This window comes from Acinetobacter sp. YH12063 (assembly GCF_013419715.1).
GTDB classification, from domain to species: Bacteria; Pseudomonadota; Gammaproteobacteria; order Pseudomonadales; family Moraxellaceae; genus Acinetobacter; species Acinetobacter amyesii.
Map to the genome: position 1 here is coordinate 57,672 of NZ_VOZO01000001.1, position 461,373 is coordinate 519,044.

416 protein-coding genes, 13 tRNA genes, 7 pseudogenes and 1 riboswitch (2 of these 437 running past the window's edge) are annotated in these 461,373 nt (G+C 41.3%); of the genes and pseudogenes, 181 read left to right on the forward strand and 255 right to left on the reverse strand.

Features of this window, described 5'->3' with window-relative positions:
* From bamB to FTU12_RS00375, 20 genes are all read right to left on the reverse strand, one after another.
* Positions 1 to 703 carry the 5' portion of an outer membrane protein assembly factor BamB gene (gene bamB, locus FTU12_RS00280; RefSeq protein ID WP_078189607.1) on the reverse strand. 443 nt of this gene lie to the left of the window's left edge, so only the first 703 of its 1,146 coding nucleotides appear in the window; it begins with the start codon at positions 701 to 703; its stop codon lies off the left edge, out of view.
* Positions 700 to 1,398: a tetratricopeptide repeat protein gene (locus FTU12_RS00285; RefSeq protein ID WP_078192660.1), complete on the reverse strand. Its 699-nt coding sequence runs from the start codon at positions 1,396 to 1,398 to the stop codon at positions 700 to 702. The genes bamB and FTU12_RS00285 overlap by 4 nt, the downstream gene beginning before the upstream one ends.
* Positions 1,399 to 1,428: 30 nt before the next feature.
* The gene (gene hisS, locus FTU12_RS00290) at positions 1,429 to 2,724 is read right to left on the reverse strand and encodes a histidine--tRNA ligase (RefSeq protein ID WP_180005380.1); all 1,296 of its coding nucleotides are present in this window, start codon (positions 2,722 to 2,724) and stop codon (positions 1,429 to 1,431) included.
* Between the two features lie 3 nt (positions 2,725 to 2,727).
* Positions 2,728 to 3,849 (reverse strand): flavodoxin-dependent (E)-4-hydroxy-3-methylbut-2-enyl-diphosphate synthase, encoded by a 1,122-nt coding sequence (gene ispG, locus FTU12_RS00295; protein WP_180007218.1) that lies wholly within the window; start codon positions 3,847 to 3,849, stop codon positions 2,728 to 2,730.
* 23 nt (positions 3,850 to 3,872) lie between these two features.
* On the reverse strand, positions 3,873 to 4,667 hold the full coding sequence (locus FTU12_RS00300; RefSeq protein WP_078192662.1) for a RodZ domain-containing protein: 795 nt from the start codon (positions 4,665 to 4,667) through the stop codon (positions 3,873 to 3,875).
* Positions 4,658 to 5,461, reverse strand: a complete 804-nt coding sequence (pilW, locus tag FTU12_RS00305; RefSeq protein WP_078189612.1) for a type IV pilus biogenesis/stability protein PilW — start codon at positions 5,459 to 5,461, stop codon at positions 4,658 to 4,660. The genes FTU12_RS00300 and pilW overlap by 10 nt, the downstream gene beginning before the upstream one ends.
* A gap of 15 nt (positions 5,462 to 5,476) precedes the next feature.
* Positions 5,477 to 6,712, reverse strand: a complete 1,236-nt coding sequence (gene rlmN, locus FTU12_RS00310; protein WP_078189613.1) for a 23S rRNA (adenine(2503)-C(2))-methyltransferase RlmN — start codon at positions 6,710 to 6,712, stop codon at positions 5,477 to 5,479.
* Between the two features lie 123 nt (positions 6,713 to 6,835).
* A complete protein-coding gene (gene ndk / locus FTU12_RS00315; RefSeq protein ID WP_078189614.1) occupies positions 6,836 to 7,267 on the reverse strand; it encodes a nucleoside-diphosphate kinase in 432 nt (143 codons plus the stop codon).
* Positions 7,268 to 7,376: 109 nt separating this feature from the next.
* On the reverse strand, positions 7,377 to 7,577 hold the full coding sequence (gene iscX / locus FTU12_RS00320; RefSeq protein ID WP_078189615.1) for a Fe-S cluster assembly protein IscX: 201 nt from the start codon (positions 7,575 to 7,577) through the stop codon (positions 7,377 to 7,379).
* Between the two features lie 121 nt (positions 7,578 to 7,698).
* Positions 7,699 to 8,250 carry a phosphatase PAP2 family protein gene (locus tag FTU12_RS00325; RefSeq protein ID WP_180089874.1) on the reverse strand — a complete coding sequence of 184 codons (552 nt, stop codon included), beginning with the start codon at positions 8,248 to 8,250 and terminating at the stop codon, positions 7,699 to 7,701.
* A gap of 193 nt (positions 8,251 to 8,443) precedes the next feature.
* On the reverse strand, positions 8,444 to 9,721 hold the full coding sequence (locus tag FTU12_RS00330) for a glycosyltransferase family 4 protein (protein ID WP_373684132.1): 1,278 nt from the start codon (positions 9,719 to 9,721) through the stop codon (positions 8,444 to 8,446).
* A gap of 243 nt (positions 9,722 to 9,964) precedes the next feature.
* Positions 9,965 to 10,138 carry an ATP-binding protein gene (locus tag FTU12_RS00335; protein ID WP_180021011.1) on the reverse strand — a complete coding sequence of 58 codons (174 nt, stop codon included), beginning with the start codon at positions 10,136 to 10,138 and terminating at the stop codon, positions 9,965 to 9,967.
* A 275-nt stretch (positions 10,139 to 10,413) separates the two neighbouring features.
* Positions 10,414 to 10,824, reverse strand: a complete 411-nt coding sequence (locus FTU12_RS00340; protein ID WP_078189619.1) for a hypothetical protein — start codon at positions 10,822 to 10,824, stop codon at positions 10,414 to 10,416.
* 13 nt (positions 10,825 to 10,837) lie between these two features.
* On the reverse strand, positions 10,838 to 13,147 hold the full coding sequence (locus FTU12_RS00345; RefSeq protein WP_180021013.1) for a fimbria/pilus outer membrane usher protein: 2,310 nt from the start codon (positions 13,145 to 13,147) through the stop codon (positions 10,838 to 10,840).
* A 5-nt stretch (positions 13,148 to 13,152) separates the two neighbouring features.
* Complete coding sequence (locus FTU12_RS00350) at positions 13,153 to 13,881, reverse strand: molecular chaperone (protein ID WP_180021015.1); 729 nt, start codon at positions 13,879 to 13,881, stop codon at positions 13,153 to 13,155.
* Positions 13,882 to 13,973: 92 nt separating this feature from the next.
* Positions 13,974 to 14,474 carry a hypothetical protein gene (locus FTU12_RS00355; protein ID WP_180011654.1) on the reverse strand — a complete coding sequence of 167 codons (501 nt, stop codon included), beginning with the start codon at positions 14,472 to 14,474 and terminating at the stop codon, positions 13,974 to 13,976.
* Between the two features lie 836 nt (positions 14,475 to 15,310).
* Positions 15,311 to 16,135, reverse strand: coding sequence for a hypothetical protein (locus FTU12_RS00360; RefSeq protein ID WP_257227268.1), 825 nt, complete (start codon positions 16,133 to 16,135; stop codon positions 15,311 to 15,313).
* 705 nt (positions 16,136 to 16,840) lie between these two features.
* The gene (gene ilvC / locus FTU12_RS00365) at positions 16,841 to 17,857 is read right to left on the reverse strand and encodes a ketol-acid reductoisomerase (RefSeq protein WP_180021019.1); all 1,017 of its coding nucleotides are present in this window, start codon (positions 17,855 to 17,857) and stop codon (positions 16,841 to 16,843) included.
* 109 nt (positions 17,858 to 17,966) lie between these two features.
* Complete coding sequence (gene ilvN, locus FTU12_RS00370; RefSeq protein WP_078189625.1) at positions 17,967 to 18,458, reverse strand: acetolactate synthase small subunit; 492 nt, start codon at positions 18,456 to 18,458, stop codon at positions 17,967 to 17,969.
* Positions 18,455 to 20,182, reverse strand: coding sequence for an acetolactate synthase 3 large subunit (locus FTU12_RS00375; RefSeq protein ID WP_168378448.1), 1,728 nt, complete (start codon positions 20,180 to 20,182; stop codon positions 18,455 to 18,457). Before FTU12_RS00375 ends, ilvN begins: the two co-directional genes overlap by 4 nt.
* A 699-nt stretch (positions 20,183 to 20,881) precedes the next feature.
* Here FTU12_RS00375 and FTU12_RS00380 point away from each other — a divergent pair.
* The 7 genes from FTU12_RS00380 (at position 20,882) to FTU12_RS00410 (ending at position 30,588) form a co-directional block, all read left to right on the forward strand.
* A complete protein-coding gene (locus FTU12_RS00380; protein ID WP_257227269.1) occupies positions 20,882 to 21,226 on the forward strand; it encodes a DUF4124 domain-containing protein in 345 nt (114 codons plus the stop codon).
* A 127-nt stretch (positions 21,227 to 21,353) separates the two neighbouring features.
* Positions 21,354 to 23,975 carry a leucine--tRNA ligase gene (gene leuS, locus FTU12_RS00385; protein ID WP_180113513.1) on the forward strand — a complete coding sequence of 874 codons (2,622 nt, stop codon included), beginning with the start codon at positions 21,354 to 21,356 and terminating at the stop codon, positions 23,973 to 23,975.
* A 201-nt stretch (positions 23,976 to 24,176) separates the two neighbouring features.
* On the forward strand, positions 24,177 to 24,710 hold the full coding sequence (lptE, locus tag FTU12_RS00390) for an LPS assembly lipoprotein LptE (protein WP_078192675.1): 534 nt from the start codon (positions 24,177 to 24,179) through the stop codon (positions 24,708 to 24,710).
* Between the two features lie 9 nt (positions 24,711 to 24,719).
* Positions 24,720 to 25,703 (forward strand): DNA polymerase III subunit delta, encoded by a 984-nt coding sequence (gene holA / locus FTU12_RS00395; protein ID WP_168378446.1) that lies wholly within the window; start codon positions 24,720 to 24,722, stop codon positions 25,701 to 25,703.
* Positions 25,704 to 25,839: 136 nt separating this feature from the next.
* Complete coding sequence (locus FTU12_RS00400; RefSeq protein ID WP_168378445.1) at positions 25,840 to 27,192, forward strand: MacA family efflux pump subunit; 1,353 nt, start codon at positions 25,840 to 25,842, stop codon at positions 27,190 to 27,192.
* 2 nt (positions 27,193 to 27,194) lie between these two features.
* Complete coding sequence (locus tag FTU12_RS00405) at positions 27,195 to 29,174, forward strand: MacB family efflux pump subunit (protein ID WP_168378444.1); 1,980 nt, start codon at positions 27,195 to 27,197, stop codon at positions 29,172 to 29,174.
* Positions 29,175 to 29,184: 10 nt separating this feature from the next.
* Positions 29,185 to 30,588 carry an efflux transporter outer membrane subunit gene (locus FTU12_RS00410; protein WP_168378490.1) on the forward strand — a complete coding sequence of 468 codons (1,404 nt, stop codon included), beginning with the start codon at positions 29,185 to 29,187 and terminating at the stop codon, positions 30,586 to 30,588.
* Between the two features lie 38 nt (positions 30,589 to 30,626).
* Here FTU12_RS00410 and FTU12_RS00415 read toward each other — a convergent pair.
* From FTU12_RS00415 to FTU12_RS00465, 11 genes and pseudogenes are all read right to left on the reverse strand, one after another.
* Positions 30,627 to 30,881, reverse strand: a pseudogene (locus FTU12_RS00415) (transposase); the annotation flags it as partial.
* A gap of 108 nt (positions 30,882 to 30,989) precedes the next feature.
* Complete coding sequence (locus FTU12_RS00420) at positions 30,990 to 31,763, reverse strand: putative type VI secretion system effector (RefSeq protein WP_257227270.1); 774 nt, start codon at positions 31,761 to 31,763, stop codon at positions 30,990 to 30,992.
* Positions 31,744 to 32,526, reverse strand: a complete 783-nt coding sequence (locus FTU12_RS00425) for a putative type VI secretion system effector (protein WP_180113514.1) — start codon at positions 32,524 to 32,526, stop codon at positions 31,744 to 31,746. The genes FTU12_RS00420 and FTU12_RS00425 overlap by 20 nt, the downstream gene beginning before the upstream one ends.
* A gap of 231 nt (positions 32,527 to 32,757) precedes the next feature.
* Positions 32,758 to 33,069 (reverse strand): annotated as a pseudogene (locus FTU12_RS00430) (hypothetical protein); the annotation flags it as partial.
* Between the two features lie 100 nt (positions 33,070 to 33,169).
* Positions 33,170 to 33,637 (reverse strand): hypothetical protein, encoded by a 468-nt coding sequence (locus FTU12_RS00435; RefSeq protein ID WP_180113516.1) that lies wholly within the window; start codon positions 33,635 to 33,637, stop codon positions 33,170 to 33,172.
* Between the two features lie 874 nt (positions 33,638 to 34,511).
* Positions 34,512 to 35,216, reverse strand: a pseudogene (locus tag FTU12_RS00440) (RHS repeat-associated core domain-containing protein); the annotation flags it as partial.
* 127 nt (positions 35,217 to 35,343) lie between these two features.
* A complete protein-coding gene (locus FTU12_RS00445; protein WP_180113517.1) occupies positions 35,344 to 35,814 on the reverse strand; it encodes a hypothetical protein in 471 nt (156 codons plus the stop codon).
* A gap of 3 nt (positions 35,815 to 35,817) precedes the next feature.
* Complete coding sequence (locus FTU12_RS00450) at positions 35,818 to 40,881, reverse strand: RHS repeat-associated core domain-containing protein (protein ID WP_180113518.1); 5,064 nt, start codon at positions 40,879 to 40,881, stop codon at positions 35,818 to 35,820.
* 65 nt (positions 40,882 to 40,946) lie between these two features.
* On the reverse strand, positions 40,947 to 44,363 hold the full coding sequence (locus FTU12_RS00455; protein ID WP_180113519.1) for a type VI secretion system Vgr family protein: 3,417 nt from the start codon (positions 44,361 to 44,363) through the stop codon (positions 40,947 to 40,949).
* A 236-nt stretch (positions 44,364 to 44,599) separates the two neighbouring features.
* The gene (locus FTU12_RS00460; protein ID WP_180113520.1) at positions 44,600 to 46,414 is read right to left on the reverse strand and encodes a tetratricopeptide repeat protein; all 1,815 of its coding nucleotides are present in this window, start codon (positions 46,412 to 46,414) and stop codon (positions 44,600 to 44,602) included.
* A gap of 116 nt (positions 46,415 to 46,530) precedes the next feature.
* Entirely contained in the window at positions 46,531 to 47,301 is a 771-nt protein-coding gene (locus tag FTU12_RS00465; RefSeq protein ID WP_180113521.1) for a ThiF family adenylyltransferase, read from the reverse strand.
* A gap of 198 nt (positions 47,302 to 47,499) precedes the next feature.
* Between FTU12_RS00465 and FTU12_RS00470 the strand changes: the two genes are divergently transcribed.
* On the forward strand, positions 47,500 to 47,940 hold the full coding sequence (locus tag FTU12_RS00470) for a GNAT family N-acetyltransferase (protein ID WP_180113522.1): 441 nt from the start codon (positions 47,500 to 47,502) through the stop codon (positions 47,938 to 47,940).
* 56 nt (positions 47,941 to 47,996) lie between these two features.
* Here FTU12_RS00470 and orn read toward each other — a convergent pair whose 3' ends face one another.
* Positions 47,997 to 48,554, reverse strand: coding sequence for an oligoribonuclease (orn, locus tag FTU12_RS00475; RefSeq protein WP_067763591.1), 558 nt, complete (start codon positions 48,552 to 48,554; stop codon positions 47,997 to 47,999).
* Between the two features lie 125 nt (positions 48,555 to 48,679).
* Here orn and rsgA point away from each other — a divergent pair, with 125 nt between their 5' ends.
* The 4 genes from rsgA (at position 48,680) to secB (ending at position 51,010) form a co-directional block, all read left to right on the forward strand.
* Positions 48,680 to 49,738, forward strand: a complete 1,059-nt coding sequence (rsgA, locus tag FTU12_RS00480) for a ribosome small subunit-dependent GTPase A (protein WP_078192688.1) — start codon at positions 48,680 to 48,682, stop codon at positions 49,736 to 49,738.
* A gap of 93 nt (positions 49,739 to 49,831) precedes the next feature.
* Positions 49,832 to 50,239, forward strand: coding sequence for a rhodanese-like domain-containing protein (locus FTU12_RS00485; RefSeq protein WP_078189639.1), 408 nt, complete (start codon positions 49,832 to 49,834; stop codon positions 50,237 to 50,239).
* Positions 50,240 to 50,259: 20 nt separating this feature from the next.
* Positions 50,260 to 50,514, forward strand: coding sequence for a glutaredoxin 3 (grxC, locus tag FTU12_RS00490; protein ID WP_078189640.1), 255 nt, complete (start codon positions 50,260 to 50,262; stop codon positions 50,512 to 50,514).
* Between the two features lie 40 nt (positions 50,515 to 50,554).
* Positions 50,555 to 51,010: a protein-export chaperone SecB gene (gene secB / locus FTU12_RS00495; RefSeq protein WP_078189641.1), complete on the forward strand. Its 456-nt coding sequence runs from the start codon at positions 50,555 to 50,557 to the stop codon at positions 51,008 to 51,010.
* Positions 51,011 to 51,170: 160 nt separating this feature from the next.
* On the opposite strand, the gene FTU12_RS00500 is transcribed toward secB, so the two are convergent.
* The 5 genes from FTU12_RS00500 to FTU12_RS00520 all read right to left on the reverse strand — a co-directional run bounded on the left by FTU12_RS00500 (position 51,171) and on the right by FTU12_RS00520 (position 56,513).
* Positions 51,171 to 51,977 carry an enoyl-ACP reductase gene (locus tag FTU12_RS00500; protein WP_078189642.1) on the reverse strand — a complete coding sequence of 269 codons (807 nt, stop codon included), beginning with the start codon at positions 51,975 to 51,977 and terminating at the stop codon, positions 51,171 to 51,173.
* Between the two features lie 151 nt (positions 51,978 to 52,128).
* Positions 52,129 to 52,950 carry a TatD family hydrolase gene (locus tag FTU12_RS00505; protein WP_180113523.1) on the reverse strand — a complete coding sequence of 274 codons (822 nt, stop codon included), beginning with the start codon at positions 52,948 to 52,950 and terminating at the stop codon, positions 52,129 to 52,131.
* 8 nt (positions 52,951 to 52,958) lie between these two features.
* Entirely contained in the window at positions 52,959 to 53,915 is a 957-nt protein-coding gene (locus tag FTU12_RS00510; protein ID WP_180010219.1) for an RsiV family protein, read from the reverse strand.
* Positions 53,916 to 53,989: 74 nt separating this feature from the next.
* On the reverse strand, positions 53,990 to 54,817 hold the full coding sequence (locus FTU12_RS00515) for a hypothetical protein (protein ID WP_180113524.1): 828 nt from the start codon (positions 54,815 to 54,817) through the stop codon (positions 53,990 to 53,992).
* 106 nt (positions 54,818 to 54,923) lie between these two features.
* Positions 54,924 to 56,513 (reverse strand): peptide chain release factor 3, encoded by a 1,590-nt coding sequence (locus FTU12_RS00520; protein ID WP_180113525.1) that lies wholly within the window; start codon positions 56,511 to 56,513, stop codon positions 54,924 to 54,926.
* 281 nt (positions 56,514 to 56,794) lie between these two features.
* Between FTU12_RS00520 and FTU12_RS00525 the strand changes: the two genes are divergently transcribed.
* A complete protein-coding gene (locus FTU12_RS00525; protein WP_180113526.1) occupies positions 56,795 to 57,556 on the forward strand; it encodes a hypothetical protein in 762 nt (253 codons plus the stop codon).
* Positions 57,557 to 57,744: 188 nt separating this feature from the next.
* Here FTU12_RS00525 and FTU12_RS00530 read toward each other — a convergent pair whose 3' ends face one another.
* The 5 genes from FTU12_RS00530 to FTU12_RS00550 are packed head-to-tail and all read right to left on the reverse strand — an operon-like array spanning position 57,745 to position 66,853.
* Complete coding sequence (locus tag FTU12_RS00530; RefSeq protein WP_180113527.1) at positions 57,745 to 60,543, reverse strand: DEAD/DEAH box helicase; 2,799 nt, start codon at positions 60,541 to 60,543, stop codon at positions 57,745 to 57,747.
* Complete coding sequence (locus FTU12_RS00535; protein ID WP_180113528.1) at positions 60,540 to 62,216, reverse strand: site-specific DNA-methyltransferase; 1,677 nt, start codon at positions 62,214 to 62,216, stop codon at positions 60,540 to 60,542. Before FTU12_RS00535 ends, FTU12_RS00530 begins: the two co-directional genes overlap by 4 nt.
* On the reverse strand, positions 62,216 to 62,875 hold the full coding sequence (locus FTU12_RS00540) for a DUF4276 family protein (RefSeq protein WP_180113529.1): 660 nt from the start codon (positions 62,873 to 62,875) through the stop codon (positions 62,216 to 62,218). Before FTU12_RS00540 ends, FTU12_RS00535 begins: the two co-directional genes overlap by 1 nt.
* On the reverse strand, positions 62,872 to 63,969 hold the full coding sequence (locus tag FTU12_RS00545; protein WP_180113530.1) for an AAA family ATPase: 1,098 nt from the start codon (positions 63,967 to 63,969) through the stop codon (positions 62,872 to 62,874). Before FTU12_RS00545 ends, FTU12_RS00540 begins: the two co-directional genes overlap by 4 nt.
* Positions 63,970 to 63,994: 25 nt before the next feature.
* A complete protein-coding gene (locus FTU12_RS00550) occupies positions 63,995 to 66,853 on the reverse strand; it encodes an SNF2-related protein (protein ID WP_180113531.1) in 2,859 nt (952 codons plus the stop codon).
* A 157-nt stretch (positions 66,854 to 67,010) separates the two neighbouring features.
* Between FTU12_RS00550 and FTU12_RS00555 the strand changes: the two genes are divergently transcribed.
* Both FTU12_RS00555 and FTU12_RS00560 read left to right on the forward strand, forming a co-directional pair.
* Entirely contained in the window at positions 67,011 to 67,178 is a 168-nt protein-coding gene (locus tag FTU12_RS00555) for a YhfG family protein (RefSeq protein ID WP_079280864.1), read from the forward strand.
* 12 nt (positions 67,179 to 67,190) lie between these two features.
* On the forward strand, positions 67,191 to 67,787 hold the full coding sequence (locus FTU12_RS00560) for a putative adenosine monophosphate-protein transferase Fic (RefSeq protein WP_032007969.1): 597 nt from the start codon (positions 67,191 to 67,193) through the stop codon (positions 67,785 to 67,787).
* Positions 67,788 to 67,885: 98 nt separating this feature from the next.
* Here FTU12_RS00560 and FTU12_RS00565 read toward each other — a convergent pair whose 3' ends face one another.
* The 5 genes from FTU12_RS00565 to FTU12_RS00585 all read right to left on the reverse strand — a co-directional run bounded on the left by FTU12_RS00565 (position 67,886) and on the right by FTU12_RS00585 (position 72,579).
* Entirely contained in the window at positions 67,886 to 68,785 is a 900-nt protein-coding gene (locus FTU12_RS00565) for a hydrolase or metal-binding protein (RefSeq protein WP_180113532.1), read from the reverse strand.
* Positions 68,786 to 68,979: 194 nt separating this feature from the next.
* Entirely contained in the window at positions 68,980 to 70,038 is a 1,059-nt protein-coding gene (locus FTU12_RS00570) for a YqaJ viral recombinase family protein (protein ID WP_180113533.1), read from the reverse strand.
* 194 nt (positions 70,039 to 70,232) lie between these two features.
* Positions 70,233 to 71,264 (reverse strand): DUF932 domain-containing protein, encoded by a 1,032-nt coding sequence (locus FTU12_RS00575; protein WP_179994222.1) that lies wholly within the window; start codon positions 71,262 to 71,264, stop codon positions 70,233 to 70,235.
* 22 nt (positions 71,265 to 71,286) lie between these two features.
* Entirely contained in the window at positions 71,287 to 71,565 is a 279-nt protein-coding gene (locus FTU12_RS00580) for a hypothetical protein (protein ID WP_180113700.1), read from the reverse strand.
* A 105-nt stretch (positions 71,566 to 71,670) separates the two neighbouring features.
* Complete coding sequence (locus FTU12_RS00585; protein ID WP_178868278.1) at positions 71,671 to 72,579, reverse strand: inovirus-type Gp2 protein; 909 nt, start codon at positions 72,577 to 72,579, stop codon at positions 71,671 to 71,673.
* Positions 72,580 to 73,041: 462 nt separating this feature from the next.
* On the opposite strand from FTU12_RS00585, the gene FTU12_RS00590 reads away from it, so the two are divergent.
* Positions 73,042 to 73,938, forward strand: coding sequence for a hypothetical protein (locus FTU12_RS00590; protein ID WP_180113534.1), 897 nt, complete (start codon positions 73,042 to 73,044; stop codon positions 73,936 to 73,938).
* Positions 73,939 to 74,038: 100 nt separating this feature from the next.
* On the opposite strand, the gene FTU12_RS00595 is transcribed toward FTU12_RS00590, so the two are convergent.
* On the reverse strand, positions 74,039 to 75,274 hold the full coding sequence (locus FTU12_RS00595; protein WP_180113535.1) for a hypothetical protein: 1,236 nt from the start codon (positions 75,272 to 75,274) through the stop codon (positions 74,039 to 74,041).
* Between the two features lie 95 nt (positions 75,275 to 75,369).
* On the opposite strand from FTU12_RS00595, the gene FTU12_RS00600 reads away from it, so the two are divergent.
* Complete coding sequence (locus FTU12_RS00600) at positions 75,370 to 75,663, forward strand: pyocin activator PrtN family protein (RefSeq protein ID WP_178868017.1); 294 nt, start codon at positions 75,370 to 75,372, stop codon at positions 75,661 to 75,663.
* Positions 75,664 to 75,879: 216 nt separating this feature from the next.
* On the opposite strand, the gene FTU12_RS00605 is transcribed toward FTU12_RS00600, so the two are convergent.
* The 4 genes and pseudogenes from FTU12_RS00605 to FTU12_RS00615 form a co-directional block, all read right to left on the reverse strand.
* Entirely contained in the window at positions 75,880 to 77,082 is a 1,203-nt protein-coding gene (locus FTU12_RS00605) for a site-specific integrase (RefSeq protein WP_178868015.1), read from the reverse strand.
* A 216-nt stretch (positions 77,083 to 77,298) separates the two neighbouring features.
* Positions 77,299 to 77,370: pseudogene (locus tag FTU12_RS16610) on the reverse strand (hypothetical protein); the annotation flags it as partial.
* Between the two features lie 242 nt (positions 77,371 to 77,612).
* Positions 77,613 to 79,679, reverse strand: a complete 2,067-nt coding sequence (locus FTU12_RS00610) for a bifunctional diguanylate cyclase/phosphodiesterase (protein WP_180026003.1) — start codon at positions 79,677 to 79,679, stop codon at positions 77,613 to 77,615.
* Between the two features lie 431 nt (positions 79,680 to 80,110).
* Positions 80,111 to 82,321 carry a carboxy terminal-processing peptidase gene (locus tag FTU12_RS00615; protein ID WP_180113536.1) on the reverse strand — a complete coding sequence of 737 codons (2,211 nt, stop codon included), beginning with the start codon at positions 82,319 to 82,321 and terminating at the stop codon, positions 80,111 to 80,113.
* 200 nt (positions 82,322 to 82,521) lie between these two features.
* Between FTU12_RS00615 and nagZ the strand changes: the two genes are divergently transcribed.
* A complete protein-coding gene (nagZ, locus tag FTU12_RS00620; RefSeq protein ID WP_180088981.1) occupies positions 82,522 to 83,544 on the forward strand; it encodes a beta-N-acetylhexosaminidase in 1,023 nt (340 codons plus the stop codon).
* Between the two features lie 130 nt (positions 83,545 to 83,674).
* Complete coding sequence (locus tag FTU12_RS00625; protein ID WP_180113537.1) at positions 83,675 to 84,544, forward strand: class I SAM-dependent methyltransferase; 870 nt, start codon at positions 83,675 to 83,677, stop codon at positions 84,542 to 84,544.
* Positions 84,545 to 84,572: 28 nt separating this feature from the next.
* Here the strand turns inward: FTU12_RS00625 and FTU12_RS00630 are convergent, their stop codons facing one another.
* Positions 84,573 to 85,901, reverse strand: coding sequence for an alpha/beta fold hydrolase (locus FTU12_RS00630; RefSeq protein ID WP_180113538.1), 1,329 nt, complete (start codon positions 85,899 to 85,901; stop codon positions 84,573 to 84,575).
* A gap of 303 nt (positions 85,902 to 86,204) precedes the next feature.
* On the opposite strand from FTU12_RS00630, the gene FTU12_RS00635 reads away from it, so the two are divergent.
* The 3 genes from FTU12_RS00635 to pta all read left to right on the forward strand — a co-directional run bounded on the left by FTU12_RS00635 (position 86,205) and on the right by pta (position 91,382).
* Complete coding sequence (locus FTU12_RS00635; protein WP_078189652.1) at positions 86,205 to 87,470, forward strand: glutamate-5-semialdehyde dehydrogenase; 1,266 nt, start codon at positions 86,205 to 86,207, stop codon at positions 87,468 to 87,470.
* A gap of 493 nt (positions 87,471 to 87,963) precedes the next feature.
* Positions 87,964 to 89,181 (forward strand): acetate/propionate family kinase, encoded by a 1,218-nt coding sequence (locus tag FTU12_RS00640; RefSeq protein WP_078189653.1) that lies wholly within the window; start codon positions 87,964 to 87,966, stop codon positions 89,179 to 89,181.
* A gap of 59 nt (positions 89,182 to 89,240) precedes the next feature.
* Complete coding sequence (gene pta, locus FTU12_RS00645) at positions 89,241 to 91,382, forward strand: phosphate acetyltransferase (RefSeq protein WP_180004548.1); 2,142 nt, start codon at positions 89,241 to 89,243, stop codon at positions 91,380 to 91,382.
* An 88-nt stretch (positions 91,383 to 91,470) separates the two neighbouring features.
* Here pta and FTU12_RS00650 read toward each other — a convergent pair whose 3' ends face one another.
* Positions 91,471 to 92,154: a hypothetical protein gene (locus FTU12_RS00650; protein ID WP_180113539.1), complete on the reverse strand. Its 684-nt coding sequence runs from the start codon at positions 92,152 to 92,154 to the stop codon at positions 91,471 to 91,473.
* Between the two features lie 88 nt (positions 92,155 to 92,242).
* On the opposite strand from FTU12_RS00650, the gene FTU12_RS00655 reads away from it, so the two are divergent.
* The 4 genes from FTU12_RS00655 to FTU12_RS00670 all read left to right on the forward strand — a co-directional run bounded on the left by FTU12_RS00655 (position 92,243) and on the right by FTU12_RS00670 (position 96,755).
* Positions 92,243 to 92,596 (forward strand): DUF2345 domain-containing protein, encoded by a 354-nt coding sequence (locus tag FTU12_RS00655; RefSeq protein ID WP_168378404.1) that lies wholly within the window; start codon positions 92,243 to 92,245, stop codon positions 92,594 to 92,596.
* On the forward strand, positions 92,593 to 93,750 hold the full coding sequence (locus tag FTU12_RS00660) for a DUF2515 family protein (protein ID WP_180007262.1): 1,158 nt from the start codon (positions 92,593 to 92,595) through the stop codon (positions 93,748 to 93,750). Before FTU12_RS00655 ends, FTU12_RS00660 begins: the two co-directional genes overlap by 4 nt.
* Positions 93,734 to 94,633, forward strand: a complete 900-nt coding sequence (locus FTU12_RS00665; protein ID WP_180007186.1) for a hypothetical protein — start codon at positions 93,734 to 93,736, stop codon at positions 94,631 to 94,633. The genes FTU12_RS00660 and FTU12_RS00665 overlap by 17 nt, the downstream gene beginning before the upstream one ends.
* A gap of 595 nt (positions 94,634 to 95,228) precedes the next feature.
* Complete coding sequence (locus FTU12_RS00670; RefSeq protein WP_078189659.1) at positions 95,229 to 96,755, forward strand: fumarate hydratase; 1,527 nt, start codon at positions 95,229 to 95,231, stop codon at positions 96,753 to 96,755.
* Positions 96,756 to 96,884: 129 nt separating this feature from the next.
* Here the strand turns inward: FTU12_RS00670 and FTU12_RS00675 are convergent, their stop codons facing one another.
* The 4 genes from FTU12_RS00675 to tig all read right to left on the reverse strand — a co-directional run bounded on the left by FTU12_RS00675 (position 96,885) and on the right by tig (position 101,233).
* Positions 96,885 to 97,598 (reverse strand): DUF2846 domain-containing protein, encoded by a 714-nt coding sequence (locus FTU12_RS00675; protein WP_180055647.1) that lies wholly within the window; start codon positions 97,596 to 97,598, stop codon positions 96,885 to 96,887.
* Positions 97,599 to 97,761: 163 nt separating this feature from the next.
* Entirely contained in the window at positions 97,762 to 99,072 is a 1,311-nt protein-coding gene (gene clpX, locus FTU12_RS00680) for an ATP-dependent protease ATP-binding subunit ClpX (protein WP_078189661.1), read from the reverse strand.
* 29 nt (positions 99,073 to 99,101) lie between these two features.
* Positions 99,102 to 99,707: an ATP-dependent Clp endopeptidase proteolytic subunit ClpP gene (gene clpP / locus FTU12_RS00685; protein WP_078192707.1), complete on the reverse strand. Its 606-nt coding sequence runs from the start codon at positions 99,705 to 99,707 to the stop codon at positions 99,102 to 99,104.
* A 194-nt stretch (positions 99,708 to 99,901) separates the two neighbouring features.
* The gene (gene tig / locus FTU12_RS00690; RefSeq protein ID WP_180073289.1) at positions 99,902 to 101,233 is read right to left on the reverse strand and encodes a trigger factor; all 1,332 of its coding nucleotides are present in this window, start codon (positions 101,231 to 101,233) and stop codon (positions 99,902 to 99,904) included.
* 272 nt (positions 101,234 to 101,505) lie between these two features.
* Between tig and FTU12_RS00695 the strand changes: the two genes are divergently transcribed.
* From FTU12_RS00695 to FTU12_RS00745, 11 genes are all read left to right on the forward strand, one after another.
* Positions 101,506 to 103,716 (forward strand): TonB-dependent receptor domain-containing protein, encoded by a 2,211-nt coding sequence (locus tag FTU12_RS00695; RefSeq protein ID WP_180113540.1) that lies wholly within the window; start codon positions 101,506 to 101,508, stop codon positions 103,714 to 103,716.
* 300 nt (positions 103,717 to 104,016) lie between these two features.
* Positions 104,017 to 106,341, forward strand: a complete 2,325-nt coding sequence (locus FTU12_RS00700; protein ID WP_180113541.1) for a TonB-dependent siderophore receptor — start codon at positions 104,017 to 104,019, stop codon at positions 106,339 to 106,341.
* Between the two features lie 111 nt (positions 106,342 to 106,452).
* Positions 106,453 to 107,136, forward strand: coding sequence for a Fe2+-dependent dioxygenase (locus FTU12_RS00705; protein WP_078192711.1), 684 nt, complete (start codon positions 106,453 to 106,455; stop codon positions 107,134 to 107,136).
* A 33-nt stretch (positions 107,137 to 107,169) separates the two neighbouring features.
* Positions 107,170 to 108,276: an alpha-hydroxy acid oxidase gene (locus FTU12_RS00710; protein WP_180113701.1), complete on the forward strand. Its 1,107-nt coding sequence runs from the start codon at positions 107,170 to 107,172 to the stop codon at positions 108,274 to 108,276.
* A gap of 263 nt (positions 108,277 to 108,539) precedes the next feature.
* Complete coding sequence (gene leuA / locus FTU12_RS00715; RefSeq protein WP_180113542.1) at positions 108,540 to 110,237, forward strand: 2-isopropylmalate synthase; 1,698 nt, start codon at positions 108,540 to 108,542, stop codon at positions 110,235 to 110,237.
* 104 nt (positions 110,238 to 110,341) lie between these two features.
* Complete coding sequence (locus FTU12_RS00720; protein WP_168377871.1) at positions 110,342 to 111,502, forward strand: homoserine O-acetyltransferase; 1,161 nt, start codon at positions 110,342 to 110,344, stop codon at positions 111,500 to 111,502.
* On the forward strand, positions 111,502 to 112,095 hold the full coding sequence (metW, locus tag FTU12_RS00725; RefSeq protein ID WP_067763682.1) for a methionine biosynthesis protein MetW: 594 nt from the start codon (positions 111,502 to 111,504) through the stop codon (positions 112,093 to 112,095). The genes FTU12_RS00720 and metW overlap by 1 nt, the downstream gene beginning before the upstream one ends.
* Complete coding sequence (locus FTU12_RS00730; protein WP_078189669.1) at positions 112,092 to 112,682, forward strand: tetratricopeptide repeat protein; 591 nt, start codon at positions 112,092 to 112,094, stop codon at positions 112,680 to 112,682. The genes metW and FTU12_RS00730 overlap by 4 nt, the downstream gene beginning before the upstream one ends.
* 92 nt (positions 112,683 to 112,774) lie before the next feature.
* On the forward strand, positions 112,775 to 113,215 hold the full coding sequence (locus FTU12_RS00735) for a hypothetical protein (RefSeq protein ID WP_168377872.1): 441 nt from the start codon (positions 112,775 to 112,777) through the stop codon (positions 113,213 to 113,215).
* 76 nt (positions 113,216 to 113,291) lie between these two features.
* A complete protein-coding gene (gene rdgB / locus FTU12_RS00740; RefSeq protein ID WP_180113543.1) occupies positions 113,292 to 113,915 on the forward strand; it encodes an RdgB/HAM1 family non-canonical purine NTP pyrophosphatase in 624 nt (207 codons plus the stop codon).
* Positions 113,916 to 113,980: 65 nt separating this feature from the next.
* Positions 113,981 to 114,274: a hypothetical protein gene (locus FTU12_RS00745; protein WP_180055641.1), complete on the forward strand. Its 294-nt coding sequence runs from the start codon at positions 113,981 to 113,983 to the stop codon at positions 114,272 to 114,274.
* Positions 114,275 to 114,310: 36 nt separating this feature from the next.
* On the opposite strand, the gene FTU12_RS00750 is transcribed toward FTU12_RS00745, so the two are convergent.
* Positions 114,311 to 115,192: a permease gene (locus tag FTU12_RS00750; RefSeq protein ID WP_180113702.1), complete on the reverse strand. Its 882-nt coding sequence runs from the start codon at positions 115,190 to 115,192 to the stop codon at positions 114,311 to 114,313.
* Positions 115,193 to 115,333: 141 nt separating this feature from the next.
* On the opposite strand from FTU12_RS00750, the gene tatA reads away from it, so the two are divergent.
* The 4 genes from tatA (at position 115,334) to FTU12_RS00770 (ending at position 119,249) form a co-directional block, all read left to right on the forward strand.
* Positions 115,334 to 115,555, forward strand: coding sequence for a Sec-independent protein translocase subunit TatA (gene tatA / locus FTU12_RS00755; protein ID WP_078189673.1), 222 nt, complete (start codon positions 115,334 to 115,336; stop codon positions 115,553 to 115,555).
* Between the two features lie 12 nt (positions 115,556 to 115,567).
* Complete coding sequence (tatB, locus tag FTU12_RS00760) at positions 115,568 to 116,044, forward strand: Sec-independent protein translocase protein TatB (RefSeq protein WP_180021083.1); 477 nt, start codon at positions 115,568 to 115,570, stop codon at positions 116,042 to 116,044.
* The gene (tatC, locus tag FTU12_RS00765) at positions 116,041 to 116,811 is read left to right on the forward strand and encodes a twin-arginine translocase subunit TatC (RefSeq protein WP_180113544.1); all 771 of its coding nucleotides are present in this window, start codon (positions 116,041 to 116,043) and stop codon (positions 116,809 to 116,811) included. Before tatB ends, tatC begins: the two co-directional genes overlap by 4 nt.
* Positions 116,812 to 117,032: 221 nt before the next feature.
* A complete protein-coding gene (locus FTU12_RS00770; protein ID WP_180113545.1) occupies positions 117,033 to 119,249 on the forward strand; it encodes a PhoX family phosphatase in 2,217 nt (738 codons plus the stop codon).
* Positions 119,250 to 119,290: 41 nt separating this feature from the next.
* On the opposite strand, the gene FTU12_RS00775 is transcribed toward FTU12_RS00770, so the two are convergent.
* Positions 119,291 to 120,070, reverse strand: a complete 780-nt coding sequence (locus tag FTU12_RS00775; protein ID WP_218948451.1) for an NRDE family protein — start codon at positions 120,068 to 120,070, stop codon at positions 119,291 to 119,293.
* A 93-nt stretch (positions 120,071 to 120,163) separates the two neighbouring features.
* Between FTU12_RS00775 and lgt the strand changes: the two genes are divergently transcribed.
* The 3 genes from lgt (at position 120,164) to FTU12_RS00790 (ending at position 121,894) form a co-directional block, all read left to right on the forward strand.
* Entirely contained in the window at positions 120,164 to 120,976 is an 813-nt protein-coding gene (lgt, locus tag FTU12_RS00780; protein ID WP_180113546.1) for a prolipoprotein diacylglyceryl transferase, read from the forward strand.
* Between the two features lie 156 nt (positions 120,977 to 121,132).
* The gene (locus FTU12_RS00785) at positions 121,133 to 121,525 is read left to right on the forward strand and encodes a hypothetical protein (protein WP_180059546.1); all 393 of its coding nucleotides are present in this window, start codon (positions 121,133 to 121,135) and stop codon (positions 121,523 to 121,525) included.
* Positions 121,526 to 121,894 (forward strand): hypothetical protein, encoded by a 369-nt coding sequence (locus tag FTU12_RS00790; protein WP_180010198.1) that lies wholly within the window; start codon positions 121,526 to 121,528, stop codon positions 121,892 to 121,894. It begins immediately after the preceding gene.
* 21 nt (positions 121,895 to 121,915) lie between these two features.
* On the opposite strand, the gene FTU12_RS00795 is transcribed toward FTU12_RS00790, so the two are convergent.
* Positions 121,916 to 122,428: a peptidoglycan amidohydrolase family protein gene (locus FTU12_RS00795; RefSeq protein WP_168377881.1), complete on the reverse strand. Its 513-nt coding sequence runs from the start codon at positions 122,426 to 122,428 to the stop codon at positions 121,916 to 121,918.
* 561 nt (positions 122,429 to 122,989) lie between these two features.
* Between FTU12_RS00795 and thyA the strand changes: the two genes are divergently transcribed.
* The 5 genes from thyA (at position 122,990) to msrA (ending at position 126,770) form a co-directional block, all read left to right on the forward strand.
* A complete protein-coding gene (gene thyA / locus FTU12_RS00800) occupies positions 122,990 to 123,832 on the forward strand; it encodes a thymidylate synthase (protein ID WP_078189681.1) in 843 nt (280 codons plus the stop codon).
* A 99-nt stretch (positions 123,833 to 123,931) separates the two neighbouring features.
* Positions 123,932 to 124,444, forward strand: coding sequence for a dihydrofolate reductase (locus FTU12_RS00805; RefSeq protein WP_180010197.1), 513 nt, complete (start codon positions 123,932 to 123,934; stop codon positions 124,442 to 124,444).
* A gap of 27 nt (positions 124,445 to 124,471) precedes the next feature.
* The gene (locus FTU12_RS00810; protein ID WP_180113547.1) at positions 124,472 to 125,542 is read left to right on the forward strand and encodes a DUF4105 domain-containing protein; all 1,071 of its coding nucleotides are present in this window, start codon (positions 124,472 to 124,474) and stop codon (positions 125,540 to 125,542) included.
* A gap of 84 nt (positions 125,543 to 125,626) precedes the next feature.
* Complete coding sequence (locus FTU12_RS00815) at positions 125,627 to 126,085, forward strand: META domain-containing protein (protein WP_168377884.1); 459 nt, start codon at positions 125,627 to 125,629, stop codon at positions 126,083 to 126,085.
* A 160-nt stretch (positions 126,086 to 126,245) separates the two neighbouring features.
* Positions 126,246 to 126,770, forward strand: coding sequence for a peptide-methionine (S)-S-oxide reductase MsrA (gene msrA / locus FTU12_RS00820; RefSeq protein WP_180010195.1), 525 nt, complete (start codon positions 126,246 to 126,248; stop codon positions 126,768 to 126,770).
* An 86-nt stretch (positions 126,771 to 126,856) separates the two neighbouring features.
* Here the strand turns inward: msrA and FTU12_RS00825 are convergent, their stop codons facing one another.
* The 5 genes from FTU12_RS00825 to FTU12_RS00845 form a co-directional block, all read right to left on the reverse strand.
* Entirely contained in the window at positions 126,857 to 127,261 is a 405-nt protein-coding gene (locus FTU12_RS00825) for a biopolymer transporter ExbD (RefSeq protein WP_078189686.1), read from the reverse strand.
* On the reverse strand, positions 127,261 to 127,884 hold the full coding sequence (locus tag FTU12_RS00830; RefSeq protein ID WP_078192725.1) for a MotA/TolQ/ExbB proton channel family protein: 624 nt from the start codon (positions 127,882 to 127,884) through the stop codon (positions 127,261 to 127,263). Before FTU12_RS00830 ends, FTU12_RS00825 begins: the two co-directional genes overlap by 1 nt.
* Positions 127,885 to 127,914: 30 nt before the next feature.
* Complete coding sequence (locus tag FTU12_RS00835; protein ID WP_180065325.1) at positions 127,915 to 128,679, reverse strand: TonB family protein; 765 nt, start codon at positions 128,677 to 128,679, stop codon at positions 127,915 to 127,917.
* Positions 128,680 to 128,890: 211 nt separating this feature from the next.
* Positions 128,891 to 129,757 (reverse strand): formyltetrahydrofolate deformylase, encoded by an 867-nt coding sequence (gene purU, locus FTU12_RS00840; RefSeq protein WP_078192727.1) that lies wholly within the window; start codon positions 129,755 to 129,757, stop codon positions 128,891 to 128,893.
* A 79-nt stretch (positions 129,758 to 129,836) separates the two neighbouring features.
* Positions 129,837 to 130,538 carry a TetR/AcrR family transcriptional regulator gene (locus FTU12_RS00845; RefSeq protein WP_180055631.1) on the reverse strand — a complete coding sequence of 234 codons (702 nt, stop codon included), beginning with the start codon at positions 130,536 to 130,538 and terminating at the stop codon, positions 129,837 to 129,839.
* A 116-nt stretch (positions 130,539 to 130,654) separates the two neighbouring features.
* Between FTU12_RS00845 and FTU12_RS00850 the strand changes: the two genes are divergently transcribed.
* The 5 genes from FTU12_RS00850 (at position 130,655) to FTU12_RS00870 (ending at position 134,961) form a co-directional block, all read left to right on the forward strand.
* A complete protein-coding gene (locus FTU12_RS00850; protein ID WP_180113548.1) occupies positions 130,655 to 132,103 on the forward strand; it encodes a coniferyl aldehyde dehydrogenase in 1,449 nt (482 codons plus the stop codon).
* A 162-nt stretch (positions 132,104 to 132,265) separates the two neighbouring features.
* A complete protein-coding gene (rpmB, locus tag FTU12_RS00855) occupies positions 132,266 to 132,502 on the forward strand; it encodes a 50S ribosomal protein L28 (RefSeq protein WP_000048256.1) in 237 nt (78 codons plus the stop codon).
* Between the two features lie 12 nt (positions 132,503 to 132,514).
* Complete coding sequence (rpmG, locus tag FTU12_RS00860; RefSeq protein ID WP_001205031.1) at positions 132,515 to 132,670, forward strand: 50S ribosomal protein L33; 156 nt, start codon at positions 132,515 to 132,517, stop codon at positions 132,668 to 132,670.
* Between the two features lie 142 nt (positions 132,671 to 132,812).
* Complete coding sequence (locus FTU12_RS00865; RefSeq protein WP_180113549.1) at positions 132,813 to 134,531, forward strand: cation:proton antiporter; 1,719 nt, start codon at positions 132,813 to 132,815, stop codon at positions 134,529 to 134,531.
* 187 nt (positions 134,532 to 134,718) lie between these two features.
* The gene (locus FTU12_RS00870) at positions 134,719 to 134,961 is read left to right on the forward strand and encodes a hypothetical protein (RefSeq protein ID WP_078192731.1); all 243 of its coding nucleotides are present in this window, start codon (positions 134,719 to 134,721) and stop codon (positions 134,959 to 134,961) included.
* A gap of 78 nt (positions 134,962 to 135,039) precedes the next feature.
* Here the strand turns inward: FTU12_RS00870 and FTU12_RS00875 are convergent, their stop codons facing one another.
* The 5 genes from FTU12_RS00875 to FTU12_RS00895 all read right to left on the reverse strand — a co-directional run bounded on the left by FTU12_RS00875 (position 135,040) and on the right by FTU12_RS00895 (position 138,734).
* Positions 135,040 to 135,318 carry a hypothetical protein gene (locus tag FTU12_RS00875; RefSeq protein ID WP_078192732.1) on the reverse strand — a complete coding sequence of 93 codons (279 nt, stop codon included), beginning with the start codon at positions 135,316 to 135,318 and terminating at the stop codon, positions 135,040 to 135,042.
* 105 nt (positions 135,319 to 135,423) lie between these two features.
* Entirely contained in the window at positions 135,424 to 135,927 is a 504-nt protein-coding gene (locus FTU12_RS00880; protein ID WP_180010190.1) for a DUF6586 family protein, read from the reverse strand.
* Between the two features lie 75 nt (positions 135,928 to 136,002).
* Positions 136,003 to 136,365 carry an ASCH domain-containing protein gene (locus FTU12_RS00885; RefSeq protein WP_180113550.1) on the reverse strand — a complete coding sequence of 121 codons (363 nt, stop codon included), beginning with the start codon at positions 136,363 to 136,365 and terminating at the stop codon, positions 136,003 to 136,005.
* 42 nt (positions 136,366 to 136,407) lie between these two features.
* Complete coding sequence (locus tag FTU12_RS00890) at positions 136,408 to 136,659, reverse strand: RNA-binding protein (RefSeq protein WP_078189697.1); 252 nt, start codon at positions 136,657 to 136,659, stop codon at positions 136,408 to 136,410.
* 86 nt (positions 136,660 to 136,745) lie between these two features.
* Positions 136,746 to 138,734: an ATP-dependent helicase gene (locus tag FTU12_RS00895; RefSeq protein ID WP_180113551.1), complete on the reverse strand. Its 1,989-nt coding sequence runs from the start codon at positions 138,732 to 138,734 to the stop codon at positions 136,746 to 136,748.
* 97 nt (positions 138,735 to 138,831) lie between these two features.
* On the opposite strand from FTU12_RS00895, the gene FTU12_RS00900 reads away from it, so the two are divergent.
* A complete protein-coding gene (locus FTU12_RS00900; RefSeq protein WP_180089000.1) occupies positions 138,832 to 139,215 on the forward strand; it encodes a hypothetical protein in 384 nt (127 codons plus the stop codon).
* A gap of 65 nt (positions 139,216 to 139,280) precedes the next feature.
* Here the strand turns inward: FTU12_RS00900 and FTU12_RS00905 are convergent, their stop codons facing one another.
* On the reverse strand, positions 139,281 to 140,411 hold the full coding sequence (locus tag FTU12_RS00905) for a glycerate kinase (RefSeq protein WP_180113552.1): 1,131 nt from the start codon (positions 140,409 to 140,411) through the stop codon (positions 139,281 to 139,283).
* An 83-nt stretch (positions 140,412 to 140,494) separates the two neighbouring features.
* Here FTU12_RS00905 and FTU12_RS00910 point away from each other — a divergent pair, with 83 nt between their 5' ends.
* The gene (locus tag FTU12_RS00910) at positions 140,495 to 140,944 is read left to right on the forward strand and encodes a carboxymuconolactone decarboxylase family protein (RefSeq protein ID WP_180113553.1); all 450 of its coding nucleotides are present in this window, start codon (positions 140,495 to 140,497) and stop codon (positions 140,942 to 140,944) included.
* A gap of 77 nt (positions 140,945 to 141,021) precedes the next feature.
* Here the strand turns inward: FTU12_RS00910 and FTU12_RS00915 are convergent, their stop codons facing one another.
* From FTU12_RS00915 to FTU12_RS00945, 7 genes are all read right to left on the reverse strand, one after another.
* The gene (locus FTU12_RS00915) at positions 141,022 to 141,594 is read right to left on the reverse strand and encodes an HdeD family acid-resistance protein (protein ID WP_180110586.1); all 573 of its coding nucleotides are present in this window, start codon (positions 141,592 to 141,594) and stop codon (positions 141,022 to 141,024) included.
* A gap of 126 nt (positions 141,595 to 141,720) precedes the next feature.
* Positions 141,721 to 142,479 carry a hypothetical protein gene (locus FTU12_RS00920; RefSeq protein ID WP_180113554.1) on the reverse strand — a complete coding sequence of 253 codons (759 nt, stop codon included), beginning with the start codon at positions 142,477 to 142,479 and terminating at the stop codon, positions 141,721 to 141,723.
* Positions 142,480 to 142,648: 169 nt separating this feature from the next.
* The gene (gene topA / locus FTU12_RS00925) at positions 142,649 to 145,291 is read right to left on the reverse strand and encodes a type I DNA topoisomerase (protein ID WP_180113555.1); all 2,643 of its coding nucleotides are present in this window, start codon (positions 145,289 to 145,291) and stop codon (positions 142,649 to 142,651) included.
* A gap of 38 nt (positions 145,292 to 145,329) precedes the next feature.
* Positions 145,330 to 145,779 carry an ammonium transporter gene (locus FTU12_RS00930; protein ID WP_180005286.1) on the reverse strand — a complete coding sequence of 150 codons (450 nt, stop codon included), beginning with the start codon at positions 145,777 to 145,779 and terminating at the stop codon, positions 145,330 to 145,332.
* Positions 145,780 to 145,840: 61 nt separating this feature from the next.
* Positions 145,841 to 146,785 carry a PIN domain-containing protein gene (locus FTU12_RS00935; RefSeq protein WP_180113556.1) on the reverse strand — a complete coding sequence of 315 codons (945 nt, stop codon included), beginning with the start codon at positions 146,783 to 146,785 and terminating at the stop codon, positions 145,841 to 145,843.
* Positions 146,786 to 146,810: 25 nt separating this feature from the next.
* Positions 146,811 to 147,812 (reverse strand): hypothetical protein, encoded by a 1,002-nt coding sequence (locus FTU12_RS00940; RefSeq protein WP_180113557.1) that lies wholly within the window; start codon positions 147,810 to 147,812, stop codon positions 146,811 to 146,813.
* Between the two features lie 132 nt (positions 147,813 to 147,944).
* A complete protein-coding gene (locus tag FTU12_RS00945; RefSeq protein ID WP_078189840.1) occupies positions 147,945 to 148,190 on the reverse strand; it encodes a SlyX family protein in 246 nt (81 codons plus the stop codon).
* Positions 148,191 to 148,224: 34 nt separating this feature from the next.
* Here FTU12_RS00945 and FTU12_RS00950 point away from each other — a divergent pair, with 34 nt between their 5' ends.
* The 4 genes from FTU12_RS00950 to FTU12_RS00965 all read left to right on the forward strand — a co-directional run bounded on the left by FTU12_RS00950 (position 148,225) and on the right by FTU12_RS00965 (position 153,245).
* A complete protein-coding gene (locus FTU12_RS00950) occupies positions 148,225 to 150,129 on the forward strand; it encodes an ATP-binding cassette domain-containing protein (RefSeq protein WP_180113558.1) in 1,905 nt (634 codons plus the stop codon).
* Between the two features lie 186 nt (positions 150,130 to 150,315).
* Positions 150,316 to 151,077: a 3-oxoacyl-ACP reductase gene (locus FTU12_RS00955; protein WP_180113559.1), complete on the forward strand. Its 762-nt coding sequence runs from the start codon at positions 150,316 to 150,318 to the stop codon at positions 151,075 to 151,077.
* Positions 151,078 to 151,164: 87 nt separating this feature from the next.
* Positions 151,165 to 152,100 (forward strand): lauroyl acyltransferase, encoded by a 936-nt coding sequence (locus FTU12_RS00960; RefSeq protein WP_180113560.1) that lies wholly within the window; start codon positions 151,165 to 151,167, stop codon positions 152,098 to 152,100.
* 32 nt (positions 152,101 to 152,132) lie between these two features.
* Positions 152,133 to 153,245: a glycosyltransferase family 4 protein gene (locus FTU12_RS00965; RefSeq protein ID WP_180113561.1), complete on the forward strand. Its 1,113-nt coding sequence runs from the start codon at positions 152,133 to 152,135 to the stop codon at positions 153,243 to 153,245.
* Positions 153,246 to 154,060: 815 nt separating this feature from the next.
* Here FTU12_RS00965 and FTU12_RS00970 read toward each other — a convergent pair.
* Complete coding sequence (locus tag FTU12_RS00970) at positions 154,061 to 155,188, reverse strand: endonuclease/exonuclease/phosphatase family protein (protein WP_180113562.1); 1,128 nt, start codon at positions 155,186 to 155,188, stop codon at positions 154,061 to 154,063.
* A 183-nt stretch (positions 155,189 to 155,371) separates the two neighbouring features.
* On the opposite strand from FTU12_RS00970, the gene asd reads away from it, so the two are divergent.
* The 5 genes from asd (at position 155,372) to truA (ending at position 161,270) form a co-directional block, all read left to right on the forward strand.
* Positions 155,372 to 156,490 carry an aspartate-semialdehyde dehydrogenase gene (asd, locus tag FTU12_RS00975; RefSeq protein ID WP_180005293.1) on the forward strand — a complete coding sequence of 373 codons (1,119 nt, stop codon included), beginning with the start codon at positions 155,372 to 155,374 and terminating at the stop codon, positions 156,488 to 156,490.
* Between the two features lie 143 nt (positions 156,491 to 156,633).
* A complete protein-coding gene (locus FTU12_RS00980) occupies positions 156,634 to 158,058 on the forward strand; it encodes a hypothetical protein (protein ID WP_180113563.1) in 1,425 nt (474 codons plus the stop codon).
* Between the two features lie 75 nt (positions 158,059 to 158,133).
* Positions 158,134 to 159,444: a fimbrial protein FimV gene (locus FTU12_RS00985; protein ID WP_180113564.1), complete on the forward strand. Its 1,311-nt coding sequence runs from the start codon at positions 158,134 to 158,136 to the stop codon at positions 159,442 to 159,444.
* Between the two features lie 49 nt (positions 159,445 to 159,493).
* The gene (locus FTU12_RS00990) at positions 159,494 to 160,456 is read left to right on the forward strand and encodes an asparaginase domain-containing protein (RefSeq protein WP_180055674.1); all 963 of its coding nucleotides are present in this window, start codon (positions 159,494 to 159,496) and stop codon (positions 160,454 to 160,456) included.
* Between the two features lie 16 nt (positions 160,457 to 160,472).
* Entirely contained in the window at positions 160,473 to 161,270 is a 798-nt protein-coding gene (gene truA, locus FTU12_RS00995; RefSeq protein ID WP_180113565.1) for a tRNA pseudouridine(38-40) synthase TruA, read from the forward strand.
* A gap of 129 nt (positions 161,271 to 161,399) precedes the next feature.
* Here the strand turns inward: truA and FTU12_RS01000 are convergent, their stop codons facing one another.
* The gene (locus FTU12_RS01000) at positions 161,400 to 162,407 is read right to left on the reverse strand and encodes an AraC family transcriptional regulator (protein ID WP_078189717.1); all 1,008 of its coding nucleotides are present in this window, start codon (positions 162,405 to 162,407) and stop codon (positions 161,400 to 161,402) included.
* A gap of 231 nt (positions 162,408 to 162,638) precedes the next feature.
* Here FTU12_RS01000 and infA point away from each other — a divergent pair, with 231 nt between their 5' ends.
* From infA to FTU12_RS01015, 3 genes are all read left to right on the forward strand, one after another.
* Positions 162,639 to 162,860: a translation initiation factor IF-1 gene (gene infA / locus FTU12_RS01005; protein WP_001284370.1), complete on the forward strand. Its 222-nt coding sequence runs from the start codon at positions 162,639 to 162,641 to the stop codon at positions 162,858 to 162,860.
* A gap of 148 nt (positions 162,861 to 163,008) precedes the next feature.
* On the forward strand, positions 163,009 to 163,383 hold the full coding sequence (locus FTU12_RS01010) for a hypothetical protein (protein ID WP_180113566.1): 375 nt from the start codon (positions 163,009 to 163,011) through the stop codon (positions 163,381 to 163,383).
* 114 nt (positions 163,384 to 163,497) lie between these two features.
* A complete protein-coding gene (locus tag FTU12_RS01015; RefSeq protein ID WP_257227272.1) occupies positions 163,498 to 163,944 on the forward strand; it encodes a hypothetical protein in 447 nt (148 codons plus the stop codon).
* Between the two features lie 74 nt (positions 163,945 to 164,018).
* Here FTU12_RS01015 and leuB read toward each other — a convergent pair whose 3' ends face one another.
* From leuB to leuC, 4 genes are all read right to left on the reverse strand, one after another.
* Entirely contained in the window at positions 164,019 to 165,098 is a 1,080-nt protein-coding gene (leuB, locus tag FTU12_RS01020) for a 3-isopropylmalate dehydrogenase (RefSeq protein ID WP_078189719.1), read from the reverse strand.
* A 41-nt stretch (positions 165,099 to 165,139) separates the two neighbouring features.
* On the reverse strand, positions 165,140 to 165,703 hold the full coding sequence (locus tag FTU12_RS01025; RefSeq protein WP_078189720.1) for a hypothetical protein: 564 nt from the start codon (positions 165,701 to 165,703) through the stop codon (positions 165,140 to 165,142).
* Positions 165,704 to 165,812: 109 nt separating this feature from the next.
* Positions 165,813 to 166,463, reverse strand: a complete 651-nt coding sequence (gene leuD / locus FTU12_RS01030; protein ID WP_078189721.1) for a 3-isopropylmalate dehydratase small subunit — start codon at positions 166,461 to 166,463, stop codon at positions 165,813 to 165,815.
* Between the two features lie 99 nt (positions 166,464 to 166,562).
* Complete coding sequence (gene leuC, locus FTU12_RS01035; protein WP_180113567.1) at positions 166,563 to 168,011, reverse strand: 3-isopropylmalate dehydratase large subunit; 1,449 nt, start codon at positions 168,009 to 168,011, stop codon at positions 166,563 to 166,565.
* Positions 168,012 to 168,369: 358 nt separating this feature from the next.
* Between leuC and FTU12_RS01040 the strand changes: the two genes are divergently transcribed.
* Positions 168,370 to 168,606 (forward strand): DUF2061 domain-containing protein, encoded by a 237-nt coding sequence (locus FTU12_RS01040; protein WP_111884090.1) that lies wholly within the window; start codon positions 168,370 to 168,372, stop codon positions 168,604 to 168,606.
* Positions 168,607 to 168,734: 128 nt separating this feature from the next.
* Here FTU12_RS01040 and FTU12_RS01045 read toward each other — a convergent pair whose 3' ends face one another.
* Entirely contained in the window at positions 168,735 to 168,944 is a 210-nt protein-coding gene (locus FTU12_RS01045; RefSeq protein ID WP_180024477.1) for a hypothetical protein, read from the reverse strand.
* A 469-nt stretch (positions 168,945 to 169,413) separates the two neighbouring features.
* On the opposite strand from FTU12_RS01045, the gene FTU12_RS01050 reads away from it, so the two are divergent.
* The gene (locus tag FTU12_RS01050) at positions 169,414 to 170,277 is read left to right on the forward strand and encodes a LysR family transcriptional regulator (RefSeq protein ID WP_078189725.1); all 864 of its coding nucleotides are present in this window, start codon (positions 169,414 to 169,416) and stop codon (positions 170,275 to 170,277) included.
* Positions 170,278 to 170,895: 618 nt separating this feature from the next.
* On the opposite strand, the gene FTU12_RS01055 is transcribed toward FTU12_RS01050, so the two are convergent.
* The 3 genes from FTU12_RS01055 to FTU12_RS01065 all read right to left on the reverse strand — a co-directional run bounded on the left by FTU12_RS01055 (position 170,896) and on the right by FTU12_RS01065 (position 172,455).
* Positions 170,896 to 171,138, reverse strand: coding sequence for a DUF2789 family protein (locus tag FTU12_RS01055; protein ID WP_078189726.1), 243 nt, complete (start codon positions 171,136 to 171,138; stop codon positions 170,896 to 170,898).
* A 94-nt stretch (positions 171,139 to 171,232) separates the two neighbouring features.
* Positions 171,233 to 171,706, reverse strand: a complete 474-nt coding sequence (locus tag FTU12_RS01060) for a DUF2628 domain-containing protein (RefSeq protein ID WP_180113568.1) — start codon at positions 171,704 to 171,706, stop codon at positions 171,233 to 171,235.
* 92 nt (positions 171,707 to 171,798) lie between these two features.
* Positions 171,799 to 172,455: an HAD family phosphatase gene (locus tag FTU12_RS01065; protein WP_180113569.1), complete on the reverse strand. Its 657-nt coding sequence runs from the start codon at positions 172,453 to 172,455 to the stop codon at positions 171,799 to 171,801.
* A 181-nt stretch (positions 172,456 to 172,636) separates the two neighbouring features.
* Between FTU12_RS01065 and FTU12_RS01070 the strand changes: the two genes are divergently transcribed.
* The 3 genes from FTU12_RS01070 (at position 172,637) to FTU12_RS01080 (ending at position 175,771) form a co-directional block, all read left to right on the forward strand.
* Positions 172,637 to 173,116, forward strand: coding sequence for an RNA pyrophosphohydrolase (locus tag FTU12_RS01070; RefSeq protein WP_078192761.1), 480 nt, complete (start codon positions 172,637 to 172,639; stop codon positions 173,114 to 173,116).
* 77 nt (positions 173,117 to 173,193) lie between these two features.
* Complete coding sequence (gene ptsP / locus FTU12_RS01075) at positions 173,194 to 175,491, forward strand: phosphoenolpyruvate--protein phosphotransferase (protein ID WP_180005299.1); 2,298 nt, start codon at positions 173,194 to 173,196, stop codon at positions 175,489 to 175,491.
* A gap of 79 nt (positions 175,492 to 175,570) precedes the next feature.
* Positions 175,571 to 175,771: a hypothetical protein gene (locus FTU12_RS01080; RefSeq protein WP_180113570.1), complete on the forward strand. Its 201-nt coding sequence runs from the start codon at positions 175,571 to 175,573 to the stop codon at positions 175,769 to 175,771.
* On the opposite strand, the gene FTU12_RS01085 is transcribed toward FTU12_RS01080, so the two are convergent.
* A complete protein-coding gene (locus tag FTU12_RS01085; RefSeq protein ID WP_180113571.1) occupies positions 175,761 to 175,922 on the reverse strand; it encodes a hypothetical protein in 162 nt (53 codons plus the stop codon). The genes FTU12_RS01080 and FTU12_RS01085 overlap by 11 nt on opposite strands.
* A 144-nt stretch (positions 175,923 to 176,066) precedes the next feature.
* On the opposite strand from FTU12_RS01085, the gene FTU12_RS01090 reads away from it, so the two are divergent.
* The gene (locus tag FTU12_RS01090) at positions 176,067 to 176,228 is read left to right on the forward strand and encodes a hypothetical protein (protein WP_180113572.1); all 162 of its coding nucleotides are present in this window, start codon (positions 176,067 to 176,069) and stop codon (positions 176,226 to 176,228) included.
* 22 nt (positions 176,229 to 176,250) lie between these two features.
* Here the strand turns inward: FTU12_RS01090 and FTU12_RS01095 are convergent, their stop codons facing one another.
* Together FTU12_RS01095 and FTU12_RS01100 are read right to left on the reverse strand one after the other, a co-directional pair.
* Complete coding sequence (locus FTU12_RS01095; protein WP_180007142.1) at positions 176,251 to 176,451, reverse strand: hypothetical protein; 201 nt, start codon at positions 176,449 to 176,451, stop codon at positions 176,251 to 176,253.
* 194 nt (positions 176,452 to 176,645) lie between these two features.
* Positions 176,646 to 178,307: an acyl-CoA dehydrogenase family protein gene (locus FTU12_RS01100; protein WP_180113573.1), complete on the reverse strand. Its 1,662-nt coding sequence runs from the start codon at positions 178,305 to 178,307 to the stop codon at positions 176,646 to 176,648.
* A gap of 91 nt (positions 178,308 to 178,398) precedes the next feature.
* On the opposite strand from FTU12_RS01100, the gene FTU12_RS01105 reads away from it, so the two are divergent.
* Positions 178,399 to 179,007: a TetR/AcrR family transcriptional regulator gene (locus tag FTU12_RS01105; protein WP_180113574.1), complete on the forward strand. Its 609-nt coding sequence runs from the start codon at positions 178,399 to 178,401 to the stop codon at positions 179,005 to 179,007.
* Positions 179,008 to 179,519: 512 nt separating this feature from the next.
* Here FTU12_RS01105 and FTU12_RS16615 read toward each other — a convergent pair.
* Positions 179,520 to 179,882, reverse strand: a complete 363-nt coding sequence (locus FTU12_RS16615; RefSeq protein ID WP_180113575.1) for a hypothetical protein — start codon at positions 179,880 to 179,882, stop codon at positions 179,520 to 179,522.
* Positions 179,883 to 180,921: 1,039 nt separating this feature from the next.
* Between FTU12_RS16615 and FTU12_RS01115 the strand changes: the two genes are divergently transcribed.
* The gene (locus FTU12_RS01115; RefSeq protein WP_111884100.1) at positions 180,922 to 182,442 is read left to right on the forward strand and encodes a catalase; all 1,521 of its coding nucleotides are present in this window, start codon (positions 180,922 to 180,924) and stop codon (positions 182,440 to 182,442) included.
* Between the two features lie 81 nt (positions 182,443 to 182,523).
* On the opposite strand, the gene FTU12_RS01120 is transcribed toward FTU12_RS01115, so the two are convergent.
* The 9 genes from FTU12_RS01120 to hcaE form a co-directional block, all read right to left on the reverse strand.
* Positions 182,524 to 183,579 (reverse strand): MBL fold metallo-hydrolase, encoded by a 1,056-nt coding sequence (locus FTU12_RS01120; protein ID WP_180021139.1) that lies wholly within the window; start codon positions 183,577 to 183,579, stop codon positions 182,524 to 182,526.
* A 60-nt stretch (positions 183,580 to 183,639) separates the two neighbouring features.
* Entirely contained in the window at positions 183,640 to 184,581 is a 942-nt protein-coding gene (locus FTU12_RS01125; protein ID WP_078192768.1) for a cation diffusion facilitator family transporter, read from the reverse strand.
* A gap of 230 nt (positions 184,582 to 184,811) precedes the next feature.
* Positions 184,812 to 185,714 (reverse strand): DMT family transporter, encoded by a 903-nt coding sequence (locus FTU12_RS01130; RefSeq protein ID WP_180113576.1) that lies wholly within the window; start codon positions 185,712 to 185,714, stop codon positions 184,812 to 184,814.
* Between the two features lie 435 nt (positions 185,715 to 186,149).
* The gene (gene hcaD, locus FTU12_RS01135; RefSeq protein ID WP_180113577.1) at positions 186,150 to 187,385 is read right to left on the reverse strand and encodes a 3-phenylpropionate/cinnamic acid dioxygenase ferredoxin--NAD(+) reductase subunit; all 1,236 of its coding nucleotides are present in this window, start codon (positions 187,383 to 187,385) and stop codon (positions 186,150 to 186,152) included.
* 11 nt (positions 187,386 to 187,396) lie between these two features.
* A complete protein-coding gene (locus FTU12_RS01140; RefSeq protein WP_180007135.1) occupies positions 187,397 to 188,359 on the reverse strand; it encodes a 3-carboxyethylcatechol 2,3-dioxygenase in 963 nt (320 codons plus the stop codon).
* A gap of 65 nt (positions 188,360 to 188,424) precedes the next feature.
* Entirely contained in the window at positions 188,425 to 189,243 is an 819-nt protein-coding gene (hcaB, locus tag FTU12_RS01145; protein ID WP_067763930.1) for a 3-phenylpropionate-dihydrodiol/cinnamic acid-dihydrodiol dehydrogenase, read from the reverse strand.
* A gap of 2 nt (positions 189,244 to 189,245) precedes the next feature.
* A complete protein-coding gene (hcaC, locus tag FTU12_RS01150) occupies positions 189,246 to 189,572 on the reverse strand; it encodes a 3-phenylpropionate/cinnamic acid dioxygenase ferredoxin subunit (RefSeq protein WP_067763933.1) in 327 nt (108 codons plus the stop codon).
* Positions 189,572 to 190,090, reverse strand: coding sequence for a 3-phenylpropionate/cinnamic acid dioxygenase subunit beta (gene hcaF, locus FTU12_RS01155; RefSeq protein WP_180048817.1), 519 nt, complete (start codon positions 190,088 to 190,090; stop codon positions 189,572 to 189,574). Before hcaF ends, hcaC begins: the two co-directional genes overlap by 1 nt.
* On the reverse strand, positions 190,087 to 191,454 hold the full coding sequence (gene hcaE, locus FTU12_RS01160) for a 3-phenylpropionate/cinnamic acid dioxygenase subunit alpha (RefSeq protein ID WP_067763943.1): 1,368 nt from the start codon (positions 191,452 to 191,454) through the stop codon (positions 190,087 to 190,089). The genes hcaF and hcaE overlap by 4 nt, the downstream gene beginning before the upstream one ends.
* Positions 191,455 to 191,732: 278 nt before the next feature.
* Between hcaE and hcaR the strand changes: the two genes are divergently transcribed.
* The gene (gene hcaR / locus FTU12_RS01165) at positions 191,733 to 192,638 is read left to right on the forward strand and encodes a DNA-binding transcriptional regulator HcaR (RefSeq protein ID WP_180113578.1); all 906 of its coding nucleotides are present in this window, start codon (positions 191,733 to 191,735) and stop codon (positions 192,636 to 192,638) included.
* Between the two features lie 406 nt (positions 192,639 to 193,044).
* On the opposite strand, the gene FTU12_RS01170 is transcribed toward hcaR, so the two are convergent.
* From FTU12_RS01170 to FTU12_RS16620, 8 genes and pseudogenes are all read right to left on the reverse strand, one after another.
* Entirely contained in the window at positions 193,045 to 193,902 is an 858-nt protein-coding gene (locus FTU12_RS01170; protein WP_078192776.1) for an alpha/beta fold hydrolase, read from the reverse strand.
* A 294-nt stretch (positions 193,903 to 194,196) separates the two neighbouring features.
* Entirely contained in the window at positions 194,197 to 195,465 is a 1,269-nt protein-coding gene (locus tag FTU12_RS01175) for an OprD family outer membrane porin (RefSeq protein WP_180113579.1), read from the reverse strand.
* A 521-nt stretch (positions 195,466 to 195,986) separates the two neighbouring features.
* Entirely contained in the window at positions 195,987 to 197,006 is a 1,020-nt protein-coding gene (dmpG, locus tag FTU12_RS01180) for a 4-hydroxy-2-oxovalerate aldolase (protein ID WP_180113580.1), read from the reverse strand.
* Positions 197,007 to 197,017: 11 nt separating this feature from the next.
* Positions 197,018 to 197,914, reverse strand: coding sequence for an acetaldehyde dehydrogenase (acetylating) (locus FTU12_RS01185; RefSeq protein WP_078192779.1), 897 nt, complete (start codon positions 197,912 to 197,914; stop codon positions 197,018 to 197,020).
* Between the two features lie 36 nt (positions 197,915 to 197,950).
* Positions 197,951 to 198,748 carry a 2-keto-4-pentenoate hydratase gene (mhpD, locus tag FTU12_RS01190; RefSeq protein ID WP_180113581.1) on the reverse strand — a complete coding sequence of 266 codons (798 nt, stop codon included), beginning with the start codon at positions 198,746 to 198,748 and terminating at the stop codon, positions 197,951 to 197,953.
* A gap of 689 nt (positions 198,749 to 199,437) precedes the next feature.
* Positions 199,438 to 200,106 (reverse strand): HAD-IA family hydrolase, encoded by a 669-nt coding sequence (locus FTU12_RS01195; protein ID WP_111884106.1) that lies wholly within the window; start codon positions 200,104 to 200,106, stop codon positions 199,438 to 199,440.
* Positions 200,107 to 200,257: 151 nt separating this feature from the next.
* The gene (locus tag FTU12_RS01200) at positions 200,258 to 201,229 is read right to left on the reverse strand and encodes an RluA family pseudouridine synthase (RefSeq protein ID WP_078189751.1); all 972 of its coding nucleotides are present in this window, start codon (positions 201,227 to 201,229) and stop codon (positions 200,258 to 200,260) included.
* Between the two features lie 55 nt (positions 201,230 to 201,284).
* A pseudogene (locus FTU12_RS16620) lies at positions 201,285 to 201,593 on the reverse strand (hypothetical protein).
* Positions 201,594 to 201,987: 394 nt separating this feature from the next.
* Here FTU12_RS16620 and FTU12_RS01205 point away from each other — a divergent pair.
* The 6 genes from FTU12_RS01205 (at position 201,988) to FTU12_RS01230 (ending at position 208,219) form a co-directional block, all read left to right on the forward strand.
* A complete protein-coding gene (locus tag FTU12_RS01205) occupies positions 201,988 to 205,416 on the forward strand; it encodes an Rne/Rng family ribonuclease (protein ID WP_180113582.1) in 3,429 nt (1,142 codons plus the stop codon).
* A gap of 185 nt (positions 205,417 to 205,601) precedes the next feature.
* Positions 205,602 to 207,443, forward strand: a complete 1,842-nt coding sequence (locus FTU12_RS01210; protein WP_180113583.1) for a long-chain-acyl-CoA synthetase — start codon at positions 205,602 to 205,604, stop codon at positions 207,441 to 207,443.
* A gap of 140 nt (positions 207,444 to 207,583) precedes the next feature.
* Positions 207,584 to 207,659: transfer RNA gene (locus FTU12_RS01215), tRNA-Lys, on the forward strand.
* A gap of 21 nt (positions 207,660 to 207,680) precedes the next feature.
* A tRNA-Lys gene (locus FTU12_RS01220) sits at positions 207,681 to 207,756 on the forward strand.
* 49 nt (positions 207,757 to 207,805) lie between these two features.
* Positions 207,806 to 207,881: transfer RNA gene (locus FTU12_RS01225), tRNA-Lys, on the forward strand.
* Positions 207,882 to 208,143: 262 nt separating this feature from the next.
* Positions 208,144 to 208,219, forward strand: a tRNA-Lys gene (locus tag FTU12_RS01230).
* A 123-nt stretch (positions 208,220 to 208,342) separates the two neighbouring features.
* Here the strand turns inward: FTU12_RS01230 and FTU12_RS01235 are convergent.
* On the reverse strand, positions 208,343 to 208,996 hold the full coding sequence (locus FTU12_RS01235; RefSeq protein ID WP_257223018.1) for a hypothetical protein: 654 nt from the start codon (positions 208,994 to 208,996) through the stop codon (positions 208,343 to 208,345).
* Between the two features lie 300 nt (positions 208,997 to 209,296).
* Between FTU12_RS01235 and FTU12_RS01240 the strand changes: the two genes are divergently transcribed.
* Complete coding sequence (locus FTU12_RS01240) at positions 209,297 to 209,554, forward strand: PspC domain-containing protein (protein ID WP_078189754.1); 258 nt, start codon at positions 209,297 to 209,299, stop codon at positions 209,552 to 209,554.
* A 118-nt stretch (positions 209,555 to 209,672) separates the two neighbouring features.
* On the opposite strand, the gene FTU12_RS01245 is transcribed toward FTU12_RS01240, so the two are convergent.
* The gene (locus tag FTU12_RS01245; RefSeq protein ID WP_218955912.1) at positions 209,673 to 210,785 is read right to left on the reverse strand and encodes an HPP family protein; all 1,113 of its coding nucleotides are present in this window, start codon (positions 210,783 to 210,785) and stop codon (positions 209,673 to 209,675) included.
* Positions 210,786 to 210,905: 120 nt separating this feature from the next.
* Positions 210,906 to 211,697, reverse strand: coding sequence for a tetratricopeptide repeat protein (locus tag FTU12_RS01250; RefSeq protein ID WP_078189755.1), 792 nt, complete (start codon positions 211,695 to 211,697; stop codon positions 210,906 to 210,908).
* 150 nt (positions 211,698 to 211,847) lie between these two features.
* Here FTU12_RS01250 and FTU12_RS01255 point away from each other — a divergent pair, with 150 nt between their 5' ends.
* From FTU12_RS01255 to FTU12_RS01295, 9 genes are all read left to right on the forward strand, one after another.
* Positions 211,848 to 212,288, forward strand: coding sequence for a hypothetical protein (locus FTU12_RS01255; protein WP_180010262.1), 441 nt, complete (start codon positions 211,848 to 211,850; stop codon positions 212,286 to 212,288).
* A gap of 103 nt (positions 212,289 to 212,391) precedes the next feature.
* Complete coding sequence (gene glyQ, locus FTU12_RS01260; RefSeq protein WP_078192785.1) at positions 212,392 to 213,375, forward strand: glycine--tRNA ligase subunit alpha; 984 nt, start codon at positions 212,392 to 212,394, stop codon at positions 213,373 to 213,375.
* Entirely contained in the window at positions 213,375 to 215,444 is a 2,070-nt protein-coding gene (gene glyS, locus FTU12_RS01265; protein ID WP_180113584.1) for a glycine--tRNA ligase subunit beta, read from the forward strand. Before glyQ ends, glyS begins: the two co-directional genes overlap by 1 nt.
* A gap of 106 nt (positions 215,445 to 215,550) precedes the next feature.
* Entirely contained in the window at positions 215,551 to 216,024 is a 474-nt protein-coding gene (locus FTU12_RS01270) for a hypothetical protein (RefSeq protein WP_180002923.1), read from the forward strand.
* Positions 216,025 to 216,259: 235 nt separating this feature from the next.
* Positions 216,260 to 216,616 (forward strand): DUF3060 domain-containing protein, encoded by a 357-nt coding sequence (locus FTU12_RS01275; protein WP_180062894.1) that lies wholly within the window; start codon positions 216,260 to 216,262, stop codon positions 216,614 to 216,616.
* Between the two features lie 106 nt (positions 216,617 to 216,722).
* On the forward strand, positions 216,723 to 217,112 hold the full coding sequence (locus tag FTU12_RS01280) for a hypothetical protein (RefSeq protein ID WP_078189759.1): 390 nt from the start codon (positions 216,723 to 216,725) through the stop codon (positions 217,110 to 217,112).
* Between the two features lie 352 nt (positions 217,113 to 217,464).
* The gene (locus FTU12_RS01285; RefSeq protein ID WP_180113585.1) at positions 217,465 to 218,112 is read left to right on the forward strand and encodes a hypothetical protein; all 648 of its coding nucleotides are present in this window, start codon (positions 217,465 to 217,467) and stop codon (positions 218,110 to 218,112) included.
* A gap of 261 nt (positions 218,113 to 218,373) precedes the next feature.
* Complete coding sequence (locus FTU12_RS01290) at positions 218,374 to 218,862, forward strand: hypothetical protein (protein WP_180113705.1); 489 nt, start codon at positions 218,374 to 218,376, stop codon at positions 218,860 to 218,862.
* Between the two features lie 111 nt (positions 218,863 to 218,973).
* The gene (locus FTU12_RS01295) at positions 218,974 to 219,483 is read left to right on the forward strand and encodes a hypothetical protein (protein WP_180002917.1); all 510 of its coding nucleotides are present in this window, start codon (positions 218,974 to 218,976) and stop codon (positions 219,481 to 219,483) included.
* 82 nt (positions 219,484 to 219,565) lie between these two features.
* On the opposite strand, the gene FTU12_RS01300 is transcribed toward FTU12_RS01295, so the two are convergent.
* The 4 genes from FTU12_RS01300 to FTU12_RS01315 form a co-directional block, all read right to left on the reverse strand.
* Positions 219,566 to 219,991, reverse strand: a complete 426-nt coding sequence (locus FTU12_RS01300) for a hypothetical protein (RefSeq protein ID WP_180113586.1) — start codon at positions 219,989 to 219,991, stop codon at positions 219,566 to 219,568.
* Positions 219,992 to 220,047: 56 nt separating this feature from the next.
* Complete coding sequence (locus FTU12_RS01305; RefSeq protein WP_180113587.1) at positions 220,048 to 221,001, reverse strand: 2-hydroxyacid dehydrogenase; 954 nt, start codon at positions 220,999 to 221,001, stop codon at positions 220,048 to 220,050.
* Positions 221,002 to 221,098: 97 nt separating this feature from the next.
* Positions 221,099 to 221,290 (reverse strand): hypothetical protein, encoded by a 192-nt coding sequence (locus FTU12_RS01310; RefSeq protein ID WP_078189765.1) that lies wholly within the window; start codon positions 221,288 to 221,290, stop codon positions 221,099 to 221,101.
* A 124-nt stretch (positions 221,291 to 221,414) separates the two neighbouring features.
* Positions 221,415 to 222,686, reverse strand: coding sequence for an alpha/beta fold hydrolase (locus FTU12_RS01315; RefSeq protein WP_180007257.1), 1,272 nt, complete (start codon positions 222,684 to 222,686; stop codon positions 221,415 to 221,417).
* Between the two features lie 116 nt (positions 222,687 to 222,802).
* Here FTU12_RS01315 and FTU12_RS01320 point away from each other — a divergent pair, with 116 nt between their 5' ends.
* Positions 222,803 to 223,579, forward strand: a complete 777-nt coding sequence (locus FTU12_RS01320; protein WP_180026637.1) for a class I SAM-dependent methyltransferase — start codon at positions 222,803 to 222,805, stop codon at positions 223,577 to 223,579.
* A 9-nt stretch (positions 223,580 to 223,588) separates the two neighbouring features.
* A complete protein-coding gene (locus FTU12_RS01325; protein ID WP_306670098.1) occupies positions 223,589 to 224,164 on the forward strand; it encodes a hypothetical protein in 576 nt (191 codons plus the stop codon).
* Between the two features lie 139 nt (positions 224,165 to 224,303).
* Here FTU12_RS01325 and FTU12_RS01330 read toward each other — a convergent pair.
* The 3 genes and pseudogenes from FTU12_RS01330 to FTU12_RS01340 all read right to left on the reverse strand — a co-directional run bounded on the left by FTU12_RS01330 (position 224,304) and on the right by FTU12_RS01340 (position 226,652).
* Positions 224,304 to 224,716 (reverse strand): annotated as a pseudogene (locus FTU12_RS01330) (GFA family protein).
* Between the two features lie 73 nt (positions 224,717 to 224,789).
* A complete protein-coding gene (locus FTU12_RS01335; RefSeq protein WP_180113588.1) occupies positions 224,790 to 225,995 on the reverse strand; it encodes a TIGR03862 family flavoprotein in 1,206 nt (401 codons plus the stop codon).
* Between the two features lie 6 nt (positions 225,996 to 226,001).
* Positions 226,002 to 226,652, reverse strand: a complete 651-nt coding sequence (locus tag FTU12_RS01340; RefSeq protein WP_180026647.1) for an SAM-dependent methyltransferase — start codon at positions 226,650 to 226,652, stop codon at positions 226,002 to 226,004.
* 83 nt (positions 226,653 to 226,735) lie between these two features.
* Between FTU12_RS01340 and FTU12_RS01345 the strand changes: the two genes are divergently transcribed.
* Positions 226,736 to 226,921: a DNA gyrase inhibitor YacG gene (locus FTU12_RS01345; protein WP_078189771.1), complete on the forward strand. Its 186-nt coding sequence runs from the start codon at positions 226,736 to 226,738 to the stop codon at positions 226,919 to 226,921.
* An 86-nt stretch (positions 226,922 to 227,007) separates the two neighbouring features.
* Here the strand turns inward: FTU12_RS01345 and FTU12_RS01350 are convergent, their stop codons facing one another.
* The 5 genes from FTU12_RS01350 to FTU12_RS01370 form a co-directional block, all read right to left on the reverse strand.
* Positions 227,008 to 227,652, reverse strand: coding sequence for an MBL fold metallo-hydrolase (locus tag FTU12_RS01350; protein ID WP_180108799.1), 645 nt, complete (start codon positions 227,650 to 227,652; stop codon positions 227,008 to 227,010).
* A 12-nt stretch (positions 227,653 to 227,664) separates the two neighbouring features.
* Positions 227,665 to 228,687, reverse strand: a complete 1,023-nt coding sequence (hemH, locus tag FTU12_RS01355) for a ferrochelatase (protein ID WP_180113589.1) — start codon at positions 228,685 to 228,687, stop codon at positions 227,665 to 227,667.
* A gap of 65 nt (positions 228,688 to 228,752) precedes the next feature.
* Positions 228,753 to 229,781 carry a DUF4062 domain-containing protein gene (locus tag FTU12_RS01360; protein ID WP_180113590.1) on the reverse strand — a complete coding sequence of 343 codons (1,029 nt, stop codon included), beginning with the start codon at positions 229,779 to 229,781 and terminating at the stop codon, positions 228,753 to 228,755.
* 122 nt (positions 229,782 to 229,903) lie between these two features.
* A complete protein-coding gene (gene murI, locus FTU12_RS01365; protein ID WP_168377950.1) occupies positions 229,904 to 230,791 on the reverse strand; it encodes a glutamate racemase in 888 nt (295 codons plus the stop codon).
* Positions 230,792 to 230,840: 49 nt separating this feature from the next.
* Entirely contained in the window at positions 230,841 to 231,449 is a 609-nt protein-coding gene (locus FTU12_RS01370) for a DUF1285 domain-containing protein (RefSeq protein ID WP_180113591.1), read from the reverse strand.
* Positions 231,450 to 231,643: 194 nt separating this feature from the next.
* On the opposite strand from FTU12_RS01370, the gene FTU12_RS01375 reads away from it, so the two are divergent.
* On the forward strand, positions 231,644 to 233,356 hold the full coding sequence (locus FTU12_RS01375; protein WP_180113592.1) for an electron transfer flavoprotein-ubiquinone oxidoreductase: 1,713 nt from the start codon (positions 231,644 to 231,646) through the stop codon (positions 233,354 to 233,356).
* 174 nt (positions 233,357 to 233,530) lie between these two features.
* Here FTU12_RS01375 and FTU12_RS01380 read toward each other — a convergent pair whose 3' ends face one another.
* The 5 genes from FTU12_RS01380 to tusA form a co-directional block, all read right to left on the reverse strand.
* Positions 233,531 to 233,800: a hypothetical protein gene (locus FTU12_RS01380; RefSeq protein ID WP_180113593.1), complete on the reverse strand. Its 270-nt coding sequence runs from the start codon at positions 233,798 to 233,800 to the stop codon at positions 233,531 to 233,533.
* A gap of 172 nt (positions 233,801 to 233,972) precedes the next feature.
* Entirely contained in the window at positions 233,973 to 234,341 is a 369-nt protein-coding gene (locus FTU12_RS01385) for a hypothetical protein (RefSeq protein ID WP_180113594.1), read from the reverse strand.
* A complete protein-coding gene (locus FTU12_RS01390; RefSeq protein WP_180108805.1) occupies positions 234,338 to 234,991 on the reverse strand; it encodes a type VI secretion system amidase effector protein Tae4 in 654 nt (217 codons plus the stop codon). Before FTU12_RS01390 ends, FTU12_RS01385 begins: the two co-directional genes overlap by 4 nt.
* Entirely contained in the window at positions 234,992 to 237,850 is a 2,859-nt protein-coding gene (locus FTU12_RS01395) for a type VI secretion system Vgr family protein (protein WP_180113595.1), read from the reverse strand. It lies immediately after the preceding gene.
* Between the two features lie 133 nt (positions 237,851 to 237,983).
* Positions 237,984 to 238,241, reverse strand: a complete 258-nt coding sequence (gene tusA / locus FTU12_RS01400; RefSeq protein WP_078189780.1) for a sulfurtransferase TusA — start codon at positions 238,239 to 238,241, stop codon at positions 237,984 to 237,986.
* 200 nt (positions 238,242 to 238,441) lie between these two features.
* Between tusA and FTU12_RS01405 the strand changes: the two genes are divergently transcribed.
* Both FTU12_RS01405 and lnt read left to right on the forward strand, forming a co-directional pair.
* Positions 238,442 to 239,281 (forward strand): HlyC/CorC family transporter, encoded by an 840-nt coding sequence (locus FTU12_RS01405; RefSeq protein ID WP_078189781.1) that lies wholly within the window; start codon positions 238,442 to 238,444, stop codon positions 239,279 to 239,281.
* Positions 239,278 to 240,837 carry an apolipoprotein N-acyltransferase gene (gene lnt, locus FTU12_RS01410; protein WP_180113596.1) on the forward strand — a complete coding sequence of 520 codons (1,560 nt, stop codon included), beginning with the start codon at positions 239,278 to 239,280 and terminating at the stop codon, positions 240,835 to 240,837. Before FTU12_RS01405 ends, lnt begins: the two co-directional genes overlap by 4 nt.
* 84 nt (positions 240,838 to 240,921) lie before the next feature.
* On the opposite strand, the gene FTU12_RS01415 is transcribed toward lnt, so the two are convergent.
* The 4 genes from FTU12_RS01415 to gspF form a co-directional block, all read right to left on the reverse strand.
* A complete protein-coding gene (locus tag FTU12_RS01415; RefSeq protein WP_180007254.1) occupies positions 240,922 to 241,260 on the reverse strand; it encodes a tRNA-binding protein in 339 nt (112 codons plus the stop codon).
* A gap of 236 nt (positions 241,261 to 241,496) precedes the next feature.
* Positions 241,497 to 241,832, reverse strand: coding sequence for a hypothetical protein (locus FTU12_RS01420; protein WP_078192809.1), 336 nt, complete (start codon positions 241,830 to 241,832; stop codon positions 241,497 to 241,499).
* 283 nt (positions 241,833 to 242,115) lie between these two features.
* Positions 242,116 to 242,553 (reverse strand): type II secretion system major pseudopilin GspG, encoded by a 438-nt coding sequence (gspG, locus tag FTU12_RS01425; protein WP_180022603.1) that lies wholly within the window; start codon positions 242,551 to 242,553, stop codon positions 242,116 to 242,118.
* Between the two features lie 36 nt (positions 242,554 to 242,589).
* A complete protein-coding gene (gspF, locus tag FTU12_RS01430) occupies positions 242,590 to 243,795 on the reverse strand; it encodes a type II secretion system inner membrane protein GspF (RefSeq protein WP_078189785.1) in 1,206 nt (401 codons plus the stop codon).
* Positions 243,796 to 243,945: 150 nt separating this feature from the next.
* Between gspF and FTU12_RS01435 the strand changes: the two genes are divergently transcribed.
* From FTU12_RS01435 to FTU12_RS01475, 9 genes are all read left to right on the forward strand, one after another.
* Positions 243,946 to 246,168: a primosomal protein N' gene (locus tag FTU12_RS01435; RefSeq protein ID WP_180110468.1), complete on the forward strand. Its 2,223-nt coding sequence runs from the start codon at positions 243,946 to 243,948 to the stop codon at positions 246,166 to 246,168.
* A 78-nt stretch (positions 246,169 to 246,246) separates the two neighbouring features.
* Complete coding sequence (locus FTU12_RS01440; RefSeq protein WP_168377961.1) at positions 246,247 to 248,088, forward strand: monovalent cation:proton antiporter-2 (CPA2) family protein; 1,842 nt, start codon at positions 246,247 to 246,249, stop codon at positions 248,086 to 248,088.
* A 50-nt stretch (positions 248,089 to 248,138) separates the two neighbouring features.
* Positions 248,139 to 249,014, forward strand: coding sequence for an Hsp33 family molecular chaperone HslO (hslO, locus tag FTU12_RS01445; protein ID WP_168377962.1), 876 nt, complete (start codon positions 248,139 to 248,141; stop codon positions 249,012 to 249,014).
* Positions 249,015 to 249,275: 261 nt separating this feature from the next.
* A complete protein-coding gene (locus tag FTU12_RS01450) occupies positions 249,276 to 249,728 on the forward strand; it encodes a DUF2147 domain-containing protein (RefSeq protein WP_180041039.1) in 453 nt (150 codons plus the stop codon).
* Between the two features lie 284 nt (positions 249,729 to 250,012).
* Positions 250,013 to 250,477 carry a DUF2147 domain-containing protein gene (locus tag FTU12_RS01455; protein WP_180113597.1) on the forward strand — a complete coding sequence of 155 codons (465 nt, stop codon included), beginning with the start codon at positions 250,013 to 250,015 and terminating at the stop codon, positions 250,475 to 250,477.
* A 188-nt stretch (positions 250,478 to 250,665) separates the two neighbouring features.
* Entirely contained in the window at positions 250,666 to 251,130 is a 465-nt protein-coding gene (locus tag FTU12_RS01460) for a DUF2147 domain-containing protein (protein ID WP_168377965.1), read from the forward strand.
* 141 nt (positions 251,131 to 251,271) lie between these two features.
* Positions 251,272 to 252,234 (forward strand): DnaJ C-terminal domain-containing protein, encoded by a 963-nt coding sequence (locus tag FTU12_RS01465; RefSeq protein WP_180113707.1) that lies wholly within the window; start codon positions 251,272 to 251,274, stop codon positions 252,232 to 252,234.
* Between the two features lie 10 nt (positions 252,235 to 252,244).
* Positions 252,245 to 252,583, forward strand: coding sequence for a chaperone modulator CbpM (locus FTU12_RS01470; RefSeq protein WP_078189792.1), 339 nt, complete (start codon positions 252,245 to 252,247; stop codon positions 252,581 to 252,583).
* 69 nt (positions 252,584 to 252,652) lie between these two features.
* Entirely contained in the window at positions 252,653 to 252,916 is a 264-nt protein-coding gene (locus tag FTU12_RS01475) for a YdcH family protein (protein ID WP_180002890.1), read from the forward strand.
* 477 nt (positions 252,917 to 253,393) lie between these two features.
* Here FTU12_RS01475 and FTU12_RS01480 read toward each other — a convergent pair whose 3' ends face one another.
* From FTU12_RS01480 to FTU12_RS01505, 6 genes are all read right to left on the reverse strand, one after another.
* Positions 253,394 to 254,662: a magnesium transporter CorA family protein gene (locus FTU12_RS01480; protein ID WP_180113598.1), complete on the reverse strand. Its 1,269-nt coding sequence runs from the start codon at positions 254,660 to 254,662 to the stop codon at positions 253,394 to 253,396.
* A gap of 137 nt (positions 254,663 to 254,799) precedes the next feature.
* A complete protein-coding gene (gene pnp / locus FTU12_RS01485) occupies positions 254,800 to 256,887 on the reverse strand; it encodes a polyribonucleotide nucleotidyltransferase (protein ID WP_171262611.1) in 2,088 nt (695 codons plus the stop codon).
* Positions 256,888 to 257,160: 273 nt separating this feature from the next.
* Positions 257,161 to 257,430, reverse strand: coding sequence for a 30S ribosomal protein S15 (rpsO, locus tag FTU12_RS01490; RefSeq protein WP_005007057.1), 270 nt, complete (start codon positions 257,428 to 257,430; stop codon positions 257,161 to 257,163).
* Between the two features lie 898 nt (positions 257,431 to 258,328).
* Entirely contained in the window at positions 258,329 to 260,110 is a 1,782-nt protein-coding gene (recD, locus tag FTU12_RS01495; protein ID WP_180113708.1) for an exodeoxyribonuclease V subunit alpha, read from the reverse strand.
* A 140-nt stretch (positions 260,111 to 260,250) separates the two neighbouring features.
* Positions 260,251 to 264,021, reverse strand: coding sequence for a UvrD-helicase domain-containing protein (locus FTU12_RS01500; protein WP_180113599.1), 3,771 nt, complete (start codon positions 264,019 to 264,021; stop codon positions 260,251 to 260,253).
* Positions 264,018 to 267,803, reverse strand: coding sequence for an exodeoxyribonuclease V subunit gamma (locus tag FTU12_RS01505; protein ID WP_180113600.1), 3,786 nt, complete (start codon positions 267,801 to 267,803; stop codon positions 264,018 to 264,020). The genes FTU12_RS01500 and FTU12_RS01505 overlap by 4 nt, the downstream gene beginning before the upstream one ends.
* Before the next feature lie 179 nt (positions 267,804 to 267,982).
* Between FTU12_RS01505 and FTU12_RS01510 the strand changes: the two genes are divergently transcribed.
* Positions 267,983 to 268,504, forward strand: coding sequence for a hypothetical protein (locus tag FTU12_RS01510; protein ID WP_180007073.1), 522 nt, complete (start codon positions 267,983 to 267,985; stop codon positions 268,502 to 268,504).
* Between the two features lie 160 nt (positions 268,505 to 268,664).
* On the opposite strand, the gene FTU12_RS01515 is transcribed toward FTU12_RS01510, so the two are convergent.
* Positions 268,665 to 270,083, reverse strand: coding sequence for a phosphate--AMP phosphotransferase (locus FTU12_RS01515; RefSeq protein ID WP_180113601.1), 1,419 nt, complete (start codon positions 270,081 to 270,083; stop codon positions 268,665 to 268,667).
* A gap of 205 nt (positions 270,084 to 270,288) precedes the next feature.
* Between FTU12_RS01515 and FTU12_RS01520 the strand changes: the two genes are divergently transcribed.
* The 10 genes from FTU12_RS01520 to FTU12_RS01565 all read left to right on the forward strand — a co-directional run bounded on the left by FTU12_RS01520 (position 270,289) and on the right by FTU12_RS01565 (position 279,466).
* On the forward strand, positions 270,289 to 271,002 hold the full coding sequence (locus FTU12_RS01520) for a hypothetical protein (protein WP_180113602.1): 714 nt from the start codon (positions 270,289 to 270,291) through the stop codon (positions 271,000 to 271,002).
* A 225-nt stretch (positions 271,003 to 271,227) separates the two neighbouring features.
* On the forward strand, positions 271,228 to 272,172 hold the full coding sequence (gene ubiE, locus FTU12_RS01525; protein WP_180113603.1) for a bifunctional demethylmenaquinone methyltransferase/2-methoxy-6-polyprenyl-1,4-benzoquinol methylase UbiE: 945 nt from the start codon (positions 271,228 to 271,230) through the stop codon (positions 272,170 to 272,172).
* A 16-nt stretch (positions 272,173 to 272,188) separates the two neighbouring features.
* Complete coding sequence (locus tag FTU12_RS01530) at positions 272,189 to 272,857, forward strand: SCP2 domain-containing protein (RefSeq protein ID WP_180002881.1); 669 nt, start codon at positions 272,189 to 272,191, stop codon at positions 272,855 to 272,857.
* An 18-nt stretch (positions 272,858 to 272,875) separates the two neighbouring features.
* Positions 272,876 to 274,495, forward strand: coding sequence for an AarF/ABC1/UbiB kinase family protein (locus FTU12_RS01535; protein WP_180007065.1), 1,620 nt, complete (start codon positions 272,876 to 272,878; stop codon positions 274,493 to 274,495).
* 111 nt (positions 274,496 to 274,606) lie between these two features.
* Positions 274,607 to 275,014: a hypothetical protein gene (locus FTU12_RS01540; protein WP_180010239.1), complete on the forward strand. Its 408-nt coding sequence runs from the start codon at positions 274,607 to 274,609 to the stop codon at positions 275,012 to 275,014.
* A gap of 106 nt (positions 275,015 to 275,120) precedes the next feature.
* A complete protein-coding gene (locus FTU12_RS01545) occupies positions 275,121 to 276,200 on the forward strand; it encodes a patatin-like phospholipase family protein (protein WP_180113604.1) in 1,080 nt (359 codons plus the stop codon).
* 72 nt (positions 276,201 to 276,272) lie between these two features.
* Positions 276,273 to 276,587 carry a hypothetical protein gene (locus tag FTU12_RS01550; protein WP_078189807.1) on the forward strand — a complete coding sequence of 105 codons (315 nt, stop codon included), beginning with the start codon at positions 276,273 to 276,275 and terminating at the stop codon, positions 276,585 to 276,587.
* Between the two features lie 77 nt (positions 276,588 to 276,664).
* Positions 276,665 to 277,537, forward strand: coding sequence for a sce7726 family protein (locus FTU12_RS01555; protein ID WP_180113605.1), 873 nt, complete (start codon positions 276,665 to 276,667; stop codon positions 277,535 to 277,537).
* Positions 277,503 to 278,417: a sce7725 family protein gene (locus FTU12_RS01560; RefSeq protein WP_180113606.1), complete on the forward strand. Its 915-nt coding sequence runs from the start codon at positions 277,503 to 277,505 to the stop codon at positions 278,415 to 278,417. The genes FTU12_RS01555 and FTU12_RS01560 overlap by 35 nt, the downstream gene beginning before the upstream one ends.
* Entirely contained in the window at positions 278,414 to 279,466 is a 1,053-nt protein-coding gene (locus FTU12_RS01565) for an RES family NAD+ phosphorylase (RefSeq protein WP_180113607.1), read from the forward strand. The genes FTU12_RS01560 and FTU12_RS01565 overlap by 4 nt, the downstream gene beginning before the upstream one ends.
* A gap of 39 nt (positions 279,467 to 279,505) precedes the next feature.
* On the opposite strand, the gene FTU12_RS01570 is transcribed toward FTU12_RS01565, so the two are convergent.
* Positions 279,506 to 281,866, reverse strand: coding sequence for a Tex family protein (locus tag FTU12_RS01570; RefSeq protein WP_180113608.1), 2,361 nt, complete (start codon positions 281,864 to 281,866; stop codon positions 279,506 to 279,508).
* 335 nt (positions 281,867 to 282,201) lie between these two features.
* Here FTU12_RS01570 and ompR point away from each other — a divergent pair, with 335 nt between their 5' ends.
* The 5 genes from ompR to FTU12_RS01595 all read left to right on the forward strand — a co-directional run bounded on the left by ompR (position 282,202) and on the right by FTU12_RS01595 (position 287,819).
* Positions 282,202 to 282,966: a two-component system response regulator OmpR gene (gene ompR, locus FTU12_RS01575; RefSeq protein ID WP_078189809.1), complete on the forward strand. Its 765-nt coding sequence runs from the start codon at positions 282,202 to 282,204 to the stop codon at positions 282,964 to 282,966.
* A 285-nt stretch (positions 282,967 to 283,251) separates the two neighbouring features.
* On the forward strand, positions 283,252 to 284,712 hold the full coding sequence (locus FTU12_RS01580) for an ATP-binding protein (RefSeq protein ID WP_180113609.1): 1,461 nt from the start codon (positions 283,252 to 283,254) through the stop codon (positions 284,710 to 284,712).
* A 206-nt stretch (positions 284,713 to 284,918) separates the two neighbouring features.
* The gene (locus FTU12_RS01585; RefSeq protein WP_180007250.1) at positions 284,919 to 286,436 is read left to right on the forward strand and encodes an acetyl-CoA hydrolase/transferase family protein; all 1,518 of its coding nucleotides are present in this window, start codon (positions 284,919 to 284,921) and stop codon (positions 286,434 to 286,436) included.
* Positions 286,437 to 286,564: 128 nt separating this feature from the next.
* On the forward strand, positions 286,565 to 286,984 hold the full coding sequence (locus tag FTU12_RS01590) for a GNAT family acetyltransferase (RefSeq protein ID WP_180007058.1): 420 nt from the start codon (positions 286,565 to 286,567) through the stop codon (positions 286,982 to 286,984).
* 148 nt (positions 286,985 to 287,132) lie between these two features.
* Positions 287,133 to 287,819: a DsbA family protein gene (locus FTU12_RS01595; protein WP_111885832.1), complete on the forward strand. Its 687-nt coding sequence runs from the start codon at positions 287,133 to 287,135 to the stop codon at positions 287,817 to 287,819.
* Between the two features lie 76 nt (positions 287,820 to 287,895).
* Here the strand turns inward: FTU12_RS01595 and FTU12_RS01600 are convergent, their stop codons facing one another.
* On the reverse strand, positions 287,896 to 288,096 hold the full coding sequence (locus FTU12_RS01600; protein WP_067761311.1) for a dodecin family protein: 201 nt from the start codon (positions 288,094 to 288,096) through the stop codon (positions 287,896 to 287,898).
* A gap of 237 nt (positions 288,097 to 288,333) precedes the next feature.
* Between FTU12_RS01600 and FTU12_RS01605 the strand changes: the two genes are divergently transcribed.
* From FTU12_RS01605 to FTU12_RS01625, 5 genes are all read left to right on the forward strand, one after another.
* A complete protein-coding gene (locus FTU12_RS01605; RefSeq protein WP_218946142.1) occupies positions 288,334 to 288,582 on the forward strand; it encodes a glycine zipper domain-containing protein in 249 nt (82 codons plus the stop codon).
* Positions 288,583 to 288,814: 232 nt separating this feature from the next.
* Positions 288,815 to 289,003 carry a hypothetical protein gene (locus FTU12_RS01610; RefSeq protein ID WP_111885834.1) on the forward strand — a complete coding sequence of 63 codons (189 nt, stop codon included), beginning with the start codon at positions 288,815 to 288,817 and terminating at the stop codon, positions 289,001 to 289,003.
* Positions 289,004 to 289,354: 351 nt separating this feature from the next.
* Positions 289,355 to 289,534 (forward strand): hypothetical protein, encoded by a 180-nt coding sequence (locus FTU12_RS01615; protein WP_078189814.1) that lies wholly within the window; start codon positions 289,355 to 289,357, stop codon positions 289,532 to 289,534.
* 11 nt (positions 289,535 to 289,545) lie between these two features.
* A complete protein-coding gene (locus tag FTU12_RS01620; protein ID WP_180113610.1) occupies positions 289,546 to 290,994 on the forward strand; it encodes a hypothetical protein in 1,449 nt (482 codons plus the stop codon).
* A 98-nt stretch (positions 290,995 to 291,092) separates the two neighbouring features.
* Positions 291,093 to 292,253, forward strand: coding sequence for a hypothetical protein (locus FTU12_RS01625; RefSeq protein ID WP_180113611.1), 1,161 nt, complete (start codon positions 291,093 to 291,095; stop codon positions 292,251 to 292,253).
* Positions 292,254 to 292,321: 68 nt separating this feature from the next.
* On the opposite strand, the gene FTU12_RS01630 is transcribed toward FTU12_RS01625, so the two are convergent.
* The 6 genes from FTU12_RS01630 to FTU12_RS01655 form a co-directional block, all read right to left on the reverse strand.
* Positions 292,322 to 292,597, reverse strand: coding sequence for a hypothetical protein (locus FTU12_RS01630; protein WP_180113612.1), 276 nt, complete (start codon positions 292,595 to 292,597; stop codon positions 292,322 to 292,324).
* A gap of 153 nt (positions 292,598 to 292,750) precedes the next feature.
* Positions 292,751 to 294,670 carry a molecular chaperone HtpG gene (gene htpG / locus FTU12_RS01635; RefSeq protein ID WP_180065892.1) on the reverse strand — a complete coding sequence of 640 codons (1,920 nt, stop codon included), beginning with the start codon at positions 294,668 to 294,670 and terminating at the stop codon, positions 292,751 to 292,753.
* Positions 294,671 to 294,787: 117 nt separating this feature from the next.
* Complete coding sequence (locus tag FTU12_RS01640) at positions 294,788 to 295,135, reverse strand: lysozyme inhibitor LprI family protein (RefSeq protein WP_180113613.1); 348 nt, start codon at positions 295,133 to 295,135, stop codon at positions 294,788 to 294,790.
* A gap of 156 nt (positions 295,136 to 295,291) precedes the next feature.
* Positions 295,292 to 295,900: an OmpW family protein gene (locus FTU12_RS01645; protein ID WP_180113614.1), complete on the reverse strand. Its 609-nt coding sequence runs from the start codon at positions 295,898 to 295,900 to the stop codon at positions 295,292 to 295,294.
* A 306-nt stretch (positions 295,901 to 296,206) separates the two neighbouring features.
* On the reverse strand, positions 296,207 to 297,574 hold the full coding sequence (locus FTU12_RS01650; RefSeq protein ID WP_180113615.1) for a Na+/H+ antiporter family protein: 1,368 nt from the start codon (positions 297,572 to 297,574) through the stop codon (positions 296,207 to 296,209).
* A gap of 96 nt (positions 297,575 to 297,670) precedes the next feature.
* Positions 297,671 to 298,546 carry an alpha/beta fold hydrolase gene (locus FTU12_RS01655; RefSeq protein WP_180113616.1) on the reverse strand — a complete coding sequence of 292 codons (876 nt, stop codon included), beginning with the start codon at positions 298,544 to 298,546 and terminating at the stop codon, positions 297,671 to 297,673.
* Between the two features lie 128 nt (positions 298,547 to 298,674).
* Here FTU12_RS01655 and FTU12_RS01660 point away from each other — a divergent pair, with 128 nt between their 5' ends.
* Positions 298,675 to 299,157 (forward strand): DUF4442 domain-containing protein, encoded by a 483-nt coding sequence (locus FTU12_RS01660; protein ID WP_078189823.1) that lies wholly within the window; start codon positions 298,675 to 298,677, stop codon positions 299,155 to 299,157.
* 50 nt (positions 299,158 to 299,207) lie between these two features.
* On the opposite strand, the gene FTU12_RS01665 is transcribed toward FTU12_RS01660, so the two are convergent.
* The 30 genes and pseudogenes from FTU12_RS01665 to FTU12_RS01810 all read right to left on the reverse strand — a co-directional run bounded on the left by FTU12_RS01665 (position 299,208) and on the right by FTU12_RS01810 (position 328,635).
* The gene (locus tag FTU12_RS01665) at positions 299,208 to 299,564 is read right to left on the reverse strand and encodes a DNA transfer protein p32 (protein ID WP_180007041.1); all 357 of its coding nucleotides are present in this window, start codon (positions 299,562 to 299,564) and stop codon (positions 299,208 to 299,210) included.
* Positions 299,565 to 299,694: 130 nt separating this feature from the next.
* Positions 299,695 to 300,237, reverse strand: a complete 543-nt coding sequence (locus FTU12_RS01670; RefSeq protein WP_180113617.1) for a hypothetical protein — start codon at positions 300,235 to 300,237, stop codon at positions 299,695 to 299,697.
* 160 nt (positions 300,238 to 300,397) lie between these two features.
* Entirely contained in the window at positions 300,398 to 304,597 is a 4,200-nt protein-coding gene (rpoC, locus tag FTU12_RS01675; protein ID WP_078192842.1) for a DNA-directed RNA polymerase subunit beta', read from the reverse strand.
* 140 nt (positions 304,598 to 304,737) lie between these two features.
* Entirely contained in the window at positions 304,738 to 308,826 is a 4,089-nt protein-coding gene (gene rpoB, locus FTU12_RS01680; RefSeq protein ID WP_180002850.1) for a DNA-directed RNA polymerase subunit beta, read from the reverse strand.
* Positions 308,827 to 309,130: 304 nt separating this feature from the next.
* Positions 309,131 to 309,502 (reverse strand): 50S ribosomal protein L7/L12, encoded by a 372-nt coding sequence (gene rplL, locus FTU12_RS01685; RefSeq protein ID WP_078189828.1) that lies wholly within the window; start codon positions 309,500 to 309,502, stop codon positions 309,131 to 309,133.
* Positions 309,503 to 309,550: 48 nt separating this feature from the next.
* On the reverse strand, positions 309,551 to 310,057 hold the full coding sequence (rplJ, locus tag FTU12_RS01690) for a 50S ribosomal protein L10 (RefSeq protein ID WP_078189829.1): 507 nt from the start codon (positions 310,055 to 310,057) through the stop codon (positions 309,551 to 309,553).
* Positions 310,058 to 310,406: 349 nt separating this feature from the next.
* Positions 310,407 to 311,102, reverse strand: a complete 696-nt coding sequence (gene rplA, locus FTU12_RS01695; protein WP_180113618.1) for a 50S ribosomal protein L1 — start codon at positions 311,100 to 311,102, stop codon at positions 310,407 to 310,409.
* Positions 311,103 to 311,105: 3 nt separating this feature from the next.
* Positions 311,106 to 311,534, reverse strand: coding sequence for a 50S ribosomal protein L11 (gene rplK / locus FTU12_RS01700; RefSeq protein ID WP_004868049.1), 429 nt, complete (start codon positions 311,532 to 311,534; stop codon positions 311,106 to 311,108).
* A gap of 115 nt (positions 311,535 to 311,649) precedes the next feature.
* Positions 311,650 to 312,183 carry a transcription termination/antitermination protein NusG gene (gene nusG, locus FTU12_RS01705; RefSeq protein WP_078189831.1) on the reverse strand — a complete coding sequence of 178 codons (534 nt, stop codon included), beginning with the start codon at positions 312,181 to 312,183 and terminating at the stop codon, positions 311,650 to 311,652.
* Between the two features lie 7 nt (positions 312,184 to 312,190).
* On the reverse strand, positions 312,191 to 312,631 hold the full coding sequence (secE, locus tag FTU12_RS01710) for a preprotein translocase subunit SecE (RefSeq protein ID WP_078189832.1): 441 nt from the start codon (positions 312,629 to 312,631) through the stop codon (positions 312,191 to 312,193).
* Positions 312,632 to 312,707: 76 nt separating this feature from the next.
* Positions 312,708 to 312,783, reverse strand: a tRNA-Trp gene (locus FTU12_RS01715).
* Positions 312,784 to 312,838: 55 nt separating this feature from the next.
* Complete coding sequence (gene tuf / locus FTU12_RS01720) at positions 312,839 to 314,029, reverse strand: elongation factor Tu (protein ID WP_078190047.1); 1,191 nt, start codon at positions 314,027 to 314,029, stop codon at positions 312,839 to 312,841.
* Positions 314,030 to 314,183: 154 nt separating this feature from the next.
* Positions 314,184 to 314,258: transfer RNA gene (locus FTU12_RS01725), tRNA-Thr, on the reverse strand.
* Between the two features lie 23 nt (positions 314,259 to 314,281).
* Positions 314,282 to 314,357 (reverse strand) — tRNA-Gly (locus FTU12_RS01730).
* Positions 314,358 to 314,395: 38 nt separating this feature from the next.
* Positions 314,396 to 314,479 (reverse strand) — tRNA-Tyr (locus tag FTU12_RS01735).
* A gap of 54 nt (positions 314,480 to 314,533) precedes the next feature.
* Positions 314,534 to 314,609, reverse strand: a tRNA-Thr gene (locus FTU12_RS01740).
* Positions 314,610 to 314,707: 98 nt separating this feature from the next.
* Entirely contained in the window at positions 314,708 to 316,201 is a 1,494-nt protein-coding gene (trpE, locus tag FTU12_RS01745; RefSeq protein WP_078193306.1) for an anthranilate synthase component I, read from the reverse strand.
* 117 nt (positions 316,202 to 316,318) lie between these two features.
* Entirely contained in the window at positions 316,319 to 316,987 is a 669-nt protein-coding gene (gph, locus tag FTU12_RS01750; RefSeq protein ID WP_180113619.1) for a phosphoglycolate phosphatase, read from the reverse strand.
* A gap of 77 nt (positions 316,988 to 317,064) precedes the next feature.
* A complete protein-coding gene (locus tag FTU12_RS01755) occupies positions 317,065 to 317,814 on the reverse strand; it encodes an FHA domain-containing protein (protein WP_168379024.1) in 750 nt (249 codons plus the stop codon).
* A gap of 77 nt (positions 317,815 to 317,891) precedes the next feature.
* The gene (gene gspD / locus FTU12_RS01760; RefSeq protein ID WP_180113620.1) at positions 317,892 to 320,123 is read right to left on the reverse strand and encodes a type II secretion system secretin GspD; all 2,232 of its coding nucleotides are present in this window, start codon (positions 320,121 to 320,123) and stop codon (positions 317,892 to 317,894) included.
* Positions 320,124 to 320,165: 42 nt separating this feature from the next.
* Positions 320,166 to 321,032 (reverse strand): type II secretion system protein N, encoded by an 867-nt coding sequence (locus FTU12_RS01765; protein WP_180113621.1) that lies wholly within the window; start codon positions 321,030 to 321,032, stop codon positions 320,166 to 320,168.
* The gene (gene gspN / locus FTU12_RS01770) at positions 321,032 to 321,775 is read right to left on the reverse strand and encodes a type II secretion system protein N (RefSeq protein WP_180012120.1); all 744 of its coding nucleotides are present in this window, start codon (positions 321,773 to 321,775) and stop codon (positions 321,032 to 321,034) included. Before gspN ends, FTU12_RS01765 begins: the two co-directional genes overlap by 1 nt.
* 167 nt (positions 321,776 to 321,942) lie before the next feature.
* Positions 321,943 to 322,269 carry an H-NS family nucleoid-associated regulatory protein gene (locus FTU12_RS01775; protein ID WP_180007248.1) on the reverse strand — a complete coding sequence of 109 codons (327 nt, stop codon included), beginning with the start codon at positions 322,267 to 322,269 and terminating at the stop codon, positions 321,943 to 321,945.
* 142 nt (positions 322,270 to 322,411) lie between these two features.
* Positions 322,412 to 322,843, reverse strand: coding sequence for a thioesterase family protein (locus FTU12_RS01780; RefSeq protein ID WP_180007027.1), 432 nt, complete (start codon positions 322,841 to 322,843; stop codon positions 322,412 to 322,414).
* A gap of 9 nt (positions 322,844 to 322,852) precedes the next feature.
* Entirely contained in the window at positions 322,853 to 324,046 is a 1,194-nt protein-coding gene (locus FTU12_RS01785) for a heme biosynthesis protein HemY (protein ID WP_180113622.1), read from the reverse strand.
* 6 nt (positions 324,047 to 324,052) lie between these two features.
* A complete protein-coding gene (locus FTU12_RS01790) occupies positions 324,053 to 324,895 on the reverse strand; it encodes a hypothetical protein (protein WP_180113623.1) in 843 nt (280 codons plus the stop codon).
* Positions 324,892 to 325,671 (reverse strand): uroporphyrinogen-III synthase, encoded by a 780-nt coding sequence (locus FTU12_RS01795; protein ID WP_180012126.1) that lies wholly within the window; start codon positions 325,669 to 325,671, stop codon positions 324,892 to 324,894. Before FTU12_RS01795 ends, FTU12_RS01790 begins: the two co-directional genes overlap by 4 nt.
* 3 nt (positions 325,672 to 325,674) lie before the next feature.
* On the reverse strand, positions 325,675 to 326,592 hold the full coding sequence (gene hemC / locus FTU12_RS01800) for a hydroxymethylbilane synthase (RefSeq protein WP_218950642.1): 918 nt from the start codon (positions 326,590 to 326,592) through the stop codon (positions 325,675 to 325,677).
* Between the two features lie 95 nt (positions 326,593 to 326,687).
* Complete coding sequence (locus FTU12_RS01805; RefSeq protein ID WP_180012128.1) at positions 326,688 to 327,428, reverse strand: LytTR family DNA-binding domain-containing protein; 741 nt, start codon at positions 327,426 to 327,428, stop codon at positions 326,688 to 326,690.
* 53 nt (positions 327,429 to 327,481) lie between these two features.
* A pseudogene (locus FTU12_RS01810) lies at positions 327,482 to 328,635 on the reverse strand (sensor histidine kinase).
* On the opposite strand from FTU12_RS01810, the gene argH reads away from it, so the two are divergent.
* Positions 328,626 to 330,056 carry an argininosuccinate lyase gene (gene argH / locus FTU12_RS01815; RefSeq protein WP_171319324.1) on the forward strand — a complete coding sequence of 477 codons (1,431 nt, stop codon included), beginning with the start codon at positions 328,626 to 328,628 and terminating at the stop codon, positions 330,054 to 330,056. The pseudogene FTU12_RS01810 and the gene argH overlap by 10 nt on opposite strands.
* 27 nt (positions 330,057 to 330,083) lie before the next feature.
* Positions 330,084 to 330,353 (forward strand): oxidative damage protection protein, encoded by a 270-nt coding sequence (locus tag FTU12_RS01820; RefSeq protein ID WP_078190466.1) that lies wholly within the window; start codon positions 330,084 to 330,086, stop codon positions 330,351 to 330,353.
* Between the two features lie 1,014 nt (positions 330,354 to 331,367).
* Here the strand turns inward: FTU12_RS01820 and pgsA are convergent.
* From pgsA to uvrC, 3 genes are all read right to left on the reverse strand, one after another.
* Positions 331,368 to 331,955, reverse strand: a complete 588-nt coding sequence (gene pgsA / locus FTU12_RS01825; protein WP_078190467.1) for a CDP-diacylglycerol--glycerol-3-phosphate 3-phosphatidyltransferase — start codon at positions 331,953 to 331,955, stop codon at positions 331,368 to 331,370.
* Positions 331,956 to 332,059: 104 nt separating this feature from the next.
* Entirely contained in the window at positions 332,060 to 332,854 is a 795-nt protein-coding gene (locus FTU12_RS01830) for a thioesterase family protein (RefSeq protein ID WP_180113709.1), read from the reverse strand.
* A gap of 136 nt (positions 332,855 to 332,990) precedes the next feature.
* Positions 332,991 to 334,790 carry an excinuclease ABC subunit UvrC gene (uvrC, locus tag FTU12_RS01835; protein WP_180113710.1) on the reverse strand — a complete coding sequence of 600 codons (1,800 nt, stop codon included), beginning with the start codon at positions 334,788 to 334,790 and terminating at the stop codon, positions 332,991 to 332,993.
* Between the two features lie 178 nt (positions 334,791 to 334,968).
* Here uvrC and FTU12_RS01840 point away from each other — a divergent pair, with 178 nt between their 5' ends.
* On the forward strand, positions 334,969 to 336,024 hold the full coding sequence (locus FTU12_RS01840) for an AAA family ATPase (protein ID WP_180113625.1): 1,056 nt from the start codon (positions 334,969 to 334,971) through the stop codon (positions 336,022 to 336,024).
* Positions 336,025 to 336,073: 49 nt separating this feature from the next.
* On the opposite strand, the gene FTU12_RS01845 is transcribed toward FTU12_RS01840, so the two are convergent.
* The 4 genes from FTU12_RS01845 to lpxO form a co-directional block, all read right to left on the reverse strand.
* A complete protein-coding gene (locus tag FTU12_RS01845; RefSeq protein ID WP_180113626.1) occupies positions 336,074 to 337,030 on the reverse strand; it encodes a hypothetical protein in 957 nt (318 codons plus the stop codon).
* Between the two features lie 70 nt (positions 337,031 to 337,100).
* Complete coding sequence (locus FTU12_RS01850; RefSeq protein WP_180113627.1) at positions 337,101 to 337,520, reverse strand: PH domain-containing protein; 420 nt, start codon at positions 337,518 to 337,520, stop codon at positions 337,101 to 337,103.
* Between the two features lie 181 nt (positions 337,521 to 337,701).
* The gene (locus FTU12_RS01855; protein WP_180113628.1) at positions 337,702 to 338,784 is read right to left on the reverse strand and encodes a diguanylate cyclase domain-containing protein; all 1,083 of its coding nucleotides are present in this window, start codon (positions 338,782 to 338,784) and stop codon (positions 337,702 to 337,704) included.
* 369 nt (positions 338,785 to 339,153) lie between these two features.
* Positions 339,154 to 340,068 carry a lipid A hydroxylase LpxO gene (gene lpxO, locus FTU12_RS01860; protein WP_180113629.1) on the reverse strand — a complete coding sequence of 305 codons (915 nt, stop codon included), beginning with the start codon at positions 340,066 to 340,068 and terminating at the stop codon, positions 339,154 to 339,156.
* A gap of 471 nt (positions 340,069 to 340,539) precedes the next feature.
* Between lpxO and fadB the strand changes: the two genes are divergently transcribed.
* The 3 genes from fadB to drt2 all read left to right on the forward strand — a co-directional run bounded on the left by fadB (position 340,540) and on the right by drt2 (position 345,673).
* On the forward strand, positions 340,540 to 342,693 hold the full coding sequence (fadB, locus tag FTU12_RS01865) for a fatty acid oxidation complex subunit alpha FadB (RefSeq protein WP_180113630.1): 2,154 nt from the start codon (positions 340,540 to 340,542) through the stop codon (positions 342,691 to 342,693).
* Positions 342,694 to 342,705: 12 nt separating this feature from the next.
* Positions 342,706 to 343,878 carry an acetyl-CoA C-acyltransferase FadA gene (fadA, locus tag FTU12_RS01870; protein WP_180059364.1) on the forward strand — a complete coding sequence of 391 codons (1,173 nt, stop codon included), beginning with the start codon at positions 342,706 to 342,708 and terminating at the stop codon, positions 343,876 to 343,878.
* 406 nt (positions 343,879 to 344,284) lie between these two features.
* Positions 344,285 to 345,673: an antiviral reverse transcriptase Drt2 gene (gene drt2 / locus FTU12_RS01875; protein ID WP_180113631.1), complete on the forward strand. Its 1,389-nt coding sequence runs from the start codon at positions 344,285 to 344,287 to the stop codon at positions 345,671 to 345,673.
* A 196-nt stretch (positions 345,674 to 345,869) separates the two neighbouring features.
* Here the strand turns inward: drt2 and tehB are convergent, their stop codons facing one another.
* Complete coding sequence (gene tehB, locus FTU12_RS01880) at positions 345,870 to 346,742, reverse strand: SAM-dependent methyltransferase TehB (RefSeq protein WP_180113632.1); 873 nt, start codon at positions 346,740 to 346,742, stop codon at positions 345,870 to 345,872.
* A 297-nt stretch (positions 346,743 to 347,039) separates the two neighbouring features.
* Between tehB and FTU12_RS01885 the strand changes: the two genes are divergently transcribed.
* Positions 347,040 to 347,660 (forward strand): hypothetical protein, encoded by a 621-nt coding sequence (locus FTU12_RS01885; protein ID WP_180113633.1) that lies wholly within the window; start codon positions 347,040 to 347,042, stop codon positions 347,658 to 347,660.
* Positions 347,661 to 347,714: 54 nt separating this feature from the next.
* On the opposite strand, the gene FTU12_RS01890 is transcribed toward FTU12_RS01885, so the two are convergent.
* From FTU12_RS01890 to FTU12_RS01935, 10 genes are all read right to left on the reverse strand, one after another.
* Entirely contained in the window at positions 347,715 to 349,076 is a 1,362-nt protein-coding gene (locus FTU12_RS01890) for a GGDEF domain-containing protein (protein WP_180022364.1), read from the reverse strand.
* A 376-nt stretch (positions 349,077 to 349,452) separates the two neighbouring features.
* Positions 349,453 to 349,731 (reverse strand): hypothetical protein, encoded by a 279-nt coding sequence (locus tag FTU12_RS01895; protein WP_078190480.1) that lies wholly within the window; start codon positions 349,729 to 349,731, stop codon positions 349,453 to 349,455.
* A gap of 79 nt (positions 349,732 to 349,810) precedes the next feature.
* Complete coding sequence (locus tag FTU12_RS01900; RefSeq protein WP_111885958.1) at positions 349,811 to 350,560, reverse strand: hypothetical protein; 750 nt, start codon at positions 350,558 to 350,560, stop codon at positions 349,811 to 349,813.
* 192 nt (positions 350,561 to 350,752) lie between these two features.
* On the reverse strand, positions 350,753 to 351,280 hold the full coding sequence (locus FTU12_RS01905; RefSeq protein WP_257227273.1) for a hypothetical protein: 528 nt from the start codon (positions 351,278 to 351,280) through the stop codon (positions 350,753 to 350,755).
* A gap of 193 nt (positions 351,281 to 351,473) precedes the next feature.
* Entirely contained in the window at positions 351,474 to 352,208 is a 735-nt protein-coding gene (locus tag FTU12_RS01910) for a class I SAM-dependent methyltransferase (protein WP_180113634.1), read from the reverse strand.
* 105 nt (positions 352,209 to 352,313) lie between these two features.
* The gene (locus FTU12_RS01915; RefSeq protein WP_180113635.1) at positions 352,314 to 353,039 is read right to left on the reverse strand and encodes a hypothetical protein; all 726 of its coding nucleotides are present in this window, start codon (positions 353,037 to 353,039) and stop codon (positions 352,314 to 352,316) included.
* 30 nt (positions 353,040 to 353,069) lie between these two features.
* Positions 353,070 to 353,510, reverse strand: coding sequence for a hypothetical protein (locus FTU12_RS01920; RefSeq protein ID WP_257245672.1), 441 nt, complete (start codon positions 353,508 to 353,510; stop codon positions 353,070 to 353,072).
* A 152-nt stretch (positions 353,511 to 353,662) separates the two neighbouring features.
* Positions 353,663 to 353,738: transfer RNA gene (locus tag FTU12_RS01925), tRNA-Phe, on the reverse strand.
* 137 nt (positions 353,739 to 353,875) lie between these two features.
* Positions 353,876 to 353,951: transfer RNA gene (locus FTU12_RS01930), tRNA-Phe, on the reverse strand.
* A gap of 207 nt (positions 353,952 to 354,158) precedes the next feature.
* Positions 354,159 to 354,548, reverse strand: a complete 390-nt coding sequence (locus FTU12_RS01935) for a GNAT family N-acetyltransferase (RefSeq protein WP_078190486.1) — start codon at positions 354,546 to 354,548, stop codon at positions 354,159 to 354,161.
* Between the two features lie 97 nt (positions 354,549 to 354,645).
* On the opposite strand from FTU12_RS01935, the gene hisB reads away from it, so the two are divergent.
* From hisB to FTU12_RS01975, 10 genes are all read left to right on the forward strand, one after another.
* Positions 354,646 to 355,239 carry an imidazoleglycerol-phosphate dehydratase HisB gene (gene hisB / locus FTU12_RS01940; RefSeq protein ID WP_078190487.1) on the forward strand — a complete coding sequence of 198 codons (594 nt, stop codon included), beginning with the start codon at positions 354,646 to 354,648 and terminating at the stop codon, positions 355,237 to 355,239.
* Positions 355,239 to 355,856 (forward strand): imidazole glycerol phosphate synthase subunit HisH, encoded by a 618-nt coding sequence (hisH, locus tag FTU12_RS01945; protein ID WP_180002797.1) that lies wholly within the window; start codon positions 355,239 to 355,241, stop codon positions 355,854 to 355,856. Before hisB ends, hisH begins: the two co-directional genes overlap by 1 nt.
* A 130-nt stretch (positions 355,857 to 355,986) precedes the next feature.
* Positions 355,987 to 356,457, forward strand: a complete 471-nt coding sequence (locus tag FTU12_RS01950; RefSeq protein WP_168378999.1) for a DUF805 domain-containing protein — start codon at positions 355,987 to 355,989, stop codon at positions 356,455 to 356,457.
* Positions 356,458 to 356,724: 267 nt separating this feature from the next.
* Positions 356,725 to 357,198 carry a DUF805 domain-containing protein gene (locus tag FTU12_RS01955; protein ID WP_180009274.1) on the forward strand — a complete coding sequence of 158 codons (474 nt, stop codon included), beginning with the start codon at positions 356,725 to 356,727 and terminating at the stop codon, positions 357,196 to 357,198.
* A 177-nt stretch (positions 357,199 to 357,375) separates the two neighbouring features.
* Positions 357,376 to 358,041: a 3'-5' exonuclease gene (locus FTU12_RS01960; protein WP_180113636.1), complete on the forward strand. Its 666-nt coding sequence runs from the start codon at positions 357,376 to 357,378 to the stop codon at positions 358,039 to 358,041.
* Between the two features lie 433 nt (positions 358,042 to 358,474).
* Complete coding sequence (locus FTU12_RS16385) at positions 358,475 to 358,684, forward strand: hypothetical protein (protein ID WP_257223153.1); 210 nt, start codon at positions 358,475 to 358,477, stop codon at positions 358,682 to 358,684.
* Positions 358,650 to 358,913, forward strand: a complete 264-nt coding sequence (locus FTU12_RS16390) for a hypothetical protein (RefSeq protein ID WP_257224198.1) — start codon at positions 358,650 to 358,652, stop codon at positions 358,911 to 358,913. The genes FTU12_RS16385 and FTU12_RS16390 overlap by 35 nt, the downstream gene beginning before the upstream one ends.
* Positions 358,886 to 359,239, forward strand: a complete 354-nt coding sequence (locus tag FTU12_RS16395; RefSeq protein WP_257223151.1) for a hypothetical protein — start codon at positions 358,886 to 358,888, stop codon at positions 359,237 to 359,239. Before FTU12_RS16390 ends, FTU12_RS16395 begins: the two co-directional genes overlap by 28 nt.
* 193 nt (positions 359,240 to 359,432) lie before the next feature.
* Positions 359,433 to 360,164: a 1-(5-phosphoribosyl)-5-[(5-phosphoribosylamino)methylideneamino]imidazole-4-carboxamide isomerase gene (gene hisA / locus FTU12_RS01970; protein WP_078190493.1), complete on the forward strand. Its 732-nt coding sequence runs from the start codon at positions 359,433 to 359,435 to the stop codon at positions 360,162 to 360,164.
* 69 nt (positions 360,165 to 360,233) lie between these two features.
* Positions 360,234 to 361,121 (forward strand): DMT family transporter, encoded by an 888-nt coding sequence (locus FTU12_RS01975; protein ID WP_180054215.1) that lies wholly within the window; start codon positions 360,234 to 360,236, stop codon positions 361,119 to 361,121.
* Between the two features lie 90 nt (positions 361,122 to 361,211).
* Here FTU12_RS01975 and FTU12_RS01980 read toward each other — a convergent pair whose 3' ends face one another.
* Genes FTU12_RS01980 through FTU12_RS01990 form a run of 3 tightly spaced genes read right to left on the reverse strand, consistent with a single transcriptional unit; the run spans position 361,212 to position 363,248 of the window.
* The gene (locus FTU12_RS01980; RefSeq protein ID WP_180009261.1) at positions 361,212 to 361,604 is read right to left on the reverse strand and encodes a hypothetical protein; all 393 of its coding nucleotides are present in this window, start codon (positions 361,602 to 361,604) and stop codon (positions 361,212 to 361,214) included.
* Positions 361,605 to 361,643: 39 nt separating this feature from the next.
* Positions 361,644 to 362,270, reverse strand: coding sequence for a DUF1294 domain-containing protein (locus FTU12_RS01985; protein ID WP_078190496.1), 627 nt, complete (start codon positions 362,268 to 362,270; stop codon positions 361,644 to 361,646).
* A gap of 27 nt (positions 362,271 to 362,297) precedes the next feature.
* A complete protein-coding gene (locus FTU12_RS01990) occupies positions 362,298 to 363,248 on the reverse strand; it encodes a homoserine kinase (RefSeq protein WP_180002790.1) in 951 nt (316 codons plus the stop codon).
* Between the two features lie 110 nt (positions 363,249 to 363,358).
* Between FTU12_RS01990 and hisF the strand changes: the two genes are divergently transcribed.
* The gene (gene hisF, locus FTU12_RS01995; RefSeq protein ID WP_306674445.1) at positions 363,359 to 364,120 is read left to right on the forward strand and encodes an imidazole glycerol phosphate synthase subunit HisF; all 762 of its coding nucleotides are present in this window, start codon (positions 363,359 to 363,361) and stop codon (positions 364,118 to 364,120) included.
* 374 nt (positions 364,121 to 364,494) lie between these two features.
* Here the strand turns inward: hisF and FTU12_RS02000 are convergent, their stop codons facing one another.
* Positions 364,495 to 365,115, reverse strand: coding sequence for a hypothetical protein (locus FTU12_RS02000; protein WP_180025920.1), 621 nt, complete (start codon positions 365,113 to 365,115; stop codon positions 364,495 to 364,497).
* A 111-nt stretch (positions 365,116 to 365,226) separates the two neighbouring features.
* Between FTU12_RS02000 and FTU12_RS02005 the strand changes: the two genes are divergently transcribed.
* Together FTU12_RS02005 and aqpZ are read left to right on the forward strand one after the other, a co-directional pair.
* Positions 365,227 to 366,237, forward strand: coding sequence for an AraC family transcriptional regulator (locus tag FTU12_RS02005; protein ID WP_180113637.1), 1,011 nt, complete (start codon positions 365,227 to 365,229; stop codon positions 366,235 to 366,237).
* A gap of 73 nt (positions 366,238 to 366,310) precedes the next feature.
* On the forward strand, positions 366,311 to 366,997 hold the full coding sequence (gene aqpZ, locus FTU12_RS02010) for an aquaporin Z (protein ID WP_180113638.1): 687 nt from the start codon (positions 366,311 to 366,313) through the stop codon (positions 366,995 to 366,997).
* Positions 366,998 to 367,095: 98 nt separating this feature from the next.
* Here aqpZ and FTU12_RS02015 read toward each other — a convergent pair whose 3' ends face one another.
* Together FTU12_RS02015 and FTU12_RS02020 are read right to left on the reverse strand one after the other, a co-directional pair.
* Positions 367,096 to 367,344, reverse strand: a complete 249-nt coding sequence (locus tag FTU12_RS02015) for a hypothetical protein (protein ID WP_180113639.1) — start codon at positions 367,342 to 367,344, stop codon at positions 367,096 to 367,098.
* 117 nt (positions 367,345 to 367,461) lie between these two features.
* Positions 367,462 to 368,550 carry a DNA/RNA non-specific endonuclease gene (locus FTU12_RS02020; protein WP_078193159.1) on the reverse strand — a complete coding sequence of 363 codons (1,089 nt, stop codon included), beginning with the start codon at positions 368,548 to 368,550 and terminating at the stop codon, positions 367,462 to 367,464.
* A gap of 263 nt (positions 368,551 to 368,813) precedes the next feature.
* Here FTU12_RS02020 and FTU12_RS16625 point away from each other — a divergent pair, with 263 nt between their 5' ends.
* On the forward strand, positions 368,814 to 369,506 hold the full coding sequence (locus FTU12_RS16625; protein ID WP_180113640.1) for a hypothetical protein: 693 nt from the start codon (positions 368,814 to 368,816) through the stop codon (positions 369,504 to 369,506).
* Between the two features lie 203 nt (positions 369,507 to 369,709).
* Here FTU12_RS16625 and FTU12_RS02030 read toward each other — a convergent pair whose 3' ends face one another.
* On the reverse strand, positions 369,710 to 371,590 hold the full coding sequence (locus FTU12_RS02030; RefSeq protein ID WP_078193161.1) for a potassium transporter Kup: 1,881 nt from the start codon (positions 371,588 to 371,590) through the stop codon (positions 369,710 to 369,712).
* Between the two features lie 122 nt (positions 371,591 to 371,712).
* Between FTU12_RS02030 and FTU12_RS02035 the strand changes: the two genes are divergently transcribed.
* The 3 genes from FTU12_RS02035 to FTU12_RS02045 all read left to right on the forward strand — a co-directional run bounded on the left by FTU12_RS02035 (position 371,713) and on the right by FTU12_RS02045 (position 372,724).
* Positions 371,713 to 371,803 (forward strand) — tRNA-Ser (locus tag FTU12_RS02035).
* 428 nt (positions 371,804 to 372,231) lie between these two features.
* Entirely contained in the window at positions 372,232 to 372,459 is a 228-nt protein-coding gene (locus FTU12_RS02040; protein WP_078190515.1) for a hypothetical protein, read from the forward strand.
* Between the two features lie 189 nt (positions 372,460 to 372,648).
* Positions 372,649 to 372,724: transfer RNA gene (locus FTU12_RS02045), tRNA-Thr, on the forward strand.
* A gap of 51 nt (positions 372,725 to 372,775) precedes the next feature.
* Here FTU12_RS02045 and FTU12_RS02050 read toward each other — a convergent pair.
* The 3 genes from FTU12_RS02050 to FTU12_RS02060 form a co-directional block, all read right to left on the reverse strand.
* On the reverse strand, positions 372,776 to 373,603 hold the full coding sequence (locus FTU12_RS02050) for a cyclopropane-fatty-acyl-phospholipid synthase family protein (RefSeq protein WP_180113641.1): 828 nt from the start codon (positions 373,601 to 373,603) through the stop codon (positions 372,776 to 372,778).
* A gap of 1 nt (position 373,604) precedes the next feature.
* Complete coding sequence (locus tag FTU12_RS02055; RefSeq protein WP_180002759.1) at positions 373,605 to 374,903, reverse strand: FAD-dependent oxidoreductase; 1,299 nt, start codon at positions 374,901 to 374,903, stop codon at positions 373,605 to 373,607.
* A 429-nt stretch (positions 374,904 to 375,332) separates the two neighbouring features.
* Positions 375,333 to 376,211, reverse strand: coding sequence for a pirin family protein (locus FTU12_RS02060; protein ID WP_180025915.1), 879 nt, complete (start codon positions 376,209 to 376,211; stop codon positions 375,333 to 375,335).
* 327 nt (positions 376,212 to 376,538) lie between these two features.
* Between FTU12_RS02060 and ycaC the strand changes: the two genes are divergently transcribed.
* The gene (gene ycaC / locus FTU12_RS02065; RefSeq protein ID WP_180113642.1) at positions 376,539 to 377,165 is read left to right on the forward strand and encodes an isochorismate family cysteine hydrolase YcaC; all 627 of its coding nucleotides are present in this window, start codon (positions 376,539 to 376,541) and stop codon (positions 377,163 to 377,165) included.
* 107 nt (positions 377,166 to 377,272) lie between these two features.
* Complete coding sequence (locus FTU12_RS02070; protein WP_180113643.1) at positions 377,273 to 378,196, forward strand: LysR substrate-binding domain-containing protein; 924 nt, start codon at positions 377,273 to 377,275, stop codon at positions 378,194 to 378,196.
* Positions 378,197 to 378,264: 68 nt separating this feature from the next.
* On the opposite strand, the gene ahpC is transcribed toward FTU12_RS02070, so the two are convergent.
* Both ahpC and FTU12_RS02080 read right to left on the reverse strand, forming a co-directional pair.
* Complete coding sequence (ahpC, locus tag FTU12_RS02075) at positions 378,265 to 378,828, reverse strand: alkyl hydroperoxide reductase subunit C (protein WP_078190520.1); 564 nt, start codon at positions 378,826 to 378,828, stop codon at positions 378,265 to 378,267.
* Positions 378,829 to 378,990: 162 nt separating this feature from the next.
* Positions 378,991 to 379,629 (reverse strand): TetR/AcrR family transcriptional regulator, encoded by a 639-nt coding sequence (locus FTU12_RS02080; protein ID WP_180088777.1) that lies wholly within the window; start codon positions 379,627 to 379,629, stop codon positions 378,991 to 378,993.
* 132 nt (positions 379,630 to 379,761) lie between these two features.
* Here FTU12_RS02080 and FTU12_RS02085 point away from each other — a divergent pair, with 132 nt between their 5' ends.
* Positions 379,762 to 380,226 carry a hotdog fold domain-containing protein gene (locus FTU12_RS02085; RefSeq protein ID WP_180050626.1) on the forward strand — a complete coding sequence of 155 codons (465 nt, stop codon included), beginning with the start codon at positions 379,762 to 379,764 and terminating at the stop codon, positions 380,224 to 380,226.
* A 123-nt stretch (positions 380,227 to 380,349) separates the two neighbouring features.
* On the opposite strand, the gene ssb is transcribed toward FTU12_RS02085, so the two are convergent.
* The 3 genes from ssb to FTU12_RS02100 form a co-directional block, all read right to left on the reverse strand.
* Positions 380,350 to 380,937 (reverse strand): single-stranded DNA-binding protein, encoded by a 588-nt coding sequence (gene ssb, locus FTU12_RS02090; RefSeq protein WP_078193176.1) that lies wholly within the window; start codon positions 380,935 to 380,937, stop codon positions 380,350 to 380,352.
* 51 nt (positions 380,938 to 380,988) lie between these two features.
* Positions 380,989 to 382,353 carry an MFS transporter gene (locus tag FTU12_RS02095; RefSeq protein WP_180113644.1) on the reverse strand — a complete coding sequence of 455 codons (1,365 nt, stop codon included), beginning with the start codon at positions 382,351 to 382,353 and terminating at the stop codon, positions 380,989 to 380,991.
* Between the two features lie 155 nt (positions 382,354 to 382,508).
* Complete coding sequence (locus FTU12_RS02100; RefSeq protein WP_180010617.1) at positions 382,509 to 383,594, reverse strand: DUF475 domain-containing protein; 1,086 nt, start codon at positions 383,592 to 383,594, stop codon at positions 382,509 to 382,511.
* A gap of 207 nt (positions 383,595 to 383,801) precedes the next feature.
* Here FTU12_RS02100 and tenA point away from each other — a divergent pair, with 207 nt between their 5' ends.
* A complete protein-coding gene (gene tenA, locus FTU12_RS02105) occupies positions 383,802 to 384,467 on the forward strand; it encodes a thiaminase II (protein ID WP_078193179.1) in 666 nt (221 codons plus the stop codon).
* 111 nt (positions 384,468 to 384,578) lie between these two features.
* Here the strand turns inward: tenA and FTU12_RS02110 are convergent, their stop codons facing one another.
* From FTU12_RS02110 to FTU12_RS02120, 3 genes are all read right to left on the reverse strand, one after another.
* Complete coding sequence (locus FTU12_RS02110) at positions 384,579 to 385,301, reverse strand: hypothetical protein (RefSeq protein ID WP_180113645.1); 723 nt, start codon at positions 385,299 to 385,301, stop codon at positions 384,579 to 384,581.
* A gap of 189 nt (positions 385,302 to 385,490) precedes the next feature.
* Entirely contained in the window at positions 385,491 to 385,829 is a 339-nt protein-coding gene (locus tag FTU12_RS02115; protein ID WP_180065212.1) for a GlpM family protein, read from the reverse strand.
* A 61-nt stretch (positions 385,830 to 385,890) separates the two neighbouring features.
* A complete protein-coding gene (locus tag FTU12_RS02120) occupies positions 385,891 to 386,244 on the reverse strand; it encodes a DUF1304 domain-containing protein (protein ID WP_180113712.1) in 354 nt (117 codons plus the stop codon).
* 253 nt (positions 386,245 to 386,497) lie between these two features.
* Between FTU12_RS02120 and uvrA the strand changes: the two genes are divergently transcribed.
* Together uvrA and FTU12_RS02130 are read left to right on the forward strand one after the other, a co-directional pair.
* Positions 386,498 to 389,329 (forward strand): excinuclease ABC subunit UvrA, encoded by a 2,832-nt coding sequence (gene uvrA / locus FTU12_RS02125; protein ID WP_180113646.1) that lies wholly within the window; start codon positions 386,498 to 386,500, stop codon positions 389,327 to 389,329.
* Positions 389,330 to 389,438: 109 nt separating this feature from the next.
* Positions 389,439 to 390,776, forward strand: coding sequence for an anti-phage deoxyguanosine triphosphatase (locus tag FTU12_RS02130; RefSeq protein WP_180113647.1), 1,338 nt, complete (start codon positions 389,439 to 389,441; stop codon positions 390,774 to 390,776).
* Between the two features lie 380 nt (positions 390,777 to 391,156).
* On the opposite strand, the gene blaOXA is transcribed toward FTU12_RS02130, so the two are convergent.
* Positions 391,157 to 392,008, reverse strand: coding sequence for a class D beta-lactamase (blaOXA, locus tag FTU12_RS02135; RefSeq protein ID WP_373684130.1), 852 nt, complete (start codon positions 392,006 to 392,008; stop codon positions 391,157 to 391,159).
* 202 nt (positions 392,009 to 392,210) lie between these two features.
* On the opposite strand from blaOXA, the gene FTU12_RS02140 reads away from it, so the two are divergent.
* On the forward strand, positions 392,211 to 393,020 hold the full coding sequence (locus FTU12_RS02140; RefSeq protein ID WP_180113648.1) for a toxin-antitoxin system YwqK family antitoxin: 810 nt from the start codon (positions 392,211 to 392,213) through the stop codon (positions 393,018 to 393,020).
* A 41-nt stretch (positions 393,021 to 393,061) separates the two neighbouring features.
* Here the strand turns inward: FTU12_RS02140 and FTU12_RS02145 are convergent, their stop codons facing one another.
* Positions 393,062 to 394,768, reverse strand: coding sequence for a diguanylate cyclase (locus tag FTU12_RS02145; protein ID WP_180113649.1), 1,707 nt, complete (start codon positions 394,766 to 394,768; stop codon positions 393,062 to 393,064).
* Between the two features lie 1,097 nt (positions 394,769 to 395,865).
* Here FTU12_RS02145 and omp33-36 point away from each other — a divergent pair.
* Positions 395,866 to 396,747 (forward strand): porin Omp33-36, encoded by an 882-nt coding sequence (gene omp33-36, locus FTU12_RS02150; protein ID WP_180101633.1) that lies wholly within the window; start codon positions 395,866 to 395,868, stop codon positions 396,745 to 396,747.
* Positions 396,748 to 396,806: 59 nt separating this feature from the next.
* Here omp33-36 and FTU12_RS02155 read toward each other — a convergent pair whose 3' ends face one another.
* The gene (locus tag FTU12_RS02155; RefSeq protein WP_180008803.1) at positions 396,807 to 397,502 is read right to left on the reverse strand and encodes an ion channel; all 696 of its coding nucleotides are present in this window, start codon (positions 397,500 to 397,502) and stop codon (positions 396,807 to 396,809) included.
* Positions 397,503 to 397,754: 252 nt separating this feature from the next.
* Here FTU12_RS02155 and FTU12_RS02160 point away from each other — a divergent pair, with 252 nt between their 5' ends.
* Positions 397,755 to 398,129 (forward strand): hypothetical protein, encoded by a 375-nt coding sequence (locus FTU12_RS02160; RefSeq protein WP_180113650.1) that lies wholly within the window; start codon positions 397,755 to 397,757, stop codon positions 398,127 to 398,129.
* An 89-nt stretch (positions 398,130 to 398,218) separates the two neighbouring features.
* Here FTU12_RS02160 and FTU12_RS02165 read toward each other — a convergent pair whose 3' ends face one another.
* Together FTU12_RS02165 and FTU12_RS02170 are read right to left on the reverse strand one after the other, a co-directional pair.
* Positions 398,219 to 399,934, reverse strand: coding sequence for a cation acetate symporter (locus FTU12_RS02165; protein ID WP_180113651.1), 1,716 nt, complete (start codon positions 399,932 to 399,934; stop codon positions 398,219 to 398,221).
* A gap of 1 nt (position 399,935) precedes the next feature.
* Positions 399,936 to 400,268, reverse strand: coding sequence for a DUF485 domain-containing protein (locus FTU12_RS02170; protein WP_078190540.1), 333 nt, complete (start codon positions 400,266 to 400,268; stop codon positions 399,936 to 399,938).
* A 181-nt stretch (positions 400,269 to 400,449) separates the two neighbouring features.
* On the opposite strand from FTU12_RS02170, the gene FTU12_RS02175 reads away from it, so the two are divergent.
* Both FTU12_RS02175 and FTU12_RS02180 read left to right on the forward strand, forming a co-directional pair.
* Entirely contained in the window at positions 400,450 to 403,938 is a 3,489-nt protein-coding gene (locus tag FTU12_RS02175; RefSeq protein ID WP_180113652.1) for a PAS domain-containing hybrid sensor histidine kinase/response regulator, read from the forward strand.
* Positions 403,939 to 404,385: 447 nt separating this feature from the next.
* A complete protein-coding gene (locus FTU12_RS02180; RefSeq protein WP_171525947.1) occupies positions 404,386 to 405,135 on the forward strand; it encodes a hypothetical protein in 750 nt (249 codons plus the stop codon).
* A 426-nt stretch (positions 405,136 to 405,561) separates the two neighbouring features.
* Here the strand turns inward: FTU12_RS02180 and FTU12_RS02185 are convergent, their stop codons facing one another.
* Positions 405,562 to 406,212, reverse strand: a complete 651-nt coding sequence (locus tag FTU12_RS02185) for a response regulator transcription factor (RefSeq protein ID WP_078190543.1) — start codon at positions 406,210 to 406,212, stop codon at positions 405,562 to 405,564.
* A gap of 374 nt (positions 406,213 to 406,586) precedes the next feature.
* Here FTU12_RS02185 and msuE point away from each other — a divergent pair, with 374 nt between their 5' ends.
* The 4 genes from msuE (at position 406,587) to FTU12_RS02205 (ending at position 411,117) form a co-directional block, all read left to right on the forward strand.
* On the forward strand, positions 406,587 to 407,318 hold the full coding sequence (gene msuE / locus FTU12_RS02190; RefSeq protein ID WP_180113653.1) for an FMN reductase: 732 nt from the start codon (positions 406,587 to 406,589) through the stop codon (positions 407,316 to 407,318).
* A 39-nt stretch (positions 407,319 to 407,357) separates the two neighbouring features.
* Positions 407,358 to 408,464, forward strand: a complete 1,107-nt coding sequence (sfnG, locus tag FTU12_RS02195; RefSeq protein ID WP_180113654.1) for a dimethylsulfone monooxygenase SfnG — start codon at positions 407,358 to 407,360, stop codon at positions 408,462 to 408,464.
* Positions 408,465 to 408,959: 495 nt separating this feature from the next.
* A complete protein-coding gene (locus FTU12_RS02200; protein WP_180113655.1) occupies positions 408,960 to 410,378 on the forward strand; it encodes a deoxyribodipyrimidine photo-lyase in 1,419 nt (472 codons plus the stop codon).
* 124 nt (positions 410,379 to 410,502) lie between these two features.
* Complete coding sequence (locus FTU12_RS02205; RefSeq protein ID WP_078190547.1) at positions 410,503 to 411,117, forward strand: riboflavin synthase subunit alpha; 615 nt, start codon at positions 410,503 to 410,505, stop codon at positions 411,115 to 411,117.
* A 65-nt stretch (positions 411,118 to 411,182) separates the two neighbouring features.
* Here the strand turns inward: FTU12_RS02205 and FTU12_RS02210 are convergent, their stop codons facing one another.
* Both FTU12_RS02210 and acs read right to left on the reverse strand, forming a co-directional pair.
* Positions 411,183 to 412,361, reverse strand: a complete 1,179-nt coding sequence (locus FTU12_RS02210) for an acyl-CoA dehydrogenase family protein (protein ID WP_180113656.1) — start codon at positions 412,359 to 412,361, stop codon at positions 411,183 to 411,185.
* Positions 412,362 to 412,667: 306 nt separating this feature from the next.
* Positions 412,668 to 414,611, reverse strand: coding sequence for an acetate--CoA ligase (gene acs / locus FTU12_RS02215; protein WP_180113657.1), 1,944 nt, complete (start codon positions 414,609 to 414,611; stop codon positions 412,668 to 412,670).
* Positions 414,612 to 414,895: 284 nt separating this feature from the next.
* Between acs and FTU12_RS02220 the strand changes: the two genes are divergently transcribed.
* Positions 414,896 to 415,474 (forward strand): DUF805 domain-containing protein, encoded by a 579-nt coding sequence (locus FTU12_RS02220; RefSeq protein WP_180113658.1) that lies wholly within the window; start codon positions 414,896 to 414,898, stop codon positions 415,472 to 415,474.
* Between the two features lie 123 nt (positions 415,475 to 415,597).
* Entirely contained in the window at positions 415,598 to 416,569 is a 972-nt protein-coding gene (locus FTU12_RS02225) for a mechanosensitive ion channel family protein (protein ID WP_078190551.1), read from the forward strand.
* On the opposite strand, the gene FTU12_RS02230 is transcribed toward FTU12_RS02225, so the two are convergent.
* The 5 genes from FTU12_RS02230 to prfB all read right to left on the reverse strand — a co-directional run bounded on the left by FTU12_RS02230 (position 416,555) and on the right by prfB (position 421,633).
* Positions 416,555 to 417,265, reverse strand: a complete 711-nt coding sequence (locus FTU12_RS02230; RefSeq protein WP_180113659.1) for a 16S rRNA (uracil(1498)-N(3))-methyltransferase — start codon at positions 417,263 to 417,265, stop codon at positions 416,555 to 416,557. The genes FTU12_RS02225 and FTU12_RS02230 overlap by 15 nt on opposite strands.
* A 324-nt stretch (positions 417,266 to 417,589) precedes the next feature.
* Positions 417,590 to 418,870, reverse strand: coding sequence for a 3-deoxy-D-manno-octulosonic acid transferase (locus tag FTU12_RS02235; protein WP_180109628.1), 1,281 nt, complete (start codon positions 418,868 to 418,870; stop codon positions 417,590 to 417,592).
* 87 nt (positions 418,871 to 418,957) lie between these two features.
* On the reverse strand, positions 418,958 to 420,046 hold the full coding sequence (locus FTU12_RS02240; protein ID WP_180084429.1) for an alkene reductase: 1,089 nt from the start codon (positions 420,044 to 420,046) through the stop codon (positions 418,958 to 418,960).
* Between the two features lie 37 nt (positions 420,047 to 420,083).
* Positions 420,084 to 420,383, reverse strand: coding sequence for a helix-turn-helix transcriptional regulator (locus FTU12_RS02245; protein WP_078190555.1), 300 nt, complete (start codon positions 420,381 to 420,383; stop codon positions 420,084 to 420,086).
* Positions 420,384 to 420,537: 154 nt separating this feature from the next.
* Positions 420,538 to 421,633 (reverse strand): peptide chain release factor 2 gene (prfB, locus tag FTU12_RS02250; RefSeq protein ID WP_111884474.1). Its coding sequence is split into 2 segments (ribosomal slippage): positions 420,538 to 421,560 and positions 421,562 to 421,633, totalling 1,095 coding nucleotides; the frame shifts between segments, so codons are not numbered across the junction.
* A gap of 181 nt (positions 421,634 to 421,814) precedes the next feature.
* Here prfB and FTU12_RS02255 point away from each other — a divergent pair.
* Positions 421,815 to 422,663: a putative porin gene (locus FTU12_RS02255; protein WP_180109627.1), complete on the forward strand. Its 849-nt coding sequence runs from the start codon at positions 421,815 to 421,817 to the stop codon at positions 422,661 to 422,663.
* 325 nt (positions 422,664 to 422,988) lie between these two features.
* The gene (locus tag FTU12_RS02260) at positions 422,989 to 423,774 is read left to right on the forward strand and encodes a putative porin (RefSeq protein WP_180109626.1); all 786 of its coding nucleotides are present in this window, start codon (positions 422,989 to 422,991) and stop codon (positions 423,772 to 423,774) included.
* Between the two features lie 71 nt (positions 423,775 to 423,845).
* On the opposite strand, the gene recJ is transcribed toward FTU12_RS02260, so the two are convergent.
* From recJ to FTU12_RS02295, 7 genes are all read right to left on the reverse strand, one after another.
* The gene (recJ, locus tag FTU12_RS02265) at positions 423,846 to 425,549 is read right to left on the reverse strand and encodes a single-stranded-DNA-specific exonuclease RecJ (protein ID WP_180113660.1); all 1,704 of its coding nucleotides are present in this window, start codon (positions 425,547 to 425,549) and stop codon (positions 423,846 to 423,848) included.
* Complete coding sequence (gene pdxH, locus FTU12_RS02270; protein ID WP_180025896.1) at positions 425,550 to 426,206, reverse strand: pyridoxamine 5'-phosphate oxidase; 657 nt, start codon at positions 426,204 to 426,206, stop codon at positions 425,550 to 425,552. It lies immediately after the preceding gene.
* A gap of 18 nt (positions 426,207 to 426,224) precedes the next feature.
* Positions 426,225 to 427,556 (reverse strand): phosphoglucosamine mutase, encoded by a 1,332-nt coding sequence (gene glmM / locus FTU12_RS02275; protein WP_180109623.1) that lies wholly within the window; start codon positions 427,554 to 427,556, stop codon positions 426,225 to 426,227.
* Between the two features lie 118 nt (positions 427,557 to 427,674).
* The gene (guaB, locus tag FTU12_RS02280; protein WP_078190562.1) at positions 427,675 to 429,141 is read right to left on the reverse strand and encodes an IMP dehydrogenase; all 1,467 of its coding nucleotides are present in this window, start codon (positions 429,139 to 429,141) and stop codon (positions 427,675 to 427,677) included.
* Between the two features lie 220 nt (positions 429,142 to 429,361).
* On the reverse strand, positions 429,362 to 429,727 hold the full coding sequence (locus FTU12_RS02285; protein WP_180113661.1) for a YkgJ family cysteine cluster protein: 366 nt from the start codon (positions 429,725 to 429,727) through the stop codon (positions 429,362 to 429,364).
* Positions 429,728 to 429,826: 99 nt separating this feature from the next.
* Entirely contained in the window at positions 429,827 to 430,624 is a 798-nt protein-coding gene (locus FTU12_RS02290; RefSeq protein ID WP_078190564.1) for an MBL fold metallo-hydrolase, read from the reverse strand.
* Between the two features lie 195 nt (positions 430,625 to 430,819).
* A complete protein-coding gene (locus FTU12_RS02295; protein WP_078190565.1) occupies positions 430,820 to 431,398 on the reverse strand; it encodes a TMEM165/GDT1 family protein in 579 nt (192 codons plus the stop codon).
* Between the two features lie 74 nt (positions 431,399 to 431,472).
* Positions 431,473 to 431,615: riboswitch (yybP-ykoY riboswitch) on the reverse strand.
* A 58-nt stretch (positions 431,616 to 431,673) separates the two neighbouring features.
* On the opposite strand from FTU12_RS02295, the gene FTU12_RS02300 reads away from it, so the two are divergent.
* The gene (locus FTU12_RS02300; protein ID WP_180008776.1) at positions 431,674 to 432,384 is read left to right on the forward strand and encodes a methyltransferase type 11; all 711 of its coding nucleotides are present in this window, start codon (positions 431,674 to 431,676) and stop codon (positions 432,382 to 432,384) included.
* A 48-nt stretch (positions 432,385 to 432,432) separates the two neighbouring features.
* Here the strand turns inward: FTU12_RS02300 and FTU12_RS02305 are convergent, their stop codons facing one another.
* The 3 genes from FTU12_RS02305 to FTU12_RS02315 form a co-directional block, all read right to left on the reverse strand.
* Positions 432,433 to 434,424, reverse strand: coding sequence for a 2-oxo acid dehydrogenase subunit E2 (locus tag FTU12_RS02305; protein WP_180113662.1), 1,992 nt, complete (start codon positions 434,422 to 434,424; stop codon positions 432,433 to 432,435).
* A 2-nt stretch (positions 434,425 to 434,426) separates the two neighbouring features.
* On the reverse strand, positions 434,427 to 437,129 hold the full coding sequence (gene aceE, locus FTU12_RS02310) for a pyruvate dehydrogenase (acetyl-transferring), homodimeric type (RefSeq protein ID WP_180024620.1): 2,703 nt from the start codon (positions 437,127 to 437,129) through the stop codon (positions 434,427 to 434,429).
* 281 nt (positions 437,130 to 437,410) lie between these two features.
* A complete protein-coding gene (locus FTU12_RS02315; protein WP_180113663.1) occupies positions 437,411 to 438,103 on the reverse strand; it encodes a M23 family metallopeptidase in 693 nt (230 codons plus the stop codon).
* A 106-nt stretch (positions 438,104 to 438,209) separates the two neighbouring features.
* Between FTU12_RS02315 and FTU12_RS02320 the strand changes: the two genes are divergently transcribed.
* A complete protein-coding gene (locus FTU12_RS02320; protein WP_180054185.1) occupies positions 438,210 to 438,650 on the forward strand; it encodes a DciA family protein in 441 nt (146 codons plus the stop codon).
* Positions 438,651 to 438,747: 97 nt separating this feature from the next.
* Here FTU12_RS02320 and lpxC read toward each other — a convergent pair whose 3' ends face one another.
* The 8 genes from lpxC to gshB all read right to left on the reverse strand — a co-directional run bounded on the left by lpxC (position 438,748) and on the right by gshB (position 448,110).
* Positions 438,748 to 439,650, reverse strand: coding sequence for a UDP-3-O-acyl-N-acetylglucosamine deacetylase (lpxC, locus tag FTU12_RS02325; RefSeq protein WP_168379401.1), 903 nt, complete (start codon positions 439,648 to 439,650; stop codon positions 438,748 to 438,750).
* A 125-nt stretch (positions 439,651 to 439,775) separates the two neighbouring features.
* On the reverse strand, positions 439,776 to 440,966 hold the full coding sequence (gene ftsZ / locus FTU12_RS02330; RefSeq protein ID WP_168379400.1) for a cell division protein FtsZ: 1,191 nt from the start codon (positions 440,964 to 440,966) through the stop codon (positions 439,776 to 439,778).
* 159 nt (positions 440,967 to 441,125) lie between these two features.
* Positions 441,126 to 442,388: a cell division protein FtsA gene (gene ftsA, locus FTU12_RS02335; protein WP_111884462.1), complete on the reverse strand. Its 1,263-nt coding sequence runs from the start codon at positions 442,386 to 442,388 to the stop codon at positions 441,126 to 441,128.
* Between the two features lie 68 nt (positions 442,389 to 442,456).
* Positions 442,457 to 443,311, reverse strand: a complete 855-nt coding sequence (locus FTU12_RS02340) for a cell division protein FtsQ/DivIB (protein WP_078190574.1) — start codon at positions 443,309 to 443,311, stop codon at positions 442,457 to 442,459.
* Between the two features lie 2 nt (positions 443,312 to 443,313).
* Positions 443,314 to 444,243, reverse strand: coding sequence for a D-alanine--D-alanine ligase (locus FTU12_RS02345; protein ID WP_078193219.1), 930 nt, complete (start codon positions 444,241 to 444,243; stop codon positions 443,314 to 443,316).
* Positions 444,244 to 444,302: 59 nt separating this feature from the next.
* Positions 444,303 to 445,751 carry a UDP-N-acetylmuramate--L-alanine ligase gene (gene murC, locus FTU12_RS02350; protein WP_078190576.1) on the reverse strand — a complete coding sequence of 483 codons (1,449 nt, stop codon included), beginning with the start codon at positions 445,749 to 445,751 and terminating at the stop codon, positions 444,303 to 444,305.
* A gap of 14 nt (positions 445,752 to 445,765) precedes the next feature.
* The gene (murG, locus tag FTU12_RS02355) at positions 445,766 to 446,863 is read right to left on the reverse strand and encodes an undecaprenyldiphospho-muramoylpentapeptide beta-N-acetylglucosaminyltransferase (RefSeq protein ID WP_168379398.1); all 1,098 of its coding nucleotides are present in this window, start codon (positions 446,861 to 446,863) and stop codon (positions 445,766 to 445,768) included.
* Between the two features lie 302 nt (positions 446,864 to 447,165).
* Positions 447,166 to 448,110: a glutathione synthase gene (gene gshB, locus FTU12_RS02360; RefSeq protein ID WP_180024622.1), complete on the reverse strand. Its 945-nt coding sequence runs from the start codon at positions 448,108 to 448,110 to the stop codon at positions 447,166 to 447,168.
* Between the two features lie 326 nt (positions 448,111 to 448,436).
* Between gshB and FTU12_RS02365 the strand changes: the two genes are divergently transcribed.
* The gene (locus tag FTU12_RS02365) at positions 448,437 to 449,339 is read left to right on the forward strand and encodes a sensor domain-containing diguanylate cyclase (protein ID WP_180105523.1); all 903 of its coding nucleotides are present in this window, start codon (positions 448,437 to 448,439) and stop codon (positions 449,337 to 449,339) included.
* A 125-nt stretch (positions 449,340 to 449,464) separates the two neighbouring features.
* On the forward strand, positions 449,465 to 449,668 hold the full coding sequence (locus tag FTU12_RS02370) for a DUF3565 domain-containing protein (protein ID WP_180113664.1): 204 nt from the start codon (positions 449,465 to 449,467) through the stop codon (positions 449,666 to 449,668).
* A gap of 37 nt (positions 449,669 to 449,705) precedes the next feature.
* Here the strand turns inward: FTU12_RS02370 and FTU12_RS02375 are convergent, their stop codons facing one another.
* The 5 genes from FTU12_RS02375 to pyrE all read right to left on the reverse strand — a co-directional run bounded on the left by FTU12_RS02375 (position 449,706) and on the right by pyrE (position 454,184).
* Positions 449,706 to 451,040 (reverse strand): ISNCY family transposase, encoded by a 1,335-nt coding sequence (locus FTU12_RS02375; protein ID WP_180113665.1) that lies wholly within the window; start codon positions 451,038 to 451,040, stop codon positions 449,706 to 449,708.
* 580 nt (positions 451,041 to 451,620) lie between these two features.
* Positions 451,621 to 451,935 (reverse strand): BrnA antitoxin family protein, encoded by a 315-nt coding sequence (locus tag FTU12_RS02380; RefSeq protein WP_180102757.1) that lies wholly within the window; start codon positions 451,933 to 451,935, stop codon positions 451,621 to 451,623.
* Positions 451,922 to 452,209, reverse strand: coding sequence for a BrnT family toxin (locus tag FTU12_RS02385; protein ID WP_039890878.1), 288 nt, complete (start codon positions 452,207 to 452,209; stop codon positions 451,922 to 451,924). The genes FTU12_RS02380 and FTU12_RS02385 overlap by 14 nt, the downstream gene beginning before the upstream one ends.
* A 245-nt stretch (positions 452,210 to 452,454) precedes the next feature.
* Entirely contained in the window at positions 452,455 to 453,216 is a 762-nt protein-coding gene (locus FTU12_RS02390) for a hypothetical protein (protein ID WP_180113666.1), read from the reverse strand.
* Between the two features lie 317 nt (positions 453,217 to 453,533).
* Positions 453,534 to 454,184: an orotate phosphoribosyltransferase gene (gene pyrE, locus FTU12_RS02395; RefSeq protein ID WP_111885133.1), complete on the reverse strand. Its 651-nt coding sequence runs from the start codon at positions 454,182 to 454,184 to the stop codon at positions 453,534 to 453,536.
* A gap of 40 nt (positions 454,185 to 454,224) precedes the next feature.
* Between pyrE and FTU12_RS02400 the strand changes: the two genes are divergently transcribed.
* Both FTU12_RS02400 and FTU12_RS02405 read left to right on the forward strand, forming a co-directional pair.
* Positions 454,225 to 455,043 carry an exodeoxyribonuclease III gene (locus FTU12_RS02400; RefSeq protein ID WP_078193225.1) on the forward strand — a complete coding sequence of 273 codons (819 nt, stop codon included), beginning with the start codon at positions 454,225 to 454,227 and terminating at the stop codon, positions 455,041 to 455,043.
* Positions 455,044 to 455,674: 631 nt separating this feature from the next.
* On the forward strand, positions 455,675 to 456,022 hold the full coding sequence (locus FTU12_RS02405; RefSeq protein ID WP_180113667.1) for a Spx/MgsR family RNA polymerase-binding regulatory protein: 348 nt from the start codon (positions 455,675 to 455,677) through the stop codon (positions 456,020 to 456,022).
* A gap of 104 nt (positions 456,023 to 456,126) precedes the next feature.
* Here FTU12_RS02405 and FTU12_RS02410 read toward each other — a convergent pair whose 3' ends face one another.
* Positions 456,127 to 456,564 carry a DUF2147 domain-containing protein gene (locus FTU12_RS02410; RefSeq protein WP_180024632.1) on the reverse strand — a complete coding sequence of 146 codons (438 nt, stop codon included), beginning with the start codon at positions 456,562 to 456,564 and terminating at the stop codon, positions 456,127 to 456,129.
* 155 nt (positions 456,565 to 456,719) lie between these two features.
* Here FTU12_RS02410 and FTU12_RS02415 point away from each other — a divergent pair, with 155 nt between their 5' ends.
* Complete coding sequence (locus FTU12_RS02415) at positions 456,720 to 457,631, forward strand: alpha/beta hydrolase (RefSeq protein WP_180113668.1); 912 nt, start codon at positions 456,720 to 456,722, stop codon at positions 457,629 to 457,631.
* A gap of 73 nt (positions 457,632 to 457,704) precedes the next feature.
* Here the strand turns inward: FTU12_RS02415 and FTU12_RS02420 are convergent, their stop codons facing one another.
* Complete coding sequence (locus FTU12_RS02420; RefSeq protein WP_180113669.1) at positions 457,705 to 458,274, reverse strand: FMN-dependent NADH-azoreductase; 570 nt, start codon at positions 458,272 to 458,274, stop codon at positions 457,705 to 457,707.
* Between the two features lie 281 nt (positions 458,275 to 458,555).
* Here FTU12_RS02420 and FTU12_RS02425 point away from each other — a divergent pair, with 281 nt between their 5' ends.
* Positions 458,556 to 459,722: a GGDEF domain-containing protein gene (locus FTU12_RS02425; RefSeq protein ID WP_257227274.1), complete on the forward strand. Its 1,167-nt coding sequence runs from the start codon at positions 458,556 to 458,558 to the stop codon at positions 459,720 to 459,722.
* Positions 459,723 to 459,756: 34 nt separating this feature from the next.
* Here FTU12_RS02425 and FTU12_RS02430 read toward each other — a convergent pair whose 3' ends face one another.
* On the reverse strand, positions 459,757 to 460,425 hold the full coding sequence (locus FTU12_RS02430; protein WP_180113671.1) for a glutathione S-transferase family protein: 669 nt from the start codon (positions 460,423 to 460,425) through the stop codon (positions 459,757 to 459,759).
* A 2-nt stretch (positions 460,426 to 460,427) separates the two neighbouring features.
* On the reverse strand, positions 460,428 to 461,373 hold the 3' portion of the coding sequence (dsbD, locus tag FTU12_RS02435; RefSeq protein ID WP_180113672.1) for a protein-disulfide reductase DsbD. The gene runs 851 nt beyond the window's last position; the window shows 946 of its 1,797 coding nt (coding positions 852-1,797); its start codon lies off the right edge, out of view — the gene reads right to left on this strand; it ends in the stop codon at positions 460,428 to 460,430.

Genomic DNA, 461,373 nt, shown 5'->3' on the forward strand with positions numbered 1-461,373 from the left:
TGAGACGTTGTACATCTGAACGACCGTCTGACACTGCAACACGACGCTGCATTTTCGGAATACCGCTCAATGCATCAATCACATAGATATAGGCATTTGAAGAAGCGATGAGAACATGACGCGCATCGAGTGATACCGGTGCTGCCATACCACGTAAACTAAACTGTACATTTGGCAAGTTATAGGTCCAAGTTTGTTGGCCCGTTGCCACATCGTTTGCGTATACCGTCCCATCATTGGTAACTGAAATAACGCGACCTGCTTGAATCAACGACGGTGAAAGTAACGCGCCGGTTAATTGCGCTGTCCACTTTTGTTCACCTGTTGCCTGATCTAATGCAAATAATTGACCTTTTGCATTACCAACAACCACAATTCCGTCAGCTGCTTCTACACCTGCAGTCAAACCTTGTTTAGAGATTTTCTTCTGCCATAAACGCTCTTTGCCTTTGTAGGCTTGAACTTCACCATTAGGATTTACGCTAAAAACAACGCCATTATCTGCATCCATACGTAAACGTAGTGGATCTGCTTCTTCAGTTGAAGCCACACTGTTTGAAAATACAGGTGCTAAAGTTTTTGCCTGTTCCAATTTTGGTAAAGGATTTGGTTTTACTTTTTCTACTTTTCCTTTATTTGCACAACCAGCCAAAGCAAGTGTTAAAACTGTCAGCGCACAGGTAATTTTGTATTTTCTATTCATTCAGTTGCTTCCACTTGTGTATCTATAATCGGACGTTCAATTTCAGGATCATCAACTAAAACGCCTACACTTTCGAGTTTAATTTGTAAAATTTGACGTTCTTCTTGTCGCTCAACCAAAGCATCCCATGCACTTTGATAAACTTTCTTTGCATTTTCGATATCATTTTTTGCAACATAGACATCGCCACGGGCTTCATCTGCAGTCGCTTGAAAAGCAGGTTCTTTAACTGCTTCTAAGGTTTTTAATGCTTCATCAAATTTCTTTTGTGCCAATTGTGCATACGCCAAACGTAATTTCACCAATTGAATTAAGCCTGCATCATCAACTTTTGAATTTTCAACTTTTTTCAAAGCTTTCTCAGCATTGGCATAATCCGCTTTATCATACGCCAATTTTGCCATAAGCAACTGAGTTTGGATGGCTTGTGGCGAATCTGGCGCTTCTTTTACAATTTTATCTGCAGTCGCAGAAAGTTGTGTAAAAGCGTCACCCGTCGCCGACTGAGCATCATCCATTAACTGCTGGACTTTGGCTGTTTGCATTTGTGATTCAGCCAAAGTTTTCTTCTGCCAGTATTCCCATCCGAAAAAGGCAATCAACGCAATTAAAATGCCGCTAACAATGGCAGAGCCATATTTTTTAGCAAACGATTTTAAATTATCAAGTTGTTCTTCTTCACTCAATGCGCTCATGAAATTACCTTTTTCCTTATGTTATAGGGATTATTTTGAAGAAATTTTTTCGATAATGAAGGCAACAAAGTCTGCCACATTCACTTCGTGTTGTTCTGCAATCGCTAGCTCTTTTACCAGCACTTGCCCTGCTGCTTGCTCACGTTCACCGTAAATCACAGCAAATAAAGCACCCGATTGGTCAGCTTTTTTCATTTGCGATTTCATTGAACCTTGTGAACCAACTTTTAAGCGAATGTTGCTACCGGCTGCTTCAAGTTGATCACGAATTTGTTCAGCAAGTACCAATGCCTTACCTTGAGTTGCAGGATCTGAAACCAAGAATAGCTCACAGTCACGCACTGGGGTATTGTCTTCCACTTGTTCAAGTAGAAGAAGCAAACGCTCCATACCCATTGCAAAACCAACAGCAGGCACAGACTGGTCTGCTTTACCTTTAAGCTGACCGACTAAACCGTCATAACGACCACCAGCACATACCGTTCCTTGAGAACCTAAGTGTGTAGTTGTCCATTCAAAGACCGTTTTATTGTAGTAGTCGAGACCACGAACCAATTTTTGATTGATCACAAAACCAACACCAGCGTCAGTCAAATACTGCTGCAATTGAGCAAAGTGAGCCAACGTTTCTTCACCCATAAAGTCGTGAAGTTTTGGCGCATTTTCCAAAATGCTTTGTGTTTTTGCATCTTTAGAATCCAAAATACGCAGTGGATTCGTGGTTAGACGACGCTGTGAATCTTCATCTAAGTCATTTTTATGTGACTCTAGGAATTCAACCAATGCTGCACGATAAGCTGCACGTTCATCAGACTCACCTAAAGTATTGAGTTCTAATTGAACTTTATCTGCAACGCCCATGCGTTTCCACAAACGCGCAGTCATTAAAATCAATTCTGCATCTTGATCTGGTGTTGCAACACCAAAGGTTTCTACGCCAAATTGATGAAACTGACGGTAGCGACCTTTTTGTGGTTTTTCATAGCGGAACATTGGGCCGACATACCATACACGCGGTGTAGCACCACGAAGTAAGTTATGTTCAAGCATTGCACGTACACACCCTGCTGTTCCTTCTGGACGCAAAGTCAAAGACTCAGGCGGATTACCTTTGTCTAAGAATGTGTACATTTCTTTTTCAACGATATCCGTTGCATCACCAATAGAACGTTTGAACAGATGAGTCTGCTCCACAATCGGCAAGCGAATTTGCTGATAACCATAAGCATCCATCAGGCTAGATAGATGCTGTTCTAGACGTCTCCATGCAGGACTTTGCGTAGGGAGAATGTCATTAAAACCTTTGATTGCGACGATTGAACTCATGATCTACTCAGAAAAACTTGTGCGAATAATCTCTTTAGCTTTAGCGTCTTCAAGATCGCTAACACGTTGACGAACCATCGCTTCGATTTCGTCAACCAACTGATTTGTGTCAATTAAATGGCTCTTTTCGCCATTACGATACACCAGTGAACGCGGACTTGCACCTACTACACCAATATCGGCTTCTTTGGCTTCACCCGGACCATTTACTTTACAACCAATCACCGATACATCCATTGGGGTACGAATATCTTCTAAACGCTCTTCCAATGTTTGCATGACTTTGATGACATTAAACTCTTGGCGCGAACAACTTGGGCATGCAATAAAGTTAATGCCGTTTGAACGTAAGCCCAATGATTTTAAAATATCAAAGCCAATTTTGATTTCTTCTTCAGGCTCTGCGGCCAATGAAATACGCATGGTGTCACCAATGCCTTCCATCAACAAACCGCCTAAAGCGATAGCAGATTTGACTGAACCCGTGCGGTAGACACCTGCTTCAGTCACACCTAAGTGTAATGGGTTATCAATTTGTGCAGAAAGTAATCGGTAAGCATCCATCGTCAGAAAGACATTGGATGCTTTGACTGACACTTTAAATTCATGGAAATTTAAACGGTCTAAAATATCAATATGGCGCATTGCAGATTCAAGCAAAGCCTGACCTGTAGGCTCACCATATTTCTTTTGAATATCTTTTTCCAGTGAGCCTGCATTGACACCAATACGCATTGAAATGTCATTGTGCTTCGCTGCCGCAACCACTTCACGAATTTTGGCTTCAGAACCAATATTACCCGGGTTAATACGCAAACAATCTGCACCAAGGTCTGCAACACGTAAAGCAATTTTATAATCAAAGTGAATATCGGCAACCAGTGGCACTTGCACACGTTTACGAATTTCACCAAAAGCTTCAGCAGCTTCCATACTCGGTACAGAAACACGCATGATGTCCGCACCGACGTCTACACAGCGCTGAATCTGTGCCACGGTCGCTTCGACATCACAGGTTTCAGTATTGGTCATACTTTGGATGCTAATCGGCGCATCACCACCGACATACACCGAACCTACTTTAATTTTACGCGTTGGACGGCGCTTAATTGGATTTTCAATCATTGTTCAGTCTGCTCTGTTGTCCCTTAACGTGATAAACGGAAATCTGCTTTGCCGTTTACGGTATATGGTGACAATGAAATATTTTCATTATTTAAGCTTAATGACACTGCTGTTGCATCATCCAAACGAATTTGGAATGGTGTTTCACCGTTTAAGTTGAGCGTCGATGCTTGACGACCCGTCGCCAACACCTTACCCGTCGAATCAACAATATGTACTGAAGTCGGGCTACTAAAGGTCAATGTCAATTGATCGCCACTGACCGCTGCATTTCCGCCATTCATGTCGAGGACTTGAACTTCTGAAGCGACATCATTGGTCACAGCGTCTTCATTATCGCTGCCTGAGGTCATGCCCTGAATCGCTGCCACGATCGCACCAATGACCAACAACACCGCCAATGCAATCAGACCCCGTTTGATCCATTTACGATTACGGTCACGATTAGAACCAGGTAATTTACCCATTATTTTAATCGGTGAGTTGTTTAACGCGTGATTTGGCAACAATCCCGTATCGTTGGCATAAATATCATCAAAACGTTGAATGATATTGGTTGCATCAACTTTTAAATATTTGGCATAAGTGCGGTAGTAACCTTTAATAAAGGTCGCTTCAGGCAATGACTTATAATCATCTTGCTCAAGTGCAGTCAGTGTTTTTAATGGAATATTGAGTTCTGATGCGACAGCTTCAAGTTCCAGTTTTTGCGTAATACGTACTTGACGTAAATACTCACCTGGGCGTTGTACATTTCCTAATGCATTTGGAGCTACGCTCGAACCATTCGATTGCGGTGAATTAGGATTTACTTCCATACGGCCTCAGTACTGTACTGTAATTGCAAATAGCGTTGGTATTCAGGACTTTCTGGGAACAAAGCACGTAACTGGTTAACCAGTACTTGCATACCCAAATTGTCGCCATTGGCACGCGCTGTTCGAATGCCAATCCAGAGTGCGCGCGCACCCTGATTTTTTTGTCCTACTGCACGTACAAATTGTTCATACATTTGTGTGGCAGCAGGGAACTGCTGATTCAAATAAAAGATTTCAGACAACTCTAACATTGAAACATAGGAATCACGATTAGCCTGCAAAGCTTGTTTGAATGATTTTTCAGCATTCGCCACATCACCCACTTTCAGGTAAATTCGACCTAAATTTTCCAATGCTTTGAAACGTTGATCATAACCTAAAGTTGAACCTGCGATGCTGAACTGTTCAATCGCATCATTATAGCGCTCAACTTGGTATAAATACGTACCGTAGTTGTTACGCGCTTGAGAATTTTTTGAGTCTGCTGAAATTGCACGCTTAAAATAACTATCTGCTTTTTCTAAGTTGGCTGGGCTGCCTTCTCGTTGTAGTAAGACACCCATCATCATATTGGCTTGGGAATCGCGAGAATCCACTTCTAAAGCCTGATCTAATGCGCGTTTAGCAGAGTCCAAATCCCCTGCTTTCAGATGTTCAACAGCCAATTGCGTTCTGATTTTTACGGCTTTCTCTGGGTCTTTTTTCCCAATCTCAGGCGTTTGACATGCTGTTAATGCCAAAACCGATGCACATAAAGCTGAAACGAAAGTGAACTTATACGTTAACTTTTTCAATTGGCTGCCTCTTTATTATCCTTGTGAGCGCAGTATCTCATTTTGCTGCGCAACTTTCTTTTTCCATTGCTCCGCACGACGAGTACGGTCAGCAACTTGCCCCACGAGTTGTCCACACGCAGCGTCGATATCATCACCACGTGTCTGACGAATCGTACACACAAAACCGGCATCAGACAAAGTTTTTTGGAAAGAAATAATACGGTTACGGCTTGAACGACCGTATGGCGCATGCGGGAACGGGTTAAACGGAATTAAATTAATTTTGCTTGGTAAGTTTTTCAACAGCTTTAACATTTGCTGTGCATGTTCAGGATGGTCATTTACACCATCTAACATCACGTATTCGATGGTCACATGTTTACGTGAACTTTCATTGCCATCTTTGGCGATATAACGCTGACAAGCAGCAATCAATTGTTCCAACGGATATTTTTTATTGATCGGAACAAGTTCGTTACGTAGTTCATCATTTGGCGCATGGAGTGAAATTGCCAAGGCTACATCAATGTCTTGTGCCAATTGGTCAATTTTAGGCACCACACCTGATGTTGATAAAGTCACACGACGCTTCGACATGCCATACGCAAAGTCATCCAACATGATACGCATTGAATTCAATACAGCATCATAGTTCAACAACGGCTCACCCATGCCCATCATCACCACGTTGGTCACTGAACGTTCACGATCTGCAACTGGCACATCTTCCATATAAGAGAAGTTCGCCATCCAAAGCTGTCCAATAATTTCAGCTTGGCTCAAGTCACGTTGAAAACCTTGTTTCCCAGTTGAACAGAATGAACAGTCCAGAGCACAGCCCACTTGTGACGAAATACACAAGGTCTTACGTGCGCCGGTTTTATCTTCTGCAGGAATGAGCACGGTTTCAACCAATGAACCTGCACCATCACCTACACGGAACACCCATTTACGAGTACCGTCTTTTGAATAATTTTTATGCACCACTTCAGGCGCTTTAATTTCACAAATCTTTTCTAGTTTTTCACGCAATTTACCAGAAATATTGGTCATTTCAGCAAAATCAGTCACGAAGAACTGATGAATCCATTTCATCACCTGCCCAGCACGGAATTTCTTCTCCCCCATTTCTTCGAAGAATTTTTCCATTTGCGGACGTGACATGCCCAGTAAATTCACTTTCTCCACAGTATTTTGCTGCGTCGGAGCGGATGGAGATTGTTGCTGTGCATCAGAAACAGCTGATGTAGCGACTACTTCAGTACTCATGTGTAATTACCTAAACCATGTCTAAAGATCAAAGGAGAAGCTCAGTTATTGAGCAAAGAATTATTCAGAGAATAAAAAAACCAGACAAGCAGTATACCACTTATCTGGTTTGAATACTTCGAATTAACGAGTACGTGGAGCGATCTCAGTTTGAGCGAAGAAGTAGTTAACTTCACGATCAGCAGATGCTACAGAGTCAGAACCGTGAGCAGCGTTTTCGTCGATGCTTACAGCGAAGTCTGCACGGATAGTACCAGGAGCAGCTTCTTTAGGGTTAGTTGCGCCAAGGATTTCACGGTGAGCAAGAACTGCGTTTTCGCCTTCAAGAACTGAAACTACAACTGGACCAGAAGTCATGAATGCAACTAGGTCACCAAAGAAACCACGTTCTTTGTGCTCAGCGTAGAAGCCTTCAGCTTCAGCTTGAGTCAAGTGTTTCATTTTAGTTGCAACGATTTGAAGACCAGCTTTTTCGAAACGAGCAAAGATGTCGCCGATGTGGTTTTTAGCAACTGCATCTGGTTTAACGATAGATAAAGTACGTTCAATAGCCATGAGAGGCTCCTTAAGTCAATTTGACGTGAAAAATTTGCCGCATTATACCGAATAATGCGCTATTTTCTGCTTTTGCTATACAAAAAAATTGCTTTTTTCGATGTAGGGATTAACTTGCCTCATCAATCCAGGCCATCTGAATTCCCTCAAGCAGACCTTCAGTCGACTTTTCTGGGTCATCAGTGAAATTTGGCAATGCACATACCCATGCATGTAGGTCAGTAAAGCGAATCCATTGCGGATCAACATCAGGGTGAGCTTCATACAGCTCAATTGCGATATCAATGGTATCTGTCCAGCGTAAACCCATGGGTCTTCCTAACATCGTCTATAGAATGATGGCTTACTTTAACAAATTTCAGCAATTGGACGTGATAAACCCTTTTAATTTTTTTATTACCAGATTTTGCAATTGTGATGTCCACATCAAACTATAAAACCAAACCCAAAAGAGGTGCACAGAGAATAATCGCCGCACCCACTGCAGCGCCTATTGCAGCACCCACTGCCACATCACTTGGGTAATGCAAACCTAAGATCATGCGGGATAATGCCACCAATAAGCTAAAGGGCAACATTAAGACCAACAGCATGGGTTGAATATAGCCCAGCACTGTTGTTGCCATGACCGCATGTAGAGTATGCCCCGATGGAAAACTAAAATGATCTAGAGGGCGTTCACCTAAGCGAATCACTTGATGCACTTGGTACGGTCTTGGGCGCACAGTTTTCTTTTTGAGGAGTTTATAGATCGAGGTGCCGACGAAACCACCCAGTAATACATAGACGATTTGCACACTGTAGGAGATGCCCTGCACGATCCAAACCGTCACCAACATGACATACCAAAACACACCATCACCAAGTCGACTCACCATTTTAAATATGTCAGCGACAACTTGTTGATGTGAAAAATGATTGAGATAAATACAGCCTTTTAAATCGAGATGCAGCATTCTTGTTTTTGCATTTTTAAAATTCATCGCTAATCTCCTATCTACAGTCAAAGCCTGACTGTGTTGGGGTTGAGCTAGATTTGTGTTGTTATTTTTACAAGTTTAGATCTTTGTTTAACTCAGCTTAGGTTCTCTTTTTGACAGTGCAATGATGCTTTAATGACAGTTCGATGAATATTGATTTTTGAAGATGTTGAACTTTTCAATATAGCCAATAACGCTAGCTCCATTGGCTCATCATGGCTTGATCCACCACGCGATATAGCGCTTGCTCAAATTGCTGTACAGGATATTGCCATCCGATTTTAGCAGCGTCTTTTGCCGCCTCGATGCCCATTGTTTTTAATTTAGCGCGTTGCGGCAATTGCTGCATAAGCCGAATAAATTCATCGGTTCGAGATAAATGACATAACCATCCCGTTTGCTGATTTCTCACGTGCAGTTGGGCACATGCGGCATTATATGCAATCACAGGCAATCCGCTGGCCATTGCCTCCAAAACCACATTACCAAAGGTCTCAACCTGACTTGCGAAAACAAAAACATCCGCACTGGCATAGGCTTCCGATAAAGCCTGACCACTTAAACTTCCCATAAAAATAACATCTAGGGATTTTGCCAGTTGCATTAGTCGTTCACGATCAGGCCCATCACCCACAATGACCAATTTCGTTCGTGCATCCATAGCCAACATCGAACGGTAGGCAGAAATCAAAACATCCACCTCTTTTTCAGGAGATAGCCGACCGACATAGAGCATCACGCGGGTATGTTCATCTGCTTGCCACTGTTGTCTCAGTTCTGCTCGATAATGTGAGGGAGAAAATCGACTATGGTCCACACCTCGCCCCACCACCACCAATGGACAACTAAAACCTAATCGATGCAAGGCATCCGCAGTATCTTGGCTCGGGACACAGGTGAGTTGAGTATTGTTATGAAACCATCGTAAATAATGTTGTACAGGCTTCATTAAAAACGCTAAATCAAAGAAGCGACTAAAATCATGAAAGGCCGAATGAAAACCACTGGACACAGGAATCTGTAAAGAACGCGCCAGTTGAAGCATAGCAAATCCCAAAGGTCCTTCAGTGACTATATGCACAATGTCGACTTGGGCTTTTTTTAAAGCTTTACTCAGTTTAATTAGTTGCGGCCAGCCAAATTGTAAACCTGAATATTTAGGAATCGACTGCGCTCGAACCAAACACTCTTGATCAGGTCTGAAATCATGACAACTTTCGGACTGTTCAGGACGTATTAAAAAAATTGAGTTGCCTTGTTGCTGCAAGCCTTTACACAACTGCAATAAAGAATGTGCAACACCATTAATTTCTGGCGCCCACGTATCTGTAACAATGGCGATTTTTAGACCTGGACGGATTAAAGTTGAGACCGTTTGCATATCCATTCGTGATTGCATATGCTTAAATTGGAATTGAAAGCGTGCAGGTTCATCCTGCATACACCCCAAATCGTTAGCCGATTCTGTCATGATCTTACACGCTTCTTATAAATGTATATCCACAGTTTAAGCAGCAATTTTTTGCATTTTGATGATTATTTGATGACAGTTTATTGAAAGAAATTATCTTATTTCATCTACAAAATCATGATTTATCCGTAGTTTTTAATCACTTTTAAAATCGTCTGACCCGCACGAGAAGCTATTTGCATATCTGCGTTCATCCTTTCTAAACACCCACTCATACTACGAAGCCCCACACTCAAACCAGCTTGATTAACCAGATCCACATCCCCCCACGCCATTGTCTTCAACTTCCATTATCAACGCCGAGTTTTCATAATAAATTCGGATCTGCACCACGGTCGCATGACTATGCTTCACAATATTGGTTAATGCTTCTTCAGCTACGCGCTGTAAGCTTAGACATTCCAATGGGGTAACATCCACTTCCCATTTTGCAGGAACTGACCATTTAGCGTGTATATCGAGCTCATCAAATAACTGATTAAAACGGTGTCTAAAGTTGTTATCGGGGAAGCATATGCTGAAATCAAATTTCCTTCATTTCTGACTTTATACGCATAGCAGAAAATTAAGCTACTTAGATTAGAGCCCAAGATTCACCTAAATATCTATCATCAAGCTTCAATCTAGCGGTATGAACGAAATCAGCACTCTGCATTATTCACCTTAGCCATGAAGAAAATCGGTCGCTAAGCATCTCAAAACACCATATTTACAAAGACTGTATCGCGGTAGATTCCTGCAGGTGTCGTTGCATTCACTCGTTCTACCAAACGCACAGCAATCACATAGTTATTTTTGCCAGCGCCTTGCTCGGTAGAAACATTCCACAGATTTTCCATCGCACCTGAAACAGTCATTCGTGTTTTCAGCTTAATCGGGCCATTCGTTACAAAACTACTGCCCGAAGTATCCTGCAAATTTCGGCTATTAAAGCGTATGCGGTATTTACCTGAACAATCGACACTAAATGAACTTGCCGCTTGACTATTATAGTAATTCGCCAAGCGCATATTGGTTTCACTGATTCGTCCCATTTCACAGCGACTCGGTGCTGCAAATGTTATTGAACTAAATAACGCTGCTGAGATGAGTAAAATACTTTTCATTGGAAATACTCCTTTATTTACACTGCAATGTAATTAATTCAGGAGTTTGGTTTTCTACCTTTTTCGGCACTGTTAACGCTGTTTGGCAAGATCGACCACCACTGGTCCTCACCGTCAACTTGTAGTAGCCTTCAACCAAACCATATAACATTACCGTGCCATCTGAACCCACTGGATAAACATCAGCTTCTGGGGTATCAATTGCAACTTCACTTCCTGCCACAAATTGATGACCTTGTTCATCCAATATTTTGACCAATATTTGTTGTGTATCAAATACTGAAAAATTAATGTTATAACCACGCTGTCTTAACGCAACTAAACGATGTGCAGCATTTGGAACTTTGCTTTCGATCGGCAATTGATTTTCATCGAATGAAATATCGTAATTAATATAAGGAACGATATCGTGTACAAAGGCATAGCCTTTTTTATTGGTTTTCGCGACTGGAGACATTGATCGCATGACATCAATATCTTCACGACCACCAACATTCACTAAAGCAAAAGCATTATCGACAAAACTGGTCAATGCGTATTGACCGCCCAACCACACCATAGCGCCACGGTAGCCAACCTGTGTTGTTGAATCATTTTCACTATAGAGATGACTCAAGGTTAAATCACCAACATTAGTGGACAAACCACCATAGGCATTTAATACCGTTTCATCATTACGATAATCCACACCGAGCGCATAATTTGCACCATATTCACCAAATGCATTTTGGATGAAACGTACACCGCCGGATTTATTGGTACCTGCATCAGCCTGAATACGTTTACCACCACCAAAATTATAAGAAAATGTAATAAAGGCACCTGAGTCATCGCTATCACCAAATTCTTTAAAATAATTGGCGGTATACATTAAATTCTGTGTGATTTCGCGACTCACACCCACTGTGAGCATTTTGCGATCCTCTAATTCAAATAAAGGATCATTAGATTCATACTGGGTTTGTTCGATATAGTTCAGGTTTAAATTTTGAAAGAATGGAAAATTAGCAAAACTCAAATACGCCATATTTTCAAATTTTGGAAAAATATGATTATCTTCATAACCCAACGCCCGATAATCATTTGTAGCGTAACGAGAACTCACACCAAAATTGAGTTTCCCGAAATTACGACTGATAGCAAAACCAGCAGAATAGCCATCGTCGTCATCGGTTTTACTGCCTAAAAAAATACTGTCTAAAACAAACCATCGATTGACCGCTTGCGTCCATAGCAGTCCTGCATTTTTTACTTTGTCACTATAGGTTGCACTTGCACCCAACGTGGTACGACTGGTGACACCTCTACGCCAATAGGCTGAACTAAAAAAATCGCGATAATCACTATTTTCTTCGTCATAACTGAAGCGTAGTTTCCCTAATGATATGTTATAATCATTTAAATCTTCTTTAAGCAATTTACTACTAATTAATACCGGGAAGCTTCGAACAGTGGTATTCCCCAATACATCTTGTACAACCATTTGCGCTGTACCGGCACTTTCAATATTGGCACCTGTTTGTAAGTTATAATCTCCAGGTGAAATCTTTTTCTGATAAATATTTACGCCATCAATATATAAATCAACAGTCGAAGGTAAAACCGCACTGCCTTTTAGACTTGGAATATTCCAATACACGAAATCTGGGCGTGACGTATAGTCTGTACCAAAACTCAAACCACCAAATCGCACACCATGAATTAATGCACTATATGCAGAGGTCGTATCACCAATAACCAGTTTGGTCGCACTTTTAGAAAAATCAAACTCAAGACTACTATTTAACCTGACGAATTTTTCTTCACGATAATCATCACCTTTATTATTTCGATAAAAGGCATTATTTCTTAAAATCCAATTGTCTTTAAACACGCCCAGTTCAGGTAGCACACCAAAATTATTATGTTGAGTATTATTTTCAAAATGCATTTCATAATTAAGAAATGCACCAAAATTTGCAGGCATCGGCTGGCTGATTAAGGTATCAGTTTCTAGCCCAAAGAAATATTTTGATGGAAGATTAATTTTGACGGCTTGCAATTGAGGATCAAATCCAGACTGAATATCTTGATCCGTTACCAAACAAAATGAATTTTTAGTTGCATGTCGTTTCAGAATTTCTACTTTGATTTGCAGCTTATCAAGATCTGCGCATTCTATATAAAACTTGTTATTTTCAGTCAGTAATAATACTTCGCTCTTGCGGTCTACTTCGTTTACCCAAATACTGGTTGGAAATAAATCATCAGGCATATCAACGGCTTCTGCATGAGCAGAATTAGCACATAAAATACAATATAGAAGCAATGTAATTCTGTTCATAGCCACTACTCAACTAAATTAAACTCCAAAGGAGTGTCACCTTTATCTGTTTCCACAACGACTTTATAATTACTAGCGCCTTGTAAAGAAACATTCCCGATGTCGTATTGGTTTTTACCTAATGCCAATAAATATTTCATATCGGAAGATTCAGCGACTGTTTTTTTGCTTTTATCGATGACATAAAGTTTTTGGATTTGAATGTGTGATTTTGCTAAATTTTCAACCTGAATAATGGTGCGACCATTCGTTTTTTTGGCAATAAATTTCAAATAAGCGGGTTCTTGTTTGCCGACAAAAAATGGCACATTAATACTTAATAACAGTGCAATTTTCGATTCAGAGTTCGTCACTTGTGGTAGCTCAGTATAAATAATACGCCATGCTTCTTCTTGTTGTAGATTCATACTTTCTACAGATTGAGTAAAACCCACACGAACCATTTGTTTTGAATTTGGTTTTAAAATAAAGTTTTTCGGATTGATAATAATATTGGATTCAGGTGAAAGAACATCTTCCCCTGCGGCATTTTGAGTCCATTTAAATGCTTGAGCCTCAAAAATACGTGGTGTCTCATCATCCCCTTTCGACTCCAAAGTAAATGTCGCACTGCGTTGTTTAGATTTATCGGTTAAATATAACTGCACAGGGCTAATTGAAATACCTGCAAATATTTGAGGACTCAATAAGCAAGTCATTAAACTAAATGAAACGACTTTGAATAAACTTTTCATATACCCACCCCAGTACATTTAAATATTATTATCAATTCAAAAATAAAAAGAAGTTGACCCTAACTGTGTAGAATCAACTCCCTAAATTTGGATTAGTAAGCTACTTTGATATATAAAGTATCTTTGTATGTACCAGCACGTTGAGTACCTGAAATTGTATTTTTTGGAGCTACAGATACAGCAAAGTTATCAACGCTCATACCAGTTACAGGTGTAGAACCGATTGGATAATTCACACCACCTTTTGAAGTCGTGATTTTTGTAAATACTTTGTCACTAGTGGTTTCATGTTTTACAAAAGTATCTGCACTTGAACCCGCGTTTAGCGTAGATAGATTTAATGTATATGGAGTGTTCGTTGTAACTGTAAAGCCACTAGCACCCCTATAACTGTCTTCAACGAGTTTGATGTCTTTACCTACCAAAAGCTCACATGCTTTAAGAATCTGTAACTCGATGTCGATTTCGCCTTCACACGGCGCACCGCCACATTGTTTAGATTCTTTTTTACCACCAGCGATTGCAGATGTTGCTGGAAGTGCTACGAACAATGTTGCAGATAGTACTGCGGTTAAAATTTTAGATGTAGACATTTCACTTCTCCATTCTCATATGAGATTTATTAGTATGTGCATCAAAGGATATTTATTAAGAAAAACTAATTAATCTTACTTTCCCTAGGTGCTGATTCATTCTTAATCATGTGGAGAAAAAAAGAACCTAATGCGGAATATTCACACGAATATTCATGTAATATTATTTTTTACGAATATTTAAATTATGTGGTTGTAATATATTAAATATTTTTAATTTTTATATTTTTATTTAATTTTTCTCTTTATCCCAAATTTTGGGGATTTTTTTCATATCCCTATTTTTTGGTATAACATATCTTATTGTTTTTATTAATTTTAGTAACATTAAAAATAATATAGGCTGTTACATATTTCACCAAATATTTGTGAAATAGTTCAAAATAATTTTCAAACAAACCAATACTACATGAATATTCAACCATATTAATAGTAAAGACCGATTAAATTTAAATTTTAAATAGAATCTCAAATGTATAATCACCACTTTCAGGTATGTCTTTTGAAACGCAATACAAGAATTACGTCACCAAATACTGAGCCTTTGTATTAAATTACAGGTTTTGAAACACGTCTTAGTTTCCAATGTTAAGCTTTTGTAAATCATATTTTCTTTCTTTAAATTTCAGATTTTTGTTTTTCAATTTTTTAGAATCTCATTTATTACATGAACTATCACGCATATTGAAATTCAGCTCCTCTCTTTCAACGCACTTTTTACTTTGATTTTTTATTCAAAATACTGAATACCTCTTTTAAAACTGCCTACATTCTTCTTTAGAAAATTCTATAAATAAAAAAAGCCCCAAGTTATGGGGCTTTTTAAAAAATTTAACTTACTCACTGACTGGATAAAGCAATCCTTGATCGACTCGAAAGATTTGACCTGATCCAAAGTCGATCTGCTGCAACTCTCCTTTTAATTTTGGGAAGCCTGCAATTTTTTCCAATTGTGGTGAGCGCTGAAAATTCTTCGTTTTAGGGTTGTACATCCAATAAATAAATTGCTTATCTTCTATTTTTCGACCATCAGAGGTATCTGAGAGTACAACATCATAGTATCCATCAAAATTAACATCCAAGAATCCTATACTACTCCCAAAGGCATTAAAGCCTTGTAAAGACTGTAGTACTGTGCCATTTGACTTATTAATCACATCTACGCGTTTTAGAGACTTCCCATAAGGTTGGTCTGCGGATTGCACCCCATAAAACTTAAACAGCAGGATAGGTTTATCTACAGCTTTAAACGCAGGCTCAAACTGTAGATAACTTGTAGATGGTGGTGCCGTTTGTTCCGTCAGTTCAGCTTTAAACGAGCCTGTATTTGCATTCAATGTTCCTGCTAATCGATAAGCTGTTGCAGCACTTTGTTCAGTCACAACATTAACTGAATTCAAGTCAATAAAATCAGCTTTTTGAGTCCCTTTAAAGTTAATTTGTTTGGGCTCTTGCAGATCAGTCAAAGTCCCGTGCGGATTCCATATTCCAGCATACAAGTCTAAGAAATAGCGCCCTTCAGTCGAACGAAGCATCCGCTGCATGGATATGCGAACATCAGGTAAAGGCTTTAACTCAGGCTGTGCTATATCTGCATCTTGTGCAAAACCCACCACAGGTAGACAAAGAGCGAGTAAAAGAGAGAGTTTTGATATTTTCATTGCAATTACACACTCCATACAGCATGAATAATGCCTACTCTATCACAACCTAAATTCAACACAGATGACACAAATATAGGAGTTTTGAAACTATCTATGACTCAAACCATTAGATTAAATTGGTGCCGCTTTTAAAGCCCATGTTTCCAATCTTTGGCATCCCCATTAAAAACATCTTTTTTGACTGAGAAATAAAATTTTGTTCTTTTATTGCTCTACAACTTTTTTTACTTGAATACAAGGAAGAAAAAGTACTGCTTTGAATGAAGCCCAAAAAGCAAATCACCGTTGTGGACGCAAAGAGGCCACGTACTGCCTTTTATCCTTTCTAGGTACTTAGCAAATTTAAATACCACTCAAATGAGTGGGCTTCCACATTCAAATCAATTGATTGGAGAAATTAGTTTTTCTCTTTATCAACGGTTTTACTTGCCTTTATGCTGATTTCAGTAAGGCATAAAAAAGCCCCTGTTAAAAACAGGGGGCTTTTTGACTTAGAAATCAAAACTTAGTTCTTTTCTTTGTCTACGATTTTGTTCGCTTGAATCCAAGGTATGAGCAAACTCAGAACACTGTTCTGAGTGAAGCGCAAGGAATAAAAGCACTGCTTACATCATTTGAGGCACGCAGCCTTGATACCGTCTTTTGTAAGGCATAAAAAAGCCCCTGTTAAAAACAAGGGCTTTTTGACTTAGATATCAGAACTTAGTTCTTTTCTTTGTCTACGATTTTGTTCGCTTGGATCCAAGGCATCATTGCACGTAGCTTACCGCCAGTTACTTCAATACCATGAGCAGCATTTTGACGACGACGAGCAGTCATAGAAGGATAGTTCAACGCACCTTCTTGGATGAACATTTTCGCGTATTCACCAGATTGAATACGTTTAAGCGCATTACGCATCGCTTCACGAGATTGTTCGTTGATTACTTCAACGCCAGTTACGTATTCGCCATATTCAGCATTGTTTGATACTGAGTAGTTCATGTCCGCGATACCGCCTTCGAACATTAAGTCAACGATCAATTTAAGTTCGTGTAAACATTCGAAGTAAGCCATTTCTGGTGCATAACCAGCTTCAACAAGAGTTTCGAAGCCCATTTTAACCAATTCAACAGCACCACCACAAAGGACTGCTTGCTCACCGAAAAGGTCAGTTTCAGTTTCTTCACGGAATGAAGTTTCGATAATACCAGTACGGCCACCACCAACACCTGAAGCGTAAGAAAGCGCAACGTTACGTGCATTACCAGAAGCATCTTGGTGAACAGCGATAAGATCAGGTACACCTGAACCACGTTGGAATTCTGAACGTACAGTATGACCAGGCGCTTTTGGAGCAACCATGATTACGTCAAGGTCAGCACGTGGAACAACTTGGTTATAAAGAACAGAGAAACCATGAGCAAATGCTAGCGTTGCACCTTGCTTGATGTTTGGCTCAATTACGTCACGGTAAAGTTGTGATTGGAACTCATCTGGAGTCAAAATCATAACTAAGTCAGCTTGAGCTACAGCAGCAGGAACTTCTGAAACTTTAAGACCAGCATTTTCAGCTTTTTTCCAAGAAGTAGAACCAGCGCGTAGACCTACAGTTACGTCAACGCCTGAATCTTTAAGGTTAAGCGCATGAGCATGACCTTGTGAACCATAACCAATGATTGCTACTTTTTTGCCTTGGATGATAGATAAGTCTGTGTCTTTATCGTAAAAAATTTGCATTGCTGTCTCCGCTAAAATGCTTTCGTTTCCTTTAACTTGATACCGTGATTCTGTTTGATTATTCACGTTTCAAGTACCTCACCCATAGGAGTGAGGTGAATATATAAAATTAGATAGTTAAAACTTTTTCGCCACGTGCGATACCTGAAACACCTGAACGTACAACTTCTAGAATTGTATTTTCAGCTAAGGCATCAATAAAACCATCTATCTTTTCAGTTGTACCTGCGATTTGAATGGTATATGTCGTTGGCGTTACGTCTACGATTTGTCCACGGAAAATATCCGCAGTACGTTTAATTTCGGCACGTGCTGAACCGAGTGCTTTGACTTTAATTAACATCAATTCACGTTCAATATGAGCACCTTCAGACAAATCAACAACTTTAACAACTTCGACAAGCTTGTTGAGTTGTTTGGTGATTTGTTCAATTTTATGCTCATCGCCATACGTGGTTAAAGTCAAACGCGAAAGCGTCGGATCTTCTGTTGGCGCTACGTTTAATGTCTCAATGTTATAACCACGCTGAGAGAATAAACCTACCAAACGTGAAAGCGCACCTGCTTCGTTTTCTACAAGTACAGAGATAATATGTCTCATTGTGTGCGCTCTCCTTTGCCTAACCACATATCTTTCATTGACTGGCCAGCAACCAACATTGGATATACATGCTCTGAACGGTCAACCATCACGTTAATAAACACGCACTTGTCATTGATCGCCATTGCTTCAGCAAGCTTCGATTCGAGTTCATCTGCATGATCAATTTGAATACCCACATGCCCATACGCTTCCATTAATTTAGGGAAGTCAGGAAGTGACTCAACATAAGAACTTGAGTGACGACCTTCGTAGTTCATGTCTTGCCATTGCTTAACCATACCTAATGCACGGTTATTCAAGCATAGAATTTTTACATTCAAGCCATATTGCTTACATGTAGAAAGTTCTTGGATACACATCTGAATCGATGCTTCGCCAGTAATACACACTACTTGTTGATCTGGGAAGGCAAGTTTAGCTGCCATAGCATATGGCAAACCTACACCCATGGTTCCTAGACCACCTGAGTTGATCCATTGACGTGGACGTGTGTATTTGTAGTAAAGCGCACCAAACATTTGGTGTTGACCAACGTCTGAAGTAATGATGGCTTGACTATTGGTAATTTTATCCAATGCTTCAACAACTTGCTGTGGCTTCATTGAACCATCAGTTGGTTTATCATAGTTCAAACCATGAACTTGACGCCATTCATTGATTTGTTTCCACCAAGCCGCGATATCTTCTGGATTTGGTTTAGACACATTCAATTGCTTTAATTGAGCCAACATTTCAGTCAATACAGGCTCTACTGCACCCACAATTGGGATGTGCGCCATAATTGTTTTTGAAATCGTTGCTGGGTCAATATCAATATGAATGACTTTTGCATTTGGACAGAATTTCGCTGGATTATTGGTTACACGGTCATCGAAGCGCGCGCCTACACACAGAATCACATCTGCATTGTGCATGGTCATATTGGCTTCGTAAGTACCATGCATACCCAACATACCGATGAACTGTTCATCATTGCCCGGATACGCACCAAGACCCATTAAGGTACTGGTTACTGGATAACCCAATAAATGTGCAAGTTCTGTCAACTGTGCAGAAGCGTTGCCTTGAACCACACCACCGCCTGAATAAATAATTGGGCGTTTGGCATGAATCAATTCATCAATTGCTTTACGAATTTGACCTGAGTGACCACGATGCGGCGGTTGATACGAACGCATTTTCACTTTTTCAGGATATTCGTAAGCAAATTTCTCTGCAGGATTCGTTGCATCTTTTGGAATATCAACGACAACAGGACCCGGACGACCACTTGAAGCGATATAAAATGCCTTCTTAATAATAGAAGGGATTTCGCTTGCATGACGTACTTGGAAGCTGTGTTTTACGATTGGACGCGAAATACCGACCATATCAGTTTCTTGGAACGCATCCTCACCGATAAGATGGCTTGCAACCTGACCTGACAAAATCACCATTGGGATTGAGTCCATATACGCAGTTGCAATTGGAGTTACGGTATTTGTAGCACCCGGACCAGATGTCACTAGTACGACACCTGTTTTACCTGTGACACGTGAGTAAGCATCAGCCATATGACCAGCAGCTTGCTCGTGGCGCACTAGGTAATGATTGATTTTTTCTTGTTGAAATAGCGCATCATAAATATGCAGTACTGCGCCGCCTGGGTATCCAAAAACATGTTCAACGCCTTCGTCCGCTAAAGCGCGTACGAGCATTTCACCACCAGATAAAAGTTCCAACGTGATTCACCCTAATCTTTTTTCACGCACAAATGGAGGGCATTTGTCGTGGTTAATTCATTAACTGTGTGCTCTGTTATAGCACACAAATTTCATAGTTTTCATAGCAATAAGAAAAAAATCTGACCTGCTTGCTGTTTGAGCAATATGGGGTCTAAAACATGTTGGGATAAACATATTTTGTTGGCTTTGTTCAACTTCTCGGCTAGAGAAGAAGTCCATTGCTAAAATGCACTCATTCGAAGGGTGATCGATCTAAGGCATATAAAACTAAAGACAGCATTTTTGTAGTTTCAACCATTAAAGTCAAGTTTAAAAATCGGCTTTTTTCTGATTACTTACAGACCGTTTGTTTTTTAAGCACACTCCCGTTCTTTGCATTCTTTGTAGTTTGTTTATTTATAACCAGTTAGCATGCATTTAATAAAATACTTTTATAAATCTAATAAATAAATTAAATGAATGGCTGTGAGTTTTTCATTCAATTGCCTCACTTTCAACTTAATGCATGGATTGAATGATAAGAACACAATATTTTGATTGCTTATTAATTCCACAATTTATCATTCACAAAGTTATTCATCCCACACGATGCCCCTTTTATCCTTTGTGCTAAAAAATGCATAGATTCTGCTGTCAAAAAAGCGCAAAATTTTCAGCATAATTTTGCATGATCACTATAACTTTGGGACTGAATATATGATGATGAAGACGACGATTGCTCGCACTGCCTGTATTTTATCTAGCATGGCGTTTTGCCTGACCAGTTTGGACCTTTCAGCGAAAGAATATTACAAATGGGTAGATGCAAAAGGTTCAACGCATTACACCACCACGCCACCGCCAAAAAATGCGCAGCGTAAAGGTAAAGTAAATACCTATGGCGCAACAACGACTACGCAATCTGCTCCAGCCAAAAGCCAACAAGAGGTTTCACGTGAAGCCGAACAGTCGAATGAACAAAATGAGCAACAAGCAGAACAACAACGCGAAGCCAATGCAGCTCTCCGCCAAGCTCAAGCGGTAGCTGCCGCAGCACAATAATTCACGCTAAAGTCTGCAATTTTGACTTAAATTATTTACATCTAGGCAGCATCGCAAAATTCACTCTAGGCGTATTTTGCGCTATGCTGTAGCACAAACTTTTTAACCGTTATTTCTATTTACGTTTATGACTACTCACATTGACCCTGAATATCAAGCCAGTGCGATTGAACCTACAGTCCAACAAGACTGGGAAAATCGCAAAGCCTTCAAAGTTGCCGACCAAGTAGAAGGACCACGTCGTTATATCCTCTCTATGTTCCCTTATCCAAGTGGCAAACTGCATATGGGTCATGTGCGTAACTATACAATTGGTGACGTGATCAGCCGTTTCCACCGCTTACAAGGTGAAACTGTGCTACAACCAATGGGTTGGGATGCTTTCGGTCTACCTGCTGAAAATGCTGCAATTGCCCATCAAGTCGCTCCTGCAAAATGGACTTTTGAAAACATTGATTACATGCGTAATCAGCTTAAAAAGTTAGGTCTTTCTGTAGATTGGGATCGTGAATTTGCAACTTGCACACCTGAATATTACCGTTGGGAACAATGGTTATTCGTTCAGCTTTATAAAAAAGGTTTAATTTACCGTAAGCTTTCAACAGTGAACTGGGACCCAGTAGACCAAACTGTTTTAGCAAACGAACAAGTTGAAAATGGTCGTGGCTGGCGTTCTGGTGCATTGGTCGAAAAACGTGATATTCCAATGTACTACTTCCGCATCACTGACTATGCGCAAGAATTACTTGACGATTTAGAAACATTAAAAGACGGCTGGCCACAGCAAGTTTTAACCATGCAACGTAACTGGATTGGTCGCTCACAGGGTATGGAAATCACCTTCCCTTCAGCGAATCCAGATATTTACGCAGATGGTTTAACTGTATTTACAACTCGTGCTGACACCTTAATGGGTGTGACTTATGTTGCAGTTGCAGCAGAGCACCCAATGGCACTTAAAGCTGCGGAAAACAATCCAGAGCTTGCTGCATTTATTGAAGAATGCCGTATGGGTTCTGTTGCTGAAGCAGACCTTGCGACTGCTGAAAAGAAAGGCATGGCAACAGGTTTGTCAGTTAAGCACCCAGTTACAGGTGAAGAAGTTCCTGTTTGGATCGCAAACTACGTTTTGATGTCTTACGGTTCAGGTGCGGTGATGGCGGTTCCATCACACGATGAACGTGACTTCGAATTTGCGAATAAATATGGCTTAACCATTAAGCAAGTGATTGATGCCAAAGGTGCAGACGATGCAGAGTTTGACGCAACAATTTGGCAAGAATGGTATGGCTCTAAAGACGGCAAACTGGTGAATTCAGGCGAATTTGACGGCTTAGACTTACAAGGGGCGTACGATGCATTCCTTGCAAAATTAGAACCGACTGGACTTGCCAACTCGAAAGTTCAATTCCGTTTACGTGACTGGGGTGTTTCTCGTCAGCGTTATTGGGGTTGTCCAATTCCAATGATCAACTGTGAAAAATGTGGTCAGGTTCCTGTACCTGAAGAACAGCTTCCAGTTGTATTGCCAACGGACGTGGTGCCGGATGGTTCAGGCAATCCACTCAACAAAATGCCTGAGTTCTATGAAACCACTTGCCCATGCTGTGGTGGCTATGCTCGTCGTGAAACAGATACTTTGGATACTTTCGTAGAATCGTCTTGGTACTATGCACGCTATGCATCTCCAGATTTCACTGACGGTATGGTGAAACCTGAAGCGGGTCAAACTTGGCTTCCTGTAAACCAATATATTGGTGGTGTTGAACACGCGATTCTACATTTACTTTATGCACGCTTCTTCCATAAATTGATGCGTGATGAAGGTGTGGTACAAGGCAATGAACCTTTCACCAACTTGCTTACTCAAGGTATGGTGCTTGCGGATACTTACTACCGCGAATCTGAGTCAGGTAAGAAAACATGGTTTAATCCTGCTGACATCGACTTAGAACGTGATGAAAAAGGCCGTATCATCTCTGCGAAATATCAAGGTGATGGTCAAGACGTCGTGGTTGGCGGTCAAGAAAAAATGTCGAAATCGAAAAATAACGGTATCGACCCGCAAGCGATTATTGATCAATACGGCGCAGATACTGCACGTGTATTTATGATGTTCGCTGCACCACCAGATCAATCACTAGAATGGTCTGACGCTGGTGTTGAAGGTGCAAACCGCTTCTTAAAACGTGTATGGCGCTTAGCAACAGGTTTCCTTGAACAAGGCAACTCTGCTGCCAACATCGACAAAGCGACACTTTCTACCGCTGCACAAGACTTACGTCGTAAAACACACGAAACCATTCAAAAAGTGGGTGATGACATTGCTCGTCGTCATGCCTTCAACACCGCCATTGCTGCGATGATGGAACTTTTGAATGCAAACAATAAGTTTGAAGCGAAAGATGACAATGACGTTGCCGTTGCACGTGAATCAATCATTACCCTTCTAACTTTACTTGCTCCGTTTGCACCACATTTAAGCCAAACCTTATTGGCTGAGTTTGGTATTGAATTAACATCAGCACGCTTCCCTGTTGTAGATGAATCTGCGCTGACTCGCAATACACAAACGATTGTGGTGCAAGTAAACGGTAAACTTCGTGGCAAATTAGAAGTATCTGTCGATGCCTCTAAAGATGACATTCTTGCACAAGCAAAAGCATTACCTGAAGTTCAACAATTCTTGACTGGTCCAACCAAGAAAGAAATTGTGGTGCCGAATAAATTAGTGAATTTGGTGGTTTAATTTAATCCCCCTAAATCCCCCTTTACAAAAGGGGGACTTCCCGCTCCCAATAAAAAATCGGGTCTCCTCCCTTTTTTAAAGGGAGGTCGGGAGGGATTAAAAAACAATTCCCAAACAAAGCCCGTTGCCAGTCAACGGGCTTTGACTTTACAATCCACACAGGATTTCAACATTATCCCTTCGGGAAACAGAGGACACTTTATGCACTTGGTTCAACGTGTTGCTGCAATTGTATTAACTATGGGCCTGAGCGCAGGCATGGTCGGTTGTGGTTTTCATTTAAAAGGCACCAACCCTGCTGCTGTACCTGTGGCCTATTCCAATATGCGATTGGCACTTCCTGAAGATACTGATGACTTACATGAAAAGTTAGCGATTTATTTAGGTTCTGCGGGTGTGCAACTGAGTAATAATCAAAATGCCTATGTCTTACATGTGTTGGATTACACTCCACGTCGTTTAGAACTCAATGGTAAATTGGTTGAAACTTTACTGCGCTTGAACGTGACATTCCAAATTGAAGATGCCCAAGGCAACCCTGTGACTGAACCACGTACATTGATGGCAACACGTAGCTACCAATACGACGTTGCAACCGTGAACACCGATGACCAAGAAGAAAAATATTTAAAACAAGTGATTATTGATGACATTGCACAACAGATCGTGCGCCAAATTTCATCAAACCGCTTACCAAAAGCGAACCCACTAACTGCACCAACCAAAGCTGAGTAATTTTGATTTATGAAACTTGACTATCTTCAGGCATTAAAACGTGTAGATGAAGCGCAAGGTGCCTGGGTGCTACATGGTCAAGAGCCATTACTTGAACAAAATCTCCTGGATGCATTTCGTAAGAGTTGGAGCGCTAGAGAAATCGAGCGTCAACGTTATGACATTAGCTCTGCTGCTGACTGGAAAAATGTCTTTAATGCGTTAAATAGTTTGTCATTATTTTCCAGTCAACTGGCGATTGAGGCACATGGCAGCATTAAACCCGATGCCAATGGACTAAAACTGTTAAAAAGCTATTTGCAGCAAAATGAAAATAACTTGCTGCTCGTGGTAATGCCAAAGCAAGACAGTGCGAGTTTAAAGACCAGTTTCTTCCAAACCATTGATGCCAATGGGGTCAATGTTGCACTGACTGCAAATTACCCTAAAGATCGTCAGCAAATCTTAGCCACCGAGGCGCAAAAGCTTGGCATTCAACTCGCCAATGATGCTTGGCAATGGTTAGAACAGCATCATGAGCACAATTTACTGGCTGCAAAAAATAGTTTAATGCGTGTCGCAGATACTTTTCCTGAAGCTGAAATGATTCAGATTGATCATCTGTACTCTTGCTTACAAGATCAGTCACGCTACACCACCTATGATTTAAATGATGCAATGCTGCAAGGCAATTTGGCGCAATCAATTAAAATTTTTCAATATTTGATTGCCTCTGGTGAGCCGATGTCACTTATTTTATGGAGTATCAGTAAGGAAATGCGCTTGCTGATGCAACTGTTTGAGCAACCACAAAATGCCTTGCAAATTGGCATTTGGAAGACCAAAGTCGGACTGTATCAACAAGCTTTACGTCGTTTAAATGCCAATGAGTTTCTGACTTGGCCTGCCCTATTACTTCGTTTAGACGCGTCAATAAAAGGTTTAGGTCATGAAAATCCTGAGCACTTGGTACAACAAGCTATTGCCAGCTTGTGTGGGCGCAGACTCTTCTAGTCTAATAAAAGGCTGTAATAACTTGCATTGCAGTATAAAAGAATAATTATCATTACTATTTGTTCAAAAAGTTCACAATTTATCCGTATTTAAATCTTATAATTCAATCATCTTTATAAACTTTTAACTGCCAATCATGCCAAAAATAAAACCAGCAAAATTGATCGTAGCCATCATCGTTGCTTTGGCAATCGCTGTCACTGCATGGCATTTCCTAAAACCTAAAGAAACTCAGCCGCAATATATTACTGCTGAAGTGAGTCGTGGTGACATTGAAAACTCTGTGCTTGCAACAGGTGTACTTGAAGCAACCAAAATGGTGAGTGTTGGTGCACAGGTTTCTGGTCAGGTGAAAAAGATGTATGTGCAGCTCGGCGATGAAGTTAAACAAGGTCAGCTTATTGCCCGTATTGACTCGGTACGTCAGGAAAATGATTTAAAAACTGCAGAAGCCAGCATCAAAAACCAACAAGCGCAATTGGCAGTTAAACAAGCAAATCTTGCAAAAGTCCAAGCTGAATATAATCGTCAACAAGCAATGTATGCTCAAGACGCGACTAGTCGTGCAGAACTTGAATCTGCGCTAGCAAGTTATAAAACTGCACAAGCTGATATTGCAGCCATTAATGCACAAATCGAACAATCACGTTTAACTTTAGCGACTGCAAAAGAAGACTTAGGCTATACACAAATTGTTGCACCTATGGATGGAACCATCGTGGCGATTGTGACTGAAGAAGGTCAAACCGTAAATGCCAACCAAAGTGCGCCAACCATTGTGAAATTGGCAAAACTCGACACCATGACCATTAAAGCTGAAATTTCTGAAGCCGATGTGATGAAAGTCCAAGAAGGTCAAAACGTTTATTTTACAACCTTGGGCGACAGTGAAACAAAACACTATGCTACCCTGCGCCAAGTTGAACCTGCGCCGAACTCAATTAACACCGAAAGTAACAATAACACCTCTTCGTCTTCAAGTACTGCGGTTTACTACAATGCATTATTTGATGTCCCAAATGAAGACGGTAAATTGCGTATCGATATGACTGCTCAGGTGTATATCATTTTAGATGAAGCCAAGAATGTCTTGACTGTACCTGCCGCAGCCGTTCAAACCTCGAACCGTCCACAACGTAGCCGTAATAATGCATCTGCAAATGGTGAATCTGTTGATAAAAATACCAACGCAGAAGCTAAATCGAATAAAGATAATCCAAACCGTCCTAAACGTTTAGAACTAACCGAAGCTGAAAAAACATTGGTCAAACAAGGTAAAGCGAGCGTTGCTATGGTACGTGTATTGCAAGCGGATGGTTCAGCTCAACCACAACAGGTATTACTCGGTTTAAATAACCGTGTGACCGCACAAGTGATCCGTGGCTTAAAACAAGGTGACAAAGTCGTGATTGCCGACGGTTCTGATACTTCAAATGATTCAGCGAAACGCAGCAACCGCGGTGGTGCTGGCGGCCCAATGAGAATGTAATCATGAGTCAACATCAAACACCTCTACTCGAGGTCAAGAATCTGACTCGTGAATTCCCTGCCGGTGAAAGCACAGTCCAGATTCTAAAAGGGGTCAATCTTGAGATTTACCCAGGTGAACTGGTAGCAATTGTAGGTCAGTCCGGTTCTGGTAAATCTACCCTCATGAACATTTTGGGGTGTTTAGATAAACCCACAAATGGCAGCTACAAAGTCAAGGGGCGTGAAACCCGTGAACTTGAACCAGATGAACTGGCACAGTTACGCCGTGAATATTTTGGCTTTATTTTCCAGCGCTATCACTTACTCGGTGATTTGAATGCTGCTGGTAACGTCGAAGTTCCTGCAATCTATGCCGGTGCAGATGCAACCGAACGCAATGCACGTGCCAAGCAACTACTAACCGATCTTGGACTGGGTGAAAAAACCCAAAACCGTCCGAGCCAACTCTCGGGTGGTCAGCAACAACGTGTGTCTATTGCGCGTGCCCTCATGAATGGTGGCGATGTTATTCTTGCCGATGAACCGACCGGTGCATTAGATAAGAATAGTGGTATTGAAGTAATGCGGATTTTGCGCGAACTCAATGCCAAAGGTCATACCATTATTTTGGTCACGCACGACCATAATGTTGCAAAAAATGCGACTCGAATTATTGAAATTTCTGACGGTAATATCATTTCAGATCAGCCCAATGTGCCTGAAACAGATGATGAACCTTTAGAAAAGCAACAACTCGTTCCAAACTCTCAGAAAAAAACCTCGAGTTGGCGCTCTGCCGTTGACCGTCTAGGTGAAGCATTCCGTATGGCGATCCTTGCCATGAATGCACACCGGATGCGGACCTTTCTCACCATGCTCGGGATCATTATCGGTATTGCCTCGGTGGTATCCGTGGTGGCCTTGGGTAATGGTTCGCAAAAGCAGATTTTAGAAAATATCAGCAGCTTGGGAACCAATACCATTACGGTTTATCAAGGTCGAGGCTTTGGTGATAATTCCAGATCATCTCAAGCCAAAACGTTGATTCCTGCCGATGCAACGGCCCTTGCTGAACAGCCTTATGTTGATGGCGTTAGTCCTTCAGTCAATTCATCTGTCACAGCACGTTTTAAAGACACAGAAGCGTCGACCACAGTAAATGGCGTGAGTGAAGATTTCTTCTATGTCAAAGGAATGAACTTCGCTTCGGGTCAGCCTTTTGATAAAGAAAGCGTGACTGAGCAAGCGCAAGATGTGGTGATTGATAGTAATACTAAAAATACTTTCTTTGCAGATGGCACCAACCCTGTGGGTCAAGTCATTTTATTAGGTAGTGTGCCGAGCCGTATCATTGGCGTGATCGAAGAACAAAAAAGCATGATGGGCAACTCAGATAGCCTGAATGTGTATTTGCCCTATTCAACGGTCATGAGTCGTATGCTGGGGCAGTCTAATGTGCGCAGCATCATTGTCCGAGTGAAAGATGAATACCCAAGTGCTGCTGCTGAAAATGCCATATTGAACTTATTGGTGCAACGTCATGGCGCGCAAGATGTCTTTACACAAAACTCCGATAGTATCCGTGAAACCATTCAACAAACCACTGCAACAATGACCTTATTGGTATCAGCGATTGCGGTGATTTCATTGATCGTCGGTGGTATTGGGGTCATGAACATTATGTTGGTTTCTGTGACTGAGCGTACCCAAGAAATTGGTGTACGTATGGCCGTGGGTGCCCGTCAAAGTGACATTTTACAGCAGTTCCTGATTGAGGCGGTGTTGGTGTGTATCTTAGGCGGTGTGCTTGGGGTTATATTATCTTTAGGTATTGGACAATTGATTAGTCATTTTGCCGGTGGAACATTCCAAATGGCCTATTCAACGACGTCTATCGTTGCTGCATTTGTCTGCTCAAGTATGATTGGTATTGTGTTTGGCTTTATACCTGCACGTAATGCCGCACAGCTTAACCCTGTCGATGCGCTTTCTCGCGAATAAGGAAATAATGATGCAAATGACCTTAACTAAACTTGCAAGTGCCTTCATTCTCGGAACTAGCTTAGTCGGCTGTGCCGCTGTGGTTAAGACGCCGTATGAAGCTCCTGCAACACAAATCCCGACGCAATTTCAAAATGCAAAAGCCATGACTCAGCAAGTTCATGCAGATACTTATGCTGACCAATGGTGGACATTGTTTAATGATGCTCAATTAAACCAGTTGGTGAATCAAGTTTTAGCTGCGAATACAGACCTAGCTGTAGCAGGTATTAATTTACAGCAAGCTCGACTACAAGCAGGTTTGGCTGAAAATAAACAAGGGCCACGCGTGAGTTCAAGTGTTTCAACTGGACATAACTTTGACCTTAACTCAGGTGATGACTCATCAAAAGGTGTATCACTCAGTGGTGGCGTTAGTTATGAAGTAGATTTATTTGGTCGTTTGGCTAGCCAGACTGAGGCCGCAAAATGGGAAGCTTTAGCGACTGAACAAGACCTGCAAGCCACGGCCCAAAGCTTGATTGCAACAACAGCTAATCTATATTGGCAGCTCGGTTATTTAAATGAGCGCTACAGTATTGCGCAGCAAAACTTAGCCAGTACACAAAAAACCTATGACTTAGTCAAGGTACAATATAAAGCCGGCGCTGTGTCAGGTTTAGATCTAACCCAAGCGGAACAGTCGGTCCAAAGTCAAAAAGCGACCTTAAGCCAAATTGCCCAACAAAAAGTGGAAACACGTACTGCATTGGCTGTGTTATTGCATGAACCTGTGCAACAACTGAATATTTCAGAGCCGCAGCGTTTACCTCGAATTGCATTACCGACGATTGCAGCGGGTTTACCTGCCGAGTTGTTGTCTCGCCGTCCAGATTTACAAGCGAGCGAATTAAGATTACGTAAAGCTTTGGCAAATAAAGATGCAACGAAAGCGAGTTACTACCCTTCGATTAGTTTGACTGGCAGTTTAGGATCGAGCAGTACCTCTTTGAGTAACTTATTACAAAACCCTGCTTTGGCTTTGGGTGCGAGTTTGAGTTTACCTTTCTTGCAATATAACGATATGAAGAAAGACCTCGCGATTAGTGATTTGGATTATGAAAAATCTATTATTCAATATCGTCAGACCTTGTATCAGGCTTTTGCCGATGTGGAAAATGCGCTATCCAATCGTACTGAGTTAAGTCAACAAGTTGCTTTGCAAGAGCGTAATGTACAACTTGCAGAAAAGACTGAGCGTTTGACTGAAGTTCGTTATCGTAATGGTGCAATTGCGTTGAAAAACTTGCTAGATGCACAGGAGACCACACGTAATGCGCGACTGTCTTTGGTTCAAACCAAGCAGAGTCAATATAATGCTTATGTGACTTTAATGCAGGCGTTGGGTGGCAGTCCGATTCAGCAGTTGCCTTGATATATATTAAAAAGCCCTGAGGGGCTTTTTATTTCATTTCCCCAAAGCTTAATCAGGCTTTGAACAAAACCTGTAACCATGCTTAAAGAGAGTCGAAATAGGGATTTAATCATTAGGCAACATTGAATAGCGGTGTTAGAGTAAGTTTTATTTCGACCTTGTTTACCTTGTGATTGTGCATACCAATGGGTCTTTGGATCGAACCAAATAGCAATATTCCCACGATTAATGAGAGCTCTGTTATATGCGGGCCAATTGGTTGTGCGGTAGATTTTGTGTGTAGGCTTATTCATTTGAAAATTATATTGTGGAATAAGCCCTTAACGATAGGTTTGTGCAACAAAGCCATTCAAGATATCAGAATCTTAGAGTGTAAGATTTCAATATTTTGCAACTTGCCTTCAATTTTTTTCATTTTTCTTGTCAAAATAGTCTTCAGGAAAAGGGTCTTTTCCTATCAAAACATCTCTATATTTCATCACACTCGGGTAAAAGCCATCACTATCTATAAGCCTAAATTTATATAAGTCTTGTTCTTTTACATCTGAAAAATTGAGCATTTCAAATACATTTTCTGAAACTTGTGCTAATTCTCTCAAGTTATTTTTACCCAATAAAAAGCAAAACATTAGGAAAAATGAAAATAGAATACCAACAGGATAAAAAATCATTAGATTCAACTTAATTTCATCTATTGTAAAATCTCCGCTAAAATATTGCATAACAGCTATTGCACTAGCAAGAATAATCATTACTAATGAGAAAATAATTGCATATTTTATTGATGTTAAATAAGTTTTCTTTTTAGAGCGCCCCATTTCATATGGCATGTGTAAAAGCCCCTTTTTAGGATCTAAAGCTGCATATACAAAATGGTATCCTTCCTCTTGCTCTTCACTTATGACCATAATTAAAGGTGTATTATTTTTAAACTTTACACCAGTGAACTGACCAACAACGCGAATTCCGTTAATCTCACCTCTAAAAGTCTCTCCGTCTCTACCTTTTGCAGCTAATGCCATAATGGGCGCATTACTCATTAAGGAAGTACTTCCAGCCAATGTACCAATTAACGCAGTATTCGCAGCATGTTTACCTAAATTACCAATGGACAAAATTTTAGAGTCTTCTACTTCAAGATTATTAATACGACCTTCAATTTTTATCATTTTCATTGTCAAAATAATCCTTTGGATAGAAATCTTTACCAATCAAACTTTTTCTATAATCTAAAACACTGACATGCAAACCTTCTTCATCGATCAGATATGAGTTAAAAAGATTTTGATTTTTAGGTTGTTCAAACTCTAATATTTCAAAAATTTTCTCACTATATCGACCTAAAAAACGTACATTATCTTTACCAATTAAAAAGCTAAATAGTAGACCAAACGAAAATATAAATGACACTAAATAAGAGATTATTAATTGATTTTTAAAGTCTATGATATCTTTTCCATTATCAGCATTTGAATAACCTACCAAAGCAATGATAGTAAAAAAAATGCATGAAAATATGCTTAGTACTATTGCCCATTTAAGTAAATGTAAACAATGCTTTTTAAATGAACGCCCAGAATCATACAACATATGAAGTATTCCCTTATTTGGTATTAACACTGCATAAGCTAAATAAAACCCTTTATCTTGCTCCTCACTAATAATGGTAACAACTTGATCCCCTTCATTAAATTTTACTGTAGTAAATTGCCCAATAACATCAATCCCATCTATTTTAAAAGTAAAAGTTTTTGCTCTCCTACCTTTTGAAGCGAGAATTAATATTGGGGCTGCACTTAAGAGTGAAGTACTTTCTGTCAATACTCCTAGCAGAACTGTAGTTGCGACTTGTTTACCAATATTTTTAAAAGGCTGTATAACAGAGTCTTCACATTTAAGACTTTCTATTCTACCCACAATTTTTTTTGCATTAATCATTTATATACTCTGTAAGGCCTCACTAAATGCCTTATCCTCCTCCAATATATTCTTAAATTTACTTTTATCTAAACCAAAAGCTGATTTACTACACCAATTCTCAAGTTTGCTATCAAAATACAAGTTCTTAGCTAAATCGTATAAAATGATATTAGTTTGCTCTAAAATGTTTTTACTAGCATTAATTTTTAAAGCCTTACCCCGTGTAACCTATTTGATTTCCTATATATGTTCACTCAACTCATTAGTCAATGTTTGCGGCATACCCACTTGATCACAGTGGTAAAAGGCAACTCGTTCCAACACGGCTTTGTTCTTTCTAGTTTCCGTTTTCCAAATCAGATCTTTATACACCGAATAATCCTCATGCTTAAATTGGACATAGTCAGGAGTTTCTAAAAGCTTGATAAAACCTGTATAGCCCGTTTGCAGTAGTGGCACAAAGCTCTTTGGTTCATAGACATAATGCTTAGTGTAGTTTTCATTATTTTCAGGGTTTTTGCTATTTGATTGTTGTGACTCCCAAATCATCAAGTCCCCGTCCTAGCCGAATAAAGTCAGGGTTTAGTGATTTTATTGGCGTTATATGAGTACCACCCAATTAAATCTTAATATTTTACCTTGCTCCCAATTTTTTCTTATTTTAACGCCTATTACATTCATAAGTCGTAGAATTTTTTGGATGTGAAAACAAAATATTCCATCCATCCTCTAACTGCATACCAGTAGAACCTGTATGTAGCTTTTCATTACCATAAATACTCATAGGAGTAATTATTTCTAATTCATCGACTCCATTACAATATATATAACTTGAATTTATTTTCTTATAAAACTCCCATGAATTGTTTTTTAACAACTGATTCTTATCCTTATTAAAATTTTCAATTTTAAAATCATTACTATAAATAATATATGAAACTTTATCCGAACTGTAAGATGAGAAGCTCATTTTATTAAGTAAAACGCTCCCAAACAATAATTCTGCCTGTTGAGTAAAATAAATATTTTTTGGACTTTTAGATAAATCATGTTTTTTATCATGCTGTGATGTACAGCCAATTAAGACCAACAAAATAAAGAAATATACAATATTAATTTTTTTAATCATAAGACTCTCGCGACATCTTCGAAGTAATACCAATATCTGCGTTTACACCTACTGTGCCTATAACTAATTCAACTGATTTAGCTCCATATGCAGGACTATTTTTAGTCAACATCGGTACTACGTAATTTAATCCAACGCCAACACCTGGACCAACTATTGCCCCAAATGATGCCGAAGCGCCATTTACGACTTCATGTGTAAGATCTTTCATACCAAATCTATCTATTACAGCTTTATCTAAATTATGAATAATCCCAGCCGAACAACTAGCACCCACTAAATCTTTAGGTGATTTAGGCACTGTTTGTGTAATTAATGCTCCTTTGGATCCAGCTAAATACCATCCTTCTGACTCATCTGCCCATAGATTTTTAACTAAAGTTACGTTATGGCCAAGAAGACCGCCACCACAGGCTAGATAATCATAAATTTTACATTGGCACCCTTTTCTACGTGGATCCTCTCCAAAAGTAGAATTCTGCTTTTTATATGGTTCCGTCCTTCTACTAGGATACATTTGGGCATTACTTTTTGCTTGCTCATTTATACGTTCCACAAAACTAGGTTTGGATGAAACTTGATAGACATATGGTTGAGTGTTCTTTTGAGTATATATTTGCGCAAGTTGCTTAGTTCCACGATCCAAAGTTTCAAATGCTACTATATTTTGTTGTATAGCATTACGATAATCTTGACTAGCTTGATTACTATAATCTGATGATTTATAAGATGATGAATTATTTTTAGATATAGCTTGTGTACTTGAACGTTGGTTAAGTTTGGCAATGTATTCCTGAGCTTCAGAATTTAAGCCCTTACTTCCAGGCACATACCTATCGGAATATGTCCCATCGGGATGAATAAATACTTTCGCCAACCCCATCGGATCTACCCACTGATTCGGATCACTTACATAAGCTAAGTTATTAAGTCCTCCTTCTAGCCCAATTGGATCTTTACTTACATATCTCGCACTAAACGGCTCATAATATCTATAACGGTTATAGTGCAAACCTGTTTCACTATCGTAATATTGCCCTTGAAAACGAATGTTGGTTTGCTCTAATAAATTTTCAGTGGTCTTAATCTCTAAAGTTGTACCCCATGTATCTTGCTTAATACCCCAAATACATTCACCTCGCTCATTACTAAGCGTTTGTGGTGTACCAACTTGGTCACAGTGATAAAAAAGCACCCGTTCCAATTCAGCTTTATTTTTTCGTGTTTCCGTTTTCCATAGCGGATCTTTATAAACCGAATAATCTTCATGCTGAAATTGAGCATAGTCAGGGGTTTCTAAAAGCTTGATAAACCCTGTATAGCCTGTTTGTAGTAATGGCACAAAACTCTTCGGTTCATAGACATAATGCTTGGTGTAGTTTTCTTCCGCTTTATTAGATTGCTGAGACTCCCAAATCATCAGGTCACCGTCCCAGCCGAATAAGGTCAGGGTTTGCGCATTTTGATTTTTCTTATATAAGCGCCGTCCAAATACATCATAACCATATTCAGTCACCTGACCATTATGGTCACTTTGGATCAAACGGTTCAGGTTATCCCACGTCAGTTTTAATTTTTTTCAATTACTTTTCTTTACACAAGAAGCAACTATCTACCATCTTAATATTTATTTACAAGTTCCGAAGCCTATTCACACAAAATTTAATAAACCTCAGATTTTTTAAATTAATTTATATAAAAAATATTTATTCTAGTTTTATTTTTTCAACATCATTTTTACAATAATCTACCCCACCCTCACCAAAAGACAAGCCAATAAGCCAATTATCGATATTCGTATATTTAACTTCTAAACCTTTTGAGTTAAAGTGTTTCTTATGGATTGGATACAATACCCCCATATACATCTTCTCACCTAAACAATACTCATAATAATTATCTTGATTTGAAATCTCTCTCCAGCCTGCTTTTTTTAATTTATGTCTAATATTATTAAACTCACTCATTGAAAGATTTTTTTTATCAATATAAGTAATTGAGTATTTACTTTCAGGCTTATTAACCCATACTTTTTCTAATGGAACGTAATTTCCAAAAAACCTACCAATTATGAATGAAAAATCTTTACTTTCATTTGATGTTTTTGTATTCACACAAGAAGCAATTAATATAAAAAAAATTATAAACCATGTCCTTTTTATCCGAAATTTTAACATTAATTAATTCCTTTTATTAAAAATATTAATTTCATAATTCGTTTCTACAGTAACGGTGCGAGATATATCAGCTCTTGTTGTACCAATACCACCTTCAATACCAATTTGAGCTTCCGAATCAAATAAATCCTGACCATCTGGTATAGTTACTCCCCCTGTAATCCCCCTAAAGCCTGCTGTCATAGTGACCCCCCTGCCAGGTAACCACCTATCCACAAAATCTCCCGTTGGAAGATCAGAAGGCTTATTTGTTATATATCCAAAACTACATCCGCCTCCTTTTGTACTAACTGTTTTCAACAATTGTTTCCCAAATTCCCTTGGTGCCATTTTCCCATAATCAAACGATTTTATAATTTCATTTGGAATAGTTGTTCCACTGTATGAACCTGTCGCAAAAACATTACCATTATGTAAATTAACAACTGCACCGGCAGCTAGAGGGCCTGTACCACCTGTACAAATAGCATAATCCAATGCTCCACATGTTAGTGCCGCTCTTTTCACTAATGCTGAATTTAGTGAGGAGGATGTATCAGCCTTTGATAATCTTTCACCACCTCTAAGTATACTGGCCATAATTGGGCTTGGTCTATCTTGAAGAACCAATGGCCTCTCTTCCCCATAACCTTTTGATAACTGCCTATTTATTTCATTCATGCTTTGTGCAGAAGCATTCCAAGAGTCTACAGTTTTCTTATTTTTTTCTTGAAGATCTATTGTTCTTTGCCTATTTTCAGACAAAATTTGTGACTCCCTTTGCATTTGCACATCTCGAGCCTTTGTTATCGAATCAGCAGCATATTTATGTTTTGAATCCTTAGTTCTTGAAAAACTCCCATTTCCATCTGTCCAAGCATAATCAGCCATTAAACCCATTGGATCCACCCACTGATTCGGGTCTTTTACATAGATCTTGCTATTCAATCCACCAAACAAGCCGATTGGATCTTTACTTACATACCTTCCATTAAACGGCTCGTAGTATCTGTACCGGTTATAATGTAATCCTGTTTCTTCATCATAGTACTGTCCTTGAAAACGAATATTGGTTTGCTCTAATAAATTTTCACTGGTGTTAATCTCTAAAGTTGTACCCCATGTATCCTGTTTAATTTCCCAAATACACTCACCTAACTCATTACTTAAAGTCTGCGGTGTACCCACTTGATCACAGTGGTAAAAGGCAATTTTTTCTAATTCAGCTTTATTCTTTCTAGTTTCGGTTTTCCAGATTAGATCTTTATAAACCGAATAATCTTCATGCTGAAATTGAGCATAGTCAGGCGTTTCTACAAGCTTGATAAACCCTGTATAGCCAGTTTGCAGCAGCGGTACAAAACTCTTCGGTTCATAGACATAATGCTTGGTGTAGTTTTCTTCCGCTTTATTAGATTGCTGTGACTCCCAAATCATCAAGTCACCGTCCCAACCGAATAATGTGAGAGTTTGCGCATTTTGGTTTTTCTTAAACAAGCGTCGTCCAAATACATCGTAACCATATTCAGTCACCTGCCCCTGATGATCACTGCGAATCAATCTATTCAGGTTATCCCACGTCAGTTTTAATGTTTTACCTGCATGGTTAGTTTCAATCACATTACCTTGTGCATCGTATTTATAATTTTTGCCTTTATATTGCGATATCAAATTACTTTTCACTTGAGATGCTTGCGTGGCAATCGGGTCAATTAAATTCCCCGCAGGGTCAAAAGTAAAGCTTTCCGTTTTATGCACACTTTGACTCTGTATCAAACGGCCAACCGCATCATATTGATAATTCAGCTTGCCTAAACGGCTGTCGTCCACCTGCATGAGTAGATAATTTTGATCATAATGATACTGCCGTTCTGCTTGATGCTGTACTCGCCCTAAAGTCTCTTGCTCTGGCTGAATCAGCTGCGAACTGAGTAAACCTACATCATTATAATTTTTGCTTTGAACTAATCCATTAGCAAGCATCCGCGCTGTTTCACGGTGCAAGTCATCGCGCTGAAATGCCACCATGTCTTTTTTATTTAACGCAATGCCATAAATATGCCCTGAACCATAACTCAAATTGCTTTGAACCTGTCCATCAGGGCGAATCGTTTGAGTTAAATTTCCCAGCACATCATATTCATAACGCAGCACAGCCGTCAGCGGAGTTAAATGCGGCACTTTATAATGCTGATGCTCACGAACCAATTGGCCAAGCGCGTTGCGATAAAAATCGATTTGACTGTCTTTATTCCTCGCCTTACTCAACTGATGATTCAGGTTGTATTCAAATTCTTCTGTTTGACTTACACGAGTTTGTACATGAGTATAAGTTTTTGAAGCGATTGCGCCATCAGCAAAATATGCAAATTGAGTAAACACATTCGGCTGACGGATTTGGAACAGCTGACCGTTTTCATTGTAGCTATAATATTTTTCTTCGCCGTCGAAGGCCTGTTCACGTGCCAATTGACCATAACGGTTATATTCAAATAAATATTCTGCATGGTTTTGATTGATCAGCTTTTGAATACGGCCTTGCTGATCCCATTGGTAGCCAATTTGATGACGGTTCGCATCTATACGCTGTTCGAGCAAACCCGCAGCGTTATAACGGTACTGCGTGCTTAAACCTTTGGTATCCGTATGCTTGAGCAAGCGCCCTTCTTCATCATGCTCAAATTGTTCTTTTAAACCATCAGGGTAGACAATTGCTTTAAGCTGGCCTTTGTCTTTGCCATCTGTGCTGTAGATATATTTGACTTGCTGTGCATCAGCAGACTGCTGGGCCGTCAGTGCGCCTTCTTCATCGTATTCCCATGCGCTCTCTTTACCTGAACAATCGCTATATGCGGTCATTTGCCCCAAATCATTGTATTGAATTTTTTTAGCGCCGCCTTTGGCATCAATGATTTCTACAACTTGATTATCGTTGTTGTATTTATATTGCGTGCTATAACCTAAAGGATTAATTTCCTTCGTTACATTACCGTCTGCATCGTATTCTTTTTTCCAAATATGACCTTCTGGATCTTTAGTTTCCGTCAAATTTCCTGCTTCATCATAGGCAAAACGGATGATGCCTCCATTCGGCTGTACAATTTTAATCAGCTGATCTTGCTCGTTATAAACTTGTTCGGTTTCTAGGCCTGCAAAATCAATTTGACGGGTAATACGTTTTTGACTGTCACGCGATAGCCATTTTTCACGGCCATCGGCTAAGCGTGTGCGATAGGTAAAACCATCTAAGTCAAAATAGTAATAGGTCGGCACATCATAAGCATCATATACAGCAACTTGGCGCAGTCTCGGGTGCCACTCCAAACGTGTTTTAAAACTACCATCATCTGCCCATTCTGCGATGGCTTTGGCATTCGCCTCTTTTGATTCATAACGGATATTTTGCCCACGACCAGTACGGTCGGTATAGCGAGTCAGTTGATGCGCATCATTATATTCATAGCTGCGTACATGGCCATTTTGATCCACTGCCTGAATTAAATTACCTTGCGTATCATATTTATAGCGTGAAACTGGCTCTGCTTGCTCATCCACAAAGGCAGCAATGATTTTCACTTGTTCATTAAAGGCAAACTTGAGCTGGTGTTTTCCTCGCTTCAGTTGAAAATCAATACTTTGCAGATAAGCCTGCTGTTCAAATAGTAAATAACTTAAAGCAACTTTTTCATCTGTTTCTTCATTGAATTGCTGAATCAACTGATAGTGCTTTCCACCATTGAAACTATGAAAATGAAAACTCCAAGCTGAACCAAAATTTAGGACTAAGTCTTCATTTTCTAAAGGTTCTACCGTAAAGCCCTCATAAGGTACCGTATAAGCTTCATACAGGATTGACTCAGGCAACTGATGCTTGCGCCCATTACTGTCTATAAATAAGTAGCCATTTTTATTTTGGCTAATGACATTCGAAAAAGGCATCATCCAACGCGCGCCCATCATGCTGCCATCAAACTCATGCATTTGCGAATTATATTGACGGCTGAAGCTAAAGCCCACTTTGGGTAAGTAGAAATCAGTATGATTGACTCGTTCTGCGCCAATGGAATAGCTGATACTGTGCTTAGATTGTGAGTCAGCTCCTTGGCAAGGCGGATTATTCAGTGCATCGGCCTGTAAAGTTAAAAACTCTAAAGTATCACCTGTTGTATGCTGCTCATGCTCACCAGTTTGATTTAAAGGAACGCTGGCACTGGCTTTATTGCCTTGTTTTTTGATGGCTTTTAAGGTTTCTTGTATCAACCAAGCAATACTATATTTTGTACCTGTATTTGCTTGTTGCTGAATTAGATTCGGTAAAAGCGATTGTGCTTGTTGTGCTTCCAACTGTAAAGATGTGACCCCTGTTGGCTTTTTAAGTTTCGGTATCAAACTAGCAAGCGCACTGGTTTGTGTCAGATCAATCAGCGGTTTCGTCCAGTTACTAAATTGTTCCGTTGGATCTCGTTTTTCGGCAGTTGCGCCAAAATTAATGGTTGGTGATACCAGTCCTGATTTCGTTTCAGTTGCAAAGGCTGAGAGTATGGATATACCCAATGTGCTTGCACCTGAAAGCAAGGTAGGTAATTTAGCTTGTGTTTCAGTCAGGAATTTTTCTATATCCCCTGCCATTTGCGCATTTAAATGCAAAGACATGCGACGGATATCGGCTTCTTTGACTTTACCATTTTGCGGATATAAACATTCAGCCATGAGTCCCAATAAAGGACGTAAAGCCATTCGTACATGAGCTTCGGCTTTGGGTTCTAAGTATAAACCAATCAAGTTCATACAAAGTAAAGCGCCTTGCTGTACTCCTGACTCACCTTGTTTTTGCTCAGTACAAAACAATAGTAAATCTAAGACTGAACCTGAAAGTGCAAAAATATTGGCAACCGTTGGTACATTAGCAAGACTTTTCAACTGCCCTAAGTTGGTATTACCACATTGCTTTAAATAGTTTTCAATTTGATGTGCAATAAACTTATGATCTTCTGTATGCGTCACACTCTCTAAGTTAAAAATCGCCAGTTCAACTGCTGGCTTAGTTGTTGTCTGTTGTTCTTGTTGAACATTTTGCTCAGTTGTCATGTAAAAACCTATTACTCAAATTCTAAATATTTAAAATTGTGTTTTGCTGTCGCTCTTATGAAGTACTAACCATTGTTCTTTTTCGGTCGTGTGGTTTCACTGTAAGTGAGGTAAGGACTTGAATATTGTTTCCGGTCCACCCAATCATCATCACTAGCAAGGACAGGTATCGCTTTTTCTGGTGCAGCTTCCGCTACTTTTATTTCAGTAACTTTAGGCACTGCGACTGGTGCAGCTGTCACATTCGTAGGCGTTGCAGAGCCTTCTCGAATCGTTTCTGTGTAGGTCAATGCACGTGTAGAATAAGAAATTTTACGGCCCACTATATCCTTATCAATAGTTGCTTGAGAGTTCTGAACTGCGGCAGCAGTTGACCCAGAAACGATGCCGTTACTCATTCCACTTCCACCTAATACGCTGGATAAGCCTTGTGCCCCCTGACCCAAACTTGCCATTTGTGAAGCAGAAAGTCCCAAGTTGAGTTTCGATGAAATTGCAGATAGTGCAGAGTTGGTGACTTGGTCTTTAAATTGATTTAATGCCTGTCCACCTAGATCTTTTAATGCATTTTTTCCGATATTTTTTAAAGAATCGGCATTTAAATTAAAGAGATTATCTTTTAACTGTGATGTTAAATTTTGCCCCAACGAACCCAATGTATTTTGTAAAAAGTCCGAAGCGCCTGGTACCACTTTTTCCGCCCAATCATAGTTGCGATTAAAGTGACTAGACTGATCCCACGCACTGCGTGGATCTTTATCAAACTCCACTTTCGCGGGTCCCGGTGCAATGCCTGTAACTTGTGCAAAGCCATTGCCATCGAGTTTCCCTGAAACTTGTTTACCTAAAGCATCAATCACTTTAAAACCGGTGCCACTAAAGAAATCTTGCCCCCCATAACTTTTAAGAAGTTCTAAGGCACCTTTCAAAGGGTTTGAAGCAGGAAGTTGTGTAGACTTGCTTGCACTCGATGCAGGTTTAAATAGATGCTGCCCTGCATTTACTTCAAATTTACCGCCTGTCTTAGCAAGAATTCCCGAGCCATTTAAAGTAATTTGGGAAGAAGCTCCTGTGATCACAATCTCTTTAGGACTGCTAATCTCTATTTTGTCTTCAGTAGAAGAAATCGTAATTCCTTTTTTTGCCAAAATATCCAAAGCATCAGACTGTGCCTGAATTTCGACTTTACTTTGCGCTGCTATTGCTTTAATACCACCTTGAGCTGCAAATAAGCTAACCTTACCTAAAGCTTGTCCCACAATATTTTTTTGCGTACTCAGGTTAATGCTATCACCGGCAATTTGGTTGATCATGCCTGTTGCAGATAAATGAATATCCTCTGGTGTACTAAGTGCAATACCATCCACTGAGTTAAGTAAAAGAATGGCTTTTTTAAATTTAGCGATATCTTTTTCTATTTCACTGGCAAAAGCTTTGAGCTGTTCAACAGATTCAATTTCATCTGTTCTTTGTTGCTTTGCAATATCACTTAAAGACTTACTATTACTATGACTCGTCTCCAGCTGTGTTCTTGCAATCTCTGCATCTAAATGTTCACCATTGGCCTTTTCCTGTTTATAAGTCGACACCAATAAACCTTGTCCAGCTCGTACTGCCCCCCATTGATCGGTCCGCAGCTCAAAACCTTCACCCCGATCTTCACTTTCTGCTTTATCTTTTGGATGACTGAGCTTACCGAGGTTCAGTTGGCTCGCACCATGACTACTTTGCAGCTGGGTACTAATTTGCCCCGTGGTGTCATCAAAGCGTAATTGACCAAAACCCTCTCCCGCCACTTCTTTGGAACGAATTCCCGCGAGTTTTTTGGTATCTGGTAATTGTCCTTTATTGTCAAATTTAGTAGGACTACGCTGCGCTTCATGAATACGACCCACAACAAAAGGTCGGTCAATATTGCCATCAAAGAAATCGACGACAACTATTTCACCAATTCGAGGTAAGAAGCGTGCGCCATAACCTTCGCCGGCCCAAGGCGTCAGTACATCAACCCAAGCCGAGTCTGTGTCATTATTATTCGCACCTGCACCGCCATCATGACCATGATCATCGGAACGGGTAAATAGGAAACGGACTTTTATCCGTCCCCATTCATCAACATGGATTTCTTCACCAGCAGGACCCACAACTTTGGCACGCTGCGGATGTGTTACTGGTCGATGTGTAAGTGGATTAAATTCAGGGACGGTCGTAATATTTCGACGTTGCAAAGCCAAGGTATTGGCTTGGCGTTCATCCGCATCGCTTTGTTTGACTTGCCACTGACTTTGATGGATCAGTTGTGTAACTTGATCGGTTAAGTCTTTGGGTAAATTATTTTGATTATAAAAAGACTTGGATAAAATCAAAAACTCTTGATCGGCACCACGATGCTGGTCAATCTCTGGATGCTCATCCAATTTGAACCAATAACCAACTTGTGTATCACGCACGGTACTTTTAGCAATAAATTGTTTGGCTTGAGCTGCATAATAATCACTAAAATTTTGATTGAGACGTTCAACTTGAGCACTATTAGAGGCAGTTGCAGCATCTTCACCATTCAGATCTTGCATCCATGCAGGGCTCACATGCCATGCCTGCTCTAAGCTTAAGCTCGCATTATCTTGATTTTGACTATGTAGATGCTTGCTTTGTACTGCACCCCCCCCCTCGTCCTGTTCAAGCACATCCGCCTGCCACCGCTGCACATGTACCGACGTCGGTTGCAGACTGCGCTGACCGATAAAACTGGTCATACTGTCTTGCTTTTCTGTAGCGCTGCTGCGATGAAAACGGATATTGCGACGATCTAGAGGCTGATATTGACTATTTTCATCAATTAAACGCAGCTTTTGGGCTTGGAGTGGCGCTGAAGAGGAAGAGACAAAATGCTGCGCTTCATCAATTAACCAATGAATGCCTTCACTGCGTAGTAAGCGAGTAATAAAATCATAGTCGGTTTCATTACTTTGCATCATGAATGGTCGAACGTCATACTCTTTTTTTAAGCCACTTAAGTCCAAACTTAAGCTCGCTGCAAAAAGTGGGCTCTTTTTTTGCCATTCTTTAAAAATAATCTCGACCACATCTTTGACCGATTTATTCATAAACACGCGGCTATTACGACGCTTATGCCACAATGCCGTTGCATCTTCTAAGGTCAACTTATATAGCGTTAATGCGCCATCACTTTGGCCTTGAAATGCTTCTGTAATGATCCCGGTAATACGAAAAAGTTGCCCCGCATCGGTCACCTGATCGATTGTGGCTTGCGTACCAATAAATTGTTTGAGTTCTAAGGTGGCAGAAGTTGAGAGACAGATGAGCTGAACATTCAAACCTTCACTTAAGGCATGTTTCCCATCAATACGTTGCAAGAATACTTGTTCATTCAGCGTGGTATTGGAAAATTGAATATGCAAGGCACGTTTTTGTGGACTAATGCCCAATTTTTCAATTGCAGAATATATATTGTTCAGCATCGTTATTATCTAAAATCAGATTTTTATAAAATATGCGGGGTATTTAATCAAAAAAACTCATATTTTTCTAGGCATAAACTGCCTGCTTTGTTGGGTTTTATGTAAGTAAAAATTCAAATTTCCACATTAATTCTTTATGTTATTTTTACTCTATTTATTTCTGCATTAAAAAAATATAGAGACCATCAAACTAAACTTCAGGTCTCTTCATATTACCTTACTGCTTTGCATCACGATTAATTGGCATTTAAAAATGCGTGAATATTCTCCAATTGTTCTTGTGCTTCGACATAGCCTTGCAAGGCCGCTTTTTCCAAATATTGCTGTGCAATTTTAAGATCACGCTCTACGCCCATGCCATGAATATATAAATAGCCCAATCGCGTTAACGCCACAGCATTCATCCCCTGAGCCGCTTGTGCATAATAGCTATGCGCTTGGGTTAAATCTTGCTGTACACCTAAACCATGTTCTGACATTTCACCAAGCTGGTACAAGGCAGTCACATTTCCTAATCCCGCCGCTTGCGAGAAATACTGCAACGCTTGTTGGAAATCTTGTGTTCCCCATTGTCCTTTTAAATTAACTAGACCTAGTTGCGTGAGTGCATCAGGATGACCTAATTTTGCCGCTTTCAACAATGCCCGCTGTGTTTGAGCATCATCAAATTGTAGATCAGGTAAGATATTGTCCACGGCTAAACGGTAGAGATACCAAGCAGCATCCTGCGAACCTTGTTCTGCGGCTTTTTCCAGATAACTCAAACAGTAATCACGATGTGCTAATGGATACTCTGGCAATGCATAAAAACGTCCAATCACATAGTTTTGATCGGCGACACAAGTAATGGACATATCATTTAAGTGTCTTGCCGCTTCAACTAAAAGTTGCTGCGCTTGCTTGATATTTCGCTCAACACCGACGCCGTGTAGATAGCATAGGGCCAAACCAACTTGGTTAATGAATAATGGTTTGAATTGATACGCTGTTTGATATAACTCAAATGCTTTTTGCGGATCATCACGAACCAAATACTTTTCAAAATACAGTGCGGCAATAAGACTAATCGCTTCAGCATCTTTAAGTTGAGCAGCTTCGGTCAGAAAGCGAAAACCTAAAGTTTCCTGCTTCTCCAAGTACCAACCATGAAAATGTGCAATACCTAATAATCGGCTGGCTGCAGCAACTTTGTGCTCTTTGGCCTGCTGCAAAAGATCATGATAAACCCGCTGACGCTGATCGACATCGATCTTACCCATCAATACTGCTTGATAATATTCATACAACTGCTGCTGGTGCCCGAGTAGCAATCCTCGCTTTAAATATTGCAATGACTTTTCATCATTTTGCGCAAGATACTTTCCTTGAGCATAGAACTGCTGCAATTGCTGAATAGCCGCCATATGATCTTGTTGGGCAGCTTTCAGTAAATATTCCAATCCTAGAGCAATATTTGGCGTGGCTTGTTTTAAATAGAACTGTGCCAATTGATACTGTGAATTGACATGTCCATTGTCTGCATTTTTTTGCAACAAATCTAAATGTTGTTGCTCGGCATGTGTCTGATCTTCTGGGTTTAATTCGGCGAGTCGATATTGTGCATCCAAATGACCGCGTGAAATCGCATGTCGATACCAATATTGTGCTTTCTCAATATTGGGCACTCCGCCATAGATACCTTCTTCAACTTGCCCCAACACATATGCAGCATCATCACTGCCTAAACTATTGGCTTTTTCCAATAAAGCCAGCGCATTTTCCACACTGACTTCTCGGCCTAAGCCTTGTAAATGCATCTGCCCCATAGCGACATAGGCCTGCGGAATTTCATGCTGTTTGGCCAAATTTTGATACAATTCATAGGCACGCGCATAGTCGGTTGGTGCATCAAGCATTAAACGTTCTGCAAATTTCAGCTGTGCATCTAATTGGTCTATCCACAAGTCATGCCCAACCGCTTTAGCCTGATCGCGTTTCACTGGATCGGGTCTTTTCCACATCCAAAACGCAAGTGCTCCCATCCCCAAAATTAGTATCAGTAAAAACCACATACTCGCCCCAAAAAAATCAATATTTTAATTATTCCAACATTGTGTCTGATTTTAATTCTATATACAAAAAAAGCACCGAATTTGGTGCTTTATTTTTTTTCAAAATGAGATAGCTGTCATGCTTTTGCTCGTTTTGCATCAAGTTTTTTGAGCACCTCTGACACAGCCACCATCGCAAAGCTGGACGTCACCACTACTGCTGAACCATATCCACCACAACGTAAGCCCGCACTTGGACAAACATCAGCACTGGAAAATGGATTATCAATCGAATAAACACAGGTAATGCCAAACTTTTCTTTCGGCTTTTTACAAATGCCTTTGCCGCGTAATTGTGTGCGCAATTTGGCTAACATTGGGTCTTGCTCTGTTCTTGATAAATCTGCGACTCGGATTTTCAGCGGATCAAGTTTACCCCCTGCTCCACCGGAAACGATCAACGGAATTTTATTAAAACGGCAATGTAGCATTAAGGCAAATTTGGCCTTCACATCATCAATACAATCTAAAATCAGGTCAGGAGCACCTGCCAAAATTTCTTTGACATTTTCGGGTGTGAGATAATCATCAATCAAATTTATTTTGATTCGGGGATTGATCGCACGGCATCGCTCTGCCATCACTTCAATTTTTTCATGTCCCAATGTCGTGCTCATGGCAGGCAATTGTCGATTAATATTCGATGCAGCAACGACATCCATATCGACCAAGGTCAGCTCACCAATACCTGTACGCGCTAAAGCTTCGACCGCCCATGAGCCTACACCACCAATCCCAATCACCATGACATGACTTTTTTCATAATGATGAAAACTTTCATCACCATATATTTTGGCTACGCCAGCAAAACGGCGGTCATATTCATCATCTTGGAGCAGTTCAGTCATAGGTTTGGAGGCAGTGTTAAATCAGCCGCCATTTTAGCAAATTCGCTACTTATTTTCTTTGATAAAACGCAATTCAGCATACATCGCAATAGAGCGGCATTCGCATCAGGTCTAAATCCATCAAAATAAACATTTACAGCGAACGAAGATCTATTTTAAAAATATAACCATAGATCAAAAACTCAAGTGTGTATTGCTATGGACATCCATCCTCTTCCAAATAATTTAAAAATCACCGATGACAAAAATGAAATAGATTTAGACACCGTGCATCGCTTTTTAAGCCATACCTATTGGTCAAAAGATATTCCAAAACATGTGGTGAAAAAAGCGATTGAAAACTCTTTGGCCGTGGCCTTACTTCTCGATGATGAACTCATCGGTTTTGGTCGTGCCATTACGGATTATGCAACTTTTGCCTATTTAGCTGATATTTATGTAGCCGACGAACATCGAGGCAAAGGCTATTCAAAATTGATAGTGAGTACTTTATTTGAAAAATGTGGCTCCGCAGATCTCAGACGCATGTTACTTGCAACGGCTGATGCACATGGCCTATATCGTCAATTTGGCTTTACCGATTTGGCTCAACCTGCAAATTTCCTCGAGATTCATCAAGCCAACATCTATCAACGATAGAGAAAATATCTCGGATAAAAAAAAGAGGCTTTCGCCTCTTTTTCGATCTTACAACCTTAGTCTTTATTCATAATAAAGAAATATTCACGGTAGTATTTGAGCTCTGCAATCGAGTCACGGATATCATCCATCGCCAAATGCGACGCATTTTTCTTCAAGCCACCCATGATTTCTGGGCGCCAGCGTTTCGCCAATTCTTTCACTGATGAAACATCGAGATTACGGTAGTGGAAGTATTGTTCCATTTCAGGCATTAAACGATGTAAAAAACGACGATCTTGGCAAATTGAGTTACCGCACATCGGTGATGATTTTGGATTCACCCATTTTTTCAAAAATTCTAAAGTTTGCTGTTCAGCATCTTGTGCTGTCAATTTACTACGACGTACACGTTCGATCAGACCAGATTGACCATGTTGGCGAGTGTTCCACTCATCCATTGCATTGAGCACACGGTCAGACTGATGTACCGCAAGCACAGGCCCTTCCGCCAGAATATTTAAATTATCGTCCGTCACAATTGTTGCAACTTCAATAATCTGGTCGTTATCTGTATCTAGACCTGTCATTTCAAGGTCAATCCAAATCAGGCGTGTATCAGGTGTGCTGCTCATAAATGTGCAATCTTATTAGGCTGTAAAAATGAACATAGTAGCAAATTAATTGGGCTTGCGCTGTAAATAGACCCTGCTTTCATGCTATTTTTGCCATCTAGTTTTCATGGTTTTTTAGGATATGAATGGCTTTAATTCGTAAGCGCCGACTGACTGAACAGCAGCAACGTCGCATTCAGAAGCAACATAAATCTCGTCAGGAAGAAATCGATACTTCTGCAGATTTGGAAGGCTTGGTCGTCCAACATTATGGTCGTCAACTTGAAGTTCAAGCGCTGTCTACACCCGACCAGCATCCTGAAAAACCCATTGTGCAAGCAGGTGAACCTGAGCCACATTGGAAACCCATCGAATTAGGCAGTGTTTGGCGCTGCCATACCCGTACCAATCTCGAATTATTGGTGACGGGTGACCGTGTCAAGTGGCAAGCTGACCCGATCACAGGTTTAGGGATTATTACCGCGATTCATCCACGCCAATCTTTACTGACACGCCCTGACCGTTATCACAAAGTGAAACCTGTCGCGGCCAATGTCAGCCTGATTGTGATTGTATTTGCACCACTTCCTGAACCAGCGCCAGGCCTGATTGACCGCTATTTAGTGGCCTGTGCAGATGCCGATATTCCAGCATTATTGGTCTTAAATAAATCCGACTTGCTTAAAGACAACGATCCGATCTTAACGCTATTACAAGAATATCGTGACTTGGGCTATGAGGTCATGCAAACCCAATCCGATGGTGACTTAAGCACACTTTCTGCTCGACTTTCTGGTGAAACTGTCGCATTTGTAGGTCAGTCTGGGGTTGGTAAGAGCACTTTAATTAATGCCATTGTTCCGGATGCTGCGCAAAAAACCAATATTATTTCGGAAAACTCCGCGCTCGGTCAGCACACCACCACCTCTACGCGCTTAATTGCGTTTGGTGAAGGTTCTGCATTGATTGATTCACCAGGAATCCGTGAATTTGGTTTATGGCACTTAGAACTGGAAAAAGTTCAACAAGGTTTCCCTGAGATTGAGTCACATTTGGGTTATTGTCAGTTCCGTAACTGTACGCATAAACATGAAAAGCAATGTGCGCTTAGAATGGCGGCTCAAAATGGCGAAATTTTACCGCGTCGATTAGACAGTTATTTACGTCTGATCGACGAAATCACGGAAGCGCAGCAAAAAAATTAATTTTTATTCTGTTCATGCCCTTGAAGGGGTGATTTTGATCACCATATTTATGGGCTATACTCTTGGCAATTTAAAATTGTAGTTAGGTGAATTGTGGAACGTTGGTTCGAATTTATGGGGAATCACCCCTTCTTATTTGGAACGCTGGCTGTATTGGTCGTGCTGTTCTTTATTCTTGAAGGCCAGCGTAATGGTCGCAAAATTTCACCTCAATCTTTAGGGATTTTAGTTAAAGCTAAAAATGCTCAATTGATTGACTTACGTGATGCGAAAGACTTCCGCGAAGGTCATATTAGCGGTAGCCGTAATATTCCATATAGCCAAATTACAAAACACATTGAAGAGTTAAAAACTTCTGATCGCCCGTTGGTTTTTGTATGTAACCTTGGTCAAGTGGCAGGTTCTGCATTGCAACAAGTCGGTCATGCAGATGCATACCGTTTAGACGGCGGCATTAGCAACTGGAAAGCTCAAGGCTTACCTCTAGTTAAAAGCAAATAAGCGCTTCTTAGGAGATTAACATGGCTGAAGTTACGATTTATTCAACAACTGTATGTCCTTACTGCATTCGTGCAAAACAGCTCCTAGAGCGTAAAGGCGTGGCTTATAAAGAAATTAATTTATCAAATGAAGCGCCTGAAGTACGTGTTGAATTGATGCAACGCACCAACCACCGTACCGTTCCTCAAATTTTTATTAATGATCAGTTTATTGGCGGTTTTGACCAACTTTATGCTTTAGAGCGTGAAGGCAAACTCGACGGCATGCTATCTTAATTTTAAACATAAATCGTCACCTCATATTAAGGAATAAACAATGAGTGAAGAACAACAAGCTCAACCACAATTGGCATTAGAGCGTATTTATACTAAAGATATTTCTTTCGAAGTACCTGGGGCTCAAGTATTTACTAAAGAATGGCAGCCTGAACTAAATATCAACCTTTCTTCTTCTGCAGAAAAAGTTGATCCAACACACTTCGAAGTTTCACTGAAAGTTGTCGTTCAAGCGAACAATGCGGGTGACACTGCATTTATCGTTGACGTTACTCAAGCAGGTATCTTCCTGATCGATAGCGTTGAAGAAGAACGTCTTCCTTACATTCTTGGTGCTTACTGCCCAAATATCTTGTTCCCATTCCTACGTGAAGCTGTGAACGATATGGTGACTAAAGGCAGCTTCCCACAATTATTGCTTACACCAATTAACTTCGATGCTGAATTCGAAGCGAATTTGCAACGTGCGCAAACTGCTGCTGAAGGCCAAGCTTAATCGCTTATCTTCAAATCTAAAAAAGACCGCTTTTGCGGTCTTTTTTATGCTTTATTTATTCCCTCTCCTTCCAGGAGATGAGAAACACTGTTTCCAAGGGGAGAGGTTTTTATTCCCTCACCCTCGCCCTCTCCCAAAGGGAGAGGGAACTTAAAGAGAATTACTCAGCATCTGCCATTAGATCAGCGCTCATACCTACAGTATTAAAGCCTGCATCAACATACAGAATTTCACCTGTAATACCATTTGCCCAAGGTGAGCAAAGGAACAATGCTGCATTACCGACATCTTCAATGGTGACATTGCGTTTAAGCGGTGCGACTTTTTCATTTAGATCTAACATTTTACGGAAAGATTTAATCCCTGAAGCGGCTAAAGTACGAATCGGACCTGCTGAAATCGCATTTACACGAATACCTTCAGCACCAAGACTTGTTGCCAAATAACGTACGCCTGCTTCTAATGACGCTTTTGCCATGCCCATCACGTTATAGTTTGGCATTACACGTTCAGAACCTTGGTAAGTCAGTGTCAATAAACAACCTTGACGCGCAGCCAATAAAGGTTTTGCTGCACGAGCCATCGCAATAAAGCTATATGCGCTGATGTCGTGAGCAATTTTAAAACCTTCACGGTCTGTAATATCAGTAAAATCGCCATCTAAAGTATGTGCAGGCGCAAAACCAATTGAATGCACAACACCGTCTAAACCATCCCAATGTTTAGCAAGTTCAGCAAAAGCGGTATCAATTTCAGCGTCCACTGCTACATCACATGGGAAAACTAAAGTTGAACCAAATTGTTCAGCAAAATCATCTACACGTTTTTTTAATTTTTCGTTTGGATAAGTAAAAGCCAGTTCTGCACCTTCGCGATGTAAAGCTTGCGCAATACCAAATGCGATTGATAACTTACTTGCAATACCCGCGATTAAAAAGCGTTTGCCAGCCAATAGTCCTTGTGCCATGTGAAACTCACTCAAAATAATTTAACAGCATAATGCCAAGTCTAAAGCATTTTAGAAATTGCATAATGCGCCTTTTTTTAGAAAACCATCATTGCATGCACGACGCGAATGAAAATAGATTCAATCAAGCAGCATCAATATTTATTGGCCCTTAAGCGTCCAGATGCAATGCCTGTAATGAATTTTTCCATAATATATCTGCAATCTCAGATTCAGTACGGTTTAAACTCTTAGCCAAACCTTGCAAGACATAGGGCAAATTGACCGGCGTATTGCGAGTACGCCCTTCTGTCGAATGCTGACAACATAAGGGTGTCATATCAGGACAGTCGGTTTCTAAGACTAAATGCGCTGCACCCAAAGTCTGAACCACTTGATGTAATTTTTTTGCATTCGGATTGGTGATTTGCCCTGTTACACCAATTTTAAAACCTAGTTTGGTAAATGCCTTCGCTTCTTCAACACCACCACTAAATGCATGTGCGATACCACCGAGCTTAAATTGATGCTTTTTCAACATCGAAAGCACCTCCGCATGGGATTTGCGAATATGCAGCAAAATGGGTTTATCAAACTGCTGTGCTAATTCAAGTTGTGCGGAAAAATACTGCTGCTGCTTTTGAAAAAGTTCGGGCTGTTTATGCTGTTTCAAAAAGGTATCTAAACCTATTTCACCGATAGCGACACAATCATGCTGCTTTAGCAGCTGTTCCACATCGAACAAATGTTCTGTACGATGTTGCTCAATATAAAACGGATGTAAGCCGGGGGCTAAATAGCTTTTGGGAGCATTGGATAAACGAGCTAAAAACTCTTGGGTTTGCAGCAAATCGTGAAAACGTGACTGCACAAAACCAATCAATACCAAAGCATCGACACCCACCTGTTTGGCAGCATGCGCCAACTGTTCCCGATCAACGTCAAAATCAGGAACATCAAAATGCGTATGCGTATCAAACAGTAAGTAAGTCATTGAACTAATTAATTTGCTTTTACGGCTGAGGCTTCAGCAGCTTCAACTACTGGTAGATATTGCTTTTTCAAGATACTTTGCAATTGATCATACGGAATGGTCAAACGTGGTAAACCCGCCACATATGGCCCAATTTCATATTCGGCATATTGCAAAATTAGACCTTGCTGACTTAGATAAAAGTTATCAGACAGTTTAAATTTCCAAATCTGTTCATATTCTTGAACATTGTCCGCCAACTTGGCATCTTTCACCCAAGTTTTAAAGACTTCATAGCCCAGCTTTTCAAGTTTAGTACGTTGATTGGGCAGCAATATGTCATTGAGCTGTACCAATTTTTGAGTGCTTAAATCGAAGTTATAATATTGCTGTGCAGAAGAACCATGCGCCCCACCTAAATATGAGCTGGTATTTAAAACCACTGTTGCCAAGGGTTTTTCAGCATTCAATATTTTAGGTTTAATCATCAAACTGATTTGCTGATTGGCACTTAAAGATTTCAATTCTTTATCTAAATTTAAAAACGCTTGCATATAAGGCTGCGTGGCTTTTTCCAATTTTAATTTGGGCGTTTCAACCTTGGCCAAAGCAGATTTTGCTTCAGATGCTGCAGGAACTTCACTTGCAGCGGGAGCATCAGTGCTCAGCGTCTTATCTTCTAAAGGCGAAACAGATAGAATTTCGTCTAACTGTTTTAAGATTTTCGCATCAATAAATTCATCAATAAAGGCTTGATTACTGTTTAAGCGTTCAACTGAAATTTCAGGACAGACCCCGCCATCACATTCAGGTAAATTCAGTTGTAATTTTTCCGCATCACCAATCAGTTTTGCACTCAAATCTGGCTGTTCAGTTTTGGCTTGATCCGGCTTTTTTTCAGGTTCAGCTTGTTGTGGCTGACACGCCGTGAATGCAACAGAAACTGCCAATATTGAGCTTGCCCAAATTTTATTTTTTTGCACCATTGCTTCAACCTTTCATTTCGAATAATTGATATTTATCTCAGTAAATATCTCATCAAATTAAATACTTTCGTTGTTTAGAACATATGCTGATACACATCAGCTTTCAAGACTTGTTGTGTTTGCGCTTTGCTGAGATAAATATCCAGTTGTGTACTATCTTTGATAATTTCATCTGTACGATAATGCAAACCAACACCTTCTTGATCAAAGAACCAATCTGCTTGGCCCCAATAGAGCTTTTTCGGTGCCGATTTTTTGACATCCACCTCTTGTTCATCTAACCATTTGCCATAGGCTTGCTGCACAATGGCATCCATATTTTGCTGCTGCTTTGCATCAATAATATCTAAGGGTTTGAGATTTTTTTTCGCACGACGGTCTGCCACAAAAAAATAATAGCGCTCTTTGACCGTGATATTTTCCTGTTTGGTATCGACACCGATTTGCAGCAGCACATATTGATTCCGTTGATATGGAACTCGTGTGTACATCGCCAATTCATAGGCTTTATTGGTTTTAAACTCGGCCTGCCAAGCATCTGATTTTTTCACATACGCATCGACAGCTTGTTGGAGATTCATATTCTGCTTTAGTGCAATCTGATCTTGTACGACGCTCGCCTGATTCTTTTCAATCCAGCTATTCAACCACGTATCTACGGTCTGAATGGTTTGTATCTCTAAATCAATACAACTTTTATTTTCACAAAACGGTTTGGCAATTTTAGCGGCTTGCTCTTGGATATTTAAATAAGGCAAAACATCTGGATTAATCACAGCCGCTTCAGAAGCACCACCGTCGGCCGGCTTTGTCGCTTTGTTTTCTTTTCCTGAATCACATGCACTGAGCAGCAAAACACTCCCCAAAAGTGCAAAAACTGTAGCATCCTTGAATTTTTTCATGATGTCCTAAACGACCAAATGATTGCGTAATGTATGGATTTAAAAACTCTACCACAAAATAAAACAGCTTCACGAAGAAGCTGTTTTATTTCTGTAAAAGAACAACTTAGTGTTCACGTGTATTACTGAACACGATATCCGGATAACGTTCTTGCATTAACTGTAAATTCACACGACTTGGTGCAAGATAAGTTAAATGACCACCGCCATCGACAGACAATTGGTCATGTGCTTTTTTCTTAAATTCGTTGAATTTTTTCTCGTCATCACACGATACCCAACGTACGGTATTGATGCTTACAGGCTCGTAAATACAATCAACTTTGTATTCTTCTTTCAGACGATATGCCACCACTTCAAACTGAAGCACACCCACAGCACCCACGATTAAGTCGTTACTGTTTTGCGGCATAAAGACCTGGGTCGCACCTTCTTCTGACAGTTCTTTTAAGCCTTTTTGTAGCTGTTTTGACTTCAATGGATCTTTTAAACGCACGCGACGGAACATTTCAGGTGCGAAGTGAGGAATACCGGTAAAGTGTAAATCTTCACCTGAAGTAAAGGTATCACCGATCTGAATCGTACCATGGTTATGCAAACCGATAATGTCACCCGGCCATGCTTCTTCAAGATGTTGACGGTCACCGGCAAGGAACGTCAAAGCATCACTAATACGTACATCTTTACCTAGACGCACATGTTTCATTTTCAAGCCTTTTTCATACTTACCTGAACAGATACGCATGAATGCAATACGGTCACGGTGTTTTGGATCCATATTGGCTTGAATTTTAAAGACGAAACCTGTGAAGCCTTCTTCAGTCGCTTCAACTTTACGGTCCTGAGTCGGATGTGCTTTAGGTTCAGGCGCATATTGACTAAATGCATCCAGAACATGGTCTACACCAAAGTTACCGAGTGCCGTACCAAACAAGACTGGCGTTTGACGGCCTGCCAAAAATTCATCTCGGTCTAAAGGCTCATTGGCCATTTGAACCAATTCCAATGATTCTTCAAATGCTGCCCAAGCGAGATCGCCGACTTTTTCACGCAAATCTGCATAGTCATAGCCATCACGGACTTCAATATCCGTAATGGTTGAACCGAAACCTGCCTTATAAACGTAGAATTTTTCTTCGAGTAGGTTAAATACACCCGCAAAGTCACGACCTGTACCCAGTGGCCAAGTAATCGGAACACATTTAATTTTTAAAACGTTTTCGATTTCATCAAGCAATTCTAATGGCTCACGAATTTCACGGTCCATTTTGTTGACGAATGAAATAATCGGCGTGTCGCGCATACGACACACTTCCATCAACTTGATCGTACGATCTTCGACACCTTTTGCACCATCAATCACCATAAGTGCAGAGTCAACGGCAGTTAATGTACGGTAGGTATCTTCAGAAAAGTCTTCATGCCCTGGGGTGTCGAGCAAGTTAATCATCTTGTCTTTAAACGGGAACTGCATAACAGAAGTGGTGATCGAAATCCCACGTTCTTTTTCCATTTCCATCCAGTCAGACGTTGCCGCACGATCAGATTTACGGCTTTTTACCATACCTGCAACCTGAATCGCCTGTCCCCATAACAACAGTTTTTCTGTCATTGTGGTTTTACCGGCATCGGGGTGGGAAATAATAGCAAAAGTTCTGCGAGCCGCTACTTCTCTGGCTAATTGATCTTTAAACATAAGGGAAATCTTCAATATGTACACAGTTTTGTACACACTTTTAAAAGTGTATCAAACTAGTGAAGTGATAACTTAAAATTGGCGCAATTGTAGCAGATTTCTAGATATTGTATTCACGCATTACTTATTCAAGAAAAGTCAGTCATTCAGAGTCAATATCAAACTTAGTTTTAAAATATGTCTACAATCACAACTACTAAAATAAGACATGAAAAGTAAATTGAAAATTTGTTAAGATTCGTGATAGTTAATACATTAAAACCTTTCAAATGAGCCTTCTGATGTCAGTAATAAAAAAAATATTACCCTTAACTTTTTTAGTTGGGGGTAGCATTTCTTATACTCATGCTGATTTGGTTGAATTAGATTCAACAACTACAGATAGGATTGAGATGCTTACAAGCACATTAGCAAATGGGACATATGCAGATTCAGACGATTCTTCAAAAACCGCTCAATTTAATACTGTAATTAGTGAATCTCCTCAGGTAGTTTTACAAGAAGACTATAAGCATCTCAATATTAAACCTTTATATAAAAATTCTGTAGTTAAATACTTTCCAAAAAGTCAAGAGTATTATGAAATAAAACAATTCCCTAATAACATTCACATGTATAAAAGTACAGATAAAAATTTTGCTTTATTCTTAGATCTTGATATGGAAGATCCGTATAAAAGCGCCTGGTCAGTCAATTGTCGGATAGATCAAATTACTGATGAGAAAATTTGCGCTGTATTGAAATACGAATTTATGTTGATGCGCTCTTCAAAAACAGGATGGACTTTGACAGTCAGTAAAGAAATTGAACGACTCAATACGTATCACTATCATTATTTAAGAGTAGATAAAAATGCTCCATTCAAGACAAAATTAATCTTTAATGGCTCATCCGTTAATCCAATTATTAATCAAATGAAAAATGGCAAGACTCTCTATACTCGTTTTTATGAATGGAGCGACTTTTATGAAGAGACAATTTCTTTATATGGATTTTCAGCTGCTTATGAAACAATGAATTTAATATATTCTCAACTAAGATAAAGTCCGTGAGTTGATATAGCTAAATACTGAATTTATCAGCACACCTAAAACCATAGGAAATGGGTTTTACAGATATTTCCATGTGCTGATGTTTTTAGAATTTGGCTATACCACACCACTTACTAAATATGAATTGCCTCAACAAACCCCAAATAAAAAGCTCTAACGCTAGGTTAGAGCTTTTGCAATCACTTATTTCTAAATCTTAAGTAATCATCTAATCTCTTACTTTCAGTAACTTCGTTATGTGGTATCAATAAATAATACCAAGGTTTGGTCGACACTGTTGAGGCATTCTTGCACCACTCACTTCCAGCTTGAGCCTTTATGACTACCTCTTCTGAAGTCATTTCATTCTCTGCTTTTGTTTCAGCAAGCAAATAATACTTTTCCGTCTCAACTACAAAGTCTGGAATGTATTCAGGTTGTGCCCCTTGAAAATTATAATAAATTTGGAATTGCCCTTTTGCAGGCTTAAACCATTTATTACTATCTCGTTCTAAAATAATTGCAAAGCGTCTTTCTGTATCGGAATCAAACTTTTGAAAAACCATGAGACATTTTGAGAAACCCGTAAAAAGCAATTTCTTAATTGGTATTCCTCGAGCGGGTGTCACGCGAATAGACTGAGGTGGAATTTCCTTTACTGCCGTAAAACTTGGCTGTTTTAGCTCAACAAAACTGCGGTTAATTACAACATTATAGTTTGATGCATTTTCCCAATGATGCTCTTGCATTTGACCATGAATATTATTAGCTATCGTTTGATAATTTTGTTCAACAACCTGCATTACCTCGTCATCAGTTAAGTAGGTTTTGAAATAATCTACCATTTGATTCGACAAGTTATATAACAAATCAGCCTGAGTAAAATAATCAATATCATCAAAATCGATCAATGCATAAACAATACGATCTTGAGGACTCTTTTCATTCAAGGCTTCATCTGCCTTAATACTGAAAATTTGATTATTACTTAAGTTTTGACCAATTAATTCACGCTCTTGTGGCTGTAAATGCAATCCTTGAACATCAAGATCAAATGAATGATATCCAGTTGTTACATCATCAGAAGGTGTTACTGAAATACGTGGAATATCAATCGTATTTTGAATATGTACTTCTGTAACCTGCTGAACAATTTTTAATACTTCTTCTTCGGATGGAAGTTTTTTGTTACTTTGCTCATCACCAAAATCTAACTCTTGAACCATACTTGAGGCATTTTCCTGAATTGCCTTAAGTACATTTGCTGTCATTTGTGCTTGAACTTCATGACGAGTTAAATCTTCACTATGTTTTACAGTTTCAGTATTTTTAGCCTGTGCTTGAATCTCTTTCTTTACTTGCTGAATTGTCTGAATCACTGTTGAGTTTGTTAAATCCAAATCAACTTTCAGCTTTGTCTCATTAGTCTTTTCATCGTTTAGCTCAACCTGATCTTGAATAGTAATGGTTTCTTGAGTATCAGTTTGCTGACTGTGCCCCGTACCTAACAGCACATCTAAACGAGATGTACTTGTTACACTAATGACTTCTTGCTCTTCATTTTCAGGTTCAAGAATATAAGTTTTTAATTTAAGAATGGAATCTTCTCGATTCGCCTCATCTACAATATCTTGGAATCGATCATGAGCAACAATACTCAGGCGATCTACCTCTTCTACACCTGTACGCTTTCCATAAGGCAAACGCAAACCACGACCAATAGATTGTTCCACCAAAGTACGAGCATTTGCAGCACGCAATGGAATGATTGTATAGAGGTTCGTTACGTCCCAGCCTTCTTTTAGCATGTTGACATGAATAACGATTTCTGTAGGTTCATTTGGATCTTCGACTGACAGTAATCGTTGTGTGATTTCTTCTTCTTTCGTACTACTATCAACTTGAATTACTTTATCTTTGTATTGACCTTTGAAAAATTCATCAGACTCGATACGTTCTTTTAACTGAGCAGCATGGGTCGTGTCACGTGCAATAATGAGGACAAAAGGTTTAACTTTTGACTGACCTGTATTTTGCGCATAGTTAATTAAATGCACCTTAGTCTTTTCATGTAAGCGAATACCGTCTTTAAGCTTGATCTCTTCTATCTGTTCTGTGCTTAAACCTTTAGGATCAAAGTTACGTTGAGTCACTACTGCTGGCTCTTTCACAAAGCCATCTTCCATTGCTCGCGCTAATGGATAATCCATCACTACATTTTTAAATGCAACTGGACCTCTATTGGTTTCAACAAATGGTGTTGCAGTTACCTCTAAACCCATTAAAGGATTAAGCTCATTAATCGCTTTAATCCCTGCGCTTGCACGATAACGATGTGACTCATCCATTAAAAGTACTAAGTCATTTAACCCAGCTAAATGATTAAAATAGCTTTCCCCTAATACTTCACGCATACGCTTAATACGAGGTTCTTTACCACCACGAACTTCACTATTAATTTTTGAAATATTAAATACATTTATACGTATTTGACCTAATAAACTAGCTGTTGCAGTATCACGACTATCGTAGTTATCACCCGTGATAATCATTGGTGACTGAAAGTTAAATTGAGCTAAATTGGCAAATACATACTTAGGTGTATTTGGGGTAAAGTCGGTAATTAACTTTTCATAAATCGTTAAGTTTGGCGCTAAAACAAAGAAGTTATTGATGTCATAAGCTAAATGTAAATAAGCAATAAAAGCACCCATCAGGCGTGTTTTACCTACACCTGTCGCCAAGCTAAAACAAATACTTGGAAAGTCTCTTTCAAAGTCAGTTAACGTTGGAAATACTGTTTGTAACTTTGCTAATGTTTGCGCATTAACATCAGTATCTCGTCCCTGCTTCATTAATAACTCTTTGGCATTTTGAATTGCTAAATCGAGTTTTTCTAAGCTTTCAGCTTGTGGCGCACGCAAAGACAAGCGTGCTTTTAAGTCTTTAACAACTTGGGCAACAGGGTTACGCTGTGAATGTTGAATTGATGCTGTCATGTTTGATCCCCAAATAAGTCACCCGTTACCTGACTTTGTTCTTGCGTATTTTTAACTTTTTTTGCTTTTGGCTTTTCTTCAATATCTGGTTCTGACATTGGTAGATTTTGAACATTCAAACTGTAATCATCATGCCCCCACTCACATGCTTTAATGATACTGTTTGGAATTTTCTTTAACGTTAGATTGGTAAAACGATCAATATTTTTAGAACGCCAAGCACTCGCAATGATCAACAAAGTACGACCTTCACCGACTTCCTCAGAAATCGCCTGTAACTGTTGATCAGTCAATGTCTGTGTAGTGACATAAATAAAATCCGTTTCACTACCTTTGCCATGATTCCAATACTCGGTTTCTGAAGGCGTGTAGGTATAGCCTTCTAGCTTACACATTGCTTCGACAAGCATTTCCTGATTATATTCAGGGTTGATAACCCAATTATCCCATTGATCTTTTTTCATCAAGCTTGGTGCGAGTTTGTAATAGCGGAAACCACCGCCACCCTGCCAGCCAGTAGATTCGGTAACGCCGCCTTTATCTTCTCCATCAATCACTTTTTGCAGACGAGGAATGATATGCGTATGGCAATGCTCACCCAGTTCAACCATGATCCAACGACGACCCATTTTATGGGCAACTGCACCAGTTGTGCCTGAGCCTGCAAATGAGTCAAGAATTAAATCACCTTTATTAGTAGCAATATGAATAATACGCTCAATTAAACGCTCAGGTTTAGGAGTATCAAATAAGTCTTTACCAAATAAACTTTGTATCTCTTTTTTCGATTCATCAGTGTGCCCTACTTCATTAGATGGCCACCATGTCCAAGGTGCCACACCTTCAACCTCAGAAAGGTATCGAATAATATTAGGCTGAGCATCTCCTTTTTTCCCAAAATATATCCGTCCTTCGGATAACAGTTTTTTATATGTATCTTCAGCAATACCCCAACAACGACCATTAGGCGGAACATGTCTTGCACCCGTAGGAGTAACTACTTCATAAAATTGACTAGGTGTTGCATGGCCAGCCTGCGCTGTCATTGGCACAGGACGCCATCTCCCATTAGGATCATTATTAGGATTTTTATAAACTTTTGCTTGTTCTTCACTAATAGGGAGTTTATTTCTTAATGCTTTAAAATTTGTAGGACTTTTTGCATATACAATAATATATTCATGCACATCACCAATTGCCTGTCTATTTTCTCTAGAATATCTCTTTTGCCAGACATTACAGGCAATAAAGTTGGACCGGCCACATATTTCATCTAAAACTAAACGTAAATATGGCATTTCATTATCGTCAATACTTATCCATAAACTACCTGAATCTTTATCTAAAAGATTCCATAGAATTTCTAAACGATCTCGAATTAAACCTAACCAAATAGAATGCTCTAAGCCATCATCATAATGATCAAAGGCACTACCCGTATTATAGGGTGGATCGATATAAATACATTTTACCTTGCCTGTATATTCACGTTCTAAGGCTTTAAGCGCAAGTAAGTTGTCGCCAAATATAAGTTTATTATCAAAGATATCATTTTCTGAAACTTTGCTCGTTGCATGGTAAGACTTTGAAGGGTCTTCGAGTAAAATTCGTGGCTCTAGGCGTGGTCGCTTGTCTTTACCAATCCAAGTGAGTTCAAGTTTTGTTTTTGACATCATAAATCTCTTAAATTTTCTAAACGATCCAACCAATGATTAAAATGCAGACATTGTCTACGCATTTCATCAAGACCTATCTCCATCGCAATAATCGTACCTTGTACAACTTTTTTATAATCAGGAATTAAACCTAAAATACGTTTAGATGGTGCTGTATGTGGACTGTTATTAATTTCTTCAGGTGAAGTATAGCTATTTTTTATTTGATGCAGACTATCTATAATTGATACATCATCAACCCACCATTCAAACTTGTCAGGATCAACAAATAGTAAAGCTTCAAATTCATGCAGCATAATGTAGGGCAAAAAGTTTTGTTCACTAATATCTAGTTCTAAAGCATTCTCCAAAAAATCTACTTTATCGTGACAATTATTTAAAGAACTATAACCAGAACTATTTTTCATTGGAAAATCATTAGGTAAAGCGTATAAGTCAAAAAAGGTAGTTACCCATGCATTTCTATCTTGTTTACAAAGCTTTAATATTTGAGGTTTTATTTTGGCATAACTGGTTATCCCCCCCTTACAGCTTTTACTTGTAGACACAATAATTGGCTGAATAAAAATGTCTAACTGAGCATAAAAAGGAACTATTGCTTCATCAACAAAAGACTCTTCTGTTTGTCCTTCGACCAAAATATAGATACGTTTCATCGATTAGGTCTGCCCCCAATGATATTTTTCTTCCATAGTTCACCAAGAGAATACTCATCAAGCCATTCAGAGAGTTTTTCCGAATCAAGTCTTGTAAAAATCGAGTCCCCCTTAATTTTATCGACAACAATCAAATCCTCTAATGAAAATTCATTAAGTAACTCAACAGACTGTGTTGAAATGATAATTTGATGATCTATAGCTGTAGACTTTATGAGGTTAGCTAAAACTTTAATTGCATACGGATGTAAACCTAATTCAGGCTCATCAATTAATATTGTTGCTGGCATAAATTCATCAGGTAACAGTAATACTGTAACCAAACAGATAAAACGTAGAGTGCCATCTGATAATGCACTAGCATTGAACGGCTCATCTTGCCCTGCTTCAATCCATTCCAGTTGAATTTTTTCTGGATTTGAGACTGTAGGACGTAAATGAAAATCACCAAAGAACGGAGCAACTAAACGAATTGTTTTTACAATACGTTTGTAGTTTGACTCATATTGTTGCTTCAACCGATACAAAAATGCAGCCAAGTTTTTTCCATCTTGTCTTAAATATTCATTATCACCGATATTATGAATTTGCTTCACCGTGGCAGTCGAGCTCGTATCATGAAAGTGATACAACGTCCAACTCATAATTGCTGGAACTACATAATTATAGATATTTGTCTTGTTCTTTTGCTCTGCAATATAACTCTCGAAATGCCCACCTCTCGCTCTCCAATCACCATGAACATTCCACCACAATGCCTCTCGTTCAAACATCATTCGATTATCTTGAGTGGGAATTAAACTAAACTTATATCCATTATTACCAAAATAAAGTTCAGCTTTAAGCCTTTCTGTCTTTTTCCGTCCAAAATGTAAAACTGAATCTGGTCCACCTGACTCCCCAATTGCTAATTGCAATTGCTCATCAACAATTTTTCCTATCAGCTTAAAAAAGCTAATCAAATTAGATTTACCAGCACCATTCGCACCTATTAAAATATTTAATCTATTGAGCTCTAAATCACACTTTTCTATGGATTTATAACCTTCAATAACGATGCGTGAAATCTGCTTTTCACGAATATCATCAACCATATGCCATCTTCAAAATTTTTAGTATCTATGTTAATTGCCATTCAATCACAAACAACTTCTTCACAGCAATTTTTTGTTCAAGTTGCCCCTCTAACTGACCAATCAATTCATTTCGCTGCATATCAATTTCATCTTGACGATCAAACAACTCTCGACGCAGCTTTGTACGCTTCATCTCTAATTCACGCTGAGTTTTTTGCCAATTCAACTTATCTTGTAATGAAGCTGCTATTGTCGCGGATTTTCTGGCTTCTTTAATCGCTTTATCAATTTCCTTAATCTCAACTTCAAGACCATTTTTTAAATCATCCGCCCAGCCATCAAGCTTGATAATTTCCTGATCGAAAAATCCAAGATTCCGAACATTGACATCCTCAAGAATCTTGTTCTTACGATTTTCTTGCTCTAAACATATCTTCTCAGGCAATACAATTTGAGCAATATCAGCTTGAGATTTCATTGGTAATTTTAAGAGTTTCTCCGGATCATCATCCGCCAAAATTTCACCTGAATTAGTTATTGCACTCAAAACAAGATGTTGTTCAAGACGCCCAAGGCTAGATACCTCTAATAGCTCAGCTATGAGAATTCCAGATTCACCAATGAAAGGTTTTAAACTCGATACCTGCAAACCATACGCATCATAATCAAATATGAGTTTTTCAGGCTTTAAAGCCAATGACTTATATCGATCCAATAAACCTTGGACAAAGGGATGATTTAAGCGGATCACATGTTCATGGGTATTTGTTTTGGCTAGATCATAACGACCTATATTGAATGATGTTCCATCAATCGTAATTGCATCATTTAATTGAAAACCATTTTCATCAAATACGACATTTGCCTCATGAGCACTAAATTCATCATTGAGCAATGCCAATAAATATTGCTCATAAGTCTGTCGAATTTGAATAGCATCAGACTTAATACGATAGAGGACATTTTCATCAAAATGATTCATTAGCAAATTACGTGTATTCAGCATTGCTTCATTAATTTCAGCCGAAAGCTCATTCTGTAAACTTTCAAAGCTTTGTGCTATTTCTTCAGGATCGCGACACTCCTGATAAATTTCTGCAATTCTTTTTTCAAAATCCACACCAGAACCAATTGTTCCTAGAATTTCATCACTTGCACCAAAGACCCCATCAAAAAGTTGGAACTTTTCAGATAGTAAATCATAAACACGAGAATCAGCTTCATTACTTCGATCAACAAAATTTACCACTACAACATCATGCTTTTGACCATAACGATGGCATCGTCCAATACGTTGCTCAATACGCTGTGGATTCCATGGCAAATCATAGTTAATAATCAAAGAACAAAACTGTAAGTTAATCCCTTCCGCACCTGCCTCCGTCGCAATCATGACAGAACCTTGCTCTTTAAAGTAATCAACTAATGCTGCACGTGTATCTGCTGACTTCGCACCTGTAACACGATCCGTCCCTTTATATCTCTCAATCCATTCCTTATAGATTTTCTTCGCTTTATCATCATTATTGGTGCCGTTAAATAAGACCAATCCATCAAAATAGGATGTACCTTTCAACAATTCGGTGAGATATTCTTGAGTCCGTTTCGACTCAGTAAAAATAATAGCTTTTCTTTCTGCACCTAACTCTTGCAAAGCCTCAAATGACGTCTCTAATGCTGTAAGTAAAGCTTGCCCTTTAGACTGCTGTTTAATATTTACGGCTAAAGATTGAAACTCTTTAAGCTCAGCAATTTCCAACTCAATTGCTTGCTTTTCTTGAGCTGATAAAATTTCATCTTCTTCAAGAAGCTCTTCATAGTCATCTCCAGACTCTGTTAAAGCTTCGTAGTCATCATCTAACTCATCCAAAATATTAGAATCCTGATCAAGCAATTTCTTTTCTAGACGAGTAGTCATTGTGGCTAAAGCACCAGCAATCGCCTGAGTTGATGAAGCGAGTAATTTCCACAAGACAAGGGAAATCAACTGTCTTTGTCCAACAGGTAATGCTTGTAAATTAGGGCGACGTAAATAGTCAGCGACCAATTCTCTTAATTGTTGCTCTTCTTTAGATGGCGTAAAGTCCTGAACAATTGCACGTCGTGCTGTATACGAAACAAAAGGCTGTACCTGTTGTCTTAGAGTTCGTTTACATACCGTTGCTAATCTTGCACGAAGTTGAGGAAGTGTTATTTCCTTATCACCTGCAATAAACTGACTTTTAAAACTTTCCAAGTCACCAAAGACTCGTTCATCCAAAATACTCACCAAACCATAAAGCTCTAATAAAGAGTTTTGTAATGGGGTTGCCGTTAATAGTACTTTGTTGTGCACATGCGCTAGAGATTGCTTGATCACATTTGCTGTTATATTTTGTTTTTTATAAACGTTTCTCAGTCGATGTGCTTCATCGATTACAACTAAATCCCAAGCAATATTCTTTATGTCATTGGCTTTGGATTTTGCAAACTGATAAGAACAGATAATAATGTCATCTTGAACAAAAGGCTTTGAGATACCTTCTTTTTTAAGTTGATTATAAATTTTTGCTTCAAAAATAACAGCCTTCAAGCCAAACTTGTCATAAAGCTCCTGATACCACTGCTTTCTAAGATTAGCTGGAGTAATGATTAAAATACGTTTTTTTCTCTCAGCCCAAGTTTGGGCAATCACTAGACCTGCTTCAATGGTTTTACCCAAACCAACTTCATCAGCCAGTAGAACACCTTGGGATAGTGGATTTTTGAATGCGAATAAAGCGGCATCAACTTGATGTGGGTTCAAATCAACTTGCGAGTCAATCAATGTTGACGCAAGTGAATCAATAGAATTGTCCGCAGATTTTTTAGTCAGCAACCATGATAGATATTGTTTTTGTTGATTAGAAAGCATGACTGACATAACTCAATGTTTTATAAGCAAGTGATGAAAATATCATAACATTAATAAAAGTTTTTCCAGCTTAATCTGCAATGAAACATACATGATTTATCGCACTGATGTAGAGTTATCTTCTCTGCTATACTAATTTTAGTTGTTAGATTGATGGAGTCTTAAAATGCTTAAATCCACCGAACAGAAAAAAAAACATATTCAGGCAACACGCGTGCAAAACTACCAAGCCAGCCTCAAGCTTGAAGGGATTACCACATCAGGTAATCTAACCCAACTAAGCAAAGCGCAAATTTTGCAAAAATATAAAAAGTATTCACAACCTGAAAGCTAACTGAGTACGGCTATGGATAAGTATGGGGAACTAGGGGATAGCCTATATTGCTATTCGGGGACAAATATTCTAAAAAACAAACTGAATATCCGTGATGAGCAGGTTTTAGAACAAGCGGAACTTGAACTATCAGGCTTATCGAGTAGCTTAATTGAATATGCGGAACCGCCTTACGATTTGCACTACTTACAATCTATCCATGCACAGCTTTTTGGCGATTTGTACGAATGGGCAGGACAACTTCGGCAAATTGATATCTCTAAAGGTGATACTCGCTTTTGTACATTTTCCCGTATCGAAATTGAAATAAATAAATTACTTAATCCACTTCAGCAGCAGAATTACTTTCAAGGTCTAGAACTACAACAATTTATACCTAAACTTGCTGATTTGTATTGTGAACTCAATGTCATCCATCCATTTCGTGAGGGTAATGGACGTACCCAACGTATTTTCTTTGAACACCTAATTGCCTACTGTGGCTATGGCATTGATTGGTCGAAAATCAACTCTAAAGAACAATGGGTACAAGCAAATATTGAAGGCTTTTATGGTAATTTGCAGCTATTAATTCAAATATTTGAATCATGTCTTACCCTACCAGACTAAAAAATAAGGGAGCCAAAGCTCCCTTCAATTAGTGACTAGCCAACTTGTTCAGAATCCATTAATTGACTTACCAAGCTGACTAGATAATTCAACTGTGCTCAATTCACAGCTCTGACACTCTGCTGCAACCCCTGCTGAATATCCTGCACAAACCCTTCATGCGAAGCTTGTTGTTCTACCATAAAGCTTTGCTCTTGTTCAGGATAGTATTCCTCCAACACATCTAGCCCTTCCTCTATATCCGTTTCAAACCTTGCATTCGCAAAACCTCGTCTGGCGATATGATCTACAGCCTCCTGATAGAATCCAGCCTGCTTGCTCTGTTCATCAATTTGCTTGGCCTGAGTAATGGCATCATTCAGGCTAATACCCTCCCGTAAAGTCAGATCCACGTAATACACAGGTTGGCGATAGCTTTGTGTGGTGCTTTTGCCTCTTAAAGTGAGTTGCAATGGTAGGCACGACAGTAAGCCTCCTGAAGCTGCACTGTAGTAACTCAATCGTGCAGCCAAAGTCCGAATACTATTAAAGCCAGTGGTTCTAAAGATGAAGGTCCCAAATTCATCCGAGTCATCCAAATTCACATGCAAGCGCCCATAAGGTTTGCAGTTGCCTCCTTGAGCCAAAGGACATAAATCAGGTGAAGGACACGGATGCTGTTCAACGCCTTGGTTGGTTAAACGCTGACAAGTTTGACCATCACCCACACAGATAGGTCGCCCAGTCTGACGATCAAACAAGGTGTACTCTGCTCGCAAGTTCAGATCAGGATCATTAAAGATCATGCGCACAGGAATTGAACGAAGCTTCTGATTGGGTGAATTCGCTCGAAGCTGTTCATCTAATGGGTGCTTGACCCATCCTTCTTTATTTTGGATTTGCGAGGTTATGGTGAATTGATCATCTTTTTCAGGTAGACGTTTGCCATTCTTTTCCACGACTCGACCAATACTGATACGTCCAAGTGTAGGCGGTGTGATCGCTAGACCTTTAATCATGGTGATACTCCTATATTTAATTCCTTACAGATTTGGGTGCTTCTATGTAGGTCAGAACACGGACCAAATAAGTGACCCAAATGTTAAAAAGCTGAGTTTTAGCTGCAAAGATCGCGACCGATTTGCTCTCTACACATGATGTAGAGAGCGGGGAGCGATTTTTGTGCATTTTTGATGAGGTGAATGATGTGGGCTTAATCGATATAGATGTTGAAGCGACGACTGCCCTGTCTTTTTAGTGGATATTGCTCAATGAGATCAGGCTGATACTTGAGCAGTGTTTTGGTATCCAAATAGATACTATCGTTGGTTTTCTTCCACACTACTGAGCCACGACTAAACGTGGCACGCTCTGCATCCTTCATCAGCATTTGGATTTGATGCTTTAGCCCATCAAAGCGTTCTTGTTTATGCTGAATCTCTTCTTTCAGTTTGATCAGCTGATCAAACATGAAGTTGGCTGTTTCATTCTGTGATAGATCTTCAACGGTCAGTGGGACATGACTTGGATACAACTGCTGAATGGCTTTTGCTGCGGATTCACTTGCATCCACGGATGGTGGCGTGTCCTTTTCCACACATTCCCAAAAGTAACGTTCCGCATTGATGATGTGTTCGATCACCGATTCAGAACGAGTGACTTTAAATATTTTGGTTTCATGCCCACAGAGCAACACACAAACATGGGCTGCCTGTTTACCAGTCACCGCCAGTTGATGTTGTACCTGACAAAGCACGTATAAAGGCACACCATCACGCCACAATTTTGCTCCATGCTCACCTGCTGTTTTGCATTCCAAAATTTGGACTTCATCGCTGCCTACTACGCTGTAATCCAGATTGGCTAACATAAAGTGTTTATCGGGATCAGGATGCTGAAGTACCGCATTGACTCGACGAACTTTATTATTGGTGTGCATGCTGTAATACTCAGCCACTAAAGGTTCGAGCTGTTTGCCCCAGTACAGTGGGGCAACACCTGTACTTTCATCTTCAATGGACTGAGCTTGTCGACCTGTTTTGATTAGCCACAGTTCTAGCATCGACATGTATGGGTTTAAGCCACATGCTGTTGCTGCATCACTGCTACCGATACCTTGTTTACGAACTTCAAGCCAGTCCTGATATTCCATTCCTTTGGTATTGACTAGTCGCTTGGCTGCTGTTGAGCGTTTGGTGGTGATGGTTTGATTAACTACGATCTTTGATCCTACCGTCGTAGGCTGATGGGAAATAGGTACAATTTGATTCATGGAATTATCCTTATTAATTCTGATCTCTGTAAAAGAAATGCATAAAAAGCCATACCCGACACGAGGTCGGGTATGGCGATATGCATGCTGATTCAGATTGTTGATTGTGAGTAGTAAGTAGAGAGAGTTACGTGTGTGCTGTACTCAGCGATTGTTGAGACTTGCGGGGTTAAGGTTGGATGAATTACATGAGCTTAGGCTATCAAAGATAAAGCCTGTTCCAGTCCACGTTGCTTAAGACCTGCGCCTGCACCAAACCAAGCTGAATCAAGACGATGATCGGTACTCATGGCACGTCGTTCATGATCCACAAATTCTGTGATCGAACACAGTAAGCCATAAGCCGTATCTTTAGCTGATGACAATTCAGCACCACGACCTTGACCATTAAACATCTCTAAAGCTTTATTCATGGCACGACCATTGGGTTCAGGCTTTTTCTCTTGAGATTGCTGCGCGACATTACGATAGAACTGAATGATGTTTTCTTCAGGATCGGAAATTGACATGGTGCTGTTGTTGAATACGGCATCAAAATAAGCTTTGGCTTCTTGCTGACTCACCTTACGCTGTGTGAGTTGTTTCATTTCATACATGTGCTCATCCCAGGCACGAACTGAAACACCCAATTGCTGTTTCACTTTCTCTGCATCGAACTTGGTGCTATGTGGAACTTTCACCACACCTGCACTATTGCTTTGTCCACGTAGCGCAATGGCTAACGTGTTGTTACAGACCACCCGGATACTTGTGAATTGTGCTGTCGTTGCCAACGTGCCATCACATGCAGTAGCAAGCAAGATATAACCATTACTGACATCCTTGCCTTTCAATGCTGTACTTTGCCCGGTACGTGCCAAAGCCCAGAACTTCTTCCCACCTTTCAAAACCCCTGCGGTTTCTAACTCAAAGCCAGATTGCTCAGTCAGATCCCGGTAGAACTCCAGAATCTCTTTAGGCTGAACTTCCTGATAACGCTGACTGACCACAGATAAAGGTGCATGTGTATCTGAACGGTATAACACTCGCTGCTCTTCAAAAGGCATGATGATGCTCTGACCACGTTCATTCTGTGCCATATAGCTGACGTTAGAGGATTCTATCCGCCAGTCCATCCCCGCTTGCTGTGCCCAGACTTCCAGTGGTTGATTCGGACTTAGCTGATTGCCTAGACCATGCCAAGGGGTTTCGCCAACATAGGCGATTTGTTCGATTTGATGTGCCATCGTTCTGATCTCCTATGATGATTCAACGAAAATTCTGCTGACAGTGATTGCAGTGATAGTAGGCCACGGTGATTGGCTTTTTCGGCTCATCAAACATGCTGCTGAATAAACCACCAATGACCGCACCTGCAAGCCCGCCAAGCAGTGGTGATACAGGCAAAGGTAAACCCTTTGAAATGGATGCACCAATGGTGGCAAACGAAGCTGATGCTGCTAGACTTGTGGAATCAGATCCACTCACTTGCTGATTAACAACCTGAATGACCTGATCCGATAAGCAATAAGGACAATTTAAACTCATAATATATACCTCTAGAAATGACAAAGGCTCACCGATTGGCAAGCCTTGCAAAGTATTTAAAACCTCGTTTTCACCTAGATAATGTATATCTGAGATTATTTTCATTTAGCGTCTATCATACTGTGCTCTTAACTGACCTTTACCAAATACTCTTCGTCCTCTTGGCTTAACGCGTAAGTATTGAAGAGTACGTTTATGATGATCAGCAATATATTCCATTGCTCTAATAAAATTTGCCACTTGAGTTGAATCGCGACGATGAATCACACCGATCCCTAGCTCATCTTTACTTCGAAGTTCCGCTACACGTTTATGGTTCCAACAATTATAGCCTTGACCAAAATCTCTAGTAATATCCTTCCATAATTCAATAATTTCATTCCCCCAATATTCCGCGCTTCCAGCACGGTAGGCATTATCATAGATGATTGCTAAGTGGCAATGAAAACCTTTACTTTTACCACCTTGTTCTATTCCCCATGCAAATCCAATTACATGTTTAAATATGCCATCTTTATTTTGGATACGATTAAGCAGTATATCTAAGTCCTTATAAATATCTTCAACTCTAATTCGACTAGAATATTCTTGCAAATACCCCAAGTCCACACGAGCGACTAATATTCGACTACATTTATTAAGTATTGATCTACAATATTTCTGCACTTCAATTTTATTTTCATCTTTCTGTTTTTCGATTATCTTATAATCTTTTTCAAAATCCTCAGATAAATCTAAAAACCATTTTCTGATCTCTCTATACCCAATCATTTCCAATTCATCTTTAAGATCAACCTCATCAGAGTCTATGCTTTGTAAGTCGTATCTCAGAATTACAAAGAATTTAAGATAACCTGGGTATTCATCATCAGGATCATAAATATCATTAAAGTCTAATAACAGATTAGTAAGCTGTGAATAGAATTCATCCCATTCCCTACTTCTTCTTTTAAGACATTTTAAGAAGTTCTCAATATCAAGTGTAAGTTGTGCCTGATTAATTAAATTTCTCATGTTTAAACCTATGTGTGTGATAGTTACATAGGTATAGGGAATTCAGTATATGTATACGTTTACTTTAAAATAGAGGGTTACCTAATAAACGATTAGATTAATAACCAAAGCTTTAGGGAGTCCAAATTCCTCCTGTAGTGCAGTACCTATTCTCCACATGAAAAACTTTTCCTCCCTGCTCTACGCTTAAATTCATGCAGGCTCTAGTCTCAAAAAAGCTAGAATTAAGGAATAAAATGAATTTTAGACTATATCGTTTTAGTACCTAATTTTAGTTATAAAAAAATTAAATTAAAAACTTATATTGCCTAAACATTTTTTATTTATAACCCCCTTATCCCTTAGTAGAAAGCTTTTAAAAATATAGTGCAAAACAAGGGGAAATAGAGTGAAAAACTTAGTAGAAAGTATTGTTTTTATTACCTAAAGTATGACGTAAGCTTTTTAAAAACAGGATACAAAATGCGCAATTCTGAACTAGACAATCTAAAATCATTCCTGACACAACTTCCAGATGAAGATCTTATCTGGGCACTATTTGTCTATCATCGCCCAAATATTGATAACAATCGCAGAATACGGGAGAGCAACGATGCTATAGAAAAAGACATAGCAAAACTGAACAGCCTAGATAAACTCAGGAACATAAGTAAATTTATAATTGATGAAATGAATAATAGTAGTGATGATGATATCTATTATTTTTTACGTGATTTAAAGGATTTTCAATCTAGAATCAAAATACATTCTTTTGACTTTAATAAAATTAAAGATAATCAAAGATTCTTACAATTTGCATGCAAAGTCTTGAATGAAAAAGAAGGAGATCGCTTAATTTTAGATATAAAAAATCTATACTTCCAGCTCCTTTATCTGGCTTATACAATCCCTTTTTATTATGAAAATTCTAGATCAATTGAAAATATATATTATCGATTTGACAAAATATATTCAAAATTCAACAGTCACTTTAAATCACCATGCTCTGATTTTTTTGTATGGGCTAAAAAGTATATTAATGAAAACTCAGAATTTAGAAAATACAGAAGAGATGCATCACATGTATCTGAATATGAGACTTTAATTAACTCAATATTTGATATTATCTATTATGAAGATGAAAATATTCACTATGCTCTAAGAAAAAAATTATATAACGCGTGGTATCAAAAAAAGCACCGTGAGGAGAAAAAGGTGAAAAAACCTAACTATTACGCATTAACTAAAAGAGCTAGAGAAGCGTTGCTTACATTAGCTTTCAAGAATGGTCTGTCCGAAGAGCAAATGATCGAAAGACTCATCAATGAAACCTATGCCAAAGAATGCTGTTCAGTCGATGGAGAAAACCTATATTTGTAAAAATAATCTTTCCACCAGTCACACCCAATCTAGTCCATTATATAACTAAGATTGGGTTTGTGCGTGCAGACCTAATGAAAATAGGTATCTTAATAAAATTTTATTGATTTAAGCTCATATTCACTTTGCTTAAAGCACTTTTAAACTTATCCCCAATATTTGGATCATAAAAGAAATATTTAGTAAGTACTGGTTCTAATATTCCATAGAAGCCATCATCTATCATGTCATTCACTGTAAATCTAATAAGCTTATAAAAATCAAAAATACTATTATGTTGATCAAATAAGGTTCTTTCCGAAATAGCAAAGCCATACTCCTCCATTTCTTTTTTGGCTATCTCAGAACAGGTAGGTTCAGCATCTAAGATGTGGATAGGGGTCTCACGGTATAATGGTTTATTTATGTTGTTCTTTTTGACCAGCATTAGATGCCATGCTCCTAGCAAGCTAACCCAAGATGCAAGGTTGGGTTTAAAGATCGGATTATGCCCTAACCTTGCCTCCACATTAGTAAAATACCTCGACAAATCATTTTTTTTGTTTAGATCAATAGTATAGATACGCTGATAATCTACTTTTTCCAAAGCTTCCAACTTGGCGTTAGACTTAATAACTGCAATGACTTTTTCATGGTCACTTAAATTATTCAAATCTACAATCTGCGACATTTTTAAATTTGATGCCAACAGCTTATTTTTAAAAATTTCTAATTCAAGAAATAGCATAGCTCTAAAGAATAACTTATCTAACAATTCCTGAGAAATCACCTGATAGGCTTTACTATACTTCGAGACCTTTAAGATCCCCATATCAAGTAATTTTCCAAGTACTCCAATGGCAATATTGTCATATTCATAGCTTAAAAACTGACTAACTATTTTATAGCGTTCATTTCCGCTCAACGGATTTATAGGTTGTCTATCCAATATGTTCTGCAAATCTTGGGCAAATTCATCAATAGGAAAATCCGCCTTATCGACTTCTGAACGTATCTCATCATTAAAAGCAGAGATAAAATTGCTAACATCATTCTCTTGCATCTTATCCGATTTACTATAATAGGCAATATTTAAGTCTAGCCCCATCAACAGTAAATGCTTGTAGTGCTCAGCTCTCAGCCCTTTATATTTTCTTGTAGCTAAAATTAGATGAAAAGAATCATTCAACCTTTTATAAAAATCCAATTTCTCATCAGAAAAGGTTTCTAGCGAAACAATATCGTAGAAGTATAAATAATCTAATAGTTTAATAGTGTTGATTTGAATGTCTGTTAGTTTTGGCATTGAGCTGTCTATGAAGAAAAAAGTTACCCTTATTTCCTCATTATTCGTCATTTCTTTTTTTTTACAATTATTTCAGTGAATTTAGTTAGTTATACCTTAGTTGTATGACTAATGATTCAAGAATTAACTTTTGAAAGAGTGACCAAATGAACAAAGTACAAATGAATTTATCAGACTATTTATTCATGCAGTTTAAAACAATGACTCCTACTCTCGAGCAAGTAGGAGCCATGTATTATCCTCATTTAAGTAAAGCTAAATTGCTTGAAAAGGCTAGAAACATGGATTTCCCATTCCCATGCTATAGAATTGATGATAGCCAAAAAGCTCCTTACCTTATCAACCTAGCTGATTTTTCAGAGTTCCTTTCAAAGGCCCTACGAATTAATCAACCCTACATAGACACCGACATACACCAAACGTGCAAAAACAATGGTTGATGGTGGTTAAAGATGTCATACCTCACTTCCAAACAGATACGTGAAAAATTCAATATCAAAGCAGCCGCTACATTATGGAGATGGCAACAGCCAAACCAAAAAATGTTTGCGGAGCCATTCCCGCAACCCATAAAAGCAGTAAAGGGGTCTACAAGTCTTTGGGACCGAGAGCAAATAGAAACATGGGAAGCTAAATTTTTTAGAAATAATGAAAGCCTAACTAGTTAGGCTTTCCAATTTATCCCACCATTGTTTATAAGCGATTCCCATCTCTTTCTGATAATCATGGTAGTCATATGTCCCTTGCTCTCCTGGCATGGTATGACCAATCATTAACTCTGCAATATCACGCGATGTAAAACGACTAAAATGAGTACGAGCTGTACGTCTTAAATCATGCATAGACCAATGTTTCATCTCAACACCATAATGTCTTCTTGCATATTGCATGACATTATACGGTAGCTTACCTGGACCATTTTGCCCATACATCTCTTTAGTCCCATTATTCACGAACATATAGATGGAACTATTCAGCTCCATAGCCTGCTGAATAAAAGGCTCAATTTCAGGCAATATCGGTCTAAGAAGAGGTCGCTTTGTATACTTACCTGTCTTATGGTTTTCAGGTGGTACAGTCCAAATTTTGCGTTCAAAATCGAAATCCGATTTTTTTGCCATCCTCAACTCACTATATCTATTAGCATAGAAGAGACAGATTTTAATAAACAGCGCATTTTTCAACGCCATTCTAGACTCATCGCAAATTTTCCAAATTAGTGCCACTTCGTCATCTTCAAGAATTCGATCCACTTTATTCTTTTTAATGTTGAGATCACGTTTTCCAGTTATATGACGTATCGGGTTATTCTCAATCAGCCTACGATTTACGCCCCAATCTAAGCACTGTTTTGTATTTGTTAGCAGTCGATCAGTAATTGATGCAGATTTTTCAAAATGGTCTTCTAGTAACTCTAACCACATATGTAGTGTAATTTGATCTGCTGGCAGATATCCATATTTAGGAAACACATACAACTCAAAAGACCGCAATTGTTGTTGTGCATTTTTCTTATTCGGCATGCAGTATTTTTCATGCCATTCTAAATAGAGCTCCTTAAAAGTTAGTGCGTTCGTCACTTTATGAACTTCTAACTTTTTATATACTCTTGGATCATGTCCTGCCTCTAGGACACCTTTCATTTTTTGCAACTCTTGCCTAGCTTGTAATAAAGTCAAATTGGGGTAAGAACCCAAGTCTAGGCGAGCTTGCTTACCCTCGTATCTGAAGCGCATTTGAAAAGTGATCTTACCTTTAGGTGACACACGTACACTCAAGCCATCTCTATCAGGTTCGACATGTTGCTCATCCCTAGTCTTACCTAAATTCTTTTTAAGCCATGTGTCCGTAAGTGGCATTTCACACCTGTGTACAAAATTTTAAATCAGAAAAAATAACATCAAATATGTACACACTCATGTACACAAAACTTCTGAATAAACTTAATTCAACTTGAAACATGATGCAATGGGTATAAGAAAAAAAATTTATTAAAATACTGTAATTTAATAAAATATTAATTTTATTTTGAATGCTTTTGAAATGGGTTGGAATAAGATGAATTATAGTGTGTTATTTGGGTGGGAAATAATAGCGAAAGTACGTCGCTGAGCGACCTGTGTCGCTAATTCTTCTTTAAAACTCATGAAAGACACCTACTGCAAAACTCGCAGTGCAAAAGATCAGATCTGATCAATATGGAAAATTGGCGATATTGTATCAGATTGACCATTAAAAATAATCAACCACATCGGGTTGAGTCAAAATCTTAGCGTGGCGTGTCTTGATGTTTTACATTGGATGACGACCTGTTTTTATCGACGATATAACGTATTCCACTGTCTTTTCTTCTATACTCATTGGCAATACGATAAGACCACAAATGACCTTATTCAACTTTCGCTTTCATGCTTTCTTCAAGCTGTACCACTGGCATCGGCATTCCTAACAAATATCCTTGTAACTGTTGGCAACCTAAACGTTTTAAAATTTCTGCTTGTTGTTCTGTCTCTACACCTTCTGCAGTGACTGTTAGCCCCAGTCGAATTGCCAAGTGAATAATACTTTCTAAAATAATTTCTTCTTTAGAGCCAACGCTCAAATTGCGGATAAATTCACGGTCAATTTTCAGCTCATCTACAGGTAGTTCTTTTAAATACAAGAAACTTGAATGTCCTGTTCCAAAGTCATCAATCGCAACTTTAATCCCCATCTGTCTCAAATGTTCAAAAGTCACGATACTGGCATCGATATGATGCATCGCTGTTGACTCGGTAATTTCAATAATTAAATTTGACGGGTTAATTTCATAACGTGCAAAAAGCGACTCTAAAGTACTAAATAAATGTTTATGCTCAAACTGGATGGCCGATAAATTGACCGCAATCGGATACAGCGGCATATTCAGCTTTTCCCAGTGCTGAATTTGCTTACAGGCTTCTTCAAGCGCCCAATAGCCCATGGCAATAATCAGTCCAGTTTTTTCCGCACCATTGATAAACTTATTTGGCGTCAGCATACCTAAGGTTGGATGATTCCAACGAATTAAGGCCTCAACCCCACAAATTTCACGATCAGTGGCATTGAATTTTGGCTGATAAAATAAGATAAATTGTTGTTCTTCTACCGCTTTATATAAATCATTGATCAGTTTCGTCTGACTTTTTTCTTCAAATTGGTCAGCGGTATAATTAAAAAATGAATAGGTATTCCGCCCTTGATACTTTGAACTCAACATTGCTGTATCTGCATTGATCAGCAGATCTTGTAGGTTCGCACCATGTTCAGGGTACATCGCAATACCAATACTGCCTGAAATATTGATTTCCTTGCCTGCAATCAAAAAGCTTTCTTGCATCAATTCCAATATTTTTTCAGACATTGCTGTCGCAGAGTCATTGCTTGCCGACTCAAGCACAATCAGAAACTCATCGCCACCGATTCGTAGCAATTTGGCTTGATCATCGATTAAACGATGAATTCGCGTGGCAATTTGAATCAGCAATTGATCACCCACATGGTGTCCAAACACATCATTGACCGCTTTAAAACGGTCGATATCAATATAAATAAAAGCAATTTTATCTTGTCTTAAGCGATGCTCTGTAAATAGAAAATGTGCATATTCAGCCAAAAACAGTCGATTAGGTAAACGGGTCAAATTGTCTTGTACCGCTTGATTGGCCAATTCTCGATTTGCACGCATCAACTGTAAACTGCGATGCTCTAAACGTTGTTCTAATACCGCTACACTAAAGGCTGCCATCAACAATAAACTGGTGACAAATAAGACAATAAACAGCAATAAATTATGGTTTATCTGCGCTGCCACCAATACATCCATCGAGTTTAGCGGTACAAAATCAACAGCAGCCATACCAATATAATGCATAGCCACAATGCTAAAAGTCAGCATTAATGCGACAAAGACATTCAAAATATTCCGTTTTGGCGAATATTTATTTTTAAACGTCATCCAAAAGGCCAAACCCGAACCACAGATCGCAACTAAAATTGAACAGATAACAATTAAAGGTTCATACCGTTGTTCATAGCCCTGAACGGCTAAACTCAGCATACCGGTATAATGCATGCCGGAAATGCCAAGGCCCATTAACACTGAACCTAAAATTAAACGAGGAAAAGGTAATGTCTGTCGTGTGGTTAACCACACAGCAAAAGTGGAAGCAACGAAAGCAATAAAATAGGATATCAGGGTCAGACTGGTATCGAAACTATGGCTTGAAGGCAAATGGCTGGCTATCATGCTTACAAAATGCATGCACCAGATCGCAGCACCTAAAATTGCACCGCTGAAGAATAAAATGACATTTTCATATCTTGGTCGTGTTCCACGAAACAACATTTGTTCGAGTGAAACAGCAAAGTAACAACTTAATAATGCAACTACGATTGAACCAGCGACCAGACTGTAATCATAATGAATATGAGTCATATCAAGCGTTCCGCTTAGGTTATCGTGGCACTTTCTTTAACCGAATTACCCAATCTATCTCTTCCCTTTAACTTGTTACGTTTTCAATTACTTACTTATTTTCCCTTAGAATCTATTAGTCTACGATAATGGTCAAGTCTTTCTTTCAAGATTTTAAGCAACTGATTAATTTAAAAAAAGAAAGCTTGATCAAGTTCACCAAAACTTAAACTTTTGATAAAAAATGCATCAGGTGGTTTTTATTTTAGAACAGTTTCTAACCATAATAAAATGAATAAATTAGATTGATTTCTATATTGTTTTCTAGATTTAAATCATGCCTCTCTACACAAAAAAATAGCGAGCCGTAGCTCGCTATTTCTCAATAGGTAAATTCATCTTTTCCGTCAAAAACTTAAGCAATCAGCTCAATATTTTTATGGATGAATGGCTTACTTTTTGGCTGCTGTTGTTGGATTCGTACCTTGTAATTTGGCATAGTCCATTAGCACATTCGCTGCTTCCGTCACAAAGACTTCTTCTTCAGGCAGTGCTGGACGTTGGTTCGCCTTCATTTTCGCACGTGCTTCCACCAATGCATCCATAGACGCTTGGTAGCTCTCCCAGTTGGCATAAGGCTTTTGACCCACCACTTTACGACGTTGATTTTCAGCATCCAAAGACTTTTGCTCTAGTGCCAACAATTCAGCTTTACGCTTCGTTAAGTCGAGTACCACACGCTTTTGCTCATCCGTCTTTTTTGCAATCGCTGTACGTTGCTCTAAATACTTAAATTGAGGATCAATCGTGACGCGTTGCTGAGATGACTTAATCAAATCTGGAACATAGGCTTGGATCGAGCCTTCACGTTTAAACGGTGCAGTTGGAATAGTATCCCACTGTAAAGCATTTTTCGATTTACGCTCACCAAACTCTTCATTGTAAATATCGACCAGCTTAATATCCGGTACGACCCCTTTATTTTGGGTACTGCCGCCCGTCACTCGGTAAAATTTACGTTGCGTTAAGGTTGCTTGACCATAGGCTAAAGAGTCAAGTTGTACCTGCGCTGTTCCTTTACCCGTTGTGGTACTACCAATCACCACACCACGCTCATAGTCTTGAATCGCAGCAGAATAAATTTCACTCGCAGAAGCCGAAGCCAAATTAATCAATACCGCCAATGGGCCTGCATAAGTTTGCGCGCCACCATCATCATCTTCAAACACGCTGACATTGCCATTACCATCACGGATTTGCACCACTGGACCTGATTTAATCACTTGTCCAAGCATACGTGCCACTTCTTCAAGTGAGCCGCCTGGGTTGTTACGCAAGTCAATGATGATGCCTTCAACATTTTGCGCATCTAATGTTTTTAAGGCTTTATTGGTATCTTCCGACACAGAACGGTAGTCTGTACCCGCACGACGTGCACGATAATTTAAATAAAACGATGGAATTTCAATCACACCAAACTTATGTTTTTTGCCATCACGTTCAATTTCAACGGTACGTGAACGCACGCCTGCATCTTCTTCTTGAATTACATCACGTACAATCGTGACATTTCGCGCTTGATTCATGGACGCACCAGCACCCAATAAACGTAAAGTCACTTTGGTGCCACGTTTACCACGAATCAGTCCGACAATTTCATTGCTCGGCCAGCCGATCACGTCCACCATTTTGTCGCCATCTTGAGCAACACCAACGATGCGATCGCCCGACTTGACTTGCCCTGACTTACTGGCTGGACCACCTTCCACGATCGTTTCAATTTTGGTGTAGTCTTCGTTACCACGTTCAGGACGAATCGACACCCCAATCCCTTCCAATTGCAACGTGGTTTGACGGTTCAATTCCATCGCATCTACAGGCGGAAAATAGTTACTGTGCGGATCATACGTCAACATCATGGCATTCAGAGTTTTATCAAGCACATCATCGCTTTTTAAACGACTAATCCGCTCTAACTGACGCGTATAACGCTTGGTTAAAGTCTGTTCAGGTGTTAAATCTTCCGGACCAGTTAAATCTTGACCATTTGCCAGTGTTGGGTCATCTTTTAAGGCTTTCTGTTTGGCTTTCTCTTCTTCTTTGCTGATGGTTAAATTGATCAGCTGAGAGACCAACATTTTATTCCAATGCGCACGCTGTTCTTCTGTCGATTTAAAGAATGGCGCTTTTTCACGATCGGTTTCGATGTAGTTATTCGGTTGATTTAAATTCTGTGGCTTTTTCAGCTCTTCCAACATATAGGTGTAGAACTGTTTTAAGCGCTCACGATATTGCGCATGAATCGCATACGGCCCTGTTAAATTGCCCGCTTTGAGATTTGCACCAAAAGTTGAACCATAACGTTTTTTATAATTTTCAATATCCGATGCCAAGAACAACGTATGTTCAGCGTCTAAACTATCAATATAAAAATCTAAAATACGGTTAGAGGTATTGGCATCTAAACGCTGATTTAAATAGTGTTGACGGTCTACCAATGTTGCAAGCTGACGTGAGACCAAGGCTTGCTCTTGTGTGGGCTGAATGGTACCCGCGCTCACTGCTTCTGTATTATTGGCAGCAATTGCGTCATTCACCACATGAGTGAAAAAGAATCCACCTGTCGCAATCGCAACGGCACAAGCTAATGTTTGAAGTTTCATAAATAATTTGTACTTCCTTGGTATTAAGACCAATATTACCGTGTTGGTTTTCGACCTGAATTGAATAGATTCAAAATCTTAAACAACTTAATATGTTTATGTCGTGTAGTTTTATCATATTCTCTGCTGACAAAGTGTAGCAAATCATTGCAGAATTCAGGTATTGTTTTTCCTTAAAAATTCCAACACGGACACCGAATATGATTGGCGCATTAATGCTCGACATTGCTGGCACAGAACTCACCCAAGAAGATATTGAACTATTACAAGCACCACAAGTTGGCGGCATGATTTTATTTGGTCGTAACATTGAATCTCCTGAACAAGTTCGTGCCCTGACCGACCATATGCGTCAAATTCGTCCTGATATTTTAATTGCGGTCGATCAGGAAGGTGGTCGTGTACAACGCTTAAAGCAAGGCTTCACACTCCTACCAGCTATGGGTAAGTTTGGAGAAATTTACTTAACTGAACCTGAAAAAGCTGTTGAACTGGCTGAACAATGTGGCTGGTTGATGGCAGCCGAAGTCCTTGCGGTCGGCATCGATTTCAGTTTTGCACCGGTGCTTGATTTAAATGATGTCAGTGATGTGATTGGTGACCGTGGTTTTGCCAAAAATATGCAAGACATTATTCCATTGGCAAGTGCTTTCTTAAAAGGTATGAAACGTGCGGGGATGGCATCTACAGGTAAGCATTTCCCAGGCCATGGATCGGTGAAAGCAGACTCACATGTTGCTGCTGCCATTGACCATCGTAGTTATGAAGAAATCTATCAAAAAGACATGCAAAGCTTTATTCAACTGCAACCACAGCTTGATGCCTTAATGCCTGCGCATGTGATTTATGAAAATATTGATCCTAACCCTGCTGGTTTTTCACCGTATTGGATTCAGAAAGTCTTACGTCAAGAGCTCCAATTTGATGGCGTTTTATTCTCCGATGATTTAAGCATGCAAGCAGCTTGTGTCGCTGGCGGCGCAGATGCTCGTATCCAAGCAGCATTAAATGCAGGTTGTGATATGGGCCTCGTATGTAATAACCGTGAATCTGCATGCATTGCGCTTGATGGAATTCAAAACTTGGCTCTTCCAAATCAGGAACGCTTAGAACGTATGCGCGGAAAAATCCCACAAATTGAGATTGGACAAAGCATTGAACTCGGAGCGGACTGGCAAAATGTGCGTAACCGCATTGTGGATTTTAAAAATCAATATTGCTAATCCAAGACTTTCAAAATTCTAGAAAATGGAGCACGACAAGGTGCTCCTTTTTGATTTATGATGAAGTCAAAATAAGTGCTTCGGTGCTATACAAAAATTGCCAATAAAAACAACATTAGGTCAGGACGACATGACACAAAGTTTATCGGAACATCGACACATTTCCTTTACTGCACATTACACCGGCTATATTTGGTACAGCATGGGGATTTCACATCCCGTTTTTGCTACGCGTAAAGGCAAATTTTTAGCACGTTTAGTCCACCCATTAGAAAGCTGGGCAGAAAAGAATGTGGGCGGTAGCATGCGCTCGACGCTCAAACAGCGCCATGCCATGATCGATCAGCATTTAGATCAACTCATTGCCCAACACCCTCAGCTACAAGTCCTCGAAATTGCCTGTGGCCTTTCCCCGCGTGGTTGGAATTTTCGCACCAAGCATCCTGAAATTAACTATCGTGAACTCGACTTGCCGGATATGGCAAAAATCAAAACACAGGCACTCAAACAGATTGACCCGCATGCCCCCGAGGTCTTAACTGGCGACATTTTCACACAAGATTTTGAACGTATTTTTCAGAGTTTCAACCCTGAACGTCCTTTGGTGGTGATTAGTGAAGGGCTAATTAATTATTTTGATCAAACGCTACTGAATAAGTTATTGCAAGGGATCACCGAATATGGCGCCTCATTTCAGGAATTACATTATCTGACCGACATCTATCCTGAACCCGTCAAGAACCGTTTAGCACGTTTTATTTGGGCCAGTAGTAAATTACTCAAAGTCATGTCTCGCAGCGCTTTTACTTTTCATTTTCAATCCCCTGCTGAATTACAGCAGTTTTTCAGTCATACAGGATTTGAAGAAGTAGACGTCGTTCAGCCGGCCTTATACTTTCCACAACAGCAACAAGAACAAGTGATTCCTTTCCACGATGCAGAGCAGCACTGTGGCGATTTGGTTTGGATGGTCCATGCCAAAACAAAAAAACAGCGCTAACGCGCTGTTTTTTTTACTTGTTCATGTTTTAACTTACGGCTTCTAATAACAACACATCTTCTTTTTGGCGTTGTACAAAGCGCAATAGACGCTCTGCCAACTCAAAACTACCATGCTTAAACAAAGCTCGAACCTGCGTATCCACAACGTCAAAGATGAGACATTCAATTTTAAACTCACCTTCTTCATCTTCTAGATGTAATGCCAAATCCCGTGGATATGCGTGCATGCAGTCCAACATTTCAGCCTGTACATTCAGCAACACGCCGAAATAATTTAAATCCGTAATTTGAGTTTCAACCACGAGGTCTGAATGGCGATGAGATAAATGCGTGAATGGCTGTTGTACACTTACACGCGCTTCGCCACGGCGTTCAATATTTTGCATTTGCTCTCGGCTCATTGGAATGATTCCTTCCAACTGCTGAATAGACTCACCGCGTAGATAAGTTGCAAACAAATTCATGGTTTCCTTACGGCGTTGCAACTGCGGTAAATGATCCGCATTGGCAATCATGGCAAATTGCATATTCGGACATTGCAAGGCAAAGCCTGCATTTTCATGTGGCAAAGTAAAACTGTCATACTGCCCGCATGACACCAAAACATCACACTGTGGAATCGGCACGTCTTGCAAACGCAGCAAACGATTACAGTTAATATCATAACGCTCTTGTTCGGTATTGGTGAATTCAGCCATTTGTCTAAAGAACAAACGCTTCGCTGTCGGTGACATCCGCGTCACATCCAGTTTGGCATGATTGACCAAATATAAAATCACCGCTTGACCAAATTCATCCATGCGCTGTTCTTTCATCAAATGCAAGGATTCTTCAAGCAACATGCGCCAGCTCTTGCGCGTTTTTTGCATTACGCCCATTAAAATCATGCGGTCAATCAATTCAGGACGTTGATCCGCCAGTCCTGCAGCCACCACTGAACCGAGCGACATCCCCATCACGGATACTTTTTCTAGCCCGACGATATCCAACCAAACGCCTAACATCTGTGCCAGATCACCCAACTCTAAAGTCCCTGCCGACACCGAAGTATCGACATTGGTAATTTGCTGATTTGAGCCCATAGAGGGTAAATCAATTAAAATAATAGGTCCTGCCGCAAATAATTGTTCGACACAATATTTGTAGGAATTAAAGTTTTGAAATGCCCCACCAATAATAACAATCGGGGTGCGATGAATCGTTTCAGGTTGTGCAATGGCCATATATTCGACCTTCCAGCCATCAATCCATGTCGTTCTGGCAGGCTGTTTAAAGCTTTGCTTGTCATATAGATCGAAAAAACTGTAATGCGTACTTTCCTGTACGGTGGGATCCATTTGGATAATGGAATTCATATTCCTTTCCTCCATTCCTGCCTTATTTTTATTGTCAGGAATTCATTTAGAGACTCTGCTCGACTTAGCGTCCTGCTCTTTAATCGTTATTTGTACGACTTCAATGTCGCTATTGTTTCATTCTATACAGAGGTTCATTTTACAAGCAACTGATATCCCCGCCGCTTATCTACTTTTGCTCTAAAAACAATTTCAAAATGTTAATTCTGGTCAGCAAGTACAGTCGAATATGCACTTAAGTGCTTCATTGTTCAGTCACAGGCTGTTAATATCGAGTTGAAATTTCTAAGTGATCAAACCGCTATGCAAGAGTCTATTGAACAATACATGCAAACGGTAGGACAGCAAGCACGCACAGCATCACGTGTGCTCGCAGGGGCTTCTACCCAGACTAAAAATAATGCCTTATCAGCAATTTATACTGCTTTACAAAACAGTGAAACTGCAATTTTGGCAGCTAACCAAGTGGATATGACCAAAGCGCATAACAACAACTTGGATAGTGCTCTACTTGATCGCTTAGAACTTACCCCCACACGCTTTAAAGGCATGCTCCAAGGTCTAAAAGATGTAATCGCACTCACTGACCCGATTGGCGAAATCACCGATATGGCCTTTCGTCCGACAGGTATTCAGCTGGGCAAAATGCGCGTACCGCTAGGTGTTGTCGGCATGATTTACGAATCTCGCCCAAATGTCACCCTTGAAGCCGCATCTTTAGCGCTTAAATCAGGTAACGCGATTATTTTACGTGGTGGTTCTGAAGCTTTGGAATCTAACCAAGCAATTGCGGCAGCGATTCAACATGGCTTAACTGCTGCAGGTGTACCTGAGCATGCCGTTCAAGTGCTTAATACCCCAGACCGTGCTGCGGTTGGCCAATTAATTACTATGCCTGAATATGTCGATGTGATCGTACCTCGTGGTGGTAAAGGCTTAATTGAGCGTATTACCAATGAAGCACGTGTGCCGGTCATCAAACATCTTGATGGTAACTGCCATGTTTTTGTGGAAGCTCAGGCTGATTTGCAAAAAGCATTACCTATTGCGCTCAATGCCAAAACACACCGTTATGGCGTATGTAATGCCATGGAAACCTTACTTGTCGATGAAAATGTCGCTGAAGAGTTTTTACCACGCATTGCTGAACTTTATGCGGAGAAAAAAGTTGAACTTCGTGGCTGTGCTGAAACGCAGCGCATTTTGGGTGAATCGATTGTTCCTGCAACTGAAGAAGATTGGTATACCGAATACTTAGGCCCGATTTTGGCAGTGAAAGTCGTTACTGGCTTAGATGAAGCGATTGAGCACATCAACAAATATGGCTCACACCATACCGACTCAATCATTACCGAAAACTTCAGTTTGGCGCGTCAGTTCTTAGCGCGTGTAGATTCGAGTTCAGTGATGATTAATGCCTCAACGCGCTTTGCAGATGGGTTTGAATATGGTCTTGGTGCTGAGATCGGTATTTCAACCGATAAAATCCATGCACGTGGTCCAGTCGGTCTTGAAGGTCTGACTTCTCAAAAATGGATTGTATTTGGTGATGGTCAAATTCGCCAATAACACCCAATAAGACAATGAAAGCTGTGCTTTTCTGATTAAAGGCACAGCTTTTTTTATGGCAATTTAAAAAACTAGACCCAAGGTTCACATATTGAAATATAATCCTGCAAACACACAGGATTTAGAATCGAAAACAGATTTTTTGACAATTAAATGCTTAAGAAGAATAAGAAAAGTTCAATTTACCTGCTTTTTTGCAACAATTTTAGGATTACAGCGCAGCAACCGCATGTTATGTTCTATGTATATCTCTTAAATCGTATAAATTTTGAGGATTATTTTATTAATAAATGAAAACTATGAACTGATAAATTTTAATTATTATTGTGCTCAGGGTCGATAGTGCTTAAGTCTAATCTCCTAAAGTCTATCTAGGACGATAAAAAAACCCATGATAAAACATCATCACAGATCTAAATTGCATCAATCAATACAACTGCAATCAGATCAACATTATGGATAAGTATTTCAATTAGAATTCGGGTATTTAAACGTGTCTACATCAGTATTAGTAATTAACTGCGGATCTTCTTCTATCAAATATGCGTTAGTTTCTGAGCGCCGTGAAGATCGTATTTTTGGTCTGGCCGAGAACCTAGGTTCTGCTGATGCACGTATTAAAGGGGTCACTACGGGTGGTGCTGCGCTTGAGCTGTCTATTCCACATGCTGACCATGAAAAAGCCCTCGAAACTATTTTAGAGCGTTTGGCTCACCATAATCCTCAAGCGATTGGTCACCGCGTGGTACACGGCGGTACATTAACCAAAGCTGAGCTATTAACACCAGAAATTATTGAACGTATTCGTGAAGCTACACCGCTTGCGCCATTGCATAACCCTGCTCACTTGGTGGGTATCGAAGCAACCATGCGTTTGTTCCCTGAACTTCCGCAAGTAGCCGTATTCGATACAGCATTCCACCAAACAATGCCGTCTCATGCATACCGCTATGCATTACCAAAATTCTTGTACACACAGCATAACGTACGTCGTTATGGCTTCCACGGTACTAGCCATGCCTACGTATCTGAGCGTGGCTCAATGTTGGCAGGCAGCTTTAAACAAGGTGGCTGGTTAACTGCTCACTTAGGCAATGGTAGCTCGACTTGTGCGATTTGGAATGGTCAATCTGTAGATACGTCAATGGGTCTAACACCACTTGAAGGTGTGGTGATGGGCACACGTAGTGGTGATGTTGACCCAAGTATTCACAGCTTCCTTGCGAGCAACTTAGGTTGGGATATCTACAAAATCGACAAAATGCTGAACAGCCAATCAGGCCTACTCGGTTTGTCTGATCTATCAAATGACATGCGTACATTGATCGAAGCATCAGAACAAGGTAACGAAGATGCCGCGCTTGCCATTGAAGTATTCTGCTACCGTTTAGCAAAATCTTTAGCAGGTCTCAGCTGTGGTCTACCACGTATTGACGGTTTATTCTTTACCGGTGGTATTGGTGAAAATTCTGCCTACATTCGTGAAAAAACGGTTTCATACTTACCACACTTTGGTTTCAACCTGAGTAAAGAATTAAATGACAACCTAAAACGCGGTACGGAAGGTCGTATTGACCACGGTACTGGCCCACAAATTTGGGTTGTTCCTACCGATGAAGAAGGCCGTATTGCCAAAGAAACTGAGCATGTTGTAGACGAGGTGACAGCGTCTGCTACAAAAAAGCCTGATGCTGAAGCTGCGATTGCATAAGCAATCGCATCAGCCCCTTCGCCTTCAATATTAATTTTTAGCTTTAATTTAGACACCGTATGAAAACAATTTTACTCGTGCCAACTGGGGAAGGTGTAGGTTTAACATCTGCATGCTTAGGTTTAATTTATGCTTTGGAATGCCAAGGGGTCAAAGCAGGTTTTCTGAAACCATTTTCACAGGAAAATGTCGCAGATACTGTAGACCGTACAACGGCTCTTTATCGTCATTTATTTAATAATGAAACGGTAGAACCCATTCACCATGCCACCATCGTGAAACAACTCAGTCATGATGAAAGTGATGAACTGCTCGAAGAAGCGGTTCGTTTGCACCGTGAAATTGCAAAAAAGCATGACCTAATTATTGTTGAAGGCTTGGTTCCAAACAGCCGAGATAACTTTGCCTCAGAACTGAATGCGACTTTAGCAAAAGCACTCGATGCCAAAGTGATTATTGTCAGCACAGCAGATATTCAAAATGCCACGAAAACGGCTGAGAAAATTGACAGTTCACTACGCCAATTTGGTGGTGCGGCATCTGAACGTACTGCGGGTGTTTTGTTTATGCGCACACGTGGCTTGCCAGAAGAGTCTGCGCAAATTCCTGTCACACTTGATCCAAATCTGCGTTTAATTAGTGACACCAATAAATTTGTACTCGAATTACAACAAAGTAATCCGCAAATTGGTTCTACACAGCTACCTGTTATTGGCCTCGTTCCATTTAGTAATACGCTCAGCGTACCGCGCATGTCTGACTTGGCGACGCATATTCAAGCGGAATGGATCAACCAAGGCGATGCCGCTCATCGCCGCGTACTACATAGCAGCCTAGTTGCATCGAATATTGAACATGAACTTCACAAATTTGTGGCAGGCGAACTGATTATCAGCGCCTCTGACCGTATTGATGTGTTGTTGGCTTCTAGCCTTGCAAGTAGCAATGGTATTCCACTTGCCGGTTTAGTTTTGACTGAACACCATCAACCGAACCCACAAGTTTTGGATTTCTGCCAAACTGCGATTAAGCAAGGCTTACCGATTTTACATACGCCTTTAAGCACTTTTGAAACGGCACAACAACTTTCAAATTTAGGCAATGAAATTCCTGTCGATGACGTAGAACGTGCAGAACAAGTGACCCGCTTTGTTTCAAGCCACATCAATGCTGAATGGATTACTGAAGTATTAAATGGTTCATATCAACCACGCTTGTCCCCTTCTGCATTCCGTCATGAATTGGTACAAAAATCTATTGCTGCGAAAAAACGAATTGTTCTACCTGAAGGTGATGAACCACGCACCATTCAGGCGGCTGCCATTTGTCAATCACGTGGCATTGCACACTGTATTTTATTGGCAAAACCTGAAGCCGTGATTGAAGTTGCAAAAGCACGTAATATCGAACTTCCACATGATTTGGAAATTATTGATCCAGATCTGATTCGTGAAAACTATGTGCCTAAAATGGTTGAGCTGCGTAAAGGCAAACTCAATGATCTACAAGCACGCGAACAGCTACAAGACACCGTGGTTTTAGGCACCATGATGCTTGCACTCGATCAGGTGGATGGCTTAGTCTCAGGCGCAGTACATACTACGGCGAATACTGTACGTCCTGCATTCCAATTGATTAAGACCGCACCTGATTATTCATTGGTTTCTTCAGTATTCTTTATGCTGTTACCGGATGAAGTCTATGTATATGGTGACTGTGCAATTAATCCAGATCCAAATGCAGAACAGCTTGCAGAGATTGCGATTCAATCTGCAGATTCAGCAAAAGCCTTTGGTATTGACCCACGTATTGCGATGATTTCATATTCAACAGGTACTTCTGGTGCAGGCGCAGATGTCGAGAAAGTGGCTGAAGCAACACGTATTGCCAAAGAACGTCGTCCAGATTTACTCATTGATGGCCCGCTTCAATACGATGCTGCATCGGTGGAAAGTGTGGGACGCTCTAAAGCACCTGACTCGAAAGTGGCTGGTCGTGCCAATGTATTTATTTTCCCAGACTTAAATACAGGTAATACAACCTATAAAGCAGTTCAACGTTCTGCAAATGTAGTCAGTGTTGGCCCAATGCTGCAAGGTTTAAACAAGCCTGTAAATGACTTGTCTCGTGGCGCATTGGTCGATGACATCGTGTTTACCATTGCATTAACGGCGATTCAATCCGAACAACAAGAAGCTTAATTTTAGTTTCGAGTTCTTAACCACCCTTTCGAAAGACTGGGTGGTTTTTTGTTTTGTATAACTGCCATTATGTTGAAAAGACTCAGAATTAGTAGAAATTTCTTTTAAATTCTATGGCTGAATTTTGAGTATTTGGTACATGACCAATAATGTATTCATTCTTCGCTTGAAAAAAGAAATCAAAGCTCTGACTCATCAGTGAATCTTGCTGGCTTTGCTTTTTGTAAATCGGAGCGAGACGGTTAAGATAGTAATTGATCCATTCTGCTTGATTAGAAAACGCTGCATAGTCTTTTAAATCTGTATAGAGATTCTGTAGATCTGTGGAAATTAATTCAATATTGGGGTCAAACATCCATACTGTGATATCCATTGGCTCAATCTCTGTGAATGTAAGAGGTTGTGCACTATCAAAACGCTCTATCTTATAAAGTTGAGCTCCATTTTCACTATAGCTACTACAAAGAAGTTTTGTATTCTCAACCTGATAGTGATTTTCCCCTATTTCTAATCCTCTGATTTGTTTTGATATTTCTAAGCATTGAGGTAGTTTATGAATATTTGAATACGCTAGTTGTTTGAAAAGAACTATGGACCGATGTATTACATAGCTCTCTCCTGTTCCAATAATAATTCCATTATCCCAAGTATGAAGTTTTAATGTATGACATTCGTTAAAGCTATCTATTTTTTCCTCACTTATGACAACCACTTTTTTATCTGCTGTAACAACGATGCTATCCTTCAGTTGAAGGGCAATGATGAAAGTCATATCTAAATTAAAAAATTTTGAAATATTCGTTTTATATATTAAGTCAATTTCGAGCTTAATTTTTGAATTTAATAAAAACAGGTAATATATGGCTGGTGGTTCTCAAATCATACTAAATAAGAATGGGATTACATTGATTACACCTGCAAAATTTGAGGCTAAAGCAGGGCAACACATCTTTAAAAGTGGGGCTGAAGTAGGTGTAAATCTTAAAGGGTTACCAGCTTACGAAGCTTATAACGAAAAATTTCAGATGTTATTACCCTCTGGTGAGCCCTTGAAAAATGCTGATTATAAAATCTCAAACGGGTCTGATGAGTTGACAGCTATAGCTGATAATAAAGGGCGCTCTAAACGAGTGAACTCCTTACAAGAAGAAAGCTTAAAGCTGGATTTGAATTGGATGAAGTTAGAAGCTGAACCGAATGATGGGGATGAATAGTGGGAAGTTTAGATTGGGAAGGTAATACAAATACAACAGAAAACAGCTGTAAAACCGCACAGTGTGATTGCTTAACTTTTTGGGAAATACAACAACAAGAAGCTCTGATACGCCTATCTAATTTAAAAGATAAAAGAAAAAATTTACATAAATTAGAGCCTGGATATGAAGCTAGGGCGAGACGTATTGCTTCAGTTTATGCCAATATTTATCTAGAAAAAGAAAAACATGGAAACAAGGATTTGGTTGGCCGTTACTATTGGATGGGCTTAGGTGCATTTGCTTCAAAAACCGTAGCTGCCATTTTTAAACATGGTTTAACTGCATGGGGGTATAAATGGATTCCACTAGGGGTAATTCGTGATCCTGTACATACTTTTGCAAAAGGTAACTTATGGTTATTTATGGATATTGCACCTTGGCATTATGCTTGGAGCATGTCTTCAACCTCTTTCAATCAATGCCGAATTCAACGTGATGTTTCCAAATTCACTCATATTAAGGAAGAAGTTATAAACGTTCCTTGGTCAAGTTGTTTACCCATAATTAAACACTTAAAAAGCACTCCAGAAATTAAAAGTGCTTTTGAATATCTACCTAAAATTGAAAAAGTATTTATAAAAAAGAATGTATCAAGACAAAATAGATTTAAGTTGTCTAGTAAAAATCTTTTCGATCACCTCATGGTGGTTGCAGTACAAGAGCAAAGAAATATTTTACAAGAATTAGTATGGAAAGACTGGAAGGTACAAGCTCAAGCAACGGTGCAAAGCTTTACTCGCTTACCTGATAGTACCTTAGTCCTGTCGAGCGATTACTTCGTTGAAAGTGTTAAATCTGTTAGAAAATCGAAAAGTATTCTGCCGAGTTCTTATAATATCAAAAGCATGGAAAGAGAATATCAGGGGCGACACGCAGGTGTACTCGATAAGGTACCAGAAACAGTATACAGCGAACCATTAGCAAACACTAAAGTCGCCAATTATGATAGCCGTATGGAATGGATTAATAAAGCAGCAGAAAAATATCATCGTTTAATGCTCAATGATAAAGGAAGATACTTTTTAGAAGAAGAACTAAAAATTATTGCGAAATGGGGCGATAGCAAAGCTAATTTTACAGTTGGAAAGGATAGTAATGATGGAAAAATTTAATTACTTCATTGTTATTTTTATGGTGGGTTATCTCCTTTCAGCTTGTCAACCTAGTGCAAAAAATACAGAGAATAATGTCATGAATCAACAGCGTTTTAGTTTACATTTAGGCCAACAAGGATTTAAAGATTTTTCTCAACATAATCTTGGGCATCCCGATAGTCATCCATCTGGAGCAGGTTTTAGAGAGTTAGATTTTACACCGCCCAACTTAGGTCAGATTAAAGTTGAAAATGGTGAGAATAGCTTAGTGATAGATCATGTATTTTCAGTTCTAGGAACATCGTTTAATAATGAGGATGGAATACAAGGGCTTGATATTAATGCAGGGCTAAACAAAGAGGAATTTGTACGTCCTGAACAAGCCCACCAAGCTTATGTTGACTTAATGAAACGTATAAATCAGGCCGAATGGAAAAATTATTTCTATCGTTTTTCTGCACGAATAGCAAAGGATGATAATATTCGATATCTAATGAAATCAGGTGATGTCATTGACCCGACTTATATCTTTAATTATGAAGAATGGAAAAAGATAATAAATACAGTTGGAGGGAACTCTATAGGCTACCGATTATATGCCAATGGTATCCTTTTGGATCTGAGTATAAAACAAACTCAAAAAACTGAAGATGGTAAAGAACAATATATGGTTCGTTATGCTTTCAATACGATTCGTTATGATGAAAGAAATTCAATGGATGATTCAGAGAATAATATTGATACTTACAAAATGACCTCAAAAGAGTTAGAACAAGCATTTGCAAATGAGCTGATAAGAAATAAAAAATCAAGAGAAATTGATGAAAAAGAAGTTATAGTACAAGGCTACCATATCGATGAAAATTATGAAGATCCTGATGTTTGGCAATATGTTAAATAATCAAATGTTGTCGCGTTTAGACTCAATTTTAAAGCACTTTTACACAAAATTGATCATTGAAACTAAAGATTTGAAGATTTGAAGATTTGAAGATTTGAAGATTTGAAGATTTGAAGATTTGAAGATTTGAAGAAGAATATTATTTTTATAAAATTTAAAGCAAAAAAAAAGAAGATAAAGCTTTAGGCTTGATCTTCTTGTTGACCGTAGAACCAAGTTGCTGCGATAAATAGAGAAAAACCAATAACTGACAACACTGGAGTAACCATATAATTCACACTCTAACTTTGATGACGTCATTATGTAAAAGTTTTATGACAGTTATATGACAAATATGACATATCCAAAAATAATAAATATTATTTAATTTCATAATCTTAGAAACAAAAACAAATCTTCTCCTCTAGTTATGTGACAAATATTTCATGAAATATGACAGTGAAAACGTCATTTTTAGGATATTGATGACAGCGAAACATGGCGCTGTTTAAGCCTATTAAACTTTCGGCCAAAGATTAAGCGAAATACCCACACAACTGTATTTTTGTCTTATAATTTAGCCCGCTAGCTATCAGCCCGCTCAAGAGATATTTGTATGACAACTATTATCAAGCAAGATGACTTGATCACATCGGTAAAAGATGCGCTTCAGTTCATTTCTTACTATCACCCACAGGACTTCATCCAAGCGATGAGCCGTGCGTATGACCGTGAAGAAAACAAAGCCGCAAAAGACGCGATTGCACAAATTTTAATTAACTCTCGTATGTGTGCAGAAGGCCATCGTCCTATCTGTCAAGATACGGGTATTGTGAACGTATTTCTTGAAGTGGGCTTAGACGTTAAATTTGATTTAACCATGAGCCTAGACGATGCAATCAACGAAGGTGTACGTCAAGGTTATCTTGAAAACTCAAACATTCTTCGTGCATCAGTATTAGCTGATCCTGCTTTTGGTCGTAAAAATACCAAAGACAACACCCCTGCTGTAATTCACTACAAACTCGTTCCGGGTAATAAAGTTGATATTACTGTTGCTGCTAAAGGTGGTGGTTCAGAAAACAAATCTAAACTTGCAATGCTTAACCCTTCTGACTCTATCGTAGATTGGGTACTTAAAACTGTTCCAACAATGGGTGCAGGTTGGTGTCCTCCTGGTATGCTCGGTATCGGTATTGGTGGTACTGCTGAAAAAGCCATGATGCTTGCAAAAGAAGCATTGATGGAAGAAATCAACATGGACGAATTACTTCGTCGTGGCCCACAAAACCAAATCGAAGAACTTCGTATCGAAATCTTCGAAAAAGTAAATGCTTTAGGTATTGGTGCTCAAGGTCTTGGCGGTTTAACGACTGTTCTTGATATCAAAATCAAAGACTACCCATGTCACGCTGCGGGTAAACCAGTAGGTATGATTCCTAACTGTGCTGCAACTCGTCATGCGCATTTCCAATTAGACGGTTCAGGTGTGGCGCATATTCAAGCGCCTAGCCTTGAAGACTACCCTGCAGTGACTTGGGATTCATCAACGTCTAAACGTGTTGACTTAGACAACATTACTCAAGAAGAAATGAACTCTTGGCAACCAGGTGACACACTACTTCTTAACGGTACAATCTATACAGGTCGTGACGCTGCGCACAAACGTATGGTTGACATGTTAAACAAAGGTGAAGAACTTCCTGTTGACCTAAAAGGTAAATTTATTTACTACGTTGGTCCTGTTGATCCAGTCGGTGACGAAGTCGTTGGTCCTGCTGGCCCAACAACTGCAACACGTATGGATAAGTTCACACGTCAAGTGCTTGAAGCAACTGGCATGTTCGGTATGATTGGTAAAGCTGATCGTGGTCCTGCTGCTGTTGAAGCTATCAAAGACAACAAAGCAACTTACCTCATGGCTGTTGGTGGTGCTGCTTACTTAGTATCGAAAGCGATTCGTGAAGCTGAAGTGGTTGCTTTCGCTGACTTAGGTATGGAAGCGATCTACAAATTTGTTGTAAAAGACATGCCTGTATCTGTAGCTGTTGACGTAAATGGTACTTCTGTTCACGCAACTGCACCAAAAATCTGGCAAGCAAAAATTGGTAAAATCCCAGTAGTTGATGCTGCTGCGAACTAATTTCGCCACATTCAAGATCTAAAAAAGCACCCCATCGGGTGCTTTTTTTAATGTCAATATTTAGGCTGTTTGTCGAATGACATTCGCTATTTAATATTTTCACACACTCAAAAACACGAGCTAATTACATTACCAAGTTAATGGATTCCACAGTTTAAAAGGCTTGGTCAACTGCACATCTTCCGCAGGATCATAATGAGGTGCCTTCAACTTCTGCGCACTTTTCCGCACTTTTCCAGTGTTTTGATCTTTTGCCACAAAGTTAAAACTGTTGGATTTCAACTCTGTAAATGCGATTTCATTTCGACCAATTTTTTCAGGCATGAGCAGCAATGGCCCTGAAACCGTTCTTTTACTGGATAAATTCTCTTCATCATATTTAATGAAGTAAGTTTGACCTGCTTCAACATCAAAGTCTAAATATTTAGGCTTTTGAAAATGATTCACCCCCAAAGGGCGACTCGATGATAAGCGGTAATTCCCCGCCGGTAACTCCACCCAGTAATAATGATTATTCAATAAACTTGGAATACGCTCACTGTTCAGAAATAAGCTACTAGCCACAATTTCTTGACGATTCCACTTACTGTCTGGACGATATAAATACACAATCGCTGCTTGATCATGCTGAGCTTTTACTTCTTGAAAATGTCGGCCTTGTTTCTGATTGACCCAACCACCAATGGTAAACATACCCAATCGATATTGCTCAATATGACCCGGTGTACTTTCAGGATCCACAGGCTTTAATGTCGAAGCCAATGACGTTTGCTCAACGGCTGATTTTCCATGACAACCCAGCAGCGCTACACTGCTTAAAAGTAGAATTGCAACTCCACGCATGATTATCCCTCACTGCGTCTTTTTTTATTTTTACACTTTTGTTTTCAGTTTTTTACATTCAGGCATCCACGCCATCCTGCTGAGATTAACATTCTGCTTTTATTTTTGGAAATAAAAAACGTGTGCAAATCTTGGATTTACACACGTTTCAGACGAATAGCGCTTAAGCAGATTTAGAGTTCACAACTTTTAAATCTGACTTCGGTGCAGCTTCTTCAGTTTTCTTTGGTTGACGTTCTGATTTAAATTCAGGTTCCGCTTCACCATTAATCACCGCTTCATTGACGACAACCGTACCCACATCTGAACGACTTGGTAGATCATACATCGTTTCAAGCAATGAATTTTCTAAAATCGAACGTAGACCACGCGCACCCGTATTACGGTCAAGGGCTTTTTTAGCCACGGCACGTAATGCTGAGTCTTCAAATACAAGGTCAACATTTTCCATTTCAAATAAATATTGGTACTGACGTGTCAATGCATTTTTTGGTTCTGTCAGAATCTGCATCAATGCTTCTTCGTCGAGTTCTTCCAAGGTAGCAATCACAGGTAAACGACCAATAAATTCAGGAATCAGACCAAATTTAACCAAATCTGTCGCTTCAACTTGGCGGAATAAGTCAGATAATTTTTTAGTTTCATCTTTCTTACGTACTTCAGCCGTAAAGCCAATACCACCTTTTTCCTGACGCTGCTGTACGATTTTCTCTAGACCTGAGAATGCGCCACCACAGATAAACAGGATGTTTGAAGTATCAATTTGAATAAATTCTTGCTGCGGATGCTTACGACCACCTTGAGGCGGAATCGACGCAACCGTACCTTCGATCATTTTCAATAACGCTTGCTGAACACCCTCACCCGATACATCACGAGTGATTGATGGATTTTCAGACTTGCGGGTAATTTTGTCGATTTCATCGATATAGATAATGCCTTTTTGTGCTTTTTCTACATCGTAATCGGCTTTTTGAAGGAGTTTTTGAACAATGTTCTCAACGTCTTCACCCACATAACCAGCTTCAGTTAAAGTCGTTGCATCTGCCATCGCAAATGGCACATCTAAAAGACGCGCAAGTGTCTGAGCAAGCAGTGTTTTACCTGAACCTGTTGGTCCAACCAACATAATGTTACTTTTCGAAATCTCTACTCCGTCTTCTGGTTTTTTACCACTGGTGCCAACTTTTAGGCGTTTATAATGGTTGTATACCGCAACAGAGAGGGTCTTTTTCGCAACATCTTGCCCAATCACATATTGGTCAAGCGCAGCACGGATTTCATGCGGTTTTGGTAAAGGACGAGTTGCCCAGTCATTTGATTCAACTTGCTGACTGGTCTGAACTAGGTCAAGACATACGTCCACACACTCATTACAGATGTACGCGTCCTCACCTGCAATCAGTTTCCCGACTTCAGACTGCGTTTTACCGCAAAATGAACAATGCTTTTGTCCTTGAGGATGTTCGGACATATTCACTCCAATAATTAATTCTTTAAAACTTATGGGCGTTTAGATAAAACTTCGTCCACAAGACCGTATTCTTTCGCAGCTTGCGCTGTCATAAAGTTGTCACGGTCAGTATCTCGAGCAACAGTTTCGTAGTCTTGACCACTATGCTCTGCCATTAAACGATTTAAACGTTCTTTGATGAATAGAATTTCACGTGCATGAATTTCAATGTCAGATGCCTGACCACGGAAACCACCGAGTGGTTGGTGAATCATGACACGGGCATTTTCAAGACAGTAACGTTTGCCTTTAGCACCGGCATTAAGCAGGAATGCACCCATCGATGCTGCTTGCCCCATGCAGTAAGTCACAACATCAGGTTTAATAAATTGCATGGTATCGTAAATCGCCATACCTGCAGTAACCGAACCGCCTGGTGAGTTGATATATAAATGAATATCTTTATCTGGGTTTTCTGCTTCTAAGAACAACATTTGGGCAACAATCAAATTTGCCATGTTGTCTTCAACTTCACCGGTTAAAAAAATCACACGTTCACGCAAAAGGCGTGAATAAATATCAAAAGAACGCTCGCCACGAGATGACTGTTCTACCACCATTGGCACTAGTGCGTTTTCAATTGTTGGAACATACATACGTTATTTATTCCTAAATTTTTCTGACTCAACCCATAATTCACAATATGAGGGATATTTGTCGAAATTGCAAAAGATTCCCAATTAAATAACAGATATTTTTTTCATAAGCATTGTGAAATCAGGACAACTTATTTGGGGGCAAATTTCGATAAAAAAAGGCGCTTAATGCGCCTTTTTTTGAAAGCTAGAAATTAGCCTTGTTGACGAGCTTGTTGCTCTTTCAATAAGTCTTCATAGCTCACAGTTGTATCAGTTACTTTAGCAGAAGCTAAGATGTGATCTACAACTTGGTCTTCTAGAATAACAGCTTCGATTTGAGCGCGTTGCTGTTTATCGTTGTTGAAGTATTCAATCACTTCTTTAGGATCTTCGTAAGAAGAAGCCATGTCTTCGATGTAAGCATCAACACGTTCAGCATCAACTTCAAGTTTAGCTTCAGCCAATACTTTGCTGACTAATACGCCAAGTTTAACTGATTTTTCAGCTTGCTCTTTGAATAGGTCATCTGGAAGCATGCTTGAATCAAACGCTTTAGCGCCTTGAGCACCAAACTGTTGAGTGAATTGTTGGATCATTTGTTGACGTTGACGGTCAATTTCTTGAGCAACCATTGCTTCTGGAAGTTCTACTTCGTTTGCAGCTACAAGCGCATCAAAAGTTGCACCTTTCACTTGGTTACGAAGACCGTTTTTCACTTCACGTTCCATGTTTTTACGCACGTCAGCTTTCAGCTTTTCAACGCCTTCTTCTTCAGTTAGACCGAAGATTTTTAAGAATTCAGCATCAACTTCTGGAAGTTTTTGTTTTTCAACAAGCTTAACAGTGATTTTGAATTGAGCAGCTTTACCAGCAAGGTTTTCAGCTTGGTAGTCTTCAGGGAAAGTTACATCGATAACTTTCTCTTCGCCTTTCTTCATACCAACGATGCCGTCTTCGAAGCCAGGGATCATACGACCAGAACCAAGAACGAGTTTAAAGTCTTCAGCAGCGCCGCCTTCAAACTTCTCGCCATCAACAGTACCTTCAAAGTCGAAAGTTACTTGCATGTCTTTTTTAGCCATGCCTTTAGTTTCAACCCATGAAGCGCGTTGTTTTTGAAGATTTTCAATCATCTTCTCAACGTCTTTGTCGTCAACTGAAGTTGTTTTACGTTCAACTTCTAGACCTTCGAACTTAACTTCAACTTCTGGATAAACTTCTACAGTTGCTTCATAAACTAAAGCATCATCTTTCATTTCAGTTTTTTCAATGTTTGGCATACCAACAGCATTGATTTTTTCTTGTTGGATCGCTTCGAATACTGTGTCACGAATGATGTCGTTTACAACTTCTTGATAGATACCAGCACCGTATTCACGACGAACAACGTTTACAGGTACTTTACCTGGACGGAAGCCGTTGATCTTCACAGTTTTGGCAGTGCGTTTCAAGCGAGCTTCAAACTGCTCGTTAATACGGCTCGTCGGTACAGATACATTTAAACGACGGGCAACGCCCGAAACCGCTTCAGAAGTTACTTGCATGGCTTCCTCGATAATTTGTTAGTTAAAACAGTTTTAAAAAAAAGTGCCACATTATATGACAACAATTAAAGATATACAAAAATGGATTATAACACTATAAATTCAGGCATGGATGCCCTTCTTATTTTTAGAATTTTTCAGCTTTTTTCGAAGAAATATTGATTATTTTTTAATTCACCATTGAAAATGAGAAACTTTCTCACTATTATTCTTAATGATATTTTTTTAATTTATTTTCATATATTTATCTTGTCCATATTTGGTATTCTTTTATGAGTAAATTTAATCTCAACCCTCTTTCCGCTGCTTTATTTGGGGCAATTGTAACTACTACGAGTTTCGCACATGCTGAAACGACTGAATCTCAAGCTCAACAGATGGAAACCATTGTTGTTTCTGCAGCGGGCTTTGAACAAAAAGTAAAGGATGCTCCTGCTTCAATTACCGTGATTACGGCTGAAGACTTAAAAAATAAACGAATTACATCCGTTGCAGATGCATTAAGTGATGTAGAAGGTGTCGATGTTAGCCCTACAGCAGGGAAAACCGGTGGATTAAATATTCGTATTCGTGGTATGGACGCCGAATATACCTTAGTTTTAATTGATGGCCGCCGACAAAATAGTACAGGTGACATTGCCCCTAACGGATTTGGTGAGTCGAATAATAGTTTTATCCCCCCTGTTTCGGCTATCCAACGCATCGAAGTCATCCGCGGACCAGCTTCCACTTTATATGGTTCTGATGCAATTGGTGGTGTAGTCAATATCATTACCAAAAAAGTTTCACCAGAATGGACAGGTTCGGTCACGTTAGAAGGGACAGTGCTGCCAAATCACTCAGACTTTGGTAACCAACGCGCTGTCGATGCATTTTTAACAGGGCCAATCATTCAAGATTTATTGGGCTTACAAATCCGTGCACGTAAAGCGGAACGTGATCAATCAGATTTAATACGTAGTGATGACGATGATACTGGTGCTGAACTTAGTGGCGGAAATAGCCCAACTAAATCAGATCTAGAAACTATCGGTGCTCGCTTAACCCTGACACCGCACAGCGACCATGATATTTCAGTTGAATATGAAAAAACTGAACAATGGTATGACAATAGTAAAGGTCAATTAGGGACGCTTGGCGCAAATGGTGGTTATGGTGATGCTCAAGAATATAACCGTGAGAAAATGATCCTCGCACATACTTGGAATAATGCTATTGGCAAACTTGAGTCAAGTATTATCAATACTCAAACAGAAACGGTTGGACGTTTAATTCCTGCACGTGCACAAGGAATGTCAACAGCCATCACTCCTCGTGTGTTAGAAAGTGAAGATACGATTTTTGATACTAAATTTACCACTCAACATTTTGAAGACCACCGTATTACTCTAGGCGGTCAATGGTGGGAAGCCAGTATCAGTGATGGTTTACGTGTAAAAAAAGAAGTTTCTTTTGAGCAATTGGGTCTATTCGCCGAAGATACTTGGTCGCTGAACGACAATCTTGCATTAACACTTGGTCTTCGTTATGACGACCACGATACGTTTGGTGACTTTTGGACACCACGTGCATATTTGGTATGGAATGCAAATGAAAACTGGACCTTCAAAGGCGGATATAGTGAAGGTTATAAAGCCCCACGTTTAGAACGTTTAACTGATGGTGTGGTCAATGTCAGTGGTCAGGGTCGTACACCAACTTTTGGCAACCCAAATCTAAAACCTGAAACCAGCAAGAACTTTGAGTTTGGTACATACTTTTCTACCAATAATAATTTTGACTTCAACGTAACAGCTTTCTTTAGCCAAATTGAAGATAAAATTATGACGGGCAATAAAGAAATTAGCTGTAATACTGATAACACAACAACTTCGGGTATTAATTGGTCTAAAGCGGACTGTGAAGCATTCATGGCATCGGTGGGAACGCCGTGGGTGATGGATTATAACCGTGGCAAACCAGATTCATGGAATGTGACTCGTCCTGTGAATGCCGAAGAAGCTGAAGTTTATGGTATTGAAGCTGGTTTAAACTGGGCATTTGCCGACAATTGGAAATTTGGACTGAACTACACTTGGACTGAAACTGAAATTAAAGATAGCAGTTTAGGCAATCCTGTACTTAATGACACACCAGAACACATGGTCAATGCGTCGCTTAAATGGCAAGCTGCTGACTTTGTGAATTTATGGGCGCGTGGTGAGTATCGAAGTGAACGTGCACGTTTCACCTCAACCTATGACAATCTAACTGTAGCGAATCAACAGGTTTATGACGCCCTAGGTGACTACAAGGAATACGCATTATTACACGTCGGTTCAAACTTTAATGTAACGCCAAACTGGGATATAGGTGTTGCTCTGTACAATATATTTGATAAAAACTTTAACGATTACGAGAAAGTCGCAGATAGCTATTACAACCGTTATAGCAATACTCAGGAAGGCCGCCGTGTACAATTAAGTACAACCTTTAAATTCTAAATAACCGCATAATAAAAAACCTGCTTCGGCAGGTTTTTTTGCATAAATAATTTACGATTACTTCTTATTTAATTCACAATCATGTCTATATTTATAATCTCAATTAAACATAAAAAAATAATACATTTTATCAATATTTAAATAAAACATAGTCTTAATTAATACTTGTTATATCATTACATTAAATAGGACTATCACAATATGATTATTTATCGTGATTTACAATTACATAAAGATGTAAGAAAAAATAAGAATCATTATTATTCGCATACAAATTCACTATTCCAAATCGGGTTCGAAATGGCCTTCATTAAAACACGTAAGAAAATTGTTTCTTCAGCAATTGCTTCTTCACTTTCTGTTATTGCTGTTAATGCAATCGCACAAGAGCAAGTTACTCAACTTCCAACGATTAACCAAGAAGTTGCTGCTGAAAAAGCACCAAGCTTAAAAGTTGATAAATCTGCGAATGCTAAATTTGTTGCTCCCCTTCTTGATACACCAAAATCAGTATCAGTGATTTCTAAGCAACTGATTGAAGACACGCAAGTCACAACTTTAAGTGATGCTTTACGTACAGTACCTGGAATTACCCTCGGTGCTGGTGAAGGTGGCAATCCAAATGGCGACCGTCCATTTATCCGTGGCTACAGCTCTGAAAGCTCAATGTATTTAGATGGTATTCGTAATTCAACCTCACAAAACCGTGAAATGTTTGCCATAGAACAAGTTGAAGTCACCAAAGGTTCTGCTTCTGCTATGGGTGGTGCAGGTACTGTTGGCGGTAGCATCAACATGATTTCTAAAGTGGCTAAAAAAGGTGACTTTTTAGAAGGTTCAGTTGCTGGCGGTACAGATGCTTATGCACGTGTAACACTAGATGGCAATAAAGATTTTGGCAATGGGATTGCTGCACGTGTTGCAATAATGGGCCACATGAATGAGAAAGCAGGTCAATCTGACGGTGCTGAATATAAACGTGCAGGTATTGCCCCTAGTATTACTTTTGGCTTAGACACCCCTACTCGTGCAACTTTAAGTTATTACTATTTAAAATCGGATGATACACCTGATTCTGGTGTGCCATATAACAATCCATTTGGCGCACCTAAAACTGGTGAAATGGACTACCGCCCATTAAACGGTAACGGTAAACCGATTGATGTCAAACAAGGCATTTACTACGGTTGGAAAGATCGTGATTTCCAAAAACAAGAAAATCATATTGGTACAATTAAGTTAGAACATGACTTAACTGACAACTTGACATTGACTAATACTGCTGTTTATAGCAAATCAAAAAATGACTATCTATGGACAAACCCAGACGACTCAAAAGGTAACTTTTTTGATAAAGCAACAGGCCAAGTAACAGGCAATGTATGGGCACGTGCAAACTCACGAGTTGCGGATACAGATGGCTTTACTGATCAACTGGCTTTAACTGGTAAATTTGACACAGGCTTTTTAAAACATCGTTTTAATTTGGGCGCAGAATATTCAGATCAAGAAACAGATCGTACCCAGTATATTATTGACGGCAAAAACTCGACAGGCTCTGCACATCAATCTTGTCCGGCAGATTCGATCGCAAATGGTTGGTGTACATCAGTGCAAAACCCTGACCGTGGTAATTGGACAGGCTCTTTAAGTACTGCTGGCGCAGATCTTTATAATATCGAAACTAAAAATACTTCAGTATATTTCCTTGATAGCATTGAATTACACCCACAATGGATCTTAGATTTGGGTGTACGTTGGGATGATTACTCAACAGAGCAAACGATGACTTATGGTGCGCTCAACAGCAATGTGACCTCAAATCCTGCTAAAGCTCAAGCTGGCGATAAAGTATCAATCAAAAATGAAAAAGACTTTATTAACTGGCAAGCAGGTTTAACATTTAAACCAACTGAAAATAGCAGTATCTATGCAAGCTATGCGACATCCTCAAATCCAGTCGGTGTTGATGGTGGTGATGGCTCAGAAGGTATTACTGCAGCAATCGAAAACCTTAAACCCGAAGAGGTTAAAACTTACGAGTTAGGAACGAAATGGGATGTATTAAACGACCGTTTAAACTTAACTGCTGCAATTTTCCGTACAGAAAAAACCAATACACGTGCAACAACAACAGAGGGTACTACAAGCAACATTGGTGAAACACGTGTTGATGGTATCGAACTTGGTGTTACTGGTAATGTAACTGATAAGTGGGCTGTAATGGCAGGTTATACCTACTTAGACAGCGAATTAGTTGACGGTGGTTTCACGAAAGTCGGTGACGACTATGTTGTAAATCCAAGCAATGGTAACCAAGTTCAAAACGTTGCGAAAAACTCAGCAACACTTTGGACAACTTACCAAGTCCTTCCACAGTTCACAATTGGTGGTGGCGCTACCTACATGGATAAAGTATTTGGTAATGCTACCAATACAAAATGGGTTCCAAGCTACGTACGCTACGATGCTATGGCGCGTTATACCGTTAACAAAAATGTGGATTTACAGTTGAATGTAAATAACCTTTCTGACAAACGTTATTTCACTAAAGCCTACGCATCTCACTATGCCACTGAAGCAGAAGGTCGCAGCGCAGTTCTATCTGTTAACTTCAAATACTAAGAAAAAATAAATACCATAAATAATTTATGGTATTGACTCAAATAGCCTCGCTTCGAGGCTATTTTTGTATATGATCAAAACATTAATATTACAGTTCCAAAGGGTTAGGCCGTGATTCACCATATCCCAAATGTATTGAGTAAAGAACAGGTCAACTACTTCCGCACAGAAATGCAAAAAGTAGAATGGATTAATGGTCAAAAAACTACGGGCTCACTGTCTAAAAATGTAAAAAACAACCAACAGCTAGATATAGACCATCCATTAACACAGCATTTAGGTGACATTATTCTGCATGAATTGTCACAACACGCGCTTTTTACATCTGCGGCTCTCCCCCTCAATATTTTGCCGCCCTATTTTAACCGCTATGAAAATGGTGAAACGTTTGGTTTCCATGTCGACAATGCCATTCGCTGGATGCCTGACAGCAATCAAAAAATTCGTACCGATTTGTCCTGCACGATTTTTCTAAGTGAACCCGAAGAATATGAGGGTGGTGAACTTGTGGTAGAAGACACCTATGGCTACCACGAAGTGAAATTGCCTGCCGGAGATTTGATTTTGTATCCATCTACCAGTGTGCATGAAGTTACTCCTGTGACTGCAGGCTGTCGTATTGCATCATTTTTTTGGTTGCAAAGTATGATCCGTGAAGATGCTGAGCGTCACATGTTATTTAATCTCGATCAAAGCATTCAAAATTTGCGTATGCAATTGGGTGATGCACATAGTGAAGTCGTCAAGTTGACTAGTCTGTATCACAACCTTATCCGCAAATGGGCCGAAATTTAAAGCTTAAGGTCAATAGACATGGACAAACTGACAATGACTGATCACAACATTTTAGCGCCACTCACTCAGATTCCAGCTCATTTGCAAACCATTGCAGATTATGAAGTCGAGGCTGAAAAACACCTTTCCAACATGGTGTGGCAGTACTTGCAAGGCGGCTCGATGGATGAACACAGTGTCCGTGGCAATTTGTCTCAGTTTGAACAGATACAACTGCTACCACGTATGCTGAAAGATCTAACCCAAGGTCATACCCAAATCGAAATCTTAGGGCAACGTTTCCCACATCCTATTTTTGTAGCCCCGATAGGTCATCAACAACAATTTCATCCTGATGCTGAAGCTGCAACAGCCCTCGCTGCCGAAGTCCTTGGCAGCAATATGATCCTCAGTACGTTTACCAATACAGATATGCGTAAGTTAAAGCAGAACAATCCGTACAAATGGTTCCAATTGTATTGGCAAGGTGAGCGCGAAAAGTCATTATCACTGGTCAAGATGGCAGAAGAACATGCCTATAAAGCGATTGTGGTGACTGTTGATTCCCCGCATACAGGGATTCGTGACCGTGAACGTCGAGTGTTTTTTCATTTGCCTGAAGGCATGCAGCATCCGCATACCCCTGCACATATCCCATTGCCTGAGCTCAACGATGGCGACCATCCCGTTTTTAAAGGTCTGATGAAAATCGCACCGACATGGGCAGATATCCTTTGGCTCAGTCAAAACACCTCATTACCAATTATTTTAAAGGGCATTGTCAGTCCACATGATGCTGAACTTGCCCTGCAACACGGTGTACAAGGCATTATTGTGTCGAATCATGGAGGGCGCGTACTGGACGGTTGCATTTCCCCTCTCACCGCCTTAGAACTGATTAAAAAAGTTGTGCCTACGGATTTCCCAGTTTTATATGATGGTGGTATTCGTCGTGGTTCAGATGTGTTTAAAGCGATAGCCTTAGGTGCGTCTGCCGTATTAGTCGGACGTCCCTGCATTTATGGTTTAGCGACAGCGGGGGCTTTAGGCGTTGCCCATGTACTCAAAATACTGAAAGAAGAATTTGAGATTACGATGGCATTGATGGGAACAGCCACCGTCGATGAGATCAATAAAGATTATATTTTTCAAAAAAGCTAATTTTATAGAAAAATATTTTCCAGTAATGGCATCTTGACGCAAAAATAGGAAATTATTTCCGGAATATATGGACTAATATTTAGTTATACATTTACGAGCTTACGGTAAAGCTAAGTCATGTGAATCTTTACAGATTTATTTCGACTTTCGACTAAAGACTCCGATATTAAACTTGTAAATTGCTAGAATAGACACAATCTATATAAGTAGTACCTTGCCGTTTATCCACGACATTTATCCACGGTGCTATAAGGAGTTTTCACATGATGTTGGCAGATCCAAGCAAAAAATACCGTCGCATGTACCAACGTGTAGACTTACCAGACCGTCAATGGCCAAATAACGAAATCAATAAAGCGCCGATCTGGATGAGTACCGACCTTCGTGACGGTAACCAAGCGATCTTTGAGCCAATGAACATTGAACAAAAGTTCAAAATGTTCCAAATGCTTGTGAAAATTGGTTTCAAACACATTGAAATCGGCTTCCCCTCTGCATCACAAATCGATTTTGATTTCACGCGTTTGTTGATCGAAGGCGGTCATATTCCTGATGATGTATACATCGAAGTTTTGGTTCAAGCACGTGATCATTTGATTCAACGTACATTTGAATCATTACAAGGTGCAAAACGTGCCATCGTGCATATCTACAACTCAAATTCTCCAACCTTCCGCAATAAAGTGTTGAATGTTGATGTTGCAGGTGCAAAACAATTAGCAATTAACGCCGCAACGAAAGTCAAAGAATACGCTGCAAAACAGCCTGAAACTGAATTTGTATTCCAATACAGTCCAGAGTGTTTTACTGCAACAGAATTAGAAGTTGCTAAAGAAGTCTGTGATGCGGTCACTGAAATTTGGGAAGCATCTCCAGAGAACAAAGTGATTTTAAACTTGCCTGCAACAGTTGAAGTTTCAGGTCCAAACGTCTATGCCGACCAAGTGGAATGGATGCACCGTAATATTCAACGCCGTGACGGTGTGATCATTTCTGTGCACTGTCATAACGACCGTGGCTGTGGTATTGCCGCTTCTGAGTTGGCGATTATGGCTGGTGCTGACCGTGTCGAAGGTTGTGTGTTTGGTAACGGTGAACGTACAGGTAACGTGGACGTTGCAGCGATTGCATTGAACATGTATACCCAAGGTGTTGCGCCAAACTTAGATTTCTCAAACATTAACGAAATCATTTCAATCATTGAAGAATGCACAGGCTTGCCGGTACACCCTCGTCATCCGTATGCTGGTGATTTGGTCTTCACCGCGTTCTCTGGCTCACACCAAGATGCCATTAAAAAAGGTTTCGAGTTCCAAAAGAACGAAGAAATGTGGGATATGCCTTATTTGCCAATCGACCCGAAAGACTTGGGCCGCGACTATGATGCCGTGATTCGTGTCAACTCACAGTCTGGTAAAGGCGGTATTGCGTACTTGTTAGAATCAAATTACAACGTGGTGTTGCCTCGTCGTATTCAAATTGAGTTCTCGCAAATCGTACAGCAAAAAACAGATGAAGACGGTACCGAGATTTCTGCGCAAGCAATCTGGTCTTTATTTAAAGACACGTATGTGGCTGCCAAAGACACGCATTATGCGGCGAAAAACTACCGCTTACATGATGAAAATGGCAAACAAGTCATTGAGCTTGATGTCGAAGTGAACGGTGAGATCCAGCAATTACGTGGTGAAGGCAACGGCCCAATCTCTGCTATCTTAAATGCCTTGCAGTTACCGATTGATGTCTTGAACTATGAAGAACGTAGCATCAGTTCAGGCGCACATGCTAAAGCCTTGGCTTTAATTGAGCTTCAAGTGAAAGGTACAGGTAAGTCTGCATTCGGCGCAGGTGTGCATGACAACATCGTGACCGCATCTATCGAGGCGATTATTGCCAGCACTAACCGTTTAATTGAACAAGGTGTTTTGAGTACTGAACAAGTGATTGCTGCTGCAGTCTAATTCAATGCTATAAATATCAAATAGCAATAAAATGACTTTAGAAGGATACCCTCAAGTGGTATCCTTTTATTATTCATACTAAAGATTTAAGGCGAATTATTCCTGTGTCTTTTCCAGCTGACTCAGTGGGCTTAGTTACCCCACAAAAGTTTATTTTTGAAGAGCCGTTAGAGCTCGAATGCGATCGCATACTCCCACGTTTTGAGCTCATGGTTGAAACTTATGGCGAACTGAATGCAGACAAATCTAATGCAATTTTGATTTGTCATGCACTGTCAGGCCATCATCATGCAGCAGGTTATCATCATGAAGATGACCGTAAACCGGGTTGGTGGGACGCATGTATTGGACCAGGCAAAGCCATTGATACGTCAAAATTCTTTGTCGTAGCATTAAATAATATTGGCGGCTGTAGCGGTTCTACTGGACCGACCTCTCCAAATCCTGAAAATGACAATCGCCCTTATGGTCCTGATTTCCCATTAGTGACTGTCCGTGACTGGGTCAAAACCCAAGCCATGTTGTCTGATCGTTTAGAAATTCAGCAGTGGTATGCGGTGATTGGCGGCTCTTTAGGGGGCATGCAAGCTCTACAATGGTCTGTGGACTATCCAGATCGTTTACAAAAGTGCGTGATTATTGCCAGTACACCAAAACTGTCTGCGCAAAACATTGCCTTTAACGAAGTGGCGCGTCAGTCGATTTTGTCTGACCCTGATTTCCATGATGGTCGCTATTTAGAAAATGATAGTTATCCTAAGCGAGGTTTGATCTTGGCCCGTATGGTGGGTCATATCACTTACCTCTCTGAAGAAGCCATGAAACAAAAATTTGGCCGTGACTTAAAGTCAGGTAAATTTATGTATGGCTTTGACGTCGAATTCCAAGTCGAAAGTTATTTGCGTTATCAAGGTGAGCAATTTAGCCGTAACTTTGATGCCAATACCTATTTGATCATGACCAAGGCTTTAGATTATTTCGATCCATCACGTGAATATGAGCAATCATTAAAAACCGCGATGTCTAAAACCAAGTGTCAATTTTTAGTTGTTTCATTTACAACGGACTGGCGTTTTACCCCTGCTCGTTCGCAAGAAATTGTAGATGCATTAATTAGTAATCATAAGCCTGTGAGCTATGTGGATATTGATGCTGAACAAGGTCATGACTCTTTCTTGTTCCCGATTCCGTTATATGTGAAAAGCTTACGTGCATTCCTAGGCGGTGTAAAACACCTGCAAGAAACACCGAAGGAGACCAACTAATGCGTATTGATCATCAACTGGCTGAACGTTGGATTAAACCAGATTCAAGCGTACTCGATTTAGGGTGTGGTGACGGTGAACTGCTTGCACATATGAGCAAAAAGCACAATATTCGTGCATATGGCTTAGAAATTGATCAAGAAAAGATTGCAATTGCGGTCAGTCGCGGGTTAAATATCATCCAACAGGACTTGAACTTAGGTTTAAGTCGCTTTGCCGACCAGTCTTTTGACTATGTGGTTATGGCACAAGCCTTGCAAGCTGTAGATGCACCAGACGTTCTTTTAAGAGACATGGTGCGTGTGGGGAAACAGGCCATTATCACCTTTCCAAACTTTGCACATTGGAAGACTCGTTCTTTCCTTGCATTAAAAGGAATGATGCCTGTTTCAGACGCGTTACCCTATATGTGGTATAACACGCCCAATATTCATTTATGTACTTTCCGTGATTTTGAAGCGCTGTGTGCTGAAAATAACATCCGGATTATTAACCGACTTGCCGTGAATGGGGATCAACAAGATAGTTTACTGAGTAAACGTCTCCCAAATCTATTTGGTGAAGTCGCAATTTATCGAGTGAGCGCTCTATGAAAAAATTATTATTAAGCACGACGCTACTGATTGGACTTTTTAGCATACAAGCCCATGCGGATTATGTTGCTCCATCATCTTCAGTTTCTAGCCAAGCTGCACAATATTCAATTATGGATATTCACAGCTTAAGTAAAGCTGCTAAAGCAGGTCAGCCTGGTGCTCAGTTTTACTTAGGCACTAAATATCAACAAGGTAAAGACGTTGCAAAAGATGAACGTCAAGCTTTTGCATGGTACAAAGCTGCTGCCGATCAAGGTTTATCTGCAGCTCAGCTCAATGTGGGTCGTATGCTCGCTGATGGCATTGGGACTAAAAAAGATGAAGCGCTTGCTCGTCAATATTTCGAAAAAGCAGCCAGCCGTGGTGATAACCGCGCAAGCTTTAACTTAGCCATGATGGAAGAGCAAAAGAAAAACTACATGGGTGCATACCAATGGTATGAGCTTTCTACCCGTGATGGCATGCTCGACAACAAAGTGATTAGCTTGTCTGAAGGCAAAAAAACCGCTTTAGCAGCGAACTTAAGCCAAGACCAAATCCGTCAAGCACGTGACCGTGCGGACAAATGGATTCAAGCACAATAAGTTTTTGAATCTTAAAAAGCACCTTCGGGTGCTTTTTTATTAAATATATACTTCTAAAACAACCCATATTTTTAAAATTATAAGGGCAATACATGAAAATAAATTTTGAAGTCATTCAATATTCAAGTGGATATTATTCTGGATTAAACATACAGATTATTCCTTTTAACCTTGATCAAAATCCAAACTTGCAAAACTCTATCGTTATTGATGAACTCGCTTTTTCACTTATCGAAAAATTCTTCTTTGAACATGAAAGCCCTTGGTCACACTGGGGACCAACTTATGTTTATCCTGAAAAAATCACTACAATTATTGAAAGGCTGAATCATTATAAAAACTATCTAAATGAAAAAAAAATTTTAACTTATAAAGATAATGTTCAGCTTCTCTTTAAAAAAGAAACAAAAAATTTTAGGAAGAAATTCCCTAAATATAAAACTAAAGTAATCACTATGATTAACCAAGTCATTGGATTTTTAAAAAACATTCAAATCAACAAAATTGATGGTATTACAGTAATAGGAGTCTAAAGCACATTTAACTTCAACCAGATACGTTAAATCCTTTAAAATACTTTTCAATATTCAACATAAAGAGCGATTCTGCATGGCTTCATCTAATTGGTTATCTCAAGGCACTTTAGTTCTGGCGAGCAACAACAAAGGTAAAATTGCAGAATTTGAAAAAATGTTTGCCGAGCTTAATCTTCCTGTTGAAGTGATTCCTCAAGGTCAATTGAACATAGAAGATGCCATCGAAGACGGCCTAAGCTTTGTTGAAAATGCCATTATTAAAGCGCGTCACGCATCGAAAATTTCAGGCAAGCCAGCCATTGCAGATGATTCTGGCATTTGCGTTCCTGTACTCGGTGGCGCACCAGGGATTTACTCTGCGCGCTATGCAGGTGAACATGGCAATGATGCCGCTAACAATGCCAAGTTGCTTGCTGACCTCAAACCACTCCGTAAAGAGGGTGAAGCCATCGAAGGGATGTTTGTATGTGTCTTGGCTTTGGTCCAACATGCAGAAGACCCACTCCCACAAATTTTCCAAGGAGTTTGGCGCGGTGAAGTGATGGAAGCAGCACGTGGTGAAAATGGCTTTGGCTATGACCCACTGTTTTGGCTGCCAGAACTGAATGTTTCTAGTGCTGAATTATCAAAAGATGAAAAAAATAAAATCAGCCATCGTGGTCAGGCGATGAAATTATTTAAAGCAAGTTTGAAATAATTTGCATTGGAGTTAATCTTAATGCCAAAGATTAACTCCAATCCCTGAATAAAAATAGAATAATTATGGAACTTCAACCGATACAGATCATATGCAACGCTTGCCATCACACTTCAACTGAAATCCCGACACGCTCTTTTCTTGGTTTTCAAAAACTAAGCTGCCCTCATTGCCAGGCGCAACTGACCTACCCGCTCACCTCAGGCTTTCGTACCACTTACGCTATTTTTGCAGTGTTGATCGTACTGTCGATCATGCTTAATCTGTCGCAAGGTCAAATTGGATTTCCAGGCCTGATAGGTATCGCGATGATATATGCCCTCGTGCGTGATTGGCAGATTCGCAAACAGCTCAAGTAGTCGCCCTTTACGGGCATTTATAATTCACTTTTCATCTTAAAGCGAAAAAAGATGCAAAATTAACCCATAAAAACTGACGACGATGCAGCTCATAATCGTGCCTGAAGCAATATAACGCGCCGAAGTGCCTGTTCCTTGATAATGCGTTTCTAAAGCCACAATATTCGCTGCAGGGGGTAAGCAAAAGAGCATAAACATCACCCCAATATATTTCTCGATCTGGGGAATTGGAAGAAAGGCATAACTCAAACTACAGATCACCGCGCCAACGGTGAGTTTCATCGCATAAATACGACTACTGTTCATCAGATCACGCCATTGTACCTTGGTTTGACGCAGCCACATGCCTAAGACACACATCCCCGTGAAACTCATTCCAATTTTTGCAGCTTGATAGAGCCAATCTAAGATCTGATGTTCTTCTAAATGCTGCAGTCCAACTATTCGACAGACGCCTGCAATCATCAAGGCAAATACAGGGGGAGACATCGCCACTTTTTGCATCACGCTCGACCATGGGAGTTGGGCTGAACTGACGGCTGTCACGGCCCACATATTGCCAAAGATAGAGCCACCGACATACAGAGCCACCATCGCTGCACTAATTTCAGGGCCAAACAGTGCTAAGGCAAAAGGAAAACCCAGCCAAGCCAAGTTCAAATAACTGACACACAAGGCACGTAAACTATCTTTTAACAGCCAGCGAAATAAATAAAACATCAGCACGGCAACACTAAAGCTAAAGAGCATGAGCGCTAAACTGCCTGCTTGATAGAACACCATGTTGTAGATGATTACGGCTGGAATAAAACAGCGTGCAAGTAAGCTAGAGAAAATCGATTTGAGCGATGCGGTTCCTGATAATGATGCCAATCCGAGACCACTTAAAAAACCCAATATCGGAAGAAGAAACGCCACTACACCACCCTCACTGCTCAATCCATGCATAGTAACACTGAACATAAGCTTCGCGGCTGTCTTTAAACTGCAACATCTTGGTCACTTCACTGTCATCTACAACTGCTGAAATGTTGTGCAGACCAACAAGAGGATAACAAGATGGCTGGACTATCGATTTGGCATGTACTGATTTTTGCAATTGTGGTGATTTTACTCTTTGGTACCTCTAAGCTAAAAAACTTGGGCAAAGATGTCGGCGGCGCGGTCAAAGATTTCAAAAAATCGATGCGTGATGAAGACGCAGCAAACACACAGCTTAATGAGCCTCGCACGCTAGAGCATGAAGCTCAAAATAAAACCAATTCCTCAGTTCAAAGCTAAGGAGTTGTCATAATGCTTAATATTGGTATTAGCGAATTACTGGTGTTCAGCATTATTGCGCTGATCGTACTTGGCCCAGAAAAACTGCCTGAAGGTATCCGCTTTGCAGGTAAATGGTACGGGAAAGTTAAACGACTGATCAGTAACGTGCAAACAGATATTGACCGTGAACTTCGCATGTCCGAACTTCGTGAAGAAATGCAAAAAGAAATGCAACGTATTCAACAGCTCGAAGCGCGTATGCAGGCTCAGATGAATGAATTGCAACAAACGCAACACCCCATAGAACAGACTGCGCTAAAACAACAAGAAGCCGTCCTACCTGACAATAAAAATTTATCCCCACGTTATCAGTACATCGAACGTGGTCAGAGCACGATCTTTGCCGTGGCTACACCCCAAATGAAAAAAAAGCACGAGATTAAAACAGACCAAGCTCCTACATTAAGTTCGACCGATGCATTAGCAGAATATCAGGTGGCCGTATGACAGATCTTTCACTGAATAATTCACAGAACACTGTGCCTGATTTGGAAGAAATGCCAATCACCAAACATTTGGTGATTTTGCGTCGGCATTTGATCAAAATTACAGGACTCATTTTGATTCTGTTCTTTTGTTTATTGCCCTTTGCCAATCAAAGCTATCAATTGATGTCAGAGCCACTGCGTGCTCAACTGCCAATGACCTCATCCATGATTGCAACGGATGTAACCGCCACCTTTATGGCGCCGTTTAAGCTGAATTTCTTTGTCGCGCTAATGCTCGCGATGCCCTTCGTGATTTATCAACTTTGGGCCTTCATCAAACCTGCACTGTATGAAAAAGAGCGGCATTTGGCGATGCCCTTATTATTCGGCAGTATCGTCCTCTTCTATGCCGGAATTGCATTTGCCTATTGGGTTGCCCTGCCCTCCATCCTACATTTTTTTATGAGTGTTTCCCCTGAAACAGTCGCCCCAATGACGGACATCAATAGTTATTTAAGTTTCTGCTTAAAGCTTTTTTTGGTGTTTGGGCTGACCTTTGAAATTCCCATCATCACGCTAATTTTGATTTTGATCGGGGTGGTGTCTACTCAAACCTTGGTGGAGAAGCGTCGTTTTATTATCGTCGGCTGTTTTTTTGTCGCCATGTTTGCCACGCCACCCGATGCGCTTTCGATGATCATGTTGGCCATTCCCATGTGGATGCTGTTTGAGCTGGGTTTGTTCTTTGGCAAGCTGATTGAAAAACGACGTGCATCTGCACCTTAAACAAACTTATTTTTCGACAATTTTGGTGAGTTTTACACCTAAGAGGCTGAGATAGCCTCTTTTTTTTATGCACCCATTTAATGTTTTGCAATTTACATGCAGCGAAATCTAAACGCCTATTTCATCAGTTTGCAACATTAGCTTCAAAGCATTGTCATATTTTATCGATAGTTTTATGTGATCAACTTTTACCCAGCACACCTTTGCCAGGATTTAAATTCATGACAAACATGCCATATAACGAAGATCAAGAACTTGATAACAACACTTCGGATAACCTTCATTTTCGTGACATTTTAGAACAACGCATCAGCCGTCGTAGCTTGATTACCAAGACTGCGAGTGGTGCAGTCGCACTTGCATTGGCATCTTCATTAACGGGGTGTAATGATGACAATGACTCAGGTTCAAATAGCAATACCAAACCACCAGTTACCGATCCAAATCAAAAACCGACCAAATTCAATTTCACACCAGTGAAAAAGAATTTAGACGATATCGTGACTGTTCCTGAAGGCTATCAAGCGCATGTACTATATGCGATGGGTGACTCGATTAACCCTGCATACCCAGCATGGGATGATAACAATGTTCCTTCTGGCCCGAGCTTCCAATTCCGCTCTGGTGACTGCCATGACGGTATGAGCTTCTTTGGTTTAAATACCACCTCTGGACGTTATGATGCCAAGCAGTCTGACCAAGGTTTGTTGGTGATGAACCATGAATACATCAATCCAACCTTCTTACACCCACAAGGCCCAACCAAAGTGGATGGTCGTCGCCCTGAAGATGAAGTCATCCGTGAAGTCAATGCACACGGTGTTTCTGTGATTCAAATTGAAAAAGACAGCAAGACTCAAGCCGTTAAACTGGTACAAAATTCTCCATTTAACCGTCGTATTACCGCATCGACCGTAATGGACTTTAAAGGCCCTGTAGCAGGCTCAAGCTTAGTTTGCACGAAATTTTCAACCAATAGCCAGCAAACCCGTGGTACACACAACAACTGCGGTAATGGCTATACCCCTTGGGGCACTTACCTGACGACAGAAGAAAACTTCATTGGTTACTTCGCTCGTGCAAAAGAAGATGATGCCAAACGTAGTCCTGCTGAAATTGTGGCACTCAACCGTTATGGCCTAAAAGCGGGTGCAAACTCACGCTATGGTTGGGAAACAGCGATTGGAAGTAATGAGTCACAAGATTTATATGACCGTTGGTCAGCGAATGTTACCGGTACTCAGGCAGCAGAAGATTATCGTAATGGTCCAAACACCTTTGGTTGGATTGTCGAAATCGACCCATTTGACCGCCGTGAAAACCCCGTAAAACGTACAGCACTGGGTCGCTTTGCACATGAAGACTGCCGTGCAAGTCGCTTACGTGAAGATGACAACCTTGCGTTTTACATGGGCGATGACTCGCGCGGTGAATACATCTATAAATTTGTATCAGACCAAAAATGGAATAAAAAAGATGTCAACGGTGGCTATGCCGCGGGCGACAAATACATGAACAACGGTAAGTTATACGTTGCCAAATTTAACAATGATGGCAAAGGTCAATGGATTGAATTGAGCTATAACGTCAATGGTTTAAACCAAAGCAACAGCGTGTATCCGTTTAGTTCACAAGCAGATGTTCTGACCTTCGCACGTCTTGCTGCAGATGCTGTCGGTGCCACCAAAATGGACCGTCCTGAATGGGTCGCTGTGCATCCAGACAATGGTGAAGTCTATGTGACCCTCACCAATAACTCGAACCGTGGTACGACGCATGCACTAGATGCTGCCAACCCACGTAACTACACTGACCCTGAAGGTGGTAAAGGCAACGTCAACGGTCATATTATCCGTTTCCGTGAAGATGGTGATACAACCACAGCACTCAGCTTTACTTGGGATATTTACCTGTTTGGTGCTGAAGCAAAAATGGCGAGCAACATTAACTTATCAGGTCTTAATGACAACAACGACTTGTCTTCACCCGATGGGATGTGGTTCGACCCACGTGGTGTGTTATGGATTCAAACCGATGACGGTGCTTATACCGATACCACCAACTGTATGATGCTTGCTGCGCTACCAGGTCAAGTTGGTGATGGCACAAAAGCCACGACATCATCGGGTCAAGAAACCATTGTGGGTGCAAAACTGAATGATGAAAACTTACGTCGCTTCCTGACTGGGCCTAAAGAGTGTGAAATCACAGGTGTGACGATGACACCTGACTACAAAGCGATTTTTATCAATGTGCAACATCCCGGTGAAGATTCAGCATCCTATGCTGAACCGACCAGCCACTGGCCTGCATCACAAACCAATGCTGCAGCGACTTCTCGCCCTCGCTCAGCGACCGTTGTCATCACCCGTAAAGATGGTGGTGTGATTGCTGGCGAAGCGGTAGAACAAGCTCAGCCAACACAAAAAACCGCATAAGACACCTTTAAAAAATAAGCCGACGAATCGTCGGCTTTTTTTTATGGCTTTAAATGCACTTCTATCTGGGTGATCTGTCCTTGTTGCTCACCCTGCTGCTGTTTTTCCTGCCAATGCCACTGTGAATCCCGCATACACAATAAATTTGAACAGCGGGTGCCATACACCGGACTTTGAATAAAGGTTGAAGACAACAAATGTTCCATTTCCGCCTGAATCCCAGTATTGGGTAACAATGCTGGAATGATTTTACGTTCATCTTCCAAAATATCCCACGCAGCAGCGTCTATGTCCGCCTGTGGTTGCTGGCTTTGTAGCATCGGCAAAAATTCTTGCGTGAAACGTTTACGTAAATGTCGAGTCTTTTCCCAATGTTCAGTCATTAAACCATTGGATGTGACATACACCCCTTTGGCTAAGACTTGTGGCGCTTCACCGCGATTACTCATATAAACGGCTTGAGTGGCGTCGCCGACGAATAAATTAAAGCCTGCATAATTACATTGGACTTGTTCAAGTGCTTGCGCAAAACGAATGGGTGTTTGCTCTGATTCTAAAAATTGCTGAATCAAAGCGCCGCGTGAAGTGGGATATGTGGTCTGATCACGGCCATCACGAAAATTGGTCACAATCGCCCAACGCCCTTGGGCGGTTATCCCCATCCATGTTCCACCAGACTGTAAGTCCTGTCCTGCAATAATCGGACTATCTACCCATTGCTTTAGGCCTGCCGTCGGTCGATGATAAAACTCATCACGATTCGAAATCAGGCAGAGTGGCATATCATCCAAGACCTGCCAAGCAAAAGCCACAATGCACATATTCAACTCTCAATATCTTTACACATTGAATGTACAACATTTTTCAGCATATTCAGCTAAAATCTGTGCAAAACATAATGACAAGGAACAGCAATGCTGACATATCCAAATATCGACCCTGTGGCGATATCACTGGGGCCACTACAAGTTCACTGGTATGGTCTGATGTATTTATTGGCCTTTTTATTTGCATGGGGCTTGGCAACCTACCGTGCAAAACAACGTGACGGCTGGAACGCAGAAATGGTCTCTGACCTGATTTTCTATGGTGCATTAGGTGTCGTGATTGGTGGACGCTTTGGCTATGTCTTCTTTTATGGTTTCGATCAATTCCTTGCCAACCCATTGTGGCTATTCCAAGTTTGGACAGGCGGCATGAGCTTCCATGGCGGTTTCCTTGGGGTCATGATTGCCATGTTACTGTGGTGCAAAAAATATAAAATGACCTGGTTTCAAACCCTTGACTTTATTGCACCCTGCGTTCCAACAGGCTTGATGTTTGGTCGTATTGGGAACTTTATTGGTGGCGAACTGTATGGCCGTGCAGTGACTGACCCTAATTTTGCTTTCGGTATGATTTTCCCGACCGATCCACTCCAGTTGGTGCGCCATCCGTCGCAGCTCTATCAAGCACTCTGTGAAGGTTTAATTCTGTTTATCGTGCTGTGGTGGTTTAGTTCAAAACCTCGTCCACGTTATGCCGTTTCAGCCTTGTTCCTCATCGGATATGGTATTGCACGCTTCACCGTTGAATTCTTCCGTGAGCCGGACAATGGTCAACTGTTCATCGGATGGATGAGTAAAGGTCAGTTCCTGACAGTTCCAATGATTCTGATTGGCCTATGGATGATGTGGTATGCCTACCAGAAAAAAATCTATGACTGGGGTCCACAAAAAAGTCATTAATATTTTCTAAATGTCTTTAAGCAAGCGAGGTCTAAGCCTCGCTTTTTTATGCGCTGAAATTTACTCCTTCATACGCATTTACTGCACATGAAGTGACTGAATTAGACAACCGATCTGTGCTACAGTTTATTCAGCTTATTTTTAAACTATCGATCCATGCTTGAATTTTGGTTTAACCCCAGCGTTTCTGTACTTAAAAAAATCCTGTTTTTTATTGCGATGGCCGTACTGACCGGTGTTCTGTATTGGATGGAACCCCTAACACTTCAAGCCATTCTCATGTTCATGGGTACAGGCGTGATTTTCCTGATTTGTCGTTATTGCAAGATTCATTTTGCAGCAAAAAATCCAACAGGTTTGCTCTATCGTTTATTGACGTGGATTCCGATTGCACTGCTGTTGGCATTGGTTTTTATCAACATGAATAAGGGTGAAATTTTGATTCCGGGTGCTCAAGGCATTGGCTTTATGGCTTTGGCGATCTGCCTGCTCTCCCCGATTTCACTGCTGAATAAAAACGAGAACTCTTCGCCCGAAGGTAAAGTTTAAATGCTGACGTTTTGGTACTCTGAGCGCTGTAACCGACAAATCAAGCTCTTCATTTGTATCAGTACCTGTGTGCTTATTTTTCTATGCGCTGAACAAAAACAACTTGATCCCCGCTTTGCGGGCATAAGTTTAGCCATTGGTTTGATGATTGATCTGCTTTATAAGCTCAGACAAGACAAACTAAAAACACTGTCTCCGTCATTAAAATGGGGTTTGGCTAGTTTGCCAATTTTATGTTTAGTGTGCTTAATTTATTTTCTACCCAATGAGCAACGCTGGATTTTAGCGCTGCAATGTATGGGCTTTGCGGCAATTGGATTATTTATCGTCTCGATCTACAGTCAGCGTGCAAAAAGGTTTGAAGACTAACCTTTTTGCAGCCATGGGCTGTTAATCCGCTAAGCGGTAATAGCTGTATTTCACATTTGGAGTTCGATAGACCGCATAACCCGCTTGACGATAATCAGACACCCAATCCTTACCTGAATATGCTGCGATATGACCATAACGGCTACTTTGATTGCGGTCGATAATATAAATATCGCCTTTCTTTGGTCGATCAAACGCTAAATTAATTTTTTGATAACCAATTTTTTGTAATGTGCTGCCCCAATCTGCTGCGGCAACGGGGTGACCGTTAAAACGTGCCCCTGCGGACTCAAGTGCTAAACGAACACTGCGGGCACATTTCTGAGTACTTCTTTGGCGGGTAATGCCTTGTAAAAATCCAGTCAAACGATCGATATCGATACGCTGACCATTGCGGGATACCACATTTTTAGTCGCTGCTTTTTGAGTGGTATTGGACTTGCCCGTATTTTTACTCGCCTGAGAACGAATTATGATATTTGCCTGAACTGGAGCATGCACTTCACTCAAGTTTACATTGTGATCATAAGCCATTCTTTAACCCACACTCCCGCCTGTATTTAGGCATTCAAAAATTTTAACGAGGGTGATAGTACCGCGTAAATTATGTTTTTTCATGTAAAAAATGTAAGATTTCTTAAACAAATCTTCACATTTAAATACGATCGTCTATTTTTAATTCAATTGGATTTATTTTTGATATCAAACTCTTAATCAAAAATAGCAGCCCAAAACCACCTCTTTAAAATGAGAAAAATCACGTGTATTTTTTTAATCAAACTTATCTGTATTTTTTTCAACGCTGCGAATGTAACATCGCTCAATATATAAACAATAGAGCTTAAGTTTTCTAATTTCATTCTTGATTTAACAGACATATTGTCTCGTTAACACTTGATGTAATTGTTATAAATAGGCGTCTTCAGCCCAGACAACTCAGCGCTTGTTGCCTGCAAAATTTGGTCATCACCCAATAAACACCGTATGTTTTGGATTTTTTAAACCTGACTATATTCAAGCGCCCATCACAGTTCCTTCCACACGCAAAACAAGCTAATATGTGCCACAAGAAATTTAGCAAATTATGAGAGAGACATGCGCCAGTATTTAGACCTTTTACAACACATTCTCGACAACGGCGGCGACAAGGGCGACCGTACGGGTACGGGAACACGTTCTGTATTTGGTCATCAAATGCGCTTCGATCTTTCTCAAGGTTTCCCTTTACTCACCACCAAGAAAGTTCATTTCCGCTCTATCGTGATTGAACTGTTGTGGTTCCTTAAAGGCGATACCAATGTTCAATATTTGCAAGACAACAAAGTCTCGATTTGGGATGAATGGTCTACAGCAGAACAAACTGCGCGTTTTGGTCGTCCTGCTGGCGAATTAGGTCCTGTTTACGGTCATCAATGGCGTAATTTCGGTGCAACCAAAAAAGCCGATGGCCTATATGAACAAGATGGTTTTGACCAAATTAAATGGTTGGTCAATGAAATCAAAACCAATCCTAACTCTCGTCGTCTAATCGTGTCGGGTTGGAACCCAAATGAGGCAGGTAATGTTGCATTGCCACCATGCCATACCTTGTTCCAATTTTTTGTCCAAAACGGAAAATTATCCTGCCAATTATATCAACGCAGTGCTGACGTTTTTTTGGGTGTGCCGTTTAACATTGCCAGCTATGCCCTGTTAACACACATGATTGCGCAAGTTTGTGGTCTAGGTGTAGGCGACTTCGTTTGGACCGGTGGGGATACACATTTATATGCCAACCATTTCGAACAAGCGCAGTTGCAATTGACACGTGAACCAATGGGTCTGTGCCAATTAAAACTCAATCCTGAAATTACCGATCTTTTCGATTTTAAATTTGAAGATATTGAAATCGTAGGTTATGAATCACATCCTGCGATTAAAGCCCCTGTTGCGGTTTAATTTCAGAAATCCCAAGTGAAAAGCAAAATCCCGCTTTACCTCAAGCGGGATTTTGCATTCTAATAGACGACAAATAATTCGGCTATTTGAGTTCAAACTATGGCATTTCAAAATTTAGAAATCGTGCACGTTGTCGCTATGGATCAGCAGCGCTGCATTGGTAAAGGTAATGATTTGCCGTGGCATATTTCTGCCGATTTACAGCACTTTAAAGCCATCACCCAAGGCGGTGTGGTGGTCATGGGACGCAAAACCTTAGAGTCTATGGGACGTACCCTACCAAAACGTGTCAATTGGGTCATTACACGAGATAACACTTGGTCATTTGAAGGTACTAAAGTCGCATATAGTATCGATGAGGCGTTAACGCAAGCAGTTGCTGATGTCGCAAGTTCCGAAAAACCAACGAGTTTGTTTATTATTGGTGGTGGTGAAATTTTTAAGCAAACCATCGGCATCGCAGACCGTTTAGAACTCACGCATGTTGAACTGGATGTTCAAGGTGATGCGCATTATCCTGAAATTCCTGCGGACTTTCAAAAAGTGGCGTCAGAACAACATATCGACGACAAAACTGGGATTGCTTTTGAGTTCGCAACTTACCGAAAATAAAGAAAAATCTTAAGCTAAAAGAAAAATATGCAACAGAGTGACCAACAAGCAATGTTCAAAAAAATAGGGCGAAGTATTCTTCATGCTCTATTTAGTGTGTTTGTCCTCTGTTCTTCGATTTGGCTCTGTGCCGCCTTGTGGATACAGCAACCGGCAGGCTGGTTAGGCAGCCGCATTATCATTGGAATCTGGATTGCTTTTGCCCTGAGCATTTTAGGCATCTATATTACCCAACACTTTTTTAGCCGTCGTAAAGATGTCTTGATTTATATTGTGGGCTTTATCTGTGGTCTATTTTGGTATTTTGGCATGGAAGCGCGTCAAGATCGTGAATGGAATCCTGAAGTAGCTGAAATTCCACATTATGAAAAGCAAGGTAATCTCGTCACCTTACACAATGTGCGTAATTTCGACTGGCATACCGATGGTAGCTTTACCCCGCGTTGGGAAACTCGCCAATATGACCTGAGTCAAATCAATGGCGTCAACATCATTACCTCGTATTGGATGGGGCCGCAAATTGCCCATACACTGGTCACTTTTGATTTTGCTGACCGACCACCGCTGACGTTTTCGATTGAAATTCGCAAAGAGAAAAATGAAGAATTCTCTGCGATTGGTGGTTTTTTCCGTAAATATGAACTGAGCCTCATTGCATCAGATGAAAAAGATATTATCTATACCCGCAGCAATACACGCGGAGAACAGGTCTATTTCTTCCCCGTAAACATGCCAAAATCTGAAATGCAGGCGCTGTTTATTGAATATCTACATAAAGCCGATGAACTGCAGACTCAACCCAAATGGTACAACACACTCACTAGTAATTGTACAACACTGGTGTTTGACATGATTCAAGCGGTTTCCAAACATCAACTTCCAACCGATTACCGCTTATTTGCATCCGGTTATTTGCCGAATTATTTGCACGACCTCCATGCCATAGACCAAAATTGGGATATGAAAACATGGTATCAAAAAGCCCATGTTAACCCCCGCGTCTCTCAAATTAAGCAACTGAGCAGTGAACAATATTCGAAGTTAATCCGACAAGGTTTGCCGCATTCACAGTCTAATCCAAGCGCCAATCAATTGTAATTCTTAAATATTGATACAAATATGGCTAGCTTATCTGTGCGATATTTGCTTAGATAATTGAAATGCTTCCACGGGGAAATTCCGATGCTAAAACAAATATTTGTTGCTGCAACTTTGGTTTCAACTTTAGTGGTGACAGGCTGTGAAAGCATGCCTGCACAAGACAACACCATAACTGAAAATTTAAACCTATTACAAAACCGTACTTGGATTGCCACTCAGATTGGCAACACCCCAATCAAAACAGCACCCAATGCGCATAATATTCCAAGCATTCAATTCGATGCGGCTTCAAAACGTGTCTCAGGTGCAGATGGCTGTAATCGTATAATGGGCGGCTATAATGCTGGCAAAGACACCATAACGTTTGGCCCGATTGCAGCGACACAGATGGCTTGTCTCAATAACAATGGGCTAGACCGACAGTACCATGCAGCACTCGAAAAAGTAACGCATTATCAAGTATTTGGAAAAACATTGAAATTACTAGACCGTCATGGCAATTTATTAATTCAATATGAAAGCGCTGTTCAACCGCGTTAAATCATTTTAAAAGTCTGCTTCGGCAGACTTTTTTTATTCACTGTTCAGTCATGCCAGAGACATTTAATGCACATAAACTTGTGATTAGTATACAGACGTACATTGCAGTTTTTAGCTATAACCCCATATTAAACATCAGGGAACAAGATAGGATTTCACTATGCAACAAGCGGTATTTGGTGGTGGATGCTTTTGGTGTGTAGAAGCAGTTTTTCTACAACTTCAGGGCGTGCAAACAGTTGTCAGTGGTTATGCAGGGGGAATTACTCAGCATCCAAGCTATGAGCAAATCTGTGAGGGAAATACCCAACATGCAGAAGTCATTCAGATCAATTTTGATGACAGCCAAATCAGTTTTAGCCAATTGCTGGATGTATTTTTCGCAACCCACGATCCCACTACGCTGAACCGTCAAGGCAATGATGTCGGTACACAGTATCGCTCAGTGATTTTCTATCAAGACGAATCACAAAAGCAAATCGCTGAACAACGTATTGAAGAATTAAAAGCTGAAGGCATCAATATCGTGACTGAACTCAGTCCAATGCCGACCTTCTACCCTGCCGAAGAATATCATCAGAACTTCTTTGCGCGTAACCCAAACCAAGGCTACTGTAATTTTTCAATACCACCTAAACTCATGAAATTACGTAGCAAATTTCAAGACCTACTCAAATCTGAGTGATCTATTTGTACGACATTTTTTCAAAATAGAGACATAAAAAAAAGCGACATTTCAGTCGCTTTTTTTTAGCTATCTTTACTCAGTGCTTAGTTATCACTGGCAAAGGCGATATCGCTGAGTCCGGCTCCACTCGCACGCGACATCACTTGCGCAACTGTGTCATAACGTGATTCTTTATCGGCTTTTAAGACCAATGCAGGTTTACGCTCTTGCTGACCAGCTGTATTTAGACGACTTTCTAAATCTTCGAGCGTCACAATATCACCATTCCAAGCGATATCACCCGCTGAGTTAATACTGATGGTTACGCTTTCAGGCGGCAGATCAATCACTTCTGCAGTCGTTTGTGGCAAGGTTAATGGAATTGATGGGTTGGCAACAGTCGCAGTCACCAAGAAGATGATCATCAATACCAACATAATATCGATGAGCGGAATGAGGTTCATCTCATTCATGCCAGCATCGTTGTCTTCACCCAATTGAAAAGCCATTAAGCTTGACCTCCAGCTAAACTTTGCTGTGCAGTTTTCACGTCTTCTTTCTTCGCTGCAGATTCTTGTTGCAACATAGTATCAATCAATAAACCATGCGCTTGATCTTGCAATTCATTCGACAGTGTACGGTTAAAACGAACACAGATGTTATAAGCCAATACCGCAGGAATCGCCACAGCCAAACCAAGACCGGTCATGATCAAAGCTTCACCGACTGGAGTTGCCACTTGCGCTAAACCCGCTTGACCGCTTTTACCCACTGCTACAAGGGCATGGAAAATACCCCACACTGTACCGAACAAACCTACGAACGGTGCAATTGAAGCAATCGTACCCAATACAGATACGCCTTTTTCAGCATTAGCTTTTTCTACCGAAATTTGACGTAGTAATGCTTGTTCAGCCACAGCCTTACGTTGTTCAAAAGCCAAAGGAGCAAATTTCGCTTTCAGTTTGCTTAGTGCATCTGCAAGGTGGTTATACGCCACTTGTTTGAGCTGACGTGTGCCCATAATACGAAGAACGAAGATCGTCCAAGTCGCAATCGACATTGCAAGTAACACGAAATACAGTGTTTTGCTGACTGCATCTGCATGTTGCCAATAAACTGAAAAGTTCATATTCGAACTCCTAATGGGTTAGCCGGAATCTTAATTAAGTTTAAAGTTAAATGGTTGATCAACTCGCGTCGGAGTTGCGACACCATTATCAATATATTTGGATAAACGCGCACGCTTCACTGCTGCAGTCACTTTACGGTTCACAGCAGCGCCACAAGTCGAGTTTTTAATCGTTGCTGATTCGACTTTACCTTCAGCACTTGCTGCAATCGCAACTTCAACTGTACACGACGCTTTTAATTCACCATCTTCAAATTGAACATTAGGTTTCTTAATCCAACTGACACCATTACCGATGCTGACTATTTTAGGTGTCGGTGGCGCAGGTGGTGCTGGAGGCGCAGGTGGTGGTGCAACAGGTGCCGGAGGTGTTGGTTCAACACGAACGACTTTCGTTTCAGAAACCACAGTTGAAACAACAGGTGTTGGTGGTACGTTTTTGACCGCTTCAACAGTTGGTTTCGGCGCATCTTTCTTTTTCACCTGTTCCACTTTTTCCACTTTCTTCGGTGGAGGTGGTAAAGGCTTATCTACAATTTTAACTTCTTTTGGCTTTGGTGGCTCTTTCTTCGGTTCTGGTTTTGGCTTCGGAGGTTCAGTTTTTTTCTCTTCAACAATCTTCACAAAACGAACTTTAATCGGATCTTTTTCAATCGGTTTAAGTTCTGGTGCTTTCATATTGCTGACCGCCCACAATACTCCCATATGCCCTACCACAACAGCGAGAAGCGCAGTAATGATTTTCTTTTTCATCGGGTTAGGTGATTGCATCATTGGAGCGGGAGATTGACTCATTAAACTCAGTTACCTTGAAGAAGCGATTGCATTTATTTTGTCAAAAATACAATCATGCTCATCGGTTAGCACAATTAAAGTACGGCAATAATAAATGAGAAGTGTTTTCATTTGCAACTATTAATTCGTCAGTTTTAATGACTTTTTTTAATCATAATATAAAAAAAGGCATACCTAAAGTATGCCCTTTTAATCAAAAATTCATCTCGTTTTATTGAAATACAACAGTTTTATTACCATCGACAATAATACGATCTTCAAGATGCCATTTGACTGCACGTGCGAGCACATTACGTTCTACGTCCTGACCTAACTCACGCAATTGTTCAACAGTAAAGTCGTGGCTTACACGCTCTACGTCTTGCTCAATAATCGGCCCTTGGTCAAGATCAGCAGTCACATAGTGCGCTGTTGCACCAATCAGTTTCACGCCTTTTTCATGCGCTTGCTTATATGGGTTCGCACCAACAAAGGCTGGGAGGAATGAATGGTGAATGTTGATCACTTTCATTTCCCATTTTTGAACAAATTCTTCGTCTAAAATTTGCATATAACGAGCAAGAACCAATAAATCATTGCCTTGCATCAATTGATCAATTTGCTCATAAGCTTCACGTTTGTTTTCTTTGTTCACAGGAACCACTTCAAACGGAATACCGAAATTTTCTACAGATTCACGTAAAGCATCGTGATTAGACACGACTTTGGTGATTTCACATGGTAAACCACCACGTGCATGACGCCATAACAGTTCAAGCAAAGCATGGTCAACTTTAGATACCAAGATACCGACTTTCTTCACATCACTGACTAAAGCTAAACGCCAGTGCATGTTGTAACGCTCAGCAACATTGCTCGCAAATGTTTGAGTTAGACTTTCTTTACGGCTTTGTAGATTGTCCAATTCGAACTCAACACGCATGAAGTATCGCCCCCCTTGAGCTTCAGTCGCGTATTGATCAAGTGCGGTAATATTTGCTCCCTGATGATACAAAAAGCTCGATACAGCTTGCACAATCCCTGGTTTATCTTCACAGGTAATGAGTAAGCGTGCTGTGTTAGCGGTCGACATATTCATGTTGGTTTATATCACTAATCAGTTAAATTGAAAAAAGAGCCGAGTATTCTAACGCTTTTTAAAGCCAGACTAAATAGTCTTATTCAGTAACCTGATGCTTTGCGTTTGAAAGACTTGCAAATAAGTCCGACGGCCCTAAAGTATCGAGCAGTCGCTCATAGGTTTCACGGCTTTCACCACGTAGATATGCGCCTTCTAAGAACACCATTTGTCGCAGTGCTTGCCACACCCACTTTTCTTCCAAAGTGTTGGAGTCGGTAATATGGCCCGACATATAAAGGAAGTTGGTCCAGTTGGTCAGCACGATCCACAAGTTAATGGTTAAGGCCTCAATTTCAGAATCGGTCATCTGCATTAAGCCTGCGTCAACAAAGGCACGATAAATTTTCTGCCCTTGTTGCATGACTTGACCGGCAAAACGTGGATACATTTTGCGGAAATCTTCATTATTTTCGACCAAGTGATAAACATCACGATGTAAAAAGCGATAAGCCCATAATTGGCTACTTAACACTTGGAAATAGCGAATTTTATCATTGGCATCAAGCTGACGATCATCAGGAAGCGCTAACATTTCTAGCGTTTCATGCTGATATTGCTCCATTAATTCCTTAATAATTTCACTTTTATTTCGGAAATGGTAATACAAGTTACCTGGGCTCATTCCCAGTTCAGCAGCAATATGATTGGTTGTCACTGAACGCTCGCTACGCTCATTAAACAACTGCAAACTCAGCTGCAAAATACGTTCTTTCGTTTTTAAGGTTTTGGTGTGAGACATCCTAAAACAACCATTTATTTCAAAGCATTAGAACACTAACACATAAAGTAACTTGACTATTTAGAGTATTTGCTCTAAAAATTAATTAATCGCTAATTTGGATATGGTCGTGCGACATGAATAGTCAAACAAAAACAACTTCAATGACACCACATTCTTTTGATCACCAGCATCTCAACAATATGTTGGAACAGCAGAAACAAGCATATTTACGTTACCCATTGCCTACAGCAAAGGAACGTATAGACCGTTTGGCTCGGCTTAAGCGTATCTTAGTTAAGTATCAAGATCAATTTGCTGATGCAATTAATCAAGACTATGGTAACCGTTCTATTGGTGAAACCAAGATTGGTGAGTTACTTACCTGTCTTGAGCACATCAAATATTATAGCAAGCATTTGACAGACTGGATGAAACCATCCAAACGCCATGTCGGAATTATTCACCAACCTGCAAAAGCATGGGTGCAATATCAACCACTTGGTGTCGTCGGCATTATTACGCCATGGAACTACCCACTGCTTCTTTCTATAGGCCCACTGATTTGTGCTTTGGCTGCGGGCAACCATGCCATGATCAAAATTTCGAGTGCCTCTGCGGTATTCGGTGATGTGCTCGAAAAAGCTCTCGCAGAAGCATTTCCTCAAGAATTGGTCGCAGTCGTCAATGGTGGTGGCCCAATTTCAGATGCGTTTAGTCACCTTGCCTTCGATAAAATGATTTTCACGGGCTCAACCAATGTCGGTAAAACCGTCATGGCGGCAGCGTCTGAAAACTTAGTTCCGGTAATTTTAGAATTAGGCGGAAAGTCACCTGTATTGGTTCATCCGTCTATTGACCTAGCAGATGTCGCACAGCGTCTTGCTGTTGGTAAACTTTGGAATGCAGGTCAAACTTGTGTTGCACCTGACTATGTGTTCTTACCTCGTGGTAAAACGACTGAATTTTTAGATCACTATAAAGTGTGCGTTGAAGCCATGTACCCAAGTATTGCCCATAATCAGGACTACACTTCGATTATTAATGACAAGCAGTACAAGCGCCTACAAGGTTATTTAGAAGATGCGCGTGATCAAGGCGCACAAATCATCAGTTTTAACCTACAAAATGAAGATGTGGACGCTGTACGTAAAATTGCGCCGACTGTGTTAACAGGTGTCACTCCAGACATGCAAATTATGCAGCATGAAATCTTCGGTCCGATCCTTCCAATCATGGAATATGATCAAATTGACGAGGTTATTGCTTTTATTAATAGCCGTCCTCGTCCACTTGCTTTATACTATTTCGACTTTGATCAGGCACGTGCCGACTATGTCGCAACACGTACCCATTCAGGACATTTCGGACAAAACACGGTATTAACCCATGTGGCTCAAGATGACCTGCCTTTTGGCGGTGTGGGGGCTTCGGGTATGGGGAAATATCATGGTCCAGAAGGTTTCTTCAGTTTGTCGCATGAACGCTCGGTGATGTCGAATCCAAAACTGTATAGTTTGAAATTCATTCTTCCACCGTTCAATAAGCCGATCCACAAACTGATTTCGAAGACACTTCTTCGATAAACGATCAAGGCATGAACGATCACACTAGGTGATCGTTCGTTTTATGCAAAATCGCTTGTCTTTTAAGCGCATTTTTGATATAAAACGCCCCTTGAATGAATTCAATGTTTTTTTTGACTGGCCATACAGATTTGCTGTTGGCTAAATCAATGGAGTTACACCATGTCTAAGGTTTGCCAAGTTACCGGCAAGCGTCCAGTCGTTGGTAACAACGTCTCACACGCCAACAACAAAACTAAACGCCGGTTCGAGCCGAACCTGCATCACCACCGTTTTTGGTTAGAAAGCGAAAAACGTTTCGTACGTCTTCGTCTAACTACTAAAGGTATGCGTATTATCGACAAATTGGGCATCGAAAAGGTTGTTGCTGACCTACGTGCTCAAGGTCAAAAGATCTAAGGAGCTACGAACATGCGTGATAAAATTCGCCTAGTTTCTTCTGCTGGTACAGGTTATTTCTACACTACCACTAAGAACAAACGTACTATGCCGGAAAAAATGGAAATCAAAAAATTTGATCCAAAAATCCGTCAACACGTAATCTTCAAAGAAGCTAAAATCAAATAATTTTAGTTTTTTGAAAAAAACGACCTACTTAGGTCGTTTTTTTTTGCATTTTTTTTATTCGAATTGCTAAACTTTCAAAATGCTTTTTGGCACTTTTTGTGCTTGTCTTTTTTACCCTTAACTTAGGCTTAAGGAGTTTTTAGTGCCTCATGATGTAGAACTCATAATATTACTTGCTGTTGGCTTTGGTTTTGCCTTAATTTTTGGCTATATAGCTGCGCGCCTGCGACTTCCTCCCCTCATCGGCTATCTGATTGCCGGTATTATTATTAGCCCAAATACGCCTGGAGTAGTTGGTGACATCCATCTCGCTAACCAGTTGGCCGAACTCGGTGTCATGTTCCTGATGTTTGGCGTGGGTATGCACTTTTCACTCAATGATTTGATGCAAGTCCGTCGTATTGCTTTGCCCGGTGCCATTTTACAAATTGCAGTGGCGACCTTACTCGGTATGGGAATTTCCATGCTTTGGGGCTGGAGCATGGGCTCAGCCTTAGTGTTTGGCTTAAGTTTGTCGTGTGCAAGTACGGTGGTTCTCCTCAAGGCTCTCGGTGACCGAGGCTTACTTAACTCCGTGAATGGTAAAATTGCTGTAGGCTGGCTCTTGGTTGAAGATCTGGTCATGGTCTTGGTTCTGGTCTTACTCCCTGCCACAGCAGTATTGCTTGGTGGTCAACCGCTCATAGCAGGCAGTGCTGATGAAAATATTTGGCTGACCTTAGGTCTAACTTTACTCAAAGTCGCTGGCTTTATTGCCTTCATGCTGATCATTGGTAAACGTTTAGTGCCAATGATTATGCAAGTGGTTGCACGCTTAGGCTCACGTGAATTATTCACGCTCACTGTGGTTGCAGCAGCCGTGTCTATTGCCTTTGGTGCCTACAAGGTATTTGGTGTATCCATGGCACTGGGCGCATTTTTTGCCGGTATGGTGGTCAAAGAGTCTGACTTTAGTCACCGTGCAGAAGAAGAAACCCTTCCGCTTCGTGAAATTTTTTCGATTCTGTTTTTCGTCTCCGTCGGCATGCTGTTTGATCCACGGATCTTGATTGAACAACCGCTTCACGTCTTAGCTGTGGTCGGTATTATCATGATTGGTAAGACCATCGCTGCAATGGCGTTGGTGTTGTTCTTCCGCTACCCCATCAATACCGCATTAACCGTTGGGGCAAGCTTGGCGCAAATTGGTGAGTTCTCATTTATTTTGGCGACCTTGGGTGTATCTCTAAACCTCCTTTCTATGGAAGGACAAAACCTGATACTGGCAGGTGCATTAATCTCGATTACGCTGAATTCATTTGTATTTTCTGCAATCGAGCCTATGCAGCGACTCATCCGTGAGCGCTCGAATTTGGCCCGTTTACTGGAACGTAGTAGTGACCCATTAGCCATGTTGCCGGATGAGGTCTCACAGGATTATCTACGTGATCAGGTGGTACTGATTGGTCATGGTGAAGTCGGTCGTCGCATTACCCGTGAATTAATGAATGAAAACATTAAAGTGGTTATTGCTGAAGAAAACCGTGAAATCGTGGAAAACTTGCGGGAAAAAGGCATCGCTGCGGTATCCGGTGTAGCAACAGAACCGGGTGTTTTAATTCAGGCCCATATTCAACACGCACGCCTTTTGGTCATTTCACCTATGGATATTTTAGATATTCATAAAATTGTCGATATTGCCAAAATGCTGAATCCTTCTATCCAAGTATTGGTGTGTGCGGAAAGTAAAGAAGAAGCTGAAGTCATTCGTCGTGACAATATCGGTGAGGTTTATTATGCCAAAGAGGAAATGGCGAAAAATATGAGCAATCATATTTTAAATCAAATCCAAATTGCCCATCACCAAACTCCGACACACTAAACTAAGTGCCTAATTAAGTTCTTATGAGCAAAACCCAAAAGGCGATGCATTAAAGCATCGCCTTTTTTTAATTGATATAATTCAGTAATTTTAAAATTACAAATAATTGAATTTAAAAAACATATTGATAAAATGAGCATCAAACGAAGCATCATGTTAAATACTTCAAACAAGAAACGAGAAAAACATGTACATCCTCTATTTAGGCCTTGCCATTATTTTAATTGGCGGTCTGGGCTTTCTCATCGCTGCATTTAAAACCAGTATTTTATGGGGACTGGGCTGTCTATTGTTTTATCCCATTTCCATCGTCTTTCTGATTCTGTATTGGCAAGATGCCAAAAATCCTTTTTTCTTACAGCTCATCGGGGTCTTTATTGTATTTTTAGGTTCGATACTGATCTCACCTACTGAACTGGGCACAGTCTAAGTGTCATTTTGGGCATAAAAAAACGCACCGAAAGGTGCGTTTTCATTATCATGATCCGCAAAGTCAGCAGCTATATGATTAGCTCATATATTTGGGCTTTTCATCAACCACTTCGGCATGCCATTCATCCACTTGTTTTTCTAACAAACCAAACAATGCAGCCTGAATCATTTGCTGAGCGATCACACTCATTTGATCGCCCAAAATATTGCGTAATTCTTCATTGAATTGGATAGTCACCAAAGGCTCTTTTTCTGAGCCTGCATTACGCAATGCCAACTCACCACCTTCCAATTGAACCAGCTCTAAAATTGCTTCCTGGTTCCCAAAGAGTTCTTTCAACTGTTCTATAGACATATATCCCTCCATGCGCAACATGGTGATAAAGGCATCTGCACTTTGTATTACTTAGATAATCTTATATCGGGTTAAATAAATTTATTTCAAGTAGCAATAGTCCAATTAGAACTCCACCATCTCGTTACGAAATCCATCAATCAATTGGGTTAGATCACGATGCCATTCACGCAAAATAGCGGTATCTGGCAACCATGCTTGCGGTGTTTGAGTGACTTTAATAATTAAATTTGAAGACGTTTCATCTTCTGGCTCTGGTGCAGACGGTTCAGGTGCATATTGACACATACGATGTGCGCGTTTCAGCTCTGCAATAAAGCCCTGCTTTGCCAATTGCTGCATAACAGTCACTTCAGGTGATACCTGACCTTTTTCAGCCATCAGCGTTTCAATCGACTTTAACGTGGGCGCAGGATCATTTAAACGATAGTAACGCACCAACTCTTGTAAAAACGCAAGTACTGCACCATGCAAATGAAAAACTGCTGCTTCGCGATAAGCCTGAGCTTGTTGAACATGATCGGTCTGCTCAGCTTGCTGACATGCAAGACGGCTAAAATATAACTTTTGATTGGTACGATCAGCATGAAAGCGAGCAACACGAGACATGAACAATTCCCTAAATTTTGGCGTTTTTCTACATGAATAAGCTTAAACGGATTTTTAGGAAATTCACAATAAATATTATGGATGATCGATTTCAATTAAATAAATGTCACGCTTGGCAGGAACAGGCATATCCCAATCAATCATCCTGATATTTTCCAGACGCCAAGCCCAGTACCCTGCTGCCCAATATGTCGCCTGCGCTTGCTCTACCTCTGTTTCAGTCCATGCATGAACGTCATATACATCGACCATCGCCACTGCACGTCCAAAATCTTCTTCTCCGCTTTCATGTAAGTAGCGTTGATTTTCCACGATCACTAAATCTTTTAAAGGCAAATGTTCGGGCTGCCATGAGCGGACTTCAAGCGTTTTAAGCCCACACGCAATGTTCGAACCAGATGGCGCAACAATAGACAAAGCCGAGTAGCATTTTTTCATAGATCACCGATAAAAAAAGGAGCGTTACGCTCCTTTTTGAATTTATGCTTTAGGCTTATCTTCAGCCGCTTTTACGCGAATACCCGCACCTTTGACTTTCAAAGTATTCAGGCCTTTAATCGCTTTTACAGCTTCACGACCATTTGGCATTTCGACAAAACCAAACCCTTTCGATTTACCTGTGCTTGCATCCATAACAACAACAGCAGACTCTACTGCGCCAAATGGTTTAAACAGTTCAACCAATTCTGCTTCAGTAACTGAACGCTCTAAGTTACGTACTAAAATTTTCATTCAATCTTCCAAATAGACAGCATCATCAAAAAGCATTTGTCTATTTTGCTTTTTAACTTGCGTGTAAATCACGTCAAAAATCTATTTTAATCGAGATCGATACCAAAATCTAAATTAATCGATTTTCTTTCGATTAACGCACTTTTTACGGTTTGCTGACGGGTTTTATAGTGTGTTTCCAAACTACATAAATTTCGAGTTAAATCATTCATAAAGTAACTTTCTACTTTACGCCCTTGCTCATCGACAGTTTCACGCGCCCAGTGGTTCAAGTTTTGCTTAGTCAAAATCAGTTCATTTTGCGCACGTGTCAGCGCTACATATAACACGCGACGCTCTTCTTCCACTTCATCGAAATTGCCTTGGGCACGTGCATGCGGGTATTGCCCTGGCGTGACATTCGCCACATAACAGACTTTTTGCTCCGTTCCTTTTGCCGAATGAATGGTAATTAAAGTCACGACATCACTGTCAGATTGGCGTTCAATTTCAGAAATGGACACTGGATCAAGGACATATTCTTCTAAGAATTCACTCAACTGCGTATGTTTGGATGCCAGTTGTTTCACCAAATCAAAATCACCCTGACGGCGGTTCCAATCTTTTTTATAGTTTTCTTCTAGCTGCTCAGAAATCGCTTGAACAGCCAAGCTTACACATTCTTTGACCTGATCTTTCAACACCGACATTTGCTTCATCATCAGAATCGCTTGGTCAGGTACTTTGCCAAAATTTTCCAACTTGGTTGCAATGGCTTGCATTTCTGGCTCAAGTAAAATCTGCTGCGATAACTTACTCGCACCGACATCACCCACACCATTCCACAAGGTTAAAAAGCGCATCCACGCGATATCATCTAAAGGATTGGCCACTACACGCAGCACACTGAGCAAGTCTTTGACATGGGCTGTTTCAAGTAATTTCATTCCGCCAATAAAGCGATACGGCACGTTTGCGGCAATACAGGCTGCTTCAATATGACGAGCAGCAAAGCTTGAACGCACAAGCACCATATGATCCGACCATTTGCTGCCTTCGAGGTAATGACGCTCTTTAATATCAATGGCAATCCATTTGGCTTCATCAAACTCATTCGGGAAAATATGCATTTTCGGCTTAATCCCTTCACCACGATAGGCATCTAAGCGTTTGTCATATTTAATTTCGCTTTCATCCAACAACCAATTCGACAAGTCTAAAATTTCTTGGGTTGAACGATAATTTTTTTCGAGTTTGAAAATCTGTGCGTCGGGTACACGCTCTTTGAAATGATGAATATTTTCAAAGTCTGCACCACGGAAGCCGTAAATGGACTGTGCATCATCGCCGACACAGAACAAGCTGACACGTTCTTTTAGTGGCTCAAGTAACGCCCATTGCAGCGGATTGGTATCCTGCATTTCATCAACCAACATGTGGCGACAAATTGAAGCGACATAATCGACCAGTCCATCTGATTCCGCCAAGGCTTTCGCCACAATCGCCAAGATATCGTCATAATCTAAAAAACTACGCGCACGTTTACGGGCTTCGTATTCTTTCATGATATCCGCGATTTGATCTTTTAAAGCAAAGTACTCAGGCATTTGCTTTTCCATAGCAATGCTGAGTTTTTGACGCGTATTCCGCGCAAAGGAATACAGATCACAGAGTTCTTTCGGCTTGGGCAAGTGATTGGGGTTTTTCTTATCATCACGGCCACGAATCAGGCGGAACATCATGAGCTGATCATCACGATCAATAATCGAAAACTGTTCTAGACCAAAAGCTTTTGGAATGCGGCGCAATAGGTACATACAAAAGGTATGAAAGGTTGATGCACGTAGCCCTTTAGCTCGCTCACCCAGAGCCAACTCCACACGAGCGACAATTTCACTGGCCGCACGGCGAGTAAAAGTCAAAATTTGAATTTGATTGGCAGGCACGCCTTGATCAATTAAATAAGCTGCACGCGCCACGATGGTTTTGGTTTTACCACAACCTGCTCCTGCCAAAACCAAGCTATGCTGTGCTTCTGTTGTTGCGGCTTGTTTTTGTTGAGGATTTAATTCATCAATCAGGTTGGCTAAACTCATATGTACTCATCATTTCATGGATAGGTATAGTTTAGCAGATTGAAAAAAAATACATGCTAATGTAGGATCAAAATTAAAACTAGAAAACGATAAGTTTATGAAAAATTTTAAGCTAATTAACCATTTCCTTCAGCCAGTTTTATTACTCATAATATTTACAAATCATCCATCTTACGCAAAAAAATTGACTCAAACTGAATTTGATCACTTGATAAGTAAAAATAATCAGAAAGGAATTCAACTCCATGATGATCTAGCTGTAGCTCTAATTTCTGGCAATCATAAGCTTATATCCGATAATTTATGTGCAACTTATAAAATGAGTAAAGCACAATATGAAATTGCTTCAGAGAATTCTGAATTATTAAAAGCGAAACGGGCAAAAGAAAATGCAATAGAAAATATAAAAAACATTGAAAATATAATTCCAAAAAATCAAAAACCAATGGAAAAATATTGCAAAGATTCTCAACCAAATTAATCATATTTTCCAACTATGATTATCTTAAAACTCGCTAGATGCATTCATAAATTTTACCTTGATTTTTATTTCAAACATCTCATCACATTTCGACAGCAATGTTCCAAATTTAGTTCCGCATTTTTTAATGCATCTTCCAACTTACAATCTGGTGGATTAATCCCAACAATCTGTGTGAAACCTAAATCATAGAGTTCTGCTATCCCCTCACCCACTAGACCAGTAAAGGCGATCACGGGTTTATTAAACTTTTTTGCAACCTGCGCCACACCAAATGGTGTTTTACCTAACTTGGTTTGATGATCAATTTTCCCTTCACCTGTCAGCACATAATCTGCCTGTGCTATTTTTTCCTTCAACTGAGTTTGTTCAATGACCAATTCCACACCTGATTGCATCGATGCACCTGCAAAAGCCATCAACCCAAAACCTAATCCACCTGCAGCGCCTGCACCTACTACATCACGTAAAGTACAACCCAGTGTCGCTTCAACCACATCGGCATAATGACTGAGGTTCTGATCTAACTGACGCACCATCTCCTGCGTTGCGCCTTTTTGCGGACCAAAGATATGGGATGCACCATTTTCACCACATAGTGGATTAATGACGTCGCTGGCAATGATGATCTCTGTGTGCGTTAAACGTGAGTCGAGCTGCGTCAAATCAAGACTATTAATTTGATCCAGATAACCACCACAAACTGCTATTTCCAAGCCATTTTCATCTAAAAATTGTGCCCCCAAGGCCTGTGCCATACCTGCACCGCCATCATTGGTCACACTCCCGCCTAAGCCAATGATAATTTTACTTACTCCGAAGTCTAGAGCAGCCTTGATCATTTCGCCCGTACCATAAGTTGACGTCAGTAAAGGATTTCGCTGAGCAATATCGACAAGATGAATACCATTGGCTTTTGCCATTTCAATCACCGCAGTTTTTCCTCCGTCAATCAAACCGAAATACGTCGTCACACGTTGATTGGGCAAAGGACCTGTAAGCGCTATCGGCACTTTTTGACCGTGGCAAGCACTGAGTAACGCATCCACAGTTCCCTCACCGCCATCTGCCATTGGCACAGCGATGACATTGGCGTCAGGTATGAGTTTTAAAATTGCACGCCGCATCGCGTCACAGGCTTGTTGAGCACTCATACTTTCTTTAAATGAATCGGGCGCAAGAACAAAAGTGGTCATCTAAATGCTCAAAATAAAACTTGTCCTCAACCATAACGGTTTTAAAATAGCAGGTATATCTAAAAACATCAGAAAGGCTCGAAATGTCACGAATCAATCTAGGTCAGTCTGCACCTGAGCTATATAAAAAAGTCGCAGAACTTGATGCACTGGCAATGAAAAAAATAAATGAAGCTGGCCTAAGTGAAGGATTAGCTCATTTACTCAAATTACGTGCATCCCAAATCAACGAATGTGCGTTCTGTATTCGCATGCATGCGCAAGATGCACTTAAAACAGGTGAAAGCATTGAACGTATTAGCCTACTCAATGCATGGCGTGAAACTGCGTACTACGATGAAAAAGAACGTGCGGCTTTAAACTTGATCGAAGCGATTACATTGATTGCCGAAGACCAAGTTCCCGATGCAGTTTATGAAGATGCTCTACCATTTTTAACTGATGATCAAATCAGTGCAATTGAATGGCTCGCGATTGTCATTAACACATGGAATCGTATCGCCATTAGTAGCCGCTATAGCGTGAAACCTTAACGGGTTGTACACATTAAAACTGAATAAAAAAAGAGTGCCTCAGCACTCTTTTTTTATTTATCAGATCCGCAAGCAGTTTACTGCTCTGCCGAGCTTTTCGGTACTTCACGTCGAATATAAGAAGCCAAAGTAAGGTAGTTGACCCCTTGGAATAAAATATCAACCGCCAAGAATAATCCTAATACCCAAAATGGTGCATCAGGTGACATCAAAATGATCACACCCGTAATCAAGGTCAATAGACCTGAAAATAGCGTCCATCCCCAACCTTGAAATGCTCGAAATAGCACAGCATTAAAGATACGAATGACCCCTGCAATAATCAAGATAATCGCCAATAAATTGGTTAGGACAATGGCCGTTTTGACAGGCGTTGTAAATGCATAATAGCCTGCGACCAAATACAACACACCAAATAGTGCCCAGAACCAGCGGTAGCCGCCTTCAAAAATTTTAAATGCCGCGACGAAGTGGATTACACCACCTAACATCATCAGCACACCAAAAATATAAATCACCGTAAGTGTCGCAAATGGCAAGGCTACCAAAAGGACCAATCCGAAGACCACCAATAAAGCACCTAAACCGAGATACCACTTACGGTTTTCATGGAGCTGACTGCGAATTAAATCGTTGCCTACTGTTCTCATGCTTTTTCTCAAGTTATTCGTTATTCAATGGATTATGCAACTTCATGATGAAGAAAAATGAAAGAAAAGTCCAAATCTTATCCACACTGCTGACTTAGACTGTGGATAAGATAGGTTTTATCCACATTATTTTTTCCATCCCAGTTCAATCGCTGTGACGTCATTCACCACAGTATCAGCTAAATCTTCAGGCATTTTACTTTGCGTCTGTGAGGTAGGAATATGCCCAGCCATTAGTTCAGCTTTACTTTGTGGAAACAAAGGCTGCCGCTCAGGTTCTGCATAACCGACAGGGAAGATAGGCTGACCTGTGGCCAAATCATACTTATCAGTTGCACCAAAAGCGTGTAATAACTCATGGGCTAAAACGATTTTATTCTGCGCTGTCTGTTTATTCGATGCAAATAAATTCACCGATCCAATTCGACCATTTTCCAAGGCTGTGGAATGTTTAAGTTCTTTGGTTTGGTTCGGATCGTAATAATTTAGAAAGAGCGTGACACTCGAAACCCCGTCTACATTTTCATGCTGTTGCCAAGCATAGTAGCGGAATTTCAAACTCCATAAGATAACGTCCAACATACCGGCGTCATTGGGTACTTTGGGAGGTAAAACTTTCAGCTCACGACCTAACTTAAAATACACATAAGTCGGTTGCCCTCGGTATTTCTGTGCTGTCGCTTGTAAATATTGTTGAACATCATTTAAATCATTGACAGAGAGCTGCTGTATATAAGCTTGAGTGCTCTCTCGACCATCTGCATTAATTGGATGTAACAATACAAAGATCGGTTTACTCCAGTCTTGGTTTTTGTCTTTATAGGCATTGACTGCGACCACTAGTAAAATCAGCAATAAACACAGTACCCGAATTTTTTTCCACATTCTCCAAGATCTCAATTAATTTTTAGCATTTATTTTCAGAATTAAAACAGAACATTCTTAAAATGTCTTGGACAATTTAAAAGCTCAATAGATTGCCTATCATCAAATATCCCTGATCAAAAGACATAAAAAATGCCGACCGAAGTCAGCACTTTATTGGTTTTAAAACTTAAGCCTCAACCCACTTACCGTCTTGGTACACCAAAGACCATTTGGTTTGCTTGCCTTCAGCATTTTCAGAACCAATATATTGCGCTTGGTTTTTACGGCTGAATTTCACCAATGTAGGATTTCCTTCAGGATCGACATCCGGTGCTTGCAAGATGAACTGATATTTTGCATCCAACTGATCTGCGACAGAACGTAGTTCAGCCACTTTCGGTGCACGAGTTTCACGTACTTTCGGGAACTTACTTGCAGCTAAGAATAAACCTGCTGCGCCATCACGAAGGACAAAGAAGTCATCATGTTTGGTTGAGCGTAAGTGTTCCATTTTTATTGGATCTACACGTGGAGGTGCCGGCTGACCGCTCTTCAACACTTTACGTGTATTATCACAGCTATTACATGCAAAGTATGGACCGAAACGGCCTGTCTTCAATTGCATTTCGCCATCACATTTGTCGCACGGAATGGTTGGACCATCATACCCTTTGATTTTGAACTCACCTTCTTCAAGCTCAAAACCAGCACAGTCTGGGTTATTACCACAGATATGCAACTTACGCCCACCATCAATCACATAGCTATCCATGGCTGTTTCACAGATTGGACAGCGTTTTTTCGACATTAAATCTGCAGTTTCAGCCGAGTCATCGTCAGACAGTGCAGCTAATGATTCTACAGGTGTCAGGTTCAAAGTCCCCTTACAACGCTCTTTTGGAGGTAAGTTATAACCTGAACAACCCAAGAACACGCCTGTAGTCCCTGTACGAATCTGCATCGGACGATCACATTCTTTACAATGCACCGCATCCACTTCTACAGGTAAATTACGGCGCATGCCATTTTCACCCTGAGCTGTGGTTAAGCGTGTTTTAAAATCACCGTAGAAGCTATTGAGTAACTCTTTCCAGTTACGATCACCATCAGCGACTTTATCCAGCTGACCTTCAAGGTCTGCCGTGAATGCATAGTTCATCAAGTTATTAAAGTTTTCATCGAGACGGTCTGTCACGATTTCACCCATTTTCTCGGCGAACAAACGACGGTTATCAAGCTTCACATAACCACGGTCTTGAATGGTTGAGATAATCGCAGCATACGTCGATGGACGACCAATCCCTTTTTTCTCAAGCTCTTTGACCAAAGATGCTTCAGTGAAGCGCGCAGGTGGTTTAGTAAAGTGTTGCGATGGATCTAATTTTTCAAGCTTGAGTACTTCACCGACTTTTACAGCAGGAAGCAGTACATCATCATCCGATTTATTTTGACCACGAACTTTAGTGAAACCATCAAAGACCAATGTACGACCTTTGGCTTTGAGTTCGACACCATTGGCATTAACTAAAATCGTTGATGATAAATATTCTGCAGGGGTCATTTGACACGCAACGAACTGACGCCAGATCAGGTCATAAAGACGCTGTGCATCACGCTCTACACCCACCAAACTATCGCCTTTTAGCGCAACATTTGATGGACGAATCGCTTCATGGGCTTCTTGCGCACCAGCTTTATTGCCATAGCGATTTGGTTTAACCGGTAAATATTTTTGTCCAAACTCAGTTTCAATATGACCACGAACCATATTTACAGCGTCATCACTCAAGAATGTTGAGTCTGTACGCATATAAGTAATAAAGCCGGCTTCATATAACCGCTGTGCCAACATCATGGTTTTCTTCACAGAAAAACCTAAACGTGTACTTGCTGCTTGTTGCAATGTAGACGTGATGTAAGGCGCGCTTGGATTAACCTTGGTTGGTTTGTCTTCACGTGCTGAAACTGTGTAGTCGGCATCTTTAATCAGGTTCAGTAAAGCATCCGTTTCATCTTTATTGTGCAGTTTTAAAGTCTTGCCATTTTGCTTCACCGCTTCTAAGCGGATATCGTCTTTCTTCGACTTGGTATCTGCAAAAACTTGCCAAAATTCTTCTGGAACGAAGGCACGAATTTCACGTTCACGCTCAACCACAAGTTTAACAGCCACAGATTGCACACGACCTGCCGATAAACCACGGGCGATTTTTTCCCATAAGAGTGGCGAGATCATAAAGCCCACAATACGGTCGAGGAAACGACGGGCTTGTTGAGCATTGACTTTATCTGTATCGAGGCGAGAAGGATGTTTAAACGCTTCTTGAATAGCATTTTTGGTAATTTCGTTGAACACCACACGTTGATAACGTGAGTCGTCACCGCCAATCACTTCTTTTAAATGCCAAGCAATTGCTTCTCCTTCCCTATCCATATCCGTTGCGAGATAGACCTCGTCAACTTGCGATGCAAGCTTTTTCAGTTCCGCAACAACATGTTCTTTACCCGGTAGGACTTCGTACTGTGCCTTCCAGTCATTTTCAGGGTCTACACCCATACGATTAACCAAAGCTTTTTGTGCTTTTTTGGCTTTTTCAGCTTCAGTTAATTTTGCACGAGTTACTGGCTTTTTCTCTGCTGTTTTACTCGAGCCGCCTGTAGGTAAATCACGGACATGACCCACCGATGATTTTACGATGTAATCAGAGCCCAAATATTTATTGATTGTTTTCGCTTTTGCAGGCGATTCCACAATCACTAACGCACGCTTTTTCCCAGCATCGGCAGATTTTGCTGTGGTACTTTTAGATGTGGACCGAGGAGCGTTCGCCATAGTTAACCATCATTCCTGTTTAATAGGTTTTTTAAAATTTAAAGTTCAGCCAATGAATGTAAAAATGCTTTCATATCTTCAAGCTGTGTGGCTCTTAAGTCAGATTCTTCGTTCCAATAGAGTCCTACACAGTTTGCCTGCATATCAATAGCATAAATGCCCTTTAATGTAATGGCTAAATCCTTGAACTTGTCATCACCATGCACCAGTTCAAGTTTGTCATCGACTACTAAAGCACGCATTAAAGGCAAACGCGCATCTGGAATCAGCACACTGTAATACGCTACCATACTGGCACGTTTTTCAGATGCCATTGGAATCTTGGTCCAAGCAGGTGCAGCCACTAAACGTGGGTGCAGCCCCATCTTACGCGCCTTCTCACGCATAATGCCCAAGGCTTTTTCTCTAGGATTTACTCGAAGTCCAAAAATCGACCCAAGTACAAAGACCACAATAAAAACGGTAACCCAGATTCCAGTATTTTCCATAGCACAACCTTTATATTCCTTTATTAGAGTTGCATAAGCGCAATATAAAACGCAAGCATGCTTAATGAATAATATTAGTTAGCAATATCGGGCTATAACTAACTTGCCGTTTACTATTAACCTCTATCAATCTATATTTCCTCAATAATTCTAATGAGTTAATAACATCATCTTCAGGCAAACATCTCTTTAAAATACTAGTAAAACCACTTAAAGATTTAGGAGGAGTATGGTTATTTACATCCATATGAGCGAGTAATTTATTTCTTATCTCAATCAATTTTTGCTCAATAGTTTCAGCAGTTTCAGCAGTTTCAGCAGTTTCAGCAGTTTCAGCAGTTTCAGCAGTTTCAGCAGTTTCAGCAGTTTGTTTATTTGATTTCAAAAACTTCTGCAAACTTGGATCTTGATAAAATATTTTACTATTATCCAAGCGGATAATTTTGTGTTTTTTTAATAACTCAACTAAAACCTTGGCAACATCATCACTCACTTTAAGTATAGCTTTAAGTGAGTTTAATAAACTTTCTAACTTTGCAGGTCTAGCTGCATTTTTTGTTAAATATTCACAATATTGAAAAATTAGCTCACCCACATTTTGCTCAGCTTTCACTTCGTTAATTACATGAGCAGAAACTAGCGGCTTTTCATGAATAATTTTAGCTTCAAATTTAGCTATTTTTAATAAATCAACAACATACCCCATGGAATGATCATTAGACATAACATCAAAACTAAATTCCTTAGCCGAAACTTGTGTAGAAAGTTGGCCTGCAATAAATGTTAGTCCAAAATCAGCTGCATCCTTCCCAATCTTTGGCATTTTTAATACTTTTAGTTTGCCATTCATAATAAATGGAGAGAGCTTAACCAAACCATCCAAGCTAAAACTTATTGGAGACTTGGCGTAAACTAAATAAATAGATGAGTATTGCTTTAAATAAGTTAGCAACTCATTTTCAGTTTTATGCAAATTTTCAATATCAAGTAATAATATTTTTTTCATAGCTCACACATTTAATTATTTTATATTAATTCAGGAACATCTCGTGGCTATACAGCACTTCGTGACCATTCCAATAGATATATCCTTTTTCGATCAACTCTTTAAGTAATAATCGAACGTCAGATTGTGGGAACATTTGCTCCAATAAATCACGTAAGGCATAGATATCTTTTGGTTTATCTGACTTTAATTCATGCAATTTTCGGATCACTTCCATTTGCACCGGGTCAATTTTATTGAAATTTTTAAATAAGCCTTGCTGTGCAGCCTGAATCATCGACGCCGTATCATCAGTATTTGAGGTTTGATCTTCGAGTGAAGCAGTAAATGCATTCAGGTCTGTTTTTATGGGCAATGCTGTTTCAGCAGTCGCATTTAAATCTAGCTGCACCCATTGTTTGAGTACTTTTTTTCGAATCGAGATCTGCTCATCAAAGCGTTTGACGATTTTTAGATTGATCAACATACCGACCAAATGCTGAGCTTTTTCGCTAGAGACTTGCAAAATATTCATTAGTGAGTTTTTCAGTTTATCCAAACTGTTGGGTTTGCCACTGAGTTTTTCCAGACCATCACAATAGTGTTTAATCAGTAATAAATCAGGTTTATTCCGAATGGTTTCCAGGTCAGGAATTTTATATTTCACTTTATGTGAAACTTCTTGTTCTGTCTGAATTTGAATAAGATGTGCGCTGAGTCCAGAGCCGTTCAATTGTTCCATCAATAATTCAATATCAGGCATTGCTGAAATCACTTCAATATGCGCATCTAGATCCATCAAGGCCATCAGTTGCCCCACAATCACCGCATATTCAAATTCTTTTTGCGGCGTTTCTGGAATATCCAAAACCACCAATTGGCCACTCGCGATCCACCCTGCAATTTCAGTCAAATCTTCAAGTGCATATTCAAATTTTCCGCTGCAGCTAAACACATACAAAGTACTGTAATGTTCAATGATATTGCGCAATAGATTTGCTGTGGGCAGGTTATTTTCCAAATCTAGCAGGACAACTTTTTGACTCATGAGATGAAATAATGGGTTTCGATCAGCAGATGCGGTGCATTAGACCTGTCACGCTGCAAAAGGTCAAATAAATTTACACCAATCCACAGCTTTGGCGCTGATTCGTCATCTGCCTGTCATTCAAAATCGACATTAATAATGCGGTGGGCGGTTGGTCATCGGGTCAAATGCCGCGATGCCTTCAGATAAATCTGCCGATTCAATACGACGATACAACATCTGCATTTGTTTCTTTAAATCAGCGATTTCGGCGTTTTGACGCGCAACTTGATCATTCAGTTGGTCAACTAAATCATCTAAAAATGCAATTCGGACTTGCAAATCTTCAATGGGTGCGGAAAATGACGCCTGTTCATCAAGATTTTGTTGTGTAGTCAATTTACACTCCTCATATAAGATTTCAGGAAACATTATGGCCTATATTACTTTAAGGGACGTCCAGCTTGCATTTGGCGGACCTTCCCTACTCGATGGCGCGAACTTCAGTTTAGAACGTGGCGAGCGAGTATGTCTAATCGGTCGTAATGGTGAAGGTAAGTCTACTTTACTTAAACTGATTGAGGGAACTTTATTGCCAGATGGCGGTGAAGTTTCATTGCAAAATGGCATTACGATTTCAATGCTTGCGCAAGATGTACCCATGGATTCGGGCAAAGTCGCTGATATTGTAGCCGATGGTGCTGGTGAAGCTGCAACTGTTCTACGTGCTTATCATGAAGCCAGCGAAGCCTGCGTACTCGGCGATATGAACGCCTGTGAGCGCATGGGTAACCTACAACATCAGATGGATCAAATGGATGGCTGGTCACTTGAAACCAAGGTGAATGCTATCCTCAGTAAAATGGGCCTAGACCCAGAAGCTGACCTTGCAGATTTGTCTGGTGGTCGTAAGCGTCGTGTTCTATTGGCACGTGCTCTCTTAACGCAGCCCGATGTATTGCTACTCGACGAACCAACCAACCATTTGGACGTTGAAAGTATTGAATGGCTCGAAAAATTCTTACTCGATCAAAACAACTTAACCCTGTTGTTTATTTCGCATGACCGTTCATTTGTCGATAGCATCGCAACCCGTATTGTGGAACTTGACCGCGGCATTTTGCGTAGCTATGAAGGTAACTATTCACGTTACCTCGAACTTAAAGCTCAGCAAATGGAAGCGGAAGAAAAGCAAAATGCGCTATTCGATAAAAAACTCGCTGAAGAAGAAGTGTGGATTCGTCAGGGCATTAAAGCGCGTCGTACCCGTAACGAAGGTCGTGTTCGTGCCTTAAAAGCGTTGCGTGAAGAGTCTAAAGCACGTCGTTCACAACAAGGCAAAGTGAGCATGGCAACGCAAGATGCGCAGCGCTCAGGTAAAGTGATCTTTGAAATTGAAAACTTAGCTGTGCAATTTGGCAACAGCGCACCAATCATCAAAGACTTCTCGGCACTGGTATTACGTGGTGACCGTATCGGCTTAGTCGGTGACAACGGTGTGGGTAAAACCACTCTTATCAAAGCTATTTTGGGTGAGCAAGAACATACTGGTACAGTAAAAACAGGTACACAGCTTGAAGTTGCTTACTTTGATCAGCTTCGAAATGCACTTGATCTTGAAAAATCAGTGAAAGATAATGTCTCTGAAGGCTCAGACCATGTCGATGTCAATGGTAGCCGTCGTCACATCTACAGTTATTTACAAGACTTTTTATTCTCTCCAGAACGCGCACGTACACCAGTTAAAGCACTGTCTGGGGGTGAGCGTAACCGTATTCTGTTGGCGAAACTGCTACTGAAACCATCGAACCTTATCGTGATGGACGAACCGACCAACGACTTGGATATGGTAACTCTTGAACTGTTGGAAGAAATGCTCGGCGCTTACAAAGGCACACTGTTACTGATTTCGCATGACCGTGCCTTTATGGACAACGTGGTGACGTCGACTTGGGTCTTTGATGGTAAAGGTCAAATCGATGAATACATCGGTGGTTACCAAGACTATTTGGAACAGCGTCCTGACCAAACTGTCGTAGATCAAAAAAGCGATGTAAAAAAAGCCATGGCTAAAGCCGAAGCCGCGGCTGCCGCTGCCGTACCTAAAAAAGTCAAGCTCAGTTACAAAGACCAACGTGCCCTAGAACAACTGCCGACTGAAATTGAAGCATTGGAACAAGAGCAAGCTGAATTGTCTGAAAAATTAGCCAACGGTTCTTGGTTTATGACTGACGCCGATGCTGCGACCAAAGCATCACAGCGTCTTGCTGAAATTGATGACGAAATGCTAGAAAAAATGGAACGTTTAGATGAGCTAGAAACGCTCGCTAAAGGCTAAATCTACAAATATTCCATACAGAAAAAGCCGTATTTCGATACGGCTTTTTTTATGTCATATGACTCGACTGAATTATTAGATCGGATGACTCAGTTTCAAATTGGAGCATACAGCGTCTGTAAAGACGATTCCGCTAATGTGAAAAGCTTGCTATGGTGACGCTCAACATTAGATTGAGTCACGAGCATGCAAATTTCAGATCAAATTGTCTTGGTTACAGGAGGCGCACGTGGCCTCGGTTTGGCGATTAGCCAAACTTTAATTGCTGAAGGCGCACGCGTGGTCGTGAACTATCTATCCAGTCAAACTGCGGCAGAACAGTTGGCGACCGCATTTCCTCAGCAAGTGTTTGCCTATCAAGCAGATGTCACTGATAAAGCTCAAGTAGAACAGCTTTTTGCCACAGCAGAAGCACATTTTGGTACCGCGATCACCTCTGTCGTAAATAATGCCCTCATCCATTTTCAATTTAATGGCGATGCCCGTCCTAAAATGGAAGAACTGACTGCACAGCACTTACAGCAACAGTTTGATGGCGCAGTCGTCGCTGCACTCAACACCACGCAAGCGGCGCTTCCCAAGATGAAAGCACAGGGTTTTGGTCGCATTGTCAATATTGGTACCAACCTGGTACAAAACCCTGTCGTGCCTTACCACGACTACACTGCAGCAAAGGCAGCTCTGTTGGCCTTCACCCGCACAGCGGCGCATGAGCTAGGTGAGTTTGGGATTAACATCAATATGCTTTCAGGTGGCTTATTACAAAGCACCGATGCCAGTAAAGCCACACCCGATGCCGTGTTTGATTTAATTGCGGCATCGACACCTTTACGCACAGTGACCACGCCTGAAGAATTTGCTGCAGCCATCATGATGTTCTTGTCCCCTTACTCACGTGCGGTCACAGGGCAGAATTTGATTGTCGATGGCGGTTTAGTCAAAGGTTAAGGCTAGCGCAGCATGAGGTTGAACTTTCTCTTTCAATTCAGCTTCATGCTAAACTGAACCCTATTTTTTAATCTTTGATTTAGCCCTATGAGTCAAAAGCCAACATATCAACCCGGAAAATTCCAATGGTCTTTCTTACTTCCTCAGTATTGGGGAATATGGATAGGGATTGTATTTCTTATGATTTTGGCGATTCTTCCATGGGCAGTTCAGTATCGACTTGGGCAATTCCTCGGTTCTGTTGCATTTAACAATCTTAAGTCACGTCGTAAAACCACGATTCGCAACATGGAAGTTTGCTTTCCTGAATGGACGGCAGAACAAGTTGAGGCCAATGCAAGACAGGTTTTTATCGACCAAATGATTGGCATTTTTGAAACTTTAAATGCATGGTACAGTCCGCAGTGGTTCAAAAATCGGGTGCAAATTGAAGGCTTAGAGCATATTCAAAATGCACAAGCTGAAGGCAAAGGTATTTTGCTCCTCGGCACACATTCTACCCTGCTCGATGCTGGTGGCTATTTATGCGCACAGTTCTTTGAACCGGATGTGGTTTATCGTCCACAAAATAATCCGCTGTTGGATATGTTGATTGTGCGTTGCCGTGCCACCATCTATGCCAACCAAATCGACCATGATGATATGCGTGGCTTGATTCGTAATCTGAAAAATGCCCATGCCATTTGGTACAGTCCCGATCAGGACTTTGGTTTAAAACAAGGGGTCATGGCACCATTTTTTGGTACTCCAGCAGCCACTGTTACTGCGCATCGTCGCTTATTAAAAATTGCTAAAGCCGTGGCGATCCCGTTGTATTTTTATCGAGACGGCGACATCAGCAACCCTCAATATCATGTATTGATTGAACCTGCTTTGGACAATTTTCCGAGTGACGATGAAGTTTCGGATGCTATTCGAACCAATAAAATTATTGAAAATCAGCTACGAATCGCACCGACACAATACATGTGGTTCCATCGCCGCTTTAAAACCCGCCCACAAGGCTATGACAAAATCTATTGAGTTCAACTCAGCACATAAAAAAGAGAAATGCTATGAAAGTAATGCAGCTTTTACCTGAATTGAACAGTGGTGGTGTCGAGCGAGGAACCTTAGAAATAGCTCGTGCTTTAGTGACCGCCGGTCATGAGTCCTTAGTGGTTTCAAATGGTGGTCGCATGGTAACTCAATTGGAAGCTGAAGATTCAACTCACCTCACGCTCGCAATCCATAAAAAAGCCTTATCAAGCTTATGGCAAATTCGTCCTCTACGTAAACTGATTGAGCAACATCAACCAGACATCGTGCATGTGCGCTCACGTGTCCCTGCGTGGCTCACGCATTTTGCCCTCAAAGGGATTCCTGCAAACAAGCGACCTCACCTGATTTCAACTGTACATGGTTTTTATTCGATTAATCGCTATAGTCAAATCATGACGCAGGCTGAAAAAGTCATTGCGGTCTCGGATAGTGTTGTCAAATACATCACGGACAACTACAAAAACTGTCCTACCAAGGACATTGTGCGTATTTATCGTGGCATTGACCCCGCTGCTTTTCCACATGGTTATCAACCCTCAGCACAGTGGCTCAATCAAACCCTAAAAGATTTCCCTGAACTAGAAAATAAGCGTCTGATTTGCTTACCAGGCCGTATCACCCGTTTGAAAGGTCATGAAACCCTGATCCATTTAATGGAACAGCTACAAACACAGTATCCCGACGTACATGCGGTGGTGGTCGGTGGTGCAGATCCGAAAAAAGCGGCTTATTTACAAGAAATGCAAGACAGTATTGCGGCTAAAGGGCTGAGTGATCGGATTACTTTTGTCGGTCATCGTTCAGATATCCGTGAATGGTTAGCTTTTAGCGATTTGGTTTTATCTTTGTCGAGCCAAGCGGAAACCTTTGGACGGACAGTACTTGAAGCACTGTCTGTAGGTACACCTGTAATCGGTTGGAACCGTGGTGGCGTAGCTGAAATTTTATCGAATGTCTATCCGCAAGGTTTAGTCACTGTCGATGATGAAACACAATTACTCAATACCTTAAAGTTGCATTTAGACCAACCACAACACGTGCAGCCTATCAGTATGTTTAGTTTAAAAGAGATGTGTGACCAGACTTTGGAGTTGTATACACAAGTAGCCTCTCAGCATTCAGCTTAATTGACTCCTCGCCATAGATCTTTGCTGTGCAGGATAACGCTCGGGAAATATTTTTAATTCAGCAACTCGATCATCATCTAGAAAGGATATTGTGAAGTGCACAATATCCTTTTTTATTATGATTGACTCAATGGTGATTCAACCCTTCCATACTCGGTATCGGGCCATTAACCAGAGGATTAGCGGCAGTAACAATACATTCAAAATATGTTGCAAACTTTGCCCTATACGCCAATAGCCTCTATCTAAAATATCATGCCGTGCATTAAACAACTCCAACCCCACTGCGACGACTACAACGGTCCAAATCGCATAATGTGATTTCAATTGGCGGTGGTGGCAAAAGGCCACAAAAACGAACAGGATTAAGCCAAGGTAAATGGAAAGTGCATCGGTAGATAAGTGTGTAATCTGCAATATTTTCTGGTGCCATTCGGACAGCATAGAACGCCTCATACCTATATTTTTATTGGAAATTCATCTCTTTTTTCTTGGCACACTGTATAAAGAAATTGATCAAAAGAAAAGCAAAAATATGTATATCACAAAAGCAAAACCCGAGTTCTGCATCCTGCAAAACTCGGGTCTATGAGGTTGTGCTTTCACAAGTATTCTTTTTATTTTTTATTGGCTTTCCTTTCCTGCATCCGTTCCGTGATGCTTCCATCGGCTTCGTCTTCCTTAGTGGGATGTTCCGTTCCCAGTTCCATGTGCCGATGAACAAAGAATAAGTCAATACACTTGACCTGACCATTCGTCAGAAGCCGAAAGCTGTGTAAGCTATTTCTTACACTTTTCTCTTAAATCAAACAAAATCAAGGTGCCTTCGTACCATCCTTATAATCACGGGCGATTTCATCAGTCACAATCTTCTCCTCTTCCTCAGCTTTTTCTATACCCTCCTGAATAGCCTCTTGCGCTTCTTGTTCATCTTCATCTGTTTGCTCTAATTCTTCTTGGATTTGCTCAAATACCCTGCCTGTTTGCAACACCACATAGACGGGAAAATGGTCTGAACCGATATTGGGCAAGCGTTCCATATGTACCAATGCAAAATCTGTACTATGAAAAATATGGTCGAGCGACCAACGCAGCAGTGGATAATTCGCATGAAAGGTATTTACGAAATGACGTCCAACACGCGGGTCTAAAAGCCCACTGATTCGTTGAAAGAGTCGTGTAGTACGTGACCATGCCACATCATTCAGGTCCCCCATAACGATGCAACTTTCATCTAAATCTTTAATCTGATCGCCCACAATCAGCAATTCTGCATCGCGTAAAGTTGAATCTTTGGCTTCTGTTGGACTTGGCGGTTTGGGATGTAAACAATACAGTTGAACCTGATTTCCTGATGCTAAGGTGACTCGGGTATGGATCGAAGGAATTTCATCACTGAGAATAAATTTGACTTCAGTTTCACTAAGTTCTAACTTGCTATACAAATGCATCCCATACAAATTATCCAAAGGTACGGGTACGCGGTAAGGATAATCAGCCTCAATCACTGCCAATTCATTTTGCCAAGTTTGATCGGTTTCTAGCGTGAGTACTAAGTCAGGTTGATGCTTTTGTATTTGTGCCAATAATAAGTGATATTGAGTATTCGGCGTGAGTACATTGGAGACAATGATTGAAATCTGTTTTTGTGTATCTAACTGGTCTGATCGGAGTCGTTTGACTTGTTTTTTCCACAGAAAGGTATAAGGCAAAACCATTTTCAATTGATATGCCAAGGCGGCAATCAACCCAATTAAAATGATTTCACGCGCCAAGTCCCATTCGGCATTCCATAAAATTAAGCCCATGAAGGCAAATATACCCAAAGCCAAGATTTGCAGCCGCGGAAAATCTGCACCACGAAACCACCATTCATCTCGTGGGATCAGTGACCAAAATGTCAACCAAATGACGAAGCCCGCCAGTATTTCAATCCAAATCATCACGCCTCCCTTATATTCTTTATTTTTTATTGATTCATAAATTTATATCAGTTTTGCATGTAACATAAACAAGATATATTGCACAATATTATTGGTGTTTTCATTATGTAGCGCTTGCAGTTATGCGCCCTTTTGGTACACTCGAACCCCCTTTTATTTTTTAACGCACCGAGGCAAAGTGACATGAAAGTAGGTCTGGTCGGTTGGCGCGGGATGGTTGGTTCCGTCCTTATGCAACGTATGGTTGAAGAAAACGATTTCGCTCATTTCGAACCGTTTTATTTCTCTACCAGTAATGCAGGTGGTGAAGCCCCTGCGTTTGGTGGTAAGACTGCCCCAGCACTTATGGATGCAACGGACATTGATAGTCTGAAGCAAATGGATGTCATTATCACCTGCCAAGGTGGCGATTATACGACTGAAGTTTTCCCTAAGCTTAAAGCTGAAAACTGGAATGGTTACTGGATCGATGCGGCATCGACTTTACGTATGGATGATGAAGCGATCATCGTACTTGACCCAGTAAACATGAACGTAATCAAAGACGGCTTAGTAAAAGGCACAAAAACATTCGTGGGCGGTAACTGTACCGTTTCATTGATGTTAATGGGTTTAGGCGGTCTATTCCAAAATAATTTAGTGGAATGGGCAACGTCTATGACGTATCAAGCGGCTTCTGGTGCAGGCGCGCAAAACATGCGTGAACTGATTTCAGGTATGGGCTACTTGTACAACAATACCAAAGATTTGCTAGATGACCCACGTTCACCAATTTTAGATATCGATTCTAAAATTGCACAGTTACAACGTGGCGAAGGTTTCCCATCTGCAAACTTCGGTGTGCCTTTAGCAGGTTCGCTCATTCCTTATATCGACAAACAGCTTGAAAGCGGTCAGTCGAAAGAAGAATGGAAAGGTCAAGTTGAAACCAACAAGATCTTAGGCAACCAGCAAATCGTTCCAATCGATGGACACTGTGTCCGTATTGGTGCGATGCGTTGTCACTCACAAGCATTGACTTTAAAACTTCGTAAAGATGTGCCACTAGATGAAATCGAAGATATCATCGCTAGTGCCAACGATTGGTCTAAAGTGGTGCCAAATACGCGTGAAGCTTCAATGACTGATCTGACTCCTGTTGCTGTAACTGGCACCTTGTCTGTTCCAGTTGGTCGTCTACGTAAGCTCAACATGGGTAAAGAATACCTAGGTGCATTCACTGTGGGTGACCAATTGCTTTGGGGTGCTGCTGAACCTTTACGTCGTATGCTAAGAATTCTCATTGATTATAAAAATGCTTAAGCATTTTTAAGTCTCTGAACAAGAAGCCGATCACAATTGATCGGCTTTTTTATGTAACTGTCGTGTAAATATTTTACAATTCTTCGACAACTCGCTAATCTATAATTTTCGCCATGCGACATATATTCGAGCTAAAGATTAAGATGACCGTATATAACAAATTAAAGATCGCCATTTTAGCCGTTATTGCATCTCAAAACATTCAAGCGATCAGCATTGATCCTGTACAAGTCCAGTCAGCACCCGGGGAATTGCTGTACGCTGAGATTCATTTTCGCCACTCAAATACATCTGTGCCGCTCAATGCAAGTTTAGCCACGGCAGAGGATTTATTGAGTATGGGTACAGGGCATCAACCACCGGGGCATTTAAACTTCTTCACGCGTCGTGATGGTGCGGGCAATGGGGTAATTACCATTACCTCTTCGCGTCCAGTGACCGATGCTGAGCTTAATTTTATTGTCAATATTAAAGAAGGTAATGCTTCACGCCTGCAACAAATTCGCACACCATTAAAACGCAATCCAGCGCCGTCGAATGCGACTCAAACCCGTGCCAATGAGCGTGCTTTAGCACCTGTCTTGATCGTAAATGAAAAAGAAATTGCCTTAAATTTACCTGTTAGCACCCTCTACACCGCAAAAGCACCTGTAGCTGCAGAACACCCCTTATTACTCAGTACCAAAGAACCGCCAAAGTTAGCACAATTAGCAACGTCAACGCCTGTTGCGATTGAACCTGTCACGCATGTGCAAAATTATAGTGTTACGCCTGCGGAGCAACATAGCGGAAGTACTTCATCAGGTTCTGAAACATCAATTTCGCAAGTTACAAAAACCAATTCAACCGGCTCTGTCAGTTCAGAAATGCAAGCTGCAACAGCATCAACTGCAAGATCTCAAGACCCATTGGCACAAAAATTTGCTGCGGAGCAGGCAGCACAAAAACGTGAAAATCCAACAACGACAGCTCAAACAGCATCTACACCAAAACCAACAAGTACTGCGGCTGCATCGACAGCAACACCAGCGGCAAAATATGTGGTTCGCTCGAATGAAAGCCTTTGGGGGATTGCCTCACGTATTGCGACAGAACAAAACCGCCCTGTTTCTGAAGTCATGCAACAGATTAAAAACAGCAACGAACATGCATTCATTCAAGGCGATGTAAACCGTCTGCGCCGTGGTGCGGCTTTAAATCTGCATGGTATGCAGCAAGCAAAACAGCCTGTCAAAGTCTCTGCGGCAGAACTTGCCAAAGTGCCTTCGAAGCAGTCAGGCAAAACCAAATACCGCTTGAATCAAGCTGAAATGAGTCTGGTTGCAGAGAAAGCGCAAGATTCGGCACAATCTTCTGCCAACAGTGCAGCAGAAAAGAATAAAACTTCGAAAGAGTTGTCATTAAAAGTTATGACATCTCGTGAAAAAACCGTTAAATTACAGAGAAACGTAACTCAATTAGAATTGGCGCTAAATCAAAAGGATCACAGAATTCAATTATTAAATGCTCGTCTTGCTCAACTGCAACAACAGTTGAAAGCTCAACAAGCAGATAAAAGAAGCCAATAAACTAAAACGTTACCAATCAAGATTTTATAGGGATGAGTGCAACTGTATATCGCTCTATCTCCAAGGGGTTAAAACATGCTGATTTATGTGATTCCATTAGTGATCTTAGTGATCGTATTGGTTTTTTTAAACAAACGCCAAAAAGGTCAAGAATCAGATAAAGCCAAACCAACATCCACTAAAACCAAGAAATCGGGTGTTTCAGCCAAAGCGACTCCGAAGAAAACTCAAGTGGTTGAAAGCAGTGTCATTGAAAAAAAATCAATGACGCCGTTAACGACCGATGCTCGTGGTAAAATTGAAAAATTAATTGCGGAACGTAATTTCTTTTCTGCTGAAGCGCAAATTAATCAATCATTAAAACGTGACAACTCACAACATGAGTTGTATCTATATCTATTAGATATTCACATTTTACAAAAAGACGAATTTGCCATCAGCCAATTGCTGAGCCATATTCGTTCACTTGAACTTGATGAAATTTTAGAACAAGCTGAAGCAAAAAAAGTAGAGTTTGAAAATTCTCAAAATGTGAAAGATGATGCCATTAACTTTGTATCACCGATCACTGAAGAGGCTCCCTCAAAAGCCCCAAATACCTCTGATTTTGATGCTTTAATGCAAAGTTCAACTGCTGCACCTGTTGAGCCCAAAGCAGCCGAAATTAAACCACTAGATTTTAATTTCACCACTGAAACGCCTGCAAAAGCAGACATTTCTACCCCAGTTGAAAGTGCGCCTGCTGAAAAAATACAGCCGCTTGAATTTGACACGCTTTCAATTTCACCAGAACCTGCACTTGAAGCAACACTGAAAACCGAAGAGATTGCTCAGCCATCTCCTGCCGTTGAAGAAATCAAACCAATTGATTTTGCAATGGACTTTGCCCCAAGCACTGAAGCTGCGGCTGAAACTAAAACAGAAACTGTAGAAGAAAAAATCGAGCCTTTAGATTTTTCATTTACAACAGAAACACCAGTTGTAGAAGAAAACAAAGTTGAAGCTCCAACCTTAAACTTTGACTTAGGTGCTTTTGAAACAGCAAAAACAGAAGAAGCCGTTGTCGCTCCTGCAACAGAGTTTAACTTAGAGTCTACGCCTGAAGAGAAACCTGCCGCACCTTCTTCAAGTGGTGTGAGTTTTGACATTAGCGGTTTAGGCACACCTTCAACCCCATCTGCTACAGACCAAAACGATCCATTGGTTCAATCTTTCCCCGAACTGGTTGAAGTCAATGAAATTGAATTGAATCTTGAGTTGGCAGCGCAATACATCAAACTGGGTGCTTATGACGCTGCACGTGAAATTTTGACTGAAAAAGAAGCTGAGTTTTCTTCAGCTCAACGTCAACAAGCAGATCAGTTACTGAATCAAATCGCATCTTAAGCAAAAGCGATTTAAACTAAAGCAGTCTTTCAAGGCTGCTTTTTTTATGATGAAAAAAATTGCTCTTATTTATATGGGTGGTACCTTCGGTTGTATCGGTGAACCGTTAAGCCCCATGCCAGCGAATGCGTTTTTACCTAAATTACAGCATGTGCTGCCACTACACCTAAACATTGAATGTTTTGTTGCACCTGTCATTCGTGACAGTAGTGCTTGTACTGCACCCGACTGGCTGGCACTGATCCAACAAATTCAAAGTTTACAATTACAACAATTTCAGCATTTCGTAATTATTCATGGCACAGACACGCTTAGCTATGCCAGCGCAGTACTTGCACACTTTATGGCACAGTCTGCTCATATCGTGCTTACAGGCAGCCAATATCCGCTGTTTAATGTGGCTGGTGACAACACCCGTGAATTTACCGATGCCATCGACAATTTAAATTTTGCATTGGAATCGGTACATCAATCGAGTGTTGGGGTTTATTTGGCCTTTCATCATCAACTGATGCATGCTCAATCCGCACTAAAAGTACATACAACCGATCTGAAAGCCTTTGATGGGCTGCCAGCCACACAGCCACTTTCAACGCTTACATCGCCATATATTGTTCAAGCCAATGATTTAGACAAAGCGGCTCATTTCAATTGCCTGAATTGGATGTTGCAACCGATTGCAACCAAGCTACACAGTCAAAATTTAGCGGCTCTACTTACACACACTCCAGACGTTTTAATTCTGCAAGGTTTTGGCACAGGCAACATTGCCGTTGATGCTGAATTACTCAATATATTGAAGGCTATACAACAAAAAAATTGCAAAATTATTTTAAGTACACAGGTTGTTCATGGCGGTATAGATCAGCGCTATGCTGTCAGTGACTGGGTCAAAGATAGTGGAATATTACTGAGCAATTGTTTGGGTCATGCAGATCTTTATGCCAAATGTTTGAAAATGTATTTACAATACGGCAGTGCCGCAGACTGGACTGCGCATTGGAACGATTAAGTCATTTGAGGTAACTATGCAACGTTTTGCGATTGGGATTGAGTTTTGTGGCATGCAATACAAGGGCTGGCAAACTCAGCAACCGGGCGTACCAAGCGTGCAAGAAACCATTGAAACCGTCCTCAGTAAAGTGGCCAATGAGCCAATCATGTTGCACGGTGCTGGCCGAACAGATGCTGGTGTCCATGCAACCAATATGGTGGCACATTTCGATACTCAGGCGATTCGTCCCATTCGTGGATGGTTAATGGGCAGTAATAGCCAATTACCTCGTGATATCTCCATCCAATGGATTAAGGAAATGGATCAGGACTTCCATGCCCGCTTTAAGGCGCAAGCGCGTCGTTATCGCTATGTGGTCTATAACAATCCACAGCGTCCAGCTTTACTGTACAAGCAAGTGACCCATGTCTATGCAAAATTAGATGTGCTGAAAATGCAACGTGCAGCTGCCAAATTTGAAGGCACCCATAACTTTGAAAGCTTCCGTGCCGCAGCATGTCAGTCTAATCAACCTGTCCGTCATGTCAGTCATTGTCGCTTGATCCAACATGGATGTTACTTGGTCCTAGATATTCAGGCTGATGGTTTTTTACATCACATGGTGCGTAACATCATGGGCTGTTTGTTGGAAATTGGGCAAGGTATGTATGAAGTTGACCATATTGACGATATTTTTGCGGCTGAAGATCGTAAAGCAGCAGGTGTCACCGCACCGCCCGATGGACTATATTTTATCCATGCAGACTATCCAGCTCAGTTTGAACTTCCTCAAGTTCCGTTAGGACCACATTGGCTAAATATGCCTGAATAAACAATCCCTCCCAACCTCACTTTCACAGAGAGGGTGTTTCATTTCCGTCATTGCCAGATTCTAAAAATGAAAATCCCTCTTTGAAAAAGGGGGATTCTGTTTAGGGAAGGATTTTATCGAAGATCAACCTTAACGCTGCTTCCGCTTACGGTATTCCACGGGCGTTTCATTGGTCCAGCGTTTAAATGCGCGATAGAACGTACTTGGCTCAGAAAAACCCGTTAAGTACACAATGCGCTCCACACTTTCATTGGTATTGGCTAATAATTTTTTAGCTAAACGACAGCGATAGTCTGACAAAATTTGCTGAAAACTGGTATTGGCTTCTGACAACTGAGTCCGTAAACGACGTGGGGTAATGTTGAGCTGTGCAGCGACCGTTTCGAGTGTGGTTTCACCACTTTCAAGCGTTGAACCAATAGCACGGCGAACTTCACCAACCAAATCATAACGCGCCAACTCCTGAAGTTTTTCAATCGCTAACTGCTCATGCAATTGTAATAACTCAGGTTCTGCCTGCCACAATTGATACTCTAAAATAGCCGGATCAAAATATAATCGGGTTTCTTTCTGCCCTAAACTCACAGGGCATTCATAGACACGGAAATACTCATCATCTGGCGCGCCCTGACTAAAGTTAAAGTCGATATAAATTGGCTGAAAACGCCCTTCAGTAATAAACTTAAAGAAACGCAAAACACCCGACATCGCGCATTCAGAAAAATGACGATTCACGATATTTTCTGCCCAAGGCTGATGACCATTGGTCAAATAGCAGCGGTCATCTTCAATCACCAATTGCGCATGAAAGGCATCGCTAATGAGGCGTTGATACGCCAAAGCCCGCTTTAAACCTTCACCGAAATTCTCAGATGAAATGAATAAGTGTTCAATCACCTGCCCTCGATATAAAGGCAAATGCTCACCCAGATGCAAACCAATATCAGGATCCTTACTGACTTCTTCTGCAGCCACCCAGAATGCAAATTGTGCATTCAATGGGGTACGGTCATTGGTTTCAACCTGATTTAATGCCACACCCGCTTTTGTTAAAATTTCTTCTGTTGGCAATCCGGCACGACGAATCGCTTGATACCCTAAACGCAACACAACAGATGCATCAGTTAGCTGACCCACTCCAGAACCTTCCTTGTATGTACTTCATTTATACCTAAAAAGATTGATTTTAGATTAACTGCGATTGACCAAACTGACAACAGTTACTGCACATTTTTTGTTGAAAATATTTAACTAAATTGTTCGCTTATTTTACTGACAGTCGATCAGTTCAAAGCCTTTTACGGCTTGTATTCTGAAAAAAAATTGACTATAATTTGCGCCTTGCTAATTTATTCATTCAGGTAGGCTATGGCCAATAAAGAGGAACTCATCGAGTTCGAAGGCGTTGTCACCGAGACGCTTCCTAATACTATGTTCCGTGTACGTTTAGAAAACGGTCATGAAGTGATTGCTCACATCTCTGGCAAAATGCGTAAACACTATATCCGTATTTTGACTGGCGACAGTGTTAAAGTAGAAATGACACCTTATGATTTGACTAAGGGTCGTATCACTTACCGTGCGCGCTAAGTTTTAGCGAAGCGAAAAAGCCACTTTATCAGTGGCTTTTTTTGTATTTATTTCAATACAATGATAAAAATTGACTGCAAATTTGCTTTACAGTTTAAAAACATAAAAATTCGATTATAAAATTCAAAATATAAGGACATAAAATCATATGAAACATCTAGGATTAGTCGGTGCTATCTTTTGTGTTGCTTGCGCCACGACAGGCCAAAAGCAACTCAATCAATCCCTACAACACTATATTGGACAGCCAGCTGATCAAGTTCGTAAAGAGCTCAACTTGAGTCAATTGGGCTATAAAGTGATGGGAGCACCCGTACAAAGCAACGAAAAACTTAGCTATACCATTTTACGCTCGATGCCAATCCCGATTGGTACACCAAATATCGGCACCAGTATAGCCATGGGCGCCCCTATCCCAACGCCGTCTAAAGGTGGTGTCACTGTCGATATGGAATGTAAAATCGAGTTCAAATTACGCAATCAAATAGTTGAATCTATTAACTATGTTGGTAAAGCTTGTTGATCCTACATGAGAATACTAGAGGCTAATCTTGCTCGGATGACCGTGTATCAAATGACTACAGTGTTATACAGACCGAACCGACTAAACTGAATTTATTTCGTGAGGAACTGACCCATGGAATTTATTTTAGAACATCAGGTTTACAAAGATCAGCATTTTATTCGCCCAATATTGAGCATAGGATGCGTTCTAAGCATTGTATGGTTGGCTGGTTGTACCACGACATCAACGATATCCTCCGTTGAACGTGAACGCTATTTAGCCTCATTTATTGGTCAATCGAGCCAAACGATTCAAGCAGAACTTAATCTCAGCAAACTCGGCTATCAAAGAACCTCTCCCGTAGAGGTCAGTTCAGACTACCTTCGTTATCGTGTTACACGCCCGATTAGTATTCCTTTACCGATGGCGGAAAATCCTGCGATGGGCATGGGCAGCGGTGCTGCTGTGCCGATTCCTAGTGGAAATACACGCTATGAGGTGGAGTTAAACTGCCTTATTCAATTTCGCATAAAGCATAATATTGCAACTGATGTCCGATTAACTGGTCGCACCTGTTAGGGCATCAACTCTAGGGTTTATAATTTCTAGGCACAAAAAAACGCAGCATAAACGCTGCGTTTTTTGATTCGCCATTAGTTCAATGCAGAAACTACAGCTTGACCCATTTCAACAGTACCGACTTGAGTACTGCCTTCTGACATGATGTCACCTGTACGTAAGCCTTGATCTAAGACATTACCTACAGCATCTTCAATTGCTTTTGCCGCCGCTTCTTCACGGAAGGTATAACGTAGCATCATAGCAACAGACAGAATTGTTGCTAATGGGTTCGCAATGTTTTGACCTGCGATGTCTGGTGCTGAACCGTGGCAAGGTTCATACATACCTTTACCATTTTCATCTAAAGAAGCCGATGGCAGCATGCCGATAGAACCGGTTAACATCGCCGCTTCATCAGACAAGATATCGCCGAACAAGTTACCTGTCACGATTACATCAAACTGTTTTGGCGCACGGACCAATTGCATGGCAGCATTGTCAACGTACATATGAGACAAGTTAATTTCAGGATACTGCTCTTCTTTTAACGCAGTTACGGTTTGTTTCCAAAGCTCAGTCACTTCTAGCACGTTGGCTTTATCCACTGAACACACTTTACCACCACGTAAGTTCGCCATTTCAAAAGCAACTTTGGCAATACGCTTGATTTCAGATTCTGCATATACGTCAGTATTGAAACCTTGTTTTTCACCGTTTTCGAGTTCACGAATACCACGTGGTTGACCGAAATAGATCCCGCCAGTTAACTCACGTACGATCAAGATATCCAAACCTGCTACGATTTCAGGTTTTAAGCTCGACGCATCTGCAAGCTGCGGATAAAGAATTGCTGGACGTAAATTGGCAAATAAATTTAATTCTGAACGAATTTTTAATAGGCCACGTTCTGGACGAATTGAACGCTCAATGGTATCCCACTTAGGACCACCCACTGCACCCAATAAAATCGCATCAGCAGTCTTCGCTTGTGCTGCTGTTACATCTGGATAAGGTGAACCGTGCGCGTCGATCGCTGCACCACCTAAAAGACCTTGTTCCCAAGTCAAACCTAAGTTGAATTTCTCGTTTACACGTGTCAGCACTTGTTCAGCCGCTTTCACGATTTCAGGACCAATACCATCACCTGGTAAAATCAAAATATGTTTTGACATGAGTCTTTCCATTTATACGCTGGCTTGATTACCAGTCAGATTTAAAGTTTCTTTTCTACAAACTCACCAAGTCCTGTGAGGACATTGTACGGTCGGCAGAAACGTCGAATTGTTTTTGCACCTTGCTTTAAGTCTACACAGAGCGGATCAGGCGCAGATTTATCTAGTAAACTGCCTCTGTTTTTTGAACGCTCACGGTACATTTTAAAGGTGTACTCGTGTTTGGACCTAAAGTTGTGAATGACATGCAAGCGCTCTGCTTTTTCCTGAGAAATTGGATAATAGCGAATCACGACTTCATGCTGACCTGAAGGTACAGACAAATACAAAGGATTAGGCTCAGACAATGAACGACCATTCAACCGTACAATGCCTGCTTTAATCGCAGCACGTTGTACATGTTGATTATTTGGATCAACCACTTGTATTTGATCAAAACGCTCAAATTCACAATGCGCTGTACCTGCACAGTAAATCAGAGCATTATTTTTTGTACTTTCAGTTTCTTTCACATTTTTAATGCGTGCCGTGTCAAAGCTTTGACAGGCAGAGAGCGTTGCGAACAGCGCTCCCGTTACAACCAGCTGACCGAAGAACTTTTTCATTTTTCGAACCCAACCTGATAAATTCTGGCTAACGTATAAATTTTGTTTCGCCTGATATTAGCAAGACTTAAGCCGACTGACTACTAAGAAGTTCTACAGTGACACTGACTTAAGCTTTAATTTCTGCAAATACCCAAGGGCGAGATGCTTTGGTTTTTTCTTCATAAGCGCGAATATCATCGGCAGCTTGTAAGGTTAAACCGATATCATCCAAGCCATTCAATAGGCAGTGTTTACGGAATGGATCGACTTCAAATGTAAATGCTTCACCACTCGGTGTACGTACTTCTTGCGCAGCCAAATCAATGGTTAATTGATAGCCTTCAGATGCAGCACATTCTTTAAATAACTGATCTACGATCTCTTCAGACAAGATCACTGGCAACATGCCATTTTTAAAGCTGTTATTAAAGAAAATATCCGCATAGCTTGGTGCAATGACAGTACGGAAACCATATTCTTCTAATGCCCAAGGCGCATGCTCACGGCTCGAACCACAACCAAAGTTTGCACGAGAGATCAAAATCGACGCACCTTGATAACGCGGTTTGTTCAATTCGAAATCGGGGTTAATCGGACGTTTTGAAATGTCCTGACCTAAATAGCCTTCATCCAAATAGCGCAACTCATCAAATAAGTTGGCTCCGAAGCCTGTACGCTTAATAGATTTCAAAAACTGTTTTGGAATAATTAAATCTGTATCAACATTGGCACGGTCTAATGGTGCAACGATACCTTGTTCAACGGTATATTTTTTCATGTTTATTTCTCACTGAATCCGTGACCTCTCCCTAACCCTCTCCTAAAAGGAGAGGGAACTCCTTCTCCCTCAGGGAGAAGGTTGGGATGAGGGCTTAAACTAGAATGTACGCACATCCACAAAGTGACCTGCAATTGCCGCAGCTGCTGCCATTGCTGGACTCACCAAATGCGTGCGACCACCATTACCTTGACGACCTTCGAAGTTACGGTTAGACGTTGATGCACAGTGCTCTCCCGGTTGCAATTTGTCGGCATTCATTGCCAAACACATTGAGCAACCCGGCTCACGCCATTCAAAGCCTGCTTCAATTAAGATTTTATCTAAGCCTTCTGCTTCTGCTTGTGCTTTGACTAAACCTGAACCCGGCACCACCATGGCTTGTTTAATCGATGCCGCCACTTTTTTGCCTTTGACCACTTCAGCCGCTGCACGAATATCTTCGATGCGTGAGTTGGTACATGAACCAATAAATACACGGTCTAATTGAATATCAGCCAATGCCTGACCCGCTTCTAAGCCCATGTAGTTGTATGCACGTGTCCAGTCATTACGCTGTACGTCATCTTTAGCTTGTTCTAAATTTGGCACTGCTTGAGATACAGGAATCACCATCTCAGGAGAAGTCCCCCAAGACACTTGTGGCTCAATCTCTTCACCTTGCAACACCACAACAGTATCAAAATGCGCGCCTTCATCAGACACTAAAGTCTTCCAATATTCTACTGCAGCATCCCACTGTTCGCCCTTCGGTGCATACGGACGGTCTTTCACATAGGCAATGGTTTTGTCATCGACAGCCACCATACCCACGCGCGCGCCACCTTCGATCGCCATGTTACATACCGTCATACGACCTTCGATCGACATATCACGGAACACTTGACCACCAAATTCAATCGCGTGACCTGTACCACCCGCCGTACCGATTTTTCCGATAATCGCTAAAACCACGTCTTTAGGAGTTACGCCTTGACCCAATTGACCATCAACACGCACCAACATATTCTTCATTTTCTTTTGAACTAAGCATTGAGTCGCCAATACGTGTTCAACTTCCGATGTGCCGATACCATGAGCCAAGCAACCAAATGCACCATGCGTTGCAGTATGTGAGTCACCACATACCACGGTCATACCGGGCAAGGTTAAACCTTGTTCAGGCCCCACCACGTGCGCAATACCTTGACGTACATCGTTGATGTCAAACTGGGCAACATCAAAAGTTTTACAGTTGTCATCTAAAGTTTGCACTTGGATACGTGAGGTATCATCTTCAATACCTGCAATACCTTCAGCACGCTCCTTAGTAGACGTAGGTACGTTATGGTCTGGCGTTGCAACATTAGCGCTTAAACGCCACGGTTTACGACCTGCAAGTTGTAGCCCTTCAAAGGCTTGTGGAGAAGTCACTTCATGCAATAAATGACGGTCGATATACAATAATGAAGAGCCATCATCTCGCTGTTTTACTAGATGGTCATCCCACAATTTGTCATACAAGGTTTTTTTTATTTGGGTTTCCGCTTTTTGGGTTTCGCCTGCCATGTCGATTTGCTCCACTGGACTGGGTAAATTCTTTCGTTAAATCGATTATAACCACGTATTCACATAAATCTAATTTATCATTTTTATTAGTTTAAAAACTTATAGGAATGATATTTAACTGCTGATTTCCGCTACATTTTAAAGACCATTAATGCGTTTAAAACACGCTCACTTCAATACTTTCAGCAGATGAAACTTTAGAATTTTCTCCGACTTTTTTGTTCACTGTCTGCCATTATTTAAACAGTAATTTAAAAATTCAATGATCATAAATCGAATTTTCTCTTTTACATTGCAAATAAGAATCATTATTATTAAATCATTGCCAAGATTTATCAATTTAACAAGGAGCTTTTTCATGGCACACATTAACAAGTTCGTCGAAAATAATCAGCGCATGTTCAAAAAAACCTTGAGCTATTACATCATGCATATCACGGTTGCGATGTTGGTTGGTTATTACGTGACAGGCAGTATTGCAATGGCCATTACATTAAGTTTACTTGAACCAACTGTTCAAGCGGTTGCCTTTTTCTTCCATGAAAAAGTCTGGGAAAAGAAAGATAAAGCTGTAGAGGAAAATATCCCCGCTTAATCCAATCCTGCTCCTTGTAAAAAACCACCATAACGGTGGTTTTTTTAATGACCTTAAAACGTTCTTTTACTCTATCCACTTTAACTTTCTATTCATTTCATCCTATAGATTCAATTGTAGACAGAACATCAAAGCTTGGTTTTTTGCTGTAAGGCCAGCTGATCATGCGCCTCAACCAATTGTTCTATCGCAAGAATTAGTTTGTTTTTTGCCGCATTACACTCGGCAGCTGCACGGTTTTCGTCGTCTTCATCATCTGCGATTTCATATATCGCACAGCGCTTTTCGACTGTCCCTTCAAAAATATCCAATAAATTTTTAATGTGTTTAATATCCATCGCCTTCTCCCTGTGAGGTACAACATTGCTAATCGATGCAGCCATGACTGTACCTGTTGCTATAATTATTCACTGAAAAGTATGTTCCCCAAGCCATCAAAACTTGAGTTCATTTTTTTGTTTTAGTTCAATACTGAATTAAAAAGAAACGTCATCGCTCCTCTTTAATTCAAACGGTTGAATTACTTTCCAGCCCTGTATTTTTTATATTATGCATAACTCTGGTTTCGGTTTAAAAAATAACTTTGTAACAGCGCATTTGAGCTGAAAATGTCACAGCCCAATCTTAAATCATGCAGTGACCAAGTACTCAAATAACACTATTGAACCCTGAAAATCCCCTCAGATTTAAAGCGTCATCTGGCTTGAACGCCTAGTTTTAAATCAAAAGATACAACTTTTCCTTTGATTTATTCTTAAAATATTATAACAATGAGACTACGCATAAAAATTCTTTATAGGAATGAAGATGAATCTCGCAGCCTTTGAAGCCTTTGTAAAAGTCATGGAAACTGGTTCGATCTCTTTGGCAGCAGATCAGCTCTTCATTACGCAACCTGCTGTGACCAAGCGTATTCACAGTTTAGAAGAATACTTCGGTGTCAAACTTTTTGAATCCGCGGGTCGTGGTGTTCAAGCGACGCATGCGGCAAACTCTCTCTTGCCAAAAGTAAAAAGCTGGCTGAATGAGTTGGGCGATATTCACCATACGCTCAGCCATGAGCAAGGTCAGGTTCAAGGTAAACTGAAAATTGGTACCAGCCATCATATCGGCTTACACCATTTACCAGCGCATTTGCGTCAATACGTACAGCAATTTCCAGAAGTGACCTTAGATGTACACTTTGTTGATTCTGAACAGGCCCATGAGCAAGTTTTGGCAGGTGACTTAGAATTGGCATTTTTGACTTTACCGCCACAAGGTGACAGCCGTTTAAAATACATCACGACATGGAATGATCCACTGGTATTCGTGGTTGCGCCTTTCCATCCTTTGGCGCAAGTTGAGCATTTAACCTTAGAAGATTTGATCCAGTACCCAAGTCTTTTGCCTGCGGCGCAAACCTATACCAGTCAAATTACTTTGGCTGAATTTGAAAAGTATGGACTAAAACCAAAAGTCACCATGAGCAATAACTCACTTGAGTCGATTCGTATGTTGGTTTCCATTGGTCTCGGTTGGTCAGTCCTTCCTAAAACCTTATTGAACCAAGATTTAAAACAACTGAATTTACCTTCAAACATGAATCGTCAATTGGGCATGGTATGGCACCCAGGCCGTACTCAGTCACTTGCTGCACAAAAGCTGGTTGAATTGATGAAACACATCTAATTCATTTTTTTGCCTACAATATTTAATCGTTAAAAAAGCCACCGCTATGGTGGCTTTTTATATTCATCTGTTTAAGCATCTAGAAAAAGCGAATGATTTGATTAGCCAAGTGTTGAACAGTCCTTGTTGAATAGTCATCATAGACAATGCAGTGACCTTCAAATCTGCCATCAATATTTGTAGCTTGGCTCTAGGTCAGCAATAGATGCTCTTACTTATTGTGAAAGTTCAACCTCTTTTCACTGATGTTATACAGTAACATCAGAAGTGCAATTTGATTCAAATATAAGAACGATACGCGGCAAGGTCATCCGCAAGTGTTTGAGATAGGACTACTTCTCATCAAAAATGTTTTTGCGATACTTTGAATAATTAGACGGTAGTGAACGAGTTTTGCGGATGACAATGGTTTTGGGTACTTTTGCCGAAACAAAAGTACCTCCAGCCGAAGGCCAATCAATTTATTCAATTCCTAGATGTAAGACTTCGTTGAATAGACTTAAAAATCATTTTAAAAACACAAATAACTTTTACGTACGTAACATCAGTTTTTCAGTAAAAATGGGATCACCTATTTCAGCCGATCCCATTAAAAAAACAAAAGAAGACCTGTCGGTTTTATTTCGTCAATGAATCTTCATGTAATGATTCATTCAATTGATCGACAATAATCGCCCACTCACCATCTGACTTAATTTTTTCGGCCAAGAACTGGCGCTGAGCATCTGTCCAATAATCTGCTTCGGTAATTTTAGTTTGGGCACTGAGTTGATGCGTCACGATAAATAAAGCAATCGCGTCTTCACTCGAATCTAAACCCAGTTGTTCAAATAGATGAGTCATGCGTGGACGTACACTCATTGTCATTCTCCGTGTTAAAACTTATTGTTTATGGATACAAAATTTCTGTTTTAAGGATATAACACGGAACGAACACGCACTCAATTACAGAATTCTATAGCGGTGAAAATTGAATAAAAGGCAAACTGAGCATAATCATCACGACCGATTGAATAAATACCAACAATAAAGGCAGCCCCCAGTTCACTCCTCCTTCTTCAGCAAACACCTGTTCACTATATTTCGGCTGCTGCATATAGGCTTTGATCTTTTGCACAGCAAAATCGCTATAAAGCCGCTTTCCGATCCCAGCGAGTATGAGGTTAGGAATCAATGACAGCCCCATCAAGACTTGTTCAGGCACACCGATGATGAGTGCCAACATGCTAATCAAAAAACCAACCGCAAAGAATAAGAAGAAATAGCGGTACATCTTTCGATAGAGTAACCAATAGGGTCCAAAAATTAGCCCTGCCCAACTCAGACCATTGTTCTGTCCAACTTGTTGTTCAATGAACTTTAAATAAGATTGAGCACGTGGCCCAATAAAGATTTGAATTAAATGTTTAAAAGAAGCTTCTGTCTGCATACGGAGCGATAGTTCAAATAAGTGAGTCGAGGGTTAATCAAAAGAACATCAAATAAAAAAGCATCTCAAGATGCTTTTTTTCCTATTCATCTTTAGGCTTGAATTGACCAGTCTTGAATGTCCCAACCTTGTTCTTTTGCAAGGACTTCTAAACGGTCATCTGGGTTAATTGCAATTGCATGATCCGCATATTCCAATAAGAATCGATCATTGATTGAATCTGAATAAGCCCAAGATTCTGTAACATCACGACCTTCTAACCATTGATTCAAACGGACTAATTTGCCCTTTTGATAGCACGGAGTATTAATTACTTTACCTGTATATTTACCATTCACAACTTCGGCATTGGTCGCAATGATTTCAGTAATGCCGAATTCACGAAAAATCGGTGCGGTAATAAAATCAGACGTTGCGGTGATCCCGACCAATTGATGCCCTGCATCTTGATGGCGCTGAATGGCAGCATAGCCCTCTGGACGCATTTGCGCACGAATAACTTTTTTCATAAACAACTGATGTAACTCAGTTAAGTAGGCATTGTCATGTTGGGTTAAAAACTCAAATACAAATTCGTTATAGGCAATCGGGTCAAGCTGGCCTTTTTTATAATCATCATAAAATTTGTCATTCATGGCACGATGACGAATTGGATCAACCAAGCCTTCATTGACCAAAAACTCCCCCCAAGAATGGTCTGAGTCGGTATTTAATAAGGTGTGATCAAGGTCAAACAGTGCCAATTTCATGAAAATACTCGTAAAAGCTGAAATTTAAGAAAAAAATTGTAAATCTATCTCCGCTAGTCGATAGAAATTCGTTAAGATCATAACAATTTTAACATTTTTACACTTTGCTTTTTCGAGATGGACACAGAAATAAACGTCCCCGTGAGCAAAGTCATAAATTACACAATATTTAGGTAGCCAAATGATCGATTCAGAAGGTTTCCGACCCAACGTCGGGATCATTTTGGCAAACGACATTGGACAAGTTTTATGGGCAAAGCGCATTGGTCACAATGCCTGGCAATTTCCACAAGGAGGTATCCAACATGGAGAAACCCCCGAACAGGCACTTTACCGTGAGCTGAGAGAAGAAGTTGGCTTACTGCCCGAACACGTCCAGGTGATAGCACAAACCCAAGGGTGGTTGCGCTATCGTTTGCCACATCGGTATATACGTACCGATTCAGCCCCCGTTTGTATTGGTCAAAAGCAAAAGTGGTTTTTATTGAAACTGACAGCTTCAGCACAGCATATTCAGCTTGATTTGTCAGATCCACCTGAGTTTGATCAATGGCAATGGGTCAGCTATTGGTACCCACTAGGACAAGTGGTGAATTTTAAACGCGATGTATATCGTAAAGCCATGGTGGAACTGTGCAGTCAGCTTCCACAAAAGCCGTAAAAATTTGCAGAATGGATGCAGATTTTTAGGATGAGTGTTGTTATAAATAAAGCAGAATAAATTTTGGAGCAGACACGATGTCGAACATGCAGCTGGATACATTAAGACGCATAGTCCAAGAGATTAATGCGTCGGCCAGTTTGCATGAATCTTTAGACATTATGGTCAATCAAGTGGCCGAAGCCATGCATGTGGATGTCTGCTCAATCTACTTGCTTGATGAGCGAAATCATCGTTATTTACTGATGGCTTCTAAGGGTTTAAACCCTGAAGCCGTTGGACATGTCTCTTTGCATACCAGTGAGGGTTTGGTCGGCTTAGTTGGACAGCGTGAAGAAATCGTCAACTTAGACAATGCACCCAAACACGAACGCTTTATGTATCTGCCAGAAACTGGGGAAGAAATTTACAATTCCTTCCTCGGTGTTCCAGTAATGTATCGCCGTAAAGTGATGGGCGTCTTAGTGGTTCAAAACAAAGAACCTCAAGACTTTAGCGAAGCTGCCGAATCCTTCCTCGTGACCCTATGCGCTCAACTTTCAGGGGTGATTGCCCATGCACATGCCGTCGGGAATATCGAAGTCTTTCGTAAACCAAACAACCTCCCTGCCTATAAAACCTTCCAAGGCATTTCAGGTTCAGGCGGTATTGCGCTAGGTCGTGCAGTCATCTTATATCCACCTGCTGATTTGGCTTCAGTCCCCGATCGTGAAGCCGATGACATCAGTGAAGAACTCGAATTACTCGACAATGCCATAGACGCAGTTCGTCAAGAAATTCTGTCCCTCGATGAAAAGATGCAAGATGCCCTCATGGCCGAAGAACGGGCATTATTTAGCGTGTTCTTACGGATGCTCGATGCCAATGCCCTCCCCGCAGAAATCAAAAGTGAAATTCGTGACGGTAACTGGGCACAAGGTTCGGTACGCATTGTCATTGATAAACACATTGCGCTGTTTGCACAGATGGAAGATGACTATCTCCGTGAACGTGTTTCAGACTTAAAAGATCTGGGGCGTCGTATCTTGGCTTTTTTACAAGAAGCAGATGCCAGTCACCGTGAAATCACCGATGAAAGCATTTTAATTGGTGAGGAAATTTCTACGGCTGCCTTAGTTGAACTCCCTGTCGATAAAATCGCGGCGATTGTGACCACCGAAGGTGCCATGAACTCACACATGGTGATTGTGGCGCGTGCCCTCGGCATTCCAACCGTGGTCGGCGTGACCGAACTGCCGATTAATACCCTCGATGATGTCGAAATGATTGTCGATGCACATCAAGGGCGTGTATTCATCAATCCCCCTCGTCGTTTACGCACACGCTATAAAGAGATTCAAAAAGAAGAAGAGCAAATTGCCAAAGATCTGAAACAATACGAAACCAAAGATGCCATCACCCCAGATGGTGTTGCAGTTCGATTGTTTGTAAATACAGGCTTGATGATCGATGTGGTTCGCGGTGTACAACGTGGTGCCAAAGGTGTCGGTCTATATCGTTCTGAAATTCCATTTATGCTGCGTGATCGCTTCCCCGGTGAAGAAGAACAGCGCGCTATTTATCGTCAACAGCTGAGTCATTTTGCCAATAAACCCGTGGTGATGCGTACCCTCGATATTGGTGCAGATAAAGACCTGCCTTATTTCTCGATTGAAGAAGAAAACTCAGCACTGGGTTGGCGTGGAATTCGCTTTACTCTCGATCATCCTGAGATTTTTTCAGCCCAAATTCGTGCCATGCTCAAAGCCAGTATTGGCCTGAACAACTTGCATATTTTGCTGCCGATGGTGACCAGTGTCAGCGAAGTCGAAGAAGCGTTGTATTTGCTTGATCGTGACTGGCAAGCGGTGCAAGAAGAAGAACAGGTGAAGATTACCAAGCCAAAAATCGGCATCATGGTCGAAGTACCGAGTGTGCTGTTACAGATCGATGAGTTTGCAGAATTGGTTGACTTCTTCTCGGTCGGTTCAAATGACTTGACCCAGTATCTATTGGCGGTAGACCGAAATAACCCACGGGTTGCCAATGTCTATTCACACTCACACCCAGCCGTACTTCGTGCGCTGACTCGCTTGGTGCAAGAATGCCATAAATACGACAAGCCGATTAGTATTTGTGGGGAAATGGCCGGTGATCCACTCACAGCCATTTTACTGATGGCAATGGGCTTTAATACCCTATCGATGAGTTCGAGTAATATCCTCAAAGTCCGTAAAGCCATCTGCCATGTGCCGATGCCAGATGCAAAAGAGCTCTTGGATCGTGCTTTGAGCATGAATAATCCACTGATGGTGAAAAGCATGATGGAGTACTACTTCAAGACTCATGGTCTTGGTGATATGGTGAAATCGGCAACCCGAATCGTGAGTGCTTAAGAACACTCATGTAAAATAATAAAATGAGGTGATGATGGATTTTTTATTTTTTCTGGCTTTTGTCGCCATTGCCTTTTATATGACAAAGATCCATCCGCAACTCAAACAAAAAATGTTAGAGCTGCAACACGATACACCGATTGAAAAAGTATCCTCAACTCGACCTAGACCGTCCCAAGCACAACAAGTCAATATACGCCCAACCAAGCCAACAAAATCCAAAGCTCCGGTCAGCCGCTCTCGTATTCCCCCCTTACTCGGTATAGAAATTACTGCGTAACAACAGCGCCGCTTAGGTAAAAATGATCCATCGGTACTGGCTGCACAGCACGCCAAACAGCTAAATCAGACGCAGCACAGCGACTCAACATGGTTTGAGCAATTGACCAGTCAAGTGGAACACGTACTCCAGCAACCCAATGATGCTGCAAAACATCAAAGCACAGCGTCTAGACCGCAACAAAAATCCTCATTCAACAAAATGTTTGAAGACTTATTTTCAAAATAAGATATGTTTCATAGCCCTACATTGCAACTCAAAACCAATGTTTTCAATCCCGCATGGAACCATCTGAATGAACGTCGGTATCTTATTATTCAACGAAGTTGAAGTCTTAGATGCTGCGGGAATTTCTTCGAGAATCAATGCATCGCTTTATATTGTGGCCAAATTGCATGGCCTAGAGATTGCAAAGCAAACAGCGAAACGTATGGAATATGATGCGGAATTTGTTTAAGCAGATGTTGACGCAGAATAATTTAACGTACTAGAAAACTTAAAAATACACTGAAATAAAAAGGGAGATAATCATTCGAATATCCCCCTTTTTTGTGCTTTGCATAGCCGCGTTTTGCATTTTTCTTTCGATCTACAAAAGTTTGGCTTTTGTTAAAATCGTTCATGTATTTTGCCACAAAGTTGCGAACTTCAACTTCAGGCAGGACTTTTTTCTTTGCCATTTGCATTCACCTTTTTGCCTATACAGCACCTTCGTGCTGTAGTGCATATATTGGTCTATTTTTAGATTTTTTCAAGCACTTTCCTATGGCTTTTTGATACAGCGTAGTTAGTCCCATGTCCATAAAAAATTGTTTTCCCACATTATTCCCATCTCCAAAACCCTCTCCCATTAAGAGAGGGAAATACATTGTATTTAACTTGCGAAAGCCCGTTCCAACAAACGCTCTACATCGACCATTTTGGCATCCAACATCCCCACCACTTGCCCGTGTTTAGCGCTATAACGGCTTTGAATAAAACCATTTGCTACATAATCAGGCGCATAGCGTTTCAGTAAAACTGCTTGTGCCAAAACTGTTAAGCGACTGACTAGGCTACGCCCCATAAATTGTAAATCTTCAGGTGATTGATGGAACATTCTAAACAGGTCTTGTAATTCAGCTTGTAGGGTTTCATCTGTGCTTGCAGTTGAAGCGAGATCTTTAAATAATACTTCGATGGACTCAGGATCACGTCCAATCGCACGCAGCACATCCAAGCACATGACATTGCCTGAACCTTCCCAAATGGTATTCACAGGTGCTTCTTTAAAGATGCGCGCCATGATGCCGTTATCGACATAGCCATTACCACCAAAGACTTCCATCATCTCACCTGTCAGTTCCACCGCACGCTTACAAATCCAAAACTTGGCTGCTGGGGTCATGATGCGTTTCCATGCCACAGACAAAGTATCATCCGATTCATAGCACTGCGCCAAATGGAAACTGAGCTGCGTCGCTGCTTCACTCTCTAAAGCCAAATCTGCCAAAACTGCACGCATTAAGGGTTGTTCAATCAAATGTTTACCAAAAGCCTGACGCTGACGGGTATAGGCAATGCATTGCACCAAAGCTTGACGCAGCATGGCGCTCGAACCGACCGAACAGGTCAGACGGGTGTAATTCGCCATTTCAATAATGGTTGGAATGCCACGCCCTGCCTCACCAATCATAATGCCCCACGCATTTTTGAATTCGACTTCCGAGCTTGAATTACTGCGGTTACCGACTTTTTCTTTTAGGCGTTGCACCTGAATATTATTCTTCGTGCCATCTTCCAACCAACGCGGCACAAAGAAACAAGCCAAGCCATCTTGTTCGGTTTTTGCCACCACCAAATGCGCATCACACATCGGTGCAGAGAAAAACCATTTATGCCCCGTGAGTAAATAAGCTTTGCCTCGTCCTGTTTCTGCCACAGGCACAGCTATAGTTTCATTAGCACGTACATCCGAACCGCCCTGCTTTTCGGTCATGCCCATACCGAGCCAAATCGACTTTTTCTGCGCAATCGGTACATCGCGTTCATCATATTCAGTCGATAGTAGTTTCTCGCCAATTTTGGCCCACAGTTTAGGTTCGCGCTGAATGAGTGGAATACTGCCGAGTGTCATTGAATTTGGACATAAATTGCCGCACTCGACCTGACCTGCTAAATAAAAACGTGCTGCCCACTCCACCCATTTTGTCTTGGAATTTGGCTGATTAAATGGATGTGCATGGGTATCAAACTGGCGGTTGAGTCCCATCCATTTATGCCATGAAGGATGAAACTCGATAAAGTCAGTACGGCGGCCTCGCGCATCGAAGGCATGTAAAATTGGGGTATGTTTGTTGGCTAAAGCCCCATGCTGAAAGTATTCACCCGAACCTGCCACTTTGCCCATTTCGCATAAAGTCGGCTGATCATGGCTGCTGCAGCGTTTTAAGATTTCATGTAAAACCGTATCACTGGAAAATAGGTTGTAGTTTTCCAGTTCATCAAATTGGTTGCTGATTTGATGCGTCATCCATGGCTGTTCTAATATATTCATCGTCTATATTTTCCACTTGTTCTTGTTGGCTTTTCATTTCAGTATAGAGAAAATTTAAAGCATAGACGTTCGGTTTTCAGCGCTTAACAATATGAAGAATTCAGCCATTCAAATACGGCGTAAGCCGCGTCAATCACGTGCAAAGCTCACCCAAGAAGCCTTACAGGACAGTTTTGTTCGGCTTTTGCATGAGCGCCCTGCCGACAAAATTACCATTCGTGAAATTACCGACCTTGCAGGCGTTGGCTTAGGGACATTTTATGAATATTTTTCTAAGAAGGAAGATTTGATTGCGCTGACCATTCATTTGCATGTGAAGCACAATGCGGAAAGCTTAAAAAGTTATGCACAAAGCTTGATCAAGTTATCCACAGATTTGGAGTTTCAGGCGTATTTAGAGCGAATTATTCACTTTCAAATTGAGCAAATCCAAGCACAGCAGTTTTTATGGTCGCAGGTATTTTTGTTGGAACGACAGATTTCAGATATTGAAAGTTACCGTAAGAGTTATGCCATGATGGTGCAAATGTGGCAAAGCATTCTTGAACCGTTTATACAGGATGATGAACAGCTCGAGTCGATGGCTTTAAATATGCAACGGGTGTGTTATGGCTTTGTGTCGCAAAGCTTGTTGATCGTACCCAACTTTACTGAATGGGATGAATTAAAGCGAGATATAATTCATATGTTGCGCGATTAGACTTCGCGGACAAGTCTAATGACGTTTCAAATGCATTGGTGAATAAAATAAAGTCATGTTATTTACAAAAAACCGGCTCTTAAACCAGTTATTTTAGATATTTAGGAAATTCATTTTTACGGTAGAAGAAAATCATTCATCACTTTGTTCATCCGTCAATAAAAGTGCTTTAGAAGTTAAGCTTTTATTGCTAGCTTACTTATCTCATTTATACGCCTTTGCAATGCTGGCCAGTTGTAAGCTCTTAAAAATTCAGCCGTATATTTTGGACTATGGCCTAATGCACCCCGATGATCACCATTTGGGATCGCCTGATAGACTGCTGGCAATTTTTATTTGCACACTTTCTGGTAATAACTTTGAGTACCAAGGTGATCGACAAATGGTCTGCGACGCCTTAAACAAACATCAGTGTTACGGTTAGGGTCATATATTCAATCGACTGCCGTTTTAAATAGCTTAGGGATGGCCTTAAGTCTGAATTTTTTAAAAGATTGGCTGAGGTGCTTGTTTTAACTCAGTTTGTAGTTCTGACAAACAGCGTTTACGGCCTGATTTAATAAAGACTGCATATCTGGACTAACCAGTTGATTTACATTGATCGATGGATCTGCTGCGGCTGCTCCCAACAACAGGATTGGGAAAAATGCCGCTACATTGGTATCTGGATTTGGATTGGTTTCTACGTATTCAGCAATACATTCATATTGATAACCACCCGGTGCCAAGGGTATTGCAGCGTTAAGATTCAATTCAAGCGCATCTTTTTGTCCCTGAGCTGCAACCGCAATAGCAGCTGCAGCACATTGACTATGCCCCATCACCATCCAGTCTTTATTAAATTGCCTCGGCTTCCAAGAATGCAATGCAAGCACAGAATGCACCACATTATAAACTTAACTGACTACATTCATATGAGGGTGCAGTTTTAGCTTACCCAGTCCTTGATAATCTGTTGCAACCACTACATAGCCATGCCTCAAACAACTGTCGATTGCACCATCTATGACTAGTTACAAACTATATACAGGCCTATTGTATAATCACTTGAAGGAGCACTTGTATCAGCCACACGAGTCGTGCCATGTGCTCATGCCAATACGGTCCAGTCTTGTTTAAGTGCTTATCCTTTTGGGAGTAAAATATATCCCGAGGTCAAAATGGGTTCGCCATTAACCCCCTCAACTACGATATGCGATCACGTAAGGTTACCTAGTATGTTGATATGATGTAGGAATCGATACACGCTGGAGTGACAACACCTGACCTGACAACAATAAAGATAGGTGTGCCAACCATCACCCCATAAAGAATTTATTTACAATTTTCTAAAACAACTTAGACCACTTGCCAATATTTCTTCAGCTGTATTTTTAGCTTATTTTAAGTATTAAATAATGTCTTTAATGTTGAAAAACTCTGCAATATTAACAACATAAAAATGTCTTTCATTAACTAGAATCAGCTAAAAAACCTATATGAAGTCTAAAATCCATAATAAAAATATGGATTTAGATATTTCGTCCTGTTCTACCTATCATAGCTTTATATTTGAGTTTAATTCATGGATAAAATATTAAAACAAAATATATAAATAAATAATATAAATTCAATAACTTAATCAATCGAATTAACCATTTATTCAAAACTATTTTTCCATTTGTCAAAAGCCACAGAAAGCTTTAGAGTCAATAAGTATATAAAGATTTTTAAGCTTTTAACGGCTACAGTTTTATGACTTCTCTTCGATTGATTGCTGCTTGAAAAATTTTAGAATGAGAGAAAACTGTTGTCACATTGTCACTTTAAAATGAATTAACAAAACGGTTAATGTCATGTGCTGTTGAGCGTGTTATCAATTGAAAGATTATAACTCCCAACTTTAATACATGATTATAATAATGGAGATACTCAATGAGCGACGACGTTAAAAAATGTCCTGTCACCCACCTAACAACTGATGCTGGTGCTCCTGTTGTAGACAACCAGAACAGTATGACGGCAGGTGCACGTGGTCCTTTGCTTGCCCAAGACCTATGGCTTAATGAAAAACTCGGTAATTTCGTTCGTGAAGTAATTCCAGAGCGTCGTATGCACGCCAAAGGTTCTGGTGCCTTCGGTACGTTTACCGTAACTAACGATATTACCCAATATACTCGTGCTAAAATTTTCTCAGAAGTTGGTAAAAAAACTGAACTTTTTGCTCGTTTCTCTACCGTAGCGGGTGAGCGTGGTGCTGCAGATGCAGAACGCGATATTCGTGGTTTTGCCCTTAAATTCTATACTGAAGAAGGTAACTGGGATTTAGTTGGTAATAACACACCTGTCTTCTTCCTACGTGATGCTCGTAAATTCCCTGACTTAAACAAAGCAGTAAAACGCGATCCTAAAACCAATAAGCGTAGTGCAACTAATAACTGGGATTTTTGGACTTTACTACCTGAAGCTCTACACCAAGTTACTATTGTGATGTCTGACCGCGGTATTCCAGATGGTTACCGTCATATGCATGGTTTTGGCAGTCATACTTTCAGTTTTATTAATGCCAATAATGAACGCTTCTGGGTTAAATTCCACATGCGCACGCAACAAGGCATTAAAAACTTAACCGATGCTGAAGCTGAAGCGATTATTGCCAAAGACCGTGAAAGCTCACAAACCGATCTGTTCAATGCAATTGAACGCGGCGATTTTCCAAAATGGAAAATGTACGTTCAAATTATGCCTGAACTTGATGCAGAAAAAGTACCTTATCACCCATTTGATTTAACCAAAGTATGGCCTAAAGGCGACTATCCGTTGATTGAAGTGGGTGAATTCGAACTCAACCGTAACCCTGAAAACTATTTCCAAGATGTTGAACAAGCCGCTTTTGCACCAAGTAACTTGGTGCCGGGCATTAGCTTCTCACCTGACCGTATGCTGCAAGCGCGTTTATTCAACTATGCTGATGCTGCACGTTATCGCGTGGGTGTAAACCATTACCAAATTCCTGTAAATGCACCACGTTGCCCTGTTCATTCCAACCGTCGTGATGGTCAAGGCCGTATGGATGGTAACTATGGTGCAACACCGCATTATGAACCAAACAGCTTCAGCCAATGGCAAGAGCAACCACAATACAAAGAACCACCATTGAAAATTACTGGTGATGCTGACTTGTGGGATTATCGTGAAGATGACAGCGACTATTTCAGTCAACCACGTGCATTATTCAACTTAATGAATGATGAACAAAAACAAGCATTGTTTAATAACACTGCTGGCGCAATGGGCGATGCACTCGACTTCATCAAATATCGTCATATCCGCAACTGTTACGCATGTGATCCAGCTTATGGTGAAGGTGTTGCAAAAGCATTAGGCTTAACTGTAGCGGATGCGCAAGCTGCTCGTGCAACTGATCCAGCTCAAGGTAATCCTGGCTTGCTTTAAGTTTTATCTTTGAATAAAAAAACCACCTTTTAAGGTGGTTTTTTCTTGGCATTAAATATTCCAATTACCTTCTATTAATCCTTAAACAATCAATTTTTTGCCTTCATGCATGGTTAAAAATGGATTCATTAACTTTGATGTTTTTCGCATGGCTTGATGTAAGTCATGCTCCGGCTGGTCTCTAGCTTCATCAGTCAACTGAAACGTCCGATAATGCATTGCCAATGAACATTTTGACTGTAAATCTTTATGCGCCTGAAAAGCTTCTTCGGGATTCATGTGCAAATATTTCATTAAACGACGTGGCTCATAAGCTCCAATCGGTAATAACGCTACTCGGGGTGCACCTAAGCGTGTATGGATTTGTTTGAAATGTGCGGCATAGCCCGTATCTCCAGCAAAGAAGAAATGTCCTGTACTATGCACGATGGAAAAACCTCCCCATAAGGCATGATTTTGATCTCGCCAACCACGACCTGAACCATGCTGTGCAGGCGTATAAACGATACGCAAATCTTCAAACATTTCCGATTGCCACCAATCAAGTTCAATGACATTGAAATGTGTGGGTAAATAATAAGCATTGCCTAAACCAGTATAAATCGGCATAGCAAATTGTTCATGTAACCAATTCAAGGTTGCTAAATCCATATGATCATAATGATTATGGCTTAGTAAAACCCCATGAATTGTAGGTAATTCTTCTAAGGCAATTCCTGCAGGACAAGCACGTCGTGGTCCAGTCCCTTGACGTGGGCCTGCATACTCCGCCCATACAGGATCGGTCAAAAAATTATATGGCCCAATTTGAATCAAAACCGTCGCATGTCCGACAAACCAAACCAACCAATCATCCATTTTAGCCAATGGCCGATTGTGCGGAATGCTACGCGAAGAAGCAAAAAACTGTTGGTATTCTTGCTCACGATCTACTTTCCATGTATCGCTTTTACGCGTCATGATCCATTTCAGCATATCTTTACGCGTAAACGCATCTGGATTTCGAAGGGTATTAAAGAATTTTTCCCCATTAAAATGGTCAGTTGCCAGATAATCAAATACAGGCTTCGTCCACGTATGTTTCATACAGCGTTCAGTACTGATTTGAAACTGTGCTGATTGAGTTTTTTGATTCATGTGTATTTAAAATTCATTCACTATGCTGACAAACCTTGCAAAGTATTTAACCTCGCAGACCTATTGATCAAGACGACCTTTCATGCGCTCAAGCCAAACCTTCCGAGATTGAGGCTTGACAAAGAGTGCCACAATTTCAGGATGAAGCTGTTTAATTTGTGCTTCAATTCTGTTGACACAAGCTTCGATATCATCTGACGTTAAATTATCTTTAAATTCAAGACTCAAAGATGCCAAAACTTGATGTGCCCCCATCTGCTCTGTTAACACCCCATTGGCAGAATGCACCGCAGGATCTTGCTCTGCCACCATCAAGACATTATGCCTCAATTGTGGGTCAGCAGTTTCTCCCATGAGCAATCCTTTAGTCTCACGTGCAAGTAAGATCGCTGAAATAGCGAGCACCACACCAATTAGAATTGATGCCAGACCATCAAGCATTGGCATATTCAGCGCGTGTGATAAATAGATACCGATCAGGGCAATAAACAGACCAATCAGCGCTGCTGAATCTTCAAATAACACGGTAAATGTCGTCGGATCTTTACTGCGTCGAAATGCTTCAAAATAGCCCTGTTTCCCTTTGATTTTACGAAATGCTTTCAATGCCACAAACCAAGAGGTCCCTTCACACAAAATCGCAATACCTAATACGATATAGTTAATCATCGGATTTTGCATTTCTTCGGGGTGATAAATATGACTAATCCCTTGATAAATCGACACGATCGCACCCAAAGCAAAGACCATCAACGCCACAATAAAAGCCCAAAAATACAGCTCTCGCCCATAGCCAAACGGATGGCGTGCATTTGCTGGCTGCTGCGATTTTTTCATACCGTAGAGCAGTAAGATTTCATTTAAAGTATCAACCACAGAGTGAATAGCTTCACTCAACATGGCCGAACTATTAGTGATATAGGCAGCGACAAACTTCACCAGTGCAATCGCTAAATTGCCGAAGAGCGCTGCATATACCACGATTTTGTTAGATTCAGACATTTAAAATTGTCCTAAATTTATTTTTATCAAACAGATCTATTTGATTTTATAGCTCATTCCATAGTACTCAAACTGACTGTAGCTGTTGTTTGTTATTTTGTTGTTTTTACACCAACTGTCGATTGTTTCGACAATGCCATCATGTTCCATGTGAAACACGCTCTTTAGCGCAAAGGTATAGAAAAAAAAGGAAGCCGCAGCTTCCTTATAATTCTGTAGATGTACACGGTTCAACGTACTTTATTAAAATATTGCTCGCGCCACTCTTTCCAAAAGTACATCACAATACCAAACATCACGACCACGATTCCAACAAAGGCATTGGAGCTAATATGTTCACTGTTCAACGTAGCTCCCAAAACCAATGCTATGACAGGTGTCATCACATTACTGAGTGACACCGTTGATGCGGCCAAACGTCTTATAAGCCAGAAGTAACACAGCATTGCCACAATGGATGACATGATCATGGTAAAGACAAATCCAATCATTGCACGGCCGCTTGGCAATTCGGTTGGAAAATGCTGCCAAATAAATGGAATAATGAGCATCGATCCTAAAGCAGAAACAATCAGAGAACCTGTTGCCTGAGACATCGGCTTTAACGGTGCATTAATCTGCTTCACCCAAAAAATCGAACTAATATACGACACCATGCTGATTAGCATCAGTACAACGCCAATTGGATTGACTTTGCTATCAGCAGAATCTGCAAAGACAAAAGTTAGACCTCCCACTGCAACCGCCATGCCCAACCACTGCAAAGCGACCAATTTATGTGTTTTTAAAATTACATGCCCAATCAAACCGGCAATTAAGGGTGAAAAACCAAAAATCAGTGCCATTAAACCAGAGGTGAGATAATTGGCTGCAAGATAAATAAACAACTGTGCGCCAATCAAATTCAAACTCCCTGCCACATAACTTTTTAATGAGGTTTCATCAAACGGCAAAGGATCACGCATCAATTTCAACAGAAACAGCGCAATAATAGATGCGCCTAAGTAACGGATAATCAACACCCACATCGGATGTATTTCCTGCACACTCCACACAATCGCGAGCGGCGTCGTCGCCCAAATCAGTACCAAAAGAGCATATATACTTGCCGTCAGCGGCAGTGAAGATTTCATTTCATTCTCAAATTTGATTGTTCTAACGACTTAACCTGAAACCCACTATTCAGATCTGGAACTACTCGTAAGACCATTAACTAATAAAGTTTAAGACCAATTATTGTTCTCCCCTTTATCAACTAAATTGGAGGCGGTATGAATGCCACCCGATCGTTTGGGGTATAAGGACTTCTCTTCAAACGATCAATAATCTCCCCTAACCCCTCTTTAAAAAAAGAGGGGGAATCATCCAAACGAAATCCATTCTTCACAAAGACTACTCCCTCCTTTGAAAAAGGAGGGCTGGGGAGGATTAAAACCGTTGAATAGATTTACATAAGCTAAAACTATATACATGGACTACAAAATAGCTTTATAAGTGCGACGCTAAAACTAAAGACATAAAAAAACAGACCTACGTTACCGCAAGTCTGCTCCTCTTAGACATTCAGCTTACTTTACAAGTTTACGTAAATCTTGGCTTAAATCTAAATATTTATCCGCTTCAAACGCCGCATTCTTGCTAATCAATTTTTTCAAATGACGCATCTCTTTTGCAGCATTCACCGTAATACCACCAACAATGACACCGTCAGTTACACCAAACAATACAAATGAAGACTCAGCCGCCAATTCAGGTTTAATTTCACCACGAACGATCCATTCGCTTGCAGCCATATCACCTACAAATTGATAGTTGATATTCAATTGATCTGTCCAGAACCACGCTGGATTTGGGGTTGGATGTTCTACATCCATTACATGACGAGCAAAGATACCTGCTTGCAAGTTCGCATTTTCCCAAGTTTCGACACGACGGTGGTTACCACAGTCACGAAGCTGAGTCGCAACGTCACCCGCTGCATAAATATCTGGATGCGAAGTTTGGCAGTTATCATTCACTTTAATGGCAAAATCAACGTCTAAACCTGCATCAACCGCAAGTTGAGCATTTGGCACAATGCCAATACCATAGATCACTGCATCGGCACGAAGTTCTTCACCGCCTTCAAGCGTGATCACTACTTCTTCGCCATCAAGCTTACAGTCAGCAATAGAAGTCGAAAGACGAACATCTACACCTGCAAGACGTTGCTGTGCCAATAAGAATTCACTTAAAACACGTGGAGATGAACGACCCATGACCATCGGACCCATTTCAATCACGGTCACGATACAGTCTTTAGAACGTGCTGAAGATGCAAGCTCAAGACCAATCACACCACCGCCGATCAATACAATACGGCGACCCGCTTGTAATACAGGCACCAATGCTTGTGAATCTTCAAGGTTACGTAAGGTATAAACGTGTTTACCCAAAGCATCGAAATTCGGTAAACGGCGTGCTGCACCACCGGTTGCTAGAAGCAACTTGTCAAATGCAACAATTTCGCCATTTTTCAGTTCAACTGTTTTCGCATCGCTATGGATTTTCACAACGCCATTGCCACGAATATGTTCAACACCGAGTTCTGCCAATTTTTCTTCTGACAGAATTTCGATTTTGGTCTCTTCAGGTTTTAGAATTACGTCTTTAGACAAAGGCGGACGTTCATAAGGAAGATGTGTTTCATCACCCACCAAAATGATTTTGCCTTCATACTTGTTCGCACGGAGTTCTAAAATGGCGCTAGCACCAGCTTGACCAGCTCCAACAATAACGATGGTTTCGATACCATTTTGGCTCATGGGTTTGTTCCTTATTTCAATTCTGCAGATACGATGCCGAAGCCCGCAATCCACTCACTAATATCTTCGTAGCAATGTGTTGTCATGTCGTATTCGCCCACTTCATGTAGTGCAGCAAAAGCAGCCATCCAAGAACGAACTTCTTGACCGCCACGACCGCCTTCAACACGAATTTCAGCTTCAGTCATCGCTTCAATGGCAGCAAAGTCAGCTTTGGCGAAAGTATCAAGCAATGCACGATCCCATTCTGGGTTTAAAGGCACTGCGACAGAAGTATCACCCGCTGCGAGTTTTTGACCGACAGCAATGATTTTGCCTTGACGTGTATTACGTGCCTCTTCAGTTGGATTACGACCTGCAATCAGGAACTCTTCCACTTCTGGTGGAACTGAACCCATTTGCGGCGTTGGTGGATCATGAGACAAACCACCTGTACCCAAAACAAGTACACGTTCATTCTCTAAGTTCAATGATTTAATGAACTGACCGACTGCACGACCCAAAGCGACTGTACGCTTGGTTGTTGGCATCGGTGCAGCTGCACCATTGATAAAAATTGGAATCGTTGGATAACGATCAAGCTTGCCACCACAAAGGAAATGTAATGGTTGAGTCACACCGTGGTCTGCCTGCATACGATAAGAGTATGCAACATCGACACCTTCATCCAATACGCGACGAACCAGACTGATTGCTGTTTCTTCAGGCACATTGATGTGGTCATTGTCTTTACCATAATCCCAATCACCTGCTGCTTTGGCACGAATACCGACGCAGAAAGATGGCATGAGGTCATAGAAGAAACCATTGAAATGGTCTGGACCAAAAGTAATGATCAATGTTGGATTATAGTCTTCAACTTCTTTCGCAAGTTTGGCAAAAGTTTCGCGAACTTTTTCCTCTTTGTATTTCTCTTGCGGAGAAGCGAATTCCATTAGGGGACTGTGCGATGCACAAATAAGTTTAACGGCCATGGGTGACTCCTAAACGGAAGGCAGCCAAGACGGCTGCCGAGTAAGTCCTTTACGTATTTGGCGAATTAAATCTCGTCAAAGAAGCCAGCACGTGGTTGACGTAAACCACGGATACCCAGACCACATTCAGCATTAATTAAAACACCAGTTAATGGGCGGTTGTTTTGACGAGAAGCCAATAACACGTATGAACCAGTCATATCTTCAGGTTCGGGTAAGAAATTGAGCGGCATGCCGCGTGCAATCTTCTCAGGATCACGTGCATCGAGTAGACCGAGGTTTTCTTGGCCTAAAGAAGCAGCACCTTTGATGTTTACATTCATACCCGACGGAGCAACAGCGTTCACTCGTACTTTAGGCGCAAGCTCATAGGCTAATTCTTTCATAATCCCAACGCCAGCATGCTTAGACGCTGTGTATACAGGGCCTCCGCCTGCCGAATACAGTGCTGAGTTAGACAAAGTAAATATGATAGAACCTTCTGAAGCTATCAATGCATCAAGTGCAGCTTTGGCACCTAAGATGAGAGATTTGGTGTTAATACCCATAATCTCATCAAAAGCTTTCTCCAGCTGTTCACCCGATGTATTGACGATATCTGCGTAATGATCCCAGATACCTGCGTTTCCGACGAAACAGTCAAGTTTGCCATAATGTTCTACAGTTGCTTGAACTGCGCGAACATTATCTTCATAGCTGGCTACATCTCCTGCGATCGCAAGCACGCGGTCACCAAAATGTTCTTTCAATGCATCAACTTTCGATTGAGAACGTTGAAGAACGGCAACTTTTGCACCTTCTTCTAAGAAACGTTCAACCAATGCCCAGCCTAAGCCTGAACCACCACCGGTAATAAGTGCAACTTCGCCTTGTAGCCAACCCATGATTACTCTCCTGCCATCTCTACGTATAAAGCACCATCTTCAACAATCACAGGGAATGTCTTGATAGGATCTGTTGCTGGTAAGCATAATGCTTGACCAGTTTTCAAACAGAATCGAGCCGAATGAAGTGGACATTCAACAGTGCCATCATCTTCAAGGTAACCTTCAGACATTGAAGCATTACCATGTGAACAACGGTCGTTCATCGCGAAAAATTCGCCATTGTTGTTGAATACTGCAAGCGCATCGATACCGTTAACGCCGCAATCTACTTTCAATGCTTCGCCTTCGTCTAATTCGTCAACTTGGCAAACAAAAATCTTATTCATTAGAAGAACACGCTCAGGTTATGTGAGTTGTAAGTCACCTGATCAAGGGTAATCTTACGGTTGAAGATTTCGAAACCTTGCTCAGTGTCGACTTTGCGGATCTTGTCGTGACGCTTACCACAGTAGATTGTTACATCTTTCTCTTTCTGGGTACGGTACAACAAGTACGTTACGTAAACGTCGTATTCGCCTTCAACTTCAGTCGCTTCAACAATCATATTTGAAACCATGTGTGTTGTACGTGAAGGAGGTTCTTCAGCCCAAGCCATACCTGTCTCTAAACGAGCTACACGGCGTTCCAACAAATCTTTTGTATCGTTAAATACCCAAGTTGTTGGCGGCTCAATCGAACGACGACGGTCACGTGTTTGCGCGTTTGGTGTTGTGCGTAACGTATAAGAAATATCTTCAGCTAATACAGCTAACCAATCGCGGAACTTCCAATCGTCAAGCAATTTTGCTTCACGATAAAGAAACTGACTAATTTGGTGATGGAGTTCTAAACTAATTTGACTCATTTCATAAGCTCCTTCTCATATTCGTCAGCCGCAGCTTCAACGTCTTCCCATTTTTCATGAATCAATAGGTCAGCCCAACGACGGTACATACCACGTGCAGCTGTTTCTGAGAAAATGTAGTTGGTGATACCAGGGATACCATCTTCACGTACTTTCTCGTTACCTTTACCCATTTCCATAATTAATTTGTTTTGACGGGCTTTATAACCACGTAAAACTTTTTGAATTTCAATCCAGTTCTCAGAGTCATCTTGCTCAAGGAAACCAGCAGGACCGAATGCACGTGTTGCAGAACGTTCGAATGCTTCTTTCACTTCTTGAGATGCTTCAGCGTCTGCAATACAGAATGCCCACACTTCAGTTTTGTTTGGACCACGTGGGTGCCATACACGAAGCGTTGCAGTACCGTTCAACCAAGACAATGTTGGGAACATGGTGTTATGACCAGCAAGACGAAGTGCACGTACTTCGCCTAAACGCTCTTTCACTTCATCAAATGTTTCACGGAAGTAGTTCGCCACTTCACCATCTACCCAAACGTTTGCATCTGGTTTTTCAGTAAAGAAGAAGCCTGAACCATGACCGCGTGAACCATATTGAATCGCGTCTTTCGCAGTTTCCCAAACAGGACGAGCAGTTTGTGCAGCACCTAATTTCTTAGATGATTCGTCATCTGGTTTTGCACCCAATACTTGGATTGCAGATGCGTGAGAGAACAATGCGTGATATTGGTCAGATGCGAACTGTTCAGCTGCAAATTTCCAGTTACACTCGATTTCCCACTTGTGTACACCACCGATAATTTCTGTACCACCTGGACGACGGTCAAGAACACCATCTAAGTACCAAGCGATATCGCCCATGTATTCTTCTAGGTCAGGTGTAGTTTCATCCCAACAAGCGAATACTAAGCCTTTGTATGATTTAACACGGTTAACTTCAACAAGACCCCATTTCTCTTTGCAAGCACCGTGCGGGAACGCGCGGTCTTCAAGTGGAATATCTTTTAAAGAACCGTCAATGCCATAAGACCAGCCGTGGTATGGGCAAGTAAATGCACGTGTATTACCACAGTCCGCGAAGCTCACACGCATAGAGCGATGACGACATTGGTTTAAGAATGCTTTGATTGAGCCATCTTTTTGACGTGCCACGATGATTGGATCTTCACCCATATAGGTATTGAAGAAATCGCCGGCTTTAGGAATTTGGCTCTCATGGCATAGGAATAACCATGTACGACCGAACACACGTTCTAATTCAAGTTCGTAAATGTCTGGATCGGTATAGATAGATGGCGTGATACGTCCATTTTGTGCATCGACTAAAGCATCGATTTCGCGCACATCAATTTTTCCACTCATGAAAAGCTCTCCTGTGACCATAAGGCACAAAGTAATAGACTCAACTTTTCAACGATGATGGATTTTAGAGCGATATTCGGGAAATATTTATTTTGTTTTAATTAAGAGATTTTATGGATTATTACGGTAGATTTTTTTTATGGCATTTTTTTTAAATTGCCGAGAACACCATTTATTTCGTGAATGGTAAAATAATCCTCACGCAATAGTTGTTTATAGATTATACTGAACGGACTTCTAAGTAAGACATTTTTTGGATTACTCCACGGGTTGATTATATGGAATTACGACACTTACGCTACTTTATTACTGTCGCTGAAGAACTCAATTTCAGTAAAGCTGCGTTAAAACTTTATACTGCTCAACCTTCTTTAAGCCAACAAATTAAAGATCTTGAAGAAGATGTCGGCGTAAAACTGTTGCACCGTACTAAACGTAAAGTTGAGCTCACAGAAGAAGGTGCCGTATTTCTAGAACAAGCACGTTTAACCTTGGCACAAGCAGACAAAGCTGTCGCTATGGCACGTCAGGTTTCACAAGCCAAACAGCAGATGCTGCGTATTGGTTTTGTCCCTGTCGCAGAGATGAAAATCTTCCCTTATGTACTGCCAAATTTACGTGTTCAGAACCCAGAACTCAAGATTGAATTACTCAGTTTAAATAACCGCGATCAGATGAAATTGCTGCAAAAAGGTGAACTAGATATCACTTTTACCCGCAATAACTTCCACAGCAACGAAATTGAAAGTCAGTTTGTACTGCGTGAACCGCTAATCTTTATTTTACCCAAAGATCACCCTTTAGCGAAGTACGAACGTATTCCTGTTAAAGCATTGAATGGGATTGATTTTATCATTCCTGCACGTGAACAATCTGGCACGTTGCATGAAGCTATTTTGGACTTTGCTTCGACCCATGGTATTCAATTTAATATCGTGCAAAAAGCCGACAATATCCTGTTTAACATTAACTCCATCGGCATGGGCTTAGGCTGCACGATCCTACCGGGATACATTGCGCCATTGACCATGAACAATACGGTGATCCGTCCTTTAGATGTCGAATTACCGTATCTAGACTTGTATGTAAGTTACCGAAAAACGGCGAGTTCTGTGGCTGTAGATAAATTCCTTGAACTGCTAACCAAAGTTTTTTATCTCGATATTAATCGCGAACAGCGTTAATTTTCGCCAAGTCATAATTTATAGATATAGCACCATTATTTTTAAAATGAATAATGGTGCTTTTTTTATGGCTAAAAAGTCGCTTTTTTAATCGTTTAAATGTTTTAATCGACGCATTTTATCTATCATGCATATCGACTTGATGGAAAATAACTTATAAATTTTAGTTTAGACATTGATAAAAATTGCTAAAAATTGCCGATTTACAACTTAAGTCTAATAAATAATTCCCCTTCCCCAACCATTTAGATGGGCTGATTTTATGCCTTTTTACTGATTTAGACCGTACACTGTCGACCTATTAATGAGAATAATACTCATTTAAAGTATTTTTTTCAAAAGATTTATATAAAAAAAAGGATGGCAAAACCATCCTTTTTTTGAATTTCATGTCAGTGACAAGAAATTACACACCACGCGCTTTTAAATAATCTTTAATCACGGTGTTGAATTCTTCTGCTTTTTCAACTTGAGACCAGTGGCCACATTGGCTGAAAATATGCGCATCAGCATGAGGAACGGTATTCAAAATATCCCACGTACGAGATACAGGAATCACCACGTCTTGTACACCGTGAATCAACAATACTGGCACAGTAATGTCTTTCATTTTTTCAAAGTCGAGTGGGAATTCGAAACGGTCACGGTCGCGTGCGCCAACAACATCCATCAAACGATTTGATGCATAGTCATTTGCAGCAGAAGCGAAACGTACTTTTACTAATTCATCAGTAATCAAGTCTTTGTTTACAACAAACATAGACAAGGTTTTCTTGATGCCTTCTTCGGTTAATACAGGGTTTGCATGTGCTTTAAGTGCTGCAGTTTGTTTAGCACCGCCTGTACCCATAGAAACGATACCCAATACACGTTCTGGATAGTCCAAAGCCATTTGGAATGCTAACCAGCCACCGAGTGAATTACCCACTAACCAAGTTTTTTCAATACCTAGTGCGTCTAACGTACGTACAGCGTGATCAACCCAAGCACGGATACCATAAGCAGTATTCGGTGCAACAACAGTTTGACCATAGCCAATCGTATCGATAGCGATACAACGTGCTTGTTCACCAATTTGAGGTAGGTTCAACCACCAGTTAGCAGCAGCAGATACACCTGTACCTGAACCGTGTAAAAATAGAATTGGTGTGCCTTCACCCACTTCGTGGTAATGCGTTAATTCGCCTTCAGCAGTTTCAATCCATTTATCTTCTAAACCAAAGAATGAATCAGTTGTATAGTCAGGAATCTGAACAGTGCTCATACATGCTCCTCGTATTGCGTAGAGCTTATGTTTCAATCCATAACGGATTTAAACACAAGGGGGACTCTTTTGGATTTTGTGGTTTTTACAGTCTCATATTACCTGTTCAGCCACTGCTAACTGATACATATTTACGATCATAAACAACAAATAGACTATAATTTAAGTTATTGTTTTTTAAATATATAACTCAAAAATATATCCATAAAATCTTTGAGGTATTTCTTTTTTAAATAACCCAGCAAATAAAAAGGGAAGCAATGAATCCACTTCCCTCTTTTTTATCCTGAGAAATTAGAACTTATAGGTATAAGTTGTCGCGACACGGTACTCTTGCAAGTCAGATTTGTAATCGAAATCGGCATCGATATACATTGCCTGGAAGCCTAAGCCCTTCAACTTACCTTCAGGCACGGTGTAGTTCACAATGAAGTTCAATTCATCTGACTTCTGATCTTTAAGACCAGCAATTTCTGCATCTGAACCTGTGAAATACACAGCAGTTGTATTTAAGCCTTTCACACCCATTTCTGAGAAATCATAGCCATAAGTAAAGCCCCATGATTTTTCATTTTTTGCAGTAAATGTTGCTATACCCCAGTTGACTAAGTACGGCTGCGGCACCCATCCACCCAGTGTTGGGAATGCATTATCACCAAACATTTGTTGATAACCCAAACCAAAGGTATGCGAACCGTAATTCACTTTCGCACCAACCGATAACGCTTGGTTATCAATTTCGCCATACAGTTTGTCACCCGAATCTGAGTTGTCAAAATAACGGATATGGCTATCCAGTTTGGCTTTGTCACCTAACTTAGTTTTATAGTTCGCGCCGACATATTGCTGTGTGTAAATGTCTTGAACATCGGCATACCAATAGCTACCACCAATTTCAGGTGTAAATTGATGGTCAATACCCGCAATATACATACCATCAGAAGTTGGCCCAAGATCATAATGACCTATGGTGCCATCTGGTAATCTTTTACCTGGAGCGAACATTGATAAATCACGGAATTGGTTGTCATAACGGTTATTGATCCCGTCAATGTATGCCAAGGTTAACTTGGTATCTTTAATCTCTTTCGATTCTAACCATGCACCACTATAAGTCGTCATTAGCTGACGAGATGGATCGAAAACCAACACTGGAGAAACCGGTAATAACTCACCGACTTTCAACTCAGTTTCAGATACTTTAGCTTTCAGGGTCACGCCCACTTTACCAAAGTTATCTTTTGATTCTTTACCGTCGTGCGGCAAGATCCAGTCTGGGTTTTTATCACGTGCATTAAGTTTAAATGCATGTTGAACCAAAAGGTCAGCACCCACTTGAATACCTGCACCAATATCTTGATACCCTGACTTGGCATCCAAAGTCACACCCTGTGACCATGAACCCCAGTTACCCGCCGGATTTTCTTTAATTTGACGGTCTAAGTAGAAGTTTTTAAATTTCAATTGTACTTGGCTGTCGTCAACAAAGTCCGCATAAGTTGCAGATGTTCCTAATGTTGCTGTCGCAGCAAGAATTGCTATCCATAAATTTTGACGACGCATGGCTTATTCCCAGTGATCAAATTAAGCTATGACATCATCATGCTCAACAATACCTTGGAAAAAAATCCGACTACAGTATTAAGGTTTATCAGGCTTTTGTACGACTTGAACTTTGGATGCGATTTCTAGTTATTTTCCTTAGAGATTAAAACAATAACTCTTTTTTATTATTTAGAACGACTGATTAAATTAACCCCATGTTTTATTAACGTAAAATAGAAAGTTTTTTATTTTTCGCAATTACATACGCTGTATTAATTGCTTTTAAGTTTAATGAAAGTTTTTTACTGAGATTTATCCTTATTTGAGTTATAAAATTTAGCTATAACATGATATTTAATTTATATAATCATCAACAACTTAAAGTTAAATTTCACCACCATGACTGCTCGAAATCGACCATTGGTTCGCAGAACTTTTCTTATTTCAATCCGCTTTCCATGCCTCAAGCCCATCTCAAACCAAAACAGCCACTTCAGACATAAAAAAAGCGCCCATTTCGGGCGCTTTTTTTAAGCAAATTAAGCATTTGCCTCTTTCGCTTTAGACATCGTCAACGCTAGGTCTTCGATCATATCTTCCTGACCACCAACCGTACCACGACGACCAAGCTCAAGAAGAATTTCACGAGCAGATACGCCGTATTTCGCTTCAGCGCGTTTTGCGAACAATAGAAATGAAGAATACACACCTGCATAACCTAAAGTTGCTGCATCACGGTCCGCACGGATCGGTTGATGCATCATTGGTATAACCAATTCTTCAGCAACGTCTTGAACTTTGAACAAGTCAACGCCAGTTTCCATTTGCATACGGTTCGCAACAGCCACGAATAACTCAAGTGGTGTGTTACCTGCACCTGCACCTAAACCTGCAGAAGCTAAATCGACACGCGTTGCACCAGCTTGAACCGCTGAAACAGAGTTCGCAACACCCATACCTAAGTTATGGTGACCGTGGAAACCGATTTCGATCTCTGAAGCCAGGTTGGCACGTAAGATACCTACACGGTCAGTTACATCTTGAGGCAACATATAACCAGCAGAGTCAGTCACATAAATACAGTTTGCACCGTATGACACCATTTTGCTGGCTTCTTCCAAAAGTTTTTCAGGAGTTGCCATGTGCGCCATCATCAAGAAGCCCACAGTGTCCATGCCAAGTTTACGTGCAGCAGTAATGTGCTGTTCAGAAACGTCAGCTTCAGTTGAGTGCGTTGCAACACGAATGGTTGCTACACCAACATCATGTGCCATTTTCAAATGGTCAACCGTACCAATACCAGGAAGTAAAAGTGCAGATACTTTCGCCTGTTTCAGGTTTGGAATCACCGCTTTTAGGTATTCTTCATCGGTTGCTGCTGCAAAACCATAGTTCACAGAGTTACCGCCTAAGCCGTCACCATGCGTAACTTCGATTAAAGGTACACCTGCATCATCCAAAGCAGTTGCAATGGCAACCATTTGTTCAGGTGTAGTTTGATGGCGCATAGGATGCATACCATCACGTAAAGTCATATCATTAATAATAATCTTAGACATTTTGGTATTCCTTAAGCTTCAGCAGTGTTTAATACGCGTTCTGCAAACATTTCTGCAGTACGTGCAGCTGCCGCAGTCATAATGTCGAGGTTACCTGCATATTTAGGAAGATAATCACCTAAACCTTCAACTTCTAAGAAGATTGAAACACGGTTACCGTCAAATACAGGACCATTTACAAGTTTGTAACCTGGTACATATTTTTGAACTTCAAGAATCATCGCATGTACAGATTCAGTGATTGCTGCTTGATCTGGTTCACCTTCAACAAGACAGTGAACAGTATCACGCATCATCAGTGGTGGCTCAGCAGGGTTAATGATGATGATCGCTTTACCTTGTTTCGCACCGCCCACTTTTTCAATAGCGCCAGCAGTCGTACGAGTAAATTCATCAATGTTTTTACGTGTACCTGGACCCACAGATTTTGTTGAAACTGTTGCAATGATTTCGCCGTATTCAACAGGCTGAACTCGTGAAATCGCAGCAACCATAGGAATCGTTGCCTGACCACCACATGTCACCATGTTGACGTTCGGAACTTCACCTGCGTCCAATAACGCTTCTAAGTTTACTGGTGGTACGCAGAATGGACCGATTGCAGCAGGTGTTAAGTCAATCATTAACACGCCAAGTTCATTTAATTTGCGGCTGTTTTCAGCATGAACATAGGCAGAAGTTGCATCAAATGCGATTTTAATGTCGTCTTCAATTACGTGTGCAAGTAAACCATCTACGCCTTCAGCAGTGGTTTTTAAACCCATTTTAGCAGCGCGAGCCAAACCTTCAGACGTCGGGTCAATACCAACCATCCATACTGGTTCTAAAAATTCGCTGCGTTGAAGTTTGTAAAGCAAGTCAGTACCAATGTTCCCTGGACCGATCAATGCACATTTAATCTTTTTCATGAATGTGTACTCTTAAAAATTCCGTAAAACCCAAGCTTATTTCGCTGCAAATGCTGCAGTCACAGAACCAAAGCCTTCAATTTCAACTTTGAATTCATCACCAGGATTTGCCACAACCATTGGGCCTAAGGCACCGGTCAATACGATGTCACCTGCAAGCAATGGACGACCACGACGAACCATTTCGTCAGCCAACCATACAGCTGCATTTAATGGGTTAGAAAGACAAGCTTTACCCACACCTTGTGAAACCACTTCTTCACCACGAGTCATGACCATTTTGCAATTTACAAGGTCAAGATCTGCAAGTTTTACAGGCTTAGAACCCAGCACAAAACCTGCTGAAGATGCGTTATCTGCCACAGTATCAATCAACGAGATTTTCCAGTTTTCAATACGGCTATCGACCACTTCAATTGCAGGCAGTGCATGTTCTGTTGCACTAATAATGTCTGCATAGGTGTGTTTTTCTTTGGTCAAATCTTGGTTAATCACCAAAGCAATTTCTGCTTCAACTTTTGGCTGAATCAATAAACCAGCAGGGATTTCTTCACCATCGCCATACGCCATGTCAGCAAACAACATACCGAAGTCAGGTTGATCAACGCCTAACTGCGCTTGTACAACTTTTGAAGTTAAGCCAATTTTACGACCTACAAGGCGACGACCTTCTGCCACCGCACGTTTGGTATTCACTTCTTGAACGGCATAAGCAATATCTACATCAGCACTTTCACCACCAAGTTGTGGACGGATCGGTGCAATCGCAGCCTGATTTACTTCCGCATCGCGTAATGCTTGCGCAACTGATTCAACAACAGCAGAATTCGACATCAATGTTTCCTTAAACTGCAAAAATTGGATGCACAACGTGTTTCATCCCGATCACCATCAAAATCAAAGTGATGAAAGTCATGTCAGGATTCGCCTAAAGCATTTCACTTGACATACTACACGTTATGTTTAGATGCATTTAGCATCGAGATTTTAGAAAGTGAATACCAATACTTATTTTATTTATGACTATAGCTATTAGCTATAAATTAATCATTATTTATTATTAATATTCAAAAACTTAAGTCAAAATAATTAAATAAAATTCACTATTTTTTTCGCCCTTAAATCTGAATCTCTACTAAAAAACTTGGCTTATACGACTAAAAGATAAGATTAAAAGATTATTTTAGCGTCAGGCCAACTTTTACGCATAGGTGTTCAATTTCATCTGATTTAGTTTAATAAATTGAAAATTTAAAAATAAATCAATAAACAACAATAAGATAAAACCAAAAATTCAAACAAAAAATCTATTCCAGCTTGTGGTAAAAGGCCAAATAGTTGCGCTCAACTTTTTAAGGTAAATTTGCTAGAAGACTGCTTGTTATTGTAGAAAAATCTAGTGTTATTACTTTTTTAAATAATTGAATTTACTCATTTCAACAACTAGAGCTTGCGTTACTATTCATTTGGTAACAAAAAAGGTGAAAACAAATTTCACCCTTTTTACTCGTTTGTATCTAAAACTATACAGCTAGACGTAATTTCACGTGTTCTAGTAGAAATTCAGTCAAATCACCTACGCTATGTGCAATATGTAAGGGTTGAAAACACTGGAGTGTTTCTACAGTATGCACTCCATAGCTCACGCCTACACGTGGCATCTGAATATTGAGGGCCATTTCTAAATCATACGACGTATCACCAACCATAATGGCTTGATCGGCACGTAGTCCTGTTTCCGCCAAAATTTCTGCCAACATCAACGGATCTGGCTTAGATTTGGTTTCACTGGCTGCACGTGTCGCACGAAACAACTCATGACTTTGCGTTTGAGCCAAGACACGGTCTAGACCTTTACGACTTTTTCCTGTTGCAACAGCCAATTGTAGACCGGCATCGCGTAATTCCTGCAACATATCCGCGACACCATCAAACCACATATCCCCTTTGGAATGGGCCACATAGTGATCGGCATAACTTTGCAAAATGTCGCTGTGCAATTCAGGAACCGTCGGAAATAACCGCTGTGCGACTTCCGGCAGACCTAAACCAATAATGCTTTTCGCATCAGCATCGGTCAGCGGCTGTGAATATTGATCTGCTGCAAATTTTAAACTCGCTACAATTTGACCCACAGAATCAAATAAAGTGCCATCCCAATCGAAAATGACTAGTTTTACAGCTGAGTTCATACGTTTTCCTAGATTTGATTCAGTGTTTGGTAATTCAGATTCTGGAGTGCATCAATTTATTTACCTCACCCCGGCCCTCTCCTTAAAGGAGAGGGAGAAAGAAAACTTACGAAGCAGTCCTGCTCAGGGAGAGAAGTCTCGTATTTAAAACTTACTCGTCATCTTCTGAAGACTTCACCACTTTGTCGGCTTTTTGCGCGCGTAGCTGCGCCACAAGGCTTTGCATATCTTCTGGCAATGGCGCTTCAATGGTTTGGTAACCCGGAATTTCTAAACGCATAGCATGTAGACATAAACGACGTGGCTTTGGACCACGGTATTCAGTTTCATGACCGTATTTTTCATCGCCCACCAATGGATGACCAATACTTAAACCATGTACACGGATCTGATGGGTACGGCCCGAAAGTGGAGACGCATAGACCAATGTGGCATGCATAAAACGTTCTTTCACGTTCCACAGCGTCTTCGACTCTTTACCTTCTTTAGGTGATACACGAACACGACGCTCGCCATTTGCCAGTTCGTAACGATGCAAAGGCTGATCAATGAGCTGCTTATCCAAACTCACCACGCCTTTCACCACAGCAGCATAAGTTTTTTGGATTTTGTGCTCACGTAACATGTCTTGCAGGCTTTTTAACACACTACGTTTTTTCGAAATCATCACCAAACCAGAAGTGTCGCGGTCAATTCGGTGAATCAGCTCAAGGTATTTCTTCCCTGTTGCGGCACGTAAACCTTCGATCAAGCCATACGCCACACCACTACCGCCGTGAACAGCAATACCAGAAGGTTTGTTTACCACCATTAAGCCTTCATCTTCATACACCACACGGCTCAGTAAACTTTGCGCGACTTTATCCGATACAGGAACCGCAGACTCATCTTTTTGCTCATAACGAATTGGAGCAACTCGAACTTGGTCACCAATATTGAGTTTGGTTTCCGCTTTGACGCGTTTTTTATTGACGCGGACTTGGCTTTCACGAATCAGACGATAAATGCGACTTTTAGGCACACCTTTCAGACGACTAAACAGGAAATTATCAATACGTTGACCCGCCTGATGCTCGTCCACTTCAAACCAGGTGACGCTTTGCCATTCTTGCGTAGAATTCATACAGTTACTGTGACCTAAAAAAATACTAAAATTGATTAAAAATTGATCATTTAAGCTATACTTTTCGCAAGAAACATAAGCTTAGCCCATAGGCAGATGATGCAAGGTTTGATATAGTCAGCGCACGGAAACCACCGTAACTGAGTAAAAGTTGATTCATTTCAGTATTTACTGTCATTGAACTTTCAAGCAATTACTCATTTAGCTCGGAAAGGTCCCAAAAGAATTATGCCGACGCCGAAGGCTTATTATATCGGCAAAACTGCAAACTGTTGCGTTTAATTGTGCCGTAGGTACATAAAACAGTTTGCCCCAAAAAAATATGTGCCAACCAAGGTTGGTTTTTAAACGTAAACTGATACACATCAGACCAGTCGCTCCCTGGAAATCGTGTTCAGGCCACAACGTTTGATGCATTGGATCTGCACAGTTTGTAAAGGTACGATGATAATTCCGTATCAAGACGCTCTATCAGATATGAATGGATGCTCTTCGAGCAATGTGACAGTGAAAGTTACTCACATCCAATGCACCGTTTGTCCGCCAGTGAAACGCGTTCAGGTGACTTTAATCGTTTAAAAGATTGAAGCCGTATTGCCATCATCAATACGTGAATCAAAAACCGTTGCCCGCCCAAAGAAGGTCGGTACACATGCACAGATGATGTTTTTCGATCTGTGCAACTTGATCCATGCTATCTGATGCTCGCTACGAGTCAGGCGATGTTCTTCTGTGTATCACTATTAGGTGTTACACCCATGAAACGTATGTTGATTAATGCAACACATGCCGAAGAAATTCGCGTTGCACTTGTCACTGGTCAGCGTCTTTACGATTTTGACTTAGAGAATCGTACCCGTGAACAAAAAAAATCGAATATCTATAAAGGTCATGTGACTCGCGTAGAGCCGTCTTTAGAAGCTGTATTTGTTGAATACGGTGCAGGTCGTCAAGGTTTCTTGTCGATGCGCGAAATAGCTAATTCTTATTACAAAGCAGATCCTCGCCAAACTTCAAACATCCGCGAATTGATCACTGAAGGCACTGAGCTTTTGGTTCAAGTGGAAAAAGAAGAACGTGGTAATAAAGGTGCTGCCCTTTCTACATTTATCTCTCTTGCTGGTCGTTATTTGGTCTTGATGCCAAACAACCCGAAAGGTGGCGGTATTAGCCGTCAAATTTCAGGTTCAGTTCGTGAAGAATTGAAAGAAATGTTGGCGTCTTTAAATGTCCCTCGTGGCATGAGCGTGATTGTACGTACTGCAGGTATTGGTCGTTCTCAAGAAGAACTCCAACTTGACCTTCAACACTTGCTGGACCTTTGGGCACAAATCCAAAGCACATCAAGTTCTGGTCCATCACCAATGTTGGTTCACCAAGAAGCCGGTGTGGTTACACGTGCGATCCGTGACTATTTACGTGATGATGTTGCTGAAATTCTGATTGACTCTGAGCAAGCGTATAACGAAGCGTATAACTTTGTTAAAGCAGTGATGCCACGTCAAATCGACAAATTAAAAACCTATACTTTAAATGAACCGTTATTCGCTCATTTTGGTATTGAAAGTCAAATCCAAACGGCCTATGAACGTGAAGTAAAACTTCCTTCTGGTGGTTCAATTGTGATTGACCAAACTGAAGCATTGGTTTCAATTGATATTAACTCTGCAAAATCAACACGTGGTAGCGACGTAGAAGATACAGCGCTCAATACCAACCTTGAAGCTGCAGAAGAAATTGCTCGCCAATTACGTTTACGTGATATCGGTGGTTTAGTTGTGATCGATTTCATCGACATGACCAAAGACCGTAACCAACGTATGGTTGAAGCTAAACTTCGTGAAGCAACACAAAGTGACCGTGCGCGTATCCAATTCGGTCAATTGTCACGCTTTGGTTTGATGGAAATGAGCCGTCAACGCTTACGTCCATCGCTTGAAGAAGCCACAGGTTATGTGTGCCCACGCTGTCATGGTACAGGTATGGTACGTGACCTACGTTCTTTATCACTTTCAATTATGCGTAAAGTGGAAGAAATTGCGCTACGCGAACGTCATGGTGAAGTTCAAGTTGAAGTGCCTGTTGAAATTGCTGCATTCTTATTGAATGAAAAGCGTCACAGCCTTGTATATCTTGAGCAAACTTCAAATGTACGTGTGACTGTACTTCCACACCCTCACCTAGAAACACCACATTACGAAATTTCGTATAACCCTGAAGGCTTTGCACCGACAAGCTATGAACGTACTGAAGCAACACGTTCTAGTGAAAAAGAATTGGGTTACGAAGCATCTGAGTGGCATTTAGGTGAAGAACAGGCCGCTGCTGCTCAGCAACAAGCACCTGTACAACAACAAGAAAAAGGCCACAAAAAGAATAAGCAACAACCTGTTGCTGCTCAACAAGCACCTGCACAAGTTGCAGCTCCTGCTGCATCATCTAGTCCATGTGCATGGTTAGAAAACTTATTTGTTCAAAAACAAGCTGCAACCGTTGACCAGTCGCGTACTGCAAACAATGCCGCTGCTGCAATTGAACAAATGGTGAATGGCGGTGCTGCAAGCCGTGGCCAGTTTGGTCAAATTACCCCTGCATCGGCAGCGCCTGCTGTTGTCGCAGATAATAATGCTTACCTTGCACCTTCTACTGTTGTGCATAAACAAGAACGTGACAGCCATTCAGAAAAAGCTGAACGTGAAGAAAAACGTCACAATAAAAAGCGTACTAAGCATAAAGAACCACGTGAACAAGAAGCTCAACCGCATCAAGTTCATGAAGAAGTGTTACAACCTTCACGTCAAGACCGTCAAGAACAGCGTAATAACGAAGCACGTCAAAACGAACGCCAAGAGCAACGTTCTGAACGTCAAGAACCGCGCCAAGACAACCGTCAAGACCAACGTGAAAACCGTCGTAACTCACGCCGTCAACACAACAACGAACAAGTGCAGCAAGATGTTCAAAACAATGAACAACCGCAGTCTGTTCCGCGTCGCGACCGCAACAACCAACAACGTCCAAATCGCCCAAATCGCCACCGCGATCAAAGCGTATTGAACGAGCAAGCGATTGCTCAGGAAGTTGCAGCTGAGCAACAACCTGAAAACCGCAATCAACGTCAACCTAAAGTTGAAGTTGTTGATGCACCACGTCAAGACGTGATGCCAACAGCACTTGTGGTGAATGTTGATCAAGCTCAAAGCGAAATCGTAGCACTAAATACTGCCCCAGCAGTTGAAAAACCTGTAGAAACCCCAGTTGTCGAAAAGGCCGCTGTCGTTGAAGCAGCAAAAGTGGAAAAACTTGCGACTGAAACAAAAGAAGCAGCGCATAAACCACAGCATGCGCAGCAAAAACCGTCTCGTGCAAGCAATGACCCTCGTCAGCGCCGCCGCGAACAGCGTGAAGCTCGTGCTCAACAAGCACAGGCTCCGAAAATTTCGCCATCTCAAGTGCCGACACTAGGTCAATACACTATAAGCAGCTTGATTAAGCATGTATACGGCGAAGACTGCTCAGTACTGATTGAGCAATTTGGCTTAATTCCAACATTCAACCGTGCATTGCAAAAATTCACGGAAGAATATGCCGCGACTTTGACTGCACCTGCAGCTGAAGCAGCTGTAGAGAAAAAGCCTATCACTCGTGATGTTCAAGTTGCAAAAGCTGCACCTGAAGCTGAACCAGCGCCAATGTTGGATTTGACACCACCAAAGCCTGTGTCAGATAAACGTGTTGCTAATGACCCACGTGAGCGTCGTCGCCTTGCTAAACTTGCAGCTGAACAAGCGAAACAAGACCAAGCAAAAGCACATGCTGAGGTGGAAGCTACTCCTGTTGCAGACACTGCTATTGAGGCGCCTGTAGTTGTAGAAGCTGAAGCTGCTACAGTTGAAGCCAATGTATCCGACGTTGCAATTCAAACTGAAGTACCTGAACCCGCTCAAGCTGAAGTACCGACACCCGTTCAAGCTGAACTGGATGTGAGTGCGCAGCCTGAAAAGACGGAAGAAGTGTCTAAAGCTCCTGCTAAACCAGTAGAAGAAAAAGCTCAAGCCGTTGAAGCGGAAAAGAAAGTTGAGGTTCCTGTAGACGAGAACTCGGCCACTGAAGGTGAAAAACCTACACGCCCTCGTCGTCCTCGCGGTCGTCCACCGAAAAAAGCAAACACCGCAACTGAGCAGTAATTTGCTATTTTGCAGGTGAATAAAAAAATCCAGTCATTTCGGTGACTGGTTTTTTTTTGATACTTTTGTCAAATTAGGTTGATTGCACTAGATCGAAACGATTAAAAGACAATTGTAGAATTTGCTGCAAATTTCATTGCAAAGAAATAGACCGTATCGGATTACGAAAAATAAATAGGATTCACATGAGCCAAACTACACAACACGACCTTATTGGGATTGCTGATGTTGCAGCAAAAATTCCCGCGTTCATTAGCAAAGTACCCAACCTGTTGAGTGGTCTAAAGCAAGCCTATTTACGTACCCCAAATACTTCCGCAGGCTTAGGAATTGCATTTGAAAAAGCCGTAAAGCGTAATCCCAAAGGTTATGCACTTTATTTTGAAGAGCAAAAATATACCTATAACGAATTAAATGAATGGGCCAATCAAATTGGTCACTATTACCTAGCACTCGGTGCAAAAAAAGGTGATGTGATTGCGGTGATGATCGAGAACCGATCTGAACTCGTGGCAACTATCGTGGCATTAGCCAAAATTGGCGTCACCAGTGCTTTGGTAAATACTTCACAAGTCGGCAAAGTCCTGACACACAGCATCAACTTAGTGAACCCAATTGCGGTAATTGTGGGCGAAGAATGCCGTCAAGCTGTAGAAGAGATTCGTAATGATCTCAGTGTGGCTGCAGATCGTTTACATTGGTTCGCCGATCAGGCCACCCGTGTAGATGCCGGTAAAGCACCTAAAGGCTTTTTAAACCTTGCAGTAGCGATTGATGAATTTCCAAAATTCAACACGCCAACCACTGCAAGCGTAAAAGGCAAAGACGGCCTATTTTATATCTACACCTCTGGGACAACAGGCTTACCTAAAGCGGTGATTTTCACCAACAGCCGTTGGACTTTGGCTTATGGAACATATGGTCACGTCCTCAATTTGAACAAAGATGATGTGATGTATGTGACCTTGCCGCTCTATCATGCTACAGGTACTGTGGTTTGTTGGTGTGGGGTGATTGCAGGTAGTGCTACCCTTGCCCTGCGCCGCAAGTTCTCGACCTCTTCATTTTGGAAAGATGTACAAAAATTTGATGCATCAGCCATTGGCTATGTGGGCGAACTTTGCCGCTATTTAATGGATGCCCCACATTCAGACCTTGAAAAAGGCCATCGTGTGAAAAAAATGATTGGTAACGGCATGCGACCAAACATTTGGGATAAGTTTAAAGAACGCTTTGGGGTCGAAGAAGTCCTTGAACTCTATGCGTCAAGTGAAGGCAACGTCGGCTTTAGTAATGTGTTTAACTTCGACAATACCGTTGGTTTTTCACCAACGCCTTATGCGATTATTCAGTTTGATAAAGAAAAAAATGAAGCTGTACATGATGCTAAAGGTCGCTGCATTAAAGTGAAAAAAGGCGAAGTCGGCTTACTCATCGGTAAAATTACCCGTCGCTCACCTTTCGATGGCTATACCGACACGGAAAAAAACAAATCCGTCATTATGAAAGATGTGTTCAAGCATGGTGATTCATACTTCAACACTGGCGACTTGGTCCGTGACATTGGCTTCCGACATGCACAATTTGTCGACCGTCTAGGCGATACTTTCCGCTGGAAAGGTGAAAACGTCTCAACCACTGAAGTTGAAAACATGGTGAGTGAGTACGATAAAATTGCTGAAGCTGTGGTTTATGGCGTAGAAATTCCAGATACCAATGGCCGTGCAGGTATGGCTGCCATCACGCTCACCGACGGTGCCGAACTCAACGAACAAGATTGTAGTGAAATGGTTCTACAATTTAAAAAATGCTTACCCGCTTATGCTGTACCGGTATTTTTACGTGTACAGAAAAAAGTCGAAACCACAGGCACATTTAAATACCAAAAAAACAAGCTGAAAGAACAAGCCTTTGATCCTAAGCAAACGGATGAACGTTTATTGGTATTGCTGCCAAATGCAACTGCTTACTGTGATTTAACTCCTGAAATTTATGCCAATATTCAGGCCTATCAATACCGTTTTTAAGCAAATAGCGCTCATTTTAGCGACAGATATCCGCTAAAATGAGCTACTTTGTTGTATTTATAATCAAACACAAGCAAGTTTATGAATTTTTACTTGCGCTTGAAGCAGATCTTGCTACAATACGCACCATCAAGCGAAATGGGTCGTTAGCTCAGTTGGTAGAGCAGTAGACTTTTAATCTATTGGTCCCGCGTTCGAGTCGCGGACGACCCACCATTTCCTTCGATACCACAAGATGGGTCGTTAGCTCAGTTGGTAGAGCAGTAGACTTTTAATCTATTGGTCCCGCGTTCGAGTCGCGGACGACCCACCATCTTTCTAAAATGCCAGTTTTAGATTACAATCTTGTACATACCCCCTAAGGGTCGTTAGCTCAGTTGGTAGAGCAGTAGACTTTTAATCTATTGGTCCCGCGTTCGAGTCGCGGACGACCCACCATTCTTTCTTAGGGCTTCTTTCTTCCGGCAGTTGAAGAAAAAGAAACCTGCAGGTTCCGACCAAGACAAACCATCACCATTACTGGTTTTGATTCGCCATTCTCGAAATTTTGCTATAGCGATGTTGCGAAGTATCATTCTTGTCTTGCTAGATGAAGTATTTGACCTGAAAAATTTTAGATAACAAATATTCCCTAGTATTCAAAACTACGTGCTTCGTTTATCTTGCTAAAATTTTAAAATGCTCTTTTAAAATTTTCTCAGGGTTGTTAGCTCAGTTGGTAGAGCAGTAGACTCTTAATCTATTGGTCGTGGGTTCGAACCCCACACAACCCACCAATTCTATGTCGTATTAATAATTCAATTTTTTATAAGCTAGTTGCATTCGATTAGCCAAGATTTGCGAATTTCACGCCGACACTCAAACGCAATTTATAATTTTATTTACTTCATTCGCAGTATTTAATTTGGGTCTTTCACCAAGGTATAGGCATGTTGAGGCTGAGGATAGCCTTTAGAAAATAATTCCTGATTTCGGTCGACTTCACCTTGACGAATTTTGTCTAAATCCATGGTGATTTTATTTTCATTAATCACGTGATAATAAAAATTCACGCCTTCTTTTCGATGAACCACCAGCTCGGTATGTGCTTCATTGACACTCCACGTATCCTTACGGTATTTCACATTAATGCCTGGCGTATTGGTTTTTTCAGCAAACACTTTACCAATTTGAATAATACTGCGGTGTACCGTGCCATCTGGTAATAAGTTAAGAATGAACTCCGCATCGCCTTCTGGGCATGGAATAAAACTGTCATCGCATTTTACTTTGGCATGAAAACGTCCAATAAAAATTTTGGCATGCTCAGGAACAGGAGCTGACTTTATGTCCTCGTCATTCGGCAATGTCGCCTGCCCTGCCACTTGGGTTAATTTTTTTCCATGATCTTGCTTCGCTTGAACTTCCGATGCGACAGTTGATGCTGAACTTTCACCCTTTTCCGCTGCGGGTTGAGGCGTTGGACTACAACCAATAAAAGAGAGGCTGAACACTCCTGCAAACACTGAAAGATATGCAAATTTCATCAAAAAAGGTGAAGCCGATGTTTTCATATAATGTGCCAAGACCAATCATTCATTGGTTTTTTCAGTTCTTGCTGACTTAATATTGTAATCAAAAAATCAACGCTGTATACATATATTTGCGATATATGTTAATCATATCTCATTGTTATCGTTGATATTTAATTAATACTCAAGCTATTTTAAAGGCAAACTAATCAAACCAATTCTTCAAATTACATAACTTTACTTAATTTTTTTTCTGCACCCTTTAAATCGCAAAGCTTGTCACCATTTCTATAATATGAATTTGGAAATATTCAAATTTATTCTTTTTTGAAGGAGACCTGAATGGCCAATGTTGGTTTATATCGCTCAAACCGCTCTAACATGATTGCTGGTGTGATGGGGGGTATTGCTGAACGTTTTGGTTGGAACGCAAATTTACTGCGTATTATTTTTATCTTTGTATCATGCTTAAGCGCAGCCTTTCCCGGTATTTTGGTGTACTTGGTTTTATGGTTAGTCATGCCTAAAGCACAAGATAACTTTTTCCGTACCAATGGCTATTCAGATCCAATCCGTACTGTGAATGATGACAGACGTTAAAATCCCTTGACCCAGTTTGGTCGCTACGGTTTCTCCCCCAAGATTCCGTAGCTTTTTTTTGCCTACATTTTGGCAAAACCATATTTAAGTCTGATGAATTTAAATCAAAGTTTAAGGCTTAAGATTTTGTTTGCTGATTTAACTGTTGATATAACGCTGCGATCATATCAGCACGGCTAATCATTCCCACCAACCGTTTTTGCTCAACGACTGGAATATAATTAAAAGATCTTTCCACAAAATACGGCACCAAATCTTCAATCGGTTGATCTGGCTGCACGGTCACCACTTTGGGATTCATAATTTGATAAACGTGATTTTCCCAACTGGCTTTGGGGTCTGCGGCACGTTTAAACCATTCCACTACATCATATAAAGCCAAATTTCCCACCAAGCGATCCAGATCACTCACCACTGGCAAACTCATCAAATTGACTTGTTTAAACTTTTCCAATGCTGACTGAATATCATCTTCTGCACGCAAGCTAATCACTTGCTGGCTCATGAGATCACGACAATGAAACTGGCTTAGACCACGACGACTAGCTAACTGCTGTGCTTCTAAAATGATTTTTTGTAGGTCGTATTCACTGATATCGAGTAACTGACTTTGCTGTTCTAAGACTTGCTGAATATCCGCAGGTTGAATCGACACTTTTTGTGTCGGTGTTGGATCTGTCGTCCGTGTATTAACTTGTGATTTTTGTGGATACTGCTTACCTAGTAATCGGTTATAAATGATAGCAACCACCATCAAGAGGACCGAATTTAAAAGGACTGGATAAAAAAGAAAGGCGTAGCCTAAATCATGGACAGCCTCGCCGCCCAATACCGCGGTAATCGCTACTGCCCCACTCGGTGGATGCAATGAGTCCGTGGTCATCATTAAGATAATCGCTAATGCAACTGCGATACTAAAAGCTTCGGTTAAATTAGGAATATACATCGCACAAGTCACGCCAATCAAAGCCGCAAGACTATTACCGACCACCATATTCCACGGCTGTGCCAAAGGACTAGCAGGTACAGCAAAGAGCAGCACAGACGATGCGCCCATCGGGGCGATATACCATGCATTTAAGTCACCTAGCGCTAACCAACTAATCAGCGAAGATATACTCAGGCCCAGCAAAGCACCTACCCCACATAGGATGCGATCTTTTAATGGTAAAACTTTAAAGTTGGGTTTAAGTGTATTGAGCCAAGATGATTTTGCGTGAAACACGGTCATGCCTGATTTTTTGAGGATGAGAAATTATAGGAGATTTAGTCCTAAAATTTCATCAGCATCAGATGGAATTTTAAGGTTATTCTATTTTAACGTTCATATCCCATAGCTTTTACCCTCTTACTAATCCACAATATTTTTGCATTTATTTAAATAAGTTTCTTCTTCTTCCAATTTGAGACCAAAGACAGGTTGAATCGGTATTTCATCCGTTCTGTAATAGCATTTTTCACGCCATTTTATCGCCTCTTCCTCATCTTGAGGCAGTCCATTTAAACCGTGATAATAATTTTGAAACATATTCTCAAGACCTTGTGAATATCCTAAATTACCTGACTTAATGTACCATTCGGTTGAGATTTTTCCATTTTTTTCAACTCCTAATCCTCTTTGGTAAAGTACACCCAAATTGTTCATTGCTGCTGGATTACCTTGAGCAATCGCCTTTTCATACCAATATTTAGCTTGTTGAAAATCAACTTCTGTACCTAATCCTGAATGATAGGACTCTCCAAGTTTAAACTGAGCATCAGCATTACCCGACTCGGCAGACTCTTTTACTAATCTAAAAATTTCAGGATACAGCTCTGGATCATGCTTATATGCATAAAGTCTTGCTAAATTTAATTTGGCGAGTGGACTTCCTTGCTGAGATGCTTTTTCAAATAGTTTTTCGATTTTTATGTCTTGTTCAGTCGGCTGATCATTTTCATCCTCATCTCGATTTCTAACGCCTTCATAGATATTTTTATAGTAGAGTAAAGCAGCATAGCGATTTAAATCATCGCCTTTAAGTTCCTGTGTCTTGTATTTAAAAGCAGCTTTAAGATAGTTAAGGTTATTTTTTACACTCGAAAAACCGATAAAAATCAGAAAAACGACACCAAGTAGGAGGTAATATTTTTTTAAGCTCATAATTTTATAGATTTTTTCAAATAATTTTTAAATTTTACTTACATATATTTCATCAAAACACGGTTCATTATGTATAAGATTCATTATCTAGACAATCACTTGTTTAAAATTTAAAATGTTTAAATCGAAAAATTATATAAAATACAGATAATGAATACAGAAAAACCTTTTAATTTCAAACCTAAAGAAGCACTTATTTTATCACCACTTATTCCTATACTACTTTTCATTGGATATTTTTTAATTAATGGTTCATTCAAGCTTGATGTTTTAGAAATTGTAGGAACTTTTGCTGGAATTTATTACGTTATCTTGTATCCAATTTTACTTAAAATTTGCCAAATTCTTATAGCCAAAAAATTATTTATTTTTCCTTTTATATGGTTAGGTGCGCATCTAACCCTAGTCATGATCTACTTTTTCATTACAACTTTTCAAAATTTCTACTATGGATTTCCAATTTTCGAATCTGTTGGTCGAACAGTGTGGGACACAGCATTTTCCTTATTCATAGCGATCGTTAGTTTTGTTCTTTCCATTATTTTTTGGAGTTTTTCAACATTGCAACCAAAGCTAAAACTCAAAAAATAAATAGCGCTATTAAAATCTTAAAAGGAACCAAGTAGCCTTTGCCACTCCTCTGCAAAATCCTTATACTTAGAGCCAATTTTTCACTAATTTTAATGGATGCTACATGAGTCGCGCCATATCGCATATTGATACATTTCAAGGCTTAATTCTTGCCTTACAAAACTACTGGGCTGAACAAGGTTGTGTAGTGTTACAACCTTACGATATGGAAATGGGTGCGGGTACATTCCACACTGCAACTTTCCTACGTGCCTTAGGCCCTGAAACTTGGAACGCTGCTTATGTTCAGCCATCTCGCCGTCCGAAAGATGGCCGTTATGGTGAGAACCCAAACCGCCTACAACACTACTACCAGTTCCAAGTCGTGTTGAAACCAAACCCAGACAACATCCAACAGTTGTACTTAGATTCATTAAAAGCCATTGGTATTGATACCCTTGTTCACGACATTCGTTTCGTGGAAGATAACTGGGAATCTCCAACACTTGGCGCATGGGGCTTAGGTTGGGAAGTTTGGTTAAACGGTATGGAAGTAACTCAGTTCACTTACTTCCAACAAGTTGGTGGTGTTGAGTGCTACCCTGTGACAGGTGAAATCACTTACGGTCTAGAACGTCTAGCGATGTACCTCCAAGGTGTAGACTCTGTTTACGATTTGGTTTGGACCAAAGGTCAGTTTGGTACAGTGACCTATGGCGACGTGTTCCACCAAAATGAAGTTGAACAATCAACTTATAACTTCGAATATGCCAACGTTGAAAAAATGTTTGAATTATTCGACTTCTATGAAGCTGAAGCAACTCGCTTGATGGAAGCGGAACTTCCACTTCCTGCATACGAACAAGTGATTAAAGCATCTCATAGCTTTAACTTGCTTGATGCACGTGGCGCAATTTCAGTAACTGAACGTCAACGTTATATTTTACGTGTACGTACATTGGCTCGTGCGATTGCGCAAAGTTATGTTGCTGCACGTGCGAAGCTGGGCTTCCCAATGGCAGAACCAGCTTTACGTGACGAAGTCCTTGCTCAACTTAAAGCACAAGTTGAAGCGGAAGCAAAAGTAGAATCTAAGGAGAGCAAATAATGTCTAAACATACAGTATTGTTCGAATTAGGCTGCGAAGAACTTCCACCAAAAAGCTTAAAAAAATTACGTGATGCGCTACATGCAGAAACGTTAAAAGGCTTAAAAGACGCAGGTCTTGCATTTGATGCGATTGAAGCTTATGCAGCACCACGTCGCCTTGCACTTAAAATTGTGAATGTTGATGCAGCGCAAGCCGACACTCAAAAACGTTTCGACGGCCCTGCAAAACAAGCAGCGTTTGATGCCGAAGGCAAACCGACTAAAGCACTTGAAGGCTTTATGCGCGGTCAAGGCATTACGGTTGATCAAGTTTCAACTTTCCAAGCAGGTAAAGTTGAAAAAGTGTGCTACTTAAAAGATGTGAAAGGTCAAAGCCTTGATGTGCTTTTACCGCAAATTTTACAACACGCTTTAGATAACCTACCTATCGCAAAACGCATGCGTTCTGCGGCAAGCCGTACTGAGTTTGTACGTCCTGTAAAATGGGTTGTGTTGTTGAAAGACAACGATGTCATTGATGCAACCATTCAAGATCACCAAGCAGGCAACGTGACTTATGGTCACCGTTTCCATGCGCCTGAAGCAATTACACTTGCAAATGCCGATGCTTATCTTGATGCCCTGCGTACTGCAAAAGTGATTGCAAACTTTGAAGAGCGCCAAGCCATCATCGACCAACAAGTCAAAACTTTGGCTGATGAAGTAAATGCCATTGCGATTGTCCCTGCGGACTTACGTGACGAAGTAACAGCATTGGTTGAATGGCCAGTTGCGCTTCGTGCAAGCTTTGAAGAACGCTTCCTTGCTGTTCCTCAAGAAGCACTCATCACGACGATGCAGGACAACCAAAAATATTTCTGCTTAGTGAATAGCGACAATAAACTTCAACCTTACTTCATTACAGTGTCAAACATTGAGTCGAAAGACCCGACACAAATTATTGAAGGTAACGAAAAAGTTGTACGTCCACGTTTGTCAGATGCTGAATTCTTCTTCTTACAAGATCAAAAGCAACCGCTTGCATCTCGTAAAGAAAAACTTGCAAACATGGTCTTCCAAGCTGAGCTTGGTACACTATGGAACAAGTCTGAACGTATCGCGACTTTGGCTGTTGCACTTTCTGCAATCACTGGGGCAAACCCAGCAGATGCTGAAAAAGCTGCGCTTCTTGCTAAATGTGACTTAACCTCTGAGTTAGTGGGTGAGTTCCCAGAGCTTCAAGGTATTGCCGGTACTTACTACGCACGTATTGAAGGCGAAAATGATGAAGTTGCTGAATCTTTAGGTGAACAATACTTACCTAAATTTGCAGGTGACGTTTTACCAAAAACCAAGACCGGTACAACGCTTGCCCTTGCTGACCGTCTAGATACATTGACAGGTATTTTTGGTATTGGTCAGGCACCGACAGGTTCTAAAGACCCGTTTGCACTACGTCGTTCTGCCATTGGTATTTTGCGTCTTGTGACTGAAAATGATTTAGACGTTTCGATTGAAGATCTAATCAAACTTGCACTTGCTGCTTATGGCGATGTATTGAAAGACCACGATAAAACTTTGGCGGATGCAGTTGCATTCCTTGAAGGTCGTTACCGTGCAAAATACGAAGACCAAGGCGTGGCTGTAGATGTGATTCAAGCTGTTCAAGCACTTTCTCCAAAATCGCCACTTGATTTTGATAAACGTGTAAATGCGGTAAATCATTTCCGTGACTTACCTGAAGCTGCTGCACTTGCAGCTGCCAACAAGCGTGTTGCAAACATTCTTGCAAAAGAAGCTGCACCTGAAGGCGCTGTGGTTGAAGCAAACTTGGTTGAAGATGCTGAAAAAGCATTGTTCGCTGAACTTGCGAAAATCACACCTGTAGTTGAGCCGTTATTTGCTGCTAAAGACTACACTGCTGCATTGTCTGCACTTGCTGCACTTCGTGCGCCAGTGGATGCGTTCTTTGACGGTGTAATGGTGATGGCGGATGATGCTGACCTGAAAGCAAACCGTTTACGTATGCTTGCACAGCTTCGTGACTTGTTCACGAAAGTGGCTGATATTTCGGTGTTACAACACTAAGTTTAAGCATTCATTAAAAACCCGCTTTAGAGCGGGTTTTTTATGCCATTTGAAATCTAGGTAGAATCCTGTTAGAAATAGCGGGATTTTTTAATAAGAAGAATATATGAAAAGTATTACAGTCAATCATCCTTACCGCCCAGATCTCTATCTTTTTATTTTACATGCAGTACTGATGGCATGCAGCTTTTACCTTTGGAAGGTTTATCCATACATTCCAACCAAGCCAGATATGGGGGCTTTATTCTTTTTGATTATTTCTGTTTTGGGTGGATTTATTGGAATCGTCATCGTTGCGGTCAGTTTGCCAAGATTAGACCGCACTGTGCGTTACTTAACGCTTTCAAAATTTGTTTTAAGTTTGGTGTATTGGTTGTCGAGCACAACCATTTTCGTTTTATTTGGCAGTACTAAATTTATATTCAATAATCCCCTCGTGCTATTTGTCTTTGTTTTTCTATTTTTTAGCAGTCTGTATTTTTCAATAATTCGTGTTGCTGATATGCGTAAGAAAGATTGGCTCATTATCGGTGGAGTATTGGGTGGCCTTGTGTTGTTGTTCTTTTTGTCAAAACTTTAATCGCTAAATAAACCAGCTAAGGCTTCATGGGTTATTTAGAATAACGTCCTGATAATCCAATGAGACGGTTTGAAACATTAGATAAATTACCAAGCGAAATCACTTCTTAATACATCAATGTGAAAAAGATCTGGCATTGCACTCAATATCTCGTTTTAAATAAAGATGAATAAGACTTGAGCAAATAAATCTCAGCATGCTAAAAATAACTCAACCTAAATAAAATGAAATACCTATGATGAATAAAAAATTAGTTAGCTTTGGACTATTGATTCTATCTATTTCTTCTGCAAATGCTGGAACGGAAATGACTCATTCCCAAATCATCATTTCTTCACCCGATACCGTTGCAAGTTATGATTGCGCAGGACGCTCAGTGAATATTCCTGCTCCAGATAGCCGTATTACTCTAAAAGGCAGTTGCCCGATGATTACTGTTGCAGGTCCAAATACAACGGTCTATGTAGAATCAGTCAATAAAATCAATATTTATGGACCAAATTCGAAAGTGTATTATCAAAAAAGCACCCATCCATCACGCCAAGTCAGCATCAATGCCGTTGGTCCAGGAAGTGCAGCCTATAAACGTTAAATATTAAGTGAATGAAGTTGAATTTAGGCTTAAGACTTAAATCTATAGCCAATAATTCACCAATTCCCTATACTCAATCCAACAACACTCAACAAGAATGAAACTTATGAAATTGAAAGCATTCCTTTTGACTGGTCTTGCGGGTCTAACACTTTCTGCATGTACATCTGCACCAACGATTCCACAACTTGAAACAGGTGTATTACAAGAGGTTCAAAACATTGATGTCTACCCAGATACCACAGATAACAAAGCAAAACTGACTAAATTTGTAGATAAATGCGTGATTGAATTTACAGGCAATTTAGAAGAAGCAAAATCTGTTGAACAATGGTCATTTAAAGGCTTAACCCTAATTTCAGGTGGTACAGCAACCTTTGCCAAAGATGGTACAAGTTCAGCGCACAATTTTGATTTAAATGCGGCGGATGTACAGAAAAACTTCCTTGCATTACGCGGTCATTTTGCAAAAGATGCGCTTACACAATGTGAATAAATAATAAAAACCATATCTCCAAAATGGAGGTATGGTTTCATTTTTCGTTTAATCTTGAATCATAATCAGTTCAAACCCATAATTTTTAATCATGAAAATCGTAACTAGAACCACACCACAGCAACGCTCAAAACACATATAAGCCACTGTATTTTCATAAAATTACAATAATGCATTAACTTAACCATGTTTCCACACTTCAAACTTCCGCGTATCTGAGCTGTTATTGCATTGTGTGACTTATCGCACAAAACCACTTTTTGCTTTTTTTTACTCTTAAGATGTCCTCTGCTCCAAAAGCGCAAATGCTGAGTGCAACAGCAGCGTTCAATAAAAGAGGACAATTGCAAAGATGAAACCTTTATTTAAAACAACACTGATCACCGCAGCATTATTCGCAAGCACCCCACTATTTGCGAACACCGCAGTAGAAGCCAATGCGAAAGTTGAAACACAGCAACCGTCTGTACTGCAAAATCTAAAACAAGACATTAATCAGTCTGCGCATACAGCCGGTGACAAAATTGAAAAAGGCGTCGATAAGACCAAAACATTCACCCAAGAAAAGTGGCAAGACACCAAAGAATTCAGTGCTGACAAAAAGCAAGATGCAAAAAATAAATGGGCTGACCTAAAACAGTCTAAAGATGAAAAGTCAGATGCAGCGAAAGCCAAGATCGATGCCAAGGCTGAGCAAAATAAAGCTAAGCTTGATGAGCGCAAAGCACAGCTCGATGAAAAAGCTGCAAAAAACAAAGCAAAACTCGATGAACGTAAAAGCAATGTCGACAACAAAGTTAATCAAACCAAGAGTTATTTAGGTGAAAAAGCTCAGGAAGGTCGCCAATTTGCCAGTGAAAAATGGCAACAAACCAAAGCGAATTTCCAAAAAGGTCAAGAAGCTAATGTGAGTGGCAGTAGCAATGTACAGTTGCAAACGCCTGTCGCACAAGCTGAAGTCCATAGCTCACATGAAGCCAGCTTAGGTGCTCACAAATAAATAAACTGGCTTTCATACCCTCTCCTCCAGAGAGTAGGCTCACCCTTCAGTGGGCCTTTTTTTACCCTAGGCAAAATACAAACGTGTACAAAGCTGTCATTTGCTGTATTGATTTTGCTACGGCAGGTTTTTTTCGCTGCAATTTTTCCTATAATGCGTTAAAACCGTTCATCAGATAGAAAATCTATAAAATTCAGAGGTGAAGCTGTGAAAATTTCATTAAAAGCAACGTTATGCCTAAGCTTAATATTCACGACACCCATGCTTTGGGCACAAGAAAACACAGCAGCGCAAAGTACTGAGCAACAAGCGAAAAAACCTGTGAGCCCTTATGGCGATAATCCAAATTTATTGCATGTGTGGGCCTATAAAGCCCAAGAAGGCGTGGTCGGTGCTGCTAAAAATATTGGCGAAATGACTGAACGTGGAATTTCTAAAATTAAGCCTTCGGTTGACCAAGCTTGGGACAATACGAAAACAGCTACTCAAAATACAGTACAACAGGTTGATCAGGGCGCACAGCAAGCCACCCAAAACGTCAATGAAAAATTGAAACAAACCCGTGAAAATATCACAGGCAAAACCAGCCAACCTGCGCCCATTAGCCAACAGTCGTTGAGTGAACCGTCTTCAGGCAATACAATCAATACGGCTCCGAGCAACAATGCGGGGCAAAATAACAATCAATATCCACAAAGTAGCTATCCATCGAGTTCAACGTCTACGACCTATCCAGTGACTGATTTATAATTTAGCACCACATTTAAAAGCTCAACTTTGGTTGGGCTTTTTTAAAACCAAAATTAAATACTTTTGGTCTTTGGCCTATGCCTATAAAAACAATGAATTAATGAGAAAAAAATGCGAATTTTATTTGGTATCTTGCTTGGCATTCTGCTCTGTGTTGGCTCTATGATTGGCTTACAACGTTTTCCACAATTGTTGAAAAGTTATCCACAGTTGCAAACTATTTTTCCCCAATTGTACGATTCATACCAATATAATCATGATGCCGAAGGTAAATTATTACAAACCTTAGAGATGCTAGATGACGAAGAATACAAATCGACTGAAGGCAATGAAGCGACACTGTATCAACTCGATGATCAATGCAAAATAAACCTCTATGTTTTTGGTGAATCCTATCAAAGCCTAACAAGTTATTATTTTCACAAAGGTCAGATTATACGTGCCTATGAAACATATCTGACCTATCCAAACGGTGGCTTTTACGCTGAACCCAATACCAAAGAGCCTTTTAAACTTGAAAAAAGTTATTTACAAATCATGATGCCAAACAATATCAAGACTGAACTTGAATTTGAGCGGATCAAAAATCATTTCAATGCTAAATGGTTGAAAAATTGTTAGAAACTACCTTCACGTATTCGATAAGACCTACCTAGCGAATACGTGAATTTCAGCAACTCAAATTTAGCTATTTAATAAAGCATTAAGCAGCTGGCTTAAGATATCGCCTACGTACAAACAATGCCGTACAGATTTGAATAAGCATCAACAGGCAAAATGGATAGTCAACCCAGACTGATAAATGATCAATATGAGCAACCTCTCCAAAGACAGAAAAATAGACCTGTCCCACAATAATTGGCACCACAACAAGCCATAGTCCCCAATACCAATAGCGATTTAAAAAATCAATAAGCGCTAAGACGCAATGCGCAATAAAAAATACCGAAACCAACACAACTTGTAAGGTCGGCATGAATTTATGAACTTCAAAATCAGGGTTCTGGAATAAATAATTTTCACTGATATTTAGTACATAACTGTACCATGCCCAAGTGATGCATGCGGTAAAGAGAATCAGCATGCAAAATAATCTTAAACTTTTTTTATTGGCAAGATCGACCTGCATAGACATCCCTATTTATATGGAGCATTGTTCAAAAATAATGTTCCTTAAACTCGATTTTAATTCACCTGTCGAATTACCATCCCAGCTTTAAAGGCTTCTACATTTTCCACCAATTGCTGCACAATGCGTTGTCGCGCATCGACGCTGCCCCATGCACTATGTGGGGTAATGATTAAATTTGGAATACTTGGGTCAAGCAACACATTGCCCTGCTTGGGTGGCTCAACGGTCAAGACATCGGTTGCCGCACCTGCGATCTTTCCTGATTTTAATGCCTCAGCTAATGCAGTTTCATTGACAACACCACCTCGTGCGCAATTGATCACAAAGGCCGATGCTTTCATTTGAGCCAAGCTTTCATGATTGAGTAAATCACGGGTTTCATCAGTTAAAGGACAATGCAAACTCAGAAAATCGACCTGCGCTAGCATCTCAGAAAATGCCACACGCTCAGCCGCCATGGGGCGATTCGGTAGCGCACCAATCATAATTTTCATGCCAAACGCTTTAGCCAAATGAGCCACGGCTTGCCCCAATTCGCCATAGCCGACAATCCCCAAAGTCTTACCAGCCAACTCAATAATTGGAAAATCTAGTAAGCAGAACTGATCCGCTTTTTGCCAATCTCCCTGCTGGACCGCCCGATCATACTGTCGAAATGATGTCGCCAAGTTCAACATTAACATCAAGGTATGCTGTGCGACCGCAGCGGTGCCATAAGCTTGGCAATTACACACCACGATGCCTTGTTGCTGTGCGTGTACAAGGTCAACGTTATTGGTGCCAGTGGCAGAAATCAAGATCAGTTTTAATTGCGGATTGAGCTGCATGTGCTCAGCATTGATGTGTACTTTATTGCTGATAATCACATCAGCCTCTTGTATGCGCTGAGCAACCTCTGCAGCCGTTGTTACGGGATAGAGCGTCAAGTCATCAAACTGTGCTTCTAGTCCGCTAAAATCTAAGTCCTGTTTATCTAGAGACTGATAATCTAGAAATACCGCTTTCATGGCTGCTTCCCTTCTGGCCGATTATAAAAATTCGATTGTGGATGATTAAAACCTGTGATGCACCAAAGTGCAATCGAACAGCATATAAAAAAACCCGCTATTTCGCGGGTTTATCGAGATGATGTTGCAGTGAATTTCGAATTTTGAGTATGACATAAATGGTCAGTATCGTAAGTAATAACATACTGCTGCTAAAAATCAGTATGCTTGAACTAACCCCCTGTGCATAGGCTGAACCCATGGTCAGCACTAAGATGAATAATACAGCAAGCATCTGCGTTGAATGCATACTGATACCCCTCATATTCCTTATGATGTTCTGGGCAGTATGATTGTTTTTTATACTACCTTTCTCTCATCATAATCCCTTCCTACAAATTAGCAAGCTTTGGATTTTCAAACAAATGCCGAGCTTAAATCTGTTCGGGCTGCACCACAAACTGGCAAGATGCATCGGCGTTTTCGACAAAGAAGACTTGACCAAATTCATCGCTACTCAAACGCAGTTCTTTATAGTTGAGCGTGTAATAGCCCACATATTTCTGCATTAAAATCGGATGCATACCGGTCGCAAGTTCATCTTGTGCTAAGACCAATTTCATTACCTGACGGTCATTCATCACCACCATGTAACGCTCATCTTGGACTTGTACGTATACCAGACCTGTGCCCTTCGGCTGCAAAGGGATCAAAAACTTGTGATTCAGCGCAATCACACCGGCTGCATAGCTTTCAATTTTTTGGCTAATCACGTTAAACACTAAACCATGATCAAACTGGTCGAGTAACAGGTTACGATTATCCTGTGGCACAAAAGTTGTGATCCCCAACTTTTGCAGATCTTGCTCACTGACTTGTTTGTTATTAAACAATACTCGTAATAAGGTCTGCTTTTGTTTGGCATCAAAAAATTGTGGATCAAGCTGAAACGAATTACTTTTTAAAATTTCACCCAAGGCATCTCGATGGCGAGTCAGTAAATTTTCGATAACTTTTCGATAATAAAATTTGCTGTTTTTCTTAACCCGACGCATTTTTTGATAAAAATACGGCGCATCAAAAGGATGTCTCAAGAAATCATTTAACAGTTCAGAACTCGCCAATACCGCAATGGCATCATGCCCTGTAAACGGCAGATGTAACACATGCACATGCGGAATTAAGGCCTGTAGTTTTTCAAAGTGTGCGCGATCTTCTGGACAATAAGGATCATACACCACGATATATTCACGTGTAGTCGATACGTCTTCAGCAAGCACCCGCATATTGGCATGCAGATTGGGTTGAAAGAACATGCCATAGCGTGTATCGACAATATCGTCTGGGTCGATGGAGTACTGCGGCACCATACTGACCACACGCTGAAAACCAAATAAATTGGCATACTTAATGGCAGCATAGCCGCCCATGGAACCACCATAGGCAATTCGCAGCTCAAATTGATCAAGGATCGGCTTGATGGCTTGATACATCGGCTGCATTGACGATGCTGGAAACCACGATTTTTGTTTCGGCATCACACCGATCACATTAAAACCATATTTTTGCAAAGACTTCTCGGCATTGATGCTCAAGCCCTTGGCGCGGGTAATCAAATCACCGAAGGAGAAAATAAGCTCACGAGAACTGCCAGGCTGAAAAATGACACGAATTTGATCATCTTCAAAAATGATGTGCTTTTCCATTGTACTTTGCTCCAGTCCTTGTTGCGTCACGCTTTTCCTTCCTTGTTGCATTCAAAGTTTATCTTGTTCCGAATATGCTATTTTATAGAGGCCATACAGATTAAAAAGTGCAGAATATGACACATTCAATACATCCTGCCGCACAACAAGGCTTTAGCTCAGCAGCTGAACTCTATCAACAAGCCCGCCCTGACTACCCGATTGAAATCAGTGCGTGGCTACAACAACATTTAGCTTTAGCCCCTCAAGCCCATCTGGTGGACTTAGGCTCAGGTACAGGCAAATTTCTCGAGTATATTCGCCCACTCAGTGAAAATATCACCGCGATCGAACCTGTGCATGAAATGCTGCAACAATTGCAGAAAAAACATCCGCATATTGCAACTTTAGCCGCCCAAAGTGATCAGATTCCACTGCATGATCATTCTGTGGCAGCGGTATTTTGTGCCCAATCTTTTCATTGGTTTTCCACCCCTGATACCCTCAATGAAATCAGTCGTATCTTAGTTCCCAATGGGGATCTTGTATTGATTTGGAACCAACGTGATATCCAAGTCAATTGGGTCAAACAACTCGCTGATGTCTTGAGTGAGCTCGAAGGTGACACACCACGTTATCATAGTGGGCAATGGCAAAAAGTGTTTGAGCAGCAGCAAAAATTTAAATTAATTGCCGAAACGGCATTTCAACAATTGCATCATGGTACAGTGGAACACGTGGTTTCCAAACGATTATTGTCCACCAGTTTTATTGCAGCGTTAAGCATGGATGAACAACAAAAACTGAAACAACAATTTGAAAATATCGTGGCTGAATCAACCCAAAAGACTGCACAGGATTTCATTGATTTCCCCTATATCACGCATGTCTATATCTTTAGAAAAACACATTAGGACACGATTATGCTCATGCCAATCTCTTTTAAAAAACTCTGTGTCATCTTCCTCATGGGTACGGTGCTAGGACTCACTGCATGTGAAAAATCATCAAAAACGGTGGAACAAAATAGTGAAATCAGTTCCGATGATCAAATCATGAAAGAACTGAATAGTGATCCTATTAAAAACTTTGCCAAGACCCCAGATGATCTACACGACCTCACGCTTCTGACGCAATATGACGAGAGCTTTGGTCAAATTAGCGATGAGATGGAAGATGAGCTGATGAAACTGCGTGAGGAAGGCAAACTTACTGATGAATTTGCCACACAGCGTAAGCGTGACAACATCCAGTCAGCACTGAATATGCTCAAAGAACTCGAAATGAAAACTGAGCAAGGCCGTTATATTCAAGGCTTGATGTATCAGTACTGGGACAATCAATCACAGATTTATCGTGAAAAAAATCAAGCAGCCGATGGTGAGTTGAAAAATCCTAGTGATAGTGTCAAAGGTCTCGGTCAGTTTATTCATGCTCAAGAACAATTGGGACATTGGCAAGAACAATATCCTGAACTACAAAAAAATCGACAACCCTAATCATCCACCCTGTTGCAATCTATGCACCCAAATTCAACATGGATGAATGAGAAGGTGATACGAGCTAAAAAACACAACATAAACTCAACTTCAAGGGCACATCCATGCCCTTGATGTGATTGCTCAATCTTGATTTTCGCTATGGTCGTTCAGCATATTGTGGTAAATCACCTACAATATCATCCCATTCTGCTTTAGATGCGACAAAGATATGACAGGTCGGTTTCTGCGTCAGAGGTGTATCTAAAGTGCCTATTTTCGTAGACGGCAATAATCCGGCGTTTCAGCCTTTATACTGATGATTGGCGAACCACACTCACTACAAAAACAGCGCTGTGTGGTAGCGGTAGACGCATACTGTTTCAGAAACTGCTCACCGGCTACAATTTTAAAATCTGCTTTAGCAATCGGGGCATTGGTCGCAAATGCTGTACCATTGGCTTTTCTGCACCGAGAACAATGACATTGCACGATCTCACCAATCGGACCATTGATCTCATAACAAACCGCTCCACACAAGCAGCTTCCGGTATATTGTTCTTGTAAGCGCATAGTGGTCTTTCTTAGAAGAATTTCATCTCAAAATATCACAACTCCTCAGCAAGATTGTGACAATTTGAAGCGCTTAGCTCTGCAAAGAAACCAGATAGTTTTGAACCCCTTCACCCGCTGCTCGACCAGTTGCAAGGCAGGCTGTTAGTAAATAGCCTCCAGTAGGCGCATCCCAATCCAACATTTCACCGCAAGCAAATACTGCAGGATTGCTCTTCAATTGTAAGCCATCATTTAGGACTGAACGCTTCACACCACCTGCGCAGCTAATCACCTCATCTATCGGGCGAAATCCGTCAAGTTGAATATCTAAATGTTTAATTTTCGCTGCTAGTAAGGCCGGCTCATGCCACAAAGATTTATCCACCAGTTCACGGACCAGCGCAGCTTTCGCCGCATCTAAACCGGCTTTACGCCAAACATTGGTTAAAGACTGCTTTTTCGAAGGCTGTAGTTTCTTTGCCAATTGCTCAACACTTTGATCTGGCAATAAGTCCAAAGTCAGCTGCATGGGCTGAGCAGATTTCACCTGTTGACGCAGTGCTCGACCTTGTTTGTAGATTAATCCACTTTCCAGCCCATAGTGTGAAATGATGATATCGCCTTGGGTCGGCTCGGCTTGATCGACCCATGCATTGACTCGCTTTAAGGGTTGTCCAAACACAGGCTGCATAAACTTCGACCAAGCGCGTTCCACGCCAGCATTACTGGCTTGAAAAGTTTCAATGCTCTCAGGCTGCAGCCATTTTTGCCATGCGCCATCACTGCCTAAACGTGACCAAGACACTGCGCCACATGCCATAATAATCGCATCAAAACCAAGTACTTGACTTGATTCATCAACAAGGTTTTGAATCGTTAGCTGATTGGACTGCAAGTCCAAAACTTGATGTCGATAATGAAACTGCACCCCGTCGAAACTGAGGCGTTTTAACCATGCACGTAGCAAAGGCGCAGCTTTCATTTCAATAGGAAAGACCCGACCTGATGAACCAATATAGGTTTCAATACCTAGCCCCATCATCCATTGTTGAATCCATGCGGCATCCCACTGCTTAACCCATGGACTCAGCCATTCTACTTGATCATAGCGCTGTACAAACTGTTCAACAGGTTCTGCATGCGAAATATTCAGCCCCGTCTTGCCAGCCATTAAAAATTTACGGGCTGCCGATGGTTTTTGCTCATAAACATGAATGTCATAGTCAAATTGGCTAAGCACTTCCGCCGCCATCAATCCCGCAGGACCTGCCCCAATGATTGCAATACGCTGAGTCATGCCCAATTATTCCGCAGATGCTTCAGTGGGTTGCTTGCCTTGTAGCGGCTGAAAATCATCAAAACGTGTGGTGTAATCTACAGGCTTGGTAATGATTAGCTGCTGACAGAGTTCACCACGTTCAAGATATTTAATTTCAAAATGCGTGCGTGCTGAAGTCTCTGCAATGCGTTCTTTGACAAAAGGCAGCTTCCAAACATCGATTAACTGCTGCTGCGCTTCCTCAATATATTCAGGAATATTACTGGCCAAGGTAATCTGACCACCCGGCTGCAAACGCGACAATAGAAATTCAAAAAATGGCATATTTAACCAGCGCTGTGCAGGATTATGCGGTTCAGGGTTTGGATACAAAATAAAGAATTGCTGTACTTGCGCAGGATGTAAGGCATGTACTACCCAAGGTAATGCATCAGCATGAATTGGAGTTAAATTGCTTTGCCCTTCAAGTTGATGCTGCTTTTGCATTGCCACAAATTTTTCACGTGTCCGCTCAACAGCAATCAATTGAAATTCAGGGTGATTGGCTGAAAACAATAATGCATGTTTACCTTTACCAGCCCCAATTTCCACACAAATCGGTGTGGAATCAATCGGCTGAAAATCACGGGGAGCTCGCATACGCTGCGCTTGAAATTGACGAATAGGCATAAACAGATCAAACTAAACAGAACGGCATAAGTCTAACAACTGCGACTGTATTTGCCTAATTGAATCATCCGTTTTTGCTGGAGTTAAGCATGCCCACCACCATGAATTGTCCACGCTGCGGCGCATTGACGACTTGGGAAAATAATGAATATCGCCCGTTTTGCTCAGATCGTTGCAAATTGATTGATCTCGGTGCATGGGCCAATGATGAATATCGTCTGCCGACACAAGATGCACCTCAGGCTGATGGCGGCCGTGAAGAAGATCAGTTCTAAATACGTTTAGCTCAGATTTAAATATAAAAAAGGTCTAACCTAGTAGACCTTTTTTTATTTTAACGAATCCAGTTAAAGCATATTGCTTAACCGGCTTTACCCGCAACAAAAGGATTGTGCTGCTTTTCATAACCAATGGTACTCATTGGACCGTGCCCTGAAATAAACTGGGTGTCATCCGGCAAGCTAAAACATTCACGCTGAATAGATTCGAGTAATTGTTGATGGTTACCGCGTGGAAAATCTGTCCGGCCTATCGAGCCTTTAAATAACACATCACCCGTCCAAAGCACGGCATATTTTGCGTTATAGAACATGACATGACCCGGTGTATGCCCCGGTGCAAAACGCACTTCAAACTCTTCTGCACCCAGCTTCAAGGTTTCGCCGCCTTCCAACCATTGGGTCACATGGACATTTTCAGGGATCGGGAAACCATATTTCGCAGAAACTTCCTGAATCATATCCAACCAAAATGCATCTTCTTTATGCGGGCCAATCACCGGAACATTCCATGCTTGGGTTAATGCCCCAACCGCACCCGCATGGTCTAAATGGCCATGCGTCAACCACAAGGCTTTGACCGTTAAACCAAGCGCTTCAACTTCGGCTTTTAATTTTTCAGGCTCTCCCCCTGCATCAATCAAGACCGCTTCTTTCGACTCAGAGTCCCAAACAATGGAACAGTTTTGTTGAAATGCCGTGACGGGCACGATTTTAACTTGCAACATAGGGAGAAAACCTCAAGGCGATGAATGGGCTAATGTTTGCTTTAAGGCATCAAGATTAGCTTGAAGTAATAAATTGAGCAATGCGACATGATCATCCCGCGCGTTTAATGCTGGAATATAACCATATTCGCCACCGCCTGCAGCTTGGAAAATTTCAGCATTTTGCAGCGCCAACTCTTCTAGCGTTTCCAAACAATCCGCTGAAAATGCAGGGCTCATAACCTGTACCGATTTCACGCCTTGTTTGCCCCATGCTTCTAAGGTGGCATCGGTATAAGGCTTCACCCACTCTTGCTTACCAAAACGCGATTGGAAACTGATTTCATATTGATCTTCATTTAAACCGAGCGCTTTTGCGACCAAGTGCCCTGTTACACGGCAACGGTCAGCATAGGGATCACCCTTGTCGGCATAAGGCTGTGGAATGCCATGAAAAGACATCAGTAACTTATCCGCGACCCCATGCTCCGCTTGATAATCACGCACACTTTGCGCTAATGCTTGAATAAATAGCGGGTGCTGATAGTAGTCACGAATAATGCTCAGACCCGGCAAATTACGCTGCTGTGGAATCCATTTAGCAATGGCATCGTATAAAGGTGCCGTAGATGTTGCTGAATACTGTGGAAACAACGGAAATAATAGAATGTGGTCTTGAGGCTGCTGTGCCAATTGATCTAAAGCTGCTTGAATGCCTGGATTACCATAAGTCATGGCCGGAATCACATTCAGTTCAAATTCTGGATATTTTGCTGTGAGATGCTGTTTTACTGCGGCAACTTGCTCAAATAAAATTTCACGCATGGGTGAATCATTACCCCAAACCATTTCATAAGCATGTGCAACACGTTTAGGGCGAAATGGCAAAATAAACAAACGTAGAATGATTTGCCAAATCGGTTTCGGGATTTCAATCACCCGCTGATCTGACAAAAACTGTTGCAGAAAACGACGCACTGCGGGCACAGTTGGCGCATCAGGCGTGCCTAAGTTCGCCAGAATAATGGTGACTTTAGCTTTCTCGACAGGCAACATTACACTTTTTCCATCAATTTGAATGACGCTAATGTAGCAGCTTTTTATCCATTTAATAAAATTGATTAATATGCAGATTTAAATTGAAAAACTCGATCATTATCAAGCAAATTACTTTCTAACAATTTTTGACCTTTACTGGTTACTTGCCACAACATCCGCTGACGGTCATCTCGGCCATTGGGCACAATCCAGTCATTCTGCCGCATCTGGCTTTTAATGCTGTGTAAAGCACGAATATTCACTTGTGCCCGCGCAACCGCATGAGCACGTGGCATCTCAATACGTGCATCATCCAGACCTGTTTCATTCAAAAACTCATTCATACGTTTAGAGAAGAATTCTTCAGGGGTTGGATTAACAAAGGTTGCGCCTAAAATCGACAAGAGCTGCGCCCACGTCATTTTCTTCTGTACTTTTAATTCTTTGAAATTACCATCTTGATAAGCGTGCATGCGGTATTCAAATGAAAATAGTTCATGCATCGACACTTTTGGTAAGCTCAGGAATGGGTCGACTTCTCGTTTTCCAGACTCTGTTTCGAGTTGAACTAACTGGGCTTTTAAACGATCAATTTCATCATGTAAAGCTTGGGTATTTTGCGGACGAACCCAACCTGAAACAGGATAGCGCTCTAGCATTTGCGGCATGTTCAATCGCACTGCCATTTCTAAATCACGCAAGGTTCGATAGCTAAAGACTTGATCCACTTCATTTTGCAATAGCTTACGAAAGTCTTTGAATTTTTCACGTAGCTCAGGCTTTTCATCATGCAAAGAAAGATCACGTGAATTTGGATCTTCATGCATAAACACAATGACCGGCTTTTGTTTCGTCACTGCATAAATATATTCAAGGTGCATATAACCCACACCTGAAACAGACTGCTCGCCATACTGACTACCCAGTAAGATCACCACATAATCACAGTCATCAATTTGACGACGCGCAAAAGCCGTACTTAATGGTGTGCGCTGTTCCAACCCCCAAGAGAAAAAACCCATCCCTACAAGAGTCTGTGCCAATATGATCCGTTCTGGCTGCATTTCACTGCCAGATGTGGAAATGAATACTTGATAACGCTTATCGAGCATTAGAGATCCTCTTCCCGTTGCACGCTATATCCAGCACTCAAAAAAGTGGTTGCTGAAACATACAGCATGACTACCCCAAATAGATTTAAATTGTTTTATCTAAAATCGTTCAATCACAATGATTAAAATTCTAAACTTGCCGCCTGAATATTGCAGATTTTCCAAGTGATTTGATCATCTTGAATTAAGCGTGCTACCACAGGTGTTAAGTTTTCCGCATTATTTCCACTGACATAACATTCGATACGCAGTGAATCTTGGCGGTTATGCTCAAATAATAACTCATTTTTAATCAAAATTTGGGCTGTTTGTCGTGCAACCGCAAATCCTGAGTCAATTAATGTCAGCTTCTGACCAAAAATATACTGAATTGCCGATTTTAGGAAGGGGTAATGCGTACATCCAAGCACTAAATAATCTGCACCTGCATCTACAACTGGCTGTAATATCTCAGTTAATGTCTGCAGGCAAGGCTCAGTCATTTGCGCCCCCGCTTCAACAAAGGGCACCAATTCCAAAGAAGTCACTGACAAAACTTGCACCCCTGCAGGTTCAGCAAATCGCTGCATGACATCTTTGATTAATTTACCCCGAAAAGTCGCAGGCGTTGCGAGAACAGCCACGGTTTTACTTTTGGTCTGTAATACCGCAGGTTTTAAGGCCGGAACCAAGCCAATAATTGGAAAGTTCTCACCGTAGTGTTCACGCAAATAATCCAAACTAAATGCCGATGCCGTATTGCATGCCACCACCGCGACTTTACACCCCTGACGGTATAACCACTCAATCGCATGTGCAGTCAATTCACGGATGTCCTGATCTTGACGCGGGCCATATGGAACATGTGCTGTATCTGCAAAATAAACAATCCGCTCATTCGGTAAATAACGTGCAATTTCCAACGCAACAGACAAACCACCAATACCTGAGTCAAATACCCCAATAGGCGCATCAGCAGTCGCTTTTGGCATGGGTACATTTAAGGGGTAAATGGGATGAATGGCGGTCATAGGGTCACTTTAATTTAGATTCAGAATGACAAGGTGGAAAGCTTAAACCTCAGGTGCCTAATTGCAAGTGCAAATCACCACTTTGTAACACTAAAATGGACTCCCCTTGCTCATTTTCAAGCAGCTCACCCATCTCAACTAAATGAAAAAAAGCTGCACGTTGAATTAAGGCATTTATACCAAAACGAACATGCACATAAGGACGTAGTTCACCCTGATATTCGCGCATAAAAATCGGATGTTCCTGATCAACAATAATCAGGTCTTGGGTGGTTGTGATGAATTGAATATAGTGTTTAGCGTCAATCTCAACGTGATCCACCTGATTGACAAATAAAGGCTCATCTTCCACCTGTATTTCAATTTGTTCCACAGGGGTTTTTAAATAGAATTTCCCATCTTCTTTCCAAAGCACGGTTGAGAACAGATCTATGAGCGCTTGTCGCTTGATCAATTGACCATCGTGCCACCATTCTCCATTGGCTAAAACCTTCAAATCCATTGCACCACAATGCTTTGGATGCCATTGATCTAATGGGGGGATTGACCTTTTGTGACCGGACTGTCCATCTTTTAAGTATTGTGCAATGTTCATTAAATTTCTATCATCCCTATTAATGAATTTTTTCGTCGGGTTTTCGTTCAATTGCTGCTTCATCCGCCTAATAAATACCTTAGTGACGGAAAAATAATATGATTCAGCCAATTGGCTAGAACTCGGTTTAAAACTATACTAGCCCACAATATCAAAGACACGATAGAAAAATTGTGTCTGGGCATTAAGAACACTCATGGCAGCACCATTTAAATGAATTGAATGGATGCCACCTTCCGAAATATGAGGAGTCCTACATGGAACACATCGAACGTGAATCGATGGAGTTTGACGTAGTTATCGTCGGTGCAGGTCCTGCCGGCCTATCTGCTGCGATTAAAATTCGTCAACTTGCAATTGAAAATAACCTAAACGATCTGTCCGTTTGTGTCGTGGAAAAGGGCTCCGAAGTGGGTGCGCATATTCTATCGGGTGCTGTGCTTGAACCTCGCGCGATAAATGAATTGTTCCCAGACTGGAAAGAACAAGGCGCGCCTTTAAATGTGCCTGTGACTGAAGATAAAACCTTCTTTTTATTGTCTGATGAAAAATCACAAGAAGCACCGCATTGGATGGTGCCAAAAACCATGCATAACGATGGCAACTATGTTATTTCGTTAGGTAATGTGGTTCGTTGGTTAGGTGCTAAAGCTGAAGAATTAGAAGTGTCTATTTTCCCAGGTTTTGCAGCTTCTGAAATCCTTTACCATGAAGATGGTACTGTGAAAGGTATTCAGACTGGTGACATGGGCATTGGTAAAGATGGCGAACCAACGCACAACTTTACCCCTGGCTATGAACTTCATGCAAAATACACATTATTTGCTGAAGGCTGTCGTGGTCACTTAGGTAAACGTCTGATTGCTCAGTTCAACTTAGATAAAGATGCTGATCCGCAACATTACGGTATTGGTATTAAAGAACTTTGGGAAATCGATCCTGCTAAGCACAAGCCAGGTTTGGTGATGCACGGTGCAGGTTGGCCTTTAAGTGAAACAGGTTCTTCAGGCGGTTGGTGGTTGTACCACGCTGAAAACAACCAAGTGACGTTGGGTATGATCGTTGACTTGTCATACACCAATCCACACATGTATCCATTTATGGAAATGCAGCGTTGGAAAACACATCCACTGATTAAGCAATATCTTGAGGGTGGTAAACGTATTTCTTATGGCGCACGTGCGGTTGTAAAAGGTGGTTTCAACTCACTACCTAAATTCACTTTCCCTGGTGGTAGCTTAATTGGTGATGACGCAGGTTTCCTAAACTTTGCGAAAATCAAAGGCTCTCATACAGCAATGAAATCAGGCATGCTGTGCGGTGAAGCTGTATTTGAAGCGATTGCTGCGGGTGTGGAAAAAGGCGGCGACCTTGCGATTGCACGTGTGACTGAAGGTGACGACTTCTTCGCTAAAGAGTTAACTGCGTACACAGACAAGTTCAACAACAGCTGGTTGAAAGAAGAGTTATATAACTCTCGTAACTTCGGCCCTGCTATGCATAAGTTTGGTCAATGGATGGGTGGTGCGTTCAACTTTGTTGATCAAAACATCTTTAAAGTGCCATTTACACTACATGACTTACAGCCAGACTTCAGCGCTTTAAAAACTGTCGATGCTGCAAACTTCAAACCGAATTATCCAAAACCAGACGGTAAAATTACATTTGACCGTTTGTCTTCAGTATTCGTATCGAATACCGTTCACGAAGAGAACCAGCCTGCTCACTTGAAACTGACAGATGCTTCTATTCCAGTAAATGTGAACTTACCAAAATGGGATGAGCCTGCTCAGCGCTATTGCCCTGCTGGTGTTTATGAAATTATGGAAGAGAATGACGGTTCTAAGCGTTTCCAAATTAACGCGGCAAACTGTGTACACTGTAAGACGTGTGACATCAAAGATCCGTCTCAAAACATTACTTGGGTAACACCTGAGGGTGGCGGTGGTCCTAATTACCCGAATATGTAATTAGTACCCGAACATGTAATCTCTTTTGAGATAAAAATAAACCCGCTTAGTGCGGGTTTATTTATGTAGTATGAAAACTATTTATCATTAATCACTAAATCATACTTTTTATTAAATTTTAAAGAAGACCCACCAACACCAGCTCTATAATACCCTCTCAATTCAACATGATATTTACCTGTTTTTTTTTGGTATCCCATAAATTTTTATTGTATTCTCATAAAAATATTCATCTTCACCGATCTTTGCAACCTTAATTCCAGAGTCATCTTTTAAATCAGTAACAACCACCACTTCACCTACCGAATTTACTTTTTCAATTTCAATCACCTGTTCATAGTATTTATTTAAAAAAGCCGGATTTAAATAATCAGGATTTATTTTTATCTCCGACATACAGCCAAAAAGATTAAGAAAAACAAAAAGTAAAAGATAATTTTTCATAATTAAAAAAATAAGATTTAAATATCAAAACTAAAAAAACAATAAAATTCCAATTATATTCAAGAAAAAATATCTGAATTTTTTATAAAACAAACCAAACAAAAATTCTATTTATATAGAGTGGCTTTGTTACGCAAAAAATCTCATCCTTCCCATCAAAAAATATCAAAAACTAATTAATATATTTTCCAATTAATTTATTTAAATCTTTAGACTCACTAAACAAATAGCACTGGTAAAATAAATCATTCCCTTTTTTGGGTAAAACATCATTTTTTAAAAATATTTCATTTTCACGATAACTCTTTACACGTTCATAAACATAATTATCTATTAGCTGAATTTCCTCAAATTCCAATCTTTCATTTTTCACAAATTCAAAACTATAATAAGAAAAATCTTTGCCTGAAACTAAATCAGATTGATTATATTGCAAACATCTCATCAAAGTATAAGCTTTTAATGATTCAATATCAGATAAGGTTTTAGCCTGAACTTCAATTACATTAAAAATCAAAAAAAACAAAATAATATATCTCATTTTAATTCCCAAAAATCCACTTTTTGTGTTATGCCATTATTAACTTCAGTTGCAACCATCCAAAAATAATATACAGCTGATTCTGGATCATTTTGATCAATTGATGAGTAGAGCAATCCCCTACCATCTTCTCCTCCCTCCCATAACGTAAAATGACCAGTTGCATCACGCCATCCAGTTACCTCAAAAACAATAATTCCATTCTTATTTTTAATTTTTTCAATTATATTATTTCTTACAAAATCTAAACGGTGATCTAACTCTTCTGGCACATATGGGTTAATAGATGAAAGCTTTGGTAATTCTACTGATATATCTGGCTTTTTAAAAAGCGTATATAAATAAGCTTTTAAATCTCTGACACGTATCCAATAGTTCTTTCCATCGTCACCAATAATTGTGCCTCCTTTAGATGGTGCTCTCGGTAGTTGTACTCCTGATCGTATTAAGCCAGCACTCATTCTTAATGCACATGTATTTGCATAGGCATCATTATTTATCTCTCTACCCAAAGCTTTCGAGATTTGCGGATACAAGGTTTCTTTCTGAATAGTATTGTTTGGATAGTTGACAGACATATCTGACCATCTTGGTCTATTAACTTTTAAGGGTTCTGATATAACACCGTCTACTTCTGCTTCGATAGCCATTTAAAGTAACTCTTCATTCAAAATTAATGATTTTTCATTCTTTAAAATATTTTTAATTTTTGCTGCACCATTTTTGATAGTTGCTTGAAATTCTAAAAATTCATTTTGATTACTGATTTTTTCATACACTGGGTTTTTAACTTTTACAGTAACAGTTTCACCATCAGCATAATTTTCAGTTTCTATATGTAAATTGACATCAGTATAAAATCTTGAAGACTCTCCAATACGGTTTTCGTTTTCACCATAACTCCAATAAATTTTTTTAATTTTTTTCTTTAAAGTAAAATTTGTTAAATTCGGCAAAGTGAATAAATTATTCTGTGAACTTTGCCCCCCCACAAACTTATGCTGCCCTGCCTTCACTTCAAACTTACCGCTAGTTGTCGGCAATACACCCGCACTACTAATTTCAATCTGACTACCACCCGCAACCAAAACAATTTTTTTGCTCGCTTTGATTTCAACTTTATCTTCTGTGGAAATAATTTGAATACCCTTTCGTGCAATCAAATCTACCCCATCACCTTGGGCTTGGATTTCAACTTTGCCTTTGCCTGCATAAGCACGTAATCCCTCTTGTGCTGCAAATAGACTGATCTTGCTTTGTGCATGGGCAATCAAGGATTTTTGACTGCTGAGGTTGATGCTATCGCCTGCACTCTGGCTGATCTGTCCATCTGCTGAAAGATGAATATCTTCCTGACTACTCACAGCAATTGAGTTTGGTGCAGATAAAATCATTAAGGCTTGTTTAAAGGCATCAGCTTTTTCTTTACTGCCTTTTTCGATTTGTCCAAGGAAGTTTTTCAGATTATCCAAGACTTCAAGTGGGTCAGTTTGTTGATTTTTCGCTACTTCACTTAGGGCTTTACTGTTGTTTAAGTTGGCTTCGATTTGATCTTTTGCAGCTTGTGCATCGAGGTGCATTGCCGCTGCTTGTTGTTGCGGGTGTGTGCTGACAAGGAGCCCTTGTCCTGCTCGCACTACACCCCATTGGTCGGTTCTCAGTTCAAAGCCTTCACCTCGACCTGCACTTTCTGCGGTTTCTTTGGGATGACTGAGGTTACCGAGGTTGAGCTGAGTGGCACCATGGGTACTTTGTAATTGTGTCGAGATTTGTCCTGTGGTGTCATCAAAGCGCAGTTGTCCAAAGCCTTCACCTTGGACTTCCTTACTTTTTATTCCAGCCAGTTTTTTGGTGTCTGGCAGTTTGCCTTTACTATCAAATTGGGTTGGACTGCGCTGTGCCTCATGTATGCGCCCCACTACAAATGGTCGGTCGATATTACCGTCAAAGAAATCGATGACCACGATTTCATTAATGCGCGGTAAGAAGCGTGCGCCATAGCCTTCGCCTGCCCATGGAGTCAGTACATCTACCCATGCAGAGTCCGTATCATTGTCATTGCTGCCTGCACCGCCATCATGGCTGTGGTCATCTCCACGGGTAAATAAGAAGCGGACTTTGATACGTCCCCATTCATCCACATGTATTTCTTCACCGCTTGGCCCAACGACTTTAGCCCGTTGCGGATGAGTACTTGGACGGTGTTCGAGTGGGTTATATGCAGGAACCGTCGCAATATTGCGGCGTTGTAATGTGAGCTGATTGGCCTGACGCTCGGCCTGTTCATGGATCGGTTTAATGTTCCACTGACTTTGTTCAATCAGTTGATTGACTTGTTCAGTAAGGTCTTTGGGTAAGTTATTTTGGTTATAGAATTTCTTTTCTGTAATTAAAAATTGTTTGTCTGCACCACTGTGTTGATCAATTTCTGGGTGTTCATTCAGTTCAAACCAATAACCCACTTGTGTATCACGCACGGTCGATTGTGCATTGAATTTTTTCGATTGTAGCTCGTGATAGCGCGTTAGGTTTTGATTCAGTTTTTCAATTTGGCTATTGGATGAAGCCGTAGCTTGATCTTCACCTTTTAAGTCTTGCATCCATGCAGGGCTGACATGCCATGCTTGCTCTAGACTTAAGCTGGCATTGTCTTGGCTTTGGCTATGCTGATGTTTACTTTGAACTGAGCCTGCGCCTTCTTCTTGGCTGAGTCCATCAGCTTGCCAGCGCTGCACATGGACCGCAGTCGGCTGAATGCTACGTTCACCGATCAAGCTGGTGATGCTGTCTTGTTTTTCAGTGGCGCTAGAACGATGAAAGCGGATACTGCGGCGGCTGAGCGCTTGATATTGGCTATTGTCATCAATCAGGCGGAGTTTTTGTTTTTCAATTGGCGCTGAGGAATGCGGCACTTTCAGCTGTGCTTCATCGATGAGCCAGTTGATGCCTTCACTGCGCCAAAGGCGGGTTAAAAAGTCATAATCGCTTTCATTCGACTGCATGATGAAAGGTCGTACATCATAGTTTTGGCTTAAACCGCTTAGATCAAGCGTTAGACTGGCAGCAAAGAGCGGACTTTTGCTTTGCCATTCTTTGAAGATTGTTTCACTAACATCGCGCACCGATTTGTTCATAAACACACGACTGTTGCGGCGTTTATGCCATAGCGACGTTGCGTCTTCTAGAGTGAGTTTATATAGGGTGAGTGAACCGTCACTCTGGCCTTGGGTGGCTTCGGTAATAATACCCGTAGCACGGAAGAGTTCACCCTGATCTGTCACTTGATCAACGGCAACTTGTGCGCCAATAAATTGTTTTAGTGGAATAAGTGCATTCGTAGATAGGCAAATCAAAGTCGCTTGCACGCCTTGGTTTAAGACATGCTCCCCATCAATACGTTGAATAAAAAGCTCGTCATTCAACGCAGGGTTGGAAAATTGCACATGAATGGCACGTTTTTGGGCGGATAAGCCTAATTTTTCAAGTATAAGAGCAATCGAATTTAACATTTTAAAAGTCTGTTTTTTAAACTTTGTATAATTATGCTGCGAATGATATAGGCTAGCCATCAGACTTGACCAGCCTATTTTATTAATAAAAATGTAACATCTTAATAATTATTATTTTTTACAATCTCTTAAATTAACCTTTCTGAACCAAATAATGGAATTCTTTATTTCCATTTTCATCAAGACGTTCTTCTTGAAGCAAAAGCTCATGACCTAAATGCATACAAAATTTCGGAATATCCCAAGAGGTCGAATTATCTGTTGCAAAAACCTCAACAATATCGCCCGATTTTGATTTACGAATGGCTTGATGCAACATCATCACAGGCTCAGGGCAACGTAAGCCACGGGTGTTTAATTGAATTGATGGGGGCACAGAAGGCTCAGACATTAGAAAACTCAGTATTAAAATCTAGGGCTATTTTAGCATAATCCTAACGACCGAATGTTAGCTTGAAAAATGCAGATGATAACGTCTTAAAATGACTTGATCGCTCATCATCTAGATCAACATTAACAATAGACAACTGTATTTTCTACGGTATGATAAAATCATCATTTATTAGATATTAAGAGTCTTTAGGAAAGATCATGCAAGAGGAATCCGGCCCGTCGTGGGGCATGCGCGGCTTACGTAAATGGCTGGGCACTGCACCAGAAACCCGTGACGAACTGTTGAAATTGGTACAAGATTCACGTCGCTTCTTAGAACCCGATACAGTTGCCATGCTCGAAGGGGTACTCGACTTACCTGCAACTAAAATCCGCGAGGTCATGACCCCCCGTACTGCGATGATCAGCTTACAAGAAGATGATGAGTTATTAGATATTTTGCATGTACTTGTTGAATCTGCACACTCACGTTTCCCTGTCTTTTCTTCAGACCAGCCAGACAATGTTGTCGGTATTTTGTTGGCCAAAGATTTGTTGCCATTTTTGACAGAACCGACCACCAAAGTCGATATTCGTGCATTAATGCGCCAACCCTTATTTGTACCTGAGAGCGCGCGTTCTGACCAAGTTTTACGGATGTTGAAAAATACCCAAACCCATATCGCTGTAGTGATTGATGAATATGGCACAACTTCAGGTTTAGTCACTTTAGAAGACATTCTTGAAGAAATTGTGGGTGAAATTGAAGATGAACACGACAAAGTCGATGAAGAAGCTCAATTTATCATTCCAGATGAAGACCCACTAAGTGCAAATACATGGTTGGTTCAAGCACTTACACCAATTGAACACTTTAACAATCTTTTAGATGCTGATTTTTCAGATGATGAAGTAGAAACTGTGGGCGGCTTACTGCTACAAGAAATGGGCTTGGTCAGTGATTTACAAGGTCAAGTGATTGAACTTGAAAACTGGGAATTTACCATTTTGGAGGCAGATGCACGTACTATTCATCTGATCCGAGCTGTCCGTAAATGAGAACCTACTTTGATAAGCTGCTAAACCACTCACAACAAAAAAAACAGCTACCTTTCATCTATCCTTTGCTGATTGCATTATTTTCAGGTGTCATCTTCAGCTTGTCGCTGGCACCTTATCATTATTGGTGGTTGGCGATTTTATCTCCAGCCCTGCTATATGCATGCTTAAGTCAGCGTGTCCCTAAACAATCGTTTTTCATTGGTCTAGCTTATGGCTTTGGCTTATGGTTTGTCGGGGCTTTTTGGCTGTATACCTCGATCCATGTCTATGGTGATACCAATTCAGCACTCAGTGTTTTGATGATTGCCATTATGGCGATTGTGATGGGGCTGTTTACCGCAGTTCAGAGTTGGCTCTACCGCCGCTTCTTTCCAGAAACACCTCTGACCTTTGCACCACTGTGGGTGTTTTTCGAGTGGAGTAAAACTTGGGTCTTTACCGGTTTTCCATGGCTGTTTGCAGGTTATGCCTTTACTGAACGATTCCTCGATGGCTATGCGCCATTATTCGGGATCTTTGGGGTATCTTTCGCGGTCATTGTATTGGCCTGCGCCTTGGTTGAAATCCTGCGTAAACGCATCTTTTGGATTGTTCCATCTGCCCTTGTTTTGCTCGGTGCATGGGGTGCAGCGCAACTGCAATTTGTTCAACCTAAAAATGAAAAACCGCTGAGTGTTTCTTTAATTCAAGGCAATATTCCACAAGATTTAAAATGGTTAACAGAATACCAAGCTCAAACCTTAATGAAATATGCGTCATTAAGTCGGACCGAATGGGGGCGTGATGTCATTGTTTGGCCAGAATCCTCCATTCCAATGTTCCAAACTGATATTGAGCCGTTTTTGGATGCGATGAAAGTCCAAGCCAATAAAACAGGTACGGCTTGGGTTACAGGTATTCCCTATTGGGATTTGGCAGAATCACAGCAAAACCAACACCCTATGTATTACAACACCATCATGGCAACTGGTGATGAGTCTTCTGGCCTATACAAGAAGCAACGTCTAGTTCCCTTTGGTGAATACATTCCGCTTTCAGGGATGCTAAGTTGGGTACTGCCTGCCCTACAAAATGACCCGTCGATGAGTGGCTTTTCACGTGGTGCAAACAACCAAAAGCCTTTGAATGTTAAAGGTCATGATTTAGGTGCGGCGATTTGCTATGAAGTGGCTTATCCCAACTTAACGCGCCGTAATGCCAGTCAAAGTGACTACCTAGTGACTATTTCCAATGACGCATGGTTTACTGGAACAGCGAGCCCGCATCAACACCTACAAATGGTTCAAATGCGTGCCAAAGAAAATGGCCGTTGGTTTATCCGTGCAACCAATACTGGTATTACCGCCTTTATTGATCATAATGGTCACATTGTGAAACAAGCACCGATGGATAAAGATGCGGTACTTCGTGGTGATTTACCTGCCATGCAAGGCGAGACACTTTACACACGCTTAAGTGATTGGCCTGTGTTGATTTTCTCATTCTTGTTATTGGTTTTCGGTTGGATTTATCGCCCGCGTAAAGTTGATATTTCTTTTAAATCACGCCGTTAATTCCGCTACAAAAGATCAAAAAAACTGAGCTTTGGCTCGGTTTTTTATTGATAAACGTTCAACGTGCCAGCTCGACCTACTTTTTCAAAGTAACTTGGTGCCTAGGGGAATCTCTGCATCAGGCACACAAAGAGCAACATGCCCCTCTGCATTATGAAAACCTGTGACCAAACACTCTGACTGGATCGGACCAATTTGTTTTTTTGGAAAATTCACGACGGCAACGACCAATTTTCCCAATAGATTTTCCGGCTGATATAGTTGTGTAATTTGTGCACTGGACTTTTTAATGCCCAGTTCCTCTCCAAAATCCACATAAAGAATGTACGCAGGTTTACGTGCTTGCTCAAAGACTTCCGCCTGTACAATTTTCCCCACACGTAATTCAACTTTCAAAAAATCTTGCCAATCGATCTGTTGCATCTTTTCCTCTTGCTTTTCTTTGTTGTACTTCATCTGACTATCTATGCATTATAAAAATTTCATTCAGGCTGACCATATGTGAAACAGACATTCGATGCGTCAAAACGGACAAAGCAAGGTTATGTTAGAGCGCGTACCATGTAGAAGTATGCACTGATGTACGCTACGAACTGTTCATTAACACGAGACATAAAAAAACTGGAGCAAGCTCCAGTTTTGAAGGTTTAATTTTGGGGTTATAACTGCGTAACTAAATAGGAAAGCATGGCAGCTAAAGATACCATTGGAATATATCGATAAAGACGAACAACCAGTTGTTCGATGGCAGATGCATGTTCTTGTTTTAAATTTGCCACAGTCGCTTTTAATGCAGACCAAAAACTTAAAGCCAGTAATGAACTCATTAAGCTCATGGCAAAGAAGCCCACCATAATTTGGCTACTGCCCTCAGTGCTTTGCCATAAATACACAATGCCTTGACTGATCGGCAGAATACTTAAAATCAAAAGAACAGATTTCAGCATAGACCAATGAAATTGGTTAATTTCATCCGTTAATAATAATGCTTTCATGCTATCCTCCATGGCTAAAAAAGTACCATAAAAGATATTATGCGCGGTTTTATTTAAATGAAAAGCCTATATTTATTCATATTTTGCGATTATTGTAATCAATAAAATTGGGAATAATTCTTATTATAAATATCACATATTTCATATTATGTTATTTAAAGTAAATTCAACAACTTAATATTAATTTTATAATTAAGATTTATTATCACTTCACTCAATATTGAAACATCCTATTAAGTGAAGTGATTAATTCCATTAAAACTGAATTTATAATTATTCTCAGTTAGTGTTTATAGTAAATATCGGCATCATTTTCTTCACCGCCAGACTGACCATCCGCACCAAATGAATAAAGATCATAAGGACGGCCTTCAGAACCGGGAATCACATATTGAATGTCATTGTCCCAACTGTCTTTTGGATATTGCCCATTTAAGTATCCATCTGGTAACCAATTTTTTGCAGATTCTGGCTTAGTAATTAAGGCATTTAAACCACCATCTTGCATCGATGGATATTTACCATTATCAATTTTGTATTGCTTTAGTGCACCTGCCACAGTTTTTAAGGTAATCGCCGTAGTATCGACTTTAGCTTTTTCACCACGGCCCATCACGTTCGGTACAATCAGCGCTGCCAAAACACCTAAAATGACAATGACCACCATCACTTCAATTAAAGTAAAACCTTGTTGCTTCATATTTTTTGTCTTCACTTGCATGTTACAAATCTCTGTTCACATCATTGTTCGAATGTCTTAAATCATATTATTCATATTCACGATTGGCAGCATCACAGCAATCACGATCACCAGTACAATGCTCGCCATAAATACCAACATCAGCGGTTCAAGCAACGCCAATAAAGTTGAAATTAAAGTCGTCACTTCTCGGTCTTGCATCGTCGAAGCACGTTCTAGCATCCGGTCTAATTCGCCTGAACTTTCACCACTTTTGATCATTTGTACCATCATTGGTGGGAAATAACCACTTCGCTCAAGCTGTGTTGCTAAATTACCACCTTCTGTTACTTTCTCTGCCGCAAGGTTGACCGAATCTCGAATCACCCAATTATTACTGACCGCTGCTCCAATTTTTAAAGCATCGACTAAAGGCACACCGGACTTGGTTAAAATCGACAAGGTACTGGCAAAACGAGCGGCATTAATGCCTTTAGAAAGTTTGGAGAATAATGGTAATTTCAAGGTCAATCGGTCAAAGGCATAATGACCCGCCGCTGTTCTTAGAAATCGAACCAAGAGAAAAATCGAGACTACGCTACCGACCAATAAAAATGGCCAAGCCATTCGAATAAAATCACTGGCTTTCATTAAAGCGACCGTTATCCACGGCAAGGCATCTTTGCTTTGATCAAAGGTTTTGACAATATCTGGGACCACATAGGTCATGAGTCCCATCACAATACCGAAAGACATTAACATCAGGATGATGGGATAAATCATCGCACCCTGCACTTTCTTTTGCATGGCGAAGCGGTTTTCGGTGTAATCGGCAAGTTGGTCGAGTATGAGATCGAGATGACCTGAACGCTCACCTGCTGCAATCGTGGCAATATACAGTTCAGGAAAACGTCCTGCTTGTTGTAGTGCGTTGGCTAAAGAATGTCCTTCCAAAACTTTAGAACGCACCGACATCAACAGATTTTGCACATGGGCTTTTTCGTTTTGTTTTCCCACAGCACGGATCGCTTCTTCTAATGGAATCGCAGCGGCAACCAAAACTGAAAGTTGGCGAGTCAATAAAGCCAAGTCATAGGCATTCAGCCCTTTTTGAAACCAGCGCTGCTGCGCGTGTTTGTCTTTTTGCTCAATTGGATCGACAGCAACTGGAATGAGTGACTGATCTCTGAGCTGTTGACGAATTTGACGCGCAGAATCACCCTCAAGTACACCCTTCTGCTGCTTCCCTGAAGCGTCTATGGCAGTAAACTGATATGCAGGCATTGTAATGCTCTAATTTTCCAAAATTTCTATCAGCGCAGTTGCGTCTGACCATCAAAATCATTCATATTCTTAGATATAAAATATGAGCTCACTCTAACACAACTCCTTTACGATCACGACGAAATTTAATCAGGAACTTATCCACGTTTTATGGCAAATTCAGCGAGCATTGCAACACCTATTTACCGCGTTCGAGTCGCCGTACCGGTATATTTATACGACTGCTTCGATTACAGCTTAAGCCAAGAGCAATACCAACAAGCTGAAGTAGGTGCACGCGTTGCTGTATCTTTTGGTCGGCAAAATTTGACCGGCATCATCGTGGAAAAAATTGCACCCGATGCACCACTCGATTCAAGCTTTAAACTCAAGGCCATTACTGAACTACTTGATGATCGCGCCATTTTAGATGAGAAAGTTTTAAATTTATTGACATGGTCTGCACAGTATTACCAATTTCCAATTGGTGAAGTCATGCAAAGTGCCCTTCCAACGCTGTTACGCCAAGGGAAACCCTATAATTTATTGGCACGAACATGGAATCTCCTCGACCACCATGCCGATGACAAAATTAAGCGCTCGGAACGACAGCAAGAAGCCTATAAAATTTTAAAATTACACCCAACTGGAACTGGGGAAAATTTACTTAATTTGGCAGGTGTGGAAACCGCAACACTCAAAGCATTAGAGAAAAAAGGTATCTGCCAATGTGTCTTGGCTGAACAGGACTTTAGCCCGATGCCCATGAGCATGGCACAGATGCCGCTCACAGCAAATCCGGAGCAAAAGAAAGCCATTGATCGTGTGTTAAAAGCGCGGAATCAATATCAGGCATTTTTACTTGATGGTCTCACCGGCAGTGGTAAAACCGAAGTCTATTTACAAATCATGCAAGAGGTTCTAAAGCAAGGCAAACAGGTCTTGGTTTTGGTACCTGAAATTGGACTCACCCCACAGACCATTAGCCGTTTCCAATCACGTTTTCATTGCAATATTGCTCTACTACATTCGGGGTTGAACGATTCAAAACGTATGCAAGCTTGGCAAGCGGCGCAAACAGGTAAGGCGTCAATTATCTTAGGCACGCGTTCTGCAATTTATACCCCACTGCCGAATCTAGGTTTGATTGTGATTGATGAAGAGCATGATCTGTCCTTTAAACAACAAGAAGGCTTTCGCTATCACGCTCGAGATGTCGCACTTTACCGTGGGCATCTGGAACAATGCCCTGTCATTTTAGGTTCTGCCACGCCTAGTATCGAGTGTTATGCACTCGCGAAACAAGGCAAAATGACTGTACTGGAATTGAACCAACGTGCTGGCACCGCAGTCATGCCGAAAATGCACATCCTTGATCTGAAAGTGGCACAGAAACAGCAAGGAATTAGCCAATTATTAATTGGTGAAATCCGTAAGCGCCTAGAAAAAAAAGAACAGGTGTTAGTGTTCTTAAACCGTCGTGGATATGCCCCGGTTTTAATTTGTGAAAGCTGTGCATGGCAGGCCAAATGTCCGCACTGTGATGCCAATTTCACGGTACACCGCACCCCCTATCAACACTTGCATTGTCACCACTGCGGAACCATTCACCGTATGCCAGAGCATTGTCCACAGTGTAATCATCAGGAGCTCAAATCTATTGGGATGGGCACAGCCAAAGTTGAAGAAAGTTTAAATGAGTTGTTTCCTGAACATGACACCATTCGAGTGGATCGTGACTCGACCAGCCGCGTTGGTAGTTGGCAAAAGATTTATGACAAGATTCAAAAAAGTGAGCCTGCTATTTTACTTGGTACACAAATGCTGGCCAAAGGTCATCATTTCCCTTACGTCACCTTGGTGGCGATTTTAGATATCGATTCAGGTCTGCTGAGTGTGGACTTCCGTGCCATCGAACGTACCGCTCAACTCATTGTGCAAGTCACAGGGCGTGCCGGTCGTGGCGAACGTAAAGGCGATGTATTCCTACAAACATTAAGACCCGACCATCCACTTTTGAATATTTTGGTCAATGAGGACTATCGAAAATTTGCCAAAGAAACCATGAAAGAACGGGAAATGGCACAAATGCCACCGTTTCGCTATGCCGCATTGGTGCGCTGTGAGTCCAAAAACCAAGAACTCAATACTGAATTTTTACAGCAACATGCCCAATTGCTGCGTCAGGACTCTGCTGGAATTATTGACATTTGGGGGCCGATTCCTGCCCCGATGGAGCGCAAAGCGGGACGTTATCAATCCCACATGGTTTTACTGTCTACAGATCGTGCGCGCTTACATTATTATCTGCGTTATTGGTGGCAAAACATCTTGCATAACAAGCCATCAAATATGAAATTGAGCCTCGATATAGACCCACAGGAACTCAGTTAAACGCGTACAATTCAGTCTGAAAAATCAGTCATACTGAATTGCAACTTTCGACCAAAAATACCACTCTAGGACGAGTAAATGTCACTACTGTTACAGATCACAATTTTCCTTGGCGCATCCTTATTGCTTGTCCCTTTGCTCAAGCGCTTTGGTATTGCAACGGTATTGGGATATCTGTTCACCGGTATTTTGCTCGGCCCCGATGTCTTTAACATTGCCAGTGATCCCGAAGCGATCCAAGAGCTCGCTGAATTTGGCGTGATCTTACTGATGTTCCTGATCGGACTCGAACTTCGTCCACAGCGGCTATGGAGCATGCGTAGTTCTATTTTCGGCATGGGCAGTTTACAAGTCGGTCTGACCGGTCTGCTTTTAGCGCTAGGCAGTTTTTTTGCCTTACAACAAGGCATTGCAGCCAGTATCGTTATCGGTTTCGCTCTGGCACTCTCCTCTACTGCCTTTGTCTTGCAGATGCTGAGTGAAAAACAGCAATTAAACACCACCTATGGGCAACAATCCTTTTCGATTTTGCTGTTTCAAGATATGGCCGCAATTCCCCTGATTGCAGTCATCCCCCTGCTCGCAGGAACAGAATCATCACATCACGGAATCGCCTATTTCGCTGCAATCATTGCAACTTTTTCAGGCTTATTTTTATTTAGTCGATACTTAATGCGGCCTTTTTTCCGTTTCGTCGCGAAAAGTGGCGCGCATGAACTGATCACTGCTGTTGGCTTATTTATTGTGCTGGGTGTCGTGGTGTTGATGGATGTACTGGGCATCAGTACCACACTCGGAGCATTTCTGACGGGCGTGCTATTGGCAGACTCGGAATTCCGCCATGAACTCGAAGCCAGTATTGCTCCGTTTAAAGGGCTTTTACTTGGGCTGTTCTTTATGACCGTGGGAATGACCACGGAACTGTCGTTGTTTGTTGAAATGCCATGGTTCATTATCGGTGGTGCGTTGGCACTGATGCTCATCAAAATGGCGTCACTTACCGCGATTGCGCGTTATCTTAAAAATACATGGCGCAACAGTATTTTACTGGCAACCTGTTTGGCTCAAGGCGGTGAATTTGCCTTTGTGGTCTTTAGCGTGGCGAAAAGTGAAAATGTCGTACAGCAGGCCATTTTGGAGCCATTAACCCTCATCGTCACTTTGTCGATGGTGTTGACCCCTATGTTGTACTGGTTAATACAATCACAAATTTTGCCACGTTTTAATCCAAAAACCATCCCCGAATATGACGACATTCCGGATGAACATAATCCTGTGATTATTGCGGGCTTTGGACGTTTTGGACAAATCATTGCTCGTGTGGCGCATTTACAGCATTTGTCTTTTACCGCTATTGATAGCAACTTAGACAAAGTCGATTTCGTACGTAATTATGGTGGTCATCTGTATTATGGCGATGCCACACAACCAGATATTTTACGCGCTGCGTGCATTGAACATGCCAAAGTGTTCGTCCTTGCTATTGATGATATTGAAGACTCGATGAATGTGGCGCGTCATATTCGCCTGAATTACCCTCAGTTAAAATTATTGGTCCGTGCGCGTGACCGTCATCAAGTGCATTTGCTGCGTGATTTGGGGATTGAGCATATTTGGCGTGAAACCTATTTATCCTCTTTAGGAATGGCCTATCACATGCTGTGCGACTTAGGCATCAGCGATGAAGATGCCTATAAAAGTATCGAATTGTTCCGTGATTATGATGAAAAACTGCTGACTCAACAGCAGCAAATCTATACCGATGAACAAAAGATTTATGAAACGCATCGTAACGCTTTAGCTGAACTGGAACATTTGTTTGAAAGCGATGCGCAAGCCCGTGAAAAACCTACAGGTGTTGATTTACAACGCAGCTTACAACGTCATCGTATTGATGTCACAAGAGATGATAATGAATGACTTGTGTTTTACAATATCGTCACCATTAAAGCAGGGTTATGGAGAATTTTATGTCAGATTTACGCCAACGCTTTTTTATTGAAGATAGCCCTGTTCGTGGAGAAGTGGTTCATCTTGAAGAAGCCCTACAAACGATTCTTGCACAGCGTGACTATGCACCTGCTGTACAAATTCTCTTGGGTGAAATGCTCAGCGCGACTGCCTTGTTGGCCAGTACCTTAAAAATTAAAGGTCGTATTAGCTTACAAATTCAGGCTGCAGGCACATTTAAATGGGCAATGGCGGAATGTAATCATCTCGGTGAAGTTCGCGCACTTGCAGATTATGAAGAAGACCCGCACTTTCAAGCCGCTGAAGACAGCAGCACGGTACTCAAAGCCTTGGTAAACCCTGTGCTTTTCATTAATATCGAGCCTGAATTTGGTGAGCGTTATCAAGGGATTGTACCTTTAGACAAACCGACTTTAGCGGGTTGCTTGATGCAATATTATGATTTATCTGCACAAATCCCAACACGTATCGTCTTAGCAAGCAGCAACAGTCGTTCAGGTGGTTTGCTGATCCAGTTATTACCTCGGAATAGCGAAGAAGAACAACGCCGTGTCGATGAAGACCTATGGCCACGTTTAACCATGCTGACCGAGACATTAAAAGCAGAAGAGTTAACGTCTTTATCTGCAAACGAAATTTTATATCGTTTATATAACGAAGAAGAAGTTCGTCTACCTGAAACTGAAGCCTTAAAATTTGGCTGCACATGTTCAAAAGAACGCTGTGCGACAGCACTTGAACAAATTGGTGTTGCTGCAGTTCGTGAAACCTTAGAGTTTCAAAACCCAATTGAAATGGACTGCCAATTCTGTAATACAAAATATACCTTTACGGCAGAAGAAGCTTTATCCCTTTTTGGTCAACACCTCAGCTAAATCATCGTGATGATTGAAAGCCTAAATCTAAGCATCCTTCGGGGTGCTTTTTTATTGTCCCGATAAAATTTAGACCTACTACTTTCTTGCGCTTAGTCGAATGGGTTCGAACTATAAAGCATCAACATGATCAGCTGTATTTGCGATCAATTTTTTTTCGAGTAGAATCGCGCCAGAAATATCGCGCCAGAAATAAAGTCAAAAAAACCAACAAAGCTTTATTTTTAATTGAAAAATAATGTAAAAAAAACTGGATAAATTATGAAACTCAAAACACTCGCTATTGCTTTAGCCATGTTCTACTTTGGCCCAATGACAGCACATGCAGCAGACCTCGTCGGGACATGGAAAACCATAGATGATAAAACAGGCTATGCTCGTGCTGAAGTCCAAATCACTAAATTAAAAGACGGCAGCTATAGCGGTAAAATCACCAAAGTGCATGCCATCCCCAACCGCCCTGTCACCACGATTTGTGAAAAATGCGAAGGTAAACTCAAAAATGCACCCTTAATTGGTTTACCGATATTCTCTGGCTTTAAACATAATGCAAAAGAGAATGCGTACACCGATGGCAAGGTGATCGACCCACTTTCAGGCAATACTTATCAAGGTAAAGGGCAATTGAATGCGCGCGGCAATGTCCTGACACTTCGAGGTTATGTTGGAACCACGCTTCTCGGCCGGACGGTATCTTGGATCCGCGTCAACTAAAGTCGCCATTTGGCTTTCATTGGCATGATGAACTCAACTCCAGACGAGTTCATCATGCCGATAATAATCTACTTTGAGATGAATTCCGACTATTTTACTAGTGCGTAGACGTTCAGCATAAACCTCATTTAGCGCCAACTCGTTCATGTTTTGGCTCAAAATATAAATACCAATTCTTAAAAAATCACTAGAATATTCATATTATTTCAGGCTACATTAAAACCATAATATTTTTATGCCTTTAAGTTTTAGGCATCCGCTTTTTGTGTAATGTGGGTAATTATATGGCTGTTAAATTCCTCCCTTCTATCCTGTTCGGCATGTTCTCCATCTGCAGTTTATCCTCTGCTTTTGCAGCGATTGACCCCTTAGTGGGGACATGGAAAACCATTGATGATCGAACAGGATATTCCCTTGCCGATGTGGTGATTCGCAAAGATAAGCATGACCTGTATTCGGCCACCATTATCCAAAGCCGAAGCATCCCCGGAACAGCAAATGTTTCGACATGCACGCAATGCACCGGTGCTCAGAAAAATAAACCCATGGTCGGTTTAACCACTTTAAGCGGCCTAAGCGCTGATCCAGAAAAGCCCAATGAATTTGTGGGTGGAGTGATGCTCGATCCCAAATCAGGCAAGCACTACAATGCACGCGCTCGTTTAATGAATAATGGCAAGCATTTGATCATTAATGGTCGTACTGAAGGCTCTGCAATTGGACGCAATGTCACTTGGGTCAAAAACTAAGCACTAGGCCTTTAAATCATTAAAGGCCTTTTTTAACTTAAAAATTAGAGTAAAAACTCCATATTAAAGCAGTGTTTTAAAAAAATCTGCCAAATACATCACAAACCATCACATTGATTTTGTAGGGCTTTATATATAAATTAGGCAACTTACTCTAAAAACACAATTCTGAATTTTCAGGGGATGAAATGAAAAAAATATATCAACAATTATTTGCCGGAATAGTACTTAGCACTTTGTCAGGATTGTCAATCGCTGCGGAAACCGATCCGCTAGTGGGTAAGTGGAAAACTGTCGATGACCGCACCGGATATTCACGTGCAGACGTTGAAATTCGCAAAAAAGCCGATGGAAGCTATGAAGGCATCATTGTCACCACACGCAATGTCCCTGGCACTGAAAAAATGGGCGTCTGCTCGAACTGCCCAGGTGAATTGAAAAATAAACCTTTTATCGGCTTGCCATTTATTTGGGACTTTAAACAAGATCCAAAAAATCCACGTGAATTCCAAAACGGTAAAGTTCTGGACCCGATTGGTGGAAAAATCTATAAAGGCAAAGCAAGACTTAGTGCTTCAGGAAAACATTTAACTATACGTGGGTATGTTGGTGTATCTGTGATTGGTCGTAGTGTCACTTGGATAAAATATTAATTTTAAATGTGTTTTTAAAAGCCTCCTCGTGAGGCTTTTTTATTGTCATGTTTTGAAACAATATGCTGCAGTTTGCCCCTATGACAGTTTGATGAACCCTTCTATATTGATTAAAACATGATTAATATTTATACAGAGAGTATGCCAGACAATCACTATCAAACTTTAGGGATCGCCCGAGATGCTTCGGCAGATCAAATTAAAAAAGCCTATCGAAAATTGGCGCGTAAATATCACCCTGACGTCAGCAAAGAAGCTGATGCCGAAACGCGTATGCAAGCGATTAATGTTGCATACGACACTTTAAGTGATGCCGAAAAGAAAAAACAATACGATTTTGAACTCGATCATCCTCAAGGATTTGCTGGGTTTAATGCTGGCAACCAAGGTGGTTTTGACCAATCTCAGTTTTATCGCCAATCGACGAGTGATGGTCAGCATGCGGACTTTAGTGGATTTGAAGACTTGTTTGGTCGTTTTGGGCAAGGCTTTGGTGGCGGTGACTATCAGTATCAACGTGCAAACCGCCAAACCAAGAGCTTCCGTGGTGAAGACCAACACGCCAGTTTAGAAGTGGATTTAGAAATCGCATTTCATGGTGCAACGCAGAATATCACCTTGCAGATTCCGAGCTTAAATGCCCATGGTGAGCCTGAAGTTCAACGTAAAACCCTACAAGTCAAAATTCCTGCAGGCATGAAATCAGGTCAACAAATTCGACTCTCCGGCCAAGGGCAAGCTGGCTATAACGGTGGAGCTGCTGGTGATTTATACATTGAAATTTTGTATAAACAAACCGAGCAAACCCGTGTAGAAGGTGCTGATATTTTCCAACAACTGAATATCAGTCCTTGGGAAGCAGCATTGGGTCAAAAAATTGCATTTACCAGTCCTGATGGCAAAACATTAGAGCTACAGATTCCTAAAAATGCGCGTACTGGACAGCAGCTACGATTAAAGGACAAAGGGATACCAAACAAAACACCCGGACAGCTTTACCTGGTTTTAAATATAGTGATACCAGCTGCACAAACAGAACAAGAGCAACAAGCTTATGCGGCTTTTGCTCAAGCTTTTCCGTCATTTAATCCACGACAGTCTTAAGGAGAGCACCATGACAACAATTCATTATCGTGAAATTGTCTGTGACGGATGTAAACAGACTGAAATCGTAGACGAAAAAAGTAGTTTTGATCTACAACACTTTGCCTCTGCCTGTGGGCAAAGTCCAGAATGGGTTCTGCAACTACTCGAATACGATATTCTGCCTAGCCGTTCAGAAGACAGGATTCATCAATTTTTTGGCGATGATATATCTCGCGCACGGCGTGCCTATCGGCTTCAACGAGATTTCGATGCCAGTTTTACTGCGGTCGCCATGATGCTCGACCTGATTGATGAAGTCCAACAACTACGTCGCCAAGTGAAACACCAACAGCTTCATTCGCACTAAATGTATTCGTGAACGCTCTGTCCTGCAGGGCGTTTTTCTTTTTTCTTGTAGAGGAAATGATCGACAACCATGAAAACACGAGATTGCAATAAAAAAGTCAAAAACATGTTTCCTGAGTACCGTGATTTGGTCACTCAGTTACGTGATGAAAATCCGCATTTTGCGCGGATCTTTGAAGAACATGATGAGTTGGATCGCGAAATCATTCAATTGGAATTAGATCCTGTTAATCACTACAACACGGATATTGAGACCATTAAGCGTAAGAAATTAAAGCTAAAAGATGAAATTTATCGCTTACTGAAAAGTAATGAAAATGATGATATATCTTGAGATATCGACTCGTATAGGGGAATTTTCATGATGCATGTCGTTCGCAGTACAACCCACGAGGCTAAGCAATTGAATTGCTAAGACTATAAGGATCGGTCAAATCGCGTTGTACTGCAGATTCTTTAAAAAACAAAATGTAAAACAATTACATCATGACAAAGGATTCATCATGCACATGCATCATGTCCTATTGGGTGGCATTACTCAGTTTCAGTAGTCTATTACATGCCAGTGATAAACGAGTATTTGAAAAACCATGGATGACCAAACAGGATATTCACGCGGTGATGTGACCATCGTCAAAAATGCCGACGGGACGTATAGTGGAACACTTACTGCAATACGCCCAATGCCGTACAAGCCCTTGGTCGAAGTGTGCTTAAAACGCAAAGGCAAACTCAAATATGCACCCTTGGTGAGTCTCGAAGTTATCAAAGGATTTAAAGCAGACCCACCCATCAGAGAAGCTGACACGAATTATTTGAGTTTCGTCAGCTTCTCAATTTCTTTCATGGTTTTAACCGTACCTTTGACTGTGCCTTTCACCGTCTGTTTGATTGGTTCATAATCCATAAACCAAAACAGATTCATGTGTTGATCGCCGTGCTGCTGTGCCAACATATCAATCACACTTTTTTCACCGCGCCCGACCAAATGCCGTCGATAAAAATAATACAGTAGTAAAATCGTGGTCATCAGCATGATGCCGAGCATGATCCAAAAACCGGTTGGCGATTTGAGTCCCGGAATAAACTCAAAGTTCATACCGTATATACCAGTTAATAAGGTTAATGGTGCGAAAATCGCCGTAATAATCGCCAGAATCCGCATATTTTCATTGGTTTGGTTAGCAACGGCTGAAAAATGCAGATCAATGGCGGCCTGCACGGCACTGCGTAATCGTGTGGTGTGTTTTTGAATGCGTTCGATATGGCTAGTTAAATCATCTACGCGAACCAGCATGATATCCTGCTTTTCACTGCGCTTTTTGCCTTTCAAATGCGGGTAATTATCCACAACTTCATCACGCAGTTCTTGCAAGGCTTCAATTTGCTCTTCACACAAGTTTTCCACTTGCTGAAAGGCCATATTTTCCTGCAACAGTTGATGCCACTTGGTAAACCGTCGATGCCCTTGCAGCAATTCTCGCTGCCAAAACTCGACACGGCGGGTCAAAGGAACACGTAAATCCAAGTATCCATCTACCATATTATTCAGTAAGCGCAATGCCAAATCTAAGGGTGTAATGGCTAATTTTCGTGGTTTATTTTGTTCATCAATCGGACGAGAAATTAAAGTTTCAATCCGTTGGATATAACTTTCAATGGCTTTGTTGCCTTTTTCGCGCACCGTGATCAGCACTTGGGGCGTGATCAAAAAACTGATCGGGGTGGTCGCCAAACCAAAGACCCGCTCATGCTTTTCAAGCGCGTCGGCGCCTGCAACAATTTGGTCATCGGGTGTGACCATTTTTCTAAAAATTAATAAATCATAATCATCGAGTGTGTCAAAGGCACACGGATGCTCTAAATTTAAAATATCCCGCAGATGGTATTCATTGACCCGTAGATCTGATGCCTGAAAAATATCACTCTGCCACTGCTCTGGGCGGTTGACGACATCTTCACGGGTACAATCAATCCAAATAAACTCAGGCTCAAGTTCAGGATAATGCTCACATTGCACTTGGTCTTGCACATAGATATGCGCGGCTGTTGGATGCTGAAAAAAATAATAGGTTTGCATATCTCATTTATTATTGTGTTTACTTTTTCATGATGCCATAAAAAAAGCCTTGAGCAAGTCAAAGTTCATACTCTGATTGCACTCAAGGCTTTTGTGAATCCATTCACAGAGCCGAAACCCTGTGAATCAACAAACCATTAAGCTTGTTCGATGTCTTTCATGGTTAATTTGATACGACCGCGGTTGTCGACATCAGCAACTTGTACTTTGATCTCTTGACCTTCAGATAATACGTCTGAAACGTTCGCAATGCGTTCGTTAGAAATTTGAGAGATATGAAGTAAGCCATCAGTACCTGGAAGGATGTTTACAAACGCACCAAATTCAACGATACGAATCACTTTACCAGTGTAGATTGTACCTGGTTCGATTTCAGCAGTAAGCGCTTGGATTTTCGCAACAGCAGCTGAAGCAGCCGCTTTAGTTTCACCAAATACGCGAACTGTACCGTTATCTTCGATATCGATTGCTGCTTTAGTTTCTTCAGTGATCGCACGAATCGTTGCGCCACCTTTACCAATCACATCACGGATCTTATCAGGGTTGATGTTGATCACTTGGAATGTAGGCGCGTGCATAGAGATTTCAGGACGAGCGCGTGAAATTACTTGGTTCATTGCATTTAAGATGTGCATACGACCTGCATACGCTTGGTTCAATGCAACTTCCATGATCTCTTCAGTAATACCTTCGATCTTGATGTCCATTTGAAGTGCAGTAATACCGTTTGCAGAACCGGCTACTTTAAAGTCCATATCACCAAGGTGGTCTTCATCACCCAAGATGTCAGAAAGCACTGCGAAACGCTCGCCTTCTTTGACTAGACCCATCGCAATACCAGCAACTGGCGCTTTAAGTGGAACACCTGCGTCCATAAGTGATAGAGAAGCACCACATACAGAAGCCATTGAAGATGAACCGTTAGATTCAGTGATGTCCGATACGATACGGATCACGTACGGGAAGCGGTCAGCTGCTGGAAGTACAGCTTGTACACCACGACGCGCTAAACGACCGTGACCGATTTCACGACGTTTAGGACCAGATTCACGACCAGTTTCACCTACAGAGTATGCAGGGAAGTTGTAGTGCAACATGAAGTTGTCAGTTTTCGTACCCGCTAATGTATCTACCATTAACGCATCACGTGTATTACCCAAAGTTGTTGTTACCAACGCCTGAGTTTCACCACGTGTGAATAATGCAGAACCGTGAGCACGGTCTAACACGCCAACTTGTACGTCAAGCGCACGAACTGTTTTAGTATCACGGCCATCAATACGTGGTTTACCTGACAAGATGTTGTCACGTACTGTACGGTATTTCAGGTCTTCGAATAATTCAGCTAAGTCGTCAGCGATACCGTCAACGTCTTCTTCTGGAACAAATTGAGCAACAGCTTCAGCTTGAAGCGCATCAAGTGCTGCATAACGATCGTGTTTAACAGCGATTGTGTATGCTTCAGAGATTTTCGCTTCAAACGCTTCTTTTAATTTTGCACGAAGGTCTTCGTTTTTCGCAGGTGCAGTCCAAGTAGACTCTGTTGCACCAGCAGCCGCAGCAAATTCTTTAATCGCTTGGATCGCGATTTGCATTTCGTCATGACCGAACAATACAGCGCCAAGCATTTGGTCTTCAGAAAGTTCTTTCGCTTCTGATTCAACCATCAATACTGCAGATTCTGTACCTGCAACCACAAGGTCAAGGTCAGATTCTTTAAGCTGTTCGTGGTTCGGGTTAAGGATGTATTCACCGTTGATTAAACCAACGCGCGCACCACCGATTGGACCACGGAAAGGCGTACCCGCAATTGCAAGTGCAGCAGATGTACCTAACATTGCAGCAATGTCAGCATCCATCGTTTTGTCAGAAGAAATCACAGTCGCAGTCACTTGGATTTCGTTGTAGTAACCTTCTGGGAACAACGGACGGATTGGACGGTCGATTAAGCGTGAAATAAGAGTTTCAGCTTCAGACGCGCGGCCTTCACGTTTACCGTAACCGCCCGGGATACGACCTGCAGCATATTGTTTTTCTTGGTAGTTAACAGTCAATGGGAAGAAGTCTTGACCTGCTTTAGCTGTTGGTTGAGCAACAACGGCAACAAGAACTTGTACACCACCCATAGTGATGATTACAGTGTTCGCTTGACGCGCAACACGACCTGTTTCTAGGACAACTTGATGCTGACCGTATTGGAATTCTTTACGAATAATATTAAACATCGACATGTTTTATTTTTTCCTGATTTTATTCTAGTGGAGACCCCTAAGGTTTGGCATTCACTCAACGCCCCAAACGCTGCAACATAAATGACAAAGCTTAGAAGCCGACCTCACTAGATATTAAAAACATTAATTAAAAATACTAATTTGAGACACAAAGAAGGAGCGAATCAACGCCCCTTCCCCATTATCCAACCAAGGTTGGATAGACTTTAGTTTTCAGTAATACAGCACTAAGCATGCAATAGTCCGAAAATAAAAGTTTAAATCGAATTAACGACGTAAACCTAAAGCAGCAATCAATGCGCTGTAACGAGTAGCGTCTTTACCTTTAAGGTAGTCAAGAAGCTTACGACGTTGGTTAACCATACGGATAAGACCGCGACGGCTATGGTGGTCGTGTTTGTGCTCTTTGAAGTGACCTTGTAAATCATTGATTTGAGCAGTTAAAAGAGCTACTTGAACTTCTGGTGAACCAGTGTCGTTTTCAGCGCGAGCGAATTTTGCAACGATCTCTGCGCGATCTGCGTTTGTTAAAGCCATTCGATTTCTCCGAGATGCTTATAAAGTTAACTTTTGATACGAATCAACTGATAAATCAGCTGACTGCCGTGCATCACTACAGCAAGTGCATTATATTAAGGGAAAATCGTCCCAATTGCAAAAAGAGATGGCCGACTTCGTCAGGTTTTCATGACGATAATAGCGCCTTTTTTTTCACATCGATTCCATTATAAATTTTTTATATGTTTCGATACTTTATGCGACACAAAACCGCATATTTCTAACATGTTGAATGCGATGTCATTGAATGAATTTTAAACTGATTTTTTGATATATTTTGCCACTCGATGTTTAGCATGCAAAACTCAAAGTGGAATGATTAAAAAAAAGCCCGAGCTAGGCTCGGGCTTTTTTGCGCTGTAGTTTCTTCTTTTTTAGTTATTGTTTTATTATTTATTGTTTTATTATTTATTGTTTTATTATTTATTGTTTTATGTGGCGCTTTTCCGCGTCCTTATGTCAAACATTCCATGTTTTAACTTGCACTTCCTTATGTGGTAGATTTTGCCACAACGGCTATTAGATAAAAGTCGTATTTTTCGTATCTATATGTAAGCTTTTTCGTACATCAGTTAAGCTCTATTTCTTTTCTGTTACAGCGTATAGGCATTTCTTATTTTCCAGACATAAAAAAGCCCTGTAGTCTCTCCCAAAACTACAAGGCTTAGCGGCTGTAAGTTTCCTATTTCCTTACTTCACTGTAAGTTCGCTGTCTTTTGACGTTATTCTTATACTTTTGCGATTTTACTCAACCATCCGTGTTGAGTTCTTTTTCTGTGAAGTCATCTTCTCAAAAAGCTCTAAAAAGCTCTATGCGCAAATCTCCTGAATCGATGTAAGCCATTTCTTACAAAATACGGTACATTTTGCCTAGGCTTTACAAAGGTAGGTGATTGTTAATTTTTTCTAACAGACCACTAACTCGCGCTGTTCTTTTTATAAGCGCTTTTGCCAATGCATCTTTTGCAACAAGCAAACTCACCACTTTTTTGGCACGAGTGATGGCGGTATAAATCAGCTCTTTACTCATCATTTCGGTAGCATGATTTTCCAAAACTACCGCCGTATGGGTAAATTCAGAACCTTGAGACTTATGTATGGTCAAGGCATAGGCGGTTTCTATACTTTTAGGTAACCGTGTTGCCACCACCCATTTATCCAAACTTGGAAAATAAACCTCAAACTGCGACTTTTCCGTCATCGGTCGTTTTAAGCAAATCCCGATATCACCATTTGATAGTCCAAGTTGATAATCGTTATAGGTCATCATGACTGGACGACCGACATACCAATCCCCTTGTTTCAACACACCCAAGGTATTTAAGACCCGAAGTTCAATCTGCTGGTTGAGTTCGTGTAAGCCTAATTTTCCATGTCGAATGGCCGATAGAATCCGATAATCATCAAAATAGCGAATCAATTGGGCTGACCAATTTGCATATTCAGCGGGTTGCTCTGGCCATTGTTTTAACCATGCCACATAGGGCTGAAAACCATACATCAGTTGATCATAATATTTTGCCCAATGTGCCGCACTGTTCGTAGCGTCAGGGAGATATTGCAACTGAATCACATCGCTCATATTCGGTGTCAGTTGAATCGGCTGAAGTTCGGATGCAGATACCACCTGATGTTCGAATTTCGCCAGAACTTCTGTGGTTGTTTGCTGTTGTTCTTGTTGTTGAATAAAACGGGCAAACTCACCAATGGCTGCACCCTGTACAAAGCGACGGCTGGTCTGTAAATGGGTGCGGTTGGCTTGTAAGGCATCCACATCCTGAAGGTTGGCCAAAACTGCACCTACATCGACCGAAGCCAACTGTTCTGCATCCCCTAAGAGAATCAGCTTACTGTTCTGAGGGATTGCCGCGAATAGCATCTGCGCCAAACTTAAGTCCAACATAGAGGCTTCATCGACCACAATGACGTCATAGGGTAAGCGTTGACGTTCATTAAACCGCGGGATAGCGCGCGTCCCTAATCCCAATAGACGATGCAAAGTCACGGGTTTCAAATGTTTGTGAATAATCGAATAATGCTGCAATGCAGGATCTTTAAACGCTGCTTGTAAGGCTTCTTCCATGCGCTGCGCCGCTTTTCCTGTCGGCGCTGCCATGGCAATTCTTAAATTTGGATTTTGCTCATTCAACACGGCAATAATCCGAGCCAAGGTATAGGTTTTACCTGTCCCAGGCCCACCGGTAATGATATTAAAATTGTGCTGACACACCATGTGCAGTGCTTGGATCTGATGGGGATCGGTCAGTAAATCCTTTTCAATATTAAGCATCTGTGTTTGATTGAGATTTTGCTCTGTTTGCTGTTTTAAACGTGCAACTTGCTTGGCTAAAGCATTTTCTAGTGCCCAATAGCGATAGAGATACAGTCGCTGTGAATCAAAAATAAAAGGCGCAACAGGTGTTTTTTCAGCTTGCTCATGCTGAACCATCTGAGCCAAACATTGAATCTGCGCATCTTCGGCCAAAATACAACTATCGCCTTTTTCCACGGCTTGCATCAATTGTTGAATTAACTGATTTGCAGCAGGATGACTGGCCTGATTGGGTAAATAATGTTGGATTAAATAGTCAATCCAATCCGGCAAAACCGCATCTAAATCAGCAGTTTCTTGGGGATTTTGGGTAACTAAAACCTGCATTTCTACAGTGTTTTCTTGTCCCGCGTGCAAAGGCTGTGCTGACAAGGCTTTTTGATCATTTTCCACACAGTTATCCTCAAACTTATCCACAAAGCAACTTATTGTTTCAGCGTGAATATTTTTATCTTTTTCGTGCTTTTTCACGTTTTAGCCACAACCTTTTCGCTCAATATTGCATCGAGGTTTTGAATGAATGTATCCGCCGGCTTCCAGTGATATACCCCACGATCGGACTGTCCATCCATACCACGAAGATACAGATAACTCGCCCCACCCAAATGCTGCGTCATATCATAGTCTTTCATTACGGCTTTCAAATAACGATGCAGGGCCACCAAATATAAAGCCGCCTGCAACCAGTAACTGGAATGACTCATACTTTCTCGAATATAGGCATGATCATAATGTGTGGTCTGATCGCCTAAGAAATTACTTTTATAATCGGCAATGTGATAGCGCTGACCATCAAAATACACCAAGTCAATCGACCCCGTCAGATAGCGTGCTGTAAACACATCATTCAAATCTTGTATTTGTAAATCTGGCTCTTTTAGGCTTTCAAATAGCATGCGTATTTTACGTATAGCCAATGCACGATCTGCTATACTCAAATGAAAATCCATTTCCGAACGATATTCGCCATCGTTTAACTGATGCAAGCTAAAACCATCATGCAATGGTGTATGAATAATTTGACTGTACCATTCCCGCATTTCTTCAATCAGTTCAGCTTCATCTTGCTCAGGGTTTGCCGTTTGCCCGAACTGTTTCATTAAGTTTTGCAACATTTGCGGCGAATCAAACTCAACATCACTATGAAAACGTGATGCGATGGCTTTGGCCAACTTCTCTTCTGGGGTGCTAAATCGAACTTTTTCCATCAATTTATGCAAGAAACTTCCGGGCTTGGTTCCCTTTGGAAAATGCCGTTTAATCCAACTAATTTTCTCTGCAGTTTCTGCTTCAATGATTTCAATTTGTTCCACTTCATCGGCAGCACTGTCTTCTGGCTCGGTCATGACCGCTGCCAGTTGGTCACGTTGTATATGTGTCTTATGTGCCGTACGCGTGAGCGCGGTAAAACTGGTGGTTTCCCGTGGATAAAAATGGCTGTTGGGAATTTCTTCCGCGTCTAATACAACAGTTTCAACCTGAGTCTGAGTCAAAATTGGTGGTGCTGCACGCAAAACATCAGCATCCACACTTTCTGCATGTTGGAACAGATCAGGTTCGCTTCCACGCCAAAAAGTCAGTCCTGAGCGTGCTTCTGCCAATTGTTTCTTTTCGACCTCATGATGACGTAGCACGGCATAAACACGATAACTGGCACGGGTCAACGCCACATACCACAAGCGATGGTGCTCTGCTTCATTGCGCGCATCATTTTGTTGAATATCATCTTCGGGTAAGTCCGAAGACTTCACGGCAATCACACGTTCTAACCCAAGGCTTTTTTGCTGATTGTCTTTAAGGGAAAAATTCAAATTGCCTTTTTCACTTAAGCCTGCATTTGCTCCCAATAAAAATACACAACCAAACTCTAAGCCTTTGGATGCATGAATCGTCATCAGTTGCACCCCCAATTGCCCAGTCAATTTTCGCTCTTGGGTACTTTCATTATTGATGCCTAAATTGATTTGGCGAATAAACCATTGATAAAGCTTATGTGCACCTGTGTAATGTTCACTTTGCTGACTTAATAATTCTGCGATATGGCGTAAATTCACCACTGTGCGTTCATTATCTCGACTTTGCCCAGCCACCAAACGCGTCCACACCTGAAAGACCGTCATGCAGCTATTCCACGCGCTGCGGAATCCTTGCTCATTCCAAATTTGTCGAATCTGTTCGAGTTTTTCGATGATGTCGCTCAGTTCATCTGCCTGCTGTTCGAGTGCGACCAGTTGTTTCAGATCAAAACCCAATAAACGGCTCAGCAGCGCACGTTTCACCTTGGCTTCTTGATAGGGATTCAAAATCGCGGTCAGCAAAGCGGCTACATCTTGTGCGACGGAACTTTTATAGACACTGTCCCGAGATGCTTTATAACAAGGAACGCCGAGCTGCAATAAACATTGTTGCACTTGCTCTAAGTCGAAATGGTTTTGCCCCAAGACCGCAATATCGTTTGCTGTCAGTGCTCGCTGGGTATTGTTGTCTTGAAAATATAAATGTCCTTGCTGCGCTTGGTTGAGCAATGACTGAATCTGCCAAGCCACTTGCTCAGCTTCATTCAGCGTTTCATCCAAAGCCAACCAACGCAGAGGTTGTGGATTGACTTGATCATGATCAATCAGCGGCGGATGCTCACGCTCACCTGCTTGAATCGGGGTGTATTCAACTTGCTCACCAAAGTCCGTTTGCCGATGAAACAAGGCATCCACCACTTCAACCAAGTTTTTGACTGAACGATGGTTTTTGTTCAAGGTATAACAACGTCCACCCTTGGTTTGAATATCATGACGCGCTTTACGATAGGTCAGCATGTCACCGCCACGGAACCCATAAATCGCCTGTTTCGGGTCGCCGACCATAATCATACAGCCCTGATGTAAGCGCTCCTTGACCCGCCAAATGCTAGACAGCATGTCATCTTGATCTTGGTTGGTATCTTGAAATTCATCGACTAAAATCAGCGGATATCGTGCTAAAACATGAGCAGCAAAACTGTCTTTCCCTACGGCTGAGCTTTGCTGTAAGGCTTCCGATAAGGTCCGAATTTGTTGTGAAAAGGTGGTTTCCCCAGCGTGGGACAACACTTGAGGCAAACGCTTTTTGACTTCCTGCGCCAAATAAAAATTCAGGTATTGTTCTGCTTGATTGATATGTTCATAAGCGCTGAGCACCGCTCGGAGTTGTTGAACAAAAGCATGTTGATAAAACGCTTTTGAGACATCAGGCTGCTCTTCAACGACTTTGTCTTTAAAGACACGTGGCTTAAATTCAGTTTTATTCGGATCATAAAACAATGAGCGAATGGCTTTCATTGTCTGTTGTAACACATCGGACTGAGTCAAAACCCCTTGGCTACCCGCTGCTTCAAAGTGCTGTAAAAACTCGGGAATGCGTGTGTTAAAGGTGACAAAAAATGCCCCTTTATTAAAACGTCGAGCGTCCACCAGGTTTTTATAATGACTTGCGGCATCAAAACACGCTGCAAGCTCTACACGAGCGGCAGGCAGCATTTGCGCAAGCTGATGACACATCGCTTCAAAATGCGCCAAAGCATTTTCGGGTAATTCAGGGACGCGCAAATCCACCGATGGGAAATTTAGACTTTCCTTTACTACACTAAGATAGTATTCAGGACCTTTCAACTGATGATTCAACATCAAATATTCAATCAAATGCGCAGGCTGCTGCTGAATCCAATCTCTTAATAAATCATGAATGATCCGTTCAATATGCAGGTCTTCATCATCACTGATTTGCACCTGTTCAATACGACCACTTTCAAAGGCAAATTCACGTAATAACTTTTGACTAAAGCTGTCTAAAGTTCCGACAAAGAGTTCTTCATATTGTTGTAAGACCACGTTCAGACGATTGTACGCATATTCTAAGTGATGCCCATGATCTTTCAGCACTTGCTGATACAAAGGGTCGCTCAAACTTTGCTGAAGTTCGGCCAACTCATTTTGAGGTGCCGCGAGCAGGCCATTAACAAAGCCACGGGTTTCTTCAATCCGCAGTCGTACCCGCGCTTTGAGTTCCGCTGTGGCTTTACGGGTGAAAGTGGTGGCAATGACCTGATTCGGCATATAGCGATCGAGAAAAATCCGCACCATCAGACTGGAAAGCGTATAGGTTTTTCCTGTACCCGCCGAGGCTTCAATCCAGTGCAGTCCGGTAAAGCTCATGTCTGCAATCGGGTTGGTGGATATTTTCATCGTTTGCTGTGGCATATTCATTTTTTCACCTCAGGCTTGATGACATTGAGTTTTTTTAGGCCGTCATCCGCCTCGGTATCCATCACATGATATAAACGTTCTGCATAATAACGACAGGACAATGCCAGAAGCTCATCTGCCGCTTGTTGCTGTAAAATAAAGCTCCAATCACGATGGTGGCTATTGGCTTCATTCGACTCCAACTCCACTCCACCAAAACTATGATTTTTCAGCCATTCCTCTTGAAGCTTTGCAAAATTATCTGGCATGAGCTGGCCTGTTTCATTCTCCACCCAAGTGCATTTTTCTTGGCGAATTAAGGCAGCAGGCAGCACCACAGGACGTTTTTGTGCATGTTTCCACATCGCCACCCATTCACTGAGCTGCAGCTTGGCTTGTGCAGAGCTTAATCCACAACAGACTATGCTTTTATCATTACAAATCACTTCACGACGATACGTCGCGCCCTCATCGCCTAAGTCTAAATAGCTCAACCACAGCAGATATTCGAGCCAGGTTTGCGTCTGACGCTTAGGCTTTGCCCCAGACGCCATACAGCTTAACCAATGCATACTCTGAGAGTCTTCAGGCACGGTGATGCTCAGTATCAAATGCGGTTCAAGCTGTAGGTTTTGTAGGGTGGTCACGGTTACACGGCGTCCATCCAAACGCTCTAATAACTGTGCCTGCTCTTGCAAACTGAGCTTCCAAGTCGCTATTTGACTATGTCCCACAGGCAGTACATCTTGGAACAAGGCCATATCCGGTTCAGTTGGAGTCGTAGAGTTCTGATCCTCAGCTTGATGGACACGAGAGGCAGGTTGCACATAATGCTTTTGCAATAAGTCACGGACATGATATTGCTGTAAACGGTCGAGCAATAAAGGCTCTTGCTGCGGCAATTGGTCACCAGTATAGACACTGGCCACGCCAAGCGTTTTCAAATATGCACGGGCAGGAAACACCACATCTTTAATCCATTCTTGACCATCTAAAACCCGTACTTCTTGCTCATCATGCACAGGATAATCACGGTTAATCCACGATTGGCGTTGTCCAGACTGATCTAAAATATGTTCCGCCACAGCAAACCATTGATCTTTATATCGTAAGTTTTTCGACTGCTGAAAACCCATCGGGTCAAAAGGCTGCAAAGGATAAATATGGTATAGCGGCTCGAGCTGCTGTGGAATGCGTAAGCCATCCAAATCCAGCATGGCATCATGGGGTTGGTTCAATTGCTGCGGCTGAATCATCCGTGCGAGGAACTGGCTAAATTCATATATCACGGATGATGGCTCCCGACTTTCACCATCATTGACATCAAAGCCATTATAGAAAATCCACAAGGACTGTCGGGCAAATAACAAGGCATCTAGAAATGCACCTTTATCATCTTCCAAACGAGAGCGATCACCCAAAACCGGTTTAAACACATCCATCAAATCAAAAGGCACTTGCTGATCACGACGCGGAAATTTGCCGCTATCCATGTTCATTAACACCACCAATGAAAATGGGACTTGGCGGATTTTCCCCATGTCCGCAAAGGTCACTGATCCTGTCGGTTCGATCTGATCGGCAGAGCTATCGATGCCTTGTTGTATTTCTTTGAGCAGCAAAGATAATGGCAAATTAAAGCTGTTTGGGAGCGACTCAACTTTATCACTTTGGGCATTATGCAGACGTTGCGTCATCGCACGCATCACACTGCGAATGGTTTCAAATGCTCGACCACTGGCTTCCACAAAAGGCTTTAAATCTGCATCTAATTGTTGCAACCACACTTTGACAGTCTGTGTGCTGAGATTCGGATTGAGCCAATCTCGACGCGCACTGATATCTCGGTAGATCTGAATTAAAGTTTGAACCAACTCAAAATCACTACTCGACACCCCTGCAAAACTTAAGGTGTCCTCAAATACGGCATGTTGTGGTATCGCAATTCCTAACGCCAAACGGTCTAATGCAAATTTAAAGGTATAACGATAATCTCGGTCTTGCTCGGACAAATAAGCCAACATGTGCTGTTCGTCTAAACCACGACGGAAACCAGCTTGAATCAGCAGTTCCATCATACGTTCCATTTGCACATGGTCGAGCTGATACAGTTCTTGCACCGCATTCAAATTCAGCCAATCATGAAAATCTTCTGCGGTAAAACGACCTTGACTAATTTCAATGCGTCCAACAAAGGCTTGCCATGCATTTTGAATATCTTGACTGACCACCCCTGCAATTTTGACTGGGATATAAGGTAAATCCACAGCACTGCGACCCATGCCTCGAGTCGTCGAAAAGACCGTCCGAATATGCGGTTCCAGTTCTTTTAAGTTTGGCACCAAGACCAAGATATCACTCGGATGGCGTGGCTCTTGTTCCGTGCCATCGGCCAACCAATGCACCAACTGTTCACGTAAAACCTCTAACTGACGCAGGCTAGAATGACAGACATGAAATTGAATCGATTCATCTGCCCCCGCGAGTGCATATTGATGCTGCTCGGGTTCTTCTAAGGTCATGATGTCATATTGAATTTGAGCGAGCAGTGTTGTCGGCTCGGTGTCTGGAAAAATATCTTCCCAGCCTTCGCCACCAGACATATTCACCAATAATGCAAAGTTATCCCGCGCACGCTTGCCTAAACGCGTCAGTAGTGAATGCTGTGATTCACGAAATTCGGCATTGGTCGTACTCAGATAGGCCTGAATTTGCGCTGTGCTGACATTGGGATTTCGCTCAATATAACGCTGTTGTAATTTCAAGTTATAACGATCTTTCCAAACTGGATCGACCATGTCTGCCCAATACTCACGCGATGGGTTGAAATACAACAAATGTACTTCGGTATACGCCGCCAAGCGATATAAAAATTTCAGTTGTGCAGGTGGTAATTCTAAGGTCGTAAAAACAAAAATTTGTTCAGGCAAACCGTTATAGGTTTGATGACGCTCATCATCATCGCGCTCATCATCCTCAGCATCCAAATCAAACTGCTGCTGCCGATTTTGCTCAGCACGCGCCAAGGCAAACCAAAATTTATTGTCTATTTCCTGACGGTCATTAAAGTCTTTTTGGAATACTTGATGCCATAACCAACGCTGCCAATGCTCCAGTTGTCGAGCCTGCGTCGGTAGATATTCATCGGCTTGTTCAGGTTTCAGACCTGTAAGTTGCATAATATTTAACGGCTGGTTATAACTCCACGCCTTCAACCAATCGGTATCGCAATGTGGACAAATCCAGTGCTCAACACCTTCATCTGGGGTATGAATACAACTGCCACGAAAGGCCATGTAGTTGGTAAAAAGCCGAGTGACTTGAGCAGCGATCCAATACAACATTTCTTGCCGCTTTTGCTCACGTTTTTTTCGATCTGAAAGCTGTGCTGTACTGTCAAAAATACGCTGGACTAAGGGCTGCACATCTGTCGGCATCTGTGCAGCATCAAACTGATCAGCCGCAATAAAAACCGCTAAAACATTATAAATACGCCATTGCATAATCAACGGCGGCATGTTGATACCTTTAATCCGCTCACGGTCTTGTTTATTCGGCAAGGCCCAATCGTAGGCTTTCCACTGCAGCCCTAAAATTTTACGATGATGCTTAATATTGGCACTAATACTGATTTTTTCAGCAATTTGCTTTTCTAACCATGCAGCAATGGCTTGATCGGGCACCACGATATGTCGTTCTTGCAAGACGGACAAAGCATTGGTCGATTGATTCGATTTCAATTTTTCGATTAGACAATCCACCAAAACTTCGATTCGTTGACTTTGAATTACATGTATTGCCATGGATTACCTATACAGCCTGCGTGACCAACTACTACAAAACAACAATGATTATTTACTATACATCTTGGGCTGTCTATGCGACTTTGACAAGAGAATAGATTGCAAAAAATGCTTTTAAACAAGTATCTTAATGATATTTTATGAGAAAAAAACCAATCCAGTATCAAGGGTATCTGCTTATGAAAATTGATAACATTCCTGATTCCATCGACCCTAACTTAAATCTGGAAATTATTCGCGCTGAATGCTTAGAGCTTGTGAAAAAACGTGCTTATTTTTCAGCAGGTGCAGCCATTATTCCTGTGCCATTTTTGGATGTGGTGATTGACGTCGGAATTTTGTCGCAGCTCATTCCAGAAATTAATGCGCGTTTTGGTTTAGCGCCAGATCAAATTAGTGTGTATGACCCGAAAACCAAACAGATTCATTGGACGGAACTGCGTAAACGTGGTGTCGAATTTTCAGGCTTAGTGGTTGCACGAACCGCGATGAAAAAATCGCTGAATAACATTGCAGCAAAATATATTACCAAACAAGTGACCAAATTTATTCCGCTAGGTGGACAATTGGTGGCAGCCAGTTTGGGTTATATCGTGATGAAAAAAGTCGCTGAAACCCATGTGGAAGAAAGCTACCAATTGGCGAAGCGTATTCAACAGAAATTTCCGAACCAACCTGTCCCAACGCCGAACAATGGTTAACGGAGCGATGTCTAGCAAATCTATAAGATTTAATAATCAAAGTGATCTAAACCATAGATCTGAAGATTAAGTAAATCTGAAAATGAGCTAGTTTTGAAAATGAAAAAAGCCACGAATTGCGTGGCTTTTTTCATAAAATCAATCTGCTTTCATCATAAAATCAATCTGCTTTCAACTGCGCTAAAATCGTTTTTAGCACTTGTAAACGAGCACTATGCTTATCATTGGTCGCAATCACATGCCACGGCGCATATTCTGTATTCGTGCGTTGCAACATATCTGCAGCAGCTTTGAGATAGTCATCCCAACGGTCACGATTTCGCCAGTCATCTGGAGTAATTTTAAAACGCTTATGCGCAGTTTCTTCTCGGGCTTTAAACCGTACAGCTTGCTCATCCTTTCCAATGGCTAACCAGAACTTGATGACCACCGTTTGACTGTCATATAAGTCCTTTTCAAAACGGTTGATTTCATCATAGGCCCTCTGCCATTCAACCGTATTGGCAAAGCCTTCAATCCGCTCAACTAAGACGCGACCATACCAACTGCGGTCAAAAATCGTGATTTTCTCTTCAGGGACAATTTTATTCCAAAAGCGCCATAAGTAAGGACGGCGTAGTTCATATTTTTCAGGTGCTGCTATGGTATGAATTTCATATTCGCGTGGGTCTAACTTTTTAACAATACGTTTAATTGCTCCGCCTTTCCCTGCGGCATCCATCCCTTCAAACACGATCACCACGTTGCGTGAATCAAAACGTAAAGCTTCAGCCACCTTACGGCTTAATTTTTTTAATTCTTTTTTATAATCGGCTTCATCAGCGACGGCTGTACTTGGCTCCAATAAAGCCTGTGGTGTTTTGGCTTGTTTCCAACGCCCTACCGCTTTAGTTTCATGTGTTGGACAATGTTTTAAAGTGCGTAAAATATACTGTGCAAATTGCTGATCACGGACTTGCTCATCTTCACAGTCGATAATGATCCAATCATGACTAAAACGCTGACGTAAACGTTGCAAGTTGTCATATTGTTTTTTATTGCGCCAATCTAAACCATGCAATTTATGCCAACGTGCTTCACTCGGGTCCATTTCATCCAAACGTTTTTGTAAGGATTTCCAAGACAAATCGAACCAGACCTTAATCACGTCGACATGATTATTTTTTAGGTCTCGTTCATAAGCCCGCATGTTCTCGACATATTCATCAAATAAGGTTTCATCCAAAGGCTTCGACACATGCATGGCGGTACTGAGCAAATCACTATACCAGTTTCCAAACATCACCATGATTTGCCCTTCGGCAGGAATAAACCGTGCATAAGACTGCCAAAAGGTTTGTTTTGGATTAAATATGATCGGGGCATCCGCTTTCACCCTTAAGTAACGTGGATCGACCCATTCACGGAGCTGTTTGACGGCCTCGCCCTTACCCGCAAGCTCTATTCCGCTGACTAAAATCAACACGCTTTTGGCATTAGGCTGACGGCTGGTATTTTTCAGTTGATATTGCGCTTCAATTAGCTCAACCGAGAGTTGTTCTTCATCCATCAATTGAAATTCTGTTTCTTTTAAGCTCATGGCGGACCCTTGGTTTTATTCTGTTTTGAGTATAACCATGCCGTTCATCACACAACAATGCTTTCATGTATGTGCTGAAATGCAAAATATGACCGTTTCTGCAACAAACTGACTCAGATTGACCTATAATTTCGTCACTTTGTCATAGCCCTAAGCTCCAACACCCACTAAGATTCAAACATCTAAAAAATAATTGAGACACTCAATGTCCAAACTTGCGGTATTAGATGATTTACTTGAACTGTATTACCAGTTGAATTACCACAAAAAGCCAGAAATTTTACAGCGTTTACAAGATGTCCAACAGTGGCAAAAACAGCGCATGCAACGTACGCATGCTGTGCAATTTGCTGAAAAACACAATGTACTGATGTCTGAATATTTTATTAACCGTTTATATGGCGGTCCTGATTTTGATGCATTAGCTGCACAAATTGCACGTCTCACCCGCTATGCGCATAAAGCAGAAAAATTGATTCCAGACAATGCCATTAAGACTGGCACTTCGGGTGTACAACTTGCGATATTGGCCGTACAGCTCGATGAGCAAGTGGCCATGCAATTACTACAAGATTATCCAACCAACCCAACCCTGACCGATGAAATGATGCGTCAGACCTATCTCAAGCTCGATCAGGGCAAAGACCGCATGTTGCAGCTGCAACTGTTGGACGATTTAGGTCGTAATTTAGATAAATACATGCGCTCATTTATGGTCTATACCGCCTTTAAAATGTGTAAAGGCGCAGCAAACAAATACAACTTCGAAGTGATGTACGACTTTATGCAAGATGGCTTCTTGGCAATGAAACCGCTCAAGTCAGCAGAAAAATTTGTCCGTGAATTTACCACTGTAGAACGTCAAATCGTTGACCGTGTACATGCCGGAGACCCGAACCCATTTCAGCCAGCTGCTTAACAAAACTCACATCCCACAAAGCCCATGTTTGATATAAAACAAACTGGGCTTGCAAGACTGAATTCAGATTTTTTATAGGGGATTTGCAAAGCAATTACAGCAGACCCTTATTTTTTCTGTATATTATTCATAACAAATGCAAATGACTGCTGTATAACAACAGAGAATCTGTCATCATGCTTGCAAAGCAACATTAACCCTATTTATAAGTTAGGAGTGACTCTAATGTCTAACGAGAATCAAACGCCTGCCCCTACACCTGAGTCGGCACAAAATACAGACAAAGTGAGTCCATTCTTAACTGAGCCTTTACCACAAGGGACAGCGCAAGGTCAGCAACAATCTTTAGAACAACGTCTGACCGACACACCTGTGACAGGTTCAGTACCCAAATATAATCTGCCACGTGGCGCGAATACTGGTAACGTTGGGGCAACCACGCACTTTGGTTATCAAACCGTGAGCAGCGAAGATAAAGCACAAAAAGTAGCGGAAGTTTTCCACTCAGTGGCTGCAAAATACGACATCATGAATGACTTAATGTCATTTGGTATTCACCGTCTATGGAAACGTTTTGCCATTAACATGTCTAGTGTACGTCGCGGTCAGCACGTCCTAGATATTGCAGGCGGTACTGGTGACCTTGCCAAAGTATTTAGCCGTGAAGTTGGCCCGACAGGTCATGTGGTGCTTTCAGACATTAATGAATCGATGCTCAATGTCGGTCGTGACCGCCTCATTGATGCTGGTTGTACCAATGTCGATTTCGTTTTGGCCAATGCTGAAACTTTAGAACCTTTTGCAGACAACAGTTTTGACCTATTGACCATTTCATTTGGTCTACGCAACGTGACTGACAAAGATGCTGCACTAGCTGCCATGTACCGCGTACTTAAGCCAGGTGGTCGTTTACTGATTTTAGAATTCTCTAAACCGGTATTTGAACCTTTCTCAAAACTGTATGACTTGTACTCATTCACTGCATTACCGATCATGGGTAAAATCGTAGCGAATGACTCTGAAAGCTATAAATACCTTGCAGAATCAATTCGTATGCACCCAGACCAACGTACTCTTAAAGGTATGATGGAAAATGCGGGCTTCCAAAACTGTGATTACCACAACTTAACGGGTGGTATCGTGGCTGTACACCGTGGTTTCAAACTTTAATACTGCAGGCTGAACTATGTGGTCGATTCTCGCACTTGGTGCAGTTGAACGCTTAATTCATCATGTCATTGATTTGGATGCGATTACCCGCATCCAACTGAATGAATTGCAAGGCAAAATGCTTCGTGTGGTGATCGACTCACCACAGTTGTCGGTGGATGTGTTTTTTGACGATCAGAAAGTTCGCTTAGAACCGACGCCAACAGGACATACTGAAACCGCATCCATCTTTGAGCAACGCCCTTTCGAGCAGCAGTCAAACATAACTGAAGCAACGGCGACCTTACATGTCAAAACGGTCGTCGAGCTCCTCAAACTGCTGTTGGCTGAAGATGTCGGCAATATTCCATTGCAAGGTGATTATCACTTATTGCAGGATATCCAGCGCATTATGCAGCAAGCTGAGCCTGATTTAGCTTCGCATCTAAGCCCTTGGATTGGTCCAAGCCTTGCGCATGAAATTGGTAAGTTACAACTTGCACCCAAACATCTCAAACGTACTTTACAAAGCCATTTGTTCTTTGCTGAAGACGCGTTAAAAGAAGATTCAGGCTTGCTTGCCCCACGCTGGCAAATGGATGACCTGAATCAAGACACCCGAATTTTGAATCAAAATCTGGACCGTGCAGAAGCAAAAATTCAGCAGCTGCACAGCCAAATTGACTCATTACAAGACAACACTTAAGACTAGGTAATTGCATATATGATTCCGCACGTTTCACGTTTACTCGACCTTTGGCGCATTGCTGCGCACTATAGACTCGACACGTTGTTTCCTGCGGAAGAATTACCGGAAAAAGCCCGTCATATTATTTCCCTCATTCGTATACATCCTGCAGCACGTTTAAGCAAAGAACGTAAAAATCCACTGAAGCTAAAACAAGCTTTAGAAGATATGGGACCTTTGGCCATTAAACTCGGTCAATTACTGTCTACCCGTCGTGACTTGATTCCACCTGAAGTTTTACAGCAATTGGTGCTTTTACAAGACCGTGTAAAACCTTTTTCAAATGACGTTGCCAAAATGCGCATTCAGGAATCACTCAAAGCCGATGTTAATACCTTATTTGCACGCTTTGACGAGCAACCTTTAGCCGCAGCATCTATCGCACAAGTGCATACTGCTGCACTGCATGATGGTCGCGAAGTCGTAGTGAAAGTGGCTCGCCCGAATATTCGCAATCAAATTCTGCATGATTTTGAAATATTAGAGTGGCTTGGTCAGTTCCTTGAAAAACGCCTAGAAGCCGCTCGTGCCCTGCATCTGTCTGAAATTATTCAAGACTACCGTCAAATTATTCTCAATGAATTGGATTTGACTTTAGAAGCGGATAACACGCGTCGTATGCGTCATTACTTCACCGGTTCAAGCATGATGTACGTGCCTGAAGTCTATATGGACAGCCGTGATGTCATGGTCGAAGAGCGTATTACGGGTGTACCAATTTCAGATATTGCGACCTTTGATCGCTTGGGCATGGATCGTAAAGATTTAGCCGAAAAAGGGCTCACCATTTTCTTTACCCAAGTGTTCCGCGACAACTTCTTCCATGCAGACATGCATCCGGGGAATGTCTTCGTCGAAACCATTAATCCAAGCAATCCACGCTTTATTGCCTTGGACTGCGCGATTATGGGTGAGCTTTCAAAGCACGACCAAATGACCGTAGCACGCATGCTGCTTGCGGTTATGAACAGCGACTTTATGCAACTGATTCAAATCGTGCATCAAGCGGGTTGGATTCCACCGGGTACAGATCAAGATGCCTTAGCACGTGAAATGCGTCGTACCGTTGGCCCAATGGTCTCTAAACCAATGCATGAATTGGACTTCGCCGGCATCCTGATTCAAGTGATGGATATTGCGCGTCGTTTCCATTTAGAGATTCCGCCACAACTGATGTTGCTGCTCAAGACCTTGGTCCATGTTGAAGGTTTAGGAACTGATCTCTATCCTGAATTGGATATTTGGAGTTTGGCAAAACCAATCCTCACCGATTGGATTAAAGCGCAAATGAATCCGCAGAAAAACTTAAAAGAACTCGGGCAAAAAATTCCAGACTTACTTTTAGGTGCGCAAGATTTACCAACGCTGATGATCGACAGCCTGAATGGTTTAAAAAATCAGTCGGCTTGGCATGCCAAACAACTGAATGAACTGCAAAGCATGCGCCTGCAAATGGAACATCAGCAAAAACGTAGTTGGGTTTTTGGCAGTATTATGGCCATCTTCCTCTCCATCGCGATAATTGCGCCATGGTATGTTTCCATCGTATTAATTGCACTTTCAAGCTTACTTGCCATTTGGCGTGTGTTTAAATAATCTGTGTTTAAATGATCTTGATGTATCCATAGCTCCTTTAAGCCTTTTGACAATAAAAGGCTTAAAGCCATAAAAACAAAAAATTCAAAAATTTAAATAAGGCTGAACGCCATGTCATACAGTTATTTAGGGGTACTGTATGGTCGAAACCCTCTCCGAGCATGTGCAACGGCCTTGCTGTATAGTTTTTCGACCCTGCTCGATGTGTTGGTTCAATTAAATATGCACATGCCTTTTCTAAACTGGCAACCGCCAGCCAACACCACCCTGTATCGGATGCAGCATAGCGCTACATTTTGGTGGATCATTCTCTTTAATGCACTTCCCTGTTTATTCCTACTTTGTTTGCCACAGCAAAAGCTGATGGCGGGGTTAAATTATTGGTTATTAGCTGGGGCCGTGATTTTTATCATTAACCTATTTGCTTGGGCGGTCTTTCCAATGGCGACATGGGCAATCGTCTGCCTCAGTTTGTTTCAATTGCATCGGCATAACGAACAACTATTACAGCATTCCTGAGAGACGCCCTGATATGACTGAGAAGTCATTTGTCGGAAGTTTCAGCCATTGGGTCTGTGCAAAAACGCACTAGAATAATTCTACGACTGTATTTTAAGCGACTGCCATGACTCAAATTTTGCAAAAAAAACCGCCTGCGCTCAATATCCGTGCTGGCCATTTAGCACGCCAACTGATTGAACAAGAAGGTTTAAACGCTGCTCAAGTGGATATCCTGCCCGGTGCTGCTGGTGGCCCGAAAGGCATTGGTATTCAAGGTTTAGATCAGGCGATTTTTGCTGACTTTTTGCCACGTGCGCAACAAAAGCGTACTTTAATTGGTTCATCGATTGGCAGTTGGCGCTTTGCCAGTATTGCTGCTTGGGGAGCCATTGAAGGGACGAAACGCCTCTCTGAGCTGTATACCAATCTGAGCTTTCATAAAAAGATGAGCCGTCAAGAAGTCAGCGATGTGTGTCGTGGCATGCTGATCGATTTGATTCAAGGTCAAGAAGCGGCACTGGTTAATCACCCGGATTATCACCTCACTGTGCTTTCAGTCAAAGCTCAGCATATTTTCCAAAGTGATAAAGCTCTGCCGCTATTAGCCTCTGTCGCAGGAATCGTGGGAACGACAGCGCTCGCACGTAAACACAGTCGTTATTTCATGCAGCGTGTAATTAGTCAGCCTGTGTCAGGTCATCAATTTACCGTGGCGGATGATGGCTTTACCACGCATTACCATGCATTGACTCAAGACAGTGTCATGCCGTGGCTTATGGCTTCTGCATCTATTCCCGGTGTCATGGCCGCGATACGTGATATCCCTGATGCGCCACAAGGCAGTTACCGCGATGGCGGCCTAATCGACTATCACATTGACCTACCCTTCCAAAGTCAGGGCATCGTGCTGTATCCGCATTTCACGGATAGCATCACCCCAGGTTGGTTTGATAAATTATTTAAACGCCAAGCCAATCCTGAAAATCAGGCGCGTACCCTGTTGCTGTCACCTTCACAAGAATACCTTGCAAGCTTGCCGCTTGGCCGACTGCCTGACCGTAAAGACTTTACCCTCAAAGGCTTAGACAACCAACAACGGATTAAAATGTGGAACCAATGTGTGGCTGAAAGTCAGCGTATGGGCGATGAGTTTTTGGAAATGGTTGAGAAGCAACACTTTCCAGCAGTCATGCAAGCACTCTAAGCGTTACAGTAATCTCTTGCGAGGGACGCTATAATCCTGTTTCAGAATTTTGAGCTTATTTAGTATAGATTTATGCGGATATTTTTAACTGTTTTGCAGTATGCCTGCATCGCTTTTGCACTTTTCCTTGTTTATCAAGTGTCAACCGCCTTGATCAGCGGCCAATACGATTTAATGGAAGTAGTGGCAGATGTCGGTACCATTTTAATTTGTATCGATTTGGCGGTGTTTTTATTTACCAGTAATGCAAAACAAGGCATTAGCATCGAAGACTATGCGAAACAATTGGAACAAAAGCCGTCAAAATTGGTATATGTCACCCGTAAATTGGGACATTTCGGTATTTTGCTGATCATTACCAGTTGGATCGTACCGATGATTCGCTAAGCAATTTTAAGCAATAAAAAAACCTCCCAAATGGGAGGTTTTTTTATACAATAAGTTAAGACCAAATTTAAGTAACTATGATGATTACTGAAAGAGAGATAGCTAAATTATTTACAAGCAATTGCCTAAATGCAGTTGCAAGTGATGATTTATCATTTTTAAAAAGGTCAAAAATAGATAAAATAGCGCAAAAATACAATGCCTTGAACTATCATGATCTTTATCATAAAGCTTATATTGACTTAAGCAAAAATTATCGTAATGAATATATTTATAAAAATTTAATAGCTCAAAAAATTTTTTTGGGTCGGCACTCACTTGATTCTTCAATTCTTTTATCTGAGTTTAGGGTCGGAACAAATAAGGCTGATCTTGTTCTTTTAAATGGTTGTTCTACATGCTACGAAATTAAAACTGAATATGACAGTTTGATGCGTCTTCAAGATCAATTAGCTTCATACCTTAAAGTTTTTGATAAAGTGAATGTCGTTTGTTCCCAAAAGATGCTTGGAGATGTAATTCATCTAGCACCTATTGAAGTTGGAATAATTGAACTTACAAATAGAAATACTTTAAAAATTGTTAGAGAGCCAATTGAAACAAATCAACTTGATATCGAACTAATGATGAAATCCCTCAGAAAAGAAGAATATCAAGCCATCGCTGAAGAATTGTATAAATTAAAAATAGATGTTCCAAATACACGTTTGTTTGAACTTTGTGAGAAAATTATAAAAAATCACGACCCTAAAATTATAAAAAGAGTATTAATTGAGACTTTGAAAAAAACACGCAAAAACAATTCTAGAGCAATAAAATCTTTACCATTTTTTTTGACTAATGCGTTAATTAGCTTTAAATTTAATCACAATAAAATAGACGCTTTAATTAAAAAATTTTCGGAGAATCCACTTAATGTATTATCCAATTTTGAGGGGGAAGTTGAATGAACTTCTAGCTTTGAGAGAACTTGCTAAATTAGAACTACAAAACTTTATACCTGTAATTGAACCTGTAAAAAAAGACATTAAAGCACTAGTTAAGACAATTGAGAGCTTGAATGAATGTTCTATTGAACCATATATTATTATAAATCCAACAGTTGGTGATTTTTCAGACTCGCCTAAAGCTTTATATAAAGAGCTTAACCAAATTGATAACATCAGCTATCAAATTTTATATTCAATTAATCAAAAGACTGAACACTATAACGACTTTTTAGATGTTGGCAGTTTTGGGTTATTTATCCAAAAAGGCATCGACCAAGAAATTTTAGATTTTTCGGAATCTTCAAACATAAACTTTATTCAGAATGATACTAATCCTAATATAAAAAAAAGAATAAAAAATCGTGTCTCTTATGAAGATTTTTTTAGAAAGCAAGTAAGAAATGCAGACTATCCAACAGAATCTCCATTTTCGTCATTACATAGTTACTATAAAGAAGAGAATAATGTTGGATTTGCAGACTATACCATTACTGGTGACGATTTTAGTGAGGGTGGCGGACCAGCGTATGTTGTAACCATTCATTTTTCATATATTGATAAAAATAGATTCGATGAATTGTTTATTCGTCACTATTCTTCCGAAAATGATGGCACACCAACTAACCCTGGGGCTAAATTTCTTGAAGCACTGAATCGACTTATAAAAGATATTGAAGACGGTAAAATCCCTTTTTCAAACACTTATGCCCTAACTGAATTTCAATATTTACAAAAAATTGAGCACTTTCCGGGTTTAGGTCAAGTTAAAAAACTTTCAATCAAACACCATATTGAAACTATCAATACTTTCTTATCTACCTCTGTAGAGGTAAATGGATGAGTTCATCTTTATGCTGTGTAGAATGCTTCTCTGATAAAGCTTTAAAAAGAGCTATTGTTGAATTCAAACAATTTGGTCGATGTCATTTTTGTCATAAAAATGATGTATCAATTACCCTTATCTCTGATTTAGTTTCCATTACAAAATCTACAATAGAAAATTTATCTTATATGTTTGTCGAAGAGGATTCGGGAACAGAATTGATAGAAATTTTGGATAAGGATTTTAGGCTTTTTTCAGATGTAACTGATAAATTTAGATTAAAAAAAGAACTTACTCAAAATTTACCTGATACTTTACTAAAAAAGTATAAAACTGAAAATATAAGTGAGGTTTACCTACAATGGTCTGATTTCAAAGAAGAAATAATACATAAAAATCGTTTCTTTCCGCAAACCACGATATATCAACAAGCTTTTTTACCCTTAGGTAATCTATATAATAATTTCCAGCAATTAATTGAACAGCTAAAGCTACCAATTCACCCTTCAGAGTATTTTTATAGAGGAAGAATTAGTGAAAAAGTTTTAGATCGAAGTCTTATGGGAAAACCACCTGCTAATTTAGCGACAATAGGAAGAGCTAATCCTTATGGTATTTCTTACTTGTATTTAGCAAAAACTAAGGAAATTTGTATCAAAGAAATTAGACCAAATAATGGTGATACAATTTCCATAGCTAAATTCAATGTAACTCAACAATTAAATGTAATTGATCTTCGCTCACCAAGAGAAACCATTTCTTTCCTTTCTCTAACATCAACTAATTTCATAGAAATTTTAAAATTAGTAAGTCTTTTAGAGACTTTTGCTGAAGAATTATCATTGCCTGTACTACCTAACAATTCTCAGAGAGAATATATTCCCACTCAATTTATTACTGAATTTTTTAAAACACATGGCAATTTAGATGGCATTATTTTTAATAGCTCTTATGGCTATGGATATAACTTAGTTTTATTTGATGATCAATATTGTATAAGTTGTCCATCTTCGTCCATTGAGTTCGTTAAAATCAAAGGAATTTCTTTTGATCATGAACCTACATAAAAAAACCTCCCGCTCGGGAGGTTTTTTAACAATTAAAGATTACTTCGAACCTTTAATCCCTGCTTGTAATAACAACGCACCTAAACCACCAATTTTATTTTCTTGTGGTTTCGCTGCTTGAGGTTTTTTATGACCTTGTGGGCGGTCGCCTTGCGGACGGGCATGCTGTGGACGTTTCGCATGTGGCTTACGCTCACCGCGTTGCTCTTGCTGTGCATTGTCACGACGTGGTTGACGTTGTGGTTTCGCTGCAGCAGCACCTTCTGCACGCATAGACAAGTTGACACGGTTACGTTCAACATCGACATTCAAGACACGAACTTGAACAATTTGACCTGGTTTCACGACTTTGTGCGGATCTGCAACAAATTCATTTGCAAGTTCAGAAATATGCACTAAACCGTCTTGGTGTACACCCACATCCACGAATGCACCGAAGTTGGTTACATTCGTAACCACACCTTCAAGCTGTAAACCTTCAGTCAACTGCGCCACTTCTGTGATGTCTTCACGGAATTTAGCCGTGCGGAACTCTGGACGTGGGTCACGGCCTGGTTTTTCAAGTTCAGATAAAACGTCTTGAATTGTCGGTAAACCAAATTGGTCATTTACAAATGCTGCTGCATCGATCTGACGGATAATTTCAGTATTACCAATAATATCTTTTACAGTCGTCGCTTTTGCTTCCACAATTTTTGCCACCAAGTCATATGACTCTGGGTGAACTGCAGATGCATCCAATGGTTCAGAACCATCTTGAATACGTAAGAAACCTGCTGCTTGTTCAAAGGTACGTTCGCCTAAACGAGGTACTTTCTTCAAACTTTGACGGTTATCAAAACGACCATTTTCTTTGCGGAATTCAACGATTTGCTGTGCAATCGATTTATTTAGACCCGCGATATAACCCAAAATAGCAGATGATGCTGTGTTGACATCAACACCTACTGAGTTCACACAGTCTTCCACAACCGCTTCTAGCGTTTTTGCCAAACCGGTTTGGTTCACATCATGTTGGTATTGACCCACACCAATCGATTTAGGATCAATCTTCACAAGTTCAGCCAATGGATCTTGTAAACGACGTGCAATCGATACAGCACCGCGGATCGATACATCTAAATCTGGCAATTCATTTGACGCCAATTCAGATGCTGAGTAAACCGACGCGCCTGCTTCAGAGACAGACACACGAATCAAGTTTAAGTCTGTATTTGCTGCCATCATTTCAGCCACAACCGCTTCAGTTTCACGGCTTGCAGTACCATTACCAATCGCAATTAATTCAACATTGAATTCGCGGCAAAGGCGCGCAAGTTCAGCAACTGAACCAGCTTTGTCTTCTTTCGGAGCAAATGGGTAAATCGTGCTATATGCAAGAACATCACCTGATGCATTCACAACAGCCAATTTCACACCCGTACGGATACCAGGGTCTACACCCAATGTGCAACGTGCGCCTGCAGGAGCAGAAAGTAATAAATGACGTAGGTTTTCAGCAAAGACATCCATCGCTTCAGCTTCAGCAGCCAAACGTTTTTCAGTCAATAATGAATGTTCAATCGCAGGACGAACTTTACCGAGCCAGAACAATTTTACAGTTTGTTTTAAGAAATCTGCACGCGCTTGTGGTTGTGCTGTTTCTAAATTGTATTCAGTATCAATACGAGCCAATGGTGCATCATCTTCACCATCGACTTTTAAGCCCAAGACATTTTCTTGACGGCCACGGAGCATCGCCAATAAACGGTGTGAAGGGACTTTATTTAAGCTTTCAGAGAAATCAAAGTAATCACGGAATTTTTTACCGACTTCTTTTTTCTCATCGCTTGCAACTAAACTTTTCAACACTGCAGTTTTCGCAAATGTCGCTTTTAGCTCAGTGGTTAATGCAATATTTTGTGCCCATTCATCAATTAAAATGTGTTGAATCGCATCAAGTTGACTTTCAACATCTGCATAATCTTCATGGCTAAAGCCTGCCAAAGCTTCCGTAGGATCGATCGCTTCATTAAAGATTTTTTCAGCGATTGGGCCTAAACCCGCTTCTTTGGCTTTAAATGATTTACTGGTACGTTTTGGACGGTACGGTGCGTAAATCTCTTCTAAAGCATTTTTCGTTTCTGCTGCATTCACGCGAGCAAGTAAGTCATCAGATAACTTGTTTTGTTCTTTTAGAGATTCGATTACCTTTTCACGGCGCTCAAATAAATCACGCAGGTAAGTCAGACGTGTATCGAGCTGACGTAATTGAGTATCGTCCAGACCTTGCGTCACTTCTTTACGGTAACGTGCGATAAATGGAACACTGGCACCTTCATCAATGAGCTTGATGGCAGCTTCAATTTGATTTGGACGTACGGCAATTTCTTTTGCCAACTGCTGAACTAAGTCAGTCATCGTATTAGATCCCTGCAAGGATAAGTTCTAAAAGCCATGATTATAAAGACCAAGACCATAAAATCCACAATTGTTTTTATAAATTTATTCGTGGTTTTTAATGCCAGTTCATCTCAAATACACATTTTTTTACGAAACTGACTATGAAACAGCAAATTAGCGAGACTTAGATAAGCAAACTGATTCGAACAACATGTATACATTTGGTATCTATGTCTTGATTTTAACTGCAATATTTGTTGCTTTAGAGCATAGTAAATTTATATAAATGAATCGTATACTCAAGTGAAATCGACTTTTTGTTTACGATGACAATAAAGAATAAGGAGCACGTCATGAGTTTAGTTGTACCTGCTGAAAAAACAGATGCCGTACAAGCCGAAACCGACCGAGTCGAACGCATTCTGGTTGTCGATGATGATGTGCGTCTACGCACCCTCTTACAACGCTTCCTAGAAGATAAAGGTTTTGTGGTCAAAACCGCACATGATGCGACTCAGATGGATCGTCTGTTGCAGCGGGAACTCTTTTCCCTGATTGTGCTCGACTTTATGTTGCCTGTTGAAGATGGCTTGAGTATCTGTCGCCGTCTGCGCCAATCTAGCATCGATACCCCGATCATTATGCTGACCGCTCGTGGTAGCGATTCAGACCGTATTGCTGGACTTGAAGCCGGTGCAGATGACTATTTACCAAAACCATTTAACCCGAATGAGCTATTAGCTCGTATTCGTGCGGTCCTACGTCGCCAAGTGCGTGAAGTGCCGGGCGCACCAAGCCAACAAATGGAAGTGGTGTCTTTTGGTCCTTGGTCACTCGACCTGTCTACACGCACCTTAACCCGTGAAGGTCAAGTCGTCACATTGACGACGGGTGAATTTGCCGTACTCAAAGCATTAGTTCAACACCCTCGTGAACCACTGACACGCGACAAGTTAATGAATCTTGCTCGTGGTCGTGAATGGGGCGCGATGGAACGTTCAATTGACGTTCAGGTTTCTCGCCTGCGTCGTTTGGTTGAAGAAAACCCAGCACGTGCACGCTATATCCAAACCGTTTGGGGCGTGGGTTATGTCTTTGTTCCAGATGGTGCTGAATAATCCAAATAAATAGTAATAAAAAATTCCGCCGTTCATTAGGCGGAGTCTTTTCATTGAACATTAAATTTATCCAATAACCTGCGGTTCGCCTTACTTTTGTTTCGGCAAAAGTAAGCAAAACCATTGTCATACGCAAAACTCGTCTCATTTCTGCTTCATATCAGAATTATCGCAGAAACATAATCTATTCCATGCTTCCTGCCTCGAACAGTTGCGTATGACCTGAACGCGTATCCAACAGGGTTAATTGATCTCACACTCTAAAATTTACTCTAAGGATATAGCGTGAAACTCGAACCCATCGACCCACAGGAATTTACCGACTACGTTACCTACTCCGAAAAAAAACGGACACCTTGGGAACGCTTCCTCGATAAAATCAAACCCCGCTCTGCAGCCATGCGTACTACCGTCTTGGTCTTATTTGTGGTGTTTTTTAGCCTGTTTATGTCTTTATGGTTCTTTTGGCGCACACTCTATTTACCCGAAATTCAACAACATGCTCGTTATCTCGCAGTCGAGCTTGAAATCATTAACAATCCAGATTTACGGATTTTTCATAACAACGCTGAAGTGGATGTCGACGACTGGATGCGCAATCGCGTCGGAATCGAATATGTGACCGATCCGAAAGAATTCCCCAATGTCAAAGACAAAGTCATTGCAGAGTTCTTTACCAATCAAATTGAAAAGAAACTGGCCAAAGAAATGCGCATTGATAATACGACCGTGTATTTCCAATTTAAACCTGACCCACGCATCTGGATTCAAACCCCAGAAATGAATGGCAACTGGGTTCGTGAACCGTTAAAAACCTATGCCAACTATAGCGCAGAGCTAATCCTCGGTTGGTTATTGGGTATTCCGCTAATTGCCGGCATCATTATTTTAACCTTGGTTCGTCAGCTCAACCGTCCGCTAAAACGTTTACAAGATGCGGCAAACAACTACAGTAAGCACGGCACTGCCCCCTATTTAGAAACCAACCATGGGCCACAAGAAATTCGTGAAGTAAACCAAGCCTTTAACCACATGGTCTACACGCTGGAACAAACTGAACGTGACCGTCGTATTATGTTGGCCGGTATTTCCCACGATTTGCGTACTCCGCTGACCCGTATTCGACTCAGCGCAGAAATGATGCCTGATGATGACTTTCTAAAAGAAGGTCTGATCTATGATGTTGAAGATATGGATGCGATTCTGAATCAGTTCATTTCGTATATGCGTGACGGTTCAGATGAAGTACCACAAGATACTGATTTAAATGCGCTATTGCAGGAATTAGTGATTCAATTTAAACCTTTAGATATTCGCTTTGAACCTCAAGACTTACCGATTATTCAAGCACGTAGCCTGTCCTTAAAACGATTAATAGGGAACTTAATCAATAACTCAAAACGCTATGGTGCCGAGCCGATTGAACTGTCTACCGAATATGAAGGTGACCATATTCAAATTCGCGTTGCCGATAATGGCGAAGGGATTCCTGAAGACCAAATTGAAGACCTGATGCAACCTTTTGTACGTGGTAATGATGCACGTACCATTCAAGGCAGTGGACTCGGTTTAGCCATTGTAAAACGTATTGTGGATATTCACGAAGGTCAACTTTCAATTCACAATCGAGCAGAAGGTGGACTCGAAGCGATCATTTCTTTACCACTGCAAAAACTCGAAAATGATGAAATATTAAACAACAGCCCATTGGAAAAAATTAAGCAAAGTTTAACTGAACGCTTTTAACAAGCGTTCAAAAAAGCAACGAACAGTTTTGTTTAAGCTTTAACCATTGATATTTTTAACTTTATTATTCAGTAGTTTAAAAAACATAATAAAATCTTATACCCACATTTTTTCAAAAAATTAGACCTTAGCCTAACAGGTATGCAAAATGGCTTTTTTGATCGGTACAATCCGTATCAGTTTTGAGAATTTCACGAGAGTATATGATGTCTTTAGATCGCATCCGTTTAGCTGCCCTTCACGACAAAGTTATCAGCGCAGAAAAAGCTGCTGAATTCATTCAGGATGGTATGACGGTAGGTATGAGTGGTTTCACACGCGCAGGTGAAGCGAAAGCTGTACCTTTAGCGTTGGTTCAACAGGCTCATGCTAATCCTCTTAAAATTACCCTAATTACTGGCGCGAGCTTGGGTAACGATTTGGACAAAAAATTGACTGAAGCAGGTGTTCTTGCTCGTCGTTTACCGTTCCAAGTAGACAATACATTACGTAAAGCCATCAACAAAGGCGAAGTGATGTTCATCGATCAGCATTTGTCTGAAACAGTTGAACAAATGCGTAACCTTCAGCTTAAAAAGCCTGATGTGGCAATTATTGAAGCTGTTGCGATCACTGAAGATGGTGGCATCATCCCTACAACTTCTGTAGGTAACTCTGCAAGCTTCGCAATTTTTGCTGAAAAAGTGATTGTTGAAATCAACACCAACTTAAGCCCAGCATTCGAAGGCTTACACGATATTTATATCCCAACGTATCGTCCAACACGTCAAGCGATTCCATTGACTCAAGTTGACGAACGTATTGGTACACATGCAATCAACATCGATCCTTCAAAAATCGTAGGTATCGTATTTAACAACGAATTGCATGACTCTCCATCTACAGTGACTGCACCTGATGATGAAACTCAAGGTATTGCAAACCACCTGATCGCTTTCTTTGAAAAAGAAGTAGAAGAAGGTCGTTTACCGAAAAACCTTGGTCCATTACAAGCAGGTATCGGTTCAATTGCAAACGCAGTATTGACTGGTCTTAAAGATTCAAACTTTGAAGACTTGATCATGTACTCTGAAGTACTTCAAGACTGTACATTTGAATTGATCGACGCAGGCAAAATGAAATTTGCTTCAGGTTCTTCTATTACGCTTTCTGCTAAATATGGCGAAAAAGTATTTAATAACCTTGAACAATACAAAGACAAACTTGTATTACGTCCACAAGAAATTTCGAACCATCCAGAACTTGTACGTCGTTTAGGTATCATCGGTATCAACACTGCGCTTGAGTTTGATATCTACGGTAACGTGAACTCAACTCACGTTTGCGGTACAAAAATGATGAACGGTATCGGTGGTTCAGGTGACTTCGCACGTAATGCACACTTGGCGATCTTCGTGACTAAATCAATTGCAAAAGGCGGCGACATTTCTTCTGTTGTTCCATTTGCTTCTCACATTGACCATGCTGAACACGACGTTGACATCTTAGTTACTGAACAAGGTCTTGCTGACTTACGTGGTCTTGCTCCACGTGAACGTGCTCGTGCAGTAATCGACAACTGTGCTCACCCTATGTACCGTGATGCGCTAAATGATTACTTCGACCGTGCATGTGCGAAAGGTGGTCAAACACCTCACCTTCTACGTGAAGCATTGTCTTGGCACATCAACTTCGAAGAGAACGGCCACATGTTAGCTGCTCAACCAGAAGTTAAAACTGCTTAATTGACAGTGAAATAAGAAAACGCTCTTCGGAGCGTTTTTTTTATGGCTTTTATTTTTCAATATGACTTATCAAGTCTGCAAAACTCGACTAATCTAAATTGGTCAAAATACATGCTAAAACAAAAATTATGTTTATTATCCGCCCCTATCTCGAATCTGATTTAGATGATGTAATTGCACTTTGGGAACTCTGTGATCTGACCCGTCCATGGAATAACCCTGAAATTGATATTTTTCGAAAACTAGCGCAACGTGATCAATTATTTTTATTGGCTATCAAAGATGATCAATTGATCGCAACTGTGATGGGGGGCTATGATGGACATCGAGGCTGGGTCAATTATCTTGCTGTACATCCACATTTTCAGCGTAATGGCGTTGCCACCGCCCTCATTCAACAATTAGAAAAACGCTTAATTGCTTTAGGTTGCCCAAAACTTCAATTACTGATTCGCCAAGACAACATTGACGTACAAAATTTTTATGAACAATTGGGCTATGAAGAGGTTGAAGTGATTTGTTTGGGTAAACGTTTAATCACGGATTAATAGTCCGACAAATCTTCGGTCAATCCTTGAAGCAACATAAAAAAAATTCGACATTGCACCATCGAAACAAAAATGGATTGCATTGCTTGGCTTTAAATTTTAGGATTTGCCCCCATCATTTTCCCAGAACATAGAAAAGAGATTTCCCATGCGTGTAGATATCTGGTCAGACGTGGTTTGCCCATTTTGTTATATTGCGAAAAAACGCCTTGAAGCTGCTGCCGAAGAATCGGGTGTAGAACTTGAAGTGTTTTGGCATAGCTATCAACTTGATGCAGATGCGCCCGCTCGCCTAGAAATTTCTAATACTGAACGTCTAGCTCAAAAATATGGCCGCAGTATTGAAGAAGTAGAGGAAATGCAGCGCAATATTGCCGAAATGGCAAAAGCTGAAGGTATTGAATTTAACTGGCAAAAAGCCAATTCAGGCAATACTTTCAACGCGCACCGCTTGATTCATCTTGCACAAAGCAAAGGTCTCGGCAGTGAAGCCAAAGAAGCTTTCTTCTATAGCTATATGACGCAAGGCTTGGCCATTGGTGAACGTGAAACCTTAGAAGATGTTGCATCTCGTATTGGTCTAAACCCTGTTGAAGTCGATGACTTATTAGACTCAGATGAATTTGCTGATTTCGTCAAATACGACGAAGAAGTAGCACGCGATCAACTTAAAGTTACGGGTGTACCGTTCTTTGTATTTGAGCAACGCATTGCTTTAGCAGGCGCTCAACCGAAAGATGTATTTAAAAAAGTGATGGACAAAGCTGCGGAACTCCCTGAGCTTGCTCCTACACCTGTCTGTAATGATGAAAGCTGTGAAACACCTGAAAAATAATTCAGCGCGTTCAATCAAAAATCCCCGAACTTCGGGGATTTTTTATGATCAGTTTTTAACATCAATAAAATGAAACTTATTCCACCAAGAAGCTGATTTTTAAGTTCACTCGATATTCCGCAATTTTATTGTCTTTCACCACAACTTTTTGTTCATTAATCCATGCACCCTGAACGTTCTTTACGGTTTCAGTGACTTTATTAATTCCCGTTTGGATGGCATCTTCAAAACTTTTTGTGCTACTTGCATTTACTTCAACGACTTTAGCAACAGACATTGTATTTATCCTCATTGTTATGATTTTGAATCTTCATCATATGATTAAGTCACTTATTTTGGTTATTTTTTAAACATCAAAACAGCAAAATATTACATGTCTTACACAGGAGTGAATTCCACTTCGAGGGATTACAAACTGACCATCATTTATTACATGCTTTCTGTTTAAGCCAAGGCCACTACCGATTAGGCTAAAAGCTTCATTCTTCAAACGATCATGCTCGGGAGTAATGTCATGACTATTGAACCTCAAGCAACTTCTGCTGAAACCGAACTATCTACCAATACAACCCCTCAAACAACCACCAACGAGTCCCAAACAGGGAAGAATAGCTTTCTCTCACGTTTTTCTCCGACCGTCAAAGGTGCTGCGATCGGAGCTGTTGCAGGCAGTATATTACCTGTTTTTGGTACGATTAGTGGTGCCATTATTGGTGGTATCGCAGGCAAAGTCTATGAAAAGAAATGTGCCAAACATTCATAGATTTTTCATCTATATCTGAGTGATACGCCGCTGTCACTCAGCCACTAAAAACTCTAGAGCAATAACTCTAATAGACTGTTTTATATGAATATTAAATCCTACCATTTATCTTGTGTTGCCGAATCGATCATTTTTAATTGATTATTTTTTGATATTATTTTCACATAAATTCAAGTGATTAATTTTCTCCCTGACTCAATTTTTGAGTTACTAATGATTGATAGGAATACACATGAACGCAATCAAATATGCTATGGCTGTTGCTGTGATGGCGCTTTCTGCAACTGTTTCTGCACAAATCGTTTACGTACCTGATTTTCCAGTAAAAAAAGCTGTAACTGCTGAAACTGCCAATGCAGAGAGCCAAGCTCCAGCTGCTGATACAACTGAAGTTATCACAAACACAGAAAAAAAAGCTTAATTTTTAGCTGATTTTTCCATAAAAAAACCGATGGCTCCCACCATCGGTTTTTTATTTTATGTGCCTTTACTTTGGGCTTTATTCTTTACTTAACATTAAAAATGAACATCTAAAAGCGCTCGATCGCTGATGATGACTTCAAAAAAATTGATCAAACCATACCGCTATATCTTTTGCAAAACATATCTTTAAGCTAATGATTTGGTATTATTTTTAAACAAAATGCGCATTAATTGTCATATTTAACGCTTAATTTGTAGAAGCTGACATTTATTTCCATGTTTTTTTTAATGAAATCTCTATAATCAAATGAACTAATCGACTTCTTTATTTTTAAATTTACATTGTCCTATGCAAGAACTTCAGGCACTGATACAAGGAAAAATTTCACCGCAGGTTATAGATATTGAACGCCTGATTGAATTGGCCAATACATATCGAAACCCGAATTCGGCTGAATATAAATTAGTAGAACTTGCAACCAATATTGTATTGGCTAAATATTTAGAAAAAGCACAAAAAGTCCTTTAGGAAGTGGACAAATGAATTTACAAGACAAAGTACAATTAATAAAAGAAATCCATGTACTGACCCATCAACTTGAACATCGTGCTTTGAATTTTTATGAAACTGCGCTTTCTAAACGTCGAATTCATGAAATTTTTGCCTTATGCGACGAACCAATTTTTCAAAAGCAAATATTAAGTTATCGTGCATTAACTAAGCCACAAATGGCTGCCACTGAATTTTCCAAACAAACGCCATATTCATTGTTATTTCGTGGCTATTTTAACCATGATGCTGCACTTGAAAATGCTTTATATCAATATCCAGAGATGGGTTGGGCCTTGCTGCATGACCATAAATTAGGTTGGCAAGTGTGGATGATTCCAGCCAAACAGCGCACAGCTCTACTCAGTGAATGGGGCAATTTTAGCGAATGCTATGATTGGTTAATTGAACAACAACAGCTATATAAATGTTTAATCAGTGATACCGATCTACGTCTACATGCCTTACGCCTAAAGGATGAAATCATCACAGCGCCAAGCTGTGTTGCAGCAAGTGTGGACGACCTACTGCCAATTGAAGCGATAAATAAAGACGGATCTGTCGATCTAGATCATTGCGATAAGCAAATCAATGAAGCGGATACGTTGCTTGATAACTCAAATACAAATAAACCGGAGCTTTCTGCACCTGATACCATTCCTCTTGTTCTAATTGAGCAGCCAACACATGTGCCATCGGAGGAATATCTCAACTCGACAATGGCAGGCGTTGAACTTCCTGAACAGGTTCAAATCGCTCAATACACCGCTCGCGTTCAAAAGCTGCAAAACATCGATGCACAATTGGCCTTGTATGAATTGCAGTTTATAGATCAGCCTGAACTCACAACGCAACTTGATGTTCTAATGCATACGACAGATGGTACAGATTGGAAAAACCAGCCACTGTATTTAGCAGAGCAAATCAATATCGAAGGTCGCTTCATCAAATATCTCTTGTTGTTTGGTGCGCAAACGCAAATGGAAGCCATTCGACTCTCTCAGCTGTTTTGCCAACAACATCAACATGAACTTGCTGCGATTAAAGTCTTATCATGGGACAATCTAGAGCAACTCTGTGCTGCACCTGATCAGCTCTATCAACAGTCTCAGCATGCTGAAATGATTTGGTCGCAAAACGACTATTATCCATTTATTCCGGCACAGTTAATTCATACGCAAAAATTCATTCATTTTGATGAACCTGAACCGACACTACATACCCCGTTGTTATTATTACAAGAACGTCAAAAAATACGTTTAATCCACGGTCAAAAACGCATGGCACTCTTGCGTACCGAACAAGCCCTTCCTTATTTGATCCTCCATCGACAGCAAGGTTTAAATTGGCAAAGCATCCAAAATGTGATCCAAAAATTGCCTCAACCCATTGATGTGATTTCGCTTTATCAAGCACTTAAGCAAACGACCGAAGATTAATTGCATTTATTTTGTAGTTTGGCTTGCATTTATCCGACAAAAATAACAAAACTACAGATGCAGGATACTCAGATGATAATTAAATAGAGCCAAAACATATGCATAAAAAACAACAGTACTTTATTCGGACTTTGCTTTTTTCCGCATCAATAAGCTTGATGTATCAAGTTGCTTGGGCCAATGAAACTGATGCTGTCGTCAATGAAACTGAGGGGCAACATTCTCAGGATGTGCCTGCAACCGAGCAAAGTTCACCGTATATCATGCCAAAGACCTATGATTTTTTAGATCAAATTCCACGTTGGATTGATACAACACCGACCTTCTTACCTGAACAATCAGATCACCCCATTGTTCCGACAACAGAACAAACGGAAAATAATAGCTGGACCGATCGACAACAGAAGAAAGTCCGAAATTGGGCAGATCGAACTGCCGTTCGCATGGATAACTGGTTTGGGCAAAGTGAGCCTGATAAACCAGCCAATGCTACCCTTAGGGTGATTTTAGACAACAGTTGGAATAAGCACGATGAATACGAAATTAAGCCACGTATTCGCGGTAAAATTAAGCTTCCCACTTTAGAAAAAAAATTGAGTGTGGTCTTTGGTGATGACTCACTTGATAATGAATTAGAAAATAATGCTGCAATTACCAATGAAAACCCTGCGGGGCGTAGTGATAAAAATTATGACAATAAGCAAACCCGTGAAGATAACAGTTCACTGGCTTTACGTTGGTCAGAAATTTCAGATCGACTGCCCTTCGAAACTGACGTTGATCTCGGTTTACGTTCTGGTGATGACCTATATGTCCGCTTAAAAGCAGCTAAAAAATGGCAACTCGACAATGATTACAGTTTTTTAGCCGAACAAATTTATCGTTATGGTATCGATAGTGAAAATTATCTAAGAACCAATTTAGAATTAACCCATGCCCGTCCAGGCCAACCCTTTATCTCAAACCAATTCAACCTGACCTATGCAGATGCACAGGATGATGATCTGAAATGGGATAACTTCAGTTACCGCCAACACCAATTTTTTAAAGGTAACCGATTCAACTACGGCCTATATACAGGTGGTTTTTACAATAACGATCAACTGCGTTTAAACAGTTGGGGACCCTATGTATCATGGCGACAGCCCTTTCTACGTGAATGGTTTTATATCCAAGGTGATCTCAACTACCTCAACAACCATCGTGACGATAAAAGCCACTTTGTGGGCGCTTTAGTGCGCCTTGAAGCCTTGTTCTAATACCCTCTATTTCACAGCGAATAAAAAGCCCATCTCAACAGGATGGGCTTTTTTTAAATAACTCAGCTTCAATTTTTCTTAATCACACGCACACGATCATTACGTACAAAACTCGGCTGTTTTTCAGCGACTTTTTTCACTTTAGGAAAACTATACTGAACACGATCATTTCGCATCACACGGCGACTATCTACAAAAGGATTGATATCATATTGTGCGATTTGTTTTGAAACCTGCACACGGTCATTACGCACCATTTTTTGCTTAGAGCTGTCTGCCTGAGCAGATTGCATGAGGCCCATAGAGAGCAGCGAGCCCATTACAGCGATCACTAAAATTTTCATCTTAAGATTCCCAACACTTAATGATCGTTATTATAGATTAATTATTTATTTTTAATCTATTTTAAAGATTAAAACATGGACGTTTTTATTCATGTGCTCTATCGAAAAACCAAATAAAAAACCTCCCGAAGGAGGTTCATTTCATATCTACCGTTACTTCAGCAATAAGCTGTTAATCCGTTTGATGTATTGGGCAGGATCTTCGGGTAAACCGCCTTCAGCAATCAACGCCTGATCAAAAATAACATTTGCTAAGTCATCAAACTGCACCGAACTTTCTAATTTTTGTACCAACGGATGGGATGGATTGATTTCCAAGACTGGTTTTGACTCGGGAACCGCTTGTCCTGCTTGTTTTAGCATACGGACCAGTTGCGGTGATAACTCACCCTCAGCCACCACCAAACACGCAGGAGAGTCCACTAAACGTGTTGTTACACGCACTTCAGAGGTCTTATCTTTTAACGCATCCGACAGTTTTTCAACAACAGGTTTAAACTGCTCAGCAGCTTCCTCAAGTGCTTTCTTCTCTTCAGCATCTTGTAGATCACCCAAATCAACTGCACCTTTCGATACATTCTGTAATGGTGTTCCATCAAACTCAAAAACAAATTCCATCGCCCACTCATCCACTCGTTCAGTCATGAGCAGCACTTCGATACCTTTTTTCTTGAACAATTCAAGTTGTGGTGAGTTTTTCGCAGCATTTAAACTATCAGCAGTCACATAGTAAATTGCCTTTTGGCCTTCTTTCATATTGGCTTTATAGTCTGCAAATGATGTTTTCACTTCATCATTATTTGACGAAGCAAAGCGTAATAATTTTAGAATACGCTCACGATTCGCCATGTCTTCGCCTAAGCCTTCTTTTAAGACTGAACCAAACTCAGCGTAGAATTTTGCAAACTTCTCTTGATCAGCAACATCTTCAGATTTCGCCAAACCATCTAGCACCGTTAAAATACGGCGGGCGTTACCTTCACGAATCGTTTTAACGTCGCGACTTTCTTGTAATAATTCACGGCTTACATTAAGTGGTAAGTCTGCGCTATCCACCACACCTTGAACAAAACGTAAATAATTAGGAATCAAATTATCCGCATCATCCATGATAAATACACGTTTCACATAGAGCTTAATTCCTGCTTTAGCTTCACGTGTGAAAATATTGCTTGGTGCGCGAGATGGAATATAAAGTAACTGTGTATATTCCGTACTTCCCTCTACACGGTTGTGTGTCCACGCAAGCGGAGCTTCAAAATCATGGCTCAGGTTTTTATAAAACTCAGTATATTGTTCTTCACTGATCTCATTTTTATTACGCGTCCATAATGCACTTGCTGAGTTAATCGCTTCCCATTCATCCGTCAGTACATATTGACCAGGTTTTGCTTCTTCGCCTTCGGCAGCTTCCTCTTGTTGCCAAACTTCTTTCTGCATCTCAATTGGCAAACTAATATGATCAGAGTATTTATTAATAATCTGCTTAACTTTGTAACGATCTAAATAATCTAAAGCATCCTCGCGTAAATGCAAAATGATGTCGGTTCCACGTGAAGCCTTATCAATTGGCTCTACATCAAACTCACCTGTACCATTACTAACCCAACGTACCCCTTCAGCGGCATTTACCCCAGCACGACGTGATTCCACTGTAATTTTTTCAGCAACAATAAAACCTGAATAGAAGCCCACACCAAATTGACCAATCAATTGTGCATCTGACTTTTGATCACCCGTAAGCTTCGACATAAAATCTTTAGTGCCAGACTTAGCAATCGTACCCAAATGATCAATCGCTTCTTGTTGTGTCATACCAATACCATTATCCGAAATGGTAATTGTCTTCTGCTCTTTATTTAAATGAATACGCACATGTAAATCTGGATCATTTTCATAATATTCAGGATGGTTAATGCCTTCAAAACGTAATTTATCGCAGGCATCAGATGCGTTTGATACCAACTCACGAAGGAAAATTTCAGGATTTGAATATAAAGAATGTGTTACTAAATGCAGTAACTGAGCCACTTCCGCTTGGAAGCTGTGTTTTTGAGATTGTTGTTCGCTCATCAGTCTCTCCGTTCATACTAAGTAAAATTATCAATTGCCTATATGAATGGAGGGACTTCACTATTTTTCAATAGTGTGAATGGAAAATTTTTATTCTATCGCACTAAATTTTAAGGTTTAAAAAGGTCCTTGTTTATAAACGCGGTCCATGTAAAGATCTAGTTTTTGCTGCCGCATTTTATATACATCACTTAAACAACTGACATTGTCACGGCACTGATCGCGTAGTTGTAGCCATTTAATTTGTTGATCTTGAATTGCACCACGTGTCCCCATGGGAACCAAATGACGAATAATCGTATAGGTCGTGGCCATTTTGACATCGGCATCATTAATACTCGGGTTATCACAAACCGCATGTTCGGTAATGGTTTTCGCCTTTTTACAATCAAAACTTGCGGCATAACTTGTCGAAATAAAATAAGCACTGCCCAAGACCAGCATACCCTGAATAATTTTTTTCATCGTCTTTTCTCTTCTTCCAACTTGCTGATTTATTTTGACTCTAACAGTTCCACCTTAATTTTCTATTGCCTATTTGTTCAATTCGATCAACTGATGAATGGAATATGCTGCATAAAAAACCCTGCCTAATGGCAGGGTTTTAAGATCAGTTACAGCTTAGAATTTGTAGCTATAACCAATTGTATACACCATAGGATCGATATCTAAATCAAATTTAGGTACACCTGTAATTTCCACTTCTGGGCTAATCTGAGCATAGCGTGCATCAAAGAAAACACCCCAGTTTTTTGCATCAGCTGGCTGGTAGTTAAAACCGACTTGACCTGCAAAACCAAAGTCTTCTTTTACTTTTACTTTAGCACCAGCTAAATCACCACTTGCTTTTTCATCCCACGCAACAAATGCTGTACCACCTACACCAATATACGGTGTGAAACGTGTTGAATTTTTGAAGTTATATTTTGCAGTAATTGTAGGTGGCAAATGTTTAACCTTCACACCAGCATCTACAGCACCTGTAACATTTACATCATGACTTATTGGCGTTGCCAAAAGTAATTCAGCTGAAATGTTGTCATTAAAGAAATATTCAATTGATGGTGTAAATGCATATTCATGATCTGCTTCAACATTTACTGCGCCGTTTAAAATACTTGTGTCAGAAGTAGGGGCTACCACAGAACCACCAACTTTCACTTGCCATTGACCAGCCATAGCTGATGCAGACATACCCAATAATGCAATAAGAGCAGCTTGTTTTAACATTTTAAAGCAACCTTCTGGAATGAATAATTAATATTAAACATTAGTATTAAAATTATGCAACATTATTATTTTATAAATTTTTACATTATTATATAAGTCATTATTAATTAAAAATATTTATTTTAATCATAGCACAATGCTTGGTTTTATATTTTCACCATTATAATTAATTTATTATTCATAATATACCAACCTTTTTAATCAGAATTAATAAAATGAATTATTTTAATCCAACCAAAATCCTCAGGATTAAATAACAAAAAAGGCGATTATATAATCGCCTTTTTATTTATCTTTGAAAATTTTTTAGAGTACCATTGCGGCAATCCAACCAAAGATCATTAATGGAATATTGTAGTGAATGAAGGTCGGTACCACACTATCTTTCATGTGGTCATGCTGACCATCCATATTAAGACCTGATGTTGGCCCTAAAGTTGAGTCTGATGCTGGAGAACCTGCATCTCCCAAAGCTGCTGCTGTACCAATAATTGCAATCGTTGCCGCTGGGCTAAAACCAAATTGAATACAAAGTGGTACATAAATAATGGCCAAAATTGGGATTGTTGAGAATGAAGAACCAATACCTAAGGTAATTAATAGCCCTATCAATAGCATCCAAAATGCAGCTAAACCTTGGCTGTTTCCAATCCATTCAACCGAAGCTTGTACCAGTATTGGTACTTGATTCGTAGCCTCAATCACAGATGCAAAGCCCTGCGCAGAAATCATAATGAAACCCACCAGTGCCATCATGCGCATACCACTGATAATGACATCATCGGCTTCTTTCCACTTAAAAATACCTGCACAGCTTAAGATCGCAACACCAACCAGACCCGCCAAAATCATCGACTCAGATATGACTTGAACAGAAAGCGTAGCAACTACTGCTACCGCAGCCATGATCAAAGTAAATTTAGCGACTTGTGGTTTACCATTTTCATCTGCTTTTACATCAGATGAGATGGTGTGCTGTGATTCCTTAACCTGAACGTCAGCATACTCTCGTGGTTTACGGTAGCTATAAAAAACAGCAATTAATAAGCCAACAAACATCCCAAATACTGGAACTGCCATAGCAGTTGGAATTTGATCATAGCTGATGTTGAAACCGTATGGCTTACCAAAGGTATTGATGTTTTGACCTAAAATATCATTAAGGAAAATAGCACCAAAACCAAAAGGTACCAGCATATAAGTCGCCACAAGACCAAAAGTCAGAACACAAGCAATCAAACGACGGTCAAGTTTTAAATGATTAAATACACTGAGTAATGGTGGAATTAATACTGGAATAAACGCAATGTGCACTGGAATCACGTTTTGTGAACATACGGCGGCTAAAGCGATAGTAGCGAAAATTACGTATTTCACGCGATTCTGGGCTTTCACATTACTGTTACCTTTGAGTTTAGTAATGAGTTGATAAGCCAGTAAATCTGGCAAACCTGAACGCGCAAGTGCCAAAGCAAATGCCCCCAACACGCCATAAGCAAGTGCGATTTGAGCACCGTTGCCTAAGCCACTATTAAACGCTTCGATGGTGCCATGAATACCAAGACCAGCTAACAAGCCACCTGTTACTGCACCAATGATCAGCGCAAATACAACAGGCACGCGTGCCAGCGACAGTCCAAACATGACTGTAATTGCGGCAAGAATAGCAAACATAAGAAAAAAGGGAGTCTGACAAAAAACCGTATTTTATCAGAATTTGCTCGCTATTTAGCCCCCTATCGATGAAACTGCCACTGTTGAACGATTTACTTAAAGCTGCTGTGATTGCGCAAATTGAGCGATGTAACTTGCAATTTTTTCGGGTTGGCTCAGCACGGCCCAATGATTGGCATTGACTTCAACTACAGATAAATCTTCAACCCAATTAGGTAATTCTTTAATGTAATCTGGACTGACAAAATTATCATGTTTCAACACAATCGCTTGTACAGGACAGACGGCATAACGTTGTCTAGGCTGAGTTAAGCGGGGAATAAAATTAGCACGGTAAAGCGCAATACCGTGTTTACCATCATGCTGAATATTATGATTCAAAGGCAATTCTTGAGTACGTTCTAAATCATTCACAATTTTTCCCCAACGTTCAGCATTCAAAAAATGCCACGCCGTCGGTGCCAAAAATGGTAATTGGAATACCCCGATGTACCATGACTTACTTAATAATTTGAGTAATTTTTTCTGCTGATGCTTAAAGCTATTTCTGAGCAAAAATGCCGCATGATCCAAACATGGCCCAGAAATAGTTGAATAAGACAAAATACGTGAGCGAAATTTTGGCTCAGTTACCGATTCCCAAGATTGGATAGAGCCCCAATCATGCGCGGCCAAATGAAAACTACGCTCGCCTAATACCGCTTGCGTCACACTATCTAAATCAAGTGAAAGTTGTTCTAAACGGTAATCTCGTACTTTACGGGGCACAGAGGACTGCCCTGCACCTCGCACGTCATAGGTGACGATATAAAATTCATTAATAAGATGTTCAATAACCGGTTCCCATACTTCCTGATTATCAGGATAACCATGAACCAAAACCAATGCCGGCTTAGTTTCATCACCCCATGTCTTCACATAGAGCCGTTGTTGATCTGTGGTATTCACCCATTGCGTATTTAGTGGTTGCATTCTTCTTGTCCTTTTATCGATTCCATCGAATTGACGTTTTATTTGTGAACATGGGCAATGTGATCAATGCCACAGTTTTGAAACTCATTTAGTATGCAAAGTTCAGCATAAAAAAAAATTGACCCAGTATGAGCATAATCCAGAAAATAATGACAATGCCTATTGTCTCTAAATTCTTACTCAATCATTATGCCCCTTATAAAGGTGCTGGCATTTCGATTGATAAAATTGATCTCGCCAATTATCACATTCGCGTCAAAATGCCATTAACTCGAAAAAATCAAAATATTGTCGGTGTACATTTTGGCGGTAGTCTATATTCAATGGTTGACCCATTTTATATGTTGATTTTGATGCATCACCTTGGCTCACGTTATATCGTGTGGGACAAAGCGGCAAATATCCAATTTTTATCTCCCGGGCGTGGAACGGTATACGCTGACATCCAGCTCGACCCAAATGAAATCAATCATATTAAAAACTTAGCAGATAACCACGCACCTGTACTACGGAACTATAGCTTAAATATTTTTGATGAAGCAGGCTTACGTATCGCTGAAGTTCAAAAAACTCTATACATTCGTCGCAAGCAACCCCGTCCACGCAAATAAAAAAGGCGCTTATCTTTAAGCGCCTTTTCATTCAAATTTATCGGATTAGATTAGCGATTTTGCTCAATTGCAGCACCTGCACCACCACCGATTGCACCGCCAATAGCAGCACCGGTGTTACCACCAAAGATACTTTTACCGACTGCAGAACCAATCGCACCACCTACACCACTATATGTGGCATTTCGGTTTGAACCGTTTTGAGTTTTACTGCCGACAGCTGCACCAGCACCCCCACCAACGGCTGCACCTACACCACCACCAACGTTGTTACCCACACCACCACCAATGGCACCACCTAAAGCTGCGGCACCAATACGTTGTTCATTTGGCGACATGCTTTCACAACCAGCAAGCATTAGGGTCGAAATCATCGCGACTGCGCATACGCTCATTACTTTTTTCATTGTGATGTTCCTTGTCTTCTTCAATACCTATGATTCTAAAACCATTGTATGAAACAATTAAACATAGCTTGTTACGGCTTGGAGCATAAATGCTGCATTTTGTAAAAAACCACGCCTAATCGCTCACGAATCACTCAGGATTTTCATCCAAAATCATCAAATCTTTTGTGGTTTCACCATTTTCAGTCAGCACAGCATGAGAGAGTTTGGCTTTGCTTTCTGGATCTGTTGCCTGATCTAGTTTTAGCGTGCGTTTAATCGGGTCTTGCCCTTTCTTAAACTCTACACCTTCTGCATCAATATTGGTGTTTTGACGAATAATCTGACCGTCCTGCTTCACCGTCGTCTTGGTTTCAATTTTAGAGGTCGGGACGATGACGCCACCACGTTGTAGTACTGGAATCGATAATTTCTTTTCAGAAAAATCACTGTGATGATCTGAAAGTTCAATTTCACGTGCCACGATATCCTGACCTTTATTGGTCATTTCTAACACTGTTGCAGTCACTTGGCGTACAGGTTGTTGACCTGCAACACGGTGAATCACTTCTGTTTTTAGTACTGGAACTACAGCTTTATCTTCTACCACAATCGAATTGGGCATAGGTGCAGCAATCGCTGTCAATGAGCTGAATAATGCAGAAACTGCGAATAATTGCTGTGCGAATTTCATCAAAAGACCCCGTTATGTTTAAGTTTAAAAATCAAGAGATTTGTTATGTTCTATTTTTACTATAGGAAATAATTCAATATTAGGAAAGCTTTAATTTTCAATTCATCCGCATAAAAAAAGCCACCCGAAGGTGGCTTTTTTGGAATGATTTAAGGGCTAATTAAAGACCGTTAAATTCATCGCTAAATGCTTGGCTTAACGCTTGATCTACATCAGAGAAGTCATTGTGAAGCTCAAGCTCTGCAGCTTCAGACTCTTGACGACGACGTTCTAAGTGGTATGCCAAACCTGTACCCGCTGGGATCAGACGGCCTACAACCACGTTTTCTTTCAGACCACGTAATTCATCTTCTTTACCTGTTACAGCAGCTTCAGTTAACACACGAGTTGTTTCCTGGAACGATGCAGCAGAAATGAACGAGTCAGTAGAAAGCGACGCTTTGGTAATACCCATCAATTGACGTTCAAACTTCGCTGGGAACTTGTTCTGAGCTGCCACAGCTTGGTTTTCTTGAACAACGCGGATGTATTCCACTTGCTCGCCTTTGATGAAGCTTGTATCACCACCGTCAGTGATTTCAACTTTACGAAGCATTTGACGTACGATCACTTCAATGTGCTTGTCGTTGATTTTTACACCTTGCAGACGGTATACGTCTTGAACTTCGTTCACGATGTAGTTTGTCAGTGCAACTTCGCCTTTCAAACGTAAGATGTCGTGTGGATTTTGCGGACCATCAGAAATGGTCTCACCACGGTTCACATGCTCACCTTCGAACACGTTAATCGTACGCCATTTCGGAATTAGCTCTTCGTAAATCTCAGAGCCATCATCCGGAGTAATCACAAGACGGTTCTTACCTTTGGTCTCTTTACCGAAGCTTACGATACCTGAAATTTCAGCAAGGATCGCATGTTCTTTCGGTTTACGTGCTTCGAACAAGTCAGCTACACGCGGTAGACCACCAGTAATATCACGTGTACGTGAAGATTCTTGTGGCACACGACCAATAACATCACCGACACCAATTGTTTCGCCATCGCGCACAGTCAGAATCGTGTTTTGTGGTAGGAAGTAGAACTGTTCGCCGCCATCTGTTGTATCCAATACAACAGCTGGACGCATATCTTTACCAGATGCTGGACGTGAAGTTACTGGAAGTACCTCAATAGTCGTCATACCTGTTGCATCATCAGTTTTCGATGTCACAGTTACGCCATCAGCGATTTGGCTGAAACGCACTTTACCTGCAACTTCGGTAACAAGTGGATGTGTATGCGGATCCCAAGTCGCTACGATACCGCCAGCTTCCACAGCTTCGCCATCTTTAATGATGATTGAAGCACCGTATGGAATTTTGTAACGTTCGCGTTCACGACCGATGTCATCTGCGATACCGATTTCACCTGAACGTGAAGTTGATACCAAGTGACCTTTAGCGTGTTGTACTGTTTTCACATTGTGGAAACGTACTGTACCTTTGTTACGAACTTGTACGCTGTTAGCAGCAGAAGTTCGGCTCGCAGCACCACCTACGTGGAACGTACGCATTGTTAACTGTGTACCTGGCTCACCAATTGATTGAGCAGCCATTACACCCACAGATTCACCTGGATTCACCAAGTGACCGCGAGCAAGGTCACGACCGTAACATTTCGCACATACACCGAAAGTAGATTCACAGTTTACAACTGAACGTACTTTCACTTCATCGACACCTTGCTCTTCTAAGTAGTTTGCAAGTTTTTCATCGATTAAAGTATTACGTGGAAGAATCACATCATCCGAACCTGGTTTCTTCGCATCTTCAGCAAGTACACGACCCAATACTCGAGTACCTAAGTTCTCGATGACATCGCCACCTTGAATGAACGGAGTCATTACAAGACCGTCGAAAGTACCACAATCTGGCTCAGTAATTACCAAGTCTTGTGCAACGTCAACCAAACGACGAGTCAAGTAACCTGAGTTCGCAGTTTTCAATGCAGTATCGGCCAAACCTTTACGTGCACCGTGTGTTGAAATGAAGTACTGAAGTACGGTCAAACCTTCACGGAAGTTCGCTTTAATTGGTGTTTCAATGATCGAACCATCTGGTTTCGCCATCAAACCACGCATACCCGCTAACTGACGAATCTGAGCTGCCGAACCACGGGCACCTGAGTCAGACATCATGTAGATCGAGTTGAATGATTTTTGTTTCTCGTCTTCACCCTGTTTGTTTTTAACAGTTGTGAAAGACAAGTTGTCCATCATCGCTTTCGCTACTTGGTCGTTTGTACGTGCCCAAATATCGACAACTTTGTTATAACGTTCGCCGGCAGTTACGAAACCTTGCTCGAATTGTTGTTCAATTTCGCGAACTTCAACTTCAGCTTTTTCGATAATTGCTTGTTTTTGTGGCGGAATCAACATGTCTTCCATACCAACAGACACACCTGAGTGAGTCGCTTGACGGAAGCCCAAGTACATCAATTGGTCAGCGAAGATAACAGTATCTTTAAGACCTAATTTACGGTAGCAAGAGTTGATCAATTTAGAGATGTTCTTTTTCGTCATCTCAACGTTGATTTGTTGGAAATCCATACCTTCAGGTACAACTTCCCAAAGTAAACAACGACCTGGAGTTGTGTCTACAACAATGGTTTGTTGTTCACGGTTACCATTTTCGTCAATGACTGTTTGGTGTACACGTGCTTTTACGCGAGCGTGTAAATCAACTTGACCTGTTGCAAGTGCACGGTTTACTTCGTCAGTATCCGCAAACACCATACCTTCACCTTTGGCATTGATCGCATCACGAGTGATGTAGTACAAGCCTAAGACAACGTCCTGAGAAGGTACGATGATTGGCTCACCGTTCGCAGGAGAAAGAATGTTGTTTGTTGACATCATTAACGCACGAGCTTCTAACTGAGCTTCAAGTGTTAATGGTACGTGTACCGCCATTTGGTCACCGTCGAAGTCGGCGTTAAATGCCGCACAAACTAACGGGTGAAGACGGATCGCTTTACCTTCAATCAGGGTTGGTTCAAATGCTTGAAGACCCAAACGGTGAAGTGTAGGCGCACGGTTTAACATCACCGGGTGTTGACGAATTACGTGAGCAAGTACGTCCCAAACTTCTGGAGTTTCACGCTCAACCATTTTCTTCGCAGCTTTAATGGTTGTCGCTTGGCCAGATGCTTGTAGTTTCGCGAAAATGAATGGTTTGAATAATTCAAGCGCCATTTTTTTCGGAAGACCACATTGGTGAAGACGTAAAGTCGGACCTACAGTAATTACCGAACGACCAGAGTAATCGACACGTTTACCCAATAAGTTTTGACGGAAACGACCTTGTTTACCTTTGATCATGTCTGCCAAAGATTTAAGAGGACGTTTGTTCGAACCAGTAATTGCACGACCACGACGACCGTTATCAAGCAATGCATCTACAGACTCTTGTAACATACGTTTTTCGTTACGTACAATAATGTCTGGTGCTGCAAGGTCTAGAAGACGTTTTAAACGGTTGTTACGGTTGATTACACGACGGTAAAGATCGTTCAAGTCAGAAGTCGCAAAACGACCACCTTCTAGAGGGACCAACGGACGAAGATCAGGTGGAAGTACTGGAAGTACATTCATCACCATCCATTCTGGTTTGTTGTTCGACTCTTTGAACGCTTCCATCAATTTCAGACGTTTAGAGGCTTTTTTAAGCTTCGTTTCTGAAGTTGTATTTGGAATTTCTTCACGAAGACGTGAAATTTCAGCTTCAAGATCGATGTCTTTCAACAAATCTTGAACTGCTTCTGCACCCATTTTCGCAGTGAATTCATCACCGTGTTCTTCTAAAGCCGTGAAGTATTCTTCATCGTTTAGAAGTTGGTATTTCTCAAGTGGAGTCATACCTGGGTCAGTTACAACGTATGATTCGAAATACAATACACGTTCGATATCACGTAAAGTCATGTCTAAAAGCAGACCGATACGGCTAGGAAGTGATTTTAAGAACCAAATATGCGCAACTGGAGAAGCAAGGTCAATATGACCCATACGCTCACGACGTACTTTTGCAGTTGTTACTTCAACGCCACATTTTTCACAAATGACGCCTTTGTATTTCATACGCTTGTATTTACCACACAAGCATTCGTAATCTTTTACTGGACCAAAGATTTTGGCACAGAATAAACCATCACGTTCAGGTTTGAACGTACGGTAGTTAATGGTTTCAGGCTTTTTAACTTCACCATGAGACCACGACTTAATCATTTCTGGTGACGCAAGACCAATACGGATGCGATCAAACTCTACAGGAGCATGACCGTCTGAATCCGTCTTTTTGCGCATGATATCGAGCAAGTCTTTCAATTTTTTTCTCCGTGTGTTGTGGAGATTTTCACTTCACAACTGGGTCACAAATATTGTTTTTTAACTGAGAAATCCCCCTTGCCCCTCTTGATTAAAGAGGTGAGAAGCACTGCTTCGCAAGGGAGATTCAATGGAGCTAATTAGTCACCATTTTTCAGTTCAATGTTGATACCTAAAGAACGGATCTCTTTGGTCAATACGTTGAACGATTCAGGCATACCTGGGTCCATGTAATGGTTACCATCTACAATGTTCTTATAGATACGGGTACGACCTTCAACGTCATCCGACTTCACAGTAAGCATTTCTTGAAGTGTGTATGCTGCACCGTAAGCTTCGAGTGCCCATACTTCCATCTCACCGAAACGCTGACCACCGAATTGTGCTTTACCACCAAGCGGCTGTTGAGTTACTAGAGAGTAAGAACCAGTAGAACGCGCATGCATCTTGTCGTCAACCAAGTGGTTCAGTTTCAACATGTACATGTAACCTACAGTTACTGGACGGTCAAAACGTTCACCTGTACGACCATCATACAATACTGTTTGACCAGTACGTGAAATGCCACCAAGTTCTAACAATTCTTTAATTTGTGATTCTTCAGCACCATCAAATACTGGTGTTGCTAAAGGAACACCTTTACGCAAGTTACCTGAAAGCACCAAGATTTCTTCATCAGTCAAGCTATCAAGATCTTCTTGTTCGCCACCAACTTTGTTGTAAATCTTGTCTAAGAAATCACGAAGCTCAAGTACAGTACGTTGCTCTTTCATCATCTTGTCGATTTGATCGCCAAGACCTTTAGCTGCCATACCTAAGTGAGTTTCAAGAATCTGACCCACGTTCATACGTGATGGTACACCCAGTGGGTTAAGTACAACATCAACTGGAACACCGTTTGCATCGTGTGGCATGTCTTCTACAGGTAAGATGTTAGATACAACACCTTTGTTACCGTGACGACCCGCCATTTTATCACCCGGTTGGATGCGACGTTTTACAGCCAAGTAAACTTTAACAACTTTCAATACGCCAGTTGTCAGTTCATCACCTGTAGAAAGTTTGCGTTTTTTCTCTGCAAATTTCTCGTCAATTTCAAGGCTCTTCTCTTTCAAGAACACTTGAATTTGAGTTAAACGTTCAGCAATCGCTTCGTCGACTGGTTGGATTTCAATAAGATCAACCAACTCAAGACCAGACAATAACTCTTCAGTTAATTTGTCACCGCGTTTAGTTGTACCGCCACCGTTAGATTCTTGACCTTTCAATAGACGAACAATACGTTCACGAGCCGCTTCTTCGAAGATTTTGTATTCTTCTTTCAAGTCTTTACGGTAAGCATCAAGTTGTGCTTTCTCAATTGCTTGAGCACGTTCGTCTTTTTCAAGACCGTCACGTGTAAATACTTGAACGTCAATTACAGTACCTTTCACAGATGAAGATACGCGTAATGAAGAGTCTTTTACGTCAGCCGCTTTTTCACCGAAGATTGCACGAAGCAATTTTTCTTCCGGAGTTAACTGCGTTTCACCTTTAGGCGTTACTTTACCGACAAGAATGTCACCCGCAGTAACTTCAGCACCGATATAAACGATACCTGATTCATCCAATTTAGAAAGTGCAGCTTCACCCACGTTCGGGATATCCGCTGTAATTTCTTCAGCACCCAATTTGGTATCACGTGCAACACATGAAAGCTCTTGGATGTGGATAGACGTTAAACGATCTTCTTGAAGTACACGCTCTGAAAGTAAGATCGAGTCTTCGTAGTTATAACCGTTCCAAGTCATGAACGCTACACGCATGTTTTGACCCAATGCCAATTCACCGCCATCTGTTGATGGACCATCAGCAAGAACGTCACCACGTGCAACTTTGTCACCTAAACGTACAACAACGTTTTGGTTGATACATGTATTTTGGTTCGAACGGGTGTATTTGATCAGGTTGTAGATATCTACACCTGCTTCGCCTGCCACCATCTCTTCTTCGTTTACACGAATAACGACACGAGAAGCATCAACGAACTCAATACGACCACCACGTTTCGCAAGTACACACACACCCGAGTCATGCGCTACGTTTGCTTCCATACCTGTACCAACAAGCGGTTTGTCAGCACGTAAAGTAGGAACAGCCTGACGCTGCATGTTTGAACCCATCAATGCACGGTTGGCATCATCGTGTTCAAGGAACGGAATAAGTGATGCCGCTACAGATACCACCTGCTGAGCAGATACATCCATATGCGTTACTTTTTCTGGTGGAATACGTACGAATTCACCTTGGTGACGTACAGATACGAATTCTTCAGTTAAGTTACCGTCTTTATCGATACCAGAATCGGCCTGTGCAATCACAGTACCTACTTCTTCAATCGCAGAAAGGTATTCAACGTCATCCGTTACACGACCATCAACAACTTTACGGTATGGAGTTTCCAAGAAACCGAAGTTATTACATTTCGCATAAACAGAAAGTGAGTTGATCAAACCAATGTTTGGACCTTCAGGAGTCTCAATTGGACATACACGACCGTAGTGAGTTTGATGTACGTCACGTACTTCGAAGCCCGCACGTTCACGAGTCAAACCACCTGGGCCCAATGCTGATACACGACGTTTGTGTGTAATTTCAGACAATGGGTTGTTTTGGTCCATGAACTGAGACAACTGGCTTGAACCAAAGAATTCTTTGATTGCCGCAGCAACTGGTTTCGCATTGATTAAATCTTGCGGAGACAAGTTATCAGTTTCAGCTTGAGATAAACGTTCTTTAACAGCACGTTCAACACGAACTAGACCAACACGGAATTGGTTTTCTGTCATTTCACCAACAGAACGAACACGACGGTTACCCAAGTGATCGATATCGTCGACTTCACCTTTACCGTTGCGGATTTCAACTAATGTTTTCAATACATCAGTGATGTCTTCGTTCGAAAGAATGCCTTCAACTTCACGAGACTTCTGATCCGTACCCACTTCGTAAGGACGACCCAAACGACGGTTGAACTTCATACGACCTACTGGTGATAAGTCATAACGTTCAGAAGAGAAGAACAAGTTGTTGAATAAGTTTTCAGCAGCTTCTTTTGTTGGTGGCTCACCCGGACGCATCACTTTGTAGATTTCTACAAGTGCTTCCTCACGACCAGTTGTAGTATCTGCACGTAAAGAGTCCGCAATGAATGGACCACGGTCGATGTCATTGGTATAAAGTACGTTGAATTGTTTAACGCCGCCTTCAGCCAATTTCACCATAATTTCATGGCTAAGTACGGTATTTGCCGCAACAACTTCGCCATCACGTAACGTTACATCTTCAGCAACGATACGTTCATATAGGTATTCATCAGGAACAGAAAGTTTTTCAAGACCTGCTGCTTCCATTTGACGAACATGGCGCGCGTTAATACGTTTACCTTGTTCAACAATTGTTTTACCGTCTGTACCCACGATATCAAACTGTGCCATTTCGCCACGTAGACGTTCTGGAACCAAGTCAATTTGATAGCTACCCATATCAAGATATACAGGTACTTTTTCGTAGAACATGTCTAGGATTTGTTCGTTGTTATAACCCAAGGCACGAAGCACAACAGTCGCAAGTAATTTACGACGACGGTCAATACGAACATAGACAAGATCTTTTGCATCGAATTCAAAGTCTAACCATGAACCACGGTAAGGAATGATACGAGCAGAATAAAGAACTTTACCGCTAGAGTGAGTTTTGCCTTTATCATGGTCAAAGAACACACCTGGTGAACGGTGTAATTGAGATACGATTACACGCTCAGTACCATTGATCACAAAGGTACCGTTGTCTGTCATAAGTGGCATTTCACCCATGTAGACTTCTTGCTCACGCACATCTTTGATTGTTTTAGTTTCGCGATCTTTAATGATCAGACGAATTTTTACACGCATTGGCGCCGCATAAGTTGAGCCACGAAGAATACATTCGCGCACATCAAATTCAGGCTTACCAAGACTATACTCAACAAATTCTAAAGCAGCATTGCCAGAATAACTTTCAATAGGAAAAACTGAACGAAATGCGGCCTGGAGACCGATATCTTCGCGGTTTTTTGGAGTTTTGCCGTCTTGAAGGAAAGTTCGGTACGAGTCGACTTGAATCGCGAGCAAGTACGGAACATCCATTACCTTGGGCAATTTACCAAAATTCTTACGGATCCGTTTCTTTTCGGTATATGAGTATGCCATCTGGAGTCCTCGGAAAGTAAACTAAGTCCGCCTGCAGAACGAACTTAGAAGGAATTACGCAGGCCGATATGGCCACCACTTTCACAAATGCTGCAATTTTTAGTGGTATTAAAACGCTTAACAATATTTTTTTACTGAAAAATATTGGTAAGCGTTTGGTTTTATAAATTATTTTTAATTTGTATGATTTTTATATCATGCAAACAAAAATCGAGCCGATAATTGTAACGCAAAAAGGCTGATGACCCAAGGGCCACCAGCCATTTTTTGGAGCCGATTATAAAAAAATCGACTCCCCTTAAGATTACTTAAGTGTAACTGTAGCACCAGCTTCTTCAAGTTTTTTCTTAAGTTCTTCGCCTTCTTCTTTAGAAACGCCTTCTTTAAGAACTGAAGGAGCGCTTTCAACAAGATCTTTAGCTTCTTTAAGACCAAGGCCAGTAGCTTCACGAACTGCTTTAATTACAGCAACTTTGTTAGCACCGAAAGAAGTCAACTCAACGTTGAATTCTGATTGTTCTTCAGCAGCAGCACCAGCAGCGCCAGGAGCAGCAGCAACTGCTACAGCAGCAGCAGATACGTTGAATTTTTCTTCGAAAGCAGAAATAAGTTCAACAAGTTCAAGAACAGTTTTTTCAGCAACTGCGTTTAAGATTTCTTCGTTTGTTAAAGCCATGAGAGTAACTCCAAATGGGTATTGAATGGTGTGTAAATTGATTTAAACTTAAGCAGCTTCTGACTCGTTTTTCTCTTTGAGCGCAGTAATAAGGCGACCCAATTTCGAAATAGGAGCTTGAAGAACGCTTGCAAGCATAGTAAGCGCTTTCTCTTGGTTTGGAAGGTTCGCGATAACGCTAACTTCAGCACCTTGATAAACTTTACCGTCAAATGCAGCAGCTTTAAGTTCAAATGCTTTATTAGTTTTAGCAAATTCTTCGAACAAACGAGCAGCTGCGCCCATGTCGTCTTCAGAAGTTGAGAAAGCTAAGATTGTTGGGCCAACAAGGTTGTCGCTCAAGATATTGAATTGAGTATCTTGAAGAGCACGTTTAGCCAAAGTGTTACGAACTACGCGAGTAGCAACACCTAGTTTACGAGCTTCAACACGTAGAGCAGTTAATTGCTCAACAGTTAAACCTTGGTAGTCAGCAACAACAGCAGCATACGCAGTAGAAGCAACTTCAGTTACTTCAGCTACGATCTGTTTTTTGCCTTCGATAAGAAGAGCCATTGTAAAACCTCCTAACGGTGATTTATGCACCTATACAGATGCACTCCCAATTCGTTAGCTCATCACTGAACCAACACGCGGAGGAGGAACAAATCACACCACCGCGTCTACTCAGGCTGGGCTATTAAGAAGAAAGCATAAAACTCCCCTCGCCTGAGGTCTTTGACGCTGATAAATCTAAATTTATCAATTCAAAGTTTGCCTGAGGGGCGATCAGCAAAGCATGCTTTGCCGACCCGCAAGATGAGAAACTGTGCTTCGAATGAAGCTTAATTTCTATCTTGCGTAATATTTAAAGCAGCGCTTTAAATATTACTCAGGGCTTTAAAATTCTGTAATAAGTCGAAACTTATTTAGAAACGTTTGCTACATCAACAACAAGACCAGGACCCATAGTTGAGCTTAAAGTGATCTTTTGGATGTAAACACCTTTAGAAGTAGCAGGTTTTGCTTTCTTAAGGTCAGCTACAAGAGCTTCAACGTTTGAACGAACAGCTTCAGCAGTGAAACCTACTTGACCGATCGCAGCGTGGATAATACCAGCTTTGTCTACACGGTAACGTGCTTGACCAGCTTTCGCGTTTTTAACAGCAGAAGCTACGTCAGGAGTTACAGTACCCACTTTAGGGTTTGGCATTAAGCCACGTGGACCAAGAATCGTACCCAACTTACCAACAACGCGCATTGCATCCGGAGCTGCAATTACTACGTCAAAGTCAAGGCTACCCGCTTGGATGCTTTCAGCAAGATCATCAAAACCAACAACGTCCGCGCCTTCAGCTTTAGCAGCTTCAGCAGCAGCGCCTTGAGCAAACACAGCTACACGTACAGTTTTACCAGTACCTGCAGGAAGTGTAGTCGCGCCACGAACAACTTGGTCAGATTTACGAGGATCAACACCTAGGTTTACAGCAACATCCAAAGATTCTTTGAATTTTACTGCTGGAAGGCCGTTAAGAACTGCAACTGCTTCTTCCAAAGTGTAAACTTTGTTAGCTTCAACAGCAGCAACAATGGCTTTTTGACGTTTAGTTAATTTAGCCATGTCTTATAGCTCCACTTCCAAGCCCATAGAACGCGCAGAACCAGCAATGGTACGTACACGTGCGTCTAAATCAGCACCAGTAAGATCTGGTTCTTTAGTAGTCGCAATTTCTTCTAATTGAGCGCGAGTCAACTTACCAACTTTAGTCTTGTTAGGTACAGCTGAACCCTTTTGGATGCCCGCAGCTTTCTTAAGAAGAATCGCAGCAGGAGGAGTTTTCATGATGAATGTGAACGACTTGTCGTTGTACACAGTGATCACTACTGGAATTGGAAGACCAGCTTCAACTTTTTGTGTCGCAGCATTGAATTCTTTACAGAATGCCATGATGTTAACACCACGTTGACCTAGTGCAGGACCAATCGGTGGAGATGGATTTGCTTTACCAGCTGGAACTTGCAGCTTGATATAGCCGTCAATCTTCTTAGCCATTTCAATTACCTCTGGGTACTAACGCCGCTAGGCTCCCCATACATTTAAGTAACGATACCGTTACAACAACAATGCCCGACTCATAACAAATCGGGCGTTTATCAACCAAGTTAAATTAAACTGATTTTTCGACTTGGCGAAATTCCAGTTCAACTTGAGTTGGTCGATTAAATACATTAATCGTCAACGTTAAACGTGACTTATCGTATAGAACTTCTTCCACCACGCCTTTAAAGTCGGTGAATGGACCGTCAATTACGAGTAATTCTTCACCTGGTTCAAACATCGTCTTAGGACGAGGTGCTTCGCCAGTATTGCGTACACGTGCAAGAATCGCATCAGCTTCTTTTTGCGTAATTGGTGCAGGTTTTTCTGCAGTACCACCAATGAAACCTAATACTTTTGGACATTCTTTAACAATGTGCCAAGTTTCATCATTCATTTCCATTTCGACTAACACATAGCCTGGAAAGAATTTACGCTCAGATTTACGTTTCTTACCATCCTTCATTTCCACTACTTCTTCAGTAGGGACAAGGACTTCACCAAAGCTATCGGCTACAGCGCTACGCTGGATTCGATCATTAAGTGAGCGTAACACTTGTTTTTCATAGCCTGAATAGGCATGAATAATGTACCAACGTTTCATAGCTCTCTTACCCGATAATAAACTTCATTAACCAGCTCAAAGCATAGTCAAAGCACCATAATAAAATAGATGCCACTAAGACTACCGCAAGTACCTGCCAAGATGTGGTCATGGTCTCTTGCTTGGTTGGCCAAGTCACTCGACGTAACTCAATTCGAGCATCTTTCAACAATCGAACAAAGCCTTTGCCTTGATGGGTGGCGTATAATAAACCTAAAGCCACGATGATACAAGCCAAAATTACCCCAACACGGACCCAGACATCATTCGCTGGTGCCCAGTATGCTGGCAAATGTTGATTCACCATCATAGAACTACCGAGTAAAATCAACGCGATAACCCACAGAACATAGTCTAAAGGGGAACCAGAATTAACAACTTCAGCAGGATTATTTCTTTGAGGAATTGGCGCGTCGCTTAATGCGTCACGCGATTTATCATTCGACATTTTTGTACTCGTCGTAGGATTCGCGACTTATTATATGACCAGTTGAGCCAGCATCAAGCTTCTTTTTAAAAAAATTTGGCAGGCCAGGAGGGACTCGAACCCCCAACATTCGGTTTTGGAGACCGACGCTCTACCAATTGAACTACTGACCTGCAGAGCAAATCGAGAGTCGAAACTCTCGATCTGTACAAAGATAACTGTATTATATTATGCAGTTACTTTAGAAACAACACCCGCACCAACTGTACGGCCACCTTCACGGATCGCGAAGCGTAAGCCAGCGTCCATTGCGATTGGGTGGATTAATTCTACTGACATTTCTACGTTGTCACCAGGCATAACCATTTCAACGCCTTCTTTAAGCGCGATTGCACCAGTTACGTCAGTTGTACGGAAGTAGAACTGTGGACGGTAACCGTTAAGGAATGGAGTATGACGACCACCTTCGTCTTTAGAAAGTACGTATACTTCTGCGTCGAATTTAGTATGCGGTTTGATTGTACCTGGTTTAGCAAGTACTTGACCACGTTGAACGTCTTCACGTTTAGTACCACGTAGAAGAACACCACAGTTCTCGCCCGCACGACCTTCGTCAAGAAGTTTACGGAACATTTCTACGCCAGTTACAGTTGTTTTAACTGTATCTTTAATACCAACGATTTCAACTTCTTCGCCTACTTTCACGATACCAGTTTCAACACGGCCAGTTACTACTGTACCACGACCTGAAATTGAGAATACGTCTTCGATTGGCATAAGGAATGCAAGGTCGATAGCACGTTCTGGCTCTGGGATGTAAGAGTCAAGAGCTTCAACAAGAGCAACTACAGCGTCTTCGCCGTATTGACCAGCTTCACCATTAAGCGCTGCAAGAGCAGAACCACGGATTACTGGGGTGTCGTCGCCTGGGAAGTCATAAGTAGAAAGAAGTTCACGAACTTCCATTTCTACTAATTCAAGAAGTTCTTCGTCGTCAACAAGGTCGCATTTGTTTAAGAATACAACGATGTAAGGTACACCTACCTGACGAGAAAGAAGGATGTGTTCACGAGTTTGTGGCATTGGACCATCAGTCGCAGCACATACAAGGATCGCACCATCCATTTGCGCAGCACCAGTAATCATGTTTTTAACATAATCGGCGTGACCTGGGCAGTCTACGTGAGCGTAGTGACGGATTGGAGAATCGTATTCTACGTGTGAAGTATTAATTGTAATACCACGTGCTTTTTCTTCTGGTGCAGAGTCGATTGCAGCGTAATCTTTCGCTTCACCGCCGAATTTTTTTGCACATACAGTTGCAATTGCAGCTGTTAAAGTCGTTTTACCATGGTCAACGTGACCGATTGTGCCCACGTTAACGTGTGGCTTATTACGTTCAAACTTAGCCTTAGCCATGCTTTTCTTCCTCGTTTACGTCGAACACAATTCTGAGTAAAACCCAGCTCCGACATATCGCCTAAAAAAATAAACACCCAATACTTGAAAAGCAGACTAAAAAGCCTGCTTCTGGAATCTTGTGCAACATTTAAAGTTGCTAAACTGTAAAATCTGGAGCTCTTATCGAGATTTGAACTCGAGACCTCTCCCTTACCAAGGGAGTGCTCTACCACTGAGCTATAAGAGCAAATATAAGCACTTCAATAGATATGGAGCGGGAGACGAGGGTCGAACTCGCGACATGTAGCTTGGAAGGCTACCGCTCTACCAACTGAGCTACTCCCGCACGATGTTGGTACAAACCACTTATTGAAGTCTTAAAATTGGTGGTGAGGGAAGGATTCGAACCTTCGAAACTTTCGTAGCGGAGTTACAGTCCGCCCCCTTTGACCGCTCGGGAACCTCACCATTTTACACTTACTTCAGTGTCGTTCTTTCTACTCACTCTCAAACTTTCTAAGATGGTGCCGGCACACGGATTCGAACTGTGGACCTACTGATTACAAGTCAGTTGCTCTACCAACTGAGCTATGCCGGCGTTTCTTAGTGTTTCGTACGTTTCGTATCGGAACGGTGTGCAGTTTAGCAAATCTTGAAATCCTTGCAAGTGTTTTTTCTAAAAAAAACGTGAAAAACTCATAAAATCAATCCATTTGATGATAATTCAACCGCTTTGATCACTGCGCGAGCTTTTATTTGGGTTTCATTCCACTCTGATTCAGGATTAGAGTCATACACCACCCCTGCTCCAGCTTGAACATAGACCTTATTTTCACGAATTACACAGGTACGAATCGCAATCGACATGTCCATTTCACCATGCCAGCCTAAATAACCAACAGCACCACCAAAAATTCCACGTTTTACTGGTTCAACTTCGTCAATAATTTCCATAGCACGGATTTTTGGTGCACCTGAAAGCGTACCCGCAGGGAATGTTGCCTTAAAAACATCCAAAGCATCGACATCATCACGTACTTCACCTTGCACATTTGACACAATGTGCATGACATGCGAATAACGTTCGATCACCATTTGATCAGTCACGTGAACTTTACCGATTTTAGAAACGCGTCCAACATCATTTCGCCCCAAATCGATCAACATCAAATGCTCTGCAATTTCTTTTTCATCAGATAGCAAATCTTTTTCTAGCGCTAAATCTTCTTCTTTTGTTTTACCCCGTGGTCGCGTTCCCGCCAAAGGACGAACTGTTGCCACACCATTTTCTAAACGGGACAAAATTTCAGGTGATGAACCGACGATATGAAAAGGAATGTCATTTTCTAGTGTCTGCCCTTGCACCAAGAACAAATATGGCGATGGATTGAGGTGACGTAGTGCACGATAGACCTGCAAAGGCTCACCATCAAAATCGGATACCATACGATGGCCCGGCACAACCTGCATCACATCACCGGCCTTAATGTACTCTTTTACTTTCGCAATAGAATCAATAAAATTGTCATGTCCAGTGATGGATTCAAACTGTGGTGCAGTATGCTTATTTGCTTTGAGTGCAATTGGGGTTGCCAAAAGTTCTTCTAGCTCATCCAATTGTTGCTGCGCCTTGGTATAGGCCTCAGCATCATTTACATCGGCATGCACAATTAAGAATAAGGTATCCTTAAGGTTATCAAAGACGATGACGGTTTTTGATAGCATCATCCAAATATCCGGAATCCCGACCGGGTCAGCTTCTGGAACGTTATTGAGCTTTGGTTCGATATAACGCACAGCATCATAACCAAAGTATCCAACCAATCCACCGGTAAAGCTCGGCAACGCTGGTAAATCTTGCTGTGTAGGCACTTTATATTGTGCTTGGAAGTCACGAATGTATTGAAATGGGTCAGCACATTGTTGTTTTTCAACCGAGCCATCAGCATGTTGAACGGTCAACTGCCCTTCATTACACGAAAATACGGTGGACTCGCCCAAGCCAATAATGGAGTAACGCGCCCAGTTTTCGCCACCCTCTACAGATTCAAATAAATAGGCTTGTTTATGTTGTTTTAATCGCGCAAAGACAGACAGCGGAGTTTCTGTATCTGCCAAGCGCTGACGATATACCGGAATCAAGTTATATCCAGCAGTTTTCAGTTGTTCAAATTGAGTTTGTGTAGTCATCTCGGTTTCTCTATATTTCGCGTGGTCAATTTCAGTTAATTTCTTCTCATGCTGATTGAGTGACGCCATCGAAATACTACACACTTGCTCATTTTCACTTCCTTAACCCTACTTATTTCAACCCAATAATTCTTTTAAGTTATCAACCACGTGCTGCGGCTGACACTCTCGAATATTTTCACCATGATTATAGCCATAGCTGACCACAATACAATCAATACCCGCACGACGTGCTGCCTCTACATCATTGACAGAATCACCCACCATCAAAATTTGCTGTTTCGGCAAGGCATAATGCTCCGCACAATACTCTAGCTGCTTGGGATGTGGTTTACGCTCTTCAAAACGATCTCCGCCAATCACATCATCAAAGTATTCATGCATACCTAGTGCCTGCACAATACTGCGTGCCGGTTGCTCTGGTTTATTGGTCACACAAATCAGAATTTTCTCTTCTGCTTTTGCCCAATCCAAGAACGCTAGAATGCCGTCAAAGGGCTGCGTCAAGACACAAGGATCTGCATTGTAAATCTTTAGAAAAGTTTCCAGCAAAAGATGGTGCTGTGCGGCATCCACCTTCCCGGTCAAGTATTCAAGTACGCTATGACAAAACAATGAAGTTCCTTTCCCAATCCAGTTTCGCACCTGCGCTTCTGTGACCAACGGTAATTGCAAAGCATTTAAACTCATATTCATCGCACGATGTAAGTCAGATGCTGAATCGACTAGCGTTCCATCCAGATCAAATAAAATCATTTGGCGTTCTGCTAAACGAACTTCAAACATAATGTCCCTCTATTTTTTTGTAAATTTTCCCCATAAAAAAGGCATGCCCATGCATGCCTTTCGAGGAATGTCTCGGTTTATTTAAACAACACCCATGCAATAATTGCAAGAATGATTAAAACAATGACTGAGATTAAGCCCACAGAGGCATTTTTTTGTGCTTCACGTTCTTGCTCTACACATGTCGCTGGAATTTCTACATCACATGCCTCATTTTTCGGAGCAGCAGTAATGTCAATTCCCTCAGGAATTGGCGCAGGTTTAGGCACACCCACATTGGTCGGCATACCATCACGAGTCAATTGAACTGAACCATCACGCTCTTTCAACTCTGGCATACCTTGATCATTCATTTGTTGTGCTGCAGTTTTAACGATAGGCTCTTGTGTCACAGTCTCAGACGCATTTACTACAGGCTCTTGTGCCGCAGTTTCAGAAACTGCAACAGCTTCAGACGGCTGCTGAACAGGAGTAATTTCTTCTGCTTGCAACGCTTCAACGCTTTGTTCAATATCCGCAGGGATCTCTACAGCTTTAGCCGGAGCCAATAAACTAAACTTCACACTGGCAAACTGTACAATATCACCTTCTTTTAAAAGTGATTCACCAGTCAAGCGGACATCATTAATAAACGTCCCATTAGATGAATTGAGATCTTGCAACCAGAGTGCTTGATCTTTCAGTACAAAGGCAGCATGTTTACGCGATACATCAGATTCTTGTAAAACAATATCTGCTTGTTGATGACGACCCACCAACATATCTCGCTCAATACTAATTTCTTGTCCTGTTAAATCACCAGAAATTGCTTGAATTTTCCAAGTCATGAAGTTAATTCTCTATTGCTCGTTTTTTTCATCATAGCATGCAGTGGTTTCAAAGCTAAACCACCCTACTGTCTAACCTAAGGAGTTTCCGCCACTTTGCCATTCGGTACGGTTATGGTTTGGCGCTTCACTGCAGGTTCAATGGCGACTGGCGTGGAGACCACTGCCGCTGGCTGTGTGGTTTGTGGTGCTGTAGGTACCGTCTTATACACAGGGGCTGGTGCTGTACCTTTTGAAACAGGTATGCGCTGCTGATACACATCGTCCACATTTTCAGGTAATTTCGCAAAATTACCGTCATTATCCAGTGCCAGTTGCAGACTATAGAGCTGACTGTAACGTTGCTGAGACATTTTCTTCACATCAGCAGAATTTCCAACAATGGTCGGATGAATAAAGATCAGCAAATTGCGTTTACTGTTGGATTTTCCTTCCGAGCTAAAAAGTTTGCCCAGTACAGGAATAGCCCCTAGCCCTGGAACAGATTGACGCCCATGCAATGTATTGTCCGAGATCAAACCACCCAACACAATCGTTTGACCATGCTCTGCCAAGATCGAGGTTTTGATCGCGCGTTTAGTCGTAACCAAATCCGACGCTTGACCTTTATTGTCTTTTACATCAGAAACTTCTTGCTCGACCTCTAAACGCACCGAGCCGCCATCACCAATATGCGGCACAACTTTCAAAGTAACACCGACATCTTTACGCTCAATCGATGTATACGGATTGGCTGTACCACCATTGGTGGTGACCGAACCTGTCACAAATGGAACGTTTTCACCCACCACAATATAGGCTTCTTCGTTGTCCATCGTCACTATCGACGGTGTAGATAATAAATTGGATTTGGTCTTTTCTTTTAAGGCCTGAATCATCGCACCATAGAGTTTGCGCGAACCATCACTGCCTTCACGATAATCACCAAGAACTAAAGAAGTACCCGCACTCACCGCGCTACCCGCACCCGCAGCACCACCAGTTAAATAACCTCCGGCAATATTTTTTAAACTAGAACCAAAGTTATCAAAGTTAATTAAGCCGATACCACTACTGATATCTCCCAACGCCCATTGCACACCGAGCTGATCGGTGTCCGTGCCTTCAACTTCAATAATCGCCGCTTCGATCAGCACTTGCTGACGACGAATATCGAGCTGCTGAATCGCAGATTCAATTTCACGCATGAGCTGCGGATCTGCTTTCACAATCAGTGCATTTTGTGTGGCATCAGCAATAATACTCACGCCATTGGCATTAAAGCTTGAGATACCGTTTTGCGTATTATTGGAAGAGTTATTACTGTTGAGGTTAATACCTGAACTGGTGTTATTTTGTGAACTGAATGACTGTGAATTCGAACTGTTACTATCATTCATTAAACTGTTCATCGTGCTGCTATTTGAGCTATTCGATGAATTTGTACTCGAAACGGCCTGCCCTGTGACCAAGCCTTGTAAGATTTCTGACAAGTTTTTGGCACTTGCATACTTTAGACGAAAAACTTTCAATCCACCCAATCGATCTGCAGCAGGCACATCTAAGGTCTCAATAATCTTACGAATACGCTTACGTGTCGCTGTATCACCTTTAATGATAATACGATTGGTTCGATTGTCCGCAATAATACGAATTCGTGAACCTTTCGGGTCTTTTGATGCGCCGGTCGAACTCATCGACTCTAACAGCCCAATCATTTCTTCGGCCTGACTCGATTGCAGCGTCACGGCTTCGATATCATTTTGACCCGTTCCATCTAAATTACGAATAATCGTTTCGAGCTGGTAAATATTACTAGCACGGTCTGAGACGATCAGCGCATTGGTCCCCGCCACTGCTGACAAATGTGCAAATTGTGGCATCAGTGGACGTAGGGCTGGAATTAAGTCGTTGGCATTGGTGTTATCAAGCCAAATCACTCGGGTGACAATTTGGTCTCCAGACGCACGGTGGCGCGCATCATAAGGAATGCCCGAGCTTTTTACATTACTGTCTGGAACCAGTTTAATGGTGTTGCCCGATGGAATCGCTACCACACCATTGACATTCAATACACCGAGAAACAGGTCATAGACTTCATTTTTATTTAAAGGCTTATTGGAAATAACCGTTACATTTCCTCGTACCCGTGGGTCAACTGCAAAATTTTTCCCCGTGATATCTGCGACTTCATTAATGAATGCCGTAAGATCTGCATCACGTAAATTGATTTTCCATGTTTGTGCATAACTTGCTGTGCTGACCATAGCAACCAAGGGCACCATGGCATAGGCAGCTAAAGTTGAACGGTTATTATTAAATAAAGCCATATACGCCTGTGTTTCCTAACCCTATAAAGTGATGAAACATCACTAAAAATCCTGTTGTATGGTCATCACTTGATCACCACGTTTGACTTCAAGTTTCACCTGCCCTTCACGGCGGGCTTGTTCTAATAATTGCGCCTCAGATTGTCCTGCACCGACTGCCTGCCCATTTAAAGACATAATGCGGTCACCCGGTTGCAAACCCAATTTATTTCTCAAGGCAGCAGGTGTTCGATTTGAAATCTCAAACCCACCATTACCTGATGGATTCACCCCCATTTCCTGCATATATTGTTCACGATTTTCTGTCATGCGTTGTACGGCCTGACCAATCGCGGACTGCGTCGTGCCTTGCCCTGAATTTGCAGGATTAGCTGCATTTTGCATGCTGTTATTTTGCAAAGATCCGCCTGATGTTGCATTGGCTGTAGGGACAATCGGTTGATCTAATCCGTTTTCAATACCTTGGAACGCTAATTCACGCCGTGCACCATTACCCTGCGTTAAAATCACCTTATCCCAATAAACTTCAGCCAGTTGATATGATGAACCTTGAATGGTTTCTCCAACCAAGTAGCGATCTGAACTCTCATTGACCTTAATCACTGCCGACGAGTAGCGACTTGGCTGTCCAACCACCACACCTTGTAACACCATATTTAACTGCGCGTCAGCTGCTGAACTGCGGTTTTCCTGAAACAAGGCAAAAGAGCTAATATTAGGAACTTGCGTTTGCTGTGAACCCAATTCAACTCGGTCTAACTGCATGGCTTGTGGCGGTGCAATCAATAACCAAAATAAAGCGGCTAACTTCCAGCACAGGTACAAAATTATTAAAGCCAAGACCACAGGTGCAAGTCGATCTGTTTGCTTCCAATTGATCTCGCGGATTTTTTCGAAATAGTCAGCCATCAGTTCACCCCACTCAATAGAGGTTGACGCGAACTAATCACATACGTATCTAATCCTGCCTTACCTTCATAGGAAGCAACATTCATCAAAAAGCGCTGGGTTAATTGCACATCCAACATGAGGTCTGGCTCAAGTGATAAATTCATCATCTTTTGTTCGCGTTGATCTCGAACATCAATCGACAATTTGCCATTATCATCTTTTAATTGAGCTAACATGGCAGGCACATTCATTGACTCTTGACGCTGTGCAAAGCTAAAGGATAAATCCCCACCTGCCCACTGCATCTCGCCTAATGACTGACTAAATCCCTGTTGTGGCTTATATTTAAACTGCACATCTTTTAATTGAATGGCATTCGTTGGCCATTGCCAATCGGCAAAACTTTTTAAAGTTTCAGGGGCAATTTGACCCTCTAAGTTTTTGATGCTGATACTTTTGCCAAAACCATACCCCATAACACCTTGCAGTTTGGTATTGCCACTATGAATTTCAACATTTGCACCCAAGCGTAATAAAATCAAGTCCCACGGGCGTGTGTTCCAGTTTAACGAGCCTTTCAAATTTCCTCGTGTCCAATCTGCTTGCCCATGCCAAATATTGCCACTGACGTTATGTAGCATTTGGTTATTTTTATAAAACTTTGTAATGAGCCACGCTGCTGGCACTTGCAGCATAACGAAAATTAAAAAACTGATCGCAGCAAAAATGAGCCACCGAATATTATTAGTTTTATTGATCATCCCACCACAACCGATCCATCAATTTTTTTCCATCATTTAAACATTTTTCTTTATAGACACATTATGCATACTTTTTCTGCATAGCCAATTCAAAGAGATAAAAAAACCAGGCATTTGCCTGGTTTAATTATCCTGAACTCAGGATATGACGATTTCATGAATTGTTCTTAAATTAAGAAGTCTTCTAGTTTCGCGCCTTTTTCTAACTCAGCCACTAACCAACGTGGTTGTTTACCACGACCAGTCCACGTGTCATCTGCATTGGTTTTGCTACGGTAACGTGGCTCAACCGCTTTACGCGTTGATTTTTTACGTTTGCTTAAACCAAATTCAAGAATTTGTTCAACGCTTAAATCTAAATTTTCTGCAATTTCAACAATACGGTTATACGCATCTTCAATCGCTTGATCTTTTTTAGATGCAATCAGTGCTTCAGCTTCTACTTGAAGCTTCTTTAACTCTTCAACTGATAAATTACTAATATCAGGCATAATCTTTAACTCCGAAATTTCATTTTAATAATGCTTATGAAAACTCGCTCATAATATTATAATAAAATTTTTATTCAATAAATAATTTTCATTTTACTACAATATTTTAACACGACTCCTTAAAATATATAAAGTTAAATTGTATTTAAATATTATTTCCCACTGAATTTTCTAAGGCTTTTATTTTGGTTTTAATATTTTCCGGAATAGAGGTTTTTTGCAGGGTCATTTTATCCACGCACACAATAACCGCATCGCCTGTTGCAACGATTTTTTGTTGCTGTTCACTCCATAATATATAACCCATACGAAATGCACTATTTCTTAATTCTTCAACGCGCGTTGCCACTTTTAAAATATCAGGATAAACCACGGGGCTTAAATATTTACACTGGCTTGAAGCAACAACCGTAACCACAGACTGATTAAATATATCCAACTGATCTAAATAACCAATCCGCGCACTTTCCATATAACGATAATAATGCACGTTATTTACATGACCAAAAGCATCCATATCCCCCCAAGCTACGTGTTGAGTATGAATCAATGAATATTGAGCTAAATCTTTTTGCATATTATGTCCTTATATTCTAATTTCCATAAAATTAGCATTATTTTCAAATATTAAATTTAATTGTTTGGTCAAATATTCCTGCTGATTTAAAGCTGACTTGATACGTAAATAACTCATTAATACATCATCTGGATATAATTCTAATAATGCATCCGCCTCAGCTTGACGTGCTGTCGCTTGGTAAATATTCCATTTTGCAAAACTAAAAACAGGTAGTGCAGGATACTTTTCTTCCCAACGTTGAATCTGCTGTTCTACAGCCACATAGTCAGGGTTTTGCTTCAACATTTTTTGCTGGAACCACAAAAAGAACACTTCTTTGTTAAATTGCTGTTCAAGTAAATGAATAGCCAATTGCTCATGTTCCTGACTCATCTCTGGCATACGAGACAAGACTTTTAACCACAACACTTTGACCGCATATTTACGCTCTGTTATTTGATCTTGCAAATCCAAATAACGCTGCTTTAAATGCTGTAAGTCATCGACATCAGCTTGATCAAATGCAGATAATAATTGCTCCAACCAAGCTTGTTTTGTCAGCTCATCTAAATGTCCATAACGTGTCGAACGCAAATACAACCAAGGAAACTGCAACGCAAACATGCCCCATAGCGTGGTTAAACGCTGCTCATAGGCAGTGCTGACTTTTTGCAACCATGGCGATAATTCATGTTGATTCAAAAATTCGAGATGCGTTAAAGCCTTTTCACCCTCTTGTTGGGATAAATAAATTTCAATCCGTTGCAATTCTGCGAGTTCAAAAGCCATTGGATTGGTCTGAGTTAATGCATTTAATGCTGTTTCATATTGTTGCTGAATCCAATATAAACGCGCATCAATCACCCCTTTTAATAATCCAGACTCAGTAAAAGCTTGCTGAATAAAGTTTTTTTGATCTTGCGCAGCATTTAAAAGCCAAATGACAGCCAATTGTTCATAGGGATGCAGTTTATTAAAACTAAAGACTGTTTCAGATTTACGCTGCTCTCGACTTAAATAGCGTTTAACCGCATACCAAAGCATTTGCACGAACAAACTCAGTAGTGCCAGCAATAATGCTAAAAACCAAATATTGGATTGAACTTGCCATTCACGCCAGTATAAATAGACATAGCCTGCACCATGTCCAAAACTCAGCAAACTAATAATGGCAACAACCAATAAGCTAATAAATAAATAGGCCAATAAAATATGTTTCATAGTCGATTATCCTATGAGTGCCCGAGTATTTAATAGCGGTACAGAAATAACCGGAATGTCCTTTAATTGTTCTAGACGTTGGCGTATCGGTTTTAATGAAGCATCTGGCAATTGCTGCATAATTTGCATAATTTCAGTGATTTCTTGTTGAAATTGAGGATATTGTCCTTGATTTAAAACTTGCTGAGCCAAAATTAAACGTAACTGCATTTCTTTTAATACCAAGCTACGCTGCATTAATACGGGACTCGGTTGCTCGACCGATTCGACTTGAATCCATTTTTGCCAAAAAGAAAGACCCTTTTGCTGCTCTTTAGAACTATAGGGCTTTAATATTTCTTTTTCTAACAATTGATCGATCGATTGCAGGGTATTTTTCACTTTATCAGATTGCAACTGACGCTCTGTCACATATTGCTTTAAGGTCTCACGATCTTTTTGAATCACCTGATGCAAACTCATGCGAAGTGCAGGTGCCAAGCTCAACTGATCTAATTGTTGGTCTAATTGGTTTAATTTTTCCAAAGCGACAGCAAATTGTTGTTGCTGCATGGCAAATTCAACCAAATCAAGTTGCTGGCCCACAACCATCATTGGCTCAATGCTATGGGTTGCCTCAGCAGCAATCGAAGTATTCGATGTCGTTGCAGCCGACATCTCGGTCGCTGTGCCGCTCAACCGGCGTTTCAAAGCCACGACCTGATCATTCAAACCTGCATTGCGCTGTTGCAATAAAGTTTGTTGTTGCATCAGTTCGGTTTGTTGAGCATTGACTTGAAATAGGTCAAAACTGAGTTTAGCCAACCAAAGTACTGCGGCAATGACCACGACGACAAACAACTTCTTCATGTATTTCCCTGCACGACCTGCACATGCTGCAATATGTGTGTCGCGTTTAAATCTTCGAGTTGAATAATTTTAAAATCTTTGTTCAGTGTTATACGACTTTGCTCAAGTAGCTCGAACAACCTTACACCTAAAACTAAAAAATGTGCATGACTCAGCACTGATAAATGCGACTGAATCAAGTCAAGCCAATTGAGCCAACTGGCCTCACTGGTGATCAACATACAATACGGAGATGACAACTGATGTTCAGAAATGAGTGTTTTTACTTTTTGAGTGGTCTCTTCCGGTAGATGGCGTTCGTATAGCACAAAATTAAGAATCTGAATGCCACGTGCTAGCAACTGCTGCATCATAAATTGACGACCACCTTCACCGCGCCAAAATGCAACGCAAGCCCCGGCCTCCAATTGTTCTAAATGGCTTAAGGTGAGCATTCCCTCCGAGGTTTCCACCTGCGGTACGACACTGTGAATGCCATAATCAGCCAGTTTTGCTGCGGTTGCGTCACCAACTGCAACCCATTGAATATGTTCGAGCTGCTCAAGTGAAATGCCTGCCTTACGCAAACCTTGCATACCAAAGGTGACCGCAGAGGGGCTCACCACAACCAATACATCCGCAGCACTCAACTGGGCATAGCACACTGCCAATGCTTCTGACCATGCCCGCGGCTTAAGCTCAAGTAATGGAAGCTCAGCCACAGCAACACCCGCAGAGCGCAGCGTCAAGCTAAGCTGCGCTGCACGATCTGTCGGACGTGTATTGATAAAAAGCATGTATTAATACAGTGCCTTTAAAATTTCACCGGCACCTTGGGCTAACAAGTCTTGGGCCAATTTGACACCGAGCTGTTCAGCCTGTTCGGGAAGACCTACTTGCTGTGCTTTCAACAAGGTTTGACCGTCAACACTACCGACTCGACCTTCCAAATGAATCTGACCATTTTCTAAGGTTGCATAACCTGCAATCGGTACTTGGCAGCCACCTTCTAGATATGCATTAAAAGCACGTTCTGCACGTACACAAGAATTGGTCTCTGCATGCATTAAGGGCAAAATTAAATCCAATACAGCTTGATCTTGGCTACGACATTCTAGGCCCAATGCACCTTGTCCAACTGCAGGTAAACTCACAACAGGCTCAAGAGTATGACGAATACGCTCTGCTAAGCCCAAACGCTTCAGCCCTGCACTCGCCAAAATAATCGCATCATAGTTACCCGCATCGAGTTTAGATAAACGCGTACCCACATTGCCACGCAGATCAATAATTTCAAGGTCTGGACGTTGTTTTAAAATTTGGCATTTGCGGCGCAAGCTCGACGTCCCCACCTTCGCACCCTGGGGTAAATCATCAAAACTGTTATAAGTATTTGAAACGAAAGCATCTAATGGGTCTTCACGCTCACAAATCACGGCCAAGCTTAAACCTTCAGGCAAAGCCATTGGCACATCTTTCATCGAATGAACTGCCAAGTCTGCACGACCATCCAACAACGCCGCTTCTAATTCTTTTACAAATAATCCTTTTCCCCCAATTTTGGCTAAAGGGGTATCTAGAATCTTGTCACCTTGGGTCACAAAGGTCACCAACTCAACTTTCAAATTTGCATGAAGTGCTTCTAAGCGTGCACGAATATGTTCCGCCTGCCAAAGTGCAAGCGGGCTTTGTCGAGTTGCGATCTTAAGGATATTCATAAATTTTAAAATACAGTCTATAGGGCTATTATTCTAAACTTAACTTGCTCAGTTGAAAATGCAAGCTTAATTCGCAATGTGCTTTGACCCTTGCCCTATAATTTTTGTATTCGCTCACGTAAATTTGGTAAATGTCGACGGCTGACCGCCAAACGCTCTTCTAAATCTCGACAACGCACCTGATATTGCCCTGAGCTTACGACTTCCAAACCATCTAAAAAGCTCACAGACACCAAGGCATTGCGATGAATGCGTATAAAGCGATCACCAAATTCATGCTCTAAATCCTTCAGCGTTTCATCAATAAGTACATTGCCATTTTTATGCCGAACAGTGACATATTTCTGATCTGCAAGAAAATAATAAATATTTTCCACAGGGACCAGTTCTACACCACGATAAGTCTTTGCCGCAATTTGATGGCGGCTGATTTTAATTTCGTCCATATTTTCTTTTTGTTTTATCGTGCTCAATTGAGCTTGGGTTAATTTAGTTAAATGATCTAAAACCTGCTGCAATTCCTGTTGCATAACCGGTTTTAGTAAATATCCCTCTGCATTCGACTTAAATGCATCAAGTGCATGATGATCATATGCAGTACAAAAAATAATAGCGGGCATGGGGTCTAATTCACGCAACAATTTAGCGCAAGTCAGCCCATCCATTTCAGGCATTTGTATATCTAGTAAGATGACATCAGGCTCGAGGCTTTGAGCCAAGTCAATCGCTTGTTGACCATGTGAGGCTTTCGCAACCACTTGATGTCCAAGTTGAGTGACTAAACGTGACAATCGCTCTACTGCTAGAGGCTCATCATCACAGATCAGGATGTCCATTTCTCCTCCTTATCTCGTTAACGTCATTTATTTTTATTGGTCAACTGAGATTTCTATTTATATTGATATTGCACCACAGTCGTATACATTCCCTCGCCTGCGTAGGTTTGAAAAGTGACATGCTGACCATAATATGCCTCAAGTCGCTGTTTCACATTTTCGATGGCAATACCATTCCCCTGACGTAATTTAATTGTATCCTGTGTATAAGGATTTGTAATAACGATATTAATTTGATTTTGTAATATTTCAATCAATATATTTATCGTACTCTTTGTCAAAATCTTTTCGACTCCATGAAAAATACTATTTTCTAATAAAGGTTGTAAAGTTAATAGTGGAATTTGTACTTGAGCGTACTGTTCAATGTCGGCCAGTTTCCACTCCACATTGAGCCGATCGCCCAATCGCATTTGTTCGATGGCCAAATAACGCTGACACAAATCGATCTCATCTTTGAGACTCACCAGTTTCAATTCTTGAAAACTCGCACGGAACAATCGAGATAAATTCAGTAGCATTTGCTCCGCTTTATCTGGGTCAATCGCAATCAAGCTAATCACATTGTTTAAGCTATTAAATAAAAAATGTGGATGAATCCGAGCTTGCATAGCCTGAATGCGTGAGTTTAATTCACTATGATGTTGTCGACCCCACTGTTCTCTTAAATATAAATATCGAAAACAAAATGCCCCAAGTAATACCCCATAGCTCAGATTTAAAACCACACTAACAGTTAAAACATCTGCACTCAAACCAGCTAAACTGAAATTTTCACCAAAATAGATCAAAACATTTAAAATTAAGGTGGTGAATAACACCAAAGCTTGCAATAAAACAAACCCGCTAAACATGAGCATTTTCATGCTTAAACCACGCGTCTTGCTCTGCAAAAGCTCTGAAAATGCTGCAAATGCCAATAATATCCAGTTAATAAACAACACATGCTGCATGACACTGTAAACACTTAAGGCTTGCCACGATTGAGCTTGTGCCAAAGCCAAGACCAACGCCACAATATTGCCCGCAAGAAAAAGCTCCCACAAATAATGCCAACGGCCCATTTTTCTTGAAAATACAGAAATTGTCATAGGCCCAAACCTTGTCTAAAAGTTTGATCAACTTGCCCTTCGGCAACTGGGTTCGAATTTGCTATACTCTTGTTCAGTTCTATGCTTTTTATCTTATTGAGCCGACATGACCACATCTTCTAATTCCTCAAATCCGTCACAAGCCCAAACTTCAGGCATGTGGGGCGGTCGTTTTTCCGAAGCTACTGACGCTTTTGTTGCTGAATTTACAGCATCTGTACAGTTTGACCAACGCTTTTATAAACAAGATATTGCAGGTTCAATTGCACATGCAACCATGCTTGCAAAAGTTGGCGTTCTAACTGAACAAGAGCGTGACGATATTATTAATGGCTTAAACACCATTAAAGCAGAAATTGAAGCGGGTAACTTCGAATGGCGCATTGACCTAGAAGATGTGCACATGAATATTGAGTCACGCTTGACTCAACGTATCGGTATTACAGGTAAAAAACTACACACCGGTCGTAGTCGTAATGACCAAGTTGCAACCGATATCCGTCTGTATGTTCGCGACGAAATCGATGCGATTTTAGAATTATTGAAAAAATTACAAAAAGGCATCCTAGGCTTAGCGGCGAAAAATACCAATACCATCATGCCGGGCTTCACGCATTTACAAACTGCACAACCAGTGACTTTTGGTCACCATTTAATGGCATGGTTTGAAATGTTAGTACGTGATTCAGAGCGTTTAATTGACTGCCGTAAACGTACCAACCGTATGCCTTTAGGTTCTGCTGCACTTGCAGGAACAACTTACCCGATCGACCGCGCATTCACTGCAGAATTACTAGGTTTTGAAGCTGTCGCTGAAAACTCTTTAGACGCCGTATCTGACCGTGATTTTGGTATTGAATTCAATGCGGCAGCATCACTCATCATGATGCATTTATCACGCATGTCAGAAGAAATGATTCTTTGGACATCGGCTCAGTTCAAATTTGTGAACATTCCTGACCGTTTCTGCACTGGCTCTTCAATCATGCCGCAAAAGAAAAACCCAGACGTTCCTGAGTTGATCCGTGGTAAAACTGGTCGTGTATATGGTGACTTGATGAGCCTATTGACCCTAATGAAAGGTCAACCTTTGGCATACAACAAAGACAACCAAGAAGATAAAGAACCACTATTCGATGCAATTGATACTGTTCGTGGCTCACTCATGGCATTTGCCGATATGATCCCTGCACTAGTGCCAAACATTGACATCATGCGTGAAGCAGCGCTGCGTGGCTTCTCAACTGCAACTGACCTTGCCGACTACCTCGTTAAAAATGGCGTGGCATTCCGTGATGCACATGAGATTGTGGGTAAAGCAGTTGCTCTCGGTGTTCAAGAAGGCAAAGACCTTTCAGAATTAACCCTTGAGCAACTTCAACAGTTCTCTGACTTGATTCAGGCCGATGTCTTCGAAAAAGCTTTAACACTCGAAGCATCTGTCAATGCACGTAACCACATTGGTGGTACTGCACCTGCTCAAGTTGAAGCAGCAATTGAACGCGCGCATGCACGTTTAGAAAAACTTTACGCATAACTTTTTCAAGTTAAATGGAGTATTGATATGTCTCGACAAGTTTTTTGCCGTAAATATCAGGCTGAAATGGAAGGTTTAGACTTTGCACCATTCCCGGGTGCAAAGGGACAAGAATTGTTTGATACGGTATCTAAACAAGCTTGGCAAGAATGGCTAAAACACCAAACTACGTTGATCAATGAAAAACGTTTAAACGTGTTTGAAGCTGACGCGAAAAAGTTCCTTGAAGAGCAACGTGAAAAATTCTTCAGCAATGATGAATCTTTAGAAAAAGCCGAAGGCCTAAAGCCTGAGTAAAACTTAAAGCGTTGCTTTAAGTTTTACTCAAGACAAGTGAAGCGCGTAGCTTCAAATGTCATGAAGGAGTCCAATGGGACTCCTTTTTTGTACTCAGGAGCACTGCTCCGCCACGCCGCAAAACAAGCAGCTATGCTGTGCGTAGGCTTTAATTGAAAAGAATCTCCAATCTTGGAAATTCTTTTTTGCTACTCTACAAATGATGCAAGACAAGCGAAGCGCGTAGTTTCAAATGTCATGAAGGAGTCCAATGGGACTCCTTTTTTGTACTCAGGAGCACTGCTCCGCCACGCTGCAACACAAGCAGCTATGCTGCGCGTGGGCTTTAATTGAAAAGAATCTCCAATTTTGGGGATTTTTTTTATTGCTCTAAAAATTAAGCAGTACAAGCGAAGTGCGTAACCTCAAATTTCAAAAATAAAGTCTGAAATGGCTCTTTTTTTGTGCTTCGGAGCACTGCTATTTTCGCAAAACAAAGATGACGTCTGTGTAAGCTTTCATTGGGAAATGATCTTCATCATTGCTGAAATATCTTTTATCCATTGATCAATTTTATTTAAACTTAAATAGATGAATCTATTATTTAAATAATGTTAATTGTATTTTTATCATCACATATATCGATTTTTATCGTTTAAATCCAAACAAAACCTACCAAAGTTACTGGCCAATTTGTATCAAAAATTCTTAATGTAAATTTGTGATACATTTCTCAATAAAACACAACATTACACTACAAGAAACTCCATGTATTTCTAAATCTGCTTTCCTATAATAGCAATCAAGGAGATGGAAACATCTTCCATAATAGCGATAAGTAACCCCGATTTTCCTTCCCAGATTTCCCCCAAAATCTGGGAATTTTTTTATCCAAAATTTGCGCCAACGTCTCACATTTAACGTCAAGCTCTAATCAAATGAAGCGCTGTTCAAACTAGTCAAACCCTCAATTTTTTTAAAAGCTCGGCAATAAAAAAGCCCCGATAACGGAGCTTTTCATAACTTACTTTTAAATCAAGGTTGTTTTAAATACGGCCATGCGGCTTTCAAATATATAAACATCGACCATAACGTTAAAACAACAGCTGTATAGAGCAATCCATAGGCCAACATTTCTAGGGGCTGCCAATTCAGCAAGAACACTGAAATCGCAATCATCTGAAATGCTGTTTTATATTTACCAACGGTTGAAACCGCAACACTGGTACGTGCGCCTAATTCAGCCATCCACTCACGTAGCGCAGACACCGTGATTTCACGTGAAATAATCACAATCGCTGCAAAGGCCATCGAAATGGTTGGTTGCCATTGCACCAAGACGATCAAGGCTGTTGCGACCATCAGTTTATCTGCAACAGGATCGAGAAAACGTCCAAATGCTGAAGTCTGATTTAAACTTCTCGCAAGATAGCCATCAAACCAGTCAGTGACAGCTGCGATCACAAAAATAGCGGTCAGCAATATATGACGTGACATGCTTGCAGCATGCTCACCCACGCCCATTGCAGGTGGCCAATACGCCACCAACAAAAACACAGGAATTAAAGCAATTCGTGCCAATGTTAAAATATTAGGAATATTCAGGATTCGACCTGTTGTCATAGACACCCCAGTTTTCCCCTCATGCACGATGAAAATGCAGAATAATTTGAGGATTTATCCATCGTTAGTTGCACTCACTTTATACGAAATGCCCCTCAGTGTCACTAGGCAAACACCGTAACAGTCTGTCGCGCAATCGCTATCAACTGGTTATTTTCATCCCATAAATGAGCATATTCTGTAGCGTATCCATCCGCTGCATAATCGGTAAATACTTTATATTTAAACCAATTATGTAAGTTTGATTGCAAGGGATGTACATAGGTCAATGTCCACGTTAAAGAACTAGCAGGTGCCATGGTTTTGTACATAGGCAGTACACCGGGCGGCCACATATCCATCGAGACCATTAGGTCAGCAACAGTCATCTTACGGTTATCATGACGTTCTGGGTTAAAACGCATCCAACCACTAAAGTCAGGCTTTTGACTTGCTGTACATGGATACTGCCCATCTACCCAGACCAAATCCATTTGCTGAAAGCACTGGGGTGCAAGTGGATGATGTTCGGCAATCTTTAAGCTGCTCACTTCAGGAAAATTGGGTGCTTGACGCTCCTGATTGACGGCAATGCTTGATTCACGTGGAACACCAAAGCTCGCCAATAAAATGCTTTGTACGGCATCATCTTGCCAAAGTCGAACTTCAATGGTGGTGACGGATTTGCCCTGTCTTAAAATTTCAGCACTTAAACGCACGGGCGCCAATTGTACTGGGCCTACAAATGTCACACTACAGCTGAGTAAACGTCGCTGCGGATCGGCAATGGTGGCAACGGCTTTGTGCATCATCATGCCAGCCACTAAGCCGCCATAGATCGTACGTCCTTGCAACCATCCTTCTGGAATCTCAACCCATTCATTGTGTTCAATATGTTGATACAACTGTGCGAGTGACATCATCATCCCTGATCATATTTTTGATTTTTATATCATTGTATAAAAATCAAATGATGTGAATGATCAGTGACTCATGCGTCAATGAGCATTTTGGCAAATTCAGACTTGATGCGTCATCGATTGGGGCTAGTTCACTCTATTCATGCAGAATTTTATAAATGGTACGTGCCATCACATCGCCTAAGCCCGGCACTAGTTTTAAATCATTTTCAGAAGCTTTGAGTACCCCCTGAATGCCACCAAAATGGGTCAACAGATCCCGACGACGTTTTGGCCCTAAGCCCGGAATCACCTCAAGTACCGATGAGCCGCGCTTTTTATCTCGTTTCGCTCGGTGTTTGGTAATGGCAAATCGGTGGGCTTCATCACGAACCTGTTGAATCAAATGCAGGGCTTTATGGTCTTCGGGCAATTGAATTTTTTCACCATCGGTAAAGTGCAAAGTTTCCAAACCTGGTTTACGCCCCTCACCTTTGGACACCCCGACCATAAAGGCGTCAAGCTCGAGTTCTTGCATGACTTCCATCGCCATGTGTAATTGACCTTTACCCCCGTCAATTAATAGCAAATCGGGCAGCATATGCTTTTTATAGCGGCGGGTCAGCGCTTGACGCATGGCAGCATAATCATCGCCTTCGGTGATGTCATTGATGGAAAATTGGCGATAGTCGCGCTTTCTTGCACCTCCAGCATCAAAGACCACACAAGACGCGATGGTTGCCTCGCCCATGGTATGAGAAATATCAAAACACTCAATACTGTCAATTGGTCGCCCTACCACTTGTTCTAACTGATGAAAACGTTCATTCAATTCAAAATGATCAGCCAGTCTACCTTTAATCGCATGCTGCACATTCATTTGTGCAAGCTCTTGCCATTCGGCACGAGTTTCTCGCACTTTATGTTTGATTTGAATTTTTTTATCAAAGTGCTGATGTAGTGCATCTTCCATGTCTTTGCGATCTGGAATATCGACATTGATGATGAGTTCAGTTGGAATCTCATCTGCAACTTGAAAGTAGAAATTGGCAATGAAGTCCGAGAGCATTTGACCTAGATCATCACCCTGCATATCAGGGAAATAACTCTTTCCGCCGAGCATTTTACCATTGCGCACATGCATAATCTGCACACAGGTCACACCGGCTTGATAAGCAATGGCAATGATATCGGCCTCACCTTTGACTTTATAAATCGCTTGCTGAGTTTGCACATCACGCAGCAGCGCCATACGATCACGATAAAACACCGCCTTTTCAAACTCCAAAGCTTCGGCAGCAGCTTCCATTTTTCCAATTAACTCTTGATTGAGCTCTTTGGTGTCGCCTTGCAAGAACCGAATCGAGTTATTAACATCTTCTTTATAGTCTTCGGGTGAGATCAAACCCACACAAGGCGCGGAACAACGTTTAATTTGGTATTGCAAGCATGGTCGTTTGCGCTGCGAAAAATAGCTATTTTCACACTGACGCACATTAAACAATTTTTGCAGCACCACCAAAGTATCACGCGCGTTATAAGCACTCGGATATGGCCCAAAAAACTTACCCGCCTGATGCTTCGCTTTGCCTCGCCCAGCAGCAATTCGTGGATAGGGTTTATCGGCTGAAATAAAGATATAAACATAAGATTTATCGTCCCGCAGCATGATGTTATACGGCGGACGATGGAGCTTAATCAGGTTTTGTTCGAGCAATAAGGCTTCTGTTTCAGAACGCACCACCAAGCTTTCAATATCATAAATACGTGCGACCAAGGCTTGCGTCTTGGGATGCTCAATGGTTTTGACAAAATAACTCGACACACGATTTTTTAAATTCTTTGCTTTACCCACATACAGCAACTCACCGTCTTTACCCAACATGCGGTAAACACCGGGTAGAGTCGTCATATTGGCAAGAATTTTTTCAATATGTTCGCGTGCGTTTTCGTTCACTTTTGCCTTGTTCCGTCTTCGATATTGCTCTTTGACATGATGTGATGCTTTTACCTGCATTTTCAAGCAATCCAGCAAATTTATTGTTGCTCATAACAATGATCTGATTGCTAAAAGCTATTAATGCAAAATTCTAAATTTGCTATGCTCAAAACATCCCGCTTTAGGAACATGATGCATGACGAACGCCAATCCCGCCATCCATGTCGTACACCCGACAACTTCAACGCATAGCACTGCTGAAAAAAACCGTTTGATGGGTAAGCCGCGTTTTCATTTTGAACCGCGTGACGTTATGCAACGCTTAAAGCAACGGATTATTGGACAAGAAGCAGCATTAGACGAAATTGAAAAAATGCTGCATGTGGTCAAGGCTGATTTTTCCAGTCCTGAACGACCGCTCTCCGTAACATTAATGCTTGGACCGACAGGTGTTGGTAAAACCGAAACTGTACGTTTAATCAGTGAAGTGATTTATGGCCGACCTGATGCCTTTTGCCGCATTGATATGAACACGCTCGCACAGGAACATTATGCGGCTGCCATTACTGGTGCGCCTCCGGGCTATGTCGGTTCTAAAGAAGGCCATAGTTTATTTGATGAAGTTGCCATTGCAGGTAGTCATACCCGTCCGGGCATCGTGCTTTTTGATGAACTGGAAAAAGCGTCAACCGAAGTGCTTCGCGGCTTAATGAATGTGCTAGATAGCGGAAAATTAACCCTAACCTCAGGTACAAAAACCATCGACTTTCGTAATTGTATGATCTTTATGACCAGCAATGTCGGTGCACAAGCGGCACAGCAATATCTAGATAAGTTAAATTTTTTACCCGAAAAAATACAGAAGGTTTGTCTCAAGCGCGTGCCGGTCAGCAGTATTATTGAAAAAGTCATGCAACGTAAATTCGACCCTGAATTTATTAACCGTATTGACCGTGTATTGCAATATCAACCCGTTCAAGATGATGCCTTGCCCCGTTTGGTGGAGATTGAACTGGAAAAACTTAATCAACGCCTACAACATCAAAAACGCAGTATCAAACTCACAGATGCAGCCAAAGCACATTTTTATCAGAACCATGATATTCGTTATGGCGCACGACATTTAGCACGAAAAATGCGGGTCGAGCTTGAGCCTATTTTGGCGGTGTATTTTTTGAATCATCCAATGCAAGCGACCTTGTCTTTAGATCGTCAACATGGACAATTCGTGATTCAACCACACGAGTCATAAGTCAAAAAGCACGCTTTCGCGTGCTTTTTATATGATGCAAGAACATGAATTAAGATATAGCGTTATATCGCTGTATCGCAGCAATTGCGATGTCATTGTAATATTTACAGTTATTGCCGATATAGGTCGAAATAGCCAATCGATGTTGATACGCTTCAGAAGCTGGATCAAATTGCTGTGCACGTTTTAAATATGCCGCAGCATCTTTACTTTGCTCAAAGACTTCACCATCGACCATTTCGGCCTCAAAAATCATCCCTTGGTAATTCACCACCACAATACTATTAACGACTCCATATTTATCCAGTATTTGCACCTTCGTCCATGGATAGGCATTCCACTTTCCTGATGTCACCCGTGTCGTGTAGCCATAGGATTTTGCATCTTTTTTCCAGCTTTCAATCAACTGCGGCATATAGCTATATGCAATATCTTTAAAGCCACTATGCGTGAACCAAATATAGGGTTTGGTTGGGACGCTTTTCTCTAAGTGATAACACACCGAACCGGGTGGAAATGTTTGCTCAACACCAGCATTGACATAAAGCGAGGCGATTTTTTCATTTGCATAAATAGGGGTTCCATTCATGGCTTTAAAAAAACCTTGAAACCCCAGATAAACACCATCAAAAATGGATATTCCGGATAAATCCGTTTTCTTTAAATATTCAGTTCGAGCGACATTGGGAGCATCACTGAAGTATAAAGTCAGTTCATTAATTGCCCGAGTGTCTCCTTTGACTTTCATGTCTGTATATAAGCTTTGTTGTGTGAGCAAATATTCTCCCCAGCCCACATCTGTCATATAACTTCGAGTCGGTTCATTGTTGAAATAAGAAAAAGATCGGTAATTTTCAAAGTCAAAATTAAATGAATAATAACTTTGGCTCACCACCACAGGTTCAGGCTTTGGTTCTTCCTTAACAGAAGAATCACCACCTCCACCCCCACAGGCAGTGAGATAGATTGATAAGATTGCGATGCTGAGTTTATATTTAACGTCCATTTATATGTTGTTATTCATTTTATATGATTCAACATCTTAACTTGAACGTTATATCACCACAACATCAACTTTAGGCTTCAACCTGTGTTTGCTGCAATGCCTTTGTAAATGCCTGTTTATCTTTGGGTGAAACCATGACGAATTTGCGTTGTCCATTCTGTATATATTCAATTTTTAAACGTTTAATGGAAAGCGCAGGTGCCGCAGACAAATCCTGACTTGCACTGATGCGTTGGATATCCTGCAAAGGAATCTGCCAACGTAGAAACATGCTACGGATGTTTAATTCTGTAGCGGAAATTTGATAACGTGTATTGAATATTGGCCACCACAGCAGTAATACCGTTAAAATATACACCGCGGTATGAAGAGGATATTGTTGCATCGTGCCTTTGGCTTGCATGGTGAGTAATAATTGAATGAGTAAACCGCTCATACAAACAATAAACGCCACCACCCACCAATCTTTTTTTGAACGAAAAACTTGCATCTTATCCCCCATCAACTGCTTTTATTCTATACAAGATTTTGAAGGATGCATCTGCTATTTCAGCTTTATTTTTTGCAGGAAATAAGCATACTTATCACATTATTTTTAAGAATATGGAGATCCATTTCGCTCAAGTTTCGCTATTCATCTATTGTTATTTTTGGCGTTCTTTACGCTCGAATCACGCTTCTTTCGACATAGGTTGTTCCTGCAAACGTTTATAATTCTTTTTCTCTTGATACATTTTAGCATCGGCTTGTTGTACCAAGCTCATGGCATCTACATAGCCTTGCTGATGATCTGTTTGACACAGCCCAATACTTAAACTTAAGCCGGCTTCCATTTCCGCCACCGCTTCTAATAAACGCGGGATAAAACTCCCTTCCACATGCTTTTCACTGCAACCGGGCAAGACCAAACAAAATTCGTCTCCGCCATAACGGAAGCAATGATCATCTAAACGTGCAACCGACTTTATGGCCGCAGCAACCATTTGTAGTACCTGATCTCCACGTGGATGACCTTGTTCATCATTGATCTTTTTAAAATCATTGATATCAATAAACACCACTGTCACAGGTTCATGATTACGCTGTGCAGTATATAAAATACTGGTCAATAAGGTCGATAAATGCCGGACATTTAACAGTCCTGTTAATGGATCACGCTGTGAAAGTTCTTCCATTTCTTGTGCACGAAACTCTAACGCATGCGCATACTGTTCCATTTTTTCACGGGAGATCTTCACCTCATTAATCAAACTCCACACATAGGTTTCCACCACCAATGTAGTGTCGAACATAAAGAGCTTTTCCAAGGTGTTAATAATCCGCTGATACTGTTCCGTATCATTAAAGGTACGCTGAATTAAGCGGAACAACATGGTCTTTAAGGTATGCACCGCAGAGAGATACAATTTCGGCTCTACACCTATACGCTTATGAACCAAACCAATCCGTAAACGGTTATTCACATAAGCGCTGTCATAGCGTCCCGAAAATAAGTCCAATAAATACTGGTGCTGCGCGCGCTGCAAACGCTTCAAGGTATCAAGATCACCAATCAAAGTGGCAATTTCTGGAATTGAGGTCTGATTTTCATAAAATTCATCGACCATACTGTCGAGTATCGGCGCCACAATCCCACCAATCGAAGCCAATTCCGCCAGCTCTAAATCAGTCAAGCCAAGCAACTGTTTACGTCGTTCTATATCTTGCATCGAAATATGCATTTGATGCATCAATGTTTGGTTGGTTGCTTTCATGAATCGGATCCCCTTCCCGCCAAATCCTTCCCTTCAGGCGTTTACACAGGGTTTCTATGCAGTAGGTCTGCAATGTTTCCACCGTTTTCACCTTTGGGTTTTGGCTATCATTGATGATGACGCTTTTCTTTCAGCTCAATGGTTTGGCATGGGCTTAAGTTTGGACGTCAACATCATATTCCTCGTCTATTGGCACATTTTTTCTGGCTTATTCTGGTTCTAGCTTATTCTGGCTAACACTATTTCTGCTTTTGCTGATTTGCTCTGCATGATTATTTTTATTCTGCTTGCACGATAACTGATATTTCGCTGACTGTCAGTATAAAAAAACGCCCCTAAGGGCGCATTTTTTCAATATTTATTCCACTTTTAAAATAAATATGGACGTACAAAAATCAGGAAGAACAGCCCCAACATCAGGAACCACTTTAAAAAGTAATACAGTGAACGATTGGTTTTTTTCAAGGCTTTGGCTTTTATGCGAATTTGATAGACATAGCCAAATACTTTATTTAAACCACCTGTTTTATCACCGCTTTCATTCGGTGAACTTGCAGCAGTCATGACATTTTTACCAAACCAATGGTTAAAAGCTTCCATCCACTTTGACTTTAATGGCCGTTCAACATCTGCAAAGAAAATGATCCGGTTCTGATCCGTTTTATTTTCAGCATAGTGAATATAAGTTTCATCAAACACCACACTCTCGCCGTCACACCATGAGTACCGCTGACCATCGACATCAATAAAACAACGGTCATCATTGGGCGTCAGTAAGCCCAAGTGATAACGCAATGAACCTGCATAGGGGTCACGATGACGAACTAAACGACTGTCGGGCGCCAACTCAGTAAACATCGCGGCTTTAATCGTGGGTAAATTTTTTAACAAGGCCGTAGTTTTTGGGCAAAGTTCAGCAGCCGAAGGATGAGCTGAGTCATACCATTTTAAATAAAAGCGTTTCCAACCTGTTTTAAAGAACGAGTTAAATCCAAGATCATCATAAGTACTCGATGCTTTGATGCCCCCTTTTTCATACAAGGCCTTGGCTTCATCACGAATCATTTCCCAGTTTTCATCTAAGACTTTTAAATCTTTAAAATGCTGCGTGTCGATATAGGGTTGACTCGGCACTTTTGAAAACATGTACATGAGAAAATTGATCGGTGCGAGCAATGTCGAATGATCAAAAAACTGACGATAAAATGAATGACGGACTTTACCGCGTTGCTGAATATAAAACGCAGAAATGACAAAGACCGCCAGGATAATCCACTTAATCATATGAGGACCTGGTGCTAATAAGCATTGTGCTTAATGAAAAATTAACTTTTGAGAACGCGGCGAGTATAGCATAGTGCTCAGTGATGCCTAAATAAGCAGCATAGAACACTGTGTCTCAGCAAAGATGGATGACAATGTTAAAAGTGAATTGACCATTCTGCCGAAAAATACACTTGCTTTTTTCTTGAATTTTTCTTTTGCATCTCAATCTATAGCTTACATTTATAAAAAAATGTGAACTGAAACATAAGCTTCAACATATTTAATTAGAGCGATAGCAATTAAAGGCAGATCCAAAGGCTATTTCCAAAAGAAATTTTGATGACCCTAGCGTCACGGCTTGATACAACTTGTTATGTTCTTTTTAGATATAGTTATCGTAAGATTAGCGAGGCATAAAGTGTACGCAGGAACCGCGTACTCGCTTCACAACATCAACTTAGAAGTCCTCCAAAATAAAGGAGATCAGGCATGATCCACGCTGGCAATGCCATTACCGTCCAAATGCTTTCGGACGGAATTGCAGAATTCCGCTTTGACTTACAAGGTGAGTCGGTCAACAAATTTAACCGCGCAACAATTGAAGATTTTAAAGCTGCAATTGATGCTGTTAAAGCAAACGGTGACATCAAAGGTTTAATCGTTACTTCAGGTAAATCTACATTTATCGTGGGTGCAGATATCACTGAATTCGGTGACAACTTCGCTCAAGGCGAACAAGCGATTGTGGATTGGGCATTGCCTGTTCACGACATCTTCAATGCATTTGAAGATCTAAACGTTCCTAAAGTTGCTGCAATCAATGGTATGGCATTGGGCGGCGGTTTTGAAATGTGCTTAGTGTGTGACTATCGTGTGATGTCAGAAGCTGCACAAGTTGGCCTTCCAGAAATCAAACTGGGTATCTACCCTGGTTTTGGTGGTACGGTTCGTTTAAGCCGCGTGATTGGTATCGACAATGCGGTTGAATGGATGGCAATGGCTGCACCGAAAAAGCCAGCTGCTGCGCTCAAAGACGGTGCTGTTGATGCAGTTGTTGCTGCAGACAAACTACAAGACGCTGCAATTGACCTTGTGAAACAAGCAATTGCTGGCCGTGTAGACTGGAAAGCAAAACGCCAAGAAAAATTAGATCCTGTTAAATTGAACATGCTTGAACAAATGATGGCATTCAATACAGCGAAAGGTGCAGTTCTTGCAAAAGCAAATCCTGCTCAATACCCAGCGCCAAAACTTCTTCTAGACTCATTACAAGCAGGTGCAAGCCTTCCACGTGATGAAGCATTGAAAATCGAAGCGCAAGGTTTTGCTAAAGCGGCTGTGACTCCACAAGCAGGTGCGTTAATTGGTTTATTCCTTAACGACCAAATTGTGAAGAAAACTTCGAAGAAATATGAAAAAGGTGCGCACCCTGTCAACCAAGCCGCTGTATTAGGCGCGGGTATCATGGGTGGTGGTATTGCTTACCAAGCGGCAAGCAAAGGCACACCAATCATCATGAAAGACATTGGTAACCCACAACTTGCTTTAGGTATGAAAGAAGCAAATGGCTTACTGACCAAACAAGTTGAACGTAAGAAGATGAAACCTGCTCAAATGGGTGAAACTCTTGCTCGCATCCGTCCTACATTAAGCTATGACGAATTCAAAGAAGTGGACATCGTGATTGAGGCAGTAACAGAGAACCCGAAAGTTAAGGGTATCGTACTTGCTGAAACTGAGAAAAATGTTCGTGACAATACGATCATTGCTTCAAATACTTCAACAATTTCAATCACACGTTTGGCTGAAAACCTACAACGTCCTGAAAACTTCGTAGGTATGCACTTCTTTAACCCTGTTCACATGATGCCATTGGTAGAAGTGATCCGCGGTGAGAAAACATCTGCTGAAGCAATCGCGACAACTGTGGTTCTTGCTCAGAAAATGGGTAAAACACCAATCGTGGTTAACGACTGCCCAGGCTTCTTGGTAAACCGCGTACTATTCCCTTACTTCGGTGCATTTGACCTTCTACTGAAAGACGGTGCTGACTTCCAGCAAGTTGATAAAGTGATGGAAAAATTCGGCTGGCCAATGGGTCCTGCTTACCTCATCGACGTTGTGGGTATCGACACAGGCGTACACGGTGCGGAAGTAATGGCAGAAGGTTTCCCTGACCGCATGAAGCCCGACTACAAAGGCGCAACTTTAACCATGTACGAAAACAAACGTCTTGGTCAAAAGAATGACGTTGGTTTCTACAAATACGAACTTGACCGTAAAGGTAAGAAAGCCAAAGTGGTTGATCCTGTGGCTTACGAACTTGTGGCTTCTGTTGCAACTGCGGAAAAACGTGAATTTGACGCTCAAGAAATCATTGACCGTATGATGCTGACTTTCTGTAACGAAACTGTTCGTTGCCTAGAAGACAACATCGTAGCGACTGCTGCTGAAGCAGATATGGCGATGATCATGGGTGTAGGTTTCCCTCCATTCCGTGGTGGTCCATGCCGTTACATCGACCAAACAGGTGTCGCTGAATACGTAGCGCTTTGCGACAAATATGCGTATTTAGGTAAGGCTTATGAAGCGCCACAAATGTTGCGTGACATGGCTGCTAACAACAAAAAATTCTACGGTTAAGGAGCAACGTGAATGGCTACTTTAAATCCACGTGACGTTGTCATCGTTGATGGCGTACGTTCAGCAATGGGTAAAACCAAAAATGGTATGTTCCGTAACGTACGTGCTGACAGCTTATCTGCTGAATTAGTACGCGCGCTTGTTGCTCGTAACCAGTTTGATACCAATGAAGTTGAAGACGTTATCTGGGGCTGTGTAAACCAAACCCTAGAGCAAGGTATGAACATTGGTCGTAACATTGCGTTATTGGCTGATCTTCCAAAGACTGTTGCAGGTCAAACAGTGAACCGTCTTTGTGGTTCTTCTATGCAAGCAATCCACACAGCGGCTGCGCAAATTGCAACCAACCAAGGTGATATCTTCATCATTGGTGGTGTAGAGCACATGGGTCACGTTGGCATGATGCACGGCATCGACATCAACCCTGAAGCGTCTAAGCACTATGCAAAAGCATCTAACATGATGGGCTTAACGGCTGAAATGTTAGGTCGTATGAACGGTATTTCGCGTGAAGAACAAGATGCGTTTGGTGTTGAATCACACCGCCGTGCTTGGGCTGCAACACAAGAAGGTCGTTTCAAAAATGAAATCGTGGGCGTTGAAGGTCACGATGCAAATGGTTTCAAAATCCTGTGCGATATCGATGAAGTGATTCGTCCTGATGCAAACCTTGAAGCATTCCAATCGTTACGTCCAGTATTCGATCCGAAAGGCGGTACGGTAACTGCTGCAACATCTTCAGCTTTGTCTGACGGTGCTTCTGCAATGTTGCTGATGTCTGCTGAACGTGCTCAAGCTTTAGGTCTTAAGCCACGTGCTGTGATTCGCTCTATGGCAGTTGCAGGCTGTGATGCTGCGATCATGGGTTATGGTCCTGTACCAGCAACTCAAAAAGCGCTTAAACGTGCTGGCTTGTCTATCGCAGACATCCAAACGTTTGAATTGAACGAAGCGTTCGCTGCGCAAGGTTTGTCTGTTCTTAAAGGCTTAGGCATTTATGACCAACAAGACCGTGTGAACTTGAACGGTGGTGCGATTGCATTGGGTCACCCATTGGGTTGTTCTGGTGCGCGTATCACAACGACTTTGCTGAACGTGATGGAACAGCAAGATACACAAATCGGTCTTGCGACGATGTGTATCGGTCTTGGTCAAGGTATCGCGACTATTATCGAACGTGTTTAATGTTTAGTTAAATACTGAGATAAAAATAAACCCCGCTAATTGCGGGGTTTATTTTTATTAAACAAATATTTGTGATTTAGATTTGAATTCAGTATATTACTTAAGCCCATGTTGTAGAACATGGGGAAGGTAATCTGTTGTCAAGTATTGCACCACACAATATTAGAATAATTTCTAGTACATCTGGTGAAACACTACAAACTGCTCGGAACCAAGTACAAACAATGTATATGGAACTCCACAGAATGTAATCAATGCTTCTCATAGTATATTCCTTTCGTGATCTAAGGACGGTTTAGAGGGAACTGATTTTTGGGGTTCTTAAGTATGCTCTTGGGAATTCTACATATGTAGAACGTTTAATACGGGGATTACCGTCACAACCTTTCCCTTGAGTTTTCTAATAATGACTATTGATGCTGATTTCTTTAAAAATAGACAAAAAAACTATCTGCATTTCGATTACCCTATGCAGCCTCAGAAAATTTATAATTACGTTACAAATCCTAAAAATATTGAGAAGCATGCTTTCTATCCATTCATACATTTCGAGCTAAAATCACGAAAAATAAAAAAAGATAGAACCAAAATTATTAGAGTAAGGGGAAAGAAAAATAGATATGCTATTGTCAAATGCGCGCCAAAGATTAGACCTATCAAATATTCTTCACATATAGATGGCCATATATATGCCTATTACGCTACATTACTAACTCCTAATTATGAAAAATTACTCGAAGAATCTAATCTGTCAGATAGTGTGTTAGCTTTTAGAAAATTACCTAACTCCCCTAATAATATTCATTTTGCTAAAAAGGTTTTTGAGGAAATAAAAGTAAGACAAAACTGTGTTGCTTTATGTTTTGATATTAAAAGTTTTTTCGATGAGCTTGATCATCAAATTTTAAAGAAAGCATGGCTTAAAGTCCTTAATGTAAATTTTTTACCTCGCGACCATTACCAAGTTTATAAATCACTTACTAAATTCTCTTATGTAAATAAGAAAGATGTTTATAACGCTTTAGAATTATCTGTTAATAAAAATCATAAAGATTTAAAAAGACTATGCTCCAGCTATGATTTCAGGAATAAAATAAGAAAAAATAATTTAATTATCAAAGAAGATAAAACGAAAGGAATTCCTCAAGGTTCAGCTATAAGTGCATTTTTATCAAATATCTACATGTTGGATTTTGACAAAAATATCAAAAACTATTTATCAAAATTAAATGCTTCATATTACAGATACTGTGATGATATTTTAATCATCTGTGACTCTGACTTAGGAATGAAAATCGCGCTGGAATCAGAAAAAAGAATTAAGCAACTGAAAGTTCAAATTCATCCAGACAAAACTAAACGAGTTTATTTTCAAGATGGATTACACATCTATGATAAACCACATATGAGTAGAGAATCTCTTCAATATCTCGGTTTCACCTACGATGGTAAAAAAATCTTATTACGTGATACAGGTTTAGCTCAGTATCATCATAAAGCATCAAAAGTTATCAGAATGACTAATAAAAAATTTTTAAAGATTAATGAATCAAGAATTAAAAGAGACGACCACCCCCTGCAATTAAACAAAAAGCACATTTATAGAAGATTTTCATATATTGGTAAACGGAACTACATAAGCTATGCATTGAAAGCAGCCAAAATCATGAATGAACCTTCTATTAATAAACAGATCAAATCACATTGGAAACGTCTTCAAGCCAAAATTAAATTACATGAAGAATTTAACAATGAATATTTTTTTTATATTTGTGATGAAAAGCAGAACCTGTAGAAATAAAAAAAGCTACCGCTGAACAAGCTATTGTAAAGCTGAGAAAAAGGCTGGTTTTCTGGTTTAAGAAGCTCCTTAAAATTACTAAAGCATAAAAAAGATGTCACAGTGACATCTTTTTTATTTGAGCATCCCATTTTAAAAGTGGAATCACGCATTGACTTATTATTTTAGTCAAAGTGCTTTTATGGCTATCCTAAACCCTCTGCGCCAACAACGTCGCAAAATGCTGCTTAATCCGATTGCCTTGCTCATCCACCCGATGCAACTCCCCGACATTTTCATTGTATTTCACAATGTTCCAGCCCTCATACAAAGCACTTAACTCCCCTGCTTTAAAGCTAAATGGAAAGTCAGGCTGCGCAGGCAGATCAGGCGTATCCATCGCACAGACAATCAGGTTATAACCATTGATATTTGTGGCTTGCTGCATCTGCTGAATCAGCGGCTTGACTGTATTGGCCTCTAAAAACATCATCACCACGGTACAGCAAATAAAGTCATATGTACCTGTAATGCTTGGGTCAGCGTTTAGATCACGCTGCTGTACATAAATATTTTCAATGCCTTCCGCAGCGATCACCTCTTGCAGCTTATGCAAACTGTGTGGGTTCACATCCCAAGCATCCACCTCAAAACGCTGCTCAGAAAACTGACTTAAGTACAGCGAATTACGCCCCTGCCCACAGCCAACATCCAAAGCACGACCACCTTGCAAATATGGTGTTGCTGCCAAAATTTCTGAATGTGTTGGGCTGAGTTGATACTTCTTATAAAAATAGTCCTGTGCTAAGCAATAAAAACTTAACTGACATTGCACATCATCACTCGCAGACACAATTTTGTGCCACGCCTGCGGCTCAATAAACGGCGGTGGCTGATCTGGGCTAAATACATACGTCGAGAGGATATTTCCTGACGCATCCAGCATGGCAAAGTTCACTTCACCTTGCAGTACGGTGAGTTTTGCCCATGTGCCTGCTTTGGTATTGTGCTGTTGTTTAAAACCTTGTGGAATCGACTGCTGCGTCCACACAGGGAGCTGTTTATAACAAATAAGCTGCTGCATCTGTAGTTATCCCTCATGCCACGTTATTTTTATGCCATACCAATGGCGGAAATATATATTCACCATAACGGCTTTAATAGTGATTTTAAATCAGCTTTGAATTGAAAATTTCGCATAATCTGCAAAGCACGCTATTTTGATTTGTATTTCTGCGTAACACCATGTTATCCGTTTGTAACATTGGTGGAATATTCACACAATCAAATCCCTCACTCTGTGCCGTGCAACCTAAGCGCTGTTGATAAGGCATAAAATTTACAATGCCTTATTTTAACTAAGTTTTATAGAGTGATGACTATGAACGCGATCAAAACTACTTTAGCTGTTGCTTTAGTTGCTGCTACAACTTCTGCTATGGCGACTACTGCTGTAGAACAAAAACCTGCGACTGCTGTTGAAGCTGTAAAAGCTCAAGCTGCACAAGCGAAAACTGCAACTGTAGCTGCTGCTCAAGCAACTAAAGATGCTACTAAAACTCAAGTGGCTGTTGCAGAAAAAGCGACTCAAACTAAAACTTTAACAGTGAAAGAAACCACTAAAGCAAAAACTGCTGACATGAAAAAAGCAGTTGTAGAAAAAGCAGCAGCAACTAAAGAAACTGCAGTTGCAGCAAAAGATGCAACTGTAGCAAAAACTGTAGCGGCTAAAGACGCTGTTGTTGCGAACACTGTTGCAGCAAAAGACGCGACTGTAGCAAAAACTGTAGCAACTAAAGATGCTGTCGTTGCAAAAACTGTTGAAGCAAAAGATGCAGCTGTAGAAAAAGCAACTGATGCAAAAGAAGCTGTTGAAACTAAAACTGAAGAAGTAAAAGCTGAAGCGAAAAAAGACTGCGCTAAAAAATGTGCAGAGAAAAAAGCTGAAGCAGCTAAAGCTGAGAAAAAAGGTTTCTTTTCTTGGTTCAAAAAAGCAGCTTAATCGTTGATTAAATGCAAAAAAAAGATGCCTTCACGGCATCTTTTTTTTGCCCATTTAGACTGCAATACTGCTTTCTGACAACGGAATAATCTTTTGATAAACAAACTGATTTTTCCCTTGTGATTTCGCCTGATATAGGCAGGCATCGACATGTTGTAAAGTCGTGGAGTAATTGGACAAACTCAACTGTTGAAACTCGGCCAAGCCCATACTAAAGCTGACATCTAGCCTTAATTGATCTTTTCGAAACGGCACATGTTCGCAGCGTTCCAAAATTGTTTCACACAACATTTTACCCTGCTCCAAATCGGCACCTTCGAGCAAAATTAAAAATTCTTCACCGCCCCAACGACTAATAAAACTCGCGCGTGGACTACAATTTTTTAAGATTTTTGCCAAATGCACCAAAACACTGTCCCCCATTTGGTGTCCATATTGGTCATTAATTTTTTTAAAATTATCGACATCGAGCAAAATGACACAGCCTTTATCAACCGCACCCTCTATAAATATTTGTTCTTTAAAGGCATGGCGATTTTTCAGTCCCGTCAACTCATCGCAAAAACTTACACGTTGCAAAGCCAAATATAGACGTTTATTTCGTGCATACAGCTCACAAATAAACAGAAAAATGATCAAATAAATACCCAATGCCAAACGATAAGAACTGATCCGCGAGAGCATATGTACCTGTGCATCCGACCAATATTCCCCAGCCAATGGCATGGCACCATACCAGCCACAGATCAGCGTCATTAAGCCAATCAGCCAGCAAAAGGTTTTGAAGTCATATTTGATCGCGTAGTAACACATCAATAAAGGCAAGACCATGCAAGCATAGAAGATCTGATCATTTGAGATCACATATTGGACGGCCAGTGCCACGATCAGATAGCCATAATCCACCCACGGCACATTCATCCAGCGCTGAACACCAAACAGTAAACACACCACAGCCAAACTTGTTGCAAATTGCTCTAGAAAATAATCAACAAAGGCAAAGTATTGGTTGTCCATCTGAAAGCACGCCACAAACAAGAGACTGCCTGCAAAAGCACTCACGATACTCGGAACAGCTAACATTAGGGTTCGCTTAAAGCGGCGTTTTTTTAAATGGCTCAGCGCTAAATAGGCTTTAATAAATACCCAAATCTGAAATGCCGAAATCGCACACAGGAGAAATTTATCTTCTAAGATTTTGGCAGGATCGACCATCAGCGAAGCCACAAAGATCGCACTAAAAGCATAAAGCACGATCAGTAAATCGTGACTTAAATGCTTTCGCATTAAAACCATGCCATAGGCAGCGAATGCATTTACCACCCAAACAGGGCTAATGAATAATTCATAGGTATAGCCTATCGACACCAATGAAACCGCACATATGGCAAGCCATAGCAGTATTAATTTTTTCATACGCTAAAAAAATCGTCTCTAAAAATGGCGATAAACCTTTCATTCAAAGCCAATCGGTCTAAGGTTAGAATTTTTGCAAGTTCAATACAGCTCAGCTTCTTATGAGTTATGGGCTGCTGGCTAAAAAGTTATGTTTAAATTTTCGGCGTATTTTAAGTGATTTAAGTCACACTATTGGTTGATAGTTGTATTAAATTTGCAATTTAAACAATCAAAGACTGTTTTAAAGCCAATGTTTTTTGCGCCATTCGTGCTAGTTCGGAACTCAGTTCCCAAAATGATGCTCGATAACAACAAAAAAGCCATCCGCTAAAGGATGGCTTTCACTTGCATAACATGTCTCGAAGTTGTGCTGAATAATTTGAATGAAAAGGACTTATTTTAATATTTGTAATTGTTCCATCAACCAAGCCATGTATTTATCTTGATCCATAAAGTCAGGCGCCGTCCCTGTATCCAAACTATAAAATTGTTGATTAAATTCAATCACAATCTGTTCAGTCAGATGCCAATCTTCAATCATGCGAAAATACTGACTGAAGAAAAAACGGTTCTTGCCCCAATTGTTTAAACTTTCCAAACGTGGATATTGGCGGTTCGCGATAAAGTCGATATAGACCTGCTGAATATCATCAAAAATCTGAATAGCTCGCATGAGCATGGACCTCTATATGATGTAAAACCTTGCTATAAGCCACTTTATCGCGCAATTTTGAAAGAGAGATGACAGTCAGTTAAAGCTTTTGTTTCAACTCTGAACGGTTCTTTTGGCGGATCTCATCCATTTGTGCATTGAGCGCTAACATCTCTGTATAAAGCTGATTAAACTGCTTTAAAGGCGCATCTTCATAGAACATAAATAATTTATTTTTCTTTTCCCATTTATTGGCTTTCAGCACAGCAAAGAGCTCATCAGCCTTCGCCAAGCTTTGCTTTTCTAACTCAAATAAAGCATGCGACTCATCACTATCACGACTGTCTCTTAAACTCTGCGCAATTTGCTGACGAAACACCTGTTTGACCGCCAACTGTTTGGCCTGCGCTAAACCATTTTCCTCTTGCTGTGTGGTTTTTTGTTCATAAGCATCGACCACTGCATGCACCTGCTGCAGCATTTGCTCAGTCTCTTGATATTGGTTTTTTTTATCTTTTAATAAGCGATCGATATCGAGAAATTTATCCCAATTCAGTGCTTTAAGATCACGAATATATTGATTCCGCGCTTCTGCACGCTGCAGCATTTGGCTCAAAATAAAATCCGACATGATTTTATAATCCCCCGTTAGCCGTGCATCTGTCACATTGAGTTGTATCGGCTCTTCCCAGTGCTGAGCTTGCTGAAAAATTTGCTCGGTTTTTTCACGCAAAACCGTTTCATAGGTCGAGAGTTGCACAGCTTCTTTTTGCTGTACTGAATATTGATAAAACATCCATCCAAACACCAATACCGTAGCACTGGCCAAGACAACAAAGATACGCGGCATAATGAGCTCCGAATGCCCTTTTATTCAGTTTAACCAAAAGTTTGAAGATTGACGATAAAATAGCCATGTTTTTTAGCGATGCTATTTAACTTCATCAATGTAGAAAGACCTAAATTACGCATGCCATCAAAACGAAAATTCATGGATAAAGCATGAATTTTCGCATTCAATTTGCTGTAGAGGTGTATTCGATTATGGGGTCTTGATCGGATTGGTATTTAACTGACGGTCGATGTTTCCGAGATTGATTTGCTCACGACTGATTTGCACATTGGTCGCATTACGGTCAATCCCAAAGGGTTGCAACATAATATATAAACCATTGCGTGGGTCAGAAGACTGCAAACCTGCGGCAATATTTAAAACATGCTGTTGCATCAAAGGCGATAAATTCGACATATCTGGCACTGCTGTGGCAGGTAAGATATCAATATTTGACACGATTGTTGCATCGACACCTTTGTTTTGAGTATCACGCTCAAGTTGCATCACCCGTTGCTGTAAGGCTTTACGGCGATCCACCTGCTCTTGATACTCAACAATGCCCGTCTCTGCACGCATTTCACGCTCTGCCATAATGGTTAAAGCAGGCATCTGAATAGCTTGTTGTTCGGTTTCATCAGCTTTTGTAGTGGCTTTTTCCGCAGCCAAAGCATTCATAGCCGTCATTGCTGCACTAACAAAAACCAAAACGGAAACAGATTTAGGGAGATTCATCATGTTCATTCCGAGAGATTTAAAAATAGAAAATTGAAAAAATTTACACTGCTATTATTGTACAACAATTAATCAATTTACCAGATTTAACCCCGACAAACGGCAGGAGAGCACAGCTTATTTAAACCTCACTTTGCTCATTCTAGACTTGAGATATCGTCCTTTACCTATCTGGATTGCCGCTGCTTTTTCTCTTTTATACTGTTCCAATTCTTAATAGTACAGGAAATGACAAAGCAAACTCTTGCTGCGGATGTCGGCTAAAGAAATCCTGCAAAGCTGCACACGGCTGAAGTGTCGGATGCCGCTGTTGATAGTGTTTAAGCCCAGACCACGTTTGCAAATAGTCCAAAATTTGCTGTGCACTCCACCTGTAATTTAAAAACAGCTGAGGGACTGCTAACTCCTGAAATGGAAACGGAATACTACGATATTCTTCGTCGATGTAACGACGTTCAGCATCCCAATAGCCTTTTAACGTGACAAAATACAGATCCTGTAAGAGTTGGCTTAATTCCGCGTGTTCAAATTGAATTAGACCATAGCCCACAATGGCGATGTGACCTTGAGGTTTTAATACGCGTCGTACTTCTGCATAAAAGGCAGTAAAATCAAACCAATGAATCGCTTGCGCGACTGTAATTAAATCCGCTGAATGGTCTGCAAGCGGACAATGTTCGGCGCTGGCTTGCTCATAACGCACATTGTCTAAATTGGGTGCTTGTGCCAATTGCTCTGCACTCAGATCTGTCGCTAAAATCTGTTGAAAATAGGGCGCCAAACCTTTGGTAAATTGACCTGAACCTGCACCACAGTCCCATGCCAATTCACGCACGGCAACATGCTGCAAAATGCTATCAACGACTTCAGCAGAATAACTTGGACGTGCTTGTTGATACAGCGCACTCCCTGTAGAGAAAAGATCTTTCATTGCGGGGATTCATTGGTTGTTTTTTTATCACTTTAATCGAATTTTTAGGGTCGGAAACTAGCACTTAAGTCATAGCTTCAGCGATAAAATTTGAGCTTCAAATATTTACTCAATCACATGCTGTATATAAAAACTGGTCTGCGCAATCGGGCTTAATTGATCATTCATTTGATAATATTTCACATCATAATGACCAGTTTTCCATCCAGTCATAGGATAGAAACTCACCCAGTTTTGTTGCTGTTGCTCACTGACTTTGCGTGGCGTAAAGAGCAGCACTTCACCGCTATCACGATGCGTCCAACGCACCATAACTTGCGTATTGTTTGGAACTTTACCCATGGTATCAAAATGTGCATACAACGGCTGTGTGACATAGATTTCACGAGGTAAAACTTGATCTACATCTGTCTGTGATTGATCAGTCACATACGCTTGCCCTGCCAATCGCTGCTGCGGATCATTTTTGGCTTGTAGAAATTCGTCTAACATCTGCTGCGCAAACTGCTGCTTATTTTGAATCCCTGCAAAACTGTAATTGGGAAATGCCTGCTGTAAATATTGCCCCAATTGTTGATCTGAAGTCTGCTGAATAATGCTCTTTAGCTGACGATGTTGGCTTTTGAGTTGTTGCTGTATATCTTTAGAATGAGGTTGATCCGAGGCATCTTGATCTAAAGCCAAGCGTGCCACAGGATTACTCGTCGCCAAAGTTACAAGCGAGTGCTCAGGTGGCGGCGACGTCAAGCTTGGTTGGTCATTCCACGATGCCGCAATATAGCCCAGTGCAAAACAGAGCAGTCCAATCGCCGCATATTGAAGTCGCTTCAACTGTCACTCCACGAATCTATGTTCATTTGATTAAAGCCTACAGCGGAGCACTTCTGTGCCGACAATATATTCACCAGAGCTCATCGTCGTACCCGTGTTAATCACCTGATTTAAGCTAAAGTTAGATCCAACTTTTAATTTAAGCAGACCATTATCACATGCTGCAGTTATTCTGCTGCCCGATTTCATATTGGATACACAGCCCGTTTTGGTCACGGCAAAAATTGTTTGCCCTGCGGAAATACTGGTGCTGCATGATGCTGTGATTATTTTATCGAGCGATGATTCACAAGAAGAACAATTGCCATTATCACAAAGCGCTGCTGCATTTTCACTTTTACATTCATAGGTCACACCATTTTGAATAATGGTTTTAGAATAGGAAGAATCGACATTACTGCCGCCCCCGCCACCACATGCGCTCAGCAAGACACTCATACCGATCAAAACAGGAAATAATATTTTCTTCACAACCTTAACCCTTATTTTTTAATAATTTTCTTATAGCCATTGGGCTCATCATCTGGCATGGATTGTAGCAGTTAAACTGTGCGAAATATCAACACCTGAAAAACAGCAGACGAAAAAAAACCTCAAACAATGGTTTGAGGTTTTTTCGAATATGGTGGCGAGACCCAGGATCGAACTGGGGACACACGGATTTTCAATCCGTTGCTCTACCTACTGAGCTATCACGCCGATGCGGTGTATTAAGCCGCATCTCAGTTAATTAGTCAATCATATTTATAAAAATATTTTTCGTATGCATATTTTTTAGGCAAAAAAAATCCCTGATGGGATCAGGGATTGATAAACTGAAAAATCAGTTTTGAATATGGTGGCGAGACCCAGGATCGAACTGGGGACACACGGATTTTCAATCCGTTGCTCTACCTACTGAGCTATCACGCCGATGGGGCGTATTAAACAATTTCAGTCTCATGGCGTCAAGCATCCGTTGCGCTTTTTTGTGCAAATGTTTATTTTTAAATCAATATTTCACACTATTTGCTTATTTTTTGAGTGATTTCAAATTTCCACAGCTGAAATTACAGTGACGAAACTGTATTTATCCAACAAAAAAGCAGCTCAATGGCTGCTTTATTATTGGAGGGCAGGTTATTCAGCCGCAGTAATTTTTCCAATGTGTGCCAAACAGCGGTGGATCGCGCCACAACCTGGTTCAAAAGTTTTCACCCCTTTTTCTTCTTCCATACGGGTGGCCTCACTGACCAAGCGCTCTGCAACACCACGCCCACGATTTGCAGGGTGTACCACAATATATTCAAGGGTTTTGCTTTCACCTTGGCCTGTACACCAAATCGCACCAATCAATTTTGTATTAAATTCTGCAGTATAAACTAAGGTATACTGAGCTAAGTTCTGCTCAAGTTGTTCAATCGCATCGGAACCGTCGCTAAACTCAGGGCTGGTGTCATACAGTCGCTCAAGCTGGCTGCGCACTTCATCATTTTCTAAAGAAGTATAGGCATGTACGGTAATAGGCATTGATAAACCCTCCTGAGCAATCTAATATGCGGTGACTTTTCGTCACAGCGAAAATATTTTTACATCAATCATTTTGACGTATTTGAGGAACGTGTCTATGACAGATCGTATCAGTGAAGTGGTAAGAAACACCAACGAAACCAAAATTCGAGTTCGTGTGAATCTTGATGGTACTGGTCAAGGCACTTTAAACACTGGTGTTCCATTTTTAGATCATATGATTGATCAAATCAAGCGACATGGTCTGTTTGATATTGATATTCATTGTGATGGCGATCTTGAAATTGACGATCATCATACCGTAGAAGACTGTGGGATTACACTGGGCCAAGCCTTTGCTCAAGCACTGGGCAATAAAAAAGGCTTACGTCGCTACGGTCACTTCTATGCGCCGCTCGATGAATCACTGAGTCGTGTTGTGGTGGATTTATCTGGCCGTCCGGGTCTTTGGATGGATATTCCATTCACTCGCGCGCGCATCGGGACTTTTGATGTGGATCTTTTCTCTGAATTTTTCCAAGGTTTTGTGAACCATGCGTTAATGACGCTGCACATCGACAACCTAAAAGGTAAAAACAGCCACCACCAAATTGAAAGCGTATTTAAAGCCTTTGCCCGTGCATTACGTATGGCGTGTGAAGTTGACCCGCGTGCCGAAAATACTGTTGCGTCTACCAAAGGAACATTGTAATGACCCGTATTGCCCTTCTTGACTATGGCATGGGAAATCTTCACTCAGCAGCAAAAGCCCTCGAACACGTGGGTGCAACTGTTGATGTCACCAATGATCCTAAGCTGATTGCACAAGCAGATAAAATTGTGTTCCCCGGTGTGGGAGCAATGCGTGACTGTATGCAAGGCATGCATGATGCAGGCATTGATGATGTGGTCCGTAAAGCGGCATTTAATAAACCTGTGCTTGCGATCTGTGTCGGCATGCAAGCTTTAATGCAGCATTCCGAAGAAAATGGCGGTGCAGATGCATTGGGTATTTTTGAAGGTTCGGTTAAACGCTTTCCTGACGTAGAGGGATTAAAAGTGCCGCACATGGGCTGGAACCAAGTGCATCAGGCAGACCCTAGCCATCCGATGTGGAAAAACATTGAGCAAGATGCACGTTTCTATTTCGTACATAGCTTCTATGTAGAGCCGCAAGATTCAAGCATTGTCGCTGCTACCTGTGACTATGGTTTGGAATTTTGTACCGCAATTCACAAGGAAAACTTGTTTGCGACACAATTTCACCCAGAAAAAAGTCATACAGCCGGTCTGCAATTGCTGAAAAACTTTGTGGAATGGGATATTTAAAATTCCTTCACCGCAAAAAAGCCCGCTCCTTGTGGGCTTTTTTGTACAGTTTATTTTTCATCCTTTTATTTTCTACATATTCATTTTAGAATTTGCCTACTTATAAAAATACCAACGCCTAGGAATAATAATGAATACCTTCACATCTGACTCACCGACCCAAGCCAGTGGTCGCTTTAGCCGTCGCGCATATCTTGCATGGAATCTACTTCTCGGCATTATTTTTACGCTAATTGCTGTTGTGGTCGGCCTGCTCATACCCGGTGCGCAAAATGCGCTGACTGAGGGTGCTATGTCAACGCCACTCATGATTATTTTCTTTATCATGTATGCCATCGTCATTTATTACAGCGTCATTTTCTTAATCCGTCGTTTACATGATCGAGACCATTCAGGATGGCTTGCACTGCTGATCTTAGTTCCTGTAGTGAATATATTGTTTGCGCTCTATGTGTTATTTGCACCGGGTAATAGCGGTAGTAATAGCTTTGGACAACCACGCCCGACCAAAGGCTGGGAAACAGTGCTGGCTGTTTTGTATATCGTGGTGTTTATAGTCGGGATACTTGCTGCGATCATGATTCCGTCTTACCAAAACTAAGTGATCCGCTCTCAACAAGCCACGATTCAACAACAATAATGATAAATCATTAGATGCCGCCTAGATCGCTCTAAACAGCAATACACCTATTCAAACAAGCTCACACAAGTGGGCTTTTTTTGTACTTTACCTTTATAATCAACGCGCTTTTTATGTTCAGGATCAAATCCTGTACTTTTTCACATTTTTATGTCGTTTTTAGCTCAATTTTTGCGGTTAAAAATGAATGATAACAATACTTTTTACGATAATTTAAGATCATTTAATATGAATAATTCACCCAATATAAACTCTGGTTGGAACCGTGACGGTCGTTTTAATCGCATGTCTTTTATCGGTTGGAATGTCTTTTATGGCCTCATGCTGAGCATATTGATGCTACTGATCGTCAGCATGATGCCCAATACCCTCAATGCCCTAATAGCTCACGCTGAAAATCCAATGACGCAAGTGATTGGATTTATCCTAAATGTTTTAATGCTGATCCCTTTGATGATTTTTTCAGTGCGTCGTTTGCATGACTTTAATCTCTCAGGCTGGTTTGCACTCTTAGAGCTGATTCCGTTGCTCAATATCGTCATGTGCATTGCGCTGATGCTCATCCCCGGGTCTGCAAATGCCAATCAATATGGTGAGCCACGTGCATCCAAAACATGGGAGGTGGTTCTCGCCTTTCTCTTTATCGGTTTATTCTTACTGATCTTGGTAAATGTATTATTTACTGCGCGTTTTCTATTTTAAGTCGTCACTGACTTTAAGTCTCTTGGTCACTGTGTTTAAGTACCCTCGTCACTGTCATAGCAACGCGCTATGACAGGCCGATGAGTCAATCGCTCATGCTCAACGCCACATCTCGGTATTTGCATTTCCGACCTAAACGCTCTAGGCTGCAACAACAAGCCTTTGAATTGAATCACAATGACTGATGCTCTACTGACACCTATTTTGCCAACAAAAGAACAGATTAAAGATTTTCCATTGTTCCAAAATTTAGTGCCAGAGCAGATCCATGTCATTCACAATGCAGAACAATGCCAACACTGGGCCGATGAATTGCAGACGACTGCCTTATTCGGTTTCGACTCTGAATCTAAGCCGACTTTTCGTAAAGGTGAGGTCTCTACCGGTCCACATTTAATCCAACTTGCGACGGCGCAACAGGCGTGGTTGTTTCAAATGAACGAATGCACTTGGGATTTTTTAAGACCAATCTTGAGTAATCGGGATCAAATTAAAGTAGGTTTTGGCTTAAAAAATGATGCGCATTTATTTCGTAAAAAAGGCATCGAACTGAATAGTGTCTTGGAACTCTCCAAGTGCTTTGCTTCTTTTGGCTTAACCCAACCCGTCGGTTTAAAAAATGCCATGGCACTGCTTTTTTTTGTAAATTTTCCAAAATCTAAATCGGTCAGCACCTCGAATTGGGCCAAAAAGCGCTTAAATCCAGAACAAATTCGTTATGCCGCTGCCGATGCTTATGCCCCTGTTTTGGTCTTTGAAGAATTATTACAACGTGGCTTATTACCTAAAACCATTCCCAATACCTCCCTCAAACTAAGAATTCGTCCGCACATGAAATTATAAACCCTTAATTATTTTAATGATTTAATTTATATTCAGCGATGTAACCACTCTGTAACTGGATATTGCCCCAATCTATGGCATGACCAAGTGCAAAGATCGGCTGAAGAGTGCCAATGAATTTGCAGTTTATTTGCGCTAAAGATTTGAACAGTACGTTATTGCTTTAAAAATAGTCACAGCACAGCCTAAAAACAATAAAATTGCACCTTTTAAGTACATTTATATCTTTGATTTAACTCATTTTAATTACATTAATATACATTTGTATTTTTATTCAACTAAGGTTTTGATCTCTCTTGGTTTTCTAGCAGAATTACATGATTTATCTCATTCTTTCTATACTTTCATAATTTGTTTTCATCAATCTCCTTTTGCTAAAACAAGTCTGCAAAATACATAACACATCATAATTTAAAAGCTTAGAGAACCTGACATGTTGAACTTATTTACAGGAAAAATCAGCGGTGTACTCAGCCTGACTTTACAAGGGATCAGTAAAGCGGTTGGACTGGTTTTAAATACTGTTTTGGATACTGTAGACAGCGTTTTAGAGACCGTGAGTAGCTTAACAGCCCCCTTAACGGATGCACTGACTGAGCTTCCACTCATTGGGGGGGACCATCGAAAAAGTACTGGCAGTTGAAAATCAGTTGATCGGCACTTTAGGCGATGGCTTACATGCGGTAGCCGATCAACTAGCGACAGGTGATCTTCTCGGCGGTGTACAGACCGCTCTCAATGGCATAACTGGTGTGGTCGGTCAAACTGTGACTGAAGTTGCAGGTTTGGTTGATCATCTCAGTGGGGGGCTGCACCAATCACAGACGCACTTTCTGACCTGCCATTGCTGGGCGGTCTATTGGATGCAGTAGGCGAAACTACAGGCAATTTAACAGGCTTGTTGGCTGAAACGGGCGGCTATGTAGCCAGTATTGATCCTACCGAATTATTAACAGCTGTCCTGAATGCTCCTTTAACAAGTGTAGGTGGTGTCGTGCAAGATGTTTCAGGCACTTTAGATGCCTTACTGGATGACATTGCACCGATTACATCGATTGCCACTGAACTTCCTGTGGTCGGTGATCTTGTTCAAGTGGTCGGTGAAAGTACCACAGTCCTCAATCATGGCTTGTACGATGTCGGTAGCTTACTTCAGTCCGTAAACAGCGATTTATTACAAACAACCGCTTATATTTAATGACTCAAAACGCGAATACACAGCGCATTTTTATAGATCAAGAATAAAATCCAATCCTTTATTCGCACTAGCCTGACCTATGTCAGGCTTTTTTAATTCATCAATTCTGATATTAGCATTTAGTGAATAGCCGTTTATTTGATAAGATTAGGCACAAATTCATTCTTAATTTGATTGAGCAAGGAGCGAAAGCATGCTGATCATCCCTGCAATTGACCTGAAAGATGGCAAATGTGTCCGTTTAAAACAAGGTCGTATGGAAGACGATACCGTATTTTCTGACGATCCAGTGGCAACTGCACAGCATTGGGTAAATGAAGGCGCGCGTCGCTTACATTTGGTAGATTTAAACGGTGCTTTCGCTGGTACACCGATTCATAAGCCTGTGGTTGAAGCGATTGCTAAAGCACAGCCTGAATTGCCAATTCAAATTGGTGGTGGTATCCGCTCTCTTGAAACCATTGAACACTACCTTGATGCAGGCGTATCGTTTGTCATCATTGGTACAAAAGCGGTAAAAGAGCCTGAATTTGTTGAAGAAGCGTGCAAAAAATTTGCAGGCCATATCATTGTTGGTATCGATGCCATGAACGGCATGGTGGCAACAGATGGTTGGGCAAATGTCACAGACGTGAAAGCTACTGATTTGGCAAAACGCTTTGCAGATGCTGGCGTATCAAGCATTGTCTACACCGACATCGCACGTGATGGCATGATGCAAGGTGTGAACGTTGAACAAACCGTTAACCTTGCAACGTATTCAGGCTTACCTGTTATTGCATCGGGTGGCGTGACCAACCTTGACGACGTGCGTAACTTAAAAGGCCAACCGGGTATTTTAGGTGCGATTACCGGTCGTGCAATTTATGAAGGCACATTGAACCTTCGTGAAGCTCAATTACTGCTTGATCAACAAAGCTTGTAATTTTCCCGAGCAGAAAAGAGGTCTTCGGGCCTCTTTTTTTATTTCTCCTCTTCAAACAATCAAATACACATGTCAACCGTCCAATCTGCTTGGAAAGCCAAGTTCCCGCAGCTCGCACTCATCCTGATTACCATGATTTGGGGTGCCAGTTTTATCACCGTGCAATACGGTTTAAATTTCAGCAGTCCCGTGCTGTTTGTCGGTCTACGTTTTGCCGCAGCTGCACTGGCTGTGAGTCTGTTATCGCTCAAATATCTTAGACATTTTTCTCAATACGATGTCATTGCGGGCGCAAGTATTGGCGCTGTGATTGCGATTGGCTATGCGACACAAACGGTCGGCTTACAAAGTATCAGCAGCAGCGAATCGGCTTTTTTAACCGCGCTGTATGTCCCGCTGGTTCCGATTTTTATGTGGCTCTGTTTTCGGCATAAACCACATCTGATGACATGGCTGGGAGTAAGTTTGGCTTTTGTCGGTTTGGTCTTTTTAACTGGTAATGGTTTTGGCGCTATTCAGCTCAATTTTGGACAAATCATTACGCTGTTCGGGTCGATTGCCATTGCCTTTGAAATTATCTTGATCAGTTATTTTGCACCCCGCGTCAATCTGCGCAGAGTGACGGTTCTACAGTTGGCATTTGCCTCTCTATTCTGTTTTTGCTTTGCGCCACTGGTGGGTGAAACCACTTTGCCAAAATTTGAATGGCCATTAATCGCTGTACTCTGCGGATTGGGGCTAGCTAGCGCCGTCATTCAACTGGTGATGAACTGGGCGCAGCGCATGGTTGACCCTGCACAGGCAGCAATCATCTATGCAGGTGAACCGGTTTGGGCCGCGATCATTGGGCGGCTTGCAGGTGAACGCTTAACACCGCTCGCTCTCATTGGCGGACTGTGTGTAGTGCTTGGTGTGATTGTGAGTGAATGGCGGCCGAAACGGTTAAAGAAACGCTAATTTCAGCATCCTTTCCCATAACAAAAAGCGACCCATAAGGTCGCTTTTTTGATGCCAAGATTTTTTATGCTAAAAATCTTTAAACTCGCATTACTCATACATCGGTCTATTGTCATTGACACGAATTAAACCTTTAATCGCGCGGTACACAATCCATAACCAAGACAGTCCGATCACCGTGACACAGAAGGTACTCGCTCCCAGTGCCACACCCGCAAAGGCATTGGCATTATTGCCGGTAAAGAACAGAAAAATAAAAGGCACGAAAGCAATGATGTTCCAAATGAGATACCACCAAAACGTACGGATCTGCCAAGTGAAATGGCTTTCAAAAATCGTACCGCGGACATCACTGCGTTTGACGTAATTGATAATCAGCGCGAGAATCGCAAGCAAGCCGGCAGAAAAAATCGCCACAATATAAAGAATATACAAAATAATCGTGAGCAGGCGGTTTGGATCTTTATCAATGGAATAATTCATTTCGCTCTCCGTCATGATGATTTTTCGGATCATTCCACCCTAGATATGCAGGATATTAAATGGTGAAATTAGCCATAAAATCAGTAATATGTTAAAGGCTATGGTACAGAAATATATTTTTCGAAACGGTTGTTTTTGTGTTTTATGCCGCAAACGTTGCTGAGCTAGCCATGCCGCCGGCCACCCACCTAAAAAAGACAAAAGATGCAGTGTATTTTCTGGCACGCGTCGGTTCCCCATTTGCGCAGCTTCTTTATCTTGCGCATAGAACCAATAGGTCAGGACATTGATAATACTCACAAAAAGCAGCACCATGCCACTGAGTAAACCCGCCACAGACAAACCCGCCAAGGCGAGGATATACATGATGCACAAGATTTGCATCGGCTCTGCCTGACGCGGCATCTGCACCACATTTTTTTTATTGGGTCGTTGTGCAGCTTTGGTTTGTGAGGCTTTTAAATAATGCACTTGCTGCGCACGAAAGCGTCCGCGTTCATCTAAGATCACAGCATAATCCAACGCGCAGCCCACGATTGGTCGTGGGCCGGGACGGGAAAAGTCTTTAATGTGCAAAAATACGCGATCTTTGGTGCTATCGTTCGGTTGAATGAAGCCGTAGCCCTTGTCATCAAACCATTCTACTAAGCGTCCTTGATCACGCATGCTTTTCCCTCTCGTTGTTTTTAAAATTTATGCTGTGACGAATTTTAATCGTTCAATCAGCATATTACGCATTTCAGCAGGGTTTTTCTGCAAAATATCATCCCCTGTACGGCCTTCTGCAGCATTTTTCTGTGCCACCTGTAAACGCATCATCCAGAAACGACCCGCCGCCATTGCCAAATATAACTCTAGACATGATTTTTCATCTGCGGTTAATGGGCGCACGCTTTCATATGCATTTAAAAAGGCAATGGCTTTGTCTTCATTCAAATGCACATCCGGATATTCAGTACAGAAGTCATTTAAAGTAATAGCAATATCAAACAAGAGTTCGTCTTTATTTAACTCATAAAAGTCTAAAATACCGTTGAGTTGATCGCCTTCAAATAGAGTATTGTCACGGAACAGATCAGAATGAATAAAACCGGCAGGACGGTCTGGATACATCGCCGTTAAGATGTCATATAAGCCCAACAGATTGTTGAGCAACGTGGTATCTGCTTCATTTAATGTTGGACGAATATCGCGCGAAACTTGTAACCAATAAGCATGATCACGATATTCTGCACGTTCCAAAGGGAAGTCTTGTAGAGCCACATGCATTTTCGCTTGGGCTACAGCAATCGCTTCTGCTTGCGCTAAGCTCGCAGGCATGGGATGTTGACCTTGCATGCGTGGCGCAATCTGTGCAGGTTTATCCTTTAAGCTATGAATCGCTTTACCCGAATGATTCAGCGGTACAGGCACAGCTAGACCAGCCTGCCCCAAATGTTCAAGTACAGGGACCAGTTCCCCTGCACCTTGCTCGTCCATCTCTTCAAAAACAGTTAATACATACTGCGTGCCATTTTCGCAAACAATAAAATAGTTGGTATTTTGAATACCGCCTTGAATCGGAATCAGGTCAATCACCTCCAGTCCATAAGGTGCTGCAAAATCCTGAACTTCCTTTAAAGTCAAAGTGGTATAAACCGACATAGAAAACCTGCGAAAAAACTTACATATTTTTGATAGAATAACCGCTCCGACTACTAAGGTGTAGCATCTAAGTCGCGAAGTTTCATAATCGGCTGTTATTTTTGGAAAAAATTATGCTTGCTAAACGTATTATTCCTTGCCTCGACGTGGACAACGGTCGTGTAGTGAAAGGTGTTCAATTTCTTGATATTCGTGATGCAGGCGATCCAGTTGAAGTTGCACGCCGTTATAACGAACAAGGTGCGGACGAAATTACCTTCTTAGACATTACCGCAACCTCAAATGGTCGTGATACCACTTACCGTACGGTAGAGCGTATGGCTGAGTCTGTATTTGTGCCATTAACAGTCGGTGGTGGCGTGCGTAAAGTAGAAGATATCCGCCTGTTATTAAATGCGGGTGCGGACAAAGTTTCGATTAACTCTGCGGCTATTTATAACCCTGAATTTGTACAAGAAGCCTCTCAGCGTTTTGGCGCACAGTGTATTGTGGTTGCTATTGATGCGAAAAAAACTGGCGACAATAAATGGGAAATTTTCACCCACGGTGGTCGTAAAGAAACCGGTATCGATGCCATCGAATGGGCAGTAAAAATGGCGGACTTCGGTGCAGGTGAATTACTCATCACCTCGATGGATGCTGACGGAACCAAAGCCGGTTATGACCTTGAACTGATGCGTAACATCAATGACCGTGTGACCATTCCAACCATTGCTTCTGGTGGTGTCGGTAATCTCCAACATTTGGCCGATGGCATTTTAAAAGGTGGCGCAGATGCGGTGCTTGCAGCCTCTATTTTCCACTTTGGTCAACACACCATTCCTGAAGCGAAAAAATATCTTGCAGAACAAGGCATTGAAATGCGTCTTTAATTGATTCGTTTTCAATGAGGATTGAAAAAGAGCGATGATTCGCTCTTTTTTTGCTTTGGTGTTTTTGATGCAACGCCATGGAGTTGTAGCAGCGAATCGTCAATTTAATTCATCCACTATAGACATAAAAAAAGGAGCCTTGTCGGCTCCTATAAACCAAGAAAAACTACAGCACTTGGTCTGATACTTAAAACAAATGAAAAAATATACATAGCAACTTCATCAATCAACTCGTCGTGTACAAGCCTTTTGATGATTTAAATATAGGACATTTATACTGTATTTGATTGACAGTAGATTCATAATTTATTGACAAATTGCGACAGCTCAAATGGGTAGCAACGCTCGTTGTCAAAACGCACAACGCTTTCACATTAGACCGTTTCAAGAAGTGCAACTGGCTTTTCACGCTCAGCGACCCACTTTGCAGGAAATACCCGATTGACCCAGTGTGACAATGGTTTCGCAATCGCTGTCGGTAGTAACACACCCAATGGGTTCTGTTCCTGTAATTTTGCCGAGGAGATCACTCGAGTCCCTAAAATATAATCAAACCACGGCTTAGTCACACACCAATTGGCATCCTGATTTGAGTTCATATGGTGGTCATAGTGCCATGGAATCTTTTTCATCGCCCACTCTGGCTCAAGATGTGCGCGACGATGGATATAATAATAATTCCCTGCGCAATACAGCACAGACAAACTCATTCCTTTGGAAATAGGATAAAACAGCGGGACAAATACGGCTGAAACTGCCACTAGTGACAATATTTCATTTTTCGTGCGCCAGTTCTGTACACCTTCAACATAGCCATGATCATGAAAATCTGTTTTTCGAACTTCACGATGATGTTCCCAATGTGATTTCATGCTTTTCGGTACTGGACTAAAACGTGGCTTGCCTGACCGATGTGTCCCATGCAAAACATATTTATGCGCGACCCATTCAAAGGCATTGGCGACGACCAACCCTGCAATAAAACCTTTTAACATGACCAATATCTCCTTTTCTTAGCTCCACTATAGGTAATGAAGAGGGCTAGATATTGACCGTTTTTTTTAATATTATTGACAAAACACGACAAAATTTAGAATTAAAAAAATATGCAACAACTCAAGGACTATACAGGATCGGTCTATGGAGGACTGGGCCATTTGCTCTATGCTTATCACCAAGCCCAAGGCATTGCTATTCCTGAAAAATTGAATAAAGTTCAAAACTTAGAGCGTTTTGATTATGCCATTTGGCGTGATTTATTGATGGATTTAGATCAAAAGATCCAAAAGCCGGCGCTGGGTTTAGAAATTGCAGAACATGTGCAACCTAAACATATTGGCATTATTGCGTATATTGCTCTGTCCTGTGAAAACTTGGGCGAAGCACTGCTCCGCTACCATGATTTTCATCGCTTAATCTTCGATGGCAGTCCATTGCTGATTGATATTAAAAATGATTTTTTCTCCATCGGTTGGAATGATTTACCCATGAATATGGCCAATCAATTGACCGATGAAATTGCGATTGCCTTAATGCTGCAGTTTCTAAAATTATTCATGCGTTTTGAAGATATCAATTTACACGAAGTGCATTTTCATAATCCTGCACCAAAAAATGTCGCTCAGTATGAACAATATTTTCGCTGCAAAGTTCGTTTTTCCCAAGAAAAGTCGAAGGTTATTGTTCCCATTCAAGAACTGTCTCGCCCCTTTTCCCAAGGCGATCAGACCTTACAAAAACTGTTAATGCAACAGGCACAGTCTTTATTAGAAAAACTGCCGAATACCACGCAAATCGACCAACGCTTACAGCAAGCCATCTTAATGGGTTTGCAAAAAAAACAGTTCCAAATTGAACATGTCGCTACGCAACTCAATCTTTCCGTCCGACAATTACAACGCCATTTACAACAACAAGGCAGCACCTATCAGCAACGTATGCAGGAAGTCCGTTGCATGATGGCTGAAGAATTTTTAAGAGACCCGCATTTAAGTTTGCAGGAAATTGCGCTACTGCTGGGTTATTCAGAACAGAGTGCGTTTCAACGTGCTTTTAAACAATGGCGAAATTTAACCCCACAGCAATGGCGCTTATCGCAAATTGAAGCATCAAGTTAAAAATGTGATGCAGTTGTCATTTTATATATTGTGATTTTCAGCAAAATCTATTAAATCTATGCATATTCAATAAATGAATAAATATTTAGCAGAACTGATTGGTACGTTTTGGCTGGTCTTTGGTGGTTGTGGTAGTGCGGTCTTGGCTGCGGCCTTTCCTGAGCTTGGCATTGGCTTCGCAGGCGTGGCACTGGCCTTCGGTTTAACGGTGTTAACGGCTGCTTATGCGCTGGGTCATATCTCAGGGGGACATTTTAACCCTGCCGTGAGTATCGGCTTGTGGGCCGGTGGTCGTTTTGAAGCCAAAGAACTAGCACCCTATATTATTTCTCAATTGCTGGGTGCAACCCTCGCCGCATTTATTATATTCATCATTGTACAAGGTCAGGCTGGATTTACAGGCGTCGGCGGTTTTGCCACCAATGGCTATGGTGAATTATCTCCGGGCAAATACTCTATGCTCTCAGCCTTAATCATTGAAATTGTGCTGACGGCTGGCTTTCTGATTGTGATCATGGGAGCAACGGATAAACGTGCCCCTGCTGGATTTGCCCCAATTGCGATCGGTCTCGCGCTTACATTGATCCATCTCATCAGCATTCCCGTCACCAATACTTCGGTCAACCCAGCGCGTAGTATGGGTGTGGCATTTTTTGCTGAAACTGCTGCACTATCACAAGTTTGGCTGTTTTGGGTAGCCCCAATCATTGGCGCAGTGATTGGTGCGGTCATCTATAAACTGATGGCAAAAGACGCATAAATAGAAAAATACGCCACAAAAAAAGCTCACAACCTGTGAGCTTTTTTTCATTCATCCCGAATTGAGCATTGCGTCCTTCGACAGCCGATGACACAGCATTAAAGAAATGGATTTTCCACTTCGTTGCCTTCACCGCCCTGCGCTATTTTTTCAGCTAAGTTAGTTTCTGCCTCAAGCGTTGACACCACATCATTGAAAAATGCCTGTAAAGCTTTCGCTGCAGCTAAACCTGCTTGGTCTTTCGTCACCTGTAAGTTGCCATAAATATTAATTCGATCTTGGCCATTTTCTAGTGTTAAGTCATGAATTGCATGCGAAGCTGTGTCATTTTCAAATGCTTTAAACATGTTGGATATCCTTCTTTTTTGTTGTATTGATGCTGCAATAGAAATACGTGAAAAAGATTTCAACTGCAAGCAATGATCCTCTTCATCGCTCGCAGTTCAACGCTATTATCTGCTCGATTATTTCAAAATCTGTAGCAGATATTGCAGAATTTCTTCAATCAATTGTTTGACCAAGGCATCTTGATTGTTGTCATTTTCACTGCTTGCCATGGATGTCTCTCCCACAGAACCACCACTCGATTTAAACTCTTTTTGCAAACTTAAAATCTTGTCTTCTGCGACATCTGCAGCACACTGGCTTTCAGCATCCCAATGCAAATAAGCGATATCTTGATTTGCTTTTACTTGGGTGGCTTTGAGTGGCAAACGGTAGGTATTACGCTTTTGGTCTTCAGTTAATTCTGGAAAGAAATTAATTCCAGTCAGTTCTTCTAGCGCACAAATACTCATGACTTTGACTGTCGGTGCCGTATCACGCAAGGTATTGTCTGCATAGTACACGCCTGCAACACCTTTTTTCGGCAAATAGATCGCCTTATAAGTGGCGGTCGGCACAATGACCCCTTGCCCGATGGTTTTTAATTTTTTCGCACTGTATACCGGCCCCGTCACCACATAGACATCTTGCTTTTGTTTGGTCACTATCGCCCGTGTGGCTTCTTCTAACTCGCGCCACACTTGCTGATTATTTTTTGGGGCTTGCGGCACCATATTGGCCAAAGAAAAACTGTCTAACTGTGCCGCTTTATTGGGCATATCGGCATTTGGCGCCATGTGTCCACGGTCATAGCCTGAAGATTTATAGTCTGACAGCAAAGCCCGATATTCAGACGGCACGCGAGTCTCTTCATGAAAGTTATCTTCACGCGGAATTTTTTGACTCAGGCGTGCAGGGGTTAATGCTTCTGCAACCCAAAGCGGTGTCTTGGATATCCCTGAATACATGACATTAAAGCCATTAAAACACAGTGGAAAACTGTTTTTATGTAGGCTTTCACGGACCAAATAAGGTGGCACTTCACGATAAAATTGGTCCAAACAGGCGCTATTTGAAGTGCTGCTCATAGAAACAAGTTGTTGAATTTTTTCTTGCCCGAAAGCAATAGCAAAGCTTCCTGTTGCCACCAGACCCAACAGCACTTTTATGCCATTTTGCCCAAATAACTGTGAAAGCGGATTTGCTGAATTGCGTTTCTTTTTGACCATGACTTACAACAATGACTTCTAAAAGGACTATTTTTCCGCAGCTTAGCAAGGGTGCAAATTTTAGTACACTTTTCTTTTTTAATTTGCTTAACAATCACACAAATATTGTTTAACAAAGCAGCAGTTGATGTAACTTTATGTCGCAGTTGTGCAGTTCTTTATAGGAGGTCATGAAGCAGTTGCGTATGTTTCATTGAATTCGCCTCAAGAATTATGACAAGGTAAAAATATGAAAAATTGCGATAAAAATATACGGAGTGATTATGCATTCTAAAATTTTAGGTTTAGGTTTAATTTCAGGTTTAATGAGCGCAGCAGCATTTGCAGAACCGCCGATTCAACCCGGTGACACTTTAGAAAGCTTGTCTAAAGTCAAAATTGTGACCACTGTGAATGGTCAACCCGGTTCTATTCAGGACTTGGTATCAAGTGGTCAAGTTCAATTGCTTGAAGTACCTGCCGGACAAGTCAATGCCGCTGCAACAGAACAGCCCTTAAACCCTGAACAGGCTCAGGCAAACCAAATCGATCCGAATGCCCCTGCAGTTCCTGCAAATGCTGAACAAGCCGTGACTGAAGCGGAAAATGCACTCGCAAATGAACAGCAAAGTGTAGCTGCTGCGCCTACAGAGCAGTCCGTTCCAACTGAACAAACGGCAGTGGCCAATACACCTGAAGCCGTTATAACTGAAGCACCTGAAGCCGTAGCAACGGATGCCAATGCTGCACCCGTCATTGCCTCTTCTGCAGAAGCGCCAGTGAATGCCGATAGCGCATCGGCTGCATTGCCTGAAGCTCCTCAAGCACAACAAGATGCTTTTATGGCAGCACCTGAAACTCAAAGTGCAAATCCTGCAGACGCATCAATTCAAGCCAACCCAGAAGCACCTGTTGCTGACGAAGCCATCCAAGCTGCGCCTGAAGCCTCTGCAGATGTAGACGCGACAATCAACTAATCAGCGTATTTTCAAGGATGAAATAACGCAACATCTTCATTCTGTTGCTTTGCTCGCATACTCCTCCCAAGAAAAAGCAACAGAATGATCTCTATGTCTTTGGACTAAAAAAGTTCAATTATCACAGATAAAAAAAAGCCAGAATTGATCTGGCTTTTTCGTGTTTAACTATTAAATCTATGCCTAAAAGTTCAATCTACGTCTTAAATTTCAATCTGACTGCCCAACTCAACCACACGGTTGGTTGGAATTTGATAAAAATCGCTGACTGGACTGGTATTTCGCTGCATAGAGATAAACAGCTTTTCTCGCCAAGGTGCCATGCCTTCACCCAAGGTATGAATAATACGGTCTCTGGAAATAAAGAAACTGATTTGCATTAGATCAAATTCAAAGCCCAATTCACGATACGCATGCTCCAAAGCGGCAGGAATATTCGGCTGATCTTTAAACCCATAAAACATGGTGATTCGATAGAATCGATCATCTAGTTTTTCCGTGATCACCCGCTCATTTTCGGGTACAAATGGCACATCTCGGGTGTTGACCGTAACCATAATATTGCGTTCATGCAGGACTTTATTGTGCTTGATGTTATGCAACATAGCATGAGGCACGATCTCAGGCGTTCCTGTCAAGAATACGGCATCACCTGGAACAAACTTGGTTTCACTACCCATGCTGACACTGCGAATAAACAGGTCAATAGGCAAAGCATCTTTACCGAGTCGATTGAGCACCAATGCCCGACCATCTTTCCACGTCATTAAAATCGTAAACAATACCGCACCAATCAGGATTGGAACCCAACCGCCCGCTGCGATTTTTAATGATGTCGATGCAACAAAGATCAAATCAATCAATAAAAATGGCACTGCAAAAATCGCTACTTTCCATACCGGCCAACGCCATAAACCATAAGCCAAAACTGAGATCAAAATCGTACCGCAGAGCATGGTCATGGTCACAGCTACGCCGTACGCACTGGCCAAATTCGCACTGTTTTCAAACAGCAAGATCAAGATCAGCACCGAGATAAACAATGCCCAGTTAATAAATGGTAAATAAATCTGACCACGTTCAACTTCAGAGGTATGTTTCACTGTCAAACGCGGCAAATAACGCAATTGAATCGCCTGATTGACCATAGAGAATACCCCTGTGATCACCGCTTGAGAGGCAATCACCGCGGCCGCTGTCGCCAAAGCAATCATTGGATACAATGCCCATTCAGGGATCAGCATATAAAATGGATTGGCTAAAGCTTCAGGATTACGCAGTAGCAAGGCACCTTGGCCTGCATAGTTCAACAGCAAGCACGGCATGACCACAATAAACCATGCCAAGCGGATTGGGAGTCGGCCAAAATGCCCCATATCGGCATAGATTGCCTCACCACCCGTCATCGTCAAGATGACCGCACCCATGGTCAAAAACGCAACATAGGGTTGCTGTACCACAAAATTGAAAGCCCAATGCGGACTGATCATGGTCAACACAAATGGCGTTTGCGAAATACTCCATAACCCAAATCCGCCAATGGATAAAAACCACATGAGCGTCAATGGACCAAAGAATTTACCCATCGTGCCTGTGCCATGGCGTTGCACTAAAAATAGCCCCGCCAAAATACCAATCGATAAGGGTTGCAGCCATTGGTTAAACATCGGCGTCGCAATACTTAAACCTTCAATCGCTGATAGCACGGAGATTGCGGGGGTAATGATCCCATCACCAAAGAACAAAGATGCACCAATAAAGCCAAGGGCGATCAGGTAGATTTTTTTGTTTTCGGCAATTCGTGTGGTTCGTAGATTCAAGGCCAACAGCGACATAATACCGCCCTCGCCATTGTTATCTGCACGCATGATGATGCTGACGTATTTAAAACTAATCGTCAGCATGATGCACCAGAAAATCAGGGACAGAATACCCAGCACAGACGCTTCGCTAATCGCCAAGTGTGCTGTGAGGAAACATTGGCGCAGCGCATATAACGGGCTCGTCCCAATGTCTCCGAATACTACGCCCAAAGCTGCCAAGGTGATGGCAGGCAATGCGGCTTTTTGTGCAGTACTTTGCATATAATTGTCTTCAATTTAGACAGGATTTTTGCGAATCATAGCACCGCTCAAGATGTTTTTGTCTAATTCAATTGTTTCTCTTGGCAGAATATATTTTTTTCGCTATTATCCACCGCGCAAAAGGTGAAGTGTCCGAGTGGCTGAAGGAGCACGCCTGGAAAGTGTGTAAACGTTTATAGCGTTTCGAGGGTTCGAATCCCTCTTTCACCGCCAGAACAAACTGCAATGCCAAGCAGAATGAAGGTCTAAATTGATAAAATTTAGGCCTTTTTTAATTTTATTGTTCTCAATATTAAATATTCCCCTAATTGATCTTCTATTTGTTTAGCTCAATAACTTCACAGTATTTAAGTCCTGATTGATGGATTTAAATCACACGTTTTTTTCCTAATGCACGACTTATGGATTTTTTATTGGCAGTAAGAAAGACACGTTTATTTACAAATACAAATTTTATATTCTAAAGACAATTACTTAAGCCTATGCTAAAAATAAATCATCCTCTCAATATAGGTGCTATTCAAAAAATTATTCATTAATTTAAACATCATAGAACTGAAACGCGATTGCGGTACTTTTAACTTGATCAACGAAAAACTTAAAAAACACCTTTCATATATCACTGCTATTCGGGAGAGAACATGAATAACAGCCAGAATTATGTTAAGCAGATCAAGAACGCCAAACGTGGTGGCTATACCCCAACCCTTGCCAAAGACATCAATAAACATAAAATTCAAAAAGCACAGCGTCTGATTGACGAATGGCGAAAGCTCGCCAATGAACTCCGCCCCCAAATGCAACTGGAGATGGCATATACACTTGAAGAATGCGCACAGGATCTAGACCAAATTTTAAGAATGAAATAGCACTCAACGTTCATCCATCCTATTTTTTCGCCCACATCTTGTGGGCGAAACATTGCCTAATTTTATTTCTCTGGTTTTAGAGCCAAACATCGGTTGAATGCTGAATAAATCAAACGTATAAATTACATTCGATTTGCTGTTTTTTTAACTTGCACCACTTCAAAAAATCTGTAGAATGCATTCCACAACGCCGGCATAGCTCAGTTGGTAGAGCAACTGACTTGTAATCAGTAGGTCCACAGTTCGAATCCGTGTGCCGGCACCATTTCTTAGCCTCGCTTTTTAGTGAGGCTTTGATGTTTTTAGAGCCGCTCTTTTATGGCTTCCTCGCGCTAATCTGCACATAACGAATCAGCCCGTCTCGATACAACTTCTCACACAATTTTGCCGTCATCTTGATTTTGAATTGATCCACATGACTCAGGCTCATCTGACTTTTTTGTTCTTGAATATAATCGGCAAAACCCTGAAATACGAATTCGCTGATATCTTCAATCTGGATATTTTCGAAACCTGCCTGTTGCACTTGGTGTTGTAAATTTTGCTTTGAATTTAAATTTTTCAAATTCACATCTGCTGCTTTCAACAGACTTTGATATTTCAATCGTTGCACTGAATTTAAATTCAAAAACGCATCGGACAACATCAAATAGTGAAAAGCAAAGCGTCCCTTTGAATTCAAAACATTAACAACTGATAAAAGCAATAAATTCAAATCACTATGATACGCAGCATCAATACACAGTACGGCATCCATACAGTTTTGTGGATAAATATTTTTTAAATTCAAAAATGAATCTTGTTGTATTTTGATTTTTGAATTTAAATTTTTTTGGATTTTTTCCACACATTCGGTTTGCAATTCGACTGCGGATAAGTTTTGAATTTGAAAATGTTCCATCCAAAAAACCAAGCTCGCGCCCTGCCCACAACCAAGGTCTAAAACACGATCTGTAGATTTTAATTGAATGGATTCGGCAAGATATAAAGCGAGTTTTTGACAGGCTGCAGGATAGGATGATTTTGCATCATCCCAATAGCCCAAATTGCTCCAAGCAAGCTCCGCATCATCTCCGAGTAATCGACTGTTAATCGCATATTTATGGCTAGGGACGTACTGACGAATTGCTTGAAGCCATTTCATGTTAGTAACCGAGTTGAGGGGCAACCTCCACTTTAGGTTTTAAACCCACAAACGGCAATGGCGCACCAAAAATTTCTGCAATATGCATAGCAGACGTTACCGCAGACTCTAAAATCGGCAGACCGTCACAAGACCATGAACCACAGAAGAAGACTTTACGTTCAGGGGATAAATGTCGTTGCTGTAACTCTTTATTCAGCGCCACGGTATGTGAATCCACCACTGCACGTGTCAAACTGACCGAAGAGATCACTTTTTTAGGATCAATCGGTGTCACTGGCTGCCAGGTTTGGAACACAGGGGTTTTACCCACCAAGCTCGGCTCAATGGAGTTGAGCCATACGGTAAATTGCTGACGGGTAAATTTACGGTCCATCATATAACTTAGTACAGACCAATCTTTACGCTTCGGTGGCATCACGGTTTGATCAGTGTGGATCACCAACTGACCTTGCTCAAATTTAAATTTCTTTAAGAGCTCAATATCGTCAGCAAACTGAGTAGAATCTAAAAATTCTTCCGTTTTGGTGGTTGGTGTCGCAACAACCACGCGATCGAATAGATGATGTGCACCGGCCTCAGTTTCCACCAAGACTTTATCGTCTTGCTCGAGCACTTTGGTAATTGCCGTACCACTTTGAATATTTAAACCTTCAATCAGTTTATCAACCAACGCAGGTGTACCACCTTGGATACGCAACAAGGCATCACCATTGGTCAATTGACGCAAGAAAATCAACAGCGGTTTCGCAGGCCATTCGCCAATCGTTTTCGGGTTACAAGTGCAAATGGTATACAACACAGGCATGACTGCACCATGCCAAAATACTTCTTCAATTTCATTTTTATTAATGAATTCAGCAAGCGTAATGTCCTGATTTTTTGATTTAAAAAATCGAGTGATCGCGGCTTTGAGTTGCAACATTCCTTTGACTAAACGCCAGCCATATTGTTGTAAGCCTTTACGATTATTAATAATTGGGAAATTACCAATACGGCTACGACTGGTGGTCAACCACGTTTCTGTACGATCTTCAAATAGCCAACTGCATGCCATATAGGTACGGACTGGGAAGGTTTTAATCCCTAAATGGGTCGCCAAACTTAAGGTATTTTTCCAGAGGTGTGGATTCATCACACGCAAAGGGGCATCGATCAAGCCGCCTTCAAACTCAGTGCTGTGGCTATCCATACCACGACCCGGCAGAGCTTCGAAAATTGTAATGTTATGCCCTGCGTCTTTAAGAATTCTTGCGGTAGCCAGCCCAGCCATGCCACTACCGATGACTGCAATTTCCAATTTTCTTTTCCATCTATAAAACACAGTTTAAAAGTATGACTGATCAGAACTTAAAAATAGCTATTAAAAAATACCAGATTCGCACTTTTTGTATGGATTTCAGTACAGCCGTTTTTAAGTTAAATTTACAAATATTTACAGTCAAAAGCACACAATTTAAGCTTTGTTTTTTAAACATATTTTTCTTTAAAATTTTAATTACCCTATAAAACCAAACAATTAAATTAACCATTTTTATAACTTTCGGTTTACTTTAAAGCCAAGTACCGCTAAGATGCGCCACATAAGAAAGTGATAAATTCATCACAATTTATAAAAAGTAAAATGATATTTAAATCATGACAACTATAAATACTACAGCGCTCAATAAAAAAGCCTCTGACTGTTCAGAGGCTTTTTTTTCGGCTATTTCAACGGCATGAATTTCACTTAAGCCTCATGCGCTAGCGCAATTTCACCAAATTTTCCGTTATTGAAATCATCAAAGGCTTGAATAATTTCAGCTTTGCTATTCATCACAAATGGGCCATAACCTTGAATCGGCTCATTTAGTGGCTCACCGCTAAGTAACAGAAATTGTGTGTCCTGCAACGCTTGTAGCTGAATGGCGATATCATCTTTGGCAAACATGACCATCGAACTGTCTTGCACTTTATGGCTTTCATTCACCACAACCTCACCCTTCAAGACCACCAAAATGGTGTTATGCCCTTCAGGTACATGTAAGGTGGTTTCATATTGAGCTTTCAATTCACCATCCCAGACATTCACTGGACTAAAGGTTTGTGCAGGCCCAAGGTGACCACCCATTTCACCAGCAATCACCCGAATATGCCCTGCACCTTCATCCATGTCTATGCGAGGAATATCTTGGCGTGTGATCGCTTGATAACGAGGCTGGGTCATTTTGTCTTTTGCCGGTAAATTCACCCACAATTGAACCATTTCAAAAAGACCACCTGCTTGAGCAAATTCAGGCGAATGAAATTCTTCATGCACCAGACCCGACCCTGCGGTCATCCATTGCACATCGCCTGTTTGAATTGTGCCGCCACCACCACTTGAGTCCTTATGAGTCACTTCACCGCTGTAGGCGATAGTCACCGTTTCAAAACCACGATGTGGATGTGAACCTACACCATGCCGTGCAGTGGTGGGATCGAACTGATAAGGTGCCGCATAATCCAAAAGCAAAAATGGGCTAATCGCCTGACCTAGACGATCATAGGAAAATAAGCTTTTGACTGGAAAACCATCGCCCACCCAGTGCATTTGCTGATTACGATAAACACCAATTACTTTTTTCATTTCTTAGCTCCTATATTCATACGATAGGATGAACATAGCGCTTATTTTAAGCTTTGAAATACTTGATGGCCATCATCCAGATAGCATTCTATATCTCAAATTTAGAACAATACTCAGACATACAATCTGCACCTCACTCAAAACCAAGCATTAATTCAGAAATTCTAAGCTTTAAGTCATATATAACGATAAATTATCCCAATTTTATGATTGAGCTTCTCATTTAAACCCATTTCATTGTCTCATTTTTACAACTATTCTAAATCTAGTTAACACGCAGATTTCATCTGATCCTGCGTACTTGCAAACAGGAAAGAGGACAATAAAATGGGCAAACCTTACGTTCGTTTAGACAAAGACAATGCCGCGGTACTTTTAGTTGACCATCAAACAGGTCTACTTTCATTGGTTCGCGACATTGATCCAGATAAATTTAAAAATAATGTGCTCGCACTGGCTGCAGCCGCGAAATATTTCAATCTTCCAACGATTCTCACCACCAGTTTTGAACAAGGTCCAAACGGTCCATTGGTTCCTGAACTAAAAGAAATGTTCTCTGACGCACCTTATATTGCACGCCCAGGTCAAATTAATGCTTGGGACAATGAAGACTTTGTGAAAGCCGTCAAAGCAACCGGCAAAAAACAATTGATTATTGCGGGTGTGGTGACTGAGGTTTGTGTTGCTTTCCCAACCTTGTCTGCTTTAGAAGAAGACTTTGATGTCTTTGTAGTGACCGATGCTTCAGGTACTTTCAACCATTTAACCCGCGACTCAGCATGGGAACGTATGACACAAGCAGGTGCACAGCTCATGACCTGGTTTGGTACCGCATGTGAATTACACCGCGACTGGCGTAATGATATTGAAGGTTTAGGTGCGCTTTTCGGCAACCATATTCCAGACTACCGCAACCTCATCAACAGCTATACGCAAAATACTGAAAAGAAATAATCCTTCAGTAGTAAAAAGCGGCTTCGAGCCGCTTTTTTTATACCTGATGTATAAATTGACGTATGATGATTTGAATTGAAATAATTTTTCACTGCATAAGGTGATCCATGCATTCATTTGATGACTATTACTACTTTTACTTGGTGGTGAAACATGGCGGTTTTAGCGCTGCAAGTGAAGCATCGAATATTACAAAATCAAAATTAAGCCGACGCATTTTAGATCTTGAAGCCAAATATAATGTCACCCTTATTCAGCGTTCTACCCGACACTTTAAGGTCACGACATTAGGCCAAGAATTGTATGAAGAATGCATAAAAGTAATCGAACAAGTTGAATGTGCGCATCAGGTGCTCCTGAAGCAAAAAAGTGAACTTGAAGGCTTGGTTAAAATTAGTTGTCCACCGGTCATGATGGAACATCAAATTCGCCCCTTGTTAAATCAATTTTTAAAAGATCATCCCAAAGTTCAGGTCGAACTTGAGCTGTCTAGCCGCCGTGTAGATGTCTTGCATGACGACATTGATTTAGCGATTCGTACCAATTTTAGTAAAAATGAAGACTCGAGCATTATTGTACGTGACGTGATTAAAACCGTGCATTGCTTAGTGATTAGTCCTGAACTTTTACAAGGACGCGAGTTAAAGCATATTTTCGAATTGACAGAATTTCCGAGTATCGTTTTGGGTACACAGAAAAACCGCTATCAATGGCATTTGCATCATACGGGACAGCAAGAGCAGATTGAAATTGCCTTACAACCTCGGATTAAAAGCAATGACTTAGCCGGTGCTTATTATGCGGTACTCGATGGTTTAGGCATCGCAGACTTACCGTATTTAACGGTACAAGCAGATATTGAGGCAGGTCGTTTAATTCACCTCTTCCCCGAATGGTGCTCAAATGTCGGTACGGTACAATTGGTATATGCTTCGCGCAAAGGTCAACGCCTAGTCATGGAAAGATTAATTGACTATTTAGTCGCTGGAGTTCGTGGCTATGCTCCAGAACATGATGGCTATTTAGTTTAATGTTCTAGACCACAAAAAAAGCCAGAACTGAGTTCTGGCTTTTTTAAATCTACGGTTGGATCACCAAATTAGATTTTACCCACTAGGTCGATCGATGGTGCAAGCGTCGCTTCACCTTCTTTCCATTTTGCAGGACATACTTCACCTGGGTGTGCATGTACATATTGAGCAGCTTTTACTTTACGCATCAATTCAGAAGCATCACGACCAATACCACCTGCATTGATTTCAACGATTTGGATTTTACCTTCAGGGTCGATCACGAAAGTACCACGGTCAGCAAGACCATCCGCTTCAATTAAAACATCAAAGTTTTTCGCAAGTGTCCAAGTTGGATCGCCAACCATTGGGTATTCGATTTTCTTAATTTCTTCAGAAGAATCGTGCCAAGCTTTATGCGTAAAGTGTGTATCAGTAGATACTGAATAAATTTCTACGCCCATTTTTTTGAATTCAGCATAGTGATCAGCAAGATCGCCTAATTCTGTTGGACATACAAAAGTAAAGTCAGCAGGATAGAAAAACACCACAGACCATTTACCGTAGAAGTCTTTTTCTGAAACTTCAATAAATTGACCGTCTTGGTAAGCGGTAGCGTTAAATGGTTTTACTTCAGTATTAATTAAACTCATTTGATATTCCTCTAACTCATTTCAGGGATTGCTTATCTGTTGAAGCTAGAATACGACTTATCAAATCATAGGTAAAACCGAACTTTTTTATAAAAACTATCGGATTTTTAGATTTGTTATTTAAATCAATCTTTGCCTTTCCATCGAGCAAACCAATCAATTTCAATGAGAGCAAGGCTTTATATCCATACAGAGGGCCTGCCAAGCAGCCTGTATAAACTGTTGTTTATAGTGTGATGGTGGCGTTTTGACTTTATGTGATAACCATGCCCGACAATAATTTTCCGTTGCCCCTAAGACCAATGACATCATTAATTCTTTGGGTAAATGCTCGATCAAATGCCAATCGGATTGTGCGGTCAACCAATCCAGCAGCGCGGTATTGCGTTGTAGATTATGTTGTTTTAACTCGGCTTGTAGCGTTTCCTTACGCATACTAAACCCTGCAGCATATAAGAATTCTGCAAAATCAGGATAGGCTTCGACCCAGTCTATATACGAGCACAAAATGGCTTGAATGCCTTCCTGCAGCGATTGGGCCTGTGTCAAGGCGTCTGCCCTTTTCGCAAATTGATCTTGCAACGCCGCAAAATACAATGCCGCCACTAAACCATCTTTATTTTTAAAATGATGGTAAATCGCGCCAACACTGGTCTCTGCACGGTCTCTCACATGTTCAATCGTCGTCGTTTCAATCCCTTGCTCTAAAAAACATGCAAGGGCTTCTCCTAAGATCTGCCGTTTAAGTTCCGCTCGGCGACCACTGTAAATTCGTTGCAATAATGCTTGATTTGACGACATCGATACCTTCCCTTTGTCGGGTCATTTTAAAACAATGTTGGCTTTTTTTAATAGCTGTGACGTCATTTACGCCATTAACAGAATATTATTCCGTATTAGAATTATATTCTGAATAATGAAGGATAATTAAGCATGAGCCAAGCATTAAAATTATGGAAGACCTTCCAAAACAAACCCGCAGGGAAATGGACTTTTTCAAAATTGCTGTGTTTGAAAGCACCGTATTTCAGTAGCATTTCGCCTGTTTTTGATGAATTAAAGCCCCAATACTGTGAACTACATATAAAAAAACAGCGCAGCGTGCTGAATCATATTGGCACTGTCCACGCGATTGCCATGTGTAATATGGCTGAATTGGCTGGCGGAACCATGACCGATGTAACCGTTCCGAGCAGCCATCGTTGGATTCCCAAAGGCATGACTGTGGAATATTTGAAAAAAGCCGATACAGATTTAACAGCCATTGCCACACCTGTCGATGTTAATTTTACGTGGAATGCAGGGAGTGATTATTTGGTGAATGTCGTGGTGAACAACACACGTAATGAAGCAGTTTTTAAAGCCGTGATTACCATGTGGGTTTCTGCAAAAAAATAAGTCATCGACTCAATTGCAGCATGAAACTGATCTTTCAAAATAAGCCATGCATAAAAAAGCCCTCAAGATTGAGGGCTTTTTTTGATGATGATCTACCGTTTTAAACGCTGTGTTTAAGGTTTATTAAAACGGTAAGTCGTCATCTAAATCTGCTGCAGCTGGAGCCGGTGTCGGTGCAGGCTGTTGTTTGGGTGCAAAACCACCTGGGTTGTTATTGCCATAGCTATTGCCTTGAGCCGGTTGGTTATTGCCATAACCGCCTTGGTTTGAGCTATTACCGTAGCCACCTTGGTTTTGGTTATTGTTATAACCACCTTGTTGATTATTAAAACGAGGCTGACCAAAATCACCGCCTTGACCTTGTTCGCCTTGTTGGCGATTATTGTCAAGCATTTGCATTTGTTCACCACGAATTTCAGTCGTATAACGCTCTTGACCGCCTTGATCTGTCCACTGACGAGTACGTAATGAACCTTCAATATAAACTTTAGAACCTTTGCGCAAATATTGCTGTGCAATTTCACCTAAGCGGTTATGTAACACAATACGGTGCCATTCTGTTTGCTCTTTACGTTCACCTGTATTTTTATCTGTCCATGAATCACTCGTTGCAATTGAGAACTGAGTGAGAGAACCACCATTTGGGAAAGTTTTTGTTTCAGGGTCACGACCCAAAGTACCAACTAAAATGACCTTATTTACACCACGCATCAGACGTATTCTTCCTATTTGTTTCTATTATTTACTTTATAAGAGTTATGCTTAAATGGCTACCTCTTTCCCTAACAAGTGCGTTAAATGTTGTCGCGCAGATTCATCCATCTGCTGCTTATCCACTTTTACATAAGCCACTTGCTGGTCAGACATCACCACAACTTCTTCAATACCACGAATTGCTAAAAGCTGAGAAGTCCATTCATCCGTTTCTTTATCTTCAGGCAAACTGAAAACCATAGACGATAAATAACGCGGCTGAGCCAACCCAAAACTAATGATCAACCATAAAATGGCTAGCCCTGTCAGGATGCCCCATCCCATTGCCGTATCATTTAGCAACAGAAGTTGCCCACCAATCATACCACCAAAAAATGCCCCTAGAAACTGACTGCTGGCGTTCACCCCCATGGCAGTCGCTTTGGATTGAATTGGAGCCGCTTTCGATAACCATGATGGTAATAATGCCTCCATCACATTAAATGCGATAAAGAATAAACCTAAGCCTGTCAGCAAAATATATTTTGATTCGAAACCAAAAATTAAGATGCCCAATCCCAAAATAATGCCACCAATGGCGGTCAAGAAAATGCCGCGCATTTTGCGATATTTTTCCGCCAAAATAATACTCGGAAAGGCAAAAAACAGGCTCACGACCAAAAGCGGCAAATACACCAGACCATGTGAATGTAATGGAATATTGGCAAAGTCAATCAACTGAGACGGCACATAGATAAACATCGCGGTGAGCAGTAAATGCAATGCAAAGACTGAAACATGTAATCGATTTAGATCAGGCATTTTCAGTACTTGCTTTAACTGCGTCAGATAACCTTGTTGAAAATTTTTATGATGACGCGTTACTTTCGGTACCAATAGCAACATCGCAATCGCGGCAAGTCCCATGATGGTGGTCACCCAAAATAAACCCGAGATACCGACTAAACCTGTGAGCCAAGGTCCAAGGCTAAATGCCACCACAAAGGACAGACCGATACTCATCCCCATCATCGCCATGGCTTTAGTGCGCTGTTCTTCACGTGTGACATCGGCTAACAAAGCCATCACTACCGCAGACACAGCGCCACCACCGGCTATCGCACGCCCGATAATTACGCCATAGATACTATCGGACATTGCTGCAATTGCACCGCCTAAAGCAAACAACAGCAGCCCAATGACCACCAACGGTTTACGGCTATAACGGTCTGCAATCAGACTAAACGGGATCTGTAATATCGCTTGGGTCAACCCATAGACACCAACCGCCAAACCAATGAGTGCCGGTGTTGCCCCTGCATATTGCTGACCTGCCACAGAGAAAACAGGAATAATCATGAACAGCCCCAGCATACGTAAGGCGAAAATACTACTCAAAGCAAAAGTTGAGCGTCGTTCAAGAGCATTCATCATAGCTGGTTAAAAATTCATTAATCTTGGAATGGGATTATAGGACATTCAGCTTAAAGCGAAGCAGGATTTTTATTGATTTTAAATATCCTGATGATTGGACAAATAAAAAGCGCAGCTGATGCTGCGCTTTTTGGGAGATTTGAGGCAAGTTTAAATTAGCCTAGACTTTCTTGGCGCTTTTTATATTGAATTGAGGCAATCACCGCCCAAACAATAAATGCCACACCAATCAGACCCGTTACCACTTCAGGGACATGCAGACCTGTGCCACTCGCCAACATAATGAAGGCCAAAGCACCAATCGCATAATGCGCACCATGTTCAAGGAAGATATAAGCATCTAAGGTGCCTTTATCCACCAAGTATATGGTCATCGAACGCACGAACATAGCACCAATAGCAAGACCGAGCATAATGATTACCACATCAGAGGTAATCGCAAATGCACCAATCACACCATCAAAACTGAATGAGGCATCGAGTACTTCAAGGTAAAGGAAACCACCAAAACCTGCTTTGATCACGCCCGTCGGTACGCCATTTGCGTCATGTCCAACCGCATTACCGTTTTCATCAACTTCAGGTTCACCACCCAATAAATGACTCAGTACTTGGACACCGATATACACCACGATCCCCCAGATACCCGCCATTACTACCGCTAGACGAGAGACTTCGGCCACGTTTGCTGCCATTACCAATAACGCAATTAGAGCAATAAACACGGACATCGCAGGAACGTTTGCAAGATTAGCTAAACGGCGCTCTAGCCAACGGAACCAATGGGTATCTTTCCCTTCATCTAAGAAGAAGTTCAGGAACACCAACAATAAGAAAGCACCACCAAAGGCCGCAATTTCTGCATGATGTGCCATCAATTTTGCAGAGTATTCAATTGGATTATTCAATGCCAATTGCACCACTTCCATAGCGCCCATGTCAGCCGTTACAGCAACAATGACGATTGGGAAAATCAAACGCATACCGAATACAGCAATCACGATCCCGACAGTTAAGAAAATCATTTTCCAGAAATGATCCCAACCACGGAGTACCGATGCATTCACTACAGCGTTATCAAATGACAATGATACTTCCATCACTGCCAAAATTGCAGTAATGGTCAGTGCTGTCAGCATGGCTTGCACACCTGCATTTGGGCCATGATTCAGACCCCAATATGCAGAAATGGCAAGACACACGATCGTAAAGACGATTGAGAAACCAAAATGTTTCATCATGATAGATCGACCTATTCATTCAATAAGATTTCAAAATGAGGGAATACCCAGTTTGAAGCTAAGTTTATGGCGCAATTATGCCGCTTTTCAGGATTGAAACCAAAAATTATTCGTTACATTTTGAATAAACACTCTAAGATGGAGGCTCTCAATTACATCGCATCATGGTGTAGACCCGTCTTTCATTTTTAACGACAGGAATGTTCAATGCGTTTTTCTGAAGAAGTTTGGCAACGTAATACCGCGTTATATCAGCAGATTCTCCATCTACCGTTTAATCAGGAATTGGCTCAGGGCAGCTTAAGCCGCGATGCCTTTTGCCACTATGTCATTCAGGATGCCCATTATTTATTGGCCTATGGTCGTGCGCTTGCAGTGTGTGCAGCCAAGGCGTTTGATGCCGACGATGTGATTCAGTTTTCTGAAGCGGCAAAAATTGCCATCGTGGTGGAACGTAGTCTGCACAATGACTTTATGCAAGGTTTCAACATTAGCAAAGAACAGTTTGAAAATACTCCACTGACCCTTGCTTGCCATCATTACACTTCGTTTCTAACAGCGACAGCATGGTCAGAAAGTTACCCTGTGGTCCTTGCCTCACTCCTGCCTTGCTTTTGGATCTATGCTGAAGTCGGCAAAGCCATTGTCAGCCAATCTGTGCCTAATAACCCTTACCAAGCATGGATCGACACCTACTCAGGTGAAGACTTCAATACTGCTGTGCAAAACGTGATTCAAACTATTGATCGAGTGGCGGCTCGCTGCGATGCAGATACACGTGAAAAAATGCATGCGGCTTATACGAACGGCGCAAAATTAGAATGGATGTTTTGGGACAGTGCGTATCAACAGCGCACATGGCCCGTTGAATAAACCTGTGATTTTAGCTGTATAAAAATTTAAGGATCTAAAATTGCTTTTAGATCCTTTTTTAATATGGTTAGATTCGGTTTTTAGAATGACCATGCACGATCATTTCAGGCATTAGCTTTTAAAACGATACCATCCGAGAAAAATCCCCATCGCGATAATCACCAAAAAAATCGCAAAACGTGCTTCACGCAACTCACTGCGTGCTGCTTTGCGTTCCTGCATCTCTTCTGAATGAAATTGTGATTTGACCATCGGATCTAGTTGAGCAATAGCCAATAAATCTTTGGGCTTTTCACCTTTGCCTAAAATGAAATAAAGCCCTTTGACTTGCATTTCATTGAGTTTTCCCAGTTCAATATTCAGTTGAGTAGCTTGTGCATTATAGTCAGGCACCCAATCTTCTACGCGGGCATATACATGGGCACGACTAATATCAAAGATTGATGCATCCTGCACTTTCTTGCCAGTTTGATCTTCCAGTTGTTCACTCAAATCTGAGAATTGGGACAGTACATAGTCTTTTTTCTGTGCCAACTGTACACCATCAAAAGCATACTCTTGTATTTTTTGTGCAGGATTATTTTTCAATAATAAGCCTTGGGGAACGACTTTAAAGTCCAGAACAGTATTGTCAGGAACTTGGTTGGTTTGTAGCACCATATATACCACAGACCATAGCTGTTCATTTTGCCCGACCGCAGGCACGCTCACGCTATAACGCTGCTCGGCTGCAGGGTCAATAAACTGTTCAAACGCGAGGATTTGACTGTCTTCAGCCCACAGGATTTGGCTTGAAAACATGAGGCAGATGATCACCCAAAATTGTTTTAACATTATTTGCTCTTATCATGATTATTTGCTGTTCTGTCAGAATTATAATTAATTATTCAAATACTTACATTCCAAATCACACATTTAACGATTGGAAATTCATCATAATTTTAGCCAAATCTATAGTTTTATAAATGATCTAGAACCCATAAAAAATTGATCTAAATCAGCATCGATATAGGCTTTTGATGCTTACTGAAAACTCTGCCATGCATAAATCAAAACAGCCGCAGCAAGCACCCAACTCAACGTTGCTACACTCAAACATGCCGTTAAGCTCAAACGTGTTGCGAGCAGGTACACCATCAATAAATAAATGAAATAGGGGATAAGAGACCAGAGTCCAAACAGTGCAGTTTTTTGTAATGCGGCTGCACCCTGATCATTTGCCACAATGACATGAGCAATCAACGCAAAAGTCGGAAACAATGGAACCAAACCTGCAATATAAAACGCCTTACTTTTAGATAGCAAGGCAATTAATACCACAACAAAGGCACCCATTAAGCTTTTGAGAAATAAGGACAGCATGCCTAGCTTCCACAAATCAATTCATCACGCCACGTAGTCTACGCTTCAAAACATGATTTGCTTAGACCAAATTCACCACTATTAAAGCAATTAAGGCTGGCAGCGCCTGAACATAGATAATTTTTTTACTCGCCGTGATGCCGCCGTAGATCCCTGCAACAAGCACACAGCCCAAAAAGAAATTCGCCAGTGCAACGGCATAGCTTTCAGGTGCAAACAGTGACCAAATCAGCCCTGCTGCTAAAAAGCCATTATAAAGCCCCTGATTTTGTGCCAGCACCTTGGTCAGTTTTGCTTTTTCTGCACTGTTGCCAAAAGCTTTCATGCCTAAAGGTTTATCCCAGAGAAACATTTCCAAAATTAAAAAATAAATATGCAAGAATGCAATCAGGGCGATGAAAATTTTTCCAACAATCATGTGATTTTCCTTTTTGTTTTAACTCGCTTAGGATAGATTGCCTAAACTGCCAAATGATGATCCATCCCTAACAGCTCAAACTGGATGAATGCAATTTTTCTATTAATTACCCTAGATAAAGTTTACAGCTTTGACAATAGGTTAATTTAGCCGTCATAGGCTGACGTTTAATTTCATTTAAATAAAGCTTGAACATTTTTCATGCGCTATCATATATAGGTTTTTCGATGAATCTTTTAGGACCCCTTGCATGAGCCAAAGCCATATCCGTATTCGAGGCGCACGTACCCATAACTTAAAAAATGTGTCACTCGATATTCCACGCGACAAGTTTGTGGTCATTACGGGTCTTTCTGGTTCAGGGAAGTCCTCTTTGGCTTTTGATACCTTGTATGCTGAAGGTCAACGTCGCTATGTCGAGTCCTTATCTGCCTATGCGCGCCAATTCCTTTCGCAAATGGAAAAGCCCGAAGTCGACTCGATTGAAGGCTTGAGTCCCGCGATTGCCATCGAACAAAAATCAACGAGTCACAACCCACGCTCGACGGTGGGAACGATCACCGAAATTTACGACTATTTACGTCTACTCTATGCCCGTGTCGGCACGCCATACTGTCCTGAACATGACCTCCCCATGGTGGCTCAGACTGTGTCTGAAATGGTCGATACGGTCAAAGGTCTAGAAGAAGGTACGGCGCTTATGTTGCTTGCCCCTGTGGTCCGTGACCGTAAGGGTGAATACACCAACTTATTTGAACAATTACAAGGTCAGGGTTTCGTCCGAGCCCGTGTCGATGGTGAAGTCATTGATATTGACACGCCACCCGAATTAGACAAAAAGAAAAAGCACACCATTGAAGTGGTGGTCGACCGTTTTAAGGTTCGTGATGATCTTGGCAACCGGATTGCAGAAAGTTTTGAAACGGCTTTACGCATGGGCGGCGACATTGCCATTTTGTCGTGGATGAAAGGCGAACAAGAAGACCGCGTATTTTCAGCCAAACACTCATGCCCTGAATGTGAACGTGCCGTAGGTGAACTCGAACCGCGTCTATTTTCCTTCAACAATCCATTCGGTGCCTGCCCTGTTTGTGATGGTTTAGGTACACGCAGCCATTTTAGCGCTGACAAATTGATTCCCAATAATGAAGTTTCGATTAGCCAAGGGGCAATCCGTGGTTGGGACCGTCAACGTCCGTATTACTACAGCATGATTCAGAAAGTCGCCGATCATTTTGGTTACTCACTAGATACACCGTGGAATGAACTCGATGCCGACACCAAAAAGAAATTCCTTTATGGTACAGGCAAGGAAAAAGTTGACCTCAGTTATATTGATGAACGTGGTCGCTCGCATAAACGAGTACAAGCCTTTGAAGGGATTTTGCCGCATTTAGAACGTCGTTACCGTGAAACCGAATCAAACTACGTGCGTGAAGATTTGGCGCAGTATTTATCCAATGCTGCATGTGATGCTTGCGGTGGCTCACGTCTCAATGAAATTTCACGGCATGTTCGAGTTAAAGATAAAACCATCGCGCAAATCACCAAGATGTCGATCGGCGATGCTGAAAGCTATTATCAAGACCTCAACTTAAGCGGTGCCAAAGGCGAAATTGCTGACAAGATTTTCAAAGAGATTCGTGAACGTTTGCTCTTCCTAGTCTCTGTCGGTTTGAACTATTTAAGTTTATCGCGTTCGGCAGAAACACTGTCGGGTGGTGAAGCTCAGCGTATTCGTTTGGCTTCGCAAATTGGCGCGGGCCTGATGGGCGTAATGTACGTGCTGGATGAACCCTCTATTGGTTTGCATCAGCGTGATAATGACCGCCTATTGGAAACCCTAGTACGTTTGCGTGACTTAGGTAATACCGTATTAGTTGTAGAACATGATGAAGATGCGATCCGTGCCGCCGACCATATTATTGATATTGGCCCCGGTGCAGGTGTGCATGGCGGTCATGTGATTGCCGAAGGGACGTATGATGAAATTTTGGCAAATCCTGACTCACTGACAGGTCAGTATTTATCAGGCAAGTTAAAAATCGAAGTTCCAAAACAACGTGTACAACCACCCAAACCTGAAGAACAAATCAAGTTGATGGGTGCTGCGGGTCATAACCTGAAAAATGTCGATTTGACTATTCCTCTAGGTGTAATGACTTGTGTAACGGGTGTGTCCGGTTCAGGTAAATCAACATTGATTAACCGTACTTTGTTACCGCTTGCAGCAACCCAATTGAACGGTGCAACCACACTGACTGCGGAAAAATTTGACTCGATTGATGGCTTACAATTCCTCGATAAAGTCGTCGATATTGACCAAAGCCCAATTGGTCGTACTCCACGTTCAAACCCTGCAACTTACACCGGTTTGTTTACCCCTATTCGTGAACTGTTTGCGCAAACCCCTGAAGCCAAAGCACGTGGCTATGCTGCAGGTCGATTCTCGTTTAACGTGAAAGGCGGTCGCTGTGAGGCCTGTGAAGGCGACGGTATGATTAAGGTTGCAATGCACTTCTTACCTGATATGTATGTGCCTTGTGATGCCTGCCACGGCAAGCGCTATAACCGCGAAACATTAGAAGTTGGCTATAAAGGTCGTAACATTTCAGATGTCTTAGAAATGACAGTAGAAGATGCAATGCATTTTTTTGACGCCATTCCTGTGATTCACCGTCGTTTGGAAACCTTGAACCAAGTGGGCTTGGGTTATATCCGTTTGGGTCAGTCTGCAACCACACTTTCAGGTGGTGAAGCGCAGCGTGTGAAATTGGCACGTGAGTTGGCGAAACGTGATACAGGCAAAACCTTGTACGTGCTTGATGAACCGACGACAGGTCTGCATTTCCATGATATTGCCAAATTACTCGACATCCTGCATGAGCTACGTAATAAGGGCAATACCATCGTGGTGATTGAGCATAACTTGGATGTGATTAAAACCGCCGATTGGATTGTAGACTTAGGCCCTGAAGGTGGTGCTGGCGGCGGTATGATTATTGCCGAAGGTACGCCAGAGCAAGTGGCTAAGAATAAAGTGTCGCATACAGCGAAGTTCTTAAAGCCGATGTTAAAATAAACAAATAACTCCCTCTTGAAAAAGAGGGAGTCTACCTCATTATCATAAAACTCATGTTTTAAAAACCTTTAAAAAACAAATTTTTACTTTATGATAAAAGAGGTATTTGATGCTAGATCATCAGTTATTAGAAACGCGTGTAAATCATACCGAAACACAAGATAATGATTGGAACTCCCATTCTCGAGATCTTGCATATCAAATTGACCGTGCTCGTATTATTCACTCAGCTTCATTTAGACGCTTACAAGCAAAAACCCAAATTTTAGGTATTGGTGATAGTGATTTTTATCGTACTCGACTAACTCACTCTCTCGAAGTAGCTCAATTAGGCTTTGGAATTACTGAAAGTTTAAAAAGCAAATACAAAAATAACCCAGAATATCTAGATCTAATACCATCTCAAAATGTGATTGAAAGTATCTGCTTAGCTCATGATATTGGTCATCCAGCTTTTGGCCATGGTGGAGAAGTAGCATTAAATTATTGTATGACCAAAGATGGTGGCTTTGAGGGTAATGGACAAACGCTGAGAATTGTTTCTAAATTAGCCGAATATACACCAGAAAATGGAATGAACTTAACAAGACGCACTTTGTTAGGTTTAATTAAATATCCCGTTCCATATTCTAAATTTAATAAAAATTATCCACCTACAGAAAATAATAAAAATTTACATACACCTCTACAGCTCAGTGAATACCATCCACCTAAATGTATATTGGATACTGAAGCAGATCTATTTACCTCATGGGTTGCTTCAATTTTCACTAAAAATGACTTAGAAAAATTCATGACCATTAACCCTAAGAAACCTAATAAACCCCTTTATACGTCGTTTGATTCTTCTATTATGGAACTAGCTGATGATATTTCATATGGTATTCATGATCTTGAAGATGCTGTAGCTTTACGCTTAGTTACTGAGTCCCAATGGAAAAACCAAGTGCTTTCTCAGATAAAAGAACTAAATATTGAACTTACTCATCATATTGAACAAATATCAAGTTTATTATTTGGAGCAACAAATAAGGAGCGTAAGCATGCTATTAGCAAATTAGTGCGCTATTTTCTAAAGAAAGCCCAAATTCATAAAAAAGATCTCTTTCAACATCCTTTATTAGATTTTACAGCAACTCTTGAAACTGAAAATGATGTTAAAGCACTCGGAATCATCCAAAAATTCGTAGTTGACAATGTCATTAAACAACCTGAAATTCAAATTCTGGATTATAAGGGCCAAAAAATTGTTGTAGAGTTATTTGAAGTATTATCAAATAATCCAAAACAACTTTTACCAAAATCTACCTTTGAGCAATATGAAAAGTCAGAAAATAAAAATAGAGTGATTTGCGACTATATTTCAGGTATGACAGATGCATATGCAGCTAGACTGTATCACAAACTATTTACACCAAACATGGGATCTGTCTTTGATCGACTGTAATTAGTAATATTATTTACATGACAGCGACATGGATGTCGCCCGTTTGACTGGGGCAGCACGGATGTGCCCTCAGTCAAACAAAAGCATTTTGCCTACTTTTGTGCTTTCAAAAGTAGGAATCTCCTACGCAATGGAAACTCAAACCCAATGCTAAGCGAGGACGTTTAGAAAAGCATATTTTTTTGAAAATAACCTGAACTAAATCCATCCACAAAATTCGTGCCATCCTTTTATACATTCTACTCGAACCGTTCGGACGTACCTTCAACCAAACAAAAGCATTTTGCCTACTTTTGTGCTTTCAAAAGTAGCAACGTCCTACACAATGGAAACTCAACCCCAATGCAAAGCGAGGACATGCAAACTTAAAACTCAAAAAATTAACGTAAATAATGAAACACACCCAACTTATCCAACACATCCAACGTCAACTGCTTACGCTCTGCCACATCATCCCCTGCTGCCATCTGCATATTCAAACTAAACGACATGATCTTGCCATGACCATCATCCACCCAACCGGTATACCAACCGACTTGAGGTTCCACATCCATGCCCCAACCGCTCTTGGCATACAACTTTGCATCACCACGACTTTCAATATAAAGCATGTCTTTGACTTGCTTTTGTACCGCGACATCAAACGGTAATTTCTCTGTCGCAAGCTGATACGCAAATTTGACTTCTTGTTCAGGCGTAATCTTTAACGGCCCAACCAACCAAAAATTATCTACCTGTTTGCCAATATTGGCATTGCCAAAACCGACCCGTTTGACTTCTTGTTGCATTAACGCCAAGCCTATTCGCCTTGCCAGTTCCTGATATACAGGAACTGCAGATGCTTGCATGGCTTCACCCAAAGTCAGGTCTTTTTCCCATGACGGGAAAGCACGTTTTTCACCTTTCCATTTAAAAACTTCAGTGGTTGTCGCCTTCTGATGCTGCAAACCAATTAAAGCATTTAACATTTTAAAGGTAGAGGCAGGAATGTATTCGGTGTGGGCGCGCTGTAAGTCATTGCCATAATGACTTAAACGCTGACCATCAAATGTGACAAATACTGCCTGTGTTTGTGCTTGATTAAATAAAGACGGAATCTCACTCACCCGTGAATTTTCTAAATTGGCTTGAGTGGTTTGTTTTAAGTGTTGAGATGAATCCAACATGCCTTCATTTGTTGTACATGCTGACAAACCCAGGACAGTCATCAACGGTAGATATATTTTTTTCATTGCACTATTTTTATGGCGTTTAAAGTCCACAGTATAAGATGAAGTTCAGACCTGAATTGTGTACTTTTCAACAGTCTTGTATCTGTTCCAAACTTAGCTTAACCACTATTTATTTTTAAACAAAACATCCTTATGATGACGCCTATCGTGGACTCAACAACCAATAATTTTTAATTTTTTAAAATATAAAAGCATACTAACAATGAATAAATTTATCTTAAGTTTCAGCCTCTTATTATGTCCGATATATAGCTTTGCCGATGGCTATCTAAACGAATACATGGTGCTGTTTGTCTCACAAGAAGACCCCGATCTTAGCCCATGGAAAGATAAGCTGCAGTGTAAAGCCCTCAGCACCCCGACACCACACAATGGGATCTTTGAAAATCAATATGTCTATGCCAATGGCAATGCCCTGACCACCATCTTTCTGAGTAATAGCAAAATTAAAAATGGTGAATGTGAACATCTCATTCACTTTCCAGATGGTATTCAAGGCTCAGGCGTATTTGAAAGTTTCTTCCCCAACGGCAAACCCCGTAGCCGCATTGCTTATAAAAATGGGGAGTACGAGGGCAAACTTGAGTTTTGGTTTGCCAATGGGATAAAAGAGCAAGAAAGTAGCATCATCAATGGTGAGTCGCAGGGGGATTACAAAATTTGGCATCCGAATGGCCAACTGGCTTTTTCTCAAAATTATAAAAATGGGATCGAAAATGGCCTGCGCCAACGCTGGTACAGTAATGGTAAACCGTGGACCTATGCCAATTTTCAAAACAATAAATTGATTGGCGAGCTGAAAATGTGGTTTGAAAACGGCAAACTAGAACGCCAAGGTTATTATCGTAATGGCGTTCGTCATAACAGTTATAAAATTTGGTATGACAATGGGCAACCTGAAGCGGTGCTTCAGTACGATTTAGGCAAAATTACCCAAGCCCAGTGTTGGAATGTAGATGGTAGTCAAATGAACCAACAAGCCTGCAATAAATTATATAAAGATGAAGATTAATTCATTTGTCTGGCTAACTTTATGAATCTGCCAAGCTGCATTTAGACTGAAACACGATCACGCCCCGCAGCTTTGGCTTTAAACAATGCTTGGTCTGCTCGCTCTAATAAATCGATCCAGTTTTCGGCCCCCACTGCCACTCCAATACTCACCGTCACGATGAGATCTGCTTCGTCCTCTGCCAAATTAAAATTCACATTCTGAATATCGTGCCGTATAGTTTCGGCAATGTGTTGGGCTTTGAGCATATTAATCCCCTCGATCAGGACTAAAAACTCATCTCCTCCATATCGCACCACCAAGTCGGATGAACGAATATGTTTTCGTAATTGATTGGCAACATGTTGAATCACCAAATCGCCGACAATATGCCCATAGCGGTCATTCACCTGTTTAAAGTGATCAATATCAATCACGATCAGTGCTGTATGTAAAAAGCCTGAATTTTGGCTGTCGCGAAATTTAATATATTCATCTAAGGCAAAACGATTGGCGACATTGGTGAGTGAGTCAGTATTGGCAATATGTTTAAGCTGAAATTCAAAGGCATCACGCTGTTCCAACATGTTTTCAATATGCTGAATGGCATCAAATAAACTGAGATAACCTACTTTGGCAGGTTCAATCACGCCTTGATCCATTTGTCGGTGCCGAGCCAGTTTAAATAACTGATTACGAGCACGAATTAAAGGTTCAAACACCCATTTCTTGGCATAGAACATCGTTAATAATGCAGTCAGTAATGACACGAGCGAGACAAAAAGCGTGAAAATCAATTTATTTCGCGCTTCACGTTGTTCATCCGCAGCTACTTTGAGACTGTAATCTAAAATATAACTTTGCAATTCCACCACTGTGACAAATTTATTGACCATTGCATCAGTGAGCTGGGTGCCATCCATGTGATAACGCTGATGTTGAAGACTTTTTTGAGCCAAACCATCAATAATTGGCAAACCTTTATCTAAAAATTCCGTTCGTACCGCATGATGTAACTGTTTAAACTCGGGTGTTTTGTCATGTTCGGACTGCACGACATTGATCAATTCCCATAGATAGCGTGTTTGACGCTGGGTTTGTAAACTCCGCGCTAAATTTTGCTCTGGAATTTCCTGTTGAAATGATACCGCAGCCATAATATTTGATGCGACTCGTCCCGCCTGATCACGTAATTCTGCCAGTAATAAAATCAGCGTGTAATAATTCGATACACGGGTATCTTTACCATGTGAATGATTGACCAATTTCTGCATGGCAATATAGCTTTGATCCCAAGCTTGGAACATCGCCAAAATGGCATGATCCAATTTTTTAGCTTCACGCTGTTGTGTCGGCAGCGCAATATATTGATCGACCGTTTTGCGACCCTGCAACAAATATGGATATAAATTGGACTCTAACTGCTGGGCGATCGGTGCAAAGCCCGTTTCTTTTAAAACTTTCAGTGTATCTTGATATTGCCGATCAACGCCTTGACGATATTCAGCCAACTCAATAATTTTTTGCTCGCGCTGTTCACCTTGACTCGACATTGCACTGTTAGCTGGCGCACGTTCACGAGAAATTTGGTTGGTTAAATCTGCCACCATTTTTAGCATCTGAATTTCTTTCAGCGCTTGAGCATTTTTGAGGTAGTTTTGATAACTGCTCACAATCAGTGGAACACTAATAAATACGATAGACAAGACGATTACTAGCATCGCAAGTTGCAAGCGCTTACTAATATGCTCTGTTCGTAATGTTTCCATCTATTTTATGCCCCACACTTGTTGCATACCCCAACCCACTTATCAACTAAACGCGGGAATATTTAAATTAATGATCAATAATTTATTAATTTATAAAATGAACATTTATACAGCTAAATTCTATACAAATGTGTTGAATCTGTCACATTTTTATCATTTTAAAACGAGATAATTTGCTAAAAAACAGCAACATATTTGAAAGGAATAAATTTTTTTATGAACTTGCTTAAATAAATATTTACAATTGCAATAAATTGGTGCAGAATGCACCGTATTAGGGCACACTAAATTTCTTCCTCAGCAGAATATTTTAGTTTCCCGAAAATTTTGGCTAAAAAATCCTGATTTTCCTTGAAAATCAGGATTTTTTTTGTCTATATCACTTTAATTGAAAGATAAATAGAATTATTAACGCACCATAAAAGTGCATTTATTTCTACGAGATATTTGCTCTATATTTTATCTTTAATATAAAGTTGCATTTTTGAATAAAAAAAAGCCCAACCTTGGGGAAAGCTGGGCGAATAAAAAACAATAATGGAGAATCAGGGTCAAAGTCACACTTTTAAACCGTGTGACGACTCGATTGGCAAATTATGAATCAAATAAAACCTGATGTAAAGCCAAGTATTTCACTAGGATATTAAAAATATCACAAAGACACATATTTAAGTGACATATCCCTCAAACTTAAAACAAAAATGTCTATTTAATATACAAATAAGTGGTTTTAGCCCAACAATTCAGCAGTCAAAGTCCCGATTTATTACCTCAAATGCGTGAAAAGCGTTAGAATTTACCCACTACAATAAATGTTATTTTAAATTAAGATAACAATAATAATTGTTATTTTAGATTGAAAAGTTGTGTATTTTTTCAAGTGTATTTTTTTAATTAAGAATTTAATCAAACTTACTTAATTGTTCTCAATGATTTTTTTTCAGTGACTTATTAGTTAGAGTAAAAACTGAATTTCTTATTATGAAATAAAGATCTGAGTCAGAGACTGAATAATAACCTTTAGGATCATTGACTTAATATATTGTTACAATACAATGCTCAATGTTTAATCCATTTGTAACAACTGGTAGAAAATCATGAAAAAACTCGGTTTAGCCACTGCTTTATTATTAGCCATGACCGGTGCTCAAGCTTACCAATTTGAAGTTCAAGGCCAAGCAGAATACATCGACACAACTGCAAATGACAAAGATTTCATTGGTGGTGTTCAAGGTACTTACTACTTCAAAAATGTTGACTCTACAAAAGGTCCTTTAGCAGAAGCTGCATTCTTAAACCAAGCTTCTAACGTAGCTGTTGCTTACAACTACGGCGAAGTTGGTTCACAAGGTGTTGACGTAATTGCTCATAACTTTGGTGCTAAAGCTGAAGCTTATGTTCCAACTAAAGTTGTTCCTGTATATGCAAGCGCGTCTTACAGCCACACTATTTTAGATTCTAAAAACCAAGCATCTAAAGTATTAGAAGACAACGGCGACCGTTATGCATTAGAAGTTGGTGCGCTTCCAACTCAAAACTTCTTAGTTGCTGTTGGTTACACTAGCGTTGCTGACCAAGCTGCTGTTGACGCGTTCAACGTTATGGGTAACGGTGTTGCTAAAGCTGTTGCTGAAGCTACAACTATTGGCCAAGACCAAGACGCTATCACTGCACGTGCTAAATATGTTGGCGCAATCGACGACACTAACATGGCAATTGGTTTCGAATCAGGCATAATCTACGGTGATGACACTGCTTACCAATTCAAAACTGATCTTTTCGTAACTCCTAAATTAAGCGTTGGTGCTTCTTACGCTGAATCTAGCTTTGCTGGTACTCCAGACTCAGCTTGGGGCGCGAACGTAAACTACTTCATCACTCCTGCTGTTGCAGTTGGCGCTAGCTATGTAAATGCTAATGCTGAAGAAGTTGCGCTTGACACTCAAACTGTTGGCGTAAACGCTAAATTCCGTTTCTAATTCATATTAGATACTGAATACCAAAAAGGACGCATTTGCGTCCTTTTTTTATTCTGCCATTATTTGTCTTTGGGCTCATGGCGTTCCGGTAAATGGGCAATATATTGCAAAGCAATTAAGCGTGAAACGATGAGAGCCAAATACATCACCCCACAGAACATTTGAAGCATCGCCAACACCCGTGCAGGCGCGCTCACTGGCATGAGATCTGACAAACCCGTGGCAGACTGCAAACTAAAACTTAAAAATAATAAATCTAACCACGACTGCATACCCGGCTCTGCAGGATTCACAAAACTATCCGGATAAATCAGCTGACAAATACTATAGAGAAAAGCAAAACCCCATGCGATGAGGGTAAATACTGCCCCTGCTGCAAAAAGTTCATCTTTGGTTAAATAGCGATCGGCAAACATATAGCGTAATAAGCCATAGGCTGCACTAAAATATGCGCATGCTTCAAAACCATGCGCAATAATTTGAATATTGGGATGATTTACACCGAGCATAATCAAAGTAGAAAACAATACGGCGCAGCCAACAAAACTCAGTCCTAAAATCGTAAACATTGGAGTTTGGCGAATCACTTTGGCAATGATCAATAGTACCGACACCCCAAGTACCCAAATTAGCGCACGAAAAGACAGACTTTCTCGGGTAATCGCGGTTAAAACCAAGATCAGAAACTGCACCAGTAACAGCCATGCTGAGGGTAAAAGTCTAAAACTTTTCCAAAAATCCACGAATCCTTGCATTATGTTCAATCTCTATATTTTTATCATGCGCTGAAATGATCGATCTGAAGCATCATCAACTGATTGATTTTAAATTAGCACGAAGTGAGTTTTTGATACTGCAAAGATTTGTTGAGCGTGACCTGAAAAACATCACATATGCCTACTGTTCTGCCTCAATTTTTTGATCACCCTTGAAACTCAAAAAGCCTATTGTAAGTTTCAGTTTTCAGGCGCACATTTAAAGAAATCTCCTGCGTGGTAGATTTCATTATGAAAAAACATCTCGTATTTGCGCCCCTCTGTCTGCTCATGCTCGCTGCCTGTACACAAGACAGTCCACTCCTCAAAGGCCATGAAAATTATGTGGGGACTTGGCAAAACAACCACAGTGAATTATTGATCAAATCGTCGGGCGAAGTGACGTATTACCATCAAGAACATACTGAAAAAAGTATTGCCAACCAAACCTTCAGTGGTGCTGAACAGTCGCGAATAAAAGCCCATTTGAGCAGTTTTGGTGATCAGAGCTTTAGCATCGGTCAGGATAATTTCTCTCAACAATTCACCATTCAGCGCTCGCCTTATCAAGATGATCAAGGCCATTGGAAAATGTCGATCAATGGAGAAAATTATACACGCAAATAAGACAGTGATTTGTCCATGATCCACTGCTTCATATAATTTATTCAGATATAAAAAAAGCCCCTTGTTAGGGGCTTTTTAGGCTATTCAGATTAGTGATCTGAAGCACCTGAGATACCAATACCAGTTTGTGAACGTACATACTGTGCATCAAATGCTTTACGTTCTGCTTGCGCACGTGCTGAATTATCAGTCACAGAGAACAACCAGCAGCAGATGAATGCCAATGGCATTGCAAAGATTGCAGGACCATTGAATGGGTTAACTGGTGTTTCAGAGATTGCAAATGTATCTACCCAAACTGCTTTAGATAATACAATTAGAATCACCGCAGTTGCTAGACCAACCACACCACCAATCACCGCACCACGCGTTGTTAAACCTTTCCAGAACATCGACAATACAAGCACTGGGAAGTTTGCACACGCTGCTACAGAGAATGCTAAACCTACCATGAATGCAACGTTTTGTTTCTCGAACAAGATACCTAAAATCATCGCGAAGATCGCAAGACCTAAAGTCGCGATTTTAGACATACGAAGTTCAGATTCTGGCGTTGTTTGACCTTTCTTGAATACGTTTGCATACAAGTCGTGAGAGATTGCCGATGCACCTGACAATGTTAGACCTGCAACTACTGCAAGAATCGTTGCGAATGCTACCGCTGAAATGAAGCCCATGAACAAGTCACCGCCCAATGCATCAGATAAATGCACCGCAGCCATGTTGTTACCACCAACAAGCTCTAGCTTGCCAGTTACCGCCATTTTCGCTACATCAAGGAATTGTGGGTTGTTTGAAACATAAAGGATCGCACCAAAACCAATGATGAAAGTTAAAAGGTAGAAATAACCAATGAAACCTGTTGCCACAACTACTGATTTACGCGCTTCTTTCGCATCTTTTACTGTGAAGAAACGCATTAAAATGTGTGGCAGACCTGCTGTACCGAACATTAATGCAAGACCGAGAGAGATCGCATCAATTGGGTTTGCAGCCAATTTACCAGGCCCCATAATGTTTGCAGCTTCAGTTAAAGATACATCATGCACCTTCGAGAAAACTTGGATCGATTGAGAGAACATTTCAGAGAAGCTGAAGCCCACGCCTTTCATGACCATGAATGCCATGAAAGTTGCGCCAGAAAGTAGCATCACTGCTTTAATGATCTGTACCCAAGTTGTTGCCAACATACCACCGAAGATTACATACGCCATCATCAGTAGACCAACGATCACAACCGCAATGTTGTAGTTTAGACCGAATAGTAGTTTGATCAACTGACCTGCACCCACCATCTGTGCAATCAAGTAGAACGCGACAACCACAAGCGAGCTGACTGCTGCAAGTGTACGTACAGGTTTCTCAGCCAGACGGAATGACACCACGTCAGATAAGTTAAACTTACCTAAGTTACGCAGACGTTCAGCCACCAAGAACAGTACGATTGGCCAACCCACCATAAAGCCCAATGAATACAGCAAGCCGTCAAAGCCTGAACTGAATACCATTGCGGAAATACCGAGGAACGATGCTGCTGACATGTAGTCACCGGCAATCGCTAAACCATTTTGGAAACCCGAAATACCACCACCGGCAGTATAGAAGTCTGCAGTGTTCGTGGTTTGCTTCGCTGCCCATTTGGTAATAAACAAGGTCAAGCCAACAAAGATTGCGAACATGATAATCGCATGCCAGTTGGTTGCTTGTTGCTGTGCTTCACCTAAATCTGGTCCTGCCATTGCCATGCTTGACATGAGCAGAGCGGGAGCCGCCAGTGCTGTTGCTTTCAATGAATTCCATTTCATCTTAGTGAAGTCCTTTTTCTTGAGTAATTGCTTCTACTTCACGCATTGCTTCTTCGTTTAATGCATCTAATTTATTATTTGCAATGTACGAATACACACCACAGAGCAGGAATGACAATACAATAATGCTCAAACCTAATGGCATACCAATCGTGGTTACACCACCACTCACGGATTGCATCAAGAACTCTTTGTTATAGCCCACAAGTAGCATGAAGCCGACATAGACCACCAACATGATGATCGTCAAAGTCCAGCTCAACTTACTTTTACGGCTAACCATTTCCTTAAATTTTGGATTCTGTAGAATTTGTTCTACCTGTCTCTCATCCATAATGTTCTCCTTACGCCGAACCTTGGCGCGCAATTTTCTAATTCGAATTATTTCGAAGCTAAACTTACCAATGTTCCTTATCTCTTGTAATTTAGACTTTGGTCGTTAAATTTTGAGCAATAACCTCCCTAAGCCTATGGATGCGTTATCATTAAGCGAGAATTAATATGCTGCAGACTCTATGAATAGTTGGCTTATCGTCGGGGTATTGGCCCTTTACATCGCATTACTCTTTGTATGTGCATTCTTTGGTGAAAAGCATGCCAGCAGGCTCAGTACTCGCGGCAGAATGCTTCTCTTTAGTCTAACTTTAGGGGTTTACTGTTCATCTTGGACGTTTTATGGCGCAACAGGTGCCGCGGTTCGTGAGGGCATTATTTTCCTGCCGATCTATCTAGGACCGCTGCTATTTGTTGCGCTCGGCTATGATATTTGGCGACGTTTAGGCCGTGTCCGTCAGCATCATGCCATTTCATCGATTGCCGACTTTGTAGCAGCACGATATGGTAAAAGTGGCCCCTTAGCGTCATTAGTCACGATCCTTGCCGTGATTGCCATTATTCCCTATTTAGCCTTGCAACTACGTGCAATTGCCCTAAGTGCAACGGTCATTTTAGAACCGACCGCTGGTCTGACCGGCACCACCAATAGTGTGCTGTTTTTGACTGGTGTATTGGCGATTTTGGCCATGATGTTTGGGACACGACAGATTGCCAATACTGAACAGCACGGCGGCTTAATGTTGGCTGTGGCATTTGAGTCTTTCGTCAAACTGTTTGCACTACTTGCAGTCGCATTTTTCTTTGTTTTTGAATCACCTGAAAACATGGCGCAAATCAGCCATGACATCAATACCACCTTTAAAGATGTCCAGCTCAAAGGTGTGCCAGAAAGCTTTTGGATTCAAACTTTATTGGCTGCATTAGCGATTATTTGTCTACCACGTCAGTTCCATGTCGCGGTGGTTGAACTGCGAGATGAAAAGCATATCCGTGGTGCTCGTCGTTGGTTTGCCATTTATCTGATTTTAACTATTATCGCGATCATCCCGATTGCCAGTTGGGCGCTGCATGCAGCACCGGCTTACTTGGCAATACCCGATGTTGCCGTGCTCTCACTGCCTTTAAGTTATAACCAAGACTGGTTGACTTTACTTGCCTTTCTCGGCGGGTTTTCAGCTTCGACAGGTATGCTGTTGGTGTCTTCAGTGGCTTTGTCGATTATGCTCAGTAATGACTTGATCATGCCTGCACTGTGGCGTACACGTTTATTGTCACGCCACGATAAGCGCCTACCACTCGTACTGAAATTCACACGTCGTGTGTGTATTTTAGCGGTCATGTTATTGGGCTTCTTGTTTTTCCATTTCTTCAATGACATTGACCAATTATCGGTATTTGGATTATTAGCCTTCAGTGCTGTAGCACAGTTTGCACCGGCGTTAATTGGTGGTTTGTATTGGCGTGGCGGAAGTAAGCAAGGCGTGTATGCAGGACTGTTGGTCGGTTTTGGCATGTGGGCTTATACCCTGTTATTACCAACCGTATTGCGTAGCCTACCTGAACAATTTAAAACATTTACCGAAAATCTTTTAAGTCAGGGACCGCTAGGCTTGAGTTGGTTACGTCCTGAAGCACTGTTAGGGTTTGAATCTTTTGATCCCCTTACCCATGGCGTGGTTTGGGCACTGGGTTTAAATATCACCCTCTATATTTGGATTTCCCGCGTCTTCCGTCCAAGTGTTGCCGAGCAAATTCAGGCCGAAAGTTTCTTTTATTATGAAACCAAGCCCCTTCCTACTCAAAGTACATCAAACGACATCAGCTATATTCATCATGATGTGGCACGCTTAAAAGTAGGTGATTTGATTACTTTGGCAAAACGCATTACCGGTGAAGGTCCAACTATGCGCGCCTTCAACCAATTCTGCGCACAAAACAATGTCGTTTTGAATGAAAATAGCAGCGCCAACGGCATGTGGTGGCGTTTTACCGAACAGTATCTTGCCGGCACCATCGGTGCGGCATCTGCCCGTACCTTACTCACCACAGCCATGGTCAATAATGGTTTAGCACTCGGTCAGGTCGCCAATATTCTTGACCAAGCCTCACAGTGGCAGCGCTTTAACCAAAACCTGATCATGACCATGATCGACCATATGACTCAAGGTGTGTCCGTGGTTGATGAAAATATGTGTTTGGTGGCATGGAACAATCAATACCTCAAACTGTTTGATTATCCAAAAGACATTGTCTATGTCGGTTGCCCAATTTCAGACTTGATTCGTTATAACGCTGAACGCGGCGAATGTGGCCCTGGTTCAGTCGAAGAACATGTGCGTAAACGTATGCATTGGATGCAAGTCGGCAGCGCACACGAATTTGAACGAATTCGTAAAGATGGTCGTGTAATTCAGATGCGCGGGAACCCGATCGAAGGCGGTGGTTTCGTCACGACCTTTGCCGATATTACTGCATTCCGTGAAAATGAAGCCTTGCTTGAAGGGCGTGTACAAGACCGTACCCAACAGTTGGCAGATGCCCTGTCCGAACAACAATTGGCACGTGAGCAAGCCGATAAAGCCAATATGTCGAAAAGCCGCTTCATTGCTGCTGCAAGCCATGACTTATTGCAACCGATGCATGCTGCTCGCCTGTTTAGTACCGCCCTCGAGCAAAGCGTACAAAATGACGATGATCGTAAAACGCTTCAGCAACTAGATCGTGCGCTGCATGGTGCGGAAAGTATGCTCTCTGCCCTCTTGGATATCGCACGACTCGAAGGTGGAACCATTCAACCAAAACGTCAGCCTTATCCGCTGCATGACTTACTCAGCGATCTTGAACTGCAATTTAAATCGATTGCGGCACAGCGTAATATCAAACTGACCGTACATGATGCTCAGTTCTGGATTGACACCGACCCACAGTGGATTCGTCGTATTATTCAAAACTTCGTCAGCAATGCCCTACGCTATACGGCGCGTGGTCGTGTTGTGGTGGGTGTGCTACGTTCAGCACGTCCAGGACATATTCGTATTGGCGTTTGGGATACAGGTCCAGGGATCGCGGAAGAACAGCGCATTAAGTTGTTCCAAGAGTTCGAACGCTGTGGACATACCTCTCCTTGGGGCGAACAGGGCCTGGGCTTAGGTTTAGCCATCGTGCAACGCATGACCAGCCTACTCGACTACCCAGTGCATGTGTTCTCAGAACTTGGTCATGGTTCGTGTTTTATGATTGAAGTGCCTGTGGTCGCTGCGCCAAAAGTGGTCGCTGCACCGACTCAAGCGGTTCCGCTGAAGACCAAAGCCTATAAGATTCTGTGCTTAGACAATGATGAAACCATTTTGGAAGGGATGTCGACCTTACTGACCAAATGGGGCTATCAAGTCTTTAAGGCCACTGAACCTGAACAGGCCATGGAGTTGATTCAACAAGAAAATATTCAAGTTTGGTTGGTTGACCAACACTTGAATAACAACAAGATCGGTCTCGACTTTATTTTAGATAACCGTCAGGAAAATGTCCCTGTGGCGCTGATTACCGCAGATTCTGATCCTGAACTACCGCAACGTCTAAAAGAGTTAAACATCGTCTTACTGAAAAAACCATTGAAACCGGCTTCACTGCGTTCATGGTTATCTGGTTTAAAAATTTCAAATCAGTAGCGTTGTTACAGGACATCGCTCTGTAAAAAATAGCCCATTTCAGTCACATGAAATGGGCTTTTGTTTACCTTGCTCTTACTTAAACTTACCTAACTGGCAAAAAATTTGGCCTCTGCGGCAAGATCATTCAAAATAGCCCCGACATTTCGTCTATTCATTAGCCATAAATATCAAATTTAGATTGCCTATGGCAAAAGATATCGAATGCGTGAGTGAACACTTGTACACTTAGTTACAATTAAAAATCTATTTGATTTAAATCAGATTCTTATAACCAAAAATAAAAACTAAAACTTTAGTCGTATATTTAGCTGTCGCCGTTCGTTTTAAAAATATTCATAAGAAGTTGATCAGTTTCAAGCCAATTCAAGAAGCATCATAACTCAACACTTGAGAAGCTGATCTCCCCCGCATATTAGGAGTGATCTTGTGAATATTTCAGAAACAATGCCGCATGGTTTTGATCAAAATCTACAGTTTCATCGTCAGTATGGTGCCAATGCCATTTTGCCAGAGATCGATTGGCGTCAGCTATTTAAGTTCAGCAAATTAAGTGATGTGCAAGTCGAAGCGCTGGAAACGCTCTATCGCAGTGCCGTTCCTCTCGCGTTACAAGTGTTTGATGAACTGAATTTTGATGTCTTTGCGCCGAATGCCTACAAACCTCAAGGCCTTGGCTTATTCGATCGACTGGCAGAGCAAGAAGACCTACTGCTGCAAAATTTAGAAGCAGAATCCAATGGCTTGGGTTTGGACACCCGTCATCAGATTTGGAGCATGCTACTGCGTGGTGGTGCGGTTTTGGTGTTTAAAGCGTGGCTCGGTAAAGTCAAAACCGATAAAAACCAGCTGGATAAAACACAGTTTGATGAATTATCTGATTTACTATTTATTAAAACAGCGCCATTTGAATTGGCACAACGTTTGAATGTCGATGCCAACTCCAAGCAAGACCATATCTTCCTGATGTATGACAATGATGTTTATCTGGATCGTTTTAACAGCTTAGAAACTGCAGCCCTATTTGTGGATTTGGGTGTTTATGATGCGGCTTTCCTGAGTTTACGTGATGACCGTGTCGCGGATTATCTCAAAGCGCGCGGCTATGTGTCCGATGAACAAATTGATGAATTACAATGTGCGCTCAACCCTTTGTACTGTACCGATCTGACGCCTAAGCAAGACTATATTGCTTAAGTTATTGTTGAAGTTGTTTATATAAGGTATTAACTGATGTTACGCAGTAACATCAGAAGCACAATTTGATTCAAATAAAAGAACGATACGCGGTAACGTCATCCGCAAGTGTTTGAGACAGGACGACTTCTAATCACAAATGTTTTTGCGATACTTTGAATAATTTGGCGCAAGTGAACGAGTTTTGCGGATGACAATGGTTTTGGGTACTTTTGCCGAAACAAAAGTACCTCCAGCCGAAGGCTGATCCCTTTATTTAATCCCTAGATGTAAGACTCCGTCGAACTGACTTAAAAATCATTTTAAAAATGCGAAATTACTTTTAGGTGCGTAATATCAGTTATTGGTTTAATTCGCATTGTTCTATCGCTTAAACAGCATAAAAAAAGACCTCCACGATGGAGGTCTTTTTTTTGGAAAAAATCCTTAGATTTTCTTTTCTTCAATATTCAATGCATTAATTGCCAATACAGCTTGAGTTCGGTTTTGTACGCCTAACTTACGGAAAATCGCCGTTACATGCGCTTTAATAGTTGCTTCAGATACATCTAACTCATAGGCAATTTGCTTATTCAACAAACCTTCCGCCACCATCATTAACACACGGAATTGTTGCGGTGTTAAAGACTGAATACGTTCTGCCAATGCTGTTTCATCTGCAGCACGTGGGTCAAAGTTCATGTTGGCAGGTAAATTTGGTGGTAACCAAATCTCGCCTTCTAAGACTTGACGAATCGCTTCACCAATGTGGCTTGGATGCGCAGATTTTGGAATATAACCCATCGCGCCATGTGCAATCGCACGTTGGATAATCGACGCTTCTTCATGCGCAGAGACCACAATGATTGGAATCGATGGATATTGTGCGCGAATATGCACCAAGGCAGAAAAGCCTGAAGCACCTGGCAAGTTTAAATCCAATAACACAAGATCAGGCTCAGGGCCATTTTCAAGACGTTCATAGCATTCATTGACTGCTGCAGTCTCATGAATTTGCGCCTGAGGCAAACTATAACGAACCGCCTGAATTAAAGCATGACGAAACAGCGGGTGATCATCAACGATTAAAATATTCATAAGCAACGTGAGAGATCTTGTGCACAATGACCCTATTCTAACCACACATGCTATGTGAAGGATATGCAAGAACTTATTTTTTTGCATTTAAAATGTAGATTTTCACCTAAAATGCGTCTTTTTTCACATTTTCTATAAATCTTTAAATCTAATCATATTTTCATATAAATTTTATCAACACAGTAAAAATGCTTATATCTAAGCATTATATGTTGAAATATCAACAGTTTAAAATTCGAAATTTCACGAATCTTGTGATTTTTCCAATATATCTAAAAATCAGATAACTTTTCTGATTTTCGTTATTTTACAGTGATCCACCCATCGGGATTAATAAAAGGCATTCCGAGAAACCACACTTTTAGGTTTAAAAAATGTCTCAAGTTAATCTACAAAAACCCCTGAATATTGTTGCTGTGTCAGGTGGTCTAAACAATCCATCTAAAACTGAAGCTTTGGTACAAGCCATTGTTGATGAGCTCGGTGATGCGACTCCAATCAATGTGCATTTTATTAAGTTTAGTGAAATTGGCAATTTATTAGGTGGCACGATTTACCGTAACCAATTGCCGCAACGTGTACAAGATGACCTTGCTGCCGTTGAAGCTGCTGATGCACTGATTGTTGGAACACCAGTTTACCGTGCTTCATTTACAGGCCTGTTTAAACACTTCTTTGACTTTGTCGAACAAACTGCCTTGGTGGATGTACCTGTCTTGCTTGCAGCTTCGGGTGGTTCTGAACGCCATGCTTTAGTGCTTGAACATCAACTGCGTCCATTGTTCAGTTTCTTTCAAGCGCAAACATTACCAATCGGAGTCTATGCAACAGATCGTGATTTCACCCCTGAATACACCATTCATAGTGAATTACTCCGTGACCGCATTACTTTAGCTGTAGCACGTGCGCTGCCGATTTTGGAATGGGCTCCAGCCAAAGGTCAGCGTGCTGAAGTGGTGAAAGCCAAGTCTCAACAAGCCAACCAAAACTTGGGCATTAATAAGCAAATCGAGCAAGAAGAAGTCCTTCCTTCTGCAGCTGTTCCAAGTTTGGATGCCGCTGAAGCTCGACTGCATAGTAAAAAGCCAAAAACGCAAGTGGCCTAAACACCACAGCTTAACAATTCGATCCCGAGGGTTTGCAAAATGTCAGTACAAGAAAAAAACATTACATTTGCGTATTGGGTACCAAACGTCAGTGGTGGTTTGGTGGTCAGTAATATTGAACAGCGTACCGATTGGAGCTACGACTATAACGTGCGTTTGGCACAAGCTGCAGAAAAAAGTGGCTTTGATTATGCGCTGACTCAAATTCGTTTTACCGCAGGCTATAACGCGGAAAATCAACATGAATCGGTTAGTTTCAGTCATGGTATTTTGGCCAAAACCGAAAAGCTCAAAGTCATTGCAGCGATTTTACCTGGCCCTTGGAAACCAGCTCTGGCTGCGAAACAATTGGCGACCATCGATCATCTTACCAATGGCCGTATTGCAATCAATGTTGTAAGTGGTTGGTTCCGTGGAGAGTTTGATGCGATTGGTGAAGAATGGTCCGAACATGATCAACGCTATGCGCGCTCTGAAGAGTTCATTCGTAGCTTAAAAGGCGTGTGGACGCAGGATAACTTTAGTTTTGATGGTAAATACTATCAATTTAAAGACTACACCCTATCTCCAAAACCTGTGCAAAAACCGCATATCGAAATCTTCCAAGGTGGCAGTTCACGTGCAGCACGTGACATGGCATCCCGTGTTTCCGATTGGTACTTCACCAACGGCAATACTCCTGCTGAGTTGAAAAAGCAGATCGATGATATTCGTGAAAAAGCCAAAGCCAACAACCATCAGGTCAAAATCGGGGTGAATGCCTTCATCATTGCCCGAGATACGGAGGAAGAAGCCCAAGCGGTGCTTCAAGCTATTATCGACAATGCCAATACCGAAGCGGTCAATGCTTTTGGCGATGCAACTCGTGAAGCAGGTGCATCCACCAAAGAGGGCGAAGGTAACTGGGCAAAATCAACTTTTGAAGATTTGGTTCAATATAACGACGGCTTTAAAACCACTCTGATTGGCACACCACAACAAATTGCTGAACGTATTGTGGAACTCAAAAGTGTAGGCGTCGATTTGGTACTCTCAGGTTTTCTTCACTTCATTGAAGAAGTGGAATACTTTGGCGAAAAAGTGTTGCCACTGGTTCGTGAACTGGAAGCTCAACAGCAGCAAGTTGTGCAGGCTAAATCAGCATAATTGTTGATGCAGTCACAGCTCATAAAATCAGCATAATAATCACAATCGGCTCACTTCACTTTCCTCCCCTAAGGCTCGGCTTAGGGGATTTTTTATCTCGAGTCCCATTTAAAGATATGCTTTGATTCTAGAAAATGAGCTAACCTATAGACAAAGAAAAAGCCCGACATCCTGTCGGGCTTTTTCTATATGGATACTTAAGCATGACTCCTGTCTTGCTTCACAGTCCTGATGGTGAACACTTTGTTATTGTTTTATGTTCCGGAACGTCCTGTTCCTGTATAAGTTAATCTTAGGTAAAATTTAAAAGCGCGCATAGCGTCTAAAAACTTCGTTGCTTGTACGCTTAAGCTGACAGGATTGTGCGCAATCGGTTAAGTTAAACCATAGATATTATATAGTTTTTTTATAGAAATCGATTTTTTAGATAATTTCATTACCAATAGATACCCCCGTAATTCTGGTGATATTTCCAACAAAAACGAGGCAATAAATATGCAACTGGTTTGGTTTCGACAAGATTTAAGACGACATGACCATAGCGCACTGTGGCAGGCGACACAGTCTGGTCCAACGATTGCCTTTATTGCGCTTTCTCCTGAACAATGGGCAAGGCATGACGATGCCCCCATTAAAATCCATCGCTATCTTGCCCAACTGGAACTTTTGCGACAGCAATTGGCTGAGCTAAATATTCCACTGATTATTCAGCATATTCCCCATTGGTCAGACATCGCCACTGAGCTATTAACCCTATGTACTCAGCTCAATATACACACTGTTCATGCACATATTGAACATGGTGTGAATGAACTTAAACGAGACCGCGAAGTACAACAGTTATTAGAACAGCAGCACATCTCTGTTGAGCTGTACCATGACCGCACCCTGTTTCCTGTTGGCAGTATTCGCAATCAATCTGGACATCCTTATCAAGTTTTCGGTGCATTTAAGAAAAATTGCTACGAAAAATTGAGCATCAGTCTGCCTACTTGTTATCCCACTATTGAAGCCCAAGCGGCTCTCGAACCGCATCCGCTGTGGCAAAATCAATTTGATTTACGTCCTTTTTATCCCACATCGCTGTTAGCTGCTCAAATCGAGCTTTGGCCGATTGGAGAAGATCACGCAATACAGTGCTTAGATGAATTTATTGAACAACATCTGCATCGTTATGCTGATGATCGGGACTTTCCTGCGCTCAATGGAACCAGTCGAATTGGCATGTATTTAAACTTGGGCATCTTGTCTATTCGCCAATGTCTGCAAGCCCTGTTTCGTGAACAAGGCGGCTATTTCCAGATCAACCACAGAGGACAACAAACGTGGCTCGATGAGCTGCTTTGGCGTGAATTTTACCAGCACATTTTATTTGACTACCCGCAAGTTTCTCAGCACCAGCCGTTTCAAACCAAAACCTTAAAAATAAAATGGCGCCATGCACCACAAGACTTTGCTGCGTGGCAATACGGCCAGACGGGCATTCCGATCGTCGATGCAGGGATGCGTCAACTATTGGCTACGGGTTGGATGCATAATCGGGTGCGGATGATTTGTGCCATGTTCCTCAGCAAAAATCTACTGATCGATTGGCGGTTGGGGGAGCAATGGTTTATGCAGCACCTTGTCGATGGTGACTTAGCAGCCAATAATGGCGGTTGGCAATGGTGCGCCTCGACGGGTACAGATGCTGTACCTTATTTTCGGATTTTTAACCCGATCAGCCAATCTCAGAAATTTGATCCGAACGGGGATTATTTACGTCAATGGCTACCTGAACTGGCAGATTTGGATGCAAAGCAAATTCACCAACCCTTTGCCAAAAATCCTCAACTGGAATTGAATTACCCTCAACCGATCGTCGATATAAAGCAGTCTCGCTTAACTGCAATTGAAACATTCCGAGCATTGTAGATATTGCCAAGATCGAACTGTTAGAGATCAAAACACTGTACTGAAATGGTCACTGTAAAGCATAGCCGAGCGTTCGTTTTGTCCCTACAATACAGAAAACGCAAATCATTTTAGAGACGCTCCCATGTATACAGGCATCGTGCAAGGTTTAGAAAAAGTCTTAGACATTCGTCAAGGCAATGGCTTCACAACCTTAGTGATTTCAAATCATCAGGATTTTTTTCATGATGTCTTTATCGGGGCAAGTGTGGCGATTAATGGCGTATGTTTAACGGCCACACAAATTGATTTGGCAGCCAACCAAGTACATTTTGATGTCTCAGATTTGACCAATCAACTCACCACACTAAAAGCTCTCAAGGCCGGTGATGAGGTCAATGTCGAACGCTCAGCCAAAGTTGGGGCAGAAAATGGTGGTCACAATCTATATGGTCATATCGAAGGCACAGCCACGATCAAAAACTTAGAACATCGTGGGGAAACCTTTCATCTCGATATTCACATTCCGGCAGGCAATATTAAATATTTCTTTCTCAAAGGTTTTATTGGACTCAATGGTTGCAGTTTGACTGTGAACCGTGTTGATCGTGCCAACAGTGAAATTTCAATCGATCTTATTCCTGAAACACTGCGCCTCACTACATGGAAAGATGTTCAAGTCGGTGATGCCGTGAATTATGAAATTGATCAAACGACGCGAACCTTAGTCGATACCTTAGAAAATATTCATCAGCGTTAAATCGACTGACAGCACATTGCAAAAAGCCTCCCTTTCGGAGGCTTTTTGCAATGTGCATTATACGTTTAAGAATAAAAACTTGGGTCTGGCACTTTGGCTGTGAGCACCCATTCACCAACTTCCTGATATTTATAATCAATCGGATCATGTAAGGTTTGGGTACGCACATTGCGCCAGAAGCGGTCTAAATTCAATTTGGCCGTCGTGGCACGTGCGCCCATCACTTGGAAAATATTTTGCGTAATGTACAGCGAGCTATTGGTGGCTGCGATTTTGGCTGTTGCAATCGCAATAGAGACTTCTCCACGTTGTTCCGCCGTCAAAGCTTCACCAATCTCCCAAGCCCATTGCAAACGCTGAACAGCTTTATCTGCCAATAAACGTACACTTTCTAATTGCACATAAAAATCAGCAAAATGCTTTTGAATGAAAGGATCATTCACGGCATTTTCAGCCAATGATTTTGACCACGCTTTTTGGTTTTGAACCGTCTGTTTTGCTGTTTCAAAAGCCCCTTCTGCCACCCCTAAAAACATATGCACAAAGATCAACTGTGCAATCAACGGACGCAAGCTGGAATACGGCGTACTCAAAGGCCCTGGGTTCAGTAGCAATTCATCTTTGGAAATTTTTACTTGTTCAAAATGACTGCTGCCACTGTCAGTTTGACGTTGTCCCATATTGTCCCAATCGCCGAGAAAACTGACGCCTTCACGTGCTGTAGGAATCACCCCGATCAATAATTTTCCGTCATCATTGAACCCAGAACACAGCAAAATGTCTGAATCCATAGAACCCGAACAGAAGCTTTTATCGCCATGAAACACATATTCGTGTTCAGACAGTTGCGTCGCTGTAGTACGACGGTCTAAGGGGTTTAGGGTGTTACCCCAAAATAAATGCTCACGTGCAGTCTGTTCAAACCACGGGCCATATTGCTCGGGCTGCGCGAACAACTGTACGGTTGCAATCAATAAATGATGAAAACCATAAACATGCGCCAATGAGCTATCCACTTGAGCAATGGTTTGAATGGTTTTAAAAATCGTCTGCCAATCTGCACCCTGTCCACCGTATTGCTGTCCAATGGACAGTGCAAGCAAACCACTTTGACGAATCAAATCACGTTCAGCTTTGGGATTTCCCCCTTGCTTATCGCGCTGAGCAGCCGTCGTGGCAAATTCTGCCGCCAGTTTATGGGCAATATCGATCGGATCTTGAGTCAATGGAGTTGAAGCGTTCATATGTCTATCTGATTATTCTGTTACCGTTTTAGCTTAACAAAGCGCAGGCATTCAGCTTATCTCAATGCCTGCAGTCTATATCTGTAAAATCTATATCTCATGAAATCTAAGCCACCTAAATTCAGGCGACTTATGGCTTGGTCTTTGTTATCCGTCGTATGTACGGTAGATTAAAAGCATCATGAACACCCCTTCTTCCTAATCAACTTTCCTAAGGGAAAGGACGTTCAATATTGCCTTAATAACCCATCGCATGAGCGATAGTGAACTTTCATCAGAACGCTATCACTCACGCTCAAATTGCTCTTATGACTTCGGATAAACCGTCGCAATCAAATGCTCAACCACTTGAGGTTCTGCCAAGGTCGAAGTGTCGCCTAAAGAGTCCAGCTCATTGGCCGCAATTTTTCTTAAAATACGGCGCATGATTTTACCAGAACGGGTTTTCGGCAAGGCCGGCGCCCAATGCAGTGCATCTGGCGTCGCCACTGGTCCAAGGACTTTTCGTACCCAAGCCACCAGTTCCTGACGTAACTCATCCGTCTCGGCTGTCCCGGCTTGTAAGGTCACAAAGGCGCAAATCCCCTGTCCTTTAATATCATGCGGCATACCCACCACCGCAGACTCTGCCACAGCATCATGCGCAACCAACGCACTTTCAATTTCAGCCGTTCCTAATCGATGCCCTGAAACGTTTAAGACGTCATCCACACGGCCCGTAATCCAATAGTAGCCAGACTCGTCACGACGTGCGCCATCACCTGTAAAATACGTCCCCGGATAAGTAGAGAAATAGGCCTCAATAAAGCGCTCAGGATCACCCCAAATGGTTCGCATTTGTCCCGGCCAAGAATCCTTAATCACCAAGTTGCCTTCTACGGCACCTTCAAGCTCGTTGCCTTCTGCATCGACAATCGCAGGTTGTACACCAAAGAATGGACGCGTCGCCGAACCCGGTTTTAAATCAGTTGCTCCCGGCAATGGCGTAATCATGAAACCACCCGTTTCTGTTTGCCACCATGTATCCACCACTGGACAGCGGCTTTCACCTACCACGGTGTAGTACCAATTCCATGCCTCTGGGTTAATCGGTTCACCCACCGAACCTAATAAACGCAAACTACTGCGGTCACTTTCTCGGACAAAGGCATCCCCTTCTCGCATCATGGCGCGAATCGCAGTCGGTGCCGTATATAAAATGGTGACGTTATGTTTATCGACAATATGTCCCGTGCGTGCCCAACTTGGATATTGCGGCACCCCTTCAAACATCACGGTCGTGGTGCCATTCGACAATGGACCATACAATACATATGAATGCCCAGTGATCCATCCGACATCTGCGGTACACCAAAACACGTCATCTTGTTTTAAGTCAAAAACTTCACGGAAAGTACAATTCACATAGGTCAAATAGCCACCCGTGGTGTGCAATACGCCTTTCGGTTTTCCAGTTGAACCTGATGTATATAAAATAAATAGGGGATCTTCGGCATTCATGGATTCAGGTGGACAAATATCATTGACCGACATGATTTCCATGTGATACCACAAATCACGGTCCGCTTTCATTTCGATCGGGTTACCTGTACGGTGCACCACAATGACATTTTGAACCGAAGATGTCCCTTCGATGTCGAGTGCAAGATCGACATTTTCTTTGAGTGGAATCGGCTTACCACCACGCATCCCACAATCCGCAGTAATCACGACTTTCGCCTGACTATCATCGATACGACTTGCCAATGAGTCTGGTGAGAACCCGCCAAAAACCACGCAGTGTACCGCACCAATTCGGGTACAGGCCAACATCGCAATTGCCGCTTCGGGCACCATTGGCATATACAGCACCACACGGTCGCCTTTACCCACGCCATGTTTTTTCAGCACATTGGCAAAACGGCAGGTTTCATCATGTAGTTCTTCAAAAGAAATAATTTTATGCCGCGAAGGATGATCACCTTCCCAAATAATGGCCGGTTTATGTGGATGTTCTTTTAAATGTCGATCAAGGCAGTTGGCACTAACATTCAGTTCACCGTCAGCAAACCACTCGATCTTAAAATCATTTCGCTTAAAATTGGTATTTTTAACTTGGGTAAACGGTTTGATCCAATCGATCTTTTGCGCTTGCTCCGCCCAAAACTCATCTGGTTGTTCAATCGATTTTTGATAACGCTCAAAGTACTCCGACTCATTGATGCGCGCGGTTTTTTTGAAACTTTCAGGTACTGGATAGATCTCTTTCATATTGTATTTTCCTTGATCTGATTCATCTCATCACGAGATGCCATGCCACATTTCTACTTTTATAATTTCTGCATCACAGCAGTATGACGATTAATTTTTAATCGCAGCAATCATGCTTTGGTCGTATTATTCTTTCCCATTTAAAGCATATTTTTGAGCAAAATTTCAACAAAAACATGTTTCAATTCAGTATCTGATCAGTTCATTTGAACCTATAATGCAAAGGTAATTTTACTCAGCATTCCGCTTTTTTATTCTTCCATACACGTTGAGTTGACCCAAGCATGAATACCAATGACTCTTCTTTCTTTTTCCGTCAGACGACCACTACATCGGATAATCCCTTGAAACCTGATGGACGTTTTGGTCGACTGAGCATGATTGGTTGGTATGGCTTTCTCAATATCATCAGCTTTTTTGCCTTGATCGTTTTAAGCCTTGCCGTGGGTATTTTCAACATCAATACCATGGCGTTAAATGAGCAATTTGTTGGCATATTCACCGGGGTATCTGGCCTCGCCTATTTGGCGATTATTATTCTCTACATTTATTTTTATTGTGTCTTTGTCGTGCGTCGGCTGCATGACCTCAATAAAGCCGGTTGGTTGCTACTATTATTATTTATCCCCGTGATCAATCTATTTTTTATCCTATATTTATTATTGGCCTCAGGCACACCGACCGTAAATCAATACGGCGCGCCACGCCCTGCTGCGGTTTGGGAAAAAATTCTGGCATGGTTGATGATTTTAATCAGTGTCTTGTCGCTCTTGGCTACAGGTAGCATCACCTCGTATATGATGGGTAGCGGAGAAATTGAATCGCCTACAGAAATCATTCAACAAGGTACTGAATACTTCTAAGCCACTGACCGAATTTGAGCCTGTCTGAATTTTGATACATCTGTTCGCAAGCCTGTAAATGAGGGTTATTTTCGCCACTAATTTCAGGCAAAATAGCGAAAAATCTGAACATTTGGAAAACTCGTGGCTGAAAAAGAAAATGCCTTGAGTGATGTCACTCAAGGCACGACTCAACTTTTGCAAGAGGCAACTGAAAAAACCGCACAAACCGTGCTGGAACATACCTCTAAATATAATGACGCATACTCAACGATCGATAAATTTGTCGATGGATTTTGGGAACGCCTGCCTTATATTTGTATCGCATTAATTGTTTTTACGATCTTCTATCTACTGTCAAAACTCTTTAGATTCTTTGTTCGTAAAGCGCTCACTGACCGTTCTTATTCAAAACAAAATCTAGTTTTGGTCCTGAACCGTGTCGGTAGCTCAGCCATTATGTTCTTCGGTTTCCTGATTGCAATGGTCATTGCGATCCCTGGTTTCACACCGGGTCAGCTCATGAGTGCCTTGGGGATTGGTTCGGTTGCAATCGGTTTCGCGTTTAAAGATATTTTCCAGAACTTACTGTCGGGTATTTTGATTCTCCTCGGTGAACCGTTCAAAATCGGTGACGACATTATTGTGTCAGGAATGGAAGGTACAGTTGAAGATATTCAAATTCGTGCAACCTTCCTACGCTCTCCCGATGGTCGTCGTATCGTGATTCCAAACGCGACGGTTTACACCAGTGCGGTAACGGTGAATACCGCTTATCAACGTCGTCGTTGTGAATTTGTGGTGGGTATTGGTTATGAAGATGACATTCAAAAAGCTAAAAACATTGTTTTGGCCATTTTAGACAAAGACCCGACCATTTTGAGCCAACCTGCGTTTACCGTAAACGTGAATGCTTTGGCTGATTTCTCAGTCAACCTCAATGTCCGTTGGTGGGTAGATACCACAGAAACCACCACTGCGAACTCGATCAGTGAAGTGCAAGAACACGTTATCCAAGCATTCAATCAAAATGGTATTTCAATTCCGTACCCTGTACAGGAAGTAAAAGTTTACCGTGGTGATCAAGCTGAGGCAGAAGCTTCAACAGCTAAATAATCGCCCTAAAACGTACGGAATCACAGTTTCTGTACGGATAATTCGGTTGCCTAAGCTGACTGCTTGGCAGCCGTTTTTTATGAGTAAATCTACCTCATAAGGAATAAATCCACCTTCAGGTCCAATGATGATCGTACATCCATGTTGAATCCCTGTAGGCATCACATCTTCGACATAAGGATGCGCCACATAAGCGGGATAGTCCGAGGAGATCATGCTCGGTAGAACATCCTCCACAAAGGGCTTAAAGCGTTTATACAGTTCAATTTTGGGCGCAATGGTGTCACCTGCCTGCTCCAAACCCAACGTCACATAGTGATCGAGCTGCTGTAAAAATGGCGTCTGCCAATAGCTTTTATCCACGCGATAACTGTGCAGCAAAATGATTTTTTCTACGCCTAAGGTGACGGCATCCATAATCAGACGGCGCAACACTTTCGGACGAGGCATTGCCACAATTAAAGTCACCGGATGCTTTGCAGGTACTTCTTCTTCTTGTAAGGGTTTAAGTTGAATGCCGTGATCCGCAATACTGACGATTTGGGTTAAATAACGCGTTCCTTCCCGAATCCCGACTTTGAGGGTATCGCCCACTTGTACATCGACATGGGTTTTTAAATGCTCAATTTGGCGTTTGGCACTGATATTCCACAGTTCAGATTCAGTTTGACGTGGGTCAAGCAAGACGATGTTCATAAAAATTCTCTTACCCAGTTCAATTGGATACGCGAAAACGTCATCCACAACTGTTCGAGGCAACACTCAATAGAATCACTCAAGTTTCAGCGATTATTTGTTAGACATAAAAATTCGACGTGTTTTGTCGGTGAGCTGCATTGCACCGCAAGATGGCTTCCTTACGAAGCTTCGCATTCCATTTTGCCGAATGAGAACAACGTTTCGTAAGAGTACCTCCAACCGAAGGCTAACCCCTTTCTTCAAATCTTAAATGTAAGACTCTGTCGAGCCTATTCATTCATCTATTTAAAGCATCAACCAATTTAAATCATGGTTGTAAATTCAAAGGTATTGATCAATCACCTGAATATGCTTTTGCAGCGACCCAGTATTCTTTTGCATAATCAGCTGAGCTGCATCATTTAAAGCCTGCGCTTTCGCAGTATTTTGAATGATCTCAACCAATGCACTAGCCGCCTGCTCAAAATCCTGCACAACCACAACCGCATGGGCCGCTACAAATTCATCCACAATGGTTTGAAAATTAAAATAATGCTGACCTAATACTGTCGGGACATGCAGCGCGATAGGTTCCAAAATATTATGTCCACCGCCCGGTACATTTAAAGACCCGCCAACAAAACAAGCCTGACTCAGTGCCAGCCAAAGCCATAATTCACCCATACTATCCGCCAAATACACTTGCGTTTCAGGCTGAATCGTTTGCTTTAAACTGCGGCGCTGTGTGCGTAAATTCAGTTTCTGCGCTTCTACAAAAACCTCATCAAAGCGTTCGGGATGCCGTGGTACAACTATACATAACAGCTCAGGCTGTTGTTGCAAAATCGGCTGCAGTGCCGCGAGCAGTTTTTGTTCTTCGGGTGCATGCGTACTGGCAATGGTGATGATTTTACGGCCTTGCAAATCCCAATCTTGACGCAACTGCGCTGCTTGTTGCACAAAGCTATCAGGCGCATGAATATCAAATTTGATACTTCCCACGACCTGACTGGTATGCGGGTTTGCACCCAACTCAATAAATCGTGCTAAAGTTGCCTGATCTTGCGCCAATAATTGTTTCAAACTCTTTAGCATCGGCTGCGTCAAACTCGGGACTTTGCCATAACCCTTCGCCGATTTTTCAGATAATCTGGCATTAATTAATAAACTCGGAACGTTAGCCTGATCGGCTTCAATCATCAAATTTGGCCAGAGTTCAGTTTCGACTAGAGCCAACATTTTCGGTTGATATTTTTCGATAAAACGACGGACTAATTTTTTTTGATCTGCCGGCAAATACACGGCCTGAAACAGCGATTCATACGGTGCTTTTAAAAATAATTGTTTCGCACGCGCTTGTCCGGTTTTGGTGGTATTGGTGACTAAGACCGGATGACCTGCTTTGAGATAATGTTCAATCAGCGGCTGTGCAGCGTTGGTTTCTCCGACGGAAACCACATGAAACCAAATTGCATTGCGGTTTTTAACCGGCTGAAATGGCCCAAAGCGCTCAAGACACTCTTGCTGATATAGTTGGAGATCTTCAGCACGTTTTTTGATGCGCCATTGATATAGCGGCTTAATCAGCGCCAAAGCTGCGTTATACCAAAAAGGAGTAGTCAAATTATTACGCTCAAAAACGGTTTGAATCGGCAGAATATATCAGAGCATTATCCACATGTTAATGGATAATGCGTATTCAAGTGTCGATTAATAGGTTGAACGACCTGAACCAAATTTATTTTTCATGCTTGGATAATCAATATAGCCTTCGGCTACATCAGTTCCAATCATATTTTCCAACTGCAATTCATTCAGTGCAGCATTCGCCAGCAAACGTTCAAACAAATCTGGATTGGCAATATAGGCTTTACCAAAAGACACCGCATCGGCTTTACCTGAGGCCAATAAATCAACGGCATCTTCACGGCTTAAACGCATATTGGCAATGTACGGCACACCATTTGAGCGCTGTTTCAGATAGTCACTAATACTGTCATCCGCCAGATATTCACGGGTAAAGAAGAATGCAATCTTCCGTTGCCCCAACTGCTCTAAGGCATAGCCAAAGGTTTCACGTGGATCATGATCGCCCATGTCGTGTTCATCACCACGCGGCGCAAGATGCACACCTACACGACCTGCTCCCCACACTTCGATCAGCGCATCCACCACTTCGAGCAATAAACGTGCGCGGTTTTCGACAGAACCACCATACTCATCTTCACGTAAATTGGTTTTGCTTTGTAGGAATTGATCGATCAAATAACCATTGGCCGCATGCAATTCCACACCATCAAAACCGGCTTCTTTGGCTTTGATTGCAGACTGTTTGTATTGCTCAACAATGCTTTTGATTTCTGCAATCTCTAATGGACGTGGCACGACATATTCGCGTTTTGGGCGAAGCAGACTGACATAACCTGCCTGTTGTACCGCACTGGCAGACACTGGTGTATCACCATCCAAAAGGTCGGGATGTGAGACACGTCCGACATGCCACAATTGCGCCACAATTAAACCTTGCTGTTCATGTACGGCTTGGGTCACCAGTTTCCAGCCTTGAACTTGAGCATCGGTAAATAAACCCGGCGTCTGCAAATAGCCATTAGCGGCTTCTGAAATGACTGTTGCTTCTGAAATGATTAATCCTGCACTTGCACGCTGTGCATAATATTCAGCCATCATCGGCGTTGGAACACGGTCAATGGTTGCACGACTACGGGTTAGTGGCGCCATTACAACGCGATTTTTGAGGTGTAAATCACCCAAAATGAGAGGAGTATTAAGTTCAGCCATATATGTCTCGCCTGACACTTCAAATGCGAAAAATGATTTAAAGTGAGTTCTGCAGATAATCAATATATTGCTGAATGAGTTCTTCATTGCGTGAAAAATACGACCATTGACCATATTTCTCGGCTTGAATTAAGCCCGCCTGTTGTAACACAGACAAATGATTAGACATCGTAGACTGCGAAACATTACCGAGTTTTTCGATATTGCCAGCGCATACACCACGATTAAAGCCGCCACATTGTTCTTCTGACAAAAACTGTTCTGGTGTTTTCAACCATTCCAAGATTTGACGTCGAGTCGGATTGGCAAGTGCTTTAAAAATTAAATCAATATCCATAATTTAAACGGGTTTAATTAAATAAAAATTTGGACAACAAAGTTCTATTCAGCATCTTGAATACACTATATCGTATTTTTTCGATTTTTATATCGATTTTTTTAGATATGATGATCAAAAACAGATAGAACTTTGTTTTCTATATAAATTTAAATTACAAACCTTGTTTGAGGCTGGCTTCAATAAACTTATCTAAATCACCATCAAGTACCGCGCCGGTGTTTGAACTTTCCACACTGGTACGTAAGTCTTTAATACGCGAGTCATCTAAAACGTATGAACGAATTTGGCTGCCCCAACCGATATCGGACTTGGTGTCTTCCAACGCTTGTGCCGCATCATTACGTTTTTGCATCTCAAGTTCGTACAATTTTGCACGTAACTGTTTCCAAGCATGGTCACGGTTGGCGTGCTGTGAACGTTGGTTCTGACATGCCACCACAATCCCTGTTGGAGCGTGAGTTAAACGTACTGCAGAGTCTGTTTTGTTAATGTGCTGACCACCCGCACCAGATGCACGATAGGTATCAGTACGAACATCAGCAGGATTGATTTCAATTTCAATATTGTCATCAATTTCAGGCGATACAAAAACCGCTGAGAATGAAGTATGGCGACGGTTACCCGAGTCAAAAGGTGACTTACGGACTAAACGGTGTACGCCAGATTCTGTACGTAACCAACCATATGCATACTCACCTTCTACACGGATCGTTGCAGACTTGATCCCTGCCACATCACCATCAGACTCTTCCATCACTTCTGCTTTAAAACCATGACGTTCAATCCAACGTAGATACATACGTAGTAACATCGATGCCCAGTCCTGTGCTTCAGTACCACCTGAACCTGCTTGAATTTCGACATAGCATGGGTTCGGGTCCATCGGATTACTGAACATACGACGGAATTCTAATTTCGCAAGTTCTGCTTCCGCTGAAGTTAACTCTGCTTGCACATCTGCAAGTAAGCTTTCTTCTTCTGCTTCAACCGCAAGATCCAGCATCGCTTGGGCATCTTCTAGTTGAGTTGAAAGCCCTTCGAGCACGTTAATGACGTTTTCGAGTTCACCTTTTTCTTTTGCCATTGCTTGCGCACGGCTTTGATCATTCCAAATTGCTGGGTCTTCCAGCTCACGTAGAACCTCTTCTAAACGCTCTTTTTTCAGATCGTAGTCAAAGATACCCCCGTAATGTTTGACCACGGTCGTTTAAGTCTTTTAGCTGTAATAGATACGGATTAATTTCCACGTGAATTACTCTCAATCAAAAAATTTGGCTTAAATAGCCGCCTATTATATCACAGAGCATTTGCACAGTTTCAGCCAGATTGATCATCCAAATCATTGACTTCAATGCACATAATATGAACAATACGCTCGCATTACTATTTATTACATTTTTTTTACAACAATAATGTTTCGAGGGTTTTATGAACAAGACATTACTTGCACTAGGGTTAGCTGTTATCACTTCATCAACTTTTGCTTATGATGGTCAAGTTGATGGCGGTTTTACTTATACAGATTGGGACAATGACATCGTAGATTCAAACGGATTGTTCAACTTACAAGGCACGTTATATTTAGACTCAGTAAACCCTAAAAATGGCCCATTAAACGAAGCTGCATTTTTAGGTCATAACAGCAATATTTATGCTAAATATAGCTATCAATATTTAGATACAAAAACAGTTGATGTATCAGATTATTTTCCTGTTTCAGGTCCGCTTGCAGGCAAAGCAGAATATGACAGCCACCATATTTCATTAGGTGCTGAATACTTCTTTGAACAATTCTACTTTAATGGTGAATTAGGCTACAAAGAAGAAAAAGCTGAAGTAAAAGTTGCTGGTATTTCAGCAAGCGAGGACTATGATTCAACAACATACCGCGCATTAGTAGGTTATTTACCTGTCTCTAACCTTTTACTTGCTGTTGGTATTGATGGCTATCAAGGTGACAATGATGAAGACGAAGACAACCGTTTTGCTGTCAAAGCAAAATATGTTGCGCCTTTGAACAATGGTCAATACATCAACCTGGAAGCAGATGGTGCTTTTGGTGATTTAGACTCTGTTACGATTGGCGCAGACTACTACTTCGATCAAGCATTTAGCGTAGGTGCATCTTACAACATCAAAGATGATGGTGATGAAGACACGGATTACTTCGCTATCCGTTCAAAATACTTCCTTAACCCGAACCTAGCAATCGGTGGTCAAGTTGGTTTTGGTGATGACGTTCAAGCGTTCAACATCAATGCAACTTTACGTTTCTAATTTCGTTTGAATTAGAAATTTGCATTAAAAAGCACCTCAAAATTGAGGTGCTTTTTTCTTTTGGATGTAATATTTACTTTAAAAAAAGTCGACTTATTGACCAAATAATCTACAAATTCATAATATCTACACAGTTTTAATAAAACAAAACATTAATAATAATTATATATTTTTCAACATCTTAAGTAATTAAAATTACATAAAATTACCGAATACACAGTTCTGCAACTTTGCAGCGATTGACCATCTTTAAAAATTCTCTAGACTAAAACTTGTAACAAAAAATGTATTAAATTTAGCCAAACAATTTAGAGGGGTAGTTTCCATGAAAAAACTCGCAATTGCTTCAGCACTTCTTTCTGCACTTGCTATTACAGGTACAGCTCATGCTTATCAAGCAGAAGTAGGCGCTTCAGCTGGTTACATCGACCCAGATAATGGAAGCTCTGGCAGTGAATTTGGTGTAAACGGTACTTATTACTTCAACCCTGTTCAAACTCGTAACGCTCCTCTTGCAGAAGCTGCATTCTTAAACCGTGCAAGTAATGTAAATGCACATGCAACTTTCGCTGACCGTGGCGATGTTGACGACAATACTTATGGCGTTGGTATCGAATACTTTGTACCAAACTCAGATTTCTATGTATCTGGTGATGTAAGCCGTAATAATGTCGAAGTTGACACTCCATTCGGCACAGTAGACAACGATACAACTTACTACGGCGCTGAAGTCGGTTATCTTCCTGCACCAGGCTTCTTAGTTGCAGCTGGTGTGAAAGGTTGGGATAACGATGATGATGATGGTGTAGATCCAACTTTACGTGCTAAATACGTAACAACTTTAAGCAATGGTAAAGACATTAACCTTGAAGCGGGTGCAGCATTCGGTGATCTAGATGAATTCAATCTAGCAGCGGATTACTTCATCGACAAAACATTCAGTGTTGGTGCTGACTACTACAACAACGATGTCACTGATCGTAACGAAGTAGGGATCAATGCACGTAAATTCTTCAACCAACAAGTGAGCCTTGAAGGTCGTGTTGGTTTCGGTGAAGTTGGCAACAATGACTACAATTCATTTGGTGTAGCAGCGAAATACCGCTTCTAATCCATTGAAGTCAAAATCATAAAAAAACCGCTCTTCTGAGCGGTTTTTTTATTTGCCTGTAAAAATAGAATTTATTGAGCCAAGTGTAGAACTCTCAATTGAACACTGACATTTCCTCTAAATTCATTTTTATCGAGTTCGTAGACCAAACGGATTTGATCTTGCATAGGATTAAATTCATACTTTTCTGCCGCATTAAATGCAATTGCGTCCACCATTAAGCCATTATCTAAAGCAAGTTTTAACTTCAGATGCAGGTCTTTCAACCAACGATAATCTAAAACTTTAAATAGGCCTTCATAGACCGGTGCAGGAAATTTTTGTCCCCATGGACTTAAATTTTGCAGAAGATCGACGGTTTCGACATTAATGGCCGAATCAGGCAATTCGCCATCTGTCCAAATAGTGGCCTGAAATAAACTTTCGTCTTGCGCTGCGATCAGTGCCTCAAAGGCAGTTTTAAATTCAGAAAAATGCTGCTTTTGAATGGTTAGTCCTGCCGCGGCAGCATGCCCGCCAAAATGACTCACCAAATGCGGATGTAATTCAGCAATACGCTCAATACTGTCTCGAATATGAATACCTTCGATCGAACGCGCAGAACCCTTTATATGCACACCATCTTCATCTGCAGCAAAGACGATTGCAGGTCTATGGAATTGTTCTTTTAAACGCCCTGCAACAATCCCAATCACCCCTTGATGCCAATGCTGTTCAAACATAATCAAGGCTGCAGGTAGATTATCCTGATCAAGCTGAATATGTTCTAACTCAGCCAGAGCTTCCTGTTTAATCTGCCCTTCGACTTGGCGTCTTTCAATATTGAGTTGATTCAACTGCTGCGCAATCGGATAAGCCGTACTTAAATCTGCCGCAATCAGACACTCAATCCCAATATCCATAGTCTCCATACGCCCAGCTGCATTGAGTCGTGGGCCGACCACAAAGCCCAAGTCCTGTGCTTTTAACTGTGCAGGATCACGACCGGCAATATCCAATAATGCACTGATCCCTGGACGACATAATCCTTGCTGTATCCGCTTCAAACCAGCATCGATCAAAATCCGATTATTCAGATCTAGACTTGCAACATCGGCATAAGTGCCTAAGGCCACCAAGTCCAAATATTGGCTGAGGTTGGCTGTGGATTTAGCATTTTTTTTACGCATACTGGCCAAATTTGCCAACACATAAAATGCAACACCTACGCCAGCCAAGGCTTTACTTGGAAATTCACATCCCAATTGATTGGGATTTACCACCGCTTCTGCTTGTGGTGTTTCCTTTGTGGTCAGGTGATGGTCGGTAATGATCACCTGCATACCATGCGCCTGTGCCTGTGCTACACCAGCATGGCTCGAAATACCATTATCGACCGTAATCAGCACATCTGGAGTAAAGCTCACGAAGGCCAAATCAGCAATGGCAGGTGTCAGACCATAACCATATTTGAAACGATCTGGAACCAGATATTCAACATCCGCGCCCATATCACGTAGTGCCAAGACCATCAATGCAGTACTGGTCGCACCGTCGGCATCATAATCACCAACAATGACGATTTTCTTTTGAGTATCAATTGCTTGATCGATTATTTCAATCGCTTGCTCTAAACCCTTTAAGTTTGGCGTATGTAAGTGCTTAAGCTTCAATTCCAGCTCTTGTGCGGAAGAAACCCCACGACGTGCCAATAAGTCCGCAATAAACGGCGCAACGCCCTGAATATCTTCAGGGCGCGTCAAATAGGGTCTTTGTTGAATTAAAAGTTTAGACATTTATGGCATCAGTCGCTGTAGAACCCATTGACCATCCTGTTGTTCATAACTCAAGCGGTCATGTAAACGATTCGGACGGCCTTGCCAAAATTCATAATAATCCGGAACTAAACGATAGCCACCCCAAAACTCAGGTTTCGCCAATACGTCTTTGCTTTCCACTTGATCATGCAAATTTTGGAATCGCTGTTGTAATTCTTCACGACTGGCGATAACACCACTTTGTGGAGTGCTAATGTGTGCTGCGATTTGGCTGTCACGCGGTCGTTTGTGGTAATAATCCGTCGATTCTTCAAGAGAAATCTTTTCCACACGACCACTGACCCGAATTTGACGTTCCTGCTCTTGCCAATAAAACAATAATTCTGCATAAGGATTATCGAGCAGATCATTGCCTTTTTGACTGTCATAGTTGGTGTAGAAGTCATAACCTGCATGGGTCGCACCGCGTAACAAGACCGTCCGCACGTGCGGACGACCTTGGGCATTTGCCGTAGCCAAAGACATAGCATAGGGTTCATGCAGTTGTGCTTCTAAGGCATGGTTAAACCATAATAAAAACTGCTCATGTGGATCACGGTTCACCTGATCTTCATGCAACTCACCTTTTTGATAAGTTAAACGCAGTTCACTTAAGTCCTTAATCACATCATTCATGCAATTTCCCCTCTTGATTTAAGCTGCATTGGCACGAACAGCATCAGCCAAATGATTTGCCAAAGCGGTGACTTCTTCAAGGTCATTACCTTCAACCATGACACGAATGACCGGTTCTGTGCCTGATTTACGAATCAAGATGCGACCACGCCCTTTAAGTTGAGCTTCAGCTTTTTCAAACTCGCTCACCAGTGCAGGTACAGCGTAGGGATCAAACATCGCAGCCAAGCGAACATTTACCAGAACGTTAGGTAATAACTCAAAACCTTCCACCAATTCATGTAAGGCTTTACCTTGCTCAACCATTACCGTTAACACCTGAAGTGAAGCAATGATCGCATCACCTGTGGTGCTCTTGTCCAAAGTCAAGATATGACCTGATGGCTCACCGCCCGTTACCCAGCCCTTTTCTTCTAGGCCTTGTAGAACATAGCGGTCACCAACTTTGGCACGAAGCAACGGCACTTTGGCTTGATCTAAAGCAATTTCAAGCGCCATATTGCTCATTACGGTACCCACGATACCCGCAGGTGTTTGACTCGCTTGAGTGGCTAAAATATAGAGAATATGGTCACCAGTAATTTGCTGACCGTTTTTATCGACCATAATCACGCGGTCAGCATCACCGTCAAAGGCAATCCCTAAATCCGCCTGATGTTCAACAACTGCTTTTTGTAAAAACTCAGGATGCGTCGAACCACAGTCTTTATTGATGTTTAAACCATCCGGTTCGTTAAACAGCGCAATTACTTTTGCACCCAGTTCACGATATACCGAAGGACCGACGCTATAGGCTGCACCATTGGCACAGTCCACCACAATTTTTAAGCCTGTCAGGTCAAAATGGTACGGGAAGGTTGATTTACAAAATTCGATATAACGACCATTGGCATCTTTTACACGCACACTTTTACCTAAGTTTGCAGGGTCTTCGATCACCAAGTCATTTTCAAGTTCTTTGTTTATGGCTTCTTGAATTTCATCCGGCAATTTTTTACCTTCGCTCGAGAAGAACTTAATGCCATTATCAAAATAAGGGTTATGCGACGCCGAGATCACGATGCCTAAGCTAGCATGTAATGCACGAGTTAAATGGGCAATTGCAGGTGTAGGTAATGGACCCAACAAATGAACATAAACACCTGCTGCGTTTAAACCAGCTTGTAACGCTGACTCTAAAATATAGCCCGATAATCGGGTATCTTTACCTAGTACAACGATGGGCTTTGCTTTTTTACTGTATTGTTTTAATACTTTACCTGCGGCAAATCCTAGTTTTAATGCAAATTCAGGGGTAATAGGCAATTCACCGAATTTGCCACGAATGCCATCTGTACCAAAATAACTCATGTTGTACTCACTTCTTAATGGTGATCTTAATCATCACTTTTTACTGCAAATACTTTACACCAAAAACAAAAAGGCCGTCATATTAATGACGGCCTTTTCGGCTAAAAGCTACTAAATATCAACCAACACGGTAGTTTGGTGCTTCTTTAGTAATAGTCACGTCATGTACGTGAGATTCAGACATACCTGCCGCAGTAATTTTGACAAACTGTGCATTTTTACGTAAGTCATCGATCACCGCAGAACCGGTATAACCCATAGATGAACGTAAACCACCCATCATTTGATGAACGATGTTACCCATTGGGCCTTTGTACGGTACGCGACCTTCAATACCTTCTGGTACAAGTTTTTCAGCACCGGCTTTTGAGTCTTGGAAATAACGGTCAGCAGAACCTGTTGCACCTGCCATCGCACCCAATGAACCCATACCACGATAAGCTTTGTAGTAACGACCTTGGAAGAATTCAACTTCGCCTGGTGCTTCTTCAGTACCCGCCATCAATGAACCTACCATGATGGTACTCGCACCGGCACCAATCGCTTTTGCCATATCACCAGAGAAACGGATACCACCGTCTGCGATCAATGGAATTTGATCTTTTAGTGCATTGGCAACGCTGTCAATCGCAGAGATTTGCGGCATACCAATACCAGCAACAATACGTGTAGTACAGATTGAACCCGGGCCAATACCCACTTTCACTGCATCTGCGCCAGCATCTAATAATGCAAGAGCTGCATCACCAGTCGCGATGTTACCGCCAATCACTTGAACTTGTGGATAGTTGGCTTTAACCCAACGTACACGTTCAATTACACCTGCAGAGTGACCATGTGCTGTATCAACAACAATCGCATCAACACCCGCTTCTACCAATGCTTCTACACGGCTTGGTGTTTCTGCGCCTGTACCCACTGCAGCACCCACGCGTAAACGACCTAAGTCATCTTTGCAGCTGTTTGGATAGTTTTCAGCTTTACGGAAATCAGTAACCGTGATTAAACCTTTCAGTTCGTTGTTGTCATTTACAACAAGGACTTTTTCAATACGGTGTTTTTGAAGTAATGCTTGGATATTTTCTTTTGATTCGTTTTCACGAACAGTCACCAAACGATCATGACCTGTCATGATGTTACTAACAGGTTGCTCAAGATTGGTTTCAAAACGAGTGTCACGACCAGTAACAATACCCACCACTTGACCGTCTTTCACCACTGGTACACCGCTGATGTTATTTGCTTGAGTTAAAGCAATCAGCTCACGTACAGTCGTTTCTGGTGTAACGGTAATTGGGTCTTTCACCATACCTGCTTCAAATTTTTTCACGCGGCGAACTTCTGCAGCTTGTGCAGCAATATCCATGTTTTTATGCAGGATACCGATACCACCGTTTTGCGCCATTGCAATTGCCATACGTGATTCAGTCACAGTATCCATCGCAGCAGAAACAAGTGGAATATTCAAATTGATGCCACGTGTGAAACGTGTCTTAAGAGAGACATCTTTTGGGAGAACAGTAGAATAGGCAGGGAGTAATAAGACATCATCAAAGGTTAGGGCTTCTTGAACGATGGTCAACATAACAGTCTCGCTGGTAATTTCCGTGAGCCATTATATACAAATTTCCGTTCAATTTTCATTTTAATTGCGGCAATTCTTTACGGAGTTTTCAATATTAACCATCGAATATGCTGTTTTCAGCAAGAATACTCTGGGGGTTGGTCAGCATCCAGTGCAATACAGGCAGAATCCGAAGATTCTACCTCTTAGATTTCAATAAATTTATTCTGGAAATAAAGCCTTAACTGACTTGATCGAAATCTTCGTCATTTTCAGCGTCATGCAGTGGAATACTGATCAATGGAATCATTTGATGCGCGATGCGTGCTTTATTACATTGCTCATCGGCGATTTGAACTTCTTTACAAGATGAACTACGTGCCTCATACATGTTACAACTCACCTGATTGCCTACTTCTCCACCCAAAGCAATACAACGTGGATTTGCCTGATTCGTACCCACCATACATGAATACACCGATGTCACAGGTTCCGTATAATGTTCGGGCATATTCAGCCCTTCTGCCCAATAAAAAGAAACGCGATAGTGGGCACAACATGCTCCACAGGTTAAACATGCATCCTGAGTCGGTATTTGAGACAACATTTTTATCTATTCTCGTCATCTAAAAGCTTATTTTATGGACGAAAAATACTAAAAAATGTTATCTGCAAACTCAATTATTTTTTCTGAATTTTCAGGTCATTATACTGGGCAAGTAAAGACTGTTTCATCCATTAAATCGACACCACACTGCAAGGTTTCGATCCAATCTAAGAATTGGTTGATCTGTTCTTTACCAATAAATGGCGTGCCGTGCTGCGGTACGATCATTTCCACATCCATCGTCCGTACCATGTTGACCCACAGACGGATCACTTTGTTCGAACACATGTAGCGCTGATGGAAGCCTTTCATTTTAGGAATATGAGCGGCAAAATTTTCTAAAGGTTTAGAGGCATCATCCACCATAGATGCGCCCATATCCCCTGAGAATAAAATTTTGGCAATCGGGTCATAAAATTGGAAGTTACCAACCGAATGTAGGAAATGTGCAGGAACAGCCACCAAATGACTGTTGCCTAATGGAATCACCTGACCATGATCTGGCAGTTCGATCAGACGATCCAACCAGTTGCCTTTCATCCGGTCACTCATAAATGCAGAGTTTAAATGCGGTAAGAAACGCGCCCACAGCTTAGATGCCACCACTTTGGCGTCGGTATAAACCAACCAACGCGGCATCGAGGTAATAATGTCTGGGTCCTGATGCGAGGCCATCACATAGTCAAGATTGGTCAAACGGGTATATTTATTCAGTTCCATAGTCAGTGGGACATAGGTCAAGTCACCACCCGGATCGAGCACCGCTGCGCGCTCATTATCCAAAATCAGGAACTGGTTCGCCTGTACGCCCTCGCCTTTTACCAAGCTGGTAAAGCTAATACATTTATGCTTTCCGTCATCATAAAGTACCTGTGATGTTGTGCGTTCGAAAGCCATTCCCATTCCCCAAATTTTTTATCAAAAAAAATATATTCTATAGGTGAATAACATATATTTATTTAGGGAAACTTACAATAAATATTAAGTCAATATTATCTGAAATATCAGTGAATTGAGTCTCATTTATTGGCAAATAATCCTGAGTTTTTAACTCAGGATTTCATGTATTTTTTTATATGGTGAGATTGCTATTTAAAATAAATAGTGTTGTGCCAACGCAGCCAAACCAATCACCAAGAATACCAAGGCGCCAATTTTATGAATCAGTGAAATCGGTAGTTTTTCTGCTAGTTTGTTCCCAATAAATACCGCAGGCGCATTAACCAACATGATGCCCAGCGTCGTCCCCAAAGTCACCCAGCCAATACTGTCAAAGCGTGCAGCCAGTGCGACTGTGGCAATTTGGGTTTTATCTCCAATTTCAGCCAAGAAGAACAACACGAAAGTGGCACCAAAAACCCCATATTTTTGCCATTTATTGATACTTTCAGATTCATCATCCAATTGATCGGGGATCAACATCCACACCGCCATGGCAATAAAGCCCAGAGAAACGATCCACAATAAAACGGTTGGGCTTAAAACGGTGGTAATCCATTGACCCAGCACAGCAGAAACCCCGTGGTTCACCACAGTCGCGAGGAAAATTGCAATTAAGATCGGAACGGGTTTACGAAAACGTGCAGCAAGCAGTAAGGCAAGTAATTGTGTTTTATCGCCCATTTCTGACAGGGCAACAACAGCAAGGGAAATGAAGAAAGCGGTTAACATGGTGCATTTCTCTGGCTAGCAATAACATATACCGATGACTTATCCCTCCTGCTAGCCAATGTGCAGAGTGATAAATCAAAGGTCTTGCCAACAAAAGAAAGCTACGAAGAGCTCATTTGGTTCTTTGCTATGATGACCATGCTCGTTTTAGAGCAAATATGTTGACCATCACCTTTTTACTTTGCGTAAAAAGCGGCTACTCCCCAATGAAGTAATGCTATTCTAGCGAGGAATGCATGTTTTCGCAATTTTAATTTTCGATGACTCAATTTGATATGCAAAACAATAATCAAAAATTTCAAGAATTTATTCAACACTATATGCATGTGCAGGATGTATTAATCATTGCAGGCGGCCCGTCTCAGCTCAGTTTTGACTTAACCACCATTCAGCCCTCAAAAAAGCTGCTAATCATTTGCTGTAATCAAAGTTTTCTTCAACTTCCTCAGGCTCAAATTGCCCATCATTCAGATTATGCGTGGTGGTTACACTATCAACCCATGCTCAAAGCCTGCTTTCAAGGTGACATCATTAGCGGATGTGGTTTAGGTCACAACCGTCCATATCCTGAACATGAAGTGATTAACTTCAAAACCGTGCGCATCGATACGCAAGCGGAGTTATTTCATTCACCGTACTTTGTGTATGGTAATAATTGCGGCCTTCAAGCCTATTCACTCGCACATCTCTTTCAACCGCAGCGTATTTGGCTGATGGGCTATGACTTCCAGCACCAACAGGGCCAAACACATGCGTATCAGCATCAACATGTGCAAGAACTGGAGCATTATGAAAAGTTTTGGGGCTTATTTTTAAAAGACTTCCAACGCTTTGAACATTTAAGACAAAAGCTTTGGTCGACGGCGCACCCACATCGTACACTTCCACTCACTTATAACCTCAATGCAAACTCAGCATTAAAGCTCTACCCTTCACCCATTGAACTTCCTGATTGGCTTTGTCAGTCCACCACCACGACGCCATAAAAAAACCCTGCCAAAGCAGGGTTCATTTTGAAACTTAAACAGGTCAGATTAGATCAATAAAGTTCGGATATCTTTGAGCAGCTTCGTCAGCTTATTGGCAAAACGTGCAGCATCCGCACCATTAATTACACGGTGATCGTATGACAATGACAGCGGCAGCATCAAACGTGGATCAAAGCCTTCACCATTCCACACCGGCTGCATAGTTGCAGGTGAAATACCTAAAATCGCCACCTGTGGCCAATTAACCAGCGGTGTAAATGCCGTACCACCAATTGAACCCAGACTGGTAATGGTAAAGTTCGCACCTTGTAGATCTTTCGGCGATAGTTTTTTGTCACGTGCTTTTTGACTCAGCTCACCCAGCTCAATTGCAATCTGCTTAATCGATTTTTGATCTGGATTACGCAGTACAGGCACGGTCAAACCATCAGGCGTTGCCACGGCAATCCCCATGTGGATTTCATTGCGTAGCAATACTGACTTGCCATCATCAGACAAATGACCTGCAAATTCACGCTCTTCTTTCAACAAGTAAGCCACTGCTTTGATGATGAAGGCCATAATGGTTAAGCCAATACCTTCTTTCTTAAAGTTGGCTTTTAAATCATTACGCCAAGCTTCAAGATCGGTAATATCCGCAGCATCGAACTGCGTCACTTGCGGGATAAAATTGTTTAAAGACAATTGCGGAATCGACACTTGTTGTAAACGTGTCAAAACTTTCTCTTCGACACCACCAAAAGCATCAAAGCTTGGCAATTTCGGTAAGCCTGAAACCTGTGCCACAGCTTGAGCTGCAGGTGCAACTTGCGGAGTGGTCAAACGGGTTTTTACATAAGCGAATAAATCTTCTTTCATTAAACGCTCATGCGGGCCAGATGCTTTGACTTCTGCCAAAACCACACCTAATTCACGTGCAAGCTTACGAACGGCCGGACCTGCATACACTTTGGCATTGGCAGCATTTTGCTCTTTGGTGAGCTTATCTGCGCCTTGTGGTTGCGGTGCTGCTGCTTCAACTTTGCTTTCAGCTTTAGGTGCAACTGTCGCAGGCTGTGCTACAGCTGGTGCAGGTTTCGCTGCTGGCGCTGGTGCAGGTGCTGCAACAGCTTGACCTTCGGCTTCAATCGTCACTAAAGCGACGCCTTCAGAGACACTTTGCCCTAACTGAACATGAATCGCGGTGATTTTACCAGCGGTAGAGCTTGGCACTTCTACCGTTGCTTTGTCTGATTCCACCACGATGATGCTTTGGTCTTTTTCAACCACATCACCCACAGCGACTAAAATTTCAGCCACCGCTGCTTTATCAACACCTAAGTCAGGCACTGCAATTTCTACAGGTCCAGACGCTGTAGCCGTAGACGGCGCTGGTGTTGCTTCTGCGACAACGGGTGCAGCAACAGGCTGTGCAGTTTCTTGCACTGGAGCCGATTCAACCGCAGCAGATGAAGCCGCCGTTTTTACCGTTAAAATCACTACACCTTCTTTCACTACATCGCCAGCACTGATCGTGATCGATTCAACACGGCCTGATACAGTACTTGGGACTTCGACTGTCGCTTTGTCTGATTCCACCACGATAATGCTTTGATCAACATCAATCTCATCACCAACAGAGACCAAAATCTCACTCACCGTAGCTTTCTCTACGCCAATATCAGGGACTTGCACATCGATACTTTGCGACTGAGGAGCATTGGCTGCAACAGGTGCTGCTGCAGCTTGTTCTGCTTCCACAACCGGAGTTGGTTCTGCTGCTTGGTCTTCAGTTGCATTTTGTACTGGCTCAGCTGTAGCAGCACTTTGACCTTCTGATTCCAACTCGATCAGCACAGCACCTTCAGCAACACTGTCACCCAGATTAACTGCAATGCTTTTCACCACGCCTGCCGAAGTGCTTGGTACTTCAACAGAGGCTTTATCAGACTCTAACAACACAATGCTGTCATCGACGCTAATGCTGTCGCCGACTTTCACTAAAATCTCAGCGACCGTTGCTTTATCTACACCAATATCAGGAGTCGTAATTTGCATGATTAGTTCTCCTCTTTGTAGTCAGCCACAGCATGCAGTTCCGGCGTTTCCTGCGGAGCCCATGCCACTGGACGGTCAGTATCTAGTTCAAAGCTTGAGATAGCATCTTTGACTAAACGCGCATCAACTTCGCCTTCATCCGCGAGTTTTTTCAATGTTGCTACCACAATATGTGCGGCATCGACACCAAAGTAGCTACGTAAGTTGCCACGTGTATCTGAACGACCATAACCATCTGTACCTAATGCAACGAACGGACGATTGTCTGGAAGATAAGCACGGATTTGTTCGCTATAAGCACGCATGTGATCGGTTGCCGATACCACAATACCGTCTTTTTCACGAAGTAATTGAGAGATCCAAGCTTCTTTCGTATCTTCAGCCAATGGATGTAGGCGGTTGTATTCTTCACACGCCATACCATCACGAGCTAATTCGTTAAAGCTAGTGACGCTCCACACGTTTGAATGAATTTGATATTCATCACGAAGGATTTTCGCCGCTTTAATCACTTCACGCAGAATCACACCTGAACCCATCAACTGAACCGTTGCTTTCTCATCTTCTTCGAAGAGATACATACCACGTTTAATGCCTTCTTCAGCACCTTCAGGAATAGCAGGGTGTTCGTAGTTTTCATTCATTACTGTTAAGTAATAGAACACGCGCTCTTGGTTCACGTACATGCGTTTTAAACCATCATGTACGATCACTGCCAACTCATAACCAAAACATGGGTCATAAGAAATACAGTTTGGAATCGTATTTGCCAAGATATGTGAATGACCATCTTGGTGCTGTAAACCTTCACCGTTCAGTGTTGTACGACCCGCAGTTGCACCGAGCAAGAAGCCTTGCGCCTGCGCATCACCTGCAGCCCATGCAATATCGCCAATACGCTGGAAACCGAACATCGAGTAGTACATATACATCGGAATCATTGGCAAGTTATTGGTTGAATAACTGGTTCCTAACGCAGCCCAAGCACTCATCGCACCCGCTTCGTTAATCCCTTCTTGTAACATGTGACCATCTTTAGCTTCACGGTAATGCATCAACTGTTCTTGGTCTTCAGGGGTATATTTTTGACCATGCGCAGCATAGATCCCCAACTGACGGAACATACCTTCCAAACCGAAAGTACGCGCTTCATCTGGCACAATTGGTACGACACGATCTTTAATGGCTTTTTCTTTCAATAATGATGAAATCAAACGTACCATCAACATGGTCGTCGATTGCTCTTTACCGCCACTGCCTTTGAGTACCGCATCAAACACAGACAATTCAGGAATCGCCAGCTGCTCGCTTTCTTTACGACGTGCAGGTAAATAACCACCCAATGCCTCACGACGTGCTTTCATGTATTTAATTTCAGGTGAATTTTCACTTGGACGGTAGAATGGCACTTCTTCAAGCTGTTCATCGGTAAATGGCAAGTTGAAACGGTTACGCACGTATTTCAACGACTCAAGCTGCATTTTCTTGATTTGATGCGTCTTATTGACTGCTTCAATCTCTTCCGACAAACCATAACCTTTGACTGTTTTTGCCAAGATAACTGTTGGCTGACCCGTTTCCTTCATCGCTTCGGCATAAGCCGCATACACTTTGAATGGGTCATGACCACCACGGTTCAGGTTATCAATATCTTCATCGCTTAAGTTGCGCACCAACTCTTCAGCTTCAGGATACTTACCAAAGAAATGTGCACGCGTATACGCACCGCCTTTCACTTGATAGCGTTGGAAGTCACCATCGACCGCTTCTTCCATCACCGCTTTTAAGGCACCTGAATCATCTTTTGCCAGTAACGGATCCCAATGACGACCCCAAACCACCTTAATTACGCGCCAGCCTGCACCACGGAACAATGATTCAAGTTCTTGAATAATTTTACCATTACCACGAACTGGGCCATCTAAACGCTGTAAGTTACAGTTCACGACCCAAATCAGATTGTCGAGCTTTTCACGACCTGCAAGTGAAATGGCACCTGTACTTTCAGGTTCATCCATTTCACCATCACCGAGGTAAGCCCAAACTTTACGGTTTTCTTCTTTGATCAGGCCACGATTCATCAAGTACTTTTGGATGTGTGCTTGATAGATCGACATGATTGGACCTAGACCCATCGATACGGTTGGGAACTGCCAATAATCTGGCATCAAATATGGATGTGGGTATGACGGCAAACCTTTACCGCCAACTTCACGACGGAAATTATTTAAGTGTTCTTCAGTCAAACGACCTTCTAAGAACGAACGTGCATAGATACCCGGCGCACAGTGACCTTGATAATAGATCATGTCACCGCCAAAGCTGTCGCTATTGGCACGGAAGAAGTGGTTAAAGCCCACGTCATATAAAGTTGCAGATGATGCAAAACTTGCCAAGTGACCACCTAAGTCATCACCTGTTTTATTGGCACGCAGTACCATCGCTAAGGCATTCCAGCGGATCAGCGCACGAATACGGCGCTCCATATCCGAATCACCCGGCATAGGCGGTTGTTCTTCAACTGAAATGGTATTTAAGTAAGGAGTATTTAGTCGCTGAATGGGGACGTGCTTAGCAATCGCTTGTTGATAGAGTTTTTCAAGCAAAAATGCAGCGCGGTCAGTTCCCATGTGCTGTAAAACTGAATCAAATGCGTCCTGCCATTCTTGGGTTTCTTGCGCATCTGTATCGCCATAAAACGCCATACTTCACCTATCCTATGTGCTAAATATATGGCTCTATTAGTACCATATTTTGGCTAGGCTCAGTTATCGCCACAGATGAATACGAAATAGCTCTATTATTTATTTACTAAATACTTATTGATTAACAATTACACAAATTTACATTTTTGGGTCAATTTTCGCCATATTTCATACAGACAATATTTTTTAGAATGATAATTTTATAGTTATTAGCGATAAATAAAAAAGCCATTGTCTGTAGAGGTTCAGACAATGGCTTCGTATACAGATGTTGTATGCGCTTATGGCAACATCGCTAAATACGTCGATGGGTTTTTGCGTTGACCATCTTTCACTACTTCGTAATGCAAATGTGGGCCAGTACAACGACCAGTACAACCAACGTTAGCAATATGCTCACCCGCAGCAACACGGTCGCCTACACGTGCAATTAAGCGTGATGCATGTGCATAACGTGTCAGGTAACCATTACCATGGTTGATTTCAACATATTGGCCATAACCTGTGCCCCAGCCTGATTTAGTTACTATGCCAGGGCCTGTTGCATAAATAGGTGTGCCACTTGCCGCAGAAAGATCTAAACCTGAATGATTTTCTGCACGGCCACCCATGGTACGACCACCATAGTTTGAGCTCACGCGCTTCATGTCTGGAAGTGGGTGGGCAATTAACCATGAATATGGATTATTTGAACTTGCTGAATAGTTTTGAGAGGAATTGCTTGAACCGTATTTTTTTGCGATTGTCGCATTGTTGAGTTCAATTGATTTTTCACGAATTTGAACATTCAACTTCGTTTCCGCTGGAATATCAATATCATTGCTTTCAGAGTAAGCACCTTGAGACAAAGTGCGAGTTAACTGTTCAATACGATCTGATGAGTCTGCTTGATTTAATTCAACTAAATCTGCAAAAGCGACTGAAGCGGCCGAAGCTGCCAATGAAAACGCCAATAAAATACGTCGTAAATGCATAAAAAACCTCTATAAACTGTTCTCTTTTGTTCCTTGTGTGATTTCGTCCTTGATATCAGCCAAAAGGAGCGCATAAGATTAAGACATAAACATGTAGGAAATATGTATGTCAGAACCTGTCAACGTCTTTCAACCAACAAGAAAACACATAAAAACAGGAAACTTGTCGTTTCTCTCAACGCAAGTTGCTGCATGGCAGAAACTTACGAAAATTGTTCAACCGCTATTGCCCCAACCGGATCAATGGCAAGTTGTTTGTTATATAAATGGTGTACTTATATTAACTGGAGAAAATCAGGCACTGATTAGTCAGTTGGCCTATTTGCAAAAGCAATATATTGCACAATTATCACAAATATACGAATTCAAGGATTTGCACAAGATTCAAGTCCGTCTGAGAACTCCGTCTCCAACGCCCCATTCCCCTGAAAAAATTTCAAGAACCCTCAGTACAGAAACTCAGGATTTACTCCGTAATGCTGCTGACTTTGTGAGCGACCCTAAGCTTAGCCAAGCAATGCTGCGTTTGGCAAGCAATAAAAAGTAACCACCCAGTTGTAACAGACAAATTTGAATGCTCAGAATGTGACAGACTTAACACTTACAAATGATACAATATAACATCACTATTATAAGACAATGACTTATGTCACATTCACATAACTAATTGGGCAATCATTAATGTCATCAAATGTTACAATTTCATAGCTATCTGGATCACTTTTGACATTGCGTAATAACTGATTATTTAATGCATGACCTGACTTATAGGCATCATATTTCGCAATAATTTGATGACCAAGCAAATATAAATCACCCACAGCATCTAATATTTTGTGACGAACAAACTCATCCGAGAAGCGTAAACCCTCTTCATTGACCACACCATTTTCATCTACGCCAATGGCATTTTCGAGACTCGCCCCCAAAGCCAAATTATTGGCTTTGAGATAATCCAAATCTTTCATAAAGCCAAAAGTCCGCGCTTCACTGACTTCATAGACAAATGTTTCGGTTGAAAAGTCGATGGTTGCCGATTGAAATTCTTTCTTAAATGCAGGATGGTCAAAATCAATCGTAAAATTTAATTGGAAACCGTCATGCGGTTGAAAGGCAGCACGTTTATCATCAATCAGTGCTTCGACAGGTTTAAGTATTTTTATGAATTTTTTAGGTGCATTTTGTTCTTGTAGTTCACCTTGCATAAGCAAATAAATGAACGGGCCTGCACTCCCATCCATAATAGGCACTTCAGATGCCGACACTTCCACAATCAGGTTATCAATCCCTAAACCAGCAATCGCACTCATAATGTGCTCAATTGTGCCCACCTTGGCGTTTTCTTGCACCAAGTTAGAACACATGAATGCTTCTTGAATCAGCATAGCATCAGCTGGAATATCAATCGGTGGATTTAAGTCGATACGACGAAACACAATGCCCCCATCGGCATGATGTGGCACAAAGTTAATCATCACTTTTTGCCCACTATGCAGTCCGATGCCACTCGCTTTCACGATGCGTTTCAGGGTACGTTGTTTCAACATGTGTCTTCTATCATCAGTTCACAAAACCGCTATACGTTAGCATATTTAGCCATTGATAAAAAACAAAAAGGTAGCTGATCAGCTACCTTTTGTAATCAATAGACACTTAAGTCATTGAATTTATGTTATTTACGTTGCTGATTTTTCAAGTAGTCTTGAATACTCATTGGCGTAGGGCGTGAATTCGATGCTGACGCCGCCGCAGCCGCCGGAGCAGCTGCTTCATTGTGCTGACGTTGAATCGCTGGTACATCATCTTCATCTACAGGTGCTTGTGCAGAAGCGACTGTACGCGTTGCTTGTGCGACAGGGCGTTTCACTGGCTCAGCAGAATCGGCAGAATTACGCGTTAAACCCGTTGCGATCACCGTTACGCTAATTTCATCACGTGCATCTGGATCAAATACCGTACCGTAGAACACTTGACCTTCATCAAGATCCACAATTTGGTTCACCACATCAGTGATTTCTTCAATTTCACCGAAAGTTACGTCATCGCCACCTGTAACGTTAATCAAAATGCCTTTTGCATTCATGATGGTCACGTTATCTAACAACGGGCTACGGATCGCTTGCTCAGCAGCTTGACGCGCACGGTTTTCACCACGACCAGAACCTGCACCCATCATGGCATAACCACGTGTACTCATCGCAGTTTTCAAATCGGCGAAGTCAAGGTTGATATGACCAGGACGCACCACAAGATCAAAGATACTACGTACAGCATTTAACAGTACGTCGTCTGCTTTTTTGTAAGCATCTTTCATCGAGATATCACGGAACACTTTTAGCAGGCGTTGGTTCGGAATAATAATCAGAGAATCAACATGTTGCTCAAGTGCTTCGATACCTTTCTCAGCAGATTGCTGACGACGTTTACCTTCAAAGTTAAACGGAGTCGTCACCACACCTACCGTTAAGATACCCATTTCTTTGGCAATTTCAGCAACAACTGGCGCAGCACCTGTACCTGTACCACCACCCATACCTGCAGTCACGAACACCATGTCCGTTCCTTCAAGGTGTTGGCGAATCAACTCACGGCTTTCTTCAGCAGCAGTTTGACCCACTTGTGGATTTGCACCTGCACCCAAACCACGGGTACTTTGCTCACCCAGTTGGATTTTAAATTGTGCATTCATGCGATCGAGTGCTTGTTTGTCTGTATTGGCACAAACAAATTTCACACCCTCGATATCTGATTCCAACATGTGTTGCACAGCGTTACCGCCAGCACCACCTACACCGAATACTGTGAAACGGGCTTGACCGTTGCTGTCGCTTTGATCATCTTCTAAAAATTCAAATGAGGCCATGCCTAAAAAATTCCTAATCCATAATTGGCAGACACTTCAGCCCGTATACTGCCTTGATCTTAATAAAAATTGTTTTTTAGAATGCTGTCCAAGTTCCAGCTTGTCAAGTACAAGCAATAATCAGTACAACTTCCCAACAATATTCCCAAATATTTCAACTTAAAAGATCGACTTCAAGGTGTCATTGAAGCCCGACCATGCACGTTTTACCCGATTCAATACTGAAAGTTTTTCCGTATCTTCTGGCTCAACGATCGTATCTTGTGTTTCACTTTGACTGAAAATTAACAGACCTGCGGCAGTCGCGTATTGTGAACGACGTAAAGCGGCTTGCTGTTGATCATCAGCATACACTTGCATAGGTGGATTACCTAAATGTGCAGAAACACCTAACATCCGACGCGCAAATGTCACCATCCCTTCAATTTGGCAGGCATCACCTGTGAGTACAACACCATGGTATAAACCATGAATCGCACCATGATCCACCAACTCATTACGCACTTGATTAAAGATTTCTTCATAGCGCGCAATAATGATTTCGGTCAGTTCAATACGGCTAATGGTTTGTGGACCATCAATCCCTTGGAACTGAATCATACTTTCAGGTTTAACCACTTTCAGATCAACACAACCATACAACAGCTTAATACGTTCAGCTTCTTCTGTTGTGGTTTGCAATACAGCAGCAATATCACGCGTTACATGCTCACCGCCACGTTGCAAAGTGTGTGTCATCGCCAAGCGACCATCTAAATACACCGCAATATTGGTCGTACCAGCACCAATATCAACCAAGCACACACCATATTCTTTTTCATCTTTAAGCAAACTAGCTTCAGCAGTTGCTAATGATGAAATAACCATGCGTTCAACACCAATATTGGCACCTTTTAATGCACGATCCAAATTCTGCATGGTGCTGATGGGCAACATCATCAAATGATAATGCCCTGTCATACTCCGTGCTGACATGCGAATCGGGTTTAATACCCACTCAGGTTCATCATCTAGTTCAAAACCTAAAGGTACAGCACTCACCAAATAGTGGTCAGACGTTAAGTGACTGGCTTTGGCCAGTTCTAATGCACGCACCACTTCATTGGTGGTAATCGCATGGTCATTATTTTCAATTGGAGTGCGACCAGAGGCATAAAAACTTTTTAGTTCAGCACTTGGAATGGAAATCCACGCAGAATGTACACGACATTCCGCCATATCTTCCGCTTCCTGCACTGCATTTTTAATTGCGGTAACAACTTTATCGAGACTGACAATTTTCCCTTTATTCATGCCGCGGTTACGAGCGGTCGCCATCCCTACCACTTGGATATTGTCTGGCGCGTGTACCTTACCAATCAAAACTGAAACTTTGTGTGTCCCAATGTCAATCGCAACAACCGAGGGAACAGCTTCATTCATTATTTACTACTACCATTCACATGTTTGTTTAATTTATGGCTTAAAGCCTCTACTTATAAAGCCGATCATTATGGCTTTACAGGCGCTGCATTCGCAATGCCTATGTCATCACTGGTTACAACAAACTGACCATTTACCGACTTTGCTGGCACAGAGTTTTTCCATTGAATCGCTAAACCATTTCGGTAGCGCAAATCGATGGCAGAAATTCGTGGCCAAACAGGTTTTAAGTCACTGTGTGCGAGATAACTTAAACGCTGCAACTTACTCATGGTCTGATCCTGATCGACAATCACACGTAAGCCTGAATCAAACTGCATAAACCAAGTCATTCGTTCTGTTAAATATAATTCTTTTAAACGAATGCCAACAGGAATAAATAATTGATTAATTTCATTATAGCGACGCATCATCATTTTGGACTGACTCGTCGGCCCATGCAATAACGGCAAATTCTGATGATTGGTCGGAGTTAATTCGGCAAATACATCACCACTGTCGCTTAACAGTCGCCCAGTTCCCCATCGTGCAATCGCTTGACGCGGCATCACCCGTACACGAATTGCATTTGGCCAAGCACGCGATACCACCACGCGATCGACCCAAGAGATTTCTAAAGTACGGTCACGAATGACACGTAAATCAGAGGTAAAATAATTTTGAGTCATCATCGGTGAAACGTATGACATCACTTGTTGTTTTTCTTGGGCGCTCCGCACACCCACCACATCAAGTTCAGCCACACGTGCATCCGTCATGACTTTATATAGCCCCCAAATTCCGGCAATCAAGACCACACATGCAATAAACAACAACAGCCATCCACCCACATTGGTAAGCTTTTCCTTACGTGTCGGTGGTTTGTCATGTATCGATGTCGTTGCTGCACGTTTACGGCGCATAGACGCAGGAAGTTGAGCCATAATTAGTGTGCCGCACCTGTTAGGGTTTGTTCCAAAATCGCGACACAAAGATCATCAAAACTATAACCTACGGCATTGGCCGCTTTTGGCACTAGAGAATGACTGGTCATACCCGGAACAGTATTTACCTCAAGTAACCAGAAGTTTCCTTCGGCATCCTGCATCGCGTCAATACGACCCCAACCACTCGCACCTACCGCTTGGAAAGCGCGTAAAGATAAAGCTTGTAGACGCTTTTCTTCATCTTCAGTCAAGCCACATGGAATACCATATTGCACATCGTTACGGTTATATTTCGCTTCGTAATCGTAAAAAGCCACATCTGCAGGCGGTTCTAAACGAATCACAGGTAATGCCTGACCATTTAAAATCACAATGGTAAATTCACGTCCGGTAATCCATTTTTCAGCCATCACAACTGCATCATGCTGGGTCGCTTTTGCAATTGCGGTTGCAAAGTCTTCAATTTTTTCAACTTTGCTCATACCAATGCTTGAGCCTTCATGCACCGGCTTAATGATAAATGGCAAACCAATTGAATCTACAATTTCTTGTAAATCTGAATCTTTGCTGACAATACGATAAGGTGCTGTCGGTAGTTCTGAACCTTGCCAAACTTGTTTAGTTTTGACTTTATCCATACCAATCGCTGAGCCTTGAACGCCCGTTCCAGTGTACGGAATGTTTAACCATTCCAAAGTACCCTGAATTTGACCATCTTCACCACCACGGCCATGAAGTACGATAAATGCACGGTCATAAGCCACCAACTCAGTCACACTGCGTTGCTGCGGATCAAATGCTTCGGCATTTACACCCGAACGCACCAATGCTTCAAGTACAGCTTTACCACTATCGAGAGAAACCTCACGTTCGGCAGATTTCCCACCTAATAACACGGCAACTTTGCCGAATTTTGAAGCATTTGACACGTTTATATCCTTAAACTTTTATCTACGGTCTAAACAAACTTTGGATCACCCAGCGGTGATCATTTTACATAGAGATTGTTTTGAGCAAGTTCGATTGAGATTGCTCCAACATTACCTGCGCCCTGTGTTAATAACAAGTCATTTGCTTGTAACACTTTTTTCATTACTGCTTGTAAGTTGCCTTCTACTGGATCGATGAGAATCGGCTCAACCTCACCACGGAGACGAATGCTTCGAGCCAACGCACGACTATCCGCACCTACAATTGGTTTTTCACCTGCAGGATAAACTTCTAATAACAACAGTTGATCGACTTGAGACAAGACATCGACGAAGTCATCAAAACAGTCACGCGTACGGCTAAAACGATGTGGCTGGAACATCATCACCAAACGACGATCTGGATGACTTGCACGTGCTGCTTTAATGGTCGCTTCCACTTCTTTTGGATGGTGACCATAGTCATCGACCAATTTCACCAAGCCATCTTCAACTTCAAATTCGCCTTGGACTTGGAAACGACGACCTACGCCACTGAAGCTTTCTAAGGCACGTGCAATCGCAGCATCAGAAACGCCTTCATCCGTTGCAATACCAATCGCTGCCAAGGCATTTAAGATGTTATGAAGACCCGGCAAGTTAATGGTTAAACGTAACGGCTCACGGTCTTTACGCAAAACTGTAAAGTGTGATTGCATGCCTTCTTGAGCCACATCAACGGCACGAATGTCGTTGTCTTCATTGAAACCATACGTCACGACAGGACGACCAATACGCGGCATAATTTCACGGATGTTGGCATCATCACCACACATCACAGCTAAACCGTAAAATGGAAGGCGCTGTAAGAATTGTACGAAGGTATCTTTCAATACATCGAAACTACCGCCATAAGTATCCATATGGTCAGCATCGATATTGGTGACAATCGTTGCCATTGGCTGTAAGTGTAGGAATGACGCATCTGATTCGTCTGCTTCAGCCACGATATAACGGCTTGCACCCAATGCAGCATTTACACCGGTACGATTTAACAAACCACCAATGACATAAGTTGGATCCAGATTTTCTTCTGCCAACATGCAGGTCACCAGACTGGTTGTCGTGGTTTTACCATGCGTCCCCGCAACGGCAATACCATGACGGTAACGCATTAATTCACCCAACATTTCTGCACGACGCACGACAGGTGTACGGGTTTCAATCGCCGCTTTCACTTCTGGGTTTTCAGAATCAATGGCTGTTGATACCACGATTACATTGGCACCTTGAATATTTTCAGCAGCATGACCAATGAAAACTTGAATGCCATTTTCTTCAAGCTGAGCCGTGGTTTTCGACGCTTTAATATCTGAACCTGAAACTTTATAGCCTTGGTTTTTCAATACTTCGGCAATACCACACATGCCCGCACCACCAATCCCAATAAAATGGATGTGTTTAATACGGCGCATTTCTGGCACTTTAATGAGCTTTTTCGCTTGATCGGCAGGCGTTGATGGAGACATAGATTACTCGAATTTTACAAATCTTGAATTAAACCAACCACGTGCTGTGTCGCATCGGGTTGTGCCTGTTGTCGAGCCTTAACCGCCATTTCCATAAGTCGTTGGCGATTCATCAGCGGCTTCAACAACGCTGTTAAACTTTCTGCGGTCATATCCGCTTGTGGGCAAATTTTTGCAGCATTGATATTGGCCAAGAACCCTGCATTTGCAGTTTGATGGTCATCCACTGCACTTGGCAGAGGAACAAACACGGCTGCTACACCTGCTGTCGCAATTTCAGTGACGGTTAGCGCACCAGCACGGCAGATAATCAAATCCGCTGCAGAATAGGCTGCTGCCATATCTTCAATAAACGGCTGAACTTCAACTTGCATATGTTCAGGTGCATTTGCATAACGAGCCAATGTGCTTTCAGCGTTATTTTGACCACACTGGTGATATACACTGAGTGGCTGTTCTAATTGCTGCAAGGCTGCCGGCACACATTCATTTAAGGCACGTGCGCCCAGTGAGCCACCCACAATTAAAACCCGTAATGGCAACCCAGCTTTTTCACGCTCTTGGTAACGCCATGACGGATTTAAAATTTCTGTAATTTCTTTACGTACAGGATTCCCTGTGGTTACGATTTTATCTTGTGCTGGAAAGGTATTTGGAAATGCCTGACAAACAATTTTGGCCACACGTGACAACTGCGTATTGGTAAACCCTGCCACCGCATTTTGTTCATGGATAATGACTGGTATGCCCAATGCACGAGCTGCCAAGCCACCTGGCCCAGCCACGTAACCCCCAAAGCCTGCAACTGCATCGACTTTGAGTTGTTTCATATAACGCATGGCACTCAATGTAGCTTTGAGAATTTTAAACGGTGCCATCAGCTTACGCACGACTCCATTGCCGCGTACGCCTTGGATATCAATTTGATAAATTGGAATATTATGATTTTTAAGCAGGCGATTTTCCATGCCTGTTGGCGTTGCGAGCCAAGAAACTTCACAGCCTTGTTGTTGCAACTCTTTGGCAACAGCGAGCGCTGGAAAGACGTGACCACCGGTTCCGGCAGCCATCATCATGACATGTTTCGGCTTTACTTGCGTTACTTCGGTCACTGTCTAATTCTTCAATTCTAAAAAGAGGCTAATGATATTCGATTTTAAGCAAACAATTGTAATCACAAACGCATGACCGTGAAAGGTAATTTACTTTTTTTCAACAGGCGTATGATTGTTTTTTTCTACTATTTTAAAAGTTTAAACTAGTTTTATTATTAATCTATGAGAATTGAAAAAAAATCAGACAATTTTTCACTTTAATTGCATTCACTTACAGTTTTTTTGCTTTTTTAGCTCCCCTCCCCTTAGCGCAGGACAAAAAAGAGCCCGTGAAGGACTCTTTTAAATCTAGTGCAAAATTAAGCTTTTAAACCTGTCTCAAGGACATCAAATAAATCATCGGCAATCGAGGTGCCAAATTGCGCATCAATTTCACGTACGCAGGTCGGACTGGTGACATTGATTTCAGTCACGTAATTACCAATCACATCCAAACCAACAAAGACCAAACCTTTTTCACGAAGGAATGGTCCGACTTTGGCTGCAATGGCTTTATCATTTTCGGTCAATGGACGCGCCTCGCCCAAACCACCTGCCGCCAAGTTGCCACGCACTTCACCATTTTGCGGAATACGCGCCAAACAATAGGGTACGGGTTCGCCATTGATCATCAAAATACGTTTGTCACCATCCACAATTTCAGGGATGTATCGCTGCGCCATAATCGGCTGTGTGCCGTTATTGGTCAGGATTTCAATGGTTGAACCAATATTAACGCCATCTTGGTATAAACGGAAAATGCCCATGCCGCCCATGCCGTCTAATGGCTTCACAATCACATCGCCGTGTTCTTGCAAAAATTCACGAATCAGGCTTTGCTGCGAGGTCACTAAGGTCGGTACTTGAAGTTCAGGGAATTGCGTCGCAAACAATTTTTCATTGCAGTCACGTAGGCTTTGTGGCTTGTTAATAATCCATGCGCCTTCGCGTTCAGCCTGTTCCAAAATATAGGTGGTGTAGACAAAGTTCATATCAAACGGCGGATCTTTACGCATCAAAACCACGTCATAAGCTGCAATTGATTCTTTTTGTTTTTCGCCGAGTTCGTAATAGTGGTTGTAGTCTTCAAAAACTTTTAGCGGTGAAATCAAACCAAAGGCTTTGCCTTGATCGATATATAAATCTTGCTGTAATGCATAGCCTAGCTCATGTCCACGGCGTGCTGCTGCCCATAGCATCGCCATTGAGGTATCTTTTTTTAGGTTTACATTTTCGATGGGATCCATCACAACAAGTACACGCATTATTCAGTGCTCTGTTCATTATTAATTTATGAATAAGTATAGCCGAGATTTTTCTTTTGTTTATTCTGATTTTGCATGTGTATGTATGGATTCGTGTGATGCAGGCGATAATTCAAAACATTTCTATCATCGGCTTTATCTTAATAATGGAAATAAGCCATGAAAGCATTATGGCGTTAGGCCTGTGTAAATCGACGCCAAGCAATTGAGACAGATATTCATCACATCTACATCTCGCCCATCATTATTTTTGGTGAAAAAACACGTGCTTTTTATTTTTTTAGCTATTGTGTTAATTATTGTAAATAAAGAAATAGAATTAATTAATGATCAACATTGAGCAGATGGCTATCATTCTTGATGCTTTGCCAGACCCTGCTTTTGTCATATCGCGTAGTAGAAAATACGTTGCGGTTTTTGGTGGGCGCGATAATCGCTATTACCACGATGGTTCCGGTCTTGTTGGTACCTATATTTCAGATGTGATCAAGCCAGATAAAGCCAACTTGTTTATGCAACTGATCGACCAAGCTCTAGCGTCAGGAAATCTACTCATCGAAGAGTACGAATTGAGCAATAGGGATGTAAAAGGTCTGCCCGATTATGGTCCTGAAGAGCCCATTTGGTTTGAAGTGCGCATCCAAGCGCTCAGTTTTGCGGTAGATGAAGAAGACGTTGTGCTTTGGGTCGCAAGTAATATTTCAGCGCGTCACAACTTGGAAATTAAGCTGAAGGAACTCAGCCATACGGATCAGTTAACCGGTCTTTTCAATCGAAGAAAATTAGAGCATGACTTAGCATTACATTATGAGTCATACCTACGACATTCCATACAGACCTCGATTTTGATGTTCGATCTTGATAACCTCAAAAAAATCAACGACAGCAAAGGTCATCATGTCGGTGATGAGGCAATCCGAGCAGTCGCAGATATTCTTCGTTTAACGCTGCGCAAGACTGATTGCGCCTGCCGCTTAGGTGGAGATGAGTTTGTGGTCGCATTACCCAACACGGGCTGTGAACAAGCCATTCAATTTGCCAAACGGATTCATGAACATTCCAGAAAAGAATTAAGTCGGTTTTCAATAGATAACGCCCATGTCACCGTGAGCATAGGAGTAACAACCATCATGCCTGAAGATTGTACCTACGAAGATACAATTAAGCGTGCTGATCTAGCGCTGTATAAAGCCAAACATGGCGGGAAAAATAGAATTGTCGCGGCGTAAGCGTGCGGCAGAAATAAACCAAATTTCACAGTCTATTTAGCAATTTGATATTCAAGCCGTTGTGATTGCTCAGCATGAGCTCTCTCCCCTTTTCAACATAAGTTCAGTTTAGATAGGTGTCCGATATGCAGCAAGCCATTGTTGATTTTGCCTTGGATGATGAAAATCATTGGTATGCTATTTTAGCTTGTGGCCATACACAGCATGTCCGGCATGATCCGCCTTGGCAAAACCGTCCTTGGGTTATCACTGAGCAAGGACGGAACGAAAAGTTAGGGGTAATGTTGGAATGTAAGAAGTGTGATGAAGAGATGTTATTCACCAATTAAAATGTCTATGCGATAAACCATTTAAAATGTCCTGTTTTTAACTACAAGAGTCAAGCACAGGATTTAAATTTCTTTGTTCAATAACAACTTTCTGAGCTTTACGACTCGGCATACTTTTCTTGAGACGGGAACGTTTATTCTGTTTCTCCAATTCCTCATGTTGCTGCTGGATATGGGCCAGGACCGAACCTAATCTTTTATTCTCAACCACTTCATTCTGCTGTAGTCCAGCCAGTTTATTGAAGACGCTATAGTTGATCTTCCGTCCTTCATGCATAATTGCCACAGTACCATCCGGGTACTCCAGAAATGAAATGTATTGCCCAACAAGCTTATGATTCAGCTCTGTCGGTTCAAGCATATAAATACACTTGTCATAGGTCAGGGTCAGATTCTTGGTGACCTTACGCGGTTCCTGCCAGGTAAAAATATCATCCAGTTCAAGATCAGATTCGCTTAATGGCCGATGCAGGTTCTTTGAGTTTCGCGCACATTTGGCGAACTTCTGATTGAACTGCTCAATAAAGCAGGGTAACCATATATTGGCCTCTGCAATCGAACCGATGCCTTCCAGGCGCATCTCTTTGATCAGACGGTCCTGAAGGGTTCTGTTGGCACGTTCCACACGACCTTTGGCTTGGGGTGAGTTGGCAAAGATAATATCGATGTTCAAATTATTCAGAATCCGCCCAAATTGCGTAATCTGGCTGTCTTGCCTGGATTTTTGATTAACTCTGAATACCGAATGCTTGTCGCTATAAAAGGCTAGAGGTTTGCCGTATTGTTCAATGTAGGCTCGGGTTGAAAGCATGTAGTCAAAGGTCGTTTCAGCCTCACAAAAGCGCAGATGCAACAGCTTTCCAGTAGCATCATCGATATAAACCAACAAGCAGCATTTTGCAGCTCGACCTTCAAACCAGTCATGATATGAGCCATCAATTTGGATCAGTTCACCGAAGCAATCCCGGTTATAACGTGGCTGATATGGACGCTTCAGGCGCTTGGATCGCGGAATCCACAGGTCATTGGCCGTCATCCAGCGCCGAAGCGTTTCTACCGGGATATTCAGGTCAAACATGCTGCTGAGCTTCTCATGCGCCAAGGTGGGTCCAAAGCCCAGCAAATGTTCAGCAATAATGGAAAGGCACTTTGATTTTAACAAGTCATCATGGCGACGATGGCCAGGTTGACCACGACTGGCATGTGCCATACCTGAGACACCATCTTGATTGAGCTTCTGCAATAACCGGGTAATTTGACGGGTGGAAAGATTTAGGATTTCAGCAGCACGGATCTGGGTAATACGATGATCTCGAACGTCTTGCAGAACTGCAAGCCGTTGAATTTCTTTGTCAGACATAGTGATCAGCATCTATATTTATATCCAGTCCATGGTGATAAAAACCATCATAAACTAGACATTTTTATTGGTGAGAATATAGACACTTTAAATGGGTTCTAACAAGAGAGTTTCGTATAAGAGATTTTATGTTAAATGAATATTTGGAATATTGAAGAAAAATCTAATTTAAAACTTAAATTTTTCAACTTTCTTTTTTTACAAAGTAAAGTTTGGTTTGACTAGGGCACATATACCTTTAGTTTTATATTCATACCAACAATGCTCTGCTAGTTTTCCATACAAAATATTGGAAATCCACAATAGTACGCAAACAAATATTCCGATAATAAATGATTTTATCACGCTTATTTTTTTATATGTGCAAGTATAGAAAATTGCAGGGAAAATTAAAAAGTTTAGAAGAAGTATTACCCCACAAACTATAGATACAATGAAAACTGTAATATGTGTATAAATGGAAATTTTCTTCGGTTTAAATTGAGATTTAAGCATCTAATAATTCCTAAATTATTTTTACTTATAATTTTTTGCTTTTAAATTAAGATACTGATTAGTTTAAGATAAAAAATGAGAGCTTAAGCTCCCATTTCTATTGATGATTTTTTAATTCTTTAAGCATAGCATCCCGTAAAATTTCATTCATTCGTGTTTGATAACCTTTACCTTGTGCTTTGAACCAAGCAAGCACATCAGCATCTAACCGAATAGAAGTTTGTTGCTTCACAGGGCGATAGAATTGATTATGGCGTGCAGCATTACTCCAATCAGTCATTTCAGGAATATCTGATAGATCTAGCTGATCATCAGGAACTATACCTTTAGCAAGCAAGCGTTCAATTTCAGCATCTTGCTTGTCGCTGAATTTTTCATTCAGCTCTTTGCGTGAGTATCTAACCATGCTCATATTTATCTCGCTCCGCTTTAGTTACCTGTCTTGCACTAATGATTCGTATGATTTCACAGTCATCTTCATCAAAGATGGTATGAGCTACTAAGAGCATTAGTACGCCTTTTACTTTTCCAATGGTCTGCCAACGTTCTTCGCCATCGGTATGTCTGTCCTGGATTGAGATCCGTAGTGGATCTTCAAAAACAAGGCTCGCAGTTTCGAAAGAGACATCATGCTTTTTCTGATTCTTTCGATTCTTAGCCTCATCCCATTCAAAATACTGTTCCATAAAAAACATTCAAATTTGTATATACAATAATGTATCATAAAATTGTATAACTCAATCCAGTAAGTGTAATTTTTAGTCAAATTTATTGGCAAGAACTATCAAAACTGCTCATAAAAAAGCCGACTTGTTTCAAAGTCGGCTTTTTGCTGTTTTTGCGACCAAGGTGAAATTTTTAAATTATTGATATTTATATTAATATACAAGTGTATTGCGTATAATCGCCATTATGTTAAATGAAACTAAAATCAGTTACTTTCTTGAGATGGTGGAGCAGAGTTCCATGTGCCTAATAAGCGCCAAATTGCACTATCTATTTCTTGCCATCTATCCCAATTATTCAAGTTCATTTCCCATTTAATCCAGATACCGCCATATTTATTAGGTTGATAACTATCACCTCTAATTGGAATAATCTTGTTTTCCAGTGCAACTGAACTTTCTAAAGTTTGTATACTTAATAAAACACCACTGACGCCAGGCTCTTTAGATTTTCCATAACAATTAAAGGAATATTCTGCTTCTAATCTCTGATAACAAGTCAGACCATATTTTTCAAATTTTGAATTTTTTTCAAAAAATTCTTTTCTTTGTAAAAATGTCTTATGAGTATCTAAATTTTCAGCTCGCATATCCATGGTAAGACCTTCAATCCTTACTCTCACTTGGTCATCATGATCAGGCAAATATCCATCCGTTGCTTGAAAATCTAAATTGCTTAACTTTAAATCAAATTGTAATTGTCGATTCGAATCAGGCATCGGCAAACTGTTCGCTTCTCCTTGCATAATTGTTGGAAATTTTTCAGGAACATAGTTTATGGCAAATTGACCTAAATAATGTTCTCGTGCAGGTTTATAAAACTCATAATCGAATTGATCTGGTATATGCACGCGACGTGGCCCTAGTTTAGCTTTAACAATAAGTTCTGGATTTTGTTTCCATGTCACTATTTCCCCCTCTTGAGGAATATCCTTTGATGTACACCCAATAAGTAACAGTGCATACATGGAAAGAATCCAATATCCTTTTATTAGCATTATTTGACTCTTATAAATATTAAGATTCCAAAAAATTAGAATAGTTAAATTTCCCTAAAATTAACATAATACACGTTATACGAAATTCCTTAAATTTTCTATAAGTATCAATACTTTAACTAAAGCCGTTTCAGTAAATAGCGCACTGAGACGGCTTTTTATTGATTCTTCACGTTTAACGCCTACTTTTTAAGCAATATTTCACGTTTTTTGTTAGTTAGATGCAACAATCATCATTTAAAGACGTAAAAAAGGCAGCTTCAGCTGCCTTTTGAAATCCCGAAAAATTAGATGCCGTATTTAACACGGTACGCTTCCATTTTCGCTAAAGCTTCAGTTTCACCTTTAGCCTCTAAGAAAGTCATCAAATCTTTCATGGTAATTAAGGCATGAACTGGGATTTCGAGTTCTTTTTGTACTTCTTGAATCGCAGACAAATCACCTTGTCCTTTTTCTTGACGGTCTAGTGCAACCAATACGCCCGCAATTTGTGCACCGGCATTTTTCAGAATAGTTACTACTTCACGAATCGCTGTACCCGCAGTGATCACATCATCAATGATCCAGACTTTTTTACCTTCAACAGACGCACCAACCAATACACCGCCTTCGCCATGGTCTTTCGCTTCTTTACGGTTAAAGCCCCAAGGTACGCTCACACCATGGTTCTGTGACAGTGCGACAGCCGTAGCTGCTACAAATGGAATACCTTTATAAGCTGGGCCAAAGACCACTTCCACATTATCGCATTGTGTTAATTTAGCTGCATAGCCAGAAGCCAATAATGATAAGGCTTCACCATCGTTCAGTAGACCTGCATTAAAAAAATAAGGACTCACACGACCCGATTTTAAAGTAAACTCACCAAATTTAAGCACACCACGTGATAATGCGAGTTCGATAAAAGCTTGTGGATTAAATGCCGCTTGCGCTGTCATGAGGTGCTCCATTTTTTTAAGTTTGAGGTTAAACCTGAGCATGATACCAAAGAGTAGCTATCCAAGTGATCAAAAAATTTTACGTGTCGTTTCAATTAATGTGAATGGTCTGCGTTCCGCTGAAAAAAAAGGTATTTTTGACTGGATGGCAACTTCAGATGCCGATGTCATCTGCATGCAAGAAAGCCGCATTACCCATGAACAATGGACCGATAAATTTAAACCCGAAGGTTGGTTTACACACCTTTTCCCTGCAGAACGCCCAGGCTATGCCGGTACTGCGATTTATAGCCGCCTACCTTTTGTTTCAGTGACAGATGGTTTAGGTTTTGAATTGGCAGACACTCAAGGCCGCTTTATTTCTGCTGAGTTCGATTTAGGACTTGGACAAACTGCACATATTTGCTCGCTCTACCTGCCTTCTGGTTCATCGGGTGAAGAAGCTCAGGCGCGCAAAGACCTATTTTTAGGCGAATATCAACAAATTTTGAAGCAATGGCGTGCTGAAAATAAGTCAGTGATTGTTTGCGGTGACTACAACATCGTGCATAAACGTATTGATATTAAAAATTGGTCTGGGAACCAAAAGGCTTCAGGCTGCTTACCACATGAACGTGCATGGCTCGATCATATTTATGATGAGCTTGGCTATGTCGACACCTTCCGTGAGGTACGTAAAGAAGCCGAGCTTTACTCTTGGTGGTCTAACCGAGGACAAGCGCGTGCCAAAAATGTGGGTTGGCGTATCGACTACCATGCATGTTCACCAGACTGGAAAGAACGTACAGTCAATGCTTGGATATTTAAAGATGAATGGTTTAGCGACCACGCCCCTGTGATTATTGATTATAAAATTTAAGCTTCCAACAATTAATTGAGTAAACAATTGTTTACTCAATTAGAGCTTATTTCTCACATTACATGACGAATTTGTGGATTTATCTCATAACTTGAACATAGCATTATGGTCGCACGGCAAAGGGACATGTCAGGATGACATAAAAGGATTGGACGCCGAAGGAAGTATAAAAACAAACTAAATGATTTAGCTTGTTTTCAAGGATGTGACAATGGACGTTGGATTGAGACCCGCATGATCAGGATGATTAAATGCGGGTTTTCTCTTATCTAGCCCTTATATCTCTAGACTCAAAACTCCCCCAACTAAAACAGCTAAAAATTCGATCTGCACAGCATTTTCTTATTCTCGCTTTATTTCTACTTCTGACTGTGCAACCTTAAGCTGAATTTTCTTGTTATTGAATCGCTTTCTTTTCTGAGCATCGTTTTGTTCTGTAGGCTATTCTAAAACGCCAAAATGTCGTTTTGATGACAATGCCTAATATTTACAGCATGCGACTTGTACAGCAAAACATTTATTTCTTAATCCACATCACGATCGGGCTTTGAGCATTGATGAATTAGCCTGTAGGATAATGCTGAATTGTATTTTTTATCTTATTGTTTTGAATAATTGAGGACACCTGTTCATGCTTAAAATTTATGGCATCAAAAACTGCAATACCATGAAAAAAGCTTTCGACTTGCTCAACGAATTAGGCCTAAGCTACGAATTTCATGACTATAAAAAACAAGCGATTGATGCTGAAACCGTAAAAAAATGGCTCGATGCCAAAGGTGCTGATGTGATTCTCAACAAAAAAGGCACCACATGGAAAAAACTCAGTGAAGAAGAGCAACAAGCAGCCTTAGCCAGTGAAGAAAATTTGATTCAGTGTTTAACAGCGCATAGCAGCATGATTAAACGTCCTGTACTCGATACAGGTAGCGATTTATTGGTTGGCTTTGATGAAAGCGCTTACCGTGCATTGAAATAAATTTTTTTATCACACTCATGCACGGCTCTAGTTCAATTGTGGCTGAAAATAGGCTATAAAAAAGCCTGACATTGTCAGGCTTTTTTTGTTTGAATCATGTCAAATTAGTTGGCGCGAATCCATGTTTGGTTACGACCTAAAGCAGCAACGCCAATAAAGCCGCGAAGCTCTAGTTTTTTGCCACCATCAGCCAATTGACCTTTTAACTTGTAAGTTTTACCTGATTGAGGATCCAAAATTGAACCGTTTTCATAGCTTGTACCACCAACATTTTTAAGACCGGTCACAATTCGCAAGCCTTTTAATGATTTGTTGTGATATGGGCCTTCACATTTTTTACATGCATTCTCTTCACCTGGTGTCAAAACTGACTGAATGCTCGCAGAAAGCGTACCATTTTTTTGCTCGGTGAATTTTACAATCGCTTTTGGCTGCTTGGTTTTATCATCAATGGTTTTCCAAGTTGTACCATTTAGCGGGTCTGCAGCATTTGCAAATGCGGCTAAACTCATCAATCCTAATGCTAGTGCAATTTTTTTCATTTTTGTTTATTTCCCTGGTCTGATATAGACGACATTAGTATCCAAAAGTCACAACAATTTATCAATTTTTGTATGTGACCGTTTAGTGTAACCTTGTAATTTGTGTTGGTAAATATGCTCACACGATTCCAAAAATAGAAAAAGATGGAAAGACAATGAAGATATCACCACTGACGAAACAACTGATTACAGAAAGCATTTTAAAAACCACAATCCGTGGGCCGAGCCAGTTCAATTTACCGCCCAATACTTTACGTTTTGCTTTGGAACAAATTTGTCGTGCATTTCCCCAAAACCCGGATGTACAAATTCGCCCTATTCGCTTAGCCGGCTTAAAAGCCGAAGAAATCAAACCTCAACAGGCATCGACCCAATTAATTTTTCATATTCATGGGGGCGCATTTTTCTTGGGTTCGATGAACACACATCGGGCGTTTCTGACTCAAGTTGCTGCGCGCACGCAAATGCAAGTGTTACATTTGGATTATCCTTTATCCCCAGAAGCACAGTTTCCTGAAGCACTCGATGCCCTTTTTGATGTGTATGCGGTGTTATTAGATCAAGGGGTTCAAGCCAAAGATATTATTTTGTCAGGCGACTCTTGTGGTGCAAACTTGGCGCTTGCCTTAGCTCTTAAAATTCAACAGGAACAACTTCCACAAGTCAGTGGTTTGGTGTTGATGTCACCGTTTTTAGACCTGACGTTGAGTAGTGAGTCCCTACGCTATAACCTCAAGCATGATGTGCTGTTAAGCATAGAAGCCCTCGAAACAGGCATTGATTATTATGTACCACGCTCGGTCGATCGAGCTGATCCATTGGTCTCGCCTTTTTTTGCCGAACTCAAAGGACTGCCTCCGATTCATATTCAAGTGGGTTCTAAAGAAATTTTATTGGATGATGCGCAGCGCTTTAAAGTCAAAGCAGAAAATGCCGGCCTAGATGTCGAATTTAAGCTGTACACTGGCATGTGGCATAACTTCCAAATGTTTAGCCCATGGTTTGAAGAAGGACAGCGTGCGCTGAGTGATTTAGCTGATTTTGCACACCGACTGGATCAGGACTAATCCCTGAAAACTGATCAAAGCCACCATAAAAAAAGGTCAGCAGATGCTGACCTAAGAGGGAAATGTCAATCTATTAAATGGCTTGAATTTGAGTCTGAGCTGTCGCCATTGCTTGTGCTTTCATGTCAGGTCCCATATTGACACCTTCGGCACGAATCACATCAATATCGCTAACACCTGTAAAATTAAATACGGCTTTTAATAAACCTTCTTGATAATCTACAGGGCTGTTATCGCCATACACGCCGCCACGACTGCTGGCAATATAGACTTTTTTATCACCTGCCAAGCCCACTGGACCTTGTTCTGTATATTTAAAGGTACGACCAGCAACACTGATACGGTCAATCCATGCTTTCAAAGTTGATGGCAAACCGAAGTTATACATAGCAGCACCAACCACAACCACATCGGCATCTAAATACTGTTGCAACAACTGCTCGCCTAAAGCCGATTGTTCTGCATTTTGACCCATCAAAATTTCACTGCTGAGATGTGGAATCTGCTGTACAGCTAAATCGAGATGTTGAACCTGTGCCGCATCACCATGTTTTTGCTGTAGCTGTTGTACAATTTCAGCGCTGAGTTGACGTGAAACTGAAGCGTCGCCCATGATGCTTGAATCAATATGCAGAATTTTCATGACTAAAACCTAAAGCTGTTGTTATTAACTTGAGCCTAGTGTAATCACTTTTCATAAATAGAATAATCCCGATCCTTATGACACTATGTTTTATTTTTAGAACAATCATTTTGAACTCGCAAAAAATTTAAAATTACTGAGCGGTTCTTGACCGTTATCAAGTGTAAATTTTCATGCTAATGTAAGCCTATAAAATGATATCTATATAAACTTTAAGAAAAAAACTGATAACTCGAACAGGGCAATGACACAGGATGACGGTGAAATCAAGCATACGTGACATGATCCTCCGCAATAGAATCGCCCAGTATTTACTGGAAGATGAAGTGGTGATGAATTGGAGTATCCTGAAAAAGTGTATGCTCATGCTGATGCTTGGCTCAGCCATTCATCTGCTTTGGATCATCTGGAAATTTTATGTTTATGTCACGCCAGAACTTTGGCAGTGGGTTAACCTTGAGCTCATCCACTCTCAATTGTGGACCAACATCGTCTTTTTTTGCTTGATGGTCCTGCTGATTTGGCCTTGCTATGCTGGAAAAGATAATCCCAAGATTCAGCTAATTTTACCTTATCTTTCGGTCGGCTTATTCGTCATTTCTTTATGTCGTGATGGTTATTTAATTGGCGTCATGAGTCCAGCCACTATGATCTCCTACGTGAGCCTTGTGACCGTTGGATTGGTACTATTTACACGAAAAATCGTCTATAGCATGCTGATCCCAGCCACGATTTTTTTATCTATTTGCATGTATTTAAGCATCCGCGGCATTATCCCCTATGCCCCGATTTTTCAACCTCATGCCTATGGCTATCAAAATAGTTTTTGGCTCTTCTCAATGATCTTTTTCATTGTTCCTATTTTATTAACCTGTTTGGCTTTATTTGAAATCTTACTCAGCCAATGGCGTCATCGAGAGCATCTGATTCAAAAACTCAGTCAAGTCGACCCACTGACCAATTTATTTAATCGACGCAGTATCAATCAATGTCTGGAACAGCTCGATAGTGCTAAAACAGATACATATGCACTGGTCTTGTTGGACTTAGACCATTTTAAACGCATCAATGATGAATACGGACACGATAAAGGCGATGAAACCTTGATTCTCGTCAGCCAAGTATTAAACCAACATTTACGCGGTAGTGATGTGGTTGGACGTTTTGGCGGGGAAGAGTTTATTTTGGTGTTAAAAAATTCTAACTTGGAACAAGCAATATTCATTGCAGAGCGCTGTCGAAAAGCCATCGAACAGCTTGAAATTTGGGGACATGACGGTCAGTCGATTCATGTGACAGCCAGTTTTGGTATTGCGATTTCTACGCCAGAATTGGTACCGCAACAATTGCTGACCCATGCAGATCAGGCGCTATATGCAGCCAAAGCTGGTGGCCGTAATATGGTGATGGCCTACACCGAACAACAAAGATTTAGCCATTTGGTTTAAAACTTTTTTACAACTCAGACGTGGCGTTGAGCTTTTAACGTGAATACTGTTCCATACGACGGACTGGCTGTTCCAGTTGAGCAGCCGTGATCCATGCCACCACAGAAGGATGCTGCAAAATCTTTTGCATATAACGCTGTGTGTTGTCACTCACAGGTAGCTGGAAGGTCTGGAAACGTGTCACCACGGGTGCAAAAAATGCATCGGCAATACTAAATTCACCGCATAGAAAGCCATCCACCGCAGGACGACTCGACCAAATCTGCTCGATTCGAGTCACTTCAGCACGCAATTCGGCATGCTCAGACCATAATCTCTGACCATGACGACCATAATCCGCCTGCAGATTCATACTACATAAGCTACGCAATTGCATAAAACTACTGTGCATTTCCGCGCAAATACTCCGTGCCCATGCGCGTTGCGCGGGATCTTTAGGCCACAACGGGAGTTCTTGAAACTGCTCTGCCAAATATTCACAAATCGCCAATGAGTCCCAAATCATCACACCGTCATGTTGCAGCAGGGGCACCTTGCCATTGGCATGTAGGGCTAACATTTGCTGCTTGAACGCTCCGCCATCTGCTTCTTCAGAAAAAGGAATCAAGATCTCTTGAAAGGGTAAATTAAACGCATGTAACACCAACCACGGTCGCATAGACCACGTCGAATAGTTTTTATTGGCAATATATAATTGCATCATTTTTATTCTCCACGCGATTTAAATTTTTCCAATTGCGCTAGCAATTCTTTCTCGCTAAAAGCGCCCGTCAAGCGTAGTCCACGTATCTCTTGATGCGCTGTATCTAAAAATAAATAGGTCGGTGGCCCTAAAATATCCCATTGATTAAGCAGTACTTGATGGGTTGCATCATACTGACTCAAATCCAACTTAATTAAATAATACGGTGCCAAAGCCTGTTGCACTACTGTCGATTTTAAAACTTTATGTTCAATCGGCTGGCAGGCCACACACCAATCGGCATAGACATCAATAATTGCGGATTGACCTTGAGGAATTTCACTTAATAAACGTTGAAACTCTTCCGCTGTATGTGCCACATGCCAAGCACTTTGTTGTTGATTTTCTTCGACTAAAAAACGTTGGCTATGTTGATATTGACTGTACACAATATAAGGTACGGCGGCACAGAACACCAAGATATACAGCCATTTGAGCTGAGTACTGCGCCATAAAATGCGCCAAAGCACATAAGCGCTAAACACCAGACCCAGAGCAAGGGATAACCACTGTAACCAAGCTTCACTGATCAATGGTCGAATAAAATACAAAGCCAATGCCAACATAATGAAAGCAAAGAGCACCTTGATTTGATTCATCCACAAACCCGCTTTAGGCAATACCCGTGAGCCAAGGACACTGGCCAACAATAGCGGGGTCCCCATGCCAAAGCCGAGGGTGAATAACAATAACGCACCTTGCCACTGACTTTGGGTTTGGGAAATAAATAATAATGCGCCTGCCAACGGTGCTGTCATACAAGGACCGACCAGCAATGCTGAAATCATCCCCATGACCCCAGCACCAACTAAACTGCCACCCTTTTGCATCGACTGAGCTTGGTCTAAGCGATTGACCCAACTGCGTGGCAATTTAAGTTCAAATAAACCAAATAAGTTCAGGGCAAAA

Excerpts from the sequence above, each read along its gene's own strand:
- FTU12_RS00285 (WP_078192660.1), bottom strand. The coding sequence starts at position 1,398 with ATGAGCGCATTGAGTGAAGAAGAACAACTTGATAATTTAAAATCGTTT.
- hisS (WP_180005380.1), bottom strand. The coding sequence starts at position 2,724 with ATGAGTTCAATCGTCGCAATCAAAGGTTTTAATGACATTCTCCCTACG.
- ispG (WP_180007218.1), bottom strand. The coding sequence starts at position 3,849 with ATGATTGAAAATCCAATTAAGCGCCGTCCAACGCGTAAAATTAAAGTA.
- FTU12_RS00300 (WP_078192662.1), bottom strand. The coding sequence starts at position 4,667 with ATGGAAGTAAATCCTAATTCACCGCAATCGAATGGTTCGAGCGTAGCT.
- rlmN (WP_078189613.1), bottom strand. The coding sequence starts at position 6,712 with ATGAGTACTGAAGTAGTCGCTACATCAGCTGTTTCTGATGCACAGCAA.
- ndk (WP_078189614.1), bottom strand. The coding sequence starts at position 7,267 with ATGGCTATTGAACGTACTTTATCTATCGTTAAACCAGATGCAGTTGCT.
- iscX (WP_078189615.1), bottom strand. The coding sequence starts at position 7,577 with ATGGGTTTACGCTGGACAGATACCATTGATATCGCAATTGAGCTGTAT.
- FTU12_RS00325 (WP_180089874.1), bottom strand. The coding sequence starts at position 8,250 with ATGAATTTTAAAAATGCAAAAACAAGAATGCTGCATCTCGATTTAAAA.
- FTU12_RS00340 (WP_078189619.1), bottom strand. The coding sequence starts at position 10,824 with ATGAAAAGTATTTTACTCATCTCAGCAGCGTTATTTAGTTCAATAACA.
- FTU12_RS00345 (WP_180021013.1), bottom strand. The coding sequence starts at position 13,147 with ATGAACAGAATTACATTGCTTCTATATTGTATTTTATGTGCTAATTCT.
- FTU12_RS00350 (WP_180021015.1), bottom strand. The coding sequence starts at position 13,881 with ATGAAAAGTTTATTCAAAGTCGTTTCATTTAGTTTAATGACTTGCTTA.
- FTU12_RS00355 (WP_180011654.1), bottom strand. The coding sequence starts at position 14,474 with ATGTCTACATCTAAAATTTTAACCGCAGTACTATCTGCAACATTGTTC.
- FTU12_RS00360 (WP_257227268.1), bottom strand. The coding sequence starts at position 16,135 with ATGAAAATATCAAAACTCTCTCTTTTACTCGCTCTTTGTCTACCTGTG.
- ilvC (WP_180021019.1), bottom strand. The coding sequence starts at position 17,857 with ATGCAAATTTTTTACGATAAAGACACAGACTTATCTATCATCCAAGGC.
- ilvN (WP_078189625.1), bottom strand. The coding sequence starts at position 18,458 with ATGAGACATATTATCTCTGTACTTGTAGAAAACGAAGCAGGTGCGCTT.
- FTU12_RS00380 (WP_257227269.1), top strand. The coding sequence starts at position 20,882 with ATGATGATGAAGACGACGATTGCTCGCACTGCCTGTATTTTATCTAGC.
- leuS (WP_180113513.1), top strand. The coding sequence starts at position 21,354 with ATGACTACTCACATTGACCCTGAATATCAAGCCAGTGCGATTGAACCT.
- lptE (WP_078192675.1), top strand. The coding sequence starts at position 24,177 with ATGCACTTGGTTCAACGTGTTGCTGCAATTGTATTAACTATGGGCCTG.
- holA (WP_168378446.1), top strand. The coding sequence starts at position 24,720 with ATGAAACTTGACTATCTTCAGGCATTAAAACGTGTAGATGAAGCGCAA.
- FTU12_RS00400 (WP_168378445.1), top strand. The coding sequence starts at position 25,840 with ATGCCAAAAATAAAACCAGCAAAATTGATCGTAGCCATCATCGTTGCT.
- FTU12_RS00405 (WP_168378444.1), top strand. The coding sequence starts at position 27,195 with ATGAGTCAACATCAAACACCTCTACTCGAGGTCAAGAATCTGACTCGT.
- FTU12_RS00410 (WP_168378490.1), top strand. The coding sequence starts at position 29,185 with ATGCAAATGACCTTAACTAAACTTGCAAGTGCCTTCATTCTCGGAACT.
- FTU12_RS00420 (WP_257227270.1), bottom strand. The coding sequence starts at position 31,763 with ATGAAAATGATAAAAATTGAAGGTCGTATTAATAATCTTGAAGTAGAA.
- FTU12_RS00425 (WP_180113514.1), bottom strand. The coding sequence starts at position 32,526 with ATGATTAATGCAAAAAAAATTGTGGGTAGAATAGAAAGTCTTAAATGT.
- FTU12_RS00435 (WP_180113516.1), bottom strand. The coding sequence starts at position 33,637 with ATGATTAAAAAAATTAATATTGTATATTTCTTTATTTTGTTGGTCTTA.
- FTU12_RS00445 (WP_180113517.1), bottom strand. The coding sequence starts at position 35,814 with ATGTTAAAATTTCGGATAAAAAGGACATGGTTTATAATTTTTTTTATA.
- FTU12_RS00450 (WP_180113518.1), bottom strand. The coding sequence starts at position 40,881 with ATGACAACTGAGCAAAATGTTCAACAAGAACAACAGACAACAACTAAG.
- FTU12_RS00455 (WP_180113519.1), bottom strand. The coding sequence starts at position 44,363 with ATGCTGAACAATATATATTCTGCAATTGAAAAATTGGGCATTAGTCCA.
- FTU12_RS00460 (WP_180113520.1), bottom strand. The coding sequence starts at position 46,414 with ATGTGGTTTTTACTGATACTAATTTTGGGGATGGGAGCACTTGCGTTT.
- FTU12_RS00465 (WP_180113521.1), bottom strand. The coding sequence starts at position 47,301 with ATGACTGAACTGCTCCAAGATGATGAATATGACCGCCGTTTTGCTGGC.
- FTU12_RS00470 (WP_180113522.1), top strand. The coding sequence starts at position 47,500 with ATGGACATCCATCCTCTTCCAAATAATTTAAAAATCACCGATGACAAA.
- orn (WP_067763591.1), bottom strand. The coding sequence starts at position 48,554 with ATGAGCAGCACACCTGATACACGCCTGATTTGGATTGACCTTGAAATG.
- rsgA (WP_078192688.1), top strand. The coding sequence starts at position 48,680 with ATGGCTTTAATTCGTAAGCGCCGACTGACTGAACAGCAGCAACGTCGC.
- grxC (WP_078189640.1), top strand. The coding sequence starts at position 50,260 with ATGGCTGAAGTTACGATTTATTCAACAACTGTATGTCCTTACTGCATT.
- secB (WP_078189641.1), top strand. The coding sequence starts at position 50,555 with ATGAGTGAAGAACAACAAGCTCAACCACAATTGGCATTAGAGCGTATT.
- FTU12_RS00500 (WP_078189642.1), bottom strand. The coding sequence starts at position 51,977 with ATGGCACAAGGACTATTGGCTGGCAAACGCTTTTTAATCGCGGGTATT.
- FTU12_RS00505 (WP_180113523.1), bottom strand. The coding sequence starts at position 52,950 with ATGACTTACTTACTGTTTGATACGCATACGCATTTTGATGTTCCTGAT.
- FTU12_RS00510 (WP_180010219.1), bottom strand. The coding sequence starts at position 53,915 with ATGGTGCAAAAAAATAAAATTTGGGCAAGCTCAATATTGGCAGTTTCT.
- FTU12_RS00515 (WP_180113524.1), bottom strand. The coding sequence starts at position 54,817 with ATGAAAAAATTCAAGGATGCTACAGTTTTTGCACTTTTGGGGAGTGTT.
- FTU12_RS00520 (WP_180113525.1), bottom strand. The coding sequence starts at position 56,513 with ATGTTTAAAGATCAATTAGCCAGAGAAGTAGCGGCTCGCAGAACTTTT.
- FTU12_RS00525 (WP_180113526.1), top strand. The coding sequence starts at position 56,795 with ATGTCAGTAATAAAAAAAATATTACCCTTAACTTTTTTAGTTGGGGGT.
- FTU12_RS00530 (WP_180113527.1), bottom strand. The coding sequence starts at position 60,543 with ATGACAGCATCAATTCAACATTCACAGCGTAACCCTGTTGCCCAAGTT.
- FTU12_RS00535 (WP_180113528.1), bottom strand. The coding sequence starts at position 62,216 with ATGTCAAAAACAAAACTTGAACTCACTTGGATTGGTAAAGACAAGCGA.
- FTU12_RS00540 (WP_180113529.1), bottom strand. The coding sequence starts at position 62,875 with ATGAAACGTATCTATATTTTGGTCGAAGGACAAACAGAAGAGTCTTTT.
- FTU12_RS00545 (WP_180113530.1), bottom strand. The coding sequence starts at position 63,969 with ATGGTTGATGATATTCGTGAAAAGCAGATTTCACGCATCGTTATTGAA.
- FTU12_RS00550 (WP_180113531.1), bottom strand. The coding sequence starts at position 66,853 with ATGTCAGTCATGCTTTCTAATCAACAAAAACAATATCTATCATGGTTG.
- FTU12_RS00555 (WP_079280864.1), top strand. The coding sequence starts at position 67,011 with ATGCTTAAATCCACCGAACAGAAAAAAAAACATATTCAGGCAACACGC.
- FTU12_RS00560 (WP_032007969.1), top strand. The coding sequence starts at position 67,191 with ATGGATAAGTATGGGGAACTAGGGGATAGCCTATATTGCTATTCGGGG.
- FTU12_RS00565 (WP_180113532.1), bottom strand. The coding sequence starts at position 68,785 with ATGATTAAAGGTCTAGCGATCACACCGCCTACACTTGGACGTATCAGT.
- FTU12_RS00570 (WP_180113533.1), bottom strand. The coding sequence starts at position 70,038 with ATGAATCAAATTGTACCTATTTCCCATCAGCCTACGACGGTAGGATCA.
- FTU12_RS00575 (WP_179994222.1), bottom strand. The coding sequence starts at position 71,264 with ATGGCACATCAAATCGAACAAATCGCCTATGTTGGCGAAACCCCTTGG.
- FTU12_RS00580 (WP_180113700.1), bottom strand. The coding sequence starts at position 71,565 with ATGAGTTTAAATTGTCCTTATTGCTTATCGGATCAGGTCATTCAGGTT.
- FTU12_RS00585 (WP_178868278.1), bottom strand. The coding sequence starts at position 72,579 with ATGAGAAATTTAATTAATCAGGCACAACTTACACTTGATATTGAGAAC.
- FTU12_RS00590 (WP_180113534.1), top strand. The coding sequence starts at position 73,042 with ATGCGCAATTCTGAACTAGACAATCTAAAATCATTCCTGACACAACTT.
- FTU12_RS00595 (WP_180113535.1), bottom strand. The coding sequence starts at position 75,274 with ATGACGAATAATGAGGAAATAAGGGTAACTTTTTTCTTCATAGACAGC.
- FTU12_RS00600 (WP_178868017.1), top strand. The coding sequence starts at position 75,370 with ATGAACAAAGTACAAATGAATTTATCAGACTATTTATTCATGCAGTTT.
- FTU12_RS00605 (WP_178868015.1), bottom strand. The coding sequence starts at position 77,082 with ATGCCACTTACGGACACATGGCTTAAAAAGAATTTAGGTAAGACTAGG.
- FTU12_RS00610 (WP_180026003.1), bottom strand. The coding sequence starts at position 79,679 with ATGACTCATATTCATTATGATTACAGTCTGGTCGCTGGTTCAATCGTA.
- FTU12_RS00615 (WP_180113536.1), bottom strand. The coding sequence starts at position 82,321 with ATGAAACTTCAAACATTAGCTTGTGCCGTTGCGATTGCGACAGGTGGA.
- nagZ (WP_180088981.1), top strand. The coding sequence starts at position 82,522 with ATGATTGGCGCATTAATGCTCGACATTGCTGGCACAGAACTCACCCAA.
- FTU12_RS00625 (WP_180113537.1), top strand. The coding sequence starts at position 83,675 with ATGACACAAAGTTTATCGGAACATCGACACATTTCCTTTACTGCACAT.
- FTU12_RS00630 (WP_180113538.1), bottom strand. The coding sequence starts at position 85,901 with ATGAATTCCATTATCCAAATGGATCCCACCGTACAGGAAAGTACGCAT.
- FTU12_RS00635 (WP_078189652.1), top strand. The coding sequence starts at position 86,205 with ATGCAAGAGTCTATTGAACAATACATGCAAACGGTAGGACAGCAAGCA.
- pta (WP_180004548.1), top strand. The coding sequence starts at position 89,241 with ATGAAAACAATTTTACTCGTGCCAACTGGGGAAGGTGTAGGTTTAACA.
- FTU12_RS00650 (WP_180113539.1), bottom strand. The coding sequence starts at position 92,154 with ATGACTTTCATCATTGCCCTTCAACTGAAGGATAGCATCGTTGTTACA.
- FTU12_RS00655 (WP_168378404.1), top strand. The coding sequence starts at position 92,243 with ATGGCTGGTGGTTCTCAAATCATACTAAATAAGAATGGGATTACATTG.
- FTU12_RS00665 (WP_180007186.1), top strand. The coding sequence starts at position 93,734 with ATGATGGAAAAATTTAATTACTTCATTGTTATTTTTATGGTGGGTTAT.
- FTU12_RS00670 (WP_078189659.1), top strand. The coding sequence starts at position 95,229 with ATGACAACTATTATCAAGCAAGATGACTTGATCACATCGGTAAAAGAT.
- FTU12_RS00675 (WP_180055647.1), bottom strand. The coding sequence starts at position 97,598 with ATGCGTGGAGTTGCAATTCTACTTTTAAGCAGTGTAGCGCTGCTGGGT.
- clpX (WP_078189661.1), bottom strand. The coding sequence starts at position 99,072 with ATGTCCGAACATCCTCAAGGACAAAAGCATTGTTCATTTTGCGGTAAA.
- clpP (WP_078192707.1), bottom strand. The coding sequence starts at position 99,707 with ATGTATGTTCCAACAATTGAAAACGCACTAGTGCCAATGGTGGTAGAA.
- tig (WP_180073289.1), bottom strand. The coding sequence starts at position 101,233 with ATGCAAGTAACTTCTGAAGCGGTTTCGGGCGTTGCCCGTCGTTTAAAT.
- FTU12_RS00695 (WP_180113540.1), top strand. The coding sequence starts at position 101,506 with ATGAGTAAATTTAATCTCAACCCTCTTTCCGCTGCTTTATTTGGGGCA.
- FTU12_RS00700 (WP_180113541.1), top strand. The coding sequence starts at position 104,017 with ATGGCCTTCATTAAAACACGTAAGAAAATTGTTTCTTCAGCAATTGCT.
- FTU12_RS00710 (WP_180113701.1), top strand. The coding sequence starts at position 107,170 with ATGACTGATCACAACATTTTAGCGCCACTCACTCAGATTCCAGCTCAT.
- leuA (WP_180113542.1), top strand. The coding sequence starts at position 108,540 with ATGATGTTGGCAGATCCAAGCAAAAAATACCGTCGCATGTACCAACGT.
- metW (WP_067763682.1), top strand. The coding sequence starts at position 111,502 with ATGCGTATTGATCATCAACTGGCTGAACGTTGGATTAAACCAGATTCA.
- FTU12_RS00730 (WP_078189669.1), top strand. The coding sequence starts at position 112,092 with ATGAAAAAATTATTATTAAGCACGACGCTACTGATTGGACTTTTTAGC.
- FTU12_RS00735 (WP_168377872.1), top strand. The coding sequence starts at position 112,775 with ATGAAAATAAATTTTGAAGTCATTCAATATTCAAGTGGATATTATTCT.
- rdgB (WP_180113543.1), top strand. The coding sequence starts at position 113,292 with ATGGCTTCATCTAATTGGTTATCTCAAGGCACTTTAGTTCTGGCGAGC.
- FTU12_RS00745 (WP_180055641.1), top strand. The coding sequence starts at position 113,981 with ATGGAACTTCAACCGATACAGATCATATGCAACGCTTGCCATCACACT.
- tatA (WP_078189673.1), top strand. The coding sequence starts at position 115,334 with ATGGCTGGACTATCGATTTGGCATGTACTGATTTTTGCAATTGTGGTG.
- tatB (WP_180021083.1), top strand. The coding sequence starts at position 115,568 with ATGCTTAATATTGGTATTAGCGAATTACTGGTGTTCAGCATTATTGCG.
- tatC (WP_180113544.1), top strand. The coding sequence starts at position 116,041 with ATGACAGATCTTTCACTGAATAATTCACAGAACACTGTGCCTGATTTG.
- FTU12_RS00770 (WP_180113545.1), top strand. The coding sequence starts at position 117,033 with ATGACAAACATGCCATATAACGAAGATCAAGAACTTGATAACAACACT.
- FTU12_RS00775 (WP_218948451.1), bottom strand. The coding sequence starts at position 120,070 with ATGTGCATTGTGGCTTTTGCTTGGCAGGTCTTGGATGATATGCCACTC.
- lgt (WP_180113546.1), top strand. The coding sequence starts at position 120,164 with ATGCTGACATATCCAAATATCGACCCTGTGGCGATATCACTGGGGCCA.
- FTU12_RS00785 (WP_180059546.1), top strand. The coding sequence starts at position 121,133 with ATGCTTGAATTTTGGTTTAACCCCAGCGTTTCTGTACTTAAAAAAATC.
- FTU12_RS00790 (WP_180010198.1), top strand. The coding sequence starts at position 121,526 with ATGCTGACGTTTTGGTACTCTGAGCGCTGTAACCGACAAATCAAGCTC.
- FTU12_RS00795 (WP_168377881.1), bottom strand. The coding sequence starts at position 122,428 with ATGGCTTATGATCACAATGTAAACTTGAGTGAAGTGCATGCTCCAGTT.
- thyA (WP_078189681.1), top strand. The coding sequence starts at position 122,990 with ATGCGCCAGTATTTAGACCTTTTACAACACATTCTCGACAACGGCGGC.
- FTU12_RS00805 (WP_180010197.1), top strand. The coding sequence starts at position 123,932 with ATGGCATTTCAAAATTTAGAAATCGTGCACGTTGTCGCTATGGATCAG.
- FTU12_RS00810 (WP_180113547.1), top strand. The coding sequence starts at position 124,472 with ATGCAACAGAGTGACCAACAAGCAATGTTCAAAAAAATAGGGCGAAGT.
- FTU12_RS00815 (WP_168377884.1), top strand. The coding sequence starts at position 125,627 with ATGCTAAAACAAATATTTGTTGCTGCAACTTTGGTTTCAACTTTAGTG.
- msrA (WP_180010195.1), top strand. The coding sequence starts at position 126,246 with ATGCAACAAGCGGTATTTGGTGGTGGATGCTTTTGGTGTGTAGAAGCA.
- FTU12_RS00825 (WP_078189686.1), bottom strand. The coding sequence starts at position 127,261 with ATGGCTTTTCAATTGGGTGAAGACAACGATGCTGGCATGAATGAGATG.
- FTU12_RS00830 (WP_078192725.1), bottom strand. The coding sequence starts at position 127,884 with ATGAACTTTTCAGTTTATTGGCAACATGCAGATGCAGTCAGCAAAACA.
- FTU12_RS00835 (WP_180065325.1), bottom strand. The coding sequence starts at position 128,679 with ATGAGTCAATCTCCCGCTCCAATGATGCAATCACCTAACCCGATGAAA.
- purU (WP_078192727.1), bottom strand. The coding sequence starts at position 129,757 with ATGAATATGTCGACCGCTAACACAGCACGCTTACTCATTACCTGTGAA.
- FTU12_RS00845 (WP_180055631.1), bottom strand. The coding sequence starts at position 130,538 with ATGTCTCACACCAAAACCTTAAAAACGAAAGAACGTATTTTGCAGCTG.
- FTU12_RS00850 (WP_180113548.1), top strand. The coding sequence starts at position 130,655 with ATGAATAGTCAAACAAAAACAACTTCAATGACACCACATTCTTTTGAT.
- rpmB (WP_000048256.1), top strand. The coding sequence starts at position 132,266 with ATGTCTAAGGTTTGCCAAGTTACCGGCAAGCGTCCAGTCGTTGGTAAC.
- rpmG (WP_001205031.1), top strand. The coding sequence starts at position 132,515 with ATGCGTGATAAAATTCGCCTAGTTTCTTCTGCTGGTACAGGTTATTTC.
- FTU12_RS00870 (WP_078192731.1), top strand. The coding sequence starts at position 134,719 with ATGTACATCCTCTATTTAGGCCTTGCCATTATTTTAATTGGCGGTCTG.
- FTU12_RS00875 (WP_078192732.1), bottom strand. The coding sequence starts at position 135,318 with ATGTCTATAGAACAGTTGAAAGAACTCTTTGGGAACCAGGAAGCAATT.
- FTU12_RS00880 (WP_180010190.1), bottom strand. The coding sequence starts at position 135,927 with ATGTCTCGTGTTGCTCGCTTTCATGCTGATCGTACCAATCAAAAGTTA.
- FTU12_RS00885 (WP_180113550.1), bottom strand. The coding sequence starts at position 136,365 with ATGAAAAAATGCTACTCGGCTTTGTCTATTGTTGCGCCATCTGGTTCG.
- FTU12_RS00890 (WP_078189697.1), bottom strand. The coding sequence starts at position 136,659 with ATGAAAATTTTAGTACGTAACTTAGAGCGTTCAGTTACTGAAGCAGAA.
- FTU12_RS00895 (WP_180113551.1), bottom strand. The coding sequence starts at position 138,734 with ATGAGTTTAGCCAACCTGATTGATGAATTAAATCCTCAACAAAAACAA.
- FTU12_RS00900 (WP_180089000.1), top strand. The coding sequence starts at position 138,832 with ATGAAAAATTTTAAGCTAATTAACCATTTCCTTCAGCCAGTTTTATTA.
- FTU12_RS00905 (WP_180113552.1), bottom strand. The coding sequence starts at position 140,411 with ATGACCACTTTTGTTCTTGCGCCCGATTCATTTAAAGAAAGTATGAGT.
- FTU12_RS00910 (WP_180113553.1), top strand. The coding sequence starts at position 140,495 with ATGTCACGAATCAATCTAGGTCAGTCTGCACCTGAGCTATATAAAAAA.
- FTU12_RS00915 (WP_180110586.1), bottom strand. The coding sequence starts at position 141,594 with ATGAGAACAGTAGGCAACGATTTAATTCGCAGTCAGCTCCATGAAAAC.
- FTU12_RS00920 (WP_180113554.1), bottom strand. The coding sequence starts at position 142,479 with ATGTGGAAAAAAATTCGGGTACTGTGTTTATTGCTGATTTTACTAGTG.
- topA (WP_180113555.1), bottom strand. The coding sequence starts at position 145,291 with ATGGCGAACGCTCCTCGGTCCACATCTAAAAGTACCACAGCAAAATCT.
- FTU12_RS00930 (WP_180005286.1), bottom strand. The coding sequence starts at position 145,779 with ATGGAAAATACTGGAATCTGGGTTACCGTTTTTATTGTGGTCTTTGTA.
- FTU12_RS00935 (WP_180113556.1), bottom strand. The coding sequence starts at position 146,785 with ATGAAAAAAATATTATTACTTGATATTGAAAATTTGCATAAAACTGAA.
- FTU12_RS00940 (WP_180113557.1), bottom strand. The coding sequence starts at position 147,812 with ATGAGTCAAAAAGTTGTCCTGCTAGATTTGGAAAATAACCTGCCCACA.
- FTU12_RS00950 (WP_180113558.1), top strand. The coding sequence starts at position 148,225 with ATGGCCTATATTACTTTAAGGGACGTCCAGCTTGCATTTGGCGGACCT.
- FTU12_RS00955 (WP_180113559.1), top strand. The coding sequence starts at position 150,316 with ATGCAAATTTCAGATCAAATTGTCTTGGTTACAGGAGGCGCACGTGGC.
- FTU12_RS00960 (WP_180113560.1), top strand. The coding sequence starts at position 151,165 with ATGAGTCAAAAGCCAACATATCAACCCGGAAAATTCCAATGGTCTTTC.
- FTU12_RS00965 (WP_180113561.1), top strand. The coding sequence starts at position 152,133 with ATGAAAGTAATGCAGCTTTTACCTGAATTGAACAGTGGTGGTGTCGAG.
- FTU12_RS00970 (WP_180113562.1), bottom strand. The coding sequence starts at position 155,188 with ATGATTTGGATTGAAATACTGGCGGGCTTCGTCATTTGGTTGACATTT.
- asd (WP_180005293.1), top strand. The coding sequence starts at position 155,372 with ATGAAAGTAGGTCTGGTCGGTTGGCGCGGGATGGTTGGTTCCGTCCTT.
- FTU12_RS00980 (WP_180113563.1), top strand. The coding sequence starts at position 156,634 with ATGACCGTATATAACAAATTAAAGATCGCCATTTTAGCCGTTATTGCA.
- FTU12_RS00985 (WP_180113564.1), top strand. The coding sequence starts at position 158,134 with ATGCTGATTTATGTGATTCCATTAGTGATCTTAGTGATCGTATTGGTT.
- FTU12_RS00990 (WP_180055674.1), top strand. The coding sequence starts at position 159,494 with ATGAAAAAAATTGCTCTTATTTATATGGGTGGTACCTTCGGTTGTATC.
- truA (WP_180113565.1), top strand. The coding sequence starts at position 160,473 with ATGCAACGTTTTGCGATTGGGATTGAGTTTTGTGGCATGCAATACAAG.
- infA (WP_001284370.1), top strand. The coding sequence starts at position 162,639 with ATGGCCAATAAAGAGGAACTCATCGAGTTCGAAGGCGTTGTCACCGAG.
- FTU12_RS01010 (WP_180113566.1), top strand. The coding sequence starts at position 163,009 with ATGAAACATCTAGGATTAGTCGGTGCTATCTTTTGTGTTGCTTGCGCC.
- FTU12_RS01015 (WP_257227272.1), top strand. The coding sequence starts at position 163,498 with ATGGAATTTATTTTAGAACATCAGGTTTACAAAGATCAGCATTTTATT.
- leuB (WP_078189719.1), bottom strand. The coding sequence starts at position 165,098 with ATGTCAAAACATATTTTGATTTTACCAGGTGATGGTATTGGTCCTGAA.
- FTU12_RS01025 (WP_078189720.1), bottom strand. The coding sequence starts at position 165,703 with ATGAAAAAGTTCTTCGGTCAGCTGGTTGTAACGGGAGCGCTGTTCGCA.
- leuD (WP_078189721.1), bottom strand. The coding sequence starts at position 166,463 with ATGAAAAAATATACCGTTGAACAAGGTATCGTTGCACCATTAGACCGT.
- leuC (WP_180113567.1), bottom strand. The coding sequence starts at position 168,011 with ATGGCAGGCGAAACCCAAAAAGCGGAAACCCAAATAAAAAAAACCTTG.
- FTU12_RS01040 (WP_111884090.1), top strand. The coding sequence starts at position 168,370 with ATGGCACACATTAACAAGTTCGTCGAAAATAATCAGCGCATGTTCAAA.
- FTU12_RS01045 (WP_180024477.1), bottom strand. The coding sequence starts at position 168,944 with ATGGATATTAAACACATTAAAAATTTATTGGATATTTTTGAAGGGACA.
- FTU12_RS01050 (WP_078189725.1), top strand. The coding sequence starts at position 169,414 with ATGAATCTCGCAGCCTTTGAAGCCTTTGTAAAAGTCATGGAAACTGGT.
- FTU12_RS01055 (WP_078189726.1), bottom strand. The coding sequence starts at position 171,138 with ATGAGTGTACGTCCACGCATGACTCATCTATTTGAACAACTGGGTTTA.
- FTU12_RS01060 (WP_180113568.1), bottom strand. The coding sequence starts at position 171,706 with ATGCAGACAGAAGCTTCTTTTAAACATTTAATTCAAATCTTTATTGGG.
- FTU12_RS01065 (WP_180113569.1), bottom strand. The coding sequence starts at position 172,455 with ATGAAATTGGCACTGTTTGACCTTGATCACACCTTATTAAATACCGAC.
- FTU12_RS01070 (WP_078192761.1), top strand. The coding sequence starts at position 172,637 with ATGATCGATTCAGAAGGTTTCCGACCCAACGTCGGGATCATTTTGGCA.
- ptsP (WP_180005299.1), top strand. The coding sequence starts at position 173,194 with ATGTCGAACATGCAGCTGGATACATTAAGACGCATAGTCCAAGAGATT.
- FTU12_RS01080 (WP_180113570.1), top strand. The coding sequence starts at position 175,571 with ATGACAAAGATCCATCCGCAACTCAAACAAAAAATGTTAGAGCTGCAA.
- FTU12_RS01090 (WP_180113572.1), top strand. The coding sequence starts at position 176,067 with ATGAACGTCGGTATCTTATTATTCAACGAAGTTGAAGTCTTAGATGCT.
- FTU12_RS01095 (WP_180007142.1), bottom strand. The coding sequence starts at position 176,451 with ATGGCAAAGAAAAAAGTCCTGCCTGAAGTTGAAGTTCGCAACTTTGTG.
- FTU12_RS01100 (WP_180113573.1), bottom strand. The coding sequence starts at position 178,307 with ATGAATATATTAGAACAGCCATGGATGACGCATCAAATCAGCAACCAA.
- FTU12_RS01105 (WP_180113574.1), top strand. The coding sequence starts at position 178,399 with ATGAAGAATTCAGCCATTCAAATACGGCGTAAGCCGCGTCAATCACGT.
- FTU12_RS01115 (WP_111884100.1), top strand. The coding sequence starts at position 180,922 with ATGAGCGACGACGTTAAAAAATGTCCTGTCACCCACCTAACAACTGAT.
- FTU12_RS01120 (WP_180021139.1), bottom strand. The coding sequence starts at position 183,579 with ATGAATCAAAAAACTCAATCAGCACAGTTTCAAATCAGTACTGAACGC.
- FTU12_RS01125 (WP_078192768.1), bottom strand. The coding sequence starts at position 184,581 with ATGTCTGAATCTAACAAAATCGTGGTATATGCAGCGCTCTTCGGCAAT.
- FTU12_RS01130 (WP_180113576.1), bottom strand. The coding sequence starts at position 185,714 with ATGAAATCTTCACTGCCGCTGACGGCAAGTATATATGCTCTTTTGGTA.
- hcaD (WP_180113577.1), bottom strand. The coding sequence starts at position 187,385 with ATGAGCCAAAATGGTATCGAAACCATCGTTATTGTTGGAGCTGGTCAA.
- FTU12_RS01140 (WP_180007135.1), bottom strand. The coding sequence starts at position 188,359 with ATGGCCGTTAAACTTATTTGTGCATCGCACAGTCCCCTAATGGAATTC.
- hcaB (WP_067763930.1), bottom strand. The coding sequence starts at position 189,243 with ATGGGTTGGCTACAAGGCGAAGTTGCACTTATTACCGGTGGTGGTTCA.
- hcaC (WP_067763933.1), bottom strand. The coding sequence starts at position 189,572 with ATGAATAAGATTTTTGTTTGCCAAGTTGACGAATTAGACGAAGGCGAA.
- hcaF (WP_180048817.1), bottom strand. The coding sequence starts at position 190,090 with ATGAGTCAAATTAGTTTAGAACTCCATCACCAAATTAGTCAGTTTCTT.
- hcaE (WP_067763943.1), bottom strand. The coding sequence starts at position 191,454 with ATGAGTGGAAAAATTGATGTGCGCGAAATCGATGCTTTAGTCGATGCA.
- hcaR (WP_180113578.1), top strand. The coding sequence starts at position 191,733 with ATGGAATTACGACACTTACGCTACTTTATTACTGTCGCTGAAGAACTC.
- FTU12_RS01170 (WP_078192776.1), bottom strand. The coding sequence starts at position 193,902 with ATGAGCACTGTTCAGATTCCTGACTATACAACTGATTCATTCTTTGGT.
- FTU12_RS01175 (WP_180113579.1), bottom strand. The coding sequence starts at position 195,465 with ATGCGTCGTCAAAATTTATGGATAGCAATTCTTGCTGCGACAGCAACA.
- dmpG (WP_180113580.1), bottom strand. The coding sequence starts at position 197,006 with ATGTCTAAGATTATTATTAATGATATGACTTTACGTGATGGTATGCAT.
- FTU12_RS01185 (WP_078192779.1), bottom strand. The coding sequence starts at position 197,914 with ATGAAAAAGATTAAATGTGCATTGATCGGTCCAGGGAACATTGGTACT.
- mhpD (WP_180113581.1), bottom strand. The coding sequence starts at position 198,748 with ATGTCGAATTCTGCTGTTGTTGAATCAGTTGCGCAAGCATTACGCGAT.
- FTU12_RS01195 (WP_111884106.1), bottom strand. The coding sequence starts at position 200,106 with ATGAACTCAGCTGTAAAACTAGTCATTTTCGATTGGGATGGCACTTTA.
- FTU12_RS01200 (WP_078189751.1), bottom strand. The coding sequence starts at position 201,229 with ATGAATTCTACGCAAGAATGGCAAAGCGTCACCTGGTTTGAAGTGGAC.
- FTU12_RS01205 (WP_180113582.1), top strand. The coding sequence starts at position 201,988 with ATGAAACGTATGTTGATTAATGCAACACATGCCGAAGAAATTCGCGTT.
- FTU12_RS01210 (WP_180113583.1), top strand. The coding sequence starts at position 205,602 with ATGAGCCAAACTACACAACACGACCTTATTGGGATTGCTGATGTTGCA.
- FTU12_RS01235 (WP_257223018.1), bottom strand. The coding sequence starts at position 208,996 with ATGAAAACATCGGCTTCACCTTTTTTGATGAAATTTGCATATCTTTCA.
- FTU12_RS01240 (WP_078189754.1), top strand. The coding sequence starts at position 209,297 with ATGGCCAATGTTGGTTTATATCGCTCAAACCGCTCTAACATGATTGCT.
- FTU12_RS01245 (WP_218955912.1), bottom strand. The coding sequence starts at position 210,785 with ATGACCGTGTTTCACGCAAAATCATCTTGGCTCAATACACTTAAACCC.
- FTU12_RS01250 (WP_078189755.1), bottom strand. The coding sequence starts at position 211,697 with ATGAGCTTAAAAAAATATTACCTCCTACTTGGTGTCGTTTTTCTGATT.
- FTU12_RS01255 (WP_180010262.1), top strand. The coding sequence starts at position 211,848 with ATGAATACAGAAAAACCTTTTAATTTCAAACCTAAAGAAGCACTTATT.
- glyQ (WP_078192785.1), top strand. The coding sequence starts at position 212,392 with ATGAGTCGCGCCATATCGCATATTGATACATTTCAAGGCTTAATTCTT.
- glyS (WP_180113584.1), top strand. The coding sequence starts at position 213,375 with ATGTCTAAACATACAGTATTGTTCGAATTAGGCTGCGAAGAACTTCCA.
- FTU12_RS01270 (WP_180002923.1), top strand. The coding sequence starts at position 215,551 with ATGAAAAGTATTACAGTCAATCATCCTTACCGCCCAGATCTCTATCTT.
- FTU12_RS01275 (WP_180062894.1), top strand. The coding sequence starts at position 216,260 with ATGATGAATAAAAAATTAGTTAGCTTTGGACTATTGATTCTATCTATT.
- FTU12_RS01280 (WP_078189759.1), top strand. The coding sequence starts at position 216,723 with ATGAAATTGAAAGCATTCCTTTTGACTGGTCTTGCGGGTCTAACACTT.
- FTU12_RS01285 (WP_180113585.1), top strand. The coding sequence starts at position 217,465 with ATGAAACCTTTATTTAAAACAACACTGATCACCGCAGCATTATTCGCA.
- FTU12_RS01290 (WP_180113705.1), top strand. The coding sequence starts at position 218,374 with ATGCTTTGGGCACAAGAAAACACAGCAGCGCAAAGTACTGAGCAACAA.
- FTU12_RS01295 (WP_180002917.1), top strand. The coding sequence starts at position 218,974 with ATGCGAATTTTATTTGGTATCTTGCTTGGCATTCTGCTCTGTGTTGGC.
- FTU12_RS01300 (WP_180113586.1), bottom strand. The coding sequence starts at position 219,991 with ATGCAGGTCGATCTTGCCAATAAAAAAAGTTTAAGATTATTTTGCATG.
- FTU12_RS01305 (WP_180113587.1), bottom strand. The coding sequence starts at position 221,001 with ATGAAAGCGGTATTTCTAGATTATCAGTCTCTAGATAAACAGGACTTA.
- FTU12_RS01310 (WP_078189765.1), bottom strand. The coding sequence starts at position 221,290 with ATGCATTCAACGCAGATGCTTGCTGTATTATTCATCTTAGTGCTGACC.
- FTU12_RS01315 (WP_180007257.1), bottom strand. The coding sequence starts at position 222,686 with ATGGAAAAGCACATCATTTTTGAAGATGATCAAATTCGTGTCATTTTT.
- FTU12_RS01320 (WP_180026637.1), top strand. The coding sequence starts at position 222,803 with ATGACACATTCAATACATCCTGCCGCACAACAAGGCTTTAGCTCAGCA.
- FTU12_RS01325 (WP_306670098.1), top strand. The coding sequence starts at position 223,589 with ATGCTCATGCCAATCTCTTTTAAAAAACTCTGTGTCATCTTCCTCATG.
- FTU12_RS01335 (WP_180113588.1), bottom strand. The coding sequence starts at position 225,995 with ATGACTCAGCGTATTGCAATCATTGGGGCAGGTCCTGCGGGATTGATG.
- FTU12_RS01345 (WP_078189771.1), top strand. The coding sequence starts at position 226,736 with ATGCCCACCACCATGAATTGTCCACGCTGCGGCGCATTGACGACTTGG.
- FTU12_RS01350 (WP_180108799.1), bottom strand. The coding sequence starts at position 227,652 with ATGTTGCAAGTTAAAATCGTGCCCGTCACGGCATTTCAACAAAACTGT.
- hemH (WP_180113589.1), bottom strand. The coding sequence starts at position 228,687 with ATGTTGCCTGTCGAGAAAGCTAAAGTCACCATTATTCTGGCGAACTTA.
- FTU12_RS01360 (WP_180113590.1), bottom strand. The coding sequence starts at position 229,781 with ATGCTCGATAAGCGTTATCAAGTATTCATTTCCACATCTGGCAGTGAA.
- murI (WP_168377950.1), bottom strand. The coding sequence starts at position 230,791 with ATGACCGCCATTCATCCCATTTACCCCTTAAATGTACCCATGCCAAAA.
- FTU12_RS01370 (WP_180113591.1), bottom strand. The coding sequence starts at position 231,449 with ATGAAGCAGCAATTGAACGAAAACCCGACGAAAAAATTCATTAATAGG.
- FTU12_RS01375 (WP_180113592.1), top strand. The coding sequence starts at position 231,644 with ATGGAACACATCGAACGTGAATCGATGGAGTTTGACGTAGTTATCGTC.
- FTU12_RS01380 (WP_180113593.1), bottom strand. The coding sequence starts at position 233,800 with ATGAAAAATTATCTTTTACTTTTTGTTTTTCTTAATCTTTTTGGCTGT.
- FTU12_RS01385 (WP_180113594.1), bottom strand. The coding sequence starts at position 234,341 with ATGAGATATATTATTTTGTTTTTTTTGATTTTTAATGTAATTGAAGTT.
- FTU12_RS01390 (WP_180108805.1), bottom strand. The coding sequence starts at position 234,991 with ATGGCTATCGAAGCAGAAGTAGACGGTGTTATATCAGAACCCTTAAAA.
- FTU12_RS01395 (WP_180113595.1), bottom strand. The coding sequence starts at position 237,850 with ATGTTAAATTCGATTGCTCTTATACTTGAAAAATTAGGCTTATCCGCC.
- tusA (WP_078189780.1), bottom strand. The coding sequence starts at position 238,241 with ATGTCTGAGCCTTCTGTGCCCCCATCAATTCAATTAAACACCCGTGGC.
- FTU12_RS01405 (WP_078189781.1), top strand. The coding sequence starts at position 238,442 with ATGCAAGAGGAATCCGGCCCGTCGTGGGGCATGCGCGGCTTACGTAAA.
- lnt (WP_180113596.1), top strand. The coding sequence starts at position 239,278 with ATGAGAACCTACTTTGATAAGCTGCTAAACCACTCACAACAAAAAAAA.
- FTU12_RS01415 (WP_180007254.1), bottom strand. The coding sequence starts at position 241,260 with ATGCAACAGATCGATTGGCAAGATTTTTTGAAAGTTGAATTACGTGTG.
- FTU12_RS01420 (WP_078192809.1), bottom strand. The coding sequence starts at position 241,832 with ATGAAAGCATTATTATTAACGGATGAAATTAACCAATTTCATTGGTCT.
- gspG (WP_180022603.1), bottom strand. The coding sequence starts at position 242,553 with ATGCAAGTGAAGACAAAAAATATGAAGCAACAAGGTTTTACTTTAATT.
- gspF (WP_078189785.1), bottom strand. The coding sequence starts at position 243,795 with ATGCCTGCATATCAGTTTACTGCCATAGACGCTTCAGGGAAGCAGCAG.
- FTU12_RS01435 (WP_180110468.1), top strand. The coding sequence starts at position 243,946 with ATGGCAAATTCAGCGAGCATTGCAACACCTATTTACCGCGTTCGAGTC.
- FTU12_RS01440 (WP_168377961.1), top strand. The coding sequence starts at position 246,247 with ATGTCACTACTGTTACAGATCACAATTTTCCTTGGCGCATCCTTATTG.
- hslO (WP_168377962.1), top strand. The coding sequence starts at position 248,139 with ATGTCAGATTTACGCCAACGCTTTTTTATTGAAGATAGCCCTGTTCGT.
- FTU12_RS01450 (WP_180041039.1), top strand. The coding sequence starts at position 249,276 with ATGAAACTCAAAACACTCGCTATTGCTTTAGCCATGTTCTACTTTGGC.
- FTU12_RS01455 (WP_180113597.1), top strand. The coding sequence starts at position 250,013 with ATGGCTGTTAAATTCCTCCCTTCTATCCTGTTCGGCATGTTCTCCATC.
- FTU12_RS01460 (WP_168377965.1), top strand. The coding sequence starts at position 250,666 with ATGAAAAAAATATATCAACAATTATTTGCCGGAATAGTACTTAGCACT.
- FTU12_RS01465 (WP_180113707.1), top strand. The coding sequence starts at position 251,272 with ATGCCAGACAATCACTATCAAACTTTAGGGATCGCCCGAGATGCTTCG.
- FTU12_RS01470 (WP_078189792.1), top strand. The coding sequence starts at position 252,245 with ATGACAACAATTCATTATCGTGAAATTGTCTGTGACGGATGTAAACAG.
- FTU12_RS01475 (WP_180002890.1), top strand. The coding sequence starts at position 252,653 with ATGAAAACACGAGATTGCAATAAAAAAGTCAAAAACATGTTTCCTGAG.
- FTU12_RS01480 (WP_180113598.1), bottom strand. The coding sequence starts at position 254,662 with ATGCAAACCTATTATTTTTTTCAGCATCCAACAGCCGCGCATATCTAT.
- pnp (WP_171262611.1), bottom strand. The coding sequence starts at position 256,887 with ATGTTTAATATTATTCGTAAAGAATTCCAATACGGTCAGCATCAAGTT.
- rpsO (WP_005007057.1), bottom strand. The coding sequence starts at position 257,430 with ATGGCTTTAACAAACGCAGATCGCGCAGAGATCGTTGCAAAATTCGCT.
- recD (WP_180113708.1), bottom strand. The coding sequence starts at position 260,110 with ATGCAGGTTTTAGTTACCCAAAATCCCCAAGAAACTGCTGATTTAGAT.
- FTU12_RS01500 (WP_180113599.1), bottom strand. The coding sequence starts at position 264,021 with ATGAATATGCCACAGCAAACGATGAAAATATCCACCAACCCGATTGCA.
- FTU12_RS01505 (WP_180113600.1), bottom strand. The coding sequence starts at position 267,803 with ATGGCAATACATGTAATTCAAAGTCAACGAATCGAAGTTTTGGTGGAT.
- FTU12_RS01510 (WP_180007073.1), top strand. The coding sequence starts at position 267,983 with ATGAAAATTGATAACATTCCTGATTCCATCGACCCTAACTTAAATCTG.
- FTU12_RS01515 (WP_180113601.1), bottom strand. The coding sequence starts at position 270,083 with ATGAGCTTAAAAGAAACAGAATTTCAATTGATGGATGAAGAACAACTC.
- FTU12_RS01520 (WP_180113602.1), top strand. The coding sequence starts at position 270,289 with ATGTCCAAACTTGCGGTATTAGATGATTTACTTGAACTGTATTACCAG.
- ubiE (WP_180113603.1), top strand. The coding sequence starts at position 271,228 with ATGTCTAACGAGAATCAAACGCCTGCCCCTACACCTGAGTCGGCACAA.
- FTU12_RS01530 (WP_180002881.1), top strand. The coding sequence starts at position 272,189 with ATGTGGTCGATTCTCGCACTTGGTGCAGTTGAACGCTTAATTCATCAT.
- FTU12_RS01535 (WP_180007065.1), top strand. The coding sequence starts at position 272,876 with ATGATTCCGCACGTTTCACGTTTACTCGACCTTTGGCGCATTGCTGCG.
- FTU12_RS01540 (WP_180010239.1), top strand. The coding sequence starts at position 274,607 with ATGTCATACAGTTATTTAGGGGTACTGTATGGTCGAAACCCTCTCCGA.
- FTU12_RS01545 (WP_180113604.1), top strand. The coding sequence starts at position 275,121 with ATGACTCAAATTTTGCAAAAAAAACCGCCTGCGCTCAATATCCGTGCT.
- FTU12_RS01550 (WP_078189807.1), top strand. The coding sequence starts at position 276,273 with ATGCGGATATTTTTAACTGTTTTGCAGTATGCCTGCATCGCTTTTGCA.
- FTU12_RS01555 (WP_180113605.1), top strand. The coding sequence starts at position 276,665 with ATGATGATTACTGAAAGAGAGATAGCTAAATTATTTACAAGCAATTGC.
- FTU12_RS01560 (WP_180113606.1), top strand. The coding sequence starts at position 277,503 with ATGTATTATCCAATTTTGAGGGGGAAGTTGAATGAACTTCTAGCTTTG.
- FTU12_RS01565 (WP_180113607.1), top strand. The coding sequence starts at position 278,414 with ATGAGTTCATCTTTATGCTGTGTAGAATGCTTCTCTGATAAAGCTTTA.
- FTU12_RS01570 (WP_180113608.1), bottom strand. The coding sequence starts at position 281,866 with ATGACTGACTTAGTTCAGCAGTTGGCAAAAGAAATTGCCGTACGTCCA.
- ompR (WP_078189809.1), top strand. The coding sequence starts at position 282,202 with ATGAGTTTAGTTGTACCTGCTGAAAAAACAGATGCCGTACAAGCCGAA.
- FTU12_RS01585 (WP_180007250.1), top strand. The coding sequence starts at position 284,919 with ATGTCTTTAGATCGCATCCGTTTAGCTGCCCTTCACGACAAAGTTATC.
- FTU12_RS01590 (WP_180007058.1), top strand. The coding sequence starts at position 286,565 with ATGTTTATTATCCGCCCCTATCTCGAATCTGATTTAGATGATGTAATT.
- FTU12_RS01595 (WP_111885832.1), top strand. The coding sequence starts at position 287,133 with ATGCGTGTAGATATCTGGTCAGACGTGGTTTGCCCATTTTGTTATATT.
- FTU12_RS01600 (WP_067761311.1), bottom strand. The coding sequence starts at position 288,096 with ATGTCTGTTGCTAAAGTCGTTGAAGTAAATGCAAGTAGCACAAAAAGT.
- FTU12_RS01605 (WP_218946142.1), top strand. The coding sequence starts at position 288,334 with ATGACTATTGAACCTCAAGCAACTTCTGCTGAAACCGAACTATCTACC.
- FTU12_RS01610 (WP_111885834.1), top strand. The coding sequence starts at position 288,815 with ATGAACGCAATCAAATATGCTATGGCTGTTGCTGTGATGGCGCTTTCT.
- FTU12_RS01615 (WP_078189814.1), top strand. The coding sequence starts at position 289,355 with ATGCAAGAACTTCAGGCACTGATACAAGGAAAAATTTCACCGCAGGTT.
- FTU12_RS01620 (WP_180113610.1), top strand. The coding sequence starts at position 289,546 with ATGAATTTACAAGACAAAGTACAATTAATAAAAGAAATCCATGTACTG.
- FTU12_RS01625 (WP_180113611.1), top strand. The coding sequence starts at position 291,093 with ATGCATAAAAAACAACAGTACTTTATTCGGACTTTGCTTTTTTCCGCA.
- FTU12_RS01630 (WP_180113612.1), bottom strand. The coding sequence starts at position 292,597 with ATGAAAATTTTAGTGATCGCTGTAATGGGCTCGCTGCTCTCTATGGGC.
- htpG (WP_180065892.1), bottom strand. The coding sequence starts at position 294,670 with ATGAGCGAACAACAATCTCAAAAACACAGCTTCCAAGCGGAAGTGGCT.
- FTU12_RS01640 (WP_180113613.1), bottom strand. The coding sequence starts at position 295,135 with ATGAAAAAAATTATTCAGGGTATGCTGGTCTTGGGCAGTGCTTATTTT.
- FTU12_RS01645 (WP_180113614.1), bottom strand. The coding sequence starts at position 295,900 with ATGTTAAAACAAGCTGCTCTTATTGCATTATTGGGTATGTCTGCATCA.
- FTU12_RS01650 (WP_180113615.1), bottom strand. The coding sequence starts at position 297,574 with ATGTTTGCTATTCTTGCCGCAATTACAGTCATGTTTGGACTGTCGCTG.
- FTU12_RS01655 (WP_180113616.1), bottom strand. The coding sequence starts at position 298,546 with ATGCAACCACTAAATACGCAATGGGTGAATACCACAGATCAACAACGG.
- FTU12_RS01660 (WP_078189823.1), top strand. The coding sequence starts at position 298,675 with ATGAGCATAATCCAGAAAATAATGACAATGCCTATTGTCTCTAAATTC.
- FTU12_RS01665 (WP_180007041.1), bottom strand. The coding sequence starts at position 299,564 with ATGAAAAAAGTAATGAGCGTATGCGCAGTCGCGATGATTTCGACCCTA.
- FTU12_RS01670 (WP_180113617.1), bottom strand. The coding sequence starts at position 300,237 with ATGAAATTCGCACAGCAATTATTCGCAGTTTCTGCATTATTCAGCTCA.
- rpoB (WP_180002850.1), bottom strand. The coding sequence starts at position 308,826 with ATGGCATACTCATATACCGAAAAGAAACGGATCCGTAAGAATTTTGGT.
- rplL (WP_078189828.1), bottom strand. The coding sequence starts at position 309,502 with ATGGCTTTAACAAACGAAGAAATCTTAAACGCAGTTGCTGAAAAAACT.
- rplJ (WP_078189829.1), bottom strand. The coding sequence starts at position 310,057 with ATGGCTCTTCTTATCGAAGGCAAAAAACAGATCGTAGCTGAAGTAACT.
- rplA (WP_180113618.1), bottom strand. The coding sequence starts at position 311,102 with ATGGCTAAATTAACTAAACGTCAAAAAGCCATTGTTGCTGCTGTTGAA.
- rplK (WP_004868049.1), bottom strand. The coding sequence starts at position 311,534 with ATGGCTAAGAAGATTGACGGCTATATCAAGCTGCAAGTTCCAGCTGGT.
- nusG (WP_078189831.1), bottom strand. The coding sequence starts at position 312,183 with ATGAAACGTTGGTACATTATTCATGCCTATTCAGGCTATGAAAAACAA.
- secE (WP_078189832.1), bottom strand. The coding sequence starts at position 312,631 with ATGTCGAATGATAAATCGCGTGACGCATTAAGCGACGCGCCAATTCCT.
- tuf (WP_078190047.1), bottom strand. The coding sequence starts at position 314,029 with ATGGCTAAGGCTAAGTTTGAACGTAATAAGCCACACGTTAACGTGGGC.
- trpE (WP_078193306.1), bottom strand. The coding sequence starts at position 316,201 with ATGACTACACAAACTCAATTTGAACAACTGAAAACTGCTGGATATAAC.
- gph (WP_180113619.1), bottom strand. The coding sequence starts at position 316,987 with ATGTTTGAAGTTCGTTTAGCAGAACGCCAAATGATTTTATTTGATCTG.
- FTU12_RS01755 (WP_168379024.1), bottom strand. The coding sequence starts at position 317,814 with ATGACTTGGAAAATTCAAGCAATTTCTGGTGATTTAACAGGACAAGAA.
- gspD (WP_180113620.1), bottom strand. The coding sequence starts at position 320,123 with ATGGCTTTATTTAATAATAACCGTTCAACTTTAGCTGCCTATGCCATG.
- FTU12_RS01765 (WP_180113621.1), bottom strand. The coding sequence starts at position 321,032 with ATGGCTGACTATTTCGAAAAAATCCGCGAGATCAATTGGAAGCAAACA.
- gspN (WP_180012120.1), bottom strand. The coding sequence starts at position 321,775 with ATGATCAATAAAACTAATAATATTCGGTGGCTCATTTTTGCTGCGATC.
- FTU12_RS01780 (WP_180007027.1), bottom strand. The coding sequence starts at position 322,843 with ATGCAAAAAGATTTAGCTCAATATTCATTGATTCATACTCAACACGTA.
- FTU12_RS01785 (WP_180113622.1), bottom strand. The coding sequence starts at position 324,046 with ATGAAACATATTTTATTGGCCTATTTATTTATTAGCTTATTGGTTGTT.
- FTU12_RS01790 (WP_180113623.1), bottom strand. The coding sequence starts at position 324,895 with ATGAAGAAGTTGTTTGTCGTCGTGGTCATTGCCGCAGTACTTTGGTTG.
- FTU12_RS01795 (WP_180012126.1), bottom strand. The coding sequence starts at position 325,671 with ATGCTTTTTATCAATACACGTCCGACAGATCGTGCAGCGCAGCTTAGC.
- hemC (WP_218950642.1), bottom strand. The coding sequence starts at position 326,592 with ATGAATATCCTTAAGATCGCAACTCGACAAAGCCCGCTTGCACTTTGG.
- FTU12_RS01805 (WP_180012128.1), bottom strand. The coding sequence starts at position 327,428 with ATGGACATCCTGATCTGTGATGATGAGCCTCTAGCAGTAGAGCGATTG.
- argH (WP_171319324.1), top strand. The coding sequence starts at position 328,626 with ATGACCACATCTTCTAATTCCTCAAATCCGTCACAAGCCCAAACTTCA.
- FTU12_RS01820 (WP_078190466.1), top strand. The coding sequence starts at position 330,084 with ATGTCTCGACAAGTTTTTTGCCGTAAATATCAGGCTGAAATGGAAGGT.
- pgsA (WP_078190467.1), bottom strand. The coding sequence starts at position 331,955 with ATGACAACAGGTCGAATCCTGAATATTCCTAATATTTTAACATTGGCA.
- FTU12_RS01830 (WP_180113709.1), bottom strand. The coding sequence starts at position 332,854 with ATGTCACTCGCACAGTTGTATCAACATATTGAACACAATGAATGGGTT.
- FTU12_RS01840 (WP_180113625.1), top strand. The coding sequence starts at position 334,969 with ATGACGAACGCCAATCCCGCCATCCATGTCGTACACCCGACAACTTCA.
- FTU12_RS01845 (WP_180113626.1), bottom strand. The coding sequence starts at position 337,030 with ATGGACGTTAAATATAAACTCAGCATCGCAATCTTATCAATCTATCTC.
- FTU12_RS01850 (WP_180113627.1), bottom strand. The coding sequence starts at position 337,520 with ATGCAAGTTTTTCGTTCAAAAAAAGATTGGTGGGTGGTGGCGTTTATT.
- FTU12_RS01855 (WP_180113628.1), bottom strand. The coding sequence starts at position 338,784 with ATGAAAGCAACCAACCAAACATTGATGCATCAAATGCATATTTCGATG.
- lpxO (WP_180113629.1), bottom strand. The coding sequence starts at position 340,068 with ATGATTAAGTGGATTATCCTGGCGGTCTTTGTCATTTCTGCGTTTTAT.
- fadB (WP_180113630.1), top strand. The coding sequence starts at position 340,540 with ATGATCCACGCTGGCAATGCCATTACCGTCCAAATGCTTTCGGACGGA.
- fadA (WP_180059364.1), top strand. The coding sequence starts at position 342,706 with ATGGCTACTTTAAATCCACGTGACGTTGTCATCGTTGATGGCGTACGT.
- drt2 (WP_180113631.1), top strand. The coding sequence starts at position 344,285 with ATGACTATTGATGCTGATTTCTTTAAAAATAGACAAAAAAACTATCTG.
- tehB (WP_180113632.1), bottom strand. The coding sequence starts at position 346,742 with ATGCAGCAGCTTATTTGTTATAAACAGCTCCCTGTGTGGACGCAGCAG.
- FTU12_RS01885 (WP_180113633.1), top strand. The coding sequence starts at position 347,040 with ATGAACGCGATCAAAACTACTTTAGCTGTTGCTTTAGTTGCTGCTACA.
- FTU12_RS01890 (WP_180022364.1), bottom strand. The coding sequence starts at position 349,076 with ATGAAAAAATTAATACTGCTATGGCTTGCCATATGTGCGGTTTCATTG.
- FTU12_RS01895 (WP_078190480.1), bottom strand. The coding sequence starts at position 349,731 with ATGCGAGCTATTCAGATTTTTGATGATATTCAGCAGGTCTATATCGAC.
- FTU12_RS01900 (WP_111885958.1), bottom strand. The coding sequence starts at position 350,560 with ATGCCGCGTATCTTTGTTGTCTTGGCCAGTGCTACGGTATTGGTGTTT.
- FTU12_RS01905 (WP_257227273.1), bottom strand. The coding sequence starts at position 351,280 with ATGATGAATCTCCCTAAATCTGTTTCCGTTTTGGTTTTTGTTAGTGCA.
- FTU12_RS01910 (WP_180113634.1), bottom strand. The coding sequence starts at position 352,208 with ATGAAAGATCTTTTCTCTACAGGGAGTGCGCTGTATCAACAAGCACGT.
- FTU12_RS01935 (WP_078190486.1), bottom strand. The coding sequence starts at position 354,548 with ATGCCTATTACCGTACATGCCTATACTTCTTTAGAAAATGATGAAGTG.
- hisB (WP_078190487.1), top strand. The coding sequence starts at position 354,646 with ATGACAGATCGTATCAGTGAAGTGGTAAGAAACACCAACGAAACCAAA.
- hisH (WP_180002797.1), top strand. The coding sequence starts at position 355,239 with ATGACCCGTATTGCCCTTCTTGACTATGGCATGGGAAATCTTCACTCA.
- FTU12_RS01950 (WP_168378999.1), top strand. The coding sequence starts at position 355,987 with ATGAATACCTTCACATCTGACTCACCGACCCAAGCCAGTGGTCGCTTT.
- FTU12_RS01955 (WP_180009274.1), top strand. The coding sequence starts at position 356,725 with ATGAATAATTCACCCAATATAAACTCTGGTTGGAACCGTGACGGTCGT.
- FTU12_RS01960 (WP_180113636.1), top strand. The coding sequence starts at position 357,376 with ATGACTGATGCTCTACTGACACCTATTTTGCCAACAAAAGAACAGATT.
- FTU12_RS16385 (WP_257223153.1), top strand. The coding sequence starts at position 358,475 with ATGTTGAACTTATTTACAGGAAAAATCAGCGGTGTACTCAGCCTGACT.
- hisA (WP_078190493.1), top strand. The coding sequence starts at position 359,433 with ATGCTGATCATCCCTGCAATTGACCTGAAAGATGGCAAATGTGTCCGT.
- FTU12_RS01975 (WP_180054215.1), top strand. The coding sequence starts at position 360,234 with ATGTCAACCGTCCAATCTGCTTGGAAAGCCAAGTTCCCGCAGCTCGCA.
- FTU12_RS01980 (WP_180009261.1), bottom strand. The coding sequence starts at position 361,604 with ATGAATTATTCCATTGATAAAGATCCAAACCGCCTGCTCACGATTATT.
- FTU12_RS01985 (WP_078190496.1), bottom strand. The coding sequence starts at position 362,270 with ATGCGTGATCAAGGACGCTTAGTAGAATGGTTTGATGACAAGGGCTAC.
- FTU12_RS01990 (WP_180002790.1), bottom strand. The coding sequence starts at position 363,248 with ATGTCGGTTTATACCACTTTGACTTTAAAGGAAGTTCAGGATTTTGCA.
- FTU12_RS02000 (WP_180025920.1), bottom strand. The coding sequence starts at position 365,115 with ATGTTAAAAGGTTTTATTGCAGGGTTGGTCGTCGCCAATGCCTTTGAA.
- FTU12_RS02005 (WP_180113637.1), top strand. The coding sequence starts at position 365,227 with ATGCAACAACTCAAGGACTATACAGGATCGGTCTATGGAGGACTGGGC.
- aqpZ (WP_180113638.1), top strand. The coding sequence starts at position 366,311 with ATGAATAAATATTTAGCAGAACTGATTGGTACGTTTTGGCTGGTCTTT.
- FTU12_RS02015 (WP_180113639.1), bottom strand. The coding sequence starts at position 367,344 with ATGTTTAAAGCATTTGAAAATGACACAGCTTCGCATGCAATTCATGAC.
- FTU12_RS02020 (WP_078193159.1), bottom strand. The coding sequence starts at position 368,550 with ATGGTCAAAAAGAAACGCAATTCAGCAAATCCGCTTTCACAGTTATTT.
- FTU12_RS16625 (WP_180113640.1), top strand. The coding sequence starts at position 368,814 with ATGCATTCTAAAATTTTAGGTTTAGGTTTAATTTCAGGTTTAATGAGC.
- FTU12_RS02030 (WP_078193161.1), bottom strand. The coding sequence starts at position 371,590 with ATGCAAAGTACTGCACAAAAAGCCGCATTGCCTGCCATCACCTTGGCA.
- FTU12_RS02040 (WP_078190515.1), top strand. The coding sequence starts at position 372,232 with ATGAATAACAGCCAGAATTATGTTAAGCAGATCAAGAACGCCAAACGT.
- FTU12_RS02050 (WP_180113641.1), bottom strand. The coding sequence starts at position 373,603 with ATGAAATGGCTTCAAGCAATTCGTCAGTACGTCCCTAGCCATAAATAT.
- FTU12_RS02060 (WP_180025915.1), bottom strand. The coding sequence starts at position 376,211 with ATGAAAAAAGTAATTGGTGTTTATCGTAATCAGCAAATGCACTGGGTG.
- ycaC (WP_180113642.1), top strand. The coding sequence starts at position 376,539 with ATGGGCAAACCTTACGTTCGTTTAGACAAAGACAATGCCGCGGTACTT.
- FTU12_RS02070 (WP_180113643.1), top strand. The coding sequence starts at position 377,273 with ATGCATTCATTTGATGACTATTACTACTTTTACTTGGTGGTGAAACAT.
- ahpC (WP_078190520.1), bottom strand. The coding sequence starts at position 378,828 with ATGAGTTTAATTAATACTGAAGTAAAACCATTTAACGCTACCGCTTAC.
- FTU12_RS02080 (WP_180088777.1), bottom strand. The coding sequence starts at position 379,629 with ATGTCGTCAAATCAAGCATTATTGCAACGAATTTACAGTGGTCGCCGA.
- FTU12_RS02085 (WP_180050626.1), top strand. The coding sequence starts at position 379,762 with ATGAGCCAAGCATTAAAATTATGGAAGACCTTCCAAAACAAACCCGCA.
- ssb (WP_078193176.1), bottom strand. The coding sequence starts at position 380,937 with ATGCGTGGTGTAAATAAGGTCATTTTAGTTGGTACTTTGGGTCGTGAC.
- FTU12_RS02095 (WP_180113644.1), bottom strand. The coding sequence starts at position 382,353 with ATGATGAATGCTCTTGAACGACGCTCAACTTTTGCTTTGAGTAGTATT.
- FTU12_RS02100 (WP_180010617.1), bottom strand. The coding sequence starts at position 383,594 with ATGATGAAACATTTTGGTTTCTCAATCGTCTTTACGATCGTGTGTCTT.
- tenA (WP_078193179.1), top strand. The coding sequence starts at position 383,802 with ATGCGTTTTTCTGAAGAAGTTTGGCAACGTAATACCGCGTTATATCAG.
- FTU12_RS02110 (WP_180113645.1), bottom strand. The coding sequence starts at position 385,301 with ATGTTAAAACAATTTTGGGTGATCATCTGCCTCATGTTTTCAAGCCAA.
- FTU12_RS02115 (WP_180065212.1), bottom strand. The coding sequence starts at position 385,829 with ATGCTGTCCTTATTTCTCAAAAGCTTAATGGGTGCCTTTGTTGTGGTA.
- uvrA (WP_180113646.1), top strand. The coding sequence starts at position 386,498 with ATGAGCCAAAGCCATATCCGTATTCGAGGCGCACGTACCCATAACTTA.
- FTU12_RS02130 (WP_180113647.1), top strand. The coding sequence starts at position 389,439 with ATGCTAGATCATCAGTTATTAGAAACGCGTGTAAATCATACCGAAACA.
- blaOXA (WP_373684130.1), bottom strand. The coding sequence starts at position 392,008 with ATGAAAAAAATATATCTACCGTTGATGACTGTCCTGGGTTTGTCAGCA.
- FTU12_RS02140 (WP_180113648.1), top strand. The coding sequence starts at position 392,211 with ATGAATAAATTTATCTTAAGTTTCAGCCTCTTATTATGTCCGATATAT.
- FTU12_RS02145 (WP_180113649.1), bottom strand. The coding sequence starts at position 394,768 with ATGGAAACATTACGAACAGAGCATATTAGTAAGCGCTTGCAACTTGCG.
- omp33-36 (WP_180101633.1), top strand. The coding sequence starts at position 395,866 with ATGAAAAAACTCGGTTTAGCCACTGCTTTATTATTAGCCATGACCGGT.
- FTU12_RS02155 (WP_180008803.1), bottom strand. The coding sequence starts at position 397,502 with ATGCAAGGATTCGTGGATTTTTGGAAAAGTTTTAGACTTTTACCCTCA.
- FTU12_RS02160 (WP_180113650.1), top strand. The coding sequence starts at position 397,755 with ATGAAAAAACATCTCGTATTTGCGCCCCTCTGTCTGCTCATGCTCGCT.
- FTU12_RS02165 (WP_180113651.1), bottom strand. The coding sequence starts at position 399,934 with ATGAAATGGAATTCATTGAAAGCAACAGCACTGGCGGCTCCCGCTCTG.
- FTU12_RS02170 (WP_078190540.1), bottom strand. The coding sequence starts at position 400,268 with ATGGATGAGAGACAGGTAGAACAAATTCTACAGAATCCAAAATTTAAG.
- FTU12_RS02175 (WP_180113652.1), top strand. The coding sequence starts at position 400,450 with ATGAATAGTTGGCTTATCGTCGGGGTATTGGCCCTTTACATCGCATTA.
- FTU12_RS02180 (WP_171525947.1), top strand. The coding sequence starts at position 404,386 with ATGCCGCATGGTTTTGATCAAAATCTACAGTTTCATCGTCAGTATGGT.
- FTU12_RS02185 (WP_078190543.1), bottom strand. The coding sequence starts at position 406,212 with ATGAATATTTTAATCGTTGATGATCACCCGCTGTTTCGTCATGCTTTA.
- msuE (WP_180113653.1), top strand. The coding sequence starts at position 406,587 with ATGTCTCAAGTTAATCTACAAAAACCCCTGAATATTGTTGCTGTGTCA.
- sfnG (WP_180113654.1), top strand. The coding sequence starts at position 407,358 with ATGTCAGTACAAGAAAAAAACATTACATTTGCGTATTGGGTACCAAAC.
- FTU12_RS02200 (WP_180113655.1), top strand. The coding sequence starts at position 408,960 with ATGCAACTGGTTTGGTTTCGACAAGATTTAAGACGACATGACCATAGC.
- FTU12_RS02205 (WP_078190547.1), top strand. The coding sequence starts at position 410,503 with ATGTATACAGGCATCGTGCAAGGTTTAGAAAAAGTCTTAGACATTCGT.
- FTU12_RS02210 (WP_180113656.1), bottom strand. The coding sequence starts at position 412,361 with ATGAACGCTTCAACTCCATTGACTCAAGATCCGATCGATATTGCCCAT.
- acs (WP_180113657.1), bottom strand. The coding sequence starts at position 414,611 with ATGAAAGAGATCTATCCAGTACCTGAAAGTTTCAAAAAAACCGCGCGC.
- FTU12_RS02220 (WP_180113658.1), top strand. The coding sequence starts at position 414,896 with ATGAATACCAATGACTCTTCTTTCTTTTTCCGTCAGACGACCACTACA.
- FTU12_RS02230 (WP_180113659.1), bottom strand. The coding sequence starts at position 417,265 with ATGAACATCGTCTTGCTTGACCCACGTCAAACTGAATCTGAACTGTGG.
- FTU12_RS02240 (WP_180084429.1), bottom strand. The coding sequence starts at position 420,046 with ATGGCTGAACTTAATACTCCTCTCATTTTGGGTGATTTACACCTCAAA.
- FTU12_RS02245 (WP_078190555.1), bottom strand. The coding sequence starts at position 420,383 with ATGGATATTGATTTAATTTTTAAAGCACTTGCCAATCCGACTCGACGT.
- FTU12_RS02255 (WP_180109627.1), top strand. The coding sequence starts at position 421,815 with ATGAACAAGACATTACTTGCACTAGGGTTAGCTGTTATCACTTCATCA.
- FTU12_RS02260 (WP_180109626.1), top strand. The coding sequence starts at position 422,989 with ATGAAAAAACTCGCAATTGCTTCAGCACTTCTTTCTGCACTTGCTATT.
- recJ (WP_180113660.1), bottom strand. The coding sequence starts at position 425,549 with ATGTCTAAACTTTTAATTCAACAAAGACCCTATTTGACGCGCCCTGAA.
- pdxH (WP_180025896.1), bottom strand. The coding sequence starts at position 426,206 with ATGAATGATGTGATTAAGGACTTAAGTGAACTGCGTTTAACTTATCAA.
- glmM (WP_180109623.1), bottom strand. The coding sequence starts at position 427,556 with ATGAGTTATTTTGGTACAGATGGCATTCGTGGCAAATTCGGTGAATTG.
- guaB (WP_078190562.1), bottom strand. The coding sequence starts at position 429,141 with ATGTTGACCATCGTTCAAGAAGCCCTAACCTTTGATGATGTCTTATTA.
- FTU12_RS02285 (WP_180113661.1), bottom strand. The coding sequence starts at position 429,727 with ATGTTGTCTCAAATACCGACTCAGGATGCATGTTTAACCTGTGGAGCA.
- FTU12_RS02290 (WP_078190564.1), bottom strand. The coding sequence starts at position 430,624 with ATGGCTTTCGAACGCACAACATCACAGGTACTTTATGATGACGGAAAG.
- FTU12_RS02295 (WP_078190565.1), bottom strand. The coding sequence starts at position 431,398 with ATGTTAACCGCTTTCTTCATTTCCCTTGCTGTTGTTGCCCTGTCAGAA.
- FTU12_RS02300 (WP_180008776.1), top strand. The coding sequence starts at position 431,674 with ATGCAAAACAATAATCAAAAATTTCAAGAATTTATTCAACACTATATG.
- FTU12_RS02305 (WP_180113662.1), bottom strand. The coding sequence starts at position 434,424 with ATGCAAATTACGACTCCTGATATTGGTGTAGATAAAGCAACGGTCGCT.
- aceE (WP_180024620.1), bottom strand. The coding sequence starts at position 437,129 with ATGGCGTTTTATGGCGATACAGATGCGCAAGAAACCCAAGAATGGCAG.
- FTU12_RS02315 (WP_180113663.1), bottom strand. The coding sequence starts at position 438,103 with ATGCATTTACGACGTATTTTATTGGCGTTTTCATTGGCAGCTTCGGCC.
- FTU12_RS02320 (WP_180054185.1), top strand. The coding sequence starts at position 438,210 with ATGTCAGAACCTGTCAACGTCTTTCAACCAACAAGAAAACACATAAAA.
- lpxC (WP_168379401.1), bottom strand. The coding sequence starts at position 439,650 with ATGTTGAAACAACGTACCCTGAAACGCATCGTGAAAGCGAGTGGCATC.
- ftsZ (WP_168379400.1), bottom strand. The coding sequence starts at position 440,966 with ATGGCCTCATTTGAATTTTTAGAAGATGATCAAAGCGACAGCAACGGT.
- ftsA (WP_111884462.1), bottom strand. The coding sequence starts at position 442,388 with ATGAATGAAGCTGTTCCCTCGGTTGTTGCGATTGACATTGGGACACAC.
- FTU12_RS02340 (WP_078190574.1), bottom strand. The coding sequence starts at position 443,311 with ATGGCTCAACTTCCTGCGTCTATGCGCCGTAAACGTGCAGCAACGACA.
- murC (WP_078190576.1), bottom strand. The coding sequence starts at position 445,751 with ATGTCTCCATCAACGCCTGCCGATCAAGCGAAAAAGCTCATTAAAGTG.
- gshB (WP_180024622.1), bottom strand. The coding sequence starts at position 448,110 with ATGCGTGTACTTGTTGTGATGGATCCCATCGAAAATGTAAACCTAAAA.
- FTU12_RS02365 (WP_180105523.1), top strand. The coding sequence starts at position 448,437 with ATGATCAACATTGAGCAGATGGCTATCATTCTTGATGCTTTGCCAGAC.
- FTU12_RS02370 (WP_180113664.1), top strand. The coding sequence starts at position 449,465 with ATGCAGCAAGCCATTGTTGATTTTGCCTTGGATGATGAAAATCATTGG.
- FTU12_RS02375 (WP_180113665.1), bottom strand. The coding sequence starts at position 451,040 with ATGCTGATCACTATGTCTGACAAAGAAATTCAACGGCTTGCAGTTCTG.
- FTU12_RS02380 (WP_180102757.1), bottom strand. The coding sequence starts at position 451,935 with ATGAGCATGGTTAGATACTCACGCAAAGAGCTGAATGAAAAATTCAGC.
- FTU12_RS02385 (WP_039890878.1), bottom strand. The coding sequence starts at position 452,209 with ATGGAACAGTATTTTGAATGGGATGAGGCTAAGAATCGAAAGAATCAG.
- FTU12_RS02390 (WP_180113666.1), bottom strand. The coding sequence starts at position 453,216 with ATGTATGCACTGTTACTTATTGGGTGTACATCAAAGGATATTCCTCAA.
- pyrE (WP_111885133.1), bottom strand. The coding sequence starts at position 454,184 with ATGACAGCGCAAGCGGCATTTAATCCACAAGCTTTTATCGAACTCGCA.
- FTU12_RS02400 (WP_078193225.1), top strand. The coding sequence starts at position 454,225 with ATGATACCAAAGAGTAGCTATCCAAGTGATCAAAAAATTTTACGTGTC.
- FTU12_RS02405 (WP_180113667.1), top strand. The coding sequence starts at position 455,675 with ATGCTTAAAATTTATGGCATCAAAAACTGCAATACCATGAAAAAAGCT.
- FTU12_RS02410 (WP_180024632.1), bottom strand. The coding sequence starts at position 456,564 with ATGAAAAAAATTGCACTAGCATTAGGATTGATGAGTTTAGCCGCATTT.
- FTU12_RS02415 (WP_180113668.1), top strand. The coding sequence starts at position 456,720 with ATGAAGATATCACCACTGACGAAACAACTGATTACAGAAAGCATTTTA.
- FTU12_RS02420 (WP_180113669.1), bottom strand. The coding sequence starts at position 458,274 with ATGAAAATTCTGCATATTGATTCAAGCATCATGGGCGACGCTTCAGTT.
- FTU12_RS02425 (WP_257227274.1), top strand. The coding sequence starts at position 458,556 with ATGATCCTCCGCAATAGAATCGCCCAGTATTTACTGGAAGATGAAGTG.
- FTU12_RS02430 (WP_180113671.1), bottom strand. The coding sequence starts at position 460,425 with ATGATGCAATTATATATTGCCAATAAAAACTATTCGACGTGGTCTATG.